The organism is Solilutibacter silvestris (genome assembly GCF_002895945.1).
GTDB lineage: Bacteria > Pseudomonadota > Gammaproteobacteria > Xanthomonadales > Xanthomonadaceae > Solilutibacter > Solilutibacter silvestris.
In genome coordinates, this window is sequence record NZ_NPZB01000001.1 from 422,544 (window position 1) to 879,834 (window position 457,291).

The following is a 457,291-nucleotide window of genomic DNA, read 5'->3' on the forward strand; positions in this document are numbered from 1 at the left end:
CGCGCCGCTCAGCGCGATCGAATCGAGCCGCAATTTCCGCCCAAGCAGCGGTTGCAACATCGGCTGCAGCGTCACCGTGTCTGCCGTGAAGGTGGTCACCAGCGGCGCCTTGCACGACGGATACGACACCGGCTTGCCGTCCACATCGGGACAACCGCGATAGACGAAGTGCACGCCATGCAGCGTCATCGGTCCCGACACCGGACCTTCGGCGCTGCGCCAGCTCAGTTCCGATCCCGTCGGCAACAGAACACGAATCCGCGCGAGCAGGAAATCGCGCCCGGCGATGGTGGTCAGCAACCAGTACACGCCGCCAATCGCCAGCGCCACCAGCAACACCAGGCCGAAGCCGCTGCGCCAGGCGATCTTGCGCGTGCGCTTGCGCCGCAATGTGCGCAACTCGGCGATGCGTGCCTCGCGCTGTTCGGGCGTCGCGTCATCGGGCAACGGTTGCAACCCGTAACGTTTTTCCAGATCGCGGCTCACAGGTCGGCCCCGATGTTGAGGCTCAGGGTGAACGGTGAATCGGGGTGCTTGAGTCCGCGCGCGATGTCGATGCGCACCGGACCGACCGGCGATCGCCAGCGCAGGCCGATGCCGACGCCGTTATGCCAGTCGAGCTTGCGGCCATCGAACGCGCTGCCGCCGTCGACGAATGCGGCCGCGCCCCAGCTCGCGTTGAAATAGCGTTCGTACTCGACACTGCTGGTCACCACGTTCTTGGCGCCATAGGCGAACAGGTAGCGACCGCTCGGATCCTGCAAGCGCGGCCCGACCTCGCGCCAGTTGTAGCCGCGGATGCTGCGGTCGCCACCGGCGAAGAAACGCAGCGACGGCGGCAACGCCAGCGCGTCCTTGGCCACGGTGTAGCCAAGTTCGCCGCGCAGGATCAGGCGATCCTGCGGTCCCAGTCCATGGAACCACTGCGCACGCGCGTGGGCCTGCGCGAAAGCGCCGCCATAGCCGGCGGAACCGCCGCGCAGCGTGAAGTTGGCGCCGATGCCGCGGCGTGGATACAGGCGATCATCGACGCTGATGTAATGCAGGTCGACCTGCGGAAAACTCAAGCTGGCCGTCTGGTACGGCGTCTTCACCGTGCCATTGGTATAGGCCCAGCGTTCGCGCAGCACATGCAGGGAAACCGCGGCGTCGAGCTTGGTGTTGATCTGCCCCGTGCGACTGAACACCAGTTCCGAGCGGCGGCTGTCGATGTAGCGACTCTGCTCGTCGGCGAACTGCAGGCCGGCGGTATACCAGCCATCGAGCCACTTCAGGGCCGGCACCCGATATTGCAGCGTCGCCACCTTGCGTTTCTGGGCGTAATCGACCTGCGCCAGCGCCTTGTGGCCGCGCTTGTTGAGATAGCGCCGCTCCAGCCCGAAACGCGCGCCGGGGCCACTGTCGGTGCCGTAACTCACGCCGGCGGTGTAGATAGTGCGCTTGGCCGGTTCCAGCGTGACCTGCACCGGCACGCGCAGATCCTTGGCATCGCCCGGCAACGGTTCGATGTCGATGCGACCGAAATAGTCCAGCCCCAGCAGCGATTTGCGCAGGCGATCGAGACGACCCTGGTGGTAGTAATCGCCTTCGTTCCAGTACACCAGTTTTTCCAGCAACTGCGGGCTGATGATTTCCGTCGGTGTCTGTTCGAACGTCACCGCGCCCATCTCGTAGCGCTCGCCACTGGTCCAGCGCAGATCGACATCGGCGGCCTTGGCGGCGCGCGTCACCTCGACCTTGTGCGTGATGAAGTCGGCATCGAAATAGCCACGCTGCGCCAGGCGCTGGGTGATCCTGGTCTTGCCGGCCTCGTACGCACTCTGGTCGAACACGCTGCCCGGCACCGGGCGCGTGGCATCGAGGTCATGCGTGAGGTACTGGTCCTGCCCCCCCGGGCCTTCGATGCCGTAGGCGACCTTGCGCACGCGCACCGGTTCGCCACGCTGCACCTCGATGACCACCACCAGCGCGTTGCGATCGCTCGACGGCGTGACCTTGATCTGCGGTGAGTAATAGCCGTACGGTTCCAGCGCGTTGCGCGTTTCGGTCTCGGCTTCTTCCAACAGGTAATCGAGGCGGCGATCGGAGATCTTCTTGCCGGCCGCATCCTGCAGCGACAGCGACGCGCGCACGTCGCTCGCCATCACGCCATCGATGCCGCGGATATCCACCCGCATCACCTGCGCTGCCTGCGCGCTGGCGCAGGCGAGGCAACACAGCATCAGCAGAAGTCGGGCCGCTCGCATTGCCTACAGGATACCGGCAGCGATGCACCGTGCGTTAACGCATTTCACACAAGCAGCGACGCCCGCTCAACTGCGCATGCCGATCCCGCGCTTGAGCAGCCATAGCGCGAGCGTGGTCAATCCCGCGACGAACAGCAGCATCAAGCCGAAGGCGGCGCCCATCGCCACGTCGCTCTGCCCGAGCAGGCCATAGCGGAACGCATTCACCATGTAGAAGATCGGATTGAGGTGCGTCATCGTCTGCGCCCATTGCGGCAGCAACTGGACCGAATAGAACACGCCACCGAGATAGGTCAGCGGAGTGAGGATGAAGGTCGGGACGATGGCGACATCGTCGAACTTCTTGGCGTATACCGCGTTGACGAAACCAGCCAGCGCGAAGATGGTCGCGCCCAGCAGCACCGAAGCGATGGTCACCAGCGGATGCGGCACGCGCACGTGGGTGAAGAACATCGCGATCACCAGCACGATCGCGCCGACCATCAATCCGCGCAGCACCGCACCGGCGACATAACCGGCGAGGATCACCCAGCTCGGCATCGGCGACACCAGCAACTCCTCGATATGCCTGCCGAACTTGGCACCGAAGAAACTGGAACTGATGTTGCCGTAACTGTTCTGGATGATCGACATCATCACCAGGCCGGGCACGATGAAGTCCATGTAGCGCAGGCCGCCCATCGTCCCCACGCGCGAGCCGATCAGCCCGCCGAAGATCAGGAAGTACAGCGTCATGGTGATCGCCGGCGGCATCAGGGTCTGGCCCCAGATGCGCAGGATCCGCATCACTTCGCGGCGCGCGATGGTGAGGAAGGCGACCCAGTTCGGATGCGGCTGGCTCATGCCTGCGTCTCCACGGAATCGGCAACCATGCGCACGAACAGCTCCTCCAGCCGGTTGGACTTGGTGCGCATCGAACGCACGCGGATGCCGGCGGCATCGAATGCCTCGAACACGCGGTTGAGGTCCATCGCGCGCGGCATCTCCAGGTCAATGGTGTGATTGTCGAGCGCGATCAGCGTGGTGCCCTCGATGTGCGGCAGTTGTTGCGGAATCTCGCTCTCGATGTCGAACAGGAAGCCTTCGACGTCGAGTTTCGCCAGCAATGCCTTCATCGGTCCCTCGGCAACGATGCGGCCGTGGTTGATGATGGCGAGATTGCGGCACAGGCTCTCCGCTTCCTCCAGGTAATGCGTGGTGAGGATGATGGTGGTGCCGGCGGCGTTGATCCGCTTCAGCGTTTCCCACATGCCGCGACGGATCTCGATATCGACGCCGGCGGTCGGCTCGTCGAGGATCAGCAGGCGCGGTTCGGTCATCAGCGCGCGCGCGATCATCAAGCGTCGCTTCATCCCGCCCGAGAGCGTGCGGCTCATCTTGTCGTGCTTGTCCCACAGGAAGGCGTCCTTCAGCACCGCCTCGGCGCGCGGCAACGCGACCTCGCGCGGAATGCCGTAGAAGCCCGCATAGTTCACGCAGATGTCGAGTGGCTTCTCGAACATGTTGAAGTTCAATTCCTGCGGGACCAGCCCGATCAGGCGCATCGCCGCGTCGCGGTGGCTGTCGATGTCGACGCCGAACACCTTGACGCTGCCGGAGGTCTTGTTGACCAGCGAACTGATGATGCCGATCAGGGTCGATTTGCCGGCGCCGTTCGGCCCGAGCAGGGCGTAGAAATCGCCAGGCTGGACATCGAGCGAGATGCCTTTCAGGGCTTCGACGCCGTTGTCGTAGGTCTTGCGCAGGTCGTGCACGCTGAGCGCGGGCACGCGAGGGAAATCCGTCATCGCGGGAGGAGATTTGCGGGGTTAGTCGCTAGTATAGGCGTCCTATGTCGAAGTTCTTCCCGATCCGGCTGCTCGAACGCCGGCAAATCGCGCCCACCGTCCTCCACCTCGCCTTCGTCCGCGACGACGGCGAAGCGCTCGACTACACCCCCGGGCAATTCATCCAGATCCACTTCCCGCTGGCCGATGGCGGCACGGCGCGCCGCAGTTATTCCTGCGCCACCCGCCACGACCATCGCATCGCCTGTGGCGAGGCGGTGGAATTCGTCGCCAGTATCGTTCCCGGCGGCGCCGCCACTGCCTTGTTCCAAGGCATGGAAATCGGCGACTGCCTGCAGGCCAGCGGCCCGCTCGGACTGTTCACCCTCAAGCCCGCCGATGCCAACCGCCGCTACCTGCTGATCGCCACCGGCACCGGCGTCGCCAGCTATCGCTCGATGCTGCCGCAGCTCGACGCGATGATTCGCGAACGCGGTGTCGAAGTCGCCATCGTCCATGGCGCGCGTACCCCGGCGGAACTGTTGTTCGCCGACGAATTCCTGGCCATGGTCGACAAGCATCCCGGCAAGTTCCGCTACCTGCCCTGTCTGTCGCGCGAGGATCTGGGAGATGCCGCGGCCTTCGCCGGCGCCGAACCCGCGCACGGTCATGTGCAGGATCGCCTGGCCGATCTTGCACCGAAGCCCGGCGCCGACATCGCCTACATCTGCGGCAATCCCAACATGGTCGATGCCGTGGTCGCGACGCTGAAGGAGTCCGGCCTGCCGATGAAGGATATTCGCCGCGAGAAGTACATCAGTTTGAAATGAGGCGACGACAGCAAGTATCAACCTTAAATGTTATTTCGCCAGTCTCTTCAGCGGAATGACGTTCCCGGTATTCGCTGCATTGTCGGTGACCTGCTGAAGCAATGGAGACATCACATGCTCCAGGATCCCCATTCCTTCACGAATGTCGGCTACGGACATTGTCGAGAAGCCGAGGATGAGGCCCAGCGCTCCCGGTGGCTCCAGGTAACAAGGATCAACGGTGTAGATCCCGAGTCCTTCCTGATGGCCACGTCTCACCAGCATCGCGCCTGCATCCGCCCCCAGATGCTCGAACGTCGCCAACAGGTGCATCCCCGACCTGGGCAGCGCAAAACTCGCCGTCGCGCCGAAACGCGCCATCAATTCTGAAGAAAGCGCGGTACGCCTGTTCAGCAATTCCTCGGAAACCCAACGCAAATGCCTGGCGTATGCCCCGCTCTGGACAAGTCCGGCCAGCGCCATTTGTTCGAGCGCCGGCGACCCGAAATCGAGGCACCATTTCGCCGCCAGCAGATCCCGGTGAAGCGCTGGGGGCGCCACGATGTATCCCAGCCGGATTCCGGCGGAAAAGGATTTCGACAGCGTCCCGACATAGACCGTGCGTCCATGTCGATCCGACGAGTGCAATGAATGGACCGCAGGACCATTGATCCTGAACTCGCCGTCGTAATCGTCTTCGATCACCCACGCTTCGGTTCGGCGTGCGTATTCCAGCAGGGCCGATCGCCGTGCTTCAGACAACACCGCACCCGTCGGAAACTGGTGGGACGGCGTGACGTAGATCAATTGCACGCCCGGCGGTATCTGTTCCACGATCATCCCATCGCGATCGACCGGGACCGGGATGACCTTCGCCCCTGCGATCTGGAACAAGCTGCGTGCACTGAAGTACCCCGGCTCTTCGAACGCAACTGCATCCCCGACGTTCAACAAGGCCTGGATGCACACCTGTATCGCCTGCTGCACCCCGGCGACGATGATGATGTCGTCGGCATCGCAAACGATCCCGCGACTGCGCTCGATGTGATGCGCCAACGCACCTCGGAGCTCGGGATTTCCCTGGACCCTCGGATAGCGATTGGTCGATCGCGAGATCGCCTTCCTGAGCTCTTTTTCCCAGAGCCCATCCATGCTCTTGTTTTGAACGGGCTGCCCGTATTCGAATGCATGCCTGACCCCATCAGGTCGCCGCCCGGGAATGCTCTTCAGATCGAAGACACTTCTTGCGACCCGGCTTCTTTCATTCTGCGGCGGGATCGTTGCCTGCATGTGGCTGCCACGGTCTTTCGCAACGCGGTTTTTGGCCACGTAACTCCCGGAACCGGTCACCGTATTCGTGTATCCCTCGGCCCTTAAAAGCTCATAGGCGGCAACGACCGTCGTTCTGGAAATACCCAACTGTCGACACAAATCCCTGGATGGCGGCAGCCGTTCGCCTTCCGCCAATCGTCCGGTTGCGATGGCGTTCTTGAGTCCGCGCACCAGCTGCTGGTAGATCGCACCCTCACCATCAAGGAAAATGTCCATGATTTCGAATCCAAGACGAGTACTGACATTTGGTGGCCATTCGGCATCCTTGCCTGCTGCTTGGAAGTATGAAACCAAAATACCCCCCAGGAATCAGTCCAATTTCGACCGACAACTCCGTGAATTGGACCCTGGGCGAATTTTTCCTGTCTCAGGGCAAGGATTGTTTGTCCGCTGCCGAAAGACCCTGCGATTCGACCGGTGCCTTCAGGTCCTGCCAACGGCGGAAGTTCAGGAGCATCGTCCGATCCCGATCCTGTTCTTTGGAAAATGCACTGGCGCGCGCCCACGCAATGGCTCGCAGATTCGTCAACAGCAGGTGCACCTCGAGGTTGCTGCAGACATAGGCCCTTGCAGGACCACGCCTGACGGGCTTGATCCAGCCACCCGCGACCAACCGTTTCAAGTGCTGGTACGCATGGGGCCGGCTCATCCTGATGGCACTGACGATGTCGTTCGCAGTGATGCCACTCTGCGCAGCGATCATGAACAGGATCATCGTGCGGTCGATATTCCCGAAAATCTGGAATATGCGCGCGATCGAATGCGCTTCGAAGAGCAGGCTGGCCTCCTCCTCCACGAACGAATCCGCGGCGCACGGCCGCACCCTCATCCCGTCTTCAGTTCCGGCAGCAAGATTTGGCAGGGCAAACCTCTGGTTGCGTCTGTCCTTGTCAGCGTATGACGAAAGCGGTGCCTTCCGTCATACCAATCCTGCGGGTGTTCCCCTTACCAACTACTGCAACGTCTGCAGCCAGGCAAGCAATTCCGTCGCCAGCGCGATCCGCGAATCCGACCACGAGTGATCCGTCGCTCGGTGCATCGTGGTCACTCCCGAATTCCCTTCAGCCTTGAGCTTCGATGCCAGGCCATCGCCGAACATCGCGAATCCATCATCGGACGTCAGCACCAGCATCGGCATCTTCGCCAGGCCCGGCGCTGCCCTGTCGAACGTCCAGCGCGCGGATCCGGAAGCGAGCTCATCGGCCATTCGTTCCGGCGTGGTTTCCGCAAGTGATTCCATGCCCTCGCGCAGGCCTTCGACCACTTGTGCATGCGGCATCTTGCCGATGCTGCCCATGTCTGCCGCGGAAATCAGTGCGGCTCCGGCGAGTTCGGGATGATGCACCGCCGTCTGTGCGACGACCCATCCACCCATGCTGTGCCCGACGACGACCAGGTGCTTGGTGTCGATGCCGTACTTGCGCGCGCTGGCAGGATCTTCGAGAAACGCCAGCACCGCCTCCGCGTCTTCCAGATTGCCGCTGAAACTGAATTTTCCAGGGCTGCCCCAGGAGCCGCGATAGCTGAACATCACCGCGTTCCAGCCCGCCCGTCGCACGGCCTGCGCCAGGTCCTGGTTCTTCTCGTTACCGGGCAGGCCGTGGAAAAACACGGCGGTCGGATGCGCGCCGACACCGGATGCGAGATAGGCGACGCCGTTGACCCACTTTCCACCCGACGGGATATGCAGCACTTCCATCCGTGCCGGATGGGCACCGTCCCTGGCCGGATCGGCCTGGATCGCCTGAATTGCATTGCGGTTTTGCGCATGCAATGGCGCCGCAATGGACAAGAAAATGACAAGAATGAGGAATCGCATGTTCGTCAGTCGCTCCTGTCTCGCCGCAAACAGCCAAGCGACCACCCGGAGGTGGCCGCTTGATCATGCCCGACGGGAAATCATCCATCAATAGTCGTAGCTGACACTCAACTGCACGTAGCGCGGCGACTGGAAGAAGATCGGGATGTTGTAGGTCGAGAGGATGGTGCCGTCGCCATGGTTGCGCAATGCACTGGTTTCCATCTGCGCACTGTACTGGATGGGCTTGCGGTCGTTGGTAATGTTGAACACGTCCAACGCGGCCGTCAGTTTCTTGTTGAAGTACCTGGGGCGATAAACGATGCCCAGATCCAGCTGCTTGGTCCACGGGCCATGCTGTGCACCTGGCGCCGATGGCTGGTTGAAGCAAGTGTGATAGGACGAGCCGTAGCCGATCGGATCACTGTCGTTGAAGTAGTAGCCGAGACAGTTCTTCGGCACGCCCGACTGCACCAGCAACTTGCCGGTGACCAACCACTCCGGCGTGAACTGGTACATGCCGCGCATGCGCAACGCGTGGCGACGGTCGTTGGCCATGTAGCCGTACGAGTTGTACATCAGACCCGCATAGTCCCAATCCTGCGTCTTGGAGACGTCGGTCTGGCCGATGTCGGACTTGACCTGGCCTTCGGTGTTGCCCGGGTTGCGGCTCCAAGTGTAGTCAACGCGGTACTGCCACTTGCCGTCGAACGGATGCTCCAGATACAGGTCCAGCGCTTCGTACTTGCGGATCGGCTTGGCAGCATTCGACGAGTTGAAACCGAGTTGCGCATTGCTCAGCGTCACGTCGGTGTAACCCGAACCATCGGCCTTGGCGACATGGAAGGTATTGGTGCGGCCCGGATTGATGATGTAGCAACCCGGAATGGTGTAGTCGGGCGCACCGCCACCGCTCGGATCCAGCGCGTTGGCGACACGGCCGGTATCGCACCAGTCGTCGATCAGGGTACCGAGCTTGCGATAGGTCAGCTTGGCACCAGCGATCCATTTCTTGCTGAACTGCCAATCGAATCCGAGGATGGCTTCATCCTGGTATTGCGGCTTCAGGCTCTTTGCCGCGATCGAATTGGGATCCACCGCCTGGCCGAATTCGCCGTTGGCAGAGAATGGCGCCCCCGCCTGGGTCAGGCCCGTCGGTTGTCCATTCACGTCGACGCCGGTGTAGTTGTATGGAACGTAGTAGAACGTCGACGGCGAAGCACCGCGGATCGCAACTTCATTCGGCAGCGCAAGGTAGTAACGGCCGACGTTGCCGAATACCTTCATGGTCGAATCGCCCTTGAGGTCCCAGGCAAAGCCGAGGCGTGGTGCGATCTGATGCTTCTCGTGGACGTAGCTCTGGCCGGCATTGTTCTTGTTGTTGAAGTCGTCGCTGCGGAGGCCAACTTTCAGCAGGAAGCGATCCGTGATCGACCAATTGTCCTCGAGGTAAATCGCCTTCTGCACGACCGACATCGATGCCAGCGAGTTGAAGTACGTCTGCCGCACGACGGCGCCGCCCGCGCGGTAATCCCAGAAATAGCCGGGGCCGGAAGTCGTGCCTCCCTGATCCTTGGCCGTGTATGTCATGTCGTCGATGCCACCATGCAACTGGTGTGCGCCAACCTTCCACTCGACATCGAAGCGCACGCCGGATGCAGTCAATCGCGAACCCGGAGTTGCGCCCGCATTCGATATCTGGGGCAATACCAGGCCACCCGCTGGCAGGTAGGCCGACGGAATGTTCTGCCTGTTGTTGATGAACGGCAATGACGATTCGACCGCCAGCATGGTCGGGTTGCGCACGGAATCCTTGCCGTAGGTCACCGAGAAATTCAGGTTGTCGGTCAGGTAATTGGTGTACTTGGCGATGTAGACGAAGGTGTTCTGCTTCGTCGGCGTCGATGGCGATCTGTAGGCGCCCTGGCTCAGCGTGGTGTAGTCGTAGTTGTAGCTCGAACCGTGGGTGTTGTCGTTTTCCTTGATCCCGGTCAACTCGACGATATTGGAATCATTGATGTTCCAGTCGATCTTGCCGTAGATCTTCTTGTCGGTGGTGTTGTCATGCTCGCGGCGCACCAGGTTGTACTGGCCGGTGGTGCTGTTGATCCCCGCTTCGTTCTGGGTCGTGATGAAGGAATCTTTCGACTCCTCCGCCGACAGAAAGAAAAACAGCTTGTTGGGAACCAGAGGACCACCGACATAGGCGCTGTACGTGGTATTCCACAACTTGTCCTCGCCACGCCTGGTACGCAGCATCCCCAGGTCACCAGGTTTGTCGTAATGCCAGCAGTACTGCCCGGCGACCTGTGGCGTACATGTCGAATTCGCGACCTTGGTGTCCGCCGAGTAATAGCCGTCGGTCCCCGGCGCGTAGACGCCGGCAAAGCCGCTCGGAAACGGCATCGCCTTCGGGAAGTAGACATCCTTCGGCGCCGAGGCCAGGCTCTTCGGGCGCACCGAGATCTGACCACCGAAGTGCCAGTCGTTGGTACCGCGCTTGCCGACCTGACTGATCACGCCGCCGTCGGAACGACCATACATGGCGCTATAGCCGCCGGTGTAGGTTTCCTGCTGCGCGATCGAACCGTAAGGCAAGCTCAACCCACCGATGTTGGCCAGTGGATCGGACACATTGAAACCATTGATGTAGTACGCGTTCTCGGTGACGCCCGCGCCACCAAAGGACACGGCGCTATTGAAGAAGCCACTGCCTTTCACCGTGCCCGGTGCCAGCAGTGCGATGGCTTCGGCACTATGCGCAACCGGCAGCACGGCCAGGTCCTTGGCAGTGATCACGGTGCGCGAATCGACCTGAGTCACGTCGATGCCGGCACCGGTCGCGGTCACGGTGATTGTCCCCAGCTCGTTGCTCGTGGCAGCCTGCGCGCCAGCGAACGATGCTTCGGTGCCCGAACTCACTTTCACCAGGACCTGCTTGGTGCCGACGACCTGATCACCCTTCCTGGCGGTCACGGCGTAATTGCCAATCGGCAGGTTGCCGGCGTTGTAGCGACCGGCGCCGTCGGCAGTGATCGTGCGCGCGAAGCCCGTCTCGCTGACGAGGGTGATGGTCTCGCCGGGAGCCGCAGTACCGAAAACGCTACCGGTGGTGGACTGCGCATGAACGGTGGCCGCGAAGCAGAGGCCAAGGGCAACAGTCAGCGCGCTGCGCTTGAAGCCGGACTTGATTGAAATCGAATCGGATGCCATTGAAGTGGACTCTCATGGATTGGGGACGGAACTGAAAAAAAGTCGGCTGGCGGATCACGTCTTACGCGCCTGACGTTTTTGACTATGTGTCCGAAACAATCCTTGAACAAGATACTTACGGGACATTCACGGATTGGCATCGACGCGCACAACCGAATTGGACGCACCGCTTCCTGTGGTGAATTCCGTTGATGAATGCCGCGAAGAAAAGATGTCCGTGCATTTCTGCAGCCAGACCATTTCCGGAATTTTCATCGGAAATTGGACTTGGATTGCACGATCGATCGAAGAATATCCACGGTTTGCACCGGAAGGAATTCCTTGCCTGCCGTGCGCCCGCCATGGAAACGCCAAACCAATTTCGTGATCTACTCAGGGACCAATCCATCAACCCGGCACGCGCACCCAGCCTCCCATCAGGATGCGCGCCGAACGCGACATCACCGCGCGCGTCACCATCCACGCATCATCGACCTGTGTCACCGCCGCGCCCACTCGCAACATGCCGGAGGGATGACCGAAGCGCACCGCGTCGCGCTGTCCGCCACCGGCAGCAAGATTGACCAGCGTTCCCGGCACGGCGGCGGCAGTGGCGATCGCAACAGACGCCGTGCCCATCATCGCGTGATGCAGTTTGCCCATCGACATCGCACGCACGTTGAGGTCGATGTCTCGGGCTTCGATGCGCTTGCCGCTGCTGGAGACGTACTCTTTCGGTGGCGCCACGAATGCGACCTTCGGCGTGTGCTGGCGCGTCGCCGCTTCCTCCGGCGTCTTGATCAGGCCCATGCGCAAGGCGCCGGCGATGCGGATCGCTTCCAGTTTCGCCAGCGCGGCCTTGTCGTCGTTGATCGCCGGCTGCAGTTCCGTGCCGTCGTAGCCGATGTCGACGGCATTGACGAAGATGGTCGGGATGCCGGCGGTGATCATCGTCGCTTTCAGCGTGCCGATGCCGGGTACTTCGAGATCATCGACGAGATGGCCGGTGGGGAACATCGCGCCAGCACTGTCGCCTTCCCCATCGTCGGCGGGATCGAGGAATTCCAGCACGATCTCGGCAGCGGGAAAGGTCACGCCATCCAGTTCGAATTCGCCGGTTTCCTGCACTTCGCCGTTGCTGATCGGTACATGGGCGATGATGGTCTTGCCGATGTTGGCCTGCCAGATACGCACGCTGCAGATCCCGTTTGCGGGAATGCGCGCGGCATCGACGTAACCGGCATGCAGCGCGAACGCTCCCGCCGCCGTCGACAGATTGCCGCAGTTGCCCGACCAGTCGATGAAGTCGCTATCGATGCCCACTTGCCCGTACAGATAATCGACATCGTGATCCGCGTGTGTCGAAGGCGACAGGATCACCACCTTGCTGGTGCTCGAGGTCGCCCCGCCCATGCCATCGGTCTGCTTGCCGTAGGGGTCGGGCGAACCGATCACGCGCTGGAACAGACGGTCGCGCGCAGCGCCGGGCACGCGCGCGGCTTCCGGCAAGTCTTCGAGGCGGAAGAACACGCCTTTGGAGGTGCCACCGCGCATGTAGGTCGCGGCCACCTTCAGTTGCGGCGCGTGGTGCTGGGCAGGTTGCGTCATGTTTGTGTATCCATTGCAGTCTGTGGCTGTTGTCTAGAGAAGACCGAGCTGCGCGCCGGGAACCTGATCCGCCGCCTGCAATGGCCAACGTTCGACGACACGGTAACGATACGGCTCGCTGCCGCCACCGATGACCAGCAGGAGTTCGTCGACCAGCCATTCGACCGGTTCGATTTCCACCTGTTGCAGTGGATGCGGGGCGTTGTAACTCAATGTGATGTGCGGGCTGTGGCTGAGATTGTCGGCGAGTCCTTCCGTGCCGAGGCCACGCTGCACGGCGTCCAGCAAGTCCTTCAATCCGCGACGTCCGCCTTTCACTCCGAAGACCCAATGGTCACCGCCACCGATGCGGTCGAAGCGCATCGTGAAGGCAGCGCCGTTGATGCGGCTGCCAGCGCGCTTCAGTTGTTCGATGCGTTCCGCCGAGGGACTCCAATGTCGATCCGACAGGCTCTGGTGCCAGTTCAACGGATCAAACATCGCACTGCCAAGCGGATGGTCCAGCCCTTTCGATCGCACCGCGTCCAGCAATTTGTCCCGGACCTGCTGACCCGGCATCGCCACGAACAGCGCGCGCTCCACGGACGCCATGGCCTCAGGCCACGGCCTTGTTCGAACTGAGGAAATCCTGCGCAAACCGCTGCAGCACGCCACCGGCTTCGTAGATCGACACTTCCTCGTCGGAATCGAGGCGACAGGTCACCGGCACTTCCACGGTTTCGCCATTGCGACGATGGATCACCAGCGTCAACGTCGCACGCGGCGTGCGCGTGCCGATCACGTCGTAGGTTTCCGTGCCGTCGATGGCCAATGTCTTGCGGTCGGTGCCAGGCTGGAATTCCAACGGCAACACGCCCATGCCGATCAGGTTGGTGCGATGGATGCGTTCGAAGCCTTCGGCGACGATCGCCTCGACGCCGGCAAGGCGCACGCCCTTCGCCGCCCAGTCGCGCGAACTGCCCTGGCCGTAATCGGCACCGGCGATGATGATCAACGGCTGGCCGCGATCCATGTAGGTTTCGATCGCTTCCCACATCCGCAGCACCTTGCCGTCGGGTTCGACGCGCGCCAGCGACCCTTGCTTCACTGCACCGTCGATCACCGCCATTTCGTTGGTGGTTTTCGGATTGGCGAAAGTCGCGCGCTGCGCGGTGAGATGGTCGCCACGATGCGTCGCGTAGGAATTGAAGTCTTCTTCCGGCAGGCCCATCTTCGCCAGATATTCGCCGGCCGCGCTGTCGAGCAGGATCGCGTTGGACGGCGACAGGTGATCGGTGGTGATGTTGTCCCCGAGCACGGCGAGCGGGCGCAATCCGCGCAAGGTGCGTTCGCCGGCCAGCGCGCCTTCCCAGTACGGCGGCCGGCGGATGTAGGTGCTCTGCGGACGCCACGCGTACAACGGATCGACACGCACGCCGTCATCGCCGTGGCGACGGAACATCGGGTCGTACACGGCGTTGAACTGCTCGGGTTTCACCGCCGATTTCACGATCGCGTCGATCTCGGCATCGCTCGGCCAAATGTCTTTCAGCAACACTGGCGTGCCATCGGCGCGATGGCCCAACGCATCTTTCTCGATGTCGAAGCGCACGGTGCCGGCGATCGCGTAGGCGACCACCAGCGGCGGCGAGGCAAGGAAGGCCTGCTTGGCATAGGGATGGATGCGGCCATCGAAATTGCGATTGCCCGAGAGCACGGCAACGGCGTAGAGATCGCGCTCGATGATTTCCTGCTGGATCCTGGGATCGAGCGCGCCGCTCATGCCGTTGCAGGTGGTGCAGGCGAAAGCGACGATGCCGAATCCAAGCTGCTCGAGTTCCGACTTCAGCCCAGCCTCTTCCAGATACAAGGCGACCGCCTTCGAGCCCGGCGCCAGCGATGATTTCACCCACGGCTTGCGGAGAAGTCCGGCGCGATTGGCATTGCGCGCGATCAATCCTGCGGCGATCACGTTGCGTGGATTGGACGTGTTGGTGCAGCTGGTGATGGCGGCGATGATCACCGCGCCATCCGGCATCAAGCCCTGCGCTTCTTCGTCGCGACCGGCCTGCAGTTTCGTTTCGTCGGCGACGCCGCGCGATTGCAGCTCATTCACCGGCAGGCGTGCATGCGGATTCGACGGCCCGGCGAGCGTGCGTTCGACCGTGGACAGATCGAACGCCAGCGTGCGTTCGTACTGCACGTCCTTCAGCGTATCGGCCCACAATCCTGCGGTTTTCGCGTAGTTTTCGACCAGTGCGACCTGCGCGTCGCCGCGTCCGGTCAGTCGCAGGTAGTCGAGGGTATTGTCGTCGATGAAGAACATCGCCGCGGTCGCGCCGTATTCCGGCGCCATGTTGGAAATCGTCGCGCGGTCACCCAGTGTCAGCGCGGCTGCGCCTTCGCCACGGAATTCGAGGAAGGCGCCGACGACTTTCTGCTTGCGCAGGAATTCGGTGAGCGCCAGCACGATGTCGGTCGCAGTGATACCGGGTTGCGGCTTGCCGGTGAGTTCGACGCCGATGATGTCGGGCAAGCGCATCCATGACGCGCGCCCGAGCATCACGTTCTCCGCTTCCAGGCCCCCGACGCCGATCGCGATCACGCCGAGCGCATCGACGTGCGGTGTGTGCGAATCTGTGCCGACGCAGGTATCGGGATAGGCCACGCCTTCGCTGGTGCCAACCACCGGCGACATCCGCTCCAGATTGATCTGATGCATGATGCCGTTGCCGGGCGGGATCACATCGACATTGCGGAACGCGTGCTTGGTCCAGTCGATGAAGTGGAAGCGATCGTTGTTGCGACGATCCTCCACCGCGCGGTTCTTGGCGAACGCTTGCGGATCGTTGCCGTCGAATTCCACCGCCAGCGAGTGATCGACGATCAATTGCACCGGCACCACCGGGTTCACCTGCGCGGGATCGCCGCCCTGTTCGGCGATGGCGTCGCGCAATCCGGCGAGATCGACCAGCGCGGTCTGGCCGAGGATGTCGTGGCAGACCACCCGCGCCGGGAACCACGGGAAATCGAGATCGCGTTTGCGTTCGACCAGCTGGCCGAGGTAGGCGGCGATCTTCGCCGGTTCGGCGCGGCGGACGATATTTTCGGCGAACACGCGCGAGCTGTAGGGCAAGCCGTTCCAGCTGCCGGGATGCAGCGTTTCCACCGCAGCGCGGGCGTCAAACCAGTCGAGATCGGTACCGGGAAGCGGCTTTCTGTGGGTGCTGTTCATCCCGCAAATGTTACTCCAGCAGCCTGTTCGCCTTCGAGCGTCGCCCGGTCGTATGTCAAGGACACTTGACAACCCGGATTTGCCCGCATTAGTGTGTTGTCAAGGTCCCTTGACATATCGCCATGAACATACCCCGCCACTTCTGTTCCCCCATGTCGGCCACGGCCTGGATCGCCGTCGGGCTGGCGTATCTCGCCATCGGCATTCGCCAGCCGGCCTTCATCGCCATCGGCGGCGCGTTCATCGCGATCGGGATCGCGCGCCGCAACGGCGGCGGGAAATCGCCATGACCATGCAGCGACGACTGCTCCTGGCTGCCATCGCTGCCGTGGTCGCATTGGGTTTGGCTTGGTACGGATATGTCGCCAACTGGCCGGACAAGTTCGTCGGCATCTTCGCCGGCATGGGCACGGGCTTCCTCATCCTCGTCGCGGTCATGCGGTTCGCGCCGCGCTGGTGGCGCGAACAGTGCGAGGAGCAATACGCCAGCCGCGCCAATCGCGATTACCGTCGCCAGATGTGGCCGGCGATGCTGGTCTATGTGTTGGCCGTGTTCGCCTCGACCTGGCTGCTCAAGAACTCCGTGCAACTGCTGCCGTTGCGTGCGCTGATCGCAGCCGCGCCGGCGCTGCCGATCTTCTTCGTGATGCGCGCCTTCCTGCGCTACCTGCGTTCGATCGACGAGATGCAGCGGCGCATCGAGATGGAAGCGATCGGCGTCGCCGCGCTGTTCGTCTCGCAACTTTATCTGCTCGGCGGCTTCCTGCAGCTGGGCAAGGTCATCGACGTGCCCTCCGGCGTGGCGATGATCTGGGTCTTCCCGCTGATGTGCCTGTCCTACGGCATCGGAAAATTCATCGCCGTGCGGCGCTATCGCTGATGGACAACCGTTTGCGCGAATTGCGCGAGCAGATGGGCTGGTCGCAGGCTGCATTGGCCGAGCGCCTCGACGTTTCGCGCCAGACCGTCAACGCGCTGGAAACCGGCAAATACGACCCGTCGCTACCGTTGGCGTTCCGCATCGCGAAATTGTTCGACGAACCGATCGAATCCGTTTTCATCCATCACGATCCTTGAGGAGGGAGAATGTCCCGAAAGATCCGCGTCATTCTTGCGGTGCTGGCAGCCTGTGCATTATTCGGCTACCAGTCATGGCGCAAGCAGCAAACGTCAACGCAAGCCACCACGCCATCATCGAAAGCGCTGCACGCCGAACCGGCGCCGTTGCGCAAGCTCGGGCAGTTGGCATTCAAGCCGTGCACGCTGGCAGGCACAGCGGGCCGCGAAGGCATTCCCGCGCAATGCGCCACGTTGGCGGTGCCGGAAAATCGTTCGGCGCCGAATGGTCGCAAGATCGACCTGCGGATCGCCTGGGTGCCGGTCAGCGAGGACGGGGAGGCCCACGACGATCCGCTGTTCCTGATCGCCGGCGGTCCCGGGCAGTCGGCGGTGGATACGTATGCCTCGCTGGCGCCGGTCTTCGCGGGTGTGCTGAACCAGCGCGACGTGATCCTGGTCGACCAGCGCGGCACCGGCGGTTCCAACAAGCTGGCCTGCGATATCGATGACGACAAGCAAGCCGTCTCGCCGGACGATGCCAGCATCGCCCGCATCACGCAGGCGTGCATCGATGCCCTGTCGAAGCACGCCGACCTGCGCCAGTACGGAACCACCGAAGCGGTCGGCGATCTCGACGCGGTGCGTGCCGCCATCGGCGCGAAGCAGATCAACCTCTATGGCGTCAGTTACGGCACCCGCGTGGCCCAGCAATACGCGATGCGCCATCCGCAGCAGACCCGCACTATCGTGCTGGACTCGGTGGTGCCGAACACGCTGCATCTCTCCAACATCTGGGCGCGCAACCTCGACGATGCGCTGGCGCTGCAATTCGCCGTGTGCACGAAAGACGCGCAGTGCAAGGCGAAGTTCGGCGATCCGCGCGGAGAGCTCGATGCCTTGCTGACGACCTTGCGCAAGGCACCGCCGCAGGTCGCCTACCGCGATCCATTGACCGGCGAACAGAAGACCGCGGCGTTGACCGCCGATGAGGTCGCTGGCCTCGTGCGCATGTTTGCTTACATGCCGGCGATCGCATCGATCCTGCCGCTGCAGATCCATGAAGCTGCGCAGGGCCGCTACGCCGGACTGAAGGCGCTGACGTCGATGCTGCGCACGCAAATGAAAGACCAGATGGCGACGGGCATGCAGTTATCGGTGGTGTGTGCGGAAGATGCCGGCATGAAGGCTGGCGCCGCGCAGGATGATCGCGGCACCGTGCTCGGCGACAGCATTGGCCATCTGATGGCGCAGGCTTGCACGCAATGGCCGAAAAGCAGCGTGCCTGCCGATTTCCACAATGCCTTGACGACGCCGGTGCCGGCACTGGTGCTGGAAGGCCAGTTCGATCCGGTGACGCCACCGCGCTACGGCGAGGAAGTGGCGAAGTCGCTGCCGAATGGTCGCCTGCTGGTGCTCAACGGCCAAGGTCACAACGTGATCGCTGCCGGCTGCATGCCGCGGTTGTTCGCGAAATTCCTCGAGACCGCCGATGCCAAGTCACTCGATGCCAAGTGCCTCGACGCACTCAGCCCGACGCCTTCCTTCATCGACTACAACGGATGGACGCCATGATCGTCGCCGAACATCTCCGCAAGACCTTTCCCGGCAAGGGCAAGCACGACGCGCCCGTGGTCGCGGTCGATGACGTCAGCTTCACCGCGCCCGATGGCCAGATCACCGGCCTGCTCGGTCCCAACGGTGCCGGCAAGACCACCACCATGCGCATGCTTTATACGCTGATGACACCCGACAGTGGCAGCGTCAGTGTCGACGGCATCGACACCCGTGTCGATCCCGGTGCGGTACGCCGCGCGCTCGGCGTGTTGCCGGATGCGCGCGGCGTCTACAAGCGGCTGACCGCGCGCGAGAACATCCGCTATTTCGGCGAGCTGCATGGCTTGTCGTCGCAGCAGATGGAACAGCGCATCACCGAGTTGGCCTCGACACTGGAAATGGAGGATTTCCTCGATCGCCGCAGCGAAGGCTTCTCGCAGGGCCAGCGCACCAAGACCGCGATTGCGCGTGCGCTGGTGCATTCGCCACGCAATATCATCTTCGACGAACCGACCAACGGCCTCGACGTGATGACCACGCGCGGCCTGCGCGGCTTCCTCAAGCAGCTGCGCGACGACGGCCATTGCGTGGTGTTTTCCAGCCACATCATGCAGGAGGTCGCCGCGCTGTGCGATCGCATCGTCATCATCGCCCACGGCCGCGTCATGGCCGAAGGCAGTCCCGACGAACTGCGCGAACTCGCCCATGAATCCAATCTCGAAGACGCTTTCGTCCGCCTGATCGGCAGCGAAGAAGGACTGCACGCATGAATGCCCTGAACGCCATCGTCGGCAAGGAACTGCTCGACTTCTCCCGTGACCGCAAGACCATGCTGCTGACGTTCCTGATGACGCCGGCGATCATGCTGTTGCTGATCTTCGGCCTCGGCACCTTCATGCAGCACAAGATGAAGGAACTCAACGACAAGCCGCTGGAAATCGCCATCGTCGGTGCGCAGAACGCGCCCAATCTGGTGAAGTGGCTGGCCGCGCACGGCGTGACCGCGAAGACCGTCGCCGATCCCGATGCCGCCATCCGCAACCAGAACGAAGACGTCTACATCCGCATCGGCGACACCTTCGAGGAACAGTGGCGCAAGGGCGAACCGGCGCAGGTGGAAGTGGTCAACGATTCCACCCGCCAGGACGCGCGCATCCCCAGCGAACGCGTGACCACCCTGCTCAACGCCTATGCGCAACAAATGGGCGCGTTGCGCCTGCTCGCACGCGGCATCAATCCGGAAGTCGCGGCGCCAGTGATGGTGGCGAACAAGGATCTGTCGACGCCGGAAGCACGACGCGGCCGGGTGATGTCATTCCTGCCCTATCTGCTGATCCTTGGCGGCTTCCTCGGCGGTGCGGCGCTGGTGATCGACATGACCGCCGGCGAACGCGAGCGGCAATCGCTGGAACCGTTGCTCACCACGCCGGCGCCGCGCATGCAGATCGTCAGCGGCAAGGTGGTCGCGGCGATGCTGATCGGCATCGTTTCCGTCACCCTCACCTGCCTGTCGTTCAAGCTCGGCGCGCAACTCACGCCCGGCATCGGCAAGTTGATGGACATCAGCTCGCTTGCAGTACTGAAGATCCTGTTGATCCTGCTGCCATTGGTGGCGTTGGGCAGTTGCCTGCTCACGCTGATCGCATCCGGCGCGAAATCGGTGAAGGAAGCGCAGAGCTACATGTCGATCCTGATGCTGCTGCCGATGCTGCCGACCATCTTCCTGATGGTGAATCCGGTGAAGAACGCGCTGTGGCAATTCGCGGTGCCGTTCCTCGCGCAAAACCAGATCATCCTCAAGGTGCTGCGCAGCGAAGTCGTCAGTCCGCTGGAATGGCTGGTGTATTTCGTTTCCGCACTCGCACTGGTGCTGTTGCTGTGGTGGCTGGCGGTACGCCGCTACAGCCAGGAAAAACTCGCCATCGCCGCCTGATCGCGGCGTGGTGCAGGCAACAAAAAGCCCGGCGACTGCCGGGCTTTTTGTTGAACATCCGTTGGATCACTCCGCCGGCTTGAACTGCATCGTGCGGCGGGTCGTCACCGGCGAGGCCACCGGTTCGAACCGCCACTTGCGCACCGCATTCAGCGCTTCGCGATCGAACACGCGCGGCGGATCGGCATTGACCACGCGCGCGGCGTCGACCGAACCATCCGACGACACGGTGAATTCCACCGTCACGCTACCGCTCACGCCGCTGCGCAACGCTTCCGCCGGGAAGCGCGGGCTCGGCGTGCTGATCGCGCGCAAATCGCTGCTGGCACTGCGCGTCGGCGCGGGTGCCGATGCGGCGGGTGCCGGGGCGGCGCGTTGCTGTTCGGCAGCGCGATCGGCGGCGGCCTTGCGGTCGGCGGCAGTTTTGCGATCGGCTTCCGCCTTGCGATCGGCGTCGGCCTTGGCGGTGGCATCCTGCTGTGCCTTCGCCGCCGTCTGGTTGGCCTTGTCCTGCGTCTGCTTGGCGGCCAGTTCCTTCGCGGCCTGTTCCTGCAACTTCTTCTGGTCTTCCAGGCGCTTCTTCTCGAGGTCGGCCTGCTTGGCCTGCTCCTGCGGCGTCAACACCGGCGTGGTCCCGGACGCGGCGGCAGCGGCCACGGCCTTCTCGCCATCGGTGATCGCGTTCTTCAGGCGCGGCAACGCCGGTGCGGCGGAATCGGTCTTCTCCAGCAACGCATACAGGCGATCGGCTTCGCTGAAGTCCTTGCGCGCGATCGCCTGTTCGGTGGCGATGGTCGCATACGGCTGCAGGTCGGTCAGTGCGCTCGACACCGAAGGATCGTTCGCGGCCTTGTCGCGCAGCGCCAGGTAGTACTCCATCGCGTTGTTGCCCGCCGGGGCGTACAGGCGCTGTTCGCTCAGCGCCTTGCTGGCGGCATCGCGCAACTGGTCGGCGCCCATCGCGGCGACTGCCGACGAGACCGCCTGCGTGGGTGCTGCTGGGGTCGTGGCAGCCGGTGTGCTGCCCGCGGGCGCGGCATTCTGATCCTTCTTGCAGGAGGTCACGCCCAGCGCGAGCGCCAGGACGATGCCGCCGGCAAGCAGCGATCGGGACAACTGGGTAGAGACGGGCCTTGCGACAGACGATTGCATGTGGGTTCCCCGAGACAGAAGCGTAACCGGACGAATACAAGCGGTGGGCAGGGGCCTTGTCAACACCCCGATGTGCGGATATGACGGGCCTGTCACAGCTGGGGCGCGCGAAAGCCCCCTGCGCCGCCTATTTGCCGATGCAGAAACTGGCGAAGATGTGTCCGAGCAAGGCATCCGGCAGCAGGCGCCCCGTGATGTCGCCGAGCGCGTCGTGGCCCAGACGCAGGTCTTCCGCCGCCAGCTCCAGTTGGCCATGGGTGAACGCGTTGGCCGCCGCCGCCAAGTGTTCGCGCGCGCGCTGCAAGGCTTCGACATGGCGCGCCCGCGCGCTGAATGCGCCCTCGCCGCCTTGTCGTCCAGCCAGCTGAACGAGATGCGCGCGCAACGCCTCCAGGCCCTCGCCACTGCGCGCGGAGACGGCGATGGTGCCTTCGGGCAGGTCCGCCACATCAAACAGATCGCACTTGTTGTGTATCCACAGGATCTGCGGAACCGTCGCCAGCAGCGGTCGCAACCGTTCGCGTTGCGCCTCCGCCGCGCGACCATCCACCACGGCGATGGCGAGATCGGCGCGTTCCAGTTCGGCGCGGGCGCGACGCATGCCTTCGCGTTCGATGGCATCACCGTCGTCGCGCTGACCCGCGGTATCGACCAGCGTCAGCTCGATGCCGTCGACGCGGATGGTTTCGTGCAGCAGGTCGCGGGTGGTCCCCGGAACTTCGGTGACGATGGCGCGATCGCTGCCGGCCAGCGCGTTGAGCAGCGAGCTCTTGCCGGCATTGGGCAGGCCGACCAGCACTGCGTGCAGGCCATCGCGCAAGCGTCGCCCGCGTTCGGCGGCGGCCAGCAAACCGTCAAGCTCGCGCGCGGCTTCGGCGATGCCGTCGCGCAACGCGTGGCCGCCCAGCGTTTCGATCGGTTCGTCGGCGAAATCGATCGCCGCTTCCATGTGCACGCGCAGGTGCAACAAGCGCGCCGCCAGTGTTTCCACGCGCCGCGAGAATTCTCCATCCAGTGACCGGCGCGCGGCCCGCGCCGCCTGCACGTCACGTGCGGCGATCAGGTCGGCGATCGCTTCGGCCTGGGCGAGATCGAGCTTGCCGTTGTGGAACGCGCGTTCGCTGAACTCGCCGGGACGCGCACGTTGCGCGCCTTCGCGCACCGCCACCTGGATGATGCGTTCCAGCAACACCGGGCTGCCGTGGACCTGCAGTTCCACCACGTCCTCGCCGGTGAAACTCGCCGGCGCGACGAAGCGCAACGCGATGCCATCGTCGATCAGTTCGCCGTCCGCGCCATCACGCACCTGCACGCGCATCGCTGTCCGCGGCGGCAATTTTTTACCGCATAGCGCGGCGGCGATGTCGTTCGCCTGCGGACCCGACAAGCGCACGATGCCGACGCCACCCGGTCCGGGCGCGCTGGCGACGGCAACGATCGTGGTGGTCGCGTTGGCGGCGGGCATGGTCATGCGTGCATCATGCCGCGCCGCGCGCGTCTCGACTCGGCCTTATTTCTTCTTTGTTTCGTGCGTGCCGGGCGAAGCCTTGTCGGCGTACTTGCGCAGCATGTAGGTCTGCTGGAGCAGGCCGAGCGCGCCATTCGCCACCTGGTACAGCACCAGGCCGGCGGGCAGGAAGGCGAGGATCACGCCGAAGATCACCGGCATCGCCTTCATCATCTTCTGCTGGGTCGGATCCATGCCCGGCGCCGGCGGCGTCAGGTGCTGGGTGAAGAACATGATCGCGGCGTTGAGGATCGGCAGCACGAAATAGGGATCGCGCGCGGTGAGATCATGGATCCAGCCCATCCACGGCGCGTGGCGCAGCTCCACTGATTCCGACAGCACCCAGTACAGCGTCATGAAGATGATCGTCTGCGGGATGATCGGCAGGCAGCCACCGATCGGATTGATCTTCTCGGTCTTGTACAGCTCCATCATCGCCATCTGGAGCTTCTGCTTGTCGTCGCCGTAGCGTTCCTGCAGCGCCTTCATCCGCGGTTGCATGCGCCGCATCTTCGCCGTCGACTTGTACTGCGCATTCGACAGCGGGAACAGCGCGAGCTTCAGCAGGAAGACCAGCCCGATGATCGACCAGCCCCAGTTGCCGATCAGGCCGTGGATCTTCGAGAGCAGCCAGAACAGGCCGGTCCCGAGATACGCGAACATGTCGAAACGGCTGTAGTCGATGGCGCGATCAAGCCCCGGCACGCCCAGCGCATCGAGCGCCTTGACGTCCTTGGGACCGACCCACAAGCGCGCAGTCGTCGTCGCCGCCTGGCCGGGCTGCACGGTGAAACCCGGCCCCATCGCCGCGATGCTGTCGGCCGGACCGTTCTGGCTCAGCGAAACCTTGGACGACTGATCGGCCTGCGGAATCCACACGCTGATGAAGTGATGTTGCGGCATCGCCAGCCAGCCGCCCTGGATGGTCTGATCGACGGCGCCGCCATCCATGTAGTCCTTGAACGGACGGCGCGCGTAATGCTTGCCATCCGACCACGTCGCACCGACGAAGCTGTACGACTCCGGATGCATCATCCCGGTCTGCAGCGTCGGCGGCACCCGCACCAGCTGGCGATAGACATAGCCCTGCCACGGCGTGGTGCCGGCATTGCTCACGCTGTCGCGCACGTCGACCGCATAACTGCCGCGAGTGAAGCGCACCACGCGATGGATGGTCACGCCATTGGCCACCCAAGTGAACGGCACGTCGAGTGTGTTCGCACCCGGCGCCAATTTGAATTGCGTCGCGCCACCATCAGCCACGAAGCCGGCATGGTTCGGCGCGGCCGATCCACCCTGCCCGCTCCAGCCGGTTTGTGCCTGGTAGTAATCGGCGTTGTCGGCTGAGAACAGCCGCACCGGATCGTTGCCGCCCAGCGTCTTCGGGTACTGCAGCAGATCGACCTGGCGGAAGCTGCCGCCGTCCAGCTGCACGCGCAGCACATCCGTCTCGACTTGCACCGCTGCAGGTGCGGCGGATGCACTGGTGGTAGCCGGCGCCGCAGCCTGCCCCGGCACGCTGGCCGTCGGCACGGTGGCGGGCGTCGCACCTGGCACCACTTGCGGAACCGTCTGCGCGACTGGAACAACCGCTGCCGGCGTCTGTGGCGCGGCATGCTCCTTGCCCCACTCCATCCACAGCAGGACGGCCACCATGAGCCAGGCGAACAACAGGGTGAGGCGGGTCTGGTTCATGCGATCAGCCGGAAATGGACGCGTCGGTTGCGACGTCGGTCGTGGAAGAACTGGGGGATGAGGTGTCGGGCGGCATTGTGCCGACGGCGGCAGGTGACGGCAATCTGGCGGCGCGCGCCAGCAATTCAAGCAGGGCGGCGCGCAAAGCGGGATTGTCTGCCTGCGCCGCGGCCGGCTTGGCTACCGCGACGTAGCTGCCGGCAGGGAGATCCGCGCGCTGCTGGCGGAAGGTTTCGCGCCAGACGCGCTTGATGCGGTTGCGGCCGACGGCGTTGCCATCCACCTTGCGCGAGACGGCGATGCCCAGCCGCGCGCCAGAATCAGCTGTCGCGTCGCGTTTCACCGCCAGTTGCAGCAATGGTGTATGCAGGCGCCGCGCGCCATCGAACGCGCACGTGTAATCGGCCCGCGTTCGCACGCGAGCCGATTTGGGAAATTGCCGTGCGTCCGCAGGGGACGGCATCAGTCCGTCCCGTACCACAACGCCGATCAGGCGCTCAGGCGCTTGCGGCCCTTGGCGCGGCGGCGTGCCAAGATCTTGCGGCCATCGGCCGTCTTCATGCGGGTACGGAAGCCGTGATCGCGCTTGCGCTTGAGGTTGCTGGGCTGGTAGGTGCGCTTGGTGGCCATGATCGGCGCCATCGGGAAACGTGGAACCGGAAATTCTAGCGGGGTTCCGGGCGACCTGTCAAACCCGGGCGCATCTGCGGATGCAGCCCCCGCCCCCCGATGATAGGCTGCTCACTTCCCTCCCAGTCCGGATACCCGCACGTCGGGCCGAACGCACGTCCACGAGCCCGATGAGCCTGTTGCCGCCGACCCCCGCCCTGGAAGCCTGGCCCCGTTGCCTGGCCCAGCTCGAGCATGAATTCCCGAGCGAGGACATCCACACCTGGTTGCGACCGCTGCAGGCCGATGCGCGTGACCGCGCGCTGGTGTTGTACGCGCCGAATGCCTTCGTGGTGGAACAGGTCCGCGAACGCTTCCTGCCGCGCATCCGCGAACTGCTCGACCACTACGCCGGCAGTCGCGACGTCGCCATCGAAGTCGGCGCGCTCAAGCGCGCTGCACCCTCGCCGGCAATGGGTTCCAGTCACGTCCGCAGCAACGAGCCTGCCTTCCACGGCAATCTCGACAACCAGTACGTGTTCGAGAACTTCGTCGAAGGCCGCAGCAACCAATTGGCGCGCGCCGCCGCCTGGCAGGCCTCGCAATCGCCCGGCGATCGCGCCCACAACCCGTTGCTGCTGTATGGCGCGACCGGCCTCGGCAAGACCCATCTGATGTTCGCCGCCGGCAATGAATTGCTGGCGCGCAATCCTTCTGCCAAGGTCTTGTACCTGCGTGCAAGGGAGTTCATGGATGGCTTCACCAAGGCGCTCTACGATCCCACCGCCGGTGGCACCGATGCCTTCCGCAGGCAGTTCCAGGGCCTCGATGCGCTGCTGATCGACGATATCCAGTTCTTCGCCGGCAAGGATCGCACCCAGGAAGAGTTCTTCCACACCTTCAACGCGCTGTTCGACGGCCGCCAGCAGATCATCCTCACCTGCGACCGTTATCCGCGCGAAGTCGCCGGCCTCGAAGACCGGCTGAAATCGCGCTTGAGCTGGGGCCTGCCGGTCGCGATCGATCCGCCCGACTACGAGACCCGCGCGCAAATCGTGTTGTCGAAAGCGCGCGAACGCGGCGTGCCCCTGCCCGACGATGTCGCCAACCTGATCGCCAAGAAGATGCGCTCGTCGGTGCGCGACCTCGAGGGTGCGCTCAACACGCTGATCGCCCGCGCCAACTTCACCGGCCGCCCGATCACCCTCGAATTCGCCCAGGAAACCCTGCGCGATGTGCTTCGCGACCACTCCGTCGGCATTGGCCAGATCCAGAAGGCCGTCGCCGACTACTACGGCCTGCAAACCAAGGAGCTGACCGGCAAGAAGCGCACGCGCTCGCTCGCCCGGCCGCGCCAGATCGCGATGTCGCTGGCCAGGGAACTGACCGACCTCAGCCTGCCGGAAATCGGCAACGCCTTCGAGGGCCGCGACCACACCACCGTGCTGCATGCTTGTCGCCAGATCCGCACATTGCTCGAGACCGATGGCAAACTCCACGAGGATTGGGAGAAACTGTTGCGCAAACTCAGTGAATGAGTACCGGGGAATCCTGTGGACAACATCTGGACAGTTCGATCGCGCCAAGTTGTCCACAACTTGTCCCAGTGCTTCCAGGCCACTTGTCCACGTCCTAACATTGAACAAATTCTGTTTTAAATCAATAAGTTGAACTGCTTTTCCACAACCTGACGCGACACTACCACCACCACCGTTTTTGATTTATCCACCTCTTTATAAAAGCAGTGGATCGATCCCGAACCCGGAAACACACCCATGCGCTTGACCCTGCAACGCGAAGCCCTGCTGAAACCCCTGGCGCAGGTGGTGAACGTGGTGGAACGTCGCCAGACACTGCCCGTCCTGGCCAACCTGCTGGTCCAGGTCAAACACGGCAACCTCGCCCTGACCGGCACCGACCTCGAAGTGGAGATGGTGTCGCGGACCACGCTGGAGGGCGATTCCGAAGACGGTGAAATCACCATCCCGGCCCGAAAGTGGTTCGACATCGTTCGCGCCCTGCCCGACGGCAGCAAGGTAACGATGAGCCAGACCGGCGACAAGATGAGCGTCCAGGCTGGACGCAGTCGCTTCAGCCTCGCCACCCTGCCCGCCAACGATTTCCCCTCGATCGATGAAGTCGACGCCACCGAGCGCGTGGAGATCAGCGAATCCGCGCTCAAGGAACTGATCGACCGCACCGCGTTCGCGATGGCCCAGCAGGACGTGCGCTACTACCTCAACGGTCTGTTGTTCGACCTGCGCGATGGCCTCCTGCGCTGCGTCGCCACCGATGGCCACCGCCTCGCCCTGTGCGAAGCGCAGCTCAATGGCAGCAGCCACGCCAAGCGCCAGATCATCGTTCCGCGCAAGGGCGTGCAGGAACTGCAGCGTCTGCTCGAAGGCGGCGACCGCGTGCTCGAACTCGAACTCGGCCGCAACCACCTGCGCGTGAAGCGCGACGATGTCACCTTCACCAGCAAGCTGATCGACGGCAAATTTCCCGATTACGAAGCCGTGATCCCGATCGGTGCCGACAAGCTCGTGACCATGGATCGCGAAGAACTGCGCGCCGCCCTGCAGCGTGTCGCCATCCTCTCCAACGAGAAATACCGCGGCGTCCGTCTGGAAGTGACCCCGGGCCAGTTGCGCATCAGCTCGCACAATCCTGAGCAGGAAGAAGCCCAGGATGATGTCGAGGTCGATACCAAGGTTGAAGGGGTGACCATCGGCTTCAACGTCACCTACCTGCTGGAAGCCTTGTCTTCCCTGCGCGACGAGCGGGTCGTGCTGGCCCTGCGCGACGCCAACTCCTCGGCGCTGGTGCGCGAGGCCAGTAACGAGCGTTGCCGCCACGTGGTGATGCCGCTGCGCCTGTGATGGGACCACCGTGATTCGAACCTGTTCCACGTGGAACATCCGCAACGCCCGGCCAGTCCGGGCGTTGTTGCTTGCGTGGGTTATGGCATGAAGCTGCAGCAGCTTGAAATTGCCGATGTCCGCAGTATTCGGCAGGCCAGTGTGGAACCCGGCGATGGCCTGAATCTGCTTGTGGGCGGCAATGGCGCAGGCAAGACCAGCGTGCTGGAAGCCTTGCACCTGCTGGCCTATGGCCGCAGTTTCCGCGGTCGCGTGCGCGACGGCTTGATCCGCACGGGGGCGCCCGCCCTGCAGGTCTTTGCGCGCTGGACTGAACAGGACAGTAGTCGGCGGCGGCAGGTCGGCTTGCGCCACGCCGGCAACGAATGGGAAGGTCGGCTGGATGGCGCTGATGTCGGTCAGCTCAGCGAGCTGTGCACCGCTCTGGCCGCCGTCACTTTCGAACCGGGCAGCCATGCCCTGCTGTCCGGTGGTGGCGAGCCGCGTCGCCGCCTGCTCGACTGGGGATTGTTCCACGTGGAACCGGGATTCATGCCGGTCTGGCGGCGGCATGCTCGAGCGTTGAAGCAGCGCAATGCCCTGCTCAAGTCTGGCGGCGCCTTGGCTGCCCTCGATGCCTGGGATGGCGAGCTGGCAGCGGCCGGCGAATTGCTCGATCGCCACCGCCGGGCGTATGTCGAGGCACTGGAACCCCAGGTCGAACATTGGGCGAAAGAATTGCTGCCCGAACTTGGCCCGGCACATCACGCCTATGTTCCTGGCTGGCGTCGCGAGGATCTCGCGCTGGCCGATGCGCTGTTGGTCAGCCGCGAGCGTGACCTGCAGCTGGGCTACACCACGATCGGCCCGCACCGCGCCGATTTGCAGCTCGGGTTCGCTGCACGTCCTGGCCACGAGGCCTTGTCACGCGGCCAGAGCAAGCTGGCTGCCCTCGCCTTGTTGCTGGCCCAGGCTGAGGATTTCCGCGCCCGCCGTGGCGAATGGCCGTTGATTCTCCTCGACGATCTGGCCTCGGAACTTGACCGCCAGCATCGACATGCCTTGCTTTCGGCGCTGGTGGCCAGTGGCGCTCAGGTCTTCATCACCGGTACAGAGCTGGAGGCGCTGGCGCTTGATCCGGCATGGCCGAGTACGGTGTTCCACGTGGAACATGGATTGTGCGGGCGGCTTGATTCGTCTTCTGAGCGCTAACAGCTCGCGCAAACCCCAGCAAAACAAGCGTTTCGCTCGATCCCGCAGCCCCCGGATGGTATGATCGGAGTATCGAAAAATCTCGGCGCAGACGGCATCCTGCCAGCCTCGCCGCAGCCACGGGACCTGCATGACGGATATCGCCGAGGGCGCCGCGCCCACGCCTCAGAACACCAATTACGACGCCTCCAAGATCACCGTCCTGCGCGGCCTGGAAGCGGTCCGCAAGCGCCCGGGCATGTACATCGGCGACGTCCACGACGGCACCGGCCTCCACCACATGGTGTTCGAGGTCGTCGACAACTCGGTGGACGAAGCCTTGGCCGGCCATGCCGACGACATCATCGTCACCATCCACCACGACGGTTCGGTTTCGGTCAGCGACAACGGCCGCGGCATGCCGGTCGACATCCACAAGGAAGAAGGCGTCTCCGCAGCCGAAGTCATCATGACCGTGCTGCACGCCGGCGGTAAATTCGACGACAACAGCTACAAGGTTTCCGGCGGCCTGCATGGCGTAGGCGTCAGCGTTGTCAACGCGCTGTCCGACAAACTGTGCCTCGACGTCTGGCGCGATGGCGGCCACTTCCATCAGGAATACCACCTGGGCGAGCCGGTTGCGCCACTGCAACGGCTGGGCGACCAGGGCGACCGCCGTGGCACCACATTGCGCTTCTGGCCGTCGCCGGAAATCTTCACCGACGTCGAATTCCACTACGACATCCTCGCGCGCCGCCTGCGCGAACTGTCCTTCCTCAATTCCGGTGTCAAGATCGTCCTGACCGACGAACGCGGCGAGGGCGAGACCACTACCTTCCAGTACGAGGGCGGCATCCGTTCCTTCGTGGAACATCTGGCCCAGCTCAAGACGCCATTGCACCCGCACGTGATTTCGGTGACCGGCGAGCAGAACGGCATCACCGTGGACGTGGCCATGCAATGGACCGACGCCTATCAGGAAACGATGTTCTGCTTCACCAACAACATCCCGCAAAAGGACGGCGGTACGCATTTGATCGGCTTCCGTGCGGCGCTGACCCGCACCCTGACCAACTACATCGAACAGAGTGGCATCGCCAAGCAGGCCAAGGTCAGCCTCTCCGGCGACGACATGCGCGAAGGCCTGATCGCGGTGCTGTCGGTCAAGGTGCCGGATCCCAGCTTCTCCAGCCAAACCAAGGAGAAGCTCGTCTCATCTGAGGTGAGACCTGTCGTTGAGAGCACGTTCGGTGCACGTTTGGAGGAGTTCCTTCAGGAACACCCGCACGAAGCCCGCGCGATCGCTGGCAAGATCGTCGATGCCGCACGTGCCCGCGAGGCCGCGCGCAAGGCCCGCGACCTGACCCGGCGCAAGGGCGCGCTCGATATCGCCGGGTTGCCGGGCAAGCTGGCAGATTGCCAGGAGAAGGACCCGGCGCTGTCTGAACTGTTCATCGTCGAGGGTGACTCGGCCGGTGGTTCCGCCAAGCAGGGTCGCAACCGCAAGACCCAGGCGATCCTGCCGCTCAAGGGCAAGATCCTCAATGTCGAACGCGCGCGCTTCGATCGGATGCTGGCGTCGGCGGAAGTCGGCACGCTGATCACCGCGCTTGGCACCGGCATCGGCAAGGACGAATACAACCCCGACAAGCTGCGCTATCACCGCATCATCCTGATGACCGACGCCGACGTCGACGGATCGCACATCCGCACGTTGCTGCTGACGTTCTTCTACCGGCAGATGCCGGAACTGATCGAACGCGGCCACATCTACATCGGCTTGCCGCCGCTCTACAAGATCAAGCAGGGCAAGAACGAGTTGTATCTGAAGGACGATGCCGCGCTCGACGTCTATCTCGCCAACAACGCGGTGGAGGGCGCGCAACTGGTGCCCGCAAGCGGCGAGCCGGCGATCGAGGGCGCGGCGCTGGAGAAACTGCTGCTGGCGTTCGCCGAAGCGCGCGCGGCGATCACCCGCAATGCGCATCGCTACGATCCGGCGGTGCTCGATGCATTGATCGATTTCGCACCGCTGTCCAATGCCGGGATCGACGCTGGCGAACTCGATGCACTAGCGGCGAAACTCAACCAGACCGGACTCGGCAAGCCGCGTTATGCGCTGAAATTGCAGGCTGCAACCGAATCGCGTCCGGCGGCGCTGGTGATTACGCGCCAGCACATGGGCGAAGAACTGACGCAGATCCTGCCGGTGACCGTGTTCGAACAGGGCGAACTGCGGCCGTTGCGCGAGGCCGCGCTGCAATTGCATGGCCTGGTGCGCGACGGTGCGCAGATCGTGCGCGGCAACCGCGCATCGGCGATCACATCGTTCGCCGATGCACAGGCGTGGTTGCTCGACGAAGCGAAGAAGGGTCGTCAGATCCAGCGTTTCAAGGGCCTCGGTGAAATGAATCCGGAACAGTTGTGGGAAACCACGGTGAACCCGGACACGCGCCGCCTGTTGCAGGTGAGGATCGAGGACGCCGTTGCCGCCGATCAGATCTTCACCACCCTGATGGGCGATGTGGTGGAACCGCGCCGCGAGTTCATCGAAGACAACGCGCTGAAGGTCGCGAACCTGGACGTGTGAAGCGACGAGTCGCCACAACGCGCGCGCGGCCAGTGGGCGGCCTGCCCGATGCGCGGGCATACGAGGCAGGATGCCGAGTCGAGCCTCCATGGACGGATTCACGGCGTCCCGCGCATTGGGTCTGACCGACCACGCCAGCCAGTACGTGCGAGAAACTCCGGCCACACCAGTCAGCGCAGCTTTGACACGCTCTTACACCGGCAGCGCCTAAAACACCGCAACTAGCCCATTCATCGCCTCGAGACATTGTCCATGCACCAGCCGAAACTTCGCGTTGCCGCACTCGCCGCCGCCTTCGGCCTGCTGGCGGGTTGTGCCACAACCACCACGACGTCGCCGACTGGACGCCAACAGGTGGTGGGCGGCGTGTCCCAGCCGGAACTGGACCAGATGGGTGCGCAGGAGTTCGCCAAACTCAAGGCACAGAAACCGCAGACGCAGAACCCGCGCGAACGCGCCTACGTCAATTGCGTCGTCAGCGACCTGGTGCAGCAATTGCCGCCGCAATGGCAGCATTACCAGTGGGAAACCGTGGTCTTCGTCGACAGCGAACCGAATGCATTCGCCCTACCGGGCGCCAAGGTTGGCGTCAATACCGGCATCTTCAAGGTCGCGCGCGATCAGGACGAACTGGCGACCGTGATCGCGCACGAAATCGGCCACGTCATTTCCAATCACCACAACGAACGCATCACCCGGGCACAGAACGCTCAGGGTGGCTTGATGCTGGCGCAAGTGTTGGCTGCGATGGCCGGAGTGGATCCCAATGCGGTCGGGCAGGTGGGCGGGACGATTGCGCAGACAGCCTTCCTGTTGCCCAACAGCCGTGCTCAGGAGAGCGAAGCGGACATCGTTGGCCAGCAATTGATGGCGCGCGCCGGTTTCGATCCGCGCAAGGCCGTCAACCTGTGGCAGAACATGATCGCCGAAGGCAGCGCCCGACCTCCGCAATGGTTGTCCACCCACCCAGACCCGCAGGCGCGCCTGGGCGAATTGAGCCGGCGGGCAGCAGGATTGATGCCGGTGTATGAACAGGCGCGCGCTGCTGGCCGCAGGCCAAAATGCGGTTAAACTCGACATCTTGAATTGAAGAATTGAACCGCCGCCGGACCGGGGAAACGAAAGTGGTTCGCTGTACCACGCCAGGGCGTAACTGCGCCATGGTCAATCTTTCGTCTTGAACAGTGTCAGGAGTCGTTTCATGCGCCATACCCGCTTGTTGTCAATTGCCATGATCATTGCCTGTTCCGTCGTCGCATTGCCGGCGGCGGCACAAACAGACGCCCAAGACCGTGCCACTGCCGCCCAGAGTCGACTCATGCGTTCTGCCGCGGCCCAAGATCAGGACAACAACAAAACTGCGCGCCCCGACCACCGGAAGGACAAGGCCGTACAGGATGCGGTGCGCTACCCGCTGGCCACCCGCAAGGAACCGAAGCCGAAAGTCTCGGATGAGGGCGGCAAGCAGCTGAGCGAGATCAGCAAGGCATTCGCCGCGCAGGATTTCAGCAAGACCCGCAGCCTCGCCGATGACTTCCTGCCGAAAGCCAGCACGCCCTACGAAAAGTCGTTGGCGTATGAAATCGCCGGCAGCGCGGCGTTCTCGCAGAAGGATTTCGCGTCTGCGACAACCGATTTCCAGGAAGTCATCACCGCGAACGGCCTCGACAACAACGGCCATTACGACTCGATGAGCAATCTCGTCGCCAGCCTCAGCAATTCCGGCAAATACCCCGAAGCGCTGAAGGTGCTTGACCAGTTCCTGGCCGAGACCAAGACCACCGACAAACAGTACGCGGACATGCGCCTGTCCTTGCTCGCGCACACCGGCAACGCTGGCGATGCGGTCGCCGCCTACAAGCAGCGATTGGCGAAGGATCCCAATGATCGCGCCGCGTTGCAGAACCTGCTGGCGACCTACCAGCAAGGCAACAACAATGCCGAGATGCTGGCGCTGCTGCGTGACCGCTACAAGCAAAATTTGCTGACCACGCCCGAAGACCTGCGCTATTACTACATTGCCTTGCTGCAGAATTCCGGCACCAATTGGAAGGAAGCACAGGAAGTCCTCGACAGCGCTGTCGCCAAGGGCACGCTTCCGAAGAACGACCAGACGGCCACTGCCTACAGCGTCGTCGCACAAAGTGCATTCGCACAGGATCAGTGGAATATCGCGCTCGCCGACTACGCCAAGGCCGCGAGCATGTCGACCACCGGCGACGCCGATCTCAACCGCGCGCGCATCCTGGCAGGGCAGGGCAAGAAGGCCGACGCCAAGGCTGCAGCGCAGGAAGCGTTAAAAAAAGGTGTAAAGGATCCGGCCGCTGCACAACGGTTCCTGAAGTAACCACAATTGCTTCACCCTGCGGAATGATGTGGAATGCAGGGTAGAAGTTGGTATAAGCTTCGGGGTTCCCGTCGCCGCATGGTGATCGGGGGCCACAAATTCCTGCTGGCGTCGTGCCCACTCCCCAGAGTTCTCGAATGACGGAAACCATCGCCCCACACAACTACCGGCATGACAACGACGAAGCCGCTGGCCTGAACTGGCCGCGCATTGCCGGCATGTCCGCTGCGCTGGCAGTGCACGTCGCGGCGCTGTTGCTGTTGATGGCACCGGTATCGCCGCCACAAGCCGACGCCGAAAAGGTCGAACGCGTGGCAGTGCAGATGATCAAGCCGCCGCCGCCGCCGCCGCCGCCGCCGCCGAAGGAACTGGTGCCGCCGCCGCCGGCGCCGAACCTGCCGCCGCAGCCACCGCGTCCGTCGCCGCCGGTTCCGCCGACGCCGCAGCCGCCGATCGTCAGCGATACCGCCAGCGCCGTGTCCTATCAGGCACCGCCGCCGGCACCGCCTTCGCCGCCGGCACCGCCCGCACCACCCGCACCTGCAGCGCCGCCCGCGCCGAAGAACGGTGGTGACATCCGCGGCATCCTGTGCGGCAAGCCGTCGGATGCGCCGTTGAACGTTGCTCTCGGCAAAGCGCTTGGCAAGGGTTTTGGTGGTGGTACCGCGCGCGTCACGGTCAACTACACCGCCGATGGCGCCGTGACCGGCACCAGCATCGCCAGCTCCTCGGGTGATCGCGATCTTGATCGCGCCGCCACCAACTGGGCGCGTGGCGTCAAGGTCTGCCCGGGCAACGCCGGCACTGGCTTCATCCCGGTCGAGTTCAAGGCCGAATAAGTTTCGATTCGTTCAAGTCTTCATCCCTTTCCACTTTTCGTCGACAAGAAGGTAAGCGCAATGCTTCTCCAACAAGCCGCTCCCGCCGCCGCCGGTGGCAACAACGCCGCTGCTCTGCAGCAAATGGGCTTCGCCCAGCTGATCCACGGCTTCGATGCCGTCGGTTGGATCGTCTTCCTCACCTTGATGATTTTCTCTCTGTTGTCGATCTACTGGATCGTCATGAACTTCATCAAGAACGCCCGCATCCGCGGTAGCGCCGATCGCGTGGTCAACACGTTCTGGGAAACCCCGAACGCGCAGGACGCCGTCCGCTACATGGAAGAACAGCCGCGCAACGAGCCGTTCTCCAAGATCGCGCTGGATGCCGCCCAGGCTGCTGCCCACCACCAGCGCAGCGAAGGCTCGCGCCTGGCCGAGTCGCTGAACCGCTCCGAGTTCGTCGATCGTGCGCTGCGCCAGGCCGTGACCCGCGAATCGATGTACCTCGAATCCGGCCTGACCGTGCTTGCCACCGTCGGTGCGACCGCGCCGTTCGTCGGTCTGCTCGGTACGGTGTGGGGTATCTACCACGCGCTGATCGCCATCGGCGCCAGCGGCGACGCCTCGATCTCGGCCGTGGCCGGTCCGGTGGGTGAAGCGCTGATCATGACCGCGATCGGTCTGTTCGTGGCAATCCCGGCGGTGTTGGCGTACAACTTCTTCAGCCGCCTGAACCGCACCACCAACGCGAAGTTCGATTCGTTCGCGCACGACCTGCACGACTTCTTCGCGACCGGTTCGCGCGTCGGCGGCTAATCACCGCCCACGCACGGCACAGCATCGATCCCCGAGGACGCCGAGAATGGCTTTCAGTACAGGCAACAGCAGTGGTGGACCCATGGCGGAAATCAACGTCACGCCCCTCGTGGACGTGATGTTGGTGCTCCTGATCATCTTCATGATCACCACGCCGCTGATGAACCACAAAACCAAGGTCGAACTGCCGCGGGTCACCCTCGCGCCCACGTCTCACGTGGACGAGAAGACCGCGCCGGTGACGCTGTCGGTGAAGGATGGCGGCCAGCTGTTCCTCGACGACCAGCTGATGAGCGAAGGCGGTTTGCAGGATCGACTGGCGGTGATCGCGCAGCGCAAACCGCAGCCGTTGCTCAACATCCGTGCCGACCGCGACACCAAGATGCAGATTCTCAAGAAGATGACTGCCATCGCGACCCAGGCCGGCATGCTCAACGTCGGCTACGTCACCATCCGGCCGAAGCCGGGCGACCAGAAGTAAGGAGGCCGACATGGCATTTGCATCCAATTCCGGTGGCGGCGCGATGTCCGACATCAACGTCACGCCCCTCGTGGACGTGCTGTTGGTGCTCTTGATCATCTTCATGGTGACCATGCCGACCCAGACCTATCCGATCAAGCTCGATCTGCCGCAGGCGACCACCACGCCGCCGCCGCCGCCGAAGAAGCCGCCGGTCAAGGTCAGCATCGACGCGACCGGAACGGTGTCGTGGAACGGAACGGTGGTCGACTTGAAGGGCCTGGAAGCCCAGATGAAGGACACCGTGGCGGAAGATCCGAGCGATACCCCGATGCTGCAGATCGAATCGGCCAACGAAGCGCCCTACGATATTTTCGCGAGGGTGCTGGCAGCCGCGAAGAACGCCAACATGGAAAAGATCGGCTTCGTGCAAAACTGATTTCAAGCGGGGAGTGCGAGCTCCCCGATCTTGTCGACGATGCCGCCTTCTTGTTGATCAAGGGGCGGCATTTTTTATGCAGTCGAGATAGGCGCGGACGGTGGCGTCCAGTCCGGCGTACAGCGCTTCCGACACTAGGGCGTGACCGATGGAGACTTCCAGCACGTCGGGAACTGCCCGCAGGAAATCGCCGAGATTGGATTGCGACAGATCGTGGCCGGCGTTGACGCCGAGACTGGCCGCTTGCGCAATGCGCGCAGTCCGCGCGCAGTCCGCCACGGAGGCGGCATCGCCGCGGGCATGCGCTTCTGCGAACGGGCCGGTATAGAGCTCGATGCGATCGGCGCCGCAATCGCGCGCGCGCGCGATGTCCGGCTGGCCGGTTGCATCGGCAAACAGGCTGACCCGGCATCCCAGCGCTTTCAGTTGCGCGACCAGCGGTGTGAGCGCATCACTGTCTCGCGCGAAATCGAAGCCGTGATCGGAGGTGAGCTGGCCGTCGCCATCCGGCACCAGTGTCGCCTGTGCCGGACGCACGGCGGCGCACAACGCGAAGAATCCCGGATAGCCGGGACGTGGCGGTGCGAACGGATTGCCTTCCAGGTTGTATTCGACGCGATAGTCGGCGCAGAGGCGGGCGAGGGCGTGGACGTCGGCCTCGCGGATGTGGCGGGCATCGGGGCGCGGATGCACGGTGATGCCCTGCGCACCGGCATCGAGGCAGGTACGCGCGGCGCGCACGACATCGGGTTCGCCACCGCCACGTGAATTGCGCAGCACGGCGATCTTGTTGACGTTGACGCTGAGTGCGGTCATGTCGGTTCGGCGTCGTCGCGCAAGGGCGTCAGCATCGGCACGTCGAGACCGGCGGCTTTGGGATCGATCGCCGGCTTCGCTGGTGCCTGCACTTCGCCGGCGTAGGGATTCCAGCCTTCGTCGCGCAGGTTCGGCTTCGGCACGTGGGCGACAGGTGTTGGCACTGGCATGGGTGGCGGAACGTTCTGGTGACGCACGGCAGCAATCGGCGAGGCAGGTTGCTGCGCCTCGCGTTGTTGCAGCTCGGCGAGACGCTGCGCCATCTCCGTCGCGCGCTGTTCGGCCTCGGCGGCGCGACGCTCCATTTCCTCGATGCGGCGTTGTGCTTCCGCGTGTTGCTGTTCCAGCGCATCGCGTTCGGCGACGCGCAGGGCGGCGGCGCGCATCTGGTCGGCATCAGGATGCGAAGCGGCGGGCAGGGGCGTGGGCACGGCGGGATTGGCGGCCTGGGCATCGCGCATGCGGCGGATGTCCTCCGCACTCATCGGCGTGTCGTCGATCGCGACGGTGCGTTCGGGAAACAGCAGCTTGTAGCGCAGCCAGGCGAAACCGCCCAAAGCGGCCAGCGCAGCCAGCATGCAAAGCACCATCAGGAGCGGCGAGTGGACGCTCCAGGCGACACAGAAGACAGCCAGCGACAGCGCGAGCAACAACCAGGACATGGGAACCTCCACGGGCGGTTTGGCGGCAGTGTATCGGGCAGCGGCTAGAGGAGTGGCGAGAGCAGACGAGCAAGCGCTTCCGGCAGACGTTCGGTCAGGAATGCCTGCGGGCGCGACGCGCGCACGCGCGGGGCATGGGCGAATTCGGTTTCGATCTGGCGTGCCAGCGCAGCGGTCACGGTGGCGTCTTCGAACAGCACGGAGACTTCGAAGTTGAGGCGGAAGCTGCGGTTGTCGAAATTGGCGCTGCCGATGATGGCGACGTCGTCATCCGTCAACAAGGCCTTGGTGTGGAGCATGCGCGGGCCGTACTCATAGATCTTGACGCCGGCGGCCAGCAGGCGATCGTAGTAGGAACGCGCGGCCAGCGTGACCCAGCGGCTGTCGCTCATCTTCGGCACCATCAGTCGCACGTCGAGGCCCGACAGCGCGGCCGACGACAACGCCATCAATGCCGCTTCACCCGGCACGAAGTAGGGCGTGACCAGCCACACGCGCTGGCGCGCCGCGTGAATCGTGCTGACCTGGAGACGATGGATCGCTTCCCAATCGGAGTCGGGACCGGAGGTCAGCACTTGTGCGCAGATCGGCCCGGATTCCAGCGCGGGCAGGCTGCGTGCGATTTCCGAAATGAAATCGTGTTCGCCGGTGGCGTAGATCCAGTCCTCGACGAACACTTGCTGCAGTTCCAGCACGACATCACCGGTCAGCCGCAGGTGCAGGTCGCGATAGGCGTCATCGCGCAGGGCGTCGTTTTCCTCGTCGGTGATGTTGATGCCGCCGGTGTAACCGATGCGACTGTCGATCACCACGATCTTGCGGTGCGTGCGCAGGTTGATCCATGGGCGCTTCCAGAATTTCCACAGCTGGCGGAAGCGCAACGAATGGAACCACGCAAGTTCGCCGCCCGCTGCGATCAATTCGCGGAAAAAGTGCGGCGGCATGCGCGACGAACCGACGGCATCCAGCAGCAGGCGCACCTTGACGCCGGCACGCGCGCGTTCGAGCAGCGCATCGTGCAAGGCCGTGCCGCTGTGGTCAGGCTGGAAGATGTAGTACTCGAGATGGATGTGCGACTGCGCCTTGCGGATGTCGTCGATCAACGCGGCATAGGTGGCGCTGCCATCGACCAGCAGGCGAACATCGTGCGCGGTCACCGCACGATAACCGGTGGTCGCCATCGCGAGCCGGTGCAACAGGGCATCTTCGCCGTCGCCGGAAGTGTCGGCGCCATCGGGATACATCTTGTTGTAGGCGCGCGGACGGCGCAGGCGCTGGCGGCTGATCTTCTGCGGGCCCAGCAGGTAGTAGACGACGAAGCCGAGGTAGGGCAGCAAGGCGAGGCTGAACAGCCAACTGAGCGTGGCGGCGGGTTCGCGTTTCTGCAGGATGATGTAGACGCCCAGCACCACGACGTAGCAGGCCCAGCCGAAACCGAGCCATGCGCGGATGTGCGGCGTCGCCAGCAAGGCAGTCCATGCGTGGTGGATGGCGTCCCACATCGTATTGCCCTCGCTGCATGCGTTCGCGCCTGGTGCGACGCCACGGGACTAGGCTAACGCCATGGACAGTCGGCGCAAAGTGCGGTTTCAACAGGCGGTCGCGATCAAGGGGCGCGGCGCGGCCTCGCAGGTGCCGGGACGCTTCGAGAAACGCACGACGATCGCCGAGGATGATGGCTGGGAAACGATGGCCGACGAGCAGGCGGCCGATCTTGAAGCACGACCGCAGACGACCATAACCGCCGAGCGTGCGCGCAGCATCATCAGCCGCAACGATTCACCGGACATCGCCTTCGGCCAGTCTCTGAATCCGTATCGCGGATGCGAGCATGGCTGTGTCTACTGCTTCGCGCGACCGAGCCACGCCTATCTTGATCTCTCGCCCGGACTCGATTTCGAGACCAAGTTGTATGCCAAGCGCAATGCCGCGGAATTGCTGCGCAAGGAACTGGCGAAACCCGGCCACGTGCCGTCACCGATCGCACTTGGCATCAACACCGACGGCTGGCAACCGATCGAGCGCGACGAACGCATCAGTCGTGCCTGCCTGGAAGTGCTGCTGGAAACGCGTCATCCCGTCGGCATTGTCACCAAGGGCTCGGCGATCTTGCGCGATCTCGACTTGCTGGCGGAACTGGCCAAGTTGCGACTCGTCCATGTGATGGTGTCGGTGACATCGCTCGACAATGTGCTGTCATCGAAACTGGAACCGCGCGCCGCCGCGCCGCATACGCGCATCAAGATGATCGCGGCGTTGCGCGAGGCTGGCGTGCCCGCCGGTGTGCTGGTGGCGCCGGTGATCCCGATGATCACCGACATGGAACTGGAATGCATCCTCGAAGCCGCGCGTGCAGTCGATGCGTTGTCGGCGGGCTACGTGTTGCTGCGATTGCCGCACGAGCTGAAAACCGTGTGGCGCGAATGGCTGGAATTGCACTACCCGCAACGCGCCGCGCACGTGATGAGCCTGATCCGGCAGATGCGCGGCGGCAAGGATTACGACAGTCGCTATGGCGTACGCGGGCGCGGCGAAGGGCCGTTCGCCGACTTGCTGGAAACGCGTTTTCGCAAGGCACGACAGCGCCTCGGTTTCCCCGGCATGCCGCCAGTGGACACGGGCCTGTTCACACCGCCACGCGAGGAGTCGCCGCAGGGCGCGTTGTTCTGACGATCAATGGAAGATGTGTGGCAGCAGTGGGCCGCCCAGCCACAACCAGCGCGCCATCCATGCGCAGACGAAGGCGACCATGATCGTGAGTGGCAGGCCGATGCGCAGGAAATCCGAAAACTTGTATTGCCCGGGGCCGAGGATCAGCAGGCTGCCGTGATGGCCGATCGGGGTGATGAAGGCGACTACCGCGCCCAGGGCGGTGCACACCACGAAGGGCGTCGGCGGCAGGTGCAACGCATGCGCCAACGACAACGCGATCGGGCCGAGCAATGCGGTGGTGGCGGCGTCCGACATCGGCTGTGTCAGCAATGCGCCGGCGGTGAACAACATCACCAGGATCGCGAGGGGCGACCAGTCGTGCAACAGATGCATCAATCCGGTTGCGAGCAGTGCCGCGGTGCCGGTTTTCTCCATGGCGATGCCGAGCGGAATCACGCCGGCGATCATCACGTAGATGCGTACGTCGATCTCGCGATAGGCGCGCTTGAGATCGACGCAACGCGTGACCACCATCAACACCGCGCCCATCAGGAAGGCCAGTGGTGGATCGATCCATTCGGTCGCGGCGCAGACGATGGTGACCAGCATGATCGCCAATGCCAACGGCGCGCGCAGTCGACGCATGCCCTCGCCGCGGAACGGCACCAGCATCAGGAAACCATGGTGCGCGGCGAGTTCGCTGAAACGCGCCGGCAATCCCCACAGCACCAACACGTCGCCTTCGCGCAGGCGGGTGTCGATCAGCCGCGGCGCCAGCGATCCGCTGCGACGCCACAGGCCGGCGATCACCGCGCGGAACTGTCGCGAGAAATCGAGATCGCGGATCGAACGCCCGATGAATTCCGAACCGGGCGCGACCACCGCCTGTACCAGCTGCGGTTCGCTTTCACCTTCAGCTTCGCCATTGGCCTTGGCACCGAAACGCGCGATCGCGTAGAGATCGAGGCCGGGATCGTCGTGCAGCGATTTCAATTCATCGGCGCCCGCTTCGATCAGCAGGATGTCGCCGCCCAGCAACGGGCTGGCATCGCCGAGATCGTTGCGTTCGTCGTGGTCGCGCAACCAGCCGATCACGTGCACTTCCGGGCCGATCGCGCGCTTGAGTTCCGCCAGCGTGCGCGTCGCCCAGCGGCCGCCGGGCAGCACCAGCAATTCGGTGCGATAGCGGTCGATACGCAGATAGTCGCTTTCGTCGTGCTTGCCGCTGCGCCGTGGCAGCAGCCAGCGCATCAACTGGATATAGATCATCGAGAACAGCACCAGCGCGATGCCGATCGGCGTGATCGAAAAGATGCCGAGGCCCTCGCCGCCGGCGCGTTGCAACATGTTGTCGGCGAGCAGGAAGGCCGGCGCGCTCACCAGCGTCAGCGTGGTGCCCATCGACGCCGCCAGCGCCATCGGCATCAGCAGGCGCGACGCCGGCATGCTGTTCTGGCGTGCGTGGCGCAGCAGGATCGGCATCAGCATCGCCGTGACCATGACGTGGTGGGTGAACGCCGACAGCAGCGCCACCGTCGGCATCACCACGGCGATCGTGCGCCATTCGTTGCCGCCCGACATCCTGCCGATCCATTGGCCGATGCGTTCGGTGATGCCGGTGGCGGCGAGGCCTGCGGAAATCACGAACACCGCAGCGACGATGATCGCCGGTTCGCTGGAGAATCCCGACAGCGCTTCTTTCGGGCCGATCACGCGCGTTACCACCAGCGCCAGCAGGATCAGCATCGCGGTGACGTCGACGCGCAGCCGCTCGCTCACGAACAGATACAAACCGCCGGCAAGGATCAGCAGGAACAGGATCTGCGACATGGCCATCGCGACATTGTGCCGTGGATGCGCCCGGCACGCCTCCACGCGAACGTGATATCGGCGCGATACACTGCCTGCTTCACAACGGCGGCAGCGCAATGGGCGACGACGACAAGCGTGATGATGACGGAACGCGCACCTTGCGTTCCGGCTTGGCACGCGTCGTTTCGCATGACCTGCGCGCGCCGCTGCGTGCGATCAAGGGCTTTGCCAAATTGCTCGACGCAGGTGGCGGCCTTGACGACAGTGGCCGCGACCATCTGTCGCGCATCCGTGTAGCAGCGGACCAGCTCGATGGAATGATGGTCGATCTCGTCGATTGGCTGCGCACGGATGCCGCGGAGATCAAGCGTGCGCCGGTCGATCTCAGCCTGCTCGCCGATTGGGCGGTCATGGATCTGCTGGATGCGCATCCCGGACGCGACGCGCAGGTCGATGTGCAACCGGAGATGCAAGCGATCGGCGACGAGCACCTGCTGCGCCAGATGCTGCAGCGCCTGTTGCACGTATCATGGTCGCGTGCAGGAGTGGACGCGCCAATCCGCATCACCGTCAGCGCCAGCGACGATGCCGGCGCGACATTGCTGCGCATCCACGACAGCGGCCATGAGGCGGCAGAACCGGCGAGCGAATTCGCGGCGTTGCGCGATCCACGCGATCACGACATCGGCATGACCATCGCGCGGCGGATCGCCGAGCGTCACGGTGGCGCGCTGGAATCGGAGTCCAATGCAGACGGAACAACAGTGCGAGTGCGCCTGCCGGATTGATCAACCGCGATCGTGTTTCAGGTGGTAGCGCGTCGCTTCCTCGACTTCCTTCTTCGATCCCAGGAACACCGGCACGCGCTGGTGCAAACCGCTCGGCGCGATGTCCATGATGCGGGTACGGCCATCGGTCGCGGCGCCGCCGGCCTGTTCCACCAGGAAGCTCATCGGGTTGGCCTCGTACATCAACCGCAACTTGCCCGGCTTCGACGGATCCTTCCTGTCCCACGGATAGATGAAGATGCCGCCGCGCGTCAGGATACGATGCACGTCGGCGACCATGCTGGCGATCCAGCGCATGTTGAAATCCTTGCCGCGCACGCCGTCCTTGCCGGCCAGCAGATCGTCGACGTAATGCTGCATTGGCGCGTCCCAATGGCGCCGGTTCGACATGTTGATGGCGAACTCCTGCGTCTCTTGCGGCACCATCATCCCGCGCTGGGTCAGGATGAAACTGCCATGCTCGCGATCGAGGGTGAACGCATGCGTGCCGTTGCCGACCGTCAGCACCATCATCGTCGATGGCCCGTAGATGCAATATCCCGCCGCCACCTGTGTCGTCCCGGCCTGCAGATAGTGTTGGTCTTCCGGCGTGTTGACGCCATCGGGGCAGTGCAGCACCGAGAAGATCGTCCCGACCGAGACGTTGACGTCGATGTTGGAGGAACCATCGAGCGGATCGAACAGCAACAGGTAGTTGCCGCGCGGATACACGTCGGGAATCGGCTGGCTGTGTTCCATCTCCTCCGATGCCAGGCCGGCGAGATGGCCGCCCCAGGCGTTGGCTTCCAGCAGCACGTCGTTGGCGATCACGTCGAGTTTCTTCTGCGCTTCGCCCTGCACGTTGCCGGTGCCGGCATCACCGAGCACGCCGCCCAACGCGCCCTTGCCGACCGCGACGGCAATCGTCTTGCAGGCGCGCGCCACTACTTCGATCAGCAGGCGCAGGTCGGCATTGACGCGACCGGCGCGTTGCTCGTCGATCAGGTAGTGGGTGAGCGAGATCGGCTTGGCGTTCGAGGTGGAATCAGGCGACATGGCGCGGTCCCGGGGATGAAGCCGCCATTATCCCGGACTTGCGGGGCAATGCGCCGGATCAGACGTCGCCGTCGGTGGCCCAGCCCTCGCCCGTACCGCGATGGATCACGCTGTCGGTCGCCAGCACTTCACCTGCGGGGATCGATTCCAGCGCCGACAGCCGCGCGTAGATCGGGGTGAAATCGGGGCCCGTCGCTTCGATCAGCTGTTCGTAACTGTCGATGACGAAATAAGTTTTCTGGAAGGTATCGATGCGGTAGCGCGTGCGCATGATCCGTTCCAGGTCAAAGGCGATCCGGTTCGGTGCATCACTTTCCAGTGAATGGATCGATTCACCCTTCGACGAAACGATGCCGCTGCCGTAGATGTGCAGGCCGTCCTTCTGTCGGATCAATCCGAATTCCACCGTGTACCAGTACAGGCGCGTCAGCATTTGCAACGCTTCCGGGCCGATGCCGTGCGCCTTTACGCCGCCGCGGCCGTAGGCTTCCATGTAGTCGGCGAACACCGGCAGCATCAGCAGCGGCACGTGGCCGAACAGATCGTGGAAGAGATCGGGCTCCTCGATGTAATCGATCTGGTCGGGACGACGGATCCACCAGCTCACCGGGAACCGGCGGTTGGCGAGGTGATCGAAGAAATCGAGTTCCGGGAGCAGGCCTTCGACGCCGATCAGGGTCCAGCCGCTGGTGGCTTCGAGGATCTTGTTGAGTTCGGAGAATTTCGGGATGGCGTCCGGCGTCATTCCCATCGCGTCCTGCGCGCGCAGGAATTCGTCACTGGCGCGACCGGCCAGCACTTCGCGCTGGCGCTGGTACAACTGGCGCCAGACGTCGTGGTCGGCGGCGCTGTAATCGTCCCACGGCTGTTCGACGATGCCGGTGGCGTAGACCGGAACCTTGCCCTTGTCGGTGACGATGTTTTCCAGTCGCTGCGGTTTCGCGTTCATGGCGGCGATTTTACGCCCGGGCGACGGCACGGAGCGTGGCGTTATCATCGGAAACAAAAAAACGGCCACCCGAAGGCGGCCGTTCCACAACCGAAGTTGCAAGGACTCAGAAGCGGTATTCGAAATCCGCACCCAAGGTCTGGGCGTTGTAGCTGACCTTGTTGCCGGTGGTCGGCACGCGCACGCGGCCATGGAAGTAGTCGTAGTTCAGGCCCACGCCCATGTTGCGGTTGAAGTCGTAGCCCACCCCGACGCCGGCATACGGCTGGTTGCTGCCGCTCGACACCGAATAGTTGGTGGTGATGCCGTTGGTGGTGTTGCTGGCGCTCGACTTGTAGTTGGAGTGCATGTAGCCGACGCGGCCGCTGCCGTAGAAGCCGGTGTCCAGCGCCTGCTCGCCGAAGCGCACCTTGCCGACCACGCCCGCGCCGTAGCCGTCGACCTTGGTGTTCTGGTCGATGCCGAGGTTGTGGGTGGTCTTGTCGTAGTAACGGCCGTAGAAACCTTCGGCGCCGAAGTTGCGGTTGAACATGTAACCGCCGCGGATGTTGTACGAGGTGTCCTTGACGTGGTCGGAGCTGGTGGTGTCCTTCAGCTTGGTCTTGCCCAGCTCGCCGCGAACGAAGCCCTGGCCGACGCTGTCGGTGGACTGGGCGAATGCGGCCGGGGCAGCCAAGGCGGCAGCCAGCGCAGTCAGGGCGAGAGTGGTCTGGAACTTCTTCATGGTCTTTCCTTTCACATGTAAACGCTCGTTGGGAGCGCGGTAAGGCCATGCTGCGATGCAAGGAGGGAAAAAGGAAGACTTGTAAAGATTTTATAAATCAACGGTTTAGTAACATTTCTGGAAGCTGTATGGAAACCACGGGTTCCCCGGAGGCGACAGATTTCATTCAGTTTTAACGTGGATGGAAATGGCGAAATCCTCGCCAAACCCCATTCAGGAAGCGATGGAAGATTTGACCCGGGGTTTAACGCAAAACGACCGCCCGAAGGCGGCCGTTCCATATCGATTTCGCCGGTTGGGGGAAATCAGAAGCGATGTTCCAGATCCACGCCGACGGTCCTGGCGTTGAAGTTTTCCTTGTTGCCGGTGACCGGCGAGCGCGACTTGCCCTGGAAGTAGTCGTAGTTCACGCCGACGCCGGTGTTGCGGCTGATGTCATAGCCGACGCCCACGCCGTAGTACGGCTGGTTGCTGTGGCTGGTGCGCGAGAACTCGGTGGTGGTGCCGTTGTTGTCGGCGGAGATGCTCTGCTTGTAGCTGGAACGCATCATGCCGGTGCGGCCGCTGGCATAGAAGCCGGTATCCCGTGCCTGGTCGCCAACGCGGACCTTGCCGACCACGCCGGCGCCGACACCATCGAGTTTGGTGTTGCCGTCATAGCCGGGGTGCTTGTCGGTCTTGTCGTAATAGCGGCCGTAGAAGCCTTCGACACCGATGTTGTGGTTGAACATGTAGCCGCCGCGGATGTTGCCGGAGGTGTCCTTGATCTTGTTGTCGGCACCGGCTTGCTTCAGCTGGGTTTTGCCCAGCTCGCTGCGGATGAAGGCTTGGCCGCTTTCCCCGCTATTGCTGTCCGACGTCGCGGTCGTGCTTTCGCTTTGCGCGGTATTGGTCGTCACCGTGGTGGCGGACTGCGCGAATGCGGCTGGAGCGCCCAGCGCGGCGGCCAAGGTGGTCAGGACGACGGTGGTCTGGATCTTCTTCATGCGTCTTTACCTCTTGCTTCGGGGGAACGCGCGCCTTGCGGCACGCGAGGGGCATGCTCCACCCTTGAAGCTGAAGAGAAAAGGACTGCGAAGTTCTTGTAAATCAATTGGTTAACAACATTTCCGCAGCCTGTACGGAAATTGCAGCCGCGCCAACAAGGACAGTCCTGATTCAGGCGCTAGGATTGGATGGCGGTCCATTCGTGCTTTGGGGCATCAATTCGGGGTCGTGATCCGCGGCTGCTTCATCCTCCAACTCATAGCTGTAGACGCGCCGCGGTGGCGGCGGATCGGCGTGGCGGAACAGCAATGCGGCGACCACGCCGGCGATGGCGCCGCCGAGGTGCGACTGCCAGGACACGCCCGGTTGCAAAGGCAGCACTGTCAGCAATGCGCCGCCGTAGAGCAGGTAGACGATCATCGCGGCGGCGACCGCGGCCTGTTCCCTGCGGACGATGCCCAACACCAGCGTCATCAGCATCAACCCTTGGGTGATCCCGCTGGCACCGAGGTGATGTTCGCCGGGTGCGCCCAACAGCCAGGCGGACAGCCCCGAGCCCAGCCACAGCAGCGGCAGGGCACGCAGGCTGGCACGCGGGTAGACGCTGCCGGCGAGGGTGCCGAGGATGAGGACGGCGATGGCGTTCGACAGCACGTGATCCCACGAACCGTGCAGCAACGGCGCGGTGAGGATGCCGACAAGGCCGCCAGCGGAGTGCGGTTGCACGGTGAGCGCCGGATGCTCGCCGCCGCCGAGGGCGTGGATCAGCAGCAGCACCAGGATCGCGATGAGGCTGCAGGTGAGGGCGCGGCGCAGGCGCCCGGCATCGAGCCGACGTTGCCGGCGCGGATCGGTGGGGGTGGCGGTTTCGTGCAGGACCATTCACCGGACATGGCGACGCATCGCTGCGTGCGCAAGGTGGCCGTGCATTCACCGCTAAACTGGCGGGATGAACGAAGCCCTGCCCGTGGTACGCCTGAAGAACGCCTGGAACTCCACGCATCCGTGGATTTTCCAGCGGTTGGTCGAGAAACCGGCGCAACGCCCGAAACCGGGTTCGATCGTCGACGTGCTGAACGTCGACGGACAGTGGATCGGTCGCGGTTTCTACAACGGCCATTCGCGGATCGCGGTGCGCATCCTCGAACGCGATCCCGATGTCACCATCGACCAGGCGTGGTTCGAGGCGAAGATCGGCGAGGCGATCCGCTTGCGCCGCGAGTTCCTGAAACTGGACGACGTCAGCAACGCCTGGCGCGTGGTGCACAGCGAAGGCGATGGCATTTCCGGTCTGGTGGTCGATCGCTATGACGACCTGATCGTCGTCGAATTCTTCAGCGCCGGCGCATGGCGGCATCGCGAAATCATCTTCAATGCGCTGCGCAGCCATTTCCCCGGTTGCCGCTTCCACAGTTTCGCCGACGAGCACATCCAGAAGCAGGAGAGTTTCGACTACCGCGACACGCTCGGCACCGAAGCGGCGCTGGTGACCGAATATGGCGTGAAGTTCCGCGCCGATCCGGCCGGTGCACACAAGACCGGATTCTTCGCCGACCAGCGCGAGAATCGCGAGTGGCTTGGGCGTCAGTGCGCGGGCCGGCGCGTGCTCGATCTGTGCTGCAACACCGGTGGTTTCGGCATCTATGCCGCAGTGCATGGCGCGAGCGAAGTGGTCGGCATCGACATCGATGCGGCGGTGCTCGACATCGCGCGCGCCAACGCCAAGCTCAACAACGTGAAACCGCGGTTTATCCAGGCCGACATCTTCCCGTGGTTGCGCGACGCGGCAATCAATGGCGAACAGTTCGATGTGGTGATCCTCGATCCGGCGAAGATGACCCGCGATCGCGAGCAGGTGATCAACGCGCTGAAGAAATATCTCGACATGAACAAGTTGGCGCTGGGCGTGGTGAAGCCGGGCGGATTGTTCGCCACCTTCAGCTGCACCGGGTTGGTGAGCGAGGAGCAGTTCACCGACATGTTGCGGCGCGCGGCGTTCTACGCCGGGCGCACGGTGCAGGTGTTGAAGGTCGCCGGCGCCGGACCGGATCATCCGTGGCTGGCGCAGGTGCAGGAATCGCGTTACCTCAAGGCAGTGTTCTGCCGCGTGCTCGACTGAGAATCACTCGGCGAGAACGTAGCCGTCGGCGTTGGCGTGTTTTGGCTTGTTGCCGACGCGCACGCAGACCTGATCACCGCACATCGTGATCGCGCCACTGCGGGTCGCCTGCAGGATCGCCTGGGCAAATTCGGCACGCTGCAACTCCTGCTGGCTGCGCCACATCATCCATGCGCTGCCGCCAGCGGCGATTGCCGCGGCGATGATCAGTGCCAGCGAGGCGATGGTGACCAAGCGCCGTTGTGACGCCCGCAACGCGAGGGTTTCGGCCTGCAATGCGCGCGCGGCATCGGTGGTTTGGCGCGATGCTGCAGACAACGCATCGAGCGAGGGACGCAGGCCGGCATCTGCGCCTTGCGATACCGCCATGCGGGTTTCATCGCGAATCGCGGCAACCGCGCCGTTCGAAAGATCGCGCCCCTGTTCGACCAAGGTCAGCGCCGCCGATTCCACCGCGTGTGCATTCGCTTCGGTCACATCGGCGACGCGATCGGCGCGTTGTTCCAGCAGGTCGGTGAACGCCGCCATCCGCAGCGCGAGTTCCTGCAAATCGTTGTTATCCATCGTCATCGTTGCATTACCGGTGCGTGTTGCGTTGGTGGCTGTTGCGACTGTTGTTGTGCGAGCTGCGCCGCCAGTTGCGATTCGCGCTGTTGCTCGTTGGCGTCGCGCCCTTGTTGCAGCCATGTTTGCGCGGCGTCGCTGCCCAGCCACGGCGAACTGGCGGCGCGCATGCCGGCGGCATCACCGCGCAGGGCGGCATCGGTCATCTGGCGGAAGATGTCGCCGCTTGATGTTGCACGGGATTGCGCCTGGTCCGGCATTGGTGGTGGCGCCTGCTGTTCGGGCAAGCGGACCGGTCGATATTCGACTTGACTGGCGAGCTGCGGATCGACCGGTGCTTTGTGGAAACAGTCGGATAGCGGTTGCGCGATCTTGCACTGGTTGTCTGCACCGAGTTGATCGGTATAGCCACGTTCGTGGTGCTGATCGTAATAGCTTGTCGAATAGACAGGAAGGTGGTCTTCGGAATGAAGTTTCTGATACTTCGCAGGGTCCTGAACCACGGCCTGTGGCTTCAAGAAGTCGTGATCGGACAGGGAGTTGAGATAGGCGACGCCCATGTTGGCGCTGAGCACACCGAGACCGTTGTATTTATAGGAGTCGCCGGCGGTACTGTGCGGGCCGGGCACATGGACACTGAGGAAACGATTGTTTTCCGAAAAACCATCGGGGAACAGGCGGTCGCCCTTGAAATCGTTGCGTTTGTCGTCCGAGCGAATGTCGAAGGCGCCGACTGTTGATGGCGCGAGGCGGCGATCGTATTCGGTATTGTTGGTCGAGACCGGATCGAACAGCATCACCGCTTGCAGGGTTTGCTTGGGTGGTGCCAATGGCGGCTGGTTGGCGTTGTACTTGGCTGAGGTGACCAAGCCATAGTGGTCGCGATGGATGACCGCGTTATCGGGGTCGAGGATGCCGCGTTCCTCGACCATCCGGTTGAGCGCCGCCACTTCTTCTGCACCACGGCTGAAACCGACGCCAGCAACACGGATCTGGGCTTGCGGGTCTTCCTGCAACCACTGCTTCGACTGCGTGCAAAGCTGGTAATACGCGGTTTCCACACGTTCGTCGAAACTGGTTGCCCGCCAGCCGTCCCAGGCACGAGGGATCAAATGATCCTGGGTACCGATGCCTTCGACGTAGCCGGAATAAATTGCCGGGTTCCGGTTATGGATGAGTTGGTCGTGGATCTTCGCAACAGCACTCCAGTTTTCCGGTTTGTCCTTGCGCATGCTGTTTCCGGTGCCATCCAGTGCTGCGATATACAAACGTTCATGCGGATTACCTGCGTGCAGCAGCACGGGGACCTGCATCTGGCCCAGCTGTTGACGCGCTTCCGCGTACTGTTGCAGATCGGCGGTGGTGGCCTGATCCCTGCGGACGTGATCTTCGTCTCTGCCGAATACGTTCCCCATGTCTCCCCCAAAACGTTTCAGTAAGTCTTGCTGTAGACCTTGATCAGGTCATTGCGGAAATCGCTGTACTTGTTGCCCGGAATCTGCAGGTGCTTCGTGGCAATGTGCGCCAGCATGTAGACATTCACGGTGCGGTTGTCGATCTCGATGATGATGCCGGGGTCGCCGATGCTGGCATTGGGAGACACCTCATCGCGCGGCACGTTGTGACGGATCAGGCGATCCTTGAATATTTGGTCGAGATCGACGGTGGCATGCAACATGGTGCCATCCTTGGAGACCCAATTCAGATCTGCCGGTGGAGGAAAGTTGGGTAGAGAAAGCCGCCATGCCGTAAACAGGTCGGCATGGCGATGTCCAAATGACGCGAGAGATGGCTCAGGTCCATCCGATGTATACGGAAAGTTCGCATAGACCACGCGATAGGACTGGACATCGAACGCGCCCATCGTGAAGTTGTGGCGGACGAACTTCAGCGGCCATTCCCACAGTTGGCCATGGGCGGGCGACGTGCTCGTGTCGGAAGGCGTGCGGTCGGTCGGTGAGGTCATGGCGGATGAACATCCCTGGATAGCCATCAACAGTATCGATGCAGCAAGCAGACTGCGTGCAGGAGGCAAGTGGTGTGTCTTCGCTGCGGCTGGATGCATGGAGTGAACCCTCATTTCGGCGTATGGCGCGTGAGGTTCGACACCTCGTCGAACTCCAGCAACAGTTGCTTGCGCGGATCACGCGCTTCCAGCTGTTGTCGGGTGAGGAGGCCGCCGAGATCCGCCTGTATTTCCGGTCGAAGGGGAATGTCGGCATTGCGGAACGACGCCAGCGCAGCCTCGGAAACGGGGCGCGCGGCGATCGCGACCTTTTCCACCTCGTCGTCGGAAGACAGATTCGCCCCGCACAGGGATTCCCTGGACCAGGCGGCGGCCGACAGCATGGACAGCAGGCCCAGCACCACAAGGCGGCCATGGACGGATATGTGACGGCGGTCGCGGATTCCCATGGCCGCAACTTCTCACGCGACGCCCGGGCTGTCAATCGGGGAATTCCGACGGCAGGGCACAATGATGCCTCCCGATTCCATTCCGTCCCGACATGGCCAAGCTCTCCCGCCCCCATCACGAAGGCCACCGCAACGACAGCATCGGCTGGATGCGCGCGACCGTGCTCGGCGCCAATGACGGCTTGATCTCCACCAGTTCGCTGTTGATGGGCGTCGCCGCGGCCGGCGCCGCGCCGCGCGCACTGGCGATGACCGGCGTGGCCGCGTTGGTGGCCGGGGCGTTGTCGATGGCGGCGGGCGAATACGTTTCGGTGAGTACGCAGGCCGATACCGAGCGTGCCGATACCGAAAAGGAACGGCGCGAGTTGGAGGAAATGCCGGACGCCGAACTCCGTGAACTCACCCATATCTACATGCAGCGCGGCCTGTCGCGCGAGCTGGCGGCGCAAGTCGCCGAGGAAATGACTGCCCACGATGCGCTGGGCACCCACTTGCGCGATGAACTCGGCATCGTCGGCCATCTGTCGGCCAATCCGGTGCAGGCGGCGTTGGCGTCGGCGTCGGCGTTTTCGACGGGCGCGTTGCTGCCGATCGCGATTGCGTGGCTGTTCGCCGGGCAAGTTGGATTCAGCTGGATCCTGATCCTCGCGACATTGGCATTGCTGGCCGTGCTGGGCGCCATGGCGGGCTGGCTGGGCGGCGCATCGAAATGGAAAGGCGCGTTGCGGGTGCTGTTCTGGGGTGCCGCGGCGATGGCGGTCACGTCGGGCATCGGGCATCTGTTCGGGACCGCACTGGCGGGTTGATCTCGGCCATTGAGACGCCCGCCGCTACACTGCGCGCATGCCTGAAACGTCCACGCTCATCCTGATTCTCCTCGTCGCGGTGGCGATCGCCATCGTCCTGCTGGTCGTGTTGTTGCTGCGCAAGCCCGATGCCGCATTGGCGGAATTGCGTGAACGCCTGGAAGACGCCTTGCGCGAGGAACAGCGGTCGGGCCGCGGTGAATTGCGCGAATCGCTGGAGTCGAGCGCGACCGCGCAGTCGCGTCGCATCAATGACCTCACCGAACGCACCGACACCCGTCTCGATGCGTTCCAGAAAGCATTGAGCGATGACGCCCACAACGCCCGTCTCGACACCACGACGCGGCAGCAACAGTTCGCCGATGCGCTGGGCCAGCGCCTGCGCGAGCTCGGCGATCGCAATACGCAAACACTGGGCGAGCTGCGCACGACCCTGGAAACGCAGTTGAAGGCGTTGCAAGCCGACAACGCGCAGAAGCTCGAGCAGATGCGCGCGACGGTCGATGAGAAACTGCAAAGCACGCTGGAAACCCGTTTGGGTGAATCGTTCCGATTGGTGTCGGAGCGGCTGGAGGCGGTGCAGCGCGGCCTTGGCGAGATGCAGCAACTGGCCACCGGTGTCGGCGATCTCAAGCGCGTGCTCACCAACGTCAAGACACGCGGCACCTTCGGCGAAGTGCAGCTGGGTGCATTACTGGAACAGGTGCTGACGCTGGAGCAGTACGCCGGCAACGTGACGACGCGTCCGGGCAGCAACGAGCGGGTCGAATACGCGGTGCGCTTGCCGGGACAGTTGGAGGGCGGGACCGTATGGTTGCCGATCGACGCCAAGTTCCCGCACGAAGACTACGAGCGACTGCTGGATGCGCAGGAGCGCGCCGATGCCGATGCCGCGAATGATGCCGGCGCCGCATTGGAACGCCGCATCCGCGACGAGGCGAAGAAGATCCGCGACAAATACATCGAGCCGCCGCACACCACCGATTTCGCGCTGCTGTTCCTGCCGACCGAGGGCCTGTACGCCGAAGTGCTGCGTCGTCCCGGCTTGTTCGACATGCTGCAACGCGAGTTGCGCGTCACTCCGGTCGGGCCGACTACGTTACTTGCGGTGCTCAACAGCCTGCAGATGGGCTTCCGCACGCTGGCGATCGAGAAGCGCTCCAGCGAGGTGTGGCAAACGCTCGGCGCGATCAAGAGCGAGTTCGGGAAATTCGGCGTGGCACTCGATGCGGTGAAGAAGAAGCTGACCGAGGCCAGCAACAAGATCGATGAAACCGGCGTGCGCAGCCGTGCGATCGAGCGCAAGTTGCGGGATGTGGAGGTGTTGCCGAGCGATGTCGCGTTACCGCTGCTGGGACTTGATGCAGGCGATACCGACCAGGAATGATCGGGCGTTGCCTCAGTCCGGCTTGGTCTGCAGGTATTCCGGCAGAGGCGCCACGGCGTCGTCGGGTTTGTCCTCGTTCCACAGCTGGTAATTGCGGCGTTGCCACCAGGCATCGCGGAACAGGCGGTAATCGTCGATCGCACCTTCGCGCAGGGCGTCGGTGGACAGCAGTTGCGCGCGGATGTTGATCACCGAAACGGTTTGCAGCGCCACCTGGCCGGCGACGCTGCGGGTATTGCGCAGCGGCGTGAGTTGCATGTCCCCGACCATGCCCACGGCATCGCGCACGGTGCGTGGCCCGAACACCGGGAGCACCAGGTAACGCGATTTTTTCCAGCCCCAAGTCGCGAAGGTTTGGCCGAGGTCTCCGCTCTTGTCGGGGATGTGCATCGCGGTGGCGACATCGAACAGGCCGCCGATGCCGAAGGTGCTGTTCACCAGGAACCGGAACAGCGAGCCGCCGGCTTGCGAGGGCCTGCCTTGCAGCACCGCGTTGACGGTGTTGCTGGGACCGCCGAGGTTGCGGAAGAAATTGGAGACGCCGGTGCGGATCGGGCGCGGCATCACATGCGAGTAAACGACCGCGACCGGATGGATCATCGCGTGGTCGACGGCGTTGTTGATCGCGTGCATCTTGCGATTGAAGGGTTCCCACGGATCCCACGCCTGCGACGATCCCTGCGCCGCCGTGCCGCCGGCATCGCCATACAACGCTTGGTAGTCGGCCTCCGCGCTGGTGGCCGCCGGGTCGTTGGCGGTCGTGGTTTTTTGCACCGCGTTCGTCGCCGCATCCGTGCTGACGGGGGCTGCCGATGTCGTCGTGTCCGCAACGGCCGCTACTGATGCCGGTGTTGCGTTGCTGTCGTTCTGCGCCGGTGTCGCCGGAACCACGGTGCCGGCGGATGCCGCATCCGCGCGAGTGCCGCCTTGTTGCGCGCAGGCGGTCAGCGCCAGGACGAGTGCGGCGGCGATGACGGGGCGGTGGGTGCGGACGGAAACCATGGTTGTTGCCGGAATGGGAATTCAGTGGGCGAAATTCAAGCGTGCATCAAGGCGATAGGCGGCACGCAGCTCTTCGTATCCCGTCGGCGTGCCGATAAGTATGGCCTGCGGATGATGATCCGCCAGCCAGCCGACCAGCGCCATGCCGGCGCTGTCGATGCGCGAGACCCGGTTCAGGTCGATCGTGGAAACCACCCCGGCTTTCGCCAGCTTCGGCCACAGCGCTGCGAGTGCCGGACGCAGCAACGCCCCGTCAAAGACGAGGCGTCCACCCTGCATTTCGATGCTGGCGGCAGCGTCGGTCATTTCTACTTGGTGCTCGCCTGGATCTGGCCGTTGGCGAGATCCTGCGCCACCGCCTTGATGCCCTTCTGTGACAGCGGGGCGTCGAACTGGTTGCGGAAGGTCTGCACGAAGGACACGCCTTCCACCTGCACGTCGAAGACCTTCCACTGGCCGTTGACCTGATGCATGAAGTAGGTCACCGGCACCGGATCGCCGCCGCCGCGCAGCAGTTCGCTGTTGACGCGCACGCCGACATTGTTCGGCAGCGCCGATTCCGACTTCACCCGCGGGGTCAGTCTGGTGTTGAAGTCGAGCAGCGAGGAACCATAGCGCTGCATCAGGTTGTCGCCGAGCGCGGTCGAGAACGCGGCGACATCGGCCGGCGCGGCGCCGCGGGCATGGCGACCCAGCACCAGGCGCGCGGCGTAATCGCGATCGAACATCTGGTTGAATTCGCTGTTGACGAAGCTGCTCAGCGCGGCGCGATTCTTGGTGAACTCGGCGCGACGCTTTTCCAGTGTGGTGATGATGCGCTGGCTGTTCGTCAACACCATCTGGCTCGGCACGCCGAGTTGCGCATGGGCGACGACGTTCTGCTGCGCGGATGCAGCCACCGGCACGGCGATGGCCAGCGCAGCGGTGAGCGACAGGGCGAGGAGACTGCGGTTCATGGCTTGGATTCCTGAGTGGATTTGGCGTCATCGGCGGACGCAGCCGGCGCATCATTGCCCGGCTTGGCACCACCGCCGCTGAACATGTATTTGCCGACCAGCTGCAGCAGGTCGACCGCTGGCTGGGTGAAGGTGATCTCGCCACCGGCCTTCAGCACGTTGGGATCGCCGCCCGGCGTCAGGCCGATGTAGGACTCGCCGAGCAGGCCGCTGGTGAACACGCCGGCGGTGGTATCGACCGGCAGATCCTTGTATTTCGACTGCATGGCGATCGTCACCACCGCGTCGTATTTCTGCGGATCGAGCTGGATGTCGGACACGCTGCCGACGGTGACGCCGCCGATCTTCACCGGCGCCGACTGCCGCAACTGGCCGATGGCGGAGAAGTGCGCCTTCAACGGATAGGTGGCGCTGCCGCCGATGCCGAACTTGCCGTTGGTGGAGGCGAACGCCAGCACCAGCAGGGTGCCCAGGGCGAGCAGCAGGAAGGCGCCGACGGCGAATTCGAGGCGTGGACCGCGAATGCTCATGGCTGGATCTCCATGACGTTGAAGGGGTTGGAATGTGCGTTCATCGGAACATCAGCGCCGAAAGGACGAAGTTGAACATCAGGACCAGCAGCGAGGCGTTGACCACCGCGCGGGTGGTCGCCACCGAAGTGCCCTCGATGGTCGGTTCGGCGTGGAAGCCGACGTAAGACGACACCAGTGCGGCGATCGCGCCGAACACCGCGGCCTTGAGGAAGGCCGGCAGGAAGTCGTGTTGCACGTCCACCGCATCCTTCATCACTTGCCAGAAGGTGCCGGCATCGAGGCCGATCACGTGCACCGATTCGAACCAGCCGGCGGCGATCGCGGCAGAGCAGAAGAACGCGACCAGCAGCGGCACCGCCAGCACCGCCGCCCAGAAGCGCGGCACCACGACTTTCGCCACCGGATCGATCGCCATCAGGCCGAGCGCGGTGATCTGGTCGGTGGCGCGCATCAAGCCGAGTTCGGCGGCGATCGACGAACCGGCGCGACCGATGAACAGCAGCGCGGTGAGCACCGGAGCCAGTTCGCGATACAGCCCGAGGCCGAGCATCGCGCTGACCTGGTTGCTGGCGCCGTAGGTATCGAGTGCGCGATAGCCGAGCAGCGTCACCGAGAGACCGACGAAGGCGCCACCAACCAGGATGATCGGCAACGAACGCGCGCCGATCTTGTAGACCTCGCGAACGAACTCCGCGGCCATGTCGCGGGTCGGCGGAAACGACGCGCGCAGCACGCTGAGCGAGAACAGTCCGGCCTGTCCGAGCGATCGCAGGATGTCGGTCACGGGTGTCATGTGGCCACCGGCCGCGCCGCGGCATCGAAGGGAATTGGCCCGTCCGGCGCGCCGTCGAGGAACTGGCGGACGAAGGCATCGTGGCTGGCTTGCAATTCCGCCGGTGAGCCGGTGAAGACGATGCGGCCATCGGCGATCACCACCGCCTGGTCGGTGATCGGCAGGGTTTCGTGCACATGGTGGCTGACGATGATGCTGGTCAGGCCGAGCGTGGCGTTGAGGCGGGCGATCAGGCTCATGATCACGCCCGACGCGATCGGATCAAGGCCGGTCAGCGGTTCGTCGTAGATCATCAGTGGTGGATCGAGCGCCAGCGCGCGCGCCAGCGCAACACGACGCGCCATGCCGCCCGACAGTTCGCGCGGATAGAGATCGGCGGCATGGCGCAGGCCGACCGCGTGCAGCTTCATCGCCACCAGACGATCGATCACCGCGTCCGGCAGGTCGGTATGCGCGCGCAATGGCAGAGCCACGTTTTCGGCGGCCGTGAGATCGGTGAGCAGGCCATTGCCCTGCAACAGCACGCCGACCTGCTTGCGCAGTTCCAGCAGCGCACGCCGATCGCGCGGCAACGGCTGGCCGAACAGTTCAACCGAACCGCCGCTCGGCAGCAGTTCGCCGGTGAGCGCGGAGAGCAAGGTCGATTTGCCGCTGCCGGACGGGCCGAGCACGGCGGTGATGCTGCCGCGCGCAACGCTGAGGTTCACATCACCCAGCACCACGCGTCCGCCGCGCACCAGGCGCAGGTCGGTCAGTTGGACGGCAGGGGCGACAGGCTCGCGCAAACGTATGGACACTTCTTCCCCGAATACCTGCACAGAGTGCGTGGGGCAAGCTGAATGGAGCCCCGCCAATACTGCGCAATGATGATGTGGGTGGCGCATGTGCAACAGATGGCCATGATCGGAGCCGGCGATCTCAGTCAATGCGATTTGGCTCCGGCACAATGCCGGCAACGATGAATCACCCCGCCGCGCCCGACTTCCGCCTCTACCAATCGAATGCGCTCGACGTGCTGGCGGGGTTGCTGGCGGATAGGTTGCGGACGCCAGCCGCCGGCCAGTCACTGCTGACCCCGGACATCATCCTGATCCCGCAGGCGGCGATGCGGCGTTGGTTGCAGGCGACCCTGGCGCAGCGGCATGGCATCAGCGCCAATCTGGAATTCCTCACCCCGGGCGAATTCGTCGCGCGCGCCCTCGATGCCAATCTCGGCAAGAGCGCTGACGATCTCGATGCGGCGACGCTGCATTGGCGTCTGTACGCGGCACTGGGCGATCCGGCCTTGCTGGCGCAGCCGGCGATGGCGCAACTCTCCACCTATCTGGCCGACGGCGACGCGGTGAAGCGCTGGGCCTTGGCTGGCGAACTGGCCAACGTCTTCGAGAAATACCAGGCGTGGCGTCGTGACTGGTTGCTGCGCTGGGAAGACGGCGCCGATCCCGCCGATCCGCAGGCGCTGCTGTGGCGCGCGGTCGCGGCTGGCCGTTCGCATCGGGCACGACGCATCCAGGACTATCTCGCGCGTTACACCGCTGGCGATGCGCTGCCTGCCGGGTTGCCGTCACGGCTATTCGTCTTCGCCACTCTCAACGTCTCGCCCGACGTGTTGCGGGTGATTGCCACGCAGGCGCGGGTCGGGACCCTGCATTTCTACCTGCCGACGCCCAGCGCGGAATATTGGGGAGATCTGCAATCGCTCGGCGCACGCCTGCACGCGGGCGAGGCGCCGTTCGCCGATGGCGACGAGAATCCGTTGCTGCGCGATTGGGGCGCGGCCGGACGCGATTTCATGGCCTTGCTCGGCAGTGGCGAGGTGGTGCATCCGTCCGCGGAATTTTTCGCGCATGCCGATCCGGCACTGGGCGGCGGCGAGCTGCGCGGCAGCCTGCTGCGGCGGATGCAGGGCGATCTGTTCCATCGTCGCGCCGCGACGGTGGACGACGATGGCGTACGCATCGCCGGCGATGATCCCAGCCTGCAATTCCACGCCTGCCACACACGACTGCGAGAATTGCAGGTGTTGCACGACCGTTTGCGCGCCTTGCTGGAGGACAAACGTTTCGATCCGCCGCTGCAACCGCGCGAGATCGCGGTGTTGGCACCGGACATCGATCCCTACGTGCCGCACCTCGATGCGGTCTTCGGCAGCCATGGCGCTGGCGATCCGATTCCCTACACCGTGGCCGATGCCAGTCCGCTGGTGGAAGAACCGCTGGCCGAAGTTTTCCTGCGCCTGCTGGCATTGCCGGTCTCGCGTTTCGGTCTGGAGGAAACGCTGGACCTGCTGGCGAGTGCGCCGCTGGCCGAAGCCTCCGGTCTGGATGCCGACGATTTCGAACGCCTGCATGCGTGGTTGCAGGATGCCGGCGTGCGCTGGGGTATCGATGCCGCGCACCGCACGCACCATGGTGCGCCGAACGATGACGCCTACACCTGGCAGTTCGCGCTGGATCGCCTGTTGCTGGGTCATGCCAGTGACAGCGAGGACTTCATCACTGGTGAGAGCAGCACTGGTGAAAGCAGCGCCGGTGTCGCGCCGTGGACCAACCTCGAAGGCAGTGCACTGGCCGCACTTGATGCGGTGTTGCGCCTGCTGCGCGTGCTCGCCCGGCACCAGCGCCTGTTCGGCGAGGCGATGTCGCCGGCGCAGTGGCGCGAGCGTTTGCTGGCGCTGCTCGACGCCTTGCTGCCACGCTCGCCCGCGACCGTGCAGGGACAGCGCGCGCTGGATCGCCTGCGCACGACGATCAATGCCTTCGCGGAGGATGCCGAACGTGCCGGATTCACCGCTCCGATTGCCGGGGAAGTCGTGCGCGCGCATTTCACGGCGGAGTTGTCCGCAGCCGATACCCGCGCGCCGTTGCTCACCGGCGGCGTCAGTTTCGCGCGGATGGTGCCGATGCGCCTGCTGCCGTTTCGCGTGATCTGCCTGCTGGGCATGAACGACGGCGATTTCCCGCGCCGTGATCCCGCCGCTGGCCTCAACCGCCTCACCGCCGAACTCGGCAGCGGCAAGCGGCGCCGCGGTGATCGTTCCACCCGCGACGACGATCGCTTCCTCTTTCTGCAATTGTTTGCCGCGGCGCAGGACGTGTTCTATCTGAGCTGGCTTGGCGCCGATCCGCGCGATGGCAGCGTGCGCGAACCCTCGGTGCTGGTGACGGAATTGCTTGCGGCGGCGAGTGCGTACCACGCGCGACCACAGCAGGCGGCGAAGCAGCTGGTGCTGCGGCATTCGCTGCAACCGTTTTCGCCCGCTGCGTTTGGCGCCGACGATCCGCGTTTCTTCAGCTATCGCGGCGGTTGGCGACCGGCGGCGACCTCGCTGTCGGGCCCACGGACGCGCGTCGCTCCATGGATGGATGCGGCTGCTGCATTCGCGCCACCGCCGGAAGACCGTACCGAGTTGTCACTGGGCGCATTGCGCGGTTTCCTGCTCGATCCGACAGGAACGTTCCTGCGCCAACGCCTGCATCTGCGCTTGCCCGAAATCGAAGCAGCCGGCGAAGACGTCGAACCCTTGCAGGCGCCGGGACGCGGATTGCAACGCAGTCGCCTGCAGCGCGCGGTGTTCGACGGATTGGTCGGCGGCGCGACTCCATCGGCACTGCAAGGATCGCTGCGCGCGCGCGGCCTGTTGCCGTCGGGTGCGCCGGGGCGACACGTGCTGGACGAGTTGGTGGCGGAAATCGATCCGTACGCGCGGGCGTTCGGTCACTGGCGTGGAACTGCCGTCGCCAGCACCTTGTCGTTGGAAACCGAGATCGATGGCGTGCGCCTGCATGGCCGCATCACCGACGCATGGCCGCAGGGACTGATGCGGCTGCGCTTCGGCGAGATGAATGGTCCGGCGGCGATTCGCCACGGACTCGATTGGTTGTTGGCGGAAGCGGCTGGCGTGGAGCTGCCGTTCGACGAATTGTTCGATGATGGCGATGACGGCATCGGGCCGCATACGCGTCCGTCGATCGGTCGCGAAGCGGCACGCGATGCCTTGCGCGCATTGCTGGTGCTTCGCGACGACGGACTGCGCCAGCCATTGCCGTTCGCGCCGTACAGCGCGTGGGAATTGTTCAAGCTGGCAACCGCCGGAAAGGTCGCGCAAGGTGTGAAAAAAGCTGCGGAAAAATGGCATGGCAGCGCGCGCGGCTGGGCCGAAGGCGATGACGCGGCCTTGCGCCTTGCGCTCCGTGGTCGCGGTCCTTTCGCCGATGCCGACAGCTTGCGCGATTTCGCCGCAGTGAGCGGCAAGATCTTCGGTGCGGTGACGCGCGGCCATGCCGTGCCCATCGAGATCGACGGCATCGGCGAAATCGAACTTCCGCAGCGCGATGATGCTGAGGATGGCGAATGAACATCGAAGCGCGCGATCCGTATCTCGATCTTCCGTTGACTGGCGTTCGCCTGATCGAAGCCAGCGCCGGCACCGGCAAGACCTTCACCCTGGCCACGCTGGCGACCCGACTGGTGGTCGAGCGCGGCCTGCGCATCGGCGAAGTGCTGGCGGTGACCTTCACCGAAGCGGCGACGCAGGAATTGCGCAAGCGCATCCGCGAACGCCTGCAACTCGCGCTCGAGGTGCTGGACGCAGCGGCCACGGGCGACGAGACGCAAGAGACGACGCTGACGCGGCACATCCTCGACGTGCATCTGGCGCGGGGAGATGAAAGTCGCGACGCCCTGCGCCGACGCCTGCGCCAGGCCGTGCTGGAATCCGATCTCGCCGCCATCTTCACCATCCACGGCTTCTGCATGCGCGTATTGCGCGAACATGCAGTGGAAACCGGGCGCGCCTTTGCCGCCCCGGAATTGCTGGCCAATGATCGCGACCTGCGTAGCGAAGTCGCCGCCGACCTGTGGCGCGCGCACGCCATCGATGCCGCGTCCGTCGATGATCTGTTCGCGTTGTGGGGCCAGGGTCATGAGGCATTGGCGAAAGACCTGTCGGCGCTGATGCGTGAGCCGGTGTTGCTGCCGCCGGACTTGCCGCTGCCCGCGGATCCTGCGCCGGCATTGCGCGAGACCAGCGAAGCGCTGGCGCAAGCGTTCCGCGCCCATGGCGAAGATTTCCGCATGGCACTATTGTCGGCGCTCGATGGAAAAGTCCTCAACGCCCAAAGCTACAAACCTGATTGGATCCACGCGTTGTTCGATGCGGCGAAACAGTGGTCGGAATCCGGTGATGGCGACACTCCGTTCGAACACGACAAGCTCGCCAACCTGCAACACGAGGCGCTGCTGGCGAAAACCAACAAGGCGCAGACCGGAAAGACGCCGGAATCGCCGTTGTTCGCGGCGATTGCGCCTTATCTCGAAGCACTGCGAATGCAGCGCGAATACGTCGCCCGCCGTCGCGTCGCTTTGCTCCATCGCCTCCGCGCCGACACCCATGCGCGCATGGCGACCCTCAAGCAGCAGCGCCGCGTGCAGACCTATGACGATCTGATCGACGGTGTTGCCGATGCCCTCGCCGGCAGCGATGGCGATGTGCTCGCAGCGCGACTGCGCGCGCAATACCAGGTCGCGCTGGTGGATGAATTCCAGGATACCGACGCACGGCAATGGGCGATCTTCAATCACGTCTTCGGCGCCGGCAGCGGCGCACCCGCGTTGTTCCTGATCGGCGATCCAAAGCAGGCGATCTACGGCTTCCGTGGCGGCGACGTGCACGCCTACCTCGTCGCCCGCGACACCGCCGCCGAAGCGCCGTTGTTATCGCACAACTTTCGTTCGCGGCCTGCGCTGCTGGCCGCCATCGCGACGTTATACGGCAATGTAAGTAATTTCGTTTGCGAAAAACCCGAGATCCGCTTCCATCCGGTCGAGCCGGGTGGCTCCCGCAGCAACGAGGATTTCCTGCGCGATGGCGAATCCGCGCCGGCATTGACCGTCTGGCAAGCCCCGCAGACCGGGGAATTCGACGCCAAAGGCAAACCGAAGCCATGGAGCGCCGACGCCTCGCGTGAACGCGCTACCGATGCCTGCGTGGCCGCGATCCACGCCGTGTTGACGGATGCACGCATCGGCAAGGCGACGTTGAAAGACAAGAACGGCATGCGCGCGGTGCAGCCCGGTGACATCGCTGTGCTGGTGCGCTCGCATCGCGAAGCCACGATGATCCAGCAAGCGCTGGCCATGGTCGGCATTCCGGCGGTCGCTGCCGGCAAACAAAGTCTGTTCGCCACCGCCGAAGCACGCGAACTCCACGCGCTGCTGCTGGCATTGCTGCACACCGGCGACGATGGCCGTCTGCGCGCGGCGCTGGCCACCGTGCTGGTTGGCGCAGATGCAGCGGCGATCGAAAAACTGGACCACGATGTCGTCGCCAGCCATGCGTGGCAACAGGAGGCACAGGCGTGGCGCGAACGCTGGAATCGCGCCGGCATCCTCGCGCTGGTCTGTGATCTCTGCGCGCGCCATGGCGAACACCTGCTTGGCTTGTTCGACGGCGAACGCCGCCTCAGCAACTACCTGCAACTCGCCGAGCTGCTGCAGGAAGCGCAGCGACAGGCACTGGGCTTGCACGGATTGGTCGATTGGCTCGAACGTCGCATCGCCAGCGCCGATAGCGAAGACGAAACGCAATTGCTGCGCCTGGAATCCGACGCGCGCCGCGTGCAGATCGTTACCCTGCACAAGAGCAAGGGGCTGGAATACCCGCTGGTGTTCCTGCCTTTCGCCGGTATCGGGCGCAGGGGATCTTCGCCCGGTCGCCATTGCGTGGCGCACGATGAAGAAGGCTGCCGGCGTCTGCACTGGAAGTTCGATCTTCCGGAAGCGCAATGGCAGGTCGCCAGCGACGAATGGAAGGAAGAACAATCCGCGGAGGACGCGCGCCTGCTCTATGTCGGTCTCACTCGTGCCGAACATGCGCTGTGGATCGCCAGCGGCATGTTCTACAACCATGACAAGACCGCACTGGCGAAGATGCTGCGTGATCCGGCGGCGTTCGCGGCCAGCGCCGGCATCGTCTTCGATGCACGTTCGCCGTCACCTGACCTGCCGCGTTTGTCGCCCGCGACCGATACCACGGTGCCCCCAGCGCGAGTGGCCACGCGGCCCCTGTCGAACGACTGGTGGGTCTACAGTTTCAGCCAGTTGGCGAAAGCCGACGGCGGCGATGCCAGCAGTGCATCGACACTCCCGGCCGGTGGTGGCAACGACGAACCCGATGCGGTGGAAGACACTGTTGACGATGGCCAATTCGATCCGCGTTTTGCCGGCAACCGCTACGGCGTGGCGCTGCATGCGGCGTTGGAGCATACCGATTTCGCAAGGTGGCAGGGCTGGAGTGCGGGTGATGGCGCGCCGGATGGCGAAGCAGACATCATCGCCAAAGCCTTGCGCGAAGAGGGCTATGGCGCCGATGTGCTGGAGGATGGCGTCGTGTTGACCGCGCAACTGATCGGCAACACGCTCACAGTTGGCTTGCCGGAAGGCGTGCGCCTGTGCGATGTGCCGGCGGGCGCGCGACGTGCGGAAATCGAATTCCAGTTCGCGCTGCAGCCGGTGCAGATCGATGCGTTGCTGGAACTGCTGCACGGCCACGGCGTGGTGCGCGATCGCCACGGCTTCGGCCTGCGCCAGCGACTGGAAGGGCTGATGACGGGCTTGATCGATCTCACCTACCACGTCGATGGCAAGTGGTACGTGCTCGACTACAAATCCAACCGCCTGCCAACGTATGACGCGCCTGCCTTGCAACGGGCGATGGCGCACAGCGAGTACGACTTGCAGGCATTGATCTACACGCTGGCATTGCATCGCTGGCTGCGTTTCCGCCTCGGCGATGAGTACGACTACGCCCGCGATTTCGGCGGCATCCGCTATCTGTTCTGTCGTGGCCTCGATGCCACGCGCAGCGATTCGCCCGGCATCCATGCGCAACGTTTCTCGCCGGAACTGGTGCATGCGCTCGATGCGTTGTTCGGCCATGTCGTCACGGGAGTCGCCGCATGAGCCTGTTGCGCGCCCTGCAGCAAAGCGGAGCCTTGCGCACCCTCGACGATGCCTTGGCGCAAAGCCTGCGCCGGCTCGATCCAGCCACGCCCGATACCGTATTGGCCGCCGCTGCATTGGCATCACTCGCGGTTGCGCAGGGCCATGCCGCGTTCGATCCGGCGCAACCGCGACAAGTCGTCGACATCGATCTGCCGTGGCCGGATGCCGCAACCTGGTTGCAGGCATTGGAGGCATCGCGCTTCGTCGCCGTGCCCGAGCATGCCGACACGGAATCCGCCGCCACGCCGCTGGTGCTCGAACACGGCCTGCTCTACCTGCGCCGGTATCGCGAATACGAACGCCGGTTGGCGTCGGGCTTGCAACGCATCGCGGCGCAGCCGATGGGAAGCGACCATGCCGCTGCCCAATCTCTGTTCGAAACGCTGTTCCCCGATACGCATGACGATGATCGCCAAGCGCGCGCCGCTGCACTGGCGTTGCAGCGCGCGCTGGTGCTGATCACCGGCGGCCCCGGTACCGGCAAGACCACCGCCATCGCGCGATTGTTGGTCCTGCGCATCGCCGCGGCGATCCATGCCGGCAAACCAGTGCCGCGCATCGCCCTGGCCGCGCCCACCGGTCGCGCCGCCGAACGCATGGCGGAAAGCGTGCAGCGCGCCGCGCAACAGATGGCGGCAGCCGGCATCGATGCCGACCTGCTCGCGGCGTTGCCTTCCGGTGCCAGCACCCTGCATCGGTTGCTCGGGCCCGTGCGCGGCTCGCCGCGTTTCCGCCACGATGCCGGTAATCCCCTGCCGTGCGACATCGTGGTGGTGGACGAAGCGTCGATGGTCGACCTGCCGCTGATGTGCAAACTGGTCGAAGCGATCGCCGCTGGTGCGCAACTGATTTTGCTCGGCGATGCCGACCAGCTGCCGTCGGTGGAAGCCGGCGACGTGCTGGCAGCGATCCTCGGCGCGGCCGGCGATGGCTTGCAAACACAGGACGACGAAGCATCGCCGCGCTCCCTGCGCGGCAGCCGCGTGCACTTGTTGCGCGGCTGGCGGCAAAGCGATGCCTTGCAGCTCGCGCCACTGGCCGAAGCCGTGCGCGATGGCGACGCGCTGGCAGCTCTGGCCCTGCTCCGCGGCGGCACGCTGTCGAACGTCCACTTCCACGAAAACGTCGACGATCCGCTGCAGGCGCAGCCGGCGTTGCTGACGCACTGGCGCGCACTGGCCTCGTGCTCCGATCCGGCCGTCGCGCTGGAACTGGCCGGCCATTTGCGTCTGCTGACGGCCTTGCGCGAGGGTCCGCAAGGGGCGCGTGGCCTCAACACGCGCATCGCCGCGCAACTGTCCGGTCGCCGCATCGGCACGCCGCCAGCGTGGTTTCCCGGCCGCCTGCTGCTCATCACCGAAAACAGCGAGCGCCATCAGTTGTTCAACGGCGACGTCGGCATCTGCCTGGCGGACGAACATGGCGCCCCGTTGGTGTGGTTCGCCGGTCGTGACGGCGTGCGCGCCTTCCATCCCGCCGCGTTGCCCGCGCACGAATCCGCCTTCGCCATGACCGTGCACAAGGCACAAGGCAGCGAATTCGATGACATCTGGCTGCAACTGCCACGCAGCGACAGTCGCGTCCTCAGTCGCGAACTCCTCTATACCGCGATCACCCGCGCCCGCAACACGCTGCACATCGCTGGTAGCGCGGACGTGATCGTGGCCGCGCTGTCGCGACAGGCCAGCCGGGTAACGGGGCTGGGCTGGCGGCTGGGGTGATTGATCGTTGGGGTGACGATCACGCCGCATCGTCCTGCCGCGCTACCATTCCGCCATGGACGAACCCGACTCCCCCGACCGCCGCAACGGCGTCAGTCGCAATGATGCCGAAGCCGCCGTGCGCACCCTGCTGCGTTGGGCCGGCGACGATCCGACCCGCGAGGGCCTGCTCGATACGCCCAAGCGCGTGGTCAAGGCCTACGGCGACTGGTTCAGCGGCTACGCCATCGATCCCGACGATTACCTGCAGCGCACCTTCGAGGAAGTCGAGGGCTACGACGAAATGATCGTGTTGCGCGACATCGAATACGAAAGCCATTGCGAACATCACATGGCGCCGATCATCGGTCGCGTCCATGTCGGCTACCTGCCGAAAGGTCGCGTGGTCGGCATCAGCAAACTGGCGCGCGTGGTCGAGGCCTACGCACGGCGCTTCCAGGTGCAGGAAAAAATGACCGCGCAGATCGCCCAGTGCATCCAGCGCGCGCTGCGTCCACAGGGCGTTGCGGTGGTGGTGGAAGGCGCGCACGAATGCATGACCACCCGCGGCATCCACAAGCGCGGTGTCAGCATGATGACCTCGAGCATGCTCGGTACCTTCCGTGAAGACGCCCGCACCCGCAACGAATTCCTCGGCTTCATCCAGCCCGGCCGGCGCTGAATGGGACGAACCGAGTTCACAGAGCGCGGGAAAATCGCTTGTCCGGCCCGCACGCCTCTGCCAGTATCTGCCGGCACCGCTTGAATCGCAGGGGATAGCGCAATGACCGGCAAGAAGAATGGAAAGCAAGCCCCGGACACCGTGGCCGACGTCGCCACTGGCGCCACCAGCCCGCCCGGCGAGCACAAGATGGAGCAGATCCGCGAGCTGATGTTCGGCAGCGTGGTCCGCGATTTCGAGCGCCGCCTGGGCGAGCTCCACGATCGCTTCGAAGCCGAATCCGCGCGCATCCTCGCCGATGGCCAGAAGCGCGTCGCCGAACTCGAGGCGCGCCAGGCCGCGCAGATCGAACGCCTGCAGGGCCAGTTGCGGCAGGAATCCGCCGCCCGTACTGGCGCCCTGGAAGACGTCGATACCCGCTTCGGCCAGTCCCTGCGCACCCAATCGAACGAAATCACCGCGGCGTTGCAGCGCCACGAGGACGATGCCGTCTCCAGCGAAGCGCGCCTGCGCGAAGCGATGGCGCAGCTGGAACAACAGCTGACGCAGGCATTGCAGGGCGCGAAGGACCAGTTCGCCTCTGGCCATCGTCGCCTCGGCGATGAAAAACTCGCCCGCGAGGACATGGCCGACATGATGGCGGAACTGGCGTTGCGCCTGCGTGGTGCGCAGGACGGCGCCGGACACGGCTGAGGCCCCCGCGATGAGCGGCGAATACGACCGCCTGCGCCATCTGCTGGTCGATGCGGAGAGCAGCCGCCTCGATGCGCTCGAGGAAAAGCTGGGCGAGACGGCGGCGGAATTCGCCACGGTCCCCGATCGCCTCGCCGAAGACATCGAGCGCAACGTCCACGGCGGACAGCGCACACGCTTGGGCGACGCACTGGCCGAAGCGACCGCAGGCTCGCTGGAACTGGCGGTGCGGCGCAAGCCGGAAACGGTGGTCAACGCCGTCTATCCGGTGATCGGCCCGGCGATCCGCCGTTCCATCGCCGAAGCATTGAGCGAGATGGCCGACGGTTTCGACCGCTCGATGCGCGAAACCTTCAGCCTGCGCGCGCTGCGCTGGCGCTTCGAAGCGTGGCGCAGCGGCATTCCCTATGCCTGGGTGGTGTTGCGCCAGACCACGCGCTACCAGGTCGAACACCTGTTCCTGATCGAGCCGGGCAGCGGCCTGCTGCTTGGCCATGTCACCGCGAAGGGCCTGCCGGAACTCGACGCCGACGCGGTCGCCGGGATGTTCACCGCGATCAACCAGTTCGTCCGCGATTCGGTGTCGGTCGATGGTCGCGATGGCGGCATCGGTTCGGCGATGGTGGGCGGCTACCACCTAGCCGTCAGCGAAGGCCCGCAGGCGCGCCTGGTCGCCTTCGTCCGCGGCATGCCCGAGCAACGCTTCGGCGTGCGCCTCGACGAAGCCAACGAAGCGCTGCACGCGCACCATGGCAGCGAACTGACGGCGAATGGCCAGGCGGGAGATCCCGAACATCCGCTGCTCGAGCAGGCGCAACTCGATGCGCTCAATCCCCGCCACGAAACCCCGACCGTGTCGCGGCAAGGCCAGCGCCGGATCGTCTACATCGTGCTGGCCGTACTCGTCATCGCGGCGCTCATCTATGCCTTGCTGCAATTGCGTTGGCATGCACGATCGTCGGCGTTGCACGATCATCTGGCCGCCGAACCGGGGCTGGTGATCACCGGTTGGGATGATGGTCATCGCAACCGGCTGGTGATCGACGGGCTGATGGATCCACAGGCCGAAGGCGTGAAGACGTGGATGGCCGCGCATGCCGGTGACGTCGGCGTCACCTGGCACATGCGACCGTATGCCTCGCTCGAACCGGCCATCATCCGCCGCCGCGTTGCCGGGCGACTGGGTTTGAACGAGGCCAACGTGGAATACACGCAATCCGAAGGGATCGTCCGCCTGCGCGGTGAAGTGCCGTTCCCGCGCTGGTACGCGGCGACGCGACCGGATGCGCTGCAATTGGATTCGGCGCGCCTCGACAGCAGCGGTCTTGGCTATCCGGGCAAGCCGAAGATCGATGCGCTGATCCGGCGAATCGAATCCGCCGCGATCACCTTCGGCAGCGGCACCGCGCAGCCCGACAGCGGCACGGAGCAGACCGTCGCCGGGTTGATGCACGACATCGACACACTGGTCGCCGAAGGGCAGCCGCGCGGGATCGCGTTCCGCTTCAAGGCGTCCGGATTCACCGATGAGGCCGGCAGTTACGAGCAGAATCGGAGCCTGCGCCAGCAACGTTCGGAATGGCTGGCGTCACGCGCGCTGAAGGCGCTGAAGTCGCCATCGACGATCACCATCGATCAGTCCGCCATCTACATCCTGCCCGGTTCCAGCACGCGCGCGACCTCGCTCGCGGTCGAACCTTTCCCGGCGAAGCCATGAAGTCGATTTCCCGCAAGATCATTCTTCTTGGCGATTTCGCCGTCGGCAAGACCAGCACGGTGGCGCGCAGCGTGCGCAACACCTTCTCGGACACCTACCTGACCACGGTCGGCGTGCGCGTCGACAGCAAGGCGATGGCGATCGACGATGACTTGCATCTGCGCATGGTGCTGTGGGATATCGCCGGCGCCAACACGCTCGACCAGTTGCGCAGCAACTACGTGATGGGCGCGCAAGGCATCCTGCTGGTGGCCGACGGCACCCGCGAAGACACGGTGGACACGGCACTGGAACTGCGCGAACAGGCGTGGCGGCTGTTGGGTCGTGAAGTGCCGGTCGTGCTGATGCTCAACAAGTCCGATCTCGCCGATGCCTGGGCCATTTCGCAGGACCGGATCCGCGAATTGCAGGCGCAATTGCCGACCTTCACCGCCAGTGCCAAGACCGCGACCGGCGTGGAGGAGGCATTCGCGGCACTCGCGCGGGAACTGCTGCCTTGAATGCGAAACGGCAACAGACGGCGACCGCCGCCGCGCAGCGTCGCGACACCGCATTGCCGATCGTGGTCACGCTGGATGGCGACGGCGGGATCATCGACATCGTGGGTGATCTCGCCACCTTCATCGGTGGTGACGACAGCGTGGACACGGTGGTCGCCCGGCTGTACGCGCTGACGTACGGGGAAGGTGGCCTGCCCGAGCGGCTGGGTGCGGTCGAACTGTCGGAAAACCGTTACGCCGACATCAACATTTTTTTCGAGGACGAATCCCGGCATTTCGTCCTGCGCGATGTCTCCGCGGCGATGCAGTCGTTGCGCGCGCGCCAGCAACTCGATCATGAAGCCGAACTCGAGCAGCAGCGGATGCCGAAATCGGCAGCCAGGATGCACGCCCGCGAAGGCGATATCGCGCAGGGCGATCGCGTGTTCCGGCAAGGCGCCGGCCTGCTCGAAATGGTGTCGACGGAGATGCGCGAGGCGTTGCTGTTGCTGTCCGGCCATGTGCAACTGCTGGCGCGCCGGGTGCAAGGCGATCCAACCGCGCTGGCTTCGGCGGCAGCGATGCAGCACGCGGTGATGCGCCTGGATGCGTTGTCGGCGAATGCGCTGATCGGCTTGGGAGAACTGGCGACGGGCAGGGAGCAGCGCGGCATGATCAGCCTCGACGGCCTCGCCGGATTCCTGCAGGACTCGTTCGCGCTGCAGGCCGGCATGCGCGGCATCCATCTCGAATTGCGCGTCCCCGAGACGCCGGCATTGATCGAAGTGGACGACCTCGCATTGCGGCGGCTGCTGGTCAACCTGACCGTGCACGCGCTGGATGGCATGGATCATGGCGAGTTGCGGATCGCCCTGCTGGCGAAGGATGGCAGCCTCGAAATCGAACTCGAAGCCGAGCCGGACGGATTGTCGGCGGAGCGCTTCGGCGAACTGGTCACCACCGTCGATCTGTTGCATTCCAATGCGCATGGCAACTTGTTGCTGGCCGCCAGCCAGGCGTTGCTGCAGCGACTGCAAGCGAAAGTGGAACTGGTCGAACGCGTGCAGGGCGGCAACCTGCTGTGGATCCGCGTTCCGGTGTCGACTTCGGCGAAAGGCGTCGGCCTGGATTCCGATGGCGGCGCACCGCGCGATTTCGATGCGCGCGTGGTGGCGGTTGCCCTCGATGATCGCGTGCTGGCGGCGCGTGTCGTTGCCGCCTTGCAGGCCAAGGGCATCCCCGCCATCGAAACGCAGTCCGCGGGCAGGATCGCGGCATTCCAGCGTGGCGGCGATTTGCGCGCGATCGTGGTCGACGCAGGACATGAGTTGACCGCGTCCGGCATCGCCACGATGATGCTGGTCGAGCACGGCGGACGCGCAGGGGAGCGCGACGGTTGGGCATACGATCGCGGCATCGTCCGCGTGACGGATGCGATCGGGGACGATGCCTTGCGGGAAGCGCTGGATGCGTTGCTGGCATGACGACGAGGGGAGTGGATGATCCAGATTGACGGCATGGCAACCTTCGTTGCCGTGGTCGAGGCGGGCAGCCTGACCGCTGCCGCCACGCGCCTGAACACCACGAAATCAGTGGTGAGCCGGCGTCTTGTCGATCTGGAAACGGAACTGGGCGCGATCCTGCTCGAGCGCGGAACGCGCGGCGCGCGCGCGACCGAAGTCGGCGCGGTGTATTACGCCAAGTGCGTACGCATCCTCGAAGCGATCCACTCGTCGAGCGAATTCGTTTCCGGGTTCAACGACATCGTGGCCGGGACCCTGAAGGTCGCCATGGCGCGTTCGTTCCACGAAGCGTCGATCGCGGCAGTCCTCAATCGCTTCGCCGCGCAATATCCCGACATCGTGCTGCAGGTGGAAACACCGGAGTCGGGCCGGCTCGACGACGGCGATTTCGACGTCGCGCTGCAGCCGGGCGAACCGTCCGGCCCCGATCTCATCGCCCGCACCTTGTTCGAATTCGCCAACGTCCTCTGCGCCAGTCCCGACTACCTTCAGCGCCGCGGCATGCCACGCATGCCTGCGGAGATGGCCGACCATGACGCGCTGGTCGATGGTGACGGCAAGGCGATCGGCTGGAGTCATCGCGAACATGGCCAGTGGCTGCCACTGCGGACGCGGGAACACCTGCGCAGCAGCGATCGCCGGCAACTGGTGTCTGCCGTCCGCGAAGGACTCGGCATTCTCCTGGCGCCGGAATCGGTGGTGGCCGAAGATCTCTCCGCCGGGCGGCTGCAGCGTGTCTTGGCCGATGCCGAACTCCCACCGGGGCGGATCTCGATCCTGTATCCGCGCAGTCGCCGGACCTCGAGGAAAGTGCAGCTGTTGCTGGCATTCCTGCGCGAGGCGTTTCCAGCGGACGAGGCGATGATCGCGGATCCCGATTGACGCGTCCGATTGATGCGTTGCGGCTGATGCCAGGCGTTCGCATTGCGCGAACACCGGGTCCTTCCTGGCCACCTAGCCGCGAACACGGCGAGATCCCAACATCGTGCTGGCCAAGCCGCGACTCCGGCTTGCGTGTCGCCCGCATCCTCCCTGCCGGGCAGACCCAGATCGCTGTCCTCGGCGATCCGGACCAGAGGGAGGTTCGCCTCCCTCTGGCTCTGTTCGCGAAACGCGAACCCGGTGTTCGTCCGGGCCGGAAGCCAACTCCCTGAAACCTCCGGACAATGCCGAAATCGAAAGCAGCGGCGTTGCGAAACTTGTCATGAGCGTGGTCGATCCCATTGAATCTGCGCGTGCGTTGCAGATGACGATCAACCGGCTGTTCAAGTCCGACATGGGCGAAGTCCGCTTGATCATCAGGGGCCACGGCGTACTCGAGGCCAAGACGCTGTACACCTTGTGCAAGGTGGGGATCCAGGCAGCCCTGGACGACACCCTGCTTGAAGTAGAGGAAGACCAGGGCGGGGGCAGCCAAAACGGGGGGATGCCGGGGAGAGGCGCTGAGGGGAGCGCCTCTCCTTGACATTTTGATCCGGGTATAAAATGATGGCGTATCTTTCCAAGATCCCGCCTGATGTCCTGGAACCTCCACACCCGTTGCACCGCTTTCGTTGACGGCCAGCGCGTCGCCGCCGGCGAGTTGCGCCATGTCGCGATCAAGGCCAAACAGGCCGTGGATGCGCGCGCAGAAGCCCGGCTGCTGGTCTTCGATGATCGCGATGGCAGCCAGATCGAGCTGGATTTGCGCGGCAACATGTCCGACCTGATGCAACGCCTCAGTGGCGACGCGCCGATCACCCCGCCGCAGGATGAAACGCCGATCCGTCGCGGCCGTGGTCGCCCGCGTTTGGGCGTGACCGCGCGCGAAGTCACGCTGCTGCCGCGCCATTGGCAATGGTTGAACGCGCAACCCGGTGGGGCCTCGGTGGCGCTGCGCAAACTGGTGGAAGACGCGCGCCGCCGCAACGCCGAGTCGGATCGCGCCCGCGGCTGCCAGGAAGCGGCCTATCGCTTCATGCATGCGATGGCCGGCGATCTGCCCGGCTTCGAGGACGCCACCCGCGCGCTGTTCGCGCAGGATGTCGCCGCGCTCGAACAACACATGGTCGGCTGGCCCGACGATATCCGCGAGCATGCGTTGATGCTCGCTGCCGACGCGCTGCACCACTGAGATCCCGAATGGACATCACCCCACTGCCGCAGGTGCGTCGCGCCGCCGTTGCCTTCATCTTCATCACCGTCATGCTCGATGTGCTGGCGATCGGCGTGATCATCCCGGTGCTGCCGCACATCATCAAGGACATGGCCGGTGGCAGCTTCATCGAAGCCACGCGCTGGAGCGGCTGGTTCGGCACCGCCTTCATGGTGATGCAATTCGTGTTCACGCCGGTGCAGGGCGCGCTGTCCGACCACTTCGGCCGCCGTCCGATCATCCTGTTGTCGAACCTCGGCCTTGGCCTCGACTTCATCCTGATGGCGCTGGTGAACACGTTGCCGTTGCTGTTCATCGGACGGATCATTTCCGGCATCACCTCGGCCAGCTTCAGCACCGCGAATGCCTACATCGCCGATGTCACGCCGTTCGAGAAACGCGCCGCAGCTTTCGGAATGATGGGTGCGGCGTTCGGGCTCGGTTTCATCATTGGCCCAGCATTGGGCAGCACGTTGTCGCACTGGGGACCGCGCGTGCCGTTCTGGGGCGCGGCGGTCCTTTCGCTGGCCAACTTCTGCTACGGCCTGTTGGTGTTGCCGGAATCGCTGCCGAAGGATCGTCGCGTCGCCACCGACTGGAAGCGCGCGAATCCGGTCGGTTCGCTGATGCTGCTCAAGCGCTATCCGCAAGTGTTCACCATGGCGTGGGTGGTGTTCCTGTTTGCGCTGGCGCAATTCGCCTACAACAGCACCTTCGTGCTCAATGTCGATTACCGCTTCCATTGGGGTGAACAGCAGGTCGGCTACGTGCTGGGGCTGGTCGGCGTGCTCACCGCGGTGGTGCAGGGTTTCCTGGTCGGCAAGATCATCAAGAAACTGGGGGAACGCCGCGCGCTCTTGGTCGGCACCTTGTGCGGGCTGATCGCGCTCACCGGCTATGGCCTGACCTCGCACGGCTGGGTCTTCCTTGCGCTGATGCCGCTCGGTGCGTTGATGGGCATGGCCGGACCGGTGGTGCAATCGGTGATGACGCGCCAGGTCGATCCGCACGAACAGGGGCGCTTGCAGGGTGCGCTGGCGTCGTTGCAGAGCGTCGCCGGGATGATCGGGCCGCTGCTGTTCACCGGCGTGTTCGCCCACTTCATCGATCCGAAGACGCCGCTGCAGATCCCCGGTTCGCCCTTCCTGCTGGCGGCGCTGCTGGTTGCGCTGGCGTTGGTGGTGGCGTGGAAGAGCATGCGCGGCACGCCCGTAGCGGCAGTCGAGGAATTGCCGGTGGCCGCGCCACAGGAAGTCCTCCCGCCCTGATCGATCCACGCGATCGGGAGGTGACTTCCGGCACGGGTGCGGCGCTGGCCGCTGCGTAGGATGGGACGGTTATCCACCGGAGCCCGCCCATCATGTTGCGCCGCAGCCTGCCCGCCCTCGCCATCCTCCCCCTTGCACTCGCGTCCGCCCTCGCCCAGGCACAGGTTCCCGAACCGAAGGACGTCGATTTCCCCGGCGGCCCGGTGACCATCGAAGTCGATGCCACCGATCTCGCCCAGCGCATCTTCCGGGTGAAGGAAACCATCCCGGCCAGCCCGGGCACGTTGACGCTGCTGTATCCGCAGTGGATCCCCGGCCAGCACAGCCCGAGCGGCCCGATCGACAAGATGGCGGGCTTCGTGTTCACCGCCAATGGCAAGCGCCTGGCCTGGAAGCGCGATCCCGCCAACGTCTATGCCTTCAATGTCGAAGTGCCGGCCGGCGTTTCCAGCGTGACTGCCGAATACCAGTTCCTGTCGGCGACCAGCAGTGCCGAAGGCGGCGCGCAGATGACGCCGAAGTTGCTCAACCTGAAGTGGAACACCGTGCTGTTGTATCCGGCCGGTTACTACGGCGCACGCATTCCGTTCGTGGCCAAGGTGCGCTACCCGACCGGCTGGACGGCGTTCACCGCGCTCGATGTCGCCTCGCGTGCCGGCGACGTCGTCACCTACAAGCAGGAACCGTTCGACATCCTCGTCGATTCGCCGGTGTTCGCCGGTCGTTACGCCAAGGACTACGACCTGACGCCGGAAGGCAGCAAGGTGCCTGTGCATCTCAGCGTGGTCGCCGACGAGCCCGACCAGCTGATCGCCAAGCCCAAGCATCTCGACCAGCACAAGGAACTGGTGCGCCAGGCGCTCAAGCTCTACGGCGCCCAGCACTACGATCACTACAACCTGCTGTTCTCGCTGTCGAACCAATTGACCGGCAACGGCCTCGAACACCAGCGCTCCAGCGAGAACGGCGTCGATACCGCCTACTTCAAGGACTGGAACGAAAAGGACGGCAGCTATGATCTGTTGCCGCACGAATACACCCACTCGTGGAACGGCAAGTACCGTCGCGGCGCCGACCTGTGGGTGCCGAACCTCAATACGCCGATGCAGGATTCGTTGCTGTGGGTGTACGAAGGCCAGACCCAGTACTGGGGCAACGTGCTGGCCGCGCGTTCCGGCCTGCGCCCGATGGATCGCTCGCGCGACACCCTCGCCATGGTCGTCGCCACCTATCAGGACAACCGTCCCGGCCTGCAATGGCGCAGTGTGCAGGACACCACCAACGATCCGACCATCGCCCAGCGTCGTCCCAAGCCGTATCGCGGCTGGCAGATGAGCGAGGACTACTACTCCGCCGGCCAGCTGATCTGGTTGGGCGCCGACGCGATCATCCGCCAGAAGACCAACAACCAGAAGTCGCTGGATGATTTCGCCAAGGCGTTCTTCGGCGTCAACGATGGCGAATGGCGCAAGCAGAACACCTACAAGTTCGAGGACGTGGTCGGCACGCTCAACGGCGTCGTGCCCTACGACTGGGCCAGCTACCTGCGTGATCGCCTCGATGGCCGCGTGCCGTTCGCCAACACCATCGAGTCCACCGGCTGGAAGCTGGTCTACAAGGATGAGCCGAACGCCGCCGCCAAGGCCGGCGGTCGTCGCGGCGGTGGCGGTGGTGGCGACTTCGTCTATTCCATCGGCCTGATGCTGGACAAGGATGGCAAGGTCGGCGACACGCGCTGGGACAGCCCGGCCTTCAATGCCGGCATCGGCACCGGTGCCACGATTGTCGCGGTGAACGATGGCGAATACAGCAAGGACGCGCTCTCGGATGCGATCAAGGCGGCCAAGACCGACAAGGCGCCGATCAAATTGCTGGTCAAGGATTTCGACCGCTACCGCACGGTCAGCCTCGACTACCACGGCGGCCTGCGCTACCCGGCGCTGGAACGCATCCCCAATACTCAGGATTATCTGACAGACATCTTCTCGCCGAAGAAGTAATCTGTTTGCCGGAGGGGACCGGGGCGGTCCGCGCGTGAGGCTGATCGTGCCTGGTTAAATCAGGCATTCACGCGCGGACTGTTACCGTGGATTCGGCAATATCCGGGGATATGAGAATGCGTACGTGGTGGTTGGCGATCGCGCTGGTACTGGCAGCGTCCGGTGTCCAGGCGGAAGCCCAGAAGACAACGACCAAGGCGAAGGCGAAACCGGCGGCGGCGGCGGACAAGACGCCGGCCGTGCCCGTTCCGGCAACCCAGCAGGACATCGATGCCGATGCCGCGATCCTCAAGCCGGGCAGTTTTTCGTGGGCGCCCGAGCGCTCACCGAAGGGGCCGGTGGTGCTGGTGGTGAGCCTGCCAGAACAGCGCATGCACGTGTACCGCAATGGCGTGCGTATCGCGGTGACCACGGTCAGTACCGGCATCAAGGGCCGCGATACCCCGCCCGGCAGCTATGAAATCCTGCAGAAGCAGTTGATGCACCATTCCAATCTGTATGACGACGCGCCAATGCCGTTCATGCAGCGCATCACCTGGGACGGATTGGCGCTGCACGCCGGCCGCCTGCCTGGCCATCCCGCCAGCCACGGCTGCGTGCGCTTGCCGCGCGCCTTCGCCGAGAAGCTTTACGAGGTGACCAGGGTCGGTGCGCGCGTGGTGATCAGCGAGGACAGCGGCCTCGGCGATCTCGACAATCTGGTGCATCCGGGCCCGGACGCGCCGATCGATGCAATCAGCGGCCTGCCGCTTCCCGATGTTGCGGCGGGCGTGTTGCCGGCGCCGAAGCAGCTGGCGACCAGGGACGATGGCACGTCCGGCGGCAAGAAGAAGGCCAAGGACACCGCGACCGAGGATGCTCCGGCGGTCGATGCTGCCGCAGTCACGCCGCCACCCGAGTCCAAACCTGAACCGTTGCCAACGCCAATTGATGACCCGGCCACGAAGGTGCAGAAGCCGGCCGACGACAGTAAAAATCAGGAAATTCCGGTTGCGCCGACCCCGGACAAGCCCAGCCGCTAGGGCGTTTCCGGCAATCTGAATGGGGTTCCGGAACTGTCCCGGGATCGCGCATTCAGACAAATCAAGCGCTTGTGCATGTATTGTCATGCACATGAGGAAACTTCACGCGGTCTTCATCTCGCTGGCGGCGTCCACGTTGGTGAGCTGCTCAACTGTTCCCGAGCATGGTGCGACCGCGTCGTCGTCCGTCGTTGTCGCGCCCGTGGCGCGTCAGGCGCAGGGCGTAATTGAGCGTTTTCCGGATGCGCCTGCTGCCCAACTCGATCCCAACGCGGCCACGCTGACGAGGCTGGAATCGCTGGCGCCGGAAGCCGATCCCGGCGTGCTGGCGCTGGCGCTGGAAGCGCGCAACTGCGCGATCCGCAATGGTGAAGTCGATCAGGACGCCAAGCTGGCAGTGATCGACTATTCGCGACCGTCCACCGACAAGCGCCTGTGGGTGTTCGACGTCGCCCGCGACCAGCTGCTGTTTCGCGAACTGGTCGCCCATGGCCAAGGCAGCGGCGACAACGTCGCCACCCGCTTCTCCAATCAGGACAACAGCCACCAGAGCAGCCTTGGCCTGTTCCTGACCGCAGAAACCTATATTGGCAACAACGGCTATTCGCTCAAGCTCGACGGCGTCGAGCGTGGTTTCAACGACAACGCCCGTTCGCGCGCCATCGTCATGCACGGTGCGTGGTACGTCAGCCCCGACATGGCGGCGAGCAAGGGCCGCATCGGTCGCAGCCACGGCTGTCCGGCGCTGAGCCAGGGCATCGCGCGGCGGGTGATCGACACCATGAAGGGCAAGCAGCTGCTGTTCTCCTACGCCAACGACACGGCATGGCTGCATCGCGGGCAATCCTTCGCCTGCGATGGCCGCAGCGCCGACCAGATCCTTGCCGCCGCCCGCGCGCTGCGTGGTGGTGGCGCGCAACGGGTGGCGGTCGCGGCGCCGTAGGGGAATCAACAGTGGACATGAAAAACCCCGCTTGATGCGGGGTTTTTCGTTTCAGCAAGAGTGACGAATCACGCCACCTGCACCACCCGCAGCGGGTTGCGCCATTCCTTCAGCAATTCCGCCTCGCGCGCTTTCGCCTGTTCGACATGCGCTTCCTTGATGTGACCGTAGCCGCGAATGTGTTCGGGCACGCTGGCGATCTCCGCGGCGAGTCCGACGTTGCCGGAATCCAGCGTCTTCAGCAGCGACTCGATGGTTGATTGGTAGTCGGCGATCAACTGGCGTTCCATCTTGCGTTCGGCGGTGTAGCCGAACACGTCGAAGGTGCCTCCGCGCAGTGACTTCAGCTTCGCCAGTTGCTTGAACGCCTTCATCATCCACGGGCCGTACTGCTTCTTGATCAGGCGTCCCTTGGCATCCTTCTTGGCGAACAGCGGCGGCGCGAGATGGAGCTTCACGGTGACGTCGCCTTCGAACTGCTGGGCGATGCGGCGCTGGAATTCGCCGCTGGTATAGAGGCGCGCGACTTCGTATTCGTCCTTGTAGGCCATCAGCTTGAACAGGTAGCGACCGACCGCTTCGGTGAGCACGGTGGAACCCGGGGCATGGCGATGTTCGAAATCGCGGACGTTGGCGACGAAGGCGCGATAGTGTTCCGCGTACGCGGCGTCCTGGTAGTCGCCGAGGAAACCGACGCGGCGCGAGATCACTTCGTCGAGCGAACGCGACAGGCGGGCGTCGTCCAGCGGCAGGTAGGCCACACCTTCGTCGAAGTGTGCCGGCACCTGGCGCAGTTCGCGTTCCTGGTAGAAGGTCGCGGTCGCCGACAGTCCCGATTCGTGACCTTCGTTGGCGGTCGGCGCCAGCATCGGCAACCGGTGCGGCGTCGCTTCGGCTTTCGTTGGCGCGTTGTGGACGATGCCGGCGGCTTCGGCCACTGCGGCCATGTCGACCGCGGCGAGACGTCCCCACGCGAACGCGGTCTTGTTCATCGCCACTGCGGCGCCGTTCAACTCGACCGCACGCATCAACGCCTCGAACGAAATCGGCACCAGTCCCTGCTGCCACGCATAGCCGAGGATGAACAGGTTGGCGGCGATGGCATCGCCCATCAACGCGGTCGCGAGCTGCGTTGCATCGACCGTCATCGGCGCCTTGCCGTCGAGCGCAGCGCGCACGGCGGAGATGATGTCGGCAGCGGGGAACTGCATGTCGGGGCGGGTTGTGAAGGTGCCGGGCATCGCCTCGTAGGTGTTGAGGACCACGGCGGTGCGATCGGCGCGGATCTTCGACAGCGCCCAGTAATCGTTGACTACCACCATGTCGCAACCAAGCACGAGGTCGGCTTCGCCGGCGGCGATGCGCACGGCGTGGATGTCGTCCGGCGTGCGTGCGATGCGGATGTGTGTCGTGACCGCGCCGCCCTTCTGGGCGAGGCCGGTTTGATCGAGCACGCTCGCGCCCTTGGCTTCGAGATGACCGGCCATGCCGAGCAACGCGCCGATGGTGACGACGCCCGTGCCGCCGACGCCGGTGATCAGGATGTTCCACGGTTTGTCGAGGTTGGTCTTGAATGCCGGCATCGGAATATCTTCGAGGCGATGCGCGACATTGGCCTTGCGACCCTTCTTCAACTGGCCGCCTTCGACGGTGACGAAGCTCGGGCAGAAACCTTCGACGCAGCTGAAGTCCTTGTTGCAGTTCGACTGGTCGATGTCGCGCTTGCGGCCGAATTCGGTTTCCTTGGGCAGCACCGAGACGCAGAACGATTTCTCGCCGCAATCGCCGCAGCCTTCGCAGACCAGCGAGTTGATGACGACGCGCTTCTGCGGATCGACCAGCTTGCCGCGCTTGCGACGACGACGCTTCTCGGTGGCGCAGGTCTGGTCGTAGATCAGCACCGAGGTGCCTTTCACCTTGCGCAACTGTTCCTGCACCGCTTCGAGATCACGGCGATCGTGGAACTCGACTTCCTTCGGGAACAGGTAACGCTGGCGCGTCCACTTGGTGATGTCGTCGGACAGCAGCACGATGGTGTGCACGCCTTCCGCCAGCATCTGTTGCGCGATCTGCGGCACGGTGAGGGTGCCGTCGACTGGTTGGCCGCCGGTCATCGCCACCGCATCGTTGTAGAGGATCTTGTAGGTGATGTTGACGCCGGCCGCGATCGACTGGCGGATCGCCAGCGAACCGCTGTGGAAATAGGTGCCGTCGCCGAGATTCTGGAAGATGTGCTCGGTTTCGGTGAAGGCCGATTGTCCGGCCCACGTCACGCCTTCGCCGCCCATGTGGGTGAAGGTATCGGTGTCGCGATCCATCCACGTCACCATGTAATGGCAGCCGATGCCGGCCTGTGCGCGCGAACCTTCCGGCACCTTGGTCGAGGTGTTGTGCGGGCAACCCGAGCAGTAGTGCGGCACGCGCGGGAAGTTGGCGCGCGGCAATGCCAGTTCGCCTTCCTTGCCTTCCATCCATGCCAGCACGTTGCGGATCTGTTCGGAATCATGGAAACGCTGGATGCGCTGGGCGATGACGGCGGCGATGCGCGCCGGCGTGAGTTCGCCGGTCGACGGCAGGATCCACTCGCCGTTCTCGTCGTACTTGCCGACGATGCTCGGGCGTGCACCATCGAAGTTGTAGAACAGTTCCTTCATCTGCGACTCGATGAAGCTGTGCTTTTCCTCGACGACGAGAATGTCCTGCAGGCCGCGTGCAAACGCACGGATGCCCTGCGGTTCCAGCGGCCAGGTCATCGCCACCTTGTAGACGCGGATGCCGAGATCGGCGCAGGCCTTGGCGTCGAGTCCGAGGTATTCCAGCGCCTGCAACACGTCGAGATAACTCTTGCCGGTGGTGACGATGCCGAGTCGTGCATTCGGCGAATCGACGACCACGCGATCGAGCTTGTTCACCCGCGCGAACGCCTGTGCGGCCTTGACCGCGTAACGATGCAGGCGCATTTCCTGATCCAGCGGCGGATCGGGCCAGCGGATATTCAAGCCACCCGGCGGCAGTTCGAATTCGTCGTCACCCGGCAGCACGATCTGCTGCGCGAACGGATTGACGTCGACCGAGGCCGACGATTCCACCGTCTCGGCGATCGTCTTGAAACCGACCCAGCGACCGGTGAAGCGCGACATCGCGAATCCCAGCAGGCCCATCTCGAGGATGTCCTGCACGCCGGCGGGATTGAGCACCGGCATCATCGCGCTGACGAATTCGTGTTCGCTGCCGTGGGGCAAGGTCGAGCTGCGGCAGGCGTGGTCGTCGGCGGCCAGCGCCAGCACGCCGCCATGCCGTGAGGTGCCGGCGGCATTGGCGTGCTTGAACACGTCGCCGCAGCGATCAACGCCCGGACCCTTGCCGTACCACATGCCGAACACGCCATCGACCTTGGCGCCCGGGAACAGCCCGGTCTGCTGCGTGCCCCAGACCATCGTAGCGCCGAGGTCCTCGTTGAGGCCGGGCTGGAAGCGGATGTCGTTCTGTTCGAGGTATTTGCGCGCGCGCCACAGCTCCAGATCGAAGCCACCCAGCGGCGAACCGCGATAGCCGCTGATGAAGCCGGCGGTGTTCAGCCCCGCGGCAACATCGCGCAGGTGCTGCATCATCGGCAGGCGCACCAACGCCTGCACGCCCGACAGGTAGATGCGGCCTTCGACGCGCGCGTACTTGTCGTCGAGGGTGTAGTCGCGGTCGTTGACGCCGTGGGTCAGGGTGCCGGCGGCGGATTCGGGGGAGGAAAGTTCTGCGGTGCTGGTCATGCGGGCGGCCTCGCGCAGGCCCGGACGCGCCGTGGCGGCGGGTCGGGCGTGAAGGAAAGCGCAATTTTACAGCCTGCGACCTTTCGACGGCCTGCTAAGCCCTCTTGGCGGGGCCGATGCTAAGCTCCGGCCAGAGCCCATGACAGGTGTTGGTGGATGAAGACCGTACTGGTGGCAAGCTCCAAGGGTGGCGTCGGCAAGACGACACTTGCAACCAACCTGGCCGCCCACGCGGCCGTGCACGGCAAGCACGCCGTGCTGATCGACGCCGATCCACAGCATTCCAGCATGCGCTGGGCTGAACGCCGCGCCCATTACGACCATGCCGTGTTGCCAGTCGATGGCACCCGCAAGCAGTGGATCAAGCGCATTCCCGAGGACACCCAGCGCGTGGTGGTCGACACCCCGGCCGGTTCCCACAGCGGGTTGTTGGACGAATTCCTTGAATCCGCCGATGCCGTCCTCGTGCCGATCGGCCCGTCCGCGCTCGACATCGAGGCCACCGTGCACTTCCTCAATGATCTCGCCGGCCATCCGCAAATCAAGAAGGGCAAGGTCCCGGTCGGCGTGGTCGCCAATCGCTTGCGGCCGTGGACCAACGCCTCGCAGCAGGCGGTCGAGGTGATGCAGAGCTGGTCGATCCCGGTGGTCGGCCAACTGCGCGACAGCCAGGCCTACGTGATGATGGCCGGCCTCGGTCGCAGCATCTTCGACTACAACTCCGCGCAGATCCGCGAACATCAGGCCGATTGGGCGCCGTTGCTGCAGTGGTTGAACCGCGCGAGATAAGAACGCGCGCGTGGCGCTGCCGGTGGTAGCGTATTGCCGCGCGTTCAGCGCCCGCCGATCCACGTTCCCCTGACCTGCAGATCGCGGTCGAGCCAGACCAGATCGGCGCGATAGCCCGGCGCGATCTTGCCCAACTCGTCACCGAGCCCAAGGAATTCGGCCGGGTACTGCGATGCCATGCGGCAGGCTTCGTCCAGCGGCAGGCCGACGCGCTGCACGGTATTGCGCACGGCGCCGGCCATGTCGAGTGCGGAACCGGCCAACCCGCCTTCGGCGGTGGTGCACTTGCCGTCGCGGCAGGTCATCGGGATTCCGTACAACGTAAAGTCTTCGCGTTTGCCACCCACCGGCGGCATCGCATCGGTGACCAGCATCATCTTGCCGCGCGGTTTCGCCGCGATCGCGATCCGCAGCGCGGCGTCGCTGACGTGATAGCCATCGATGATGATTCCGCACCAGCTGTCGGGATCCTCGATCGACGCGCCGACGCCGCCCGGTTCACGGCTGCCCATCGGCGTCATCGCGTTGAACAGATGGGTGACGCCCCGCACGCCGGCGGCGAAGGCATCGCGCAATTGTTCGTAACTCGCGGCGGTGTGGCCGGCGCAGACCAGCACGCCGCGTTCGGCCAGCGCGCGCAGCACTTCGTGCCTGTCGTCGTGCGCGAAGCGTTCCGGCGCCAGCGTGACCATGGTGCGGCCGTTGCCGAGTGACGCCACCAGATCGAGTTCGGTCGCATCGGGCGTGTGGAACTTGTGCGGATCGTGCACGCCCTTGCGCGCTTCGGCCAGCCACGGTCCTTCGAGATGGATGCCGAGCACGCCGGGCACGCCCTGATCGATGGCATCGCGCACGGCGGCGATGGCCGCGCGCATCACCGCGACATCATCGCTGATCAGCGTCGGCATCAGGCCGGTGGTGCCGAACTTGCGATGCGCCTCGGCGATCCGGCGCACGCCATCGACCGTCGGCGTGTCGTTCAACAACACATCGCCGCCACCGTTGACCTGGGTATCGATGAAGCCGGGCACCAGCAGGCCGTCCTCCAGATCCACGACGGTCGCGCTGGTAGCGCGCAAATCGCGCGCGACGTCGATGATGCGGCCGTTTTCGACCAGCACATCGAGTCCGCGTTCGAAGCCTTGCGGGGTCAACACCTGGGCATTGCGAAAGAGTGTCGTCATCACACCGTCTCCGTGACTTTGTTGAGATGCGGCGGCACGTCGGGATCGTGGCCGCGCGCGATCGCCAGCGCGTTCGCTGCACGATAGAACGCCTGCACCGTCAGCAGCGGCGTGACAGCCGGATGCGGCGACGTCGGCAACGGCAACACGCCTTCGCCACTCGCGCCCGGACGTGCCAGCCACACCGGCGCGCCGCGCGAGCGGAAATCGTCGGCGACGGCGGCGGTGCTGGCACCGGTGTCGTCGTCCTGCGCGAAGACCAGCACCGGGAAATCGGGGCCGACGATCGCCATCGGGCCGTGTTTCACTTCCGCCGACGAGAACGCCTCGGCGTGCAGTCCGCAGGTTTCCTTGAACTTCAGCGCGGCTTCCTGCGCGGCGGCGAGGCCGAATCCGCGGCCAATCACGAACAGGCTGCGCGCCAGGCGCAAGCCACTGACCAGCGACGACCAATCCTCATTCCATGCATCGCGCAAGGCATCGGGCAACGATTTTGTCGCCGCCAGCAACGCGGCGTCTCCACTCCAATGCGCGGTGAGTTGCAGCAAGGCCGCCAGCGAGCACAGATAGCTCTTGGTCGCGGCAACGCTGTTTTCCGGGCCGGCGTGCAGCGGGATCACGGTATCGGCGAGTTTGGCCAGCGGTGAATCGGCGACGTTGACCAGTGCGACCACCATCGCGCCGGAGGCCTTGGCGATTTCGGCGTTGCGCAACAGGTCGGGGCTCTTGCCCGACTGCGAGATGGCGATGAACAGCGCACCATCGAGTTTCGGCGCGACCGCGTACACCGATCCCACCGATGGCGACGCCGATGCGGTGATCAATCCCAGCGTGGTCTCGAACAGATACTTGCCGTAGGTGGCGGCGTGATCGGAGCTGCCGCGCGCGCAAGTGACGATGAAGCGCGGCGGTTGCGCGCGCAGGCGTGCAGCGAGCGTTTCGATGACAGTGGCATTGGCGACGAATTGGCGAGCGATGGCATCGGCTGCTTCCGCAGCTTCGGCGTGCATTTTCGTCGTGTCGGGATCAGGCAATCGGGTCATCAGCTATGGGTTCGAAAGAGAAGAAGAGGTGTCGTTATTCGGCGTGCAATTCGGCAACGAAGTCATAGGCATCGCCGCGATAGAAGGAGCGGGTGAATTCGACGACGCGGCCATCGGCGAGGAAGGCGCGACGTTCGATGAACAAGCCGGGGCTGCCTTCCGGCAACTGCATCAGCCGCGCCTGTTCGGCATCGAAGGCGATCGCGCGCAACCGTTGCAACGCACGCACGGGATGGATGCCGCGCGCCGCGAATGCTTCGTACAACGACAGGCCGATCTCCGCCGAATCCGGCAACACCGATTGCGGCACGGTGGTGCGTTCCAGTGCCAGCGGTTGTCCGGCAGCAGTGCGCAAGCGGTAACTGCGGACGACCAGTACGCCCGGCGACAAGTTCAAAGCCATTGCTTCTTCCGGCGTGACTTCGCCGATGCCGTGTTCGAGGACCTGCGAACGCGGATCGAGGCCGCGAGCACGCAAATCATTGGTGAAGCTGGTGAGCTGCGAGAACGATTTGACGATGCGTTCGGCGACGAAGGTACCGGCACCCTGGCGCTGCACCAACAGGCCATCCGCGACGAGCCCCGAGATCGCCTTGCGCACGGTGACGCGCGAGACATCGAGCAGCTTGGCCAGATCGCGCTCACCGGGCAGGGCCTGTTGCGGTTCCAGTTCGCCGTTTTCGATGGCGTGCTGCAGTGTTCGCCGCAGGTGCTGGTAGGTCGGTGCGCGGCGGGCGGCGCGCTGGCGCTGGAATTCGGCGGCGAGGTAGGAATCCATGGTCTGACAATACCAATTGAATACCAAAATGGCAACAATGTGCGATAAATCCCAAATTGGTATCTTATTGGTATCTCATGCTAGAATGCGCCAACACCGGCCAGCCGAGGGTTTCGATGCGCGTCGCCCGCACCAGTTTCCTGTTCGATCTCGACGGCACCCTTGTCGACAGCGTCTATCAACACGTGATGGCGTGGAAGGAAGCCCTCGATGCCGAAGGCATTCCACTGTCGATCTGGCGCATCCACCGCAAGATCGGCATGAGTGGCGGCCTGTTCGCACGCATGCTGTTGCGTGAAACCGGACTGGAACTGGACGAAGCCCGACTCGAACGCCTGCGTCATCTGCATGCCGCGGCCTATGTCCGCCAGCCGGTTGCAGTGCGACCGCTGCCCGGTGCAATCGAATTGCTGCGCTATCTCGACGAAGCCGGCATCGCCTGGGCGATCGCCACCAGTGGCCGCATGGAAACCGCGAAGGTGAATCTCGATGCGCTCGGTGTCGACCCAGCGCGCGTGCCGGTGATCACCCGCGACATGGTCAAGCACGCCAAGCCCGATCCCGATCTGTTCCTCGCTGCAGCGGACCGCCTCGGCGTCGACATCCGTGATTCGCTGGTGGTCGGCGACAGCATCTGGGACCTGTTGGCGGCGCAGCGTGCGAATGCGCTCGGCATCGGCCTGCTCAGCGGTGGCTACGGTCGCGAGGAACTCGAGCGCGCTGGCGGTTTCCGCGTCTACGACGATCCCGCCGACTTGTTGCTTCACATCGACGAGGTGTGTTCGCGTCCCTGAAGGTCAGGCCTTCGGTCGCGGTGGCGCGGTCGAACCGCGCACCACCAGTTCCGGACTGAACCCTTCGTTCGATGACGTCGGCTTCGGCGCGTTCTCGCGCAATTCCTGCAGCAGCCGTTGCGCGGCGTGGCGCGCGATCTCTTCGGTCGCCTGTCGCGCGGTGGTGAGCGCCGGCCAACTCTGCTTGGAGAACGGACTGTCCTCGAAACCGGCGATCGAAAGATCGTAGGGCACGTTCATGCCGCTGGAGCGCGCAGCCGCCAGCACGCCGGCGGCGATTTCATCATTGCTGCCGAAGACCGCCGTCGGACGATCCGCCAGCGCCAGCAATCGCCGTGCACCGCGGAAGCCGTCATCGAAGGAGTAGTCGCCTTCGATCACCAATGCGTCGTCGTAGGCGATGCCGTAATCGCGCAACGCATCCTCGTAACCCTTGTGGCGTTCCCATGAGGATCCGTGTGACTTGCCACCCCAGAGGAATCCGATGCGACTGTGACCGAGCTGGATCAGGTGTTCGGTGATCTCGTAGGCGGCGTCGCGATCGTCCACGAAGACGCAGGCACTGCCGTCCTGCGGATCGGCGGCGGCGGAGACGATTCGCACCAGCGAGATGCCGTGGTCGACCAGTTCCTTCACCAATTCGTTGCGTTCCGACATCGGCGGGGCCAGCACCACGCCGGCCAAGCGCGCGTGCTGGGCGATGGCGATCAGTTCGCGCGCGAGATTGGGCGATGACGAATCGCAGGGATGGATCTGCAGGCCGTAACCGTTCTCGCGGCACACCGACAGCACGCCGTTCTGCACCGCGATGACGTAATACGGATTGGGATTGTCGTACATCAGGCCGATCGCATACGACTGCGCACTGCGCAGGCTGCGCGCCGAGGGATCGGGCTGATAGTCGAGTTCGGCGATGGCGACCTGCACGCGATCGCGCGTGCTCGCCTGGACGCCGGCCTCGTTGTTGATGACGCGCGACACCGTCTTCAGTGACACCTGCGCGCGTTCGGCGACATCCTTGATGGTGAATCTGCGCAATGTCACGGGATGAATCGTCTCTCTCGGGTCACGATCCCATCTTCGCACGCCCGGCGTCATGGCCGCGCAAGGCGAAATAGAGGATGTAGAGATAGCAGGGCACCATCAGCAGCAGGAACACCAGTTGGAAATCGTGCGTCTGTTTCAGGTGCACGAACAGCTGCGGGATCACCGCGCCGCCGGCAATCCCCATGATCAGCAGCGCCGAACCGTATTCGGTGAAACGGCCCAGGCCCTGGATGCCGAGCGGGAAGATCGCCGGCCACATCATCGCGTTGGCGAAGCCGAGCGCGGCGACGAATGCCACCGAAGCGTAGCCCTTGGTCAGGAACGCACCGACGACGAGCAACACGCCGAGAATCGCCGACCACGCCAGATAGCGTTCCTGCGAGATGAAGCGCGGGATCGCGATCAGTCCGACCACATAGCCCAGCAACATGCCGAACAACGTGAACGAGGTGAAGAATTTGGTCTGGTCGAGCGGCAGGCCGAAACCGGCGCCATAGGTGCCGATGGCGTCACCCGCCATCACTTCGACGCCGACGTAGACGAAGATGCACAGCGCGCCCAGCCACACGTGCGGATACTGGAAGAGGCTGGTCTTGCCGCGACCGCCCCCGTTGCTGTTCACTTCCTCGGCGCGGATTTCCGGCAACGGCGAGAACAGGATGCCGACCGCGAGCAGCGCCAGCAGGCCGGCCATGATCATGTACGGGCCGTGGATGCGCGCGGCAAAGGCGTCGAGCAGCTGCGTCTTGGTCGCGGCATCGGCGCTGGCGACCTGCGCCGAGAGATCGCCCATGCCATGCATCACCAATGCGCCGATCACCAGCGGCGCGATCATGCCGGCCAGCTTGTTGCAGATGCCCATCACCGCGATGCGCTGCGCCGCGCCTTCGATCGGGCCAAGGATGCTGATGTAGGGATTGGACGCCGTCTGCAGGATCGCGAGGCCGGCGCCGATGATGAAGACGCCGGCGACCGCGCCGGGATACACGCGCTGGGTGGTGAATTGCCCGAACACCAGTGCGCCGACCGCCATCAGGAACAGGCCGATCGCCATGCCTTTCTTCATGCCGGTGCGGCGCAGGATCAGCGACGAGGGCAGCGCCAGGCAGAAGTAGGAAATGTAGAACGCGCTGGGGATCAGGAAGGCCAGGGTTTCGCTGACGTCGAAGGCGAGCTTGGCGAACGAGATCAGCGGGCCGTTGAGCCAGGTGACGAAACCGAAGATGAAGAACAGCGCGCCGACGATCGCGATCGATCCGGTATTGCTGCGCGCGCTGCTGGCGGTGTTGGAGGTGGTGGACATTGCTGGTTGGCTCCCGGTGCGCCGGCGGTGTGGTGACGAATGGTTGGCCCGGTACGCCAACAATTGGCGCAACGTTGTCAGAGACGCGGCATCAACCTCGACACTACAGGATTTCGAGCGTTTTAATCAGGATTCGAATGGTGGATCGGCCGGCTGCCGATGCTGCGCTGCCGCAGAAAAATTCAGTTAAATCGATCCAAATTGATGCTGGCAATGCTGAATGCGAGACAAGCGTTGACAACGTTGTCAGAGAGGGGCCAATGTCGCGCCGTCACATTGATGCCGGGGTCTGGCATGCAAGGCAATCTGGGGTCCATCGCCGAACGCTTCGTCGCCGCCGACATCGGCGGCACGCATGCGCGCGTCGCGTTGGTGCAGGTCGCGGGCGACGGCGCCATCGACGTGCAGGCCTACCGCAAGTACAACTGCGCCGAATTCCCCAGCCTGACCGCGATCCTCGCCGACTTCATCGCCGGCCAGCAGGGCGGCACCGAGCGCATGGCCATCGCCAGTGCCGGCGTGGTGCTGGATGGCGAGGTCATCAACTCCAACCTGCCATGGCGGGTGTCGCTGGCGGAAATGCGGCGCGAACTCGGTTTGCGCGAATTGCATGTCATCAACGATTTCGCCGCCGCCGCGCATGGCGCCGGGCGATTGGCCACGGGCGACCTGCGCCTTCTGACGCCGGGTGTGGACACGTCTAGGTCGGGGCCGATGCTGGTGATTGGTGCCGGGACCGGGTTGGGTGCGGCGATCTGCATCTCCACCGTCCACGGCAACGTGGTGCTCCCGACCGAAGCCGGCATGACGGCGTTCGCGCCGGTGACGCCGCGCGAAATCGAGATCCTGCGCTGGCTGCAGCGCGACAGCCGCCATGTCGCGGTCGAACAGCTGGTGTCCGGGCCCGGTTTGGCCAATCTCTATCGCGCCATCTGTGCGATCGATGGCGTGGCCACGCAGTTCACCACGCCCGCCGACATCAGCAACGGTGCACGCGCCGGCGATGCGCAGGCGCGCGATGCCGTGCTGTCGTTCTGCGCATTGCTCGGCAGCGTCATCGGCGATCTCGCCGTGATCAGTTGCGCCGGCAGCGTGCATGTCGCCGGTGGCGTGCTGCCGCAACTGCTGGAGTTCCTGCCACACAGCGATTTCCGCGCGCGCCTGGTCGACAAGGGCGCGATGCGCGTCTTCAACGAACGCGTGCCGGTGTGGCTGATCGAAAACGAACGACTCGGCGTGCTCGGCGCGGCGAGCTGGTATCAGCAACACCTCAGGGAATGCGCGGATGACAGCCGCGCCGACAACAACACGGCCCGGCAGGAGTGGGCTGGCACGGCATGACGACAACCAGACCCGAAGGTCCTGCACAAGACAGGCCGGGGCCACCTTACCGAACTTACTGACCGGAGAACCAGACAATGCAACTCAAGAAGACACTGTTGACGATCGGAATCGTGACCGCGCTCGGCGCTGCCGGCAACGCGATGGCCCAGGACGCGCAGCCCGCACAGGCACCAGCAACGACCAAGGCCGAGAAGTCGAATGAACTCGACAAGATCGTGGTCACCGGCATCCGCGGTGCGCAGGAGAAGTCGCTGGACGTCAAGCGCAATGCCAACTCGCATGTCGAGGTGGTGACCGCCGAGGACATCGGCAAGATGCCCGACAAGAACGTCGCCGACTCGCTGTCGCACATCCCTGGCGTGTCGGTGAGTTCGGCCGGCGCCACCGAAGGCGGCTTCGACGAGAACGATCGCGTGTCGATGCGCGGCACCAACCCGAGCCTGACCCAGACCCTGTTCAACGGGCACAACATCGCTTCGGGCGACTGGTTCGTACTCAATCAGGCGGGCACCGTTGGCCGCAGCGTGAGCTATACCCTGCTGCCATCGGAGCTGGTCAATCAGGTCGTGGTGCACAAGACGTCGGAAGCCAGCATTGTCGAAGGCGGCGTCGCCGGTTCGGTCGACATCATCACGCGCAAGCCGCTGGAATTCTCCAAGCCGTTCACCGCCAGCGCGTCGCTCGGCGCGGTCTATTCCGATCTGCCGAACAAGACCGAGCCGCAGGTCAGCGGGTTGATCAGCTGGAAGAACAAGGCGAACAACTTCGGCATCCTGGTGCAGGCGTTCTCGGAGACGCGCAGCCTGCGTCGCGATGGCCAGGAAATCCTCGGGTATGAGCAGATCGCACCTGGCTCTGCCGTTGCCACGTCGCATCCGGATCTTGCCGGCGTGTGGTATCCGCACCTGATCGGTTCGGCGCTGTTTGAACAACGCCGCAAGCGCACCGGCGGCCTGATCGATGTCCAGTTCAAGCCGACCACCGATCTCACCCTCGACTTGAATGCCTTCTCTTCCGATCAGAAGGCCAGCAACTACAACCGCAATTACATGCTGTGGACGACACACATCGTCAATTTCGGCGCAGGCCAAGCCCCTGATCCGGGCTATGTGGTGCGCAATGGCACGCTGGTCAATGCGAATTTCACCGGCCAGCCCGGCACCACCTATGGTGTGTACGACCAGATTTCGCGTCCGAACGCGCGCTCGAAATCCAACTATGTGTCCCTTGATGCGAAATGGGATGTCAGCCAGAAACTGGTGTTCAAGGGCCAGGCCGGAACCTCGAAGGGCAGCGGCCAAACGCCGACCCAGGATGTCGCCGAATGGAACACTGGCATCGGCACGGGTGGCGGCTATCAGTTGAATGGCGTTGGCGCGGCCGACTGGCATTTGAACGAAAGCCCGTCGAAGCAGACCACGGCGCTGGGCTGGATCTTTGGCGACCAGAACGTGGATGTGAGGGACAAGGAAGATTGGGGCCAGATCGACGGCCAGTACTTCATCGATCGCGGCCCGCTGTCTTCATTGCAGTTCGGTGTTCGCCAAGCCAGGCACGGCCGCTCTTCGTTCGGGGTGATCGGCCAAGGCCCGGGTTGCATTGATTCCAGTGGCAAGGTCGTTCCGTTCGATTGGTCACAGGCCAATTGGTGCCCGGTCGGCACGCAATCCCCCAACGATCCCGCCAACATCCCGCTGGCAAGTGGCATGTATCCGGGCAACTACGCGGCGTTTGGCGGCAACTTCCCGCGCAATATCTGGTATCTCGATGCAGGCCAATTGCGCGCTTACGACCGCTTGACCAACCGCGCAACCGATGGTTCGCGCGAGGACTGGCCAAGTGAATTCGCGCTGCGTGAAAGGAGCACGGCCGCCTACGCGCAATTGAATTTCGAAAGCGGAAGCTGGAATGCCAACGTTGGCTTGCGCTTCGTCAAGACCGAAGAGAACATCCTCAACAACGTCACGGCCGATGCGACCACGCCGGGGGCCGTCACAGCGTCCGCGTTCGGTCCCTACCTGCCGGTGACCGTCAAGCACAACTACTACAACTTGCTGCCCAGCGCGAATTTCAAATACAACATCAACAAGGATCTGGTATTGCGTCTCGCGGCTTCACGCACGATGACCCGCCCCGATTATTCGGCGTTGTCCGGCGCAGTGAACTTCGGGGGCGCGCAGAATCCAGGTGATGTCGGCCAGGGCAGCGGCCCCAATCCCGACCTGAAACCGATCCAGTCCACCAATTTCGACGCGGCATTGGAGTGGTATTTCGCACCGCGCGCCCTGTTGGCCGGCAGCGTGTTCTACATGGATCTGAAGGATTACGTCGACTACGGCCAGGTCAACCGGCAGTACATGACGTTCAACAATGTGCATCCGCAGGGCTTCCTTGCGAACTACATCATCACTACCCCGATCAATGCCAATGGCAAGGTCAAGGGTTTCGAGTTGACCTATGAGCAGCCGATCGGGGCGTACTTCGGGATCAGTGCCAATTACACCTTCGCGGATGGCAAGGCCGCGAATGGACACGATCTCGTCGGGACCTCGAAGAACACCTACAACCTGGGTGGCTACTTCGAGAACGAACATTTCAATGCGCGCGTGACCTACCTGTTCCGCTCCTCCTTCTACAGCGGGCTTGATCGCCAGACGGCGTTCTACCAGGACAAGACAGCCGTGCTGAATGCCTCCTTGGGATACAAGTTGAACGCGAACATATCGTTCAACCTGGACGGCCTAAACCTCAACCAGCCGAAGCTGAAGTACTACGCGTTGAACCGCGACCAGCCGCGCTCGATCTACATGAATGGTCGTCAGTACTACTTCAACGTTCGTTTCAGCTTCTGATCGCTGCGACAGATGCATCAACGAAACAACCCGCGGGCCCGGTCATCCGGGCCCGTGTGGTATCTACCCGAAAGAAGTCTTCGTGTGAGAACGACATGAGCCAGCGCAGTGCGACGTTCGCCCGTTTCACATGGTCTTGCCTCCTGGTCGTAGCGGTCGTGTTCGCACCCGCGCGCGTAATGGGTCAAACACCCTTGTCGCTGGAAGCGCAAGCAACACCGGTGATCCCGCGTCCGGCCAATGTCCGCGTCGATGCCGGCACATTCCGCCTGACACCGACAACGCGCTGGAGCGCGACGGATGGTGATGCCGCGGTACTGCGCATCGCCCGCGATTTTTCGGCGCGGATCAAGCGTTCGCGCGGCTTCGCACCGCTGCAGGCACGCGACACCAAGGAAGCCGCGATTCGGTTCGCGATCGACCGCAAGGCGACACTTGCGAACGACGAAGGCTATCTCCTCGATGTCACGCCGCGCGGCGTGACGATCACCGCGCGCGCACCAGCGGGACTGTTCCACGGCGCGGTCACGTTGTGGCAACTCGCCACCGCCAATGATGGCAAGGGCGCTACCACCATCGCCGCCCAGCACATCGACGATGCCCCGCGTTTCGCCTGGCGCGGACTGATGCTCGATGTCGCCCGCCATTTCCGCAGCGTCGATGAAGTGAAAGCACTGATCGACCAGATGGCGCTGCACAAGTTCAACACCTTCCACTGGCACCTCACCGACGACCAGGGCTGGCGCATCGAGATCAAGCGTTATCCCGAACTCACCAGGATCGGTGGTTGTCGCATTCCCGCCGGCGCCGCCGGCCGTGACGCCGATGGCAAGCCGCATCCGTATTGCGGCCACTACACCCAGGCGCAGATCCGCGACGTGGTGAAGTACGCCAGCGATCGCTACATCACGGTGATTCCGGAGATCGATCTGCCGGGCCATGCGCAGGCCGCGATCGCCGCGTATCCACAACTCGGCGTGATTGGAACGCGTCCGCCGGTGTCGCCGGACTGGGGCGTCAATCCGTCGCTGTACAACGTCGACGATGGCACCTTCAAGTTCCTCGAGGACGTCCTCGACGAAGTGATGGCGCTGTTCCCGTCGCGCGACATCCATCTCGGTGGCGACGAGGCGCTGAAGGACCAGTGGATCGCCTCGCCTGCAGTGCAGGCGAAGAAGCACGAACTCGGCGTGAAGAACGAGATGCAATTGCAGAGCTGGTTCATGGGCCGGCTGGCGACCTACCTGCAACAGCACGGCCGACGCATGCTCGGCTGGGACGAGATTCTCGAAGGCGGCATTCCCGGGGATGCGGTGGTGATGTCGTGGCGTGGCACCCAGGGCGCGATCGATGCCGCGCGCGCCGGCCACGACGTGGTGCTGTCGCCAGCGCCCGATCTCTATTTCGATCATGTGCAAAGCGATCGCGCCGACGAAACTCCCGGCCGCCTCGCGGTGATGGATCTCAAGCACGTGTACGACTTCGAGACGATGCCGACGGTGCTCGATGCCGGCCAGCAGGCGCATGTGCTCGGTGCGCAGGCCAATATCTGGACCGAGCACCAGCGCACCAACCAGCGCGTGCAGCGCACCGCTTTCCCACGCGCCGCCGCCCTGGCCGAAGCGACGTGGACGCCGGTCGCGCGGCGTGACTGGGCCGATTTCCTGCAACGGATGGCAGTGATGCAGGCGCGATACCGCGGCGCCGGCTTCGATGCCTCCGACAGCGCGTTCGCGGCGAACTTCAAGGTCGAACCTCAGGGCGATGGCCGCGCGCGTGTTGCCATCGACACCCAGAGCGGATTCGGTACATTGCGTTACACGATGGATGGCAGCGCGCCGACGCCGCAGTCTCCGGCATACGACCAGCCACTGGATCTCGCCGTCGCGGGGCAAACCATCGTCGCCACGGCCTTCGCCGGCACGCGTGCGTTGGCCGCGCCGCGCCGTTTCGTGCTGGATGCGCACGGCCTGCGCGCGCGCCGCAGCACCGCATTGCGTCAGTGCAAAGGTGGATTGACCCTGCGCCTGGAAGACGATGCCCCGCGCGACGGCGAACGTGCCGTGGTCGATGTCGATCTCTTCGATGCCTGCTGGATCTATCCGCAGGCCGATCTCGACGGCATGGCGACCTTGTCCGCGCGCATCGGGCAGCTGCCGTTCAATTTCCAGCTCGCGCACGACAGCGACAAGGTCGTCACCCGGCCGGCGACGATGCCCGGTGGTGCGCTGGAAGTCCGGCTCGACAGCTGCAGCGGCCCGCTGGTCGCGACATTGCCGTTGGCGCCGGCGCGCGTGTCGCCGGCATTGACCACGCTGGTCGCGCCGTTGCCGAAAACGCAGGGCCGCCACGATCTCTGCTTCACCTTTGCGTCGGGGACGCATGATCCGCTGTGGATGATCGACGAGGTCGCGCTGCTGCCGCGCCCTTGACGCGGGCTTGCATCGTGGACGATAAGGTAAGCGTTTCTACCGACGGAAATTCCCCCATGCCGAAGGAACTGGTATTGATCCGCCACGCGCACGCCGAGCCGCCAGGCCCGGGCCAGTCCGACCTGGAGCGCGCGCTGTCGGCGATTGGCCACGAGGAGGCCACCAAGGCCGGTGTCTGGCTGAAGGCGCACGCGCAACCGCCTGATCGCGTGCTGTGCTCGCCGGCGAAACGCACACGCGAGACGCTGGACGACATCATGCTTGCCACCGGACCGTTGCCGGTGCAGGAGGAGGCCGCGATCTACGAGGCCGGCGTCGGCACCCTGATCGGCTTGATCGAAGGCGCGCGCGACGCCCACGCGCTGTGGTTGGTCGGACACAATCCGGCGCTGGAACAACTGTCGGCGTTCCTGTCGGAAGGACGCAGTGGCGAAGCGCGCGGACTCCCGCCGGGTGGCACCGTGATCCTGCGCCTGCCCGACGATGTCGCGATCGAACCCGGCGTGGCCGAAGTGCTGGCCTTCTGGTGGCCTTGAGCGGAAGCGACGATACTGCTGCGCCGATGCGCGTGCCACGATCATTGCGATGATGTTCCGCTCCATCCGCAACACCGCGCTTTGCCTGCTCGCCCTCGCGGCGGGCGGCTGCACCACGTTGTCGGCGTCGGACCACGCACACGCCGAAGCGATCGCGATTGCCGCACGCAGTGACGCGATCGATTGCCAGCGCGCCGACCGTTGCGCCGATCCTTCCGTCTTCGACAATGCCACGCCGCGGTCCGGCAACCGCACGCTGCTGCTCGACGATGGCCAGGATGCGTTGCTGGCGCGCATGCACATGATCCGCAGCGCACGCCAGCGCATCGACCTGCAGACCTACATCTACAAGGAAGACGACGTCGGTCGCATGATCCTGCGCGAACTGGTCGGCGCAGCGCGGCGCGGCGTGCAGGTGCGCGTATTGATCGACCAGCTATCGGCGATGGAATCGCCCGACACGCTCGCCGCGCTGTCCGGCATCCACCGCAATTTCCAGTTGCGCATCTACAGCCCGCTGTTCAACCTCGGGCGCCCGAACTATGCCGACTACGTGCTCGCCAGTGTCGTGCGCTTCCGCCAGCTCAACCAGCGCATGCATACCAAGGCATTGGTGGTCGATGGGCAGGTCGGCGTCACCGGCGGCCGCAATTTCAGCGACGAATATTACGACTGGTCGCAGACCTACAACTTCCTCGATCGTGACGTGCTGGTTTCCGGACCCACGGCGAAGGCGATGCAGGACAACTTCGATGCCTTCTGGGTGGCGCCGCAAAGCGTTCCCGTCGAACAGCTCAACGATGTCGCCCGTATCCTGCTCGCGCGCGGGGTGCCGGCGTTGTCGGACAAGCGCTATGAAGTGCCTGAACGCGTGCAGGCGATGCAGAACCTGTCCAGTGATACGACGCTGCTGCGCACGCGTCTTGGCGATGAGCTGATGCCGGTAGCCGAGGTCCAGTTCGTCGCCGATCCTCCGGGCAAGCATGATGTCAACGAGTCCGATCGCGCCGCCAATGCGCCAGCATCCGTGGTGCTGCGCGATGTCGTGGATGCGGCGAAGCATGAAGTGGTGATGCAGACGCCCTACCTGGTGTTGTCGCATGGCGCGCAACGCCTGTTCCAGTCGCTGCATCGTCGTCCCGATGCGCCGCGCGTGATCGTGTCCACCAGCAGCCTGGCCGGCATCGACAATGCGTTGACCTATGCGATGGCCTACAAGTATCGTCGCCGCTACATCCAGCGTTTCGGCTTCGAGATGTACGAACTCAAGCCCTTCCCGCAGGACGTTCCGATGCGGGTCGACGAATACGAAGCGGATGACGATGACGGATCCACCGTCACCGCGGACGGCCATCGCCACCATCCGTTGCCGGCCAATACCGAGGATGCATCGCGGCGCGGCGTGCTGCTGTATCGCCTCAATCGCCAGCAACCGCGGTCCGATCTTCCGCGCGTCGGCTTGCACGCGAAGTCGATCGTGGTCGATCGCAGTGTCGCCGTCGTCGGCACGCACAACTTCGATCCGCGTGGCGTCAACTACAACACCGAGAGTGCATTGGTCATCCGCGACCCGGCGTTCGCCGCGCTCGTGGCCGACAGCATCCAGCGCGAGACCTTGCCGGCGAACGCGTGGGTGATCGCGCCGCGTGAACCCGGCATCGCCGAGGTCGATGACGCCATCGTGCGCGCCAGCGAACGCCTGCCGCTCTTCGACTTGTGGCCGAGCCGCTATGCCACCGCCTTCGAGTTTCGTGCCGGGCCCGAGTGCCCGAAGCCACTGCCCTTCCGCGACCCGGGCTTCTACCGTTGCTACCGGTCGGTCGGTGATTTCCCGGGTGTGCCTCTGCTGGGCGTGAAGTGGTGGATGACCCGTGTCGTCACCGCCTTCGGTGCCGGGATGACGCCGTTTCTCTAGGCCCCCAGGGCCAATTCGGACCATGACTCCAGTTGTGTGACTTCTGGCACGGGCCAAAGTCGATTTGGTGTTGTACTTTACCAACACACCGAAACAACATCACACCAAGGAGTCCCCCATGAACGTCTACACCATGCCCAAGACCGTCCGCACCGCCAACCCGCAAGCGGCCCATGCCAACCCATCCACCTATGAACGCCAGGAAGCCGCTCCGTTCGGCACCGGCTACGGCCGCAGCAGCGGTTATGTGCAGCGTCCCCGTTACACCCGCGACTGGGCACCGGCCCGTTTCACCATGCGCTGATCGCCCGACCACGGGTTAGGCTGGACACCCGATTGCCCCGGTGCCAGCCAGAATGATGTTCCGCCGCCAGACCACGCTCGAGCAGTTGAATGCCCTGTCCCGCAATACCCTGATGGAGCCGCTCGGCATCGTCTTTACCGAATTGGGCACCGATTTCCTGCGCGCGACGATGCCGGTGGGTACCCGCACCCATCAGCCATACGGGCTGTTGCATGGAGGCGCGTCGGCGGCGCTGGCGGAAACACTGGGCAGTACTGCCGCCGGCCTGTGCGTCGGCGAAGACGAAGGCGTCGTTGGGATCGAAATCAACGCCAATCACCTGCGCGGCGTGCGCGAGGGCGTGGTCACGGGGACCGCCCGCCCCCTGCATGTCGGTCGTTCGACCCAGGTCTGGGAGATGCGGATCGAGGACGCCGCTGGCGAACTGGTCTGCATCTCGCGCCTGACGCTGGCGGTGATCCGCCGCCGCAGCTAAGCGGTCGTCGCTTCATCTCCCAACCAACGGTAGATCAGTCCGCCGAGGACCGCCCCGATGGCCGGTGCCACCCAGAACAGCCACAGCTGGCTCATCGCGCCGCTGCCGGCGAACAATGCCACGGCCGTCGAGCGCGCCGGATTCACCGAGGTATTGGTCACCGGGATGCTGATCAAGTGGATCAGGGTGAGTCCGAGGCCGATCGCGATCGGCGCGAATCCGGCCGGCACCAGCCGATGGGTCGACCCCATGATGATGATGAGGAACAGCGCCGTCATCACCACTTCGCACAGGAAGGCCGCGCCGAGACTGTAGCCGCCGGGCGACAGCGCACCGTAGCCGTTGCTGGCGAATGCGCCTGCGGTGGAGTGATCGTCCAGTGCGGCCGGAACCAGATGGAAGTCGGGGTTGCCGCTGGCGATCTGATAGAGGACGAAGGCCGCGAGTGCGCCGCCGAGCACCTGGGCGATGACATAGCCGGGCAGATCCTTGGCCGGCAGTCTTCCGCCCACCACCAGTCCGAGGCTGACCGCAGGATTGAAGTTGCCGCCGGAAATATGGCCGAACGCATAAGCGCCGGTAAGGACGGTCAGGCCGAATGCCAGTGCCACGCCGACGAAACCGATGCCGAGGGGGTTGCTGTCGCCGCCGAACTTGGCCGCCAGCACCGCGCTGCCGCACCCGCCCAGCACCAGCCAGAACGTGCCGAGGAACTCCGCCACAAGTTTCTTCATTTCGGGACTCCCCCTGAACGCCGGATCGGCGCCGCCGAACTATCGCACGGGCCTGTCAAGAGACGTTGACTGGCCCGGAATCCGAGGATTCCGTATACTGAACAGCTATGTGCGGCCGGGGCCGCAGGCCTCACAGCACAGGTAAACGCGTGAATCGATCCGATCTCGACTTCCTGAAGAAATTCTCGGTGGTGATTGCCATCTTGCTGTCCACCACCATCGTGCTGATTTTCCTTGGCAGTCACCTGGCGGAGAAGTACCACAAATACGAAGTGACACCGCAGGCCGCGGCCCAGACCGAAGCGCGCATCGCGCCGGTGGGTGCGGTGTTCGCAGGTGAAGCAGGCAAGATCGAACACGCCGCCGCCGAAGACGCCGCGAAAAAGCGCGCCGCGTCGGAAGTCGCCTACGGCGGCACCACTGACGGCAAGATCATCTTCGGCAACCTCTGCACCGGCTGCCACACCAGCGGTGCCGGCGGCGCACCGACGCTGGACGCCGCGCACTGGGCCGCGCGCGCGGCCGAAGGCAAGGACACGCTGTACCAGCATGCGATCAATGGCTTCACCGGCAATTCCGGAGTGATGCCGGCCAAGGGCGGCAACCCGGCGCTGACCGATGCGCAGGTCAAGGCGACGGTGGACTGGATGGTGGCGCAGGCCACCGGCAAGTAAAAATGTCCGATGCGTCCCTGCAATTGGCGGGGCCGGTCGGCGCGCTGGAAGCGAAACTCGAATTCCCCGATGCCGGCGTCGCGCGACGGGCCGGCTGCGCCATCGTCTGCCATCCGCTGCCCACCGACGGCGGCACCATGGACAACAAGGTGGTGACGACGACCGCGCGGGCCTTGCGCGAACTCGGCATCACCACGCTGCGTTTCAACTTCCGCGGCACCGGGCAATCGGCCGGTCACTTCGATGGCGGCGCCGGCGAACGCGACGACCTGCGTGCGGTCGCTGACTGGCTGCGCGCGTCGCGTCCCGATGATGTGTTGTGGCTCGCCGGCTTCAGCTTCGGCAGCTATGTCTCGCTGCGGATGAATGGTGAACTGGCGCCGGCCGCGTTGATCTCGATCGCGCCGCCGGTCGGGCGCTGGGAGTTCGATCAGGTGCCGACGCCGCCGATGCCGTGGTTGGTGGTGCAGGGCACGGCCGACGAAATCGTCGATCCGCAGGCAGTCGCGCGCTGGTTCGCCGGCCTCGGCGCGCCGCAGGGTGCGCTGGTGGAATTGCCGGAGACCTCGCACTTCTTCCATCGCAAACTGATCGATCTGCGCCAAGTCCTTCAGCACTGGGCGCAACCATTGTTGCCGCCCGTGGCATGAGCGCGGACCGATGAGTGCAGAATCCGCGCCATTACCCAGCCAGCGTTACGGCGAAGGCGTGGCGCGCGGCGATTGGCAGGACGATCCGGCACAACGCGCGGTGCTGGTCGAACTCGATCGCATCCAGCGCGCAGTGCTGGCGCAACCGGCGCGGGCATCGGGATTGCTGTCGCGATTGTTCGGCGGCGATGCCGTGGCGCGCGAGGTGCCCGGCCTGTACCTGTGGGGTGGCGTCGGTCGCGGCAAGACCTTCCTGGTCGACCTGTTCTACGACGGCCTGCCGATCGCGCGCAAGCAACGCACGCATTTCCACCGATTCATGCGCGAACTGCATGCGCGGTTGCGCACGCATGCCGGCGAAAGCGATCCGTTGACGATCGTCGCGCGCGAGTGGCGCGAGAAGCTGCAGGTGCTGGTGCTCGACGAATTCGTGGTCACCGACATCGGTGACGCAATGCTGCTGTCGCGATTGCTGCGCGGCCTGTTCGAGGGTGGCGTCACCCTCGTCACCACCTCCAACACGGCGCCCGGCCAGTTGTATCGCGATGGCCTGCAGCGCGCGAGTTTCCTGCCTGCCATCGACCTGCTGGAACAGCATTGCCACGTACTGGAAATTCCCAGCGCTACCGACTACCGCCTGCGTGCATTGACGCGATCGCCGGTGTACCGGACGCCGCTGGATGCGCACTCGGATGCGTGGCTGCAGCAGCGCTGGCGCGAACTCGGTGGCGACGATGGCCATCGCGATGCCAGCCTCGACATCGAAGGTCGGCGCATTCCGGTGCGCGCGCGCAGCAAGGGCTTGGCCTGGTTCGATTTCAACGCGTTGTGCGATGGCCCGCGCGGCACCACCGACTACATCGAGATCGCGCAGGAATTCCACGCAGTGCTGATCGGCGGCATTCCGGTGTTCGATGGAAACAACGACGATCCCGCGCGCCGCTTCATCAACGCCATCGACGAGTTCTACGATCGTCGCGTCAAACTGGTGTGCACCGCAGCCGCGATGCCGCTGGAGTTGTATCGCGGCGAGCGGTTGGCCGCGATGTTCGAGCGCACCACGTCGCGCCTGATCGAAATGCAGAGCACGGAGTACTTGACGCAACAGCATCTGGGTTGAGGTAGGATCGGCCGGACACGACAAGGGGAGAAGTCGATGCGCGCAATCGTGCTTTGGGGAATATTGGCTGTTGCTTCGGTTGCGCACGCGGGAACCCCGCTGCCCGATGGCCCGCATGTGGTGACGAGTGGTGAAGGCAAGTTGTCGGTGGCGCCGGACATGGCAACCCTTCGTCTTGTCGTGGAGAAGCGCGACGCATCCCCAGCAGTCACAAAGCAGCAAGCCGACCAAGCCGTCAATCGTTTTCTCGATGCGCTGGCCAAGCGCAGAGTCGCGGCCGCGGACATCACTGCTTCCGATCTCGGCTTGTCAGAAGACAACGGACGTAACGATGCCGGCAGGCGCGTCTCGAACGGATTTGTCGCGGAGCGTTCGATTGAAGTGAAATTGCGCGACGTGAAACAACTGGATGCCGTTCTTGATGATGCGCTGGCGGCGGGTGTCAATCATTTCGGCGACACCACGTTCGGATCGTCGCGCGAAGAGGCATTGGTCGCGCAGGCGCGCTTGCTCGCGGCGCAGGATGCGCGGCACAAGGCCGAGCAGCTGGCCAGAGGCGTCTCGGCGCAAGTCGGCAAGGTTTACAGCATCGACAGCACGGGCTCAAGCAACAGTGCGCGTTATCGCGGCGATGAGCTCGGCACCATCACCGTCACGGCGTCGAAGGACGTTCCAGCGCGCTATCTGCAACCGCAAATCGAATTCAAGGAACGCGTCCAGGTCGTGTTCGACCTGCAACGCTGACGCGATGCGGCGTCACACCGCCGGCAACGTTTCCTCGCTGTCTTGCTTCGCCGCCGAACCCAGCAGCCCTTCGCCGAGGTCGGCGGCGAACAGTTGTTCCAGCTCCTTGCGCGCGTCCGCCGAAGTCTGTTTCAACGCATCCTCGTCGTCATAGACCAGGTGTTGTGCGGCCAGCACGCGTTCGTCGGCGGCCTTGAAGCGGCGCATGCGATCGTCGGCGATTTCCGGCGGCATGCCCAGCGCGACCAAGGCGTCGCGGCCAGTCCTGAGCGCGGAAAAGAACGTTTCGCGAATCGGAGTGACGCCGAAATCCATCAGCTGCCAGGCGTGGCGGCGATCGCGCGCGCGGGCAAGGATGGTCGCGGTCGGGTTGATGCGCTTGATCAGGCGCACCGTGCGCAGGCTGTCCTCGACGCTGCCCATCGCCACCACGAACAAGCGGATGTGCTGGGCGCCGGCGGAGCGCAACAGTTCCGGCTTGGTGGGATCGCCGTAGTAGATCGGATTGCCGAAGCGGCGGAAAAATTCCACCTGTTCGACGTCGGAATCGATGGCGACGAAACGCACGTTCTGGGTGAACAGCAGGCGCGCGACGATCTGGCCGAAGCGGCCGAAGCCGGCAATCATCACCTGCGGCTGGTCGTCGGGAATCGTGTCGAACGGACGGTCATCGCGCTTCTTGCGTTCGCGCCCCACCAGTTTGCTGACGCCGATCAACAGCACCGGCGTCACCGCCATCGACAAGCCGACGATCGCAGTCAACTGGTCGCGCACGACAGGCGTCAGCAATTGCACGCTCTGCGCCTGGTTGAACACCACGAAGGCGAATTCGCCGCCCAGCGACAACACCGAGGCCAGCAACAACGCGCCGCGCGCATCGAGCCGCCCCGGACGCAGGCCGATCGCGAACAGGATGGCGAACTTCACGGTCATCAACACCGCGACGCCCGAGGCGATCAGCAGTGGTTGCGCGGCGATCTGCTTGAGATCGATGCTCATGCCGACGGCCATGAAGAACAGGCCGAGCAGCAAGCCTTCGAATGGCTGGATCTGCGATTCCAGCTCGTGGCGGAATTCGGAATCGGCGAGGATCACGCCGGCGATGAAGGCGCCAAGGCCGGCGCTGAGGCCGGCGAGTTCGAGGAACCATGCGCTGCCCAGCACCACCAGCAATGCCGCCGCGGTGAACACTTCCGGCATGCCGGTGCGGGCGACGACGTTGAACAGGTGTCGCAACAACAGGCGACCGCCCAACAGCAATATCGCGATCGCGCCGACGCCCTTGGCGACAGCCAGCCATGGTGACGTAGCTGCGTGTTGCACGCTGCCGAGCAACGGGATCGCCGCCAGCAGCGGGATCGCCGCGATGTCCTGGAACAGCAGGATGGCGAAGGCGAGGCGACCGTGGTTGCTGCCGAGTTCGCTGCGTTCGGACAACAGCTGCAAGCCGACGGCGGTGGACGACAATGCCAATGCGACACCGACGACCAGTGCCGCATTCGAGGTGAAGCCGTAGAACCAGCAGATCGTGCCCATCGCCAACGCGGTCAGGACGACCTGCAGCGCGCCGACGCCAAACACCGCGCCACGCATCACCTTTAGCCGCGGCAGCGACAGTTCCAGGCCGATCACGAACAGCATCATCACCACGCCGATCTCGCTGGCGGTAAGCACGCCTGCGGGATCGGAGACGACTTTCAGCGCGTGCGGGCCGAGCAGCACGCCAGCGGCGAGATAGCCGAGCACTGCACCGAGGCCGAAGCGCTTGAACACCGGCACCGCGATCACCGCGGCCAGCAGGAAGACAAGGGCGAGTTGCAGACCGCTATCGGGCATGTGGTTTCCTCCGAAGGGCATTATGCGGGTGTTACCGCGTCGGGCGATAATTCCATCATGCATACCCCCGAAGACAGCCAGCTCGGCCGCGAGGTCGACTATCCCCGGCACTACGATCCCGCGCTGCTGTTCCCGATCCCGCGCACGCAAGGTCGCGACGAACTCGGGATTCGCGCCGATGCGTTGCCGTTCATCGGCCACGATCGCTGGCAGGGTTACGAACTCGGCTGGCTCGACGCGCGCGGCAAGCCGGTGGTCGCGACCGCGACGTTCGAAGTGCCGGCGACATCGCCGAACCTGGTCGAATCGAAATCGTTCAAGCTCTACCTCAATTCCTTCAACGCACATCGCATCGAATCGCCCGAGGAATTGCAGCGGATCCTCGAGCGCGATCTGGCAAACGTCGCCGGTGCACCAGTGCGAATGCGTTTCGGCGTACCGCCGTTGCGCGAGGAGGATGGTGGCGAGTGCATCGACGGGCTCGATATCGCCATCGACCATTACGGGCCACCCGATCCGGCATTGCTGATCTGTGCTGGCGCCGATGTCGAGGAGGCGCTTGTTTCCCATCTGCTGAAATCGAATTGCCCGGTGACCGGGCAACCCGACTGGGCAACATTGCAGATCCGTTACCTCGGCCCGCGCATCGATCGTGCAGGGCTGTTGCGCTACATCGTCGGTTTTCGCGACCAGCGCGAATTCCACGAACAATGCGTGGAGCGGATTTTCGTCGATGTGCTGGCACGTTGCCGGCCGCAGGTATTGTCGGTGGAGGCGCGTTACACCCGCCGCGGCGGGCTAGACATCAACCCGTGGCGGGCGACGCCGGGCAGCGAACCACCGGAAGTGTGGAGAACACCACGGCAATGACCAGCAAAATGAATACGGGCGTGATGCCGCTTTAACATCCGTCGTGGCATCGTCATGGGCCACCTCGTCATCAAGACCCAAGGAGTTCAACATGAGTGGAAACGCAGAAGACGTCGATCCCCTGTTCAAGGATGCGCAGACCGGTTCCATGTCCACCGAACAGCCCGCGGATGGCGGCGGCGGTGCGGGCGAACAGAGTTACACGGTCAAGTCGGGCGACACATTGTCGGCGATCGCCAAGCAGTTCTATGGCAGTGCCAACAAGTATAACGTGATTTTCGAAGCCAACCGCGACATTCTCGACGATCCCAACAAGATCAAGCCGGGCCAGACCCTCAAGATCCCGGCCGCCGAATAATTCCGGTATTTCCGTTTCGCCACCCATATTCGAGAGAACGAATCCATGAAGCAGACCCGTCTTTCGCTGGTCCTGTCCTCGGCGCTGATCGCCAGCGTCGCCATCGTCGGTTGCAAGAAGAAGGATGAAGCGCCGCCGCCCGCGCCGGCTGCAACCGCTCCCGCGCCTGCCCCGGTTGCGGCCGCTGCTACCGCTTCCGTCGCTGCGGTCGATCTCGGCAGCGCCGTCGGCGCCGATCTCAAGATCACCGCGCCGGCCACCACCTTCAAGCCCAAGGACACGGTCTATGCGTCCGTGACCACCGCCACCAGCGATCCCGCCGCCACCGTTCCGGGCAAGCTGACGGCCAAGTGGTCGTACGACAAGGCCGGCACGCAAGTGAAGGCCGGCGAAGAAACCAAGGAAGTGAACTTCTCTGGTCCCGGTACCACCGACTTCTTCCTGAAGATGGCATCGGGACTCCCGGTCGGCAAGTACAAAGTCGAAGTGTCGCTCGACGGTGCCGTGGTCCAGACCAAGGAGTTCGAGGTCAAGTGACCTGACCGCCGCCTGATCGCACGCCATCCGCAGCAGTGTGGATGCGAGACAGGGACGCAGCCTCCGGGCTGCGTCCTTTTTTTGTAAAATACCGGGCATGGCCGATTCCACGATTCTCTACACCTTGACGGACGAAGCGCCGTTCCTCGCCACCGCCTCGTTCCTGCCGATCGTGCAGGCCTATGCCAAGACCGCCGGCATCGCCATCGAGACGCGCGACATCTCGCTGGCCGCGCGCATTCTCGCGCTGTTTGCGGACGTGCTGAAACCGGAACAACGCGTCAACGACGATCTTGCCGAACTCGGCCATCTCGCCACCACGCCCGACGCCAACATCATCAAGCTGCCCAATATCAGTGCCTCGGTGCCGCAGCTGAAGGCCGCGATCAAGGAATTGCAGGCGCAGGGCTACGCATTGCCGGACTACCCGGACGAACCGCAGGGCGAACGCGAGAAGGACATCAAGGCGCGCTACGGCAAGGCGATGGGCAGTGCGGTCAATCCGGTGCTGCGCGAAGGCAATTCCGATCGCCGTGCGCCGGCCTCGGTAAAGGCGTATGCGCGCAAGCATCCGCATCGCATGGGCAAGTGGAGTTCCGATTCGAAGTCGCATGTCGCGCACATGGAGGCCGGCGACTTCTACGGCAGCGAGCAGTCCTACACCATGGTCAATGCCGGCAGCGTCCGCATCGAATACACCAGCGTGACCGGCAGCAGCTTCCCGCTGCGTGCGCCGGTGCCGGTGCAGGCTGGCGAGGTGATCGATGCCTCGGTGCTGAGCGCGCAGGCGCTGGCGGATTTCGTCGATGCCGAAATCGCCGACGCCAAGGCGCGCGGCGTGCTGTTCTCGCTGCATCTCAAGGCGACCATGATGAAGGTCAGCGATCCGATCATGTTCGGCATCGCGGTGTCGCGCTTCTACGCGCCGGTACTGGAGAAGCATCCGCGGACGATGGCCGAAATCGGCTTCAATCCCAACAACGGCATTGGCGATCTCTACGCCAAGCTCGGCCAGTTGCCCGAGGCGCAGCGCGTCGCGATCGAAGCCGACATCGCCGCGTTGTACGCGCAACGCCCCGGTTTGGCGATGGTGAATTCCGACAAGGGCATCACCAACCTGCACGTGCCGAGCGACATCATCGTCGATGCATCGATGCCGGCGATGATCCGCGACAGCGGCAAAATGTGGAATGCAGCAGGGGAGCTGCAGGACACCAAGGCGGTGATCCCCGACCGCAACTACGCCGGCATCTACCAGGCGGTGATCGACGACTGCCGCGAACATGGCGCGTTCGATCCGGCGACCATGGGCAGCGTGCCGAACGTTGGCCTGATGGCGCAGGCTGCGGAGGAATACGGCAGCCACGACAAGACCTTCAAGATCAGTGGCGACGGCACGGTGCGGGTGATCGACGAGCACGGCACCGTGCTGCTGCAGCATCCGGTGAAGGCCGGCGACATCTGGCGCATGTGCCAGACCAAGGACGCGCCGATCCGCGACTGGGTGAAGCTGGCGGTGACGCGCGCGCGCCTCTCCAACACGCCGGTCGTGTTCTGGCTGGATCCGCGCCGCGACCACGACCGATCACTGATCGCCAAGGTCGCGACCTATCTCAACGAACACGACACCAGCGGACTCGACATCAGCATCCTGAGTCCGATCCGCGCGATGCGGCATTCGCTCAAGCGCATCCGCGAGGGCAAGGACACCATCGCCGCCACCGGCAACGTGCTGCGCGACTATCTCACCGACCTGTTCCCGATCATGGAACTGGGTACGAGTGCCAAGATGCTGTCGATCGTGCCGTTGATGGCAGGCGGTGGCCTGTTCGAAACCGGTGCCGGCGGTTCCGCGCCCAAGCACGTCCAGCAGTTCGTCGCCGAGGACTACCTGCGCTGGGATTCGCTGGGTGAATTCCTGGCCTTGCAGGCATCGTTCGAGCAGCTGGCACAGCACACCGGCAACGCGCGCGCGCAGGTGTTGGCCGATGCGCTGGACGCCGCCAACGGCATGTTCCTCGACAACGACAAGTCGCCATCGCGCAAGCTGGGCGGCATCGACAATCGCGGCAGCCATTTCTGGTTGGCACTGTATTGGGCGCAGGCACTGGCCGCGCAAACGCAGGATGCCGAACTCGCCGCACTGTTCGCGCCGTTGGCGAAAGCACTCGCCGACAACGAAGGAAGGATCGTCGAAGAATTGATCGCCGTGCAAGGCAAGCCGGTCGATATCGGCGGTTACTACCGTCCGGACATGGCCAAGGTGCCGACGGCGATGCGCCCGAGCGCGACCTTCAATGCGGCGCTGGCGACGTTGTGATCGTCAGGCTGCACTGGTGAAACGAAAACAGGGCGCCACTGGCGCCCTGTTCTGTATCGAACCACGCGATGTTCAGATCGTGATGTCGGCGCGCTTCTGGCGACGCAGCATCGTGACCACCAGGGTGACCGAGAGCAGGATCGTCGCCACCGCGAAGATGCCCATGCCAAGGTAGGCGCCGCCAAGGGTACCGGTCGCCGCAGCACTTGCATCGACGGGCACGAACTTGGCCGCGGCCATGCCGGTGTAGTGCATGCCGCACACCGCCACGCCCATCACCAATGCGCTGCCGAGCATCTGCGCCCAACCGCGAAGGTTGAAGGCCAGCCACAGCGCCACGCACGATGCCACGATCGCGATCGCGACCGAAGCGATCACCAGCGTGCCGTCGTACTGGATTTCCGCAGGCATCCGCATCGCCGCCATGCCGGTGTAGTGCATGCCGGCCACGCCGAGTCCGGTGAGGATGCCGGCGAGCACCAGCTTGCCCATGTTGAACTGGCCGATGCCGACGATGGCGAGTCCGACCGCGACCGCCGCGAAGCCGATGATGGCCGAGAGGATGGTGAGTGGCATGTCATAGGTCACCGGCATGTCCATCTTGCAGGCGAGCATGGCGATGAAGTGCATCGCCCAGATCGCGCCGACGCCGAGCGCTGCCGCGGAACCGAGCACCGATTGCCAGCGTTGCCCGGCCGTGCGCGCCGCCGGAATCGACACCGCCAGCTGCAGCGCGGTGAAGGAGCCGAGCACCGAAACCACATAAGACAGAGCGACAAGCAATGGATCGTGGACGCATTGGATCGCATGATCGTGCATGGGTATTCCCCTTTTTCGTGGGTGATGGAGGACGGCGTGATGGGCGCTGTCGCCGGATTACGCGTGGAACTCGAACCTGCAGCAATCGTCGCCACGCGCGCAGCAACTGCTCTCGCTGACGCGTACCGTTCCGAGGTGCCCGGATTCGTTGAGCAGGCCTTCCAGGTAGCCGCGGAAGAAGTGGCATTGCGGCGTCGGCAGCGCCTTTTGTCCCGGCGTGCAGAACGGGCTGCTGGTGGTGGAAAGCGTGTCGCCTTCCTGCTTCACCGCGATGAGTTGTTTCAGCGCCGGCAGGGCGACATGGGCGATCGACCCGGACAGCGGCTGGTGCGCGCCGAGGACGAAGTCGCGCTTGAACACCCACGCACCGACGCGTGCGCCGATGTGGCGCATGGTGGCCTCGCGTTGCGCCGGATCGACACTGCGTTCGAGCGCCAGCACGGTGCCGAAAACCTGCGGGTAGTCGCGCGCGACCTGCGGCAGCATCTGTTCGATGCGTTTCTGGTCGGGGATGTCGCTTTGCGCGGGTTGTGCCGGCGCGGCGGGTGCAGCGGTAGCGATGGGCGTCGCGGCGGTTGCTTGCGGGATCAGGGGCGCGTTGCCCGAATTCGGATCGAAGATGCCGGATTCGAAGCTGCTCACCATGTGATGGGTGCCGAGTTGTTCTTCCATCCGCAGCAGGTTGGCTTCCGGTCCCTTCACCAGCAACGACATGACGACGCCGCTGTCGGTATTCGCGCGGCGATGGCGCAACAGGGTGAACTGGTTGGCAAGCAGAGTGTCGCTCAACGCGATCAGCAGGCCTTCCTTGTAACTGGACACTACCCGCAATTCGACTTCGATCATTCCTGTTCCCCTTGTTGCCGTTTCCGGTGCCGGTTACATCGATCCAATGCACGGCGATCGACCCCCCGATCGACACCGTGGCACGGTGTGAAACCCGTCTTCGCGAAGATGAACGGATGCGCTGAATCTACCTGAATTCTTCAGCTATATGCAATCGGGTATGGTGCGATTTCTCCCATTCAGATGAAGAAGAGCGGCACTGATCGCAAAACCGGGATGCTCATCGCGTTCAACAAACCGTATGGCGTGCTCTGCCAGTTCACTGATCGCAGCGTGCCGCCACGACCGACTCTGGCGCTGTTCGAGTTGCCGCCGCGGGTCTATGCCGCCGGGCGGCTCGATCACGACAGTGAAGGGCTGCTGTTGCTGACCGACGATGGGGCGCTGGTGCATCGCATCAGCCATCCCCGTCACACGCTGGGCAAGCGCTATTGGGTGCAGGTCGAGGGGGATCCCGGCGAAGACCAGCTGCGGCGCCTGCGCGATGGCGTGTCGCTCAACGATGGCCTGACCCTGCCGGCCGAGGCGCGACGCATCGACGCTCCGCCGATGTTGTGGCCGCGCGATCCGCCGATCCGCGTGCGCAAGACCGTGGTCGATGCCTGGCTGGAACTGCGCATCCACGAGGGACGCAATCGCCAGGTGCGGCGGATGACGGCGGCGGTCGGCTTGCCGACGTTGCGCCTGGTTCGCCATGCCATCGATCGCTGGCAACTCGATGGCCTGCAACCGGGCGAATGGCGCGAAGTCTCGCCGCAGGGATGATCTACACTTGTCCGGCCATGTCGCAGGCGTGGCAATAGAGACGGGGAGGGAATTTGTCAGTCGTGACACATGCCGGTCGCATCCTGGTGGTGGATGACCAGGCCATCAATCTGCGCGTGGTGTCGTCGTTGCTGGAGCGCCAGGGCTATCAGGTGTCCTGCGCCAGCGGCGGCGAAGAAGCGCTGCAGGCGTGCCGGACCTCCATTCCCGATCTGATCCTGCTCGACATGATGATGCCGGGCATGGATGGCTTTTCCCTGCTCAAGGCGATCAAGTCCGACGAGTCGTTGCTGCGCGTTCCGGTGATCTGCCTGACGTCGGTGCAGGATCGCGACCTGCTGGTGCAGGCGTTCGAGGCCGGTGCGGTGGACTATGTCACCAAGCCGTTCATCGCCGAGGAGTTGCTGGCGCGCGTCGGCGTGCATGTCGGTTTGAAGATGACGCGCGATCGCCTGGAACGCGTTGCCAACGAACGCCAGGAGCTGGTCAATCTGGTTGCGCACGATCTCAAGAATCCGCTGACCAGCATCCTCTTCGCCAGCGACATCCTGGTGAACAACGGCGTCAAGCCGGAGCGGGTGCCACGCTATCTGCAGATGATCCACGAGAGTGCCAGCGATGCGTTGGGATACATCCGTCGCTATCTGGAATCGCAGGCACCGGGTGAAGAGGACGCAGTGGTCGACGCCGTCGCCGATCTCGATGCCGCGCTCGACTGGCTGGGCCAACGCTACGAATTGCAATGCGAAAGCAAGGGGCTGGTGTTGCGCATCAGTCATTCCACCAGCGATGCACGGGTGCAGATCGAACAGTTGGTGCTGCGCCAGGTGGCGGAAAACCTTGTCACCAATGCCCTGAAGTACGCGGCCAAGGGCGGCGAATTGCATCTGGCCGCGCAGGCGGGCGCGCCGGGATTCTGGCGTTTGGTCGCGGAAGATCGCGGCCCGGGCATCAGTGCGCAACAGCAGCGCAAACTGTTCAAGCCGTTCATGCGCCTCACCGATGGCGATCCGCTGGACGGGGTTTCCAGCGGTCTCGGCCTGTCACTGGCGCGGCATATCGTGATGAGTGCCGGTGGCCAGTTGTTCTACGAGGATCGCGAGGGCGGCGGCGCGCGCTTCGTGATCGAGTTGCCTGCCGCCGAGTGAGTTGAGTTGCGGCGACGCGCGGCGTACCACAGCAGTCCGGCACCAGCGACTGCGGCGACCGCGAGCACGGGATTGCGCTTGATGGCGGTGCGGGCGACGCGCGATCCGGTCTTGATCGCGCCGATCGCTGCGCCGGTTTCGATCCAGCGCATGGCATGGTCGGGGAGATGTTCCTTCACCGCATCGCCGACCTTGCCGGCGAGATCGGCCACGCGATCGGTATAGGAATCGAGTTTGTTCATGGCGAGGTTCCGTGCGGGCTGATGATCAGTGTCGGACGCGGAATGTTGTGGCGGCGTGAGGCGACGTATCCGGCGTTCACGTTCCGCGCGGTTTCGCGCGATGCGTCGCCGTCGCATTCCACGGATCGTCCGGCCACGGATGCCGGGGATAACGCCCCTTCATCTCTTTTTTCACATCTGGATAGGTGCGATCCCAGAATCCGCGCAGATCCTGCGTCACCTGCAACGGGCGCCCACCCGGCGACAACAGATGCAGGGTGAGGGCGATGCGGCCATCGGCGATCCGCGGCGTTTCCGCCAATCCGAACAATTCCTGCAACTTCACTGCCAACACTGGCGATGCCGGCGTGCCGTCATCGTGCAAGGCGTATTCGATGGTCCGCTCCAATCCCGATGGTACCAGGGTGCGTGTCGGTGCCAGCGCGTCGATGCGTTGCCGCAGCGACCAATCGACCAACCCGCGCAATGCCTCGGATAACGCCGAAGTATCCAGCGCATCGATGCGACGCAGACTGACAAACGCTGGCCGCAGCCAGTCGTCGAGTGTCGCCAGCAACGCGGCATCGGAGAAATCGGGCAGCGCGAGTTCCGGCATCCATGCGTGCAGGCATTGCACGCGGATGCGCCATTGCGCGAGTGTATCGTTCCATGGCAGCAGATCGAGTCCGCTTTCGCGCACGGCTTCGGTGAGCGCGGCGGCAGCGAGATCGGGATCGATCTTCCCTGCCGGACGCGCCGACAACACGATGCCGTCGAAGCGTTCGATGCGTTCGCTCAGCAGTGCCTGTTTCGCCGTATCCCAGCGCACTTCGTCGGATTCGCGCCAATGGGGGGCGAAGTCCGCGCGCAACCGCCGTTCATCGACGGGCAATGCGCGCAGGATCAATGCTTCGCGTGCTTCATGGCGCAGTTCGGCGATCACCAGCCACGGCTCGCCATACAGCGCGCTGTCGTCGAACAGGCGGGCGCCGCGACCATTGCTCAACTGATAGCGCCGGGGATCGGAAGGATGCTGGCGGGCGATGCGGTCGGGATAGGCGTGCGCGAGCAGTGCGCCAAGTTCATGCGTCGCGATTTGTGCGGGTGGTGCGGTGTCGATGCGCAACCGGCGCCGCCATTGCATCGCGGCGGCATCGATGGCGGCCAGCGCGGAACGATTGGCATCGGCAGGCGTGCGGCCGTTGCGGAACGAGGAAAGTGCCTGCCAGCGTTCGGCCAACGCGTCGCTGCGACTGCGCAAGGGATCGCGCGCTTCCAGCAATGCGGCGAGATCGCAGGCCAACGCGCGTGAAGTGTTGTCGCGGGCGGACAACAGCATCGCGGCGAGTCGCGGATGGGTGCCGAGCGCCAGCATGCGCCGGCCGCGCTCGCTGATGTGGCCATCGGGCGTGATCGCCTCGAGGCGTTGCAGCAGATCGCGCGCGGATGCGAGAGTTCCGGGCGGTGGCGCATCGACGAAACGCAGGTCGCTGCCGCCCCAGGCCGCGAGCTCCAATGCCAGTGCGGCGAGATCGACTTGCGAAAGTTCCGGTCGTCGCTGCGGATCGAGTCGCTTCGATTCCGGCCACAGTCGATAGGCATGGCCCTCGGCGACGCGACCGGCGCGACCGGCGCGCTGATCGGCGGACGATTGCGCGATCGCCACCGTGTCGAGTCGCGAGAAGCCGCTGTTGGGATCGAAACGCGGTTCGCGCGCCAGCCCACTGTCGATCACCACGCGCACGCCGGGCAGTGTCAGGCTCGATTCGGCGACATTGGTCGCCAGCACGATGCGGCGGCGACCGTCGGCATCGGGTTGCAGCAGGCGCGATTGTTGTTCCACCGGCAATTCGCCATGCAGGGCGAGGATGTCGATGCCCGGCAATGCGCCTTCCAGCAAGCGTTGCGCGGCCGTGATCTCGCGCAGGCCCGGCAGGAACACCAGCACGTCGCCGGGATGTGCGGCGATGGCATCGACCACCGCGCGCTTGACCTGATGTTCCAGCGCTTCGTCGCGCCGTGCCGCGAAATGATCGACGTGCACCGGGAAACTGCGACCGGCGCTGCTGATGCGCGGTGCATCGAGCCAGCGCGACAGCGATTCGCCATCGAGCGTCGCCGACATCACCACGATGCGCAGGTCATCGCGCACTGAGGCCTGCACGTCAAGTGCCAGCGCGAGACCGAGATCGCTGGCGAGATGGCGTTCGTGGAATTCATCGAACAGGATCGCGCCGATGCCTTCCAGCAACGGATCGTCCTGCAGCATGCGGGTGAGGATGCCCTCGGTCACGACTTCGATGCGAGTGCGCGCGGAGACCTTGTTGTCGAAACGGATGCGATAGCCCACCGTCTCGCCGACGCGTTCGCCCAATTGCGCCGCCATGAAACCGGCGGCGGCGCGCGCGGCAACGCGACGCGGTTCCAGCATCAGGAGTTTGCGGCCTTCCAGCCACGGCGCATCCAGCAGGGCCAATGGCAGTTGCGTGGTCTTGCCGGCGCCGGGCGGCGCTTCCAGCACCAGCCGCGTGTGCGTCGCCAGCGTGGCGCGCAACTCGGGCAAGATGGCGGTGATCGGGAACTGCATCTGCACATTGTAGAAGCGCCGGGCCGCCGGCCCGGTAAAATCGCCCCATGCAACTCATCGACATCGGCGCCAACCTCACCCACGACAGCTTCGATCGCGACCGCGCTGCCGTCCTTGCCCGCGCGCAAGAGGCCGGCGTGGCACAACTGATCGTCACCGGCGCCAGCCGCGAGCATTCGCCGCAGGCGCTGGAGCTCGCACAAGCGCATCCGGGCGTGCTGTTCGCCACCGCCGGCGTGCATCCGCATCACGCCAGCGAGTACACCGACGAATGCGATGCCGAGATGCGCGCGCTGCACGCGCATCCGCAAGTGGTCGCGGTCGGCGAGTGCGGCCTCGACTATTTTCGCGATTTCTCGCCACGGCCATCGCAGCGCACGGCCTTTGAGCGCCAGTTGCAGATCGCCGTCGACTTTTCTACCAACGGCGTGGGCAAGCCGCTCTTCCTGCACCAGCGCGATGCCCACGCCGACTTCATGGCGATGATGAAGAACTTCGACGGTCGTATCGGCCCGGCGGTGGTGCATTGCTTCACCGGAACCCGCGAGGAGTTGTTCGACTACCTCGACAACGACTGGCATATCGGCATCACCGGCTGGTTGTGCGATGAGCGCCGTGGCGCACATCTGCGCGAACTGGTGAAATCCATTCCGGCGAATCGATTGATGATCGAAACCGACGCGCCCTACCTGTTGCCGCGCACATTGAAGCCACTGCCGAAGGATCGCCGCAACGAGCCAGCCTTCCTCGCCCATATCGTCGAAGAGTTGGCACGCGATCGCGGCGAATCGCTGCAACAGGCCGCGGATGCGAGCACGAACGCCGCACGTGCGTTTTTCCGCTTGCCGGATGCCGTGGCAGGTTCAATGTTAACAGGTTAAACTTCGCGGAAGATCCTCTTTCGGAAGTGTTCCATGTCCTTGTCGATCCGCAGGCTCGCACTCGTCGCCTGCCTGCTCGCCATCGTGTTGCCGGGCTGCAAAAAGCAAGATGATGCCGCCACGAAAGCCGCCGAGCCTGCGCTCACCGTCAGCGTCATCCCGGTGCTGCAACAACAAGTCGCCAATGGACTCACGGTCTCCGGGCCGGTGTCGCCGGTGGAAGAAATGCAATTGGGCGTGGAGATCAGCGGCCAGCGCGTCACCGCGCTCAAGGTCGATGTCGGCCAGTGGGTGAAGGCAGGCCAGGTGCTGCTCACGCTCGATCACCGCACGCTCGATGCCGCGCTCGCGCAAGCGGATGCGAACCTGAAGCAGGCGCAAGCCGGTGCAGTGCTCGCCAAAGCCAACCTCGTGCGCGGCGAAGGCTTGGCGAAGGATCACTACATCAGCGCGTCGCAGCTCGACCAGCTGCGTGCAGCGAAACTGCAGGCCGATGCCCAGCTCGCGACGGCGCAGGCCGCGCGCGATGCGTCCGCCTTGCAACGCAGTTTCGCCGAGTTGCGCGCACCGGCGAACGGCCAGATTTCCAAGCGGCTGGTGCAGCCGGGCCAGATCGCCGCGGGTGGCACCGAACTGATGCGCCTGATTCGCGATGGCAAGCTGGAGTGGCGCGCGGAACTGCCGGCATCGCAACTGTCGCTGGTCAAGCCGGGCGATCGCATCGCGTTGCGCGGTCGTGACGGCGAAATGGTCGAAGGCCGCGTGCGAGCGGTGAGTCCCGGCGTCGATGCCAGTTCGCGCACCGGCACCATGTACGCCGATCTGCCGCAACCGCAGGGCCTGCATCCGGGCACGTATCTGGAAGGACGCATCGACACCGGCCTCGCCGATTCGCCGGTGGTGCCGAGCGCGGCGATCGTGTTGCGTGACGGCTTCCAGACCGTGTTCGTCGTCGATGCGCAGAACAAGGTGCACGCGACGCGCATCGACACCGGCAGCAAGGACGGCGGACAGGTACAGGTGTTGCGCGGCCTCAAGGCCGGCGATCGCGTGGTGGTCGAAGGCACCGGCTTCCTCGCCGATGGCGATGTGGTGAAAGTGGTCGCGCCGAGTGCTGCCGGCGTCGCGAAAACGGGAACCACGCCATGAGTGGTGGCGGTAGCGTTTCGTCGTGGGCGATCAGGCGACCGCTGCCGGCGATCATGGTGTTCTTCGTGTTGTGCGTGGCCGGATTGTGGGGCTACCACAAGTTGCCGGTCGCACGCTTCCCCGATATCGCCTTCCCGATGACGGTGGTGACGGTGATCCAGCCGGGCGCATCGCCATCGCAACTGGAAACCGAAGTCACCCGCAAGATCGAGGATTCGGTCGCGACGATTCCCAACATCAAGCGCGTCACTTCGACCGTGGTCGAAGGCACCTCGACCACTGCGATCGAATTCAATCTCGACACCGACCTGATGGTGGCGCTCAACGACACCAAGGATGCGGTGACGCGCGTGCGCACCGACCTGCCGCAAGACATCCAGGAACCGATCGTCTCCAAGGTGAACATCGGCGGTTCGTTGCTGACGTACTCGGTGTCGTCACCGGGCATGACGGCGGATGAGCTGTCGTGGTTCGTCGATCGCGATGTCGCGCGCGCCGTCTACGGCGTCGAAGGCGTGGCCGCGGTCAATCGCATCGGCGGCATCGATCGCCAGGTGCGCGTCGATCTCGATCCGCAGGCGCTGGAAGCCTATGGCGTCACCGCCGGCGAAGTGAGCCAGCAACTGCTGGCGATGCAGGTCGAACGGCCCGGCGGCAAGGCCGAACTCGGTGGCGCGCAGCAGACCATCCGCACCATCGGCACGGTGAAGGATGCACAGCAGTTGCGCGATTACAGCATCGCGCTGGCCGATGGTCGCGCGGTGCGGCTGTCGTCGATCGCCACGATCACCGATGCCGCCGCCGATCCCACGCAGGCTGCCTTCCTCGATGGCAAGCCGGTTGTCGGTTTCTCGATGTCGCGCACCCGCGGTTCCGACGAACTCAAGGTGAAGGCGGGCGTCGAAGCGGCACTTGCCGAATTGCACAAACTTCATCCGGCGATCAATTTCAATCTCGTCACCGACAATACCGTCGAGACCTGGAACAGCTATTCCTCCTCGATGGAAATGCTGGTCGAGGGCGCGTTGCTGGCGTTGCTGGTGGTGTGGCTGTTCCTGCGCGACTGGCGCGCGACGTGGGTCTCGGCGGTGGCGTTGCCGTTGTCGATCATCCCCACGTTCGCGGTGATCTATTTCCTCGGATTCACCCTCAACATGATCACGTTGCTGGCGATGTCGGTGGTGGTCGGCATCCTGGTCGACGATGCCATCGTCGAGATCGAGAACATCGTGCGCCATCTCGGCAACGGCAAGTCGCCGATCGATGCCGCGCGCGAAGCCGCCGACGAAATCGGCACCGCGGTCATCGCGACCTCGATGACGCTGGCGGCGGTGTTCGTCCCGGTCGCCTTCATGCCCGGCATCGCCGGCAAGTTCTTCCGCGAATTCGGCTGGACGGCCGCGACCGCCGTGCTGTTCTCGCTGCTGGTCGCGCGCCTGCTGACGCCGATGATGGCGGCCTACACGCTGAAGGGCGCGCACGGCCACGAGCAACCCGACGGCAAGCTGATGACGCGTTACCTCAAGCTGGTCGACTGGGCGCTGCGCAATCGCTGGAAGACGCTGGCAATCGCGACGGTGCTGTTCTTCGCCTCGCTGGCGATCATTCCGTTCATCCCGGCCACCTTCATTCCGCCCGGCGATCGCGGCCTGAGCAATCTCAGTGTCGAACTCGCGCCGGGCGCACAGATCGAGGACACCACGCGCATCGCCGAAATCGCACGCGGCAAATTGAAGTCGGCGATCCCCGAACTCAAGCAGGTGTTCACCATGGCCGGCAGCGTGCCGGACGTCGGCGATCCGGCGAAGTCGGGCGTGGCCGATCCGCGCCGCGCGACGCTGGTGCTCGACTGGGGCGCGAAGGGTGACCGCAAGCGTTCGCAGGAACAGTTGGAACAGGCCGCGCGCGCAGCGCTGGTCGATCTGCCGGGCGTGAAGATCAGCTACATCAGCAGCGAACCGGGCCAGCAGATGATGCTGGTGCTGGCCGGCGACGATCCCGACAAACTGGAAAGCGCGGCGTCCGCGGTGGAACGCGATCTGCATACCATCAAGGGCATCGGCAGCATTTCCTCGTCGGCATCATTGCTGCGGCCGGAATTGCAGATTCGTCCGGACTCCGCGCGCGCCGCCGATCTCGGCGTGTCGACCGCGGCAATCGCCGAAGCCGCGCGCATCGCCACCGCCGGCGATTACGTGCAGCGCATGGCCAAGCTCAATCTCGCCGATCGCCAGATCCCGATTCGCGTTGGTTTCGCCCTCGACCAGTTGCGCGATCCCGCCACCATCAGCCGCATGAAGGTGCGCGGGAAATCCGGGCCGGTGCCGCTGGACGCGGTCGCCGACATTCGCCCCGGCAGCGGGCCATCGGTGATCTCGCGCTACAAGCGCCAGCGCAACGTCACCCTCACCGCCGAGCTCAACGGTCGTCCGCTCGGCGACGTGATGAAGGAAGTGCAGGCGCTGCCGTCGGTGAAGCGACTGCCAGCGGGCGTGCAATTCCAGAACACCGGCGACGCCGAGATCTTCGTCGAACTGTTCACCGGCTTCCTGCTGGCGATGGTCGCCGGCATCGTCTGCATCTACATGGTGCTGTTGCTGTTGTTCAACCACGCCACGCAGCCGCTGACCATCCTCGCGGCGATCCCGTTGTGCGCGGGCGGTGCCTTCGGCGCGTTGCTGATCACCCAGAACATGCTGTCGCTGCCGGCGCTGATCGGCTTGCTGATGCTGATCGGCATCGCCACCAAGAACTCGATCCTGCTGGTCGATTACGCGGTGATGGCCGAGGACGAACACGGCATGAGCCAGCACGATGCCGTGGTCGATGCCTGCCACAAGCGTGCGCGTCCGGTGCTGATGACCACGATCGCGATGGGCGCCGGCATGTTGCCGCTGGCGCTCGGGTTCTCCGGCGATTCCAGCTTCCGCGCACCGATGGCGGTGGCGGTGATCGGCGGCCTGATCACCTCGACCCTGCTCAGCCTGATCGTGATTCCGGCGACCTATACCGTGCTGGATGATTTCGGCAGCTGGGTGGCGCGGAAGTTCCATCGGAATCCGCATGCACAGGTGGCGAACGATTCCTGATCGCACAAATGAAAAGCCCGGCAATGCCGGGCTTTTCGCTGTGGTCAATGATCGATCAGTGACTGTTGTTGCCTTTTGAATCCGTGTCTTCGGCGCGACCTTGGCCATTGCGCGACGTCCAGGATCCACTGGTGCGCGCTTGTGGGCATACCGACAAATATTGGTTGAGCGAGTCGTAATCGGCCTGTTGCCAGTTGCGCACGCCGTAATAGTTCTCCGGCCGGCAGAGGAAGGTCGGCGTCCATGCCCCGGTATACGGCGGCAGGGGCACCCAGCACTGCGGCGACTGGATCTCGTTGTGCTGGATCGACGCAGCCTGCGTGCAGAACACGAATGGATCGTCCTGACGGTAACGCAATTTCTCGTAGTAACCCTTCTGCTGGGCCACGGCGACGCCGGACAACGCCAATGCTGTCCCCGCGATCAAAAGAACCTGACGCTTCATCACACGACCCCCTCCGCTCCCGTTTGTGCGGATCGTAGCATAGTGTGATTGCAGTCAAGAAACCGTCAAGCCAGCGCCTCCAGCTGGACGATCCCGCCGAGCAGGCGGTCGAGCTGGCCGAGCAGGGCCAGGCGGTTGCGGCGGATGGCCGGGTCGTCGGCGTTGACCATGACCTGGTCGAAGAACTGGTCGACCTGTGGGCGCAGTCGCGCCAGCCGGGTCAGGGCGGCGACGTAGTCGTGGGGATCGTGGCCGCTGACGTGCAGTTCGCCGTCGGTCGCGGCCACGGCTTCGGCCAGTTCGAGCTCGGCCGGTTCCTTCAGCAGCGACGGATCGACCTCGGCGGGAATCTCGCCCTCGGCCTTGCGCAGGATGTTGCGAATGCGCTTGTTGGCGGCGGCGAGCGCTTCGGCTTCCGGCAATCGCGCGAATTCGCCGATGGCATCGATGCGGCGGTCGAAGTCGTACAGCGAATGCGGGCGCTTGCCGGCCACGGCGTTGAAGTGCGTTGCCGGCACGGACTTGTCGGCGTAGTAACCCTTGAGGCGATCGAGGATGAAGTCGTAGAGCTCGTTGACGTCGGCCTGCACGTTCTTCGCCGCGAGCCCCGCATTGGCGGTGGCGAGCAGATGGGCGAGATCGAGATCAAATCCGCTCTCGATGATCGTGCGCGCCAGTCCCAGCGCATTGCGTCGCAGCGCGAACGGATCCTTGTTGCCGGTTGGCTTCAACCCCGCCGCGAATCCGCCCGCCAGCGTGTCAAGGCGTTCGGCGATCGCCAGCACCTTGCCTGTTTGCGACAGCGCGATGTCATCGCCGGCGAAGCGCGGTTGATACGCCTCGTCGATCGCCAGCGCGATGTCCGATGATTCACCAGCAGCCTGCGCGTAATGACGTCCGGCAATGCCCTGCAGTTCCGGGAATTCGTTGACCATGCGCGATTGCAGGTCATTCTTCGACAATTCCCCGGCACGCTTCGCCTGCACCGGATCGGCGCCGACGTCCTGCGCGATCGTTTCCGCCAATGCGGCAACGCGTTGCACCTTGTCGGCGACGCTGCCGAGTTTGGCCTGATAGGTGACGGTCTTGAGGCCATCGCCCATCGCCACCAGACCCTGCTTCAAATCCTCGTCGAAGAAGAACTTGGCATCGGCGAAGCGCGGGCGGATCACGCGTTCGTAACCCTTGCGCACTTCCACCACGTCCTTCGAGGGAATGTTGGCGATGCCGATGAAGTGTTCGCTCAACTGCTGCGCACCATCGAGCACCGCGAAGAACTTCTGGTTGGTCTCCATCGTCGAGATCAGCGCTTCGTGCGGCACGGTGAGGAAGTCGCGCTCGAACTGGCAGGCGACAGCGACCGGCCATTCCACCAGACCGTTCACTTCTTCCAGCAAATCGTCGGAGATGCGGGCGTGGCCGCCGACCGTCTTCGCGGCCTGTTGTGCTTCGCTGCGGATGCGTTCGCGGCGTTCGTCGGGATCGACCAGCACATTCGCATCGCGCAGCGCAGCGACGTAATCGTTCACCGCATTGATCCACACCGGCTTGTCGTGCAGGAAACGATGGCCGCGCGACATCCGGCCCGACTTGGTGCCCATCAGTTCGCAATCGACCACGTCGTTGCCGAACAGCAGCACCAGCCAGTGCACCGGTCGCGCGAAGGCGTAGTCGTGATCGCCCCAGCGCATCGGCTTGGGGATCGGCATCGCGGCGATGGCCTCGCGTACGATCTCCGGCAGCAGGTCGGCGGTGCGTGCACCGGTGCGCTTCGAGCGATGGACGAAGCGTTCACCCTTGTTGTCGCTGGTGCGTTCGAGTTGCGTCCACTCGATGCCGGCCTTGGCAGCGAACCCTTGCAGTGCCTTGGTCGGCTGACCGTCCGCGTCGAGCGCGATGTTGAGATACGGGCCGAGCACTTCGCTCGCTTGCTCCGGCTGCTCGGTGGCGACCGCGGGCAGCAGCACCGCGAGTCGGCGTGGCGTGTACAGCGGCTTGGCGTCGCCGCGTTCGCAGGCGATGCCGCGCGCTTCCAACCCCTTGGTCACGCCATCGAAAAACGCCTGTGCAAGGCCGGGCAGCGCCTTGACCGGCAATTCGTCGGTGCCGAGTTCGATCAAGAGCGGAAGTTGTTGACTCATGGTTTGGACCTTGCGGAGTGTTTCTGTCGAGCGGATTCAGTTCGGCGTCGGGGCGTCGAAGGGAACGTAGAACTGCTTGAATGTCGGCAATGCTTCGTAACCATCGACGCGTGCCTGCAACGCCGGGAATGCGGCAAGATCGATCGGCACGGCATCACGGAGATAGGTGGCGGCGCAGGCGAGCATGATGTCAGCCTGCGAGATCGCATCGCCAACCAGCCACTCGCGATCGGCACGTTCGCGGCAGATGCGCTCGAGTTCCGCCAGCGATGCTTCGCTTTGCGCGCGACAACGCTTCAGCCAAGGTGCGTGATGCAATTCGACCGGACGGAAGATGCGTTCGTAGACCAGCATAATGCCCTTGTCGAGTGCGCCGACGGCGAGTGCGATCAGCTTCAGCGCATCGCGGCGCTGCGGATCGTTGGCCGGCAACAACTGATGTTCATGGCCGGGCAGGCGATCAAGCCAGTCGATGATCAGCGCTGATTCCGTCAGTGCTTCGTCGTCGTCCAGTACCAGGACCGGCACGCGGCCCTGAGGATGGAATTCGCGGATCTTCGCGGCATCCTTGCCCACCGACCAGTCGCGATGCTCGAACGTCATGCCGAGCAATGACAGACTGATGGCGACGCGCCGCACATACGGCGAGTCGTACATGCCGATCAGGATCATGCGGCCTCCTTTGCTTGTTTCTTCAGTCCGGGGAATCCGAGTTTCTCGCGCTGGGCGAAATACGCTTCGGCGACGGCCTGCGACAACTTGCGCACGCGCAGGATGTAGCGCTGCCGTTCGGTGACGCTGATGGCGCGACGGGCGTCGAGCAGGTTGAAACTGTGGCTGGCCTTCATCACCTGCTCGTAGGCGGGCAATGGCAAGCCGACTTCGACCAGTTTCATCGCTTCCGCTTCGCAGGCATCGAAGCGATGGAACAGTTCGGTGACGTCGGCGTATTCGAAGTTGTAGGTGCTCTGTTCGACTTCGTTCTGGTGGTAGACGTCGCGATAGGTGACCGCTGTGCCATCGGGACCGTAGGTCCACACCAGGTCGAACACGTTGTCGACGTTCTGCAGATACATGCACAGCCGTTCGAGGCCATAGGTGATCTCGCCCAGTACCGGCCGGCATTCGAGACCGCCGGCCTGCTGGAACCAGGTGAACTGGGTGACTTCCATGCCGTTCAACCACACTTCCCAACCCAGCCCCCACGCGCCCAGCGTCGGCGATTCCCAGTTGTCCTCGACCAGTCGCAAGTCATGCACCAGCGGATCGACACCGAGCGCCTTCAGCGACTCGAAATACAGCTCGACGATGTTGTCCGGCGACGGCTTCATCACCACCTGGTATTGGTAGTAACGCTGCAGGCGATTGGGGTTCTCGCCATAACGGCCATCGGTGGGACGGCGGCAAGGCTGCACGTAGGCGGCATTCCACGGCTCGGGGCCGAGCGCGCGCAGGAAGGTGGCGGGATGGAACGTGCCGGCACCGACTTCCAGATCGAGCGGCTGGATCAGCACGCAGCCAAGATCGCCCCAGTAGGCGTTGAGGCGCTGGATGAGTTGCTGGAAGGTGATGGAAACGCGCGCGGCAGGCATCGGGAAGGCCGTAAATTCACGAGTTCATTAGTATAGATGGCGTGCCCGCCCGCCAAGGTGCATCGATGCCGCCACGCTTCCTCATCCTCCAGACCGGCCAGCCGGTGGCCAGCCAGCGCCGCCACGGCGGATTCGCGCACTGGATCCGCGTCGCCGCCGGCTTGGAGCGCGCGCAAGCGGATGTAGTGGACGTCGAGGCTGGCGAAGCGTTGCCGCAACATCGCGACTACTCCGGCGTGCTGGTGTCGGGGTCGCCGGCGATGGTGACCGAGCGTCGCGACTGGAGCGAGCGCAGTGCCGAATGGTTGCGCGATGCCGCGGAAGCGGGTGCGCCGATCCTCGGGATCTGCTACGGCCACCAGTTGCTGGCGCACGCATTGGGCGGCGAAGCCGGTGACAACCCACGTGGCCGCGAGATGGGCACGGTGGATGTGCGGTTGGAAAACACCGCCGGCGATCCGCTGTTCCATGGCCTGCCCGATACCTTCCGCGCTCAGGTGACGCATCTGCAGAGCGTGTTGCGGATGCCCGATGGCGGCGTGCGGCTGGCGACGTCCGAGCTCGATGGTTGCCAGGCCTTCCGTTGGGGCCGCGCGACCTGGGGCCTGCAGTTCCATCCCGAATTCAGCGCCGCGCGCATGCACGGCTACGTGCGCGCCCGCGCCGACGCCTTGCGCGCGGAAGGGCATGATCCCCACACAATGTCGCGTAACATCGGCGCCGCACCGGTGGCCCGCAAGGTGCTCCGCCGATTCATCCAGCACGCACGCAATCACGGAACCTGATGACGATGGACGAAATTCGCAAGCCGGCCTCGAACGAGATTCGCAAGGTGCCCGCCTCCGCCGGCGCGCAATGGCTGATCGATGGCTTCGCAACGCTGAAGGCATCGCCGACCGGGTTCGGGGCGATGGGGTTGGTGTACGGCGTGCTCGCGGCATTGATGGCGGGCGTCGTGATGTTGCTGCCGCAGGCCGCATTCGTGGTGCAGACGCTGTGGTTCCTTGCCGCGCCGGTATTGACGGCGGGGCTGGTCTGGGCCGCGCGTGAAGTCGCCGAAGGGCGTCATGTTGGCGTTGCCGCTTACTCCGAGCCGGCAAGGCAAGGGAAAGTGCCGTCGTTGCTCGCCACGCTGTTGCCGCAATTCGTTGCCGCGGTGTTGATCGCCGGGCTCGCCTTCGTGCTGATCGGATACGACAACGTCCGCACGATGATGGAGGTATTCGAAAAGATGCGCGATGCCCCACCGGGAGCGCAACCGGATCCTGCGTTGCTGGCTGCATTGCCCGCCGGTGGGGTTCTGTTGTGGATGCTGTGCGCGATATTGATCGGGTTCGCGATGTTCTTCGTGACCTTCATCGCCGTTCCCGGAATCATGCTTGGTGGCAAGGACGTGTTCACCGCATTGCGTGCCAGCTGGCGCGCCAGCCTGCGCAACTTGCCGGCGATGCTGGTGTTGATCGTGCTGCTCATCATCATGCTGATCGGCATCGCCCTGCTGGCCGGCATCGTCGGCGCGATCGTCGGCATTGTTGCCGGACAGGTGATGCAGATGCTGGTGGTCCAGTTGGTGATGATGACCGTGCTTGCACCGGTGATGGCGGCTGCCGCGACCAGTGCCTGGCGCTCGATGCTGGGCGCAGACGCCGGCCCACCAGCGCTGCCAGTGGGGCAGCTGCAAGCCTGAGGCAATCGCGCAACAGCGATCGCTGTTACTGCGATCCTCCCAACAAGCGCTCACTCAACGGCACCAGTCGCAAGCCCACTTGCGCGACGCGATCGTCGTGCAGGCGGTGGACGGTGAGGATGGCATTGCCGATGGACAGTTGATCGCCGGGTTGCGGCTGTTCGTCGAAGCGTTCGTCGAACAAGAGTGCTGCGGTGTGTTTCGCGAATCGTTTCGGCAGATTCAGGCCATAGAACTCGGCGATATCGCCCAGCGGGGCGTCGCCGCCGAACAGGAATTCGCCGAAACCGGGCTGCGGCGAGTTCGCGGAATCGGCGCCGCGGGCGACGAAGTACCAGTCGAGCCGCCGCGCCGACGTGGTCGGCGCCAGCATGTAGGCGTAGTCACCCGGGCGCAGGTCGCCGGCCTCATTGCCCTGCACGATGCGACCATCGCGCACCACCATCGCCACCCGCACGTCGAGTGGCCAGGTTTCGGTCGCGAGGGCGCGCGCGCCGGGCGCGACGCGATAGCCGAGCAATTCGTATTCAAGCTGGCCGGGCAGGTCGAGGTGGACGCGGCGGGTGTCGGGATCGTTGCGCGGCACCGCGACGCCGAATGCGTGCGCGGCGCGCTCCAGCGTCCAGCCTTGCACGATCAACGAGGCGAGGACCACGACGAATGCGACATTGAAGTACAGCCACGCATCGGGCAGTTGCGCCAGCAAGGGAATCGATGCCAGGAAGATGCTGACCGCGCCGCGCAGCCCGACCCAGGCGATGAAGCCGATCTCGCCCCAGCGATAGCGGAATGGCAGCAGGCATACCAGCGTGGTCACCGGGCGTGCGACCAGCATCAGGAACGCGGCGACGCCGAGTGCTGGCCACAACACCTGCAACAGCGCGTGTGGCGTAGCCAGCAATCCGAGCAGCAGGAACATCAGCAATTGCGCGAACCAGGTCGCGGCGTCCTGCACCGACATCACTTCATGGCGGGCGCGCACCGGGCGATTCGCCACGATCACGCCAGCCGCGTACACCGCCAGATAACCGCTGCCACCGATCAGGTTGGTGAGCGCGAACAGCGTCACCGCGCCGGCCATCGCCAGCCATGGATGCAGGCCCGACGGGAAGTCGTAGCGGTTGAGCGCGGCCACGATCAGGCGGCCGCCGCCGTAGCCCATCAACGCGCCGCAGCCCATCGCCCAGATCACCTGCAGGATGATCACGAACACGCTGCCTTGGCCGTTGCCGGCGACCCAACCGGCCAGCGCGACGGTCAGGAACACGGCCATCGGATCGTTGGCGCCGGATTCGATTTCCAGCGTGCTGCCGGCGCGTCGTTCCAAGTGCAGGCCGCGCGCGCGAATCAGGAAGAACACCGCGGCGGCGTCGGTCGAGGCGAGCACGGTGCCGAGCAAAAGTGACTGCAAGGTGCCGAGAGCCAGCAGCCAGTGCGCGGCGACCGCGGTCAGCGACGCGGTGATCAGCACGCCGACGGTGGACAGCACCAATGCTGGCTTGATCGCCCCTCGCACCTGCGACGCGCGTGTCTGCAGGCCGCCATCGAACAGGATCAGGCACAGCGCCAGCGCGCCGATCTGGTAGGTGAATCCGGTGTCGTCGTAGCGGATGCCGCCGGGGCCATCGACGCCCAGCAGCAAGCCGAGGATCAGGAACACCAGCAGCAACGGTGCGCCGAAACGCCGCGCCAGCAATGACGAACCGATTCCGGCCAGCACCAGAACGGCGTAGCCAAGCAAACGATTGTCGATGTGGTGCAGCTGTTCCAAACGCGCGTCCGTTCCGCCGGATGATGCATTCATCCTAGCAATAGCGTATTGCGCCGCGCTGGCACGCGGCGATCAGGCGTACGGCGTGGCCGGCCGATAACCCAGCGCCTCGCCGAGATGCGCGGTGGCGATGTCGCTGCCGTCGTCGAGGTCGGGATCGAGATCGGCAATCGTGCGGGCGACGCGCAGGATGCGGTGCATCGCGCGGGCCGACAATTGCAGGCGCTCGACCGCGGTTTCCAGCAGGAGTTGATCCTGCGCTTCGAGTCGGCAATCGCGTGCCAGTTCGCGTGGTTGCAGGCGGCTGTTGATGGTGCCGGCACGGCTGAGCTGGCGATTCCGCGCGGCGGTGACGCGTTCGCGCACGTGGCTGCTGCATTCACCGCGCGCTGCATCGGGACGCAATTCGGCGGCCGGGAGGCGCTGCACGTGGACATGGAGATCGATGCGGTCGAGGATCGGCCCGGAAATGCGGCCGCGATAGCGCTGGATCATCTCCACATTGCAATTGCAGCGACCGCTGATGTCGCCTGCCCAGCCACACGGGCAAGGATTCATCGCGGCGACCAGCTGGAAGCGCGCGGGATATTCCGTTCGCCGTGCCGCACGCGCGATGTGCATCGTTCCGGTCTCCAGCGGTTCGCGCAGCATTTCCAACGTGTGCCGGCCCCACTCGGACTGGAAGATTCCAAGGATCCCCTCGGTGAGGGCTTCCCGCTACTGGTGCGCCACGGGCTAGTCGGGCCTGCGCTTTTGACGGGAAATACCGCGATAGCGCTACTGGTCTCCATGTAAGTGACGTCTACTCATGGATACTCCCGCCTTCTCAATAGGGCAAGTGGACAAGCGGGATATCTGGCGAGTAGCAATTTGACCCGGTGTAAGTGCGCAATACGCACTTCAAGGCCAACTCAAATCCGGACGTTATGCTTTGGAGAAGTGTCCGAAATCGGACAATTTGAGATCCGCACGAAATATATCCTATTGATTTAATTGAATATTATTCTTGGCACGGCTCATGCTGACATATGGCCATGGACGTTCTCAAGAACAAGAGTGCTGGAAAGTGGCCGAGTTGGGTGCCATCAAAGTTGCGTCGACCCCGCTCGCTCATAGTCGCCGTGTTGGTGGCAATTGTGCTCATGGCTGTCGGCTTCTGGGGGTTGGGAAAGGCATCACCAAGCATTCAACGGAGCGAGCTTTGGATCGATACTGCAGTAAAAGGGGATATGAAACGCGAGATACGAGCGAGTGGTGTACTCGTTCCGAAGGACATACGTTGGATCGTTGCGAATGTGCCTTCAAGGGTAGAAAGAATTGTGGTTGAACCGGGAGCGACAGTGACTGAGGACACAACTGTCCTCGTGCTTACAAACCCCGAGATCCAGACCTCATTAGAGCGTGCTCAAGCCGCTCTATCCGGGGCGGAATCCGAAGTGCTTGCTACTCGTGCTTCGATGAAGTCCCAAGTATTGGACCAAGAGGCTATACGCGTCGGCGCAGAATCCGACTGGAAATCGGCGGCGATACAGGCTGCCGCATACAAGCGCGCATATGAGGGGGGTGCAATTCCTGGGATCGAATTGAAAAAAATTGAAATTACAGAGCAACAGAACCGACAAAAAGCTGACCTGCAAGCACAACGAGTAGTTGCAGCAAAAGAAAATATGAACGCACAGCTCAATGCTGCTATAGCTCGACGGGATCAGGCCGCAGGTGCGCTGCAAATCGTCAAGCAACAGATTGAAAGCCTACAAGTTAAAGCAGGCATAAATGGAATATTGCAGCAGATTGATGTTGAGCCTGGGCAGCAAGTCGAAATAGGCGCGAAGCTTGCACGTGTTGCTAAACCAGATGCATTGATTGCACGGGTGCAAGTCCCGGAAATATTGGCCAAAGACTTGGCACTAAACCTCCCGGCCACAATAGACCTCCGAGTGGCAAGCGTTCCAGGGAAAGTGAGCAGAATTGATCCGGCGGTTAGGAACGGAAGTGTTGCCGTGGACATTGTCTTCGATGGCGAGCCGCCTTCCGCGGCACGGCCTGATCTCGCCGTTGAAGGGCGCATATTGCTGGGCAATCTGCGCAACGTCGTGAGTATTGAGAAGCCCTCGTTGGCAGCTCCGTTGACGACGTCTACCTTGTTTGTACTTAGACAAGGAGATCATATTGCCCGAAGGGCACGAGTAAGTTATGGCGTCGCATCAAGCGATCGCATCGAAATTCGCTCCGGCGTGAATGCTGGAGACCAAGTGGTCCTTTCGGATACTAGTCGCTGGAAAGACGAAGATTCCTTACAAATTCGCTGACTGGAGGAAAGATGGAAAAGTTAGCTGGCAAGCCCGTAATTAACCTCGATGCACTTGGGAAGGTCTTCCAAACGGAAGACATCGAAACTCATGCGCTCTCTGAGGTCTTCCTTGAGATAGATCAGGGGGAATTTGTGGCAATCACCGGTCCTTCCGGTTGTGGCAAGTCGACGCTTTTGTCGATTCTTGGCCTGTTGGATACGCCAAGTAGTGGGATTTATAAGCTGGATGGGAAAGATGTTGCGTCGCTCGACAATAGAGCAAGGGCGGCTATTAGAAATACACAGATTGGTTTCATATTTCAGGCATTTAATCTCATTTCCGACCTAACGGTCGAAGAGAACGTAGCGCTTCCACTGACCTACAGAAATGGCTATTCACGACTGGAAGCTAAGCGAAAGGTCGAAGAAGTTCTCGAAGTTGTCGGTATGAATCATCGGCATCGACATTACCCTTCACAGCTATCTGGTGGACAGCAACAGCGTGTGGCTGTTGCAAGGGCATTGGTAGTTAACCCAAAGATACTGCTTGCAGATGAGCCAACAGGAAATCTCGATAGTCACAATGGCGAAGCCGTGATGCAGCTGCTTGAAGAACTCCACAAGAGCGGGGCGACGATCTGTATGGTCACGCATGACGTCACCTTTTCACGTCGAGCAAGCAGAGTCGTGTACATGCTGGATGGTCGAATTGTGGATGAAGATACCTTCGAGCGACTTCGCCATGAAAAGGACATTCCGATGAGAATCCTCGCGGAGATCAACTAATGGGTATCAATGGGCTGACATGGCTCGCTGAACTTAAGCAAGCGTGGCGAGGCTTGTTGCGCCGTCCGGACTACCTTTTGGTCGCAAGCTTGACATTAGCGCTAGGCGTGGCCACTACATGTTTGGTGTTTGCGCTATTGGATCAGGCGCTTTTTCGGCCATTGCCATTCATTGGCGCAGATCGGCTTGTAACGGTAGGGTTACAAACGGGAGAGCCGGGATCTGCCGCCCAGACGAATGTTGGAGCGCCAGGATTTTACGCTGCGACTAAGCGCATGGATCAGTTTGAATCAGTTGGAACGATCCAGACAGCAATACGTAATGTAAATATAGCTCTTAACGACACAGCTTCTGTTGTTCCAGGCGCCTATGCCGATAAGGGTTTTCTTCAGACCTTGGGGTTGCAACCCGTCTTTGGCAGAAACTTCAGCGAACAGGAAGATGCGGTCAACGGGCCGCAATCGGCTCTCCTGAGTTATGACCTTTGGCAACGTAGCTTTGGCGCGGATCCTGGGATTTTGAGTCGCTCAATTCAGGTTGAAGGTAAGCCAGTACCAATTATTGGCGTGCTGCCGAAAAATTTTGCGTGGCCAGATCGTTTCGATCTTCTCTTATCTCTTCAGCCTGACCTTACAAGTACTTCAACAGCAACAAACCAGTTCATCGTTGCTAGACTCAAGCAGGGCGTGAGTCGGGATGCTGCGAGCGCACAAATAGATGCAGCGCTTCGGTCGGTCATGCGGACGCAGATGTCCTCCGACGAAGCTGCAAAATCTCTTTCCAAATTGACATTTGGTGCGTTGCCGATTGGAAAGAGCATTTTTTCCAGCCGGTCAAATAATATTCTTTGGATGTTTTTGGCCGCGGCTTTGTGCGTTTTGGCCATCGCCGCTGTCAACTTGGCAAACTTAATGTTGTTACGCACAATTTCGCGCGATCACGACACAGCGATTAGAGCGGCGCTGGGTGCCTCTCCAGGGCGTCTGGTCTCGCCTGCGGTTGCAGAGGCGGTTCTGATTGGCCTTTGCGGAGCGATTATTGGACTTGCAATGGCGTGGCTTGCGGTTCCGATTCTTGGAAAATGGATCCCAATCGAATGGGTCCGCGGACAGCCCCTAAAAATAGGTTCCGGCACGGTAATTTTTAGTCTCGTCTCCGGCGTGGCTGCGGCGCTTCTTGGAGCCACAATTGCAATACTCCGTAGTCGTCGAAAGGAAGCGCTCGCGGAGCTGGGGAGTGGCGCCAAGAGTGGTTTGGGGCGGGGGTCGAAAGTGTTGGCGCGTGCGCTGATCGTTGTTCAAATTGCAGTAGCAACAATACTTCTCTTGGGCGCGTCTCTATTTGCACGTAGTTTGCAAAAACTTTCTCAAGTGCCTATGGGGTTTCAGAGTCAATCTATCGTGACATTTGATCTCTCTCCGCTGCGGGAGCGAGTGCGCGATATTGATGCCGTTGCACAGCAAACCGGCAAAATAGTGGATCTGCTTCAAAATCAGCCTGAAGTTCAAATGGCAGGAGCCTCAACGAACCTGCCAACAGGTTCACAGCTCAACATGTATATGCAGTTCTCAAATGGATCTGGTGCCAGTACCCAGTATCGTCCGGTGTCCCAGAACGTTCGTGCAATATTTGGCATCCCGTTGCTATCAGGGCGAGACTTCGATGAAAAAATAGATCGCGTTGATTCAACCCCGGTATGCATCATCAGCGCCTCTCTTTCAAACGACCTTCTGGCTGGGAAGGGGCTGGACCAAGTCATTAACCTCATGACTGAATCCGGTCCATTGCCAATGCGCGTTGTAGGCATTGTCGGGGACGTCAAGCAGTTCGGTCCTGCGGAGCCCGCACCGCCGATTGTGTATGTGCCACTTGGTCAAGTTCCAAGCGGAATATGGACTCTTCTTCGAGATTTTCGTCCTTTGAGTTATGCGGTCAGTGTTCATCCAGGGACAGAAGCACAGCTAATGCAGCGACTTCCAGGGCTCATTCGACAAGCATCCCCAGATCAACCAATTTCTTCGATTGGAACAATGACTGCTATTGTTGCAAGTACCACACAAGGGCAGCGACTTAATCTTCTAATTGTTGGAGTTTTTTCCACACTAGCATTGTTGCTGGCTGCTGTCGGTCTATATGCGGTCATGTCGGTTGCGGTTGCGAGTCGAACGCATGAGTTTGGCGTTCGAGCAGCTCTTGGAGCGACGCCTGCAAAGCTTCTTCAGGCCGTACTGAGGGAAAGTCTCGCGCAATTGGCACTAGGCCTGGTAATTGGGTTGATCGTTGCTTTAGCGCTGTCACGGCTGGCGGAACGCTTCCTATACCAGATTAGTGCAGCTGATGTAACTGCAATTATGTCGGTGACATTTGTACTGTTGATGGCCGGAATCGTTGCTACGTTGATTCCAGCTTGGCGCGCTTCGAAGGTTCACCCGATGGAAGCTCTGCGCGTCGAATGACACACTACTTTCTTCCCATCGAACATCACAATAGCTTTCAAGACTGACATGCATAGTTCCCGTCCCACAAGCAATCCACAGCGAATTCTTGTCGTCGACGATCAGTCGGATGTGCGTGATGCGCTGCGGCTTCTCTTAAAGGCGGCGGGCTATATTCCTATTGGCGCGGCTTCGCCTCAGGAAGCAATTGCGCGCCTCCAAACAGAGAGCATCGAAGCTGTGCTTGCTGATATGAATTTCAGCATAGATACAACGTCTGGAAGCGAAGGATTAGAGCTAATAAAGCAACTGAATGAGCACTGGCCAGGGTTGCCTGTCATTGCGATGACTGCATGGGCGAGCATAGATCTTGCGGTCGAGGCCATGCGTTGTGGAGCGGTAGATTTCATAGAAAAGCCTTGGCAGAACGCGAGAGTCTTGTCCGTCTTAAAGGGGAATCTAGACCTTACTCGCAGCCAACGAGAAGCGAAGAAAATGAGTGCGGCGAATGCTCTTCTGCTCTCAGAAGGGGAGTTCGGTTTCATTGCCAGATCTTCGACAATGCAAAGGGCAGTTGACGATTTGAGGCGAGTAGTCGATAGCGATGCCGCTATCCTGCTTTTAGGGGAAAATGGGACAGGAAAAAGCTTGCTGGCGCAACTAGTTCATCATTGGTCTGCTAGACGAAGCCAGCCCTTTGTTAAGGTTGATATCGGGAGCCTCGCGCCAAATTTACTAGAAACGGAACTCTTTGGGCACTCGAAAGGGGCCTACACCGATGCGCGCCAAGAGCGGGTCGGTCGTTTTGAGTTGGCCGATGAAGGCACATTGTTTTTGGACGAAATAGCAAACTTACCGTTTGAGCAGCAGCCGAAGCTCTTGAGGGCGATCGAAGATGGTGAATTTGAACGAGTAGGGTCCTCTAAAACTCAAAAAGTCGATGTTCGAATCATTACTGCAACAAATGCAAATCTCGATGCGATGGTGTCCTCCGGTCGTTTCCGCCAAGATCTGCTTTATAGGCTAAACACTTTTCAAATAACCATTCCTCCATTGCGAGAAAGGCGTGACGATATCCTACCGCTCGCGCGGCACTACCTTGCAGGAGCATGCAAGAGATATCGAAGGACAGTACCAGAATTAGACTCGGACGCTCAGCGGGTGTTGTGCAACTATGCATGGCCCGGTAATGTGCGGGAATTGGCCCACGTTATGGAGCGAGCTGCATTGTTTGCGAGTGGCAGCACGTTGAGCGCGTTCGACTTGCGGCTTCAGCAAGCAGTTGTTCCGGAGGATTCAGACCTCGGTGAAGTAACACTAGAGCAGGCAGAGAAGATTGTCATGAAGCGCTCCCTCGAGCGTCACAGATGGAACTTGCAGCGCTCTGCAGACGAGCTTGGCATCACTCGGCAAGCACTTTATAGACGGCTGGGCAAATATTCATTGCGAAAAGATGACGCTGAGGATTGATCAAAATTTCCGCTGGGGATGGCTTATTGCTCTCCCTGGGATATCTGCACTTTTGCTGGTGCTCCTGGCAAAGGCCCCTTCATTGGGGGCGGCAACAATTCTCTTTCTTCTAGTCATTCTGCTTACATCCATTGCGGTTAGGTGCACTGGGGACCGCCGTCATAACGGATTGAGAACCATTGATGGCCTTCTAAAGACTCTAGTGGAGGGAGATTATTCTGTAAGAGCGAGTGCTCTGAAGCATGATGATGAGTTGCGCCGAGTTCTCGGGCATTTAAACGAGCTCGCCTCTCGTCTGCAAGATGAGCAGAGAAGTCAACAAGAGCACCTGCATCTTTTAAGCAAAACTCTCGCGTCTCTTGATGGTGCCGTGCTGGTTTTTGAGCATGAAGATCGTCTTGTCATGATTAACCCCGCAGGGGAAAAGCTCCTGGGCGCCAGTAATCATTTGGGCCTCAGTGCATCAGAGCTTGGTATTGAGCATTTATTCAACCTCACAACAGGCAGTGTGTGGTGTAACACATCGCAAGGTAAGCAAATACGCCTGCAGGTTAGCCATACCTTGCTTCGTAGACGCAGTAAAGTCGGGCGTCTATTGGTGTTGCAGCCCATTGAGCAAGCATTGCGCGAGGAAGAGGCGCAGGCGTTTCGTAAGCTGTTACGCGTCGTGAGCCACGAAATTAATAATTCTTTAGCTCCAATTGGCTCAATGGCTGACACATTGCGTCAAATTATTCCTAGACCAGGGGAGCAGATGGAAGAGGAATTATTCACGGATATGCGTCACGCATTTGATGTCATCGGCCAAAGGAGCAGTGGCCTCCAAAACTTCATTGCTGGTTATGCGCAATTGGCGCGGTTACCACCCCCTAAGTCCGAAGCTGTGAGCATTAATAAGCTCTGTGACGATGTAACGCGACTCATCGGCGAGGATCTTGTAGAGATAGGGTCGAGAAGCGAAGCGAGGGCTCAATGTGACCCAGTTCAAGTCACGCAAGTTCTGATTAATCTTCTCCGCAATGCAATTGATTCTGGAGGAAAGGCAAGAGTCTGTTTAAGGTGGGAGATGCGGGATGGTCGTGTGGCCATCGACGTGATTGATAGTGGGCATGGCCTTCCATCAAGCGGAAATTTATTCGTGCCGTTCTTTACGACGAAACCAGGTGGAGCAGGCATTGGTCTCGCACTCTCACGAAGCATCATTGAGGCTCAAGAGGGCACTCTCGTCCTGAAAAACAGAGAGGATGGTCGCGGGGCGATAGCAACTATAACGCTACCTGCACGTGGGAATTGAAGGTCCGGGAATACTTGTTCAAATGCCGAAAGGCTATCGTATTCGTTGTTGTCGCAAAAATCTGGGCGTGATGGAAGGCCCACGTTTAAAGCGAGCCAAAACCTTTTTTCACGTCAGCACTGTCTCAAGATGCCGATTCTGCGAATCGATTGAAGTAACTCAAAAATATCGTCGATTACGCCCGCGCGAGACATTACATTCAGATATAGGGAACAAGCATGGAACCAACTGGACTTATCTTGTTTACGATGAATCCGTTGTATTTATTTTTATTCTTCATACTTATCGCAATAACTTTTCATATTGCGCTGGTTCGGCATTGGCCGCTCAATGAATTAAATTGGAAGAAAGTCGATTATCTATGGATATCATTATCATTGATAAGCATCATTGGGCTATCCGCGACCATTAGAACGGACTGGTACAGCACTACCCTCATCATTGATCGCTATGCCCGCCAGTCTCGCTTAGAAGACTTGAAACACGCGTTGGCTGACGCCACTGGCGCGGCGATCTGTCGCGCGACTTTGAGAACAGAGTATTCGCCAAGTAACATAGATCAAATCGTTGCGGAATATCAAAGCGCGTGTGAAGTTTTTAAGAAATTGTCTTCAATTGATACGCTTAATAATAAAGACGAAGCAAGGGGCTTCGTAGAGCTGCTTCCAGAGTCTCTGCAGCCGCTAAGAAGAAAATTTAATCAACCAGAAATTATTGAGGAGTTCGATAGCATCGAGAATGCTCACAATGGATTCCTCAAGTCGATCCAAGAAGAAAATAAAACGCGCAATCTAGCATCAAAGTCGGATTTCGAAAAAATCATGAGTATTTTTGCGGCGCCGTTACTTGTTATAGCACTCGCATTGCGTCTCACAAAAGTGACTGGAGAGATTTCATTGAAAAAAGTAATGAAGCACTCAAGTCAAAATCCGGATCAACAAAAGTAGAAGAAATCAATTTGGATATTTACCCGGGAGGTTGCATTCGCTCAGCTAGGATTCCCTTATGCAAGAACGATTGCGTTGAAAACGGATGTATTAGGCATCGCAATTCTTGATGTTATATGCGCCTTTCACAGGCGTTCAACGCTCGACTGAACACACCGATGAAGTCGATCAGGCAGAGCGCTGGAGCGCACCCAGCGCACTGGCGATTTGATCAGATCGTAGGGCAGGCCAATTTGGAAACGTTAGGTGATTACCACAGGGTTTCTGGATCTTGCCAAAGTTCAATCCATGCAACGTCAAGAACTTATGTGGGGTTCGAGCTAATCACGCCCATTGGACGGGTATGCGTCCCAGAGCCTATGAGTTGACAGAAACCACTCCAGGATCATCGATGTGTTTTTCCGGAAATGCCCGTAATGCTTACGCCGGCGTCCACATCAGTAGATTGAACCACAATTATCATAGTCGCCAAATATGCAATAAGACGGCTTACGACCTGTTGCAGCATTGGGCGTTAACGGAAGACTGGCCGATTCGCAATTGGGCAGCAGCCTGCTGCCCAATTGCAGCTACCCGCACTCGTCAATTGGCTAGCGACTGTTAGCCGATTTCGTCCTTGCCTCGGCTATGGGCCAAACAGCAGCTAAATTTGGCAACAGCTTGTTGCCAAATTGCCGAGCGGTGCGCTGCCAAGTGTCCTTAGTACCAAACGCCAGCGATCTGGACAGCGCCGCCAAACAAACTGATCAGGTCCACCAAATAAACTGATCGGCCAAGCCAACACGGTCTTAGGGTGTCTCGCGGGCCTGTTCCGCGGGCAGTGGCAACCGTGCCTCGAAGTTGGGGATCTCCTTGCCCCTGCGCTCCAGCAGTTGGTCGCGAAGGGTGCTGTGCGACCAGCCGTCGGCGATGGCTGCCTGGGCGCAGCGCAGGCGCTCGGCCGGGTCTTTGAGTTAGTCAGCAGTAGGACGTGGTCGCCCAAGGTAATAGGGCAACACCTAGTTGCCCTATTTCGGCGTCCACCCATGCCTGGCAAAAGACGCATGTATTTCAGGTCGGTGCGGAAAACTCTTCATTCCGGGAACTTCCCACGCAGATCGCTGGCCAGCCGATCTATGCCCCAAAGCCCTGTTGAGCTCGGCGATCAAATATGTCGCGGCCAATCTACCTTGACCGCTCAAAAAATCGTGGGTACCTAACATTCACTTCCGGCCGGAAATTAACACTAGATTAGTGGTCGCATCGATTCACTGATCATCCCAATTGGTTGTGGCGATCAGCTTTATCGGTGTTCGTACAATGGGTCGGAAGCTGTCGTTTAGCGCATTGATCTACGCCTGATCAAGCTCTAGATCTACCGGATCAACTCTATCGGTATGTGCATTCGACGAGACGTGATTCAGGATTCGCCCTGTCTTCAGGCATGACTGTTCTCACATCTGCTAGGCTATTTGAATCGAGTGTAAAGTGCACATTAAACTCTGACTGTCGTTCCCTATCACCATGGAGAACAACGACAAGAGTTTTTTCAACGGTCTTTTTCAAGATAAGGGTAAAGAGCGTATCTTTACTGCGCTCATCAAGATTCGCTAGTGGCTCATCGAATATGTACAAGTCTGCATCCTGAGCCAACGCCATCGCAATTTGAAGCTTTCTTTGTTCTCCCGCTGAAAGCAGCGTAGGGTTTGAATTACGTAGTCCGCTGATTCCAACAAGTTCCAGCCAGTTCTCTGCTCCCCGAACTCCGGCAATCTCCGCAACATTCTCGAAAACCGTTCCCGGGAAAAAAGCGGGGTCAGTGAATTGACAGCTAATTCTTCCCTTTCCCGGCAAATGCGCTGCTCCAGAAATCGGATCTTTTAGCCCGCAGATTAGATCCACTAATGTAGATTTTCCGGTGCCGTTTGGACCAGAAATTAGCATTCGGTCCCCCGGAATTAGGCTAAATGAGATGCCACATAGCATTCGCTTTTCATCTAGCTGAGCGGCAGCACGGTCAAGCACAATGGTTGCATTGTCCTGATAGCATTCACGGTCATTTTTGCAACTCGCAAGCATTTTAAATTCTTCCAAGCGAGCGGCGACCCCGTTCATGGTGGCAAGCTGCGGCGTGAGTTCAATTAAGCTCTGAGCGCCGCTTACGGCACGCCAGTACGCTCCCATGAAGCTAAATAGGCCGCCGATTGTTAGTCCACCCGATATTACGGCAATGCCGGAGCCCAGAAGTACGGCCATCTCTGCATAGGACAAAAGAATTCCGCTAATCAAAGCGAAGATAGCAGTATGTTTTGTAAGTGTCAGTCGCGATTGCACGTTTTTCGAAAGAGCATCAGACAATGCACTATGAGGAAGTAGTGCCCGGCGCATTGTGTTGTAGAGTTTGAAGCTGCCGACAACTTGCGATAGGGTTGTTCGCAGCTGTCCCTCGGTCTCTTGAACTTCCGAACTAGAATTCGAGATGCGACCAGAATAGCGTTTAGAAATGATCAGCAACACAGGAACGATCAAGCTAACGGCTAGGGCAAGTTGCCATGAAAGCCATACGCACACTGCAAGCGCGCTTATGAATCCCACAATCGATTTGTAAATCCCTATGACGGTATCAAGAGCCCCGGCTAATTCTTTAGACTCGTCGTATATCCGCCCCGTGTAATAACCATCCCCTTTCTCCCGGATGGAATTGTAGGGTTGATCAAAGTACAGCTCAGCATATTGTTTGGTGTAATCAGACATTAAAGCGAGCCTGACTTTCACTTTGAAAATTGAATATAGGTAATCCATTACGCGCATTGCAGTGAAAAAAATTACCGCACATACACCAATGATTTCAAATCTGTGCATATCTCCTTGCTGAAGAGAATCAACCAACCACTTCAATACAAGAGGGTCTCCTGCTGTTGCAATGGTGGTTTGAACGGTCACGAATACAAGCAGCAACAACAACAGCTTCCATCTTTGCCGAAGCAAGGAAGTCAAAAGGCGACGAACGCGATCGGGGATCCACATGGCAGCGCTACGCCTTACGGCTTTGGTTGATCATGGGGAGATCGTGCATAAAACGACTGTTGCCATTCTGTAAGCGGTGCATAAACGAGCCAACACCTGAGGCGCCATATGCATAGTCACAGCTCAGGCGTTGGAGTCCGCGTCCAAGAAATCCAAGACTCCTCTGCCCCTGGACGCGGTATAAAGAAACATTCTTGGCAAGAATCCGTGCCCGCTCTAAGTAAAGGGCGTCCCCAGTGAGTTGATGCATATCCAACATAAACTCGCCAATACCGCTCATGCCTTCAAATTGCCCGGGGTGGACGGTAAATGCTGAAAAGCAGCTGTCTGCGGCTTGCCGTGCAAGATCGGTGTATCGGGGATCGTCCAACATACATCCGAATCGAATGAGAGCTGAGCCAACGCCACTTGCACCGTGTAGCCAGTAAGGTTCCGAGACGCTTGCAGCTGGGGTTGCACCCCACGAAATGTGCTTACCATCACTGATAGCCAAGTCAATCTCCGCATCGATGGCGTTTTTGGCTGCAAAAATTATTTGTTCATCGTTCAAAAATGTCCCTAAGTAAAGCAGCGACAAAGCGACGCCAGATCCGCCAAATGCATAGCCCAGATGGTGCTTTCCATGGGCACTGATTTCCCATGATTTGTTATTCGTTGAATTGCTCTTACTCTCCCGGAAAATTAGCTGTCTTGCTATCTTTGTCGCTACTGAAATTGCCTCTGGATTTTGGGAGAAAGCATCACAAAGCAATGTGCTGAGGACAACTCCGGCGTCGCCTTGAAAGAGGTTGCTCTCCTCACCAATTAAAGGAGATGTTAGAGCTTGCTTGAGCAGCCGTTTTCCTTCGGCAATGTATCCGGCTTGGTGCAGAATTACCGCAATACCGGCGCTGCCGTTATAGAGGCCCGGTGGTAATTCATTAGAACGTTCAATTGCGTTCAAGTACCAGGTCTCTTGGGTGCTGGTGAGCCCCATGCGGAGTGACAAATATTGCATGGGGCCGCCGCAGCCATAAGCGACGCTTAGCGGGTTCGTATTGAATGATTCCGGGTCGGATGGCCATAGGCGATCTGTCCGCTCTGGTTGGCATGTAACGCCTAGGAATTTATCGATACCATCAAGGACCTCGGCTATTAGGGGAGCAATATCCCTGTTGGCAGTGGGCTCTTTTCGATGTTCAATGGGGCTTTGTGAACTTGTCAGCATGCGTTGGAAGTGGGCGGATGCCATCACCGGTTCTGCCTTCCATAAAGCATGAATTGCTAGGCCCATCTCTTCTGGCAACCCTGCAGAACTCGAAAGTTCTTCAAGGAATTGTTCAACGTTCGATGCATCAAAATCGAATAACGATTGAATCGGCAGTATGGCACTGAACACGATCATTCCAAGGGCGTACCAGTCATCCTTCTGGCTGACATCCTGGTGCTCAGCTTTGCTCTTGTCTCTGAACCCAGAGGTTGCCCACATGGACGTAAATGTTTTTGGAATAGTCCCGCCTACAACCGAAGCTCCCTCAAAATCAATCAGAGTTATCTCCAAGGTATTTGGATCTATTAGTAAATTCCCTGGGGACAAATCTCCTACAACAACATCATGACGATGTATTTCGTCTAAAATTTCAATTGCTTGTAAGGCGATCTTCGAGATTTTCGTGCAGAAATTTTTGGCCTTCTCCTCGTCGCGCTCAAAAGGCAGGAGATTGATGTCACTTCTGGCTCGAAATCGTGTAAACGGTACACCTTCGAAGTATTGCTCTACTAGGAATGTATGCTCCCAATCTTGGATGATGTCGTAAACATCAATTACCCCATTGATGGATATAAGTCGAGAGAGGACATCAAATTCATGGCGCAGCAGCATCGACGCATCTAAGTCCCCAGTATCTAATCTAAACTGTGCAGCATGGGGTCTTGCCTCTTTCAAAACGACCTTTCGATCGTTGCAGATGGTATCTGTCGCGAGATATATGCCCCCGCCGTTTGAGAAGGTCAGCGCTTTTATGACCTTATAGCGTCCACCAACGAGACCAGAGCCTTCGCTACTGGATCCATCGTGACTATCAGGGAATGGTTCCGTTACCCACGGCGGAAGTTTGTAATAGGGCAGACGATCTTCTTTATAGGTTGATCCGTCTGGAGCATATAGTTCGCTCTGGCGTGTCCCCGAAATGGTTAATTTTGTGTGCGAGACGATTTCCCCATACCTGTAGTAGACAACTCCGGTCTGGGTATAGCGCTTGTCAGAGAGAATGTATGGCCCTTCAAAATTCTGAGTTGCATCATGCAAAAGAGGAGCAATTATGAGGAACTGCTCCTCGTCTTGGGGATAAATGGTCATCAACTTCCCAGCATTGCCTCGAGGGTAATGCTTCGAGTTCATAACGGACAACATCAGAGGATCTCTCGCTATCTTGAAAGAAATTCCCTGTTCGAAACAGATACGGGAACCAGCGCGGATAACATCCTCAGCATGAGTTGCCTTTGCTGATAGATGAATTTTGAACCCATGCGGCCGAAGTTTCCTTTCAGGGGGATGAGCTGCCAGCCAAACGCCGCTTATGCTTGTTGTCCACTCTGCAGGTAGATTTTCTAGAAGGACATCCTGAAATTTAGAGTTGTATTCTATATTCGCGATGTCTTCGAAGAAATTTTTGTCGGCTAATGTATGCAGCATTCGGCGCCCCTACCAAAGAAAGCTGGCGCTGGAGAAATACCAGCGCCAGCTGGTGTAAATCAGAACCCTTGGAACTTGGTGCTGCCACCGCAGTTGTAGCTCACGCCGCTCGCCGAAGTGCAGCCAGCGCTTAGGCCACTGTTCCCTTCGCTTGCCGTTTCTTCGAGTTCCAGTGTTTGCAGAGAAAGAATCGCGTTCATTTCAATACTCCTTGTAGTTTTGAAGAAATGTCGCCTGACACAAAGGCGGGTTTATGCCCGCTTTCCAGTTGTGTCCTGTCCCGCGGGTGAATCGAAACCTAACAACGCGAATTTTCGAAAACAACACAGCTTTCACACTTTTATCGATAAATATTTCTATGCCTGTCCGAAGTTGAAGATGATGTTCGAATTTGGACTGATAACGTAGGCGTGGGTGTCTTATTGACATGACGGAATGCAACATCGGACCGTTCAATCGAATTCGGACGTCCGATTTCGATATATCGCAATCAGTGTTTTTTGAACGAGCGCACGATTTCTTAATGGCGCCAATGAGTTCGCAAGAAGAAGACCAACAAGTCAGCTGCTTGAATGCTGATTAATCTGCGGAAAAATGCTATTAAGTCAGCGGAGGTGGACGTTTTTCCGGTTGTATCGCTCTTATGCGGCGGTCAAATTCACTCATGGGGATAAATAGTGAAGCGGTCTGCATGAATTGTTAATGTGCGTAGATCGGGGAAGACCACTTGTTCACAGCCGGTATCTGTAAGGGGTTGGCCCGTGTTCTGTACAGACTGATTTAATCAGTGCGACGAGTCGCATTTAACTAAAGGCATTTAACAGGAGAGTTGCGTTATGTCTGGATCTGGAAGTGGTTTCGGGGGTGGGCTGAGCGATGATGTGGCAATTTCTTGCGATCGCCTCATCATTGAAACGACGATTTCCTCTCCGAAGGAATCTGTCATTGCAAAGTTGTCGGCCAACAATTTTCTACAGGTTGAACTCGAGCAAGTAGGCGCAACTAGTGTCGTTGTCTTGATGTATCAGCGTGAAAAAGCGGGTGGCATCACGCATGCGCAGACGAATAGATTACGCGAGTGCATCCAAGGAGGGACAAAATATACGGCCACAGTGATTTCCAAGTCCGACGGCCAGGTCCGAGTTCGAATCAAACCCGTCTAACGGCCACAACTCTGCAGGGGGATCAATATGCTGGCGATCGTTGGCGGCGTATATCGGGAGCAATGTATGCGTCCCAATTGGGACGAGTTCTATGGTTCAGCGGGGCGTGCGGTAAGTGCGGTCGCTAAATTGGGTGGCCAAGCGGCTTTGCATTGCTACCTGACACCTACTGCAAAAGACGTTATAGATGCTCGGAAAACAGCGGAGGGGTTCGTTGTTCGTGACTCCGTAACTATCGAAAACATCAGTTTCTACTATGAACATGGATTGGCTCGCCCAAAGTTTTGGCGCCCTACGAGTCAACTCTCTCCGTTGCAAGTCAAGGATGACCTTGTTTTACGCTACGGCATGTTGGAGAGCACGGCCGTCGTTAATGCGGATTACGCTGTGTTCGATCCGCAAAATGTCGACATGCCAGAGTCCTTTCACCACAACGGATCGACAGCCAATCACTTGGCATTGGTATTGAATCGGTACGAGGCGCGTGCCCTGCTTAGGGCGGCCGAAAGTCTTCCGTTGGATCAAGTTGCTCAGCAGCTAGCCCAGCAAGAAAGGGCCGAAGTCGTAGTCATCAAGTGCGGTCCACAAGGGGCACTTGTCTGGCACAGCGGCAAGGCAACCCAGGTTCCAGCCTACGAAACAACCAAAGTTTGGAAGATAGGTTCAGGCGACCAATTCGCGGCCAACTTTGCTTATGCATGGATGGAAGAGAGGCGTGATCCGGTTGAGGCTGCAGATCGAGCGTCTCGCGCGACCGCGTTCTACTGCCAACACCTCGGTTTTCCCACTGCTGCCGAACTCGACAATTACAAACCGGATCCCATCCTTGTTTCGGGCGACTACAAAAACGGAGTTCGGCGTAAGGTGTATCTTGCTGGTCCGTTCTTCACACTCGGAGAGCTGTGGGTAGTCGATCAGGCACGGCGAAGTTTGCTCGACATGGGATTGGACGTTTTCTCTCCCTATCACGACGTCGGCCCAGGCGATGCTGCAGATGTTGTACCCAAGGACATCGAAGGCATTCGTGACTGTGACTTATTGCTGGCCATCATGGACGGTTCCGATGCCGGTACTGTCTTCGAGGTCGGTTTCGCTTATCGCGATGGGAAGCCGGTGATTGTCTATGCCGAGAACGAGACAGCCGAGAACTGCAAGATGATGGTTGGGTCGGGATGCTTCATGCGGCAGGACTTTGTCAGTGCGATCTATAAGACCGGATGGGTCGCCGCTTCTCTATGAAGACAGCACTGTTGCTCTCTGGCGGAATGGATTCCATCGCTTTGGCGTGGTGGAAGCGCCCTAAACAGGCCTTCACAGTCGACTACGGCCAGCTCGCTGCAACTGCCGAGATTGATGCGTCAGTTGCGATTTGCCGTGTCTTGGATATCCCACATACGGTAATTCACTTCGACGCCAAAGCATTGGGCTCGGGTGATATGGCGGGCACTCTGCCGGACCCGAATGCGCCGGCCAGCGATTGGTGGCCGTATCGTAACCAGCTGTTGGTGACGCTGGTTGCGATGAAGGCTGTGGCGAGTGGCACTCAGCGGCTCTGGATGGGCGCAGTTGCGTCGGATGGCGTTCACAAGGACGGTACGCCAGAGTTCTTTATGCACATCAGCCGCCTGCTTTCTTATCAGGAAGGGGGTATTGTTGTTGAAGCGCCAGCGATCGGTTTGAGGACAGTGGATCTGGTTCGTAAATCCAATATTCCGCGATCGATGCTCGCTTGGGCCCACAGTTGCCACAAGGCTGATGTTCCCTGTTGCGACTGTCGTGGATGCAACAAGTATTTTGAGGTTCTGCAGGAGCTGGATCGCGATGTGGCCACTGGGGACTGACCCTGTACCTCGCGGCGCGCCCAACCCTTACGCCCCCATTGAATGGGAGATAACGGAGCGTCGCTCTTTAGCGATCTCTGATGGAGGTGCGTTGGCGCCGATGGCGACAGCTTTAGACGCAAGGCGTAGCGAACGAACGTTTGCGCCTATTCCTGAAGCGCTATTGGGTGCTTTGTTGTGGCATGTCGCACGGACGAAGGAATCGGCGCCATCCCCGTTTGGATTTCAGATCGAATATCGACCGTCGCCCTCAGCGGGTGCAATTCATCCCATCCATCTAGTTATCCAACTTGCAGATGAAGATAGTTGGGCACGTTACAACCCCCAAGAACACAGTCTGGACCTTTTAGCGAATGGCAATAGGCTTTTGCAGCCGTTACTCGATTACAGCGGACAGGTAATGCCGCAGGGCGGTGGCCGCTTGATCCTGTTTGTAGCTGAGCCTGGAAAAACTGCTGCCAAATATCAGAACCCGGAAAGCTTGGTTTGGCGTGATGCGGGAGTTTTGCAGAGCAGCATTGCGTTGGTCGCTGCAGCTTTGGGATTGAACTACTGCCTGCTTGGTATTACCGGCAACCCATGGGTTGCCCAACTATCCAATCAGGGCAAGTTGCAGGGAGTCGGTGTCGCGATCCTTGGGAAGAAACCTTGAAATCGCATGCTTTTGCTTGAATTTTCCGTCGGGTAGCGATTCCATCACAGTGGCGACGGTGCGTGGTGATGCCATCATTTCCCACCAGATTACTGCGTCGAGCTCCGACGCCCGCACTCCTAAAGCTTTGCTGAAAGCGAGGAATTGCTGTTCCAACTTAAGGTAATGACGTTCGACTGTCAGTTCAGCGTCTAGGAATTTCGCAAGAGCACCAGCACGCAAGATATGGATATCGAGAATTGCCACGTCATCGGCATTGAGCCAGTTGCGGGCGATCCATGAGGCCGTCTTGAACCCGATCCCTGGAATGCCGAGTAGCCAATCGCGTAACTCGCGTCCGGAATTCTCTGGTGAGGGTTCAGTTGCGAGCGCCTCTAGTGCTCCAGCAAGGTATCGTGCCTTTTGTGCAGCGAAACGGTAATGGACGCGCTTGCCATCGATCTCTATTGGCTCTGACAACCAGTCACGCAAAGTTGCTTCATCTGGATCGGAACTATCAAATGCACCCTTGGCTTTCAGATGTTCGAAAGCCAGAAGCCCAATGCGAGCTGGGATACCATGGCCACCTAGCAGGCAGGCACCAACTTCTTCACGCAGGGTCCGACCTAACCGATAGTTGATCGAGCGGTCCTCAATGCGTCGTGCGATGACTTGGTATGCCCAATATGCTGGGGAAGGAAAAGCTTCGACCTGCCCCCATTGAACACCCGGCATGACCTCCGTCTCGGGCGTCGGCAAATCGACACAGACTGCCATTGATTCCAGCATCACGTAGGCGCGCTGCATGTGCTTCTCCAATCCGAAATCAGAACCAAGGGACAAGCCGATGGGTCAAGGACAGCTGCGCAACAAACACTTTAGAGCTGGCACTTAATCACTTGGAACGCTAATCGAAAGTGACAGTGATCAAGAGCTGGTGGGGTGCGTGTTTGCGCGGGGCTTTCTTACAGGGGAAGTATGCCATAAAATATGCGTATATGCCAATAAGGACAGCCACAACTCATCCTTTAATGATCCAGCTCCCGGCTGCGTTGCGGGCACGTATGAATGCAAGTGGACATACGCAAAATGACGTAGAAAAGGAAACTGGAGTGCCCCAGTCACAGATCAGTCGTGCTCTCAATGGTCAGCGAAAACGGCCGACGAACGAGATGCTTAAATTATGCCGATATGCTGATTTATGTATTGAGAATGAGAGCGTCCCAGTGCTGGAAGAGCTTTCCAAGCTGCTAGAGCAAATCGCCTCAGGGGGGCCGGTGGCAACGGCATGTGCGCGGGGAATTCTCGGGAGTTTGGCGCTGTTGCTGAGGGATTCGACGGAGCGCAAAGGTAAGGCATAGCGCTAAGGCATTACCCTTCTAGGTGTCTTCGGAAAGTTGTGCGCCCAACATTAAGTGGACGTAAAGACAACGATGCGGCAGGACCCGGCGTCGAAGCCTCTAGAGGGCGCGGGGGGTGGCGCCGAGAGATGTCGGCCAACGCAAGCGTTGTGCGACCCAAGACCTAAAGCAATGCCAGCCGCCGGCAGGGAGCGGCACACCAAGGCTGGATTGGATCTCCCTGTATCAAGGGCTAGCTTTAGCGGCGCAGGGGGTTGTCGGGTAAAGCCATAATGACCGCTCGGCCCCAAGGACTTGCCGGCGCGCAGGTCGGGCGCAACTATTGAGACGGGACTACCATAGCGTGGAGCCTGCCGACCTAACCCTTCCGTAAACAGCCATTTTGGTACACTACCGGCCGTGGAAAATCGCGCCAATATGCCGGTCTACTGGGGTCCACAATGAACATTCAATCCATTGATAGAAGCAAGTGGAGCGAGCCCACCGCATTGGGGTTTTCCCGCGGTGAGGTTTCAGCGTTCGCGAGCAATATCGCAACGAAGCTTGGCTACGCGCCTGGCGAAGCGTTGGAGCCACTGGTCGAACGCCTAGGGGGCGTGATTGAGTACGGCGATGACATGGATCAATCCGAGTCGGGTTCCATTCGTATTTTTCCTGGCGGCTTCAAGATATACATTTCGATGGACACCAGTCCGTTGCGGGACCGCTTCACCACCGCCCATGAGTTGGGTCATTACGTACTGCACTATCTTTACGCTAACCAGCACCGCAACGCGAATATCCAGTATCTGCGTGCCCAGCGTTATGGGTCTGGCCCAGCGGAAAATGAAGCCAACTGGTTTGCTGCGGCATTTCTGATGCCGGGCGATAAATTCCGCGCCAAGTTCGATGAATTCAAGGACAGCAGTAATCGCGATTTGCGTTTGGCTGATTTCTTCAAAGTGTCCCAACAAGCGGCATCCATTCGGGCCAAATCCTTGAGCTTGGAATAATGGATAGCGGTGTCGTAGATGCGGCGGCGATAACTCTCGCCCCTAGGCCAACGTTGCGCCGGAAGTTGTTGCTGTTCCTGAGCGCTGACATCGTCGGGTCGACTGCCTACAAGCAGAGGAGCAAAAGCAGCAGCGACTGGTTCGATACTGTGGGCCGATTTTACAGATACGCAGAAACCACATTTCTGCGGTTTTGGAAGGTTGCCCAGGCCCATAATCCTGAAACGAAGGATGAGTTGTTCGGAACTTCGGAGCCGGTCTTGTGGAAGACCATAGGTGATGAAGTGCTTTTCACCAAGGAAATCGATACCCCATCCCAAGCCGCCGCATGCATGCAGGTATGGCTGAACGCACTCAAGGAGTATCGTGAATTTCTCGCGAAGGCTGATCCAGCTCTGGACATCAAATCGACGGCATGGCTGGCTGATTTCCCTATCAGCAACCGGGAAATTATCCTGCGAGTAGGCAACGACGAGGACGACGAGAACTTTGCGTGGGCGAATGATCGGCTCCTTCAGGAATATGAGAAGGGCACGACTGGTTTGACGCGCGATTTTGTTGGCCCTGCCATCGATACCGGGTTTCGCTTGGGAGCAGCGTCCTCCACTCGACAGCTGATGCTATCGGTTGAACTTGCCCATTTGCTCAGTGGGGAAGAATGCGGCGCAAGCGAAAAGTACTCTGCTGGTCCGTACCAGATGCCATGGAGCAAGTTGAGGTACTCGGGACGTCAGACGCTCAAGGGCGTTATGAATGGCCTTCCCTATCCCCAACTCTGGATCGACGCCAATCCGACCAAGGCGATCAATAAGGCCGAAGACGTGCTCATCGCGCGTCCTGAGCCACGATGCGAGCAGATCCATGCGTTCACCACTGCATTCATTGAAGAGCATCCGACTAAGTTTTGCACGGGCTTGAGTTTTGCCCACGGCCCCGCTCCGGCCGCGTACATGGAATATTGCAAAGCCATCAACGAGCAGATTCTCGCGGACGAGAAGAATTACCTCGAACATGAGCAAGCTCAGAAAGAGCGGTTGGACGCGGCGGTCATTCCGGAATCGTCTCCAGCCAAAATGATTGAGGATATCGATATCCCTGGGCCTGCCGCGAACACTTCGCCCACATTGCCGGTCGCCGAGTGATAGCTAAACCAATAACGAATCCCGAGGCAAAAGTCTGAAGTTGGATCGGACTGGGCCTTAGCGAACCGTCGCGTAAACCAGGCCGACAAAGCCGACTGCGACAACGACATGGGCAATGAAGATGGCGCGACGATGCATCTTTTCGCCTTGCTTGATTCGATTCCATTCCGGTTTAATGACCAGATTTCCTAGTAATGTGGCGCGCATGATCTTCTCGTCGATCTTCTCGTAAGCACCTTCGGTGCCCATCTTGTCGTAGTCACCGAGCATACCGGTCAGTAGCTGATCGAGTTCGCTCACCAGCTCAATGGCGGCAGGAGTCGCTTGTTCCAAGCTATCTAGCTTCTGACTCTTTTTCTTTGCTTCCAGCAACAGTCGTTCTGCCAACGTTCTTGGATTGTCGCTCAGGCGCCTCCAGATGTCCTCTGGGCTACGACCTCTAGTTTGCGGGGGGTTTGTACGCTCGCAAAACAGCTGGACGCTCGTTTCGGCAAAATTCAAGTGCAATAGTACGTCCCTATAGGAACGGCGGTAGTTGTTCCAATGCGCGATGAGCTCGCCCTCGAGCTTCTCACGGTCAAAGGGAGAGAGCTTCACGGAAGCCTCCGGGATGCCCTGTGCTGCCGCAATATGTTTGATGCGAATTTTGATACGACCGGCAATGACATGGGCCTCCCCCAAACATTCGGCCAGCGCAGCTCTGAAGGTAGTGATCCAGTCCTTTCTGAAATCGGAAATCTTGCCTTCCTTGTCGGAGACAAGCTTGGAGGTAGCCAATATCGCCGTCACGACGGCAGCCGTGACGGCCAACATATCCTTTGCTTCCATAATGCTCCTTCCCAAAGTGATCGTTCAAGCGTGGCCGGCCGCGCAAGAAGTGCCCCGACTCTTGATTTTGCTCGCTGCACGACAACCCTTCATATTTACCAAACTTTTAACAACTCGTCGACTATGCGTCCGTGCACATCAAGTCTTCAGAATGGGGGGAGGGCCGATCGCGGATATGGTGTGCGCGCCGGGATGCCTGGGTCAGTTGACCGAGCTGTGATGATCAAGTTGTCGACGGCACGATCAGGTTGCTTCCGGCCCGAAGCGGACTTCGTCATTAAGAAAAGTCGTACGGCTAATTTTTTTAGCGCCTAATCTTTCATGGGCGAGACTGATGTACGACTCATGATGAGGTATAGCATTCGATAGTGCCGGATATAAATAGTTGATTAGCCAAGGAGCGTACTCATTGAAAAAACCAACCTTTTTTATTTCTTCAACAATATTTGACTTCAAGGATCTTAGATCGTCGCTCAAGTTCTATCTTGAGCAGCAAGGATGTAACGTTCTTGCATCAGAATACCCAGATTTTCGAGTGGATCTTGATAAGCATTCATATCAGGCGTGCCTGGATGCCATCCGGCAAGCAGATTATTTCGTCTTACTCATTGGGGCAAGAGTTGGAGGGTGGTATGACAAAAAGCAAAGCATTAGCATTACGCAGCAAGAGTATCGCGTTGCATATGAGCTTCATAAAGCGGGAAGGCTCAAAATTCTCGCCTTTGCTAGATCGGAAATATGGGAGCTAAAAGAGAGCAGAAGTGAGCTTGTTAAATATCTGGATGGAATCGATCTTGCTCCGGAGCAAGTGAAAGCAATCGCTCAACATCCATCGAAAAGATTTGAGAATGCAAATTTTATCATCAACTTCCTTAACGAAGTATCCAGAAATACAGATACAAAGGCTGCTCTCGAAGATAATTCGCTAAAGTTTCCAACGGCGAACTGGTTGTATAGCTTTTCGTCTTTCAAGGATATTGCTGATGCCATCCAAAGCCAGATTTTTCGTGATACTCCCCTTGAAGAGGCAGCAACAAAGCATCTATTGTCTTTGGAGATCAGGGAGAATCTGAAGGTTCTGCTTTGCAAGATGGGTGGCGCAATATACGACCCAGAAATTAGTGTCCAGAATCTCTACAAAGAGCACAATATTTCGAAGGCCTGTCTTAATTTAAGTGCAATAGATGTTAATCCAAAGCGATGGAGTCTTCTCGCGACTTTTGGAATTCATCTCCTGGGGAGCGAAGTGAGTGATCGTGTTCTCGATTACTGCCTGAAGTCTTCCTTATTTATTGATTTTGATGCCCAAAAAAATAAAGTGGCTAGCACTCGCGTATTCGATGCATTGGCGTCATTGAATCATGAGATTCAAAAGTTTCGCTTGGCGAATGTTACTAAAACAGTATCGGTAGTGTTCGAATACTCAAAAAAGAATGGTTATTCTGGCAATCTACCAATTCCAATCGAGCCCAAGAAGCTGCTGGCGCTTTTGCACCTTTATGACAGGTGGGTCAACATAATTAAGCTCAGCGTTGCGTTGCAGATATATCTTGATACCGGTGAGTTTACGGAGCCTGATTTGCGGCCAAAGTCGCCCATACCTGACATGATTCCTGAGTTAGACCGTGAAGCAATTTCAGATAACGAATTGTCTGCGTATATAGAGAATAGGTAATTGTATAACTAGATGCCTATCGGTGATGGGGGCCTATAATGTCGGCTGCTGGCCGATTCCATTGGAGAACTCGGTTGAAAGCCGACGTCAGACTAATGATTGGGTCAGTTTGTTGATCGGCTCGACTTGGTTGCAGTGATCAGCCTCATCGGTGTGAACTTCAGTCTTTGAATATCTTGATAATTTCAGACCGCACATATTTGGCATCTTGAATTGCATCGAATTTATCTCCGACCTGTACATATTCGAGGCGCGTTGTCACAGTACATTTGGAGCCGTCGTGGTATGTGACGCATTCGAGGTGGGCGCGCCGAGGCTTATTGTTGATCGTGATGCAATAGACGCCATCGCCATACGAAGAATCAATTTCCCCAAGATGATTTTGGATATAGTGGTGAGAGCAGTTCTTGTCGGTAAGTCGGTCGAAGTTTGCCAAAACAGCCTCCTTCTTGAACTCGGATGTGTAGCTCACCTCATATAGAAATTGTGGGGTCTCTTTCAAAACACTGATTGGTAGAAACTCTGGTTCCGGCCAAATATTGACTAGTCCGCCCTTCTTGTAACGCTCGGGCGCTCCGTTTGGGACAAGCGTTAGGGTGCACGTACTTTGATTCCGATTTACCGTTTTTCTAAATTCTTGTTTGGTGCCTTTCCCTGTGCTCTCATCGGCGGAGCCATTGAAAGTCCATACGCCAATTAAGTTTGGCCCCTTAAGTTGAATTTGTCCCGAACGTGTCCCATGGACATTGTCAGCAACCGTGACGAAGCCAAAAGACATGCCGCAGCCAATGTCATCGTTCAGATTCAGGTTATCGCCTGGCCCTATGAATATGAGTGCTGAACTCTCTATTTGCTGTGCTGATATCCGGCCGGTAAACAGTGCCAAAGACAACAGAATCATGCCCTTCTTCATCGCGCCTCCTCCAAACACGCCTAAAGGTGTCCCACCGAAAAGACTGTAGAGCTTTAGGTGGTAAATTTCTAGGGTGGCACCATGAGTCCGCCGCTCCCAGAACGTATTGGCTTGGTGATCCGCCGCCGTCGCGAAGCCTTAGGCGTCAGCCAAGAGGCATTTGCGGAACAGGTAGGTATGCATCGCAATTACTACGGCTCAATTGAGCGGGGACGAAAGACGATGCGTCTGGACACGCTCGAGAAATTGGCTGTAGGCCTAGGCACGGAAGGCTGGCGTCTGCTGAAGGAAGCCGGGCAGCTGTAGTCAATTGCTGTTAAAAGTTGGCCTTTGACATCAACGGCCAGGTTTCGGGCAGGCCCTTGGATGCCAACAGACAGCACTTCAGAGCCGGCGACCGATAACGGCGTACCGTATGCTGAAATGACGATGGCGTCAGCATATCGACAGGGGTTGCCAATTTTTCAAAGCAACCATTTTAAATCAATAACTTATCGATTGAGTCGGCAGCTGCTCGGCTAAACCTACGAGCGAAAGATCTCAACACCTATTGACTGTCGATTTTTCCGGGAGGGTGCAATTGGACGTTTTCTAGAGCTAGATGGAACCGGGTGCTGCACAGCCAGCTCACGTTTATAATAGCAATAGGTAGGGTGGCACGCCAAGACTAAGCGCTCACTGTGCAACTCATGCAAACGCAGACAGCATGCTATGAAACCACGCATCATCAAGAAAAGTTCTATACCCAAACTTGAGGAACTCCTGAAAGGGGTTACTAAGGCGGATTTCAAGAAGTTGCGTTCACCTATTGCCGATCGAAAGCCTACGTTGGCGGACTGGGGCATTGAGCTAGGTGGTGGTCATGCGAATCAGAAAAAATAGTTTCCAGTGAAACTGATTAGGGGCAAGTAGCTCGTAAAGTCGAGTTATTAAACGAAGAGAAATATCAATTGCCCTCTTACAGCGCTACTAACTGACGATAACTAGCCTGTCGGCCAAGCAAGCCGCGTAGAATGGCTCAAGGGGCCATACCGGCAGTCTTTTGCCCAGAAAGGTACCTCATCGGGGAGCGCTAGCCCAATAGCTGGCCCGGACGAATATCGGAATAGAGCCAGGGCCGAAACGTCTTCGATAGTTGGAAAATGCCGTGCGATAACTACCGCGTGACGGCGTATGTCGAGAGGCAAGCGGTTGTCTCGAGCAAGTTCAATCAGAAAGCCGCCGGCCCATAGAAGCGCTCTGGTTCTTTCATCAGGCATGGTCATGGCGAATCCTCTTGGATGCAATTTTTAGTCAATACCCTTCGAAACGTCGCATGTGCTGGGATCACTGTTACACGTTTACCAACGCATGATTTTTGTCATGACCATGCTTCACGAGGGACTTGGTCACAATCGATCAGGATAAGTTGTAGTGGAGATGGGCAACGTATTCGCCTGATGCCGGAGGAATTTGCTGCAAAATTCTCTTGGCGGCGTCCGGGATCCATTCGATCATTTTTGCAACCTCCATATCGGCATAGGCATCGATAGGCGCCGTAACGATGTGTGGATGAAAGTATCCTGGGAGTTGATATTTGAGTAATTTCTCAGAGCGTTCGGCGCTTCCACTTACTGCGATGATAGAAGTGACTCCCTCGCCAGTCGCGCAGTAATTCATATAGCTGATGTACCAACCGGCCCGGATAAAAGTGAGTGCTTCCAAATCTTTATTCATGGCGTGTCTCCGTTGGTGGTGTATGCCTCGGTTGTATTTAGGTCAGGTGATCCTTGCATGTGCATCATGAGTGTGTGAATAAGGTGAATTTAGATGAAATGCGGCCTGGATAAGGGCTGTGAATTTCTGACTTCTAACGACAATTTCTTCAAATAGAGTGGGATCAATCTCCAAAACCGCATAAGCGCTGTCCAATGGCATGTGCGCGAATGCGCTTACGAAGAGCACAAGGTGGCAATCAAGGCGAATCTCACGGAACTTCAAATCCACAATGCTATGGACGCGATCTATTTCATCATCCCCTTGCTGCGAATTAACCAGGCCAAACTGTTCAAACAGTTGAAGCTTTCGCCGGGGCTTCCAGGCTTTGACCTGTTTTTCGAAGCGTTGAGCGTACGTGCGTGAGCCGACGGGAATGGCCCCAATCAGTTCGATGGGAGTGAAAAGACGGGTAAATAGTGCGCCGTGACCACTTTTGTGTTGCTTGTACCGAGCAACCACATCGCATGAAACGCCGGCGTAGAGGCGATTCGTTTCGCAACGAATCAGATAGGCATACCAAAGATCATTGGTGCCCATAGCGCCTCATGACATGGCCGGCAACACGCTGCTGGGACGCTCCGAGCTGCTCGATGTACATGTGACCGCGGCTTTGGCTGATCCCAAATAGGTCTTGGAGTATGCGCGGGTTTGCAATCCCTCCCAGAACAAGATTGGCCATGGCCGTCACTCGACCACGCCGAGCGTCATAGCCGTGGAGATTTCGGTAATTTTGAAATGCCGTGGATTGAATGTGGGTTCCAGAGCGTGTGCCTGGGAACAAATAGCGGCTGGTGTTCTGTTCGTCGAATGCACCGCGCTCTCGGCGTTGTGTCATCCACCGCTGCATCGATGGCACGATGGACTCGTCGAGAGGGATGAACACCTTCGAAAAACGAATTTCATACCCCTCGTCCGCTTCGCGGACATTGGATCTTTCGAGTTGAACGAGATCGAAGATGGTCTGCGCATAGATCAAATTGAGCTGGGCAATCAGTGCCCAATGGTTCTTTCGTGGGTCATTCGTAGCCTGGAAGAGGGAAAGAAAGTGGTTGCGCTCTTCTTCAGAGTAGACAAGATGCGTGGGGATGGGAGGCGCCGGAACCTTGACGCGATGGAGCTTGTGAAACGACAGCTTCCGTTTGTGGTGATAGCGCAGGAAGGCGCCAGATGCAAATGAATGCAGCTTGTCGGCAAGGGCCATCTCAAACATTTCTTGCGTGATGTCCTGGACGCTTTCAGCGCCGTGATTGTTCGCGCAATAGCGAAGAAGTCGGATCGCAGTGCGCACCGCTGATTCGATACTTTTCGCCATGCGTACCAACCGCTGGGTGCGGCGCTGTACATTGGCTTTCTTCCTCGTCTCCAGCAGGTATCCGATGAAGTCTTGTGTGACAGCCTGAATCCAGGGAACGTCGTCAGTCGACAGCGCTCGGATTCTGCTGATTGCAAGTTCAAGGCCAAAGTCTGGGTCATCATCCAGCACGACGTAGCCCATGTAGGAGAGAAACGACATCACTCGGCGGTACTTTTTCGAGAACTGATGTCCGAGCCGTCGAACGATCAAGACGCCTGAGAGCTCCTCCGCAGACGAAAAGACAGATTCGAGATCCTGAAATGCTGCGATATCCCGTTTCAGCGCGTTGCGCCAAGGTCCACGCAAAGTCTTGATGCGCGCCTCATAGTGATAGGACTCAAAAAGGGCACGAGCCCAGACCGATTGAAGTTGAGGCTTGAGGGTGTGAAGAAGCCTGAGATGGCTCGCTTCCCACGCGCAATCCTCGCATTGCGTCTTGCTAAAGCCGTATTTCGTTTTTCCGCAGGTGACGCAAACGATGACAGGTGGGTGCCCAGTCGGCAGGCAGTCTTTGCAATAAGGTTTGCCGTCCCGAAATCCTTCGGCATTTCGCGGACGCCGGCACCCCGCGCAGAGTGGCGTGGTATTCCGGGTGCTCCGGCATTGTGGACAGGCGGGCTCGGTGAAGCCGAGCTTTAAGTCGCGCCAGACGCGAATGCTGACCTTCTTGCAGTAGTGGCACTCTTTTGGTGGCGCAAGTTGAACAGCGCATGCGCTACACGCGAGGGTGCCATCAGCGTAAGTGGTCCGCTTGTGCGGCAGGGTTTCTCGGCCGCAGCGCTTGCAGGTCTTTCCTTCATAGAGGGCAGCATTGATACAGCGGCCGCACAGTTTTGGATTGGCAGTCGGCAAGATTCTCGTCAATCGACCGCACTTTGAGCATGTCAAATGCTCGGTCTGTTTGTAGTAGCACTTCCGACACAGTTGATATCCCTTGCGGGCACGATAAGCCCCCATTTCCTCGGTGCAGGCTGTACATGGGAAATCAGTCATTTCGTCTCTCCCTTGGTGGGGTCTCGACCTGCTTGATGCGGCGCCATGGCGCGCATGGAGGGGCCCACGACCTTTCCCCTCAGATTTGGATCCAGTGGTGCGATCCCGTCGGGCAAGTCGACAGAGTCTGAAACGCCGCCTGCAACCGCACGCTTGCGCGCCTCGGCAGTGAATGCCGTCATTCCCGGGTTCAGATCGACGACGTTATCGGGCGGTGTCCATCCAAAGAGATCGTTTGGCGTGCATTTGAGAATCCTGCACAGCGATCCGATCAACAGGATCGGGACGGTTTCCGGCGATTGTCCGAGAAGACGCGTCACCTGCTTGCGGGTTTGCGGATAGTCTCCGTCGAGTTCAATTTGCCTGACCAACTCGGCGATGGTGAACTGCGCGTTCTGCTCGAGGAGATTACGGAGGGACCATTGAACACTGGCGCGCGCCGGACTCATGCGTCGTCCTCCGTTTGCAGACTGCAGCGAATCACCTCGGTAGCGATCTTTCGCAAGAACTCAACCGGAAGGCGGGTGTAGTGCGCAGTCGTGGATACGAATTCGTATCCCACGGTTTTGGAGGTGATAGGAATCTCGTCAGGCGCGGATGTCCGCTGCAGTGTGTGTGTCGAAAGCGGGGCCTTGGCAATTCCGCGATGACGGCGAGTGACGTGTGCCCGAGTCATGTCTCGTCCTCCCTGTACAAGTCGCGGCGAATCACATTGACAGCGACATTCCGTAAGAATTTGTCCGAGAGGTGGGTGTAGCGTGCGGTGGTAGATCCATGCACGTGGCCCATGCTCTTGGAGGTGAATTGCATGGGGACATCGGCTTCGCTCTGATGGGACGCGAACATGTGCCGCAGTCCATGTGTCGAGAAGAGTTTTTCATCGAGACCACACGTACGGATCAGGAACTTGTAGCGGCCCCAAATCGATGCGCGGCAGAGACGCTTGCCAACCTCGGACAACCACATGGCGGATTCGTGGCCAGGCAAGACCGCGAATTTCGGCCGGATCTCCTCCAGATACCAATCCAGGATCGACGGGATTGCTGGGGTGATTGGTGGTGCCATCCGGAATTTGGGGCCACTGCCCCGGCTCCCTTTGCCGTATACGCCAGCAAATCCATAGCGACCGAGTTCAGGGAGATCAGGGTTCTTCCTGAAGCTCGTCATATCGAGCTTGTGTCCCTCGCTCAATCGCAGGCCATAGGCGTAGTACGTACAGAACATGGCTTTGTCACGCTGCAAGGTCTTGAGGAGCCGTTTCCGCTCGCCACCTGCGATTTCGATGAGGATGTCGATCATCCGGAAGAAGGCGTCCAGTTCTTGCGCATCCATGTGGTAACGCTCGGTCACCTCGCCGTCGTCCGTGACATGGACAATGCGGTTTTCGACGGTCACGACCTGTTCGATGCGTTCCCCGCAGAGGGCATGCACCTGGTTTTGCCAGTTCCGGTTGGTGACCAGGTAGTCGTAGAGCGTCGAGACGGCCGTTTGCATGCCACGCTGGGTCTTCGACTTCAACTTGCGTTCGGCGCTCAGATGGGAGCACCACGATTCGAAGTCGTCTGACGTACAGGCCCAGATCGGCTGGCCGGCATAGGCCAGGAATTCTTCCGCATGCCGACGGTCGCGTTGGACCGTTTTGGCCGTGTGCCGCCGGGCCCCGCGATGGCCGACGAAATACCCATCCAGCATCTGGGTTTGGAGCTTCATCTCTGCCTCGGTGAGATCCCGGGGTGGACGTTGGAGAGGTAGGACCGTCGGTTGCTTGGCCTTTCGGGCACGCCGACGGCGCTCTTCCCGCGCCTCTTCCGGGGTCGGGACCGGGACTTCGTTGGCAGCTTGGGCCAGCGGAGCTTGTCCAAAAGGGAGAATGGTGGCGGTCATGGCGAGCGCCTCCAACGGAGTCGGGTGGGCCTAGACGCAGCCCCGGGGTGGTGGTGGTGTGTGTGCATGACAAAGGCGATAGCACACAGTCGCGATATCCAAAATTGGCGATTCAAACCGCACTGACTACCTCAGGCGGATGAATGTCAATCATGTGCCCTCAAGGCGTATTTCCCACCCTGGAACCAACCTCTAAAACGACGCTAAACTTCTTTCAGAACAAAGAGTTAGAGTTGGATTTCGAGGCTGAATGGCCGGGGACGGGATCCTTCGAATCTTCTGAGTTCGTCGAGGAAGAGCACGCCATTGTGGGCCAGCGAAATCTCGCCGGGACGCGGATCGCTGCCGCCGCCGACCAATGCGACAGCGCTCGAGGAATGGTGGGGTGAGCGGAACGGACGCTGGCGCCAGCGTGCTGCATCGAAACCGCGTCCGCTGATCGACGCCAGCGTCGCCGACTCCAACGCTTCCTGTTCGCTCGCTTCCGGCAGGATGCCAGGCAGGCGCGCCGCCAGCAGGCTCTTGCCGCAGCCGGGCGAACCGGTGAACAGCAGATGGTGACCACCGGCCGCGGCGATCTCCAGGGCACGGCGCGCGTGTTGCTGGCCGCGCACGTCGGCAAGATCGGGATAGGTTCCGGCGATATCGGCATCGGCGCAGGCGCGCGGCAGCGCGGTGTGTCCCTGCAGCATCGCGCAAACTTCCGACAGCGTGCGCGCGACGTGGACTTGGGCATTGCGCGCGAGCGCGGCTTCGGCGGCGTTGCCGGGCGCGACGATCAGCCGGCGTCCCTGCGCCTGCGCGGCCAACGCCGCCGGCAGCACGCCATCGACCGGACGCAGTTCGCCGGTGAGTCCGAGTTCGGCGATGCATTCGACTTCGTTCAATGCGTCCTGCGGGATCTCTCCGGCGGCAGCGAGGATGCCGAGCGCGATCGGCAGGTCGAAGCGACCACCGTGCTTGGGCAGATCGGCAGGCGCGAGATTGACGGTGATATTGCGACTGGGAAATTCCATCTGCGCGCAGGAAATCGCCGCACGGACGCGGTCCTTGGCTTCGCGGACGGCGGCTTCCGGCAATCCGACCACCGACATCCGCGGCAAGCCACCGGCCAGATGCACTTCCACGGTGACAGCGGGCGCGGACACACCGACCCGCGCACGGCTGTGCGCAAGCGCGAGTTGCATGGCGAATCAGCCGCGGGTCAGTGCTGGGTGCCGGCGCCGCGGGTCCGCGCGCTTTCCAGCTCGGCGACCTGGCGTTCCAGCGCATCCAGCTTCTCGCGGGTGCGCAACAGCACCGCGCGCTGGACGTCGAATTCCTCGCGGGTCACCAGATCGAGCCGGCCGAGGCCGGCCTGCAGCACCGACTTGAAGTTCTGCTGCAGTTCCTCGCGGCTGTCGCGCAGGCTTTGCGGCACCAGGTTGCTGAGGCGGCGGGCGAGGTCGTCGAGTTGGCTGAGGTCGATCATGGCGTGCTCCGTGGGTACGTGTCGCCAGCGTCGCGCAGCGTCCTCGCCACGCCCATCGGCGACTGCCGCGCCTGGACCTCGGAAAAATCCGGGGCCACGCGCTAAGCTGTCACCAAGGATACCCGGAGGTCGTGCATGAAAATGGTGATGGCGATCATCAAGCCGTTCAAACTCGATGACGTGCGCGAGGCGCTGGCCGATGTCGGCGTGGCCGGCATCACCGTGACCGAGGTCAAGGGCTTCGGTCGCCAGAAGGGCCACACCGAGCTCTATCGCGGCGCCGAATACGTGGTCGATTTCCTGCCCAAGCTGAAGCTGGAAATCGCCGTGCCCGGCGACCAGGCCGAGGCCGCGATCGAGGCGATCATGAAGGCCGCCGGCACCGGCAAGATCGGCGACGGCAAGATCTTCGTGTGGGATCTCGACCGCGTGGTGCGCATCCGCACCGGCGAACTGGACGCCGACGCGCTGTAGTTCGATCAATCCTTCAGCGCGGCTTTCACGAACGGCGGCAACGAGGCCGCGCCGCGATGGATGTCGGCGGTGTAGTACTTGGTGTCGAACGTCTTCGCCGCGGAATCGGCCTCGCGGAAATCGAAACCGCCGGCCTTGCGCGCCATCGTCACGCTCCACCAGCCGGTGGGATAGCACGGCTGCGGGAATGGCAACGTCTGGAACGTGGTGAAGCCGGCCTTGCGCATTTCATCGCGCATCTGGTTGATCAGGCCAAGCAGTTTGATTGGTGATTCCGACTGCTGCACCAGCAGGCCGTCGTCCTTCAATGCGCGACCGCAGTCGGCGAAGAATTCGGCGTTGAACAAGCCTTCCGCCGGGCCGATGGGATCGGTGGAATCGACGATGATGACGTCGACGCTGTTTTCGGGGAGATTCTTGACGTAGGCGAGGCCGTCGTCGAACAGCAGTTCCGCGCGCGGATCATGATTGGATTCGCACAGTTCCGGGAAATACTTCTCGGCCATGCGCGTGACCTGTTCGTCGATGTCGCACTGGGTCGCTTTCGCCACGCCCTTGTGCTTCAGCACTTCGCGCAAGGTGCCGCAATCGCCGCCACCAATGATCACCACGCGCCTGGGATCGCGGTGGGTGAACAGCACCGGATGCGCGATCATCTCGTGGTAGAAGAAATTGTCGTCGGTGGTGAGCATCATCGCGCCGTCGATCAGCATCAGGTTGCCCCAATCGGTCGACTCGAAGATCTCGATCTTCTGGAACGGCGATTGCACCTCGTCGAGCTTGCGGGTAATGCGGAAGCCGATGGCCGAACCGGTCGGTTCGAAGGGTTCGTAATGCCAGTTGGACTCGGTCATCTGCTGCAGGCTCCGCCAGATCGGCTATATCAGGCCGGCGATTTTACCGGGCTGGAGCGGTCGGCGTGATGACAGGCCCATCCACCCCGCGCCACCACGCTTCGGCCGGTGGCGGATCGCCGATATCGATGCGCTGGCCGATGCGCGGCGTGGCGAGGCGCAGGCCGCGTTCGCGTGCCAGTGCGGTCACGCGTTCGAAGGGATCGAACCACGCATGCATCGACAGGTCGAAGGTGCCGTTGTGGATCGGCAGCATCACGTTCGCACCGAGATCGACATGCGCCTGCACGCTCTGTTCCGGCGCCATGTGCACATAGGGCCACGCCGCGTTGTAGGCGCCGTCTTCCATCAGGCTGAGGTCGAACGGCCCGTAGCGCCGGCCGATTTCGCGGAAACCGTCGAAGTAGCCGCCATCGCCACTGAAGAAGATCTTGCGATCGCCATGCGCGATCACCCACGAACACCACAGCGTCGAATTGCCATCGCGCAATCCGCGTCCGGAAAAATGCTGCGCCGGCGTGCAGGCGAGGCGGACATCGCCCACCGCTGTTTCCTGCCACCAGTCGAATTCGTGCACTTTCGCCGCAGGCACGCCCCATTCGATCAAGCGTTGGCCGACCCCGAGCGTGGTGATGAAATCCTGCACCTTCGGCGCGAGTTTGCGGATCGCGGCCTTGTCGAGGTGATCGTAGTGATCATGCGAGAGGATCACCGCGCGGATCGGCGGCAGGTCCTTGATCGCAATTGGTGGCGCATGGAAACGGCGTGGCCCGAACCACTGCACCGGCGAGGCGCGCTTGCTGAACACCGGATCGGTGAGGAAGAACGCACCGCCCAGCTTCATCAGCACGGTCGAGTGCCCCAAGCGCCACAGGCTGTGATCGGGCGCGGCGTCAAGATCGGCGCGGGTGATCGCCTGCACCGGGATGCTCCCGTGCGGCACGGTGTCCTTCGGCTTGTTGAAGAAGAAGTCCCACAGCGTGGTGCGGTTTTCGCGATTGATCGTCGGCGGCGCAGGCACTTTGTTGCGGAAACGGCCGTTTGACCACTGGGGCGAAGTCTCGCGGGCGGCGGCGGGGGACGGCGGAAAACCCGAGGTTGGTTGGTCCATGCAGCCAATATGGGCACTGTCGGCGTCGTTGCAATGACCGCCGCAACACCGTTGTGGCGGCGTTTTGCCGGGCTCCGACTACACTATCCGCCCGTTTTCCCCGTCCGGCCTGCCTGAAATGACCTGGTCCCTCGACCTCGCCCGCAAGACCTATTCGATCCCGCACTGGTCGGACGGCTATTTCGACGTCGATGCGCAGGGCCGGATCGTGGTGCGGCCCAAGGGCGCCGGCGGTCCGCAAGCCGCGCTGTCCGAGGTGGTCGATCGCGCGCTCGCCAACGGCGCGCACCTGCCGCTGCTGGTGCGTTTCCCCGACATCCTCGGCGATCGCCTCGGCAAGTTGCAGGGGGCGTTCGCGCAGGCTCAGACGGATTGGGATTACCGCGGCGGTTACACCGCGGTGTACCCGATCAAAGTCAATCAGCATGCGGGTGTCGCCGGCACGCTGGCCTCGCACGCGGGCGAAGGTTTCGGGCTGGAAGCCGGCAGCAAGCCGGAACTGATGGCGGTGCTGGCGTTGTCGCGTCCGGGTGGCGTGATCGTCTGCAACGGGTACAAGGATCGCGAATACATCCGTCTCGCGCTGATCGGTCGCAAGCTCGGGCTGCAGACCTTCATCGTCATCGAGAAGCCCTCCGAGCTGAAGTTGGTGCTGGAGGAATCGCAGGCGCTGGGCGTGACGCCGGGCCTCGGCGTGCGCATGCGGTTGGCGTCGCTGGGCGCCGGCAAGTGGCAGAACTCCGGTGGCGACAAGGCCAAGTTCGGCTTGAACCCGCGCCAGGTCCTCGACCTGTGGAAGCAGCTGCGCGATGCCGGCATCGGCGATTGCCTGCAGCTGCTGCACTTCCACATGGGCTCGCAGATTTCCAACGTCCGTGACATCGCCAACGGCATGCGCGAAGCGACGCGCTATTTCGTCGAACTGTCGAAGCTGGGCGCCAAGATCGATTACGTCGATGTCGGTGGCGGCCTCGGCGTCGATTACGAAGGCACGCGTTCGCGCAGCTACAACTCGGTCAACTACGGCCTGCATCATTACGCATCGAGCATCGTGCAGCCGCTGGCGCAGGCCTGCGAACAGAACGACCTGCCGCAGCCGCGCATCATCACCGAATGCGGCCGCGCGATGACCGCGCACCACGCGGTGCTGGTGGCGAACGTCTCGGAAGTGGAGCAGGCGCCGGAAGGCCGGGTGCCGCCGCAGAACGACGACGAATCGCAGCCGGTGCGCGACCTGCGCGATCTGCATGGCGAACTGGCGACGCGGCCGGCGGTGGAAGTGTTCCACGAGGCCGCGCAATCGCATGCCGAAGGTTTGAGCCTGTACGCACTCGGGCAAATCGATCTGGTCCAGCGCGCACGCATCGATGATCTGTTCTACGCCATCGCACATGCAGTGAAATCGCGCCTGACCTATGACGAAAAGAGCCATCGCGACCTGCTCGATGAACTCAATGAGCGTCTGGTCGACAAGTATTTCGTCAACTTCAGCGTGTTCGAATCGATGCCGGACGTGTGGGCGATCGATCAGGTGTTCCCGATCGCGCCGATCGAGCGTCTCGACGAAGCGCCGCTGCGCCGCGGCGTGATCTGCGACCTCACCTGTGATTCCGATGGCAAGATCGACACCTATGTCGAGAACGAAGATCTCGACAGTTCGCTGCCGCTGCACGAACTGAGGTCGGGCGAGTCATACCGGCTCGGCTTCTTCCTGATCGGCGCCTACCAGGAAATCCTCGGCGACATCCACAATCTGTTCGGCGATACCGACGCGGTGGAAGTGCGCGTCAATGGTGGCGATTGCGTAATCACCCAGCAACGTCGCGGCGACACCACCGATGTCATGCTCGACTACGTCGGCTACAAGCTCGATGACCTGCGTCGCGTCTATCGCGCGCGCGTCGAAGCCGCCGACCTGTCGCCGGGCGAAGCCGAACGCCTCCAGCACGCGTTGGAATCCGGGCTCACCGCCTACACCTATCTGGACGACGCGCCGCTTTCGACCTGAGACAGCGCCGTTTCCAGGATCGGTTTTGCCCAGTCGGGGGTGTCGCGCAGGGCGCGTGCATGCGTCGGCCAAGTGATGCGGCCATGCTCCATCTGCAGCAGCAGGCGCGGGTCCGCGACGGGCGATCCTGGTGCGGCATCGGTGCTGTTGTCGTAGACCTGCAATTGCGCCAACTGCGGCAATAGCGCAGTCAGATTCGCGATGGATGAGACATAGCGTTCGCGGATTTTTGTCTCGGGAATGTCATGGCCGCCACGGCTTACACGCAGGCGCACGCGTTCGACGTGGTGTTCTGGCGAATCCAGTCCGCAGAACCACATCAACACGTCATGGGTCGCCGAGGCTTCACGCAGTTTGCGCGCGATGGTATTGCCGCCCAATGTGGTTTCAAAAGCGTAGCTCGTGCCATTGGCGATGGCTGCGTCCAGCTGCCGCACACCCTCGTGCCACGCCGCTGCATTGGCGTCTTCCGGTGGACTTCCAGTGGCTTCGCGCAAGTCTCGCGCAAACGTATCGGGGTTGAACCATTCGATGCCGATTTGGCGCAGTGCGTGACCGCCCAGAGAACTCTTGCCGGCGCCATTGACGCCTGCCAGCACATACAGGAACGGACGTGCCATTTTCGATCAGTGCCCTTCGCCGGCAATCACCTGGCCATCGAGTTTCAGTGTCCGACGCAGGATCGTGCGGATCTTTTCGCGCGCTTCCGGGGTTTGCAGGACTTTCAGGCGCTCGTCGTACTTGCGGCGCAGGTTATCCAGCATCGCCTCGTCGCGTGCGGACATCTCGCGCAAGACTTCCAGAATGGCGGCGTACTCCTCCACCGGCAGGATCACCGCCTCGGGCTCGTCGTGGTTGGTGACCAGCACCTGGCCGTTGCGGGCCATGGCCTTCATCATCCCGCGCCAGCCCAGCTTCTTCACGTCCGAAGCCGGCGTGCGCGGCAGGGACTCCAGCGACTTCAGGGCAAGGGCGGCAGACATGGCGGCATTCCAGCGAGGGAAAGGTCCAATATACCCTTTTTGGACAATTTTGCCTGAATGTCCCAATATGGATGCCCCATGACTTCCCACGGTGGCTTCGCATGACGCGGATGCCCGGGCTCGACCTGCTGCGTGCCATCGCCATCGTCTGGGTGATGCTGTTCCACAGTTTCATCGTCGGTGGACTCGGCGACGACTGGAGCTGGCTGTCGAAATACGGATGGATGGGCGTCGACATCTTCTTCGTGCTCAGTGGCTACCTGATCGGCAGCCAAGTGCTGCAGCGGTTGCGCGATCACGGCCGGCTCGGCTTCGGCGATTTCTACCTGCGCCGTGCCTTCCGCATCCTGCCGGCGTTCTGGGTGGTGCTGGCGATCTACGTGCTGTTGCCGTCGTGGCGCGAAGTGGACGGCATGGAGCCATGGTGGAAATTCGCGGCGTTCATCTACAACCTCGACGTCGATTACAACGCGCATGCGGCGTTCTCGCACGCGTGGTCGCTGTGCGTGGAAGAACATTTCTACCTGCTGTTCCCGTTGCTGGCGATGGGGCTGTTCCGGCGGAATTCCACCTTGCTGGTGATCGCGACGATCGCCTTCGTGCTGCTGGGTGGGATCGCCCTGCGCAGCGCGATCTGGCTGCACGACGATGCATTGAAGCCGGATCGCAACTGGTTCATCGAAGATCTCTACTACCCGACGTGGTGCCGCCTCGATGGCTTGCTGGTCGGCGTCGCACTGGCCGCGATGAAGGTGTTTCGGCCGCAGTGGTGGTTGCGCCTGCGTTCGCAGGCGAATGTCGCGTTGCTGATCGGACTCGTCGGCGTCGTGGTGTCGTTCTGGCTGCACGCGCAACGTGACGGCTTGCTCGCCAACAGCATCGGTTGGCCGCTGTTGGCGCTGTCGTTCGGATTGCTGGTATTCGCAGCCGCCGAACGCGACAGCTGGATCGGTCGTTGGCACGCACCGGGTGCCGGTTGGATCGCGGCGATCTCCTACAGCCTGTATCTCAGCCACAAGCTGGTGATGCACGGTGTCAGCGTGATGATCGACGGTCGCGTGCATGGCTTCGCGGCGTTCATGTTGTACGCGCTGGCCATTCTCGCGGCGGGGGCGTTGTTGCATGTCGCGGCCGAACGGCCGGGATTGCGGCTGCGCGAATTCATGTTGATGAAACTGCGAACGACGCCCGAATTCCGAATGATTCAGTGACGACAGTCGTGATGAATCCATCACGATCGCGAAAATCCCGTACCTATACTCCCGCCCGAGCAAAGTCGTGGATAGGACAGGTCCGGGGGGATCGCAATGGAATGGATGAGTGCGGCGCGAATTTCCCTGCGCCGGATGATGCAGCGTGGAATGTATGCGGCAGCGCTGATCGCGATATCCGCGCCCGTGACTGCGCAAGTACAGCGCAGCATCATCAATCCGTCGTTCGAGTTTCCGGACCTTGGAAGCGGAAGCCCCGGATGCCGTGTCTATATCGACTCGTCAAGAGTGCCTGGGTGGTCGACAACGCACCCAGCCAGCACGGAGGGGACAGGCTCGGAGGCATGTTCCGCCACCGGTGGTTTTGCTGGCTGGCCCAGATCCAACGTGCCGATCATCGAATTGTGGAAAACGCCAAGAAGCGCTGGTTCAGGCGGCACGGTCATTGCCCCGGCTGGCTCACAGATTGCCGAATTGAATGCAGCGGTGGCTTCACGCCTGTACCAGAACGTCTGCCTGATCCAGGGCGAAAGTTTCAACTGGCAGTTCAGTCATCGTGGCCGCAACAAGGACGCTCCGACGCCGGGCGCATATGACGTCGCCACGTTCGAGGTCGGCGCATCGACACCGATTGCCACGGTATCGACCGACAACACCGGTGGTACCGCACCTCCGATAGCAGGTGCAGGCGAAGGACCGATCAGTGCGAACACTGTCGCGACATGGGCGAACTACAGCGGGACTTACGCGTATTCCGGTGCCACGGGATCGACACTGATTGGATTCCGCGCGGTCAGCACCGCCAGTGGTGACCCAGCTTTGGGTAATTTCCTCGACAACATCCAGATCAAGCTGGCGCCGTTCGTCGAGTTCGTGCAGTCGTCGAGTTCCGGACTGGAAGCGGCGGGCAACAACCTGCCGCAGATCCGCGTCAACGGCTGGGTGCCCTCGTCGATGACGATCACCGTGCTGATCACCGGCGGCACGGCCAAGGGACCGGGGGCCGCAGCGGGAATTCCGGCCGACTTCAGTACGCCGGGAAACAGCAGCACGTTGACCATCACCGTCCCGGCAGGAACCTACGACGGGACCAGCGCCGGCAGTATTTTCACCGTGCCCGTCACCATCATCGACAACATCATTCCCCAGCCGAATCGCACCATCCAGTTCCAGGTGCAAGCATCCGCAGCTTCGCCGAAGGCCTATCTGCTCAGTTCCAGCAACACATGCGGCGCGGCCGCCCAGGCGACCAGTACCTACACCATCATCGACGATGATGCCGGCGTGGCCGTGACCAAGAACGTGACCTCGAAGACACCGGTCGCCGGCAACCCGAGCCAGTTCGATATCGTTTATACCGTCACGGTGAAGAACACCAGCGCACTCGTCGCTGCATCGTATTCGCTCTCCGATACCCCGCAATTCGATTCCGACGTCAGCATCGTCAGTGCCTCCTTCACCAAAAACGGAGGAGCAAGCACGACATTGTCAGGCGCGACACCTTGGGCCCTGCAAGGGCAATGGGGCAGCCTCGCGGGCGGCGCCACCGACAGCTACCTGGTGACCATCCGCGGCCAGGTGGCACGCAGCGGCAGCACGGCAAACGATGCCTGCACCACGCCGGGCAGCAGTGGCAATGGTTTGCAGAACAGCGTGTCCGCAACCTACAAGGCGACGGTTGGGCCGAATCCGACCGTGAGCGGAGACGCTTGCAGCAACACGCCAACACCGGCCTGGGTGGAACTGAAGAAAACCCTGAACGGACGCACGGTGGCAGGCGATCAGGCGCAAGTACGCATCTATGCCGGCGGTATCCCGTCGACATCGGCCACCACCAGTGGTGCCACCGATCCCACCGCGGCGACGACCGGCGCGACGGTGCTTGCATCGGGTACTGCAGTGGAATTGCGCGAGACGATTCGCCGCAGTGGCGCCGACACCGCGCCATCGGCAGGGTATGCGACGTCGATGAGTTGCAGCAACGCGACTGCAGGATCGACCACGGTACTGCCAAGCGGCAGTGGCAGCGCATCAGGCACCGAACAAGCGTGGAGCGGCATCGCGCTGGCGGCGGGCGACGACATCACCTGCACCATCACCAATACGCCGAACCAGGTCGATCTCTCCATCACCAAGAGCAATGGCACGACGACTGTGGTGTCCGGCACCACTACGACCTACACCATCGTGGTCAGCAATGCCGGGCCAGCGGCCGTGACCGGCGCGACGGTGAAGGACACACCCGTCAGTGGCTTGACCTGTCCGCCGGCCAACGTCGTAACTTGCACGGGGACGGGCTGTCCGGCAGGACCGATCACCACCAGCAATTTGACGACCGGATCGGGCGTCACGATGGGCACGATGGCAGCGGCGACATCCGCGACGTTCACCGTGACCTGCAACGTGCAGTGATTCAGCGCTTCTGAAGCACCGCGGCCTGCGTCGGCGCCGACCGCCACGGCGCTGCCACCAGGATCACGCCCGCCAGCACCAGCAACGCGCCAGCAATCCGTACTGCATCAACCGTGCGCGGTGCGCTTTGCAACACGCCGAACTTGTCGAGCAACAGCGCCGCAACGACTTGCCCGAAGATGACGAGGCACATCACCGTCGCCGGGCCGAGGCGCGGCATCAGGAGGGTGACGATGGCGACGTAGACCGCGCCGAGCAGTCCGCCCGCCCAGATCCACATCGGCATGGTTGCGGCATCACCAATTCCGATGCGCTGGCGCGCGATGACGAGATAGATGCCGAGTGCGAGGGTGCCGATGAGGAACGACACGAATGCGGCGACGATCGGGCCGCCAATCTGCGTGCCCAATCGTGCGTTGACCAGTCCCTGCAGCGGCAACATCATGCCGATCAGGGCGGCGAGTCCCATCATCCACCACGCATTGCCGCTCATGTCTTGTCCTCGCGATGGAGTTGGAAGCCGGCGAAACTCTGGCTGGTCGGCATCACTTCCAGTCGGTTGATGTTGAGATGCGGCGGCAGGTTGGCGATCCACCACGTCGCGTCGGCGATGTCATCGCCAGTGATGGGATGCGTGCCGCGGTAAAGATCGTCCGATGCCTGCTGGTTGCCGCTGGTGCGCACCAGGGTGAATTCGGTTTCGGCGAGGCCGGGTTCGATGCTGGTCACGCGCACGCCGCTGCCGTGCAGGTCGCTGCGCAGGCCGAGCGAAAACTGGCTGACGAAGGCCTTGGTGGCGCCGTAGACATTGCCGCCGGTATAGGGATACGTGGCCGCGATCGAACTGATGTTGATGATGGCGCCGCGCGTTTCGATCAATCGCGGCAACAACGCGTGTGTCAGATTCACGAGGCCGAGTGTGTTGGTTTCGATCATCTGTCGCCATTGGTTGGTGTCGGCCTTCTGCGCCGGCGCGGTGCCGAGCGCGAGTCCGGCGTTGTTCACCAGCAGGTCGATGCTGCGGAACGTGTCCGGCAACGCGGCGATCGCGGCATCGATGGCGGCGCTGTCGCGGATGTCGAAGCAGAGTGGATGGACGGCATCGCCGAGTTCATCACGCAGGGCCTGCAGGCGATCCATGCGCCGTCCAGTCGCGACCACGCGCCAGCCGCCTTGCACAAAGCGCGTGGCGATGGCACGGCCGAAGCCGGAGGTGGCGCCGGTGACGAAAGCGATCTTGTTCGACATGGGATGCAGTGCGGGTGGGGAACCGCGATTGTGCCGCAGCGTGGTGACGATTCACCAGACGAATGGAATCAACCGCTTCGTCGTGCGGGCGTATTCGGGGTAGTCCTTCGGGAATGCCAGGGACAACACCGATTCCTCGATGCGGATGCGATGCAGGAACGCCAGCGTCGGCACCACGATCAGCAGCAGCAGCGACACCCAGCTGCCGAGCACCAGTCCGGTGCCGTAGAAGCACATCAGCGCGCCGGTATAGGAGGGATGACGCAGCAACGCATACGGGCCGCTGCGGATCAGGCGGTGATCGTCGCGAATCGCGACATCGACGGTGAATTGCCGCGCCAGCACGCGGATCGACCATGCCCGCAACATTAATCCGCCAATCAGCAGGATCAAGCCCAGCCACGCCAGCGATGCGCGCAACACGACGGGTACCGGCATCCAGCCGCTGACTGCGGCGTAGATGGCCAGCGCGATCGAACTCCACAGCGCGATGCTGAGCACGCGCAACGAGCCGTGGTCGCGCGACTGGCCCGCCGGCGCGCGGCGCGTCAGTGCCAGCACCAACTCGCCGAGTCCCCACAGGATCACGACATCGCGAATCAACCAGGCGGACGGTGGTTGCAGGCTCATGTCGTCTTCTTTCTGGCGCGGGGTTTGGTGGGGGCGGGCTTGGGCACGGCATCGGGCGCTGTCGCGGCAGGCGTGCGCTTGCGATGCACCGATGCGGTCTTGCCGCTGGTGCGCGATTTGGTGGCGCGATGTTTGCGCAGCATGTCCTCGGCCAAGACGATGTCCTCGCTGAGGATGCCGGCGGCCTTGGCGATGGCAATGCGCGCTGCCGCCTTGTTCTCGTCGGGATTGGCCAGCAGCAGTTCGCGGATGGCCTCGCGCAGGGCCTTTTCCGCGTTGTTCTGCAGATGCACGTTTTCGCCACGGCGTAGCAGCGCCATCAATGCGTCGACGACGGGTTTGATCAGTGCGGCTTCTATGGACATGAATCGGCGGCCATGGCGATGCCCGGTTTGCGGGAATCGCCAGTGTGCCGCGATTGCATCTCAGGCGCTGCGAACGCCCGGATTCGCTGTGTTCAGCGTGCCTTGACCGCGACCGCCGCCAGTCCGCCACCGGACAGTTTCGATTTGGCACCGGCCAGATCACCGGCGCTGGCATACGGCCCCATGCGCACGCGATAGACCGTCTTGCCACCGACGTCCGCCGATTCCACCCGTGCGTTCAGTCCGAGCAGGGCGATCTTCGCTTTCACCGCTTCGGCCTGGCCGGCATCGCCGAACGCACCGGCCTGCAACAGGTAGGGCGTTTCGCTGGTGGCGGGCACGGGCTTGGAGATCGGCACGCTGGCGCCATCTGCAGCCTTGGCATGCGCGATCGTGACGGGAGCGGGGGTGTCGTCGTCGCTGTTCGCCTTCGCAGGTGCAGCCGAATGCGGCGTCGCCTGCGCTTTCGGCGCATCGGCCTTGGCGACCTGTTGCGCGGAGTCGATCGGCTGCGGCAACGCATTCGCGTTGGTGCTCGCCGCGGCATCGGTGGTCTTGGCGGCAGCGGCCTTGCGCTTGGCTTCGGCCTGCGCCATCGCCGCGAGCTGCGCGTCGGAGAGGCGTACTTCGTTCTTGGGCAGCACGTCGTAGAAGGAATAATCCTCGCCGGCGGCGGCCTTGCCATCGGCGGGCTTGGTTGCAGCTTCGGCAGTCGCTACGGGCGTTGCCGGCGCAGGTGCGACTTCTTCCGCCGGTGTGCTCGCTTCAGCCTTGGCGTCGGGGTTGGGCGTGGGCTTGAAGAAGCTGTCGCCCCCCTTTGATTTCATCAGCCGCGGCGCAGCGATCACCACTACCAGCGTCAGCAGCACGCCGATCACCAGCCAGGCCCAGCCCGGCATTCCCGATCCACTACCGCCACCGCCATTGCGTCGGGCTTGCGAGCGTCCGCGTTGTTGCGCCATTTACATCGTCTCCGGGGCAGTCATGCCCAACAAATCCAGTCCATTCTTCAACACCTGCGCGGTCGCGGTGCACACGGCCAGACGCGCATTGCGTTCGGCTTCAGCTTCCACCAGTACCGGTTGCGCGTGATAGGCGGTGTGAAATGCCGTGGCGAGATCGCGCAGGTATTGGGCGATGGCGTACGGCTCGAGATCGGCGCCGGCCTGTTCCACCACTTCCGGCCAGCGCGAGAGTTCGCGCATCAGTTCACGGCTGGACTCATCCGTGATGGCATGGAGATTCGCCAACCCGGAAGCGTTATCGACCACGTAGCCTTTTTCTTTCGCCTGCCGCAGCAGGCTGCAGACGCGGGCGTGGGCATATTGCACGTAGTAGACCGGGTTGTCGTTGGACTGCGAACGTGCGAGGTCGATGTCGAAGGTCAGTTGCGAATCGGGTTTGCGCGCGACCAGGAACCAGCGCACGCCATCGCGCCCGACCTCTTCGATCAAATCGCGTAGCGTCAGGTAGCTGCCGGCACGCTTGGACAGTTTCACTTCCTCGCCGCCACGCATCACCGTGACCATCTGGTGCAGCACGTAGTCGGGATAGCCCTTGGGGATGCCGAGGTCGAGCGCCTGCAGGCCGGCCTTGACCCGCATCAGCGAGCCGTGGTGGTCGGCGCCGAGTTCGGTCACCGCGCGCTGCCAGCCGCGCTGCCACTTGCCGAGGTGATAGGCGACGTCCGGCAGGAAGTAGGTATACGTGCCGTCGGACTTGCGCATCACGCGGTCCTTGTCGTCGCCGAAGTCGGTGGTGCGCAACCACAGCGCGCCGCCTTCCTCGTAGGTGTGGCCGGCGGCGCCGAGACGCTGCACGGTTTCCTCGACCTTGCCATCGGCGTACAGCGACGATTCCAGGAAATAGTTGTCGAACCCCACGCCGTAGGCCGCGAGGTCGGCGTTCTGTTCGCGACGCAAGGCGGCGACGGCGAACTGGCGGATGGCATCGAGGTCGGCGGGGTCGTTCTTGCCAGTGACGACATGCCCTTCGATTTCGACGCTGTCGCCGCGCAAATAGCTTTGCGCGACATCGGCGATGTAGTCGCCGTTGTAGGCATCGGCCGGCCATTCGGCATCACCGGGCTTGAAGCCCTGCGCGCGCGCCTGCACCGAGCGCGCGAGATTCTCGATCTGCACGCCGGCGTCGTTGTAGTAGAACTCGCGGATCACGTTCCAGCCGTTGGCGGCGAGCACGCGTGCGATCGAATCACCGATCGCCGCGGCGCGGCCGTGGCCGACATGGAGCGGGCCGGTCGGGTTGGCGGAGACGTATTCGACGCCGACCGTCTGCCCGGCATGGCTGGTATTGCGGCCGTAGTCGGTGCCTTGGGCGTGGACGTCACGCACCACCTGCTGCCAGGCCTGCGAGGCGAGATGGAAGTTGATGAAGCCTGGGCCGGCGATCTCGACCTTGGCGATGGCGTCGCTTTGGGGCAGCGCATCCAGCAGTTGCTGCGCCAGCGCGCGCGGGTTGCTGCGCGCCGCCTTGGCCAGCAGCATCGCGGCATTGGTGGAGAAATCGCCGTGCGCGCGCTCCTTCGGCCGTTCGATCACGAAGTCGGGGGTGGCGGTGCCGGCGGGCAGGGTGCCGGCGGCGATGAGGGCATCGATGCCCTGCGAAACGAGGGCGCGGAGCTGGGATTTCACGGAATCTTGGGTGTGCGGCGCTGGTTGGACATTGTACGGCAGCGCGCGGGCACGCCCTTCAGATCATCCCGCGCGCCGCCATCGACACCGCCGGGCCGTCGCCGACGACGAAATGGTCGAGCAGGCGGATGTCGACCAGCGCCAGCGATTGTTTCAGCCGTTGCGTCACCGCGCGATCGGCGGCGCTGGGCTCGGGATTGCCGCTGGGGTGGTTGTGGCCGACGATCACTGCGGCGGCGTTGAGCGCCAGCGCGCGCTGCACCACCTCGCGCGGGTGCACTTCCGAGCCATCGATGCTGCCGCGGAATAGTTCCTCGAAGGCGAGGCTGCGATGGCGGGTGTCGAGGAACATCGCGGCGAAGACCTCGCGGTGATGCCCGCGCAGGCGCTGGCTGAAATAGCGTGCGGCGACATCGGGATTGGCCATCGCCTCGCCGCGTTGCAGTTGCCCGGCCAGATGGCGGCTGCCGAGTTCGAGTGCGGCGGCCAGCCGGCAGGCGCGGGCCGGGCCGAGGCCGCGCAGCTTGGTCAATCCGGCGGCATCGCGATCGAGCAGGCCGCGGACGCCGCCGGTATCCGTCAGCAGGGTGCGCGCGGTCGCCACCGCATCCTGCCCACGCACGCCGGAGCCGAGGAACAGCGCCAGCAATTCGGCGTCGGAGAGGTGGGCCGCGCCGGAGCGCAGCAGTTTTTCGCGGGGACGTTCGTGTTCTGGCCAATCGCGGATGTGCATGGGTGTTCCGAAGCTTGATCTCCCACACACTCTCGCTGCCACGGCTGCAATGCGGCATCGGGGATTGGTGGTCATCGGGTAAGCTGCATGCCGGTAATCGCGTCGGAAAATGCCGTCATGGCCGCCCCTGCAGCCACCTCCGGGAACATCCTGCTGTGCGTGTGCGGCGGCATTGCCGCGTACAAGGCGGCCGAATTGGTGCGCCGCCTGCGCGACGCTGGCGCCACGGTGCAGGTGGCGATGACCGACAACGCACAACGCTTCATCACCGCGCAGACGTTCCAGGCGCTGAGCCATCGCCCGGTGCGGACGTCGCTGTGGGATGAGCATGCGGAAGCTGCGATGGGCCATCTCGAACTGGCGCGCTGGGCGCAGCGGATCGTGATCGCGCCGGCCACCGCCAACACGCTGGCGAAACTGGCGCACGGTTTCGCCGATGATCTGGTCAGCACCTTGTGCCTCGCCTCGACCGCGCCGCTGTCGGTGTGCCCGGCGATGAACCACGTGATGTGGAACCATCAGGCAACGCAGGCCAACATCGCCACCTTGCGTGCGCGCGGCGTGCAGGTGATCGGGCCGAACGACGGACCGTTGGCCGAGGGCGAAAGCGGACCGGGACGAATGAGCGAGCCTGCAGAAATCGTCGCGGCGTTGTCGGGACGTGCATCGACATGAGCACGTTGCATGGACGCCGCGTGCTGGTGAGCGCCGGCCCGACCTTCGAGGACATCGATCCGGTGCGCTTCATCGGCAATCGCAGCAGTGGGCGCATGGGTTTCGCGATTGCCGAAGCCGCGATCGCGCGTGGCGCGCAGGTGACGCTGGTGGCCGGTCCGGTGCATTTGTCGACACCGTCCGGCGTCCAGCGCATCGACGTGCGTTCCGCTGCGCAGATGCACGAGGCGGTAATGTCGGCGCTGCCGGCGGATGTCTACATCGGCACCGCGGCGGTCGCCGATTTCACCCCGCAACACGTTGCCGGCCACAAGTTGAAGAAGGTGCCGGGACAGGACACGCTGGTGTTGGAACTGGTGAAGACGCGCGACATCCTCGCCGACGTCGCCGGTGCAGAGACGCGTCCGCGACTGGTGGTGGGATTCGCCGCCGAAACCTGTGACGTCGAAACCTACGCGCGCGGCAAACTGGCCGCGAAGCGCATCGACATGATCGCTGCCAATCGCGTCGGCATCGCCGGCTGTGGTTTCGAATCCGACGACAACACGCTTGACGTGCTGTGGACGGATGGACAACGCCGCCTTGGCCCGGACAACAAGCGCGCGGTGGCCGAAGGGCTGCTCGATCTCATCGAAGAGAGAATGACGAACGCATGAATCACGTCTTGCAGATCAGGCTGCTCGATCCGCGCTTCGGCGCCGAATGGCCGTTGCCGGAATACGCCACGCCGGCCAGCGCCGCGCTCGATCTGCGCGCTGCCATCGACGCGCCGCTGACGATCCCGCCCGGACAGGCGGAACTGGTGCCGTCGGGTATCGCGATTCATCTCGCCGATCCCGGGCTGTGCGCGCTGGTACTGCCGCGTTCCGGGCTCGGCCACAAGCATGGCCTGGTGCTCGGCAATGGCACCGGATTGATCGACGCCGATTACCAAGGGCCGCTGATGATCAGCGTGTGGAATCGCGGCGGCGAGGCGTTCACGATGGCGCCGGGGGATCGCATCGCCCAACTGGTGGTGGTGCCGATCGTGCGGGTCACGCCGCAAGTGGTGGATGCATTCGAGGACAGTGCCCGCGGTGCGGGCGGATTCGGCCATACGGGCTTGCGATAAAGCCGGCCTGACAATGAGGAACGACGAACAATGAAGACTTTGAGTCTGGGCGACGCTGCATCGACGAAGCGCCTGTTGCCGTTGCTGGCCGTCGCGTTGGTACTGCTTGGCGTGTGGTTCGGCTGGTCGGCATGGCGCCAGTGGCGCGAGTCCGGGCAATCGTCGCAACTCGCCGCCGGTCGCGATCGTGTCGCCGCCGATGTCTCGGCATTGCTGGCGAAACAACTTGCCATTGCCCAGAAGGCCACGCAGGCACCGGCGGTGGTGGGCGCATTGCAGGCCGGCAACTTCGTCAATGCATCGGAAGGATTGGCTGCCGCATGGCCGGGCAGCGATCACGCCGAAGTCGCCGCTGCCGATCTGCAGGCGTTGCAGGCCGGGTTGCCGGCAACGGGTTATGGCCGCGCCGGTGTCGCGCAGGCCGCGCTGGCGAGCGGCAAGCCAGTGGCCGTGGTCGCGCGCGATGGCGGACAGGCGAAGTTGCTGATCGCGCTGCCGCTCGCCGATGGCGCAGCAGTCGCGTTGGCGGCACAACCGGCGAAACCGCTGATCGATGCCGTGGCCAAGGCCTCCATCGGCGGTGGCTACCTTGCGCTCAAGCAGGCCGATGCCACGTTGGCGCAAGTTGGCGACAAGGCGCTGGAGGCGTCGGGCGACAAAACCTCGGCGACGATCAAGGGCAGCGACTGGACGCTCTATGCGTACACCACGCCGGTCGAGCCCGGTCCGCTCGGATTCGGTTTGGCAATGTCGGCGATTGCAGCGGTATTGCTGCTGGGCGGTGTCGGCGCATTGCTGTGGCTGCGCCAGCGCTCCACGCAACTGGATGTCGTGGAAGAGGATGCAGTCGTCGCGCCGACGGAGAGTGATGAGCCGACCGTGGGCGACCTCGCCGCCCAGAACCAGACTGCGGCTGCCGCAGAGGCTGCGGCGAAAGCCGACGCCGCGAAGGCCGATGGACCAGCGCTCCCCGACCCAAGCATCTTCCGTGCGTACGACATCCGCGGCGTGGTCGGCAAGACCTTGAGCATCGACGTTGCGCGACAGATCGGCCAGTCGATCGGCACGCTCATGCACGAAAACGGGCTCTACGACATCGTGGTCGGTCGCGATGGCCGTCTCTCCGGCCCCGACATGGTGAGCGGTCTGGTCGATGGCCTGCGTCGCGCCGGCCGCAACGTGATTTCGATCGGCCTCGCGCCGACGCCGCTGGTGTATTTCGGCGCCTACCACCTGCGCACCGGTTGCTGCGTGGCGGTGACCGGCAGCCACAATCCGCCCGACTACAACGGCTTCAAGATCGTGGTCGGAGGCGAGACCTTGTCCGGCGAGACCATCACCGCGCTGTACACGCGGATGGCAGAAGGGCGCCTGCACGAAGCCGAACAACCCGGTCGCCTCGAAGAGCGTGACATCTCCGACGACTACATCCATCGCATCGCCTCCGACATCCGCCTCGAACGCCCGCTCGACGTGGTGGTCGATGCCGGCAACGGCGTCGCCGGCGACCTCGGTCCGCGCGTGCTGGAAGCGATCGGCGCCAACGTGTTCCCGCTGTTCTGCGAAGTCGATGGCACCTTCCCCAACCATCACCCCGATCCCAGCGAGCCGCACAATCTCGAAGACCTGCGCCACATCGTGCAGACCCGCAAGGCCGATCTCGGTCTCGCCTTCGATGGCGACGGCGATCGCCTTGGCGTGATCACCCCGCAGGGCCACAACATCTTCCCCGATCGCCTGCTGATGCTGTTCGCCGCCGACGTGCTGGAGCGCAATCCCGGCGCGATCATCGTCTATGACGTCAAGTGCACCGGTGCGCTGGCGCCGTACATCATGGGGCGTGGTGGCAGTCCGTTGATGTGGAAGACCGGGCATTCGCTGATCAAGTCGAAGATGCGCGAGGAGGAAGCCGAACTCGCCGGCGAGATGAGCGGCCACTTCTTCTTCATGGAACGCTGGTACGGCTTCGACGACGGCATCTACTCGGCGGCGCGTCTGCTGGAAATCCTCGCCGCGCGCAGCGAGGACGCCGATGCCGTGTTCGCCGAGATTCCGGAATCGATCTCCACGCCAGAGATCAAGGTGCCGGTCGCCGATCCGCACGCCTTCGTCGACAAGCTGGTGGCGAACGGCAGTTTCGACGGCGCCCGCGTCACCACGCTGGATGGCATCCGCGCCGATTGGGCGGATGGTTGGGGACTGGTGCGTGCATCCAACACCACGCCGGTGCTGGTGCTGCGCTTCGAAGCGAACACGCAGGAACGGCTGGAAGACATCCAGGCACTGTTCCGCAGCCGCTTGCGCGCGGTCGACCCGGCGCTGGAGCTGACGTTCTAGTCGTTGCGGCTCAGTTCTGCGGCACGGCGGGCGCGATCCCGCCGTTTTGCTTGTAGTCGCGATATTTCTGCAGCGCTTGCTGCAGTTCGTCATCCATTGCCGCGTATTCGCCGCGCTTGTGCTGCAGGTCGGTGAAGGCGGTGTTTACCGTGCCGACCTGTTGGGCGATGCCGTCCTGCAATTGCTTGTTGACGGGCTTGCCCTGCAATTCCAGATTCGCCGCGCGCAACAGCGCGCGCGACAGTTCCAGGCGATGGCTGGCGAGGCTGGATTGCGCGGCCACCATCGCGGCATGGACGCTCTGCGTGCGTTCGGCATAGGCCTTGCGCAAGGCATCCTCGCTGGCATAGGTGCTGGCCAGTGCGATCTGCTGGCGGGTCTGGCTGGCCTGTGCGGCCAGTCGCGCGGCTTCGGCCTTGTCGGCGGCATCCTTGGCGGCCTGCTCCGTCGGCGTCAGCGGGCGCGGGAAGGTCTGGACGGTCACGCCGCTGGCATTGATCTCGCGCTGGGCGCTGCCGGCGGCATTGGCGGGGATGGTGTCGCCGCACACCGTCTGCCCGCGTTCGGTCCAGCAGCGGACCGTGCTCCCGGGCTTGCCTTGCGGCGGTGTTTGCGCGGATGCCGGGATGCCAACGAGCGCGAGCACGCAGGCGATGGCGATGCGGAGGTCAGTGGCTGGACGATGCGCTTCCATAGCGTGAACGATACGCCAGCAGCGCGGGCTGGTCAGCACCCGATGCGCCATTGCGGGCGGTCCATTCGAGCAGATCATCCAGAGTCGCGACCGAGATCACAGGAACGCCGGCGCTGTCGCGGACGCGTTGTACTGCGGAGCGGCGGTCGCTGTCGTCCAGCACCTCCTGGCGATCGAGCGCGACAACAATCGCGGAGACGATGCCGCCACCTGCCGCGACCAGGTCGAGCGCCTCGCGGATCGCAGTGCCGGCGGTGATCACGTCGTCGATGATCAGCACGCGTTTGCCCTCCATCGACGCGCCGACCAAGGTGCCACCTTCGCCGTGGTCCTTGGCTTCCTTGCGGTTGTAGGCGAGGCCGACATCCTTGCCGCGGCGCGACAGTTCGCAGGCGACCGCGGCAGCCAGCGGGATGCCCTTGTAGGCCGGCCCGAACAACACCTCGACGTCGAGTGCGGCGTGTTCGATGGCATCTGCGTAGCACGAAGCGAGTCCCGCCAGGCGCGCGCCGCTGTCGAAGCGGCCGGCGTTGAAGAAGTACGGACTGATGCGTCCCGACTTCAAGGTGAATTCACCGAAACGCAAGGCGTCGGCGGCGAGGGCGAGTTCGAGGAAACGTTCGCGGGAGCGGCTCATGGCGGCGATGCGGGATACGAAGGCGGCGATCCGCGAATGATACGGGCAGCGTCGCTATTCCGGCGCGTTGCTATGATCGGGCGATTCCAGCGAGCGGATTTCCATGCGTATCCTCAGCTTCAATGCCAACGGCCTGCGTTCCGCGGCCAGCAAGGGCTTCTTCGACTGGTTCGGCAAGCACGACATCGACGTGATGTGCGTGCAGGAAACCAAGGCGCAGGAACATCAACTGCGCGTGCCGGGATTCGTGCCGGACGGATACCAGGCCTGGTTCCGCGACGCGACGACGAAAAAGGGTTACAGCGGCGTGGCGATCTACAGCCGGCGCGAACCCGACGAGATCCGCACCGCGCTCGGACGTCCCGATTTCGACGAGGAAGGTCGTTACATCGAGGCGCGCTTCGGCAATCTGTCGGTGGTGAGTTTCTACATCCCGTCGGGCAGTTCCGGGGAAGTGCGCCAGGCGGTGAAGGAAGACGTGATGGCGTGGCTGCGTCCGATCCTCGATGAATGGCTGGCGAGTGGCCGCGACTATGTGCTGTGCGGCGACTGGAATATCGTTCGCGCAAAGAACGACATCAAGAACTGGACCGGCAACCAGAAGAATTCCGGTTGCCTGCCGCATGAGCGCGCATGGCTGAATTCGATGATCGCCGACGACTGCGGCGATGGTCTGATGCCACCACCGAAGAAAGGCTGGAAAGACAGTTTCCGTGTCGCCAAGCCCGATGCGGTGGAATACAGCTGGTGGAGCCAGCGCGGCGCGGCGCGCGCCAACAATGTCGGTTGGCGCATCGATTACCAACTGGCGACGCCGAAGCTCGCGGAACGCGTCCGCAGCGTGGAAATTTTCGCGGAGCCGAAGTTCTCCGACCATGCGCCGTATCTGGTTGATTACGACACACCGGAGTTTGTCCGTTGAATATCGCAACTGAAGGCCGCTGGACGCGCGCGCTGGGCGTGTACGCCAATCCGCGCGTGCGCACGATGCTGTTCCTCGGCTTCTCGTCGGGGCTGCCGTTCGCGCTGGTGCTGACGACGTTGTCGGCGTGGCTGCGACAGTCGGGGATCAATCGCGCCACCATCGGCACCTTCAGCTTGGTCGGGTTGGCCTATTCGTTGAAATATTTCTGGGCGCCGGTCGTTGATCGCCTGCCGTTGCCGATCCTCCATCGCATGGGGCGTCGTCGCAGCTGGATGCTGCTGGCGCAAGCGTGCATCGTCATCGGCTTGGTGATGATGGCGACGTCAGACCCTGCATCCGATGTCACGCGCATGGCCACGCTCGCGGTGTTCACCGCCTTTGCATCGGCGACGCAGGACATCGCGGTCGATGCCTATCGCATCGAGGCTGCCACGGAAAAGGATCAAGGCGGCATGACCGCGGCCTACCAGATCGGTTATCAGATCGCATTGATCTGCGCCGGCGCCGGTGCATTGCACGCGGCCGCCGACCATGGCTGGATGACCGCGTATCTGGTGATGGCGGCGTGCGCGTTTATCGGCATCGTCACCACCTTCGTGATCGCCGAACCGGATGCGCGGGTGGATCGTGCAACGCTGCCGCCGGAACCGCTGGTCGAGCGCTTCGAGCAATCGGCGGCGCAGTGGCCGGAATTGCCGCGCAAGGTGGTGGCATGGCTGATCGGCGCGGTGGTGTGTCCGTTCGCAGATTTCTTCGAGCGCAAGGGCTTGAAGATCGGCCTGCCGATCCTGCTGCTGATCGTCACCTTCCGTTTCAACTACACCACGATGGGCGTGGCGGCGAATCCCTTCTACATCGACATGGGATTCACGCTCGACCAGATCGCGCTGGTGTCGAAGGTCTACGGCGTGATCATGACGATGGTCGGCGCGGTCCTGGCCGGCGTGCTGATTCGCCGTTTCGGGCTGCTGCGCACGATGTTGTTCGGGTTGGCGATGCTGAGCGTCGCCAACCTGCTGTACGCCCACATGGCGGCGATCCATCCGACGCTGCCGTGGCTGGCGACGATCGTCAGCGCCGACAATCTCGCCAATGGCATCGCTGGCACGTCGTTCATCGCCTACATGTCATCGCTGACCAGCGCGCGCTACACCGCAACGCAGTACGCGCTGTTCGGCACGTTGTGGAGCCTGCCGGCGAAATCGTTGGCCAGCCAGTGGGGCAAGATCGTCAATGCCTGGGGTTATCCGGCATTCTTCGTCTATACCGCCGCGATTGCGGTTCCGGCGATGTTGCTGCTGCTGTGGATGTTGTGGCGCGAGCATCGTGGTGAGACGACAGGCGTTGATGCTGCGGAGCCTGCGCAGAAGCAGGGTTGAATCTGCGCTGGCTGGTTCTTGGTCCGCGCTAGCTCCGCATTGCCATCCCGAGCGCAGTGAGATATCTACTTTCTCGCGCCCGGCGTGCGGCAAGTGGGTGGTCTTGCCCGATGCGCGGGCACACGAGGCAGGATGCCGAGTCGAGCCTCCATGGACGGATTCACGGCGTCCCGCGCAGTGGGTCTGACCGGCCACGCCAGCCAGCGCGTGCGATGCTTCTCGTGCGATTGCCTCACCGCCGCCGGGGCAGCAACCAGTCACGAACCTTGTTCGAGAACGTGATCGCCGGCGAGTCGACGAAGCGATGGAACACCGTCGCAGCGAGATAGATCACCGGCAGCACGATCGCGCAGGCGGTGATCGCCGAGACGTCGTAATCCCAGTCGCGCGCCTGCAATGCATTGAAGATCATCGCGGCGAGGCTGGCGACGATGCACAGATGGATCAGGTAGACCGAGAACGACACCTTGCCGAGGAACATCAGCGGTCGCGTGGCGGCGAGTTTGGCGAACAACGCGTTGTTCAACAACGCCGCGACGATCAATCCGCCGGAGATGAAATTGCCGACCATGTAGGCGTGTTCGCCCAGCAGCGGCTGCATCCACAGATATGACGCCGAGGTGTTGTGGACACCAGCGAAATAGAGTCCGGCGGCGAGCACCAGAATCGACACCAGCACCGACATCCGCCGGACGTACAACTGGATGCCGATGCCGATGACGAACGCGACGAGGCCGTAGGTCATCTCCTCGTCGAGAAGCTTGCTCGCGCCCAACCACGCCAGCGCAGCGGTGGCAATCAGCAACAACGGCGCACGCAACTTCGGCCAGCGCGTGAATGCGATGCACAGCGCGAACACCATCCACGAACCCCACAGCTCGATCCGCATCGTCCACAGGATCGGGTTGTAGCGACTTTGCCCGGTGACGAACACTTCCCACGCGCCGTTGCGCAGCGCACCGAGGAAGGACGCCGGGAAATCGCCGTAGCCCTGGATCCACACCGACAGATCGTTGTAGTCGACGTTCATCCATTCGATCACCGCCCACGCGAACACGCAGGCGGCGATGCACGGCAGCGCAAGGCGCGGGTAGCGTTTCAGCACCAGTCCGAAGATGTCGCGTGGGCTGCGACCGATGGCGACGTGGCTGAGGATGAAGCCGCTGAGCACGAAGAAGATGAAGACCGCGGCGCTGCCCGAATACAGGAAGGCGAATGGCGAATCGTGGACGAAGCGTTGCACGGGATGGTCATCGGGATCGGCGACGCCCCAGAACGCGTGCAGCCACGGCCAGAACACCAGCGCGAAGTGCGAGCACACCACCTGCAGGCAGGCGAGGCCACGAATGGCTTCGACCGGGGCGATCTTCGCGGTGGCGGGTCGTGCGTTCAAGCCGGATAGACCGCGCCAAGCACGCGCGGCCCGCGCGCACCGGTGACCGAAGGCAGATTGCCGGGAAGACCAAGCATCGTCTGTCGCGCCAGCCACGCGAAACCGATCGCTTCGACGTGATCGGGATCGATGCCGTGGTGACCGACCGATTCCACCGTCGCCTGCGGCAACTGTGTCGCGAGTTTCGCCATCAGCACCGGGTTGTGCACGCCGCCACCGCAGACCAGCACGCGTTGCACGTTCGGCAAGGTCGAATTCAGTGCATCGGCAACGGTGCGCGTGCTCAGTTCCGCCAGCGTCGCTTGCACGTCGGCGGGCGATTCGCCACTACGCAGGCGCGATTCCAGCCAGCGCATGTGGAAATGTTCGCGTCCGGTGCTTTTCGGCGGCGGCGTCGCGAACCAGGGATCGTCGAGCAGGCGATCGAGCAGCAACGGATCGACACGACCCGCTGCAGCCATCGCGCCATCGCGGTCGTAGCGTTCGCCGGTATGGCGTTCGCACCAGATATCCATCAACGCGTTGGCCGGCCCGGTATCCCAGCCGCGCACGCCATCGCCACTCGCCGGCAACAGGGTGATATTGGCGATGCCGCCGAGATTCAATACCGCGCGATCTTCGCTGGCGTCGTGCAACAACGCCGCGTGCAGGGCGGGCAGCAGTGGCGCGCCGTGTCCGCCGGCGGCCATGTCGCGACGGCGGATGTCACCGATCGTGGTAATGCCGGTGCGTTCGACCACGAGATTGGGATCGCCGATCTGCAGGGTGAACGGATGCTTGGCGTAGGGACGATGCCGCAGCGTCTGTCCGTGCGAGCCGATCGCGGTGACCTGCGCACGCTCGATGCCTGCTTCGGCGATCAGCCGGTTCGCGGCGATGGCGAAGGCGGCGCCGACGGCGTGGTCGAGTTCTCCGAATTCGTCGATTGGCGAGACATCGATCCCTTGCCCGAGCACCAGCAATCGTTTGCGCAGCGGCTCATCCCACGGCTGCGCCAGCGCGTGCAGGCAATCCGCGTGCAGACGGCCATCCTTGTGCGTGAATCGCACCAGCGCGGCATCGATGGCATCGACGCTGGTGCCCGACATCAACCCGATGTAGAGGCCATCGGCTGCAGTCATGCTCAACCGCGTCCTGGCTTCGTTGGCGCAGTGGCGACGATGACGTTGCGATCCATGTCTGGATAGATGATTTTTTCGACGGTGCGGATCTTGTCCATCGCGCGTTGCGTCTGCTGGCGGAACGCGACCAGCATCGCGCCCGAGAGCGGCGCCGGCGGTGCCATCGTCACCGTCAGCGGATTGCGATAGACGCCGTTGACGCGGAATTCGTAGTGCAGGTGCGGGCCGGTGGCGAGGCCGGTGCTGCCGACGTAACCGATCACCGTGCCCTGCTCGACATGCTGGCCGGGACGAATGTGGGCGAAGCGCGACATATGCGCATAGAAGGTGGTCTGGCCGCGGCCGTGGTCGAGTTCGACGACGTTGCCGTAACCGTGCTGCTGGCCGACGTATTTCACCCGCGCATCGCCCGCGGCCATGATCGGCGTGCCGGCGCTGGCGGCGTAATCGACGCCCTTGTGCATGCGCATGCGGCCGAGGATCGGGTGCATGCGGTTGCCGAAGGTCGACGACAGGCGTGCGTACGGAATCGGCATGCGGATGAAGGGACGCTTCAACGACGTGCCGTTGGCGGTGAAGTATTCCGGCTTGCCATCGCGCAGGTAGCGGAAGCCGGTGTGCAACTGGCCATCGATGGTGAACGCCGCAGCCAGCACGCCGCTGGTCGTCACCAGTTCACCGTTCTTCCACGCCTGGTCCACCACCACGCTGTAGCGATCGTTCGGGGACAGGTCGGAATCGAAATCGATGTCGTACTTGAAGATCTCGTCGGTCATTTCCTCGACGTTGGCACGCGTCAGGCCAGCCTTGCGCGCCGATTCCCACAGGTCGTCGCCGACGGTGCCGGACAGCACCACGGTGCGCACTTCGGTGTCCTGCGGCAGCACCTTGGCGGCGACCGCACCATCCTTCATGCTCAATTCGACCTTGTCGCCACCACGCTGGAAGCGGATCGCGCGCAACAGGCCGTTGCCCGGCGCGTCGATCGACAGTTCCGCGCCGGGGCGCAGTTTCGCCAGTGACGCGCGGGCATCGGATGACTTCATCATCTGCGCGACCTGCGCCTTGCTCACGCCCAGCGAACCGAGCAGGGTGTTCACCGATTCGCCCTTGCGCAGGTTCACCACCGCCCATTGGCCGTTGGCCTTCTGCACCGGTGCGGCGAGTTGCGGCAACGGCAGCGCCAGCGACGCCAGCGGCATCGGCTGCGAACGCGCCATGGCGTGATCCATGCCCGGCACCAACACCGCGCACAAGGCGACTATGCTGGCGAGCAGGGTGGCGTGGGCCCAGTGACGATGCGTCCAGCGGCCATGGAAGCCCGGCGGCAGGCGCGAGACGACATGGCGGGTGAGGGCGGCTTCGCGGAGTTGGCGCAGTCGGGAGTGGCGCGCGGCATCGGCGATCGGGTCTTTCATTCAGCGGTGTCCAGATGGCGTGAAGATCGCCCGGTGCGCGAACCTTAGCCGCGGCGGCAATCCCGCGTCAATTCCATGATTCCATTGGATTTTCAGGGGTCGGACGGTTTAACGTAATGTTGACGATTCCGCCTTCCCCATCTCCCCATTCAGGAAACTGCCGTGCCTGCTGCTGCCTCCAACCCCGATCCCGCTGTCATGAGCCTCCTCGCCCGCGGGGCCGATGAGCTGCTCAAGCGCGAGGAGCTGGAGGCGCGCCTGAAGGAAGGGCGGCCGCTGCGGATCAAGGCCGGCTTCGATCCCACCGCGCCCGACCTCCACCTCGGCCACACCGTGCTGCTCAACAAGATGCGGCAGTTCCAGGACCTTGGCCACCAGGTGATCTTCCTGATCGGCGACTTCACCGGGATGATCGGCGACCCCACCGGCAAGAACATCACCCGCAAGCCGCTGACCCGCGAGGACGTGCTGCGCAACGCCGAGACCTACGCGACCCAGGTATTCAAGGTGCTCGACAAGCAGCGCACCGAGGTGCGCTTCAACAGCGAGTGGTTCGACAAGATGAATGCCGCCGACATGATCAAGCTGGCGGCGCAGCACACCGTGGCGCGCATGCTCGAACGCGACGATTTCGCCAAGCGTTACGCCGCGCAGCAGTCGATCGCCCTCCACGAATTCCTCTATCCGCTGGTGCAGGGCTACGACTCGGTGGCGTTGAAGGCCGATGTCGAACTCGGTGGCACCGACCAGAAGTTCAACCTGCTGATGGGCCGCGGCCTGCAGGAGCACTTCGGGCAGAAGCCGCAGATCGTGTTGACGATGCCGCTGCTGGAAGGCCTCGACGGCGTCAACAAGATGTCGAAGTCGCTGGGCAACTACATCGGCATCGACGAACCGGCGATCGACATCATCACCAAGACGATGAAGATCGGCGACGAGCTGATGTGGAAGTGGATCGACCTGCTCAGCTTCGAGATATCCATCGACGAGGCGAAGCAGTTGCGCGCGGCGATTGCCGGCGGTGAACTCAATCCACGCGACGTGAAACTGCGTCTCGCCCGTGAACTGGCCGCGCGTTTCCAGGGCGATGCCGAAGCGGAGAAGGCCATCGCCGGCTGGCACGCCGCAGTGCGCGGCGAAGGCGACGTCGCCAATGTGCCGTTGCAGGAAATCGCGATTCCCGCAGAAGGATTGCGCATCGCCGCGTTGCTGACCGCCGCCGGCATCACCTCGAGCAATTCGGAGGCGAACCGCAAGCTCAAGGAACGTTCGGTGCGCGTCAATGGCGAAGTGTTCGAGGATGCCGCACAGGCGTTCCTGCCCGGCTTCGAGGGCATGCTGGCGGTGGGCAAGCGCAATTTCGCGCGGGTGAAGCTGGTCGCGGCGTAAGCGTTCGTCTCAACCGTTGCGAGCGGTCCGGCGTACCCTGCGTCGATGAGCGCAGGACGCTATTCGCAGGCACAGGCCAAATTCGCCGACAGCACGACGCATGGCGCCGGCTGCGAACTCATCCTGGTGGAAGGCGATTCCGCCGCGCGATCGGTGGTGGCGGTGCGCGATGCCCGCACCCAGGCGGTGCTGCCGTTGCAGGGCAAGCCGCTGAACGCGTGGCGTGCCGATGCCGCGAAGGTCCGCGACAACATTCTTTACCGGCAGGTCGCGCAGGCACTGGGATTGCCCGATGCCATCCTCTCGGAACCCGCCAATGGTCCGCAGGCGATGCGCTTCGAACGGGTGGTGCTGTTGTTCGATCCCGACGCCGACGGCATCCACATCACAGCGCTGATGTTGCTGTATTTCGCGCGCTGGCTGCCGGAGTTGCTGGAGCGCGGTCAGGTGTGGGTCGTGCGGCCACCGATGTTCACGCTCACCGATGCCGCCACCGGCGAGATCGTGCAGGCGTATTCACCGGCGCATCGTGATGCGTTGCGGGCAAGCATGGGAGGCGACGTGCAGTGCCATCGTCATCTCGGGTTGGGCAGCCTGCCGCCGGAATTGCTGCGACGCACCTGCGTCGATCCGCGCACGCGCCAGTGCCGGCGCGCGGGCAAGGAAGACGTCGATGCGGTGCTGGCGAGTCTGATGCCGGGATAGCCAGCGCGTGCGTCAACCCACGTGCGCGATCGCCATTCCCATCAAGCCGAGCACACAGAACAACCCCGCGAACCACGACAGGCTGCGGAACTGGTGCTTGTTTCCGACATAAAACACGCCGTGCAGCACCCGGAACACCACGAAGCCGATCGCCAGCCAGGTGATCCTGCCGTGATCGACATTGGCGAACTGCGCCATCAACACCGCCGCCGCGAACGCCGGGAACGTCTCGAAGCCGTTCAATTGCGCGGCATTGGCGCGGTGACTGCGGGCGTCATCCTGGCGGGCAAGCCATGCCCGCGGATCGCGATTGTCGTAACGCTCGCCGCCGGCCTTGGCGATCGTCACCCAGACATAGGGCAACAACGCGGCGATCAGGATGCAGAGATAGGGAATGGTCATTATTTCACCGGCGCAGTCGGCGTCGAGAACGCGATCGCGGTGGCGCCCTCGATCGGACCGGTCTTGGCGCTGGAGTGGACGTAGAGCTTGACCTGGTGTTCGAACACCAGGCCGCCCTGCACCACTGCATCCGGCCCGATGATGATGGTGGGAATGCGGCTGATCTGCAGCGGCAACCCGTTCCAGCCACCCTTCGACTTCTTCACGATCAACTTGCCGGCCACGTGCGAACCGACGCCGATGGTGACATCGCCATTGACGGTGGTGACGTCCTTGCCGACCTGCGCGCGCACCAGGCCGATGCCGCCGTTGACGGTGGTGACGCCGCCCTTCACGTTGCCACCATCGGGCAGGTAGATATCGCCGTTGACGGTGGTGATATCGCCATTGACCGTCGCCCTGGTGCCGAAGCGGATGCCGCCGTTGACCGTTGTCGCGTCTTCGGTGACGGTCACCGCATTGCCGGCCTTGATGCTGCCGTTGACGGTGGTCGCGCTGGAGACGCTGGCGCCGTCGGCGAGGTTCACGCTGCCGTTCACCGTACTGGCCGAACCGGCATGTTCGCCAGCTGCCACTTCCACGGAGCCGTTGACCTTGGAGACGTCCTTTTGGGCGTAGGCGGTGGAACATGCAGCCAGCAGGGACAGGACGATCAGTGAACGGTGCAGGGCCATCGCGGACTCCGGGGATGCGGGAACATGCAGGAAGCATAGGACGCCTCCGCTACAATCGCATGCGCCGAAAGTCACCAGGCCCAAAGACCCGTGTCCCAACTTGCCGCTGATCGTCCCAAGCCCGTCGTCCTGCTCATCCTGGATGGCTGGGGCCATCGCGAGGACCCCGCCGACAACGCGCTGGCACAGGCCGACTTGCCGAACTGGCGGCGCCTGTTGGCGACCTGTCCGCACACGCTGATCCATACCGAAGGGCGCCATGTCGGCCTGCCCGATGGCCAGATGGGCAATTCCGAAGTCGGCCACATGAACCTCGGCGCCGGACGCATCGTCTACCAGGACCTGACGCGGGTCGATGCCGCGATCGAGGACGGTTCTTTCTTCGCCAATGCCGCGCTGGTTGCTGCCTGCGCTGCAGTGAAGGCCGACGGCGGCACCCTGCACGTGATGGGCCTGCTCTCGCCCGGCGGCGTCCACAGCCATGAATCACACATCGTCGCGATGTTGGAGCTGGCGCATCGCCTTGGCGTGGCGAAAGTCGCCGTACATGCCTTCCTCGACGGCCGTGACACCCCGCCGCGTTCCGCCGCTGCCAGCATCGCCGCGCTGCAATCGCTGTGCGATCGCCTCGGCAACGTGCATATCGCCAGCGTCGGCGGCCGTTATTTCGCCATGGATCGCGACAAGCGCTGGGATCGCGTCGAACGCGCGTGGGATGCCATCGTCGAAGCGCGCGGTGAATTCACCGCACCGACCGCGATGCAGGCGCTGGACGCTGCCTACGCGCGCGGCGAGAACGACGAGTTCATGCAGCCGACGATCATCGCCGGTGCCGCGCCAATGCAGGATGGCGATGCCGTGGTGTTCATGAACTTCCGTGCCGATCGCGCGCGCCAGATCACCGCTGCGTTTGTCGATCCCGCCTTCGATGGCTTCGCCGCACGTCGTCCGAAACTCGCGATGTTCGTCTGCCTCACCGAATACGACGCGAAACTTCCGGCCACGCTCGCCTATGCGCCGGATGCATTGCACGACACCTTGGCGGAAGTGCTGGCCGCGCACGGGCTCAGCCAGTTGCGCATCGCCGAAACCGAAAAATACGCACACGTCACCTTCTTCTTCAGTGGCGGTCGCGAAGACCTGTGGCCGGGCGAGGATCGCGTGCTGGTGCCGAGCCCGAAGGTCGCGACCTACGACCTGCAGCCGGAAATGAGCTGCCCGGAAGTCACCGCGAAACTGGTCGACGACATCCGCCACCAGCGCCACGACGTGGTGATCTGCAACATCGCCAATCCCGACATGGTCGGTCACACCGGCCTGCTTGCCGCTGCGATACAGGCGGCGGAAGCGGTCGATATCGCCATCGGTGAAGTCGTCGCCGCGGTGCGATCGGTACATGGCGCGTTGTTGATCACCGCCGACCACGGCAACCTTGAACAGATGAGTGACCCGGCCACCGGCCAGCCGCATACCGCGCATACGGTCGGTCCGGTGCCGTTCGTCTACGTCGGTGAACGCGATGCCCATTTGCGCGTCGGTGGGGCCTTGCGCGATGTCGCACCGACCATGCTCGATCTGCTCGGCATCGCCAAACCGGCGGACATGACCGGTTCGAGTTTGATCGAGGCAGGTCTGGGCGACGCATGAGTCGAGCGCGCCTCGCCATCGCGGGAATGCTGCTGGCGATGGTTGCAGTGGCGTCGGCGCAGCAATCGCAGCGCGCGACCGAACACAAGCTGGAACAGGTGCGCAAGGAAATGCGCGCGGTCAGCAGCGAGCGCAAGGAGATCGGTGGCGAACGCGTCGATGCCAATGTCGACCTCAAGGACGCGCAACGGAAGGTCGGCGATACGTCGCGCGCGGTGGCGAAGACCGACGCCGACATCCGTTCGCAGCAGGGCTCGCTCGATGCGCTGGAAGTGAAGCGCATCGAACTGGAAACGCATCTGCAGGTGCAGAAAAAATCGCTGGCCGCGCTGGTGCGGCAGGCCTATCTCGCCGGCGACAACGCACCGCTCAAGGTGTTCCTGTCGCAGGATCGTATCGCCGAAGGCCAGCGCGCGCTCACCAACTACGCCTACCTGCAGCGTGATCGCAGCGTGCGCATCCGCTCCATCTCCGGCGACCTCGCAGCGTTGAAGCAGACGCGTGCGCAGATCGAGCAGAAGCGCGGTGAATTGCAGGCATCACGCCAGAAGCAACAAGCACAGTTGCTGCAACTGGAACAGGATCGCAAGAGCCGCGCGACGGTGCTCGCGCAACTCGACACGCAATACCAGCAGCACATCCAGCGCGAACAGCAGCTCGGGCAGAACGCCAAGGCGCTGGAAGGCTTGCTCGCGCAATTGCGCGCCGAGGCTGCACGCGCCGCGCGCGAACGCCAGCTTGCCGCCGAACGTGCGCGCAAAGCCGCGGCCGCCGAAGCCGCGCGGATCGCCAGGGAACAGGCGCGTGCAGAAGACGCCGCACGAGCGAAGGGCCTGCCGCCACCGCCACCGCCGAAGCGCGAGTCACCGAAACAGGTCGTGCACGGGCCGATGATCCAGGTCGGCGGGCTCGGCTGGCCGGTGTCAGGCACCTTGCTGGCGGGCTACGGCGGCGAACTGCCGGAGGGCGGGGCGAGTTCCGGCCTGTTGATCGCGGCGGCGGCCGGCACGCCGGTGCACGCGGTCGCCGACGGTCGCGTGGTCTTCGCGGAATGGATGAACGGTTATGGCCTGATCAGCATCGTCGACCATGGCAACGGCTACATGAGCCTGTACGCCCACAACGACACCCTGCTGCGCGACGTCGGCGCCAGCGTGCATCGCGGCGATGCGCTCGCCAGCGTCGGCACCTCGGGCGGCCTGTCGCGGCCGGCGGTGTATTTTGAATTGCGCCGGAATGGCAGCCCGGTGAATCCTGCGGTATGGCTGCAGAAACGCTAGCCTGTCCGTTGTTGTCGCCTGTCATTCGATCCACCGGACCGATCTCCCGGAGCCCAAGATGCGTCGTTCGCTTATCGCTGTTGTCCTTGCATTCGCCATGGTGCCGTTGGCGGCGCAAACGACCGCGCCCGCGCAGAAGCAGGACAAGGACATCAGCGCCAGCGATGATCCCACCGCCGCGACCAGCGAGAGCAAGGCGGTGCCGCTCGACGAGATCCGCCGCTTCGTCACCACCTACGAGGCGGTGAAGAACGCCTACGTCGAACCGAAGACCGATACCCAGCTGATGCATTCGGCGGTGCGCGGACTGCTGCTCGATCTCGATCCGCACAGCGTGTATTTCGATCATGACGATGCCGAACGCTTCGACGAGGACGCCGAGGGCCAGTACGAAGGGCTCGGCATCCAGGTGCAGCAGCAGCCCAATGCCACCCTGAAGATCGTCGCGCCGATGGATGGTTCGCCGGCGCAGAAAGCCGGATTGAAGTCGGGCGACATCATCACCGCCATCGATGGCAAGCCGGTCGACAACGACAACGGCAATCGCCAGTTGCGCGGCAAGGCCGGCACGCCGGTGCGCCTGACCATCCGCCGCAAGGCTGTCGCCAAGGCGTTCGACGTCAAGGTCACGCGCGCCAAGATCGTCGTTCCCAGCGTCGAGGCGAAACTGCTGGAGCCCGGCTTCGGCGCGGTGCGTGTGAGCGGTTTCCAGGCCAACACCGCCGTCGAATTCGAACAGGCGATCGCCAAACTCAAGCAACAATCGGCTGGCAAGTTGCGTGGACTGGTCATCGATTTGCGCAGCAATCCCGGCGGCCTGCTCAATGCTGCGGTGCAGATGGCCGATGACGTCGTCAATGCCGGCACGATTGTCAGCACGCGTGGACGCCAGAAGGATGGCGACACCGTCTACACCGCCAATCGCGGCGACCTGCTCGATGGCGCGCCGATCGTGGTGCTGGTCGATGCCGGTTCCGCCAGCGCGTCGGAAGTACTGGCCGGCGCGCTGAAGGATCTCAAGCGCGCGCGCATCGTCGGCAGTCGCACCTTCGGCAAGGGTTCGGTGCAGAGTCTTCTTCCGCTCGACAACGGCGATGCCGTCAAGCTCACCACCGCGCGCTACTACACGCCCAGCGGCAAATCGATCCAGGGCGTCGGCATCAAGCCCGACGTGATCGTGCGCGCCGACGGCAAGCAGGCGTCGGCAGGCGACTACCGCGAATCGGCATTGCCGGGCCATCTGCGCGGCGATGACGAAGGCGCGGCTGCCGATGACGATACCGGCGGCGAAGTGCTGGATGGACAGGCGCCGTTAAACGCGGCACTGGCGGAGTTGAAGCGGATGGCTGGCGTGACCGTTGCGCCGCACGCGGCGACAACCGCACCCAAGCGCAAGGCTCAGTAACCGCTTTGCCGGCGCAGGCGCCGCGCGATGGCGCCGCGCTGGAGAAAGGCGAAGACGAGGCCGAACACGAAGCCGGCGAGGTGCGCCACCCAGGCGACTTCGCCGAAGGCCGGGCCGATGTAGGCGAAGCCGACCTGCAGCAGGGCCCAGATGCCGATCAGCAGCGAGGCCGGCGCGCGCACGAATTCCAGGAACAGGCCGAGCGGGATCACCACGCCCAGTCGCGCGCGCGGAAACAGCGCCAGATAAGTGCCGATGATCGCCGAGACCGAACCGCTGGCGCCGATGATCAGTCGCGACGGGTTGTCGATGGTGACTGCTGCGGCCAGGTTCGCCACCGCGCCACCGAGCAGGAACAGGACCAGCAGGCGCAGGCTGCCGAGCTTGCGTTCCGCCGGCATGCCGAAGATCAGCAGGAACACCAGGTTGCCGAGTAGATGCGCCCAGTTGGCATGGAGGAATTGCGAGGTCAGCAACCGCAGCGCCGGGTGGAGGACCGCCGCAGGCCCTTGCCGCACTGCGGAAAAAAGATTGGCGGGCAGCGTCGCCCATTCGTTCAGCAAACGGCCGGTGACCGCGTCCGAAGGCGCCCACACCGCGATGTAGCCCGCGATCATGGCCAAGGCCAGTGCTGGCGTGGCCCACGGGCGGCCGGGGCGGCCGTGGTCGGGAACGGGGATGAACATCGAAAACGCGCCTCATGCGGGGGAGTGGCGGTTCAGGGAAACATGTTACCAATCAGTTAAAACCACGCTATAGTCCGGCCGCATACCCTGCCGTACCGAACCGCCCCAGATGGGAAATGACCGCCACGGTGGCGGGATTCCCGAATGCTTCCGGAGATTTGCATGCACAAGAATACCCGCCGTCTCTCGACCCTCGCGGTCGCCGTGATCGGATTGATCGCCGCCGGCCAGGCTGGCGCGTCCGGCTTCCAGCTGCGCGAAAACAGCGTCAAGAACATCGGCCGCGCCTATGCCGGCTCGACCGTCGCCAGCGATGGCTCGTCGGTCTACAACAATCCGGCCGCGATGGTGAATGCCAACGGCAACCTGTTCCAGGCGGACGTCGCCGGCATCGACCTGACCGCCAAGTTCAGCGGTTCGGCATCGTTCCCGACCCCGCTCGGCCCGCAGCCCATCAGCGGTGGCAACGGTGGCGATCCCGGCAGCCTGACCGCAGTGCCGGCCATGTCGGCGATCTTCAAGATGAAGGGCGCGCTGGAAGGCCTGACCCTCGGCGTCGGCGTCGACGCGCCGTACGGCCTCAAGACCGAATACGAAAAGGGCTGGATCGGTCGTTACAACGCCACCGTGTCCAGCGTGAAGGCGGTCGATCTGACGCTGTCGGCGGCGGTGCAGGTCACCCCGATGCTGAGCGCCGGTATCGGCCTCGTGTACGAGCGCATCGACGTGACGCTCGGCAAGGACATCCCGCTGAGCGCGATTCTTGTTGGTGGTCTCTGCAGCAATCCGCAAAGCCCGTGCCCGCCGGCTCAAGCCGGCGCGCTGGCAGCCACTCCGGACGGCAACAGCACCCTGAAGGGCAAGGACAATGCCGTCGGCTTCATCGCCGGCCTGCAGTTGAAGCCCAGCGACACGTTCACCATCGGCTATGCGCATCGCTCGGCGATCCGCCACCACATCGATGGCAACGCGGCATTCACCACGCCGGGTCAGTTCCAGGGCATGCAGCCGGGCTTCCGTCTGCTTTCGACCAACCCGGCGCTGCCGGCTGCGCAACGTGCGGGATTGGCTGTACTCGGCAACGGTTTTGTCGATGCCAAGGGTCGCGCTTCGGTGTCGACGCCGTCGACCGACACCCTGAGTGTCGACTGGAAGGTCTCGGATCGCGTCAACCTCTACGGTGAAGTGCAGCAGACCGGCTGGAGCTCGCTGAAGAGCGTCGACATCAGCTTCTCCAACCCGTACCAGCCGCAGAGCAGTGAAGCCTTCAACTGGAAGGATTCGACCTTCGCCTCGATCGGCGTCGACTACAAGCTCAACGATGCCTTCACCCTGCGTGGCGGCGTCGGCTTCGACAAGACCCCGACCAACAACACCGACCGCACCCCGCGCCTGCCCGACAACGACCGCACGCTGTTCTCGGTCGGTGGCACGTGGAACGCGACCAAGGCGTTGTCGGTCGATGCCGGCTACACCCGCGTCGAGATCAAGAGCCCGACCGTCAACCTGTCGGCCAATGCCGCAGCGGGTCGTTACAACAACCTGACGGGCAGCTTCAAGGGCCACGCCGACGTGTTCGGCTTCGCGGCTTCGTACAAGTTCTGATCGCACCGTTCGCTGCAATCAAAAGCCCCGCTTCGGCGGGGCTTTCTCATGGTGAAGCGGATTCCTCACTGCGTTCGGAATGACACAACCGGCATCCCGAGTGATGCGAGGGATCTGCCTCCATGATGACGATCCGCGCTCAATCCCCCAGCGTCAGCAGGCTGGCATTGCCGCCCGATGCCGTGGTGTTGATCGTCACCGTTTTCTCGGTGGCGAAGCGCGGCAGGTAGTGCGGGCCGCCGGCCTTGGGACCGGTGCCGGACAGGCCCTGGCCGCCGAACGGCTGCACGCCGACCACTGCGCCGATCTGGTTGCGGTTGACGTAGATGTTGCCGACCTTGGCGCGATTGACGATGCGATCGATGGTGCCGTCGATGCGCGAATGGATGCCGAGGGTCAGGCCGTAACCACTGGCGTTGATGGCATCGATCACCTTGTCGAGGTCGGCAGCTTTCCAGCGCACCACATGCAACGCCGGGCCGAAGTTCTCGCGGGTGAGCTGGTCGATCGACTGCAACTCCCACGCCACCGGCGCGAAGAAGGTGCCGTGTTCCGTGCCGGGTTCCAGCGTGGCACGGGCGATTGGCTTGGCGATCTGCTGCATCTTCGCGGCGTGGGCATCGAGCAGCGCCTTGGCATCGGCATCGATCACCGGGCCGACGTCTGTCGACAACAATCCGGGATCACCGACCTTCAGTTCGGCCATCGCACCGGCCAGCATCGTGATCACCTTGTCGCCGATGTCGTCCTGTACCAGCAGGATGCGCGCGGCCGAACAACGCTGGCCCGCCGAGGTGAACGCCGACGCCAGCGCATCCTTCACCACCTGTTCCGGCAATGACGACGAATCGGCGATCAATGCATTCTGGCCACCGGTTTCGGCGATCAGCACGGCGAGCGGACCGGCGTCGCGGGTGGCGAGCGCGCGGTTGATCAGGCGCGCGGTGTCGGTCGATCCGGTGAAGGCGACGCCGGCCACGCGCGGATCGCGGGTGAGCGCGGCACCGACGGTGGCGCCATCGCCCGGCAGGTATTGCAGCACTGCCGCCGGGACGCCGGCTTCGTGCAGGATTTGCACGGCGGCGTAGCCGATCAGGTTGGTTTGTTCGGCGGGCTTGGCGATCACCGAGTTGCCGGCGGCGAGCGCGGCCGCGACTTGCCCGGTGAAGATCGCCAGTGGGAAATTCCACGGGCTGATGCACACGAACACGCCACGTCCGGACAGTTGCAGCGTGTTGCTTTCGCCGGTCGGGCCGGGCAGCGCTTCGACCACGAACTGTTCGCGCGCCTGCAGGGCGTAATAGCGCAGGAAATCGACGGCTTCGCGCACTTCGGCGACGCCATCGGATAGCGACTTGCCGGCTTCCTTGGTGCACATCGCCATCAGCTGCGGCATCCGCGCTTCCATCAGCTCGGCGGCTTTTTCAAGAATTGAAGCGCGCGCATCCACCGGCGTCGCGTCCCATGCCGGCTGCGCATCGACGGCGTTCTTCAATGCCTGCGCAACGATGGCTTCGTCGGCGGCGCGCCAGTGGCCAACCACTTCGCGACGATCGGCCGGATTGGTCACCGTCTGCACGTCGCCGCCCGCAGCCGCGCCCGGGACCAGCGGACCCGCGGTCCAGGTGCCGGCGCCGGCACTGTCGAGTTGCGTCGCGAGCTGGCGCAATTGGTCGTCGTTGGCGAGGTTGATGCCCATGGAATTGTCCCGTGCCTGATGTTGCGCGCGATAGAGCTGCTGCGGCAGCGGAATGCGCGGATGGGGAATGGAATCGAAGCTTGCGACGACATCGAGCGGATCGCGGACCAGATCCTCGACCGGGATCGATTCATCGGTGATGCGATTGACGAAGCTGGAATTGGCGCCGTTTTCGAGCAGGCGTCGCACCAGATACGGCAGCAGGTCTTCGTGCGAACCGATCGGCGCGTAGACGCGGCAGGGCACGTTCAGGCGATCGGCCGGGATCACTTCGGCGTAGAGATCGTCGCCCATGCCGTGCAGTTTCTGGAACTCGAAGGTGCGACCCTTCGCCATCTGGTGCACGGCGGCGATCGTCTGCGCGTTGTGGGTCGCGAACATCGGATAGGTCGCGTCGCTGGCATCGAGCAACCGGCGCGCATTGGCCTGGTAGCTGACGTCGGTGTTCTGCTTGCGGGTGAACAGCGGATAGCCGGCCTGTCCTTCCATCTGCGCACGCTTGATCTCGCCATCCCAGTACGCGCCCTTGACCAGGCGCACCGGGATGCGACGACCGAGTTCGCGGGCCTTGGCGGCGATGTAGTCGATCACGAACGGTGCGCGCTTCTGGTACGCCTGCACCACGATGCCGAAGCCGTTCCAGCCCGCCAGCGAAGCATCCGCCAGCACGTCGAAGATGAGATCGAGCGACAGCTCGAGGCGATCGGTTTCCTCGGCATCGATGGTCATGCCGATGTTGTAGCGCTTGGCCTGTTGCGCCAGCGACAGCAGGCGCGGCGCGAGTTCGGCCAGCACGCGCTGGCGCTTGGCATGCTCGTAGCGCGGATGCAGCGCGGACACCTTGACGGAAATCGACGGCGCGGAGACTTCGTCGGCGAACGGCCCGGTTGCGCCGATGGCGTCGATCGCCTTGCGGTAGGACTCGAAGTAGCGATCGGCGTCGGCCTGCGTCAACGCGGCCTCGCCGAGCATGTCGTAGGAATAGCGATAGTTGGCGCCGTCGCCCTTGCGCGCACGCTCCAGTCCTTCCTGGATGGTGCGGCCGAGTACGAACTGGTGGCCCATGATCTTCATCGCCTGGCGCACCGCGCTGCGGATCACCGGCTCGCCGAACTTGCCGATCATGCGGCCGAGGGCACCGTAGGCGTCGCGCTGGGTGTCGTCGGCGAGATTGACCATCTTGCCGGTCAGCAGCAGGCCCCAGGTCGAGGCGTTGACCAGCAGCGAATCGGACTGGCCGAGGTGGCGCTTCCAGTTGGCATCGCCCAATTTGTCGCGGATCAGGGCGTCGGCGGTGGCCTGGTCGGGAATGCGCAGCAGCGCTTCGGCCACGCACATCATCAACACGCCTTCCTCGCTGCCGAGGTCGTACTGGCGCATGAAGGCCTCGACCACGCCCTGGCTGGCGGTGTGGGTACGGACGCGGCGCACCAGATCGACGGCGGTGTCGTGGATGGCGGCGCGGTCGGCATCGGGCTGGCGCGCCTGCGCCATCAGGGCGCGGACATGCGTGGCCTCGTCGAGGATCCAGGCGCGGGTGATCGCCTCGCGCAGCGCCGGCGGCGTGGGCGGGAGTTCGGGGGAAAGCAACTCGGACATGCCGAAACCGGGCTGGGAGGGGCGATCATTCTAATGGCGCTGCGGCCCTCGCGGTTGCCGGTCAAGGGCTAGGGCCGCTAACATGGTTGGGTTGCGCCGGTTTCCATGGGGTTCAAGAGAATGATGCAAATGCGTTGGTTGCGATTTGGAGCTGCCCTGGCGGCGTGCTTGCCCGCCTTGGCTTGGGCGCAGTCCGCCGATCCACATCGCTGGCAGCTCAACATGGGCAAGGGCGTGACCCCGATGGCCCATAACGCCTACAACACCCATATGTGGGGGCTGTGGACGTGCGTGGTGATCGGCATCATCGTTTTTGGCGCGATGTTCTACGCCATCTTCACCTTCCGCAAATCGAAGGGCGCGGTCGCTGCCAAGTTCAGCCACAACACCAAGGCCGAGATCATCTGGACGGTCATTCCGGTGCTGATCCTGACCGGGCTGACCATTCCCACCATCCGCAACCTGATCTACGTCTACGACACCAGCGATTCCGCGCTGACGGTGCGCGTGACCGGTTACCAGTGGATGTGGAAGTACGACTACCTGGGCCAAAACGTCGAGATCACCAGCCGCCTGTCGAAGGAAAGCAACGACATCCGCCAGAGTGGCAAGGACGCGCGCGATTTCAACGATCCCAACTACCTGCTCGCCGTCGACCATCCGATCGTGCTGCCGGTCCACACCAAGATCCGCTTCGTGGTCACCGCCGATGACGTGATCCATTCGTGGTGGGTGCCGGCCTTCGGCCTCAAGCAGGACGCCATCCCCGGCATCGTCAACGAGGCTTGGGTGAACATCGAGGAGCCGGGCGTCTATCGCGGCCAGTGCGCCGAACTGTGCGGCAAGGACCACGGCTTCATGCCGATCGTGGTCAAGGCGGTGTCGATGGATGAATACAAGGCGTGGCTGGCCGAACAGAAGGCCGCGAAGGCCACCCCAGCGGGCTGAGCGCGACACGCGCCGCCCTGACCCAGATACAGCGAGGTTCCTCCCATGTCCGCGACCCATCCCGCCGTCGATCACGACCATCATGACGATGCCCACCACGGGCACACGCAATCGTTCGTCGAGCGTTGGTTCTTCTCCACCAATCACAAGGACATCGGCACGCTGTACCTGCTGTTCGCCTTCGTGATGTCGATCATCGGCGCCGCGCTGTCGGTCGGAATCCGCGCCGAACTGATGCAGCCGGGCTTGCAGTACTTCAAGCCGGAAACGTTCAACCAGCTCACCACCATGCACGCGCTGGTGATGATCTTCGGCGCGATCATGCCGGCCTTCGTCGGCCTCGCCAACTGGATGATCCCGATGCAGGTGGGCGCGCCCGACATGGCGATGCCGCGCATGAACAACTGGTCGTTCTGGATCATGCCGTTCGCTTTCACCCTGCTGCTGTCGACCTTCTTCATGAAGGGGGGTGCGCCGGCCGGTGGCTGGACCATGTATCCGCCGCTGTCGCTGCAGGGCGGCACCAATGTCGCGTTCACCGTGTTCGCGATCCACATGATGGGCATCAGCTCGATCATGGGCGCGATCAACATCATCGCCACCGTGCTCAACATGCGCGCGCCGGGCGTCGACCTGTTGAAGATGCCGATTTTCTGCTGGACGTGGCTGATCACCGCCTTCCTGCTGATCGCGGTGATGCCGGTGCTCGCCGGTGCGGTGACGATGCTGCTCACCGACCGCTTCTTCGGCACCAGTTTCTTCGATGCCGCCGGTGGCGGCGACCCGGTGATGTACCAGCACATCTTCTGGTTCTTCGGCCATCCCGAGGTCTACATCATGATCCTGCCGGCGTTCGGCGTGGTCAGCGAAGTGATCCCGACCTTCAGCCGCAAGCCGCTGTTCGGCTACCAGGCGATGGTCTACGCGACCGCCTCGATCGCCTTCCTGTCGTTCATCGTGTGGGCGCACCACATGTTCACCGTCGGCATGCCGCTGGGTGGCGAGATCTACTTCATGCTGGCGACGATGCTGATCGCGATCCCGACCGGCGTGAAGGTGTTCAACTGGGTCAGCACGATGTGGCGCGGTTCGCTCAGCTTCGAAACCCCGATGCTGTGGGCGGTGGCCTTCGTCTTCCTGTTCACCATCGGCGGCTTCTCCGGCCTGATGCTGGCGCTGGTACCGGCCGATTACCAGTACCAGGACACCTACTTCGTGGTGGCGCACTTCCACTACGTGCTGGTGACCGGCGCGCTGTTCTCGATCATCTGCGCGATCTACTACTGGTGGCCGAAGTGGACCGGCCGCATGTACAACCAGAAGGCCGCGGACTTCCACTTCTGGTGGACGGTGATCTTCGTGAACCTGCTGTTCTTCCCGCAGCACTTCCTCGGACTGGCCGGCATGCCGCGCCGCATCCCCGACTACAACGTGGTGTTCGCCGACTGGAACATGGTGAGTTCGATCGGCGCGTTCGGGATGTTCCTGACGCCGTTCATGATGTTCGCCATCCTCCTCCATTCGAAGTTGCACGGCGCCAAGGCATCGGCCAATCCGTGGAACGCCAAGGGCCTGGAATGGACGCTGTCGTCGCCGCCGCCGCACCACAGTTTCACCACGCCGCCGGTGATCAACCTCGGCGATCTGGCGCATGGCGATCCCGAACACATGGATCATGACTGAGCAGCTCGCCAGCACTGATCCGCAAGTCGCCGAGGCGCGTCGTCGCGCCCGGCGCACGGCATGGAAGGTCGCCGCCGTTGCGCTGGCGATCTATCTGGCGTTTCTGGTATTGGGAATGACCGGCCATGTCCGCTGATCCGGCAGCGCATCCCGCGCCCGGTTCGACCCGTGGCATGGGCAAGCTGGTGGTGGTGATCGCCGTTGCCTTCCTGGTGACGTTCTCGCTGGTGCCGTTCTATCGCATCGCCTGCGAGAAAGTGCTGGGCGTGCGCCTGACGAAAGGCCCGAACGAAGTGGCCGCTGTCGCGGCGGCACCGGTGGCTTCGCGCTGGATCACCGTGCAGTTCGATGGCCGGGTCAATTCCAAGCTGTCTTGGGATTTCGCGCCGAACCAGCTGCAGATGCGCGTGCAGACCGGCAAGCCGTATTCCGCCAGCTACCGCGCGCACAACAACAGCGCGCACCTGGTGGTCGGCAACGCGGTACCGTCGATCGCGCCGGCGCAAGGTTCCAAGTATTTCGCCAAGACCGAATGTTTCTGCTTCACCGAGCAGAAGATGCAGCCGGGCGAGACGCGCGACATGCCAGTGCGCTTCGTGGTTGATCCCGCGTTGCCGTCCGACATCGACACGCTGACGCTGTCCTACACGTTCTACCAGAATGACACCCTGACCGCGCGCGCACTCGCCGCCGGTGCAACAACGGCGGCTGCGGCCGCGCCCTGACGAGAGAAGCAAAGACATGGCCAACACGGACGCCCACGCACCGGATCACGATGTCTATTACGTGCCGCACAGCAGCCCTTGGCCGGTGATCGCATCGGTCGCGCTGTTCACCACCATGTTCGGCTTCGGCGGATTGCTGAACCACGAGAGCTGGGGCAAGACCACCTTCCTCGTCGGCCTGGTGTTCCTCGCCCTGATCCTGTTCAAGTGGTTCTCCGACGTCATCACCGAATCGGTGCGCGGCTACTACAACAAGCAGGTCGACACCTCGTTCCGCATGGGCATGGTGTGGTTCATCTTCTCGGAAGTGATGTTCTTCGCCGCGTTCTTCGGCGCGCTGTTCTACGCCCGCCAGTTCGCGTTGCCGTGGCTCTCCGGCGAAGGCCATGGCGGCAGTACCAACGCGCTGCTGTGGGACGGCTTCACCGGCGGCTGGCCGACCAATGGGCCAGCGAGCATCGGCGGCACCTTCAACACCGTGCCGGCCTGGGGCCTGCCGCTGCTCAATACATTGATCCTGCTGACCTCAGGCGTCACCGTCACCATCGCGCACCACGCGTTGAAGGCCAACAAGCGCGGCGTGCTGCTGCTGTTCCTCGGACTGACCATCCTGCTGGGTTGCCTGTTCCTGTATTGCCAGGCCACCGAATACCGCGAGGCCTATCACGAGCTCAACCTGACGCTGGCCTCCGGCATCTACGGCTCCACCTTCTTCATGCTCACCGGTTTCCACGGCCTGCACGTCACCCTCGGTACCTTCATGCTGCTGGTGATCTGGCTGCGTTGCCTGAAGGGCCACTTCACCCCGCAGGATCACTTCGGTTTCGAAGCGGTGGCGTGGTATTGGCACTTCGTGGACGTGGTGTGGTTGATGCTTTTTCTCTTCGTGTACGTGCTCTGACCTCTGGAGCTCGTGCTGGCGTTGTTGGCGACGGTTTCGCATCCCCTCATTGACTTCAGTCAACTTCGGGTCTGCTCAACCGCCGCCGCCTAGCCAGCCCATCGCCCAGAGGCCAGAGGTGTCGCGATGATGCGCATCAGACTTTCGGGTTCGTCATCCCCGCGCAGGCGGGGATCCAGCATCTTTCATCAACCCGGATTGCTTCCCACGCCATGCGGCGTGATCCAGCCCATGTAGATGGCCAGGATGATGAACAGGATCAGCGCAACGGATAGCGCGATGCGCCGCGTGAGTGCATTGACCGTGCGTTTCGACTGGCCGCGATCCGTCAGCATGTAGTACAGGCCTTGACCGAGGTTCCAGACGATCAGGATGAGAACGCCCACCACCAGCACGAGTTTCAGCGAAGGGTTCATGGCAAGCTCCCGTGCAGTGGCGATGGCTGGATTATCGCAGCCTGCGCGTGCGGGTGCAGGCCGGTGAAACGCCTGCGCTGGTGGTTGCTGGCGATCGCCGTCGCGGCGTTGTTCGCGACGTTGGGCATGTGGCAGCTCGGTCGCGCGCAGCAGAAGCGCGCGATGCTGGAACAGGCGCGGGCGACCATCGCCGCACAGGTGCCGCTGGCATTGTCCGCCGCATCCGCTCCGGCGCATCTGTCGACTTATGACTGGGTGGCCGGGTCGGGGCGGTTCCTGCCGACGCCGGCAGTCCTGCTTGATAGCCAGGTCCACGGCGGACACGTTGGCGTGCGCGTGTATCGCGTGTTCCTGGCCGATGGCGCGACGTCACCGCTGCTGGTCGATCTCGGCTGGCTGCCGGTGCTCGATCGTCGCCACATGCCGACGCTGCCGCTGCCGGAATTGCGCGAGGTGCGTGGATTGCTGATGCCGCCGCCATCGCATGGCTTGATGGCGCCGATCGCCACGCGCCTGCCCGATGGCGACGTGCTGGCGACGGCGTTGCCGGTGAAAGAATTGCCGGCGATGCTCGGGCAAACGACACTCGCGCCGCGCGTGTTGCGCCTCGATCCAGCCGTGCCCATCGGTGGCGAGCGCGATCTCGACGTGCTGCCCAACACCATGCCGCCGGAACGCCACATCGCCTACGCCGTGCAGTGGTTCGCGATGGCGGCCACCGTGCTCATCCTCGCCCTTCTGTTGAATCGCCGTTCGCGGCGACACGATCCCGATGCCTGATTCGTCCATTTCCAATGCACGTCGTCGCAACCGCCGCATGTTGCTGGTGCTCGCGGCATTGTTCCTCGGCAGCTTCGCGCTGGCCGGCGCGCTGCGTTTTTCCGGTTGGCGTCCGCAAGGATTGAAGAACAAGGGTGAATTGTTGAATCCGCCGGTTGATCTGCGCGACGTGTCGTTGCGTCTCGCCGATGGCGCCGCGTATCCGTGGTCGCCCGAGGCACGGCGCTGGCGCATCCTCGCGGTGCCCGCGGTCGATTGCCGCGAACGTTGCGACAAGCTCGCGCGCGATCTCGACGTGGCATGGCAGGCGTTGGGCCACGATCGCGACCACGCCGACGTGCTGTGGGCCGGTGCGGTGCCGGCCAGCGCGCCCGCGACCAGCCATCCGCGCGCAGTCGTGCCGCTGGATGTGCTGAAAGTCCGTTTGCCGCGTGCCGGCGCGCCCGCTGACGCAGTGGTCTACGTGATCGATCCCAATGGCTTCGTGGTCTTGCGGTACGCTCCCGGGTTCGATCCGGCCGATCTGCGCACGGATCTCTCCCGCCTGCTGAAGTTGCAATGAGCCGACCCCTCGTTCCCATCCTGTCCCGTCATTTCGCGCGCCTGGCCTGGCTGGCGGTGGCGCTGGCGTTCACCGTGATCGTGTTCGGTGCGTTCGTGCGCTTGTCGAACGCCGGCCTGAGCTGCCCCGATTGGCCAACCTGCTATGGCCGCGCGGCATGGCCGCAGGTCGCCGGCGACATCACCAACCATGCCGCGAGCGCGATCCGCACGCTCGATCCGACCAAGGCCTGGCGCGAACAGATGCATCGCCATCTCGCGGCGACGCTCGGCTTCCTGGTGTTCGTGCTGGCGGTGATCGCCGCGCGCCGTCGCCGCCTCGGCATGCTGCAGGTGATCGTGTCGGCGATGTTGGTGGCGCTGGCGATCCCGCTCTACATGCGCGGCATGCACGATGCATCGGCAACACTGGCGATTGCAGCGGAAGCGATCCTGCTCGCCGCCGCGTGGCGCTGGAACAACGAAGACTTGTCGCGCGTGGCGATGCTGGCCTTCGCGGTGATCATCGTGCAGGCGTTGCTCGGCATGTGGACGGTGACTTGGTTGCTGAAACCGATCGTGGTGATGGGCCACCTGCTCGGCGGTTTCACCACCTTCGCGTTGCTGGCATGGATGGCGTGGCGCGCGACCAACGTGCCGATCCAGCTCGCCGACACGCGCCTGCTGCGGCGCCTGCTGATCGCGGGTGTCACATTGCTGGCGATCCAGATCGCGCTCGGCGGCTGGACCAGCTCCAACTACGCGGCGTTGTCCTGCGGCGCCGGCAGCATGTCGATCGACAATTTCCCGAAGTGCGCGGGCCATTGGTGGCCGAACGCCGATTGGCACAACGGCTTCGTGCTGTGGCGTGATGCCTTCATCGGCAACGGTGGCGTCGATTACGAAGGCGGCGTGCTCAATGGGCAATCGCGCATCGCGATCCAGATGGCGCACCGCCTGATGGCCTGCGTGGTGTTCCTCTACGTGTGGTGGCTGGGCCTGCGTTTGATCCGCACGCCGGGCATGCGCACCTGGGGCGTGCTGCTGGCCTTGATGGTGACGGTGCAATGCGCGCTCGGCATCAGCAACGTCAAGCTGGCATTGCCGCTGCATGTGGCGGTGCTGCACAACGCCGGCGCGGCGATCCTGCTGTTCCTGCTGGTGTCGCTGCTGGCACGGATCAAGCGTCCGCAGCGGACGGTGCAGCCGGCATGAGTTGGGCGCACTACTGGCCATTGACCAAGCCGCGCGTGGTGGCGCTGATCGTGTTCACCGCGCTGGTCGGCATTTGCCTGGCGATTCCCGGGTTGCCGACGGCGGAGGACCTGCGCCATGGCGTGCTCGGCTTGCTCGGCATCTGGCTGGCGGCCGCATCGGCGGCAGCGATCAACCACCTGATCGATCGTCGCATCGACGTGTTGATGGCGCGCACGCAACATCGCCCCTTGCCATCGCATTCGCTCACACCACGGCAGGTGCTGGTGTTCGCGCTGTCGCTTGGCGCGATATCGATGGCGATCCTCATCATCGGCGTCAACTGGATCTGCGCGCTGCTCACCTTCGCGTCATTGATCGGATATGCGGTGGTCTACACCGCATGGCTGAAACACGCGACGCCGCAGAACATCGTGATCGGCGGCATCGCCGGCGCCGCGCCGCCACTGCTCGGCTGGTCGGCGATCACCGGCATGGAACGCCCGTGGGATTGGGCGCATGCGTTGCTGCTGGTGCTGATCATCTTCGTGTGGACACCACCGCATTTCTGGGCGCTGGCGATCTTCCGTCGCGCCGATTATGCCAAGGCGCTGGTGCCGATGCTGCCGGTGACGCACGGCGTCGAATACACCCGCAAGCAGATCCTGCTCTACACCATCCTGCTGGTGGCGGTCACCGTGATGCCGTGGGTGGCGGGCATGAGCGGCGTGTTCTACCTCGGCGGCGCGCTGGTGCTCGGTGCGGTCTTCGTCTGGTACGCGTGGAAGTTGCAGAACCCGCCCGACGAGCTATTCGCGATGCAGGTGTTCAAGTATTCGATCATCTACCTGATGGCGTTGTTCGCCTTCCTGCTGATCGACCACTGGCTGTTGCCGTGGTTGCAGCCGGTGCCGCCGTTTGTGATGGATCGGGTTTGAGGCGTTGGATCGTGGCTGGTCGAGCGAGAGCGCCGAGCGTTAGTGTCCAAACAACCGCATCACCCCGATATTCACCAGCAATCCGCCCACGATCAACCATGCGAACAACGCCGTCGCCAGCAACAATGGCTTGAGGCCCGCCTGACGGATTGCACCGGCGTGCGTGCGAATGCCGAGCGCGCCCATCGCCATCGCCAGCAGGAAGGTGTCGATCTTCAACAGGGCATCGACCAACGCCTTCGGCAGCAGGTGGAAGGAATTGAAGGCGCCGACCACCAGGAACAGGATCGCGAACCACGGGATGACGATCGGTGCACGCTTGCCGCTGGCGTCGTTCTTGTCGCGCAGCCACGCCGAGAGCAGCAGCAGGAACGGCGCCAGCAGGATGACGCGGATCATCTTCTCGATCACCGCGATGTTCGCCGCGTCATCGCCCACCGATTTGCCGGCGACGACGACCTGCGCGACTTCGTGCACGCTCGATCCGACGTAGAGACCGAAGGCGTGCTGGGTGAAGCCGAGGTGTGATTGCAACATCGGCCAGAACAGCGGGTAGAGGAACATCGCGATGGTGCCGAACACCACCACCGTCGCCACTGCGACCGAGACCTTGTGCGCCTGCGCCTTCACCACCGGTTCGGCGGCCATCACCGCGGCGGCGCCGCAGATCGCTGCGCCGGAGCCGATCAGGATCGAGCTGTCGCGATCGAGCTTGAACACGCGGCGGCCGAGGAACAGCGCAAGGAAGAACGTCGCCGCGACCATGATGATGTCGATGACGATGCCGGAGACGCCGACACCCAGGATGTCCTGGAAGGTCAAGCGGAATCCGAACAGCACGATGCCGATGCGCAGCAGGCGCGAACGCGCGTAATCGACACCGGCGCCTGCGTGCCCTGAGATGCGCGGAAACACGCTGTTGCCGAGGATGATGCCGAGCACGATGGCGGTCGGCAGCGCGCTCATGCCGAAGCGCTTGGTCCACGGTTCCAGCAGCATCGCGGCGAGGGCGAGCGCAGCGGAGAGCAACAGGCCGGGCAGGCGCGCGCGCCAGGGATTCGATGCGGTGGAGGTCATGTGGTGGGAATGGTGAGGAGTGAGGGGAGGGTTATTGCCGGGTCGGGGCCGCAAAGCGCAACTGCAGCAGCTCGCGCAATTCGGTTTTTTCGTGTTCGTCTAGTTCGCGGATGCGCGCCTGCAGCTGGTCGACGCGCTGTTGCGTGGATTGTTTCGCCAGCTGCGCCAACACGCCGTCGAAATCGACCACCCATTCCTGCGCGCCACCGGGTTCGTTTTGTGTCGCGAGTTTTTGCAACGAGGCGACATCCGGGTGATCACCGAATGCTTCGAGGATGCCGACCGCGGTCATGCCGGGTCGTGTCTTCAACACGTCGAGCAATTCAACGAGCAAGGGAATTCCCGCGAGCTCCAGCGCTTCGAAGGCGTAGGGAAACGGCGCGCGCTCGGCCAGCGGCGGATGCTGCAACAGCAAGGTGATGGCATGGCGGACGAGGCTGCGTTTCGCATGCATGTTCGAGTTCGATGTCATCGCTGTGCGCGGTATCGCCGCGGCATCGGTGACATCGACGCCGGTGAGTTCGCGGATGCGCGCGATCATCGCATCGCGGAAACCACCATCGGGAATCCTGGCGATGTCGGCGCGGCAGCGATCGACCAGGGTCGCCTTGCCGGTGATCGATGTCAGCGATATACCCTGCAATCGTTCGGCGAAATACACTTCGGACAGCGGTGTCGCCGCGTGCAATCGTTGAACGAAGCCGGCGTGGCCCTCCTGGCGGATCAGGGTGTCGGGATCCTCGCCATCGGGCAGGAACAGGAAGAACGCCTGGCGTCCGTCCTTCATGCGCGGCAGCACCGATTCCAGTGCCTTCCACGCCGCGCGGCGGCCGGCGGCGTCGCCATCGAAACAGAACACCACGTCCGGCGCGTTGCGGAACAGCAGTTCGGCGTGTTCGGGCGTGGTCGCGGTGCCGAGCGTCGCCACCGCGTAAACGATGCCGTGCTGCGCCAGCGACACCACGTCCATGTAGCCTTCGACCACCAGCAACCGTTCCAGCTTCGGATTGGCCTGGCGCGCCTGCCACAGCCCATAGAGTTCGCGGCCCTTGTGGAACAGCGCGGTTTCCGGCGAGTTGAGGTATTTCGGCGAGCTGTCCTTGTCGAGCACGCGGCCACCGAAGGCGATCACGCGGCCACGACGATCGTGGATCGGGAACATCACGCGATCGCGGAACTTGTCGTAGACGTGGTCCTTGTCGTTGCGCGAGAACAACCCGGCGCGTTCCAGCAGTTGCATGCGCCGTGGGTCGGTGCCGAGTTCGTTGCGCAGTCCGTCGTAGCCCTGCGGTGCATACCCGATGGCGAAGCGTTCGCGGGTCGCGGCATCGACGCCGCGCTGGTCGAGATAGGCCTGGGCGCGACTGCTCGACGCCAGTTGCCGCTTGAAGAATGCCGCCGCCGCATCGAGTGCGCCGAACAGCGGCTGCGTTTCCGGATTGGCATTGCGCTGGGCGGTGTCGCGCGGGATTTCCATGCCGGCGCGTTTCGCCAGCTCGTCGATGGCGTCGAGGAATTCGAGGCGATCGAACTGCATCAGGAAGTTGATCGCACTGCCATGCGCGCCGCAGCCGAAGCAGTGGTAAAACTGCTTGGTCGGCGAGACGAAGAACGACGGCGAACGTTCGTCGTGGAACGGGCAGCAGGCGGTGTATTCGTTGCCCTTCTTCTTCAGCGGCACCCGCGCATTGACGATCTCGACCACATCGGTGCGGTTGAGGAGATCGTCGATGAAGGCGTCGGGGATGCGTGCCACGTTGCGTCCAGACTATTCCGGTTGGGCGGTCGTGGCGAGTTTGCGCAACGCCGCGCCGCTGACGCGTTGCACCGTCCATTCGTCCATGCCGACGGCGCCGAGGGTGCGATAGAAATCGATCGCCGGCTGGTTCCAGTCCAGCACCGACCATTCGAAGCGGCCGCAGTCGCGTTCAATCGCGATCCGCGCCAGTTCCGCCATCAGCGCCTTGCCGAGGCCGCTGCCGCGATGTTCCGGGCGCACGAACAGGTCCTCCAGATACAGGCCGGGCTGGCCGAGGAAAGTCGAGAAATTGTGGAAGAACAACGCGAAGCCGGCTGGCTGGCCATCGACTTCGCCGATCAGCACCTCCGCAGCCGGCTTCTTCCCGAACAACTGGGCGTGGAGACCAGCCTCCGTCGCGACGACCTCATGCGCCAACCACTCGTATTCACCGAGCGCGCGGATCAGGTCGAGGATCAGCGGGACGTCGGCAGCGACCGCCGGGCGAATGGCGATGCGCGCAGGCATGGGGTCAGCCTGCGAGCTTCTGCTTCACCAGCTTCGAGACCTCGGCCATGTCGGCCTTGCCGGCCAGTTGCGGCTTCAGCACGCCCATCAGCTTGCCCATGTCGGCGGCGCCGCTGGCGCCGGTCCGGGCGATGGCGGCATCGATCGCGGCGAGCACGTCGGCTTCGTCCAGTTTCGTCGGCAGGTAGTGCTGGATGATCGCCATCTCGTCGCGCTCGATCTTGGAGAGGTCTTCGCGGCCGGCGGCATCGAACTGGCTGATCGAATCGCGGCGCTGCTTGACCATCTTCTCGAGCACGCCCAGCACCGCGGCATCGTCCAGCTCGATGCGCTCATCGACTTCGCGCTGCTTGATCGCGGCGTTGACCAGGCGGATCACGCCCAGGCGGGCCTTCTCGCCGGCCTTCATCGCGGTCTTCATGTCGTCGGTGAGCTGGGTCTTCAGGGACATCGGGATTTCCTCTAAGGAGTGGACGCGCTGGTGATCGCGACATCCAGAAATGCGAAAAGCCGGCCACGCTCGCGCGTGCCGGCTTCGCGGAACCGAAACGCGTGCGCTCAGTACAGGCGCTGGCGCTTGGTCACGTCGCGCGACATGCGGCGCGACTGACGCTTCACGGCAGCAGCTGCCTTGCGCTTGCGTTCCTGGGTCGGCTTTTCGTAGAACTCGCGCTTGCGCACTTCGGCCAGCACGCCTGCCTTCTCGCAGGTGCGCTTGAAGCGGCGCAGGGCAAATTCGAACGGTTCGTTTTCGCGGACTTTGACGGCAGGCATGTGATGTTCCGAGTGAAAACCGACCAGACGGCCGGAGTGAGCCGGGGATTATAGTCCAACAAAAGTGAATGGCGCAAGCCGGTATCATTGGCCGATGAAAGTGCTGGGCATCGAATCCTCCTGTGACGAAACCGGGGTGGCGGTCTACGACACCGCCCTCGGCGGTGCGCGCGGGCTGGTGGCGCAGGCGATCTACAGCCAGATCGCGCTGCACGCCCAGTACGGCGGCGTGGTGCCGGAGCTGGCCAGTCGTGACCACGTGCGCAAGACCCTGCCGCTGGTCCACCAGACCCTGGATGAGGCCGGGATCGCCCCCGGTGACCTCGATGGCGTGGCCTATACCGCCGGACCGGGACTGGTCGGGGCGCTGCTGGTCGGGGCCGGGGTGGCGCGGTCGCTGGCTTGGGCGCTGGATATTCCGGCGGTTGGCGTCCACCACATGGAAGGCCATCTGCTGGCGCCGCTGATGCAGGATGATCCGCCCGAGCCGCCGTTCGTTGCCCTGCTGGTCTCCGGCGGGCACACCCAACTGGTCCATGTCGAAGCGATCGGCCATTACCGCCTGCTGGGCGAGACGCTGGACGATGCCGCCGGCGAGGCCTTCGACAAGACCGCCAAGTTGATGGGGCTGCCGTATCCGGGGGGTCCGCAACTGGCGGCGCTGGCCGAGCAGGGCGTGCCGGGGCGCTTCCGTTTTTCACGCCCGATGACCGATCGTCCCGGTCTCGATTTCAGTTTCAGCGGCTTGAAGACCCAAGTGTTGTTGGCGTGGCGTGACAGCGACCAGTCGGATGCGACGCGCGCCGATATCGCCCGTGGTTTCGAGGATGCGGTGGTCGATACGCTGGCGATCAAGTGCGAGCGCGCGCTGGAGTCCGTCGGCTGCAACACCCTGATCGTCGCCGGCGGCGTCGGCGCGAACAGACGGTTGCGCGAGCGATTGCAGGTGATGGCGAGCAAGCGCCGCGGTCGCGTGGCATTCCCGCCGCCGGCGTTGTGCACCGACAATGGCGCGATGATCGCCTTCGCCGGGGCGTTGCGGCTGGAGGCTGGCCAGCGACAGGGATTGGAAATCAACGTCGTGCCGCGCTGGGACATGGCGACGTTGCCGGCAGTTTGATCGTGCGATGTGATTGGGAGAACACGTGAGCGATATCGTCTTCATCGAAGGTTTGCAGATCGACGCCCTGATCGGCATCTACGACTGGGAGCGCCGCATCCGCCAGACGCTGGTGTTCGACATCGAGATGGCGTTCGACAATCGCATTCCCGCGGCCAGCGACAGCATTGATGACACGCTCAACTACAAGGCGGTCAGCAAGGCGTTGATGGCTTATGTTGCGGAGACGGAGTTCGGGTTGGTGGAGACTTTGGCGGAACGCTGCGCCGAATTGATCCTGCGCGAGTTCAAGGTGTCGCGGGTGCGCTTGAAACTGAGCAAGCCGGGCGCGGTGCGCGGTGCGCGCGCGGTCGGGGTGATGATCGAGCGGACGCGCGACTGATGGGACATGCCCTGTTGAGCCTCGGCAGCAATGTCGATCCGTTGCGCCATCTGCAGGCGGCGGCGGATGCATTGCGCACACGTTTTGGCGAGGTGCGGCTATCGACGATCCATCGCTACCCGGCGGTCGGATTCGATGGCGGCGATTTCCTCAACGCGGCGGCGGCGATCGACAGCGATCTCGATCCGCATGCACTCAACGACTGGCTGCACGCGCTGGAAGACGCGCACGGGCGCGATCGCAGCGGCCCGCGCTTCGGCGATCGCACCCTCGATATCGACATCGTCTACTACGACCATCTGGTGATGGATGGCGCGAACCATCTGCAATTGCCGCGCAACGAAATCCGCCATGCCTTCGTGCTGAAACCGCTGGCGGAAATCGCGCCGGACTATATCGATCCGGTGCGGATGGAATCGCTGGCCGCGCTATGGGCTATGCATCCGGATCACGATACGCAGTTCGAGTACGTCGACTGGAACGTGTAGTTCGTTTCAATTGGCGAGCAGGCGTCCACCATCGACGTGCACCACTTCGCCGGTGGTGAAGCGCGCGGACGCGAGCAGCCAATACACCGCCTCGGCGATGTCTTCCGGGGTGCCGGTCCGCGCCAGTGGCGTGCGCGCGACGATCGCCGCCTGGCGCGCGCCATCGACGACCTCGTGCTCCGGCCACAGGATGGCACCGGGGGCGACAGCGTTCACGCGCACATCGGGTGCGAGTTCCAGCGCCAGGGACCTCGTCATCATCAGCAATGCCGCCTTGCACATGCAGTAGGCGCTGTGATCGCGCAATGGGCGCTCGCCGTAGATGTCGGTGATGTTGACGATGCTGCCCTGGCGCGCACGCAGGTGTGGTGCGGCGGCTTGCGCAAGGAAGAACGGCGCGCGGGCGTTGGCATCGAACAATGTGCTCCATTGCCCTTGCGTGGCGCTGCCGATGGGCGTCGGGAAAAATGTCGAGGCATTGTTGACCAGCCCGTCCAGCCGCCCGAAATGTTCGACGGTGCGTGCGACCAGTGATTCCGCTGCATCGTGTTGGGCGAGATCGGCCTGCAGCAATAACGTGCTGCCTGGGCGCGTGGCTTCGAGGGTATCGCGCAATGCGATCGCGTCGTTTTCGGAGTCGCGATAGTGCAGCGCGATGGCATATCCCTGCGCGTGCAGATGGCGCGCGATCGCCGCGCCGATGCGACGAGCGGCGCCGGTGACGAGAACGACAGGGGATGGCGATGCGACCGGCATCCCGACATGCTCGCACGGGAGGCGTGACCGTGCATGCGTGCAGCCGTATCCTGTTCCCCTGTTGCGACGAGAACGCCATGACTGCTTTGCCGCCCCCCGATGCCGATGCCCAGGCGCACAGCGCCGAATTGTCGACCGCGATCCGCCACGAAATCCGTGCAGCGGGTGGCAGCATCCCGTTTTCGCGCTTCATGGAGCTGTGCCTGTACGCGCCCGGGTTGGGGTATTACAGCGCGGGCGCGACCAAGTTCGGTGGCGCCGGTGATTTCGTCACCGCGCCGGAACTCGGGCATCTTTTCGCGGAATGCGTCGGCGAGGCGGTGGCACCGGTGCTGGACGAATTGAAGGACGGCTGGATCCTCGAGATCGGTGGCGGCACCGGCGCGTTCGCTGCCGATCTTCTGCTGCATCTGCAGGCGCTGAATCGCCTGCCAGCGCGTTATTGCCTGCTGGAGCCGAGCGCGCAACTGCGCGAACGTCAGCGCGAACATCTGCAGAACGTGTTGCCGGCTGACGTGTTCGCGCGCGTCGAATGGCTGGATCGCCCGTTCGAACAACCGTGGCGCGGGATTGTCTTTGCCAACGAAGTACTGGACGCGTTGCCGACCACGCGCTTCGCCATCGCCGAGGACGAAGTCTGGGAGGATCACGTCGCGCTCGATGCCAATGATGCGTTCGTGGTGATCGGTCGTCCCGCCGATGCGCTGGTGACCGCGAGCGTGCGCCACGTCGAGCGTGCGCTCGAACAGCCGTTCGCCGAGGATTATCGTTCGGAGCTGTTGCCGCAACTGCCGTACTGGGTGCAGGCGGTGATCGGGCCGCTGGAGCGTGGCGCGTTGTTGTTCATCGATTACGGTTATGCGCGTGGCGAGTACTACCAGCCGCAACGCAGCGAAGGGACGTTGCGCGCGTTCCGTCGCCATCATGTGGTGGACGATGTGCTGGCGTGGCCGGGCTTGCAGGACATCACCGCGTCGGTCGATTTCACTGCGTTGGCGGAAGCGGGCACTGGCGCCGGTTTCGATTTCACCGGGTATTGCAGCCAGGCGAGTTTCCTGCTCGGCAACGGGCTGGATCGTCGCCTTGCCGCGGCGGAGGCGCAGTCGGCGGATGAGGTCGCGCGATTGCGGCTGCGTCAGCAGGTGAAGCGATTGACACTACCGGAAGAGATGGGCGAGCGCTTCCAGGTGATGGGTTTCGCGCGCGATGTCGAGCTGGGCCATGCGTTCCTGCTCGGGGATTTGTCGCATCGGTTGTGAACTGCGGTCATCCCGAACGTAGCGAGGGATCAGCTTTCTCGCGCCCGGCGTGCGCCCGCTTGGGTGTCCCTATTGCCGCGAACCGTGAATCCATCCATGGAGGCTCAGCCGCCGCATCCATGCGGCGGAATGGTCGGCCATAGGGACCCACCGCGCAGGCGCTGCCGGGCGGGTAGCGTTTCGTTGTTTCGATGAAGTCACAACAGGTGCGTGTTGTTGCTTTCGCGAGACGCAACAACACGCGCGCGGCCAGTGGGTGCGCCAGTCCGATGCGCGGGCATACGAGGCAGGATGCCGAGTCGAGCCTCCATGGATGGATTCACGGCGTCCCGCGCATTGGAGCTGGTCACACACGCCAGCCAGCGCGTGCGAGGAACTCCGGCCGCACCGGCTGCTGGAGAGTTAAAACTGATCCCACCCTACGCTCGGGATGACGAAGTGCGCGCTTTCGCAATCGCCATGACGCGCGCTTTGCGAATTGCTTCGCCCAGCGCGGGTCCGGGCGCGATGTCCGGGAAGTCGCCGGCGGTGACGCCACGCGCGACCTCGAACAATCGCTGCAGTTCTGCCGCTTGCGGATAGGCGGAATCTTCCAACCCTGCGCGCCCGCGCTTGTCGGCCTCGCACACCAGCGCCAATTGCCGCACGCGCTCCGGCTTGCGGAAGGCATCGATGCGCTCGAACAGACGCAGCACCGTGTCATCGCGTAATTCATGCAGGCGATGCACGTTGAGATGTTCGCGGCAGGCGATCTCGGCGAGTTGGCGGTGTTCGGTCGGGACTTTCAGGCGTGCAGCCAGCGCCTGCAACGGTGGAATGCCATGTTGCTCATGCATCACGTGTTTCGGCAGTTCATCGGCTGGCGTCAATGCCTTGCCGAGATCGTGCGTAAGCGCGGCGAAGCCGATCAGATCGTCGCCCGGCGCGAGTGTCGCGGCCATGTCGCAGACCAGTTCGATATGACGCCCGGTATCGATTTCCGGATGATATTCGGCGCGTTGTGGAACCCCGTACAGCGCATCGACTTCCGGCAGCGCGACCTTCAAGGCACCGCATTCGCGCAACGCGCACAGGAAGGCGGAAGTTCGGGCGCTGCGCAATGCACGCGACAGTTCCTGCCATACGCGTTCCGGCACCAATGCTTCGAGCTCTCCGGAGTCGACCATCGCCCGCATCAGGGCCAGCGTTTCCGGCGCGATGGTGAAACCCAGCGCGGCGAAACGGGCCATGAAGCGCGCCGCGCGCAATACCCGCAACGGGTCTTCGGCGAAGGCGTCGCTGACATGGCGGAGAACACGAGCGTGCAGATCACGCACGCCGTTGTAGGGATCGATCAGCGTGCCGTCTTCCGCCTGCGCGATGGCATTGATGGTGAAATCGCGACGGCGCAGGTCATCTTCCAGCGTCACGTCGGGTGCGGCATGCACGACGAAGCCGGTGTAGCCGCGTCCCGATTTGCGCTCGGTGCGCGCCAACGCGTATTCCTCGCCGGTCTGCGGATGCAGGAACACCGGGAAATCGCGGCCGACCTGACGATAACCGAGCGTCAGCAGTTGTTCCGGCGTCGCGCCGACCACCACGAAATCGCGATCGCCCGGCGGCAGTCCGAGCAATGCGTCGCGCACCGCGCCACCGACGAGATAGACCTGCATGGCGATCAGTTCACCGCATCGCAAGACGGCGCGATGCGTTCGCCATCGAGGCGTCCGCCGATGCGGTCACCGAGTCGCAGCATCTTGCCGTGCATGCGCCAGTCGTACATCACGCTGAAGCCGAGCACGCGCGGCACGTATTCGCGGGTTTCCTTGTAGGGGATCGCCTCGATCCAGGCATCGGCTTCGAGTGTCGGGCGCTCCGATTTCCAGCGTGCCGCTGCGTTCGGCCCGGCGTTGTATCCGGCGATCACCACCGGCAACGCTCCGCCGGCCCTGTCCAGCAGGTCGCGCAAGTACGCGCTGCCGATGGCGATGTTGCTGCCGGGATCGTACAAGCTGTTGCCATCGACATAACCGATGCCGTTGCGGCGCGCGATGCGTTGCCCCGTTTCCGGAATCAGCTGCATCAATCCACGGGCATCGGCGTTGGAGCGCGCGCGCGGATCGAACAGGCTTTCGGCGCGGACTTCGGCAGCGACCCACGCCGGATCAAGGCGATTGGTGCTGGCCGCGCGCTCGATGTCGGCGTCGTAGTGCAACGGGAAGCGCATGTCGAGCAGACGCATTTCCTGCGGCTGGGTGCGATCCAGCCCGAAGGCGGCGCGATCGAACCATTGCTGCGCCAACGCATCGCGCACCGCTGCCAGTCGCTGCGCAGGCGCTGCGGACTGCGCGGCCGCGCTCCATTCGCGCACCGCCCAGTCGTTGCGACCGATGCGATGCAGCGCCAAGGCGCGCTGGAATCCCGGCGATTGCAATGGCGTCTGCGGAGTTGGCAACGGACACAACCGGTATGGTTGGTGCAGGCGATCGGCGGCGAGGAAGCCGTGGAATTCGCTGCTGCGCGCGGCGGCCGCATAAGCGGCGCGTGCCTGTTCGCGTTGTCCGCCCTGTTCCAGCGCGCGGCCGAGGAAATAGGTCCAGCGCGAGGTGTTGCGCAAGGCGTCGGGCATGGCGCGGATCGCCGCCAATGTCGTCGGCCAGTCGCCGCGCGAGAGTGCATCACGGGCGCGCATTTCATGCAGGGCATCATCAAACGCCGAGGCCGGCACCGCAGCGAAGCGCTGCGGCGTGCGTGGATCGCGATCGATCGCCGAGGCGCGGGCGATCGCGGCCAGCACCCGGCCACGTTGCGCATCGTCCAATGCGAAGGCGCTGCTCCATTTCGGCAGCGCAACTTCGACCGCTGACGCGTTGTTCTTTGCTTCCTGTTCCAGCCCGGCCGCGATCACCGCACGGCTGCGCGTGGTCTTCGGCCATGCCATCGCGGAATCGCGTGGCGCACCGAGGAAATCGGCATATTCGCCGGCGAGTTTCGCCTGATCCGGCGACAGTGACCTGCCGGCATCGCGCATCACCGCCGGCAGCCTCTGCTCCAGCGCGGCATCGAAGCGATTCCAGCGCAGCGCATCATCGACACCGCCGCGTTGTTCGAGGAGCGCCATCGGTTCGCGACAGGCGCTGGCCCACGGTCGCCCCGATCGCCACACCTTGCGCGCATCCTGCGTCCACTCATCGTCGAAACGACCGAGCTTCGCGTCCGCCAACAGGTCGAGGCAACGATTGGCCTGCGAATCGCTGCCATCGGCATCCAACGCAGACAGCGTGTTCCAGTCCTGACGGCGCGCGAGTTCCGCCCGCCACATGTCCGCCAGTGCGATGCCTGCGGGCTGCCCGTCATCGCGTTGCAACGCCGCCGCGACGTCGCTTGCGGAGGCGGTGGACAGGGATTGGCGGATGCGCGCGACATCCAGCCACGCATGCAACGGATGGTTGGCCAGTGCGCGCGCCTGATCGGGAGACAGGCGACCTTGTTCGGCAGCGAGCAGCGCGGACTGCATCGCGGCATCGGAGGGCGACAGCGCTGGTGCGGTCTGTGCTTCCGCGGCGCCATGCGGTGCGCAGGCCGAGAGCAGCCAGAGCATGGGGGCGAGGATGGCGCGGAGCGGGCGATTCATGCCCCGACTATAGCGGCGTCACTTGAACGGATGATGGACATCGGTGCGCCGGTGGCGTGGGTCCGTGCTGCGTCACCGCGATAACGCGTGCTCCGGAATCTCGAGGTCCGCCGACAGCGCGAGATGATCGGATGCCGTCGCCGGCAGCACGCGGAGTCCGGCCAGGGTGATGCCATCGGTGGTCAGCACATGGTCGATCGCACGTTGTGGTCGCCAGCTCGGGAAGGTAGGGACATGGAACTGCGGCGGTTGCAGGCGGGTGGCGCGGAACAGCGCGGCCATTTCCGGGCGTTCGATGCCGCAATTGAAGTCGCCCATCAAGACCGCGTTGCGTGCATCGCCCAGCAGTTCGCCGATGAATTCCAGCTGCGCGCGCCGTGATGTCGCGCCCAGCGACAGATGGGCGATGGCGATGCGCAATCCGTCATCCCCTGCACCGAAGCGCGCCACCAGCACACCGCGTCCCTTTACGCGTCCCGGCAGCGGATGATGCTCGATCACCAGCGGTTCCAGCCGGCTCAACAGCCCGTTGGCGCTGGAGGCGACGCCGCCGACGCTGCGATTGGGTTGATGCGTCCAATAGGCAAAACCGCCGCGCATGGCGAGGTAATGCGTCTGGTTGGTGAAACCGGAACGGAAACTGCCGGGGTCGGCTTCCTGCAGGCCGACGATGTCGTGTTGCCCGGCGAGCTCCGCGATGGCATCGAGCGCACCGCGTTTGCCACCGAACGGCAGCACGTGCGACCAGCTGCGGGTGGCGTAATCGCTGTAACGCCGCGTGCTCGATCCGGCCTGGATATTGGCGCTGAGCAGGCGCAGGCGGCGCGTCATGCCAAGCCGATGCACGCGCGGTGCGGCGTCATCACTTTCATTTGCCGGCGCCGCTCTCCCGGGCGATCAGTGTGCTGGCGATGCGCAGATCGTCGAGCTGGCTCGATCCCTTGATGCGGTACTTGCCATTGACGATCAGCGTCGGCGTGGAATCGACGCCGCTGCGGAGCTCGAAATCGTGCGCCTGCTGCATCTGCTGCTGCACCTCCGGGCTGGCCATCGTCGCGCGGAAGGTCTTGCCGTCGTAACCCTGCTTGCCCAGCCATGCCGCGATGTCGTTGCCGCTGGCGCCCGCCGGCAGCGACTTGTCGCCATGGATGCCGTAGAACATCCGGGTGTGGATCCCTTGCAACTGGTTGGTCTTCACCGCGGCGAAATAGGTACGACCGAGATCGCTGGCGACGCCACCCGCCAGCGGCAGCGGCATCACCCGCACATTCGCAGGTTGCTGCTTGGTCCACGCTTCCAGCAACGGCTCGAAATCGGCGCAATGCGGGCAGCTGTACGCGAACACCTCGACCACTTCGACCTTGCCGTCCAGCGGTTGGAACGGTTGGCCGTTGGCGATCTCGTCATAGTCCTTGCCGGCGACGACTGGCTTGGTTTTCGCCTCGGCGATCGCCTGGGTGGCTGCAGTGGTCGCCATCTGCACCAGCCTGGGATCGAACGGCAGCGGTTCGGCAAGCGCGGCCTTCGGCGCCGTCGCCGATGCTTCCGTCGCGGCCTGCGGTTTCTGCGTGCAGGCGCTGATCGCCAGCACGGACACGGCGATCAGTGCGGAAGCACGCAGCTGCTTCGACAAGGCGAACATCAATGGCCACCTCGCGCGGCGCGTTCCTTGGCGATCAACGCATCGGCGATCTTCAACTGCTCGTCGCGGGTCTGGCCGCCGGTGATGCGGTACTTGCCATCGATGATCAGGGTCGGCGTGCCGCTGACGCCTTCCGCCTGCGTGTATTGCTTGGCCTTGGCCAGTTTGCTTTCCACCGCGAAACTCGATGCCGCCGACTTGAATTGCGCGACATCAACGCCCTGGCGGCCGTAGAACGCGGCGATCGCATCGATGCCGTCGGTGCCGTGTTCGCCCTTCAAGGTCTGCTTGACGTGGATTTCGTCGAACATCGCCTGATGGGTGCGGTCGACCACGCCCAATGCCTCGGCAGCGTAGTAGGCACGCGCATAGTCGTCCCACATGCGGCCGAACGGCGCCGCGAGATGCGTCACATGGACGTCCGCCGGCAGCGACTTCGCCCACGGCGCGAACATCGGCTCGAACGCGGCACAGGCCGGGCACACGTAGTTGAACACTTCCGTCACTTCGATCTTGCCGTCGACGGGATCGAACGGCTGGCCATTGGCGACCACTTCGTAATCCTTGCCTTCCACCGGCGCGGGGCCAGTCGGAACGTGCGACACGGGCGGTGCCGGCGGCGTCGTCGATGCGGTGCTAGCTGGCGCGGAATCCTTGGCTGGCGTGCTGCTGTCGGCGGCAGGCGTGGAGGATGCCGGGGCAGTCGCGGCCGGCGCGGAATCGGCGCTCGGCTTGCAAGCGGACAAGGTGGCGACGAGCGCCAGCGCGGCGATGGAAACGAGGGTACGCATCAGAGGGTGCCTCCATGAATCTGGGCGATAAGACGGTCGAGGATAACGAGTTCCTCCTCGAAACTGCGGCCGAGGATCTTGTACTTGCCGTTGACGAGCAGCGTCGGCGTGCCGTCGATCTGTGCGGCGAGCAGGAAGGCGCGATCACGCTTGAGGTCGGCGGCGACTTCCGGCGACTGCATCAGCGCCATCAGCTTGCCCGGCGTGCTGCCGAACGGCGCCATGAACGCGGCGTATTCCTCGATGCTGGCGCGGGCCGGCATGCTGTGGTCGTCGTGGACGGCGCGGAACATCGCCGGATGCACGCGCGCGAACACGCCGGCGCGCTTGGCGGCGAAGGCCGCAGCCGCGCCAGTACCGTCGGGATCGGACGGCAGATAGACCATGCGCACCCACGCCGGCTGGCGCGAGGCCCAGGCCGAGATCATCGGCGCGAAGTGGGCGCAGTGCGGGCACCACCAGGCGTAGACCTCGACGACCTCGACTTCGCCCTTCTTCGGGGTTTGCCACGGCTGCGCGCCGGCAACGATGTCGTAATCGGTGCCCTGCACCAATGGCGCGGCGGCGGCAGTGGCGGCGTTGGCGGGCAGGCTGGCGCACAGCGCGAGCAGGCTGGTGATCAGGAAAGACTGGACGTGCTGGATGGAGGCGTGCTTGATGGAAATCGGGCGCATGGGGACCTCTGGCAAAAAAAAGCCGGCCCGATCATGGGCCGGCGCGATGATCCGGAACGTGAACCATGGGACTGGCCACGGAGGGAAAAGTTCCCTCAGTTGGCTTTGGATGGCTGCGGCGTAGCGGACGGCGTCGGCGTGGCGGTGGCTGCAGCTTGCTTGGCGGCAGCGACATCGGCGGGGCTGGCCTGGTCGGCACGGTTGTGCAGGCCCTGCAGATAGGTGGACAGACCCTTGATCTCCTCGTCGGAGAGATTCTTCGTCTCCAGCGCCATCAGGCCCCACAGCTTGTCGTCCTTCAACGCAGCCTGGCCGCCGCGGTATTCGTTCAGGCGCATCTCGGCGTACCACGACTGCTGGCCACCGATGTGCGGGTAGGCCGGGCCGGGATTGCCGGCGCCGTCGGGGCCGTGGCAGGCGGTGCAGGCGACGATGCCGCGACTGCGGTCGCCCTGGCGGTACAGCTGTTCACCGACCTGATAGAGCTTCTTGCCGGCGTACGGGCCGGAAGCGATCGCGCTGTCGTCGGCGACGCCGGCACCGGAGTGCTGGGTCTGGAAGTACGCGCCGAGATCGCGCATGTCCTGCGGGCTCAGCGCATTGGCGTAGGGAATCATCAGCGCGGCGTTGCCATCGGTGCGCAGACCGCTCTTGAACAACGCCAGCTGCTTGGCGATATAGCGTTCGCTCTGGCCGGCAATGCGCGGATACAGCGCGGGATTGGCGGTGGAGTTGCCATCCAGGCCATGGCAGGCGGCGCAGGCACCGGCCTTGGCGGCGCCGGCCTTGGCATCACCCCAATGGGTCTTGTCCAGCTCGGCGTAGGCATTGGGATCGTGGCCGGTCGACGCGGTGGCCGGGGGCGTGGACTGGGCATAAGCGACGGCGGCGAGGGCGAAAGCAGCCAGGCCGACGAGGCCGAAAGCACGAACGTGACGCATGTGAACTCCCGATGAGACCCAGACCGGACGCAGCCGGCGCAACCTTCCGATTATCCGTTCCAACCCCGGAAGCGGTCAACGCGGCCCCGCGCCGACTATCCTGTCGCCATGAGCCAGCCTTTCCAGCGCGCGCAGTATCTCCTGTCCGCCCACACCGTCCGCCAGTTGCCCGCCGAGACCGACGGTGGCCGTGAAGTCGCCTTCGCCGGTCGTTCCAACGCCGGCAAGTCCAGCGCCCTCAACGCCATCTGCCAGCAGAACGCGTTGGCGCGCGTGTCGAAGACGCCGGGCCGCACCCAGCAGCTGGTGTTTTTCGAATTGCCGCCGCACGCCGACCTCTATCTGGTCGATCTGCCCGGCTACGGCTACGCCAAGGTGCCGAAGGAAATGCAGGAACACTGGCAGGCTTTCATCGCCCAGTATTTCGAATCGCGGCGTGCACTGGCGGGATTGGTCGTGGTGATGGACATCCGCCATCCGCTGCGGGAATACGATCTGCAGATGCTCGGTTATGCAGTGCGCCGCGGACTGCCCGCACATGCATTGTTGACCAAGGCCGACAAGCTCTCGCGCGGCGCGGCCGGCAATACGTTGCAGGCGGTGCGCAAGCAACTGGCGGCGGAATTCGGCGATAGCGTGACTGCGCAGGTGTTCTCCGGCGAATCGAAGCAAGGCGTCGACGAGGCGCGTGCGGTGATCGCGCGCTGGTTGGGCCTGGGCGCGCCTACCGCCAGCGGCGCCTGAGCTGGCGACATCAGCGTCCGTCTTGCGGCAATGGTGAATATTCCGCTGGAATCCACGCATAGGCGTTGCCGTCGCGACGCACATGACCGAGTCCCGGGAATGGCATGTGCGCGGCGGCCACCCGCCAGCGGCCGCTGACGATCTGCTGCAACAAGTGCCGGCGCGAGTCGATCGCGCGGGCATCGTTGGCATCGCCTGCATATGAAACTTCAGGATGGCGGAACTGGATGGCGTGGTAGTGCAGGCTGTCGCCCCAGACCAGCAACTTCTGGCCATGGCCACCATCGAACAGATAGGCGCTGTGCCCCGGCGTGTGGCCATGGGCGACGACGAGTTGCGCGCCTCCGGGAAGCCTGTCGCCGGCGCCGAACAAATGCAATTTTCCGGCTGCCTGGTAGGGCGCCACGGCATTGCGCGCCATCGCGAACAGCGGCCGGAAGAATGCGGGGACGGTGGGATCTTTTTCCTTGGCGGGATCCAGCCAGTAATCGCCGTCTTCGCGCGCCAGCCACACGTTGGCGTTGGGATAGGCCGGCTTGCCCTGCGCGTCCAGGATTCCGCACAGATGATCCGGGTGCGCATGGGTGATCAGGATGTCGCTCACCTGCTCCGGTGCGTAACCCGCAAGTTTCAGGTTATCCAGTACCTGGCCCAGGCCCGGCCCGAAACAGGCTTGCGCGCCGGTATCGACCAGGGTCAGTTGCTTGTCGTTGCGGATCAGGTAGGCGTTCACCGAGGTCTGCAAACCCTTGGCGGTTTCCGGCACGTATTCGTCGTGCAGCAGCGCGCGCGCCTTGGTTGGCGTGATGCCGTGCAGGTCGGACAGCGGCAGGTACACCATGCCATCGAACAATGCGGTGACACGCAGGGAACCGATCGCCTGATGGTAGTAGCCCGGCGCCTGTCGGCTGGGCATGGGGATGGCGGCAGTTTGCGCTGCGGCTGATTGCGTGAACGGGAGACAACAGGCGAGCGCCAGTGCCATCGAGCGGGCGACGCGCGGCAGAAGTGCAAAGGACATGAGGGATGATTCCTTGCGGGAGCAGTCGCCAGCATTGCGTATCGGCTGGGCGCGATGCGCTCAAATTGCGTCGTCAAACGCTCACGCCGTCTCCGCGTTGCCGATTTCCGACGGCCCCATCCCGTAGCGATCGCTGAATCGTTTGGTGAAGCTGGAGACCGAGCGATAGCCGACCTTGGCCGCGACCGTCTTGATCGGCCAGCGCGTCGTGTAGAGCAGCGTCAATGCGCAACCCAGGCGTGCGGATGCGATGACGTCGCGCAAGGTCGTGTGTTCGGCGACGAGGTGGCGACGCAAGGTCGCGCCGCTCATGCCGAGCATGGTTTCGAAATCGCGTGATGTCCATTCGCGATCCGGTTGCGCGGCAACGGTGTCGCGGACCTGCATCGCCAAGCTGGGTGAGTGCGGTGCCAGCAGCGAAGTCTGGCCGCGCCTGCACAACGCGATCACGACTGCGGCGAGTGCGATGCGCGCTTCGGCCAGTTGCCCTGCCTGCAATGCGCTTGCCCAGCGCTGCAGTTCTTCGGACAAGTCGAGATTGTCGAACTTCGCGATGTCGTCGCCGTCGCGGCGGATGGGGTCGACCCACGCCATGCGCGCCGTCTGGATGGCGCCATCGCACAGTGGAATGGTCAGGCTCAGATAGATGCCGCTGGCAGGATCGGGCAGGTTGACCACGTCGAGGCGGCAGCGTCGCGCCATCAGGAAGACATCGCCGGGCGCGAATTCGAGCGATCGGGTGGCGCCATGCACTTGCTTGCGTCCCTGCAAGAGGATGGCGAGGGTGGGCTGGGTGACGTCGACGGATCTCGCGCCATGTTGGTGGCGGGCGGTGATGCAGGCGTATTCGGCCGTGCGATCGCAGCTGGCGAGGCGTTCCAGCTGCGCAAGTAGATGTTGCGCGGGCAGCTGGGGCGGTGCCTGCGTGAGCGGGTGGGCAAGGTTCATCAACGCGAATGATAGACCTGCGGTGTTTAGTGCCTGTTTACCTGAGTTCGAGGATCGTCTCCGATTTCGCCGGCAGCGACAGTGTCGCGCCGAGTTGCACGTCTTTTTCGCCCAATACGTCACGCGCGTGATCGCCCACTTTGACGAAATCGGCGAAGCGATCGAGCGCGATCACTTTGCCGGTATCGCCCTTGTTGAGCGCGACCATTACTGCATGCGCGCCGTCGTGGCGGACATACACGTACACCGGGCCTTCGGGCGCGAAGTGGGTGAGTTTGCCGGTCTGCACCACCGGCGTGCGCTTGCGCCACTGGAACAACTTGCGCACGTAATCCTGGGCATCGCGCTGTGCGCTGGACAGACCCGCACCAGTGAAGGCGTTTGCTGCATCGCCGGCCCAGCCGCCGGGCATGTCGGCGCGCAATTGGCCATCGTTGCGTTCTTTCGGGCCGCGCAGCAACACTTCCGATCCGTAATAGAACTGCGGGACGCCGCGCATCGTCGCGATGTATGCCATCGCGATCTTCCACAATCCGATGTCGCCATCGACCTGCGCCAGCAGCCGCGTGGTGTCGTGGTTTTCGGCGAATATCACCAGCCGGTCGGGATCGGGATAGAGGAAATCGTTGCTGAGCGTTTCGTACAGCGGCACCCAACCGCTTTCCCACTGGGTTTCCGGCTGCAACAGCGCACTGCGCAACGCGGTGTGGATGGGGAAATCCATCATGCTGGTCATGTACGGCACGTGGCCATCGGGATTGACCTTGCCGCGTTGCCAGTGCGCGACGATCGCGGGATTCGTGCTCCATTCCTCGCCGACCATGGCGAAGTGCGGATATTCGTCCATCACCGCCTTGCCCCAATCGCTGACGAATTGCGTATCGGCATAACCGAAGGTGTCTTCGCGAATACCGGAGAGGCCGGCGTATTCGATCCACCACAAGGTGTTCTGGATGAGATAGCGCGCCAGGTGCGGGTTGCGCTGGTTGAGGTCGGGCATGTCGGGGCCGAACCAGCCTTCGACGAAGGTGCGGCGATCCGCCGCCGCGGCGTGCGGATCCTGGATGGTGGTGCGGCGATGGTTGGTGTGGAAGAACTTGCCGCCGTTGTTGATCCAGTCGCTGGATGGCAGGTCGCGCATCCACCAGTGGCCGGAACCGATGTGGTTCAGCACCACGTCCATGATCAGGCCGACGCCGCGCGCGCGTGCTTCCTGCGACAACGCGCGGTAATCGCCGTTGCTGCCGAAGCGCGGATCGACATGGTAGAGATCGGTGATGGCGTAGCCGTGGTAGGACTGCTTCGGCTGGTCGTTCTCCAGTACCGGCGTGATCCAGGCCTGGGTGAAACCGAGTCCGGCGATGTAGTCGAGATGCTGGCGAATGCCGGCGAGATCGCCACCGTGGCGGCCGAAGGCGTCGCTGCGGTTCGCGGCTTCCTTCATCCCGGCGACGCTGTCGTTGCGCGGATCGGCGTTGGCGAAGCGGTCCGGCGTGATCAGGTAGATGGCGTCGCGATCATCGAAACCGTGGCGTTGCGCGGAACCGGGTGCGCGCGCATCGAGCCGCCACGGATGTTTCGCCACCACCTTGCCGTGTTCGACGAACTCGATGTCGAACGCGCCCGGTTTGGCGTTGCCGGCAACATCGACGGTGACGAACAGATAGTTCGGATTCGTGGCCTGTTGCACATCGACGATGGTGACGCCCGCGCGCTGCAACCGTGGCGTGGTCGCGGCGATGCCGTCGCCATGCACCATCAGTTCGACCCGATGGTGCTTCATCCCCACCCACCAGCTCGCGGGCTCCAAATGATCGATGGTGGTGGCGCCCGCCGGGATCGCGATGGCGAACAGGAAGCAGCAGAGCAACGTTGCCAGGCGCATGGCCATTCCGGGTGGTGGACTCGATGGGGTCGAGGCTACAAGCGTGCGGGGGTGGCGACAACGCAGGCCGGGATGAATTCGTATGCACGATGGCCGTCGCCCGGCCGCATCCGCGGCCGTATAGTGGACACCCCGCGATTCGTGAGTCACCCATGTCCGGTCCGTCCGCCAGCAACGACACGCCGATCACCGACTATCGCCAACTGGTCGCGACCATGGCGTCAGGCGAAAAGCCGCGCGAGGATTGGCGCATCGGCACCGAGCACGAGAAGTTCGGCTTCCGTCTCGACGATCTGCGGCCACCGGAATTCGATGGCGAACGCGGCATCGAGGCGTTGCTGAAAGGACTGGCGCGTTTCGGCTGGACGCCGTTCGAGGAACACGGCCGCGTCATCGCGCTGACGCAAGGCATGGCCTCGGTGACGCTGGAACCTGCCGGCCAGCTCGAACTGTCGGGCGCGCCGGTGGAAACCATCCACGACACCTGCCGCGAAGTCGGCACGCACCTCAACGAAGTGCGCCAGGTCGCCGACGAACTCGGCCTCGGGTTCCTCGGCATGGGCTTCCAGCCGAAATGGCGACGCGACCAGATGCCGTGGATGCCGAAGGGCCGCTACAAGATCATGCGCGACTACATGCCCAAGGTCGGCAAGCTCGGCCTCGACATGATGACGCGCACCTGCACGGTGCAGGTCAATCTCGATTACGCCAGCGAAGCCGACATGGTGAAGAAGTTCCGCGTGTCGCTGGCGTTGCAGCCGATCGCAACCGCGCTGTTCGCCGATTCGCCGTTCACCGATGGCAAGCCGAATGGTTACCAAAGCTATCGCTCGCACATCTGGACCGATACCGACGGCGATCGCACCGGCATGCTCGACTTCGTCTTCGAGGACGGCTTCGGTTACGAGCGCTACGTCGATTACCTGATCGACGTGCCGATGTACTTCAGCTATCGCGGCGGCGAATACATCGACCTCTCCGGCAAATCGTTCCGTGCCTTCCTCGCCGGCGAGCTCGACGGACTGCGCGGCGAACTGCCGACCATCCGCGACTGGAACGACCACATGACCACCGCCTTCCCGGAAGTGCGGTTGAAGAAATTCCTGGAGATGCGCGGTGCCGATGGCGGTCCGTGGGGGCGCCTGTGCGCGCTGCCGGCGTTCTGGGTCGGCCTGCTCTACGACGATGCTGCACTGGATGCGGCGTGGGATCTGGTCAAGGATTTCACCATGGTCGAACGTCACGCACTGCGCGACGGCGTGCCGAAGCATGCATTGAAATTGCCGTTCCGCGGCGGCACCGTACGCGACCTGGCGATCGAGGCGCTGAAGATTTCGTTGGAAGGATTGCGCCGGCGCGGTCGCGCGGGCAACGGCCGCTGCAACCACGAAGGCGCCGACGAGTCGGGTTTCCTGGAACCGTTGCTGGAAATCGCCGAAGCCGGCCAGACGCCGGCCGAACGCAAGCTCGAACTGTTCCACGGGCCGTGGAAGGGCTCGGTCGATCCGGTGTTCAGCGAGTATGCGTATTGATCGAGCGCCGTTGGATCATCGGGCGCACAGAACCATCAAGGAGTACCGCATGAAATCCCGAGCCGCCGTCGCCTTCGCCGCGGGTGAACCACTGCAACTCGTCGAGATCGATGTCGCGCCGCCGAAGGCCGGCGAAGTGCTGGTGAAGATCACCCACACCGGCGTCTGCCACACCGATGCGTTCACGCTCAGCGGCGACGATCCGGAAGGGTTGTTTCCCTGTGTGCTCGGTCACGAAGGCGCGGGTGTCGTCGTTGAAGTCGGTGAAGGCGTGACGTCGGTGAAACCGGGCGATCACGTGATCCCGCTCTACACCGCCGAATGCGGCGAATGCCTGTTCTGCAAGTCGGGCAAGACCAATCTTTGCACCGCGGTGCGCGCGACCCAGGGCAAAGGCGTGATGCCCGATGGCACCACGCGTTTCAGTTACAACGGCCAGCCGCTGTATCACTACATGGGTTGCTCGACCTTCAGTGAATACACGGTGGTCGCGGAAGTGTCGCTGGCGAAGATCAATCCCGAAGCCAACCACGAACAGGTGTGCCTGCTTGGTTGCGGCGTGACCACCGGCATCGGCGCGGTCCACAACACCGCGAAAGTGCAGCCGGGTGATTCCGTCGCGGTATTCGGGCTCGGCGGCATCGGTCTCGCGGTGGTGCAGGGCGCGCGCCAGGCGAAGGCGGGACGCATCATCGCGATCGATACCAATGCGTCGAAGTTTGATCTCGCGCGTTCGATGGGTGCGACCGATTGCGTCAATCCGAAAGACCATGACAAGCCGATCCAGCAAGTGATCGTCGAGATGACCGGTTGGGGCGTCGATCATTCCTTCGAGTGCATCGGCAACGTCAACGTGATGCGTGCGGCGCTGGAGTGTGCGCATCGTGGTTGGGGGCAGTCGGTGATCATCGGCGTCGCCGGTGCGGGACAGGAAATTTCGACGCGTCCGTTCCAACTGGTGACCGGCCGCAAGTGGATGGGCACGGCGTTTGGCGGCGTCAAAGGGCGCTCGCAATTGCCGGGCATGGTCGAGGAGGCGATGCGTGGCGAGATCGAGCTGGCGCCGTTCGTGACGCACACGATGGGGTTGGAAGGCATCAACGAAGCGTTCGATTTGATGCACGAAGGAAAATCGATCCGCAGCGTTGTCCATTTCTGATGGAGCGCATCGAACATCGCGCCTGTTTCGGCGGTTGGCAGGACGTGTATCGCCATCATTCCGCGGTCCTCGATTGCGAGATGAATTTCGCGGTCTACCTGCCGCCGCAAGCCGCGAACGAACGTTGCCCGGTGCTGTACTGGCTGTCGGGCCTGACCTGCACGGAACAGAACTTCATCACCAAGGCCGGCGCGCAACGCTACGCCGCCGAACACGGGATCATCCTGGTCGCGCCGGATACCAGCCCGCGTGGCGATGCTGTGCCGGATGCCGAAGGCTACGATCTCGGCAAGGGCGCCGGTTTCTATGTCGATGCCACGCAGGCGCCGTGGTCACGGCATTACCGCATGTATTCCTATGTGGTCGATGAACTTCCGGCATTGATCGAGGCGAATTTCCCGGCGAGCGATGCGCGTGCGATCAGCGGGCACTCAATGGGCGGACACGGTGCGTTGACGATCGCGTTGAAGAACCCCGGACGCTATCGCAGCGTCTCGGCGTTCTCGCCGATCGTTGCGCCGTCGCAGGTGCCGTGGGGCAAAAAAGCCTTTGCCGCCTATCTCGGCGAAGATCGCGAAGCGTGGAGGCGCTACGACACGGTGGAACTGGTGAAGTCAGCCACGGAGAAACTGCCGTTGCTGGTCGATCAAGGCGACGCCGACGAATTCCTCGCCACGCAATTGCAACCTGAACTGCTTCACGCGGCCTGCGAATCGGCCGGCCATCCGCTGACCCTGCGCATGCAACGCGGCTACGACCACAGCTATTATTTCATCGCCAGTTGCATCGGCGATCACATCGCCCATCACGCGCGGGCATTGCGCTGATTCCGCGGAACCGCACTAGTGCGGCTTGCCGAGTTCGCGCCAGCCTTTTTCGTGCAACTCGACGTCGAATTTCCGTGCGGCGGATTCGATGCGCTTCCACGCCGCGTCACGCTCGCCGTCGCTGACGTCTTCAACCTGGTCGAAACGTGCGACCGCATTGCGGACGTGGCTGGCATCCTTGAGCGGCAATTTCCGCTCCTTGGGAAAGGCGAATTCGCCTTCGGGAATGGCGTTGCGATCGCGGGCTTCAAGTTCGGACATGATCGGTCTCCTCATGGACGAAGGCCCAGTCTGGATCATGCAAACGAAAGTTCCCGTCAAGGAATCGTTGCGATCCCGGGCTGGAGATTGCTGCGGCGCCGCAAAATCGGCATAGTCTGGCAGGATGGAATCTTCGACCCCCGCTAGCGACACCCCGTTGCGCGATTCGCTGCGCTTCGCCGACACCGACACCTTGCTGCGTGACGATGTCCGAAAACTGGGCGCATTGGTCGGTGAAATGCTGGCCGACCAGACGTCGCCGGCATTCTTCGATAACGTCGAGACGTTGCGGCGCGAAGCCATCGCGCGGCGCGAACGCGGTTTGCCGGTCGATGCGCTGACGGCGCGATTGCAACAGGTCTCGACCACGGATGCCGAAGCGCTGGCGCGCGCGTTCGCCACCTATTTCCGCGCGATCAATCTTGCCGAACGCGTGCATCGTATCCGTCGTCGGCGCGATTACCAGCGTGCCGGCGGTGGCGCGCAGCCGGGCAGCCTGGCGTCGACATGCGCACAGTTGCAGGGAGATGGGGTGACGTTGACCGATCTCGAACACCTGCTTCCGGTATTGCGGATCGAGCCGGTGTTGACCGCGCATCCCACCGAAAGCGTGCGCCGTGCCTTGCTCGACAAGGAGCACGACATCGTCCGTCGCCTCGTCGCCGACATCGATCGCACGCGCACGCCCGACGAGCGCGATGGTGACGTCGCGCGCATCCGCCAGGCACTGACCACCGCATGGCAGACCGCCGAAGCCTCGCCGCTGCGCCCGACCGTCGCCGACGAAACCGCGCATGTCGGTTTCTACCTCGGTGAAGTGTTGTATCGCGTGTTGCCGGCGCTGCATCGCGAATTCGCGAGCGCGATCGAGGAGACCTGGGGCAAGGCGGTGGAGCCGGGCGAGTTCCTGCGCTTCGCCACCTGGGTCGGCGGCGATATGGACGGCAATCCCAATGTCGGCGCGGAAACGCTGCGCGCGACATTGGCATCGCAGCGTCGGCGCGTGCTGACGTTGTACCGCCGTGACCTGCGTACGCTCGACAAGGTGCTGACGCAGACCCTGGATCGCGCCGAAGTGTCCCCTGAATTGCGCGAACGCATTAGTGCTTGCAAGGCGTTGTTGCCGGATGCCGCGCCGACCCTGAGCGCGCGCTACGACGACATGCCCTATCGCCAGCTGCTGCATCTCGTCGATGCGCGACTGGCGGCGACGATGGAGGAAGCGCCGGGCGCGTATGCCGGTGCCGACGAGTTCATCGCCGATCTCGACCTGATCGATGCCAGCTTGCGCGCCGGCCGTGGCGAACACGCCGGCAGCGAGGCGTTGTGGCGGGTGCGCGTGCGTGCGCGCAGCTTCGGCTTCCATCTCGCCGCGCTCGATCTGCGCCAGGATTCCGCGGTGCATGAGGCGGCGCTGGCGTCGCCCACTTCCGAGGTTGCGGTATCGACGCTTGCCGTGTTCGCCGCCATGCACGAAGCGCGTGCACGCTACGGGACGCGTGCCTTTGGTCCGTACATCATCAGCATGACGCGCTCTGCCGCGGATGTGCTCGCGGTGTTGACGCTGGCGCGGCTGGCAGGATGCGTCGAGGAAGGTTGCATTCCGATCGATGTCGCGCCGCTGTTCGAAACCATTGATGACTTGCGCGCCGCACCCGAGGTGATGCGCGCGTTGTTCGCCGATCCGGTTTATCGCCGCCACCTGGAAACGCGCGGCAATCGCCAGATGGTGATGCTCGGCTATTCCGACAGCGCCAAGGACGGCGGCATGCTGTCATCGCGCTGGAACTTGCAGCGCACGCAGCGCGTGCTGACCGAACTGGCGAACGAAACCGGCGTGCGCATCGTGTTCTTCCATGGCCGCGGCGGCACCGTGAGTCGCGGCGGCGGCAATTCGGTGCGTGCGGTGATTGCCGCGCCGCGCGGCTCGGTGGAAGGCGCGATGCGCCTGACCGAGCAGGGTGAAGTGATCCATCGCAAGTACGGCATTCGAGCGTTGGCGCTGCGCAATCTCGAACAGCTCACCGGCGCGGTCTTGCAGGCGAGCCTGCGCCCACGCTCGCCCGATGGACGCGAGGACGCGTGGCGGATGATGATCACGGCGCTGGCCGATAACGCCCGTGCGCACTACCGCGCCTTGGTGCACGAGGACCACGGCTTCGTCGAGTATTTCCGTGCGGCGACGCCGATCGACGTGATCGAGCGCTTGCAGTTCGGGTCGCGACCGTCGCGCCGCCGCGATGGCGGCATCGACCAGTTGCGGGCAATCCCGTGGGTCTTCGCGTGGTCGCAGAACCGTTCGCAGCTCACCGGCTGGTATGGCGTCGGCATCGCACTGGAGCGCGGCATCGCCGAATACGGACTGGAAGCGATGGCAACGATGGCGCGCGACTGGCCGTTCTTCGCCGCGACGCTGGGCGATCTCGAAGTCGCGCTGGCGACGGCGGACATGGACATCTTCGAATGCTATTCGCGCCTTGCAGGCAGCGCCGGCGCCGGCTATTTCGCGCGCATTCGCGACGAATACGCGCGTGCCTGCGGCGCGCTCCTGCGCCTGCGCGGCAAGGATGCATTGCTGGCAGACGACTATCGCCTGCGCCTGGCGATCCGCTTGCGCAATCCCTATGTCGATCCGATCAGTCTCTTGCAAGTCGATCTGCTGCGGCGCTGGCGCGCGGGCGATCGCGAGGACGATGCACTGTTCATTGCGCTGAAGGAAACGGTGAACGGCATCGCTGCCGGCATCCAGCACACGGGTTGAAGCGCGCGGCGATCAATCGTCGGCGAGCAGGAAATCGCTGTAGTTGAAGCGGCCATCACGCAACACGCTGTCGCCGCGCTGCAGTGCCAGTGGCCGATCGAACATCGGCCCGGCGGACACCACGGTGTGGAATTCGCCGCGTTCGCCACAGGGATCGCAGGCGGCGGGGAGCTCATCCAGCAGCGCCGCGTCATAGGCACGCCCGGAGAAGTCGCCATCGAGTTGGGTGGTGTCGACACAGCACAGATGGGCGCGCAATCCGCCGGCGATCATCGCGCGGCCCAACGTGGCGGTATCGCTGCCGAACAACGGGAAATGCGCGTTCCAGCCGAGTCGCGCGCACAACGACTCGCGCCAGGAACGGATATCGGCGAGGAAGAGATCGCCGAAGGCGATGTCGCGAATGCCGGGCCAGCGACGCTGCGCTTCATCCAGCGCGCCGGCGAAACTGGCTTCGTAAGTCGTGTTGTCCGATTGCTGCGGTATCCATACCTCGATCACCGGCAGTCCGGCGGCCTGTGCCTGCGCGTGCAGCACGTCGCGGCGGATGCCCTGCATCGAGATGCGATCGTAGCCTTGCGTGAGCGTGGTCAGCAGCGCGACGACTTCGATATCGCGGCGTTGTCGCAGTACGTGCAGCGTCCACGCTGAATCCTTGCCGCCACTCCAGGACAGCACCAGTGGCCGGATTGTCGTTGGCGCGCTCAGGCTGCGGTGACGTCGCGCAGCTGCCAGTGCGAACCGGCGAGCAGGCTCAGGCGATGCTTCAGCACGTCGCCCTTCAGCACGGTGGTGGCGACCAGATCGATATGCAGGTCGCGTTGTTCGCCGGTCACGGTGGCATCGGGATCGGTCGCACCCATCATCGGATCGATGGCATCGGGATCGTCCTGCTGGTTGCGCCACTTCTTGAACAGCGTGTTGTTGCGCAAGGCGTCCTGCAGTTCCTGCGCGAATCCGGCCGCGCCATGGGAGTGGAAACCGAAGCCATTCTTGCCGCGAGCGAGCTCGGGATCTGGCAGGGTCAGGTAAAAACGGGTGGCCATCGGCATCCTTGGGCGTCGCGTTCGCGCCAGCATACTCGCGCAGCGTTTGTTCGTCGTGAGGTCAGGACGACAGGTCTCATGACAGCAGCGGCTTGCGTTCGCTGGCGAAGCCCAGCGAGACAGCGCCCGCGCCGAGGTTGATGATGCCGGTCAGGCTCATCAGCGATTCCAGCAATTCCACGCCGTTGTTCTGGCAGGCGAGCACGAGGTTGTCGTAGCCGGGGAACGCATGCAGTTGTTCGAGCGGCCCGCCGAAACTGAGCGTCAACATGGGAACCGAAATGCCGCGCTGCACTTCGTTGGCGGTATCGGTGAACAGTTTCTCGACCGCGGCTTCGAAGCCACGCACCTTGGCCACCGGTCGGGTATTGCCCTGGTTGCAGTACAGGATTGGCTTGATGTCGAGCGCACTGCCGAGCATCGCGCTGACCAGGCCGACGCTGCGATCGCCCTTGGCGCGCGCGCGGCTGCGCAGATAGTACAGGTCGGGCGCGATGGCATAGGAATGGGTGTTCTTGGCGATGTGCTCGATGCGGGCGCGCATCACTGGCGGATTGTCGCCGGTGGCATTCATCGCCACGCCGGCGGCGACCGGGATGCCCTGGCCGGCGAACAGGCTGCCGGTATCGAGGACGCGCAGCGAGAACGGCGAGGTCTTGCCCGCGGCTTCGCGCATCGGCCGGTATTCGTTGAGGATGCTGAAGCTCGCCTGGGTGGCGTGTTCGAAGATCGGGCTGCGGCCGCGCGTCACGGTCAGGCAGAACACGTAGTCGTATTCCATCACCAGTCGTTCGAGGAACAGGGCGCGGATCTGCTCGACGCTGAGCGCGCTGGTTTCGGCCTCGCTGGCGCCCGCGGCGATCCCGCTGTCGAGGAAACCCAGCGTCACTTCATCGTTGCGCTGGTCGGTGGTGATGTGATCGCCGAGGCGGACCGCGATCGGCATCACCATCACGTCGCCGGACGAAAAAAAGCGATCGGGCAGATCGCAGGTGGCATCAACGAGAAAACCGGTTCGCATGTCCATCACCTCATTCGAGTCATGGATGCGAACAACGCTGCGCCTGGCGCATCCTCCCTGATATTGGATAGTAGCGCGGTGACGCAGCCGTCAAATGCTGGCCTGCGTCACAGTTCCGGATTCAGCGCGAATAGGCCGGCGGCAATGGCGATTCGTCGCGATGCAGGTAGCGATCGCGCAGCTCGCTCTGGCGCGACACCATCGGCACGGCACGACCATCCAGCCACAACTGGCTGGCGGTGTTGGCGACGTCGAGCGGATCGCCCGTCCACAACGCCAGGTCGGCGCGGCGGCCCACGGCAATACTGCCGACTTCGTTCTCCAGTCCGAACGCCTGCGCCGGCACGCGGGTCAAGCCGGCCAGCGCATCGTCCCAGCGCATGCCGTTGGCGACGGCATTGCCGGCCAGCTGGCGCAATTTGCGCGCGTAATGCGAGGCATCGCTGCTGAGGTAGAAACCGACATCGACACCGGCGGCGCGCAGGCGCGCGGCGTTCTGCATCGTTGCGCCGATCTGGTCGAAATCGGCGGGGAGATCGACCAGCGCATCGACGAACACCGGCACCTTGGCGGCGGCGATTTCGCTCGCCACTTCCCAGCCTTCGCTGGCGCCGACCAGCGCGATGCGGACATGGCGCTGTTTCGCCCAGCGCAACAGGCGGCGAATGTCGGATGCGCGCTGGATGGTGACGGCGACGCGTCCGCCACCGCCGAAATACTTCGCCATCGCGACGCGACCGGCCGGCGTCAGCAGCGCGAACTTGGAATCGGCGGGAATGCGTCCGCGCGCTTCGTCGATCAACTGGTCGAGGATCATCCATTCGCCGGCGCGCGAACCGCCGGTGAGGTTGGCGGAATCACCACCGAGGGTGACGAACAGGACGCGGCCACCGATGGGGTCGAGGCTGCCGTCGAAACGGAATGCGCCGCCCTGGCCGCCAATCAGCGAACCGCCGCTGCCGGGATTGGCCGAGACCATCGTCCAGCCGAAGCCTTCGACCCGTGCCACCGGGATCAGCACCGACTCCGGGTTGTAGGCCGTGGTGACATCGAATTCCGGACGCACCGACATGTCCTTGCCGCCGGCCAACCCGATGTGGCTGTCGACCGTCGTCGATTCGCCGCTCACTTCCTCCACGCCGATATCGTTGATGCCGGCGAACAACGCCGGTGTCAGCGGTTTGCCGGCGGCATCGACCACCGTTGCGCCAGCGCCGTTCAAGCCGTGGCCGATGGCGGCGATGCGGCCGTGGCGCACCAGCACGTCGGCGTTCTGCAGCGTGCCCTGCGCGGTCGCGGTGTGCACGGTGGCGTTGCGGATCAGCACGTCTTGTGCGGACGCGCTGCCGGGGAGGGTGACGAGTGCGATCGTGAGGATGAAGCGGTTCATCGCGCACCGCCTTGCTTCGCATCGTTCAGGAGCAGGTCCTGGCCAAGCATGAAATCCGATTTAGGTTGTCGTTGCGGATCGCGGCGATCGTACAGTCGCGCGCCATCGATGTAGACCTGTTCGGCCTGCGCGTAACTGCTGAAGGGATTGCCGTTCCACACCACCACGTCGGCCATCTTGCCGGCTTCCAGCGTGCCGGTCATGGCGTCGATGCCCATCGCCTTCGCCGGATTCGCGGTGATCCAGCGGATCGCGCGTTCGGGCGGGATGTCGATGCCGATGCGATGTCCGTTCGCCATCGCCTTCGCAGCCTCCTGGTTGAGGCGCTGGATGCCTTCCTCGGAATCGCTATGGACGATCGCGCAACCGTTCTTCGCGCGATCGACCATCACGATGTTTTCCTGGATGCCGTCGAAGCTCTCCATCTTGAAGCCCCACCAGTCGGCCCACAAAGCGCCGCAAATGCCTTCGGCGGCGAGACGGTCGGCGATCTTGTAGGCCTCGACGCCATGATGGAACGCGCTGATCTTGAAGCCGAACTCTTTCGCGAGATCGATCATCGTGGTCATTTCATCGGCGCGATAGCAGTGGATGTGCACGCGGATATCGCCATTGATCGCCCCCGCCAACGTGTCGTTCTTGAAATCGCGCTTGCCGGCGTCGCCACCCTTGCGCTTCTTCATGTATTCGGCGGCATCGGCGAACGCCGCGCGATAACCGGCGACGTTGCCCATGCGTGTCGATGGGCCGCCCTTCTCCCCGTACACGCGTTTCGGATTCTCGCCGCAGGCCATCTTCAGGCCCCACGGCGCGCCCGGGAATTTCATCGCCTGGTAGGTGGTGGATGGAATGTTCTTGAGGGTGACGCCACGCCCACCGATCAGGTTGGCCGAGCCCGGCAATACCTGCAGTGAGGTGATGCCGCCGGCGAGCGCGGTGAGGAAGCCGGGATCCTGCGGCCAGATCGAGTGTTCGGCCCACACTTGCGCCGTCACTGGCGCGGTGGCCTCGTTGCCGTCGCTGTTCGCGGACACGCCGGGACTGGCGTACACGCCGAGGTGCGAATGGATGTCGATGATGCCGGGCGTCACCCACTTGCCGCTGCCGTCGACGTGGATGGCATCGGCGGGAATATCGTCGATCGTGGTGCCGACCGCGACGATCTTGCCATCGCGCATCAGCACGCTCGCGCCATCGAGGCGCTGTCCGGCGCCGTCGAGCACGGTGGCGTTGCTGATCAGTACCGGCGGCGAGGGGATGCGCTGGTAAGTGCTGGGATAGGGATCATCGATGAAAGATGCCGGTTTCGACGCCGTGGATGTCGAATTGGATGATGTCGAACCGGATTTCGCCGGCTGACTGGCGCAGGCGGCCAGCAAGGTTGCCGCGGCGGCGGCAAGCAGGATGCGCATCGGAACTCTCCCAAGGGATCCCGGAACCGTAGCGCGACGATGATGGGGCGGCTACATGACGGAAGTCATGGCCGCGGTGGCACACTGGTTGCGATCACCACGAGATACCACGATGACGAACCACGATCCCGCCGAGGTCATGCGTTTCTGGCGTGACGCCGGCCCCGGCAAATGGTTCCGGGGTGGTGCTGGATTCGACGCGACCTGCCGTTCGACGTTGGGCGAGGCCCATCTCGCCGCCGCGCGGCGCGAACTGGATGCGTGGATGACGGAACCAGATTCCGCATTGGCATTGATCCTGTTGCTCGATCAACTCCCGCGCAACATCTTTCGCGGCAGCGGCCATGCCTTCGCGACCGATGGCCTGGCGCGCCTGCATGCGTCCGCTGCGATCTCCGCCGGATTCGACAGCCGCGCCGATCCGCGGTTGCGATTCTTCTTCTACATGCCGTTCGAACATTCGGAGGCGCCGGCGGATCAGGATCGCTCGCTGGAACTGTTCGGCGCGCTCGGCGACAAAGGATTGCTCGGCTACGCCACGGCGCATCGCGGGGTGATCGCGCGCTTCGGGCGCTTCCCGCATCGCAATGCTGCACTGGGACGCACGAATACACCGGAAGAACAGGCGTGGCTGGACGCGGGCGGCGGATTCTAGCCTCGCGCACCGAACTGCACGCGCTCGCGGCGGATGCCGTAGCCGAACAGGCGCGCGGGAAGATGCCGGAATGCAAGAAAACGGCTGGCGAAACGCAGTAGCGCCGGCGCACGCAGCAAACCGCCGGCGGCGGTGTTGTCCAGCAACGGTGCGATCACCCGCGCCTGTGCGATGCGCTGCACACCCTGGATCACCTGCGTTGGCCACAGGCGCCGGTGTTGCACGCGCGCGAGTTGCGTATCGTCGATCGCGGCGGTACCGGCCAGCATCGGGCCGAGCAGGTTTGCCGTGGCGACGGCATCCTGGATCGCGAGATTGATGCCAACGCCGCCGATCGGCGACATCGCGTGGGCGGCATCGCCGATGAACAGCAGACCGGGAACATTCCAGCGTTGCAGGCGATCGATCCGCACTTCCAGCGTCTTCACCTCGCTCCAACCCTGCAATGCATCCATGCGCGCGGGCGCGAACGGCAGCAGCGGCGCGACCAGGTCGCGGAACGTTTGCAGGGGATGGGCGCGCACCAGCGCGTCGCTGCCCTTGGCGATCAGGTAGGCGCACTGCCAATAGTCGTTGCGATCGAGCATCACCAGCAGGCGTCCGCGCGCGGGAATGCCCTGGGTCTGGTCGGGATCCGTCGCCAGTCGTGGCAGGCGGAACCACAGCACGTCCATCGGTGCGCCGAAGGTTTCGACCGCGAGTCCAGCGGCATCGCGCAATATCGAGCCGCGACCATCGCAAGCGATCACCAGATCGGCATTGATCTCCAGTTCGCCGTCGACATCGTGCGCCTGCACGCCGCTGACGCGGCCGTTGGCGTCATGCAACAGGCCGGTTGCTTCGCTGCGCATGCGCAACGAGAAATTCGGACAGGCGCGCGCCGCATCGGCCAGCAGATCGAGGAAATCCCACTGCGGCGCCAGCGCCAGATAGTCGAATGGTTGCAGTCCACGGAAATCGCCAAGATCGATCGTGCCATCGGCGAAACGGATGGCGATGGTCTGTTCACGACGATGCGGGATGCGCAGGAAGGCGTCGAGCAATCCGATCTGGCGCAGGATGTCGAGCGTCGACGGATGCACGGTGTCGCCGCGGAAATCACGGAGGAAATCGCCGTGTTTCTCCAGCACGACGACATCGACCCCGCCGCGTGCCAGCAGCAGGCCGAGCATCATTCCCGCCGGTCCGCCGCCGGCGATGCAGCACCGCACCTGCAATCGGCGCGGCGCGGCCATGTCAGTAACGCGCGATTGCCGGATCGGCGTCGGCCCAGGCGTCGATGCCACCGTGGATGTTGTAGACCTCGCGGAAGCCGAGGCCGCGGAAATGTTCCGCCGCCTGCGCGCTGCGTCCGCCGTGATGGCAGAGGAAGGCGAGCGCAGTATCGCGCGGCAACGCGGCGAGGGCATCGATGCCATCGTCGATGGTGCGCACCGAAACCGGCGCGGCGGCCAACGCGCGTTCGTCCGCCGGCCGCACATCGACCACGATCAGTTCGCCCTTGTGCGCTCGCTCGCCGGCATCGACAGGCGTGATCGCGCGTACCGCAGGCGGCGCCAGCGGATGTTCCACCATCAGGCCGCGGCCGCGATGATCGTTGGCGAAATCGATCTGCAGGCCATTGGCGCGGCGTGCCGATGCGCCATCGAACTGGAAGCGCACGCCTTCGACTTCGATGGCGATGCCGGCGGGATCGGCTGGCGCCAGCTGGAGCTGCGTGCGGTATTGCTTGTCCACCGCGACCACCACGGCGAGTCCGCCGCCGGCATTGGCGATCGCGCCACGCAACATGTCGAGCGCAGCGGCGCTGACTTCAATCGATGGTGGCGTGCGATCCGGTTCCGGCAGGCCGAGCAGGCGTTGCAGTTCGCCGCTGCCGGCCATCTGCACGATGATGTCGCTGCCGCCCAGCAGTTCACCACCGACGTACAACTGCGGGATCGTCGGCCAGTCGCCATAGAGCTTGATGCCTTCGCGGATGTCGGCGTCGGCGAGCACGTTGATGTGCGCATATTCGGCGCCCATCTCGTCGAGCGTTGCCACGGCCTTCGCCGAGAAGCCGCATTGCGGCGCGTCTGGACTGCCCTTCATGAACAGCACCATGCGGTTGGAATCGAGCAGCGACTGGATGCGGCTGAGGATGGCGGGATCGAGCGACATGGCGGTGTTCCGGGGGAGCAGATGCGCCATTGTAATGAAGGGGCGGTATCGCCCGCATGCGATCATCACTGGATGAATGATCTCCATTCACGACTGGTTCCGCGCCATCCCCAGCGCTGGTGGGCGTGGCTGGTCGCGTCGCAATTGCTGGTCGCGTGGCTGTGGTGGCGATTGGGCTGGCGGATCGGCCTGCCGTGCATGTTCGCCAGCCATGCACTGTTCTGGTGGGGCGCGATGTATCCGCGTTCGCAGTTCTATTCACCCTGCCTCGCGCGATTGCCCACGCACGAACGGGTGGTGTGGCTGACCATCGACGATGGTCCGTCGAACGAAACGATGGCGATGCTCGATCTGCTGGACGCGCACGACGCCAAAGCCACCTTCTTCGTGGTCGGAGATCGCGCGGCTGCGCATCCCGAACTGATCCGCGAGATCGTTCGACGCGGGCACGGTATCGGCAACCACAGCTGCAGCCATCCCGCCAGTCACTTCTGGGCGCTGGGTCCGCGGCGGATGCGCGCGGAAATCACCCGTTGCCAGGACATCCTGCGATCGATCACCGGAATCGCGCCGATCTGGTTCCGCGCGGTGGTCGGCATGGCCAATCCGTTCGTTGCGGCACCGTTGCGTGATCTCGGGCTCGCGCGCGTGGCGTGGACAGCGCGCGGCTATGACGGCGTTGCCGGCAACGTGGCAAGCGTCGTTGCGCGCATCGAGCGCGATCTCGCGCCGGGCGCGATCGTGTTGCTCCACGAAGGCGCGGCGCACGGCCACAACATCGACATCCTGCGCGAAGTGTTGCAGCGGCTTGATGCGATGGGTTTTCGCGCGGTGTTGCCCGAGCAGTTGGCGACGATTACGCCGGACGTCGCGCGCTGACCAGCCAGTTGTTGAACAGGTTGCCGCCGAGGTGCGGCCGCCATTCCACCTGCAATCCCGCCGATTCCAGCATCGCCGTCAACACTTCGCGGCGCGGATAGCGTTGCGGCGTGCTGCGCATCCAGCCGATGCGATGGCCGATGCGATCGACGGCATCGGTGATGCGGCTGCGCGTGCTGGCATCTTCGATTCCGGTGCGGATCAGCAGTTGCGCGCCGGGAACAAGGCAGGAAATCGCGCCGCTCACCACGTTTGCCTGCAGTGGTCCCGGCAAGTATTGCAGCATGTCGAGGATCGTCACCGAACCGCGATGCGCGGGCACGCCCAGCGATAGATCGGCGGTGTCGAATGTCACGTCTTGCAGCTGCCGGCGTATCGCCGCATCGCGGGCACGGGCGATCTTCGCCGCATCGAAATCGACGCCGCGATAGGCTTGCGCCGCGCCGGCGCCGCGCAACACGTGGGCGAGCAGGCCGATGCCGCAGCCGAGATCGAGCAGCGGCTGTGGATCGTCACGCAGCAACGGCAATACGCCGGGATAGAGCGGGTCGCGTGCCAGTTTCCAGCGCGCGTAATTGGCGTGCCAGCGATCGAACGGACGTTCCGGCGCCAGATAGGCGCGGGCGATGACACCGGCGTCGATCGCTGCGTTCATCCGTTGCGCAGACGGTCGCGTGCGACGGGCAGGATCAATCCTGTCCACAGTCCATACATCGCGGCGGAGGGATGCAGTCCATCGTTGGCCAACATGTCGGATTCGCCACCATGGCGGCGAGAGATCGCGGTGATGTCGATGAAAGTCACGCCTCGGTTGTCGCACACGGCATGTGCAGTGGCGTTGAAGGCGTCGATGTCGCGGGCGATCTGCGCCCGATCGCGGCTTTCGCGACGCGCATGGGGTGTCACGCCCCAATCGGGGATCGATGGCACCAGCACGCGTGATGCGCGCCCGTCGGCGCAGGCGATGGCGCGATCAAGCAGGACGGTGAATTCGCGCCGGTAGTCGTCTAGGTGTTCGCCGCGATACTGGTTGTTGACGCCGATCAGCAGCGTCACCAATCCCCAGTTCTTGCCGAGTGGTTCTTCAGCAGCCATCGCTGCCGAGAGCTCGCTCGTCGTCCAGCCCGTGGTGGCGATGATGCGCGGATCGCTGATCGCGATACCTTCGCGACGCAACGCGTCGGCCAGTTGCACGGGCCAGCGCCCGTGTTCCGCAACGCCCTCGCCGATGGTGTAGCTGTCGCCGAGCGCCAGGTAATGAATCACGCAGCGATGGCCGCGCGTCGCGACAGCACGCGATCGACGCGGGCGAAGACCTCGCGCATGGCATCGGGTTGTGGCAACAGCGTCACCCGGAAGTGATTGCGATACGGCACATTGAAGCTCGAACCCGGCACGATCAGCACGTCCTCGCTTTCCAGCAATTCCAGCGCGAAGGCGTGATCGTCGAAGGCGTGCGCGGCCGGCCCGACCACGGCCGGGAATCCGTACAGCGCGCCCTGCGGCGCCACCAGTTGCAGGTGCGGGCTGGCGGCGCAGCTTTCGATCAAGGCACGGCGGGTTTCGTACAAGCGTCCGCCCGGGCTGCACAGCGGCGAGATGGTGTCCTGGCCGTTGAGCGCGGCATCGATCGCGAACTGTCCCGGCACGTTGGCGCACAGGCGCAGCGCGCCGAGCAGGTCCATCGCGGCGCTGTAGTCGCGCATCTTGTCGCGATGGCCAGAGAGCACCGCCCAGCCGACGCGCCAGCCGCAGGCGCGATGCACTTTCGACAAGCCGCCGAACGACACGCAGGGCACGTCGCCGGCCAACGGTGCCAACGGCTGGAAGATCGCGCCGTCGTAGAGGATGTGATCGTAGATTTCATCGGCCATCAGCAACAGGCCATGGCGCTCGGCGATCGCGACGATGCGCGCGACCAGTTCCGGTGGATAGTTGGCGCCGGTCGGATTGTTGGGATTGATCAGCACGATCGCGCGGGTGCGCGACGACACCAGTTGCTCGATCTCGTCGGGATCGGGCAGGAAGCCATTCTCCGGCAGGCACTGGTAGTACACCGGGCGGCCATCGTTGAGGATGGTCGCGGCGCTCCACAGCGGATAGTCGGGCGAGGGCAGCAGCACCTCGTCGCCGGGATTGAGCAGCGCACGCAGCGAGATGTCGATCAGTTCGCTGACGCCATTGCCGATGAAGACACGATCGGCGCTGGCGCCCGGGGTGCCACGGGCGGCATGGTGCGCAGCGATGGCTTCGCGCGCCTCCGGCAGGCCCTGCTGGTGGGTGTAGGGATCGGTCTGGGCGATCCGGCCGGCGATCGCCTGCTGCAAATGTTCCGGCGCGCGGAAGCCGAAGGCTCCGGGATTGCCGATGTTGAGCTTGATCAGGCTGCGACCCTGCGCTTCCAGTTCGCGGGCACGGCGGGCCAGTTCGCCGCGGATTTCATAGCGCACTTCCGAGAGGCGCTGGCGGGTGGGGAGCGACATCAACACACACGATTGGGGGCACGAATTCCACAGACTAGCGGAAACGACCGCTAGAATCCTCCCATGCCCATGATTTCCAGCCACGTGTGACCCCCGCCGCCGGCCTGCGAGCCATCGGCTGGCCCGTGCAGCCGGGCCCGGAGTGGCTGGAATTGCAGGCGCGGCACCCGCTGGCGCGACTGGCGCGGGTGGCGGAACAGCACCGCAGCGGCTACCGCCTGGCCGATGGCCCGGATGCCGAGTTGTTCTCCGCCGAATCCCCGCCGGAATGGCAGCGCAACCTGAACGATCCGTTGCAGCGCGCCGGCGTCGGCGACTGGGTGCTGGTCGAAGGCGGGCAGATCGTCGCGCTGTTGCCGCGTCGTTCCGCCCTGAAGCGTGGTGCGGCGGGCGAGCATTACCGCCAGCAACTGATCGCCGCCAACATCGATACCGCCTTCGTCGTCACCGGACTCGACGCCGATTTCAATCCGCGCCGGATCGAGCGTTACCTGATGCTGGTGCACGGCGGTGGCATCGAACCCGTCGTCGTGCTGACCAAGTCCGACAAGGGCGCCGACATCGACGCCGCACTCGCGGCGTTGCAACCGATCCGCGACGAAGGCGTGGCCGTGCACGCGGTGAATGCCAAGGACGCCGATTCGGTCGCGCTGCTGTCGCCGTGGTTGCAGCCGGGACATACCGTTGTGTTGGTCGGATCGAGCGGCGCCGGCAAATCCACCCTCACCAATACCCTGCTCGGCAACGAACGCATGAAGACCGGCGACGTGCGCGCCAGCGATTCGCGCGGACGCCACACCACCACCCATCGCGCGTTGTTGCCGCTGCTGTCGGGCGCGTGCCTGATCGACACCCCGGGCATGCGCGAACTCAAGCCGACCGGCGAGGAAAAACCCGATCGTTCCGCCTTCGCCGACATCGATGCGCTGGCCGAACAATGCCGTTTCCGCGATTGTCGCCACGAACGCGAACCCGGCTGCGCGGTGCGCGCGGCGATCGAAGCGGGCACGCTCGATCCACTGCGCGTGGCCAACTGGCGCAAGCTCGCCGATGAAGTCGCGGTCGCGGCGGAGACGCTGGAAACGCGCCAGGCCCAGAACGCCGACGAGCGCAAGCCTGGTGAAAAGCGCGGCACGCGAGCATCCAACAAATGGCAGGACCGGAAGCGTGACGGGCACTGAGCTGACGCCCGAACAGCAACGCTACGCCGCGCTCGATGCGCGACTGGTGCACGCCGCGCGCGGCCTGCGCCTGCTCAACATGGTGAGTTGGCCGGCGAGTTTGCAGCAGCCGTTCCTCGATGCCTGGAACGCCGGAAAGAAGATCAATCCGGTGGTCGATTACCCGCCACACGATTTCAGCGACGCCCGCCGCGAACTGGAAGCCATCGCCGGAGAAGCGGAGCCGGGCCATCCCGTCGGCGATTACCTGATCGAAAGCGCACACAGCTGGTCGCTGGCGGCGGACCTGCTCGAACATCTCGGTACCGCGCGCGTCAGCGAAGTCTCGCTGCAACTGTTCGGCCGTCCCGACGAACCATTGCCCGGCAATGGCCCGAGCACGCTGGAAGCCGCGCGCCATTTCATCGGGATTGCCAGCGAACTCGATCGCGAACTGCTGTCGCCGGCGGAGTCCGTGCCGATTTCCGCCACCGCGCTGGCCTTGCAACTGCAGAACGACCTCGACGATTTCTTCGAAGGCCGCATCATCACCGTCGAACTCGATCCGCAGCTGATCGCCAAGGCCGCCGCTGCGGCGACGCGCATCCGCCTGCGCACCAGCGCCACCTTCAGCGACTACGATCGCGCGCAACTGTTTCAGCACGAAGCCCTGGTCCACTCGCTGACCGCGCTCAACGGCCGCGAACAACCGGTGCTGAAGAGCCTGGAACTGTCGTCGCCGCGCGTCACCGCGACCCAGGAAGGACTCGCCACCTTCGCCGAGCAGATCACCGGCAGCACCGACATCCAGCGCATGAAGCGCGTCAGCCTGCGCATCGAAGCGGTGGCGCTGGCGCTGGCCGGCGCCGACTTCGTGCAGGTATTCCAGTACTTCCTCGATGCCGGGCAGGACCAGCAGGAAAGCTTCGCGTCGGCGCAGCGCGTGTTCCGTGGCGTGCCGACCAGCGGCGGCCTCGCCTTCACCAAGGACACGGTATATTTGCGCGGATTGGTCGCGGTGCACACCTTCTTCCGCTGGTCGTTGCGGCAAGATCGACTGCCGCTGTGTCGCCTGCTGTTCGCGGGGAAGATGACGCTGCAGGACGTCCAGCGCTTCCAGCCGTTGTTCGCCGATGGCACCTTGGCGCCGCCGCGCTGGCTGCCGCGCTGGGTGACGCGCGCGAACGGACTGGCGGGGATGCTGGCGTTCTCGTTGTTCGCCAACCGCATCCGCCTCGACCAGATCACCGACCATTTCGATCTGGCCGATTTCTAGCGTTCCGAAAGCCCCCTGTAGGCCGCGCGCGCTAGAATGCCAAGGACATAATGACTGATCCCGAGACGATGTCAGACCAGGACGATTTCCGGAAAGCGGCACTCGACTATCACCGCCAATCGCCGCCCGGGAAGATCCGGATCAGCGCCACCAAGCCGATGGTCACCCAGCGCGATCTCGCCCTGGCCTACTCGCCGGGCGTGGCCTATGCCTGCGAGGAGATCGCCGCCAATCCCGCCCTCGCCAGCGAACTGACCGCGCGCGGCAACCTGGTCGCGGTGGTCACCAACGGCACCGCCGTGCTCGGCCTCGGCGACATCGGCCCGCTGGCCGGCAAGCCGGTGATGGAAGGCAAGGGCGTGCTGTTCAAGAAATTCGCCGACATCGACGTCTTCGACATCGAATTGGCCGAGCGCGATCCCGACAAGTTGGTCGAGATCATCGCCAGCCTCGAACCGACCTTCGGTGGCATCAATCTCGAGGACATCAAGGCACCCGAGTGCTTCTACATCGAGCGCAAGCTGCGCGAGCGGATGAAGATCCCGGTGTTCCACGACGACCAGCACGGCACCGCGATCATCGTCGGTGCGGCAGTGTTGAACGCGCTGGAAGTCGCCGGCAAGAAGATCGAGGACGTCAAGCTCGCAACCACCGGCGCCGGTGCCGCCGGCATCGCCTGCCTCGACATGTTGGTGGCGCTCGGCCTGCGCAAGGACCACATCTACGCGCTCGACCGTGGCGGCGTGCTGCACACCGGCCGCGACGACCTTGATCCCGACAAGCTGCGTTACGCGCGCGATACCGACAAGCGCACGCTCGACGACATCATCGACGGCGCCGACATCTTCCTCGGCCTGTCGGCGGGCGGCGTGTTGAAGCCGGACATGGTGGCGAAGATGGCGGCCAAGCCGATCATCCTCGCGCTGGCCAATCCCTATCCGGAAATCATGCCGGAAGACGCGATGAAGGTGCGCCCCGACGCGATCATCGCCACCGGTCGCAGCGACTACGCGAACCAGGTCAACAACGCGCTGTGCTTCCCCTACATCTTCCGCGGCGCGCTGGATGTCGGCGCCTCCGAAGTCAACGAGGCGATGAAGCTGGCCTGCGTGCGCGCGATCGCCGATCTCGCCCGCCGCGAAGCCAGCGATCTCGGCAACGCCTACACGGGAGAGATCCCCAAGTTCGGTCCCGAATACCTGATCCCGCGCCCACTCGATCCGCGCCTCATCCTGGTGATCGCGCCGGCGGTGGCGCGCGCGGCGATGGAATCCGGCGTGGCGACGCGCCCGATCGCCGACATGGCGGCCTACGAGGAAAAACTCGGGCAGTTCATCCACCGCACGCGCTTGATGATGAAGCCGGTATACGATCGCGCCCGCGCCGACCTGCAACGCGTGGTCTATGCCGAAGGCGAGGAATACACCGTGCTGCATGCGGTGCAATCGGTGATCGACGAAGGACTGGCCAAGCCAATCCTGATCGGCCGTCCGGAAGTGATCGAGCGCCGCATTACCAAGCTCGGCCTGCGCATGCGCCCCGGCGTCGATTTCGAACTGTGCAACATCAACGACGATCCGCGCTTCAACGATTACTGGCGCCATTACCACGAGCGCAACCAGCGCAATGGCATCACCGAGGACGCCGCCAAGAACCTGGTGCGTTCGCGACCGACGCTGGTCGCCGCATTGATGGTGGAACGCGGCGACGCCGACGCCTTGATCTGCGGCCTGGTCGGGCGCTTCCACAAGAAGCTCGGTTATCTGCTCAGCGTGTTCGATTTCGAGCCGGGCGTCAGCAACACCGCGGCGATGACCGCGGTGATCAACAACCATGGCGCGATGTTCTTCACCGACACCCACGTCCAGCTCGACCCGACCGCCGAGATGATCGCGTCGGCAACGTTGCAGGCCAGCTACCGGCTCAAGCTGTTCGGCATCGAGCCGAAGGTCGCGCTGTTGTCGCATTCCAATTTCGGCAGCCATTCCGATGCCTCGGCGCTGAAAATGCGGCGCGCGCGCGAACTGGTGCTGGCGAAGCGCCCGACGCTGGAAATCGACGGCGAAATGATGGCCGATACCGCACTCGACGATGCATTGCGCAAGCGCATCTTCCCCGGTACGCGCCTCGACGGTGCCGCCAACCTGATGGTGATGCCCAACCTCGACGCCGCCAACATCGGCTACAACCTGGTGCGCGTGGTCACCGACGGCGTCGCCATCGGCCCGATCCTGATGGGCATCGACCAGCCCGCGCACATTTTGACGCCTTCCTCCACCCCGCGTCGCGTCATCAACATGACCGCGATCGCCGCGGTGGATGCGCAGTTGCGGGTGGCGCACAAGAGCGACGCCGGTTGAACCCATGACGACCCGGCAGCGTCCGCGTGCGCTGAACCTGATCGCCTGGAACAACGGCGTCGGCTTGTCGCGCGACATCGAATTGCTGGTCGCGGCCTTGCGTCGCGGTGGCGATGCCGTGGTGGTGAGCGCGCTCGGACGCGGCAAGTTGCGCAAGTGGTCGCGACCCGTGCTGATGCGGATGCGTGCACTGCTGCATCGCCTGTCCGGACGCTCGAAGTTCGACGCCAACCTGATGCTGGAACACGTGCGTCCCGAGGATTTCGGGGTGGCGCAGCACCAGCTCTTCGTGCCAAATCCGGAGTGGTGCCTGCCGGCGGACGTGGCGTTGCTGCCGCGCGTCGATGGCGTGCTCGTCAAGACCCGGCACGCGGTCGGCATCTTCGAGGCACAGGGTTGCAAGGTTGCGTACTGCGGCTTCACCAGCGGCGATCGCCTCGATGCGTCAGTGCCGCGCGAACGTGCGTTCTTCCATCTCGCCGGGCGCAGCTCCAACAAGGGGACGCAGCGCTTGATCGCGCTGTGGCTGCGCCATCCGCAGTGGCCGACGCTGACGATCCTGCAGAGTCCGCGTACGGCGCAAGCGATCGAGCCCGCAGCGGCCAATATCGTCCATCGCGTCGACTACATCGACGATGCCGAATTGCGACGCCTGCAGAACGCGCATCGTTTCCACCTGTGCCCGTCGGAAACCGAAGGCTTCGGCCACTACATCGTCGAGGCGATGAGCATCGGCGCGGTGGTCGTCACCACCGACGGTGAACCGATGAACGAATTGGTGACGCCGGAGCGTGGCGTGCTGGTTGCCGCCAATCGCACCGGCACCCAGCATCTCGCCACCACGTATTTCTTCGATGATGCGGCGATGGCTGCAGCGATCGAGCGCCTCGTCGCGATGCCCGATGACGAACTTGACCGCATCGGCGCAAACGCGCGCCGGTGGTATCTCGACAACGACGCCGGGTTCAGCGCACGGATGCAGTCGGCGCTGGCGCAGCTGATCGGCTGAGCATGCGCAGGTCGGGCGGCGGCGTGGCGTATTCCGCCGCGTAGCGATCCATCCCGAGTACGCAGCGGGTGGCGTGTGTGTCCGCCGTTTCCCGCAAGATGCGATTGTTCGGCATCGTCAGGTCTTCGGGATCGGTGGGTGCCCGGGAGCAATGGGCAAGATGGATGGCCAGCCCGGCGAATTTCAAGCGTTGTCGTCGCAATCCGGCATTGCGCAGGCGCAAATCGAGTTCGAGATCCTCGCTGCCGTAGCCTTCCATGCGTTCGTCGAAGCCATTGGCGGCGACGAGATCGTCGCGCCATGCGCTGAGGTTGCAGCTCATCACCGTCGAGCCGGCGTTGGCGGATGCGGCCTTCTTGCGCGCCCATGCGAGGTTGCGGATGGCGTGGCGGCGTTCGTCGCCGTGTTGCGCGTTGAAGTCGGCATCGATGAAGGGATGGAAGCGCGGCGTCGCGCCATCGAGCAATCGCCGTGTCAGCGCTTGCGTCGCCTGGATGCGTCCGCCCTGCAGGAAACACCGCGGTTGCGACAACGCAAGGTGATCGGCGATGAAATCCGGATGCAGCACCATGTCGCCATCGATCATCACGACGGTGTCGCCGCGACTGGCGGCCAATGCGCGATTGCGCGAGCTCGCGGCGCGGAAGCCACGATCTTCCTGCCAGACATGGCGCAGCGCGACGGGAAAGTCGCGCGCTTCCTCCAGCAACAATTCGCGGGTGTCCGCGCCGGAACCGTCATCGGCGATCACCACTTCATCGGGCAAAACGGTTTGCCGGCGCACGCTGGCCAGTACCGCATGCAATGCCTGTGGCCAGTTGTAGGTGGTGACCAGCAGGCTGCTGCGCATCATCATTGCCGTGGGGGTGCGTGGCGTGCGGAGACGTGGGCGTCGAGTCCGCGTTCGCAGCGGATTGTCTGTTCGGCCAGGACCTTGTCGAAGAAGCGATCGTTCGGCAGGACTTCGGTGGGCGGGATGCCATCGGGCCAGCGCGTCTTGTGCCACAGGTGGATCGCCAATCCGGCGAAGCGCAGCGGTCGCCGCACCAGGCCGGCGTGTTTCAGGCGTGCGGAAATGTCGTCGTCCTCGCGGCCCCAGCCTTCGTAGTTGTCGTCGAAGCCGTTGACGCGATCAAGGTCGCTGCGCCAGATGCCCATGTTGCAGCCCATCATCTGTCCGCCTTCGGCATTCCGCGCCTTGCGTCGCGCGAGCCACGGCAGTCGCAATGCGTGCTTGCGCTTGAAGCGGCCCTCCATGTCCATGAAGGGCGAGAATTTCGGTTTGCCGCCCGCGAGCAGTCGCGCAGATTCCTCCGGCGTGGCATTGAGCCGGCCGCCCTGCAGGAAGATGTCGGGGCGGATCGTGGCCAGGTGGTCGGCGACGAACAGCGGGTGCAGGATCAGGTCGCCATCGAGGAAGATCACGTAGTCGCCGGAACTCGCGGCGATGCCGAGATTGCGCACGCGCGCCAGCCGGAAGCCGTCATCCTCCTGCCAGGCGTGGATCAGCGGCACCGGGAAATCGCGCGCCATGGTGCGAATCAATTCGGCGGTGTCCGCGCGCGAACCGTCGTCGGCGACGATCACTTCCATCGGCAGCACCTTCTGCGCGGCGATGCTTTGCAGGCACAGCGCCAGCGCTTCTTTCCAGTTGTAGGTCGAGACGACGAGGCTGGCAGTGGTCACGGGCGAGAATGTGATCGAGGTCGGATATTATTGCCCCGATCAAGTGGCATTCGTCACGCCCACACGGAAATTTCGCCGAATGCCCCCCGAAGTCTCCGTCATCGTCCCCAATTACAACCACGCGCCCTACCTGGCGCAGCGGATCGAGTCCATTCTCGCGCAGACTTGGCGCGATTTCGAACTGATCCTGCTTGACGACTGCTCGCCCGACGACAGCATGGCCGTGCTCGAGCGCTATCGCGACCATCCCCAGGTCACTCATCTGGTCCGCAACGAGGCCAACAGCGGCAGTACCTTCCGCCAGTGGCAGAAGGGCATTGGCTTGGCGCGCGGGCGTTACATCTGGATCGCCGAGAGCGACGACTGGTGCGAACCGACTTTCCTTGAAACCCTGCTTGAAGGCCTGCGCGGCGATCCCGACTGCGTGCTGGCCTATTGCCAGGCCTATTTCGTCGGGCCCGATGGTGCCCTCAACTGGCAATCGCAGGCCGATCGTCTCGCCGAGACGCTGGACGGGCGCGAATTCATCCGCCGCCAGATGGCGCCGACGTCGATCTACAACGCCAGCATGGTGGTGTGGCGGCGTGACCTGTACGAACAGGTTCCGCGCGAGTACCTCGACTACAAGTTCTGCGGCGACTGGCTGTTCTGGATCGGCCTCGCCCGCCTCGGCAAGGTCCATATCAGCGGGAAATTGCTGGACTACTACCGCCAGCATCCACGCAACGTCAGCACCAGCGTTTATCGCAGCGGCCTGAATTTCGTCGAGGAACTGCAGGTCGCCAACTGGATGTTCGATGAAGGCCTGCTGGGCGATCGCGAATACGCCGCCTTCTTCAAGAAGAAATACCGCGAGTATTGGCCCGTGCGCGATCGCCTCGATCCAGAACTTCATCGGCGGATACGCGCGCTGTTCGACCATCCGCGCTCGCCGAAGCTGTCGCTGGCGAAGCTTCGTGCCGGGGCGATCTGGAAGGGGTTGCGCGGGCGCTGATATTTATGCCCGGATCAAAACAAAATCCCTGCATCGAACCCCGCCGCCCTTGCTAGACTCCATCGACACACCACAACCAAGGTGCCGCGATGGACTGGCTGAACGACCTGCTGCAGAACGACCCCGATCCGACCGAGACCCGCGAATGGGTCGAGTCCATCAAGTCCGTCATCGATGTGCGCGGCCCCGAGCGCGCGCACCAGTTGCTGGAAGACATGGTCGAACTGACCCGCCGCAGCGGCGTGCAGCTGCCGTTCTCGCCGACCACCGGCTACTTCAACACGATCCCGGCGTGGCAGGAACCGGCGCTGCCGGGCGACGCCCATATGGAATGGCGCATCCGTTCGATGATCCGCTGGAACGCGATGGCGACGGTGGTCCGCGCCAACCGCAAGCCGGGCGATCTCGGCGGCCACATCGCCAGCTTCGCGTCGAGCGCCACGCTGTACGACGTCGGCTTCAATCACTTCTGGCGCGCTCCGAGCGCCGATCACCCGGGTGATTTGATCGGCGTGCAGGGCCACAGCTCGCCGGGCATCTACGCGCGCGCCTTCATGGAAGGCCGCCTGACGGAAGACCAGCTCGACCACTTCCGCATGGAAGTCGACGGCAAGGGCATCAGTTCCTATCCGCATCCGTGGTTGATGCCGGATTTCTGGCAGCTGCCGACGGTGTCGATGGGCCTCGGCCCGATCGCGGCGATCTACCAGGCGCGCCACTGGAAATATCTGGAAGCGCGTGGCCTGATGCCGAAGACCAACCGCAAGGTGTGGTGCTTCCTCGGCGATGGCGAAACCGACGAACCGGAATCGCTGGGCGCGATCTCGGTCGCCGGCCGCGAAGGCCTCGACAACCTCGTCTTCGTCATCAACTGCAACCTGCAGCGCCTCGACGGCCCGGTGCGCGGCAACGGCAAGATCATCCAGGAACTGGAAGGCAACTTCCGCGGCGCCGGCTGGAACGTGCTGAAAGTGGTGTGGGGAAGTTACTGGGATCCGCTCCTGGCGCAGGACAAGGACGGTATCCTCAAGAAATTGATGATGGAAACGCTCGACGGCGAATACCAGAACTGCAAGGCCTTCGGCGGCGCCTACACGCGCGAGCATTTCTTCGGCAAGTATCCGGAAACCGCCAAGCTGGTCGCCAACATGAGCGACGACGACATCTGGCACCTCAACCGCGGTGGCCACGATCCGCACAAGGTGTATGCCGCCTACGACAACGCGATGAAGACCGAAGGCGTGCCGACGGTGATCCTCGCCAAGACGGTGAAGGGCTACGGCATGGGCGGCGCCGGCGAAGCGCTCAATCCCACCCACCAGACCAAGAAACTCGACAACGAATCGGTCCTCGCGTTTCGCGATCGTTTCAAGCTCGAGAAGGATTTGCCGGAAGAATTGTTCAAGGACGGCAACGTGCCGTTCCTCAATCCCGGCAAGGATTCGCCGGAAGTGCAATACATGCTGGAACGCCGCAACGCGCTCGGCGGCTTCCTGCCGCAGCGTCGGCGCAAGGCCAGCACCTCGCTGGAAGTGCCGAAGCTGGACACGTTCGAACGCCTGCTGAAATCGACCGGCGATCGCGAGATCAGTACCACCATGGCCTTCGTGCAGGCGCTCAACATCATCCTGCGCGACAAGCAGGTCGGTCCGCGTTGCGTGCCGATCGTCGCCGACGAAGCGCGCACCTTCGGCATGGAAGGCCTGTTCCGCCAGCTCGGCATCTACTCGCCACAGGGGCAGAAGTACAAGCCGGTCGATGCCGACCAGTTGATGTTCTATCGCGAGGATGCCGCCGGCCAGGTGCTGGAAGAAGGCATCACCGAAGCGGGTGCGTTCGCTTCGTGGATGGCTGCGGCGACCAGCTACAGCACCAACGATCTGCAGATGATGCCGTTCTACATCTACTACTCGATGTTCGGCTTCCAGCGCATCGGCGATGCCGCATGGCAGGCGGCGGACATGCGCGCGCGCGGCTTCCTGCTCGGCGGCACCGCCGGTCGCACCACGCTGAACGGCGAAGGCCTGCAGCACGAGGACGGCCAGAGCCACATCCAGACCAGCTTCATCCCCAACTGCCGCAGCTACGATCCGACCTTCGGCTACGAAGTGGTGACGATCGTCCAGCACGGCATGCAGCGCATGCTCGCCGAGCAGCAGGACGAGTACTACTACCTGACCCTGATGAACGAGAACTACACCCATCCCGAGATGCCGGAAGGCAGCGCGGACGGGATCATCAAAGGCATGTACCTGCTGCGCGAAGGCGAGAAGTCGAAGAAGGGCGGCCTACGCGTGCAACTGATGGGCAGCGGCACCATCCTGCGCGAAGTGATCGCGGCGGCGGAATTGCTGAAAAAAGAATTCAACGTGGACGCCGACCTGTGGAGCTGCCCGAGCTTCACCGAACTCGCGCGAGACGGCGAGGCGGCCGTTCGTTACAACCGCCTGCATCCAGCGGCGAAGGACAAGCGCACGCCCTACGTGACGCAGCTGCTCAGCGGTCGCGATGGCCCGGCGATCGCCGCCACCGACTACGTGCGCACCTTCGCCAACCAGATCCGCGAATTCGTGCCGAACCGTTATGTGGTGCTTGGTACCGACGGCTTCGGTCGCAGCGACACCCGCGCGAACTTGCGCCGTCACTTCGAAGTCGATCGCAACCATGTTGCGTTCGCCGCAGTCAGTGCGTTGGCCGAAGAGGGCAAGCTGACCGCCAAGGATGTCGAGAAGGCGATCAAGGTGTTCGGGATCGACGTGGACAAGCCGAATCCGATCGGGGTTTGAGTTCGGATCAAGGTGTAAATGAAAAGCGGCCGCAAGGCCGCTTTTTTTGACTATGACGTCTGGTCTGCGAGCCGAAATTTTTCGAAACGTGCTTCTAACCGCTTGACTGACGGACGTTCTCGGCGAGAGTTTGGCAGAGCAATGCGTTGTCCATGCATTGCTTTTATTCCGTGCTGCAACATCGGACCGTCTATTTCATCCAGAAGTTGCCGACGAACTTCCACCCTATACCCTGGCGTGATTCCCAAGTAATTGAGATCGAAAGCCGCATGGTGGATTTTGCACAGGGACAAGCCATTGGAAACCTCTGGTTCGCCATCTGGTTCGCCGTCAGGAATGATATGAGCCGCATCCAGCAGAGCGGCATGTTTCAACATGCATAGTGCGCAGCGAGTTTGATAAGCCTTCAAGACCCTTTCACGGAAGGCAACCTGGTGAAGACGTCGTTTTGCCGTTGTCGTGATGTAGCGACGATGGATGGCATTTTCCGCAATTAGTTCGCTGGGTTGTGACCGCGCGTAATGGAGTAGACCGACTTCGTCATCCAACTGAATATCGAAGGTGAGGGCATCGGGCTTGTCTCCGCAAACAAAGACAGGATAGGAAACGATGTAACTGCCCGGCATGATGCGATAGCAGTAAACGAGGGGTGTTTGCGTATCCATTGCCAATCGAACGCCTACATTTTCATGATGATTGGGGTTTTCTCCCCGGTATCGGTAATGAATGACGGATGCACCATCCCGGAGATCATCGTCAGGGGGCCTCCCGGAATTGTCGTAATGGAAAGAGGAATGCTTTTAATGATTCGAGGCTTGAATATTCCTTGAGGCCCGACGATTGGGACATTCGAACCATTGAAAACAAAGCCGCGCTCAAGGATTTCTCTTGGCAGCACGTCACCATGTATCGCCTTTTGGGAGTCCAGCCATTTGAATGCCATCAGTCGAACAGCTCTGTCGAATTCGAAATCGATGGACATGGGCGGGCCGGCTCAAAGATGTCCCAGGGTAGCCGCTCCAAGGCGAGGCAAGCAATTTTTGGGAACCCAACTGCCCCGGCTCGAAATTAATGGCTACAGGGTGATGGCGTGCTGGGCAGGCATGCCGGTGATTCTTTTGAATGGAAAAGATACACGTGCGATGGGTTGCCATCGTTTTCACCGCTACCGAACCATATTGCGGCGCACAATAACCGAATGACCCTTACCCAATCCGCCCCAATCACAACCCCCCACGCCCCCCTGTCCCCACGCCAAGTGATGTGGGTCATCTTCGCGCTGGCGATGGGCGGTTTCGCCATCGGTACCAGCGAGTTCGTGGTGATGGGCCTGATCAGCGAGATCGCGCGCGGCTTCGGTGTCAGCGAGCCGCAGGTCGGGCACGTGGTCAGCGCCTACGCGCTGGGTGTGGTGGTGGGCGCGCCGTTGCTCGCCATCCTTGGTGCACGTTTGCGGCGGCGCACGTTGTTGCTGGTGCTGATGGGCTTCTACGCGTTGGGCAACCTGGCGAGTGCGTTGTCACCGAATTACCAGACGATGCTGCTGTTCCGCTTCATCGCCGGATTGCCGCATGGCGCGTACTTCGGTGTGGCGGCATTGGTCGCCGCGCATATCAGTCCGCCGTCGCAGCGGGGTGCTGCGGTCGGGCGGGTGATGTTGGGCTTGTCGGTGGCATTGCTGATCGGCAATCCGTTGGCGACGTGGCTGGGGCAGATGTTGAGTTGGCGCTACGCGTTCGGGCTGGTCAGCGTCATCGCGATCGCGACAGCACTGATGACCGCGCGCGTGCTGCCATCCGGCATGGGTGCGCCGCGCGCGGATGCATTGGCCGAGCTGCGCGATTTCAATCGCGCGCCGGTGTGGTTGTCGCTGGGTATCGGCGCGATCGGATTCGCAGGCATGTTCTGCGTTTTCAGTTACCTCTCGCCGACGCTGGTGCAGGTCACCGGGATGCCCAGGAGTTTCATTCCGATCGGGCTGATCGCATTCGGGATCGGCGGAATTCTCGGCACGCTGGCGGGCGGCTGGTTGTTCGATCGTTACGGCTTCCGTGCCGCGGCGATGGTGCTGGTGTGGTCGGCATTGTTGTTGCTGGTGTTTCCGCTCGCCGCGCATGCGTGGTGGACGGTGCTGCCGGCAATCGTCGCGGTCGGAACCATGGGGGCATTGGCGCCGATCCTGCAATCGCATCTGATGGACGTGGCACGCAGCGCACAAACATTGGCGGCGGCATCCAACCATTCCGCATTCAACGCGGCCAATGCATTCGGGCCATGGTTGGGTGGCATGGCGATCACCGCGGGCTACGGCTGGACATCCACTGGCTATGTCGGTGCAGCGACCGCGGTGGGCGGTTTGCTGGTGTACGCGCTGGCGCGGCGCGAACAGCGTGCGCAGCTCGCGTCGGACACGGTCGCAGCCGGTTAACGCGCGACGGCTGGTTCGGGCTCGTCGCTCATCAGTGCTGCAGCAGTGACAAGGTCGGGGAAAAATGCGTCGAAGGTCGCGTTGATCGAGGCCTCGTTTTCGCGCAACACGGGCAGGCAGGCGATCAAGCGATCACCATTGCGCGAGAGTCGGGTGGCGATGCCGCGCATGGCACGATCCACGCTCGCCCGTTCGCCATAGGAACCGAGCCAGTCGTGTGCCGCCATGTGCGGGGCGATGGCCTGCAAGCGTGGCGGCAAGGTGTCGCGATGTTCCTGCAGTACGCGATAGACGCGCGCGGTGAAGTCATCGAGTGGGCCGTCGTTCCAGCGCGACCAGTCGCGCGCCAGGCAGTGGTCGAAATACACGTCCAGGGCGATGCCGGCATAGCGACGCAAATCACCGAACTGGACGCGCGCTGCGGCGACCGCGGGATGGGTATCGGTGTAGCGATCGATGTGGCGATGACGGAGGATTTCCGTGCGCACCTCTGGCGGCCAGTCCAGCAATGCGGCTTGCCCGTGCACGAAATCGCCGAGCAGCGCGCCGAGGATGGCGTCGTCCGAGTGGCGCGCCAGCCAAGCATGCGCGAGATAGTTCATGACATCTGTCACTGTAAATGGGGGAGGGGGTCCACGCTAGACTCCATCCATGATCGAAGTCGCACACCTGAGCAAGCGTTACGGGGACTTCACCGCAGTCCATGATCTTTCCTTCATGGTCGGTGCGGGTGAAGTGATGGGTCTGGTCGGGCCAAACGGCGCCGGCAAGACCACCACCTTGCGTTGCCTGTCGGGGATCATTCCGGCGACGACGGGCCATGCGCTTATCGGTGGCATCGATGTGGCCGAAGATCCGGTCGGCGCGAAACGGCAACTGGCCTTCATTCCCGACGAGCCGCGCCTGTTCGACCATCTCACCGTCGAACAGCATCTCAACTTCGTTGCACGCATCTACGGTGTCGATGACTGGCAGGCGCGCGCGCAACCGATTCTTGATGAGTTGGAAATGAGCGACAAGCGCAAGCTGTTGCCGGCGGAACTCTCGCGCGGGATGAAGCAGAAACTCGCGATCGCCTGCGGGCTGCTGCACGCGCCGCGCGCGGTGATCCTCGACGAACCGCTGACCGGCCTCGATCCCTACGGCATCCGGCGCATGAAGGACAGCATGCGCAGGCTCTCCGGAGAAGGCGTGGCGATCATCCTCAGCTCGCACCTGCTCGATCTGGTCGAGGAAGTGTGCACGCACCTGCTGATCCTCAAGGATGGCCGCAAGCTGGCCGATGGCACGGTGGCGCAAGTGCGCACGCGTTACGCCGCGGATGGTGCCGCCAGTCTGGAAGACGTGTTCTTCCGCGCCACCAGCGAAACCGGGCACGAGCAGGCGTGATGATCCGGGGCAACCGCTTCGGCACGGTCGTTGGCGCGTTCGTCTATCTGCAGGCGATGTCGCTCTACAACAACGTGCGCCAGCGCGTGTTGCGCCTGCGCCAGCCCAAATACCTGTTCGGTGCGGTGGTCGGCGCTGCGTACCTGTATTTCTTCCTGTTCCGCAAAGTCGTGCATGTGGGCGATGCCTCGGGCGCGGCGCGGATGTCGCCGGAAGTGCTGGCGAGTTTCGCTTCGGCGGCGGCACTGGCGTTGGCCTTGTATGTCTTCCTGGAATGGATCCTCTCGCGCGAGAGCGTCCGCCTGGGCTTCAGCGAAGCCGAGATCGATTTCCTGTTCCCGGCGCCGTTGACGCGAACGTCATTGATCCATTTCGGATTGCTGCGTTCGCAGCTCGGGATCTTCTTTTCGTCGTTCCTGATCGGTTTGCTGCTGCGCCGTGGTGGCGGTTTCAGTGGGCATCCATTGCAGTTCGCCACCGGCATGTGGCTGCTGATGTCGACGTTGAAGCTGCATTCGCTCGCGGCTTCGTTCACCTGCGAACGCCTGATTGGTTTCGGCGTGCGGCCATGGTTGCGCCGCTTCGTGGTGACTTGCGTGTTCGCGGCGATCGCGCTGGCCTGCTGGTGGCCGTTGCGCGAGATGCAACCGCCCGTGCTGGGATCGCGCGCCGACATCGCACGATTGCAGCCGTGGTTCGAAGGCATCGTCAACACCGCGCCATTGTCGTGGTTGCTGATGCCGTTCCGCTGGATGATCGCGCCGATCTTCGCCGGCGATGGCGCGAGCTTCCTGCGCGCATTGCTGCCGGCGCTGGCATTGCTGGTCGTGAATTACCTCTGGGTGGTGCGTGCGCAAGTGTCGTTCGAGGATGCGGCGATCGTGCATGCGCGTCGTCGTGCCGAGGTGGTCGCGGCGAAACGCGATGGCCGCCTGGGCGTGCGCAAACCCGGCAAGCCGCGCAGCGAACCGTTCCGCTTGTCGGGACACGGCGAACCCGCGCTGGCATTTCTGTGGAAGGGGTTGGTGGAGATGGGGCCGCTGTATCGACCGCGCACATGGCTGATCGCCGCGGTCGTGGTGATCGCGTTGTGCCAGTGGCTGGCTGCGGATCCGGCGCGCAAGAGCGTGTTGGTTGCGCTCGGCATTGCCGTGCCGATGCTGGGTGGGTGGCTGGTCTTCCTCGGGCCGATGATGGTGCAGAAAGGATTGCGACGGACGTTTGAACGCCTCGATGTACTCAAGTCCATGCCACTGCGCGGTTGGCAGATCGCGCTGGGTGAACTGTCGACGCCGGCGACGGTGATGTGTTCCGCGTTCTGGTTGTTGTTGCTGTTCGGTGCGCAGGCACTTGCCTCCCGATACGCCGAATTCGGGTTGTCGCAAGTCATTGCGACCGCGGTCGGGGCGGCCCTGCTGTCGCCACCGTTGTTCGGATTGATGTTGTGCGTGCCGTTCGCCGGCATGTTGTATTTCCCGGCGTGGACGCTTGGCCCGGACAATGGTGGTCGCGGTTTCGACGTGATGGGCCAGCGCATGATCTTCATGTTCGGCTATCTCCTCACCGTGTTGCTGGTGGCGATCCCCGCAGCGTTGCTGGGCGGCATCGCTTACCTGTTCGGTCACTGGGTGAGTGGATTCGCCCTCGGCGTGGTGCTGGCGGCGATCTGCGGCGGCATCGTGTTCGCGCTGGAATTGGCGTTCGCGTTGCGCCTGCTCGGCCGTCGCATCGATAGGTTTGATTTGTCGCAGGAATTGCGCTGAGATCGCGATTCAATGCGTCGTCACGGGCTTGCAGTCGGCTCCGAGGGTAGCGGTCGTGGTGGTGACGCAGGGATGGAACTTGACGACGCCCGCCAGTTGTCGGCTTTCCCCGCGTGCGACACCGAAGCGTTGCAACGGCGCGAGCTTGCAATCGGGCTTGCCGCTGCAGGCGTCGGGATAGAGCGTGTACTGGCATTGGCCGCTGCTGCTATCCACGCATTCAAAGCGTGCCACCCCATCCTGGATGTGGATGGTGCTGTCCAGGGACTCGTCGTTGGATTGGATGCGATGGCTGATGGTGGTCCCGCTCTGCGAGCATCCGGACAGTGCCAGAAGAAACTGGAATAGCGCGATCAACTTGTAGGACATGATGTTTCTCCGGGATCACATGTGTTTGAACAGGGCCATGAATGGCTGGCTGACCGTGAGTGTTTCCGGGCGCCGCTTCAGCCGCACGGTGCCGCGACCGCTGTCGTCGCGGGCGATGCCGGCGATGGCTCTCAGGTTGACGATGGTAGAACGGTGGATCTGCTTGAAATGCGCGGTGTCCAGGCGCGGCAGCAATTCACGCAATGGCGTGCGCAGCAACGCCTCGCCATCGACGGTGACCACGGTGGTGTATTTGTGATCGGCGCGGAAATAGGCGACATCGTCGACCAGGATCAGTTTCGTCTCGCGACCCGCGCTGGCGGTGAGCCAGGTCAGCGGTTCGAGTGCGCCGGCGGCGTTCGGCAAGGCCCCGAGTTTGTCGAGCAGCACGGCAAGTGCCGCGGCATCGGGCAATGCATCCTGCGCCTGCAAGCGCGCGATCGTCGCCTCCAGTCGTTCCGGTTTCACCGGTTTCAACAGGTAGTCGATCGCGCCACGGTCGAAGGCATCGATGGCGTACTGGTCGTAGGCGGTGACGAACACGATCTTCGTGCGTGGGCTGGCTTCGGCAGCGAGTGCCGCGACTTCCAGACCGTTGAGGCCGGGCATGCGGATATCGAGGAAGGCGATATCCGGCATGTGTTCGGCCAACGCTTCCACCGCACTCGCGCCGTCTTCGCATTCGGCGACGATCCGCAGTGTCGGCCACGCGCGCTGGAGTTCGGCGACCAGCGAATGTCGCAACAGGATTTCGTCTTCGGCGACGATGCAGGTACGGACCTCAGACATGGTTCGCACGCTCCGCAGTCGCTGCAGCCGGAACGGTGATGGTGGCGGCCACGCCGCTGGGGAAGTTCGCGATCACCGACAGGTTGGCGTCGGGGCCGTGACGCAGCCGCAGGCGTTCACGCACGTTCTTCAGGCCGATGCCGCTGCCACTGGTCCTGCCGGTGAAACCTGCGCCATTGTCGGCCACGGTGACCGCGATGGCGCCATCGTCGCGTCGTGCGCGCAGCCATACGGTGCCGCCGACGGTGCGTGGTTCCAGCCCATGCTTGATCGCGTTCTCCACCAGCGTCTGCAACATCATCGCCGGCAGTGGCGTGGCACGCAGAGATTCCGGAACGTCGACCTGCACGTCGAGACGATCGCCCATGCGGATCTTGAGGATTTCGAGATAGGCGAGCGCGCGTTCCAGCTCTGCGCCGAGCGTCGACATTTCGTCCGCGGCGTTCGGCAGCGAATGGCGCAGGTACTGGATCAGGTGGCCCAGCATCACCTCGGCACGTTCGGGATCGCTGCGGGTGAGCAATTGCGCGCTGGCCAAGGTGTTGTAGAGGAAGTGTGGTTCGACTTGTGCGTGCAGTAGATGCAATTTGGCTTCGGTGAGTTCCTTCTGCGCGGTGGTCTGCACGACAGTGGCCTGTTCGTTGCGACGACGTTCGCCTATGCGGCGGGTGATCGCGCGGACGATGGCTTCGGCGTTCTCGTAATTGCTGCCGTCATCAACCAGGAAGCAGTCGCTCCACGCCGGGTTTTCCGGTTCGCAGATCAGGGTGACACGGCCACTGTCTTCGCCGGGCGTGACCGTCGCCTGCAACTGGTTGCGCGGCAAGCCGAACCACAGCAGCGGGTTCCAGCGCCGTAATGGATGCTCGCCATAGGTGTAAGGGCGAGCCACCTTGGCCTTCACCTGCAGGCTGTCGCGCGCGCTTTGCACTTGCTGGATGCCTGGAAGTTCACGGATCGCGGCATCCAGCAGGTCAAACGCTTCGCCTGCTTCCAGTGGGATTTCCACCAGCCGTCGTTGGCGATTGCTCAGAGCGTCGCGATCGATGTTGCCCGCGATCAGGCGCACGCGATGCAGGTGCGAGAACGCGCCGGCGATAACCAGCACCATGGTGCCCATGCCGAGGATCAACATCGGTGGCGGGTATTCGCGGACGATCGGGATGGCCGAGTAAAGCGCTGTGACCAGGATCACCACGAGGCCCCAGGCAATAGCGATGCGCAGGACGAAGAACAATTGTTTGAGCAAGGACTTGAACATGTGCGGCTCGCTGCAATGACGATGCGATGTGCGATGGAGCATAACGGTGAGTGGCACGCGTGCCAGTCGGCTTGCGATGAAAGCCGGCAATGCCGCGACGAATCCGCGTTGGGCGGGAATGACAGCGTGTGCTTAGCCCGCCGATCGCGCGTAAAACCGGGTAAATCCCGGGGCTTGACAACATACCAACTAGTCGGTATTGTCAATTCCAGGATCGAAACCACCGGAGTCCCGCGATGACCATCGTCATTACCGCATTCGAACGCTCGCCCGATGGCGGCAAGGGACTGGCACGCGACACGCGTGTCCGCTGGGCGTTGGAAGAGGCGGGCCAGCCCTACGAAGTTCGCCTGGTGTCATTCGCTGCGATGAAGGAGCCTGCGCATCTGCGCCTGCATCCCTTCGGCCAGATTCCCACCTATGAGGAAGGCGACCTTGCCCTGTTCGAGACGGGTTCGATCGTGTTCCATATCGCCGAACAGCATCCCGGACTGTTTCCGGCCGACGCTGATGCGCGGGCACGGGCGATCACCTGGATGTTTGCCGCACTCAACACGGTCGAGCCACCGATCCTCGAACTCGCGATCGCGAAATTCGGGGAGGGCGACAAGCCCTGGACACAGGAACGTATGCCGCTGGTGGTGGAGCGCATTCGCAATCGGCTCAAGCAGTTGTCCGCTCGCCTGGGCGATGCCGGATGGCTCGACGGTGAATTCAGTGCCGGTGATCTGATGATGGTGTCGGTGCTGCTGCGGGTGAAACCATCGGGCATCCTCGCCGAATTTCCGAGCCTTGCCGCCTATGTCGCGCGCGGCGAAGCGCGACCCGCCTACCAACGCGCATTCGCTGCGCAATTGGCCATCAATGCCGGAGAACCCAAATGAGAAAGTTGAAAATCATTGAGCACATTTCGCTGGACGGCGTGATCCAGCACTCCGATGATGGTGACGGTTTCCCGTACAGCGACTGGACCGCGCCCTATCGCTCGCCCGCTGGCCGCGATGCAGTGCTCGCCGCGCATGGCGAGCATTTCGATCTGCTGCTTGGCCGCCGCACCTATGACAGCTGGTCGGGTTTCTGGCCGAAGGCGCCGAGCAGTCCGATGGCGGACCGCCTCAATGCAGCGACAAAATTCATCGCGACCCACCATCCGGAAAGTCTGGAGTGGGGACCGTCGCAGGGGCTCGGGCCCGACATCGCCGCCGACATTCGTCGTCTCAAATCGCAGGACGGCCCGGATCTTGTCCTCTCGGGTAGTTCCACGCTGACATCGACGCTGCTCGAACAGGGGCTGGTGGATGAAGTCCTGCTGATCGTCTATCCGGTGCTGTTGGGCACGGGCAAGCGCTTCTTTGCGGAAGGAACCCCGGCCCGCGCATTCGAACTCATCAGCAGCGAAGCCATGGCGACCGGCAACATGCTCAACACCTACAAGGTCGCCGGACCTGTGCAGGCCGGTTGATCGCCATGACTGCCGCATCCACCGCCACCGTTCCTGCCCGCCAGCGCCTGCTCGGTGCTGCGCTGCACGAGTTCCGCACGCGCGGATATGCGGCGACGACGGTCGACGATCTGTGCCGCGCCGCCGGCGTCAGCAAGGGCGCGTTCTTCCACCACTTCGCCAGCAAGGAAGCATTGGCGCTGGCGGCGGTGGAACACTGGAACGCCTTCACTGGCGAACTGTTCGCGCAGGCGGCGTATCACGTGTTGCCCGATCCGCGCGATCGCGTGCTGGCCTATGTCGATCTGCGCGGCGAATTGCTGCGCGGCGAATTGGCCGAATACACCTGCCTGCTCGGCACGCTGGTGCAGGAAACCTACGACAGCCATCCCGCGCTGCGGGACGCCTGCCGCGCCGGCATCGAAGGCCATGCCGACACGCTGGTGCGCGATATCGCCGCGGCGAAGAAGAAATACGCGCCGAAGGCGACGTGGACACCGGAGAGCGTCGCGCTGTTCACCCAGGCGGCATTGCAGGGCGGCTTCATTCTCGCCAAGGCGCAGGACGATCTTGCCGTCGCCGCCGATGCCGTCGCGCATCTGCATCGCTATATCGAATTGTTGTTGCCCGTTCCAACCACATCACGGAGAACCGCAAAATGAAGAACGAATCCCTGCAACTGGTCGCCTATCTCAACTTCGATGGCAACGCGCGCGAAGCGATGGACTTCTACGCCAAGGCATTGGGTGGAGAAGTCACCCAACGCTTCACCTATGGCGAATCACCGATGGCCGGGGAGTGCGGTCCGGACTCCGCCGACAAAGTGATGCATTCACAGGTCGAAGCCGGCAACGCCATCCTGATGGGCGCCGATGGCCCGGCGCCGCACGCGGCGGGCAGCACCTGCATCAACATCATGGTCGCGACCCCGGAAGAAGCCGAGCGCATCTTCGCCACGCTGTCGGAAGGCGGCAATGTGCAGATGCCGATTGCGGAAACGTTCTGGGCCCATCGCTTCGCCGGCTTCACCGACAAGTTCGGCAAGGGCTGGCTGGTGAACTGCCCCAAGCCGATGCCCTGATCCCACTCTTGAGGAGCAATGACATGACAACACCCGCAAAAAACACCATCTGTCTCTGGTACGACGGCGACGCCGAAGAAGCTGCGAAGTTCTATGCCGCGACTTTCCCCGACTCATCCGTCGGCGCGGTCCATCGCGCGCCTGGCGATTACCCGGCGGGCAAGCAGGGCGACGCGCTCATGGTGGACTTCACCGTGATGGGCATCCCGTGCCTCGGGCTCAACGGCGGTCCGGGCGTCAAGCACGGCTACGCATTTTCCTTCCAGGTCGCCACCGTCGACCAGGCGGAAACGGATCGTTACTGGAACGCGATCGTCGGCAACGGCGGCCAGGAAAGCGAGTGCGGCTGGTGCCAGGACAAATGGGGTTTGTCATGGCAGATCTCGCCGATTGCGCTGACGCAGGCGGTGACCAGCGCCGATGCGGCGGTGGCCAAGCGCGCGTTCGACGCCATGATGACGATGAAGAAAATCGATATTGCCGCGATCGAAGCGGCGGTCCGCGGTTGAAACAGGAGAAGCCCATGTCCACTGGAACCGTTACCTTGCATCGCGTCCTGCGCGCGCCCGCCAACCGCATCTACAAGGCCTTCATCGATCCCGATGCGATGGCCAAATGGCTGCCACCACACGGTTTCACCGGCAAAGTGCATGAAATGGATGCACGCGTCGGTGGTCGTTACAAGATGAGTTTCACCAACTTCTCCACTGGCAGCAGCCACGCGTTCGGCGGCGAATACCAGGAGATGGTGCCGGGCGAGAAGATCGTCTACACCGATGCCTTCGATGATCCGAATCTTCCCGGCGAAATGCGCACCACCGTCGTGCTGAAGCCGGTGATGTGCGGCACTGATGTTTCGATCGAGCAGCGCGGCATCCCGGCGATGATCCCGACCGAGATGTGCTATCTCGGCTGGCAGGAATCGTTGACCTTGCTCGCGCAACTGGTGGAAGCGGAGATTCCCGACGGCCCGTGATCCGTCGCCGTGCGATCAGTCGGCGGCGGCCAACTGATCCTGGATGTCTTCCAGCGACACGCCGCGCGTTTCGATGCCGTTGCGCCACAGCATCACCGCGGACACCAGCAGGATCACCGCGATCGCCGTGGCGGAAATCGCCAGATGCTGGAACAGTCCCAGCACGCCGAGGCCGGCACCAAGCACGCCACCGGCCTTGGTGCTGGCGGCGATCACGCCGGAGCCGGTGCCGCGCAACTGCACCGGATAGATTTCCGCCGCATAGGGAATCAGCATCGCCACCACGCCGCTGATGCTCACCAGCAACAACGCGACGGCAGTGATCGTGAAGCCCGGCGACGCGATGTGGAACAGGCCGAGCGCAGCGAACACCAGCAGCGACATCGCGCTCAGCACGATGAACAGCACCAGCGATCGCACGCTGCTCCAGTGGTGATACAGCCAGACCACCACGGCGATGCCGGGCAGGGCCAGGATCGCGCCCTTCGCCAGCAATGCGCTTGCGGCCTTGGGATCGACGCCGAGTTGCGTCAGGTTCACCGGCAGCCACAGCAGGAAGCCGAAGTTGGCCAGCCCCCAGGCAATGCCGCACACGATCAAGCCCCAGCTGATGCTGGCGTGGCGACCGCGCAACAGCGCGCGCAGGCCGGCGACCGCATGCGGGTTGTCGATGTCGGGCGCACCGGGATGCGCGCTGTCATCGCTTTCCACCGCGGCGGCGGTGCCGGCGAAACGTTGCAACACCGCGCGCGCTTGCGACTCCAGTCCGGCATCGGAGAGGAAGCGCGGCGATTCCGGAATCCAGCGATTGAGGAAGATGATCAACGCGCCGGTCGGCAAGCCCAGCAGCCACAGCACGCGCCAACTGAACATCGGTTCCAGCACTGCGGCGGCGCCGGCAGCGAGCAGATAGCCTGCGGACGTGCCGATGCCGCCGAGCGCGACCAGCAACCAGCCGCGATCCGCCGCAGGCACGGTTTCCGCCATCAGCGTGAACGCGACCGGCAACAAGCCGCCGGCGGATGCGCCCATCAGGAAGCACATCAGCAGGTTCCAGCTGAAATCCGGCATCGCCCCGCAGATCGCAGTGCCCATGAACATCAGCGCCGACAACAAAATCGCCGCGCGTCGTCCAAACAGATCGCCGATGCGTCCCCACACCACCGACCCGATCGTGGTTCCGGTCAGGGCGACCAGCGCCAGCCAGCTCGCGGTCGGTTTCGGGATTCCGTATTCGTGGCTCATGCCCGGCACGACGAAACCGAGCGTGGCCGGTTTCATCACGTCGACCGCCAGTGCCACCACCAGTACCGCGACCAGCGTCCAGTGCGCGCGATTGAGCGGCACGCCATCGGCGATATGGAAATGCAAATGGTTGCCGCGCCGGGTTTCGCGCATCTGCGCCAGACGCGGCATCAACCCGTAACCTGCCAGCGCAAGCCCGAGCGGAATCGCGGCCATGCCGGCCAGCATCCAGCCATCCATCGCCATGCCGACCATCTGCCAGTGCGTGTAGCGGCCCATCAGCAACATTGGTGCATGCGCGAACACGCCGGCGATCAGCAGCAGGCAGCCGAGCCAGAAAGCCAGCGGATGATGGAAGGTGATGCCGCCGGAATCGATCGCCGTGGCCGGGGCGGGGTTTCGTGCATTCATTGGCGGATTGTCGCAGAGTGCACGGTCATGCGCGTGCACCGATGTTCCATGCGACGACGTTATCGCCCCGTCGCCATCTGTTCCTCGATGGCGCTGAAGGCGGAATGCGCGCCACTCGCGGCGTTCTCCACGCCGGTGGCGAAATACGCCACGCCGGTACCGGATTTGGGATCGATCCACACGCCCGAGAGCAGGCCGTAGGCATTGCCGGAATGACCGACGTGGAGGCGGCCATCGCCGAACAGGTCGTCGCGGCAACGCTTGCCATCACCGCTGCCGAGCTGTTGCGTCGCGTAGCCGTAACTGCAGAAGAAACTGCCGCGTTGCGGCTCGTCCATCTCGCCGATATCGCCGTCATGGCCGTCGTAGCGCCAGTGCGAGGCCAGCATCATCCGCACCGATGTCGGCTTGAGGAAACGCGCCTTGCCGATGCGCCCTTCGTTCAACAGCAGTTGCCCGATCTTTGCCAAGTCCAGCACCGAAATGCGCAAGCCACCCTGCGGCGCGAACAGCGTGCCGTTGCGGCCGGCCACCCAATGCGAAAGATCACAGCTGCCATCGCGTTCCTTGATCACCACGCAGTCGGGCGTTTGTCCGTGCAAGTCGTCCTTCTCCGGTTTGCCATTGGCGTCGTACAGCACCACCGCGCGCGCGATCGTCGCGGCATCGCAACCCGACCAGTTGAAGCAGGCGTGCAGGCCCAGCGGTTTCAGCACCAGGTGTTGCATCAACACATCGAAGCGCTCACCGCTGGCGCGTTCCATCACGCTGGCGACGATCGGGAAATTGAGATTGGTGTAACGAAACCAGGTGCCCGGTGCGTGCGCGCTGTCCCACGCCTTGGGATTGCCGGCGAGATCGCGAATGTCCTCGTCCAGAGCGACGTTCCAGTAGCCGGCCTCGTCGGTCAGGCTGGAGGTATGCGACAGCAACATGCGCAGGGTGATCGGCGTGTCGGCGAATGCCGGGTTGCGCAATTTCCAGCCGAGTTGTTTCGACACGTCTTCGTCGAGATTCAATTTGCCTAGTTCGACCAGTCGCATCACCCCGAGCGTGGTGACGAGTTTGGAGATCGAAGCGATGCGCGCCGGGTCGTCGATGGTGATGCGGCGTTGCGCAGCGACATCGGCGAAACCGCGGGCATCCTGCGTCAGGATGTGGTCGCGATCGAAGGTGAAACGGACCTGCGCGACGGGGTCGGCGGCAAACGCGGTTCCGCAAGCGATCGTGGCGAGCAGGGCAGCCAGTGCCCGGTTCATTTGCGATCCTTCGCGCTCTGGTCGCGCGTCGTGCGGAATTCCGAATCCTGCGACCAGTTCGGCCACTCACGCGAATTGGCGAGTTGCCAGCCCAGCGCATACACCACCTGCAGGTCGCGCGCGGCACCGGTGATCGTCCACGACGCTTCCCACTGGTCGGCGGGCTGGTGGTAGCGATCGCGCGTGTAGTCCTCGCTCAGCTTGCGGCCAGCGGCCAGGCCGCCATCGATCATGTCGTCGCCGGATTCGAACGACACTGCAGGCACGCCGCGCTTGGCGAACGAGAAGTGATCGGAACGGAAGAAGCTGCCCGCTTCCGGCCGCGAATCGGGACTGTAGCTCAGGTTCCACTGTTTCGCGGTGGCGATCAGGTCATCGAGGAGATCGAGCTTCGCGCTGCCGGAGATGCTGAAGTCGCGACTCGGGCCGTACATGTTCATGCCATCGATGTTGATCACGCCGACGGTCTTGCCGAGCGGATACACCGGCTTGCTGGCGTAGTACTCGGAACCGAGCAGGCCTTTTTCCTCGGCGGTAACGAACAGGAATCCCAGCGAACGGTCGGGTGCCGGTTTCGCCTTGGCGAACGCGCGCGCCAGCGCCATCACGCCGGCGACGCCACTGGCGTTGTCCACCGCGCCGTTGTAGATGCGATCGCCTTTGGCGTCGGGCTGCCCGATGCCGAGGTGGTCCCAGTGCGCGCTGTACATCACCATTTCACCGGGGTGCTTGCGACCCGGAACCACGCCGATCACGTTCTGCGAGGTGATCACTTTCGAATCCACCGCGTACTTCGCCGAGAAGCGTTCGCCCTTGAGTTCCACCGGCTTGAAATCGCGCGTCTGCGCCTGTTTCTTCAGCGCGTTGAAATCGAGGCCTGCGCGCTTCAGCAAGTCCACCGCGACGTCGCGCTGGATCCAGCCTTCCAGCCGCGGATGGACCGCGGCCGGATGATCGCGCACCACGTCGAACATGGTGTTGGTATTGGAATTCTTCACCGTCGCCCAGCCGTACGATGCCGGCGCGGTTTCATGCACCACCAACACGCCGGCCGCACCCTGGCGCGCGCCTTCTTCGTACTTGTAGGTCCAGCGGCCGTAGTAGGTCATCGCCTTGCCACCGAAATCGCCCTGCCCGGTCTCGAAATCGGGATCGTTGACCAGCACCACCATGATCTTGCCGTGCAGGTCGACGCCCTTGTAATCGTCCCACCGGCGTTCCGGTGCTTTCACGCCGTAGCCGACGAACACCAGCGGTGCGTTGCGGATATCGACGGACTTGGCGCCGTCGAGTGCGGCACGGACCGCGATCTGTTCGCCCTGCGCTAATGCGATCGTCTTGCCGTCGGCAGCGACCGAGACATGCGGCGTACCTTCGATCGCCGCGCGCAGCAATGGCACCGGCTGTGTCCAGCCGCGTTTGCCGTTCTTCATCGTGCCACCAGGCTTCAGGCCGGCAGCCTGCAGTTGCGTGATCAGCCAGTTGACGGTTTTGGTTTCGCCGGCGGTGGCCGGGCCGCGGCCTTCGAATGCATCCGACGAGAGCACGCGGATGTCATTGGAAATCGACTTGGGATCGAAGGTCGGCGTGTCCTTCGGGCCGCCTGCGAACGCGGGGATGGCGGTGGCTGCGCACAGCGCAACCGTGAGCAGGGAACGGCGCATCGGGCATCACCGAGGGGAGGGCGTTCGATAGTAGCAACGCCCTGCATTCGCGGATGTTGCGTCGCGCCACCCGCGGCTCAAGCCACGCGAGTTTCCTCAGTGCTTTTCGGCACCGGCCTCACTGATGATGAAGCTGCCGAACGAGACGCCAAGCGCGACGCCCTTGCCCTTGCCGGACAGCGCGAGCGAGATCGGTCCCTTGGTCACCACCTGGGCCATCGCATTGTCGCCGGCGGCAGCGTTGGCTTCCGCGGTGGCGTATCCGCCGAGGACGTCACGGATGTTGTAGACGCTGGAGAACCTGCCCTGTCCGTCGCGGACGGTGGACTTGCCGACGGTCAGTCCGCCGCCCTTGGCTTCGATCTTCACCGGCAACGTGGTGCCGTCGCTGCAACGGACGATGCCATTGCCTTCGGAATGCTTGTAGAACACCGACCAGCTCTTCAGGTTGAAGCGCAAGTTGCAGTTGAGTTCGCCAGCGCTGGCGCTCTGCGCGAACAGTGCAGCCGCGCCCAGGGCGACGACGAAAATGGCTTTGCGCATGGGATCATCCTGTCTGGCGCACCCCGATGGTGCCCGCATACGGTAGACGAATGTGGCCGTAACCCGGCGTGAGCGGCGGATCCGCGCCGGGGTTGCTGTTCAGGTGCGGAAATACGCCTCGACGTTGCCCTTGATCTTCATCGTCATCGGTTGGCCACGACGATCCAGTGCGCGACCCATCGCGACCCGGATCCAGCCCTCGCTCACGCAATATTCTTCGACATTGGTGCGCTCGACGCCGTTGAAACGGATGCCGACGCCGCGTTCCAGCATGTCGGGATCATGGAACTTGCTGCGCGGATCGTTGCTGAGATGGTCGGGCGGGGCGTCGGTCATGGCGAATCTCGGCGAAGGAAAGTGCACAGGATACGGAGCCTGAAGGCCAGTTTCATCTTCCGGCGATGATTTCACGCAGCATCGCTCAGGGGTCGGCGACCATGCGGGCAGGCTTGGACACGAGGATTCCCATGTTCCGCAACACCAATGCCCGCGCCATGGCCTGTGCCATCGCACTCGGCGCTGTGCTGCCCCTGCGCGTCGTCGCGGCAGCACCCGCCGGCCCCATGGACGCCTCGACGATCAATGCCGCCACCACCGGCAGGGCCGCGGCCCTGCGCGCCCAGATCCTGCTGGAACGCGCGCACTTTTCTCCCGGCGAGATCGACGGCGCCGGCGGCACGAACACCCGCGAGGCCATCGCCGGGTTCCAGTTGGCGCAGGGAATCAACCCCGGCGGAGTGATGGATGACGCGACCTGGACGGCATTGCAGCAGCAAGGCGATGCGATCGTCCAGTACACGCTCACCGATACAGACGTGAAGGGCCCGTTCGTGCGCATTCCGTCGAGCATGGCCGCGCAGGCGCGCATGAAGGCGATGGGCTACGCCAGCGTGGCCGAGGCGCTTGGCGAAAAATTCCACTGCAGCCCGGCCTTGTTGAAGGCGCTGAATCCCGGCAAGGCGTTCACCGCCGGCACGGTGTTGAACGTGCCGAACGTGCAGAATCTTTCGGCGTTGCCGAAGGCGGCGCGCGTGATCGTCGACAAATCCGCGTCGCTGCTGTTGCTGGTCGATGGCGCGGGCAAGGTCTACGCGCAGTTCCCGGTCTCCAGTGGCAGCGAACATGATCCGCTGCCGATCGGCGAGTGGAAGATCACCGGCATCGCGCGCGATCCGGTGTTCCACTACAACCCGCAGCTGTTCTGGGATGCCAAGGCCAGCGACCGCAAGGCGACGATCCCGGCCGGCCCCAACAATCCTGTCGGCGTGGTGTGGATGGATCTCTCCAAGGAACACTACGGCATCCATGGCACGCCCGAACCGTCCCGCATCGGCAAGACCGAATCGCACGGCTGCATCCGCATGACCAACTGGTCGGCGCTGGAGGTGGCGGGTACAGTGGCCGCGGGAACGCCGGTGAAATTGCAGGAGTAACCATGGACACGAACATCGATCCCGATCGCAATCCCGACACGACCACGACCGCGAACACCGGCGAGGTCGGCATCTTCACCCGCCTGATCCGGGGCTTGTTGCTGATCGCCATCGGCGTGGTGATCGGTGGCATTTCCGTCTATCTGTGGATTGGCGCGCAGCCCTCATTGCGCGGCGGCATCGCCGATGTCGTCGCAGTGCCGGCTGCGGTCGATCCCGCCAATCCACCCGCGCAACCGACTGGATCGACGCCGCTTCCTGGCCCGCCAGTGGATGCGCCCGCCGGACAATTCGATTCCGCCGCAGCGACGACGAATGCGAACGAAGCGCCGGTGCTGGATGGCAGCCGGCTGATCATCCCGGTGCAGGGCATCCAGCCCGGACAATTGCAGGACACCTACAGTGACGCGCGTGGCAGCGGCCGCGTGCACGATGCCATCGACATCATGGCGCCGGCCGGCACGCCGGTGCTCGCCGCCGCCGATGGCAAGGTCGCCAAACTGTTCCAGAGCAAACTCGGCGGCACCACGTTGTACCAATACGACGACACCGGTGCGATCGTCTATTACTACGCGCATCTGCAAGCCTATGCGCCCGGCATCCACGAGGGCATGGCCGTGAAGCGGGGTGACGTGATCGGCCAGGTCGGCAGTACCGGCAATGCCAGCGCCGGCGCGCCGCATCTGCATTTCGCGATCATGGTGCTGGGGCCGGAAAAACAATGGTGGAAGGGCAGCGCCATCAATCCCTATCCATTGCTGGGTGGCGCGGCGAAGGGCACGACTGCACCGACACCCCAGCCCTGATCTCCGCGCTTCCGGCACACTAGTCATCTTTCTAGCGGATGCGCTGGTGTGAAGAACGATCCCGCCCTGCAGGCATTGTGGCTGCCGCTCGATAGCGGTCGCATCGCGCTGCCGAACGTCGACAAGCCCGCCAACCCCGGTTTGTTCCTCAACGCGCGTGCGCCGTTGCCGGCAAACGGGCGATCCTTGGCGTGCGTTCAACCGTTCCGCCCCGATTTCGACGCGCTGGTGCGCGCGGGCGCGGAGGCGCATGGCGATGACGACGGCATCGCAGCGGGATCACAACCGCTGGTGTTGTTGCTGGCATCGCGTGCCCGTGCATGGAATCGTGCCTTGCTGGCGCGCGCGGCCGTGTTGTGCGCGTCCGATGGACAGATCGTTGCGAGCGCGAGCAACGACGAAGGCGCGAAATCGCTGGAAGCGGATTTCATGCGACTGTTCGGCGGCGGCAACGTCTTGTCGAAGCACAAGTGTCGCGTCGTCTGGGCATCGCCGCGGTCGGTCGATCATGCGATCGCGGACGAATGGCTGCGTGCGGCCGAACCACGACGTCGCGATGACGGATTGTGGACGCAGGCCGGGGTGTTTTCCGCCGATGGCATCGATCCCGCCAGCGCCTTGCTGATGATGCATCTTCCCGCCAATCTTGCCGGAACCATCGCCGATTTCGGCGCCGGCAGCGGCGTGCTGTCGCGGCACGTGGCGCGCCATTGCCAGCAGGCGCGCAAGATCGATCTCTACGAAGCCGACCATCGCGCGCTGCAACTGGCGAAGCGCAACCTCGGGGATGCCAATGTCGACACGGCATATCACTGGCATGACATCGCCGCCGGCGTGAGCGAACGTTTCGATGCGGTGGTGATGAATCCGCCCTTCCATCTCACCGGCAAGCGCGGCATCCCAGAGCTCGGCCAGCGCTTCATCGACGTCGCCGCCGATGCCTTGCAGCGACGTGGCGCGTTGTGGATGGTGGCGAACGCGCATTTGCCCTATGAAGAGGTGTTGGCAAAGCGCTTTGCACGTGTCGATGCGGTGGCCACGCACGCCGGCTTCAAGGTGCTGCACGCCGCGGAGCCGCACCGATGAGCCGGGTCAAACTGTTGCGCTATCTCGCCAATCTCGGCTACGGCAGTCGTCGCGAGGTGTTGGGATTGTTCGCCGATGGTCATGTCGCCGATGCCGCCGGCGAAACCTTGTATGGCGATGACGTCCGCGCCCACGACGACATCCGCATCGATGGCGAAGCGCTCGATCCCGCACCCGGCCTGCTGTTGATGCTCAACAAGCCGACCGGCTACACCTGTTCGACCAAGGACAAGGGGCGCTTGATCTACGACCTGCTGCCGCGCCGCTTTCGCCATCGCGATCCGCTGGTGTCGCCGGTGGGACGGCTCGATCGCGACACTTCCGGCCTGTTGTTGATGACCGACGACGGCACGCTGCTGCACCGGATCATCGCGCCGAAATCGAAATTGCCGAAGATCTATCGCGCGCATCTGGCCAGCGACCTGCGTGGCGATGAAGGCGCGATCTTCGCCAGCGGCACGTTGATGCTGGAGGGCGAGCAGACGCTGCTGTTGCCTGCGGAACTCGAGGTATTGGGGCCGCGTGACGCGCGACTGACCTTGCACGAAGGCCGTTACCACCAGGTGCGGCGGATGTTCGTGGCGGTCGGCAATCACGTCGAGGCGCTGCATCGCGAGCGCATCGGCGGGCTGGAACTTGGTGGCTTGCCGGAAGGCGAGTGGCGCTTGCTGGGCGATGACGAGCGGGTGCGGTTGTTTGCCCAGTGACTGAGCGCGCTTACTCCGCCAGCAACTTCCGATATCCCTCCGCGCCCAGCGCCGTCACCGTCGCGATATTGCGTTCGATGATCGCATCGGGATCCGGGTAGGCCGCGACCGCGCGATCGATGCTGGCCTCGCGCAACAGATGCAACGTTGGCCACGGCGCGCGATTGGTCAGGTTCTCGGGGTCTTCGGGCGCAGTGCCGGCGAACTGGTAGTGCGGATGGAAACTCGCGACCTGCAACTCGCCATCCAGCTCCAGCGATTCAACCAGCGCATCGGCGCTCTCGAGGAAATCGTTGTAGTCGAGGAAATCTTCCAGCACCTGCGGATGCACCAGCAACGTCGTGTCGATGGTTTCCGCCGGGGTGTCGCGCAACAACAACAACTCCTCGCCCAGCTGTTCCAGCAATGCCGCTTCCGTGCTGGCATCGCTGACCACGATCCGCACCTGCTGTTTCACCCACACCGCTTTCGCGAACGGACACAGGTTCAACCCGATCACCGCGCGCTCGATCCAGCGACGGATGTCGGCTTCGACCGCGGCATCGTCGATGGCAGGCGTGCCGGTGTCGCTCATCGGATCAATCACGAAAGTTGTCGAACTGCAGCGGGCGTTCGAATTCCTGGCCGCGCAACAGTGCCATCGCCGCCTGCAAGTCGTCGCGCTTCTTGCCGGTCACTCGCAATTTCTCGCCGTTGATCTGCGCTTCCACCTTGAGCTTGCCGTCCTTGATCGCCGCCTGCAGCTTCTTCGCCAACTCGCGCTCGATGCCCTGCTTGACGGTGATCGTCTGGCGCGCGCCGGCGACATTGGTTTCGACGTCGCCCGGTTCCAGGCAACGCGGATCGATCTTCCGCGCCGTCAGCCGCGCCCGCAGGATGTCGCTCATCTGCTGCAACTGGAACTCGCTCGGCGCGGATAGCGCGATGGATTTGTCGTCGAGGGTGAACGTGGCCTCCACGCCCTTGAAGTCGAAGCGCGTCGACAACTCGCGATTGGCCTGGTCGACCGCGTTGGTGAGTTCGTGGACGTCCACTTCGGAAACGATGTCGAACGATGGCATGGAAGGCTCCGGAAAACCGATGCATACAGGTTACCAGCCCGACTGCCACTACCATCGCGGCATGCCCTTGTTGCTGGTGCCCTTGCTCATCCTCGGACTCGTCCTGCTGTGGGCGTTGCTGCTGCCGTTGTCGTTGTTGCAGCGCTATCGCCATGGCAAGTCGCGGCGACGGGTGATTCCATGGGTCGCCGGGGCGAATGCCTGGGCATTGCTGGTTTCGCTGGCCAGCTTCCTGATCGGTGCAGCGCTGGCGCAACGCTGGCTGGATGATGCCTTCGCGTCGGCGTGCATCGGGCTGGCGGTCGGGTTTGCCCTCGGTCTGCTCAATCTGTGGACGTCGCGACTGGAATGGCAGGGCCACCATCTCCATGTCCAGCCGCATGCGTTGATCGCATTGCTGCTGACGGTGCTGGTGGCAGGGCGTCTGGCGCTGGGGATGTGGCAGGCGTGGAAATATGGATTCACCCTGCATCCGGCCGTGATGGATGGCCCGTGGCTGCTGCGCCCCGACAGCCTGTTCGCATTTGGTGGCTTGCTGTTGGGCCACTACTTCGCGTGGAGTTGGGCGCTGCGGGCGCGGCTGCGGCATGGCCATCGGCGGCTATACCGTCAAATTTGACCCGGATCATATTTCCCACCGCCGACTTTCGTTTGTCCGGACGCGTGAAATATGGCCAAATGGGGGTTCCACTGCCCGGAGCACGCCATGGCCGATCTCAAGGAATCCCGCGTCCCCGATATCGGTGACTACCACGATATCCCCGTCATCGAATTGCTGGTGAAGGTGGGCGATACCGTCGCCAAGGACGAGGGTCTAGTGACGCTGGAGTCCGACAAGGCGACGATGGAAGTGCCTGCGGAGTTCGCGGGCGTCATCAAGGAATTGCGCGTCAAGCTCGGCGACAACGTCTCGCAAGGCGCCGTGGTCGCGGTGATCGAAGCGCAGGGTGCGGGTGAACCGCCGCGCGCCGAACCGGTCGCGGCGCCGCTGGTCGCCAATTCCGAAGTCGTCGGCACGGTGCAGCCGGTCGAGGTGTCAGCGACGCCCGACATGCTCACGCAGGAATCGATCGCCAGCAACGAGACCGCCGCGCCGCGTCCGCCGCAGACGGCGCATGCCTCGGGTGCCGGCTTGCCGCCGGTGCGTTTCGATGCCGATGCAGTGATGCCGGACAAGGTGCCCTACGCGAGTCCGGTGGTCCGCTTGTATGCGCGCGAGCTCGGTGTCGACCTGTTGCAGGTGAAGGGCAGCGGCGACAAGGGCCGCATCACCCGCGAGGACGTGCAGCAATTCGTGAAGTCGGCGCTGGCCGGCGGCGGCGCGACGCGACCTGCCGCGACCGGTGGTGGCGGCGGGCTCGATCTGCTGCCGTGGCCCAAGGTCGATTTCAGCAAGTTCGGCGAGATCGAAGCCAAGCCACTGTCGCGCATCCAGAAGATTTCCGGTGCCAACCTCGCGCGCAACTGGGCGATGATCCCGCACGTCACCCAGTTCGATCGCGCCGACATCAGCTCGCTCGAAGAGTTGCGCGTTGCCTTGAACAACGAGAACGCCAAGGCGATCGCCGCGGGCAAGGCCGGCAAGGTGACGATGCTCGCCTTCATGATCAAGGCCTGCGTTGCCGCACTGAAGAAGTACCCGACCTTCAACGCCTCGCTCGATGGCGACAACCTGGTGCTGAAGAAGTATTTCAACATCGGTTTCGCCGCCGACACGCCGAACGGTCTCGTCGTGCCGGTGTTGCGCGATGCCGATCGGAAGGGCGTGATGCAGATCGCGCAGGAGATGGGCGATCTCGCTGCGCTGGCGCGCGATGGCAAGCTCAAGCCCGACCAGATGCAGGGTGGCTGCTTCACCATCAGTTCGCTGGGCGGCATCGGCGGCACCGCGTTCACCCCGATCATCAATGCGCCGGAAGTGGCGATCCTCGGCGTCTCGAAGTCGGACATGCAGCCGGTGTGGGACGGCAAGGCCTTCCAGCCGCGGATGATGGTGCCGCTGTCGCTGAGCTACGACCACCGCGTGATCGATGGCGCGCTGGCGGCGCGTTTCACCAGCTACCTGGCGCAGGTGCTGGCCGACATGCGTCGCGCGATGCTGTGACCGTTTGACGGCCATGCCCGAGGCTCCGCCGCTGCGCGATCGACTGCACGACACCGGCGACCGCGTGCGCGAGGCGGCCGGCGACGCGGCGTCGCGCAGCTGGACCGACCTGCAACCGATCTTCGATTACCGACTCGTCCACGCCGGTGGTTTCGACATCACCGTCGGTGGCCTGGTCGGTGCGCTGCTGGCACTGCTGATCGGGCTCACCCTGTCGCGTTTCCTGCAACGCTGGCTCTACCGTTTCGGCGAGCAGCAACATGGCGTCAGCGAACGCGCCACCATCTATACGTTGTCGCGGGTCGTCCACTACGTCCTGCTGATCACCGCGTTTCTGGTCGCACTCAACATGCTCGGCATCCCGCTGGGCAAGTTCACCGTGTTCGCCGGCGCGTTGGGCGTCGGTCTCGGCTTCGGCCTGCAGGCGATCTTCAGCAACTTCATTTCCGGATTGATCCTGCTGTTCGACCGTTCGCTGAAAGTCGGCGATTTCGTCGAGCTCGACAAGGATGTGCGCGGCACCGTGCGCGCAGTCAACATCCGCGCCACCCGCGTCACCACCAACGACAACATCGACGTGCTGGTGCCCAATTCGGAATTCATCAACAAGCGCGTGGTGAACTGGACGCACGGATCGGTGAATCGGCGCATCCGCGTGCCGTTCTCGGTGAGCTATGGCGTCGACAAGGAACTGGTGAAGAAGGCCGCACTGGAAGCCGCCGCCAACGTGCCGTTTACCCTCGCCAACGAAGGGCCGCAGGCGCCGCAGGTGTGGCTGGTCGATTTCGGCGAGAGCGCGGTCCAGTTCGTGCTGGCGGTGTGGCTGACCGAAGACGCCGCGCGCCGCAACGCCGCGATCCGCGCCGCCTACCTGTGGGAACTCGATAGCGCGCTGAAGAAGCACGGCATCGAGCGCCCGTTCCCGCAGCGTGATCTCAACCTGCGCAGCCTGTTCGGCCTGCAAGGCACCGATGCCATCCGCGCGCTGCGCGGTGAAACCATCGCGCCAGTGGTCGATGGCGGCCCGGGCGACGACTTGCAGCCGGTCGAACGCGAAGCGCTGGCGCGCAACGATGCCCAGGCCGATGCCGAGCGCGGCATTCGCGAAGACCAGATGCGTGCCGTGCGCGAAAGCATGACGCGAACCACCCTCAGAAAACCAGGATCGAAGGAGAACCACGATGGCCGAGATTGAAGTGAAGGTGCCGGATATCGGTGGCCACGATGGCGTGCCGGTGATCGAATTGCTGGTGAAGCCCGGCGATACCGTGGCCAAGGACCAGGGGCTGGTCACGCTCGAATCCGACAAGGCGACGATGGAAGTGCCATCGTCTGTCGCCGGCGTGGTCAAGTCATTGAAGGTGAAATTGAACGATGCCGTCTCGACCGGCGATGTCATCGCCATCATCGAATCGCAAGCGGCCGCACCTGCACCAGCCGCGGTTGCGACGCCGGCTCCCGCGGCCGCTGCGCCACCGTCCGCTCCCGCTCCCGCACCTGTCGCTGCGGCAGCTCCCGCACCCACCGCCAATCATTCCTTCGATTGCGACGTGGTGGTGATCGGCGCCGGTCCCGGTGGTTACACCGCCGCCTTCCGCGCTGCCGATCTCGGCCTGAAAACGATGCTGGTCGAACGCTACGTCACGCTCGGTGGCGTCTGTCTCAACGTCGGCTGCATTCCGTCGAAGGCGCTGCTGCACGCCGCCGAAGTGATCGATGAAGCCGCGCACGCCAACGCCTATGGCGTCACGTTCGGCGCACCGAAGATCGACCTCGACAAGTTGCGTGGCTACAAGGATTCGGTGGTCGGCCAGCTCACCAAGGGCCTCGCCGGCATGGCGAAACAGCGCAAGGTGCAGGTGATGCAGGGCACGGCGAAGTTCGCATCGCCCGACACGCTGTCCATTGTCGATGCCGATGGCAAGACGCAGACGCTGTCGTTCGCACACGCCATCATCGCCGCCGGTTCGCAGGCGGTGAAGTTGCCGAGTTTCCCGTGGGACGACAAGCGCGTGATGGATTCCACCGACGCGCTCGATCTCGCCGACGTGCCGAAAACATTGCTGGTGGTCGGTGGCGGCATCATCGGCCTGGAAATGGCGACGGTGTATCGCGGTCTCGGCAGTGAAGTCACCGTTGTCGAATTCATGCCGCAACTGATTCCCGGCGCCGATCCCGATCTGGTCAAGCCGTTGGCAGCGCGCCTCAAGACGCAGGGCGTCAAGGTGCATCTGCAGACCAAGGTCACCGATGCCAAGGCCGGCAAGAAGGGCATCGAATGCAGCTTCGAAGGCGACAGCGTTCCCGAGACGAAGGTGTTCGATCGCGTGCTGGTCGCGGTGGGTCGCAGCGCCAATGGCGGCAAACTTGGCTGCGAGAAAGCCGGCGTCACCGTCGGCGAACGCGGATTGATTCCGGTCGATGCGCAGATGCGCACGAACGTGCCGAACATCTTCGCGATCGGCGATCTGGTCGGACAGCCGATGTTGGCGCACAAGGCCACGCATGAAGGCAAGCTCGCGGCGGAAGTGATCGCCGGCGAGAAAAAGGAATGGGTGGCGCGGGTGATCCCGAGCGTCGCCTACACCGATCCGGAAATCGCCTGGGTAGGCGTCAGCGAAACCGAGGCCAAGGCCAAGGGCTTGAAGATCGGCGTCGGCAAGTTCCCGTGGGCGGCTTCCGGTCGCGCGATCGGTCTCGGTCGCACCGAAGGCTTCACCAAACTCATTTTCGATGAAGCGACGCACCGCGTGATCGGCGGCGGGATTGTCGGCGTGCACGCCGGCGAACTGATCAGCGAAGTCGCGCTGGCGATCGAGATGGGCTGCGAGGTCGAGGACATCGGCCACACCATCCATCCGCATCCCACGCTGGGCGAATCGGTGGGCATGGCCGCCGAGGTCTATGACGGCACCATCACCGATCTCTACATTCCGAAGAAGAAGTAGTCGATGCGGACGCTTGGCCTGATCGGCGGCATGAGTTGGGAATCGACCGTGCCGTACTACCGCATCATCAACGAGCAGGTGCGCGACCGGCTGGGTGGTCTGCATTCGGCGAAGCTGGTGCTGCACAGCATCGATTTCGCCGAGCTCGAAATCCTGCAGCGCAATGGCGAGTGGGACAGGGCTGGCACGATGCTGGCCGACGCCGCGCGCGGCTTGCGCGCGGCCGGTGCCGAAGCGATCGTGGTGTGCGCGAACACCATGCACCTTGTCGCCCCGGCGATCGAAACCGCGACCGGGTTGCCCCTGTTGCACATCGCCGATGCGACCGCGCAGCGTATCCACGCGGCGGGGCTGCAGCGCGTGGCCCTGCTCGGCACCCGCTACACCATGGAGCAGCCGTTCCTGCGCGAGCGCATCGAGGCGGCCGGCATCGCGGTGATGGTGCCGGATGCACCAGCGCGCGATACCGTCCATCGCATCATTTACGAGGAACTATGCGTAGGCCGCATCCTTGATGCCTCGCGCGATGCCTACCGCACGATCATCGCCGGACTGGTCGCCGACGGCGCGCAGGGTGTCATCCTCGCTTGTACCGAGATCGGACTGCTGATCGACGGTCGCGATGCCAGCGTGCCGTTGTTCGATACCGCACGCATCCATGCCGAAGCCGCCGCAGACTGGGCGCTGGCTGGCTGAAGTGGTAGATAGGTAGGTGGCACGCCGCTTGTCCGCGTACGGCGTGTTGGTAATGATGCGGGGATCGTTTTCCATTCGGGGTTTTGCATGCGCATTCTGTCGTTGCTTGGGTTGATGCTGGGATTGGCGGTGGTCGCACCCGTTCGCGCCGACACCGTGGTCGTCAGCGCCGCGAAAATGATCGATGTCGTCGCCGGGCGCGTGGTGGATCGCCCGCAAGTCGTCGTCACCGATGGCCGCATCACTGCGGTCGGTCATCAGGGCGATGCCATTCCCACCGGCGCGCGCCGCATCGACCTTGGTTCGCGCACGCTGTTGCCGGGCCTGATCGACATGCACGTCCACCTGACCCTGGACCCGACCATCAGCGGTTATCGCGGCCTGGAATTCACCGACAACTTCTGGACCGTGGTGGGTGTCGCCAGTGCCAGGAAAACCGTCGAGGCCGGCTTCACCACCGTGCGCAATGTCGGTTCCAGCAATTACGACGACGTCGCGTTGAAGCAGGCGATCGAACATGGCTACGTGCCGGGGCCGCGCATCGTTCCCGCGACCTATGCGATCGGCGCGACTGGTGGTCATTGCGACACCACCGAATTCCCGCCATCGATGCAGATGCCGAATCCCGCCGTGGCCGATGGGCCGGAAGCGATCCGCGCCACCGTGCGCAAGCTGCGCAAGTACGGCGCCGAGGTCATCAAGTTCTGCGCCACCGGTGGAGTGCTCTCCAAGACCGATTCCGTCGGCGGCCAGCAATACTCGCTGGAGGAGATGAAGGCATTGGTCGATGAGGCGCACCAGCTCGGCCTGCGCGTGGCGGTGCATGCGCATGGCACCGCCGGCATCAACGACGCCATCCGCGCCGGCGCCGACACCATCGAGCACTGCAGCCTGGCCGATGCCGAATCGTTCAAGCTCGCCAAGCAGCACGGTACCTGGTTCTCGATGGACGTCTACAACGACGATTACATCCTCGCCGAAGGCGCGAAGAACGGCGTGTTCGCCGAATCGCTGGAGAAGGAGCGCGCGATCGGCCGCAAGCAGCGCGAGACCTTCAAGGCCGCGCATGCCGCCGGAGTGAAGATGGTGTTCGGCAGCGATGGCGGCGTCTACCCGAACGGCGACAACGGCAAGCAGTTCGCGACCATGGTGCAGTGGGGGATGACGCCGATGGAGGCGATCCAGGCCGCGACCGTCAATGCCGGCGAGGCGCTGGGTCGTTCCAAGGATGTCGGGGCGATCGCCGTCGGTCGCTATGGCGACATGATCGCCGTCGACGGCGATCCGCTGAATGATGTCGGCCAGTTCACCCACGTTCCCTTCGTGATGAAGGGCGGCGAAGTGGTCAAGTCCGTGCAGTAAGAGCGTCGTCATCCCCACCAAAGCAAACGGCCCCTCGCGGGGCCGTTTGTTGTTGCGCAAGCGTGTCGCGAATTACTTCTTGTCGCACTTGGTGAACTTGCCCTTGGCATCGCGGCAACGCTCGGCCTTGGGCTTGGCGACGGCACACTTTTCGAACTTGCCCTTGGCATCGCGGCAGTGGACGGCGTCAGCCTTCTTGGCCGGCGCAGCGGTGGTAGCCGGGGCAGCAGCCTTCATCGGGGCAGCGGCCGGAGCGGACTTGGCAGGAGCGGTCGCCGGAGCGGTCGTCTGTGCGAAGGAAGCGGTGCTGGCCAGGGCGAGGGCGGCGGCCAGGGAAAGAGCAGAGAGCAGGCGCATGGGAAAACCTCTGGTGGGTGGAAGTGGTAGGCCCAGTCTAGGCGAGACGGGGCTCGCCGCAATACGTCCGCAGGATGACGGTTTGTTCATCCGCTGCGCGGCGCCCTTGCCCGGAGGTGAATGGGGGTTCGGTTGAAACGGATTCTTCACGCCTGCTATACTTTTTGGGCTAAACAGGCCGGTGCGTATTGCCGGTCGGTCGTTCCCTGACCCGAGTCATCTAGTGTCGAGTTCCGTTGCCGCAGGTCGGCAGCTGGCACAGCGGGTGGTGATCCACCAGATCGCCGTGACGCTGCTGCTGGCCCTGATCTGTCTCCTGTCCGGGCCGCAAGCGAGCGCCGGGGCACTGGTGGGCGGGATGGCGACGCTGCTCGGGGGCGTGGCGGCCGCGGCCGTGATGTTCACGGGCGGGGTGCCGGGCGGAGCGGGCTGGTTGATGCGCCTGCTGCTGGGGACGATGTTGAAGTGGAGTGTGGTCGTGGTGGGCCTGTATCTGGCCATCGCGATCTGGAAACTGCCGGCGCCTGCCGTATTGGCGGGTGCGGCAATGGCCGCCGCAGCGTTTTTGCTTGCGGCACGACAGTGGAACCGAGGACGCACGGCGTGATTCTTGAACCAGGCAATGGCGGTGGCGGCGAATCGGGTGGCGGTGGCCTTACCGAATACATCGTTCACCACTTGACCCACAACGTGAAGCAGACGGCGCTGGGCCCGTTCCATGCCGACAGCTGGCTGATCGCACTGCTGCTGGGCCTGCTGGCATCGTTCCTGATGTGGACGCAGGCGCGCAAGGCCACGGCCGGCGTGCCGGGCAAGATGCAGGCCTTCGTCGAGATCGTCATCGAGTTCGTCGACGGCCAGGTCCGCGATGCCTTCCACGGCGATCGCAAGTTCATCGCCCCGCTGGCGCTGACCATCTTCGTCTGGGTGGTCTTCATGAACGCCATGGACCTGATCCCGCTGGATCTACCGAACGCGCTGATCACCGCGGGCGCCGGCCAGGAAACCGCGCACCACACCTTCCTGCGCATGGTGCCGACCGCCGACGTCAACACCACCTTCGCGCTGAGCGTGTCGGTGTTCTTCCTGATCATCTTCTATTCGATCAAGGCCAAGGGCGTCGGTGGCTTTACCAAGGAGCTGTTCACCGCGCCCTTCCACGCCAACGGCCTGTTCGCCAAGATCGTGCTGGCGCTACCCAACTTCTTCCTCAACATGGTCGAGCTGCTGTCCAAGCCGGTGAGCCTGGGCATGCGACTGTTCGGCAACATGTACGCGGGCGAGCTGATCTTCATGCTGATCGCCGGCCTGTTCATGAGCTGGGTGACCTTCCTGCCGGCGATCTTCATCAATGCCGGCTGGGGCATCTTCCACATCCTGATCATCTTGCTGCAGGCCTTCATCTTCATGGTGCTCACCGTCGTCTATCTGGCGATGGCGCAAGAGCACCACTGATCCAACGTTTCAACCCTTAAACCACAACCTCGCAATCCAAACGGAGTACACCATGGAATTCATCGCCAACCTGCAAGGCTTCACCGCCATCGCCATCGGCCTCATCGTCGGTCTCGGCGCCATGGGTGCCGCCCTCGGCATCGGCATCATGGGTTCGAAGTTCCTTGAATCGGTCGCTCGCCAGCCCGAACTCGCCCCGATGCTGTCGGGCCGCATGTTCCTGCTTGCCGGCCTGATCGACGCCGCGTTCCTGATCGGCGTCGGCGTGGCGATGATGTTCGCGTTCGCCAACCCGCTGATCGCTGCCGCCAAGGCCGCCGCCGGCGGTTGATTCCGGACACGCGGACGCGATGAGCGTTCGCGCACCGGCAATACGTGCCGCGGCAACCGCTGCGGCATGCACCGACGACACGCAGGGCAAGACATGAATCCGTCACTGATGACATTCCTGGGCCAGATGATCTCGTTCGCGATCCTCGTCTGGTTCGCCGTCAAGTTCATTTGGCCGCCGTTGACCAAGGCCATCGAAGACCGCCAGCAGAAGATCGCGGAAGGCCTGGCTGCGGCCGACAACGCGCAGAAGAACCTCGCCGACGCCCAGGACAAGGTCAACGAAGAACTCAAGGCCGCACGCGTCAAGGCCAACGAGATCATCGACCAGGCGCACCAGCGCGCCAACCAGATCGTCGAGGCCTCCAAGGCCGAAGCGATCGAGGAAGGCAATCGCCAGAAGGCGCTGATCGAAGCCGACATCGCCGCCTCCGCCAACCGCGCCCGCGAGGATCTGCGCAAGCAGGTGTCGTCGCTGGCGGTGAGTGGTGCCGAGAAGCTGCTCCGTCGCGAGATCGATCCGGCCGCCCACAAGGCGTTGCTGGACGAACTGGCCGCCGAGATCTGAGGCGGCCATGAGCAAGTCGATGACGCTCGCAAGGCCCTATGCCCGCGCCGCCTATATCGCGGCACGCGACGATGGCCAGACCGCGCAGTGGTCGCAGGCGCTGGCGTTCGCCGCACATGTTGCCGGCGATCCGCAGGCCGCCACGCTGCTGGGCGATCCGCGCCTGACCCGCGAGGACGCCGCCCGCCTGGTCGCGCCTGAAGGCGCGAGCGAGGCGATGCGCAACTTCTTCGCGTTGCTGACTGCCAATGGCCGCCTTGCCGTGCTGCCGGAAATTTCCGGCCTGTTCGAGCAGGCGCGCGCCGAGTCGGAACACATCGTGCGCGCCACGATCACTTCCGCATCGGCGATGACCGCCGGCGAGCTCGAGTCGATCAAGGCTGCGCTCAAGCGCCGCTTCGGTCGCGAGGTCGAGGTGGAAACCGCGGTCGACGCGTCGCTGATCGGTGGCGCGGTGATCGATGCCGGCGAAGTGGTGATCGACGGTTCGTTGCGCGGCAAGTTGCAGCGGCTGCAGAACGCGCTGGCCGGCTGATTCAAGCATTCAAATCAAACGCTGGCGATAGCCGGCACACAGGAATAGACGATGGCAACCACGACGCTCAACCCGTCCGAAATCAGCGAACTGATCAAGAACCGCATCGAGCAGGTGAAGCTGGGCGCCGAGGCGCGCAACGAAGGTACCGTGACCAGCGTGGCCGACGGCATCGTGCGCATCTACGGCCTGGCCGACGTGATGCAGGGCGAAATGATCGAACTGCCGCACAACACCTTCGCGTTGGCGCTGAACCTCGAGCGCGACTCGGTGGGCGCGGTGGTGCTGGGTGATTACGAGCACCTGCGCGAAGGCGACGTGGCCAAGACCACCGGCCGCATCCTCGAAGTGCCGACCGGTCCGGAAATGCTCGGCCGCGTGGTCAACGCGCTGGGCGAGCCGATCGACGGCAAGGGCCCCATCGACGCCAAGACCTCGGCGCCGGTGGAATGCATCGCCCCGGGCGTGATCTGGCGCAAGTCGGTCGACCAACCGGTGCAGACCGGTTACAAGTCGGTCGACAGCATGATCCCGATCGGCCGCGGCCAGCGCGAGCTGATCATCGGCGACCGCCAGACCGGCAAGACCGCATTGGCGATCGACGCGATCATCAACCAGAAGCATTCCGGCATCAAATGCATCTACGTGGCGATCGGCCAGAAGAATTCGACGATCGCGAACATCGTGCGCAAGCTCGAAGAAAACGGCGCGATGGCCTACACCACGGTGGTCGCCGCCGGCGCCTCCGAATCGGCCGCGATGCAGTACATCGCCGCCTACTCCGGCTGCACCATGGGCGAATACTTCCGTGATCGCGGCGAAGACGCGCTGATCATCTACGACGATCTGTCCAAGCAGGCCGTGGCCTATCGCCAGATCTCGCTGCTGCTGAAGCGCCCGCCGGGCCGCGAAGCCTATCCGGGCGACGTGTTCTATCTCCACAGCCGCCTGCTGGAACGCGCCGCGCGCGTGTCCGAGGCCTATGTCGAGAAGTTCACCAACGGTGCGGTGAAGGGCAAGACCGGCTCGCTGACGGCGCTGCCGATCATCGAAACGCAGGCCGGCGACGTCTCGGCGTTCGTGCCGACCAACGTGATCTCGATCACCGACGGCCAGATCTTCCTGGAAACCGATCTGTTCAACGCCGGCATCCGCCCGGCCGTGAACGCCGGCATCTCGGTATCGCGCGTCGGTGGTGCGGCCCAGACCAAGATCATCAAGAAGCTGTCGGGCGGCATCCGCATCGCGCTCGCGCAGTATCGTGAGCTCGCCGCGTTCGCGCAGTTCGCTTCCGACCTCGACGAAGCCACCCGCAAGCAGCTCGAGCGCGGCCAGCGCGTCACCGAGCTGATGAAGCAGAAGCAGTACTCGCCGATGTCGATCGCCGAGCAGGCGCTGTCGATCTACGCCGTGGACAAGGGCTTCATGGACGATGTGCCGGTCGCCAAGATCGGCGCCTTCGAAGAAGGCCTGCAGGCGCATTTCGCCAACACGCAGGGCGAACTGATGAAGAAGATCGACGCCAGCGGCGACTGGAACGACGACATCGAAGCGGCGTTCAAGCGCGGCATCGAAGACTTCAAGAAGACCGGCACCTGGTAAGGAAACGACCATGGCAGGCGGACGCGAAATCAAGACGAAGATCAAGAGTGTGCAGAACACCCGCAAGGTGACGCGCGCGCTCGAAATGGTCTCCGCATCCAAGATCCGCAAGGCGCAGGACCGCATGAAGGCCTCGCGTCCGTACGCGCGGGCGATGAAGCAGATGATCGGGCACCTGGCGCAGGCCAATCCCGAATTCCACCATCCCTACCTGGTGGAGCGCGCGCAGGTGAAGCGCGTCGGCTACGTGATCGTGTCGAGCGATCGCGGACTGGCCGGCGGCCTCAACAACAACCTGTTCCGCAAGCTGCTGGGCGAGATCCGCAAGTGGAACGAGCAGGGCGTCGAGGTCGACGTCGTCACCATCGGCCAGAAGGCGTCGGTGTTCTTCCGCCGCGTCAAGGTCAACCTGCTCGGCAGCGTCTCCCACCTCGGCGACACGCCGCACGTGGAACAGCTGGTCGGCGTGATCAAGGTGATGCTGGATGCGTACGACAGCGGCACGGTCGATCGCGTCTTCCTCTGCTACAACGATTTCGTCAACACGATGGTCCAGCGCGCCGCGTTTGACCAGTTGCTGCCGCTGCCGGCGGCGGACGTGACGCTGGCGCCGCATGCGTGGGACTACATCTACGAACCCGACGCGCAGACGGTGCTGGAACACGTGCTGGAACGCTACGTCGAATCGCTGGTGTACCAGGCGGTGATGGAAAACATCGCGTCCGAACATGCCGCGCGCATGGTGGCGATGAAGTCCGCCAGCGACAACGCGACCAAGCTGATCGACACGCTCAACCTCGTCTACAACAAGGCCCGCCAGGCCGCGATCACTCAGGAAATTTCCGAGATCGTGGGCGGCGCTGCCGCGGTCTGAACCGACATCCATGCAACAAGACATCTTTGAAACAGGACAGCCCATGAACACCACCAGCACGAACCAAGGCAAGATCGTCCAGATCATCGGCGCGGTCGTCGACGTCGAGTTCCCGCGCGAGAGCGTGCCGAAGGTGTACGACGCGCTGAAGGTGCAGAACACCGCGATCACGCTGGAAGTGCAGCAGCAGCTGGGCGACGGCATCGTGCGTTGCATCGCGCTCGGTTCCACCGACGGCCTCAAGCGCAACCTGATCGCCGACAACACCGGTCGCGCCATTTCGGTGCCGGTCGGCAAGGGCACGCTGGGTCGCATCCTCGACGTGCTCGGCAACCCGATCGACGAAGCCGGCCCGGTCAAGGCCGACACCACGTGGGAAATCCACCGCGCGGCGCCGAGCTATGAAGACCAGTCCTCGAGCACCGAGCTGCTGGAAACCGGCATCAAGGTGATCGATCTGATGTGCCCGTTCGCCAAGGGCGGCAAGGTCGGCCTGTTCGGCGGCGCCGGCGTCGGCAAGACAGTCAACATGATGGAACTGATCAACAACATCGCGACCGAGCATTCGGGCCTGTCGGTGTTCGCCGGCGTGGGTGAACGTACCCGCGAAGGCAACGACTTCTATCACGAGATGCAGGAGTCGGGCGTCGTCGACGTCGTCGACCACGAGAAGTCCAAGGTGGCGATGGTGTACGGCCAGATGAACGAGCCGCCGGGCAACCGCCTGCGCGTGGCCCTGACCGGCCTGACCATCGCCGAATACTTCCGCGACGAAGGCCGCGACGTGCTGCTGTTCGTCGACAACATCTACCGCTACACGCTGGCCGGCACCGAAGTGTCGGCGCTGCTCGGCCGCATGCCGTCCGCGGTGGGTTACCAGCCGACGCTCGCCGAGGAAATGGGCGTGCTGCAGGAACGCATCACCTCGACCAAGAAGGGTTCGATCACCTCGATCCAGGCCGTGTACGTGCCCGCGGATGACTTGACCGATCCGTCGCCGGCGACCACCTTCGCCCACCTGGACGCGACCGTGGTGCTGAGCCGCAACATCGCTTCGCTGGGTATCTACCCCGCGGTGGATCCGCTCGATTCGACCTCGCGCCAGCTCGATCCCAACGTGATCGGCAACGAGCACTACGACGTCGCGCGCAAGGTCCAGTCCACGCTGCAGAAGTACAAGGAACTGAAGGACATCATCGCGATCCTCGGCATGGACGAGTTGAGCGAAGAGGACAAGCTGGCGGTGTCGCGCGCGCGCAAGATCGAGCGCTTCTTCTCGCAGCCGTTCCACGTCGCCGAAGTGTTCACCGGTTCGCCGGGCAAGTACGTGTCGCTGAAGGACACCATCCGCGGCTTCAAGATGATCGTGGACGGCGAGTGCGACGACATCCCGGAACAGGCGTTCTACATGGTCGGCGGCATCGACGAGGCCATCGAGAAGGCCAAGAAGCTGGCTGCCTGAGGAATCGACATGGCGACCATTCGTTGCGACATCGTCAGTGCCGAAGCCGAGATCTACAGCGGTGAGGCGACCCTCGTCGTCGCCACCGGCGAAGTCGGGGAGCTCGGCATCGCGCCGCGCCACGCGCCGCTGATCACGCGCCTGAAGCCGGGCAAGGTGGTGGTGACCACGGCGTCGGGCGAACACCTCGATTTCGCCATCAGTGGTGGCATCCTCGAGGTGCAACCGACCGTCGTCACCGTGCTGGCCGATACCGCGATCCGCGCCCAGGACATCGACGAGGCCAAGGTGCGCGCGGCGAAGGAAGAAGCCGAGCGCATCCTCGCCAACCGTGGCGAAGCGATGGAAGTCGCCGAGGCACAGAAGCGCCTGGCCGAAGTCATGGCGCAGCTCCAGGCGATCGAGCGTTTGCGCAAGAACCTCAAGCACTGACGGAACATCGTCGTGCTTGATGGAAACGCCGGCCTCGCGCCGGCGTTTTCGTTTTGGGGATCACTCGATATCGGAAGCGATGCCGATCGGACGGGGATGCCTGCGGTTGTAAACCCAATGCCGCGACACGAAGAAGCCGATCGTGCCGAACACGAAATCGATCGCGGGTTTCCACGCCCACGCCACATGCAGGCCGTACTGGTGTCCGACGAAGCCGACCGCCCAGGTATCGCCGAGGGTGGTCAAGACCCAGGACAGGATGAAGCGGGTCATCGCCGCATGGCTGAGCCCGCGCTGGTGGTCGGCGAACGTCCACAGGCCGTTGAGCCAGTAGCCGAGCAAGGCGCCACTGAGCTGGCCGCAGATATTGGCCAGCTCGAGCGGCATCAGCCAGCTGCTGAGCGCGACGGTGACCAGGTAATCGACCACCCATTGGACCGCTCCGATCGCGGTATAGGCGCCCACATGGCGTTTGAAGCTCATCGCTGCGGGCGTCCGGGCGGGGATGGATGAGTCTGCATGGCGCCATTTTGCCGCATCGGGCAAACAGCGGTACGGCCACGGTCGATACAATGCCTGCCAGATCCGATTCCAGGAACCGTGGCATGCCCGACGCCCCCTTGCATGTGGTCATCCTCGCCGCCGGCGAAGGCAAGCGGATGAAGTCCGACACGCCCAAGGTGCTGCAGAAGGTTGCGGGCCGGCCGATGCTGGCACATGTGGCCGACACCGCGCGCGCGCTGCATCCCGCCGGCATCCACGTGGTCTACGGCCACGGCGGCGACAAGGTGCGCGCGGCATTCGCCGACCAGCCCGACCTGCAATGGGCGGAACAGGCGCAGCAGCTCGGCACCGGCCACGCGGTGATGCAGGCGATGCCGCAGGTGCCCGACGGTGCGCGCGTGCTGGTGCTGTACGGCGATGCGCCATTGTTCCGCGTCGAGACATTGCAGCATCTGCTGGCCGAACGCGGGCGGCTGGCGGGACTGGTCGCCGATCTCGAGGATCCCACCGGCTACGGTCGCATCATCCGCGATGCCGAAGGCCGCATCGGTGCGATCGTCGAGGAAAAGGACGCGACGCCCGAGCAGAGACGCATCCGCACCGTGAACGTCGGCGTGATCACCGCTGATGCCAGTGCGTTGCGCGGCTGGCTGGGACAGTTGTCCAACAGCAATGCGCAGAACGAGTATTACCTGACCGATGTGTTTGCCAAGGCCGCGGCCGATTTCAGCGCGGCGGAAATGGTGCATGTCGCCGATCCCGCGGAAACCGAAGGTGCCAACGATCCGTGGCAGCTGGCGCAGCTCGAGCGTGTGTACCAGCGTCGCGCTGTGCGCGCGCTATGCGTAGCAGGCATGCGTTTCGCCGACGTGGCGCGGGTGGACGTGCGCGGCACGGTGGAATGCGGACGCGATGTCGAGATCGATGTCGACGTGGTGTTCGAAGGCAAGGTACGTCTCGGTGATCGCGTGAAGATCGGGCCGTTCGTGCGATTGAAGGATGTCGATCTCGCCGCCGGCAGCGAAGTCCGTGCGCATTGCGATCTCGAGGGCGTGACGAGCGAGGGTGTGGTGCAGATCGGGCCGTTCGCGCGCCTGCGTCCCGGCACGGTGCTGGCCGATGGCGTGCATATCGGCAATTTCGTCGAGACCAAGAAAGTCACGATGGGCGTCGGCAGCAAGGCCAATCACCTGACCTATCTCGGTGATGCGGAGATCGGCGCGGGCGTGAACATCGGCGCCGGCACGATCACTTGCAACTACGACGGCGTGAACAAGTCCGTCACCACGATCGCTGACGGCGCGTTCATCGGTTCCAACAGTTCGCTGGTGGCGCCGGTCACCATCGGCAAGAACGCAACCATCGGTGCGGGCTCGGTGATCACCACCGATGCGCCGGATGGCGAACTCACGGTCGCGCGCGGACGCCAGAGCACCCTGCACGGCTGGAAGCGACCGGTGAAGAAGCCGCCGATCAATCCGGCAGGCTGAGGCTCACCATCAATCCGCCATCGCCGCGATTGGCCAGGCTCAGGCTGCCGCCATGCGCTTCGGCGATCTCGCGCGCCAATGCCAGGCCCAGTCCGGTGCCGTTGCGCTTGGTCGAATAGAACGGCAGCAGCGCCTGCGAGATCACGGTTTCGCTCATGCCCTTGCCGCGATCGAGAACGTCCAGTCGCCAGCCGTTCGGCAGACGTCGCACCTCGAGCGCGACGTCTTCCCCGGCGCCACCCGCTTCGTGCGCGTTCTTCAGCAGGTTGAGCAACGCTTGCTCCAGTTGCACGCGATCGATCATCAGGACGCCGTCGCGATGCGCGCTATCCCAGCGGAATGCGAATTGCTCCTGCAGCCCGCGCAGCATGTCACCGCAGACCACCGCCTCGCGACGCGGCGCCGGCAATTTCGCGAAGCGCGCATAACCGCGGATGAACTCCTCGAGGTGGCGGGCACGTTCCTCGATCACCCGCAGCGCTTCCGGCAATCGCGCGGTCTGGTCGCGCTTCAACATTTCACCGGCGGAATGCGCCAGTGATGCGATCGGCGCCAGCGAATTGTTGAGTTCGTGGCTGATCACGCGGATCACTTTCTTCCACGTCTGCACTTCTTGGCGGTGCAGTTCGGCGGTGAGCTGGCGCAGCAGGAACAATTCATGCGGGCGTCCGTTGAGGCGGAAGCGCCGGCGCGAGAGGTGGATGATGTCGTCGTCCTCGCCGTCACCCAGCGCGAACAGGGCATCGCCGTTCTGTGCAATGGCGTTGCGCAATGCTGGCGGCGTGTCCGCGATCAAGTCATCGAACGAGCGTCCCTCCAGCCTGCGGCCATCGCCGAGCAACTTGCGAGCAGAAAGATTGCCGAGGACGATGCGTTTGGTGGCGTCGATCAGCACGATCGCGACCGGAGTGTTCTGCACCACGGTATCGAGCAGCAGTTCGCGCTGCACCAGTGCCTGGCGTTGCTCGCGCACGGTCTGGCCAAGCTGGTTGTGGGCAGCGACCAGCTCGCGCACCTCGTCGTTGTGCGGCCAGGCGATACCGAAACTGAAATCACCGTCGCGGAAGCTGTCGACGCTGCCGGCGAGCGCGCGATAGAGCGACTGGATGCGTGCGTGGAGTCGGTTGAGGTGCAGCAACATGACGGCGACGATGATCGCGCCAGTGAGCAGCGCCAGCCACGGACGACCTGTCTCCAATTGCACGACGAGTGCGGCCACGATCGCGACGATCGCGTAGAACATCGCAAACGCCGCCACCCGATTCCGCCACGATATGCGCAATGCGGCCATGTCAGCGCCTCGGGATGCCGAGCCGCTCCATGCGGCGATACAGCGACTGGCGCGTCAATCCGAGCTCCGCTGCGGCTTGTGCGATTACGCCATGGTGGTCGCGCAATACCCGGACGATTTCGTCGGCGGGGATCTCCTGCGCATCGAGCATGACATCGGGCTCTGGGAGATCGAGCGCGGCAGCAGTGATCACCTGCTCCGTTGTCAGCAGGCCAGCGCGTTGCATGACGTTGCGCAATTCGCGCACGTTGCCCGGCCAGCGATGGCGCAGCAACGCGCGTTCGGCATCGGCAGCCAGCATGCGATCCGCGCCGAGAAAGTGGCGCGCCAACGGCAGGATGTCGGCGGGGCGCTCGGACAACGGCGGCAAACGCAGTTCGATCACGTTGAGGCGGTAGAACAGGTCTTGCCGGAAGGTGCCGTCGCGGATCATCGCGGCGAGATCGGCATTGGTCGCGCTCAACACGCGCACATCGACGCTGCGCTCGCGCGTGCTGCCGAGGCGAGTGAAGCGCCCGGTTTCGAGCACGCGCAGCAAGCGCGTTTGCCCAGCCGCGGGCAGGGTGCCGATCTCGTCAAGGAAGAGCGTGCCGCCGTCCGCGGCCTCGAAGCGACCTTCGCGTGCCTTGTTGGCACCGGTGTAGGCACCCGCTTCGGCACCGAACAATTCGGCTTCGATCAGTTCGCTCGGCAACGCGCCGCAATTCACCGCGACGAAGGGGCCGCTGCGCCCGGAATTCGCGTGGAGGATTTCCGCGATCTTTTCCTTGCCGCTGCCGTTGGGGCCGGTGATGAGCACTGCCAACGGCGAGCGCGCGACCTGCACGGCCAGGCTCAACACGCGCTCGGTGGCATCGTCGGCATAGATCACGCCACGCAAGTCGTGTTCGCGCGACAACGATGCTCGGCGTTCGCGGGCAACGCGCGCGGAACGCGAGAGTTCGCGCCGCGCTTCCGAGAGTTCCAACAGGTTGTTGACCGTGGTCAGCAGCTTGTGATCGTCCCACGGCTTGCCGACATAGTCGGCGGCACCGGCCTTGATCACTTCGACCGCGCGTTCCAGTTCGGTCCACGCCGTCAGCAGGATCACCGGGACATCAGGCCATTGCCCATGCAGGCGCTGGAACAATTCCGCGCCCTCGTCGCCGGAGGTGGTGTCGGCGTCGAAATTCATGTCCTGGATCACCAGGTCGATGTCGCCGCGCATCATGCGCGTGATGCCGGCATCCGGCGTGGTCGCGCCGACGGCATCGATGCCGTGGAGTGAAAACAGTAATTCCAGCGCGGTGATCACGCTGGAGTTGTCATCGATGACGAGAACAGTGGCCATGTCGTGATTCTAGTCGGTCGTCGTCACGCGCTGCGGGTGGCGATCGCAGGCGAGATGGAAGCGCCACGCAACGCCGGCCCAAGTATCGCGAGCTGTCCGAGCAACCACAGCACTACCGCGCCAATCGGCAGGTAGGGCCACGGCAGGCGCGGCAGTTCGTATTTCGCCATCAGCAGCTGGTTCATGCCGAACGCCAGCAGCATGCCAAGCACGATGCCGCCGCTGACGATGAGGAAGTTCTCGATCTGGAAATGGCGCAGGATATCGCCGCGGGTGGCGCCGAGTGCGCGCCGCACGCCGATCTGCTTGGTGCGTTGCTGTACCCAGAAGCTCACCAATCCGCCGATGCCGCAGGTACTGATCGCAAGCATGCAGAGACTGACGATGACCAGCAGCCAGACCACCGAGCGGTCACGGCCATAGCGCTGGTGGCGCATCTCCTCGAGCGTTTCCTTGCCGACGATGATGCGATCCGGGTCGGCCTTCAGCAGCACGGTTTCGGCTGCAGCCAACGTGCGGCCGCGATCCAGCGACGGGACACGAAGCAGATAGGATCCGTAGCGAGGTTTGACCGGCAACAGGATGCTGTCGTAACTGTGCACGCTGTCCTGAAATCCATCGGGTCGCATCAGGTCATCGATGATGCCGACGATGCGCGTGGGCGACTTATCCAAATAGACGGATTTCCCGAGCGCATCACCAGCGGGAAACAGCCGGTTGGCGAGGCTGCGCGTGATGATGCCGACGGGGTAATCTATCTGGCTCATCATGCCCTTGGCCTGGTCGGCATACTCCTCGTTGTTGAACCAGCGACCCTGCTGGAGTTTCAGTCCCAGGGTGTCGGCGAACCCGGGGCCGGCCATGCTCATGCTGACTTCGAATTTGTGCGCATCATCTTCGGGTTTCAGGCCGATAGAGGTGCCCCACGAACTGCTGCCGTAGGGAAACTGGCCGGCCATGGTGGTCGCGGACACGCCGGGCAGGCCGCGCAGCAGGGCGAGATCGCGCTGGATCGCGGCATCGGCGCCAGGGCCGCGGTAGGCATCACCAAGATTCGCCGTCTGCAGGGCAACCAGTTCGCTTTCCGCCACGCCACTCAGACGCGTCATGCGATCGACGCGCGCCTTGATCACGTAGATGGAGTTGCACAGGATCGCGCAGCACACCGCGATTTGCAGGATGATCAGGATGACCGCGGTCTTGTGCCGGCGCAGTGCCTTGAAAACGGGTGCAATGTTCATGCGCGACTCACTGGCTCTTGAGTTGGATGGCTGGTGCGACGCGCGAGGCGCGCCATGCCGGCAACGCGCCGGACAGCAGGCTGGCAGCGAATGCCAGCACGAACGCCAGCAGCAGCATCGGCAGGTCGAGGCGCACGAGTTGTGCATAACTGTCGGGTTGCTGGCGCACCAGCCAGGTTCCGAACGCCGCCAGTAATACGCCGATGACGCCGCCGACGAAACCGACGATGGAGGCTTCCACCAGGCATTGCAGGAAGATGGCGCGACGCGATGCGCCCAACGCGCGTCGCACGCCGTATTCGCCGGAACGGCGCAGGAATTTGGCCAGCAGCAGGCCGATGGTGTTGAGCAGGCAGACCGCCAGGAAACCGAACGCCAGCCACATTTGCAGGCGCACATCCGACGGCACGGCCTTGCGCACCTCCAGCCATTCCATCACGCCGTGCAGGCGGGTATTCGGTGCGCGCTGGTAGCGTCCGGACTGCTTCTGCACGCGCGAATAGTTGTCGAGATATTCGCGATAGGCCGCGACTTTCTGCGGCGAATCCAGTTCCACCCAGTACTGCAGCCAGCCGCAGGGCACGTTGAGCCCTCTCGAATCATCTGCACCGAAATCATCCCAGCAATTCATGCTGCCCTGGGTGTCCAGCTTGCGATCGAGTGCGGTCGAAATCGGCAGATAGAGATCCTCCATGTCGCCGTAGCGGTCGGAGGTCATGTCGAAGAATTTCGGTTGCAGCGCCCATGGCTTGAGCACGCCGATGACGCGGAACGGCGCATCGCCTATCGCAAGCTCGCGGCCGACGCTGTTCTCGCCACCGAAATACTTGTTGTTGAAGGCGTCGGAGAGCACCACCACTTGCGCTTTTGCCACATCATCGACCGCCCCCCACGGGCCACCAAAACGGAACGGTGCATCAAACATCGGGAAGAAGTCCGCCGAGGTATAGCGCCCCTGTGGGACCAGTTTGCGATGCGTCCGCGGATGTTCGACCACTGGTACGCCCGAAGTCATCATCGCCTGGCGATCGCCGCGGTGCTCGTGCAGCAAGGCTTCGGCGTCGTAACGCGTCATCTGTTCGGGAGGTTCGGGGTCCGAATCGTCGGCCTTGTTTTTCGGCAGTGGGCGTGGGTCCAGCCGCGGATAGAACAGCTTGCCGCTCTTCTGCGGAATCGGATCGCCGGACAGTACGTGATAGACGGTCAGCGTCGTCATCGTCGCGCCGATGCCCAGCGCGATCGCCAGCACCATCAGCGCGGTGAGGATGCGGTTGCGCTTGAAGCTGCGAATGGCGAGCTTGAAGTAGTAGGCGAGCATGTGCGCGTCCTCCCGGTGCCTACACGCTGCGGGTGGCGATCGCTGGCGAGATCGATGCCGCGCGCAAGGCCGGCCACAGCACCGCCAGTTGTCCGAGCAGCCACAACACCACAGCGCCGATCGGCAGGTAGGGCCAGGGCAGGCGCGGCAGATCGTATTTCGCCATCAGCAACTGGTTGATGCCGAAGGCCAGCGTCATGCCGAGGATCACGCCGCCGGTCACGATCAGGAAGTTCTCGGTCTGGAAATAGCGCAGGATGTCGCCGCGGGTGGCGCCGAGCGCGCGACGCACGCCGATCTGCTTGGTGCGTTGCTGCACCCAGAAACTGGCGAGGCCGACGATGCCGAATGCCGTCACCATCAGCAACACGAAGGTCACGCTCGACAGCAGCCAGATCATCGCCTTCGGTTGAGCGTAATAGCGGTTGCGCAATTCCTCGAAGGTTTTCTGTTCGCCGATGATGCGATGGGCGTCGTTCTTCTGCATGGCGGCGACGGCAGCCTTCAGGACTTCGCCACGGTTCACGCCCGGCTTGGTGCGGATGATGTACGGCACCATGGTGAACGGCATCCTGAACGGTGTCAGCACGGAATACTGCGTGCTTTCCAGGCTGGAATCACGACCCGGCCGCTGCAGGCGGTCGACGATGCCGACGATCGACATCGGCGTGGTGTCGAGGTACAGGGTTTTCCCGAGCGCATCCGAATCCGGGAACATGCGCTTGGCGTACGCCTCGGTGATGATGAGCGCACGTGGCATCGCTGCGGAAAGGGCGGCGCGATCCGGGACGTCGAAGTATTCCTCGGGATTGAAGTTGCGGCCGCGGATGATGTGCGTGCCGAGCGTGCGCATCATGTCGTCATCGCCCATGTACAGCGTGGCATTCTCGCCGTTCACGCCGCGATCGAGCGACTTCGAGAAGTCGCTGTTCCACGAGCCGTTCTGCAACGGCGTCTGGTTGATCAGCGCCACCGATTCGACGCCGGGGATCGCGCGGATCGTTTCCTTGTCGGTACGGCTCAGGGCCAGCGCGTTGGCATCGCTGCCGATGCCGGACACCTGCAAGGAAGACAGGACGGATTCGTCGATGCCGAGCGGTGAATTGATCGAATCAATGCGCAGGCGCACCAGGTTGATGGCATTGCAGAGGATGGCGCAGGTCAACGCCACCTCCAGCACCAGGATGAAAACGGCCGACTTGTGGCGGGTCAGCGTCGAGAGGATCGGTCGGATCTGGTTCATGGCGTGGCCTCGCGCTTATTGCGTCTTGAGCTGGATGGCGGGCGCGATGCGCATCGCGCGGAAGGCCGGCAGCAATCCCGCCAGCAATGTCGCGATGACGCCGAGCACGATGGTGAGCGCGAGCATCGCCGGGTCGAGATGGACGATCTCCGCGTAGTCCGTCGGCTGGTGGCGCACCGCCCACAAACCGAGCAGCGACAGCAACAGGCCGCCGACGCTGCCAACCAACCCGACCACGCCCGCTTCCATCAGGAACTGGATGAAGATGTCGCGGCGGGTTGCACCGAGCGCGCGACGCACGCCGATCTCGCCCTGTTTGCGCAGGAACTTCGCCATCAACAAGCCGACGACGTTGACCAGGCAGACCACCAGGAAGCCGAGCGCCAGCCATAGTTGCAGATGCGCATCCGACGGCACGATCTTGCGATAGTCCAGCCAGTCGGTGACGCTGCGCAGGCGCGCGTTCGGCGGCCGGCTGTAGCGGCCTGCGGCGCGCTGTTGTTCGGAATAGCGGGACAGGTAGGCCCTGAAATCATTCGCCTGCGTCGGCGACTCCAGCTCCACCCAGTATTGCAACCAAACGCAGGGCGCATTGAGGGAGGTGTTGTCGTCGTTGCTCGCCTTGAAGCAATCCATGTTGCCGTCCATGCCGAGCGAGAGATCGCGCGAGGTGCTGAACGGCAAATAGACTTCCTCGCCGTTGCCATAGCGCTGCGTATTGATGTCGTAATAGCGTGGATCCGGACGCCAATGCCCGGCGACGCCGACCACGGTGAATGGCGTGCTCTGGATGCGAATGGTCTTGCCGACGCTGTTGGCGCCACCGAAGATCTTCTGGTTGAGTTCATCCGACAGCACCGCCACTCGCGCGCGCGATGCGTCATCGTTGGCGTTCCAGCCGTGGCCATAACGGATCGGTACCAGGAACATCGGGAAGAAATCGGCGCTGGTGAAGCGCATCCGTGCCGAGAATGGCGTCTGGTTGTCGATTTCGAGAGGAGCACTGCCGCCGACGGTAACGACCTGCGCCTTGGCGTGGCGTTGCGCCAGCAGCGTTTCGGCGTCGAAGCGACTGATGTCATACGGCGGCTCCTTGTCGCTGTTCTTGACGTCGGCCGGGTACATATCGAGCTGCACGCGGAACAGACGATCGCTTTTCTGCGGAATCGGGTCACGCGACAACGTCTTGAACACGGTGAGGGTGGTCATGGTCGCGCCGATGCCGACCGCGAGCGTCAACACCATCAACACGGTGAGCGCGCGGTTCTGGCGCAGGCTGCGCCAGGCCAGGCTGAAGTAGTAGCCGAGCATGGCCGTCAGGCTCCGCTGGCGACGGTTGCAGCAGCCTTGCGCAATGGCGACTCGTGGCGGATGTCGGTGGCGATGCCATCGACGATGTGCACGTTGCGCTGCGCGCGCGCGGCGAGTTCCGGATCGTGCGTCACCATGACGATGGTGGTGCCGGCGGCGTTGATCTCCTCCAGCAATTCCATCACGCTGCGCGCCATCTGCGAATCGAGGTTGCCAGTGGGTTCGTCCGCCAGCAGCAGCTTCGGGCTACCGGCCAGTGCACGGGCAATCGCGGCGCGTTGCTGCTGGCCACCAGAGAGTTCGGCCGGATAGTGCTTCATGCGCGAGGCCAGGCCGACGTCCGCCAAGGCTTTTTCGATGCGTTCGCGGCGCTCCGCCGCCGCCATGCCGCGATAGCGCAGCGGCACATCGACATTGTCGAACAGGTTGAGATCGGGAATCAGATTGAAGCTCTGGAAGATGAAGCCGATCTTGCGATTGCGCAACTTGCTGCGGGCATCGTCCGAGAGGCCCTTGACGTTCTCGCCGTCGAGGAAATAATCGCCGCCGGTGAAGTTTTCCAGCAGACCGGCGATGTTGAGGAAGGTGGTCTTGCCCGATCCCGACGGTCCGGTGACGGCGACGAATTCGCCATCGCCGACGTGCAGGTCGAAGGCGCGCAAGGCGTGCGTCTCCACGACTTCGGTGCGGTAGACCTTGGTGATCTGCTTCATGTCGAGCATGGCGAATTCCTCGTTTGGATGTGGGGTCAGTCGGATGTGAATCAGTGAATTCGGATGTGTTCGTTGTTGCCGAAGTCCTCGGCACCGGAGATGACGACCTTGTCGCCCTCCTGCAGGCCGGAGACGATTTCGATGGCGTCGATGCTGGCGGCACCAACCTTGACCGGATGGCGCGACGCGATCGAGCCATCCATCAACCAGGCTTGCGTGCTCGATTGGTCGAGGGCCGGGCCGCGTTCGGCCATCAGCACGTTGCGACGGGTATCGAGCAGGATGCGCGCAGACAGGCGTTGGCTCTGCCGCAGGCCGGGCGGTTGCTGACCGTCGGCGAAGCGCAAGCGTGCGCTCACCTCGCCGTTGACGACTTCCGGCGAGACCGCGATGACGTTGGCCGGATAGGTCTTGTTGTTGCCGCTGAGTTGCGCCGGCATGCCGATGGCAAGGTCGCGCGCGAAACTCTCCGGCACCTTGATCTCGACGTCGAAGCGCGACAGGTCGACCACGCTCAGCACCGGCGCATTCGCCAGCAGGTTGGAACGCGGCTGCACGAAGACCTGGCCGACCTGGCCATCGAAGGGCGCGCGGATCTTCAAGGCTTCGACCTGGCGGCGCAATTCCGTCGCCACCGCGCGCTGGCGATCGGCGAGCAGATGCTTGTTGCGCGCATCGAGCACCGAGCTGGCACCCTGCAATTTGTAATTGCGCTGCGCGCTCGACAGCCCGAGTTCCGCTTTCTTCATCGTGTCCTGCGCGGTGGCCAGCGTCACCTGCGGAATCGCGCCGCCCTCGTAGCCGCGCTGATAACGCTGCAGGTCGCGCGTCGCGGTGGTGTGGTCGATCTGCGCTTGGTCCAGCGATTTCTGCGCATTCGATCGCGCCAGTTGCGCGTCGAGCGTGGCGCGGCCGGCGTCGGCTTCCATGCTCGCCAGCGTCGATTCCTCCTGCGCCAGTTTCGAACGCAGCTCCGGACTGTCGATGTCGGCGAGCAGGTCGCCTTCCTTCACCGCGTTGCCCGCGACCACGTGCAGGTTCACCGTGCCGCCAGCGATCGCGTAGAGGCTCGGGCTGTTCGATGCGATCACCCGGCCGTCGGCGGCGATGTCGCGCACCAGGTCGCCGCGCTTGACCACGGCGATGCGCACGCGCGAGGCGTCCACCGAGCGACCACCGGAGAGCCAGCGCATTCCCACCCAGCCGATCAATGCAATCAGGGCGATCGCGGCTGCGGTGATCGCGAGGATCCGCTTGCGGCGCGCGGGCGAGGGACGGCCGGAATCGAGGCGGGTGTCCTGGGCAGATGTGTCGCGAATGGCCATGGCGCTATGGGTGAGGGAGCTCCCTTCCTCATACGCAAGGCGCGTGCCAACGCCAAGCCATTGATCCGATTGGCTGAGTGCCGCCTTTACGATGTCCGTCCAGCCGTGCGGACGTCCGCCGGACAGTCGCCGCTGCCCGCTAGAATGTGCACTTTCCAGAAGGATGTGGACTCCCATGTGTGGAATCGTCGGTGCGATCGCCAACCGTGACGTGGTGCCGGTGCTGGTCGAAGGGTTGAAGCGGCTGGAATACCGCGGCTACGATTCGTCCGGCATCGCCGTGGTCGAACGCGACAACGTGCGCCGCGTGCGCCGTACCGGTCGCGTCATGGAGATGGAACAGGCAGCGATCGCCGAATCGTTCAATGCGCCACTTGGCATCGGCCACACGCGCTGGGCCACCCACGGCGGCGTGACTGAACTCAATGCGCACCCGATGGTCAGCCACGGCGATCTCGCGCTGGTGCACAACGGCATCATCGAGAACCACGAAGCGCAGCGCGAACGCCTGCGCGGGCTCGGTTACGAATTCACCTCGCAGACCGATACCGAAGTCATCGCGCACCTGATCCATCACTATCTGGTGGGCGGCGCATCGCTGTTGCAGGCAGTGCAGAAGGCGGTCAAGGAACTCGAAGGCGCCTACGCGATCGCGGTGATCGATCGCCGCAGCCCGGATGTCATGGTCGCCGCGCGCATGGGCTGCCCGTTGCTGGTGGGCTTGGGCGATGGCGAGAACTTCGTCGCCTCCGATGTCTCCGCCATCATCCAGGCGACGCGCCGGGTGATCTTCCTCGAGGAGGGCGACACCGCCGAATTGCGCTGCGATGGCGTGCGCGTGTTCGACCATCACGATCAGGAAGTGCAGCGCGACATCCACGTCTCCGACGTGTCGCTGGCCTCGCTCGAACTCGGCCCGTATCGCCACTTCATGCAGAAGGAAATCCATGAGCAGCCGCGCGCGCTGGCCGACACGGTGGAGGGTGTGATCGACGCCGGCGGCTTCGACCTGAGATTGTTCGGCGACGACGCGGCCGAAGTGTTCAAGGGTGTCGATTCGGTGCAGATCCTCGCTTGCGGCACCAGTTTTTACGCCGGCATGGTCGCGCGTTACTGGATCGAAGCGCTGGCCGGCATTCCCTGTGCGGTCGATATCGCCAGCGAATACCGCTACCGGGACATCGTTGCCAACCCCAGGCAGTTGGTGGTGACGATTTCGCAGTCGGGTGAAACGCTCGACACCATGGAAGCGCTGAAGTACGCCAAGCAACATGGCATGCTCCGCACGCTGTCGATCTGCAACGTGCCGGAAAGCGCGATTCCGCGTGCCAGCAAGCTGGTGTTCTACACCCGTGCCGGTGCCGAGATCGGCGTCGCCTCGACCAAGGCGTTCACCACCCAGCTGGTCGCGTTGTTCATCCTTGCCGCGGCACTGGCGAAGCAGAACGGTCGCCTCGATGCCGCGCGCGAACAGGCATTGATCGAAGAATTGCGCCATCTGCCGGGCAATGTGCAGTTTGCGCTCAACCTCGAACCGCAGATCGCGGTGTGGGCGGAACGCTTCGCGCCGAAGGAACACGCCCTGTTCCTTGGCCGCGGCGTGTTCTACCCGATCGCGCTGGAAGGCGCGCTAAAACTCAAGGAAATTTCGTACATCCACGCCGAAGCCTATCCGGCCGGCGAACTCAAGCACGGACCGCTGGCGCTGGTCGACAAGGACATGCCGGTGGTGGTGATCGCCACCAACGACGCCTTGCTGGAGAAGGTGAAATCCAACATCCAGGAAGTGCGCGCACGCGGTGGCGAGATGTTCGTGTTCGCCGATGCCGACACCAATTTCTCCGAGTCCGAGGGCGTCCACGTGATCCGCACGCCGCGCCATGCCGGAATGCTGGCGCCGGTGGTGCAGACCATCCCGGTGCAGTTGCTTGCTTATCACGCCGCATTGGCGCGCGGAACGGATGTCGACAAGCCGCGCAATCTCGCGAAGAGCGTGACTGTCGAATAAGTCTCGCAAAGAAAAACCGCCGCGAAAGCGGCGGTTTTTCGTTGGGCAATCAAGATGTCGTCGGTCAGAATTTGTAGCCCACGTTGACGCTGAAGACGCGACCGTAGTTGCTGGTGTAATCGCTGGCATCGCCGAGGAAACTGTTCGGGTCGTAGAACGGCAGGCGATTGAACAGGTTCTTCACCGTGAAGCCGACATGCACGTGCTTGTTCGGCTGCCAATTCAGGCTCAGGTTGGCCGTCCACCAGGCTGGCACGCCCTTGCACTGGCCGGGAGATACTGCGACGCCGCTTGCGGTGCAAGTGTCCGGATTGTTGTCGGCCTCATCGAAATGATCCCAGGCCCACTTGGTCTTGCCGACGTAGTTGAAGAAGAGACTGGTAGTGAATTGGCGATAGGTCCAGTCGGCGTTCAAGGTCGCACGCATCCTCGGGTTGCCGTAATAGCCGATGTAGTTGCCGTACGCCCAACCGGTGTCTTCGCCGTACCAAGCCTGGTTGCGGCGGGCGATGGTCGCAGCCAAACCGATGTTCAACTTGCCGTAATCGCCCAGCGAGAAGCGGCTGCGCGCATCGATGTCGAAACCGTCAACCAGGGTGCGGCCGCGGTTCTTGTACTGGCCGATGACGCTGGCGACGTTGCCCACGCTGTAGGTCGGCAACGTGCCCGGGCAGGTCACGCCGCTGGTTGCCGCGTTGGCGCACATGTCGGCCAGCTGGGCCAGGTTGGCGCGGTCGGCGTCGGTGATCGGGAAACGCGTCCGCGCGATGATGTCTTCCGGCTTGGTGAAATCCGGCGCGACGATTTCATTGCGACGGTAGACGAACCAGTAGTCGGCCGAGATCGACAGCCACTTGGCTGGCTCGATCACGAAGCCCAGCGTGCCGATCTTCGCCTTCTCCGGTTTCAGTTGCTGGTTGGGTTGGGTCATGCGTGCCACGGTGCGGCCGCAATCGGAATTCAGCATCGTATTGCCGAGGTCCACGTCGCCTGAGCGATTGGATTTCAGCAGCAGGTTCGCGATCGCATTGGTTTCGCTGCAACGGGTCTCGTCGCGATAGCCGCCGAGCTGTGCATACACGCCACCGGTGCCGGACTCGGCGAGGTTGGGCGCACGGAAACCTTCGGAGTAGGTGCCGCGCAACAGCAGTTCCGGCAGGGCTTGGTATTTCACGCCGATCTTCGGCGCGATATTGGTGCTGAAGTTCGGATACTTGTCCAGGCGCACCGCCGCGTCGACTTCCAATTTCTTGGTAATCGGAACAACCGTCTCGGCGAATAGCGCATAGGTGTTGCGCTTGCCATCGAACCACGAACCGCCCTGCTGGGTGATCCGGCCGTTGGCTGCATCCGTGTTGCCGGGGGTGTAGAAGCTTTCGTAACTGGCATTGAAACCGAATGCCGCGCGCACTTCGCCGGCCGGCAGTTTGAACAACGGACCTTCGATCTTGCCGTCGAGGGTGCTCAGGCGGGTCCACGACTGGATGTCGAAGGTCGGATAGGCCGCGCGCAGGAGTGCGGCATTGGCTGCGCTGTTTTCGCCGAACTTGTATGCCGGGTGATCGGAAATGATCACGCGACCCGTGCCCGGGTCGATGGTATACGGGCCGAATGCCTTCTCGAAGCCATCGAGGTCGACGTTGACGGTCTGGTAGGTGACCGAATGCGAACCTGCGCTGGCGAACGCGGTTTCCCAGTTCCAGTCGCCGATGTTGCCGCGCAGTCCGCCCAGCACGCGATAGCTCTTGTCGGTGTTGCGCTGGCCGTAGTAGTGGTCGCCGACGTCCTGCATCAGGTATTGCAGGCCGACCACGCCGCCCATCAGTGCCTTCAACTGCGGACTCGCCTTGTTGTATTCGTTGTTGGGGCCAAGGTAGGGATAGAAGAACTGGTTGACGTTGTTGCCGGTGTTGCGCGAGAACCAGCTGGTCGGATTGCCGGTGGTGGTGCCGTATGCACGCGGCGTGCCGCCGTTGGCACGCAGGTCGATATCGGTATAGGTCGCTTCGGCGAAAGCCTCGGTGTTCTCGCCGATCAGGAAATGCGCACTGACATAGGCGGTGGCGCGGTCCGATTTGGCGCCGGCGTCGATCTCGTTGTTGAGCCAGGTCTGCCAGACGCAGCGCGTGCCAGCGGCTTCGGTGATGACGTTGTTGCACCCTGGCGCGGCTTCCTGCTTGCGCTTGCCGGTGACGGGATCGAACGCGAAGTAGCTGCCGGGGTTGAACGCGCCGGGTGCACTGCCGGTATCGAGGCGGAAATTCTTGATGTAGTTCAGATTGTTGATGTAGTACTGCTTCGGCTTCTTGTCGTACCAGTCGCTCAACGGAATCGCGTCGCGGCGGTACAGGTTCAACGAGGCATAGACGTTGTAGCGGTCCTTGTCGAGGTCGCCGAAGCCGCCGGTGATGCTGGCCTGGTGTTCGCCGTAGGTGCCGATGCGCGACGATTTGTCGGTGGTCGCGCTGACTTCCAGACCCCGGTACTCGCGCTTGGTGATCACGTTGATCACGCCGGCCACCGCGTCGGTGCCGTACACCGCAGAGGCGCCGTCGGTCAGCACTTCCATGCGTTCGATCGCCGCGGCGGGAATCGCATCGATGTTGACGAACTGGGTCTGGAAGCCCGCCGGCGCGCCGTAGTACGACAGGCGACGACCGTTCAGCAGCACCAGTGTGCCCTGCGCACCGAGGCCACGAAGGTTGGCCTGTGACGCGCCGTCCGAGCCAGTGAAGAGCGACTTGAAATCCTGCTGCGCCGGCCGCGCGGCCGGGAGGTTGTCCAGCACCTGCAACAGGGTGCGGGCGCCCATGTTCTCGATTTCCTTCTTGCTGATGATCTGCACCGGCGACGCGGTTTCGGTGTCGGTGCGGCGGATGTTGGAACCAGTGACTTCGATGCGGCCAAGGTCGTTGGTCTTCTTTTCGTCCTTCTTTTCATCTTTCTTGTCGTCTTTCTTGATCTGGTCTTGCATGTCGTTCTTGCCCTGATCTTGCGGCACCTCCTGTGCGGCGAGTGGACCGGCGGCCAGAACGGTGGCCAAGGCAATGGACAGGCTGGTCAGGGCGATGCGTTTTTTATCCGATCTGGACATCACTGATTTCTCGTTTGACAGAAGGCGTCGCTCTGGCAATGCCGATGCGACAGGGGGAAGTGGGATGTTCGAAGCGGGAGTCACGGCGACACGCTGGCCTTGTCGCCTTGTTGCCCGATCAGCACGGCATTCGCCCAGTTGCCGCAGACCTTCGGTGATTGCGCGCCGAGCGTACGCAGGCTGATCCGGTTGAGGCCGCGGATGTCGAGTTCCGGCTTGACCACGCCGGGTGCCTTCACCACGCCGCTGTCGTAAAGCAGGCGATCGCCGCTCCACACCTGGAAGCGCAGGCTGCCGGCATCGCGGCAACTGTCGTCGACACCAAGATCGGCGCGCAGCATCTGCCAGTTGCCATCCAGCGCGAAGTCGATGCGGCTGCTCGCGCCGACACCGAGCCCGTGCTGGAAGCGCAGGCCGTTCATCACCAGCGGCGACTTTCCGCCAAAGGCATGGTCGCGCGCCACGCTCTTCGCCAATGCCGGCGGCAACGCCAGTTCGGAGAGGTAACGCTGTTGTTCGGGACGATCGGCGGCCTGATGTTCGAGGATATGGAACGTCGACAGCGTGATCGGACCGACATCGCGCGGTTGCAGTGCATCGACGGCGCGTGCGGAACCACCTTGCGCGGCCAGCACCATCGGATCGTTGTTGTTGGCGCTGTCGCGCTCGGGGTCCTGCACGCTCAGCACGCGGAAGCGCAGCAAGCGGCCGGCATGTGGCGCGAACTCGATCTTTTGCATGCCCTGCAGCAGTTTCAGCTGGCCGCGTGCGATCGGTTCACCCCATTCGCCGTTGCTGTCGGCCATGTAGATTTCGTAATCGCGGATCTGGCCGGCCTTCCAGTTCTTGTCGTTGCGCGGCGCCAATTCGATGCCGTCGATCAACTTGCGTTCGCCGAAGCCGATCGTCCATTCGTGTGCGCCAGTGTGGATCGCCTGGTTGCGCACGGTGCGGAACCAGGTACCGGGATCGTCGTCGAAGGCGTTTTCGAGCTTGTGCCCGGGTTCTTCGGCGGGGCGGTTCACCACCACCAGACTGTCGGCGGGCAATGCACGGCCGAGTGCGGGGGCATTGGGGAAGACATCGTCGGCGGGTGCGGGCGCAACGGCAATGTCGAAACGCACCTCGTGCGTGCCGCGGATATCGCTCGCCGGCATCCGCACCAGCACCGTGCCATGACGTGCGCTGGCATCGAAGGTCCAGCCTTCATTCGCGGCCGCCAAGGCTTTTTGATCGGGGAGATAGGGCAGCGTGCGGCCATCGAGCTGCACCGCGTTCGGACGCTGGCGACTGAGCATGCGCAAGGCGTAGCGACGCTGCGACAACTGTCCGGCGTACTGACCCTTCACCCCGTCGATGCGCACGCGCACTTCGCCGCTGCCATCGGTGGGCGCGTGCATGGTGATCGTCTGTTCGCTCGATTCACCCTGCTGGTAACGACGCGTGTTGCCGTCATCCTCGTACAGCACGTACTGCGATTCACCCTGCGGATACAGGTCGAACGTCACTTCGTCGAGCGGCTTCTCGCCGTCGAACAGCATTTCCGGATACATCGGCAGGATCGCGCCGGCACGCACGAACAGCGGCAGCGTCTTCAGTTCGACCTGGCGATCGATCTGCACGCCCTGCGCACCGGCGGTCACCTGGCGACCATCCCAGTAATCGAACCAGCGGCCAGTCGGCAGATGGATGTCGCGACGCCAGCCGCGGCTCGCGGCCTGGCTGCGATACACCGGCGCCACCAGCAAATCGCGGCCGAGCAGGAATTGGTATTTGTGCGCTTCGGTGAGCGCCTGCGGATCCTGCGGGTTGTCCCACATCAGTCCGCGCACGATCGGCGTGCCGGAGGTTTCCGCCTCGCGCGTCAAGCCATACATGTACGGCGTCAGGCGCATCTTCAACTTCAGGTAATCGCGGTTGATGCTGCGATACGGTTCGTCGAACGCCCACGGATGCTTGCGTTCGTTCGCCGACCAGCCCGACATGCCCATCAGCACCGGCGTGAAACTCTTCCATTGCAGGTCGCGCGTGTAGGTTTCCGGACTGCCGCCGAAGATGCCATCGACATCGCCGGTGGCATACGCGTAGCCGGAAAGCCCCGATCCGATCAGCGTCGGGATGTGCCAACGGATGTAGTCCCAACTGCCGCTCTGGTCGCCGGTCCACGCCACCGCGTAACGCTGGATGCCGGCCCAACCCATCACCGTCCACAGGAACGGGCGCGAATCGGAATTGTTCAAGATGCCGTCGTAAGCGGAATGGTTCGCGTCCATCGCGAACTGATAGCCCTTGCCGGTCCATGCCACGTCGAGTTTCTGCACGCGGGTGCCGGCGGTGCCGACTTCCCACGCGATCTTGGCGACGCCGTTTTCGGTCCACAGGCCGGTGCGGAAGCCGTATTTCGCCAAGCCCTGCACTGTCTTCTGCAAATCGGTATAGCCGCAACCGTAGCCGTCGTTGGGCAGGATCCAGCCGCCCGGCATGTCGTTGTCGCGATACTTCTTCGCCACGCTGTCGATCACGTCGGGCGTGGTGCCGGTCGGGCCGTCGCTCCAGCCTTGCGGCACGGTGCCCGGCTTCTTCTTGTTGTCGCCGTCGTTGTAGCAATCGGCGTCGCCGTAGGACAGCGCCCAGCGCGGCAGCATCTTCGCGCGTCCGGTCAGGGCGGTGTAACGATCGAGCAGATCATGCAGCGTCGCGCCGACGAAGTAGTAGGCATCGAAGCGATCCTCGCGATGCAGCAGCGTGGACGATTCGGCTTGGCGCAGATCGTAGGTGCCGTCGCTCCAAGTGTTGCGCAACATGCCCCAGCCATGCGAGCTCAACAGCATCGGTGCCGGACTCGGGCGATCGCCTTCCTCCCAGCCGCCGGAATACGAGATCGGCAGTTCGCGGCCCTTGAATTCGAAGCGGCCGTTCTGCTGGCCGCCACCGAAGAAATGTTCGCCGGCGTCGCTGGACAGCGTCTGCACGCTTTGTTCCTTGGCGAGGTCGAGCGGTTGCAATTCATGCCACAGCGGGACGGTCTTGCCGCCATCGATGCGTTCAAGCGACAAGCGCAGCGGCTGGCGTTGCACATGCAGGACCAGCGCATCGGTGCGGATGCGGATTTCACTGGCGTCCTGTTCCAGCGTCGCGTTGACCTTGGACGCAGGTTGCGACAGCACGACGATCGGGGTGGCCTTGTCGCCCGAAGGGGTCAGCACGCCGTTGCGCCCGGCCTGGACGCGGATCGTGTCGGCGCGCAGGACGTCGATGCGCAGGCGGCTTCCACTGGCGGTGGTGATCTCCCAGGCCGGGGCGGTCGCGTCATTGGTGGCGACCGGCGCGATGGTGCGGAGGTCGCCCACGGAGGCGGCACAGGCCGATCCCGTCAGTGCCAGCAATGAGGCCGCCAATGCGACAACCAATCCGTTTCTACGTGGTAAGCGATTCGACAACTTCGACCCCCGGAGTGCCGCGTTTGTTTGCGGCATGTGAAAGCAATCGCTTGACTCTAGGGCAGGGATTTTCCGAATGTCAATCAAAATGAAACTAAATTGCAAGATTAATGGGGAAAACGAAAGATCGCAGCGCCACTTTATTTCGAATTACCGCATTCAGGATTAGGGCAGAGGCCATCAAGCCATTGCGAGTGCGTATACGGCGCATGGATCATTTGGCGGCAATTCGAAACTTTTCATTTATTTTCGATATTTGACATTTCGAAAGAAAATGGCCATCGTGGTCCCGTCCCATCGAGTTTCGACCATGCACGCGATTCCGCTTTCGGATGATTCAACCTGGCAGCACCTTGGCGGTGGCCACACCCATGCCGAGATTGCCCAGCAGCCGGCGTTGTGGGCCGAGCTGGCCGATACCCTAGAACGCGAGCAGACAGCGCTTACGACCTTCCTCGGTGATTGGCTGCGCGATCCGCTGAACCGGGTGATCTTCACCGGCGCCGGCAGTTCCGGATTCATTGCCGAGATGGTCGCCGATCGCATCAATGCGCAATGGCCGGCCGACGTGCGCGCGATCCACACCACGTCATTGCTCACGCATCCCGATCATTACTTGCAGCGTGATCGCCCGACGCTGCTGGTCTCGTTCGGACGCAGCGGGTCGAGCCCGGAAAGCGTCGCCGCCGTCGAGCTGGTACGCGACTACGTCACGACCACGCGCTTCCTCGACATCACCTGCAATGCCGATGGCGAACTCGCGCGCCGTGGCCACGGTCGCGCCGATACCTTCACCCTGCTGATGCCGGCCGCGAGTTGCGATCGCGCCTTCGCAATGACCAGCAGCCTGACCTGCATGTTGCTGGCCGCGCTCGCCACCTTCGAAGATGCGCCATGGTCGCAGCGACTGGAGCAGTTGCGCAGCGTCGCCGCGCTTGGCCACGATGCACTGGCGCAGTGGGAAGCCGCGGTCGCGGAGTTGGCGCTGGCGCCGCATGCGCGCGTGATCTACCTCGGCAGCGGTCCGCTGGAAGGCTGGACGCGCGAAGCCTCGCTGAAGTTGCTGGAACTCACCGCCGGTCGCGTGCCGGCATTCGCCAATTCACCGTTGGGTTTCCGCCACGGCCCGAAATCCCTGCTCGATGGCGAGACGCTGGTGGTGGTGGTGCGCAGCACGCAGGCGCTTTCACGCAGCTACGAACAGGATTTGCTCGACGAATTGCGTCGTGATGGCATTGCCGGTCGCGTGTTGTCGCTTGGTCCGGCGATCGCTGGCGCCAACGATGACGTGACGCTGACCGTGCCGGCGTTGCCCGATGCGTGGCTGGCGCCAGTGTGGTTGACGTTCGCGCAGCGCTATGCCCTGTATCGTTCCGCCGCACTCGGTTTCACCCCGGACAATCCCTTCCCGGATGGCACGGTCAATCGCGTCGTGCAGGGCGTGACCATCCATCGCCATGGCTGAGACCTCCGGCGAACGCGGCGCGCATCTCTGGTACGGCGTCGATGTCGGCGGCACCAAGATCGAGCTGGTCGCCTGCGATGACTCGCTGCAGGTGCTGCATCGCCAGCGCGTCACCACGCCGGCGCGGGATTATCCGGCCTTCCTCGATGCCGTCGCCGCACTCGTTGCGAATGTCGATGCGGAACTCGGGCGTCAATGCGATGCCATCGGCATCGGTTTGCCCGGCGTGGTCGATCGCGAGAGTGGCCTGGGTTTCAGCGTGAACGTTCCGGCGATCACCGGAAAGCCGGTCGTCGCCGATTTGCGCACGCGCCTGCAGCGGCCGTTGTGCATCGGCAACGACCTGCAATGTTTCGCCATCTCCGAGGCGAACGGCGGTGCCGCAGCGGGCTATCCGACGATGATCGGTGCCATCCTCGGCACCGGCGCCGGCGGTGGTTACTGCATCGATGGCCGACTGCTCTCCGGCCACAACGGCCTCGGTGTCGAATGGGGGCACTGGACGGTGCCGGCCACCCTCGTCGCGAAATACGCCTTGCCGATCCACGACTGCGCCTGCGGCTTGCCCGGCTGCATCGAGTGCTATGTCTCCGGCACCGGCCTGGCGCGCCTGCATCGCCACCTCGGCGGCAATGCCGAAGACGCCAATGCGGTGATCGCTGCGGCGCACGCGGGCGATGCTGCGGCGATACGCGCTCTGGCGATCCATCTCGACCTGCTGGGCCACGCCCTCGCCGACGTGGTGAAGGCCTTCGATCCGCACGTGATCGTGCTCGGCGGCGGCCTGTCGAAACTGGACGCGTTGTATCGCGACCTTCCGGCGGCGATCGCCGTGCACCTCTTCCGCAATACCAGCGTGCCGCCGATCCTGCCGCCGGTGTTCGGCGATGCCGGCGGCGCGCGCGGTGCCGCGTTGCTGGCGCGGCAACACGCCCGCGCGCACTGACTGTTCGCGCCGGACCCCAACACGATCAATACGGAGCATCACGTGTCCCTTCTCCAGTCCATCATCGACGCCCATCGCCATGGCGAAGCTGTCGGCATCTGCAGTGTGTGTTGCAGCAACGATCAGGTGTTGCTGGCGGCGATGGACGTGGCATCGGAATACGGCACGCCCCTGCTGATCGAAGCGACCTCCAACCAGGTCGACCAGTTCGGCGGCTACACCGGGATGACGCCGGTGCAATTCCGCGACTACGTGCTGGAACTCGCGCGTGGCCATGGTTTCCCGGTCGAACGCCTGATCCTCGGCGGCGATCATCTCGGTCCGAATGCCTGGCAGAAACTTCCCGCTGCGAAAGCGATGGCGCATGCGCAGGAATTGATCCGCGCCTACGTTGCCGCCGGCTTCGAAAAAATCCATCTCGACTGCAGCATGTCCTGCGCCGATGATCCGCTGCCGTTGCCCGACGAAACCGTGGCCGAACGTTCGGCCTTGCTGGCGCGCATCGCGGAAACCACCGCTGCGGAAGCCGGCCTGCCACCGCCGGTGTACGTGATTGGTACCGAAGTGCCGACGCCCGGTGGTGAAGCGTCACTCGACGCGGGACTGCAGGTGACGACACCGCAAGCGGCGGCGAAGACGCTGGAGATCCATCGCCAGGCATTCTCCGCGCCCGATCTGGCAGCGGCATGGCAGCGGGTGATCGCGATGGTGGTGCAACCCGGCGTCGATTTCGACCACAGCGACGTCCATCATTACGATCCTGTGGCTGCAGCGGAACTGTCGCGCTTCCTCGAAGCGCAACCGCGCATCGTCTTCGAAGCGCATTCCACCGATTACCAGACCGAAGACTCGTTGCACGCGCTGGTGCGCGATCATTTCGCCATCCTCAAGGTCGGCCCGGCCGCGACCTATGCCTGGCGCGAGGCACTATTCGCGCTGGCGGCGATCGAGGACGAACTGGTGCCGGAAGCGCAACGTTCCAATCTCGTCGCAACGCTCGAGCGTTGCATGTTGCGCAACCCGAAACACTGGCAGCAGCACTACCACGGCGACGAACAGCAATTGCACTTGTTGCGCAAATACGCGCTGAGCGATCGCAGTCGCTATTACTGGGGCGAACCCGAGCTGCGCGCGGCGATCGACACCTTGATCGCCAACCTGCGCCAGCACGCGCCGCCGAAGATGATCGTCAGCCAGGTCCTGCCGGAACAGGCACGCGCGCAGTTCGAGGGACGCCTGCAAAACGATCCGCTGGCACTGGTGCGCGACAAGATCGCCACGCGCCTGGCCGAATATGCCCGTGCCTGCGCCCGCAATCGCGCAGGCGTGCGGCCGGGACGCTAAGCTTCCCCTTTGCCGCGAACAGCGAACCGTCCCGACATGCGCAATACCCGCCGCCGCCGCGAACAGATCCTGCAATTGCTGGTCAAGCACGGCGAGGTGCATGTCGCCGATCTGGTGGATCGCTTCGAAGTGTCATCGGTGACGATTCGTTCCGATCTCACCCACATCGAATCGCAGGGCCTGGCCAATCGCAACCATGGTGGCGCGGCGCTGGTGCGAACGCCGCCGCAGGAGCAGGACATCCGCGAGAAGGATGTGCTGAACCACCCGATCAAGGACGCCATCGGTGCGCAAGCGGCACGCCTGGTGAAACCGGGCGACAACATCATCATCGATTCCGGTTCCACCACGATGATGCTGGCGCACCATCTGCGCGATCACCAGGACCTGATCGTGATGACCAACGGCCTCAACATCGCCTGGGAACTCGCCAGCGCGCCCGGCGTGGAACTGCGCCTGACCGGCGGCCTGCTGCGCAAGCAGGCGTTGTCGCTGCAGGGCACGCAGGCCGAGGCCAGCCTCAATTCCTACGGCTTCGACACGCTGTTCCTTGGCGTCGATGGCCTCGACCTGCAATTCGGCCTGACCACCCACGACGAAGCCGAAGCCAACCTCAACCATCGCATGGTCGAGCGTGCGCGCAGGGTGGTGGTGCTGACAGACGCCTCGAAGTTCGGGCGCGTCAGCCTGCATCGCATCGCATTGCTCGACCAGGTCCACACCGTGATCACCGACGCCGGCATCAGCAGCGAATACAACGAAGGATTGCAGCGGCTGGGGATTGAAGTGATCGTGGTGGATTCGCGGGGTTGAGGGCGGAAGATCGCGGTTATCGTGGACTGATGCCTGCAACTGGCAGGGAAACAGGAATGCCTTCCTGTTCGATCGTTCGCGCAAGCATGCGTTGCGACAATTCTTCCCAGCCGGCGTCCCACGCGTTTCGCGCCATGTTGCTGCGGGCAGCCTCGGTTGTTTCTGACAACAGGGCTTGAGGTAATCGCTGGGCATCCATCAGCCAGGGATGAAACGAATGCCGCTGGATGCATGCGTTGCGGAGATGTGCCGCAATTCTGAATCCGCCTTGATCGATGTCGCCCCAGTGATAGACCGGAACCTGCTTCGGAATTGTTTCCAGAATGTGTGCGCAAGCGCGGCACCAGCTGGGAGAGGGCATGCCGCCGGTGTAGAGGATCAGGCCGCTTTCGGCATCCGGATGTTGGCTGGCCTGATGGAAGGTGGTCAGGTTTTCGATGCTCAGAACCCAGCTAGGCGCACCCGAATATCCAGTGATGTGCTGATTGGAGACGCCAATGAACGGCTGTGCAATTCGGCAATCCTGTGATCCGCTTAGCATCAGGGAGCCGGTGCCGGCGACCAGGAAAGGTTGCGGCTCCTTTACCAGTCCCAGCGCGCTGAAAACCTCCTCCTGCTGCCTTGCCGGTGAAGTGAGTTGTTCCGCGGTCAGCAGATCGATATGGCGCGAGAGCGTCTCGATTCGTTTCGTGTCGCGGAACAAGCCACGACTGAACACCCTGACGATCTGGTCTGCGCCATCGATTTGCTTCAGGGCATCGAGCACGCGCAAGGCGTCGGCGAAATCGGATGCGCTTTCCATCCCGAGTCCGCGTGGCGACTTCAAGGCCACCCATGCGCCCAGCAATTCAGTCACGCGATGATCGCGCGCCAACCATGCATCCAGAATGTCGCGTGCCTGCTGCGCCGCTTCGGATCTGGTCGTGATGCCCAGGAAGGATGCCAGTTTGTTCGCATCCAGTAAACGGACCTGCTCCAGCGGGCGATCCGCACCGCCTTGTTTTGCCCAGCCCAGTTGCACGGCGCCAGCGCGTTCGGCCGCAGCGAGACGGGCGTGGCACTGCTGGCGCTGTTCGTAATCTTGTTGCCAGTATGGGGAATTCTTGTCGCTGAAATTTACCGGATTGACGCGCGCGGAGTGACGCAGCAGGGCGCGTTCACCCCGCTGCAGCAGATCGGCCAGTACTTCGTCAGCCAGCGGCATGCTCGGTTTCCGCGATCTTGCGCATGGCGTGATCGAGCAGTTCCGGATGCAGCAGATAGTTGTCGGTTTGCAACAGTTCTCGGGCCTCGTCCAGCACCACGTTCTTCGTGAGCTGGACAGTGCGCGAGCCATAGCGTGCCATGTCGTAGTAGATGTTCAGGAACGATGACATCTTCGCCTGATCCGCTTCGGGGCCAGCCATGACCAGTTGCAGGCCCAATGCATTGAGATAGTCGGCAGTGGCACGAACGTTTTGCGCATCCATCTTCTCAAAGGCTTCGTCCAGCATCATGATGCCGCCGCTGGTTTGCGTGCTGCGTGACTTGCCGTAAGCCGCCGCCAAGGCTGCGCCGAAGATCACGTACAACGGCGTGCGATGTTCGCCACCGGAGCCAGGCCCCAGGCGTTTGCTCAACAAGCCGATGGATGCGTTCTGCGCAAGGATTTCCACGTCGTAGCTGAAGAAGCGCCGGTGATCGTTGAGCGGACTGGCGTCCTGCAGCAATTCGGAACTGGCATCGCCTTCGACCAGTGCCTTGAACTCATCCGGCATCTTGCCCGCACCACCGAAAATGTCTTCCTCGGCGTCGCCGCGTTCGCGCACGCGCTTGAGGAATTCATACAGCGGACGGTGTTGCTCGACCGGTGCGTACTTGAAGCGATAGCGCTCGCCGTTGCTGAATTCCGGCGCGTGCTTCAACACCTCGTTCAAGCCGCGGATCTGTTCCTCGATAGCCTCGAAGCCTTCCAGCAGGGTTTGCGCCACGTCGGTGCGGAAGACCTTGACTGCCGCTTCGTAGGCTTCCTGCGATTTCGCTTCCTGATCGGCGAGTTCCAGATCCTCCATGCGATGTTTGTCATCAAGGATGAATTTGTAGGCGCGCTCCCACTGATGGTTGGCGATGTCGTTGTTCTGGAACTGGAAGTCGCGTATGTAGAAGCTGAATTTCTCCCACGCATCGCGGTCGTGATTGTCGGCCGCAGTCTTGGCGTGGCCGATGGCGGATTGCAATGCCTTGAGCAATTCGCCCCAGTTCTCGTCGCCATGGCGTTCGTCGTAACGTTCGCGATGGCGCTGCACTTCGTTGGCGTTATATAGCGGGTGCTGGCGCGTTTGGGTTTCATCCACGGCAGCCAGGCCCTGGCGTTGGATAATACTCTCGATGCGGGCTTGTGCACTGCCCGATTCGGTGGCCAGGCGGGACTTGAGCGCGATCAATCGTTTTTCATTTTCATCGGCATCGGCCAGTCGCTTGGTCGCCGCTTCGAAATTCGCCCGCAGGTTGCTCAGTCGACTCGATTGGGTGGCAATCAGCGCTTCCCGAAGATCGTGCAGCTCGCGATCGCCAGCGATCGCGGCCGTGAACAATTCTTCCAGTCGGGAATACGTGGTATCGCTGTTCGCGAACGACGCCAGGCATTGTTCGATCGGTGCGATCAGCTTGACCTGCGCGTTGGCATGCTCGGTCGCGACCTTGGCTTCATCGTGCGCGATCTGGGCGGCCTGGCGTTGTGCATCACTGTTGGCCCGATCGATCAGGAGCGCATTGCGATTGGGCAATTGCCGGCGCTCGATGCCGCCGCCGGAGCTGATCATGCCGTCGCTCGAAATCGCCCTGGCACCGGCGTGCAGTTGCGCGGCATTGTTGGCCAGCGCCAGTTGTCCAAGTTCACCCTGCAGATAGCGAATGGCCGCCTTGTCGTCGCCTTCGATCAACTGTGCAGCGTACTTGCCGCCACCCTTGGCGACCCAGGGGCGGCCACGCGACGGCAGCGCGAGTTTGACCCGGAAAATGTGGCGCGCATCCTTGTGTTCCTTATAGGTGCGCACCGCATCCAGTTCCTGTTTCTCGGGCACCAGTAACGCATCCACATGCGGGCCGAGATAGGCTTCCAGTGCCGGTTGCCATTGCGGATCGCTGATCTTCACCAGATCGCAGATCGGAGTGGCTTCTATGCCGGCATCGGACAACAGGCGTTGCAGCGCCGTGACCTCCTTGCGGACCTGCGACAAGCCGCGCTGGCTGCGTTCCAGTGCAGTCCGTGCATCGCGCTCATCCTTGGCTTTTTCATCGGCCTCGCGTTCGGCGGCGGACAGGGACTTGCTGATCCAGCCGCGTATCCGCGCCATCGCCTGCATCACCGACTGGATGGCAGCGGGCTCGGGGATGCGCAGGACATCGGCGTGCTGTTGCAGATCGAGCAACTGGTGGACGGCATCCTCGAAGTCACCCTGATGCGCGGCCATCGCCGGCAATTTTCCGGCGGAAACGGCGGCTTCCAGCGCGAGTTTCAGCAGATTTCCCAGTTCCTTGCGGTTCTTGTCCAGTTGATCCTGTTTCAACTTCAGTTGCCCGGATTCGCCCGCCTGTTTCTGGAATTCCGGGTCCATGTGCAACAGTTGCGATGCACGATCACGCGCTTCTTGCGCCTGCACCTTCTCGCTGTCAGCGCGACCAAGGTCCAGCGTTGCTGCCTTCAGCTGCTGCTCCAACTCCTCGGCCTTGTCCTGTTGTTCGCCGAGTTCTTCGGAAAGGCGTTCCACTTCATACAGCGCGCGCAACGCGTCGAGGTTGGCATGCGTGGTGCGATCGCGTTTGACCAGTGCGTATTTGTCGGCGACCTCCCCGGCGCGTTCGATGCGATCGACCAGTCGGCGGATCATCTCGCGCACGGCGTGGAATTGCTCCAGACGCGTGCGGAATGCCCGCACATTGGTCAGGCGTTGCTCGATGAGATGCTGGCGCAGGGTTTCATCGAGATCATCGATATCCTTGTTGAGCTTGAGCGATCGCGCGAACGCCGAGCGGATGGCACGGGTATTGGGGCGTTCACCGGGCGAGGCCAGATGGCCGACGAAAAGCCGGCTCAGGAATTCCTCGCGGTTCTGGGTGAAGAACGGCGTCGTGCCGGCCATCGTGCAGGCATCCTTCGCGATGTGCTGGAATTTGCGCCACGGCAGGATCGTTTCCTTGCCTGCATCCGCATCCATGTGATCCTTGGTGGTCAGCGCCACGCCGGGCAGGATGTAGAGACTGTTGAACACGTGGTTGGGATCGTCGACGCTGGCCGACAGGGAAACGCCAGCCGTCACCGCGACATTCGTTTCCGGATCGCGGAACACCAGGTTAATGTAGGTGTTGGCGGACATGCGGCAGCGTTCGGCATCGCTCTGGCCATATACGCCGAGGCAGTATTCGCGCAGACTGCGGGCGCGCTTCTTGCCCTCTCCCGAAGCGTTAAAATGGGTCTTGTTGCTGTCGGCGGCCAGCAGCACGATCTGGAAGGCATCCAACAACGCGGTCTTGCCGGTACCGTTTGGTCCGAGAAATGCGGTGTTGCCACCAAGCTGCAGGTCTTCCCGTTCGTACAGGAAGTACTGCACCATCCCGAGGGCTTCAAGCTGCTTCATCGACCTCTTCCTCTTCAATCGCGTTGGCATGCGCGGCCAGTTGCAGCAATGCGGTCTCGCCCAGCACGTCGACAATCCCGGGCCGGATGACGACCTGATTGCGTTGTTCGTCATCGGTTTCTTCCAAGCGCGCGATGCCGTAGCGCTTCATCGCCTGCAACAGCTCGTCGAGCGCGGCCTTCTGCGGCAGGTCGCGATTGAGTAGATCCTTGTAGGCGCGTTCCAGTTCGATCATGTCGACCCAGGCTTCGCCGGCGAGGATCTCGGTGGCGTGCATCTTGTCGTCGTACAGGCGGCGCAATACCAGTGCCATCCGGGTTTCGGTGAGACGCATTTTCTCGGCGACATATTGATTCGGCGTCGCCACCACGTAACCCATGTGCGGGTTGTGGGTGATGTGCATGCCGAGTTGCGCCAGCAGGGCGTCGTAATCCTTGCGATGCTTGACGATCAGCTCGTAGGCGATGCGGCTGCGCGGATCGCTGGCGTACAGGACCTGCTCCATCACCAGCCGGTAGCCGGCCTTGTGATAATCACTTTCGGCATGTGTCTGGCTCTGGGCGGCCAATCGTTCCCAGTGGCTCATTGGGCGCGTTCCCGTTGGATGTGGAATCGGGGGTGTTCAAGATATGGATTGCAGGTCGTGCCATCGGACATGAAATCGATGCGCACGCCCTTGAGCATCTGCAGTTGCGGATCGGAATGACGTTGCGATGGCGGGCAGGCGCCGTGCGCGGCGATCAGCAACAAGCGCTGATAGCAACACAGGTCATTGATCGAATCGATGGTCAGTTCGTCGGAGGTGATGGCCGTGCGCAGCTTCAGATGACGGCCCACGTAGTTGGCCAGCTTCACCTTGTCGACCAGACGGTTGTCAGCCATGTGCCTGCGCAATTGCTCCATCGCCAATTCTTCCAGTGTCGGCGGACGTTTTTCCACCGCCGTTGCCACCATCGGTTTCGATGCCGCGCGCGGCTTCGCCAGCAATTCCTCGCCGGCGTGCCGCAAGCCGGCCGCTGCAGGCAGTGCCACGTGGTCTTCATCCAGTCGATCCACCGCACGCATGGCGCGGGCCAGCAACTTGTCCAGATGCTTGGGCGCCCGCATCTTATATTCGATGAAAGAAATGGCGCGCTGGTTGGCGTCACGGATTTCCTCATCCAGCCGCTGCAATTGCTCGTCCACGTCTTTCAAGCGCATCAACAGGCGGGTGTCGCGCTCATACAGTAGTTCGGCGCGCATGCGATCGCCGCCCGCCCTTTTTTCCTGATACCAGGCGATCAAGGCTTCGCGCTGCGTCTCGTCGTGTTGAAGTTGCAGCGTCATCGACAGGATCTGCGATCGATGCTGCAGTGGGTGATCCTTGGTGCGCAGTTCGCTGTAATCGGCGATGAAGACCTTCTCGACGTATTCCTCGAAGAAACCACGGACGAATTCGCGCGCCGAGGTGTGCTTCATCAACTCGTCCATCAGATCCTGCACGCGACAGCCGGTGTTGGCGATATGGGCCATGCACTGCTTGGCCTGCTTGGCGGCTTCGGCGTACTGGTCGCGGGCTTCGCCGCTTGCCACCGCGCGCAGGTTGAGATAGATCGAACGCACCTTGCTGCCGAGGAATTCCGGTTCATGGCGGGCGAACTCGCACAGCATGGTGTGGAACTGGGCGATGACGGGACGCAGCGTAACCATTTCGGCCACGCCGCGGCGTCGCTGGTTGAGCCAGCCGGAATCGGTCAAGGTACGAACGATGTCATGCGCCCGGATCGTGATCGGCGTATCGAGCGCTTCTTCCCACGGGTCGTCCGCCGCTAGCAGGGTTTCGATCTTGCGTACGACTACAGATCGCGGTGTTTCCTCGCCTGGCGAGCGACCACCATCGCCCCACATCTCATCGATCAGGCGGCACAGCAGCGTCCAGTAGCGACGACCATTGCTGGCGGCCAGGGGGCGAAACAGTTCCGGGGCCAGCCGATCGAACAGCGGCGGAATGTCGTCCTGACCAGGCAAATTGGATTGACTCACTGCGAACCTTTGGAATTCTCCCCGTTCGCATCTTATACAAACCGATCTCAGGGGATGAGCCAGGCACCTTACCCATGCCGCAGCGGCAGTTCCTCGACGAAATCGAATTCCAGTTGCCGCTGAATTCTGATGGCGCGCTTGCGTCGCCACGGCCCGAGCTGAGTCTCCATTGCACGCGGGTCGAACGGGATCGGATGCTGCACGGTCGCAAGCCAACGTGCCTTGGCACAGCAGGCGTAGGCATGTGGAATTGAAACCAGCAAGCGACTGGCAACGTAACGCATGCGGCCTTCATGCCGTCGTAGCAGCCTGATCCACGCGCCTGCCAGCGATGGATGCCATCCGCCGTCATCGGGTTGGGTGGACACGGTTTCGTCGATGAGCAAATGCGACAGCGGGTCGCGGCCGTCATTGCTGGCCAGGCGATTCATCAGCAGATTGGGCTTGTTTCCCCCACTTTCACCGCTGGGGGAATGATCGAGCCTCACCGCACCGCGGACGATACGTTCGGTGTAGCGCACCAGCGATTGATAGAGGTGGCTAATCAGCACTTGCTGAAATTCGGCGTCGGCGAAATCCAGCTCCAGTCCATACCGCTCGGAAATCGTTCCGGCCATCAACCATGCTTCGTTGACGACGTCCTCGTACTGGTGCTCGCCGCTGGTTGCACGTGCGATTCGCTTCAGGGCGTTCTGCCGCCGGCCGACGAAAGACTCGAACGGATCCATCGGGATTCTCCCGTATCGTTCGATTAGTGATTCTGCGCGTGAATGCCGGGATTTGCACAACGCAATCAAATGTAGTAACGTTTCTACATAGAAAGATGCGGAGATCGATATGACCACCACGTTCACCAGCCGCGAATTCAACCAAGACACGAGTGGTGCGAAGAAGGCCGCCGAACATGGCCCGGTCTACATCACCGATCGCGGTCGCGCGGCGCATGTCCTCCTCAGCATCGAGGAGTACCGGCATTTGGTCGGGGGACGCAGGAAGATTGCCGATCTGCTGGCGATGCCGGGCGTGGCCGATGTCGAGCTTGAACTTCCTGTCCATCGCGATATCGCCCGGCCGGCGGATTTGGCCTGATGTGGTTGCTGGATACCAATGTCGTATCCGAGTTGCGCAAGGTGCGTTCCGGCAAGGCCGATGCCAATGTCGCGCGCTGGGGCGATGGCGTTGATGCGGCGGAATTGTTCGTGTCCGCGATCACCATCCAGGAACTGGAGATCGGCATCCTGATGGCGGAACGCAAGGACGCACCGAAAGGCGCGATCCTGCGCACGTGGATGGACCAGCACGTGCTTCCGGCATTCGCCGATCGCATTCTTCCGGTGGATGTCGCAGTGGCGTTGCGAAGCGCTTCGTTGCATGTCCCGGAGTTGCGTCCGGTGCGCGATGCCTTGATCGCGGCAACGGCATTGACGCATGGGATGACGGTCGTCACCCGCAACGTGGCGGACTTCGAACCGACGGGTGTTGCCCTCATCAATCCCTGGCAGGGTTGAAGTTTCTCACGCATTCCGCGGCATTGCAGCGGAGACGGTCGCCTGCGGCGAAGGCCGCGGCCAGATCGCATCGACATGGTGGATCGACTGGTCGTCGACCAGTTCGAACGCGAACTCCGGCTGCACGTTTCCATCCACGCTGAGTTGCACTTCGCCGCCATCGGTCTGGCGAACCCGGATCAGATACATGCTTTGCCCGTAGCGATATTGCAGCGTGTAGCCCGGCCAGTCGGCGGGGATGCACGGGCGCAGCGAGACGCGCTGGCCCTGGCGATGCAGGCCCAGCAGCGATTCGGTGAGGAGGCGATACATCCAGCCTGCCGACCCGGTGTACCAGGTCCAGCCGCCGCGTCCCACGTGCGGCGCCACGCCATAGACATCCGCAGCGAGCACGTATGGTTCCACCTTGTAGAGTTGCGCGGCCGCAGCGTCCGCGGCGTGGTGGATCGGATTGATCATGCCGGCGAGTTCCCACGCCTTGTCGCGATCGCCCAGTTGCGCGAAGGCCATCGCCGACCACACGGCGGCATGGGTGTACTGGCCGCCGTTCTCGCGCACGCCGGGGACATACCCGCGGATGTAGCCGGGATCGTGCGGGGTCTTGTCGAAGGGCGGCTCCAATAGCTGGATCAAGCCGGCCTCGCGCTTGACCAGGTGCTTGTCCAGCGATGCCATCGCCTGCATGGCGCGCATTGGATCCGCGGCGCCCGACAGGACCGACCAACTCTGGGAGATCGAATCGATGCGGCATTCGTCGCTGTCGATCGATCCCAGCGGCGCTCCGTCATCGAACCAGGCGCGCCGATACCACTCTCCATCCCAGGCGTGCGCTTCAAGGTTGGCGCGCAGTGCGCCTGCCGATTCGGTGCAGAAGGTTGCGAATGACGGGTCGTTGCGGGCCAGCGCCACTTCCGAATAACGGACCAGCGTGTCGTACAGGAAGAACCCGAGCCACACGCTTTCGCCGCGCCCGCCTTCGCCGACCCGGTTCATGCCGTCGTTCCAGTCGCCGCTGCCGATCAGCGGCAGGCCGCGCGCGCCCAGCAACTCGCTGCCGCGCTTCAGCGCCACCACGCAATGATCGTAGAACGAGCGCTCGATGCTTGATGCGACCGGCAAGTCGTAGTACGACTCTTCGTCCGGATTGAGCGGGCGCCCTTCGATGAAGCGCACGCGTTCGTCGAGCACGCTGGTGTCGCCGGTGACTTGCAGGTAACGGCAGGCCGCCAACGGCAACCACAGGTAGTCGTCAGAGCAACGGGTGCGCACGCCGCGGTCGTGTGGCGGGTGCCACCAATGCAGCACATCGCCCTCGGGGAACTGGTGCGCGGCGCACAGCAGCAGGTGCTGGCGGGTGAGGGCGGGCTTGGCATGCACCGTGGCCATGGTGTCCTGCAACTGGTCGCGGAAGCCGAACGCTCCGCCCGATTGGTAGTACCCACTCCGCGCGACATAGCGACAGGCCAGCGTCTGGTACAGCAACCAGCCGTTGACCAGCGCGTCCACGCTGGCATCGGGCGTGCTCACCCGCACGGCACCGAGGGTTTCCCGCCAATGGATGCGCACGCCGTCGAGGGCATCGTGCGCGGCGTCACTGCCTTGGGTGGCGTGCGCCAGGCGCGCCGCGTTGTGGTAATCGGTGCCCATGCCAAGGCGGAACACCACTTCGGTGGCCTGGTCCGCGGCCAAGGTGATCGGAATCTGGATCGCGGCGCAGGGATCGAGTCCGACGCCGAGTTTCCCCGACAGCCTTTCGTTGCGCATGGCGGCGGGATCCGACAGGCTGCCATTGCGCCCGATGAATTCGGTGCGGTCGGCGGTGAAGCTGCGGCGCCGGCCATCGGTGCAAGCGCCACCGTCGGCATCGAAGAACGCCGCGCGTCCCGTGAACTCGGTGTTGTAGGGATTGCGCGCGATCAGCGCGCCGCTGGCGCCGTCGAGCTCGCTGAACACATGCATCTGCGTCTTGGCGCGCAAGTCGCCGAGCACCCATTCCACGTAGCCGGTGGCGCTGAGCTTGCGCGCGCGCCCGGACAGGTTGCGCAGTTTCAGCACCGAGAACTTGACCGCATCTTCCAGCGCGACGTAGACCCACAATTCGCTAGCGATGCCGTCTTCCACGTGTTCGTACACGCTGTAACCGAAGCCGTGGCGTGTGCGGTATGCCCCGCTGCCGCGACGCGGCAGCGGCATCGGCGACCATGTCCGGCCCGTGTCCTCGTCACGCAGGTAGAAGGCTTCGCCGCCGGTATCGGCGACCGGATCGTCGTGCCAGGGCGTGAGCCGGAATTCATGTGCGTTCTCGAACCAGGTATAGCCCGGTGCGCTTTCGCTCACCACGCTGCCCAGTTTCGGATTGGCCATCACGTTGGCCCACGGCGCCGGCGTCGGCGCGCCTTCGCGCAGCACGATCACGTATTCGCGTCCATCGGCGGAGAAGGCGCCCATGCCGTTGTCGAACAGGAAGTCGTCGCTGACCGCTTCGAACGGCCACAGATCGTTGCCCATCGATTGCATTTTCGGTGGCAGTCCGGGTACGCCGGCATCGGCAACCGGCGGCGATTCGGCCAAGGCGGGCACGCCATCGGCGAAGAGCAACGGGATCTTGCGCTCGGGCGGCAGGTGCTTGCCGACCTGCGCCGCCAGCGTGCCGCGCTGGTCACTGATGATGACCCGCGCCACCGTCTGCAGCAGCACGCGGTCTTCCTGCGAGATCTGCTGCGCCGGGCGGACGAAGATACCACCCGGTCGATCGAGCACGTTGCCCTCGGGCCCGGCGGAAACAAGTCCCAATATCTGTTCCTGCAATTGCTGGCGATAGCCGGCCTGGTCCTCGTTCCAGATCACCAGGTCGACATTGAGTCCCTTCAGTCGCCAATAGGCATGCGCCTGCACCATCTGCCGCACCAGTTCGATGTTGGCCGCATCGGCGATCTGCACCAGCACGATCGGCAGGTCGCCGGAGATCGAATGTCCCCACAATCCCGACTGTCCGCGCCGGTTCTGCATCAGCACCGCATGGTCGGCGCGCAACAGCGGATGCGCGTAAATCATCAGTCCCGCCAGGCGCTCGTACAACTGCGCGTCGGCTTGCGAGGCATTGATCTGGCGACGCACCACCTGGCTATGGGTCCAGGCCAGATCGAAGCCGCGATCCGCCAGCCGCCGGTCGCGGTATTTGTCGATCAGCGCGGTGCAGGCATCGCGGTTTTCGCCGACGCCGGTGACCATGTCGATCATCGCGGTCTGTTCCGGGGCCAGGGTGATGCGGCAGCGGATCGCCACGATCGGATCCAGCACCGAGCCGGCGGTGTCGGACAACGCCTCGCGTGCGGACATCGCCTGCGGCGTGCGTGGCGTGTTGCCGCGGCCGAGGAAGCGCGCGCGGTCGGTCTCGTAGGAAATCGCATCGATGTCGACGTCGTGCGCGGCGACCAGGTGGAACATCCACGGCGGCACTTCGTCGTGCGAACGCGGGCGCCGGGTGCACAACAAGGCCTGCTTGTCGCGCGCGATCTCGGTTTGCACGAACAGGTTGCTGAAGGCCGGATGCAATTCGTCGGAGATCGCGGGGGCCAGCACCACTTCGGCATAGGTGGTGATCTCGAGGGTGCGGGCACGACGCGACCGGTTGCGCACCGTGAGCCGGCGCAATTCGATGTCGTCCTCGGCGGAAATCGCGATTTCCATGTGCGTTTCATAGCCGAGCTTGCGTCCGCGGAATTCGGCCTTGGCGCCGGAGAAGATCGCCTCGTAGTGATCCACCGGCACGCAGGTCGGCTGGTGCGCGGCCGACCAGTATTCGCCGCTGTCGACATCGCGCAGGTAGCAGAAGCTGCCCCAGTTGTCGCGGGTGCCGTCTTCGCGCCAGCGCGTCACGGCCATGTCACGCAAACGACTGTAGCCACCGCCCGCACTGGTCAACAGCGCGTGATAGCGGCCGTTGGACAGCATCTGCACCGAGGGTCGCGCCGCATCGGGGTTGTGGAACACCCGCAACCGCATCTCGGCCGCGCGCGGGGCGGCGCGCGCGGTCGCTTCGGCTTCGTGTGGATGGAACACGCCGGTGCGCGGGATGCGTTCCTGCAGCAGCAGCAACGTGGCCTGGAATTGGGCGTCGGCCATGAAGCGCGCCTGCATCGGCTGGTCGCGCAGCAGATAGTCCAGGGCCAGCAAGCCCATGCCCTGGTGATGGGCCATGAACGAGCGCACGAGCGCATGGTCCTGCCCGCGCGGCACCCGGCCCGGGGTGTAATCGATCGCTTCGTACATGCCGTAGCGGCCGCCGAAGCCCAGCGTCGTCAGCCGCTGCAGGTTCTGGCACGCCGCTTCCGGCGCCACCATCAGCGCCATCATGCTGGCGTAGGGTGCGATCACCAGATCCTGGCCCAGTCCGCGCTTCAAACCCAGGCCCGGCACGCCGAAGGCGCGGTACTGATAGTTCATCCGCGCATCGACGGTGTTGTAGCCGGACTCGGAAATGCCCCAGGGCACGCCGCGGCGGCCGCCGAAATGGATCTGCGCTTCCACCGCGTGTTGCGAGGTCTGGTCCAGCAAGGTGTCCGGGTAACTCGGCATCACCAATTGCGGCATCAGGTACTCGAACATCGAGCCGCTCCACGACAGCAGCGTGGCATCTCCGTCGACTTCGGTCAGCAGGCGGCCCAGCGCAAACCAGCTTTCCTGCGGCAACTGCCCCTGGGCGATGGCGACGAAACTGCACAAGCGCGCTTCGGAGGCGAGCAGGTCGTAATGGCCGGCATCCAGCCGACGCTCGTCGACGTTGTAGCCAATCGACAGCAGGTTGCGTGCGCGGTCGTAGAGGAAGTCGTATTCCATCAGCGAGAACTGGCCGGCGACATGGGCGAGGCGTTCGAGTTCCTCGATCCGCGCGCTGGCCCGCGTCTTCGCCAGCAGGTCATCGGCTTGCGTGCGCAGCATGTGCAGGGTCGGCATCGGTGCGTCGGCCATTGCCTGCGCCGATCCGGTATCCGCGCCGGCGTCGAGTGCCGGGATCAGGAAACGCAATTCCTCGCTGGCGCCGCGACAGGCATCGAGCAACGACGCCGGCCAATGTGGTTCCGCTGCGATGTCGGTGGTCATCGGCGGTGCGGGCCACGCCGAGGCGATCGCGTCGGCGTGGGTGGCCAGCAGGTCCAGCGCGCGTTGCATCTGTCTTGGTGACGCCGGCGCCTGCGCCCGCACTCCATCGAGTCGCTCGCGGAACGCGGCGATCGCGGCGTCCAGTTCGATGTTGTCGATGCCGCTTGCGCGCCGCGCTTCCTCCAGCACGCCAAGGGTGTCCGCCAGACCGTCGAACGTGGCGCGGGCCACGATCGGTTCATCCACCATCGCCAGCAAGCCCTGGCGCAGCGTCAACAGGTGGCCGGCCAGGTTGCCGCTGTCGACGGTGGAAATGTAGTGCGGGGGCAGTGGTTGCAGGGTTTCGGTGTCGTACCAGTTGTAGAAGTGTCCGCGATGCCGCGCGAGTTTTTCCAGCGTGTCGAATACCTGCCGGGTGCGCGTCATCAATCCGCCCAACTGCAGATAGCCGAAGTCCCAGGCCGACAGGTTGGCCAGCAGCGACAAACCGATGTTGGTCGGCGACGTGCGGTGCGCGATCACCAGTCCGGGATGTTCCTGGAAATTGTCCGGCGGGAGCCAATGGTCTTCGGCACGGACGAAGGTTTCGAAGAACGCCCAGGTGCGGCGCGCCAGTCGCCCGAGGAACACACGTTGCGCGGGCGCGAGTTGCGTGCGGCGCCGATCCGGCGGTCGGCCCAGCCACGCCATCAGCGCCGGCGACGCGAACCACAGCGCCAGGATCGGCGCGGCCACCCGCAGCGCCGGCGGATTGGATGCCAGCAACAACACGACAATGGCGAGCGCCGACACTGGTGCGAACCACATGCTGCGCAGTTCGGCGCCGTTGTGACCGCCCAGGCCGCGCTCCACTTCGCTGGAGGGATTCCATTGCAACAGGTGGCGATGGCTGATCGCCAATCGCCACAACGTGCGCGTGATCGCGCCGAGGCTGAAGAACGCTTCGTAGGGCAGGCAGGCCAGCGTCACCGCGGCTCGTCGCAGTTGCAGCGTGCAGGATTCCAGCACCTGCAGCAGATGCGTTTCCAGCGCCATGTCCGCGGGCTTGGCGAAGACATCGCGCAACGCCGGCACCAGGACCGGCAGCAGCAACAGGCACAGCAGCCACGCGGTCCATGTCAGCGCTTGCGGCACCAGCGCCCATCCGATCACGAACAGTGCGGTCGTCGCCACCGGCACCAGGCTGCGGCGCAGATTGTCGAGCAGTTTGCCGCGCGACAGCCATGACAACGGATTGCGTTCCATGCCGCCCTCGAGGCGCGGCACCCAGGGCAATAGCCAGGGCAACAGTTGCCAGTCGCCGCGGATCCAGCGGTAGCGCCGCTTCACGTCGAGTACGTAACGCGACGGATAGTCCTCGAACAGGCGCACGTCGCTGACCAGGCCTGCGCGCGCGTAACAGCCTTCCAGCAGGTCGTGGCTGAGGATCCGGTTTTCGGGGAAACGCCCGCGCAACGCGTGCTCGAACGCGTCCACGTCGTAGATGCCCTTGCCGACGAACGAGCCTTCGCCGAACAGGTCCTGGTAGACATCCGAGACCGTGCGCGTGTACGGATCGATGCCGGGCTCGCTGCCGAACATGCGCGCGTAACGCGAGGTAACCCGGCCGCTCATGCTGCTGCCGACGCTGGGTTGCAGGATGCCGTAGCCGCGGGTGACACGGCGCCGCCTCTCGTCGAAGCGCGCGCGATTCAGCGGATGGGCCACGGTGCCGACCAATTCGCGTGCCGCGTCGCGTGGCAGCTGCGTATCGGTATCGAGGGTGATGACGTAACGCACATTGGCCAGCGCATCGACATTGCCCACGATCCGCAGGAAGGCATCGCCATTGCCGTCGCGCAGAATCCGGTTGAGTGCGGCCAGCTTGCCGCGCTTGCGTTCTTTTCCCATCCACACGCCTTCGCGCGGATTCCACGTACGCGGCCGATGGAACAGGAAGAACGGACCGTCGCCCGATGCGGCATGCTCCAGCGCATAGCGGGCATTGAGTCGTTCGATCTGCCGCATCGCATGCTCGAGCAGTCCCTGATCAGCAGGGAGGGTGGGGGCGCCGGCATCGAGGAAATCGGTGAGGAGCGCGAAATGCAGATGCGCATCGCGGTTGGCGAGAAAGCGCACCTCCAGGCCTTCGACCAGGGCATCGATGCCGTCCATGCTGCCGAGCATGCTCGGGACCACGACCAAGGTGGCCGCGCCGGCCGGGATTCCCTCGGAAAAATCCATGCGTGGCAGGGGTTGTGGTCGCACCAGCACGGTCGCCAGCCAGTTCACCAGTGCAATACCCAGTTCGCTGAAGGCGATGACGCCCAGCACGCCGATCAGCCACAGCCAGCGCCACTCGATCCGGTCGGCGCTGGCCTGCGCGACCAGCATCCAGGTGAATCCGCCAGCCACCAGGGCGATCGGCAGCAGATAGAACGGCAATGGCACGCGGCGCGGCCGCATGCGCAGCGGCGTGCGCGCGCCCTCCAGGGCGGAAACAGCGGCCCTGGTTTCGGCAATGCCGTCGTCCACCAGGTAGTAGCCCACGTGCGAGCGGATCGTACGCGTGGCGCCATGCGCCTGCGCCAGCCGGAGCACGCAGCGCGCCACGTCCATCTCGTCGATTTCGGCGAGTCGCGCCAGCTTCTCGACCACATGCCGGTAGGCATCGCGGGTGCTGAAATCCATCGCCGCGTAGGTGTCCGCGGGATCCTCGCGCAGGACGTGGTCGACCAGGCTCATGTTCTCCACGAACTCGCGCCAGTCCATGTTGGCGAGGAAGCGCAGGCTGCCGATGCTGTTGCCGATCGATACCTGGTCGGCGGCTTGTTGCTGGCTTTCGGCGTGGACCAGATCCTCGATGCTGTGCCCGCTCTCGGCCACCCACTGTTCGATCCAGCTCATCGGCATGGCCAGCGCCGTGCTGCGACCGTGCACCCCGCGCGTCAGTTCCGCCACGAAGGCGCCGGTGACGGGCGGCTCGGAGCGCGCCATGTCCGCCACCACCAGCACGACGTTCTTGGGATCGGTTTCGGCGGTCTGGTTGAGCAGGTTAGCCCATTCGCCGGCCAGCTGATGGTCGACGCCATCGCGCATGACGCGCACGGCCATGCGCCGCAGGTTCTCGATCAGCGCCAGTCGCAGCATGATCGGAATGGCCCACAACTCGCCCATCTTCAATGGCGATACCGATTGGTAGGCCACCACGAAGCGGCTGAGTGTTTCCTCGTCGATGCGGCCATCGCCGTGGGCGATCGCTTCCATGGCGAGGTCGTAAACGCGCGGCATGCCCGCCGATGGTCCGCTGCTCAGCGACGGCAATTCGCGACTGTAGCCTTTTGGCAGGTGTCGCCTGGCGGTGCGGATTTGTTCTTCGATCAGATAGTAATTGTCGAGCAACCATTCGCCGGCTGGCGTGATCCGGATTTCTTCGCGGACCATCTTGGAAAGAAAAACGCTGGCGTCATCCAGCAGGCCTTCGTTCTCCTTCAGTCGTGACAACAGCAGATCCGGTTGCGGCTGCAGGTGCACGTGATGGCTGCGCGCCAGATCGCGGCCATGGGTTTCCATCTGTTCGGCGCTGAACAACTGGGCGCGCAAGGGCTGCTCGCTGCCCAAGGGCTTGCTGGTCGCGGCGCGCTGCCATCGCAGGATTTGCCTGCGCAAGCCCAGCCAACGACCGAAGATGCGCCATGTAGTAGGCATTTACATGGAACAACCATGAAGCCGATAAGCATTGAATCATTGCATTCGCAATGGAAGCAGGTTGTGAAGTCCTGCTGGTTTGCGATGGCACGGGCGGCATCAGCCCGCTAGCGACTTCACGAACATCGCCGCGACCGCTTCCAGTCCGCGTTGGTCTTCTTCGTCGAAACGCGCCGTTTCCGGGCTGTCGAGATCGAGCACGCCGATCAACGCTCCATCGGCGGCGACCAGCGGCACCACCAACTCCGAACGCGAGGCCGAATCGCAGGCGATGTGGCCGGGGAAGGCGTGGACGTCTTCGACGCGTTGAGTGGTGCGGGTATGCGCGGCGGTGCCACACACGCCCTTGTCGAGCGGGATGCGCACGCAGGCCGGCAACCCCTGGAACGGCCCGACCACCAGTTCGCTGCCATCGTGGAAATAGAAGCCGGCCCAGTTGAGCGACGGCAGCGCGTGGTAGATCAGCGCCGAGAGATTCGCGGCATTGGCGATGCGGTCGCGCTCGCCGTGGAGCAGGGCTTCGGCCTGTTCCAGTAGCTGCGCATACTGTTCCGGCTTGCTGCCGGCGAGGGTGGTGGCGGTGAACATGGCCACAGTTTATCGCGCCCGACTTCTGGTGATAATGAAAGGAATGAATCCACTGCCCCGCAATTGTTATGTCACCGGCACCGATACCGGCATCGGCAAGACCCATGCCTCGGCGTGGATGCTGCGCCAACTCGCGCTGGAAGGTCGCCGCGTCGTTGGCATGAAGCCGGTCGCCAGCGGTTGCGCTTGGCGCGATGGCGAGTGGCGCAGCGAAGATGCCGAAGCGTTGATCGCCGCAGCGAACGTGACGGCGGCGTATGCCGACATCAACCCCTATGCGCTGGAACTGCCGTTGGCCCCGGAATTGGCTGCGCGCGCTGCCGGTGTCGTCATCGATCCGATCAACATCGTCTCGGCGCACTACCGCCTGATGCAGCAGGCCGACAGCGTGGTGGTGGAAGGCGTCGGCGGTTGGCTGGCGCCGTTGATGCCGATGCTCGAACAATCGGAACTGGTGCGTTCGCTCAACCTGCCGGTGGTGATGGTGGTGGGCCTGCGCCTCGGTTGCGTGCATCAGGCACGTGCCACCGCACGCGCCATCCTCGGCGATGGCTGCGAACTGGTCGGCTGGATTGGCAACAGCATCGATCCGGCGATGACGCATCGCGACGACAACATCGCCATCCTCGATCGCGTGTTGCCGGTGCCGCGGCTGGCCGTGCTGGAGTGGCAATGACCACGGCGGTCATGGCGCGCGAAGCCTGATCTTCCCCAAAAGAAAAGCCCGGCCGAAGCCGGGCTTTCCACAACCATTTGGTGCTGATATTACTTGCGACGACCGGCGGTCTTGGCGACCTTCTCGACCTGAGCGGTGGCCTTCTTGGTGGCCTGCTCGAACTGACCCTTGGCGATCTGGCCGATGGTCTCGTTGGTCTTGATGGTGGACTCGTAGGCTTCCTGGCCGGCGACGACCGAACGCTCGATGCCTTCGCGGGCGATCTGGACGCCGGCCGGCACGACTTCACGCAGACCGTTGAGGTCGCGCACGTCGAGCAGCTGGTTGAAGAAGGCGAATGCAGCGCCGGTGTTCTCTTCGACCGCAGCCAGCTGCAGGCCGAACACGTGTTCGATGTTCTGCACGGCGAGGCGGTTGATGTGCGCGGCAGTCTCAGCGTACTGGCGCGTGTTCGCGGCGAACTGTTCGTTGAACTGCTGGTACATGGTGATGCTCCGTTGCGTGGAATCGACGGGATTGTCGATTTGTGCGATGCAGCATAGCCGGGAATATTGTGCAGCGCAACATACCGGGAGAAAATATTCTGAATTGTTCAGTTTCAGCCGGCGTAGCGACAGCCCGAGGTGCAGGTTTCGTGGACCACGATCTCGGCCAGTAGCGGCAGGTGCGGCTTCAGGCGGTCCCAGATCCAGATCGCCAGGCGTTCGCTGGTCGGGTTGTCCAGGCCGGGGATGTCATTGAGATAGTGGTGATCGAGCTGGTCGTACAAGGGCTGGAACGCGGTCTTGAGGTCGGCGAAGTCCATCACCCAGCCGCTGTCGGCACCGGGTTCGCCGCGAACGCGGATCTCGATGCGGAAACTGTGGCCGTGCAGGCGTGCGCATTTGTGGCCGTCCGGCACGTTGGGCAGGCGATGCGCGGCCTCGAGGGTGAAGACCTTGAAGATGTCCATGGATGTATTCGGATGGGGGTGCCGGGGAAGTGTGGGTTCACGCGCGCGCCGTGGCAATCCGGCCGATTCCGTGGCTTGACGGTTTCCGGCAGCCCCCGCACGCTGCGGTGATGACGAATCCGCTGCTGTTGCTGCGCAATGCCGACGTATATGCACCCGACGCACTGGGCCTGCGCCATCTGTTGATCGGTGGCGGCAAGCTGTTGTGGATAGGCGAAACCGAACCGCAGTTGCCCGCTGCGCTGGAGGTCGAAACGCTCGACCTGGAAGGACTGCGGTTGATTCCCGGCTTGATCGATGGCCATGTCCATGTCACCGGTGGCGGTGGCGAAGCCGGATTCGCCAGCCGGGTGCCGGCGCCGATGCTGACGCGCTACACCACGGCCGGGGTGACATCGGTGGTCGGGCTGCTCGGCACCGATGACGCCGCGCGCGGCACTGCGGAATTGCTGGCGCAGGTGTATGCCCTGCGCGAGTCGGGGCTGTCGGCGTGGGGATATTGCGGCGGCTACCACTTTCCGCCAACCACGCTGACCGGCACGGTGCGCGGCGATATCGCCTTTGCCGAACCGCTGATCGGCGTTGGGGAAGTGGCGATCAGCGATCATCGTTCCAGCCAGCCAACGCTCGATGAAGTCTTGCGGTTGGCATCCGAAGCGCACGTGGCCGGACTGATGACCGGCAAGGCCGGGATCGTCCATCTGCATTTGGGTGATGGCGCGCGCGGCCTCGAACTGGTGCGGCAGGCGCTCGACACGAGCGAGTTGCCGCCGCGGGTGTTCCAGCCGACGCATGTGAATCGCAAGAAAGCTTTGTTCGAGGAAGCGCTGGCGCTGGCGATGCGTGGTTGCCACGTCGACATCACCGCGTTCCCGGTCGAGGAAGGCGAGGACGCATGGCCCGCCGATGAAGCCTTGATGCGCTATCTCGACAGCGGTGCGTCGCCGCAACGGGTCAGCATCAGTTCCGATGCCGGTGGCTGCCTGCCCTGCTTCGATGGCGAAGGCCGCGTCTGCGGCATGGACGTCGGCCACTCCGGTGCATTGCTGGAAACGTTGAATGCGCTGCTGGCGCGCGGCTTGCCGCTCGATCGCGCACTGCCGGCCTTCACCCGCAATCCGGCGACGCTGCTGCGACTGCGCGGCAAGGGCACGATCGCGGTCGGGAGCGATGCCGATCTGGTCGCGCTGGATGGCGAAGGCCGCGCGCATCACGTTCTGCTCGGCGGCGCCATGCACGTGCGGGCAGGCGTGGCGGTCGTGCGTGGTATGTTCGAACATCAACACTGAGAGAGAAGTCGCAGCACATGTGTCCCAGCAAGGTCGCCGATGGCGCGCAACGTGGTTGGATCGTTCCCATCGGCGGTGCGGAGGACAAGGAAAACGACAAGCGCGTGCTGCGCAGGTTCTTCGAACTGTGCGGCGGCAAGGGTGCGGAAATCGCGGTGATTCCCACCGCCAGTCGCCTCAGCGACACCGGCGGGCGCTATGAGCAGATCTTCGGCGGGATGGGTGCGCGCAACGTCAGCGTGCTCGATTTCGACACCCGCCGCGATGCCCACGAACGCAACCGCATCGCGCGCATCGAACAGGCATCGGGCATCTTCATCACCGGCGGCAACCAGTTGCGCTTGTCGACCATCCTCGGCGGCACGCCGGTGGCGCAGGCGATCCGCGCCCGCAATGCCCACGGCATCCCGGTGGGTGGCACCAGTGCCGGCGCCGGCATCCTCAGCGAACACATGATCGCCGGCGGCGAAAGCGAATCGGCAACGCCGCATGCCAACGGCGTGCGTCTCGCGCCCGGACTCGGGCTCACCAATCGCGTCGTCATCGACCAGCATTTCCGCCAGCGCGATCGCCTTGGGCGTCTGCTCGCCGCGCTCGCCTGCAATCCGTTTGCGATCGGCTTGGGCGTGGACGAGGACACCGCGGCCTTCATCGGCCCGGACAACATCATCGAAGTCGAAGGCAGTGGCGCGGTCACCGTGGTCGATGCCGACGGCTTGCAGTTCTCGTCGATGGCGCAGGTCGTCGGCGATGCCGCGGTGTGCATGCTCGGCGTGCAACTGCACATCCTGACCGCAGGCGCCAGTTTCAATCTGGAAACGCGCAAGGCGTCGGCGGGCATGTTGGCCACGGTGAAAGACAGAACGTAGGTTCGGAAAGGGAGTTTCATGCGCATTCTCAATCGCAATGTCTATGTCGGTCCGTCGCAATACGCGAAGTTTCCGGTCATCCGCCTCGAACTCGATCTCGGCGCGCTGGAACAGTGGCCGACCGCGAAGTTGGGCGATGGCTTCATCGAAGGATTGCTGCAGGCATTGCCGGGACTGGCCGAACATGGTTGTTCGTACCGCGAGCCCGGCGGCTTCGTCCGTCGCATGCGCGAAGGCGAGGGCACCTGGCTGGGTCATGTGCTGGAACACGTGGCGATCGAATTGCAGAACGTCGCTGGCGAAGACGTCACCTTCGGCAAGACCCGCAGCATCGATCATCGTCCCGGCGTGTATTCGGTGGTCTACGAATACGCCCAGAAGGAGGAAGGCATCGCTGCCGGCGAACTGGCGCTGAAACTGCTGGACTCGCTGCTGCCGGCGGAATTGCGCACGGCGACCGATGCTTCGTGGAACTGGGAAGAAGAGCGCGACGAGTTCATTCGCTATGCGCAGCGTCGTGCGCTGGGACCGTCCACGGCATCGCTGGTGCGTGCGGCGGAAGAGCGCGGCATTCCATGGCTGCGTCTCAACGAACAGTCGCTGGTGCAACTCGGCCACGGCAAATACCAGCAACGCATCCAGGCGACGGTGACCGGGCGCACGCCGCATATTTCGGTGGAACTGGCCAGCGACAAGGAGGAAACCAACAAGATCCTCGCCTCGCTCGGTTTGCCGGTGCCGCGCCAGGAGTTGGTGCAGAGCTCGGAAGCAGCGTGGCGTGCGGCGCGCCGCCTGGGTGGAACCGTGGTGCTGAAGCCGTACAACGGCAACCATGGTCGCGGTATCACCATCAACATTTCCGCGGAAGAGGACGTGCGTGCGGCGTTCGAGGCCGCGCGCGAGCATTCGCGTTCGGTGATCGTGGAAACGTATCTCGCGGGCGACGATCATCGCCTGCTGGTCGTCAATGGCGAATTGATCGCGGCGACCAGGCGCACGCCCGGCCACGTCGTCGGCGATGGCAGGCACACGGTGACGGAACTGGTCGAAATCGTGAACAGCGATCCGCGTCGTGGCGTCGGCCACGAAAAGGTGCTGACCAAGCTGCAGCTCGATCGCGAAGCCGAATTGATGCTGGAACGCGTCGGCTATAGCGCCGATTCGGTGCCGAAGGAAGGCGAGGTGGTGCCGCTGCGTTCCACCGCCAATCTCTCGACCGGCGGCACCGCGACCGATGTCACCGACATCATCCATCCCGACAATCGCGCGATGGCCGAACGTGCGGTGCGCGCAGTCGGGCTCGACGTCGGCGGCGTCGATTTCCTCACCACCAATATCGCCGAGAGTTACAAGACCATCGGCGGCGGCATCTGCGAAGTCAATGCCGCGCCCGGCTTCCGCATGCACATCGCGCCCAGCGAAGGCACGCCGCGCGATGCCGCGGGACCAGTGATCGACATGCTGTTCCCGCATGGCACGCCGTCGCGCGTGCCGATCGCCGCGGTGACCGGCACCAATGGCAAAACCACCACCGCGCGCATGCTCGCGCACATCACCAAGATGGGCGGTTACACGCCCGGCTTGACCACCACCGATGGCGTTTACATCGATGGCCAGCGCACGGTCGAAGGCGACATGACCGGTCCGGTGTCGGCGCGCATGGTGCTGTCCGATCCGCAGATCGACATGGCGGTGCTGGAAACCGCGCGCGGTGGCTTGTTGCGTGCCGGCATGGGCGTGCCCGAGGTCGATGTCGGCGCGGTCATCAATGTCGCCTCCGATCATCTCGGATTGAAGGGCATCGACACGCTGGAGCAACTGGCGGAGATCAAGCGGATCGTGATCGAAGTCGCACGCGAGTGCGCCGTGCTCAACGCCGACGATCCCAACGTGCTGAAGATGTCGGGCTACACCGATGCCAAGGTCATCTGCTACGTGACGATGAATCCCTCGCACCCGCTGGTGCGCGAGCACATCCGCGCCGGCGGCCGCGCCTGCGCGCTGGAAGCCGGCGTCAACGGTCACATGATCACCCTGTACGACAAGGGCAGCCACATCCCGTTGCTGTGGACGCACCTGATCCCGGCGACGCTGGAAGGGCGCGCACTGCACAACGTGCAGAACGCGATGGTCGCCTCGGCGATGGCGTTCTCGATGGGCATCAAGCTCGATGCGATCCGCCATGGCCTGCGTACCTTCGACACCACCTTCTTCCAGGCGCCGGGGCGGATGAATGTCTACAGCGAACATCCGTTCAAGGTGTTGATGGACTACGGCCACAACGCGCATGCGGTCGGGGTGATGGCCGACCTCGCGCAACGGCTGGATCCGTCCGGTCGCCGCATCGTGGTGGTCGCCGGTCCCGGCGATCGTCGCGATGAAGACCTGCGCGAGATTGCGGCTGCGGTCGCCGGGCGTTTCGATCACTACGTCTGCCGTCGCGATGACGGCTTGCGCGGGCGCGATGGCGACGAGGTGCCGCGCATCATCGCCAAGGCGCTGCAAGCGGCCGGGGTGGATGAGGCCGACATCAGCATCATTCCCGACGAACAGCAGGCGGTCGACGCCGCATTGCGGATGGCGCAGCCGGGCGACCTGGTGCTGATCTTCGCTGATGCGCTGAGCCGTACCTGGAAGCAGATCATCCGCTTCCAGCCCGAGGGCGAGATGCCGCGCGCAGTCCCGCGCACCGAGGTGCCGGCGCTCGACACCACGCTCGACGAGCAATTGGTGGCGGCGATGGAAGGCGTGGTGCGCGACGAACGCGGCCTGCGCTTCGAGCGCGAGGAAAGCGATTGAGCGCGGATGTGATGGGCGAACCATTCGAGGACTCTCGCCGGCTGACCGGCGCCAATCTGTATTTCGATGGATCCGGGGCAGCGCTGGAAACTGTGCCCGGCCTCGCGTTCGATGTCGCCATGTTGAAACGTTGGCACGCCAATATCGTGCGTGCGTGCGATGCACTGGGTTGGCCGGCTGGTGCGATCGTCGTGCGCGAACACGCCACGGGTGCATCGCTGGCCTTCGAGGCGCCGCTCGATCAGCTCTACATCGCGACCGAAGTCAACGAATGGGCGCTATATGCCGCGCTCGGCCTGCGCGCGGACGACACGCCGATGGATGCGGAGGCTGAGTCGCCGCGTCCGCATGTCGCGCATTTCGACGATGACGAAGCCTTGCGTCGTTTGCATGAACTCGCGAGCGCGGAAGCGAAGCCGACGCTGCTCGCGTTGCTCGCTGCCGCACGCGCCCATGGCGTGCCAGCGCACGCCGACGACGATGCGCTGTCGATCGGCGAAGGCGAGACATCGCAGACGTGGTCGATCGATGCATTGCCCGCAGCGGATGCGCTGCCGTGGTCGCAGCTGCACGGCGTGCCGAAGGCGGTGGTGACCGGATCGAACGGCAAAACCACAAGCGTGCGCTTGCTCGCGGCGATGTTGCGCGCGCACGGACTGCGCAGCGGTTACAGCAGCACCGATGGACTGTTCGTCGATGGCGAACGCATCGAGTCCGGCGACTATTCCGGCCCGGTCGGTGCGCGCACGGTGCTGCGCCAGCCGCTGGTACAGGCGGCGGTGCTGGAAAGCGCACGCGGCGGTTTGCTGCGGCGCGGACTGGTGACGAACGATGCCCGCGTCGCGCTGGTCACCAATGTCAGTCCTGATCATTTCGGCGAATACGGCATCCACACCCTGGATGATCTGGCGCAAGTGAAACTGGTGGTGGCGAAGGCGCTGGCATCGAATGGCACACTGGTGCTCAATGCCGATGATCCGATGCTGCTGCGTTACGCTCCGGCGTTGTCATGGCCGCGACGCATCGGCTGGTTCGCGCTCGATCTCGCCACCGCGTGCGCGCATGGCGCACTCGCCTGCGGGATGCGCGACGGACGACTGGTATTGGTTGCCGATGACGGAGAACACGATCTCGGTGAAGTCGTCGCGATGCCGCTCACCGTCGCCGGCAGCGCGCGCTACAACATCGCCAACATCGCTGGTGCTGCATTGGCCGCACAGGCGATGGGTGTGTCGTCCGCGACGATCGCCACGGTGTTGTCGCGATTCGGTAGTGCGCGCTCAGACAATCCCGGACGCCTGCAACGCTGGCGATTGGGTGATGTCGATGTATTGCTCGATTACGCCCACAATGCCGATGGCTTGCACGGACTGTTGCAGGTCGCGCAAGGTTTGCGCCGCGATGGCCGCTTGGCGCTGATCCTCGGCCACGCCGGCAATCGCACCGACGGAGAACTGCGCGCGCTGGCGGACGTGGCTGCCGCAGCGAAACCCGATCGGGTGTGGCTGAAGGACATTGGTGGCGACTATCTGCGTGGCCGCGCCCCGGGGGATGTCGCGGCATTCCTGCGCGAAGCGTTGCTCGCCGCCGGCATGCATACGGACACGTTGCCGGTCTGTCTCGACGAAGCTGCAGCCACGCATCAGGCGCTGGCGTGGGCGAAGGCGGGCGATCTGCTGGTGCTGCCGGTGCATGAACCGGTGCGCCGCGACGTGGTGGTCGCCTTGCTCGATGCCTTGCAGGCATCGGGTTGGCGCGCGGGGCAGGAGTTGCCTGCGATGGTGGCTATGGGTGGACTCGAACCACCGACCCCAGCATTATGAGTGCTGTGCTCTAACCGGCTGAGCTACATAGCCGAAACGCCCGCAGGGTGCGGGGAACCCATAATTCTGCATGGCAACGGACACGGCGTCAATGCTGTTGTTCCGTCACAGTTCGCGTGGCAGAGTCGAAGGCAGTCAGGTTTCAGGAGTCCGCATCGTGATCGATCCGGACGGTTATCGCCCCAATGTGGGCATCGTGCTGATGCGTGCCGATGGGTGCGTGTTCTGGGCGCGGCGCATTCGCCGTGACGGTTGGCAGTTCCCGCAGGGCGGGATGAATTCCGACGAGACGCCGCTGGAAGCGATGTATCGGGAGCTGCAGGAGGAAACCGGCCTGCAGGCCCACCATGTCGAAGTGCTGGGCGCGACGCCGGGCTGGCTGCGCTATCGCCTGCCGCCGCGGGCGATTCGCTACCAGGAGCGCGCGGTCTGCATCGGCCAGAAGCAGGTGTGGTTCCTGCTGCGGCTCACTTGCGATGAAGCCGAGCTGCGACTGGACGCCACCGAGCATCCCGAGTTCGACCGTTGGCGCTGGGTTGATTTCTGGTATCCGATCGACAATGTGGTGATGTTCAAGCGCCGGGTCTATGCCTCGGCCCTGCATCATCTCGCACCGATCGCGCGCGATGCCGCCGGCCAGCAGGCGATTGCGCCACCCGATCCGCGATCACGGGCACTGCTGTTCAACCATGCGCGGCGACGCTCGATCCGGCCGCGCCAGACGGTGATGGTGTCGGTGACTCAGGCTGGCGACGACTGATCGTCGACTTCGATCGCGGGCTTGCCCTGGAAGGTCTCGCGCAATTGCCGGTGCAGGCGGCTGAGCTTGCGCCACAGCCACCACATCAGCAGCAGCACGGTGACGGTGACGGCCATCGCCAGTCCAAAGGCGACCCATGGGTGCGTCCACAGCAGCGCCAGCGCGCTGACGGCGGTGGTGTCCTCGACGATCGATGCGGTCCAGTTGCTGACCGGTTCCGGCGAGGTGTTGATCATCCCGCGGGTCGCGGTCTTCAGCGTGTGGCTGGTCAGCGCGGTGAGAGCACCCGCAGCGAGCATCCCGGTGTGCATGCCCGCGCCGCCATCGGCGCTGCCGCCGGTGATGGTGGGAATGGCCGCTGCTGCGAGGAAGGCGCCGGCTGGCACGCGCAGCAAGGTATGGGCGAGATCCCAGGCGCTGTCGACGCCGGGAATCTTGTCGGCGAAGAATTCGGCGACCGCCATCACCCCGGTGATGCCGAGCACCCACGGCGATTCGGTGACCTGCAGGCCTTCGGGCAGGTGCATCCAGCCCATGGCACCGGCCAAGCCGATGCCGAATACGGTGAGATAGACGCGGATGCCCGCCAGCCAGGCCAGCAGGATGCCGATGATGAAGACATGGGTGGAGGTCAGGTGCAGCATGTGGCACATCCCCTCGGGAACAGATCCCGTTCCGGCGCTTTATGCAGCAGCGTACCTTGACGCGATGTGAAGCCGGGAGCTATACGAGCGTATGACTGCGAAGCCGTCCACACATTCGAATCCGAATCGCCGCCCGTGGCTTGGCGTGACGTGGGCCATTGCCGCGGTGCTGGTACTGGCCGGGGCGGGGCTCGGGCTATGGCGCGCTGCGCATCGTCCGCTGCCAGGTGCGCTGAATCCCGGTGCGGCGATGCCGGGCAACGTCAGCGATCTGCAGCAGGCGCTGGCGAATGCCCGCAAGTCCGACGAGATCTCGCGCGCGGCCAATGCCGAGTTGCAGAAGACGCTGGCGCAGCGCGACGAGGAAAACGCGTCGTTGAAGGCCGATATCGCCTTCTACCAGCGCTTCGTCGGGGCGAACGCAGATCACCGGCCGTTGGCGGTGCAGGCAGTGCGGATGCACCAGCAGGCTGCGGTCTGGCGCTTCGAAGCGATGATCGCGCAGAACACCAACCGTGACGCCGACAACAGCGGCAAATTCACCCTTGGGCTGGAAGGCATGCAGGACGGCAAGTTGCGCAAGCTGGCGTGGAGCGACCTGCGCCAGGACGCCGGCAGCGATGGCGTGCCCTATGACTTCAAGCTGTTCCAGCGGGTGTCGGGCGATATCGCGCTGCCGCCGGGGTTCGCGCCAACGCGGGTGCTGACCCACCTGCAGCCGGTGGGTGGCGCGGCAGTGGACAACTCGTTCGCGTGGAAGGACGTGTTCGAAGCGGATTGAATTGAACGGCGTCCTTCAGCGATCCACCGTCGCCACGATGTCCTGCAGCAGCAGGTCCACGCGTCTGGCAACGGCGACATCGCCATAGGCGCCGGCGGTGACGACGACGCACAGATCCAGGTCCGGCACCACGAAGATGCGTTGGCTGCCGTTGCCGAAAGCGGCGGCCCAGGGGAGGTTCTTGCCCCGCCATTGCAGCGAACCCGTCCACCACTGGTAGCCGTAGCGGGTTCCGTCGAAGCCGGTGTCGAGGCGTGGTTTCAGGGAAGCATCGATCCACTCGGCGGGCACGAGTTGCAGCTCTTTCCATCGGCCGTGATTGAGCACGAGCCTGCCCAGCTTCGCCATGTCGCGGGGACGCATGCGCAGCCCGGTGAAAGCCATCGGTTGACCGTGCAGGTCTCCCGTCCATTCCCAATCGGTGATGCCAAGGGGTTGGAAGAGGCGGGTGCGCGCGTAGTCCTTCAGTGGCGTTGCCGTGGCGCGGGCGAGGATGTCCGCCAGCACCAGGTTGCCGCCACTGTTGTAGTTGAAACGCGTTCCCGGCGGCGCAGCGATCGGTCGACTCAGGGCGTAGTAGGCCGGCGTCCATTTCCAGTAGAGGCGGTGTTCGTCGTCGCGGCCGGGGCCGCCTTCCTGCCATTCGAAGCCGCTGCTCATGGTGAGCAGGTGCTCGATGGTGATGGCGCGGCGCGGCGGCGTCTGCAGGTCCTTGAACTCGGGATAGAAGTCGAGAACAGGTTTCGACAGATCATCGAGCTTGCCTTCCTGCCGCGCGGCGCCGATGAGCAGGCTGACTACGCTCTTGCCGACGGAACGCACGTCGTGAAGCGTGGTGGGGCCGAAGTCGCGGGTGGTGGCAAAGAGGTCATAGACGCCTTTGTCCTTGCCGGCGCGATAGATCTCGGCAACAAGGCGCCCGTGGCGCTCGACGACGACAGCGTGCAGGTCGATCGGCTCGCCGGCAGCCTTTTCAAGCGTGGCCTGCAGTTTCGCCGCATCGAACCCCGAGGCAACGGGATCTGCCCGTTCCCAGCCATCACCAATGAGTGCAGGCAAGACGCCAGCGGCGGGCGCCGGATGGTGTTTGCCGCAAGCGGCCAGGCCAACGAGCGCCAGGCAAAGGATCAGGCGAAGCGGAAGGCGCATCGAGACCTCGGGGATGGCTCGGCGGGCCGACCAATGCGCCGAGTCTACCGATTCCCCGCTTTATTCATGCATCCTCCCGAAATGCCAGTGCTTGCCGAACTTGAATCGCCGCCATTCGCCCTTATCCTGTAGGCATGGAAACGCAGCCCGCCACCACCACCACGCCCAGCTACCAGCAGCTCGATGCGCCATTGGAATTCACGCCGGCCGCGGCCGCCAAGGTGGCTGAACTGATCGCCGAGGAAGGCAATGCCGACCTCAAGCTGCGCGTCTACATCCAGGGCGGCGGTTGCTCGGGCTTCCAGTACGGCTTCGAGTTCGATGAAACACAGGCCGAGGACGACCTCGCCGTGGTCACCAATGGCGTCACCTTGCTGGTCGATCCGCTCAGCCTGCAATACCTGATGAGCGCGTCCGTCGATTACGTCGAATCGCTGACCGGCGCGCAGTTCACCATTCGCAATCCCAACGCGAAAACCACCTGCGGCTGCGGATCGTCGTTCACGACATGACGCCGGCGCTTCCCGGCCACGATCTGCCCGGATTCGCCTTCATTGCCGAACCGCTGGATCGCGCCGACCATTTGCGTACCGATACTGTCGCACTCGCGGCGTTGCGGGCGCGAGCGCAGTGCATCGGCGTAGATGATGACGGACGCGCCGCGACGGATGCACAGGGGAACTTGCAGGTCCTGCGCGCGGGCGCAGCGGAAGATGCAGTGTTCCTCGGCCTGCGCGGTGATGTGCCGTGGTTCGCGCAACGCATCGAACAGTGGCCGGACGATCAGTCCACGCTCGATCTGCGCGCCGCGGCGATGCAATGGCCCGCCTTCGATTCCACCCTGTTCGCGCAGGCGCGCGCGGTGCTGCGCTGGCGTTCGCAACATCGCCATTGCCCGGTGTGCGGTGGTGCGCTGACATTCGCGCGTGCTGGTTGGCAGGGCGAATGCGCGGCGTGCGGCGCGGTGCAGTATCCGCGCAGCGATCCGGCGGTGATCGTCGCGGTCAGCGATGGCGAGCGATTGCTGCTCGGCCGGCAATCGACCTGGATGCCGAAAACGCGCTATTCGACACTCGCTGGTTTCGTCGAGCCGGGTGAATCGCTGGAACAGACGGTGCAGCGCGAAGTGTTCGAGGAAAGCCGCGTGCGGGTGATTCGCAGTCGCTACCTCGCCTCGCAGCCGTGGCCGTTCCCGGGATCGCTGATGCTCGGTTTCGTCGCCCATGCCGAACCCGACATGCCTGATACACACCAGGACGAACTGGAAGACGCGCGCTGGTTCACGCACGACGAAGTGGTATGCGCGCTGGAAGGACGATCTGGCGAAGATGGTCTTGAAGTGTCGCCGAAGGTGTCGATTTCGCGTTGGTTGATCGAACAATGGGCTGCAGGCGCACGCGCCTGACGATTCCCTACCAGCCGAGTCCACCCGGCGCGAGCCAATGGAACGGCGGCCACGGCAGATTGCGCAAGACCCAATAGGTGCACAGCACCCACAGCCATGTTTTCGGATTGCCGAACAGGCGGCGGAATCCCGCGAGTTGCGGTGGATTCCAGCCGGCGGCACTGAGTGCCATCAGCGCGACGACAGGCAGGGCACAGACCAGCAACGGATTCATCGCGAAGGCATGCGCGATGTCGCCGTGCAGCAGGCTGCGCACCACGCGCGTGCTGCCGCAACCGGGGCACCACAGGCCGGTCATTGCATGGAACGGACATTGCGGAAGCGGGAACGGCAAACGTCCTGCATCCGCGGTGGCTACAACCGTGAATGCCGTGGTCGCAGCAACACCGAGGACGACGGTCGGTGCCCACCTCGGCCACGATGGTGCTGGCGATGATGCGATGCCGCGCATCGTCGATGCGGATCAATGACGGATCAGCGGTGCGACGTCAGTGCGCCCAGGCCACCGAGAGCGAACACGAAGATGATGTAAAGCACGATGATGGCGGCGCTGGCAGCGGCGGCGTAAATCGCCCACTTCTTGGCGTTTTCCGAGGCCAGTCTGGCGCCCACGGTGTCGCCGGCGCTGACCAGGCCATCGACCTTGGCCGCGTACACGATCGACACGATGCCGAACGGCAGGCAGCAGAACAATGTGGCCAGGATGCCCCAGACCAGGTTGTTCGGGATGTTTTGCGGATTCGTCATTGTGATACCCCCTCAGGCTGTTGATGACTTTCCGCGCAGCATACCAGCCGGATGCGCCATCAAGCCGCATCCCCGCGCAGTTCGCGAACCTTCGCTTCCAGCGTTTCACTGGTGAGGCCATGGCCAGTGATCGGCGCGTCGGCGACGACATCGACATGCGCGCGGAAACGCCGCGGCAGGCGCGCGCGATGCAGGCGCGAATCGCGACGACTCCACATGCTCGACCACATTCCGCGCAGGGCCATCGGGATTACCGGCACGGGGCGGCGCTCGAGCACCTTCTCGACGCCGGACTTGAACGGCGCGATCTCGCCATCCTTGGTCAACGCGCCTTCCGGGAAGATGCCGACCAGTTCGCCTTCGGCCAGCGCGGCATCGATGGCATCGAAGGCGCGCTGCATCATCTGCGGATCCTCCTTGGCGCCGGCGATCGGGATCGCCTTGGCCGTGCGGAAGATCCAGCTCAACACCGGGATGTTGAAGATCTTGTAGTACATGACGAAACGCACCGGGCGCGGGATCGATGCCGACAGGATCAACGCATCCATGAAGCTGACGTGGTTGCAGATGATCAGCGCCGCGCCTTCGTCGGGGATGTGATCGATGCCGCGCGTGCGCAGCCGGTACAGCGTGCGCACCAGCATCCAGCTGAGGAAGCGCATCAGGAATTCGGGAACGATGGTGAAGATCCAGATCGCCACCAGCGTGTTGGCGACGGCGAGCGCGAGGAAGATTTGCGGAATGCTCCAGTGCGCGTAGGAGCGCAGCACCAGGCAGATCAGCGACGCCGCGACCACGAAGCCGGAATTCTGGATATTGAGCGCGCCGATCACCCGCGACAGTTCGTCCTTCGGCGTGCGGCTCTGGATCAGCGCGAACAACGGCACCACGAAGAAGCCGGTGAACAGGCCGATGCCGACGAGGTCGATCACGATCCGCCAGCTTCCGGCCTGATGGATGAAACCCATCACGTCGAGATCGTGCGCGGTCGCGGCGCCACTGCGCGCGAAGTAGAGATCGAACAGGAACACGCTGATGCCGAATGCGCCGAGTGGCACCAGTCCGATTTCCACCGTGCGCGCCGATAGTTTTTCGCACAGCACCGCGCCGACGCCGGTGCCGATCGAGAACAGCGCCAGCACGAACACATACAGGGTGTTGCTGCCACCAAGATTGAGCGGCGCATAGTCGGGCAGTTCCGCCGCGAACACCGTGCCGACGAACCAGAACCACGACACGCCCAGCACTGCATTGCGCACCGCCAGCTGCTTGCGCGCCAGCTTCATCACACTGACGGTTTCCGTCACCGGATTCCAGTTGATGCGCAGATCGGGCGCGCTGGCGCCGACATTGGGAATCAGTTTCGCCGCCAGCCACGCCGCCGATGCAATCGCCAACACGGCCGCACCCGCGAGCCACGGCGAAATCGCGCCGCCGATGCTGAAGATCAATCCGCCGACGATCATCCCGACCAGGATCGACACCGACGTGCCCATCTCCACCAGCCCGTTGCCGCCGGTCAATTCGCGCGGATGCAGCACCGCCGGCAGGATCGAATACTTCACCGGTCCGAACAGCGTCGAATGCACGCCGGTCGCGAACAGCGCCACCAGCAACAGCGGCAGGTTGTGCATCACGAAGCCGAACGCCGCGATCAACATGATCGCCACGCCCAGCAACATCGCGAGACGGATCAGCTTGGCCTTCTCCATCTTCTCGGCGATCTGGCCCGCCGTCGCCGAGAACAGGAAATAGGGGAGGATGAAGATCGCCGGCGCCAACTGCGTGTACAGGCCGCGTTCCGACACTGGCGCCTGCATCCAGAACAGCAGGCCGATGATGCCCTGGCGGAACACGTTGTCATTGAAGGCGTTGAGGCATTGCACCGTGAAGAACGGCGCGAAGCGGCGCTGGCGCAGCAGGGCGAATTGGCTGTGGGACATGTGGGCTCCCCGGGGATTGGGGCAGGATAGCGGACGTCGTCAACGCCCGTGCAGGCGAGTGCGGAAATAGCCGCGCGTTTCCCCATCGCTGCAATAGATGTAGCAACCTTTCATGCCACGCGTCATCAACGTGCGATAAGTATTGCGGATGATGGCGTCGAGGCGCTCCAGCGTGCCTTCGCGATCCTGCTTGACCAGGGTTTTCCAGCCACGGATCGATCGGTCCATTTTCGAACGACCTTCCGGTACGCTCATGAGCACGCCGTCGCGGACGATCAGGTCGGGCCCGATGATCACGCCGACGTAATCCAGTTCCAGGCCCTGGCAAGTGTGGATGCAGCCGATTTGTTCGATCGAATCGGGCGCGGTGATCCACAGGCTGCCATCGCTGCCGAGGTTCCATTGCTTGCGGAACTCGAATTCCGGGAATTCGATATCGAAGGCATCCGGATTTCTTTTGCTCTTCCAGTCCCAGCAATAGCCGGCGACCAGGCGCGACTTGTTGTTGACGCGATTGCGCTCCTCGATGAGGCAATGCAGATCCGTGGGCGAATCGACGACGCGGAAATCGAAGGTGTCGGTATCGAAGTCGCGATTCGCGGTTTCGCGTATCCCGAGGGCATCGTCGAGCCAGGCGAGGTAACCGTCGGAGCCGGCGCAACGGAATTGCGACGCCAGCGCGAGACGTGTCACCTCGGCGCCGGACAATGCCGCCCATTTCTCCAACTCGGCGATGCGCCCGATATCGTTCAAGGTGACGATCTGGTCATCGTCCACGAACAGGATCGCGCATTTCGCGGCGTCGATGATTTCCTTGACTTGGTTTTGGCCGAGGTTGCCGTACAGGCCGCTTTTCTCGTTGAGGCGATGGGCCTCGTCCACGACCAGGGCATCGAAGGTGTCGGCTTCCGTCTCGAAGAACGCGCCGGATCCGCCGAACATCGCCGAGATCTGGGCTTGCGTGCGGTGTCCCTTGAGTCGTTGCTGGTACACCGCGCGCGGCGCGGCGTTTTTCGACACATATTTCGTCAACAGCCCCTTGTCTGTCAGCGCGACCATGAGGTTGATGGCGATGACCGATTTTCCGGTGCCCGGCCCGCCCTCGACGATGACGACCTGCTTCTTCGTTGCGGCGGCTTCGATCGATCTCGCCAGACAGGTTTCGTAGGCCACTTTCTGGTCGTCGATCAGGACGAATTCGCGATTGCCCTTGAGCATCTCCACCAGGCTGTCGGCCAGCATCCGGGAGGGACGGATGCGTGCCTGGTCGATCCTGAAAAGCAGTTCCCCGTCGTCGCCACGCTTCACGTACTGGCGGATGAAATCGCGGAGCTTCTGGCGTTCGCCATGCCCGCGCAGGAACAGCGGAGCCTTCTCGATGTAGCGTGCGTAGATCGGCGAATCGATGACGCCGTCGCGTTGGTAGTTGTGCAGGTAGGCGCACGGCTGCAGGCGGATGGCGCCTTCATGTACGGCTTCGTTGAAGCCTTCGAGGAGCGCTGCATACGACCACGCCTGATAGCTGGGGTGGGTGCCTTCCCGTTCCGAACGACCACCGCGCTGGGCGATGACGATGCCATCTTTCTCGGAGATCCGCGAAGTCGACCATTGCTTCAATTCGACGATGACGACGCGCGGCTGCCCGTCCTCCGATTCGCCGGACAGGATGAAGTCGATGCGCTTGCCTGTTTGTGGAATCCCGAATTCGACGCCCACGCCCATCGTGTCCGGCAGGCTGTCGTCCCGGAGCACTTCGGCCATCTGCGTCAGCGAGTGTTGCCAGGCGCGGTACTCCGCTTGTGGCGCATAACGACCGGTGTTGGTGAGGAACGCGCTTGCGATGATGTCCTCGATCGCCCGGTTCTCGTTGTCCTCGAGGAATTTTTCCCTTGTCGATTGATAGACGATCACGGAATCTCCCCGATCCGATTGATGGTCGCCGCCGCGTCTTGATTACTTCCGATTCACGCTATAAGCACCGGGCCCCAGCAGCGCGATCGCAACGGCAGCCGCAAGAAACATGCCCTGCAGCTCCAGGTCCCAGCCGCCCTGCTGGTTGAGATGACCGAGTTGCCCCATGTGCACCAGCGCGAACGCGACCAGCATGTTGATGGCGATGATCACGCCGCCGAAGCGCGCGAAGAAGCCGAACAACACCATGATCGGCGCGACCACTTCGCCGATCAGCACGCCATAGGCGACGAAGCCGGGCAGGCCGTGCGCTTCGACCAGCCCGGTGATCTGGCCGATGCCGCCCTTCAGCTTGGCGATGCCGTGCAGCAGGATCAGGCAGCCGAGCGCGAGGCGCAGGACCAGTTTGCCGAGATCGGACATGTTTTTTTCGTTCATGGTGTTTGCCCCGATGCGAATGGATGGGAACGCGACTGCGCGAGTATCGCATCGCAGGCCAGCCAGTCCGCAAGGGGGATACTGCGAGAGGCGATCTCAGGCGGAAGGTTCGCGCTCGATCGCCCGCCAGCCAATGTCCGTGCGGTGGAATTCGCCATCCCAATGGATGTGTTCGACTTCCGCATAGGCCTTGCGCTGCGCATCGGCCACCGAGTTGCCCAGCGCGCACACGCACAGCACGCGACCGCCTGCGGTGACAGTGTTGCCATCCGCATCGAAGGCGGTGCCGGCCTGGAACACCTTGCAGTCGGGATCGGTCTCGGCGTCGAGTCCGTGGATCACGTCGCCGGTGCGCGGCGTATCCGGATAGTGCTCGGCGGCCATCACCACGCCCAGCGAGATCTGCGGATTCCAGTGTGCTTCGGTCTGATCGAGACGGCCATCGATCGCCGCTTCGATCAGTTCGGAGAGATCGGACTGCAGGCGCAGCATCACCGGCTGGGTTTCCGGGTCGCCGAAGCGCACGTTGAATTCGATCACCTTGGGCGTGCCCGCGGCATCGATCATTAATCCGGCATAGAGGAAGCCGGTGAACGGAATGCCATCCTTGATCATGCCGGCGACGGTCGGTTCGACAATCTCGCGCATCACCCGCGCATGCACGTCCGGCGTGACCACTGGCGCCGGCGAGTACGCGCCCATGCCGCCGGTGTTCGGTCCGGTGTCGCCATCGCCGACACGCTTGTGGTCCTGCGATGTCGCCATCGGCAACGCGGTGCGGCCATCGACCATCGAGATGAAGCTGGCTTCCTCGCCGGCGAGGAATTCCTCGATCACCACGCGCGATCCGGCGCTGCCAAAGGTATTGCCCTGCAACATGTCGCGCACCGCGACTTCGGCTTCGTCGAGTGTCATCGCCACAATCACGCCCTTGCCGGCGGCGAGACCATCGGCCTTGATCACGATCGGTGCGCCTTTCTCACGTACATAGGCGAGCGCGGCATCGACATCGTCATGCACGGCGTAGTACGCGGTGGGAATGCCGTGCCGCGCGAGGAAATCCTTGGCGTAGGCCTTGCTGCCTTCCAACTGCGCGGCGGCGGCGGTTGGGCCGAAAATCTTCAGGCCTTCAGCGCGGAAACGATCGACGACGCCGGCGACCAGCGGTGCTTCCGGCCCGACCACGGTGAAGGCGACGCCTTCGTTGCGGGCGAGTGCGATCAATCCGTCGAGATCGCTGGCGGCAACGGCGACATTGCGGCATTTCGCTTCGCGCGCGCTGCCGGCATTGCCGGGCGCGACCAGCACTTCAGCGACGCGCTGCGATTGCGCGAGACGCCAGGCCAATGCATGTTCGCGGCCGCCGGAACCGATGACGAGGAGTTTCATCGCTGCGTCCTCAATGCCGGAAGTGGCGAATGCCGGTGAACACCATCGCGATGCCGTGTTCGTCGGCAGCGGCGATCGTTTCGTTGTCGCGCATCGAGCCGCCGGGCTGGATCACTGCCTTGATGCCGGCTTCCGCGGCGGCGTCGATGCCATCGCGGAAGGGGAAGAAGGCATCGCTGGCCATCACCGAGCCTGGCACGATCAAGCCGGCATCGTTGGCCTTGATGCCGGCGATGCGCGCGGAATAGACGCGGCTCATCTGGCCGGCGCCGACGCCGATGGTGTGCAGATCCTTCGCATAGACGATCGCGTTCGACTTGACGAACTTCGCCACTTTCCACGCGAACAGCAGGTCGGCGAACTGTGCTTCAGTCGGCGCGAGCTTCGTCACCACCTTCAGTTCGTCGCGGGTGACGACGCGATCATCTGCGGTCTGCATCAGCATTCCGGAATTGACGCGCTTGGTGTCGATGAAACCCTGCGATGGCGGCGCCAGCGGAATGCGCAACACGCGCACGTTGGCTTTCTTCTTGGCATAGGCCAAGGCTTCGTCGTCGTAGTCGGGAGCGATCAGCACTTCGACGAACTGGCGGTCGAGGATAGTCTTCGCGGTGGCGCCATCGAGCCTGGTGTTGAAGGCGATGATGCCGCCGAAGGCCGAGGTCGGATCGGTGGCGTAGGCTTTCTCGTAGACATCGGCCGGACCGGTTCCCACCGCGACACCGCAGGGGTTCGCGTGCTTGACGATCACGCAGGCCGGCGCGTCGAACTGGCGCACGCATTCCCACGCGGCATCGCTGTCGGCGATGTTGTTGTAGCTCAGTTCCTTGCCCTGCAGCTGGTTGAACGTCGCCAGCGAACCCGGTGCCGGATACAAATCGCGATAGAACGCCGCCTGCTGGTGCGGGTTCTCGCCATAGCGCAGGTCCATCACCTTGACGAAGTTGCCATTGGCTTGCGCGGAGAACTGTGAGCGCGCGCCATCGGGGCCGATCGCCGAAAGATAGTTGCTGATCGCGGCGTCGTACTGGGCGACGCGGTTGAACGCGGCGACGGCGAGATCGAAACGCGTCTTCGCTGAGAGTGCGCCGTCGCTCGCTGCGAGTTCCGACAGCAATCCCGCGTACTGTTCCGGCGCCGTGGCGACCGCGACGCGCGCGAAATTCTTCGCCGCCGAGCGCAGCATCGCCGGGCCACCGATGTCGATGTTCTCGATGATGTCGGCGAAGCTGCTGTCCGGATTGGCGCTGACCTGCTCGAACGGATAGAGATTGAGCACCAGCAGATCGATCGGCGCGATGTCGTGTTCGGCCATCACCGCGTCGTCGGTGCCGGCGCGACCGAGCAGACCGCCGTGCACGACCGGATGCAGCGTCTTGACGCGGCCGCCCATCATTTCCGGGAAATCGGTGACTTCGCTGACGTCCTGCACCGCCAGGCCGGCGTCGCGAATGGCTTTCGCGGTGCCGCCGGTCGAGACCAGTTCGACGCCGCGCGCGGCGAGCGCCTTGGCAAGTTCGATCAAGCCGGTCTTGTCGGAGACGGACAACAGGGCACGGCGGATGGCGATGGCGTCGCCAGTCACGGAATTCACGGGCATGGTCGCAAGGGTGGCGCGGGGAGGCGTAATTATAGGCCGTCGGCCATGAAGGCCTCGATGGCGTCGACGTCGCGGACCAGTGTTTCGCTCAATATGCGATGGCCATTCGCCGTCACTACCACGTCGTCCTCGGTGCGGATGCCGATACCGCGCCATTTTGTCGGGACCGTGCGCTCGTCGTGGCCGACGTAGAGGCCGGGTTCGACGGTGAACGCCATGCCCGGTTCCAGTAGTCGCGATTCGCCGTCGATGCGGTATTCGCCGACGTCGTGAACGTCGAGGCCGAGCCAATGACCGGTCTTGTGGCGGGTGAAGCGCTTGTGGCTTTCATCCTTCAAGTGCTGCTTGAGCGTGCCCTTGAGCAGGCCGAGGCCGAGCAATCCATCCGTAAGCGTCTCGATCGCGGCATCGTGCATTGCCGACCACGGACGTCCCGGCTGCGCCTGCGCCAGTGCCGCGCGTTGCGCCGCGCCGACCAGATCATGCAGTGCGCGCTGTTCGGCGCTGAAGCGGCCGGAGACCGGGAAGGTGCGGGTGATGTCGGCGGCATAGCCGCGGTATTCGGCGCCGGCATCGATCAGGATCAGGTCGTTCTTGCCCGACTTGGCGTTGTTGTCGATGTAGTGCAGCACGCAGGCATTGGCGCCGGCACCGACGATGCTGCCGTAGGCGGGGCAGGCATCGTGGCGACGGAACACGCGTTCCACTTCGGCCTGCAGTTCGTATTCGGCGATGCCCGGTTTCGCGGCGCGCATCGCGTGTCGGTGGGCTTCGATGCTGATGTCGACCGCGCGTTGCATGACCCGCAATTCCTCGGCACTCTTGAACAGCCGCATTTCGTCGAGGAGATGGCCGAGCTCGATGAATTCATTGGGCGATTGGGTGCCGCGGTGGCCGCGCGCGCGGGTGCGATTGAGCCAGCCGATCAGCTGCAGGTCGAATTCGGTGTCGCGGCCGAGGGGGTAGTGGACGCAGCTGCGGCCTTCCAGCAACCCGGGCAGGATGTCGTCGAGGTCATCGATGGGATAGGCATCGTCGAAACCGAGGCTGTGCACCGCGCCTTCGGGCCCCACGCGCGCACCATCCCAGCCTTCGCGTTCGGGATCGCGTTCGCGGCAGAACAGGATCGATTCGCCATGCATGCGCCCCGGGATCAGCACCAGCACGGCGCGCGGTTCGGCGAATCCGCTCAGGTACCAGAGATCGGAATCGGGACGATAGGGATAGTGGGTGTCGCGACTGCGGATACGTTCCGGCGCGCTCGGCACGATGACGATGCCGTCATCGCCAACCTGCCGCATCAGCTGCTTGCGGCGGCGGACGTAGGTGGCGGCGCTGAGGCCGGTGGCCACGGTCAGTGGAGTTGGCGACGGCGGCGCGCGATGGCGACGTCACCGTGCAGCAGCAATGCCGCCACCCGTACGAATTCCTCGATCTCGGTCAGCGCGGTTTCATCGTCCTCGTCGCCTTCCGGTTCGGCGGTGGCGGTGGCCAGTCGCGCCAGATCCTGCAGCGCTTCCTCGCCTTCCTCCGACAAAGGCGGTTTCGCGCCTGCGGCCAGCCCGAAGGCGCCGAGGAAGTGCCGGCACCAGTCGAACAAGGCGGCGCTGCGTGCCTGCAACGTGGTGTCATCGCCCGGCAACAGCAGTGCCAACTCGAAGTCGTTGTCTTCCATCCGCGCCTGGGTGCCGCGACCGAGGCGATCGATCGCGCTGCCATCCTTCAGTGCGGGCAGGGCGGGATCGGCCATCACCTTGCCCAGCCAGCCGCCATCGGCGTCGCCGCCACCGGCGATCCAGCCGATCAGTGCGCCCTGCAATTCCCAGGGTGACGTCGCCAGCCCGAGCTGGTCCAGTTCGGCTTGCAGGGTGGGTGCGTCGGGCAGGGGATCGGCCATGGCGCAAGTGTAAATCAGGCGGTCACGCGCTGTCGTGATCGCATGCTAATGTGCCCGGCATGAACGGGCAGGACGCGATCGAACGACTGCATGCGCTGGTGGAGCGCGCTGAAGCGCTGTCCGCGCGCCTGCATCGGCTGAGCGACGAGAACCGCGCGTTGCGCGCCGAACAGCAGCAGTTGATGAACGAGCGCGCCGACCTGATCGCCCGCAACGAACAGGCCCGCGTGCGCGTGGAAGCACTGATCCATCGCATCCGCACACTCGAGGATCAGCCGTGAGCGAAGTCGTCAACGTCCGCGTGATGGATCGTGACTACAGCGTCGGCTGCTCGCCGGAGGAACGCGACGATCTGGTCGCCGCCGCCCGCATGCTCGACCAGCGCATGCGCGACATCCGCGGCAACAACCGCATGGCCGCGATCGAGCGCATTGCGGTGCTGGCCGCGCTCAATCTTGCCCACGAATTGCAGCAGACACGTCATCAGGGTGGTGCCCTCGGCGATGAATTCGATCGCACGCTGGGTGATCTCGAACGCAAGCTCGGCACACTCGCCGAACTCCCCGAGCGAGCCTGACGCGCGCTGAATGCGCGAAGAAAATGATGGCGCGGCGCGCACGGGTGGCTATACTGATGTCGCTTCCTCTGCTGTGCTCGACAGCGCGCAAACATTCGCCTTGTCCCTTAAGAACGACATCGGGAATGTAAAGCCACCGGGGGTGCATGTCCGCCATGTGCGGAAAGCCCGAAGGTTGCCGAGCGCTCCCACTTGAACCCTGGGTTCAAGGTCGTTTCGCCGCATCGGCACGGCGGAGGAACCTTTTCTTTCGGCCCATGGTCTGGCTGTCAGGATCATCTGCGGCCGCCGCTACAATGCGCGCATGGCTTCCGTTCGCGATCCCTCCGCCGATCTTCGTCGCCGCCTGCGTGACGCCCGCCGTGGCGTGAGCGTGGGCGAGCGCCTGGCCGCAGCCGATGCGGTGGCGCGCGGATTGCTGGCGCTGTCGTTTGCGCCAACGCGCGGCTACGTTGCCGGTTATTGGGCAGTGGATGGCGAAGTACCGCTGCATGCCTGGCAATTGCGCCTGCCGAAAGACTGCGTATATTGCCTGCCGGTTCTGGATGAAAGCGACAACAGCCTGTGCTTCGCCCCGTTCTGCGCCGGCGATGCCACGCGTCCGAACCGCTTCGGCATCCCGGAGCCGGTACTGGAAGCCTCGTCGTTGCTGTCAGTGACCGAGATGGCGTTGATCGTGCTGCCGCTCACCGGCTTCGATGCCAGCGGCCATCGTCTCGGCATGGGCGGCGGCTGGTACGACCGCACCCTGCGCGATCATCGCGGCGCGCCACCCCATCTCGTCGGCATCGGCTTCGACTGCCAACGCGTCGACGCAATTCAGCCGCGCGAGTGGGACGTGCCCTGCGATGCCATCGTCACCGAATCCACCACCTATCTGCGGGAATCGACATGAGCACGCGCAAGCACTATTGGTTGATGAAGACCGAGCCGACCGATTTCTCCATCGATACCCTGGAGAAGGTCGGACGCGAACCGTGGACCGGCGTGCGCAATTACCAGGCGCGCAATTTCATGCGCCAGATGAAAGCCGGCGACGAAGTCTTCGTCTACCACTCCAATTGCGAAGTGCCGGGCATCTACGGCATCGGCGAAGTGGTGGGCACGCCGTATCCCGATCCGACCCAGTTCAACAAGAAGTCGAAATACTTCGATCCCAAGTCGACGCAGGAACAGCCGCGCTGGGATCTGGTCGACATCGGCTACGTGCGCCATCTCAAGCGCCTGCTGTCGCTCACGGAAATCCGCGAACATCGCGACGCGCTCGGCGAGGAATTCGCGTTGACGCGTACCGGTTCGCGCCTGTCGGTGCTGCCGGTGACCGCGGCGCAGTGGAAGTTGCTGCTGGCGCTGGAAAAGAAATGACCATTCACTGGAACGCGTGCGCATGAGCAACGAAGGCAAGCGGCTGGCCGCCGAAAAGGCCATGGATTGGGTCGAGGACGACATGGTGGTCGGCGTCGGCACCGGATCGACGGTGGCGTTCTTCATCGATGCGCTGGGTCGCGAGCGGCATCGCATCCGTGGCGCGGTGTCGAGTTCCGAGCAAAGCAGCGAGAAGCTGCGCGCGCACGGCATCGAGGTGTTCGATCTCAATGCGGTCGGCGAGCTGGCGCTGTATGTCGATGGCGCCGACGAATGCGATCCCGGCAAGCACCTGATCAAGGGTGGTGGCGCGGCACTGACGCGCGAGAAGATCATCGCGCAGGCGAGCAAGAAGTTCGTGTGCATCATCGATCCGAGCAAGCTGGTCGATGTGCTCGGGCGCTTCCCGCTGCCGGTGGAAGTGGTGCCGATGGCGCGCAGCATGGTCGCGCGCGAACTGGTGGCGCTCACCGGCGGCCAGCCGGTGTTCCGCATGGACGCGATGGAGCGGCCGATCGTCACCGACAACGGCGGCCACATTCTCGATCTGCACAATCTGCGCATCACCGATCCGGTGGGCGTGGAGGAACGCCTGAACCAGATTCCAGGCGTGATCAGCGTCGGGCTGTTCGCGCGTCGCCCGGCGGATGTGGTGATCGTGGGTGGGGAGCCGCCGCGGGTGTTGTAATTCCAGGCACGCGCTGGCTGGCGTGGCCGGCAGACCCAATGCGCGGGACGCCGTGAATCCGTCCATGGAGGCTCGACTCGGCATCCCTGCCTCGTATGCCCGCGCATCGGGCAAGACCGACCACTGGCCGCGCGCGTGTTGTGACTTCATCGCAGCGACGAAACGCTGCCCGCCCGGCAGCGCCTGCGCGGTGGGTCCCTATGGCCGACCATTCCGCCGCATGGATGCGGCGGCTGAGCCTGCATGGACGTATTCACGGCGTGTCGGCAATAGGGACACCCAAGCGGGCGCACGCCGGGTGCGAGAAAGCCGATCCTTCACTGCGTTCGGGATGACATGCGCAATCGCAACCGCTGCGACACGGCCACCGCACCCTCATCCGTTAGTAGAACCGTGAAATTCGCAACCGGTGCGGAGACGCGCGGAGCGGATACTGCGGAACCAAGCGGATGCCGTGATGACGCTGCGTTGCCTCTTCGTCGACTTCAATTCCTACTTCGCCTCCGTCGAACAGGAGGACGAACCGACATTGCGTGGGCGACCGATCGCGGTGGCGCCGGTGATGACCGAGAGCACCTGCTGCATCGCCGCCAGCATCGAGGCCAAGACGTTCGGCATCCGCACCGGAACACCGGTGTGGGAGGCGCGCGAACGCTGCCCGGAACTGCTCGTGGTGCCGGCGCGACCGGCGCGCTACCTGCAGGCGCACACGCAGCTGATGGCTGCCATCGCCGATTGCGTTCCGCACGGCACGCCCGAGTCCATCGACGAAGTGCCATGCTGGCTGATCGGGCGCGAGTGCCAGCGCGACAACGCGATCGCGATCGCCCATTCGATCAAGCGCCGCATCGCCTCGGAGTTCGCTGCGATCCGCTGTTCCATCGGCATCGCGCCCAACAAGTTCCTCGCCAAGACCGCCTCGGACATGCAGAAACCGGATGGCCTGGTGGTACTGGAACGCCATGATCTTCCCCACGCCTTGCACGCACTGGAACTGCGCGACCTGTGCGGGATTGGTGCGTCGATGGAGGCGCGCCTGCGCGCCGCCGGTATCGACAGCGTGGAGGAGTTGTGCGCATCGCCGAAGGATCGTTTGCGCGCGGCCTGGGGCAGTGTCGAAGGCGAACGCTTCTGGATGCAGCTGCGTGGCATCGACGTGCCGATGCGTGCGACCCAGCGCGGATCGATCGGTCATTCGCACGTGCTCGGCCCGGAGCTGCGCAACCTCGACGGCATGCGCGCGGTGCTGTTCAAGTTGCTGGCCAAGGCGGCGATGCGGCTGCGCAACGAGGACGACGGCTATCTCGCGCGTGGCCTGCAATTGCACGTGCGTTTCGTCGGACTGGATGAGCGCTTCAGTCCGGCGGTCGATTTCGCGCCGATCGACGACACTCCCAGCCTGCTGCACCTGCTGGCGAAGATGCTGAAACCGCTGGAGCGCGCAGCGGCAAGCGGGCGCTGGAACGTCAAGCGCCATCCGCCATTGTCGGTCGCGGCCACGCTGACAGGTGTCGAATTGCGCAGCAAGCGCAGTGGCGAACTGATCGCGACCACGCGCAAGCGGCAATCGATCACGCAGGTACTGGACAAGGTCAATCGCCAGTTTGGCAACAACGCGCTCTATGTCGCGGCGATGCTGCCGGCGATCGAGCACGATGCCGCGCCGATGCGGATCCCGTTCGCCCATCTCCCCGATGTGAAACTGGAAGAAGACGTGCGCACCCATGCCCATGCGGCGGAGCTGGTGCGGCTGCGCGAACGCCAGTTCAAGGTGTTGGCCGAGGCAAGCCACAAACAGGCGCAGGCGCAGCGATCGCCGCGCGCCAGCGGCCCTTCCGGGGCGTCGTCGCGGATCCGCATGCCGCCACGGATCGTGCCGCCGTCACCACAGTTGGGGCTGGGATTCTGAGTGGCTGCGGTATCCTTGCGCCTTTCCATCGACACTTCCCCCACGTGAGCGTTTCAACGTCTTCGCCATTCGACCAGGAAGAGGCGCGCATCGCGCCGTGGCTGATCCTGCTGGTGATCGGCACCCTGCTGTACCGCATCGGCTTTGTCTGGGCCCACGACTACAGTCTGTTCGTCGACGAGGCGCAGTACTGGCTGTGGTCGCGCGCGCCTGCCTTTGGTTACTACTCGAAGCCGCCAATGGTGGCGTGGATGGTGCGCATCAGCACCGCATTGCTTGGCGATGGCGAGCTCGGCATCAAGCTGCCGGCGTTGCTGGCCTATCCGCTGGCCGCGCTCGCCCTGTATCGGTTGGGCACGACGGTGAAAAACGCTCGCGTCGGCCTGATCGCCGCGGCGCTGTTCCTGTCCATGCCGGGCCAGGCGTTGGCCGGCTGGGTGCTGTCGCCGGACGCGCTGTTGCTGGTGGCGTGGTCATGGTCGCTGTGGTTGCTGTGGATGGCGCGCACGCAACAGCAGTTGAAGTGGTGGCTTGGCCTTGGCGTGGTCGTCGGACTCGGCGCGTTGTCGAAATACACCATGCTGGCGTTCGTGCCGCTGGCGGCGTGGGTGCTGTGGCGTGGACGCGCTGCGGTGCCGGTGCGCGGCAAGGGGCCATGGCTGGCGTTGGCGATCGTGTTGCTGCTGATCGCGCCGAATATCGTGTGGAACATCCAGAACCATTTCGAGACGGTGCGCCATACCGTCGATCTCACCAATGCCGATCAGGCCGGCCTGCACCCGCGCCATCTACTCGAATTCGTCGGTGCGCAATGGGGCATCTTCGGGATGCTGGCGTTCCCGTTGCTGGTGATGCTCATGGTATGCAGCCGGCGTGATCGCAGCGATATCACTCGCTTCCTGGCGGCGTTTACCATTCCGTATTTGTTGGCGATCATCGCGCTGTCGCTGGTGACCCTCGCCAACGCCAATTGGGCGGTCACCGTGTACGCCGCCGGCAGCGTGTGGCTGGCCATCTGGCTGGATGGACGCAGGCCGGCGTGGGCATGGAGCGTGATCCTGCTCAATTTCGTGCTGCAACTTGGCCTGCTCCACTATCGCGATATCGGCACGCGCCTTGGCCATCCGCCATCGCACAGCGGCCGCGATCTCTACGCGCGCGTGCTGGGCTGGCGCGAACTCGGTCGTGCCTTGCAGCCGATCACCGAAGCGCAGGGCGGACTGCCGATCCTCTCCTCCGACCGCATGTTGCTGGCCGAACTCGATTACTACCTGCAACCACGGCCGTATCCGGTCGCCGCGCTCGATGTCGATGGCAAGATCAACAACCAGTATGAGGCCGATACCGCGCGTCGCGGTCTGCCGCAGGAAGCCTTGTGGGTGCAATTCGTCGGTGGCCAGGATGGCTCGCACCACGGGGAAAACGACGGCGACGCGCCCAATCCCCCGGCACTGACGCGCGCCTACGATGTCATCGAAGACCTTGGCGTGGTCCGCGTGCAGCGCATGGATGCACCGCCGCGCTCAGTGCAGATCGTACGCGTGCGTCGCCACGTCACCACGGAGCCATTGCCATGAACCTGCGCCTGCATGCAAAGCTGCCGTGGATCGCGCTTGCGATCGCCGCACTGATTTGCACGCTGCCGTTCTGGTGGAGCGATCTCGACATCCGCGCCGCCGCACACTTCTACCAGCGCGCGCCATTCGAGCTCGGTTACGACGCGTCGTGGCCGATGGGCAACCAGCAGCCCTACAAAGCCTTGTACGTGTTCGGTTCCGCGCTGTCGTGGCTGATCGTGCTGGCCTCGATCGTCGCCTTCGCGGTGCCGCGCTGGCGGCGCCATCCGCTGGTGCGCAGGATGGCGCTCACCACATTGGCGACGGTCGCGCTCGGCACCGGATTGCTGGTGAACGGTATTGGCAAGGATTACACCGGTCGCCCGCGCCCGCGCACGCTGCAGGAATTCGGCGGCCAGGCGCAATATCGTCCACCGCTCGATCTCGGCACGCCCGGCGTCGGCAAGTCGTTCCCGTGCGGACATTGCTCGGTCGGTTTCGCGGTTGGTGCAGTCGGCCTCGTGGTGATGACGGCGCGGCCCACGCTTGGCGTCGCGATCATCATCGGTTCGTTCCTGCTCGGTGGCGCCATCGGCAGCGCGCGCATGGCCGCCGGTGCGCATTTCTTCTCCGACGTGTTGTGGTCGGGCATCCTCACGTGGGCGGCGGCGCTGACATCGAATGCGCTGATTTCCGGGCAGCGCGTGCGTGCCTGGGTCTCGCGCTGGCCACCGTGGCTGGGGTATGCATTGCTCGGCGCACTGGTGGTCGTGGTGATCGCCGGGCTGTTGTTCGTGCGCCCGTTCCACAAGCGCATCGATGTGCGCATGGTGATGACGGATCCACGGACATACTATGTGCTGAAGCTGGAAAGCGCCGCGCTCGATGTCCGGGTCGATCCCGCGCAAAGCGATGCCGTGCGCCTGCAGGGCGAGGTCAAGGGCGTCGGCTTCCCCAATGTGCGCGTGCACGAAGACGACAGCAGTGACGCCACATCGCAGGTCCACGCCATTCGCCACAGCGGTCAGGCGCGCGAGATCTTCGCGCCGATGGTGTTGAGCGTGCGTCCGGAAGCGGTACCGAATTTGCAGGTGGAAATTGGCCGCGGTTCGGTGCGATTGGCCGATCCGGCGGCGTTGCATGCAGCGCAGATCCACGTGCAGGTCGAGGACGCAGCAGAATAATGCCTTGGCTCGAACTCACATTGCCGTGCACGCTGGCCGAACAGGCGCGCTGCGAACGCGCGCTGGAAGATCTTGGCGCGCTGTCGGTGACGATGCAGGACGCCGATGCCGAAACCGCCGACGAACAGGCGATTTTCGAGCCCGGCGTCGGCGAAACGCCGCTATGGAAACAGATGGTGCTGACCGCGTTGTTCGAGGCCGATATCGATGCGCTGGCCTTGCTCGCCGCGCTGGAAAGTTTCGATCCCGACTTGCATTGGGATCAGGCGGCCTTCCGCAAGGTCGAGGATCAGGACTGGGAACGCGCCTGGCTCGACCAGTTCAAGCCGATGCGCTTCGGCGCACGCACCTGGGTGGTGCCGTGGAATCTCGACGTTCCCGCCGATGCTGGCGCGGATGCGGCAATCATTCGCCTCGATCCCGGGCTGGCCTTTGGTTCCGGCACCCATCCGACTACCGCGCTGTGTCTGGAATGGCTGGATGATCTGGCGGCGCGCGGATTGCTGCAGGGCCGCGACGTGCTCGATTTCGGCAGCGGCAGCGGCATCCTCGCGCTGGCGGCGATCAAGCTCGGCGCCGCGCGCGCCGACGGCATCGACAACGATCCGCAGGCGATCATCGCCACCCATGACAATGCCGAACGCAACGGCGTGGCATCGCAGTTGCGCGCGGTGCTGCCGGATCAGGCATCGCCGCGACGCTATCCGGTGGTGGTGGCGAACATCCTCGCTTCCGCACTCGACGCGCTCGCCGAAACGCTGGTCAGTCACTGCGAACCAGGCACGCGCATCGCCTTGTCCGGCATCCTCGCCGGACAGGAAGATGAACTGCTGCAACGTTACGCGACATGGTTCGATGAACTGAAAGCGACGCGACAGGACGACTGGATGCGCATCGATGGCGTGCGTCGTGCAGGATGATCGGCATGGCTGAAGAGTCCGCTGCCCCGCGTTTCGCCCGCGGAACGCCCGAAATCGAACCCGGGAAATTGCCGGTGCCGCGCTGGTTGTGGCCGGCGATCGCCGCGCTGGGCTTGCTGTTGCTGCTGCAGGTGGTAATCGGCGGACGCGCGGCGCTGGCCAACGATGTCGCGACGCGCCCATTCGTGGTGGCGATCTGCAAGGTCTTCGCTTGCAACGTGCCGTCGTGGAGCGAACCGGCGGCGCTGCAGATCGTCGATCACCGCATCCACGCCGCGCCCGATCATCCCGGCGTGCTGGTGGTGGAGGCGAGCTTCCGCAACGACGCGCGCTGGCCGCAGGCGTGGCCGCTGCTGCAACTCACGCTCTCCGACATCAATGGCGTGCCGATCGCGCAAGGAAAATTTGCCGCGGCGCAGTATCTGGCGGGCGCGCACGCCGCGGAGATCGGCAGTGGCCAGACTGCGGCCGTCCAGCTGAATGTGACCGATCCCACGCAAAAGGCGGTGTCGTTCGATTTCGCATTGTTGCCGGCAACCGGCGGCGTGGTCGCAGGGACAAACACGCGCTAGACTCATCAGCCGCTGGTGCATCGTGCACCGGCGCCCGATTCCCACATCGCCGTGCCAGACCGCTCCGATCAACTTCGCCATCCGCGCACGCCGTTGCGCGACCATGTCGCCTCCTCGATCAGTCGCTACCTGCGCGATCTCGATGGCTGTGGCGTGTCCGACCTGCATGCGGTGGTGCTGCGCGAAGTGGAAGTGCCGCTGTTCGTCGAAGTGTTGAGCCATTGCGATGGCAACCAAAGCCGCGCCGCCGACATGCTCGGCATCCACCGCGCGACCTTGCGCAAGAAGCTGCGCGAATACGGCATCGACAACGGCTGAGCCTCAGCGCCGCGCGCGTTCGCGCAAGGTCGCCACCAGCAACGCGAAGGCCGGCGAATGCTGGCGCCGGCTGGGATAGTAAAGATGGAAACCGGGGAAGGGCGGGCACCAATCGGCCAGTACCCGCCGCAGGCGCTTGCCCTTCAGCAACTCCTTCACCATCGATTCGGGCACGCAGGCCAGGCCGAAGCCATCGAGCGCGGCTTGCACCACCTGGTCACTGTTGTTGAAGACCAGCCGGCCCTCGACCCGCACGTTGACCGCGCGGCCGTTCTTTTCGAACTCCCACGCATACAAGCCGCCATGGGTGAGGAACCGCAGGTTGATGCAATCGTGCGCGGTGAGGTCCTGTGGCGCGCGCGGTCCACGATGGTTGGGCGAAGTACGCCGGCGCGCCGACCACTGCCATGCGTTCCGGTGGCCCGATCGGCACCGCGATCATGTCCTTGGCGATCTGCTCGCCGAGGCGGATGCCGGCATCGAAGCGTTCGGCGACGATATCGGTCAACGCGGAATCGGTGACCACTTCGACGTGGATGTCGGGATAGCGTGGCAGCAGGTCGCGCAACGCTGGCCACAGCACCGCTCTCGCGGGGTACTCGCTGCTGGTGATGCGCAATGTCCCACTCGGGCGATCGCGCAACGCGCTCAACGATGACAGTGCGGCGTCGATATCGGCGAAGCCGGGGCCGAGTGCGTTCGCCAATTGTTCGCCCGCCTGGGTGGTCGCGACACTGCGGGTGGTGCGGGTGAGCAGGCGCAGTCCGAGACGGGCTTCCAGCGCACGGATGGTGTGGCTGAGCGCGGAAGTCGTCACGCCGAGCTGTGCCGCCGCGCGGGTGAAGCTGCGTTCGCGCGCCACCGCCAGAAAGGCCTGCAGATCATTGTAGTTGTCGCGCGCCATTATTGAATTACATTCAACAGACCATTCGTACTATAGCGGCTAATCAAGGCAAAGCGCAGGGCGCAGACTGTCTCCCGCTGAATCCGGAGTTTCAACATGCAGATTTTTCGCAACGGTTCGGTGCCTTCCGTCAAAGGCCCATCCGAGTGGTTCACCGGCGACGTCCGCATCGACATGATGTTCAAGCACGAGGGTGGTTCACCGGCCACCGGCGCGATCGTTACGTTCGAGCCAGGCGCGCGTACCGCATGGCACACCCATCCGTTGGGGCAGACGTTGATCGTCACGTCCGGCAAGGGCTGGACGCAATGCGAAGGCGGCCCGATCGTCGAGATCAACGCCGGCGACATCATCTGCTGTCCGTGCCAGCATCGCCATTGGCATGGCGCGACGCCAGAGACCGCGATGACCCATATCGCCATCACCGAGGAGAAAGACGGCAAGGCGGTGGAGTGGATGGAGCATGTCAGCGATACGCAATACCTTGCAGGCCCGGAGCACAGCCGATGACACGCATGCAGGACATGGAGAAGGTAGCGCCGGCGTTGGCGCGGCAAACGCGCGAACGGCTGCAGGGCAGCGTCTGGAAGCGACCTCAGCTGGGGCCGCGCGATCGCAGCCTAGTCACGGTTGCCGCCCTGATCGCGCGCGGCCAGACGGAGATGCTCGGTGACGAGGTCGAATCGGCGCTCGACAACGGCGTCACGCCGGCCGAACTGTCGGAGACGATCACCCACCTCGCGTATTACTCCGGATGGGGCAATGCGGTCGCGGCGATCGTGCCGGTTGCCGCCGTGTTCACGCGGAGGAATATCGGTGCCGACCAGTTGCCCCCGGCGACGCCGGTGCCATTGCCGCTGGATGCGGAGATCGAAGCGCGTCGCGCGAAAAACGTCGCCGCGCAATTCGCCGAAGTGGCGCCGGGCCTGGTCGATTACACTGCCGACTACCTGTTCCGCGATCTCTGGTTGCGGCCTAATCTGGCGCCGCGCGATCGCAGCCTGGCCACCGTCGCCGCCTTGCTGGCATCCGGGCAGGCCGCGCAGTTGACCTTTCATTTCGGGCGGGCGATGGATAATGGCCTCACCGCGGAACAGGCGGCGGAAGTCGTCACCCATCTGGCGTTTTACGCTGGCTGGCCCAATGCAATGTCGGCTTTGCCCGTGCTCAAGGAAGTGCTGGCGCAACGAAGTCCGTAGCAAGCCGGCACCGCGCAATATTCGATCCTGCTATGGAGAAAATCGAGCATGACCACCAAAGCCTATGGCGTCCAAAGCGCCGACCAGCCGTTCGAAGCGATGGACATCACGCGCCGCGCACCCGGCCCGCATGACGTGCGGATCGAGATCGCCTATTGCGGCATCTGCCACTCCGACTTGCACACCGCGCGTTCGGAGTGGGGTGGGACGCGCTATCCCTGCGTGCCCGGCCACGAGATCGTCGGCACCGTGAGCGCGGTTGGCGGCGACGTGCACAAGTTCAAGGTGGGCGAGACAGTCGGCGTCGGTTGCCTGGTCGACAGTTGCCAACATTGCAGTGCCTGCGATGAAGGGCTGGAGCAATTCTGTGAGAACGGCTTCGTCGGCACCTACAACGGCCCGACCCATGACGCGCCCGGCCACACCTTGGGCGGTTATGCGCAGCAGATCGTGGTCGATGAAAAGTTCGTGCTGAAGATCCGCCATCCGCAGGAACAACTGGCCGCGGTCGCGCCGTTGCTGTGCGCTGGCATCACCACGTATTCGCCGCTGCGCCACTGGAAAGTGGGGCCGGGCAGCAAGGTCGGGGTCGTCGGCATCGGCGGGCTCGGCCACATGGGCGTGAAACTGGCGCATGCGATGGGCGCGCACGTGGTCGCGTTCACTACGTCGGACAGTAAACGCGCGGATGCCAAGGCGCTGGGCGCGGATGAGGTGGTGGTATCGCGCAATGCCGATGAGATGAAGGCGCATGCCAACAGCTTCGATTTCATTCTCGATACCGTCGCCGCCAGCCACGATCTTGATGCCTACACGTCGCTGCTCAAGCGCAATGGCACCCTGGTGCTGGTTGGTGTGCCCGAGCATCCGCATCCATCGCCGGACGTCAGCAATCTGATTTTCAAGCGCCGCGCGATCGCCGGCTCGCTGATCGGAGGCATCGCGGAAACGCAGGAAATGCTGGATTTCTGCGCTGAGCACGGCATCGTGTCGGACATCGAGATGATCAACGCGCAGCAGATCGACGAGGCCTACGAGCGCATGCAGCGCAGCGACGTGAAGTACAGGTTCGTGATCGACAACGCAACGATGGCGTGAGAATCACCGCAGCGGATTGACCAGAAACACCACGTAACCGCGGAACTGCGGATTCGTTGCGAGATCGGGCGGCGCGCGCCATGCGCCACCTTGCGCCAGTCCGACGCGGAACGGGATCGGGAAGTCGCGCATCCGTTCGAGATAGCGTTCGTAACCGGGAATGGTGGTGCGATCCTGGTAGGTCTGCACCACCACTTCATCGACGATGCCGGTGAGGCGCGACAACTGCGCGGGGTTGCCATTGGCGCTCCAGTCCATCAGGCCGGTGATGCCGAGTTCGGTATCGCGTGGAAGCCATGCGCGGAAGTCGCGGAGGAAATCGACGTAGCGATCAAGGTGACGTGTGCGGGCGTCGAAATCCAGTTGCACGCCGACGACGCGATTGCCGTTGCCGCGCCAGCGCGCGATGTCGGTGCGGATGGCGGGAGCGACATCCTCCGACCAATTCAGCGTGTCGGCGCGATAGACGATCCACACATCTGCGTGCGCGATGCGTGGTGTCGCGGCGCGACGATGCGACAGGTGCGCCGGTTCGCCGCCGATGATTTCGCCTTCCAGCAGGTAGAGTGTGCGGGCGCGGTCCAGTACCGGCTGCGCTTGCACGCCGGCCCATAACCAAAAGGCATCGTGATCCTCTGCGTGTACCACGTCATCGGGGGAGCGCAAGCAGGACGACAGCGCAAGGCACAGCGCGCCGGCTGCGATCCCGGCTGCGATCAGTGTGGCCAGCGCGCGAGGCTTCATCTACCAGTAATGCTCCACCGAAGATGCCCAGTGCGATGATTTGTGCGTGGTCTTGAGCATGGTGAACCAGCGCTTGCGTTCCGACACGGGGACGTCTTCGCCGCCGCAGTCATTGTTGCCGCTGGGTGCGTAGCAGCGGATCGCGCGAACCAGCGCATAGGCGCGATCGTCGTTGCCGGCGGCGCCATCGGCGATCACCCGGCGATAGATCGCCTGGCGGTTGCCCTGCATGCCCGGGAACAACAGCGGCGTGGTCCCGAGTTGTTGCGCGGTGTTGATCGATTCGCGCCATTTGCGTTCCTGCGCATTCGGTGCGGCCAGCGTGATGTGGTCGAAGCGGTTGAGGCGCAGGAATTCGCCGAGGCAGAGATTGGCGTGGGCATCATCGGGCGTACGCGCCAGCGTGGTGGTGATCGCGGATAGCGCCGGGCAGGTGTAGCCCTTGTCGTTGCCGGCCCAGTGGAATACGGCGAGTGCTGGCGTCGGATTCAGCAGCTGGTACCTGTCCGGTTCCGGCTTTGCATCGGCAGGAACGCGTGCCAGCCAGGTGTTGAACTCGGCGTAGCGACCACTCATCAGATCGCGATAGAGCAACACGAACAAGGCGACATTGCGTTCGTTGACGGGTGTTTTCGCGTTCGCCGCCTGTTGTTGCAGGATGTCCGCTCCGGCGACATTTTCCAGCAGGATGCGGCGGATCGCGGGGTCGCGCACCTGGCTGTCCGGCGCGAATACCTTCGCCAGCAATTGGTGGCGTTCGTCGTGGATCGCCAGCGCCAGTTCCAGCGTGGCGCGCTGATAGGGCTGCGTCGCCGCGGGCAGCAATTTGAGCAGGCCGTCGCGCACGCCGCCTTGGCCAAGATCGTCCATCGCCATCAGCCGCAGCAGTTGTCCGCTGAACTCGACATAGCCCATGCCCTTGCGTGGCTCCGCGGCGGGCAGCAGTTTCAGCACCTGTGCCGGTTGCTGCTGCACGTGATAGGCAAACACGGCTTGCAGGTAGCGGAACAGTGCAGGATCGTTGGCGAACACCGCCTGTTGCGACGCCAGTTCATTGGCCGACAGCGCGAGCTTGGCGTTGCTCTTGTCTTTCGGATCGAGGCGCATGCGCCAGAGATCATCGACGGCCAACAGCAACGGATCGTGCGTCGCCAGTGGGTTGGTCGCGCCGTTCTGCGAGGTGAGCAACAGGCGCGTGTCGATTTCATTCAGCAGATCGACAGTCGCCGCGCCGTTCACGCGCTGCGCCAATGCCGCGGCGTAGACGTGCGCGGCGGCATCACTATTGCCGCCCAGCCATTCGACGCGGCGCATCAGGCCGCTGGCCGAAACGGCATAGGCGCCGTCCGGATACGTTTTCAGGTAACGCAGCATGCCTTCGCGCGCGCGCTTGATCGCGGCCTGGTCGACCTTGGCGGCATCGTAGTTGCCGTAGTCGGAAAACGCGTTGAGTTGCGCGACGTTGAGGTCGGTGCGTGCCAGCATGTAGAGCGCGGCTTCGCGCACCCACGGTTGTTTCACTTCGGACAGCGACTGGAATGCCGGGCGTGCACTGCCGGGATCGGGGCCGTAGAACACCGCGGCGGCCATCAGATAGGCGGCGAAGGCCTTGCCGTTTGCGGTTTGCATCTTGCCGGGCAACGGATCGAGCAGTGCGGCGGTCCTGCCGGGATTGCCGCAGGCTGCGGAAATCTTCGTGCGCGCATCGACAAGCAGATTTCGTTCTTCGGGTTTCAGGCTGGTATCGGCCTGTACGGCTTGCAGGAAGTGCGCCGTGCCATCGCCATTGCTGATGCAGCGCCCACTGGCGGGATCACTGGCGCTGGAGGCGTTCGTTGCATCGTCGGATTTGCCGACATCGCCATACCAGGTGGCATTGGACAGCGCCGGCCAGGACAGGATCGCTTCCGGCACCGGGCTGGGATCGGGATCGTTGTACTTGATCATCGCCGTCTGCACGCGACCGCGATCAGCGAGCAGCAACAGCAGGTTGAAGCGGGTATCGTTGCCCGGGCTGATCAGCACCAGATCACTGCAGGATGCGTAGTCGCGGTGGTGCAGTCCCGGTTGCGCGCTGCAACCGTTATCGCCACTGGCATGCGCCTGAACGCTGATCGCAAGCAGACCCAACCCCAGCAACATGCTGGTGCAAGAATGTTTCGACATGAACGGCCTCCCCGTTGCCCGAACCGCAAGTTTACTGCGATCCGGATAACGGGAATGACGCCGTCAATGCATCGCGATCAGTGCATCGCGCCGAACTTGCCGCCGTTGAAATCACGGATGGCTTCGGCGATCTCGGCTTCGCTGTTCATCACGAAGGGACCGTAGCCGACCACCGGCTCGTCGATCGGTTCGCCCGCGAGCAACAACAACTTGGCATCGCTGTTGGCTTCGATGCGCAGCCCTTCGCCTTCGGTGGAGAGCGTGACCATCTGTGCCTCGCGCAGCACGGCTGCGCCGTTCACCTGCACGGTGCCGGCCAACACCACCAGCAGGGTGGTCCAGCCTTCGGGTTGCGGCAGGTCGATGGTCTTGCCGGCCTGCACGCGCACGTCCCAGACATTCATCGGGGTGAAGGTGGTGGCCGGTCCTTTCGCACCGTCGTAGTCGCCGGCAATCACGCGCAGCGTGCCGGCATCATCGGGCAATGCGCGCGCGGGAATCTGCGCATCGGTGATCGCCTGGTAACCACCCGGCGCCATCTTGTCGCGCGCCGGCAGGTTCACCCACAACTGCACCATCTCGAACGGGCCACCGGTGCGGCTGTAGTCATGCGAATGGAATTCTTCATGGAGGATGCCGCCGCCTGCGGTCATCCATTGCACGTCGCCGCGGCCGATCACGCCGCCCTTGCCGGTGGAGTCGCGATGTTCGACTTCGCCGTCATAGACGATGGTGACGGTTTCGAAACCGCGATGCGGATGTTGGCCGACGCCGCGGCGATAGCCGGTGTTGGGCGGAAATTCGGTCGGCGCGGCGTAATCCAGCATCAGGAACGGGCTGCGCTGGGCGACTTCCGGGCCGTTGTAGCCGAACATGCCGTGGACGGGGAAGCCGTCGCCGACCCAATGGCGGCCGGGGGCGCTGGAGGTGCCGAGGATCTTCTTCATGTTCATGGAATGCTCCAATGGAGTTCGGCAGGATCGCCGACTGGACACAGGCTAATGCCGCAACGATCCGGCGAATAGTTGGCAAAATCTGCCCATATCGTCCTATGATTGGAACGATGCAGGATCTCAACGACCTCTACTACTTCGTCCAGGTGGTCGACCACGGCGGGTTCGCGCCGGCGGGGCGGGCGCTGGGAATTCCCAAGTCGAAATTGAGCCGGCGCATCGCGTTGCTGGAGACACGGCTGGGTGTGCGCTTGATACAGCGTTCCAGCCGTCGCTTCGTGGTGACCGAGCCCGGACAGACGTATTACGGGCATGCCCGCGCAGCACTGGTGGAAGCGCGGGCGGCGGAGGAGGCGATCCAGCGCGATCAGGCGGAACCGCGTGGCGTGGTGCGGATGAGTTGCCCGACCACGCTGCTCGATGTCCAGGTCGGGGCGATGGTGTCCGATTTCCTGCGGCTGTATCCGCTGGTGGAATTGCATGTCGATGCCACCAATCGCCGCGTCGACGTGATCGGCGAAGGCATCGACATCGCGTTGCGGGTGCGGCCGCCGCCGCTGGAGGATTCCGATCTGGTGCTGCGGGTGCTGGCGACGCGGTCGCAATGCCTGGTCGCGAGTCCGGTGCTGCTGGCGCGGTTGGGGCAGCCGACATCACCCGCCGAATTGATGAACTATCCGAGCATGGACCTCGGCCTGCCGCAGAACCTGCACGTGTGGGATCTGCACGGCCCCGATGGCGCGCATATCGCGATTCATCACCAGCCGCGTTTCGTCACTCGCGGAATGCTGGCGCTGCGCGATGCCGCGGTCGCCGGCGTCGGCATCGTGCAATTGCCGAAAATGGTGACGCAGGAACTGGTGGCGGAAGGGCGCTTGCAGCATGTGCTGGATGGTTGGGCGCCGCGCGAAGACATCGTCCACGCGGTGTTCCCGTCGCGTCGTGGTTTGCTGCCATCGGTGCGCGCGCTGATCGATTTCCTGGTCGAGCGGTTTGCCGCGCTCGAAGAAAACTAGAAGTGGTAGACGAAGGCGATCCCTTCGCTGATCTGGTTACGCTGCCCGAATGACTTCAACAACAGGCTGCTGGCAGGTTCGCCGAGCAGTCGTGAATATTCGATGTTGGCCGCGATGCCGGTGTGCTCGCTGGTCGGCACGAAAATCTGGTACTGCACGGCGGCTTGCTGCCAGCTTGCGCCGGGACGCCATGGCGTGAGATTCAGCTGCGTCGCCTGTGTCGGATCAAGACCGAAACGTTCGCGGTTCGATGCCGCGTTGGCGGCGCGCGCCGAGAATTCCAGTCCGTGATCGACATGGGTGAATACCTTCGGCAGCGTCACGTCGGCGTAGAGATCGGCATAGGCGCCGCCGCCTCCGAGTTCGTGGATGGCGCGGCCACCAATGGTGAAGGTCTTGTTGAATTCGTGTTCGAGATAGCCGCCGGCGACGAGGCGGTCGTTGATGCGCTTCACCACCGGTGCCAGCTGCGGACCGAGATCGCTGCGGGTGCGTCCCCAGACGATGTCGGCGTAGAGGCCGCCGTGCCAGTGCTTGCCGCGCAGCACGTCGACAGTAAGGCCATCGACCGACGACAATTCCGCCTTGCCGGGCAATTCGATGTCGAAGAACGGCAGCGCCTGGGTCCGCTGGTGCTTCGCCCCGAGCCATGCCGGCAAGCGCTGTGCGCCAGCGCCGATGGCGTAGACAGGTGCTGTCGCTGCGTCTTTCACCGCTTCCTGCGCTTGTACGAGCGAGCCGCAACCGGCAAATGTGATGGCAAGCAAGCTGTGGTGCAGGATCCGTGGCATGAAGGCGATCAATGTGAAGTGGCGGAACAGTCCAAGTGTAGCCGGCGCCACGGGAAAACCGCAGCTAAACGCCTGATTTTGGTCTGAAAGGCATGCGAAAGGCGCTTTGTCCAAGCTTTGTGACGTATTTCTGCAAGGTGCGCGTGTGAGCGACTGGACCGTACTGTGTGATTTCGACGGCACCATCAGCGTCGAAGACGTGATTGACTCATTGCTGGTGCGCTTCGGCGAGCCAGGCTGGGAAGTGCTGGAACGCGACTGGCGGGCAGGCCGCATCGGTTCGCGCGAATGCCTGCAAGGCCAGATCAAGCTGTTGCAGATGCGTCGTGACGAACTCGACGCCCATCTCGGCGAATTGTGGATCGATCCGGCGTTCCCGGCGTTCCACGCCGTGTTGCACCAACGCGGCATTCCGTTGCGCGTGGTCAGCGATGGCCTCGACTACGCCATCCACAACATCCTTGCGCGCTTCGGCATGGACGAACTCGATGTCGTCGCCAATGCACTGCAGCCGACCGACGATCCCAAGCACTGGCGCCTGGAGTCACCGTTCAGCGCCGCAGGTTGCGCCAGCGGCACCTGCAAATGCGCGATCGCGGCGAAGGAGCGCGCGCAGGGCCGCAAGACCTTGCTGATCGGCGATGGCGTCTCGGATTTCTGCGTCGCCGATCGCGCCGATTTCGTGTTCGCCAAGAACCGCCTGATCGAACATTGCCGCGCCGCCGGTATTCCCTATGTGCCGATCACCAGCTTTGCCGAGGCGCTGGAATGGCTGCCGAAGCTGCTGCGTGGCGAACTCGAACACAACACCCATTATCTGGAGACCACGTATGTCGATTAATCCCGCCATGGCATCGGCCGCCCGCCCTGGCGATGGTTACGACGATGCGCAACTGCTCGCCGACGAGGAGTTGTACAGCTCGCATGGCGATACCGTGCATTACGTCGATCCGCCGAAGATCTTCCACGGTTGCAATGGCAGCTACATGTACGACGGCGCGGGCATCCCCTATCTCGATTTGCAGATGTGGTATTCCGCCTGCAACTTCGGTTATGCCAATCCGCGCCTCAACGATGCGCTGAAGCGCCAGATCGACACCTTGCCGCAGGTCGCCAGCCAGTACCTGCATCCGACCCGCATCGAACTGGCGAAGACCATCGCGCAGGACGCCGAAGCCAAGTTCGGCCGCAAGGGTCGCGTGCATTTCAACGTCGGTGGCGCGCAGGCGATCGAGGATTCGCTGAAGATCGTCCGCAACGCCAGCAACGGCAAAAGCCTGATGTTCGCCTTTGAAGGCGGCTATCACGGTCGTACGCTCGGCGCATCGGCGATCACCTCGAGCTATCGCTATCGCCGCCGTTTCGGCCATTTCGGCGAACGCGCGATGTTCATTCCGTTCCCGTATCCGTTCCGCCGGCCGAAGGGCATGACGCCGGAAGAATATTCCGATGCCTGCGTGCGCCAGTTCGAGCGGCTGTTCGAAACCGAATACAACGGCGTGTGGGATCCCAAGGTCAGCCAGGCCGAATACGCCGCGTTCTACGTCGAGCCGATCCAGGGCACCGGCGGTTACGTGATTCCGCCGATGAACTTCTTCAAGGACCTGAAGAAGGTGCTGGACAAGTACGGCATCCTGCTGGTGGTCGACGAAATCCAGATGGGGTTCTGGCGCACCGGCAAGCTGTGGTCTATCGAACATTTCGGCGTCCAGCCCGACGTGCTGGTCTTCGGCAAGGCGCTGACCAATGGTCTGAATCCGCTGTCGGGCCTGTGGGCGCGCGAAGAGCTGATCAACCCGACGGTGTTCCCGGCCGGTTCGACGCATTCGACGTTCAACTCCAATCCGCTCGGCACCGCGCTGGGCCTGGAAGTGATGCGCCTCGGCAAGGACATGGATTACGAACGCACCGTGCCGCTGAAGGGCGCACACTTCCTCGAAGGGCTGCGTGACCTGCAGAAGCGTCATCCGGAAATCGGCGACGTCGATGGTCTTGGCCTGGCATTGCGTGCGGAAATCTGCGAAGCCGATGGCTTCACGCCGAACCGCGTACTGCTCGACAAGATGGTCGATATCGGCCTGGCCGGCGATTTGCGCCACAACGGCAAGCCGATCGGCCTCGTGCTCGACGTCGGTGGTTGGTACAAGAACGTGATCACGCTGGCGCCGTCGCTCGACATCACCCATGAGGAAATCGATCTCGCGATCGCGTTGCTCGACCAGTTGCTGACCCGCGCGAAAGCGTCGGCCTGACAGATACCTTCAAGGGAGAGGAACCATGAGCGACACACCGGACGAGAAAGCCATCTTCGACGAGATCGCTTCGCAGATCGCCGCGAAGGCCAAGATCGACCTTGCCACCATCCAGCCGCAGTCGACGTTGAAGGACATCGGGGTGAGTTCGCTCGATGCGATCGAGCTGCTGTTCGACATCGAAGAGCACTACGGCATCACCTTCCCCGACCAGGGCCCGAACTTCGGCAGCGATACCGTGCAGCAACTGGTCGACGTGGTGCGCGACACGCTCGCGGCGAAAGCAAAGGCCTGAATTCGATGATGAAGCGGCGGGTCGTCGTCACCGGCATGGGCGCGGTGAGTCCCTATGGCGTGGGCGTCGCCCCGCTATGGCAAGGCTTGCGCGCGGGCCGTTCGGCGATCGCGCCGTTGCGCCATCCCGAGGCGGCGCGGGTGCGGATGAAGGTTGCCGCGCAGTTGCCGGAAGGCATCGATCTCGCGTCGATGCTGAGTGAATCGATGTTGCCGCTGCTCGATCGTTGCTCGCAATTCGTGGTGATCGCATCCAATGAAGCCGTGCGCCAGAGCGGACTCGACGTCCGTGCCAACGGCGATCGCATCGGCGCCATCATCGGCACGGGCATCGGTGGCGTGACCTCGCACGACGAGCAGAGCAAGCGGCTGTATGGCGAGGGTGCCGAGCGCATGCATCCGCTCACCATCGTCCGCACCATGGTCAACGCGCCAGCCAGTCACGTCAGCATGGCGCACGGTTTGCGCGGCCCGGTGTTCTCGGTGTCGAGCGCATGCGCATCGGCCAATCATGCAGTAGCACAGGCGATGGCGGCGATCCGTTCCGGTGCCGCCGACGTGATGCTGACCGGTGGCACCGAAGCCTGCCTCACCTTCGGATTGTTGAAGGCGTGGGACGCGATGCGCGTGATCGCCGACGACACCTGCCGGCCGTTCAGCGCCAATCGTCGCGGACTGGTGCTGGGCGAAGGCGCGGCGGTGTTCGTGCTGGAAGAAATGGAACACGCGAAAGCGCGTGGCGCGACCATCCTTGCCGAACTCGCCGGTGCCGGCATGAGCGCCGATGCCGGCGATATCGTCGCGCCATCGGCGGACGGCGCGGCACTGGCGATCACCCGGGCATTGCAGGATGCGGAATTGCAGGCATCCGACATCGATTACATCAACGCGCACGGCACCGGAACGATGGCCAACGATGCCACCGAAACCCGTGCGATCCATCTCGCGCTGGGTGCGCACGCGCAGTCGATCCCGGTGACATCGACCAAGTCGATGCACGGACATGCGCTTGGTGCGGCCGGCGCGCTGGAACTCGCGGCGACCATCGCCGCGCTTGATGACCAGTTCGTGCCGCCGACCGCGAATTACGAGCAGGTCGATCCCGCCTGCGATCTCGACATCGTGCCGAATGTCGGCCGGCCGGCGAAGATCCGCGCGGCGCTGAGCAATTCGTTCGCGTTCGGTGGATTGAATGCGGTGCTGGCGGTGCGCCAGGCGTGAACGCCGCAGCCCGCGTGACGGACACGGGCACTCGCTGGATCGCGCAACTCGAACCGGATGCGCTGATCGCTGCATGGCTGGCGCATCCACCCAGGGATTTCATCGCCGACACGGTGGCCGGCGCGCCGCGTTTCCTCGCCGCGTTCGACATCCTCACCACGCTGGAACCGCCGCTGTTGCAACGATTGCAAGGCTGGCCCGGTTATCGCCTGTGGTCGCGCTGGCTGCGCTGGAAGACGCAGTTCGTCGGCTGCACCTCGAGCGAGTACGCGTTGTTGCCCAAGGGTGTCGATGCCGATGCATTCGCCGATGCCATCGTGGGCGACGCTGACGCTAGCGCGCGCCTGTTGATCGTCAAGGATCTGGCGCGCCATTCGCCACTGTTGGATGCCGATGAAAACGCGGCGTGCGAGGCTGCCATCGCCGCGCTGGAAGCGCGAAGCTTCGTGTTGCTGGAAGGCATGCCGCTGGCATGGGTAGCGCTCGATTTCGCCGATGAAGACGACTACCTCGCGCGATTGTCCTCATCGCGCCGCAAGAACATTCGCCGCAAGTTGCGTTCACGCCAGGACGTGGCGATCGAGCAGGTCGCCTGCGGGGACCCTCGCTTCGACGACGAGTCGGTGATCGACGAGTACGTGCGCTTGTTCGCCAATGTCCATGCCCAGAGTGATGTCCATTTCGACGAATTGACGCGCGGTTATCTCGCCACGCTGCTGCGCCAGGCCGCAGGCGGTGGCATCGTCTTCATCTATCGCCATGATGGTGAAATGATCGGCTGGAACCTGTGCTATCCGTGGCGCGGAGCACTGGTCGACAAATACGTTGGCTTCGTTTACCCGCAGGCACGCGAGCACAATCTCTATGCGTTGAGTTGGATGCACAATCTGGGGATTGCACGCAGCATGGGACTACAACGCTATATCGCGGGCTGGACCGATGCCGAAGCGAAACGGCAACTCGGCGCGCAGTTCACCATGACCTGGCACGCCGTGCGGCCGCGCAATCCGCTGCTGCGCATGTTGCTCAGTCGCATGCGTGGGCTGTTCGAAGGTGCACCTGCATGAGCGTGCCGTTGATCCTCGACCTTGATGACTCCGTGCGCGACATCGGCAGCGCCGACCGCTTGCCGTTGCAGCAGTGGCAGGAACGCCTGCGATTCTCCTGCAGCCGGCGCGACCTGCGGCGCTTCGGTGCGGCGATTGCGCCGGTGCTGATGGCGGTGCACGGCACGGTGCTGATGGGCAGTGGCGATTTCCATCATCTCAGCCTGCCGCTGGTCGAACGCGAGGCGCGGCGCCGACCATTGCGGGTGGTGGTACTCGACAATCACCCCGACAACATGCGTTTTCCGTTCGGGGTGCATTGTGGATCGTGGGTCGGGCGCGCGGCGAAGTTACCGGGCGTGGTCGACGTGCACGTGCTCGGCATCAGTTCACTCGATGCTGGCCGCGGACATGCCTGGGAAAACCAGCTAGGCGCGCTGCGCAGCGGTCGCGTGCATTACTGGTGCGTGGGCGTGGATACGGAGTGGGCGCGACGTTTCGGTATTGCGACTGTTCACAGTTTCGAGTCGCCGGAAGAGTTGGTGGCCGCGTTTGTACGGCAGGTGAAAGATGACGAGATGCCGGTGTATTTCTCGGTCGACAAGGATGTGTTCGCGCCGGACGTGGTGCGGACCAACTGGGACCAGGGAAAATTCCAGCTCGATGATGCGCTGACGATCATCGCCGCGTTGAAATCTCGCATTGTCGCCAGCGATATCACCGGCGAGGTGTCGATCCATCGATATCGCAGTTTGTTCAAGCGCTTGCTGAGCGCGCTCGATCAGCAGCCAGATCCGTCGCCTGACGAAATCGAGGCGTGGCAGCAACAGCAGGCAGTGGTGAATCGCGCGTTGATTGCGGCGCTGGGGTGGTGATCAAGACCCGCGCCAGCCAGCGCGCGCTAGGAAGCCGCGATTGCCTCAATCACGCGGCAAATCGCCTCGAAATCCTCATCCCGTAGCCACGGACTGTTGCTGATCGTGAAACTGCGCGCAGCGAGATCGCGGGCGTTCGGACAATCCTGCTGCGGCACGATCGCGCGTAGCTCGGTGTAGTCCGGCAGGGCATGGATGAACATCCGACTTGCGCCGAGACCGGACGTCCACAACTTGTCGAGCACTGCATCACGTCGATGTTCGCTGTCCATCCGGACCAGCAATGTCGGCCACGTGCCGTGCTCGCCAGCACGATCGCCGAACACCTGCGCGCCGGGAATCGCATGCAGCCGTTCGATCCGCGCCAACGCACAGGCACAACGCTCCTCCAGGAACCGTGGCAAACGCAACGCCGCGTTCGCACCGATGCGTTTTCGCCATGCCCCCATGCGATGCAACGGCACCTGCATCGGGAAACGATCGCCGATCGCGCCAACCGGATCGCCGCGTTTCAATGCGCGACGCAACGGCAGGCCGTAGGCCCAACGCATCCCCAGCGGGCGATACAGCGCGGTGTAACCGGCCAGCTCAACACAGCGCTTGCGCTCCATCGCCGCTTGTTCGGGCAATGCATCCTGCAAAGCACGCATCGCCTCCAGCCACTGCCGATCACGTGCGACCGCCACGCCGCCCTCGTAGGTCGAGAGGCCCTTGCCGGCGGCGAGGCTGAAGAAGCCGATATCGCCCCGCAATCCGACACTGCGTCCATTGATGGTCGCGCCGAGCGATTGCGCGGCATCTTCGATCACCACGATGCCGCTGTCGGCTACAACGCGATTGACGGCAGCGACATCGGTGACGCGCCCGCCCAGATGCGTCGGCACCACCGCGAGGACGCGCTCGTCGAGCTGCGCGCGCAACGCGTATTCATCCATGTCGAGACTGTCGTGGCGGAGGTCGACGATACGCAGGCGCAGGCCGATAGCATGTACCGCGATCGCCACCAACGGGCAGGTGTAGGCCGGAACCACCACGACATCGCGCTCGGGCTGTCGCTGTTGCGCAACACGCAACGCCAGCATCAGCGCGGCGGTGCCGGAGCAGGTGACCAGCGCAGCATCCACGTCGAGTTGCGTGGCCAGCGTAGCGGCGAGATCGCCGTGCTGCGCGAACAGATCGGAAAACCGCGGCGGCAGGCCGGCGGTCGGCGGGATCTCAGTGAGGCGTCGCATCGGCGTGTTCCGCGGTCTCCCGCGATTCCGAGATGGCCAGGAGTCCGATGCCGAGCACGATCACCAACGCACCGAACAGCTGCAAGGGGGTGATGCGTTCATGCAGAAACCACGCGGAGACCAGCAGCACGCTCACCACTTCCAGATGCGAAGCGGCGAACGCGGGGCCGATCGGTGCATCGCGCAGCAGGCGCATCCATGTCACGAACGCGCCGAGATAACCGCACAGCGCGATCCACGTCCACGGTTGTTCGGCCACGCGCAGGATCCACGCGGCATCGGGTGCGAACGGCAAGGCATGCGTGCCCGCGACCTTGAAGCAGGTTTGCGCCAGCGTGTCGAACGCCATCAGCACCGGGAATCCGATCGCATACAAGCGCCTCATGCGCCGATCCCCACCAAGGCGACGCCGATGCACACCAGCACGATGCCGCCGACGCGCAATGGCGTCAGTCGTTCATGGAAGAACAGTCGTCCGCATACCATCAACACGACGATGTTGATCGAGCCGAGCAGCACGCCCAGCGACAACGGCACCTGCGACAGGAAGGCGATCCACACCAGGAATTCGCCGAAATAACACAACAGGCCGAGCCACAGGATCGGTTGCCTGGCCAGTGCGCGCCAACCGTCATCTCCGTGTTTCGCCGCCACCTTGAAGCATAGTTGGCCGCCGGTATCGAGTGCGGCATTGCAGAGCCAGAGGGCGGTGGCCAGTGGCGTCATGCGCGCGGAGTGTCGGCGATGCGGTCGAAGAAGGTGGCGCTGCGATCGATCAGCAAACGATGTTCGCGATCGATCGTGATCATGTGGTAGCTGTTGTCGAGCAGCAGCAGTTCGGTCGGGCCGGAAACGCTGCGCAACACCACTTCGGCGTTGTCGACGCTGGCGATGTCGTCGTCGCTCGCATGCGCGACCAGGCAGGGTGCGCTGACCTGTGCCAATTGGCCGCGCACGCGCTTCGCCAGCAGATAGAGTTCCGCCAGCGAGTGCCAGGGATTGCCGGGCAATCCGGCGATGCTGCTGTCGCCGCTCTGCATCGCGGTGCTGATCTGCGCGCGCAGGCGTTCGTCGCGAATCCCGTAGGGCGGCTGTTCCATGAAGACGCGGTCGCGGCCGATGTTGAAGCGCTTCAGCAGCGGCAACAATCCCGACAGGCGCGCGATGCGCGGCACGCTCCAGCCGTCATAGCGGAAGGTTGCACCGTAGACGCCGACGCCATCGACGAGATCGGGGCGATCGGCGGCAAGGTTGAGCGCGAGCAGCGCGCCCATCGACAAGCCGCCGACGAACAGGCGATCACAATGTTGGCGCAAGCGTTCCGCACCGGTCTGCACGCTCGCTGCCCAATCCTGCCAGCGCGTTGCCAGCAGGTCGTCCATGTCGCCGCAATGCCCGGCCAACTGCACGCCGTACACGGTGAAGCCGCGACGGTTGAGCCCGCGCGCCACCAGCCGCATCTCGTTGGGCGTGCCGGTGAGGCCGTGGGTCAGGAGGACGGCGTTGGGGCCGCCTTCATAGAAGAATTCGGCCGGCTTCAGTGGAAAAGGTGCTTCGTTCACACCGTCAAGCTTGTCAGCCAGCGGTTTCATCAGCCTTTCCGGGCGCATCGGCGATCGGCAGCAACAACTCCACCCGCAATCCGCCGGAGGCGCCGCGGACGTAGCGCACCTGCCCACCGTAACGCGACAGCACCTCCTCGACGATCGCCAGTCCCAGTCCGCTGCCGCGGGCGTTGCTGCCCGCGACCTGGAAGAAGCGTTCGCCCAGCCGCGCCAGCGTTTCGTCAGGCACGCCGGTGCCATCGTCTTCCACCGCGAGCTCGATGGCACCATCGCGCTGCGACAAGCTCACCGTCGTGTTGTGCCCGCGTCCGGCATGGTGCAGGGCGTTGTCGATCAGGTTGTCGAGCGCTTCCTGCAGTGCGGGCACGTCGATGGCGGCATGCAACGACTGTTGCGATGGCGCTTCGTAGCCAAGGTCGATGCCGGCACGCAGTGCATCGGGCACGCGTTCGCCGACCAGCAGCGGCACCACTTCGGCGAGATCGACGCGTTCCGGCAAGCGGGTCTGCACCGATTGCGCGCGCGCCAGGGACAGCAGTTGTTCGGCGATGCGCGAGGTGCGATGGGTCAGTCGTGAGACATGTCCGAGCGCATCCTCCAGCACTTCCGGGCGCGGATCGTCCAGCGCGCGCTCGGCGTGCAGGCTGAGGCCGGCCAATGGCGTGCGCAACTGGTGCGCGGCATCGGCGATGAAACGCGACTGCACCGCCAGCGCTTCGCGCAGGTCGGAGACCAGGTTGTCGATGGTGCCGGCCAGCGGCGCGACTTCCGAAGGCACGTTGGCATCGAGCAGCGGCTTGCTCAAGGCATCGCCACGGCGCAACCGCGCGATCAGCGGGTCGAGCTGTCGCAAGCCGGTATCGACGCCGCTGCGCACCACCAGCAGCACGCCCACCACCATCAGCAGCAGGGTGGGAACGGTGATCAGCAGGATCTGTTGCGCCCAGCGCCGGCGATCGGAATATCCCTCGCCTACGGTGACGGTGACCGTATCGGTCGAATCGACCTTGGGATGGAACGTGCGTGATGCCAGCCGCAGATGATGTTCAGTGCGGATTGACGACAGTTTCACCGGAGCACCGACCTGCACCGGCAACGATGCCGCTGGCGGCTGGAAATTGGCCGCGATCACGCCCCTGTGCGCGCTGGTGATCGCGTAATACTGGAAGCCGTCGGGATCGTACTGGATCAGGAACAGCGCCTGTGGCGAAAACGTGCTGAAGGTTTCCGGGCTGTGATCCATCAGCTTCGCGACTGCATCGACCTGCTCGATCAGCGCGGAATCGTGGGCGCGGTTGGAGTAGTAGCGTGCCATTTCGTAGGTCACCAGCGCGGCGAGGATCGCCAGCACCGTCAACGGCACGCTGAGATAGAGCAGCAGGCTGCGATAGAGGCTGCGACGACGCGGCGCGCGTTCGTGCTCACTCATTGGCTTCGGGTTCCAGCAGATAGCCGAGGCCGCGCACGGTGCGCAGGCGCACGCCACAGTTGTTGATCTTGCGACGCAGGCGATGCAGTGCGATGTCGAGACCGTTGTCGGTCAACTCGTTGTCCCAGGCGCACACGGTCTCCATCATCTGCACGCGACTGACGATGCGGCCGGCACGCGAGGCCAGCAGCGACAGCAGGGCGAATTCACGCGCGGTGAGTTCGATCGGTCCTTGTGGCCCGCGTGCACGCTGGTCACCGGCATCGATCACCAAGCCGCCGACTTCCAGTTCGGTCGCGCCCTGCGCCGATCCGCGGCGCAGGTGGGCGCGCACGCGTGCATCGAATTCGGCGATCGCGAATGGCTTCACCAGGTAATCGTCGGCACCGAGGTCGAGGATGCGTACGCGTTCGTTCAACGCTTCGCCCGCGCTCACCACCAGGATCGGCGTATCGATCTTCGCTGCGCGCAACCTGCGGATCACCTCGCCGCCTTCCAGCGAGGGCAGGCCGATGTCGACGATCAGCAGCTGGTAGACGCCGGTCTTGCCGGCCTGCTCGGCCAGCTTGCCATCAGCCACCCAATCGACGGCATGGCCGCGCGCCACCAGCAAGGTCTGCATGCCGGAGGCGATGTGGTCGTCGTCTTCCGCGATCAGGATGCGCATGCCGCTACTTTAATACTTGTACGCCGAGATAGAACACCGGGCTGGAACGCGGGCGATCCCCCGAGACCTGCCGTCCCAGCGAAGCCATGAACAGCAGGTGTTCGTTGATCGGGTGGCGAACGCCGAGGTTGGCGATGGTCTGCGTCGATGCGTGATCGGTCCGCGTGGTGTTGATTTCTGCGAGGCATTGCCATTGCAGCGGGCAGGGGCGCGCCCAGAACAGCCCGGCCTGCCAGGCATCGCTGTCCTTCTCGACGAAATGCCGTGCCAGCTCGACGCCCATGGTCGACTTGCCGAAGGTCTTGACGATCTGCAGCGGCAGCACGAATTCCTGCGTCGCCGGACTCAGGTCCTTGTGCTGCGCCGCGGGCGGTCCCGGCAGCACCCAATGCGGTTGCACCGCCATCGCCACACCGGCCTTGTCCTCGTCGAGGAAGCGCCAGCGCGCGGCGAGTTCGACCGGGCCGAGGCCGGATGCCATCGGCATGCGTTGTTCGCTGCGATGTTCCCAGCCGAGATGGATCGACAACTGGATACGTTCGCCCAGACCGTAGTTGATGTCGGCATCGGGTGCCGAGACATTCCATGCATGTCCCGTGCGATCACCGGTCGCGGCGAGGTTGATCTCCCAATGGCCAGCGCCTGGCGTGCCGGTATCGTTGGTGATCATCGGCGGCCCGGCCTGCGCCAGCGCGATCCCTGGAATGCAGGCGCAGGCGACCAGCAGGAGCGCGAGCCATCTCCAGCCGCGGCGAAGCGACATCCTCATCAATGTGCTTTGGTCGCGGCCCGTTGCGGGAAGATCAGGATGCACAGCACGATCGCAGCGAGCAGCGCCAGCGATCCACTGTAGCGGCTGAGTTCCAGGCCACCCTTGGCATGCGGCTTGTCCATGAAATCGCCGACGACGGCGCCGAGTGGACGCGTCAGCACGAACGCCGACCAGAACAACGCGGTGCGCGAAATCTTGGTGGTGAAATACAGGAACGCGACGAGCAGCAGCAGGCCGCCAAAGATCGCCATGCCGCCGGTGTAGCCAAGCCCCTGCGTATCCGCCACCCAATCACCGAGCGCGGTGCCCAATGTTTGCGAGAAGGTGATGGTGAGCCAGTAGAACAGTTCCGAGCGGGTGTCGCGCACGCTGTCGACGGCGATCGTGCCGGTGCTGCGATACCAGGTGAACAACGTCGCCAGCAGCAGCGCGAGCAACAGTGTCGAACCACCGGTGTAACCGATGCCGAGCGAGCGATCGGCGAAATCCGCCAGGGTGGTGCCGACCGTGGTGCTGGCGACGATGGCGAACCAGTACAGCCAGCGATTGAAACGCGGCGTGCGGATTTGCAACGCCACTGCCGCCGCGAAGACCGCCGCGAAGATACCGGTCCCGATCAGATAGCCAGGATGCCAGGCCGTGGCGCTGGCATTCGGGGTGGTTTCGCCCAGCCACGACATGGTGACCGCGTCGCCGCCAATTTCGCCGAGCGTGGTCGCGAGGATCTTGATGATCCAGAAGCCGAGGGTGATGGCGGGGACCTTGGCGATCCAGTCGGTCAGGGTGTCCTTGCGGTTGGCGTCGATCATGGGCGGAACCGTGGCGGCGGAAAGCGCATATGTTGGGGCGCTGCGATGAAACGCGTGTTAAACAAAGCTTCAGGCACGAAATTCCTGCGTGTCAGAACATGTCAGAAGGCGTGATCGAAGCCCACTTCACCGGTCACCCCGAGCTGGTAGGCACTGACGCGACGCTCGAAGAAGTTGGTGAGTTCCTGCACGTCCTGCAATTCCATGAAGGGCAGCGGATTGCGCACGCGGTAGCGCTTGTCCATGCCCAACCGGGCGAAATGGCTGTCGGCGCAGTGCTGCAGGTACTGGCGCATGTCGCGTTCGGAGATGCCGGCGACGCCGCCCGAGAGCACGTCGGCGGCGAACTGCATCTCGCACTCGATCGCTTCCTCCAGCATGTCGTAGACCTGCTGCTTCATCGCGTCGTCGAACAGTTCCGGTTCCTCCCCGCGCACCGTGCGCACCGCTTCGAAGGCGAATTCCATGTGGCAGGACTCGTCGCGGAACACCCAGTTGGTGCCGGAGGCGAGGCCGGACAGCAAGCCGCGCGAACGGAAGTAATAGACGTAGGCGAACGCAGCGAAGAAGAACAGGCCTTCGATGCAAGCGGCGAAGCAAATCTGGTTGAGCAGGAATTGCCGGCGTTGCTCGCGCGTTTCGATGCGATCGAGTTGCTGGATCGAGTCGATCCACTTGAAACAGAACCCGGCTTTCTTGCGGATCGACGGGATGTTCTCGATCGCGGCGAAGGCGCGCACGCGTTCCGCCGGGTCGGGCAGGTAGTTGTCGAGCAGGGTGAGGTAGAACTGTACGTGCAGCGCTTCCTCGTACAATTGGCGCGACAGGTACATCCGCGCTTCCGGCGCGTTGAGGTGCTTGTAGAGGTTGAGGACCAGGTTGTTGGAGACGATCGAATCGCCGGTGGCGAAGAACGCCACGAGCCGGTGGATCAGGTGGCGATCGGCCGGCGACATCTTGGCGTGGAGGTCGCTGATGTCGATCTGGAAATCGATCTCCTCCACCGTCCAGGTGTTGCGCACGGCGTTGCGGTACATCTCGTAGAACTGCGGATAGCGCATCGGCCGCAGCGTCAGCTCGAAGCCGGGATCGAGCAGGCGGGACATGCGGGCGTTCACTGGCAGGCCTCGCACGATTCCGGATTCTCCAGCGAACACGACACCGCTTCGGTTTCAGTCGGGGTGACGCTGCTCACCGTGGTCTTGGCGATGCGCGTCGCCGGGCGCGAGCGCAGGTAGTAGGTGGTCTTGATGCCGCGCTTCCACGCATACATGTACATCGACGACAACGCGCCGATGTTCGGGCTTTCCAGGAACAGGTTGAGCGAGGCCGATTGGTCGATGAAGGCGCCGCGATCCGCCGCCATGTCGATCAGGCTGCGCATCGGCAGCTCCCACGCGGTGCGATAGATCTCACGCAGCGTTTCCGGAATCGCCTCGATGCCCTGGACCGAACCTTCCGCCAGCTTGATCGCGTCGCGCATCTCCGGCGTCCACAGCCCGAGCTTCTTCAACTCGTCGACCAGATAGCGATTCACCTGGAGGAAATCGCCGGACAGCGTTTCACGCTTGAACAGGTTGCTCACCTGCGGTTCCACGCATTCGTAACAGCCGGCGATCGAGGCGATGGTCGCGGTCGGCGCGATCGCGATCAGCAGCGAATTGCGCAAACCGTGTTCGCGAATGCGCGCGCGCAAGGCGTCCCAGCGTTCCAGGTGTTCCGGCTGCACATTCCAGGCGTCGAACTGCAATTCGCCGAGCGCGGCGCGGGTGTCGGCGAATGAAGGGTGCGCGCCCTTGGCGATCGCCAGTTCGCAGGAGGCATCCAGTGCGTGGAAATAGATCGTCTCGGCGATCCGGCGCGACAGCACGCGCGCCTCATCGGAATCGAACGGCAGGCGCATGCGGAAGAACACGTCCTGCAGGCCCATGCAGCCGAGCCCGACCGGTCGCCAGCGCAGGTTGCCGCGACGTGCTGGTTCGATCGGATAGAAGTTGAGATCGATCACGCGATCGAGTTGCGCCACCGCCTGCCGCACGGTTTCGCCGAGCTTGGTGAAATCGAATTCGCCGTCCGCGTCGAAATGGCGCGAGAGATTGATCGAGCCGAGATTGCACACCGCGGTTTCCTCGGCCGATGTCACTTCGAGGATTTCGGTGCAGAGATTGGACAGGTGGATCACGTTGCGTTCGCGCAGCGTCTGGTTGCTGGCGCGATTGCACTTGTCCTTGAAGGTGATCCAGCCGTTGCCGGTTTCGGCCAGCGTGCGCATCATCCGCGCATAGAGCTTGCGCGCCGGGATCGTCTTCAGCGCCTTGCCCTGCGCTTCGGCCTGCAGATAGGCGGCGTTGAACGCCTCATTGTGGAGGTCGACCAGCTCCGGCACGGTGGCGGGATCGAACAGCGACCATTCCTGGTCGGCTTCGACGCGCTGCATGAACAGGTCTGGCACCCAGTTGGCGAGATTCAGGTTATGGGTGCGACGCGCCTCGTCGCCGGTGTTGTCGCGCAGTTCGAGGAAATCCTCGATGTCGGCGTGCCATGTTTCCAGATAGACGCAGGCCGCGCCCTTGCGCTTGCCGCCCTGGTTTACCGCCATCACCGACGAATCCAGCGTCTTCAGCCACGGAACAATGCCGTTGGAATGGCCGTTGGTGGAACGGATCAGCGCGCCACGCGCACGCACGCGGCTGTAGGCGACGCCAATGCCGCCGCTGAATTTCGACAACTGCGCGATCTCGCCGTAGCGCGCGTAGATCGATTCCAGTGTGTCCTGTGGCGAATCGAGCAGGAAGCACGACGACAGTTGCTCGTGGCGCGTGCCGGAATTGAACAGCGTCGGCGAACTCGGGATGTATTCCAGCGCGCTCATCGTCTGGTACAGCGCCAGCGCTTCGGGCACGTCTTCGCTCAGTGCGCAGGCGATGCGCAGGAAGAACTGCTGCGGCGTCTCGATCACCTTGCGGTTGTGCGGATGACGCAACAGATAGCGGTCGTACAACGTGCGCAGGCCGAAGTATTCGAAGTGGCGATCCTGCGTCGCGTCGATGGCGTCGTTGAGCTTGCGGGCATTGGCCTGCACGAAGTCGAGCAGGCGGTCGTTGATCAACCCGACTTCGTGGCCGCGCATCACCGATTGCGAGAACGCGTGGATTTCCTGTCCCGCAACTTCCTTGGCGATGGCGTTGGCGAGCAAGCGTGCGGCCAGCTTGCCGTATTCCGGTTCCTCGCCCGTCAACAGCGCCGCGGTGCGGATCGACAGTTCGTCCAGCTCGCGCGTGGTCGCGCCGTCGTACAAACCGGAAATCGTGCGCGTCGCCACCCGCATCGGATCGATCGCGTACAGGCCTTCGCAGCAGCGCTGGATCGCCTGGACGATCTTGTTGAGATCGACCGACTGGCGCACGCCGTTGCGCTTGGTCACCATCATCGCCAATGCGTTGTGTGGTGGCGTCAGCGCGAATTGCGGATCACGGGAGGCGCGGCTTTCGACAGCCGCTTCGGACAACAGGGATTCGGACATGGCGTCGCTCTCATCGAACGCACGGGCGCATGGCCATCCCGCGTGGCCAGGCGACGAGAGGAATCGACGGAAGATGGGCCACGAATGGCGCGCCATCTTTCGCGGCGACGCCCCCTCGGGCGGCGGATTGCTCCGCATGCCGACACCGCACGAGCGTGCATGACGCGCGGCTGTCGGCAGGTCTTCGGACTTACGGGCACGAAGCGCGGGCGCTTCTCCTAACCGTCGCTTCCCGGATCGCTCCAGTGCATGTGACGGGTTCGTTCCCGATTACCGCTGCGGGGCAGTGCCGGAGTTGGCCCGAAGGCCGCACCGACTTCCCTTTTCATCCGACGCCATCGCCGGAACCGACGACCACAACATATTGTGGACAAGTCGCCCTGTCAACACCACATGGCGATGCCGTGCAGCGCGGCTGCGGCATCAGGAGGCCTTGTTCTTGTCCGCAGCGATCTGGCGCAGGGCTTGCTCGAACACTTCCACCGGCTGGCCGCCGGAAATCAACTGCTGCTGGTCGATGATGAACGCCGGCACCGACTGGATGCCGAGCCCGGTCCAGAAGCGTTCCGCCTCGCGCGTGGCGGCGGCGTATTCGTTCGAGGCGAGGATCGCTCGCGCGCGATCAGCGGGCAGGCCGACGCTTTCGGCGATGCGCACCAGCGTGTCGTGATCGGAGATGTTCTTGCCTTCGCTGAAATAGGCACGCAACAAAGCGCGCTTGAGTTCGAGTTGATGCCCGGCGGATTCCGCCCAATGCAGCAGGCGATGGGTATCGAAGGTGTTCCAGATGCGGCTGCGTGCGTCCATGTCGAAAGTGAAACCGAGCGCTGCGCCACGCGCACGGATCGCTTCCTGGCTCTCGGCGAACTGCGCGCGTGTCATTCCGTATTTCTGCTGCAGGTGTTCGAAGATGTCCTGGCCTTCCGCCCCGAGTTGCGAATTCAATTCGAACGGCTGGAAATGCAGTTCCGCTGCGATCTCCCCATCGAGCCGCGCCAATGCCTGCGTCAGCGACGCAAGTCCTATCGCGCACCAAGGGCAGACCACGTCGGAGACGATGTCGATGCGGAGGGGAGTGGGGGTGTTGGCTGGCGTGGTCATCAGGTCTTCCCGGTTGCGGAAAATGCCGACAGGGTACTCCTGCCCAAGGCAGGAGGTCAGCGACACGGGCATGATGGTGCGACTCAGGCGGGAGACGCGGACATGCAGCTTGGAATGATCGGCCTCGGCCGAATGGGGGCGAACATGGTGCGCCGTCTTTTAGCGGGTGGTCATCAATGCGTCGTCTACGACCGCTCGCCCGACGCGGTTCAAGCGCTCGTCAAGGAAGGCGCGGTGGGCGCGGCCTCGTTGAACGAGTTCGCGCGATCACTGACAAAACCACGGGCCATCTGGCTGATGGTGCCGGCGGGTGCGGTCGACGACACCATCGCCGAGTTGCTGCCCGATCTCGAGCCGGGTGACATCCTGATCGATGGCGGCAATTCCTATTACATCGACGACATTCGTCGCGCCAGCATGCTGGCAGCACGGGGCATCCACTATGTCGATGTCGGGACCAGTGGTGGTGTCTGGGGATTGGAGCGCGGCTATTGCCTGATGATCGGCGGCGAATCGGATGTGGTGACGCATCTCGATCCGATCTTCGCAACGCTGGCGCCGGGCCGCGGCGATATCGCACGTACCGCAGGACGCGAGCACGCGAGTGGTACCGCCGAAAACGGCTATCTGCATTGCGGTCCCAGTGGTGCCGGCCACTTCGTCAAGATGGTGCACAACGGCATCGAGTACGGCCTGATGGCGGCCTATGCGGAAGGGCTTGCCGTGCTCAAGGGCGCCAACATCGGCAACACGGGTGACACGATCGATGCCGAGACGACACCACTGCGCGATCCCGAACATTATCGATACGATCTGAACCTGGCGGACATCACCGAGGTCTGGCGCCGCGGCAGCGTCGTCACCTCATGGCTGCTCGATCTATCGGCGGCAGCGTTGATGAAGGATCCGGGCCTGTCGAATTTCGCCGGTCGCGTTTCGGATTCCGGCGAGGGCCGCTGGACCGTCAAGGCCGCCATCGATGAAGGCGTGCCGGCGCCCGTGTTGTCATCCGCCCTCTACGAGCGTTTCAGCTCGCGCGGCAACGCCGATTTTGCCGACAAACTGCTGTCGGCGATGCGCTACGAATTCGGCGGGCATCTCGAAAAGCCCGCGGGCTCATAGTCGATCGCGATAGCGCATCGCCACGTCACAGCGTTGGTAACGCGCGCCGTAGCGTTCCATGATCTGCGCATCGTGGTGGAAGCCGAGTTTCTCGTAGAGATGGATCGCCGGCGCGCATTTGGAATTCGTCAGCAGGTACAGCGGCTCCGCCTTCAGGACCGCTGCACGTTCGATGACGGCTGACAACAGGAACTCGCCTGCCTTTTGGCCACGCACCGATTCCAGTACGCCCATCTTCGTCAGTTCATAGCTGGTCGGGCCGGTCTTCTGGAGCGCGCAAGTTCCCACGATACCCAGCGACGCGTGTTCGACGAACAGGATCACTCCACCCGGCTGGATGATTTTCGTCCCCGGGTTGTCGAGGACTTCGCGATCCGTGTCCTCCAGGCGGAACATGGAACTGATCCATTCGGCGTTGATGTCGCGGAAATGCGGCGCCAGTGCGTCGCTGTACTCACGGATGGCCAGGGCGTTGTTCATAGTGATGTCAGGCATGGAAAAGGGGGAATCCGCGGAGCCGAAAGCCACTGGTGTAGCTGCGCTCCACGCCGCTGAGGGGATCGATGAAGGTCAGGTGCTTCGCCAGCAATTGCAGTGGAGCCGAGTAATCGCCTGCTTCGCGATGGTGTAGTGACGGATAGACGTTGTCGTTGGCAATCGGTGCGCCCATTGCCGCCATGTGCACGCGCAACTGGTGCTTGCGGCCGGTGATGGGCGTCAATGCATATCGCCAGTATTCGTTGCCGCGTTCGATGACCTCGATCCGGGTTTCGCTGTTCGCCGGGCCTTCGATCTCCTGCATGCGGAAAAACGGGTCGCCAGTGACGATGCGACTGGTGCGGATGCATGGAAATTCGACATCAGGCAATGCCGCTGCGATCGCCTCATAACTCTTGTTGATCCGTCGCTCGCGAAACAGCGCCTGATAGCGCGCGCGGCTGCCTGGATTGGCCGAGAACAACACCAATCCGGCGGTGTCGCGATCGATCCGGTGCAGCGGCGCCAAGGCATCGTTTCCGGTACGGCGAATCAACCGGCCCAACAGGGTTTCATGGACATGCGCGCCGGCAGGCGTGACCGGCAGGAAATGCGGTTTATCCACCACCAGCAAGTCGGGATCTTCATGCAGCACGACTTCGTCGAATGGAATCGGCGCCTCGTCGGGAACTTCACGGTAATAGTGGACTTCGAGGCCGACGCGATACGGCGTTTCCGGCGTCAACGATCGCCCGTCGCTGTCGACAACCCGGTCGCGTGCCATGCGTTCCACCCATTGCGCGCGCGGCACTGAAGAAAACCGTTCGCATAGGCAATCGAGCACCGTCAGCCACGCGCCCGTTGGCAGCTGCAACGTGCTCGCAGCGAGGCCATCGATGTTGGGCGGGCGGTTGCGCATGGGGCCAGTTTGCCACGAGCATCTGCCGATGCCTGGTTCATCGATTGAACCCGAACAGTTCGGCCAATGGATGCGGCTTTGCCTCGATGGTGGCGCGAACGATTGCGGCACCGAGCATGGAATAGACCGTGCCATTCCCACCGTAGCCCATGGCGAAGATGACGCGTTTCCCATATCGGGAGTTGATTCCGAAGTAGGGCAGGCCGTCCTCTGTTTCCGCAAATGTTCCGGCCCAGCAGAACGACGGCTGCAAATGCGGCGCCAGTCGGGGAAACAAGGCAGCGAGTCGGCGCAGCAATTTCCCGGTCTTCATCGCCACCCTGGCATCGCGTCTGGCAGGAATGTCGATGTCATCATCTTCCCCGCCCGCCACCAGGCGATGGTCACCTGTCGTCCGCAGGTAGATGTAGGGACGTGCCGACTCCCACACCAGAGTGGTTTCCAGGACCCCAAGCGCTTCGACGGGAATGGGTTCGGTCACGAAGGCATAGCTGCTCCTGTTCTTCGCAAGCGGGCGAGCAAGGAATCCCTCGCTCTCATAGCCAGCCGCGATCACCGCGTGCTTGCAATGGATAACGGCGCCATTCGAGGTGCGCAGCTCGACATGACGCGGGTGGACATCCAGTGCTTCCACACGGGTATGGTCGTGGATGGCAGCGCCTTGGTTGGCCAAGCGCCCCAGCAGTCGGTAGGTGAGGCGATAGGGGTCCACGCGTGCCGCCTTCGCCGACAGGATCGCGCAAGGCGCGTGGATTCCGGAAAACTCCAGCAACGAGGGTGCGTCCAGCCATGTGACATCGATGCCGTATTGCGCTCGCAGCTGGCACTCCCGCTCAAGGGCTTTCCGGTGACGCGGGCGGCTGGCGAAATAAAGGCTCTGCATCGGCTGGAACTCGACATCGCGCAGCGAGCGTGCCACGTCCCCGATCTGGTCTATCGCGTCCACGCACGACCCGTAGGCAAGCGCGGCGTTCGCCACTCCGAATGCCTTGGCCAGATCCGTCATGTGCGTATCGATTTCGTATTGCAGCAGGGCGGTGCTGGCGCAGGTGCTTCCCCAGCCGACATCCCGCTGATCCAGCACGGCGACTTCATGGCCATGCTCGACCAGGTCATGGGCGACCAGGGCGCCCGTCACTCCCGCGCCGATGATTGCGACATCACAGCGAAGGTCTTGTTCCAAAGGGGGAAATGCACGCAGCAAACCGTTCTTGATCGCCCAGTACGGGTAACCGCTCTTGAGATCCATCGGTTGCGGCCCGATGCGATGCACGATTCCAGCCGGCAAGGGAATTGCCATGACAATCGCACGAGTCTTGTCGACAACAGTTGAAATCCATGGTCGCACGCTCTGTTGCGCTGCGGTTCAGGCACTTCTGTCGGGTTCAGCCACCGCGCGTACCATGGATTTTGACATGAAAGCATTCCTGCGAATCATTCCAATCGTTCATGCCCTGATGGCTTCGCTATTTGCGCTATCAGCGCTTTCGCTTATTTTCATTGCAGTCAAAATCGGTGTCTCGACCTTTTCCGGCGACATGGGCCGGTCGGCAGCCCAGAACATCGTCGAGGCCATGGGCGTTCTTGCCTCGGCTGTCGTTGCGCTGCAAATCGCGCAAACCATTGCCGAGGAAGAGGTCGTCCGCGACGCCCACGTCAGTGGTCCGACGCGGGTACGCCGTTACTTGTCCAGGTTCATGGTGGTTGTCATTGTGGCGCTCGCAGTCGAGGGTCTTGTCGCGACATTCCGCGCAGCTGACAACAACTCGGGACAGCTGTTTCATGCGGCAGCCATGATATTGGCGGTGGGAGCGCTGCTGGCTGGCTGGGGCTTCTTTATCCGAATGAATTGCTATGCCGAGGAGCTTGAACCCGAAGCAATGGAAGAGGCCAAGCGCGAGGACGTCAAGCTGGGCCAAGGTGGAAAGCGCGCGTCTTGACCATCGGCGTACCCAAGAAAAAGCATGGCTCAATGCACACTGACGATGCCAAGCAAGACTTCTTGCGGATTTGTATCGCCGTCCATCTTCAGTTCGATGGAGTGGATGACTTCTTCATCCGTGACCAGAAGTTCCAAGGGAATGCCTTTCCCAAGTGACTCGGCATGCCCCCAGGAGCGAACTTCATGGAATTTCGATTTGATGATTCCAAGACGCCTGAATTGCCCGTACTTGCGCTCCATGTTGACAGACGGTTGCAAAAACAACGGAACGATCAACATCAGGTTCGAAGCATTCAACGGCGCATAGACGCCGAAGGCAGTGCTATTGAGCATGGCCAATCTCCCGTCGTTGGATTCCATTGAAGTCCACTCGCGGGATTTTTTAATACAAACCCGGGAATTTGTTGTTCAAATATTCTTAACCTTGCATAATCCCAGCGTTTTGTTGACTGCTTTTCGCGCAGGAATTGGAAAGTCTCCGTCACGGTTTCATGCGGTATTAGGTAGCACCTACACCCAAATTCATTGTCCCGTTAGGACAATGAGGTCGGTTCGAATGTCCGGACTGGACGTCAGCTGTATAGAGCCGTCCATTGTGGACGGCGATTTCTGGTCGTTTGGCGACACCAAAAGGCCCTGATGCACCAAAGCGTATCAGCCAGGTTTCCTCTTCAACTTTCCGCGCCCGGCCTTGGTGGTATGGACGATCTGTAACTCCCAGCGATCGACTAGGTCACGAAGGCTGATATCCAGCCCAGCGCAGTAATCCCGTAGCTCGACCAAATCCAGACGTCGGATAGCAAGTTCCACATTGCTGACGAAGGTCTGATTTCTGCCCAGGCGTTTCGCGAGTGTGGTCTGGACCATGCCGGCGTCCTCGCGTAACTGACGCAGTAAGGCTGCCAGTTCCAGGTTCTCGGCACGATACAAGCTCTTGGCCATGGGCCATCCCTCATTGCGGATGGCACCTAACTTATGCGTTGGTTCCGGTTACTCGGATACCCGGTATTAGGATAATTTGATATTGTCATTGCCTTCATCTACTCGAGGGGAGCAGGTATGGAAGGCTGGTTTTTGGATAGGAGAGGTTTTGACGGAAAGCGTCGGGTGTGGGTGGGTATGACCTTGCTTGCAGGATTGGCGCTAGTCGGCTGCAAGGGATCTGGACCTGCAGATCAAGCATTGGTCACGAGCGGGACTCAAGCGGAATACCGTGCTTCACTAGATCCCTTGATACCGAAAATGTCGAAGCACGAACTAGAGGCATTTGATTGGGCTGTCCAGGATTTCGATTTGGCCAAGCTGCAAAGTAGATATCCAGGCGCCAGTCCACGACAGATCATTCGTGGCGAGGTTCGCGACGTGCTGGATACTTACCCCGGCATGATCACTGAACTCCAGAAGAAAGCAGCGGCGGAGGCACCACTGCGCGCTGAGCTGAGTGAAATTACTGCCAAGGATGTCGATTTCGCAATCGAGAAAAACTTCTTCGGTCTGCAGCCGATCATCAAAGCCACCGTGACAAACGCATCACGATATCCAGTCAGCCAGCTCAAGTGGCAAGCGGCACTCTATCTCGATGGTGCTAACAAGCCGGTGGCTCAAGCCGTTCTTAACAATGACTATCGACAGAATGGCGGCCTGAAAACGGGCGACCAATTCACGGCCCGTTTCCCAGTTGGTTATCTGAGAGGCGATGAGGCATGGACGACTCTCGAGATCCGCAACGCCGCAAAGCGCCGAGTCACACTCGAGCCATTACTGGATACGATCCTGGATTTCGGTGACAGACAGTATCTAGCGGAGGATCCAGTCCTGCAGATTGAACGTAAGAAGGCCGCCATCGAAGCAGCCAAGCGCTACTCCGATATCTGACCGGCCAACAAGGGCGCCTATAACGGGCGCCCTAGTGCTATTTGCAAACTCTCCCGGCGCTCGCGATAAGCCGAATGGGGCTGCCTCGGTTCAGTTCAATGGTGCGTCGGTGGAGTCTCGGGATCTTCAAGCGTCAACGTCATCACCGGCTCCTCGAAGGCGGTACGGCCCCAGCGGGTCAGCACGTCATGCAAGGCCTCCCACAACAACGACGGTGGCAGCTCGCGGATACGGTCGTAACGCGTGTCCCAGCCCTTCGCGATGGCCCGCTCGCCATTGCCGCGTAGCAGGTTAATGATGCGAGCTTCGAGCTGCGCACGACCTGGTCGGTGGCGTGCCTGGTAGTCCAGAGTTTCACGCATCGTCTTGTGTGCAAGGTAGTAGCACTGCGCAATGGACAGGTGCTCGAGTTGAATCCGGAATAAGCCGCGAGCGTCGTCCATGTTCGGCGTCGGCAAGTTGCGATCAGTCACCAAGTGGTCAAGATACGTCACCAGTTCCTCGACCCCAAGATCGCGGGCAAGAGTCGTGGCATGGTCACGCCAAGCCTCCGGCCACTGCCCGCGAGGCAGGTCGCGGATCGCCCGCTGCAGCGCGAGCGTATTTGCAGAAATGCGCCACACCACTCTCGAGAGATAGGCAGTCAGTCGCCCATCATCTTCAACCTTCACGACACCGGCGGGCGTCGATGCGTCGATGGCAAGTACTCCCTTGTTCATCAGTCCGAACAAGGTGCCAATGAACTTGTGGGTGGGCTCGAAGCTCTGACCGGAGATGTCCAGTGGCGCCAGCGTCCAGCGCACGTGATCAAGCGGGCTTGCACGCAGCAGCGCGATCAAGGTTGCGGCCTCTAGCAGGCTCAGGTCCTCGGCACGCACCCGCGTAGATTCTGGTTGCGGGTAGCGCGCCAGTGCTGCCGTTAGCCGGGTCTCCGGCGTGTCAGCGATTTCAGCAAGATCCATCATCTCGTGTGCGATCGCCGAGTCAACTCGCGACAGCGACAACGCCGCAAGGTGAGAAAGCACCGCCTTGCCGCCGTCGACTTCCGCCAGATCCATACCCCATTGTTCCAACAGCGCTTGGCCAGTGGCGGTTGGCGTCGCGTACAGCCAATCCAGTGCTCCGGTGAACAGAGCTATTGGGTTTTCGAGGCTTTCGACGTCGACGCTGAGAGATTCCAGGGGCGCGGGAAAGCGATCGTCTTCGGCAGGTGGGATTCCAGCGGCGAGTTCGGCCAGTTCAGCCAGCACGGCGCCGGCGCCGATCGGATCCTCCGCATGGATCGCATGCGCTTCAAAAATGGCACGACTGATCCACCATGGCAGACCCTGAACAGGTGTGGCGCATAGTAGTTTCACCTGGTCGGGTTCGGGGTCCCGGTGCAGCACCGCGTCTGCTGCCAACATCAGACTCCAGCGTTCCCGCACGGCACCGCCGAGTTGCGCCTCGACCTCGCGCCAACGCGAGGTGAAGTCGAAGCCAAAGTGCCCAAACTGCAGCACACCCTCCAGAGAGGGCGAGGCGACATAGGGGCCCCAAGTGTCGAGGTCTTCGTACCTTTCACCATGCGTGTCCCAAGCCCGCGCCACCAATGCCGTCGCCGCGTCACGTAGCCGGTCCTCCTGCCCAAACTCCAAAGCCACCTGAAGCAGAAACTTCGGCGCCACAGTCGGGTCACGGCCGTCAACGACATGCGCGACCGCGGGCACGAACGCTGCAAGCTGATCCAGGACGGTCTCGTAGGCATCAGTCTCACCGGCACGCGCCCGATGTAGTGAGAGCATCGCGCGCATCTCCGAAAGAGAGGCCAGGTTCCTGTCACCGACCTGTGCATCTTGGCTCACCAGGCGCTCGAGCGCTTCGATCACGCGTTCAGCATCGTCCCAGCGCTCCAGTTGCATGGCATGGACATAAGCTTCATGGAAGACATCCTCGTGGCGCGCCGACGGCAAGGTGCGCATGAGGTCTTCCAGGGCGCCCGGATCAAGATTGCCCGAGACACGTTGCTTGCCTGCGACGATCGCGTGTGGCCAAGCCCAGTCGGGGTAAAGCATGCGCGCCCGCGCGGCCTGCGGGCCTGCATCTTCGTGGTAGGTGCCGAGTACGTGGAATAGAGCATAGAAGACAAACAGTGACGGTCGGTCGTGTGAGAGCGCCAACTTGAACAGCGCGTCGACGCGTGCCTTCCGCTCAGCCATGCGGTGCATGGTCTGCGCATCACCCAGTCCCCGTATGCGCCTGCCGCGGCTGCCGCCCAATACCCAAGCGAGCACTGCCTGGGCCTCTGGATGCTCGCCGACGTTCGACTCGCTCAGCAAGGCTTCTGCGCCGTCGTCATCGCCTTGCATTCCGAGGCAGAAGCCGTGCTTGGCGCGTTCGACCGGACTGGTATCGGCTGCGGCCGCATAACTGGAAGCGGCGGAGGCGTAATCCTCGGAAAGCAACGCGCGATCAGCTTCGCTCCAATGAGCCGCTGGGGCGGAATTGGCCGAGCGTGCAGACAGCACTTCGTTGAGCGTGGGTGGCGGGCTTGATCGCTTCGAGCGTTTTGACATTGGAGATCACACGTATCTAGTTCAGTAGCATCAGTTGAAGGGTAGAGTCAGCATCGTCCCCCAATTCCATACCCTATCGCATTCAAGGAATCGCTGGTTAGCAGCCTTTCCGCCGTACTACCTTGTGAACGATTTACCCCACACGCTGGGATCGACCAGCCCGCCATCTAATGTAATAGCATCGAATCTGATTTGCGAACCGCCCGTTTCTGGCCGATTCCAGCCGATGTCTTTAATGCAGGTCAAGATGCCAGCGGCTGATCACAATTGATTGCCAAAAATGATCAGCTCACTGGTGGTTGCAACACAGGTCCGCACTCACGTCGGCGCCGCACCCACCTCGGGTCAGTTGCATGGAGATTTATCCAGAGCAACCAGAATTAGTTCAGACTTTTGATTTGCAATTTCTGCAATAGGAGTGCAAACCGAGGTTGCCGCTACGTCTTGAAATAGCGACCTGTTGTTTTTTTTTGCCAATTCGAACTGGATATTACATGCCTTATTTAGGGACGCTGCATTGATTCGACGAATCACAGGGATTAAGTTGCGCCCCTTTGTTGAAACTTTGCAATGGAATGTTTCAGACAGGCCTCCATCGAGCTGATATTGCACAAGAGAAACCAGGGTTGAATCCGCTTCCCTCCCTTTTAGTGCCGAAATCAATAGAACACCGAGCTCACCCCTATCGTCAGAGCAAGCCAGAGAATTCCGAATGCACTCAGCCTTTGATTCCTTGCTTTGCCCTGCAGCAACGGACCAGAAAACGGCATCTTTTGCCATTTTCAATTCTTGGTTGGCTCTAGGCTCTTGAGCAAAGCAGAAAACTGGAAGCAGGCCAGCAACTATTGCAGCAATGATTTTATTCACTTTATTCACTCTTAAGGTTCCACGGTGAGAACGCTGTCTGGTTCAGCGTCAATTAGGGCATTAAGCTTTTTGATGTCAGAGCTTGATCCAGTCACACATCCTTCAGAACAGAATTTTGGGCCAAGCGATGGGCCAAATGCATTGGCGCAGCTATGTGTCAGGATTGCGCTTCTTCCGTAAGTCTCAGTCCCTGGAAGGGGAACTAACCTCCTTCCATTTTGTTTTGAATTTGCAGCTCCTGGACCATCGATGTTCCATTTCCATTTTCCAACTGGAATTGGGCCCCTTTGTTTGTACTTAATGCACTCCGGGTTGTCCTTGCATTGCTGCTTGTGGCCATTGTTCCCAGAGGCAACACGGATGTCGACGTTTTGATGCCCTTTTTCAGAAGCAACGCATGTCAGCTTGTTTTTAGTGATTGTGTAGTTGCATTCCGCTAGGCCATACCAATCAGCCCCATCAAACGGAGAGCTTTCAACGTATGCGTATGTTGAAATTCCTCCGTTAAGTATAGATGGGTCGCTTTGAGAGTAACGACCAGATAGCGAGTCGTAACCATCGCGGAAATAGTTCTGATTGAGTCCGGACGCGACATCGAACCTCTGGCCCGGGAAACGCAGATCGAGGGTAAAAACAGTTCCGTCACCATCCGGGTCTTCATTCGGTGGAGTGGCACCGAACGCTTCGGAGTCGATCGACCATTTCCAGATCGCGACATTTCGTGTCGGATCAATCACGGCACGCGGCGTGCCGAGATGATCAGCCTGCACATGCAACATTTGAGTCGCCGTCTCGACACCGACGGGCAGCGTGTCGAGCCACACGTACTGCTGCACCAGTGTGCCCGCGCCGGTGTACTGTCCCAGCAGCTGCCCATCCTCGTTGTAGAGGAAGATCGTCGTGGCGCCGCCGGCGATACGGGAAACCTGCTCACCTGCACCGGTGTAGGTATAGGTGCTCTGCAGCGTGCCGGCTGACGATGCTGTCGCCATGCGCCCTGCCGCGTTGTACGTGAAGGTCTTCGCCCCGATCGTCAGCGTGTTGCCGGCGGCGTCATAAGTGCGGCCTGTGCCTGCGACATCGCTCAACTTGTGGCTGGTCGTGGGATACGTGTAGGCTTGGGTGCCATCGGAACCGCTGAATGACACGCGATTCCCAGTGGCGTCGTAGCTGTAGGACTCCAGCTGGGCACCGGCGGCATTCTTCGCCCCTGTGACGCGCGATAGGTTGTCGTATGTCAGCGTCCGGGTCGGCGCCGCGCCCGTGGACGGCAACGTCAGGGCCGTAATCGAGTCGACCTGGTTGTAGCCAAACGCGATCGACACACCATCGGTGGTGCCATCAGTCACCTGGCTCGGCCGGCCGGCGGTGTCGAACACGCGGGACTGCGTCCTGCCGCCGGCATAGGCGATCGACGTCGCCGAGCCGAAGGGCATATAGGCCACCGAACTGATCAGGCCCTGCTGGTATTGCAGGGGACGGGTCGTATTGACGGCCGAGATATTGCCCAGCGCGTCGTGCGAATAGTCCACGCGCGTGCCGTCGGGATAGATCATCCACGCCAGGCGATCGCCCTTCGTGTAGCCGTACCGTACGGCCAGGATCACGTTTCCCGTCGCCTGCACCTTCCGGACCACGTTGCCGCGGTTGTCGTAGCACCAGGCCGTCGATCCGCTGCCATCTGTCATCGTCGAGACGTGGCCGGCCGCGAAGGTTTCCCCGGCCTGGCATCCCGATGGGGCGACGTCATACGTCCACACCGCATTGTCGGTCGAACCGGTCGAATAGCTGACGCTGGTGACCCGGCCAATCCCGTCATGGGTGTACGTGGCCACCACGCCTCGTGCATCTGTGCGGGTGGAGAGCTGGCCAGCAGCGTTATAGGTGTAGCCAGTGACGCCGGTGTCGGGGCTGGTGAGCTGCAGGAGATCTCCGAGGCTGTTGTAGGAATACCCCGTCGTCAGGCCCTTCGGATCGACCACTGAGGTCACGTTGTCCAGCGTGTCGTATTGCAACGACACAGCCGCGCCAATCCCGCCGACGTCCTGCACGGTCGACACCATGCGGTCGAGGGCGTCGTAACTGTTCTGGGTCTTCACCGATGCGGCATCGGTGCTGGTGAGGGGATTCCCGTTCGCGTCATAAGTAAACGACGTCGTCCCGCCGGCGGCGCTTGCCACCGTCTTTAGTCTTCCGATTCCATCGTACGATCGAGATAGCGAATACCTGACCACGTTCGAAGCGTCTGTGATCGCCTCAGCCGTTGGGTGCCCCGCGCCATCAAGGGTCAACGTGCGCTTGTTGCCGGCGCCATCCGGGGTCGACACGGCACGACCGGCATCGTCGTAGCCGATCGTCAGCACCACATTGTCGGGATCGGTGATGGACGCGAGCGTGCCATCGGCGGTCCACGTGTACTTGGTGACCGCGTCGTCGCTCGAGGTGGCGCCGTGCACGGTCTTCTGGATCCCGCGCCCGCGGGCGTCGTAAACCAGGTCGATCACGACCCCGTTTGGGTCTTTCACGGACGTTGGGTGACCGCCCGGATCGCTGGCCAACACCTCGGTGACCAGGCCGACGGCATTGATCTCCTTCTGCAGGTCACCGCGCCGGTAGCCGCAGTTGACCGGCGTCGTCGCACAAACTTGATCGTCGGCCGCGCGATACAGGAACTGGGTGACGGCGCCGCCGGGTGCCGTGACCGATTTCAGGAGACCCACAAACGGGCAGTTGGCATCTCCGGTTTCACAATAGTCGAAGGCGGTTGTTCGGGTCAGGCTGGCGCCTGGGTCCGTCGTCGCCCGGGAGATGACCTGCCCGCGCGTGTTGTACGTGTTGGCCACGTGCAGGACCACGGTCCCGGTCGCGTTGGCAATGTCCTGAGTCGCGACCCGCGCCGGCGTTGTCGACGTCCAAGTGTAGGACGTTATGCGCTTCTCGGTGAGAGACGTGTTGGATCCTTTCTTCTCCGCCTCGACGACGGAAGCAACTTGGCCAGTGGTCGCATCGAAGTTCGAGAGGGTCGCGACACCATTCCTATTCGTGTAGCGGGTATAGGCCAGCGACGTCGGATACTCCCAAGTCTCTGTACCGATCAGACTCGATCCGTCGTACGTCGCCTTCGACGTCGGTCGGCGGAACGTCGTGGCCTCGAAGGCGTAATTGACGACACCTTCGCCCACCTTGGTGACCGTGCTTTGCTGGCCAACGGAGCTGTACGTCAATGCCGTGGCACTGGCGCCGGCCGGTCTCGTCATCTCGGTGACCCGACCAGATCCTTCGTAATCGATCGTGAGGATCCGAACCAGTCGTTCGTCGTAGACGCCCGTTAGGTGGTTCGGGAAATCGCCTGTCTGGCATCCAGATGCCGCGTTGATGCACAGATGGTTCGTCTCGCCGTACAAATACCCGCGTCCATTGCCATCAGCATAGGCGACCGCATCGAGCGATCCTGAGCTTCCGTATGCGAAGGACACCAAGGATGATCCTGCCGCATCGATACGAATCAGATGACTGGCGGTGTCGTAGACGAAGTTCAGGGTTCGGCCGGTGTAATCCGCAGCCGTCGCGACCATCCCGTTCGTCCAGGTCAGCTCGACGTCCCGGGTGTGGTCATCCGGATGCACGATGGATTGCAGCTGCCCGGCAGCCGAAAAATTGCGGCGTGTTCCGTCCGGATCGAGCAGCAACCAGCTCCCGTCGGCATTCTTCGTCAGGGTGCGGCCCGACGCCGTCACCGACTTCATCTGAGTTGAACTGTTCGACACAAACTGAAACTGCTCGAGGTCATTGTGGTCGTTCCGCCACAACCCGACCGGGTTTGACGCAGTAGGCGAAGGCGGCGTCAGGGATTCGTTCCAGCTATGCGACCAGCGCGGCCCAAGACCACTTCCCGATGCACGCTCGTGCAGAGTGTTGTAGAACCTCGAAAACGTGAGACGCCCAAACGTCAAATCCGTCTCGAACCACAGCTTCTCACCGGTGGCTGGAACACATGGGCAGCCCGTGTTCGGAACAGAGTTGGTAGTTTCGGCTGCCAACTTGTAGATCGTTGCCGTTGGCCCCTTGCAGGCATATGGGAACAGGGTGAAATCCCCGACGGGATACTGTGGTGCATAGCCAGGTGCACACCTGAAATTCTGATTCCAGATGATGTTTGTCGACACATGGTTCACGGCTCCCTGCGGGTTGCTGCAGGGAACGTAATCTTGATACGCGTAGCGTTGCGAGCCGTAGGGATTGGTGAGTCCGACCGTGATGTATCGCCCCCATCCGCCACCAGCCAATGGATAGGTGCTGACTACCCAATTTGTATACGGGGGCGAACGATACCCGCCGGTGTAATACACAGAACCTTGTGGACAGTAAGAAGGGTTATTGGAGAAATAGGCGTTGAAGTACACCGAGGCCATTTCAGACTCGGATACGCAATAGCTGCTAAGTGCCTCGTTTGAATGTGAACACGCCCCGGGAGGCATGGTTGCACTCGTGGTGAACTGGGCAAACCAATACGATGCAATGCCGGTGTTGGTGCAGTAATTCAGTACGGCTGAAGTTGGGCCAGTTGCCGTCGTGCACTCGCGCATGTCCTGCGAACCGGCCCCAATGTCCGCCCGCATCGCGGCCTCAGCCTGTGGCAACGTCGGATAGGTCGTGTTCTTGTACTGCCAGGAGATTGTTTCGGAATGCCCAACGAGCGGCAGTCCGATCAGGACAAGGAATAACGCACAGGTTTTGAGCAAGCCAGCCATGGCCAAGGATCCAATATGCTTTCCATGATCCTCACCCCATGAACCGCCATCGCGCTAGTGGGCTGGATTTTTTGGATGCCGATGCGAGTGAACGTTGATGTCAGATATCTGAATGGGGCGACCCTGCACAAGGCGACGACAATGAAATCAGGCTAAATTGGAGGCGGGGAAAGGAGGGGGTAATGAGGGAAAGGGTCAATCGAGTCGCGATGGGACTGATGGGCGTGTGCTTGGCGCTGATGGCGGCCACCGCATGCGCTGCGTCACCTGCACCCCAAGAAGCGACGTTGCGTCAACTACTCCAGCAGCCGGAAGGCGCGATTGACCTAGCCCGCGCGAAAATTGCCATCGATCGGGTGGTGGATCCTTCCATAGACAGTGTTGCCACGCTTCGCTTGGTGGAGCAATGGGCGGCCAAGGCCCGCGCTAGATTCCCGGTGGGGGCTTCGAACAAGGTCAAGATGGACCTGCTGATTTCGACGATGTATGAGTCGGGTCCCTGGAACGACCATCGACCTTTCAGTTACGACTACAGCGATCCCTTCGGCCAGAACGTCAAGAAGAGCTTGCTGTCGACCTACCTGGCAACACGCAAAGGCCAGTGCGTCATCATGCCGATCGCGTTCCTTGTCATCGGCCAGCGGCTCGGATTGCCATTGACCATCACTACGGCCCCGCATCACCTGATCGTGAAGTATGGCGATGAAGAACAAGGCCAGTGGACGAACTTCGAGGCGACCAGCGGCTTGTTCCATCCGGACAGTGGCTACGAACAGTCCATGAATATTTCTCCAGAGGCAACGCGCAATGGCATCTACCTACGTCCCTTCACGCAACATGAAACGGTGGCCGTGTTCGCGACGGCTTCCCTGTTGCCCTATTACCGGGGAAGGAAACAGTCGGAACGCATGCTAGCAGTCACGGATTTAATCCTCAAAGCCAACCCCAAGGATGTCGACGCAATGACGATACGCGGGGACGCCTATTACTTGCTCATCGAACAACGCTTCAAATCCAAGTATCCGAAAGCCGAGCAGATCCCGATGAACCTCAGGGCCGAGTATCTGGATTACAGTAGGCAGAACAATGCTTGGTATGAAAAAGCCGAAGCGCTGGGTTGGCGGCAATGGGGGCCGAAAGAGAAGCAGCAGTATTTGCAGCACTTCAATAGCATGAAAGCCAAGAGCTAAAGGGGTTTGTGATGCGAGCAGTCCAGACAAGTAGTGTGCTGGTGTTTTTGCTAATGGCGACCACCGCGCACGCGTCTACCGATCCGGTGAGGGCCAACCCAAATACCGGTGCCAGTTTCAACCGCTATTCGTACGCAAACAACAATCCGTACAGGTTTACGGATCCAGATGGGCGGGATTGTGTGACAGCGAATGGGACCACCACCTGCTCAACGGCCAACTATAGAGTGGCCTTTCCGGCTCAGAATGGGTTTCACGATTTCACTACGGCCTCACCCAATTACCATGCATACAGTGTTCCCGCGTCGACGCCGGGGCAAACCTTGCAACAAGATCGAACTTATTTAGTTAATAACCCAACTCCTGGCTGGTCTTCGCCAGCCACACCGCAAGGGACACGCAACGACGCCACGCCAGGCATTGGTGGCATAAGTCCTGTGTCGATCAGTCCGGTGATGTCTTTCAGCTTGACTAACCAACTTAACGGCCAACCCGTTGTCGTGAATGTCACGCTTCCCGGCCATCCGTTGGAATCTGGAATTGTGGTTCGCCAAGCCACCCAAGGTGCCAACGGCACCACGTCGATTCAAAATTGGGGTGAGGGGACTGCACCTCTACAGGCACCCGGCACTCGGACGGCAGGCCCCATAAACAGCGTCTGGGGGCACCAGACGCCTCCAACACCACCTCCAACACCAGTACCAGGTTGCGGTTCGGGGGCGGGCAATGTCTGCAATAAATAACCCAAAACGACTGCTAATAGGCCTGCTGCTGGCACCTCTGGTGCCGGGGCTGCTTATGTTGGCAATCTCATTGTTCGGCAATCCCAGCGAAGGCCTTTGGTCCCTGAAATTGATTGCCATGTTTGCGTATCCCGCCATGTTGGTGGTCGGGCTTCCGCTCCATCTGCTCTTTCAGCGATTGGGTTGGAACAACGTGTGGCCTTATCTATTGTCCGGCGCAATCGCTGGCATCGTCGTGGCCTACTATCTGTTCCCGTCTGTGCATGGGTTCGCCAACCCATCGTCCATTGCCATCGCTGTCATCTGCGCCTTCTTTGGCGCGATCACTGCCGCAACGTTCTGGTGGATCGCCAGGCCATCGCGTCCTTAGGCCATTGGCTAGCGCAAAGCGATGACACTTTCGCGCGTCCTGTACGGACACTGCCGTTTCTCGTGTCCATGCTGGACGCCAGAAAAAATCATGAATCACCTATAAAACAAGTGCTTCTGTCGCAGCCTCTGCGATATCTTGCGGGCAATGTCACCACCCCCGATCGAAGGTGACTGGCATGGCCCAACATTTCTTGCTGTCGAAGGACGCACGTGGGTTGTCACTAAAGCGGATCTTCGGCTTGAGTAATCCCGAAGCTCTGACCCTGTTTCGGGAAGCCCGTTGGGGCAAGGGGCGCGACCCGAAATGCCCGAGCGTCAACTGTGGCCACGTCGCTAACCACTACTTCCACGATGGTCGCCAGCGCTGGCGATGCAACAGGTGCCGGCGGTGGTTTTCGGTGACCTCTGGCACGGTGTTCGCCTATCGCAAGCTGCCCTTGCAGATCTACTTGGCGGCGATGGCGATATACACCCAGCACGTCAAGGGCATACCGGCCCTGGCGCTGTGCCGAAAGCTAGACGTCCAATACAAGACCGCTTTCGTGCTAGCGCACAAGCTGCGCACGGCGCTGCTGGCGCAGCGTGATGATTCTCCTCTCGAGGGGGATGTTGAGCTGGATGGCTGCTACTTCAATGGCTACGTGAAGCCCGCCAACCAGAAGGTCAACCGCCGCGATCGGCGACTGGCCCGCAACCAGAACCCCAAGAAGTCGGTGATTATGGTGTTGCGCCAACGTGGTGGCCCAAAGCAAGGCGGCCAGAGGACCCTGACTTTCTCTACCAGGAGCGAAAACCAGTCCAGCGTGCTGAAGTTGGTCCGGAAATACATCGCAGCGGGCTCCACCGTGTATGCCGACGAGCACTCGGCCTACGATTCGCTGCACACGTTGTTCCGGACTCTCCGAACCAACCACAGTGTCCAGTACAGCGACGAGAACGGTATTCACACCAACACGGCTGAGGGCTTCTTCTCAAGACTACGGCGAATGCAACGCGGTCAGTGCCATCACTTCAACAACAACTACATCGACTTGTACGCCAACGAGGCGGCGTATCGCGAGGACAACCGCCGCCGGGCGATGCACACCCTGTTCGATGACATCCTGACCAAATGCTTGGAGACAAAACCGTCGCGCGACCTGTGTGGCTATTGGCAACACCGCGGCCAGCTGCATCGAAGAGAGCAGTTCGTCTAAACCCGAACCCACAAAGCCGCATGGCCGTTGCTACCTGCCTTGCTGACCTGGTTGACCTGTTCCAGCTGATAAAGAACACGGGACACGGCCGCATTGACGTTCTTGATCGCGCGGCAGCATCTTGCTCAAGCCCGCGCTCGATGAGTATCTGTAAGGCGATGTCCGCCGTGGACAGAGGTGTACCTCCAGCGTCACGCAGTACCTCGCGAACACGGCGACTCACTTCCCCGGTGCCAAAAATTGCGTTCTTGCGATAAGGTCGTTTGGCCTTGATCTGCGAAAGCGCGATGTTCGGATCAAGCAATCGAATCGTGGCGTCCAGATGGGACAGTGATTCATGCATCACCTGGAGCTGACCCTCCACTTCCTTAATATTTCCGGCGATTTCAGACCGTTTTTCAACCAGACCGTTTACGACAATCTTGCTCATGTGCCTGCATTTCCGTTGGTTTCCTGCGGAAATTGTGGGCTATCCATCTCAAATCTGCTGGGTGCAGGTGCTACCTAATACCGGTTTCATGAATGCGCGGAATGGCGTGCTTGTTTCACGCCGTGCACATGGAAGAACCGCGATGCTTTGTAAAGGAGCAATCGCATGAACGAAAAGCATCCAATCAATCCGCAGCAGATGCCAAGGCACCAGGATGCAGGTTTCATCATTGGGAAAGCTGCCCATATCGATGACGGCGCCCGTCTGGGCGCTTGAACGCCATGACGAAGTTCTCGCTTTTCGCCTACAAAACCGCGCGCCTGTCAGGGCGACCTCCAGCGTTCCTGGTGGCATCACTCCTGATTCTGATTTGGTTGATTAGCGGGCCGGTCTTCCACTTCAGCGATACATGGCAGCTCATCATCAATACCGGGACGACCATCGTCACTTTCCTGATGGTGTTTTTGATTCAAAACACCCAGAACCGGGATACGGATGCGATCCAGATGAAGCTGGATGAACTCATTCTCGTGACACGGAAAGCCCGGAACAGTCTTTTGGATCTGGAAGACCTGGACGAACCTGAGATTGATCGACTCAGGAGCCATTTTGTGAAGATCGCAAAGAAAGAAATGCAAGAGGGAGCAATCGTCGAACCGATTGGAGAGGGAGAGAGTTCCAGTTCATGACTCAAGCATGCTGCCAAGGAGAAAACAGACATGAATGACGTAAGCACGGTGATGACATCAAACCCCGTTGGTTGCAAGCTTCATACCCCTGTGCGCGATGTTGCAAAGTTGATGCTGGAAAATGATTGCGGGCAGATCCCTGTCCTTGACGATGTTGGAGCGCCGATCGGTGTGGTGACGGATCGGGATATCGCCTTGCGTGTTGTTGCGCGTGGTGGCGATCCAATGACGCAAGCGAGCGCCATCATGACAACGCCGGTCAAGGCTGTGCATGTGGACAGCGATCTCAAGGAATGCCTGGCGCTGATGGAGAATGCGCAGATTCGTCGCGTCCCGGTGATCGATGGCGCCGGGAAACTGGTCGGCATGGTTGCCGTCGCGGATATCGCGCGCGCATGCAAGGACCAGCCGACGGCCTCCGTGGTCAAAGAGGTTTCCCAGCCGCCTGCAAAAGCGGCCCATTGATTGCATCGGGTAGTGAAACCATGGGCAGAAGAGCGCCGCGCGTCCATACATCACAAGACAGCATTGCACATCTGAATGCATTGCAATTCGGACTGGATTCGGAATTGCTGGTCGAATTGCAAATGCGGGACGGACGCACATTGATCGGAACGGTCGTGGAACGACCAGCCGTTCAGCTGTTTCTTGATCCGCAAGACAACGAAGGCTCCAATGGACAGGTTGCACTGGACATCTCGGGCACAGGCATCCAGCTGTTATGGCTGGATGAAATCGCGGGATTCAGCAGGTTGGGTACAAGCTGACTTTGAAGCAGGCAATCGCTTGCCGCACAGTCTGTTCCCGCGGTTGCAAATCGCTGTCAAACCAAAGGGCTCCATAGGGAACCCTTTGGTCATGTCAATTCTTTCGCCGCCCGGCTAGTGGTGGCCGCCATGGCGAGAACTGGCTTTCTTTCCTCCGCCGTCTTGTTTATTGACGGTGGCCCAGGCAATTCGCTCTGCGGTTTCCTTGCCCTTTCCGGAGCGTTCTTCACTGTGCTCGATGTGCTTGGCTTGGCGCTTCTGCTTGTCCGTATAGCTTGATTTGTCTCCACGGGGCATATCAGTCTCCTTCAAGTTTCGTCATCATTCATCGAATCTTTTCAATCGTGAATCCACCAACCTCGACGCCCAGATTGACGCCTTCGCCTTTCCCGGCCAAGGCCAGCGAAACATTACCCTTGGTCAGGACTTGCAAGGATCCGGACTTGGCCAAGCCGGCGTTGACTTCGGCCTTGGCATAGGTGCCCAGGACATCATTGATATTGTGGACATCGGTAAAACGCCCGGTGCCCTTGTCGATTTGCCATTTCCCGATGCTGGCACCCAAGGCCTTCGCCGAGATCTTTACCGGGATCGATTGCTTGTTCGAGCAATCCACGGTTCCGGTGCCCGTCGCCGACGAAACCACCATGGACCAGCCATCCAATTTGTAATGCAATTTGCAGTCGAGTTCTGCGGCATTCGCTATCGATGGAGAAGCAATAATCATCGCTACAGCAAGTAATGGTGCTTTTGTGATTTTCATGCTGCGTCCTCCTTTTGGGACGCACCGACCATAAAACGGCATTGGATAATCTGCAGTGATACTCGCGTGAGAAATTTGATATTCAGAATTTGTTCAAGTTGTAGGTTGAGCTGTACCAATTGAGGCGCGTTGATTTCAAGGAGCCCTGCGTGAACATGCAAGTGCTCGCGCAACCAGCGCCGCGTGGTCGCTGGCGGCTTCCGTCATTTCATCCTTACCTCATAGATCAGGGGATAAGTCGACGAGTCAATCAACTTGGGGGGTTGAGGCAGCTTCCAAGTGGTTTCCACTTGCTTCGCGACGCAGGAGGTCCAGGCATTGACCGGGCGCACGTCGACGTTCTTGAGCCTTCCGTCTGACTGAACATCCATGACCGCCTCAAACTGCGGGTTTGTGATCGCTTTGAGCGTGGAATTGCAAGCGCCGATCGCTTTTCCAAGATGGTTATCCTTCGACGATCTGAGGAGCTCGAAATACGGGCGGCCTTGGACAGAGCGTTCAAGCGCTTTGGCTCGCAGTGCGCGGGCATCGAACATTTCGGACGGCGAAGCCGTGCCATCCATTCCCGCTTTGATCAAACGAACCGTCTTCACGTCCGCGGCGTGATAGCTCCAACGCTTCGGGTCATTCAGCGCGATGAATCGTTCCATCGCTTTCTTCGAGCCGGGGGCGTCAAAGCCGATCAGATAGAGGCGCTGGCGCCAGCCTTCAGGATTCTCAGGATAGGCGGCGAGCAGGTCGTCGATGCACTTTCCCGCTTCGTCGAGCTGTTTTGCATCGAGGAGTACGCCGCAGTAGCTGTTATAGGCGTCCTCCTGCGTCTTCTCGTCTGCAATCGCCCGTTTGTAGTAAGGCGCTGCAGCTGATGGTCCTTCGATTTCGCGCAGAATATCGCCAAGCTGTTGCAGCGCGAGACCGTTGCCAGGGTCCAGTGCGACTGCCCGCTCGGCATCAGCGCGAGCCCATTTGGTTTCACCGATTCGCCGAAGTGCCAACGCGCGGAATCGCGACTCCTGGGCGTAACCGGGCGAGAATCGGAGTGCTTGTGACAGGTACACCAGTGACTTCCAAGTGTCGTTCTTGCGCAGGTAAGCCCCACCAACCAACCTGAAAAATCCGGCGTTCGGAACCTTGTACGCCGCAGGCTCCAGCACGGCAATTGCCTGCGCATCGCTGTCATCCAACCGATCTATTTCGTAATACTCGTCATTGAATGCAAAGAGCCCGAGTACGGGGTTGGTCGTCACCTTCGCTTGGGCATATGCAGACACGGCTTGCATGGCGGCATCAGATCCGCCCCAGCGCGGCTCCGCCGCGGTCATCATTTCCTCAACGACGTAATAGGATGCCGGGTCTGCTTCCAGACATTTCTTCGTCGCATACATCTGTAGTTCGTTTGAGCTTTGCCGGCCGATGGCCATCAATCCATGGCATGCCGGGAGAAGCTTGGGACTCGCCTCCATGGCATTGGTGTATTCCTTGGCCGCGTCGACAAAATAGGCATTCATTTTTTGCAGGCTTTCGGCAGGCGTATCCCGGGCGAACTTGCCGCCGCGAGCCGCCCATCCACGACCCGCAAGCACATGACCCAACGCGGTGCGTGCAAAGGGGCTCTCTGGTGCCGCGCCAAGCCACGCGCGGGCAATGCGTTCTGCCTTGTCGCGATCGCGGTTGGAAAACACCTGGAAGGCAATGCTGATTTGCTCACGCTGTGCCGGGTCCACGTAGTGGGCTTGCAGTAGCGCGCTGAAATCGGCATCGAGTGTTGCCGCTCCATTGGGTTGCGCCAGTTTCTTTTCGATATCGTCCAGCGTGTAGCGAGGTGGAGTGAGGAACATCGTGCATCGCGCTTTTGCGATCCCGGGTGCCCACGTATTGTTGGGCAGGTCCGGGTAGGCAAGGCAACGCTGCAATGGATCGGCGATGGCGTCCGCCTTGCGAACTGCGGCGAAGTACGCCGCGTATTCGGCTGGTGGCGCTTTGGCAGAAGTCGCCGCAAGCGCGGGAGCAAAGACCAGGGCCAATGGCAAGGCCAGAAAAGGATAGCGTTTCAATCGAACTCCCCTGTACATGCTATTGACGCCCCGAGCGCCGCGTCACGATACCAAAGGCCGGCGCCAGAAATGGCTTCCGGCTTGGTGCAGATCCCGTTATGCAGCTCACGACAAGTCAAGAAGAGCTTGTTTCGGGCGCGGGATTTGAACGATGGCGTCGAGGGCGGAGATGGCCGGTTACGACCCGAAGCCGCCGTTCAATTCACGGTTACCAAACCAAATCGTCGGGCACCTGGAACTGCGCGTAATACGCATCGTCTTCGGAGGTTCCGACGGAAGGCTCGGTGTCCGCGTCCTGGCCATGATCGAGCACGATCATGCTGGCATCGCGTTCGCGCACCTTGTCGCCGGCCGCGCGCGGTAACAGCTCATAGCGGTCGCCCAGACGCGCAATCACCAACGTGCCGGAGGACAGCTTCTTGCGCAGGTCCTCGTCGACAAGCAGGGTGCGGATGGCGCCGTCGGCAGTAAAGCGGTATTCGCTCTCTCCAAAGCGCGGCACTTTCTTGTCCTCGATGATTTGCCGCGCCTGGGCACGAAGTTCAGTAATGCGCGCCTGAGCTTTGCGCTCGGCGGCAAGCGCACGGTCTCGCTCGACCTTTTCGAGCCGGGCCCGCTCTGCTTCGCGCTGGATTTCGTTGGGCTCGGACGGCCCTTTCGCATGCCGGGCCTTGTTCTGCTCGCGTGCCACCTCGGCCACCTTGGATTTCTTGACCAGGCCCGCCTTGAGCAACTGTTCCTGGAGCGGATTCGCCTTCGCCATATCGCCGTTTCTCGTCGAAGATTTCCCAGCCATCATACTTACGGTCCGACCGCGTTCGCCCCCTTCTGCCGATGGAACCTTTGAAGTACCTCGCCGGCTACCCACAACACATGCAGGCGCGGGTGCGCGAGCTGATCGAACAAGATCGGCTGGGCACGATACTCGCCGACAAGTACGGCCAGAGTCACGCCGTGCGCAGCGACAGCCAGCTGTACGATTACGTCCAGGCGCTCAAAGACGAGCACCTGCGCAGAGCGGTGCCGCTGGGCAAGGTGGTCTACGACAGCAAGCTGCAGGTGATGAAACACGCGCTCGGCACTCACACCGCCATTTCCCGGGTGCAGGGCGGCAGGCTCAAGGCCAGCCGCGAGATTCGCATCGCCACCGTGTTCCGCGATGCGCCCGCTGCGTTCCTGAAGATGATCGCGGTGCATGAACTCGCGCACTTGAAGGAAACCGAGCACAACAAGTCTTTCTACCAGCTGTGCACGCACATGGAGCCGGACTACCACCAGATGGAGTTCGACTTGCGCCTGTACCTGACTCATCTGGATGCAGGGCAGCGCTGAGGCAGCTCTTGGCCGAAACCAGCTCAGCCCAACCCACCAGCAAAAACGGGACCTCACGGTCCCGTTTTTTCGCCCAACCAAACCCTCACTCCATCACCCGCACTTGCTATACCCGCAATTCAAGCATGTCGCGCAGCCATCCATGATCACCACCGCCTTGTTGTTGCACTTGTGGCACATGGTGGCGCTGGGCGGGAAGCTGGTGCCTTCGCCGGTCACCGCGATGTCTTCCTCGACGGTCAGCGGCGCGGCGTTAGCGTTTTTTTTTGAGTGTTGCTGCTCGAAGGCGCGGCGTTTCTCGGTGATCAGCGCGCGCTGGTGCTCGTCCATGTCGGGGTCATGCATCATGCCGATGGTCTTGAGGTGGTCCTCGACGATGCTGCCGAGTTCCGCCACCAGTGACGGCATGTAGACGCCGCCTGCCTTGTAGTAGCCGCCCTTGGGATCGAACACCGCCTTCATTTCATCGACGATGAAGGTGACGTCGCCGCCCTTGCGGAACACCGCCGACATGATGCGTGTCAGCGCGACGATCCACTGGAAGTGTTCCATCGACTTCGAGTTGATGAAGACTTCGAACGGGCGGCGCAGTTCGTGTTCGGTGCCGGCGTTGAGCACGATGTCGTTGATGGTCACGTACATCGCGTGTTCCACCAGCGGCGACTTGATCTTGTAGGTGCTGCCGATCAGGATTTCCGGACGCTCGATCTTCTCGTGCATCTGGATCACGTCGGCCATCGGAAGCTCGGCTTCCACCTTCTCGCGCGCCACGCTTCCGCCCGCTTGCGGCGGCGTCTTGTCGTCCGCGGTGACGACGTTGTAACCCTTGATTTTCTGATCGATCTTGACGGCCATGCTCAAAACTTCCCGTAGTAGCCTTCTTTCAATGCATCGAACAGGTTGGCGGCGGTATGCGTCTCGCCGTCGTATTCGATTTCCTCGTTGCCCTTCACCTCGATCATGCTGCCGTCTTCCAGTTCGAAGCGGTAGGTGGTGTTCTCGAGGTCTTTTTCCTTCACCAGCACGCCCTGGAAGGCGGCCGGGTTGAAGCGGAAGGTGGTGCAGCCCTTCAGCCCCTGCTGGTAGGCGTAGCGGTAGATGTCCTTGAAGTCCTCGTACGGATAGTCGGTGGGGACGTTCGCGGTCTTGGAGATCGAGGAATCCACCCACTTCTGCGCGGCGGCCTGCACGTCGACGTGTTCCTTCGGCGAGATGTCGTCGGCGGAGATGAAGTAGTCGGGCAGGCGCGCGGCGTCGTCTTCGGCGAAAGGCATCGCACCGGGATTGATGCGTTCGCGATAGGCCAGCAGTTCGAACGAATAGACGTCGACTTTTTCCTTCGACTTCTTGCCCTCGCGGATCACGTTGCGGCTGTAGTGGTGCGCGAACGACGGTTCGATGCCGTTCGAGGCGTTGTTGGCCAGCGACAAGCTGATGGTGCCGGTCGGCGCGATCGAGCTGTGGTGGGTGAAGCGCGCACCGACGTCGGCGAGTTCATCCACCAGTTCCGGCGCGACCTCGGCAATCCGCTGCATGTAGCGCGAGTAACGCGCGTGCAGCACCTTGCCTTCGATTTCCTGGCCGATGCGCCAGCCGTCCTTGGCCATTTCCGGACGCTTGCGCAGCATCTCGGCGGTGACTTCGAAGCGCTCGTCCATGATCGGCGCCGGCCCTTTTTCCTTCGCCAGTTCCACCGCGACTTCCCAGCCGGCGATCGCCATTTCGCGGGCGATGCGCTCGGTGAATTCGCACGACTCCTTCGAGCCGTACTTCATCTTGAGCATGGTCACGGTGCTGCCGAGGCCGAGGAAGCCCATGCCGTGGCGACGCTTGCGGATGATTTCGTCGCGCTGCTTCTGCAACGGCAGGCCGTTCACTTCCACCACGTTGTCGAGCATGCGGGTGAACACGCGTACGACTTCCTTGTACTCGGCCCAGTCGAAGCTGGCTTCGGCGGTGAAGGGCTGGCGCACGAACTTGGTCAGGTTGACCGAACCCAGCAGGCAGGCGCCGTAGGCCGGCAGCGGCTGTTCGCCGCAGGGATTGGTCGCGCGGATGTTCTCGCACCACCAGTTGTTGTTCATCTCGTTGACCTTGTCGATCAGGATGAAACCCGGCTCGGCGTAGTCATACGTCGACGCCATGATCATGTCCCACAGATGGCGCGCCCGCACCGTGCCATACACGCGACAGGCGACCAGGCCATCGTCGCGATTGACATAGCCTTCGCTGGTCGGCCAGTCGCGCCAGACGATCTGCGCGGGATCCTCCAGGTTCACCTCGCCCAGTTCCTTGTGCGACAGCGGGAACACCAGCGGCCACTGGCCATCGCTGTCCACCGCCTGCATGAAGCCGTCGGTGATCAGCAGCGAGAGGTTGAACTGGCGCAGGCGACCATCTTCGCGCTTGGCGCGGATGAAGTCGCGGGCGTCGGGATGGCTGATGTCGAAGGTGCCCATCTGCGCGCCGCGGCGACCACCGGCCGACGACACCGTGAAACACATCTTGTCGTAGATATCCATGAAGGACATCGGGCCGGAGGTGTAGGCGCCGGCGCCGGCGACGAAGGCGCCCTTCGGACGCAGGGTGCTGAACTCATAGCCGATGCCGCAACCGGCCTTCAACGTCAGGCCAGCTTCGTGCACGCGCTCGAGGATGCCGTCCATCGAATCGGGAATGGTGCCGGAGACGGTGCAGTTGATGGTGCTGGTGGCGGGCTTGTGGGCCTGCGCACCGGCATTGGAGGTGATGCGGCCAGCGGGGATCGCGCCACGGCGCAGCGCCCACAGGAAACGATCGGTCCAGAACGGACGCTGCTCGGCATTCGGTTCCGCGTCGGCCAACGCCTTGGCCACGCGCAGATAGGTGGCGTCGATGTCGGCATCGAGTGCGTCGCCCTGCTTGGTCTTCAGCCGGTACTTCTTGTCCCAGATGTCGAGCGAGGCCGGTTGCATCGGGATTTCGCCTTCCGGGGCGGCGATGCGAACGGCTTCCAGGCGGGGCGCGGTGCTCATGCGGTGTATGTCTCCTTGAACCTCTGAGTATGGACCCGTCAGCGCTGATGAGCATCTGCGGATCCAGCTGTGTATTCAGGCAAGAACCCCAGATTTGGGTCTTCCTCTCCCCCAAACCACAAGATGTTGTGGCGCGGCTGGAAAAGTTAAGGCGAGGATAAACGGCTGTCAAGCACGTCAGGTGAAAATGCGGCACGGCCGTGATTTTTACGCATTCATCTTTTTTGCGACGCAGCACACGGCGGTCGGTCCCGTCGCAGCCCCCATGACACGGGTCGCCTGCGTACCATTCATCCACCAGCCATGGTCGGCTGGCGATAACACGGTGTCAGGAGTCCGGACACACCATGCGCAAGACCCCGCTCATCCTCGTGTTGGCCGCCGCTGCGGCCTTTGGCGGTTTCGCCGCCACCGCCCTGCGCGAAGCGATCACCACGCCTGCCGATGCCCACACGCCGCCAACGGCGACCAGCCTGCCGCTGGCAGCCGCGTTGCCGTCGGCGGTGGCCGGGCAGGCGGTGCCATCGCTGGCGCCGATGCTGCAGAAGGTGTTGCCGGCGGTGGTCAGCGTCCACAGCAAGCAGCGCCAACGGGTGAACACGCCGTTCGGCAACGATCCGGTGTTCCGCCGCATGTTCGGCATCCCGGAGGAGCGCATCCTGGAATCGCTGGGTTCGGGGGTGATCGTCGATGCGCAGCAGGGCCTGATCCTCACCAATCATCATGTGATCGAAGGCGCCGATGACGTCTCGGTGACGTTGGCCGATGGCCGCACGCTGAAGGCGACCTTCCGCGGTTCCGATGCCGATACCGACATCGCGCTGATGCAGATTCCGGCGCAGAACCTCAGCGCGTTGCCGATCGCCGACAGCAGCCGCTTGCGCGTTGGTGATTTCGTGGTCGCGGTCGGCAATCCGTTCGGCGTCGGCCAGACGGTGACCTCGGGGATCGTCTCCGCGCTCGGCCGCAGCAATCTGCCCGGCCTCGGCTACCAGAACTTCATCCAGACCGATGCCTCGATCAATCCCGGCAATTCCGGTGGCGCCCTGGTCGATCTCAACGGGCAACTGGTCGGCATCAACACCGCCAGCTTCAATCCGCAAGGGTCGATGGCCGGCAATATCGGCCTCGGTTTCGCCATTCCCTCGAGCCTCGCATCGACGGTGATGCGCCAGCTGCTCGCCAACAAGGGCATGGTCCGGCGCGGCACGCTGGGCGTGGCCACCAGCGATTCGAGCAATCCCGCCGGTGCGCGTGTCACCCGCGTGTACGATGCCGGTTCCGGCCTGCAGGTGGGTGACGTGATCACCGCCGTCAATGGCCAGCGCGTCGCCAGCATGGACGATTTCCACAACATCGAAGGTTTGCAGGTCGGTGCGACCTCGGCGCGACTCGATGTCGTGCGCGCCGGCAAGGCGGCCACGATCACCTCGGCACTGCGCCAGCAGTCGGGTGACGGTGCCAGTCTCGATCCGCGCCTGGCCGGCGTCACCTTCGCCGAACTGCCGGAGAGTTATCGTCGCCAGGGCTTGAGCGGCGTGTTGGTGGCCTCGGTGTCAGCCAACAGCCGCGCCGCGCGTTCTGGTTTGAATTCGGGCGATGTGTTGCTGGAGGGAACCAATGGCCGCTTCAATGATCTCACCAGTTTCCGCGCCAGCTTCCGCGCGCCGCCGCAGCAACTGCGATTCCGGGTCCTGCGCGATGATCGCGTCGGTGAGTTGATGATTCCATGATGATCAAGATGACAAGAACATTTCCCGTATTCCTCCTGGCGCTGGCATGTGTTGCCGGCTGCCAGCGACAACCGGCCACACCCGCCGCCGCACCGGCGTCGGCACCGAGTGCCGCAGGCGCGCCCCAGTCTCCGCAGGCGAGCGTGCCGCCAACATCGGCCAACGTGCGGCCTGCAGCAGCGAAAAAGCTCGCCGGCAGCCATGACGGCATCTTCAAGGGCATGGCGTTCCCGATGGCCAAGGCCGAGTTCATCACACAGATCAACAGTCGCCTCGGCGACACTTGCAAACGTCCGGATCGGCATGGGCGCTTGTGCCCGAAACTGGAGCAGCGCAGCACCATCTGCGCCTCCGCGGTGAAGCGTCCTGTCATCGCCGATGCGGATGCGGCGCGCGACGCCGGTGGCAAATACCTGCGTTGCCTGCATCGCGGTCGCAATTGAATTTCACACAGGAGAAGAGCATGTCGACGATGAAAGAAAACCTCAACGAGGCCGGCGGTCACCTGAAGCAGGCAGCTATCCACGCGGGCGATACGGTGAAAAGCGCGGCCTCCGCTGCCGGCGAGGAATTCAAGCTTGGCGGCACCAACGTGAAGTCGGAACTCGCCGACAGCGCGCAGGCCGGCAAGGCCGCCGCCGGACAGGCGGGTGCCGCCGCCAAGGAACAGATGGACGCATTGATGGGCAAGAGCCGCGACGTGATGGATTCCGCCGCCGACTTGATCCGCGAACGTCCGCTCACTGCATTCGGTGTCGCGCTCGCGGCCGGGTGGGTGATCGCCAAGCTCGCGCGTTCCGGCGACAGCGACAAGTAATCCGCCCGTGACGGAAGCCTCCGGAACGGAGCGCGATCCGGAGACGCCCGCCCACCGCGACCTGCTCGATGCGATTCATGAGGTCGGCGCGGCCGGGCGTTCCGGTGTCGCCGCGGCCAAGCAGGCCGGCGAATCATTGCGCGCGCTGGTCGCCGCCGATATCGCCTTGGCGCGCAGTGCATTCGGGCGTGCGGCGGCGTTCACCGCGGTTGCGATCGTGTTCGGCGCAACGGCTTGGCTGCTGCTGTCGGCGGCGCTGGTCGCGGTGCTGGTGGCGTGGTTGCATTGGTCGTGGCCGCTGGCGTTGCTGGTGGCAGCGATCGCCAATCTGGTCGTGACCGCGCTGGCGGCATGGCGGGTCACCGTGTATTTCGAGCACACGCGAATGCAGGCGACGCGCCGGCAACTGGCACGGGTCGGCATCGGCGATGGTGATGGCGACCAAAGTGACGGGGCATCGCCATGAGTTTCGCCGACGACATCGAGCGGGTGAAACGGGCCGAGCAGGCGCTGGAAACGAACACGCGTGCCATCACCCGCGAATGGTTGCGCCTGCGCCAGACCTGGGGCGATGCGTGGACGCCGGGACGCATCGTGATCGCCGGTCTCGCCGGCGGATTCCTGATTGGTCGCAGTGAACCATCGAACACGACCGCCAGCGGTTTCATCAATCTCGTCAGTGCCCTCAGCGGATTGTTCGCGGTGGACCAGGCCGGTGTTGCCGTGGAAGCGGTCGACGACGTTGCCGATACCGCGGGAGAGGCAGTCGTGGAGATCGCGCAACACGCGACGGATGACGGCAGCGGCGATGGCGTGGCGGTGAACGACGACGATGTCCTGCGCACGCACGAGGCATTGCGTCGCTCGGGCGCGTGGTGAGCCGGCAATGAGCAACGACGCCGGCACCGATCCGGACGCTGTCGAGCCAGCGATCGAACCGCCGGAAGAGGCGCCGCGACCGCCCTCCTCGAAAGCCGCGATCGTGATCGCCACGCTGCTGGCGATGGCGATGCTGTGGGCTGCGCAGGAAATCGTGCTGCCAGTGCTGCTGGCGTTGTTCTTCGCCCTGATCGGCAATCCGGTCATCCGCCTGCTCGGTCGTTTGCGCATCCCGCGCGCGCTGGCCGCGATCCTGGTGTTGGCCGGCGGCATCGCGCTGATGGTGGTGGTCTCCAACCAGGTTGCGCAGCCCGCGGTGGATTGGGCGCGCACCATGCCGCAGCAGATGGCCAAGGTGACGCCGAAGTTGCGCGCATTGATCAAGCCGGTGCAGGATGCCAACCGCATGGCCGAGAGCCTGGGCAAGGCGACCGGCGCCGTGCCGGCGTCCAAGCAGGTGCAAATGGTCGCCAGCGATGGATCGGATCCGCTGTCACGGGTGGCGAAATACGCGCCGCACCTGGTGGCGCAATTGCTCGCGGTGATCCTGCTGACGCTGTTCTTCATGATCTTCGGCCACACCCTGGAACGGCGGGCGGTCGAGCTGGTGCCCGGAAAGAACCAGCGACGGATCACCGTCGACATCCTGCTGTCGATCGAGCAGGAAATTTCGCGCTATGTGTTCACCATCAGCATCATCAACGTGTTGCTGGGACTGGTGCTCGCGACCTGCCTGCACTTCTTCGTCGGCATCGATGGGCAAAGCGCCTTGTTGTGGGGCACGCTGGCGACACTGCTCAACTACGCGCCGATCGTCGGGCCGCTGATTGGCGTGGCCGTGTTGCTGGTCATGGGCATCGTCACCCAGCCCGACCTGCCGCACGCATTGATTCCCGGCGGCATTTATCTCGGCTTGCACCTGCTGGAAGGCGAGATCCTGACGCCGGTGGTGCTGGGCAAGCGCATGGCGATCTCGCCGCTGATGCTGATGATCGCGCTGCTGGTGTTCGGTTGGGCCTGGGGCATCATCGGCCTGCTGCTGGCGGTGCCGTTGCTGGTCTGCCTGAAAATCGTGCTGTCGAAACTGGACGGCATGGAGGGCTGGGCGCGCCTGATGGAATGAGCGCGACAAGTGAGTCGCGGTGCGTTCGGCCCTACACTGTGCGGATGACGCCCGCGATCCACGCGATCACCCTCGATCTCGACGACACCCTGTGGCCGTTCCCGCCGATCGGCGAGCGCATCGAACGCGTGCTGCACGCATGGTTCGAGCGCCACAGTCCGGCCACTGCGGCGATGTTCCCGATTCCGGCGATGCGCGAACTGCGCCGGTGGTTGATCGAGCGCCATCCCGAACTCGCACACGATGCCAGCACCTTGCGCCAGCGCGGCATCGAACATGCGTTGCGCGAAAGCGGTGGCGATGTCGCGTTGAGCGGCCCCGCCTATGCCGCGTTTTACGACGAACGCAACCGGGTGGAATTCTATGACGATGCGATGGAAGCGTTGCAGCGATTGGCCGCGCGTTACCCGATCTGCGCGTTGACCAACGGCAATGCCGATCTTGAGCGCATCGGCATCGCCCATCTGTTCAAGGGCATGGTCACCGCGCGCGACTTCGGCGCCGGCAAGCCCGATCCTGCCATCTACCACCATGCCTGCGATCTGCTGGGTGCGGCGCCCGCCAACGTCCTGCATGTCGGCGACGACATCGAACTCGACGTCATCGGTGCGCAACGCGCGGGCCTGAAGACCGCGTGGATCAACCGCATCGATGCGCGCTGGCCGGACGACGCGCGCGCCCCCGACTTCACTTTCACCACCTTGTCCGCCTGCGCCGATTGGCTGGACACGACGCACCTTGCAGCAACAGGATCGCCATGACCGACAGTTCAGCACCAAGCACGCCTGCAATCGTCACCCATTCCGACAACGCCAAACCGCTGTGGTGCCTGACCAACGAGACGCTGCCGGCGTGGCTGGCGACGCAACCGGCGCAGATCAAGCAGTGGCTCGACGCGCAGGCATTCACCGCGACGCCGGGCAGTGCCTTGCTGTTGCCGGATGCGAACGGCGTGTCCGGCGCGATCCTCGGCATCGGCGATGCGCACGATCCGTACTCGTATGCGCACGGGCCGCTGGCGTTGCCGGTCGCCGATTGGGCGCCGCAGGGCGATTTCGACGAGGCATCGCGCGCCGCCTTGCAACTCGGCTGGAGCCTCGGTGCGTATCGCTTCGATCGCTACAAGGCGCCGCTGCGCGCACCGGCGCGACTGCTGCTCGCCGATCCCGATGCGGTACTCTCCGATGTGTTCGCCGCCTGCTGCCGCGTGCGCGACATGGTGCATACGCCGAGCGAGCACATGGGCCCGGACGAGATCGAAGCGATCGCGCGCGAGATCGCCGCCGCACAGGGCGCGCGCATCGACGTGAAGCGCGGCGATGAATTGATCGCAGGCAACTATCCGGCGATCCATGCTGTTGGTCGTGCGTCCCATCGCGCGCCGCGCATCATCGAGCTGGAATGGGGTGATGCCTCGGCGCCGCATCTCGCCATCGTCGGCAAGGGCGTGTGTTTCGATACCGGTGGCCTCAATCTCAAGGCCGGCGCCGGCATGCGCAACATGAAGAAGGACATGGGTGGTGCCGCGCACGCGATCGCGCTGGCGGAACTGCTGATGCGGCGGAAAGTGCCGCTGCACATCACCCTGCTGGTGCCGGCGGTGGAGAATGCCGTCGGTCCGAATGCGTTGCGGCCGGGCGAGATCATCGCCACCCGCAAGGGTGCGAGCGTGGAAATCGACAACACCGATGCCGAAGGCCGCCTGGTGCTGGCGGATGCATTGACGCGCGCCGCGGAATTGCAGCCAGCGTTGATCGTCGATTTCGCCACATTGACCGGCGCTGCACGCGTTGCGCTCGGTCCCGATCTGCCGGCGTTGTATGCCAATGACGACGCCGTCGCCCAGGCGTGGCTGCAGTCGGGCAACGAACAGCGCGATCCGTTGTGGCGGATGCCGCTGTGGCAACCGTACCTGCGTTATCTCGTCAGCGGGATCGCCGATATCGCCAACGCCAGTTCGACGACGATGGCCGGCAGTGTGACCGCGGCATTGTTCCTGCAGAAATTCGTGCCGGCGGAACAGCGCTGGGCGCATGTCGACGTGTATTCGTGGAACGACAGCGATCGTCCGGGTCGCCCTGCTGGCGGCGAGGCGCAAGGCTTGCGCGCGGCGTTCGCGATGTTGAAGAACGCGAAGATCGTCAGCCAGCTGTCATGAGCGCGATATGGTCGGGCCTAACACGATGCCGTAGAACAGCACCACCGCCACGCCGACGATGATCCACGCCCAGCTGCGCGGGAACACCACGGGATCGGAATCGCCGGCGCCGACGCGCGTGCGCGGCGGTCCCCACGCGAACCCCGAGGTTCCGCCAAGACTGGCCGCGGCGGCGGAGGTGAGGACGATGATGATGCCTTCCGGATTGAACAGGCCGATGACGATGCAGGTCACGGCGCCGGCGAGATAGGTGAGCAGTGACAGGCGTTGCACGCGGCGCGGTCGATCTTCGCGACCACCAATGATGCCGGCGAGCGTGCGCATGCTCCAGACCACGCTGCGGTCATACAGCCAGTAACCGACACCGCCCATCAGCACGCGCCACAGCCACGGCATCGCCACATCGTGCAGCACGCCGTCCTTGCCGATGCCGAGATCGCCGATGCCGGCGACTGCCGAGAACATCATGTAGCCGAACGCGGTCATCAGGCCGATGCTGGCCAGCATCCAGATGAACAATCGCGGCAGCGGTGCCCATGCGCGACGCAACAGGCGCGCGCCGACCAATCCCAGCAGCAGGCTCACCACCGGCCCGGCGAGCGCGACCATCCGCACGCTCATTGCGCTCAACTTGCCATCGTTGCATTCGACATAGAAGGCGCCGAACTTCAGCACGTTGCTGCCGAGCGCGGTGCAGGCGGCGGCGTGCCCGAGGTGTTCGTGCAGCGCGGTGGCCGTCACGTAAGCCAGTCCGGCGATCGCGACGACGGTCAACCAATCACAGGTGCGGGTGTTCATAGCCATCCCTTCTGGCGCGCGAGTCGCGCGGCTTCGATGCGGTTGGCGACGGCGAGCTTGCCGATGATTTCCGACAGGTAATTGCGCACCGTACCCTGCGAAAGATGCAGCCGCGCGGCGATTTCGCTGCTCGACATGCCATCGCCGGCCAGTCGCAATACCTGGCGTTCGCGATCGTTGAGCGGATCGGGTTCGGTCCACGCCGCCATCGCCAGTTGCGGATCGATGGCGCGGCCGCCGCGCATCACCTGGCGCAATGCTTCCGCGAGTTGTTCGGCCGGCGCGTCCTTCAGCAGATAGCCGGTGACGCCGGCATCGAGGGCGCGACGCAGGAAACCGGCGCGGGCGAAGGTGGTGACGATCGCGACCTTCACCGGCAGTTCGTGGCGCTGGATGCGTTGCGCGAGATCGAGTCCCGACAGGCCCGGCATTTCGATATCGGTGAGCAGCAGGTCGGGCTGGAGCCGTTGCAGTTCGCGCCAGGCGATCTCGCCATCGGCTGCTTCGCCGATCACGTCGATGTCGGTTTCCAGCCGCAGCAGCGCCGCCAGCGCGCCGCGCACCATCGCTTGGTCCTCGGCGATCAGCACGCGGATCTTGTTGGGCGTGGTCATGCCAGGCACCGTGCCGGCAGGCGTGCGACCAGGGTGGTGCCGCGTTCACTGCGCCCACTGTTTCCGGGTAATTCCAGCGATCCGCCATGCGCTTCCAGGCGTTCGCGCATGCCGGTCAATCCGTTGCCCGCACGCAATGTGCCGCCACGGCCGTCGTCGCTGATTTCCATCGCCACGCCGTCGTCGTTGCGTTGCAACCGCACTTCGACGTGGCGCGCACCGGCATGGCGCTGCACGTTGGTGATGGCCTCGCGCAGGCTCATCGCCAGCGCCGATTCGGCATCGGGCTTGAGCGCGATTTCGTCCATCGTCGCCACCATGTGGATGTTGTCGGCGCCGAGTAGCACCCGCGCCGAAGCCAGTTCCGCCAGCAGCACCGCATTGCGCATGCCGCTGACGGTGGCGCGCACTTCCGACAGTGTTTCGCGGGCGATGCGCGCGACGTCGTCGATCTCGCGGCGCGCAGTGTGCGGATCGCGTTCGACCAACTTGCCGGCCAGTTCCGATTTCAGCGCGATGATCGACAGCGTGTGGCCGAGCAGGTCATGCAGGTCGCGACCGATGCGTTCGCGCTCGGCGAACGCGGCGATGCGTTTCACTTCGGCATGCGACAGCGCCAGTTCGGCGTTCTTGCGAGCATTGCTGCGTTCGAACTGCACCAGGATGCCGATGATAACCGTGGTAATCGGCAGCCATGCCAGAGCGCTCCACGGATAGTGCAGCCAGCGCCCTTCGGCGATGCAGAGAGTGTTGAAGAACAGCAATGCCAATCCGTATTGGATCGGCCGCATCAAGCCGCAACTCAACATGATGCAGCCAAACACGAAATAGCTCAGGCCGCCGGGATACCACGGCATCAACACCAGGCACATCGCCAGCATCGCGACTGCGTACCATCCCGCCGCACGCGGTGTGCCGGTGCAACACTTGGCGTAGAGGAACAGGAACACCGGGTAGCTGGCCAGCGTCAGCACCAGCCAGCGAAACGTGTAGCCGTGATCCTCGAAGATCGGAATGATGAAGATCCACGACGACCACAGCAGCTGGATGGCGTGGCTCCACAGCGGGTGTCCGCGCGCGAGGTCACGCGCGACCAGCGAATCCGGTGCCGGGGTGAACATGGCGCGGAGTGCTTGCAAGACTTCCGTCTCCTTCAACCGTTGCGCTGCAGGCGCCGTTGCGCGAGCAGGAAGAACACGATGGTGAACGCGGCCAGCACTGCAACGTGCAACCACAGCGGCTGCCCGGAATCATAGCCCACCACCTTGAACGCGATCTGCGCGAGATGCCACGGCGGCAGTGCCATCGCGATCTTCGAAATGAACGGCGGCATGGTGCTCAGCGGCATCCACAGGCCGGACAGCAGCGACATCGGCAGGTAGACCAGGTTGATCACCGCCGGCGCGCCGTTGGCGGGTACGCGGGTGCCGATGTAGAGGCCAAGCGCGGCCAGCGGCAGCACGCCGAGGACATTGGTCAGCAACAATTCGGCGAACTGCATGGCAGTGACGTGCACGCCGCCCAAGGTGGTGGCGAGGACGAACAAGCTGATGCTGATGATGGTCGCGAACAGCATCGCCATCGCGAGCTTGGCGATCAGGTAGGCGGATGGCGGCATCGGCAATGCGCGCTTGTACAGCAGATGGCCGAGATTGCGTTCGTTCGCCACCGACACGCCGAACCCGAACAGCGAGGTGCCCAACGTGCCGAACACGCCGTAACTGACATAGAGATAAGTGGCCGCCTTGGCGTTGCCGTGGTTCAGCAGCAGGCCGAACATCACGTAGAACAGCAGCGGGAACATCAGGGTAGGGAAGACGAACATCGGCGAACGCAGCATGCGCAGCGATTCATTGCGGGCTTCCAGCGCGTGGATGCGCAACCGCGACGGCTGCGCGGAGGCAACGGCGGGCGTGGACATCAGTGGGTCTCCTGCGAATCGCGGGTGAGGGCGAGGAAGGCATCGGCCAATCCGGCGCGGGTCACTTCCAGTTCGTCGAGGGTGGGATCGAGCGACAGCAACCAGCGCAGCACCGAAGCGGCATCCTCCACGATCAATTCGACGCGACCGTCGACGACGCGGGCCTCGTGCACGCCCGGCCACGCCGCGAGCTGTTCCTGCGAGACCAGGCTGCGGCAGCGGATGCGTTGTTCGCTCACCACTGCGCGGATCTCGTCGACAGTGCCTTGCGCGACTTCACGACCGTTGTGGATCACCACCACGCGATCGGCCAGCGCCTGCGCTTCTTCCAGATAGTGGGTGGTGAGGAGGACGGCGGTGCCTTGCGCGACGAGGCTGCGAATGGCGTTCCACAAGGTTTCGCGCGATTCGATGTCGAGGCCGGTGGTGGGTTCATCGAGGAAGATCAGTTCGGGATCGCCGCAAATCGCCAGCGCGAACTGCACGCGCCGTTGCTGGCCGCCGGACAATTTGCCGTAGCGACGCTTCAGCAATTCCTGCAAACCGGCGAGGCGGATGCAGTCGTCGAGTGCGCGCGGCTGCGGGTAATAGCTGCGGGTGAGCTCGAGCAATTCCTGCACGGTATTGTTGTCGGGAATGCTGGCGGTTTGCAGCATCACGCCGATGCGGCGGCGCGCGACGATCTCATGCGGCAGTTGCCCGAACAGTTCGGCATTGCCTTGCGTGGGTATCGCCAGTCCGAGCAGCAGCGAGATCGCGGTGGTCTTGCCGGCACCATTGGCGCCAAGCAGGGCGAGCACTTCGCCGCGGTGGATGTCCAGATCGAGTCCGGCGAGCGCCTGCACCGTGCCGTACTGCTTGCGGGCGCCGTCGAGTCGGGCGATCACCTGTGTGGCCATGTCCATGCAAGGGTCCTCTTGGGGTGGCCCACTGTGCGATTCGTCGGCGTTCGCAGGCAGTCGCAGGCGTCAGGCGATCGACATGACAGCTGTCACCTGACATCGGCAGGCGGCATCCTTAATGTGGCATGGCACTCGACCGGCCGATGCGCCGGGTACACTCCGCGGAACAACGGATCTTCATATCTGCATGAATACGAACGCCGACCTGTTGTCACAATTGCGCATCGACCGCTCCGCGCCGCCGCCCAGGCGTTCGTTGCGCTGGCTGTGGATCACGCTGGCGATCATCGCTGCCTTGGCGATTTTCGCGATCATCGGCTGGATGGTGTTCGCGCGCAGTCGCGTCATCGAAGTGCAGACTGCGACGGTGACGGCGATGGGCGGTTCCGGCAATCAGAGCGCTTCCGTGCTTGATGCCACCGGTTACGTGGTGGCGCGACGCATCGCGACAGTGTCGGCGAAGGTGACCGGAAAGTTGCTCGATGTCCGCATCCAGGAAGGCCAGCATATCGAGGAAGGGCAGATAATCGCCACCCTCGAACCGGTCGACGCCAATGAAGCGAAAGTGCTGGCGACGGCGCAGGCGCACGCGGCGCAGAGCCAGGCCGGCAGCTTGCAGGCACAGCTGGTCGATGCCGAAACGAACGTCAAGCGCTTGGCACCGCTGATGCAGCAGAAACTGGTGTCGCAGGCGCAATACACCCAGGCAGTTGCCGCACGCGACAGCCTGCGCGCGCAACTCGCTTCGGCGAACGCCAGCGCGCAGGCGGCGCAGGCGCAATTGACCATCGCCGGCACCGGTGTCGACAACACGATCATTCGCGCGCCGTTCAAGGGCGTGGTGATCGCCAAGGCGGCGCAACCCGGCGAAATCGTCTCGCCGTTCTCTGCTGGCGGCGGCTTCACCCGCACCGGCATCGGCACGATTGTCGACATGGATTCGCTGGAAGTGGAAGTCGATGTCGGCGAGGCCTACATCGGTCGCGTGCAGCCGGGCATGCCGGTCGAGGCGACGCTCAACGCCTATCCCGACTGGAAGATTCCCGCGCACGTGATCGCCATCATCCCCACCGCCGATCGCGGCAAGGCGACGGTGAAGGTGCGCGTTGCACTCGACAAGAAGGACGACCGCATCGTGCCCGACATGGGCGTGAGCGTGAGTTTCCTGGAAAAGGCGCGTCCGGCGGACCAGCCTGCACCGAAGGGCGTACGCGCGCCGACGGCGGCGATCGTGCAGCGTGACGGCAAGGACGTCGCCTTCGTGGTCGGTGACGGCGGCAAGGTGGCGATGCACGAACTCACCGTCGCCGGCAAGATCGGCAACGATGCAAAGCAGGTCGTCAGCGGATTGTCCGCCGGCGACACGGTGGTGCTGCAACCACCAGCGGAATTGAAGGATGGCGGCAAGGTGAAAGATGCCGCCGCCAAGAGCGAATGACCTGGCGCACCGCGCCGAACCGAAGTGCCGAATCGACTGGGAGCAATGACATGACTGCATTGGTATCGACCCGCAACCTCACCAAGACCTACCAGCGCGGACCCGAAAAGGTCGAAGTGCTGCACGGCATCGATCTCGACATTGCGCAGGGCGATTTCGTCGCGCTGATGGGGCCGTCGGGCTCGGGCAAGTCGACCTTGCTCAACCTGATCGGCGGCCTCGATACGCCGACCTCGGGCGAGATCGACGTCGGTGGCACCCGCATCGATCGCATGGGCGGCGGACAACTCGCGCAATGGCGCAGCGACCACGTCGGCTTCGTCTTCCAGTTCTACAACCTGATGCCGATGCTCAGCGCGTTGAAGAATGTCGAACTGCCGCTGTTGCTCACCAACCTCGGCGCCGCACAGCGCAAGCAGAACGCAGAGATCGCGTTGAAGCTGGTCGGCCTCGAGGATCGCATGAAGCATCGTCCCAATGAACTGTCCGGCGGCCAGCAGCAGCGCGTGGCGATCGCGCGCGCCATCGTCTCCGATCCCACCCTGCTGATCTGCGACGAACCGACCGGTGATCTCGATCGTCATTCGGCCGAGGAAATCCTCAACCTGTTGCAGACGCTCAATCGCCAGCATGGCAAGACCATCGTGATGGTGACGCACGATCCCAAGGCCGCCGAATACGCCACCCACACCTTGCATCTCGACAAGGGCGTGCTGGTCGAGCAAGTCGCACACGCGGCCTGAGGGAGGACGCGACGATGAAATATCTCCATCTCATCTGGGCGGAATTGTTCCGCCGCAAGACGCGCACGATATTGACGATCCTGTCGATCCTCGCCGCGTTCCTGCTGTTCGGTTTGCTCAACGGCGTGCGCGAGAGTTTCGAGAACGCCGGCAAGAGCGCGATCGGCGCCGAACGCCTGCAAACCGGGTCGCGCCTGTCCTTCATCCAGTCGCTGCCGATGTCGCTGCAGTCGCGTATCGCGCAAGTGGATGGCGTCAAGGCCGTCACCTATGCCAACTGGTTCGGTGGCGCCTACCAGGAACCGCGCAACCAGATCTTCAGTTTCGCGGTCGCCCCCAACTATCTGGATGTCTATCCCGAGATCCAGGTCGATCCCAAGCAGCGCGAGGCCTTCAACAATACCCGCACCGGTGCATTGGTCGGCGAGGGGCTGATGAAGCGCTTCGGCTGGAAAGTCGGGCAGCGCGTGCCGCTGATCTCGACCATCTTCCCCAACCGCGACGGCAGCAAGAACTGGCAGTTCGACATCGTCGGCGTGCTGCACGCCAAGGACAAGAAGGCTGCAGGCTGGTACGACCAGATGTTCATGCTGCAGTGGAAGTATTTCGACGAATCGACGCCATACAACCAGGGCGCCGCCGGCTGGTACGTCGAACTGGTGAAGGACGCACAGCAGGCCGACCGCGTCGCCAAGGCGATCGACGCGCTGTCGATGAATTCTCCGAACGAAACCAAGACCCAGACCGAAGCCGCGGCGATGGCATCGTGGATGAAGCAGACCGCCGATATCGGCCTGATCGTGACCTCGATCATGGGCGCGGTGTTCTTCACCCTGATCCTGCTCACCGGCAACACCATGGCGCAGGCCGTGCGCGAACGCATCCCGGAACTCGCGGTGCTCAAGACGATCGGTTTCCGCGATCGCACGGTGCTCGGCCTGGTGCTGGCGGAATCGGTGCTGCTAGTGCTGCTCGGCGGCGTGTGTGGCCTTGGGCTGGCCACGGTGCTCGGCCCGATCCTCAGCGCGGGATCGGGAGGCACCCTCAATTTGCCGGGCATCGGCGTCGCCAGCTGGTCGCTCGGTCTGGCGTTGATGGTCGCCATCGGTCTCGTCGTCGGCGCATTGCCGGCCATCCGCGCCATGCGCCTCAACATTGTTGACGCCCTGTCCGGGCGTTGATCGGGAACTTACGTCATGGGTAAATTCAAATCCTTCGCGGTCGGCTTCGGTCTGTTCCTGATCATCCTGATCGGCGTCGCCGCTTGGCTGCTGTTGCCATGGTTCGTGCTGCTGGCGCTCGCAGTCGTGTTGGCACTGTGGATGGTGATCACGCGCCGCGGCCAGCAAACGGCGTCGGTGACCCAGGTCGGCGTCAGTACATTGCGACAACGCCTCGGCTCGTCATCGGTGATCGTGCTCGGCATCGCCGGCGTGGTCGCGGTGCTGGTGGCGATGCTGGCGATGGCGGAAGGCTATCGCCAGACGCTGCGCGCCAGTGGTAGCGAGGACACCGCGATCGTCCTGCGTGGCGCTTCCGCATCCGAGGTGATGTCGACGCTCGGCAATGACGCGATCCAGGTGATCCAGCAGGCGCCCGGCATCGCCAAGGGCAGCGACGGTCGTCCGCTCGCTTCCGCGGAAACCGTGGTGGCTGCCAACCTGCCAATCCGCAATGGTGGCCCCGACGACACCGGCAGCGTGCAAGTGCGTGGCGTCGGTCCGCAGGCATGGCTGGTGCGTCCGAACCTGAAGATCACCCAGGGCCGCACCTTCGAACCGGGCCGCCGCGAACTCGTGGTCGGCACTGGCGCGCAACGGCAGTTCCGCGGCCTCGATGTCGGCAAGCAGGTGCGCATCGGCAGCGACATGTGGACGGTGGTCGGGGTGTTCAATGCCGGCGACGCCACCGACTCCGAAATCTGGGCCGATGCCGAGATCGTCGCCGCAACCTATCGCCGCGGCAGTTCCCGCAATTCGGTGGTGGCGAAGCTGGAGAATCCGCAGGCGTTCAAGGCCTTCAAGGCGACGCTCGCTGCCGATCCGCGCGTGGAAGTCGAAACGCAAACCACGCTCGACTATTTCAGCAAGCAATCCGAAGGCATGACCAAGGTGATCCGCATCATCGGCATGGTGGTCGGCGCGATCATGGCGATCGGTGCGGTGTTCGGCGCGCTCAACACCATGTTCGCGACGGTGGCGACGCGTGCGCGCGAAATCGCCACGTTGCGTGCGATCGGTTTCCGCAGCCTGCCGGTGGTGATTGCGGTGATGCTGGAGACGATGTTGCTGGCCTTGCTCGGTGGAGTGGTCGGTGGCTTGCTGGCGTGGCTGGTGTTCAACGGCTATACCGCGTCGACGATCGCCGGTGGCGTTGGCCAGCTCACCTTCGCCTTCAAGGTCTCGCCGGACGTGCTGTGGACCGGCCTGAAGTGGGCGCTGGCGATCGGCTTCATCGGCGGACTGTTCCCGGCATTGCGCGCCGCGCGCATGCCGGTGACGGATGCATTGCGGAGTTTGTAGCCATGAATCGTACGAGCCGCTGATCAACCAATCGGCAGCGGCTCGTTTTCCGACGCGGGACGACGCACGCTCAGCGCCGTCCCGGCCGCCGCAACCATGATCGCCGCGATCGCCGACCACTGCAGCAGCCCGAGGTTTTCGCTCAACAGGGCGACACCGGCGAGTGCCGCGATCGCCGGTTCCAGGCTCAGCAACACGCTGAAGGTGCGCGTCGACATGCGCGTCATCGCGACCATCTCGAGCGAGTACGGCAGTGCCGAACTGAGTACCGCGACACCGAGCGCATAGGGCAGCAGATCCAGCGAAAACAGCGCGGTTCCGGCGTACGCAAAGCCAATCGGGATCGTCGCGAGCGCGCCGATCGAGATGCCGAGTGGGACGGCGGTGGCGCCGAAGGCTGCGCCGGCTTTGCGTCCAAGGATGATGTAGAGCGCCCAGCCTACGCCGGCAGCCAGCGCATACATCACACCGACCGGATCGAGCGGTTTGTCGATACCGCGCAATGGCAGCAGCAACAGCAATCCGGCGATCACCAATGCCATCCACACGAAATCGATCAGGCGCCGCGAATGGAACAGGGCGAGCGCGAGCGGGCCGGTGAACTCCAGCGCGACCGCAATCCCGAGTGGAATCGTCCGCAGCGACATGTAGAACACGAAGTTCATCGCGCCGATCGCGAGGCCGTAACCCCACAACACACGCCAATCTTTTTTCGTCGATGATGTCGACGCGCGCCACGGACGCCGCAACAACACCAGGATGATCGCGCTCAGGCCGAGTCGATATGCCGTCGCGCCTTCCGCGCCGACCGCTGGAAACAGATGCTTGGCCAGGCTCGCGCCGAACTGGTACGAGACCATCGCGGCGACCAGCGCGGCAATGGCAACCAGTGCCGGAGTGGAGCTGGTGCGCACCTCAACCAATCGGCAAGGTGCGGCCCTTGCGTTCGGCCAGGCGTTTTTCCAGATAGTGGATGTTCTGCCCGCCGTTCTGGAAACCGACATCGCGCATGATGCGTTGCTGCAACGGGATGTTGGTCTTGATGCCGTCGACCACCATTTCCGACAATGCCACGCGCATGCGTGCGATGGCCGTCTCGCGATCCGGACCGTGCACGATCAGCTTGCCGATCATCGAATCGTAGTTCGGCGGCACGCGATAGCCTTCGTAGATGTGCGAATCCACGCGCACGCCGGGGCCACCCGGTGCGTGGAAATGCTGGATCAGGCCGGGCGAGGGCAGGAACGATTCCGGATCCTCGGCATTGATGCGGCATTCGATCGCATGGCCGCGCATCACGATGTCTTCCTGCTTGATCGACAGCTTGTGGCCAGCGGCGATCATCAACTGCTCGCGCACCAGATCGATGCCGGTGACCATTTCGGTGACCGGATGTTCCACCTGGATGCGGGTGTTCATTTCGATGAAGTAGAAATGGCCGTTCTCGTAGAGGAACTCGAACGTGCCGGCGCCGCGATATCCGATGCGCTTGCACGCTTCCACGCAGACCTTGCCGATCGCCGCTCGCTGCTCTTCGGTGATACCGGGTGCGGGCGCTTCCTCGACCACTTTCTGGTGACGACGCTGCATCGAGCAATCACGCTCACCAAGATGGATGGCATTGCCCTGGCCATCGGCCAGCACCTGGATCTCGACGTGGCGTGGATTCTCGAGGAATTTCTCCATGTAGACCATCGCGTTGCCAAATGCGGCTTTCGCTTCGGCCTGCGTGGTGGCGATGGCGTTGATCAGCGCGGCTTCGCTGTGGACCACGCGCATGCCGCGACCACCGCCACCGCCCGCCGCCTTCACGATCACCGGATAACCGATCTCGCGCGCGATGCGGATGTTCTCGTCGGCATCGTCGCCGAGCGGGCCGCCACTGCCGGGCACGCAGGGCACGCCCGCTGCCTTCATCGCGCGGATCGCTTCAACCTTGTCGCCCATCAGGCGGATGGTGTCGGCCTTCGGACCGATGAAGACGAAGCCGGATTGTTCGACGCGTTCGGCGAAATCGGCGTTTTCGCTGAGAAAACCGTAGCCGGGATGGATCGCCTGGGCGTCGGTGACTTCCGCCGCGGCGATGATCGCCGGCATGTTGAGATAGCTCTCCGACGATGGCGCCGGGCCGATGCACACCGACTCGTCGGCCATGGCGACGTGCTTGAGGTTGCGATCGACGGTGGAGTGCACGGCGACCGTGCGGATGCCCAGCGCCTGGCAGGCGCGCACGATGCGCAGGGCGATCTCGCCGCGATTGGCGATGACGACTTTATCGAGCATACCGTTGCCCACTCACCCGATCACGAACAGCGGTTGGTCGAACTCGACCGGCTGGCCGCTTTCGCACTGGATCGCCAGCACGGTGCCGCCGACTTCGGTTTCGATCGGGTTGAACATCTTCATCGCTTCGATGATGGCCAAGGTGTCGCCCGCCTTGACCTGTTGGCCGATGGTGACGAACGCCGGCTTGTCCGGCGACGGCGACGCGTAATAGGTACCGACCATCGGCGCGCGCACCACATGGCCCGCGGGCAGATCGCTCGGCTTCGGCGCGCCACCGGTGGCGGCCTGGGCGGGCGACTGCATCGGCATCGGTGCGACAGGCGCAGCGGCAGGCGTGATCACCTGGACCGGCGCGACTGTCGGAGCGGCCGGCGCGAGGCGCGACAGGCGCACGGCTTCCTCGCCCTCGCGGATTTCGATCTCGGTGAGGTTGGATTCCTCGAGCAGGTCGATGAGTTTCTTGATCTTGCGCAGGTCCATGGCGGCCTCTTTCTTATCGTTGGTCGGGTGCGGAGCCGAGCCTGTTCAGCGCGGCGTCCAGTGCATAGCGGTAGCTGTCGGCCCCGAAGCCGGCGATAGTGCCGACGGCGAGGTCACTGAAATAACTGGTGTGGCGGAACGGTTCACGGCTGTGCGGGTTCGACAGGTGAACTTCGATGTAGGGAATGCCGACCGCTGCCAGTGCATCGCGCATCGCCACCGAGGTATGGGTGAAGGCGGCGGGGTTGGCGATGATGAAGGCGGTGCCGTCAGCACGCGCGGCCTGGATGCGATCGACCATCGCGCCTTCATGGTTGGTCTGGAACGTTTCCAGCACGATGCCGGCCTGTTCGGCGCGCGTCCGCAGCTGTTCGTCGATGTCGGCCAGCGTGGCATGACCATAGATGCCGGGCTCGCGCGAGCCAAGCAGGTTCAGGTTGGGGCCGTGGAGGACGAGGATCGAAGGCATCCGGGGAGGAGCGGACAGCGGACGCGCAGTCTCGCCGATCCCGGGGCTTGCTGTCCAGTTCGGCGACGATGGGCGATTTTAAACGGGCGATTGAAGTTTCATCTCGCACGCGCTGGCTGGCGTGCTGTCATCCCAAACAGCATGAGGGATCAGTTTTCTTGCGCCCGGCATTGCGCCTGCGCGGTGCATCCATATGACCGGCGTCCCGCGCAGTGGGTCTGACCGGCCACGCCAGCCAGCGCGTGCGAGAACCTCAATCCACCTTCACCCACGCCGCCAGCTCATCCGCACTCTCGAATGGCCCGACGTGCTGGCGCACCACCCGACCCTTGCCATCGACCAGCACCGTGTAAGGCAACACCCCCGACGGATCGCCGAACAGGGTGGCATTGGCCTTGGTCGGCGTCGCCAGCAACACCGGATACCCCGGTGCGCGCTGCTGCACGAACGCACGAACATCGGCGGCCTCGTCCCAGGCCACCCCGACCACGCGCGTCGTCCCGCTCGCGGACAGCGCATCGAGCAGCGGCATCTCGCGCAGACAGGGGCCGCACCACGTCGCCCACAGGTTGATCAACAGCGGCTTGCCGAGATAGGCCGCCGGCAGCGGAATGCGCGCGCCCTGCAGATCGGCCAACTCGACCTGCGGCAATGCCTCGCCGGCGCGCGCCATCGGAGTTCCTTCCGGGACATGCGCGCGAAAGCGCAGCCAGCGATCGAGCGCCTGTTGCCCGATCTGCGTTCGCCACAACGGTGCGAAACCCTGCGTCACCAGAGTCGCGAACAGCAACGCACTGGCGAACACCAGCGCCAGCAGGATGATCGTGCCGAAGCGCCCGTGCTTCGCGGCCTTCATTTGGCCGCGGCGCGCGCCAACGCGGCATCGACCAGGCCCGTCGTCAACACCGTCTGCAACAGCTCGCCTGCGCCGCCCGATCGTGGATACACCACGTAGAGCGGCACGCCGACCGCGCCGTGTGCCTGCAGGAACGCAGCGATTTCCGGATCTTCATTGGTGAAATCGCCGGCGAGATAGACCGCATCGTGTTGTTCCAGCGATTTCCGGAACGCCTCGGTGCCGAACACCGCCTTCTCGTTGACCTTGCAGGTGATGCACCAGTCGGCGGTCATGTTGACGAACACGACCTTGTGCCGCGCGCGCAGGTCGGCGAGACGTCGCGGCGTCCACGGCTGCATGCGGCTGTCCGCATTCGTGCTGGAGGATGCAACCGTCGCCGGTGGCGGCAGTCGCGTGATCGCCGCCATCGCCAATCCGCATAGCAGCAGCCCAATGATCGCTGTGACCTTGCCCCAGCGCGCACGCGGCCACGCCCACAACGCGAAGGTGAGCGCGATCGCGGCCACGCCCCAGCCAAGCACGGCATCGGCGCCGCGCTGGTGCGCCAGCGTCCACAACATCCAGATCGCGGTGAGATACATCGGGAACGCGAGGAGTTGTTTCAGCGTGTCCATCCACGCGCCGGGACGCGGCATGCGTTTGGCCAATGCCGGCACGAACGCGATCAGCAACACTGGCAACGCAAGCCCAAGGCCGAGCATCAGCAACACCAGCAAGGTCATCGCTGCGGGCGCGGTGAAGGCATAGGCCAGCGCCAGGCCCATGAACGGCCCGGTACACGGCGTCGCCACCATCACCGCGAGCAAGCCGGTGAGGAAATCGCCGCGCGCGCTGTCTTCGTTCGATGCCGCGGCGAGTCGTTGCGGCGCGAATCCCGGCAACGCCCACACGCCCGACAGCGACAGTCCGAGCGCGAACATCAGCAATCCGAGTGCGCTGACGATCAGCGGCGATTGCAACCAGAAGCCCCAGCCAGCGACATGGCCCGCGCGTTGCAGCAACACCACCGCCAGCCACAACGCGGCCATCGCGGCGAGGATGCCGAAGGTGTAGAAGACGGCGTGGCGTTTCGCGTGCGACTGGCTGGCGCCGCCTTGCACCAGCGACAGCGCCTTGAGCGACAACACCGGCAACACGCATGGCATCAGGTTGAGGATCACGCCGCCGAGCAACGCGAACAGCAATGCGGTGAGGAATCCGACGCGGTTGGCGGGTGCGACGGGATCGGGCGTTGTCGATGCAGGTGCGGTTGCCGTCGGCGTCGCCGTGGAAGACGCTGCAGCTGGCGCGATATCGTTAGGTGTTGCGGCCCCACTCGCAGCGACTGCGGCCGTTGCGGCAGCTGCAGTAATCGCCGTCTGTGCCGGTGCGCTCGCCACGGCCTTGGTCTGCTGTGTCGATGCCCCAGCCGGCAGCGCGAGGTTGAAACGGTTGCGCATCACCGGATAGCAGAGGCCGCCGTCCTGGCAGCCCTGCCATTCGGCATCGAGGACGACATTGGCCGCGCGATCGTGGCTGCGCTGCAGCGGCACCGACACCATGGTCTCGCCGAAATACACCGCGACATCGCCGAAGTGATCGTCGTGGTGTTGCGTCGCCTTCGGCAACTGCGGCGTACCGAGATGGATGCCGCTGTCGCCCGACAGTTTCAGTTTCAGTTTGTCGCGATAGAGGTAATAGCCCTTGGCCGGCGTCATCCGCAGCAACAGCTTCGATCCGCCATCGGCGATCGCCTCGATGCGGAAGGCCTGTTCCGGCGGCAATGGCGTGGCGGCCTGGTTGCCGATCAATCCACCACTGTTTTGCGCGTTGCCAGCGAGACTCTTGCCGAACGCGGCGAACCCGCTATCTCCCCCGGCATCACTTGCAGGAGGCAGCGCGACCGAAATCGTGCGGGTCTGCGGCGGATAGCAGACGCCGGCATCGGCGCAACCCTGGTACTTGATGCGCAATGTCACGGCATCGCCGCTGGCCTTGCCCTGCAGCACCGCGGTCACGCTGCCGCGATAGGTCTGGACATCACCGAAAAATTCGTCGTGGTGTTTGTCGCCATCGGGCAACTGCAACGCACCCGCTTCGAATCCGCCCAGCGGTTGCACGGAGATGCGATGGCGATACAGGTAATAGCCCTTGGCGATAGTCCACGTCACTTCGATGCGGTCGCGCGACGGCGCACTCGCCTTGGGAATGAACACGCTGTCCACCGGCGGCAGTTGCGTCGGGTCGACCGTTTGCGCCGCAGCCGGCAGCAATGGCAGCAGGCCGACGACCAGCGCGGCGAGGTGGCGGAGCAGGGTGTTCATGCGTTTCGGGGTTCCACGGATCTCTCACAATAGGGTACGGGCTGGACCTTGCCGGCGTCTGTGGCCAGCGGTCCGCCAACCATGCCGGGGCGTCCGCTCGGCGTCGTTCTGCCCACATCAGTGCTCGCCGGCCCTTGAAAGTTCCGGCCACCGCCCCATCTCCCTGTCATCCCCGCGTTGCGGGTCGCTGCGTCCGGATTCTGGCAGTCGTCTCCAGAGACTGCTAAAATCAGCGGGATTTCCCCAGTCAATCAACCACTTAAAGAGATTGCCCATGAACATGAAGCCGCTCTATGACCGCGTGGTCATCAAGCCGATCGATGCCGAGGAAACTTCCATCGGCGGAATCATCATCCCCGACGCCGCCAAGGAAAAGCCGACCAAGGGTGAAGTGGTCGCGGTCGGCACCGGCAAGGTGTTCGACAACGGCCAAGCCCGCGCCATGACCGTCAAGGTCGGCGACAAGGTGATCTACGGCCAGTACTCCGGCAGCGCCTACAAGGCCGACGGCGTCGAATACAAGATCGTGAAGGAAGACGACATCCTCGCCGTCCTCGCCTGATCCGCATCAAGACATTCCACTTTCAAGAATCGAGGTAACAAGCAATGGCTGCCAAGGATATTCGTTTCGGTGAGGACGCCCGTTCGCGCATGGTGCGCGGCGTCAACGTGCTCGCCAATGCCGTGAAGGCAACGCTCGGCCCGAAGGGTCGCAATGTGGTGCTGCAGAAGAGCTTCGGCGCACCGACGATCACCAAGGACGGCGTGTCCGTCGCCAAGGAGATCGAACTGGCCGATGCGTTCGAGAACATGGGCGCACAGATGGTCAAGGAAGTCGCTTCCAAGACCTCCGACAACGCCGGTGACGGCACCACCACCGCCACCGTGCTGGCACAGGCGCTGATCCGCGAAGGCATGAAGGGCGTCGCCGCCGGCATGAATCCGATGGACCTGAAGCGCGGCATCGACAAGGCCGTGATCGCCGCCATCGACGAGCTGAAGAAGATCAGCAAGCCGTGCTCGACCTCGAAGGAAATCGCCCAGGTCGGTTCGATCTCGGCCAACTCCGACGCCGACATCGGTGACCTGATCGCCAAGGCGATGGACAAGGTTGGCAAGGAAGGCGTCATCACCGTCGAGGAAGGTTCGGGCCTGGAGAACGAACTCGACGTGGTCGAGGGCATGCAGTTCGATCGCGGCTACCTGTCGCCGTACTTCATCAACAACCAGCAATCGATGTCGGCCGAGCTGGATGATCCGTTCATCCTCCTCCACGACAAGAAGATCTCCAACGTGCGCGACCTGCTGCCCGTGCTGGAAGGCGTGGCCAAGTCCGGCAAGCCGCTGTTGATCGTGGCCGAAGAAGTCGAAGGCGAAGCACTGGCGACGCTGGTGGTCAACACCATCCGCGGCATCGTCAAGGTCTGCGCAGTGAAGGCGCCGGGCTTCGGCGATCGTCGCAAGGCGATGCTGGAAGACATGGCGATCCTGACCGGCGGCACGGTGATTTCCGAGGAAGTCGGCCTCTCGCTGGAGAAGGCGACGATCAAGGATCTCGGTCGCGCCAAGAAGGTGCAGGTCTCGAAGGAAAACACCACGATCATCGACGGTGCCGGCGAACACGCGGCCATCGAATCGCGCATCAAGCAGATCAAGGCGCAGATCGAGGAAACCTCCTCCGACTACGACCGCGAGAAGCTGCAGGAACGCGTGGCCAAGCTGGCCGGCGGCGTGGCAGTGATCAAGGTCGGTGCCGCGACCGAAGTCGAGATGAAGGAAAAGAAGGCGCGCGTCGAAGACGCCCTGCACGCCACGCGTGCGGCGGTGGAAGAAGGCGTGGTGCCGGGTGGTGGTGTTGCGCTGGTGCGCGCGCTGTCGGCGATCAAGGGCCTGAAGGGCGCCAACGAAGACCAGAACCACGGTGTCGAGATCGCGTTGCGCGCCATGCAGGCGCCGTTGCGCGAGATCGTTGCCAACGCCGGTGAAGAGCCGTCGGTGGTGCTGAACGCAGTGGCGGACGGCAAGGGCAACTTCGGCTACAACGCCGCGACTGGCGAGTACGTCGACATGGTCGAAGCCGGCATCCTCGATCCGACCAAGGTGACCCGCACCGCGTTGCAGAACGCAGCGTCGATCGCCGGCCTGATGATCACCACCGAAGCGATGGTGGCCGATGCGCCGAAGAAGGACGAACCGGCGATGCCGGGCGGCGGCATGGGTGGCATGGGCGGCATGGATTTCTAAGAAGCCTGTCTGCCACTGCAACACGAAGCAAAAACGAAACCCCCGCAGCGATGCGGGGGTTTTTGTTGCGGCTTACCATCGTCGGCTTCGGGCCTGCCCGTGGATCGCGACATCGCCGCATGAGGATTTCCATCAGCCAGCGCATTTTCCTCGCCACCTTCGGCGCGGCGTTGCTGATGGCGATCGTGGGCCTGGAAGTGGTGCGCTGGACCTTGCTGGACAATTTTTCGGCGCGCCTGTATTCGCTCGATGCGCAATGGCGCGAACTGGAGCCACTGGAGAATCGGCTCGGCGAACGCTATCAGGCCGAGGGCGGCTGGAATTTCCTGCCCACTGACCCGGCGGCGCGCAAGTACTGGTTGCGCGATGCCCTGGGCGAAGCGAAGACCAGTCCCACCTTGGGACAGCGCATCGCGTTGCTCGACTGGGACGATCGTTATCTGGCCGGCATCCGGCCGGCACGACCACTCATCGTGTTCGCATCAATCAATACCGGGGTGCATCCCTTGCGCGTGCAGGGTCGGACGATCGGTTATCTGCAGATCGCGGCACCCGCGCACGCGGAAGACGAGTTGGCGGTGGCTTTCCTGATGGACCAACAGGAGCACCTGCTCGTGCTGGGCGTGCTTGCGATCCTGTCCATGGCATGCGTTTCCTTGCTGCTTGCAGCGCGCATCCGCAAGCCGGTTCGTGAACTCGTCGATGGCGCCCGCCGCTTGGAAAAGGGGGAATTCGATGCGCGCCTGGATGCGACCCGCAACGACGAATTGGGTGAACTGGCGCTGGCGTTCAACCGGCTCGCCGCGCGCCTGCAATCGATGCGCGGGGAGCAACGACGCTGGGTCGCCGATACCTCGCATGAACTGCGCACTCCGTTGGCTGTGCTGCAGGCGCAGATCGAAGCGCTGGCTGATGGCGTGAGGCCGGCCACGCCGGAGCACATCCAGTTGATGTCGCGGCAAACCAAGGGGTTGATTCGCATCGTCGATGACCTGCACATGCTGGCGAAAGCGGATGCAGGACGATTGGAGCTGCAGAAGGCATCGTGCGCGGTGTGGCCGCTGGTCGAAGAGGCGACGCGGGCATTCGCGGAGCGCTTTCGCGAAGCCGGGTTGAGCATGTCGTTCACCGAGGTGCCATCGCGTTCCGACGTGTCCGGTGATGACGTCCGCTTGCGCCAGGTGATCGACAATCTGCTCGAGAACGGCGTGCGTCACACCGATGCGGGTGGTTGCATCGAGATTGGCGGTCGCGTGGTCGGAAACGCGTTGCACCTGGTGTTCGACGACAGTGCGCCCGGCGTTCCGAGCGAGTCGTTGCCGCGGCTGGGCGAACGCTTCTTCCGCGTCGATGCATCGCGCACGCGACTGCGAGGCGTCGGCGGCTCCGGGCTGGGCCTGGCGCTGTGCCGCCAGATCGTGGAGGCGCATGATGGAAGATTGATGTTCGCGGCGTCGCCGTTGGGCGGGTTGCGGACGACCATCGTCCTGCCATTGGAGGCTTGAGATGGCGGCGCATATCCTGATCGCCGAGGACGAAGCCGATCTGGCGGGCATCATCCGCGACTACGCGATCGCTGCCGGCTGGTCCGCGGAAATCGTCGGCGATGGCGTTGCGGCAGTGGAGCGCGCGCGCCGTGGTGGCGTCGACGTGCTGGTGCTCGATCTCATGCTTCCGGGGCTCGACGGCCTGTCGGTATGCAAATCGGTGCGCGAGTCCTGCGCCCTGCCGATCATCATGGTGACCGCACGGGTGGAGGAGATCGACCGGCTGCTGGGCCTGGAGGCCGGCGCGGACGATTACGTCTGCAAGCCGTTCAGTCCGCGCGAATTGATCGCCCGCATCAAGGCGGTGTTGCGCCGGGTGCAGCCAACGCTTGCTGCGACTGCGCGGGCGCTGGAAATCGACGAGGTCGCGCATGTTGCATGCGTGCGTGGCAAGCCCATGTCACTCACGCGAGGCGAGTTCGCGTTGCTGGCAGCGATGGCGCGACGACCCGGTGTCATCCATTCGCGCGCGTTGCTGCTCGACTGCCTGAGCCGGGATCGACTGGATGTCAGCGATCGTGCCATCGATACCCATATCAAGAACCTGCGCCGCAAGGTGCAGCAGGTCGCGCCGGAACTCGAACTGATCCGTTCGGTCTATGGCGTCGGCTATTGCGTCGAAACCTGAGCAGGGCCGGCGACGCACATAATTCCCCCACATTTGCTCGGGAAGATGCCTGCCATCCATCCGGATGATCACCAGGTACGAACCCATGGAAATGAAACGCCTGTTCAAGCCCCGCCGTCTCGCGATCGGTGTCGTGGCCGTTGGTGCGCTGACGGCAGCCGTTGCCGTTGCCTTGGCGGCACACAAGCCCGGTGACGGGCCGCCGCAGAAGGACATGGTCATCGATGCCGCCGCACGCAACGAAGCGGTCGAGCACGCGGCATCATTACTGCAAGCGCGCTATGTCTACGCCGACAAGGGAGCGACGATGGCCGCCGAATTGCGCAAGCGGCTGCAGGCTGGTCGTTACGACAGCATCACCAGTGCCGAGGCCTTCGCAAGCAAGCTCACTGACGAACTCTCGGAGTTGTCGCACGACAAGCACATGGAAGTGCGGTACTTCGAGGTGGCAGTTCCCGAAACCGGGAATGGCGAGCCGTCCGCGGAGGAACGCCAACAGGAGTTGTTCGAAATGCGCTGGATGAATGGTGGAGTGGATTCCGCGCGTCGCCTGCCGGGCAACCTGGGTTACATCGAGATCCGTTCGTTCGCCCGTCCGCAGGTGGCGACTTCCCGCATCGCTGCGGCAATGGGGCTGCTCGTCGAAACCAAGGGACTGATCATTGATCTGCGTCGCTGCCACGGTGGTGATCCGGACACGGTGCTGCAGGCGGCCAGCTATCTCTACGATGTTCCGACCCATCTCAATGACATCTACGAGCGCTATACCAACACCACGGAGAAACGCTGGACCGGCGATGTGACCGGGCCACGCTACGGCGCTCAGCGCAAGCTTTACCTCCTCACCGGTTCTGAAACCATCTCCGGCTGCGAGGATTTCGCCTATGCATTGCAGGCGAACCATCGTGCGGTGATTGTCGGCGAGACCACGGCGGGTGCGGCGAATGGCGGCAGCCCGCAGCGCCTGGGCGCGCATTTCATGATGTTCGTGCCGACCTTCCGCCCGACCAATGCAGTCACCGGCAAGGACTGGGAAGGCGTCGGTGTCGTGCCGAACCAAGCCGTTTCCGCCAAGAAGGCACTGGAGGTCGCGCAGAAGGATCTGTTGCAGGCGCTGATCCCGATCGAGGCCAATCCGATGGCCAAGGAGAAACTGCAGGGCGCGCTGGAAGATCTTTGATCAGGCGTTCCGGGACATGAAAACCCCGGAGAAACGTGGGGTTTTTGTTTCCCAGTCCGGAGGGCCATGCCTTAAGTCATGGTCAACCCGACGCATTCATGCGCGTTGATTTAGGATCGTTCCAATTCCGTGCGGAATCCTGTGCATGTCAGACCCCCAGCGTTCTTCGGTTCCGCCCGCCGCGAATGGCCCACGCCTTCCGCAAAAGTCCGCGCATTCGCGCCGCAATGCCGTTCTGGTCGTGGTGGTGCTGGCGCTGGTCGGGCTGGCAGCGTGGTGGTTCTTCGGCCGCAACAGCGGTAGTGCGCAAGGCCAGGGACAACAACGTTCAGCCGGCGGTCGGGGTGGGCAACGCGGTGCCGGTGCCAGTGCAGCCGGCGGTGGCAGCAGCAGCGGACGCGGGCGTCCATCGGCCACGGTCGGGACTGCCACGGCCGAGAAGGCGAATGTGCCATTGACCATCACCGCGATCGGCACGGTGCAGCCGACGGTGACGGCGACGGTGCGCAGCCAGGTCAGTGGCGTGCTCAAGGCGATCTACTTCAAGGAAGGCCAGCTGGTCAGCAAGGGCCAGGCACTGGCACAGGTCGATCCCGGTCCGGCGACGCAATCGGTTGCGCAGGCCCAGGGCACGATCGCGCGCGATGCCGCGCAGTTGGCTGTTGCCCGCCAGGATCTGAAGCGCTACCAGACTTTGCTGGCGCAGGACTCGATCGCGAAGCAACAGGTCGATACGCAGGCGGCGTTGGTGAAGCAACTGGAAGGCACGGTGGCGGCCGACAAGGCAGCCGCGGGCTCGGCGCAGATCACCCTCGGTTACACCACGTTGCGCGCGCCGGTGAGTGGACGCATCGGTTTGCGCCAAGCCGATATCGGCAATTACGTATCGCCGGGCGACGCCAACGGCGTCGCCATCATCACCACCGAATCGCCGATGGATGTCGAATTCGCGTTGCCGCAGTCGCAGATCGCGCAAGTGCGCGAGGCCAGTCGCAGCAGCACGCTGCCGGCGGTCGCGCTCGACCAGACGGGCAAGAAGACGCTGGCGCAGGGCAGCTTCCTCACGCTCAACAACGTGATCGACACCGCCACCGGCACGCTCAAGGCCAAGGCGCGGTTCGACAACCAGGACGGTGTGCTGTTCCCGAGCGAGTTCGTCAATGTCCAGTTGCAGGTCGGCACCGCAGATCAGGCGATCGTGGTACCGGTCAGTTCGGTGCGTTACGGCCCGAATGGCAGCTTCGTGTTCACCCTGCAAGCGGACCAGACGGCGAAACTGGTGAACGTGACCACCGGTGCGACGGTCGGCGACAAGATCGTCATCGCCAAGGGATTGAACGGCGGCGAAACGGTGATCACCGAAGGCGCCGATCGCATCGATGACGGATCGAAAGTGACGCTGGCCGATACCCATGCCAATGCGCAAGCCGGCGCTGCGACACCAGGCACGCATGGCAGCGGCCAGCATCGCCGCGGTGGCGGTGCGCAAGGGACTCCGCAGGGCCAGGCGACACCATCGCCGTGAGCGAGTTCGACACACCGCCACCCGGCGACGACGCGTCGCAGGCGCACGCGACCAATCCATCGCGACCGTTCATCGAGCGGCCGGTGGCGACGTCGTTGTTCATGCTGGCGATTTTCCTCGCCGGCATCATCGCCTTGCGCATGTTGCCGCTGTCGGCGTTGCCGGAAGTCGATTACCCCACCATCCAGGTCAGCACGCTGTATCCCGGCGCCAGTCCCGACGTGATGGCGATGACGGTGACCGCGCCGCTGGAACGCCAGTTCGGGCAGATGACCGGTTTGACGCGGATGTCGTCGGTGTCGTCGGGCGGCGCCAGCATCATCACCCTGCAGTTCAATCTCAACCTGCCGCTGGATGTCGCCGAGCAGGAAGTGCAGGCGTCGATGAACGCTGCGGCGACGATGTTGCCGAGCGATCTTCCGGCGCCGCCGGTGTACGCGAAAGTGAATCCCGCCGACGCCCCGATCATGACGATCGCGGTGACGTCGAAGACGCGCACTTTGTCCGACGTGCAGAATCTCGTCTCGCAACGCGTCGCCAACAAGCTGGCGCAGGTCTCGGGCGTCGGCCTGGTGTCGATGTCGGCTGGCCAGCGACCGGCGGTGCGCATCCAGGCCAACGTGCCGGCGTTGGCCGCGCAGGGCATGACGCTGGAGAGCATCCGCACCGCGATTTCCTCGGCGAATGCCAATGGCGCCAAGGGCAGCTTCGATGGTCCGACGCGCAGCTGGTCGATCGATGCCAATGACCAGCTGTCATCGGTCGACGAATACAAGGCACTGATCGTCGGTTACAACGGTGGCGCCGCGGTGCGCTTGTCGGACGTGGCGACCGTGGTCGATGCCTCGGAGAACAGTCGCATCGGCGCCTGGATGAATCGCCAGCCCGGCATCATCGTCGACATCCAGCGCCAGCCCGGCGCCAACGTGATCGCCACCGTCGATGCGATCCAGAAGGCGTTGCCCGATCTCGAACAGACCTTGCCCGAAGATGTCCACGTCACTGTGCTGGCCGATCGCACCACCGGCATTCGCGCGTCGGTCTCCGACGTCGAATTCGAACTGGTGCTCGCCGTCGTGCTGGTGGTGATCGCGATCTTCCTGTTCCTCGGTTCGCCACAGGCGACATTGATCGCGGCGATTTCGGTGCCGTTGTCGCTGGTCGGCAGTTTCGCCGCCATGTACATGCTCGGCTTCAGCCTCAACAACCTCACCTTGATGGCACTGACCATTGCCAGCGGTTTCGTCGTCGACGATGCCATCGTGGTGATCGAGAACATCTCGCGCCACGTCGAGCATGGCGAATCGCCGATGGCCGCTGCCCTCAAGGGTTCGCGCGAGATTGGCTTCACCATCATCTCGCTGACCATCAGCCTGGTCGCGGTGCTGATCCCGCTGCTGTTCATGGGCGATGTGGTCGGCCGCCTGTTCCGCGAATTCGCGATTTCATTGGCGGTGACCATCCTGATTTCCGCGGTGGTGTCGTTGACGCTGGTGCCGATGCTGGCCGCTCGCTGGTTGAAGCCCGGCAACCACGAGGAACAGGCGCCGAAGTTCGTTCGCGCGTCCTTGCGCCTGATCGATCGCGTCGGCGCCTGGTATGCGCGCACGCTGGATGGCGTGATCGCGCGCAGTCGCGTGATGCTGATGTTGTTCGGCGCAACACTGGTGCTCACCGGCCTGCTGTTCTGGTTGATTCCCAAGGGCCTGTTCCCCGAGCAGGACACCAACCAGTTGCAGGCGACGGTGGTGGCCGGCCAGGGCGTGTCGTTCGCGCGCATGGCGGAATTGCAGCAACAGGTCGCCAACCTGGTGTTGAAGGATGGCGACGTCGAATCGCTGAGTTCCAACATCGGCGTCGATGGCCAGAACATCACCCTTAACCAGGGACGGATGCTGATCAACCTGAAGCCGAAGAGCACGCGCAGCGACCATCAGGACGAAATGATGGCGCGCTTGCTGGATGAAGTGCACCGGCAGATTCCCGGCGTGATGCTGTACCTGCGGCCAGTGCAGGATCTCACCATCGATGCCGAGAACGGCCCGACGCAATATCGCTTCGCGCTGCAGGGTGCGACGCAGGCGGAAGTGAACAAGGCGAGTCTCGATCTTGCACAGGCGTTGCAATCGGTGCCGGAATTGCGCAACCCGGTCAGCGACGTACAGACGGATGGCAATGCGGTTACGGTCAGTGTCGATCGCGATGCCGCGGCGCGCGTCGGCGTGACGGCGGCGGCGGTCGATGCCGCCCTCTATGACGCCTTCGGGCAACGCATCATCTCGACCATCTTCACGCCGTCGACGCAGTACCGGGTGATCCTCGAGGCGATGCCGGGCATGCTGGTCGGGCCCGAGGCATTGCAGAAGGTCTACGTGGCCGGCAGCGGTGGCACCAGCGTCCCGTTGTCGTCGATCGCGACGATCGCCACCGGCAATGCGTCGCTGGCGGTGATGCGCGCGCAGCAGTTCCCGGCTTCGATCATCGGTTTCGATCTCGCGCCGGGCACGTCGTTGGGCAACGCGGTCGATGCGATCACCGCGACCGAAGCGAAGATCGGCATGCCCGCTGGCATCAGCACGCAGTTCCTCGGCGCGTCGAATGCGTTCCGCGCATCGCTGGCCAACGAAGGCTGGCTGATCCTCGCCGCTATCGTCTGCGTCTACATCGTGCTCGGCGTGCTCTACGAGAGCTACATCCATCCGATCACGATTCTCTCGACATTGCCATCGGCCGGCCTCGGCGCCTTGCTGGCGTTGTTGCTCACCGGCAATGACCTCGGCGTGATCGGAATCATCGGTATCGTCTTGCTGATCGGCATCGTCAAGAAGAACGCGATCATGATGATCGACTTCGCCATTGCCGCGCAGCGCGACGAGGGCAAGTCGCCGCTCGATGCCATTCGCGAAGCCGCGGCGTTGCGCTTTCGCCCGATCATGATGACGACCTTCGCGGCCTTGTTCGCGGCGTTGCCGTTGATTTTCGGTGGCGGCATGGGATCGGAACTGCGGCGTCCTCTCGGTATCGCCGTCGCCGGCGGTTTGATCATGAGCCAGGCCTTGACGCTGTTCACCACGCCGGTGATCTATCTCGCCTTCGAAGCATTGGCGAAGCGTCGTCGTGATCGAATCGCGGCGCGGGCCGCGCGCGAGGCGGCGACATGAACCTGTCGGCGCCGTTCATCCGGCGTCCGATCGGCACCTTGCTGCTGACGATCGGCGTCGCGCTGTCCGGAGTCGCCGCGTACTTCGTATTGCCGGTGGCGCCGCTGCCGCAGATCGACTATCCGACCATCAGCGTCTCCGCCAACATGCCGGGCGCGAGTCCGACCACGATGGCGAGCAGCGTGGCCGCGCCGCTGGAACGGCGCCTGCAGACGATCGCCGGCGTCACCCAGATGACCTCGTCATCGGGCATCGGTTCGACGCGCATCACTTTGCAGTTCGACCTCAGCCGCAATGTCGATGGCGCGGCGCGCGACGTGCAGGCCGCGATCAACGCCGCGCGCACCGACCTGCCGGCCGCGTTGAAATCCAATCCGACCTACAACAAGGTCAATCCGGCCGATGCGCCGATCCTGATCCTGGCGCTGACCTCGGACACGCGCGCGCCCGATGCGATTTACGATTCGGTGTCGACGGTGGTGCAGCAGGCGCTGTCGCAGGTGCCGGGCGTGGGCCAGGTGGAGCTCGGTGGTGGCGCGCTGCCCGGCGTGCGCATCGACCTCGATCCGAAGAAGCTCGCCGACGCCGGCATCAATCTCGACGCGGTGCGCAACGCGGTGACCGCGACCAATGCCAATCGACCGAAAGGCGCGATCGAGGACACCGGCAACGCGTACCAGCTTTACACCAGCGCGCCAAGTCGTTCCGCGGCGGAGTTCGCCAAGGTCGTGGTGGTGTCGCGCAACGGCACCAACGTCCATCTCGGCGACGTCGCCCACATCTACGACGGACCGGAGAACCAGCGCACGCTCGGCCTGTTCAACGGCAAGCGCGCGGTGATGGTGATCCTCAGTCGCCAGCCCGGCGCCAACATCATCGCCACCGTCGATGCGATCAAGAAAGCGTTGCCCTCGTTGCGCACGCGCATTCCCGCCGACATCAAGATCGACGTCGCCTCCGATCGCACCACCACCATCCGCGCGTCGCTGCGCGACGTCGAGCTGACGCTGCTGATCGCCACCATTCTCGTCGTGCTGGTGGTGAGCGCGTTCCTGCAATCATGGCGGGCCACGGTGGTGCCGGCAGTCGCCGTGGTGGTGTCGATCCTCGGCACGCTCGGGGTGATGTACCTGCTCGACTTCTCGCTCGACAACCTGTCGTTGATGGCATTGACGATCGCCACCGGCTTCGTCGTCGACGATGCCATCGTGGTGCTGGAGAACATCAATCGCCACATCGAACAGGGCATGGGCCGGATGCAGGCGGCGTTGCAGGGTGCGCGCGAGGTCGGCTTCACGGTGATGGCGATTAGCATCAGCCTGGTCGCAGTGTTCATCCCCTTGCTGTTCATGGGCGGCCTGATCGGGCGCCTGTTCCGCGAGTTCGCGGTGACGATGACGGTCGCGGTGCTGATCTCGATGATGTTGTCGCTGACCACCACGCCGATGATCGCGGCGACCCTGCTGCGCGAGCGGCCAGCGAACGCGCCGGCGCGAACATCGCTGGGCGGGCGTCTCGCGGGACTGGCGGAACGCGCGGTCGCGGGGATGCGCGCGCGCTACGAGCGCAGCCTCGACTGGGCGCTGGGCAATCGCGGTGCGGTACTGCTGCTGTTGCTCGGCGCGGCGTTGCTCAATGTCTACCTGATGATGATCGTGCCCAAGGGCTTCTTCCCCGAACAGGACACCGGGTCGCTCCAGGGCGGCCTGCGCATGGACCAGTCGGTGTCCTTCGTGCAGAGCGGCGAGAAGTTGAAGCAGTTGGTCGAGATCCTGCGCAAGGACCCGGCGATCGAGAACGTGATCGCCTTC

413 protein-coding genes, 1 tRNA gene, 1 other RNA gene, 6 pseudogenes and 1 riboswitch (2 of these 422 only partly in view) are annotated in these 457,291 nt (G+C 63.2%); of the genes and pseudogenes, 217 read left to right on the forward strand and 204 right to left on the reverse strand.

The features are described 5' to 3' along the window. The 4 genes from Lysil_RS01880 to Lysil_RS01895 all read right to left on the reverse strand — a co-directional run. Positions 1–486, reverse strand: the start of a protein-coding gene (locus tag Lysil_RS01880; protein ID WP_240600031.1) for a translocation/assembly module TamB domain-containing protein. Its footprint begins 3,432 nt before the window's first position; the window shows 486 of its 3,918 coding nt (coding positions 1–486); it begins with the start codon at positions 484–486; the stop codon falls past the left edge of the window. Beyond that, positions 483–2,246, reverse strand: a complete 1,764-nt coding sequence (locus Lysil_RS01885) for an autotransporter assembly complex protein TamA (RefSeq protein ID WP_103073877.1) — start codon at positions 2,244–2,246, stop codon at positions 483–485. Before Lysil_RS01885 ends, Lysil_RS01880 begins: the two co-directional genes overlap by 4 nt. Positions 2,247–2,312: 66 nt before the next feature. Then, the gene (locus Lysil_RS01890) at positions 2,313–3,089 is read right to left on the reverse strand and encodes an ABC transporter permease (protein WP_103073878.1); all 777 of its coding nucleotides are present in this window, start codon (positions 3,087–3,089) and stop codon (positions 2,313–2,315) included. Further along, the gene (locus Lysil_RS01895) at positions 3,086–4,033 is read right to left on the reverse strand and encodes an ABC transporter ATP-binding protein (RefSeq protein WP_103073879.1); all 948 of its coding nucleotides are present in this window, start codon (positions 4,031–4,033) and stop codon (positions 3,086–3,088) included. Before Lysil_RS01895 ends, Lysil_RS01890 begins: the two co-directional genes overlap by 4 nt. Positions 4,034–4,077: 44 nt before the next feature. Here Lysil_RS01895 and Lysil_RS01900 point away from each other — a divergent pair, with 44 nt between their 5' ends. After that, positions 4,078–4,842: a ferredoxin--NADP reductase gene (locus tag Lysil_RS01900; protein WP_103073880.1), complete on the forward strand. Its 765-nt coding sequence runs from the start codon at positions 4,078–4,080 to the stop codon at positions 4,840–4,842. Between the two features lie 30 nt (positions 4,843–4,872). Here the strand turns inward: Lysil_RS01900 and pdxR are convergent, their stop codons facing one another. The 4 genes from pdxR to Lysil_RS01920 form a co-directional block, all read right to left on the reverse strand. After that, positions 4,873–6,369: a MocR-like pyridoxine biosynthesis transcription factor PdxR gene (gene pdxR, locus Lysil_RS01905; protein WP_103073881.1), complete on the reverse strand. Its 1,497-nt coding sequence runs from the start codon at positions 6,367–6,369 to the stop codon at positions 4,873–4,875. Between the two features lie 151 nt (positions 6,370–6,520). After that, the gene (locus tag Lysil_RS01910) at positions 6,521–6,949 is read right to left on the reverse strand and encodes an ArsR/SmtB family transcription factor (protein WP_129588331.1); all 429 of its coding nucleotides are present in this window, start codon (positions 6,947–6,949) and stop codon (positions 6,521–6,523) included. A 156-nt stretch (positions 6,950–7,105) separates the two neighbouring features. After that, positions 7,106–7,972 carry an alpha/beta hydrolase family protein gene (locus tag Lysil_RS01915; protein WP_103073883.1) on the reverse strand — a complete coding sequence of 289 codons (867 nt, stop codon included), beginning with the start codon at positions 7,970–7,972 and terminating at the stop codon, positions 7,106–7,108. Positions 7,973–8,059: 87 nt separating this feature from the next. After that, the gene (locus tag Lysil_RS01920) at positions 8,060–11,164 is read right to left on the reverse strand and encodes a TonB-dependent receptor (RefSeq protein ID WP_103073884.1); all 3,105 of its coding nucleotides are present in this window, start codon (positions 11,162–11,164) and stop codon (positions 8,060–8,062) included. A gap of 133 nt (positions 11,165–11,297) precedes the next feature. Between Lysil_RS01920 and Lysil_RS13465 the strand changes: the two genes are divergently transcribed. After that, positions 11,298–11,531 carry a hypothetical protein gene (locus Lysil_RS13465; protein ID WP_129588332.1) on the forward strand — a complete coding sequence of 78 codons (234 nt, stop codon included), beginning with the start codon at positions 11,298–11,300 and terminating at the stop codon, positions 11,529–11,531. Positions 11,532–11,551: 20 nt separating this feature from the next. On the opposite strand, the gene prpF is transcribed toward Lysil_RS13465, so the two are convergent. Genes prpF through acnD form a run of 3 tightly spaced genes read right to left on the reverse strand, consistent with a single transcriptional unit; the run spans position 11,552 to position 15,965 of the window. Continuing rightward, positions 11,552–12,751, reverse strand: a complete 1,200-nt coding sequence (prpF, locus tag Lysil_RS01925; protein WP_103073885.1) for a 2-methylaconitate cis-trans isomerase PrpF — start codon at positions 12,749–12,751, stop codon at positions 11,552–11,554. A 33-nt stretch (positions 12,752–12,784) separates the two neighbouring features. Continuing rightward, positions 12,785–13,342 carry a 2'-5' RNA ligase family protein gene (locus Lysil_RS01930; RefSeq protein ID WP_103073886.1) on the reverse strand — a complete coding sequence of 186 codons (558 nt, stop codon included), beginning with the start codon at positions 13,340–13,342 and terminating at the stop codon, positions 12,785–12,787. Positions 13,343–13,346: 4 nt separating this feature from the next. Further along, positions 13,347–15,965, reverse strand: a complete 2,619-nt coding sequence (gene acnD / locus Lysil_RS01935; RefSeq protein ID WP_103073887.1) for a Fe/S-dependent 2-methylisocitrate dehydratase AcnD — start codon at positions 15,963–15,965, stop codon at positions 13,347–13,349. A gap of 152 nt (positions 15,966–16,117) precedes the next feature. Here acnD and Lysil_RS13335 point away from each other — a divergent pair, with 152 nt between their 5' ends. Genes Lysil_RS13335 through Lysil_RS01960 form a run of 6 tightly spaced genes read left to right on the forward strand, consistent with a single transcriptional unit; the run spans position 16,118 to position 20,511 of the window. Beyond that, complete coding sequence (locus tag Lysil_RS13335) at positions 16,118–16,255, forward strand: hypothetical protein (RefSeq protein ID WP_165782348.1); 138 nt, start codon at positions 16,118–16,120, stop codon at positions 16,253–16,255. Then, positions 16,252–16,845, forward strand: coding sequence for a hypothetical protein (locus Lysil_RS01940; RefSeq protein ID WP_103073888.1), 594 nt, complete (start codon positions 16,252–16,254; stop codon positions 16,843–16,845). Before Lysil_RS13335 ends, Lysil_RS01940 begins: the two co-directional genes overlap by 4 nt. Next, on the forward strand, positions 16,845–17,042 hold the full coding sequence (locus Lysil_RS01945; protein WP_103073889.1) for a helix-turn-helix transcriptional regulator: 198 nt from the start codon (positions 16,845–16,847) through the stop codon (positions 17,040–17,042). The genes Lysil_RS01940 and Lysil_RS01945 overlap by 1 nt, the downstream gene beginning before the upstream one ends. A gap of 9 nt (positions 17,043–17,051) precedes the next feature. Beyond that, positions 17,052–18,596, forward strand: coding sequence for an alpha/beta hydrolase (locus Lysil_RS01950; RefSeq protein WP_103073890.1), 1,545 nt, complete (start codon positions 17,052–17,054; stop codon positions 18,594–18,596). Then, positions 18,593–19,348, forward strand: coding sequence for an ABC transporter ATP-binding protein (locus Lysil_RS01955; RefSeq protein WP_103074928.1), 756 nt, complete (start codon positions 18,593–18,595; stop codon positions 19,346–19,348). The genes Lysil_RS01950 and Lysil_RS01955 overlap by 4 nt, the downstream gene beginning before the upstream one ends. Then, entirely contained in the window at positions 19,345–20,511 is a 1,167-nt protein-coding gene (locus Lysil_RS01960; RefSeq protein ID WP_103073891.1) for an ABC transporter permease, read from the forward strand. Before Lysil_RS01955 ends, Lysil_RS01960 begins: the two co-directional genes overlap by 4 nt. A 66-nt stretch (positions 20,512–20,577) precedes the next feature. Here Lysil_RS01960 and Lysil_RS01965 read toward each other — a convergent pair whose 3' ends face one another. The 5 genes from Lysil_RS01965 to rpmH form a co-directional block, all read right to left on the reverse strand. Continuing rightward, complete coding sequence (locus tag Lysil_RS01965; protein ID WP_103073892.1) at positions 20,578–21,663, reverse strand: energy transducer TonB; 1,086 nt, start codon at positions 21,661–21,663, stop codon at positions 20,578–20,580. A gap of 127 nt (positions 21,664–21,790) precedes the next feature. Then, positions 21,791–23,128: a tRNA uridine-5-carboxymethylaminomethyl(34) synthesis GTPase MnmE gene (gene mnmE, locus Lysil_RS01970; protein ID WP_103074929.1), complete on the reverse strand. Its 1,338-nt coding sequence runs from the start codon at positions 23,126–23,128 to the stop codon at positions 21,791–21,793. 45 nt (positions 23,129–23,173) lie between these two features. Then, on the reverse strand, positions 23,174–24,865 hold the full coding sequence (gene yidC, locus Lysil_RS01975) for a membrane protein insertase YidC (protein ID WP_103073893.1): 1,692 nt from the start codon (positions 24,863–24,865) through the stop codon (positions 23,174–23,176). Between the two features lie 4 nt (positions 24,866–24,869). Continuing rightward, on the reverse strand, positions 24,870–25,328 hold the full coding sequence (gene rnpA / locus Lysil_RS01980) for a ribonuclease P protein component (RefSeq protein ID WP_103073894.1): 459 nt from the start codon (positions 25,326–25,328) through the stop codon (positions 24,870–24,872). 26 nt (positions 25,329–25,354) lie between these two features. After that, positions 25,355–25,495 (reverse strand): 50S ribosomal protein L34, encoded by a 141-nt coding sequence (gene rpmH, locus Lysil_RS01985; RefSeq protein ID WP_103074930.1) that lies wholly within the window; start codon positions 25,493–25,495, stop codon positions 25,355–25,357. 197 nt (positions 25,496–25,692) lie between these two features. Between rpmH and dnaA the strand changes: the two genes are divergently transcribed. From dnaA to Lysil_RS02040, 10 genes are all read left to right on the forward strand, one after another. Then, positions 25,693–27,012 (forward strand): chromosomal replication initiator protein DnaA, encoded by a 1,320-nt coding sequence (dnaA, locus tag Lysil_RS01990; protein ID WP_103074931.1) that lies wholly within the window; start codon positions 25,693–25,695, stop codon positions 27,010–27,012. Positions 27,013–27,249: 237 nt separating this feature from the next. Next, positions 27,250–28,353, forward strand: coding sequence for a DNA polymerase III subunit beta (gene dnaN / locus Lysil_RS01995; RefSeq protein ID WP_103073895.1), 1,104 nt, complete (start codon positions 27,250–27,252; stop codon positions 28,351–28,353). Positions 28,354–28,440: 87 nt separating this feature from the next. Beyond that, on the forward strand, positions 28,441–29,544 hold the full coding sequence (gene recF / locus Lysil_RS02000; protein WP_103073896.1) for a DNA replication/repair protein RecF: 1,104 nt from the start codon (positions 28,441–28,443) through the stop codon (positions 29,542–29,544). Positions 29,545–29,674: 130 nt separating this feature from the next. After that, positions 29,675–32,113 (forward strand): DNA topoisomerase (ATP-hydrolyzing) subunit B, encoded by a 2,439-nt coding sequence (gyrB, locus tag Lysil_RS02005; RefSeq protein WP_103073897.1) that lies wholly within the window; start codon positions 29,675–29,677, stop codon positions 32,111–32,113. Positions 32,114–32,365: 252 nt separating this feature from the next. Next, positions 32,366–33,184: a M48 family metallopeptidase gene (locus Lysil_RS02010; RefSeq protein ID WP_103073898.1), complete on the forward strand. Its 819-nt coding sequence runs from the start codon at positions 32,366–32,368 to the stop codon at positions 33,182–33,184. A gap of 247 nt (positions 33,185–33,431) precedes the next feature. Further along, a complete protein-coding gene (locus tag Lysil_RS02015) occupies positions 33,432–34,460 on the forward strand; it encodes a tetratricopeptide repeat protein (RefSeq protein ID WP_165782349.1) in 1,029 nt (342 codons plus the stop codon). Positions 34,461–34,597: 137 nt separating this feature from the next. After that, a complete protein-coding gene (locus tag Lysil_RS02025) occupies positions 34,598–35,299 on the forward strand; it encodes an energy transducer TonB family protein (protein ID WP_129588333.1) in 702 nt (233 codons plus the stop codon). A 60-nt stretch (positions 35,300–35,359) separates the two neighbouring features. Next, positions 35,360–36,097, forward strand: a complete 738-nt coding sequence (locus Lysil_RS02030; RefSeq protein WP_103073901.1) for a MotA/TolQ/ExbB proton channel family protein — start codon at positions 35,360–35,362, stop codon at positions 36,095–36,097. 46 nt (positions 36,098–36,143) lie between these two features. Further along, on the forward strand, positions 36,144–36,578 hold the full coding sequence (locus tag Lysil_RS02035; protein ID WP_103073902.1) for an ExbD/TolR family protein: 435 nt from the start codon (positions 36,144–36,146) through the stop codon (positions 36,576–36,578). A 10-nt stretch (positions 36,579–36,588) separates the two neighbouring features. Further along, the gene (locus Lysil_RS02040) at positions 36,589–36,996 is read left to right on the forward strand and encodes an ExbD/TolR family protein (RefSeq protein WP_103073903.1); all 408 of its coding nucleotides are present in this window, start codon (positions 36,589–36,591) and stop codon (positions 36,994–36,996) included. A gap of 57 nt (positions 36,997–37,053) precedes the next feature. On the opposite strand, the gene Lysil_RS02045 is transcribed toward Lysil_RS02040, so the two are convergent. Genes Lysil_RS02045 through cls form a run of 3 tightly spaced genes read right to left on the reverse strand, consistent with a single transcriptional unit; the run spans position 37,054 to position 39,976 of the window. Continuing rightward, positions 37,054–37,812 (reverse strand): pyridoxine 5'-phosphate synthase, encoded by a 759-nt coding sequence (locus Lysil_RS02045; protein ID WP_103073904.1) that lies wholly within the window; start codon positions 37,810–37,812, stop codon positions 37,054–37,056. Next, the gene (locus Lysil_RS02050) at positions 37,809–38,474 is read right to left on the reverse strand and encodes a hypothetical protein (protein ID WP_103073905.1); all 666 of its coding nucleotides are present in this window, start codon (positions 38,472–38,474) and stop codon (positions 37,809–37,811) included. The genes Lysil_RS02045 and Lysil_RS02050 overlap by 4 nt, the downstream gene beginning before the upstream one ends. Before the next feature lie 44 nt (positions 38,475–38,518). Then, positions 38,519–39,976, reverse strand: coding sequence for a cardiolipin synthase (cls, locus tag Lysil_RS02055; RefSeq protein ID WP_103073906.1), 1,458 nt, complete (start codon positions 39,974–39,976; stop codon positions 38,519–38,521). 61 nt (positions 39,977–40,037) lie between these two features. Between cls and Lysil_RS02060 the strand changes: the two genes are divergently transcribed. Next, on the forward strand, positions 40,038–41,144 hold the full coding sequence (locus tag Lysil_RS02060; RefSeq protein ID WP_103073907.1) for a PA0069 family radical SAM protein: 1,107 nt from the start codon (positions 40,038–40,040) through the stop codon (positions 41,142–41,144). A 3-nt stretch (positions 41,145–41,147) separates the two neighbouring features. Here the strand turns inward: Lysil_RS02060 and Lysil_RS02065 are convergent, their stop codons facing one another. Further along, positions 41,148–42,956, reverse strand: a complete 1,809-nt coding sequence (locus Lysil_RS02065) for an SLC13 family permease (RefSeq protein ID WP_240600035.1) — start codon at positions 42,954–42,956, stop codon at positions 41,148–41,150. 98 nt (positions 42,957–43,054) lie between these two features. On the opposite strand from Lysil_RS02065, the gene Lysil_RS02070 reads away from it, so the two are divergent. After that, on the forward strand, positions 43,055–43,726 hold the full coding sequence (locus Lysil_RS02070) for a histidine kinase dimerization/phospho-acceptor domain-containing protein (protein ID WP_129588334.1): 672 nt from the start codon (positions 43,055–43,057) through the stop codon (positions 43,724–43,726). On the opposite strand, the gene Lysil_RS02075 is transcribed toward Lysil_RS02070, so the two are convergent. The 5 genes from Lysil_RS02075 to Lysil_RS02095 form a co-directional block, all read right to left on the reverse strand. Next, positions 43,727–44,761, reverse strand: a complete 1,035-nt coding sequence (locus Lysil_RS02075) for a class 1 fructose-bisphosphatase (protein WP_103073910.1) — start codon at positions 44,759–44,761, stop codon at positions 43,727–43,729. 58 nt (positions 44,762–44,819) lie between these two features. Further along, positions 44,820–45,710 (reverse strand): phenylalanine 4-monooxygenase, encoded by an 891-nt coding sequence (gene phhA / locus Lysil_RS02080; protein ID WP_103073911.1) that lies wholly within the window; start codon positions 45,708–45,710, stop codon positions 44,820–44,822. A 106-nt stretch (positions 45,711–45,816) separates the two neighbouring features. Continuing rightward, positions 45,817–46,434 (reverse strand): outer membrane protein, encoded by a 618-nt coding sequence (locus Lysil_RS02085; RefSeq protein ID WP_103073912.1) that lies wholly within the window; start codon positions 46,432–46,434, stop codon positions 45,817–45,819. Positions 46,435–46,739: 305 nt separating this feature from the next. Continuing rightward, positions 46,740–47,420 carry an outer membrane beta-barrel protein gene (locus tag Lysil_RS02090; protein ID WP_103073913.1) on the reverse strand — a complete coding sequence of 227 codons (681 nt, stop codon included), beginning with the start codon at positions 47,418–47,420 and terminating at the stop codon, positions 46,740–46,742. 172 nt (positions 47,421–47,592) lie between these two features. Further along, on the reverse strand, positions 47,593–48,303 hold the full coding sequence (locus tag Lysil_RS02095) for a rhomboid family intramembrane serine protease (protein ID WP_103073914.1): 711 nt from the start codon (positions 48,301–48,303) through the stop codon (positions 47,593–47,595). A 67-nt stretch (positions 48,304–48,370) separates the two neighbouring features. Between Lysil_RS02095 and Lysil_RS02100 the strand changes: the two genes are divergently transcribed. After that, positions 48,371–49,540 (forward strand): class I SAM-dependent rRNA methyltransferase, encoded by a 1,170-nt coding sequence (locus Lysil_RS02100; RefSeq protein WP_103073915.1) that lies wholly within the window; start codon positions 48,371–48,373, stop codon positions 49,538–49,540. Positions 49,541–49,543: 3 nt separating this feature from the next. On the opposite strand, the gene Lysil_RS02105 is transcribed toward Lysil_RS02100, so the two are convergent. From Lysil_RS02105 to Lysil_RS02120, 4 genes are read right to left on the reverse strand one after another with little or no spacing between them, the layout of a single operon-like run. Beyond that, positions 49,544–50,110, reverse strand: coding sequence for a hypothetical protein (locus Lysil_RS02105; protein WP_129588335.1), 567 nt, complete (start codon positions 50,108–50,110; stop codon positions 49,544–49,546). Then, the gene (locus Lysil_RS02110; protein WP_103073917.1) at positions 50,107–51,519 is read right to left on the reverse strand and encodes a phospholipase effector Tle1 domain-containing protein; all 1,413 of its coding nucleotides are present in this window, start codon (positions 51,517–51,519) and stop codon (positions 50,107–50,109) included. The genes Lysil_RS02105 and Lysil_RS02110 overlap by 4 nt, the downstream gene beginning before the upstream one ends. Before the next feature lie 17 nt (positions 51,520–51,536). Beyond that, entirely contained in the window at positions 51,537–52,139 is a 603-nt protein-coding gene (locus Lysil_RS02115) for a hypothetical protein (RefSeq protein WP_129588336.1), read from the reverse strand. A 41-nt stretch (positions 52,140–52,180) separates the two neighbouring features. Then, entirely contained in the window at positions 52,181–52,519 is a 339-nt protein-coding gene (locus Lysil_RS02120) for a hypothetical protein (protein ID WP_129588337.1), read from the reverse strand. Positions 52,520–52,611: 92 nt separating this feature from the next. On the opposite strand from Lysil_RS02120, the gene Lysil_RS02125 reads away from it, so the two are divergent. Beyond that, a complete protein-coding gene (locus Lysil_RS02125) occupies positions 52,612–53,325 on the forward strand; it encodes a VIT1/CCC1 transporter family protein (protein WP_103073920.1) in 714 nt (237 codons plus the stop codon). A 37-nt stretch (positions 53,326–53,362) separates the two neighbouring features. Next, positions 53,363–54,712, forward strand: a complete 1,350-nt coding sequence (locus Lysil_RS02130) for a DNA recombination protein RmuC (RefSeq protein WP_103073921.1) — start codon at positions 53,363–53,365, stop codon at positions 54,710–54,712. 12 nt (positions 54,713–54,724) lie between these two features. On the opposite strand, the gene Lysil_RS02135 is transcribed toward Lysil_RS02130, so the two are convergent. Genes Lysil_RS02135 through Lysil_RS02160 form a run of 6 tightly spaced genes read right to left on the reverse strand, consistent with a single transcriptional unit; the run spans position 54,725 to position 58,781 of the window. Continuing rightward, complete coding sequence (locus tag Lysil_RS02135) at positions 54,725–55,714, reverse strand: MlaA family lipoprotein (protein WP_103073922.1); 990 nt, start codon at positions 55,712–55,714, stop codon at positions 54,725–54,727. A 21-nt stretch (positions 55,715–55,735) separates the two neighbouring features. Then, positions 55,736–56,020 carry an anti-sigma B factor antagonist gene (locus Lysil_RS02140; protein WP_103073923.1) on the reverse strand — a complete coding sequence of 95 codons (285 nt, stop codon included), beginning with the start codon at positions 56,018–56,020 and terminating at the stop codon, positions 55,736–55,738. A 2-nt stretch (positions 56,021–56,022) separates the two neighbouring features. Beyond that, positions 56,023–56,670 carry an MlaC/ttg2D family ABC transporter substrate-binding protein gene (locus tag Lysil_RS02145; RefSeq protein ID WP_103073924.1) on the reverse strand — a complete coding sequence of 216 codons (648 nt, stop codon included), beginning with the start codon at positions 56,668–56,670 and terminating at the stop codon, positions 56,023–56,025. Next, a complete protein-coding gene (mlaD, locus tag Lysil_RS02150; protein WP_103073925.1) occupies positions 56,667–57,200 on the reverse strand; it encodes an outer membrane lipid asymmetry maintenance protein MlaD in 534 nt (177 codons plus the stop codon). Before mlaD ends, Lysil_RS02145 begins: the two co-directional genes overlap by 4 nt. Before the next feature lie 40 nt (positions 57,201–57,240). After that, a complete protein-coding gene (locus Lysil_RS02155; RefSeq protein ID WP_103073926.1) occupies positions 57,241–57,996 on the reverse strand; it encodes an MlaE family lipid ABC transporter permease subunit in 756 nt (251 codons plus the stop codon). Beyond that, the gene (locus Lysil_RS02160; protein WP_240600269.1) at positions 57,993–58,781 is read right to left on the reverse strand and encodes an ABC transporter ATP-binding protein; all 789 of its coding nucleotides are present in this window, start codon (positions 58,779–58,781) and stop codon (positions 57,993–57,995) included. Before Lysil_RS02160 ends, Lysil_RS02155 begins: the two co-directional genes overlap by 4 nt. 173 nt (positions 58,782–58,954) lie before the next feature. Between Lysil_RS02160 and recC the strand changes: the two genes are divergently transcribed. The 15 genes from recC to Lysil_RS02230 all read left to right on the forward strand — a co-directional run bounded on the left by recC (position 58,955) and on the right by Lysil_RS02230 (position 80,161). Continuing rightward, positions 58,955–62,353: an exodeoxyribonuclease V subunit gamma gene (recC, locus tag Lysil_RS02165; RefSeq protein ID WP_103074933.1), complete on the forward strand. Its 3,399-nt coding sequence runs from the start codon at positions 58,955–58,957 to the stop codon at positions 62,351–62,353. Then, entirely contained in the window at positions 62,350–65,958 is a 3,609-nt protein-coding gene (gene recB / locus Lysil_RS02170; RefSeq protein ID WP_103073927.1) for an exodeoxyribonuclease V subunit beta, read from the forward strand. The genes recC and recB overlap by 4 nt, the downstream gene beginning before the upstream one ends. Continuing rightward, complete coding sequence (recD, locus tag Lysil_RS02175) at positions 65,955–67,721, forward strand: exodeoxyribonuclease V subunit alpha (RefSeq protein WP_103073928.1); 1,767 nt, start codon at positions 65,955–65,957, stop codon at positions 67,719–67,721. The genes recB and recD overlap by 4 nt, the downstream gene beginning before the upstream one ends. A 55-nt stretch (positions 67,722–67,776) precedes the next feature. Further along, positions 67,777–68,382 carry a GTP cyclohydrolase I FolE gene (gene folE, locus Lysil_RS02180; protein WP_103073929.1) on the forward strand — a complete coding sequence of 202 codons (606 nt, stop codon included), beginning with the start codon at positions 67,777–67,779 and terminating at the stop codon, positions 68,380–68,382. Positions 68,383–68,484: 102 nt separating this feature from the next. Next, positions 68,485–69,075, forward strand: coding sequence for a hypothetical protein (locus tag Lysil_RS02185; RefSeq protein ID WP_103073930.1), 591 nt, complete (start codon positions 68,485–68,487; stop codon positions 69,073–69,075). 10 nt (positions 69,076–69,085) lie between these two features. Further along, the gene (locus tag Lysil_RS13340) at positions 69,086–70,792 is read left to right on the forward strand and encodes a hypothetical protein (RefSeq protein ID WP_165782350.1); all 1,707 of its coding nucleotides are present in this window, start codon (positions 69,086–69,088) and stop codon (positions 70,790–70,792) included. After that, positions 70,789–71,292, forward strand: coding sequence for a Rab family GTPase (locus tag Lysil_RS02190; RefSeq protein ID WP_165782351.1), 504 nt, complete (start codon positions 70,789–70,791; stop codon positions 71,290–71,292). The genes Lysil_RS13340 and Lysil_RS02190 overlap by 4 nt, the downstream gene beginning before the upstream one ends. Continuing rightward, entirely contained in the window at positions 71,289–72,755 is a 1,467-nt protein-coding gene (locus tag Lysil_RS02195; RefSeq protein WP_103073932.1) for a sensor histidine kinase, read from the forward strand. Before Lysil_RS02190 ends, Lysil_RS02195 begins: the two co-directional genes overlap by 4 nt. A gap of 33 nt (positions 72,756–72,788) precedes the next feature. Continuing rightward, entirely contained in the window at positions 72,789–73,676 is an 888-nt protein-coding gene (locus tag Lysil_RS02200; protein WP_165782352.1) for a LysR family transcriptional regulator, read from the forward strand. Positions 73,677–73,998: 322 nt separating this feature from the next. Further along, positions 73,999–74,259, forward strand: a complete 261-nt coding sequence (locus Lysil_RS02205; protein WP_103073934.1) for a hypothetical protein — start codon at positions 73,999–74,001, stop codon at positions 74,257–74,259. A gap of 51 nt (positions 74,260–74,310) precedes the next feature. After that, positions 74,311–74,907 carry a DUF2239 family protein gene (locus Lysil_RS02210; protein ID WP_205756841.1) on the forward strand — a complete coding sequence of 199 codons (597 nt, stop codon included), beginning with the start codon at positions 74,311–74,313 and terminating at the stop codon, positions 74,905–74,907. Between the two features lie 8 nt (positions 74,908–74,915). Next, entirely contained in the window at positions 74,916–76,196 is a 1,281-nt protein-coding gene (locus tag Lysil_RS02215) for a TCR/Tet family MFS transporter (RefSeq protein ID WP_103073936.1), read from the forward strand. 92 nt (positions 76,197–76,288) lie between these two features. Next, a complete protein-coding gene (locus tag Lysil_RS02220; RefSeq protein ID WP_103073937.1) occupies positions 76,289–78,196 on the forward strand; it encodes a M61 family metallopeptidase in 1,908 nt (635 codons plus the stop codon). A gap of 116 nt (positions 78,197–78,312) precedes the next feature. Then, positions 78,313–79,218, forward strand: coding sequence for a L,D-transpeptidase family protein (locus Lysil_RS02225; protein ID WP_103073938.1), 906 nt, complete (start codon positions 78,313–78,315; stop codon positions 79,216–79,218). 91 nt (positions 79,219–79,309) lie between these two features. After that, positions 79,310–80,161 carry a murein L,D-transpeptidase catalytic domain family protein gene (locus Lysil_RS02230; protein WP_103073939.1) on the forward strand — a complete coding sequence of 284 codons (852 nt, stop codon included), beginning with the start codon at positions 79,310–79,312 and terminating at the stop codon, positions 80,159–80,161. 68 nt (positions 80,162–80,229) lie between these two features. Here Lysil_RS02230 and Lysil_RS02235 read toward each other — a convergent pair whose 3' ends face one another. Beyond that, a complete protein-coding gene (locus Lysil_RS02235; RefSeq protein WP_103073940.1) occupies positions 80,230–83,925 on the reverse strand; it encodes an indolepyruvate ferredoxin oxidoreductase family protein in 3,696 nt (1,231 codons plus the stop codon). 156 nt (positions 83,926–84,081) lie between these two features. On the opposite strand from Lysil_RS02235, the gene Lysil_RS02240 reads away from it, so the two are divergent. Then, the gene (locus Lysil_RS02240; RefSeq protein ID WP_103073941.1) at positions 84,082–84,714 is read left to right on the forward strand and encodes a ParA family protein; all 633 of its coding nucleotides are present in this window, start codon (positions 84,082–84,084) and stop codon (positions 84,712–84,714) included. A 44-nt stretch (positions 84,715–84,758) separates the two neighbouring features. Here the strand turns inward: Lysil_RS02240 and nagA are convergent, their stop codons facing one another. The 3 genes from nagA to Lysil_RS02255 are packed head-to-tail and all read right to left on the reverse strand — an operon-like array spanning position 84,759 to position 87,719. Beyond that, entirely contained in the window at positions 84,759–85,898 is a 1,140-nt protein-coding gene (gene nagA, locus Lysil_RS02245) for an N-acetylglucosamine-6-phosphate deacetylase (protein ID WP_103073942.1), read from the reverse strand. Continuing rightward, positions 85,898–86,941, reverse strand: coding sequence for an SIS domain-containing protein (locus Lysil_RS02250; protein ID WP_103073943.1), 1,044 nt, complete (start codon positions 86,939–86,941; stop codon positions 85,898–85,900). The genes nagA and Lysil_RS02250 overlap by 1 nt, the downstream gene beginning before the upstream one ends. Positions 86,942–86,975: 34 nt before the next feature. After that, on the reverse strand, positions 86,976–87,719 hold the full coding sequence (locus Lysil_RS02255) for a GntR family transcriptional regulator (RefSeq protein ID WP_103073944.1): 744 nt from the start codon (positions 87,717–87,719) through the stop codon (positions 86,976–86,978). A 116-nt stretch (positions 87,720–87,835) separates the two neighbouring features. Here Lysil_RS02255 and Lysil_RS02260 point away from each other — a divergent pair, with 116 nt between their 5' ends. Beyond that, positions 87,836–88,513, forward strand: a complete 678-nt coding sequence (locus Lysil_RS02260) for an HAD family hydrolase (RefSeq protein WP_103073945.1) — start codon at positions 87,836–87,838, stop codon at positions 88,511–88,513. Between the two features lie 3 nt (positions 88,514–88,516). Here Lysil_RS02260 and Lysil_RS02265 read toward each other — a convergent pair whose 3' ends face one another. Together Lysil_RS02265 and Lysil_RS02270 are read right to left on the reverse strand one after the other, a co-directional pair. Then, entirely contained in the window at positions 88,517–89,551 is a 1,035-nt protein-coding gene (locus tag Lysil_RS02265; RefSeq protein WP_103074934.1) for a LacI family DNA-binding transcriptional regulator, read from the reverse strand. A gap of 28 nt (positions 89,552–89,579) precedes the next feature. Continuing rightward, the gene (locus Lysil_RS02270; protein WP_103073946.1) at positions 89,580–90,863 is read right to left on the reverse strand and encodes a sugar MFS transporter; all 1,284 of its coding nucleotides are present in this window, start codon (positions 90,861–90,863) and stop codon (positions 89,580–89,582) included. Positions 90,864–91,157: 294 nt separating this feature from the next. Here Lysil_RS02270 and Lysil_RS02275 point away from each other — a divergent pair, with 294 nt between their 5' ends. The 7 genes from Lysil_RS02275 (at position 91,158) to Lysil_RS02305 (ending at position 100,721) form a co-directional block, all read left to right on the forward strand. Continuing rightward, entirely contained in the window at positions 91,158–92,204 is a 1,047-nt protein-coding gene (locus tag Lysil_RS02275; RefSeq protein WP_103073947.1) for a glucokinase, read from the forward strand. A 77-nt stretch (positions 92,205–92,281) separates the two neighbouring features. After that, complete coding sequence (locus Lysil_RS02280) at positions 92,282–95,059, forward strand: TonB-dependent receptor (protein ID WP_103073948.1); 2,778 nt, start codon at positions 92,282–92,284, stop codon at positions 95,057–95,059. A gap of 179 nt (positions 95,060–95,238) precedes the next feature. Beyond that, positions 95,239–97,491, forward strand: coding sequence for a family 20 glycosylhydrolase (locus Lysil_RS02285; protein WP_165782353.1), 2,253 nt, complete (start codon positions 95,239–95,241; stop codon positions 97,489–97,491). A 56-nt stretch (positions 97,492–97,547) separates the two neighbouring features. Next, entirely contained in the window at positions 97,548–98,027 is a 480-nt protein-coding gene (locus Lysil_RS02290) for a SixA phosphatase family protein (RefSeq protein ID WP_103073950.1), read from the forward strand. 49 nt (positions 98,028–98,076) lie between these two features. Next, a complete protein-coding gene (locus Lysil_RS02295) occupies positions 98,077–99,942 on the forward strand; it encodes a phospholipase D family protein (protein ID WP_240600037.1) in 1,866 nt (621 codons plus the stop codon). A 118-nt stretch (positions 99,943–100,060) separates the two neighbouring features. Next, positions 100,061–100,246, forward strand: coding sequence for a hypothetical protein (locus Lysil_RS02300; protein ID WP_103073951.1), 186 nt, complete (start codon positions 100,061–100,063; stop codon positions 100,244–100,246). A gap of 52 nt (positions 100,247–100,298) precedes the next feature. After that, on the forward strand, positions 100,299–100,721 hold the full coding sequence (locus Lysil_RS02305) for a hotdog fold thioesterase (protein WP_103073952.1): 423 nt from the start codon (positions 100,299–100,301) through the stop codon (positions 100,719–100,721). Here Lysil_RS02305 and aqpZ read toward each other — a convergent pair. Then, the gene (gene aqpZ / locus Lysil_RS02310; protein ID WP_103073953.1) at positions 100,718–101,455 is read right to left on the reverse strand and encodes an aquaporin Z; all 738 of its coding nucleotides are present in this window, start codon (positions 101,453–101,455) and stop codon (positions 100,718–100,720) included. The two genes, Lysil_RS02305 and aqpZ, sit on opposite strands and share 4 nt — an antisense overlap. A 149-nt stretch (positions 101,456–101,604) precedes the next feature. Here aqpZ and Lysil_RS02315 point away from each other — a divergent pair, with 149 nt between their 5' ends. Genes Lysil_RS02315 through Lysil_RS02330 form a run of 4 tightly spaced genes read left to right on the forward strand, consistent with a single transcriptional unit; the run spans position 101,605 to position 104,643 of the window. Further along, positions 101,605–102,129: a c-type cytochrome gene (locus tag Lysil_RS02315; RefSeq protein WP_103073954.1), complete on the forward strand. Its 525-nt coding sequence runs from the start codon at positions 101,605–101,607 to the stop codon at positions 102,127–102,129. Between the two features lie 2 nt (positions 102,130–102,131). Next, a complete protein-coding gene (locus Lysil_RS02320) occupies positions 102,132–102,779 on the forward strand; it encodes an alpha/beta hydrolase (RefSeq protein WP_103073955.1) in 648 nt (215 codons plus the stop codon). A gap of 10 nt (positions 102,780–102,789) precedes the next feature. Then, positions 102,790–103,899 carry a cell division protein ZapE gene (gene zapE / locus Lysil_RS02325; RefSeq protein ID WP_103073956.1) on the forward strand — a complete coding sequence of 370 codons (1,110 nt, stop codon included), beginning with the start codon at positions 102,790–102,792 and terminating at the stop codon, positions 103,897–103,899. Between the two features lie 36 nt (positions 103,900–103,935). Then, positions 103,936–104,643, forward strand: a complete 708-nt coding sequence (locus Lysil_RS02330) for an SIMPL domain-containing protein (RefSeq protein WP_103073957.1) — start codon at positions 103,936–103,938, stop codon at positions 104,641–104,643. 12 nt (positions 104,644–104,655) lie between these two features. On the opposite strand, the gene Lysil_RS02335 is transcribed toward Lysil_RS02330, so the two are convergent. Next, the gene (locus Lysil_RS02335) at positions 104,656–106,479 is read right to left on the reverse strand and encodes a monovalent cation:proton antiporter-2 (CPA2) family protein (RefSeq protein ID WP_103073958.1); all 1,824 of its coding nucleotides are present in this window, start codon (positions 106,477–106,479) and stop codon (positions 104,656–104,658) included. Between the two features lie 57 nt (positions 106,480–106,536). Here Lysil_RS02335 and queF point away from each other — a divergent pair, with 57 nt between their 5' ends. The 4 genes from queF (at position 106,537) to Lysil_RS02355 (ending at position 110,564) form a co-directional block, all read left to right on the forward strand. Beyond that, entirely contained in the window at positions 106,537–107,349 is an 813-nt protein-coding gene (queF, locus tag Lysil_RS02340; protein WP_103073959.1) for an NADPH-dependent 7-cyano-7-deazaguanine reductase QueF, read from the forward strand. A 148-nt stretch (positions 107,350–107,497) separates the two neighbouring features. Next, the gene (locus Lysil_RS02345) at positions 107,498–107,707 is read left to right on the forward strand and encodes a LysM peptidoglycan-binding domain-containing protein (protein WP_240600272.1); all 210 of its coding nucleotides are present in this window, start codon (positions 107,498–107,500) and stop codon (positions 107,705–107,707) included. A gap of 45 nt (positions 107,708–107,752) precedes the next feature. After that, a complete protein-coding gene (locus tag Lysil_RS02350) occupies positions 107,753–108,244 on the forward strand; it encodes a hypothetical protein (protein WP_103073961.1) in 492 nt (163 codons plus the stop codon). A 97-nt stretch (positions 108,245–108,341) separates the two neighbouring features. After that, positions 108,342–110,564, forward strand: coding sequence for an NADP-dependent isocitrate dehydrogenase (locus Lysil_RS02355; RefSeq protein ID WP_103073962.1), 2,223 nt, complete (start codon positions 108,342–108,344; stop codon positions 110,562–110,564). A gap of 72 nt (positions 110,565–110,636) precedes the next feature. Here Lysil_RS02355 and Lysil_RS02360 read toward each other — a convergent pair whose 3' ends face one another. Together Lysil_RS02360 and Lysil_RS02365 are read right to left on the reverse strand one after the other, a co-directional pair. Continuing rightward, positions 110,637–111,383 carry an MHYT domain-containing protein gene (locus Lysil_RS02360; RefSeq protein ID WP_103073963.1) on the reverse strand — a complete coding sequence of 249 codons (747 nt, stop codon included), beginning with the start codon at positions 111,381–111,383 and terminating at the stop codon, positions 110,637–110,639. 57 nt (positions 111,384–111,440) lie between these two features. Continuing rightward, positions 111,441–112,229: a 4-vinyl reductase gene (locus Lysil_RS02365; protein WP_103073964.1), complete on the reverse strand. Its 789-nt coding sequence runs from the start codon at positions 112,227–112,229 to the stop codon at positions 111,441–111,443. Between the two features lie 216 nt (positions 112,230–112,445). On the opposite strand from Lysil_RS02365, the gene Lysil_RS02370 reads away from it, so the two are divergent. Beyond that, entirely contained in the window at positions 112,446–112,994 is a 549-nt protein-coding gene (locus tag Lysil_RS02370) for a pseudouridine synthase (RefSeq protein WP_103074936.1), read from the forward strand. 62 nt (positions 112,995–113,056) lie between these two features. Beyond that, on the forward strand, positions 113,057–114,142 hold the full coding sequence (locus Lysil_RS02375; RefSeq protein WP_165782354.1) for a hybrid sensor histidine kinase/response regulator: 1,086 nt from the start codon (positions 113,057–113,059) through the stop codon (positions 114,140–114,142). On the opposite strand, the gene Lysil_RS02380 is transcribed toward Lysil_RS02375, so the two are convergent. Both Lysil_RS02380 and hrpB read right to left on the reverse strand, forming a co-directional pair. Next, complete coding sequence (locus Lysil_RS02380; protein WP_103073966.1) at positions 114,082–114,384, reverse strand: hypothetical protein; 303 nt, start codon at positions 114,382–114,384, stop codon at positions 114,082–114,084. The genes Lysil_RS02375 and Lysil_RS02380 overlap by 61 nt on opposite strands. A 76-nt stretch (positions 114,385–114,460) precedes the next feature. After that, the gene (gene hrpB / locus Lysil_RS02385; RefSeq protein ID WP_103073967.1) at positions 114,461–116,950 is read right to left on the reverse strand and encodes an ATP-dependent helicase HrpB; all 2,490 of its coding nucleotides are present in this window, start codon (positions 116,948–116,950) and stop codon (positions 114,461–114,463) included. 47 nt (positions 116,951–116,997) lie between these two features. Here hrpB and Lysil_RS02390 point away from each other — a divergent pair, with 47 nt between their 5' ends. The 3 genes from Lysil_RS02390 to Lysil_RS02400 are packed head-to-tail and all read left to right on the forward strand — an operon-like array spanning position 116,998 to position 122,069. Then, positions 116,998–117,831, forward strand: a complete 834-nt coding sequence (locus Lysil_RS02390) for a TatD family hydrolase (RefSeq protein ID WP_103073968.1) — start codon at positions 116,998–117,000, stop codon at positions 117,829–117,831. Between the two features lie 33 nt (positions 117,832–117,864). Further along, positions 117,865–118,980, forward strand: a complete 1,116-nt coding sequence (locus Lysil_RS02395; protein WP_103073969.1) for an efflux RND transporter periplasmic adaptor subunit — start codon at positions 117,865–117,867, stop codon at positions 118,978–118,980. Next, positions 118,977–122,069, forward strand: coding sequence for an efflux RND transporter permease subunit (locus Lysil_RS02400; RefSeq protein WP_103073970.1), 3,093 nt, complete (start codon positions 118,977–118,979; stop codon positions 122,067–122,069). The genes Lysil_RS02395 and Lysil_RS02400 overlap by 4 nt, the downstream gene beginning before the upstream one ends. Positions 122,070–122,124: 55 nt before the next feature. Here Lysil_RS02400 and Lysil_RS02405 read toward each other — a convergent pair whose 3' ends face one another. From Lysil_RS02405 to glyQ, 4 genes are all read right to left on the reverse strand, one after another. Beyond that, positions 122,125–122,514 (reverse strand): hypothetical protein, encoded by a 390-nt coding sequence (locus Lysil_RS02405; RefSeq protein WP_103073971.1) that lies wholly within the window; start codon positions 122,512–122,514, stop codon positions 122,125–122,127. 65 nt (positions 122,515–122,579) lie between these two features. After that, positions 122,580–124,655: a glycine--tRNA ligase subunit beta gene (gene glyS / locus Lysil_RS02410; protein ID WP_103073972.1), complete on the reverse strand. Its 2,076-nt coding sequence runs from the start codon at positions 124,653–124,655 to the stop codon at positions 122,580–122,582. A gap of 36 nt (positions 124,656–124,691) precedes the next feature. Continuing rightward, entirely contained in the window at positions 124,692–125,327 is a 636-nt protein-coding gene (locus tag Lysil_RS02415) for a glutathione S-transferase family protein (RefSeq protein WP_103073973.1), read from the reverse strand. Next, positions 125,324–126,247, reverse strand: a complete 924-nt coding sequence (gene glyQ / locus Lysil_RS02420; RefSeq protein ID WP_103073974.1) for a glycine--tRNA ligase subunit alpha — start codon at positions 126,245–126,247, stop codon at positions 125,324–125,326. Before glyQ ends, Lysil_RS02415 begins: the two co-directional genes overlap by 4 nt. Before the next feature lie 65 nt (positions 126,248–126,312). On the opposite strand from glyQ, the gene Lysil_RS02425 reads away from it, so the two are divergent. After that, entirely contained in the window at positions 126,313–127,032 is a 720-nt protein-coding gene (locus Lysil_RS02425; protein ID WP_103073975.1) for a glutamine amidotransferase, read from the forward strand. Between the two features lie 5 nt (positions 127,033–127,037). After that, positions 127,038–127,934 (forward strand): BPSS1780 family membrane protein, encoded by an 897-nt coding sequence (locus Lysil_RS02430; protein WP_129588338.1) that lies wholly within the window; start codon positions 127,038–127,040, stop codon positions 127,932–127,934. A gap of 25 nt (positions 127,935–127,959) precedes the next feature. Here the strand turns inward: Lysil_RS02430 and Lysil_RS02435 are convergent, their stop codons facing one another. Next, positions 127,960–129,738 carry a potassium/proton antiporter gene (locus Lysil_RS02435; RefSeq protein WP_103073977.1) on the reverse strand — a complete coding sequence of 593 codons (1,779 nt, stop codon included), beginning with the start codon at positions 129,736–129,738 and terminating at the stop codon, positions 127,960–127,962. 39 nt (positions 129,739–129,777) lie between these two features. Further along, positions 129,778–130,380: pseudogene (locus tag Lysil_RS02440) on the reverse strand (ATP-binding protein); the annotation flags it as partial. Between the two features lie 359 nt (positions 130,381–130,739). On the opposite strand from Lysil_RS02440, the gene Lysil_RS02445 reads away from it, so the two are divergent. The 6 genes from Lysil_RS02445 to Lysil_RS02470 all read left to right on the forward strand — a co-directional run bounded on the left by Lysil_RS02445 (position 130,740) and on the right by Lysil_RS02470 (position 138,927). After that, on the forward strand, positions 130,740–132,014 hold the full coding sequence (locus Lysil_RS02445) for an efflux RND transporter periplasmic adaptor subunit (protein WP_165782355.1): 1,275 nt from the start codon (positions 130,740–130,742) through the stop codon (positions 132,012–132,014). Positions 132,015–132,025: 11 nt separating this feature from the next. Beyond that, complete coding sequence (locus Lysil_RS02450; RefSeq protein WP_103073980.1) at positions 132,026–132,781, forward strand: ABC transporter ATP-binding protein; 756 nt, start codon at positions 132,026–132,028, stop codon at positions 132,779–132,781. Further along, positions 132,781–135,237, forward strand: coding sequence for an ABC transporter permease (locus Lysil_RS02455; protein ID WP_103073981.1), 2,457 nt, complete (start codon positions 132,781–132,783; stop codon positions 135,235–135,237). Before Lysil_RS02450 ends, Lysil_RS02455 begins: the two co-directional genes overlap by 1 nt. A 48-nt stretch (positions 135,238–135,285) precedes the next feature. Then, positions 135,286–136,686, forward strand: coding sequence for a sigma-54-dependent transcriptional regulator (locus tag Lysil_RS02460; RefSeq protein WP_103073982.1), 1,401 nt, complete (start codon positions 135,286–135,288; stop codon positions 136,684–136,686). Beyond that, entirely contained in the window at positions 136,670–137,980 is a 1,311-nt protein-coding gene (locus Lysil_RS02465) for a sensor histidine kinase (protein WP_103073983.1), read from the forward strand. The genes Lysil_RS02460 and Lysil_RS02465 overlap by 17 nt, the downstream gene beginning before the upstream one ends. 248 nt (positions 137,981–138,228) lie before the next feature. Next, a complete protein-coding gene (locus tag Lysil_RS02470; RefSeq protein ID WP_205756844.1) occupies positions 138,229–138,927 on the forward strand; it encodes a regulator of G-protein signaling domain-containing protein in 699 nt (232 codons plus the stop codon). A gap of 1,368 nt (positions 138,928–140,295) precedes the next feature. Here Lysil_RS02470 and Lysil_RS02475 read toward each other — a convergent pair. The 3 genes from Lysil_RS02475 to Lysil_RS13345 are packed head-to-tail and all read right to left on the reverse strand — an operon-like array spanning position 140,296 to position 144,807. Next, positions 140,296–141,933, reverse strand: coding sequence for an ATP-binding cassette domain-containing protein (locus tag Lysil_RS02475; protein ID WP_103073985.1), 1,638 nt, complete (start codon positions 141,931–141,933; stop codon positions 140,296–140,298). A gap of 7 nt (positions 141,934–141,940) precedes the next feature. Next, positions 141,941–144,607, reverse strand: a complete 2,667-nt coding sequence (gene lanKC / locus Lysil_RS02480) for a class III lanthionine synthetase LanKC (RefSeq protein ID WP_103073986.1) — start codon at positions 144,605–144,607, stop codon at positions 141,941–141,943. 59 nt (positions 144,608–144,666) lie between these two features. Continuing rightward, entirely contained in the window at positions 144,667–144,807 is a 141-nt protein-coding gene (locus Lysil_RS13345) for a hypothetical protein (RefSeq protein WP_165782356.1), read from the reverse strand. A 636-nt stretch (positions 144,808–145,443) separates the two neighbouring features. Between Lysil_RS13345 and Lysil_RS13110 the strand changes: the two genes are divergently transcribed. From Lysil_RS13110 to Lysil_RS02495, 4 genes are all read left to right on the forward strand, one after another. Then, entirely contained in the window at positions 145,444–145,770 is a 327-nt protein-coding gene (locus tag Lysil_RS13110) for a hypothetical protein (protein ID WP_129588339.1), read from the forward strand. Between the two features lie 27 nt (positions 145,771–145,797). Beyond that, entirely contained in the window at positions 145,798–147,009 is a 1,212-nt protein-coding gene (locus tag Lysil_RS02485) for a PfkB family carbohydrate kinase (protein ID WP_103073987.1), read from the forward strand. Continuing rightward, entirely contained in the window at positions 147,006–147,611 is a 606-nt protein-coding gene (locus Lysil_RS02490; protein WP_103073988.1) for a 7-cyano-7-deazaguanine synthase, read from the forward strand. Before Lysil_RS02485 ends, Lysil_RS02490 begins: the two co-directional genes overlap by 4 nt. Before the next feature lie 100 nt (positions 147,612–147,711). Next, complete coding sequence (locus Lysil_RS02495) at positions 147,712–148,263, forward strand: nitroreductase family protein (RefSeq protein WP_240600274.1); 552 nt, start codon at positions 147,712–147,714, stop codon at positions 148,261–148,263. Here Lysil_RS02495 and Lysil_RS02500 read toward each other — a convergent pair. Further along, positions 148,204–149,049, reverse strand: coding sequence for an 8-oxoguanine DNA glycosylase (locus tag Lysil_RS02500; RefSeq protein ID WP_103074937.1), 846 nt, complete (start codon positions 149,047–149,049; stop codon positions 148,204–148,206). The genes Lysil_RS02495 and Lysil_RS02500 overlap by 60 nt on opposite strands. Positions 149,050–149,273: 224 nt before the next feature. Here Lysil_RS02500 and Lysil_RS13680 point away from each other — a divergent pair, with 224 nt between their 5' ends. The 3 genes from Lysil_RS13680 (at position 149,274) to Lysil_RS02515 (ending at position 151,737) form a co-directional block, all read left to right on the forward strand. Further along, complete coding sequence (locus Lysil_RS13680; protein WP_165782358.1) at positions 149,274–149,603, forward strand: helix-turn-helix domain-containing protein; 330 nt, start codon at positions 149,274–149,276, stop codon at positions 149,601–149,603. Between the two features lie 440 nt (positions 149,604–150,043). Next, the gene (locus Lysil_RS02510) at positions 150,044–150,595 is read left to right on the forward strand and encodes an ImmA/IrrE family metallo-endopeptidase (protein WP_103073991.1); all 552 of its coding nucleotides are present in this window, start codon (positions 150,044–150,046) and stop codon (positions 150,593–150,595) included. After that, entirely contained in the window at positions 150,595–151,737 is a 1,143-nt protein-coding gene (locus Lysil_RS02515) for a hypothetical protein (protein ID WP_103073992.1), read from the forward strand. Before Lysil_RS02510 ends, Lysil_RS02515 begins: the two co-directional genes overlap by 1 nt. 57 nt (positions 151,738–151,794) lie before the next feature. Here Lysil_RS02515 and Lysil_RS02520 read toward each other — a convergent pair whose 3' ends face one another. After that, positions 151,795–152,565 (reverse strand): hypothetical protein, encoded by a 771-nt coding sequence (locus Lysil_RS02520; protein WP_103073993.1) that lies wholly within the window; start codon positions 152,563–152,565, stop codon positions 151,795–151,797. Positions 152,566–152,974: 409 nt separating this feature from the next. Between Lysil_RS02520 and Lysil_RS02525 the strand changes: the two genes are divergently transcribed. Next, positions 152,975–154,240, forward strand: coding sequence for a DUF4062 domain-containing protein (locus Lysil_RS02525; protein ID WP_165782359.1), 1,266 nt, complete (start codon positions 152,975–152,977; stop codon positions 154,238–154,240). A 160-nt stretch (positions 154,241–154,400) separates the two neighbouring features. Here the strand turns inward: Lysil_RS02525 and Lysil_RS02530 are convergent, their stop codons facing one another. Then, complete coding sequence (locus Lysil_RS02530; protein ID WP_103073995.1) at positions 154,401–155,153, reverse strand: hypothetical protein; 753 nt, start codon at positions 155,151–155,153, stop codon at positions 154,401–154,403. Positions 155,154–155,234: 81 nt separating this feature from the next. Here Lysil_RS02530 and Lysil_RS02535 point away from each other — a divergent pair, with 81 nt between their 5' ends. Further along, a complete protein-coding gene (locus Lysil_RS02535; protein WP_103073996.1) occupies positions 155,235–155,459 on the forward strand; it encodes a helix-turn-helix domain-containing protein in 225 nt (74 codons plus the stop codon). Positions 155,460–155,864: 405 nt separating this feature from the next. Beyond that, on the forward strand, positions 155,865–156,035 hold the full coding sequence (locus Lysil_RS13350; RefSeq protein ID WP_165782360.1) for a hypothetical protein: 171 nt from the start codon (positions 155,865–155,867) through the stop codon (positions 156,033–156,035). 101 nt (positions 156,036–156,136) lie between these two features. Here Lysil_RS13350 and Lysil_RS13630 read toward each other — a convergent pair whose 3' ends face one another. From Lysil_RS13630 to ubiK, 8 genes and pseudogenes are all read right to left on the reverse strand, one after another. Beyond that, the gene (locus tag Lysil_RS13630; RefSeq protein ID WP_103073997.1) at positions 156,137–156,418 is read right to left on the reverse strand and encodes a BPSL0761 family protein; all 282 of its coding nucleotides are present in this window, start codon (positions 156,416–156,418) and stop codon (positions 156,137–156,139) included. Positions 156,419–156,551: 133 nt separating this feature from the next. Beyond that, positions 156,552–156,869: a hypothetical protein gene (locus Lysil_RS02545; RefSeq protein WP_103073998.1), complete on the reverse strand. Its 318-nt coding sequence runs from the start codon at positions 156,867–156,869 to the stop codon at positions 156,552–156,554. 42 nt (positions 156,870–156,911) lie between these two features. Beyond that, a complete protein-coding gene (locus Lysil_RS02550) occupies positions 156,912–157,448 on the reverse strand; it encodes a GIY-YIG nuclease family protein (RefSeq protein ID WP_103073999.1) in 537 nt (178 codons plus the stop codon). After that, complete coding sequence (locus tag Lysil_RS13115) at positions 157,435–159,258, reverse strand: hypothetical protein (RefSeq protein ID WP_129588340.1); 1,824 nt, start codon at positions 159,256–159,258, stop codon at positions 157,435–157,437. Before Lysil_RS13115 ends, Lysil_RS02550 begins: the two co-directional genes overlap by 14 nt. Further along, positions 159,255–159,707: a helix-turn-helix domain-containing protein gene (locus Lysil_RS02560; RefSeq protein ID WP_103074001.1), complete on the reverse strand. Its 453-nt coding sequence runs from the start codon at positions 159,705–159,707 to the stop codon at positions 159,255–159,257. The genes Lysil_RS13115 and Lysil_RS02560 overlap by 4 nt, the downstream gene beginning before the upstream one ends. A gap of 223 nt (positions 159,708–159,930) precedes the next feature. Beyond that, on the reverse strand, positions 159,931–161,142 hold the full coding sequence (locus tag Lysil_RS02565) for a tyrosine-type recombinase/integrase (RefSeq protein ID WP_103074002.1): 1,212 nt from the start codon (positions 161,140–161,142) through the stop codon (positions 159,931–159,933). Between the two features lie 269 nt (positions 161,143–161,411). Beyond that, a pseudogene (locus Lysil_RS02570) lies at positions 161,412–162,329 on the reverse strand (YifB family Mg chelatase-like AAA ATPase); the annotation flags it as partial. Between the two features lie 17 nt (positions 162,330–162,346). Beyond that, positions 162,347–162,613: a ubiquinone biosynthesis accessory factor UbiK gene (gene ubiK, locus Lysil_RS02575; RefSeq protein ID WP_103074004.1), complete on the reverse strand. Its 267-nt coding sequence runs from the start codon at positions 162,611–162,613 to the stop codon at positions 162,347–162,349. Between the two features lie 135 nt (positions 162,614–162,748). On the opposite strand from ubiK, the gene Lysil_RS02580 reads away from it, so the two are divergent. Continuing rightward, the gene (locus Lysil_RS02580; RefSeq protein WP_103074005.1) at positions 162,749–163,087 is read left to right on the forward strand and encodes a P-II family nitrogen regulator; all 339 of its coding nucleotides are present in this window, start codon (positions 162,749–162,751) and stop codon (positions 163,085–163,087) included. A 5-nt stretch (positions 163,088–163,092) separates the two neighbouring features. Here Lysil_RS02580 and speE read toward each other — a convergent pair whose 3' ends face one another. Together speE and Lysil_RS02590 are read right to left on the reverse strand one after the other, a co-directional pair. Then, positions 163,093–163,941: a polyamine aminopropyltransferase gene (gene speE / locus Lysil_RS02585; protein ID WP_103074006.1), complete on the reverse strand. Its 849-nt coding sequence runs from the start codon at positions 163,939–163,941 to the stop codon at positions 163,093–163,095. A 43-nt stretch (positions 163,942–163,984) separates the two neighbouring features. Beyond that, positions 163,985–165,052, reverse strand: coding sequence for an MBL fold metallo-hydrolase (locus Lysil_RS02590; RefSeq protein ID WP_103074007.1), 1,068 nt, complete (start codon positions 165,050–165,052; stop codon positions 163,985–163,987). Between the two features lie 118 nt (positions 165,053–165,170). On the opposite strand from Lysil_RS02590, the gene speA reads away from it, so the two are divergent. Next, on the forward strand, positions 165,171–167,060 hold the full coding sequence (gene speA / locus Lysil_RS02595) for an arginine decarboxylase (protein ID WP_103074008.1): 1,890 nt from the start codon (positions 165,171–165,173) through the stop codon (positions 167,058–167,060). Here the strand turns inward: speA and Lysil_RS02600 are convergent. Both Lysil_RS02600 and Lysil_RS02605 read right to left on the reverse strand, forming a co-directional pair. After that, positions 167,030–167,680: an ATPase gene (locus Lysil_RS02600; protein ID WP_103074009.1), complete on the reverse strand. Its 651-nt coding sequence runs from the start codon at positions 167,678–167,680 to the stop codon at positions 167,030–167,032. The genes speA and Lysil_RS02600 overlap by 31 nt on opposite strands. Positions 167,681–167,686: 6 nt before the next feature. After that, entirely contained in the window at positions 167,687–168,043 is a 357-nt protein-coding gene (locus Lysil_RS02605) for a type II toxin-antitoxin system Phd/YefM family antitoxin (RefSeq protein ID WP_103074010.1), read from the reverse strand. A gap of 101 nt (positions 168,044–168,144) precedes the next feature. Between Lysil_RS02605 and Lysil_RS02610 the strand changes: the two genes are divergently transcribed. After that, positions 168,145–169,254: an acyltransferase family protein gene (locus tag Lysil_RS02610; protein ID WP_103074011.1), complete on the forward strand. Its 1,110-nt coding sequence runs from the start codon at positions 168,145–168,147 to the stop codon at positions 169,252–169,254. A 486-nt stretch (positions 169,255–169,740) separates the two neighbouring features. Continuing rightward, entirely contained in the window at positions 169,741–171,666 is a 1,926-nt protein-coding gene (locus tag Lysil_RS02615) for a DUF11 domain-containing protein (RefSeq protein ID WP_165782361.1), read from the forward strand. A 1-nt stretch (position 171,667) separates the two neighbouring features. Here Lysil_RS02615 and Lysil_RS02620 read toward each other — a convergent pair whose 3' ends face one another. The 7 genes from Lysil_RS02620 to radC form a co-directional block, all read right to left on the reverse strand. Beyond that, positions 171,668–172,159 (reverse strand): DMT family transporter, encoded by a 492-nt coding sequence (locus tag Lysil_RS02620; protein WP_103074013.1) that lies wholly within the window; start codon positions 172,157–172,159, stop codon positions 171,668–171,670. Continuing rightward, positions 172,156–172,914, reverse strand: a complete 759-nt coding sequence (locus Lysil_RS02625; protein WP_103074014.1) for an SDR family NAD(P)-dependent oxidoreductase — start codon at positions 172,912–172,914, stop codon at positions 172,156–172,158. The genes Lysil_RS02620 and Lysil_RS02625 overlap by 4 nt, the downstream gene beginning before the upstream one ends. Before the next feature lie 51 nt (positions 172,915–172,965). Further along, complete coding sequence (locus tag Lysil_RS02630) at positions 172,966–173,544, reverse strand: methyltransferase family protein (protein ID WP_103074015.1); 579 nt, start codon at positions 173,542–173,544, stop codon at positions 172,966–172,968. Beyond that, positions 173,541–173,909, reverse strand: a complete 369-nt coding sequence (locus Lysil_RS02635) for a hypothetical protein (RefSeq protein WP_103074016.1) — start codon at positions 173,907–173,909, stop codon at positions 173,541–173,543. The genes Lysil_RS02630 and Lysil_RS02635 overlap by 4 nt, the downstream gene beginning before the upstream one ends. A gap of 92 nt (positions 173,910–174,001) precedes the next feature. After that, positions 174,002–174,871 carry an SPOR domain-containing protein gene (locus Lysil_RS02640; protein ID WP_103074017.1) on the reverse strand — a complete coding sequence of 290 codons (870 nt, stop codon included), beginning with the start codon at positions 174,869–174,871 and terminating at the stop codon, positions 174,002–174,004. After that, positions 174,872–176,560 carry an arginine--tRNA ligase gene (argS, locus tag Lysil_RS02645; RefSeq protein ID WP_103074018.1) on the reverse strand — a complete coding sequence of 563 codons (1,689 nt, stop codon included), beginning with the start codon at positions 176,558–176,560 and terminating at the stop codon, positions 174,872–174,874. Between the two features lie 58 nt (positions 176,561–176,618). Then, a complete protein-coding gene (gene radC / locus Lysil_RS02650) occupies positions 176,619–177,293 on the reverse strand; it encodes a RadC family protein (RefSeq protein WP_103074019.1) in 675 nt (224 codons plus the stop codon). A 117-nt stretch (positions 177,294–177,410) separates the two neighbouring features. Between radC and coaBC the strand changes: the two are divergent. The 3 genes and pseudogenes from coaBC (at position 177,411) to Lysil_RS02665 (ending at position 181,416) form a co-directional block, all read left to right on the forward strand. Beyond that, positions 177,411–178,624: pseudogene (gene coaBC, locus Lysil_RS02655) on the forward strand (bifunctional phosphopantothenoylcysteine decarboxylase/phosphopantothenate--cysteine ligase CoaBC). After that, positions 178,621–179,079 (forward strand): dUTP diphosphatase, encoded by a 459-nt coding sequence (dut, locus tag Lysil_RS02660; protein ID WP_103074020.1) that lies wholly within the window; start codon positions 178,621–178,623, stop codon positions 179,077–179,079. Before coaBC ends, dut begins: the two are co-directional and overlap by 4 nt. A gap of 30 nt (positions 179,080–179,109) precedes the next feature. Continuing rightward, positions 179,110–181,416 (forward strand): phosphomannomutase/phosphoglucomutase, encoded by a 2,307-nt coding sequence (locus Lysil_RS02665; protein ID WP_103074021.1) that lies wholly within the window; start codon positions 179,110–179,112, stop codon positions 181,414–181,416. 10 nt (positions 181,417–181,426) lie between these two features. On the opposite strand, the gene Lysil_RS02670 is transcribed toward Lysil_RS02665, so the two are convergent. Continuing rightward, positions 181,427–182,062 (reverse strand): hypothetical protein, encoded by a 636-nt coding sequence (locus Lysil_RS02670; protein WP_129588341.1) that lies wholly within the window; start codon positions 182,060–182,062, stop codon positions 181,427–181,429. A gap of 22 nt (positions 182,063–182,084) precedes the next feature. Then, entirely contained in the window at positions 182,085–182,747 is a 663-nt protein-coding gene (gene pyrE / locus Lysil_RS02675) for an orotate phosphoribosyltransferase (protein ID WP_103074023.1), read from the reverse strand. A 103-nt stretch (positions 182,748–182,850) separates the two neighbouring features. Between pyrE and Lysil_RS02680 the strand changes: the two genes are divergently transcribed. Together Lysil_RS02680 and Lysil_RS02685 are read left to right on the forward strand one after the other, a co-directional pair. After that, positions 182,851–183,669 carry an exodeoxyribonuclease III gene (locus tag Lysil_RS02680; protein WP_103074024.1) on the forward strand — a complete coding sequence of 273 codons (819 nt, stop codon included), beginning with the start codon at positions 182,851–182,853 and terminating at the stop codon, positions 183,667–183,669. After that, a complete protein-coding gene (locus tag Lysil_RS02685; protein WP_240600039.1) occupies positions 183,666–185,051 on the forward strand; it encodes an AmpG family muropeptide MFS transporter in 1,386 nt (461 codons plus the stop codon). Before Lysil_RS02680 ends, Lysil_RS02685 begins: the two co-directional genes overlap by 4 nt. A 232-nt stretch (positions 185,052–185,283) precedes the next feature. Here the strand turns inward: Lysil_RS02685 and Lysil_RS02690 are convergent, their stop codons facing one another. From Lysil_RS02690 to Lysil_RS02700, 3 genes are read right to left on the reverse strand one after another with little or no spacing between them, the layout of a single operon-like run. Then, positions 185,284–186,444 carry an acyltransferase family protein gene (locus Lysil_RS02690; RefSeq protein WP_165782362.1) on the reverse strand — a complete coding sequence of 387 codons (1,161 nt, stop codon included), beginning with the start codon at positions 186,442–186,444 and terminating at the stop codon, positions 185,284–185,286. Continuing rightward, positions 186,441–187,565: an anhydro-N-acetylmuramic acid kinase gene (locus tag Lysil_RS02695; RefSeq protein WP_103074026.1), complete on the reverse strand. Its 1,125-nt coding sequence runs from the start codon at positions 187,563–187,565 to the stop codon at positions 186,441–186,443. Before Lysil_RS02695 ends, Lysil_RS02690 begins: the two co-directional genes overlap by 4 nt. A 2-nt stretch (positions 187,566–187,567) precedes the next feature. Next, a complete protein-coding gene (locus tag Lysil_RS02700) occupies positions 187,568–188,983 on the reverse strand; it encodes a M23 family metallopeptidase (protein ID WP_103074027.1) in 1,416 nt (471 codons plus the stop codon). A 198-nt stretch (positions 188,984–189,181) separates the two neighbouring features. Between Lysil_RS02700 and tyrS the strand changes: the two genes are divergently transcribed. Together tyrS and Lysil_RS02710 are read left to right on the forward strand one after the other, a co-directional pair. Continuing rightward, positions 189,182–190,372, forward strand: coding sequence for a tyrosine--tRNA ligase (tyrS, locus tag Lysil_RS02705; RefSeq protein WP_103074028.1), 1,191 nt, complete (start codon positions 189,182–189,184; stop codon positions 190,370–190,372). Positions 190,373–190,417: 45 nt separating this feature from the next. Further along, complete coding sequence (locus Lysil_RS02710) at positions 190,418–191,077, forward strand: toprim domain-containing protein (protein ID WP_103074029.1); 660 nt, start codon at positions 190,418–190,420, stop codon at positions 191,075–191,077. 12 nt (positions 191,078–191,089) lie between these two features. Here the strand turns inward: Lysil_RS02710 and Lysil_RS02715 are convergent, their stop codons facing one another. Together Lysil_RS02715 and Lysil_RS02720 are read right to left on the reverse strand one after the other, a co-directional pair. Continuing rightward, positions 191,090–191,479: an MAPEG family protein gene (locus Lysil_RS02715; protein WP_103074030.1), complete on the reverse strand. Its 390-nt coding sequence runs from the start codon at positions 191,477–191,479 to the stop codon at positions 191,090–191,092. Then, a complete protein-coding gene (locus Lysil_RS02720; protein WP_103074031.1) occupies positions 191,479–192,153 on the reverse strand; it encodes a DUF4097 family beta strand repeat-containing protein in 675 nt (224 codons plus the stop codon). Before Lysil_RS02720 ends, Lysil_RS02715 begins: the two co-directional genes overlap by 1 nt. 90 nt (positions 192,154–192,243) lie before the next feature. Here Lysil_RS02720 and gpmI point away from each other — a divergent pair, with 90 nt between their 5' ends. The 3 genes from gpmI to Lysil_RS02735 are packed head-to-tail and all read left to right on the forward strand — an operon-like array spanning position 192,244 to position 196,485. Beyond that, on the forward strand, positions 192,244–193,800 hold the full coding sequence (gpmI, locus tag Lysil_RS02725; RefSeq protein WP_103074032.1) for a 2,3-bisphosphoglycerate-independent phosphoglycerate mutase: 1,557 nt from the start codon (positions 192,244–192,246) through the stop codon (positions 193,798–193,800). Next, the gene (locus Lysil_RS02730) at positions 193,797–195,080 is read left to right on the forward strand and encodes a murein hydrolase activator EnvC family protein (RefSeq protein WP_103074033.1); all 1,284 of its coding nucleotides are present in this window, start codon (positions 193,797–193,799) and stop codon (positions 195,078–195,080) included. The genes gpmI and Lysil_RS02730 overlap by 4 nt, the downstream gene beginning before the upstream one ends. Before the next feature lie 58 nt (positions 195,081–195,138). Continuing rightward, a complete protein-coding gene (locus Lysil_RS02735; RefSeq protein WP_240600041.1) occupies positions 195,139–196,485 on the forward strand; it encodes a S41 family peptidase in 1,347 nt (448 codons plus the stop codon). Here Lysil_RS02735 and Lysil_RS02740 read toward each other — a convergent pair. Beyond that, entirely contained in the window at positions 196,479–197,171 is a 693-nt protein-coding gene (locus tag Lysil_RS02740) for a rhomboid family intramembrane serine protease (protein ID WP_103074034.1), read from the reverse strand. The two genes, Lysil_RS02735 and Lysil_RS02740, sit on opposite strands and share 7 nt — an antisense overlap. Positions 197,172–197,333: 162 nt before the next feature. Between Lysil_RS02740 and Lysil_RS02745 the strand changes: the two genes are divergently transcribed. Next, entirely contained in the window at positions 197,334–198,776 is a 1,443-nt protein-coding gene (locus Lysil_RS02745) for an OmpP1/FadL family transporter (protein ID WP_165782363.1), read from the forward strand. Between the two features lie 139 nt (positions 198,777–198,915). Here the strand turns inward: Lysil_RS02745 and putA are convergent, their stop codons facing one another. Continuing rightward, positions 198,916–202,074 carry a bifunctional proline dehydrogenase/L-glutamate gamma-semialdehyde dehydrogenase PutA gene (gene putA / locus Lysil_RS02750; protein WP_103074036.1) on the reverse strand — a complete coding sequence of 1,053 codons (3,159 nt, stop codon included), beginning with the start codon at positions 202,072–202,074 and terminating at the stop codon, positions 198,916–198,918. 129 nt (positions 202,075–202,203) lie between these two features. Between putA and coxB the strand changes: the two genes are divergently transcribed. From coxB to Lysil_RS02770, 5 genes are read left to right on the forward strand one after another with little or no spacing between them, the layout of a single operon-like run. Beyond that, positions 202,204–203,022 carry a cytochrome c oxidase subunit II gene (coxB, locus tag Lysil_RS02755; RefSeq protein WP_425477108.1) on the forward strand — a complete coding sequence of 273 codons (819 nt, stop codon included), beginning with the start codon at positions 202,204–202,206 and terminating at the stop codon, positions 203,020–203,022. Positions 203,023–203,067: 45 nt separating this feature from the next. Next, entirely contained in the window at positions 203,068–204,705 is a 1,638-nt protein-coding gene (ctaD, locus tag Lysil_RS02760; protein ID WP_103074037.1) for a cytochrome c oxidase subunit I, read from the forward strand. Continuing rightward, on the forward strand, positions 204,698–204,841 hold the full coding sequence (locus Lysil_RS13355; RefSeq protein ID WP_165782364.1) for a hypothetical protein: 144 nt from the start codon (positions 204,698–204,700) through the stop codon (positions 204,839–204,841). Before ctaD ends, Lysil_RS13355 begins: the two co-directional genes overlap by 8 nt. After that, on the forward strand, positions 204,831–205,430 hold the full coding sequence (locus Lysil_RS02765) for a cytochrome c oxidase assembly protein (protein WP_103074038.1): 600 nt from the start codon (positions 204,831–204,833) through the stop codon (positions 205,428–205,430). Before Lysil_RS13355 ends, Lysil_RS02765 begins: the two co-directional genes overlap by 11 nt. A gap of 16 nt (positions 205,431–205,446) precedes the next feature. Continuing rightward, positions 205,447–206,331 carry a cytochrome c oxidase subunit 3 gene (locus Lysil_RS02770; RefSeq protein ID WP_103074039.1) on the forward strand — a complete coding sequence of 295 codons (885 nt, stop codon included), beginning with the start codon at positions 205,447–205,449 and terminating at the stop codon, positions 206,329–206,331. A gap of 188 nt (positions 206,332–206,519) precedes the next feature. Here the strand turns inward: Lysil_RS02770 and Lysil_RS02775 are convergent, their stop codons facing one another. Further along, positions 206,520–206,747, reverse strand: a complete 228-nt coding sequence (locus tag Lysil_RS02775; RefSeq protein WP_103074040.1) for a twin transmembrane helix small protein — start codon at positions 206,745–206,747, stop codon at positions 206,520–206,522. Between the two features lie 63 nt (positions 206,748–206,810). Between Lysil_RS02775 and Lysil_RS02780 the strand changes: the two genes are divergently transcribed. From Lysil_RS02780 to Lysil_RS02795, 4 genes are read left to right on the forward strand one after another with little or no spacing between them, the layout of a single operon-like run. Further along, positions 206,811–207,527, forward strand: coding sequence for an SURF1 family protein (locus Lysil_RS02780; RefSeq protein ID WP_240600043.1), 717 nt, complete (start codon positions 206,811–206,813; stop codon positions 207,525–207,527). Next, positions 207,520–208,089 (forward strand): thioredoxin domain-containing protein, encoded by a 570-nt coding sequence (locus Lysil_RS02785; protein ID WP_103074041.1) that lies wholly within the window; start codon positions 207,520–207,522, stop codon positions 208,087–208,089. Before Lysil_RS02780 ends, Lysil_RS02785 begins: the two co-directional genes overlap by 8 nt. Continuing rightward, positions 208,086–209,282, forward strand: coding sequence for a COX15/CtaA family protein (locus tag Lysil_RS02790; RefSeq protein WP_103074042.1), 1,197 nt, complete (start codon positions 208,086–208,088; stop codon positions 209,280–209,282). Before Lysil_RS02785 ends, Lysil_RS02790 begins: the two co-directional genes overlap by 4 nt. Continuing rightward, positions 209,279–210,199, forward strand: coding sequence for a heme o synthase (locus Lysil_RS02795; RefSeq protein WP_165782320.1), 921 nt, complete (start codon positions 209,279–209,281; stop codon positions 210,197–210,199). The genes Lysil_RS02790 and Lysil_RS02795 overlap by 4 nt, the downstream gene beginning before the upstream one ends. A 39-nt stretch (positions 210,200–210,238) precedes the next feature. Here the strand turns inward: Lysil_RS02795 and Lysil_RS02800 are convergent, their stop codons facing one another. The 5 genes from Lysil_RS02800 to rpsU form a co-directional block, all read right to left on the reverse strand. Further along, positions 210,239–211,276 (reverse strand): YeiH family protein, encoded by a 1,038-nt coding sequence (locus Lysil_RS02800; RefSeq protein WP_103074044.1) that lies wholly within the window; start codon positions 211,274–211,276, stop codon positions 210,239–210,241. Positions 211,277–211,307: 31 nt separating this feature from the next. Then, entirely contained in the window at positions 211,308–213,032 is a 1,725-nt protein-coding gene (dnaG, locus tag Lysil_RS02805) for a DNA primase (RefSeq protein WP_103074045.1), read from the reverse strand. Positions 213,033–213,044: 12 nt separating this feature from the next. After that, positions 213,045–213,542: a GNAT family N-acetyltransferase gene (locus Lysil_RS02810; RefSeq protein WP_103074046.1), complete on the reverse strand. Its 498-nt coding sequence runs from the start codon at positions 213,540–213,542 to the stop codon at positions 213,045–213,047. A 4-nt stretch (positions 213,543–213,546) separates the two neighbouring features. Then, positions 213,547–213,993 carry a GatB/YqeY domain-containing protein gene (locus Lysil_RS02815; RefSeq protein WP_103074047.1) on the reverse strand — a complete coding sequence of 149 codons (447 nt, stop codon included), beginning with the start codon at positions 213,991–213,993 and terminating at the stop codon, positions 213,547–213,549. Between the two features lie 107 nt (positions 213,994–214,100). After that, positions 214,101–214,316 (reverse strand): 30S ribosomal protein S21, encoded by a 216-nt coding sequence (gene rpsU / locus Lysil_RS02820; RefSeq protein WP_103074048.1) that lies wholly within the window; start codon positions 214,314–214,316, stop codon positions 214,101–214,103. A 94-nt stretch (positions 214,317–214,410) separates the two neighbouring features. Here rpsU and tsaD point away from each other — a divergent pair, with 94 nt between their 5' ends. The 3 genes from tsaD to folK are packed head-to-tail and all read left to right on the forward strand — an operon-like array spanning position 214,411 to position 216,306. Beyond that, positions 214,411–215,436: a tRNA (adenosine(37)-N6)-threonylcarbamoyltransferase complex transferase subunit TsaD gene (gene tsaD, locus Lysil_RS02825; protein ID WP_103074049.1), complete on the forward strand. Its 1,026-nt coding sequence runs from the start codon at positions 214,411–214,413 to the stop codon at positions 215,434–215,436. 25 nt (positions 215,437–215,461) lie between these two features. Continuing rightward, entirely contained in the window at positions 215,462–215,818 is a 357-nt protein-coding gene (gene folB, locus Lysil_RS02830) for a dihydroneopterin aldolase (RefSeq protein ID WP_103074050.1), read from the forward strand. Next, a complete protein-coding gene (folK, locus tag Lysil_RS02835) occupies positions 215,818–216,306 on the forward strand; it encodes a 2-amino-4-hydroxy-6-hydroxymethyldihydropteridine diphosphokinase (protein ID WP_103074051.1) in 489 nt (162 codons plus the stop codon). Before folB ends, folK begins: the two co-directional genes overlap by 1 nt. Before the next feature lie 6 nt (positions 216,307–216,312). Here folK and Lysil_RS02840 read toward each other — a convergent pair whose 3' ends face one another. Next, positions 216,313–217,062, reverse strand: a complete 750-nt coding sequence (locus Lysil_RS02840) for a pteridine reductase (protein WP_103074052.1) — start codon at positions 217,060–217,062, stop codon at positions 216,313–216,315. A 77-nt stretch (positions 217,063–217,139) separates the two neighbouring features. Between Lysil_RS02840 and Lysil_RS02845 the strand changes: the two genes are divergently transcribed. Next, positions 217,140–218,321, forward strand: a complete 1,182-nt coding sequence (locus Lysil_RS02845; RefSeq protein WP_103074053.1) for a class I SAM-dependent methyltransferase — start codon at positions 217,140–217,142, stop codon at positions 218,319–218,321. Positions 218,322–218,740: 419 nt separating this feature from the next. Here Lysil_RS02845 and Lysil_RS02850 read toward each other — a convergent pair whose 3' ends face one another. The 7 genes from Lysil_RS02850 to Lysil_RS02880 form a co-directional block, all read right to left on the reverse strand. Further along, a complete protein-coding gene (locus Lysil_RS02850; RefSeq protein WP_103074054.1) occupies positions 218,741–219,973 on the reverse strand; it encodes a multifunctional CCA addition/repair protein in 1,233 nt (410 codons plus the stop codon). Between the two features lie 5 nt (positions 219,974–219,978). Next, positions 219,979–221,934 (reverse strand): lytic transglycosylase domain-containing protein, encoded by a 1,956-nt coding sequence (locus Lysil_RS02855; protein WP_103074055.1) that lies wholly within the window; start codon positions 221,932–221,934, stop codon positions 219,979–219,981. 72 nt (positions 221,935–222,006) lie between these two features. Beyond that, a complete protein-coding gene (locus Lysil_RS02860; RefSeq protein WP_103074056.1) occupies positions 222,007–222,765 on the reverse strand; it encodes an endonuclease/exonuclease/phosphatase family protein in 759 nt (252 codons plus the stop codon). Between the two features lie 37 nt (positions 222,766–222,802). After that, positions 222,803–223,576 carry a thiol:disulfide interchange protein DsbA/DsbL gene (locus Lysil_RS02865; protein WP_103074057.1) on the reverse strand — a complete coding sequence of 258 codons (774 nt, stop codon included), beginning with the start codon at positions 223,574–223,576 and terminating at the stop codon, positions 222,803–222,805. Next, positions 223,576–224,367, reverse strand: coding sequence for a thiol:disulfide interchange protein DsbA/DsbL (locus Lysil_RS02870; RefSeq protein WP_103074058.1), 792 nt, complete (start codon positions 224,365–224,367; stop codon positions 223,576–223,578). The genes Lysil_RS02865 and Lysil_RS02870 overlap by 1 nt, the downstream gene beginning before the upstream one ends. Then, positions 224,367–225,041 carry a thiol:disulfide interchange protein DsbA/DsbL gene (locus Lysil_RS02875; RefSeq protein ID WP_103074059.1) on the reverse strand — a complete coding sequence of 225 codons (675 nt, stop codon included), beginning with the start codon at positions 225,039–225,041 and terminating at the stop codon, positions 224,367–224,369. The genes Lysil_RS02870 and Lysil_RS02875 overlap by 1 nt, the downstream gene beginning before the upstream one ends. Positions 225,042–225,136: 95 nt before the next feature. Beyond that, positions 225,137–225,982: a c-type cytochrome gene (locus tag Lysil_RS02880; protein ID WP_103074060.1), complete on the reverse strand. Its 846-nt coding sequence runs from the start codon at positions 225,980–225,982 to the stop codon at positions 225,137–225,139. Positions 225,983–226,090: 108 nt separating this feature from the next. Here Lysil_RS02880 and yihA point away from each other — a divergent pair, with 108 nt between their 5' ends. Further along, a complete protein-coding gene (yihA, locus tag Lysil_RS02885) occupies positions 226,091–226,726 on the forward strand; it encodes a ribosome biogenesis GTP-binding protein YihA/YsxC (RefSeq protein ID WP_103074061.1) in 636 nt (211 codons plus the stop codon). Positions 226,727–226,736: 10 nt separating this feature from the next. Here the strand turns inward: yihA and Lysil_RS02890 are convergent, their stop codons facing one another. The 3 genes from Lysil_RS02890 to Lysil_RS02900 form a co-directional block, all read right to left on the reverse strand. Next, positions 226,737–227,747: an MBL fold metallo-hydrolase gene (locus tag Lysil_RS02890; RefSeq protein WP_103074062.1), complete on the reverse strand. Its 1,011-nt coding sequence runs from the start codon at positions 227,745–227,747 to the stop codon at positions 226,737–226,739. A gap of 81 nt (positions 227,748–227,828) precedes the next feature. Then, positions 227,829–228,695, reverse strand: coding sequence for a helix-turn-helix domain-containing protein (locus Lysil_RS02895; protein WP_103074063.1), 867 nt, complete (start codon positions 228,693–228,695; stop codon positions 227,829–227,831). A gap of 37 nt (positions 228,696–228,732) precedes the next feature. Continuing rightward, positions 228,733–230,580, reverse strand: coding sequence for a glycoside hydrolase family 13 protein (locus Lysil_RS02900; protein WP_103074941.1), 1,848 nt, complete (start codon positions 230,578–230,580; stop codon positions 228,733–228,735). A 152-nt stretch (positions 230,581–230,732) separates the two neighbouring features. On the opposite strand from Lysil_RS02900, the gene Lysil_RS02905 reads away from it, so the two are divergent. Genes Lysil_RS02905 through fghA form a run of 3 tightly spaced genes read left to right on the forward strand, consistent with a single transcriptional unit; the run spans position 230,733 to position 234,098 of the window. Beyond that, a complete protein-coding gene (locus Lysil_RS02905; RefSeq protein WP_103074064.1) occupies positions 230,733–232,112 on the forward strand; it encodes a glutamate--cysteine ligase in 1,380 nt (459 codons plus the stop codon). A 49-nt stretch (positions 232,113–232,161) separates the two neighbouring features. Further along, a complete protein-coding gene (locus Lysil_RS02910) occupies positions 232,162–233,271 on the forward strand; it encodes an S-(hydroxymethyl)glutathione dehydrogenase/class III alcohol dehydrogenase (RefSeq protein ID WP_103074065.1) in 1,110 nt (369 codons plus the stop codon). Further along, positions 233,271–234,098, forward strand: coding sequence for an S-formylglutathione hydrolase (gene fghA / locus Lysil_RS02915; RefSeq protein ID WP_103074066.1), 828 nt, complete (start codon positions 233,271–233,273; stop codon positions 234,096–234,098). The genes Lysil_RS02910 and fghA overlap by 1 nt, the downstream gene beginning before the upstream one ends. A gap of 15 nt (positions 234,099–234,113) precedes the next feature. Here the strand turns inward: fghA and Lysil_RS02920 are convergent, their stop codons facing one another. Next, entirely contained in the window at positions 234,114–234,359 is a 246-nt protein-coding gene (locus Lysil_RS02920) for a DUF6582 domain-containing protein (RefSeq protein WP_103074067.1), read from the reverse strand. 124 nt (positions 234,360–234,483) lie between these two features. On the opposite strand from Lysil_RS02920, the gene Lysil_RS02925 reads away from it, so the two are divergent. Then, a complete protein-coding gene (locus Lysil_RS02925) occupies positions 234,484–237,120 on the forward strand; it encodes a phosphoenolpyruvate carboxylase (RefSeq protein WP_103074068.1) in 2,637 nt (878 codons plus the stop codon). Positions 237,121–237,132: 12 nt separating this feature from the next. Here Lysil_RS02925 and Lysil_RS02930 read toward each other — a convergent pair whose 3' ends face one another. The 5 genes from Lysil_RS02930 to Lysil_RS02950 all read right to left on the reverse strand — a co-directional run bounded on the left by Lysil_RS02930 (position 237,133) and on the right by Lysil_RS02950 (position 241,989). Further along, positions 237,133–237,798, reverse strand: a complete 666-nt coding sequence (locus Lysil_RS02930) for a Dph6-related ATP pyrophosphatase (protein ID WP_240600046.1) — start codon at positions 237,796–237,798, stop codon at positions 237,133–237,135. A gap of 26 nt (positions 237,799–237,824) precedes the next feature. Then, positions 237,825–238,166 (reverse strand): hypothetical protein, encoded by a 342-nt coding sequence (locus Lysil_RS02935; RefSeq protein WP_103074943.1) that lies wholly within the window; start codon positions 238,164–238,166, stop codon positions 237,825–237,827. Positions 238,167–238,242: 76 nt separating this feature from the next. Then, positions 238,243–239,187, reverse strand: coding sequence for a DegV family protein (locus tag Lysil_RS02940; protein ID WP_103074944.1), 945 nt, complete (start codon positions 239,185–239,187; stop codon positions 238,243–238,245). Between the two features lie 121 nt (positions 239,188–239,308). After that, complete coding sequence (locus tag Lysil_RS02945; RefSeq protein WP_103074069.1) at positions 239,309–240,577, reverse strand: amidohydrolase family protein; 1,269 nt, start codon at positions 240,575–240,577, stop codon at positions 239,309–239,311. Further along, positions 240,574–241,989, reverse strand: coding sequence for an amidohydrolase (locus Lysil_RS02950; RefSeq protein ID WP_103074070.1), 1,416 nt, complete (start codon positions 241,987–241,989; stop codon positions 240,574–240,576). The genes Lysil_RS02945 and Lysil_RS02950 overlap by 4 nt, the downstream gene beginning before the upstream one ends. A 112-nt stretch (positions 241,990–242,101) precedes the next feature. On the opposite strand from Lysil_RS02950, the gene Lysil_RS02955 reads away from it, so the two are divergent. Then, on the forward strand, positions 242,102–242,644 hold the full coding sequence (locus tag Lysil_RS02955) for a DUF924 family protein (protein WP_103074071.1): 543 nt from the start codon (positions 242,102–242,104) through the stop codon (positions 242,642–242,644). Here the strand turns inward: Lysil_RS02955 and Lysil_RS02960 are convergent. Beyond that, on the reverse strand, positions 242,641–243,879 hold the full coding sequence (locus tag Lysil_RS02960) for an FAD-dependent oxidoreductase (protein WP_103074072.1): 1,239 nt from the start codon (positions 243,877–243,879) through the stop codon (positions 242,641–242,643). The genes Lysil_RS02955 and Lysil_RS02960 overlap by 4 nt on opposite strands. A 1-nt stretch (position 243,880) precedes the next feature. Further along, complete coding sequence (gene grxD / locus Lysil_RS02965; RefSeq protein ID WP_103074945.1) at positions 243,881–244,804, reverse strand: Grx4 family monothiol glutaredoxin; 924 nt, start codon at positions 244,802–244,804, stop codon at positions 243,881–243,883. A gap of 72 nt (positions 244,805–244,876) precedes the next feature. Between grxD and Lysil_RS02970 the strand changes: the two genes are divergently transcribed. Continuing rightward, complete coding sequence (locus tag Lysil_RS02970; protein WP_103074073.1) at positions 244,877–245,683, forward strand: polysaccharide deacetylase family protein; 807 nt, start codon at positions 244,877–244,879, stop codon at positions 245,681–245,683. On the opposite strand, the gene Lysil_RS02975 is transcribed toward Lysil_RS02970, so the two are convergent. Genes Lysil_RS02975 through Lysil_RS02985 form a run of 3 tightly spaced genes read right to left on the reverse strand, consistent with a single transcriptional unit; the run spans position 245,661 to position 248,166 of the window. Beyond that, positions 245,661–246,338 (reverse strand): class I SAM-dependent methyltransferase, encoded by a 678-nt coding sequence (locus Lysil_RS02975; protein WP_103074074.1) that lies wholly within the window; start codon positions 246,336–246,338, stop codon positions 245,661–245,663. The genes Lysil_RS02970 and Lysil_RS02975 overlap by 23 nt on opposite strands. Further along, positions 246,335–246,946: an SGNH/GDSL hydrolase family protein gene (locus Lysil_RS02980; RefSeq protein ID WP_103074946.1), complete on the reverse strand. Its 612-nt coding sequence runs from the start codon at positions 246,944–246,946 to the stop codon at positions 246,335–246,337. Before Lysil_RS02980 ends, Lysil_RS02975 begins: the two co-directional genes overlap by 4 nt. Further along, on the reverse strand, positions 246,946–248,166 hold the full coding sequence (locus Lysil_RS02985; protein WP_103074075.1) for an aminotransferase class I/II-fold pyridoxal phosphate-dependent enzyme: 1,221 nt from the start codon (positions 248,164–248,166) through the stop codon (positions 246,946–246,948). The genes Lysil_RS02980 and Lysil_RS02985 overlap by 1 nt, the downstream gene beginning before the upstream one ends. Positions 248,167–248,252: 86 nt before the next feature. Here Lysil_RS02985 and rsgA point away from each other — a divergent pair, with 86 nt between their 5' ends. The 4 genes from rsgA to Lysil_RS03005 all read left to right on the forward strand — a co-directional run bounded on the left by rsgA (position 248,253) and on the right by Lysil_RS03005 (position 253,971). Beyond that, positions 248,253–249,347: a ribosome small subunit-dependent GTPase A gene (gene rsgA / locus Lysil_RS02990; RefSeq protein ID WP_103074076.1), complete on the forward strand. Its 1,095-nt coding sequence runs from the start codon at positions 248,253–248,255 to the stop codon at positions 249,345–249,347. Positions 249,348–249,393: 46 nt separating this feature from the next. After that, entirely contained in the window at positions 249,394–250,602 is a 1,209-nt protein-coding gene (locus Lysil_RS02995) for a flavohemoglobin expression-modulating QEGLA motif protein (RefSeq protein WP_425477143.1), read from the forward strand. A gap of 68 nt (positions 250,603–250,670) precedes the next feature. Continuing rightward, the gene (locus Lysil_RS03000) at positions 250,671–252,962 is read left to right on the forward strand and encodes an NADP-dependent malic enzyme (protein ID WP_103074947.1); all 2,292 of its coding nucleotides are present in this window, start codon (positions 250,671–250,673) and stop codon (positions 252,960–252,962) included. A 4-nt stretch (positions 252,963–252,966) separates the two neighbouring features. After that, the gene (locus Lysil_RS03005; RefSeq protein WP_103074078.1) at positions 252,967–253,971 is read left to right on the forward strand and encodes a glycosyltransferase; all 1,005 of its coding nucleotides are present in this window, start codon (positions 252,967–252,969) and stop codon (positions 253,969–253,971) included. Here the strand turns inward: Lysil_RS03005 and Lysil_RS03010 are convergent. Both Lysil_RS03010 and Lysil_RS03015 read right to left on the reverse strand, forming a co-directional pair. Beyond that, positions 253,928–254,821, reverse strand: coding sequence for a glycosyltransferase family 2 protein (locus Lysil_RS03010; RefSeq protein ID WP_103074079.1), 894 nt, complete (start codon positions 254,819–254,821; stop codon positions 253,928–253,930). The two genes, Lysil_RS03005 and Lysil_RS03010, sit on opposite strands and share 44 nt — an antisense overlap. Positions 254,822–254,823: 2 nt before the next feature. Beyond that, positions 254,824–255,657 (reverse strand): glycosyltransferase family 2 protein, encoded by an 834-nt coding sequence (locus Lysil_RS03015; protein WP_240600048.1) that lies wholly within the window; start codon positions 255,655–255,657, stop codon positions 254,824–254,826. A gap of 79 nt (positions 255,658–255,736) precedes the next feature. Here Lysil_RS03015 and Lysil_RS03020 point away from each other — a divergent pair, with 79 nt between their 5' ends. Then, positions 255,737–256,651 (forward strand): glycosyltransferase family 2 protein, encoded by a 915-nt coding sequence (locus Lysil_RS03020; protein ID WP_103074080.1) that lies wholly within the window; start codon positions 255,737–255,739, stop codon positions 256,649–256,651. Between the two features lie 89 nt (positions 256,652–256,740). Continuing rightward, positions 256,741–259,437 carry a pyruvate dehydrogenase (acetyl-transferring), homodimeric type gene (aceE, locus tag Lysil_RS03025; protein ID WP_103074081.1) on the forward strand — a complete coding sequence of 899 codons (2,697 nt, stop codon included), beginning with the start codon at positions 256,741–256,743 and terminating at the stop codon, positions 259,435–259,437. A gap of 50 nt (positions 259,438–259,487) precedes the next feature. Here the strand turns inward: aceE and Lysil_RS03030 are convergent, their stop codons facing one another. Continuing rightward, positions 259,488–260,102 carry an HNH endonuclease gene (locus tag Lysil_RS03030; protein ID WP_103074082.1) on the reverse strand — a complete coding sequence of 205 codons (615 nt, stop codon included), beginning with the start codon at positions 260,100–260,102 and terminating at the stop codon, positions 259,488–259,490. A gap of 14 nt (positions 260,103–260,116) precedes the next feature. Further along, on the reverse strand, positions 260,117–260,419 hold the full coding sequence (locus Lysil_RS03035) for a hypothetical protein (protein WP_103074083.1): 303 nt from the start codon (positions 260,417–260,419) through the stop codon (positions 260,117–260,119). Between the two features lie 216 nt (positions 260,420–260,635). Here Lysil_RS03035 and Lysil_RS03040 point away from each other — a divergent pair, with 216 nt between their 5' ends. Beyond that, positions 260,636–261,865, forward strand: a complete 1,230-nt coding sequence (locus Lysil_RS03040) for an MFS transporter (protein WP_103074084.1) — start codon at positions 260,636–260,638, stop codon at positions 261,863–261,865. Here Lysil_RS03040 and Lysil_RS03045 read toward each other — a convergent pair. Further along, positions 261,862–262,467 (reverse strand): acyl carrier protein phosphodiesterase, encoded by a 606-nt coding sequence (locus tag Lysil_RS03045; protein ID WP_103074085.1) that lies wholly within the window; start codon positions 262,465–262,467, stop codon positions 261,862–261,864. The genes Lysil_RS03040 and Lysil_RS03045 overlap by 4 nt on opposite strands. A gap of 49 nt (positions 262,468–262,516) precedes the next feature. On the opposite strand from Lysil_RS03045, the gene Lysil_RS03050 reads away from it, so the two are divergent. Beyond that, positions 262,517–263,254: an ABC transporter ATP-binding protein gene (locus tag Lysil_RS03050; RefSeq protein ID WP_103074086.1), complete on the forward strand. Its 738-nt coding sequence runs from the start codon at positions 262,517–262,519 to the stop codon at positions 263,252–263,254. Further along, on the forward strand, positions 263,254–265,017 hold the full coding sequence (locus Lysil_RS03055; RefSeq protein WP_103074087.1) for a putative ABC exporter domain-containing protein: 1,764 nt from the start codon (positions 263,254–263,256) through the stop codon (positions 265,015–265,017). The genes Lysil_RS03050 and Lysil_RS03055 overlap by 1 nt, the downstream gene beginning before the upstream one ends. 9 nt (positions 265,018–265,026) lie before the next feature. On the opposite strand, the gene Lysil_RS03060 is transcribed toward Lysil_RS03055, so the two are convergent. Genes Lysil_RS03060 through Lysil_RS03070 form a run of 3 tightly spaced genes read right to left on the reverse strand, consistent with a single transcriptional unit; the run spans position 265,027 to position 267,436 of the window. Continuing rightward, positions 265,027–265,386 carry a hypothetical protein gene (locus Lysil_RS03060; protein ID WP_103074088.1) on the reverse strand — a complete coding sequence of 120 codons (360 nt, stop codon included), beginning with the start codon at positions 265,384–265,386 and terminating at the stop codon, positions 265,027–265,029. A 15-nt stretch (positions 265,387–265,401) separates the two neighbouring features. Then, positions 265,402–266,175, reverse strand: a complete 774-nt coding sequence (locus Lysil_RS03065; RefSeq protein WP_103074089.1) for a LytR/AlgR family response regulator transcription factor — start codon at positions 266,173–266,175, stop codon at positions 265,402–265,404. Continuing rightward, entirely contained in the window at positions 266,168–267,436 is a 1,269-nt protein-coding gene (locus Lysil_RS03070; protein WP_103074948.1) for a sensor histidine kinase, read from the reverse strand. The genes Lysil_RS03065 and Lysil_RS03070 overlap by 8 nt, the downstream gene beginning before the upstream one ends. 236 nt (positions 267,437–267,672) lie before the next feature. On the opposite strand from Lysil_RS03070, the gene Lysil_RS03075 reads away from it, so the two are divergent. Genes Lysil_RS03075 through Lysil_RS03100 form a run of 6 tightly spaced genes read left to right on the forward strand, consistent with a single transcriptional unit; the run spans position 267,673 to position 270,934 of the window. Beyond that, entirely contained in the window at positions 267,673–268,320 is a 648-nt protein-coding gene (locus Lysil_RS03075) for a glutathione S-transferase family protein (RefSeq protein ID WP_103074090.1), read from the forward strand. Continuing rightward, positions 268,317–268,898, forward strand: a complete 582-nt coding sequence (locus tag Lysil_RS03080; protein WP_103074091.1) for a dihydrofolate reductase family protein — start codon at positions 268,317–268,319, stop codon at positions 268,896–268,898. Before Lysil_RS03075 ends, Lysil_RS03080 begins: the two co-directional genes overlap by 4 nt. 5 nt (positions 268,899–268,903) lie before the next feature. Then, positions 268,904–269,539 (forward strand): TetR/AcrR family transcriptional regulator, encoded by a 636-nt coding sequence (locus tag Lysil_RS03085; protein WP_103074092.1) that lies wholly within the window; start codon positions 268,904–268,906, stop codon positions 269,537–269,539. Next, positions 269,536–269,958: a VOC family protein gene (locus tag Lysil_RS03090; RefSeq protein WP_240600050.1), complete on the forward strand. Its 423-nt coding sequence runs from the start codon at positions 269,536–269,538 to the stop codon at positions 269,956–269,958. Before Lysil_RS03085 ends, Lysil_RS03090 begins: the two co-directional genes overlap by 4 nt. 23 nt (positions 269,959–269,981) lie before the next feature. After that, on the forward strand, positions 269,982–270,467 hold the full coding sequence (locus Lysil_RS03095) for a VOC family protein (protein ID WP_103074093.1): 486 nt from the start codon (positions 269,982–269,984) through the stop codon (positions 270,465–270,467). Between the two features lie 14 nt (positions 270,468–270,481). Then, a complete protein-coding gene (locus Lysil_RS03100) occupies positions 270,482–270,934 on the forward strand; it encodes an SRPBCC family protein (protein ID WP_103074950.1) in 453 nt (150 codons plus the stop codon). A gap of 15 nt (positions 270,935–270,949) precedes the next feature. On the opposite strand, the gene Lysil_RS03105 is transcribed toward Lysil_RS03100, so the two are convergent. The 5 genes from Lysil_RS03105 to Lysil_RS03125 all read right to left on the reverse strand — a co-directional run bounded on the left by Lysil_RS03105 (position 270,950) and on the right by Lysil_RS03125 (position 276,392). Then, entirely contained in the window at positions 270,950–272,590 is a 1,641-nt protein-coding gene (locus Lysil_RS03105) for an MFS transporter (protein ID WP_240600052.1), read from the reverse strand. A 59-nt stretch (positions 272,591–272,649) separates the two neighbouring features. Then, positions 272,650–273,849, reverse strand: a complete 1,200-nt coding sequence (locus tag Lysil_RS03110; protein ID WP_103074094.1) for a serine hydrolase domain-containing protein — start codon at positions 273,847–273,849, stop codon at positions 272,650–272,652. Beyond that, positions 273,846–275,513: a M28 family metallopeptidase gene (locus Lysil_RS03115; RefSeq protein WP_103074095.1), complete on the reverse strand. Its 1,668-nt coding sequence runs from the start codon at positions 275,511–275,513 to the stop codon at positions 273,846–273,848. The genes Lysil_RS03110 and Lysil_RS03115 overlap by 4 nt, the downstream gene beginning before the upstream one ends. A gap of 96 nt (positions 275,514–275,609) precedes the next feature. Further along, on the reverse strand, positions 275,610–276,056 hold the full coding sequence (locus tag Lysil_RS03120) for a hypothetical protein (RefSeq protein WP_103074096.1): 447 nt from the start codon (positions 276,054–276,056) through the stop codon (positions 275,610–275,612). A 99-nt stretch (positions 276,057–276,155) separates the two neighbouring features. Next, positions 276,156–276,392: a DUF3297 family protein gene (locus tag Lysil_RS03125; protein WP_103074097.1), complete on the reverse strand. Its 237-nt coding sequence runs from the start codon at positions 276,390–276,392 to the stop codon at positions 276,156–276,158. Positions 276,393–276,550: 158 nt separating this feature from the next. Between Lysil_RS03125 and Lysil_RS03130 the strand changes: the two genes are divergently transcribed. The 4 genes from Lysil_RS03130 to Lysil_RS03145 are packed head-to-tail and all read left to right on the forward strand — an operon-like array spanning position 276,551 to position 280,088. Continuing rightward, positions 276,551–277,489 (forward strand): L,D-transpeptidase family protein, encoded by a 939-nt coding sequence (locus Lysil_RS03130; protein ID WP_425477144.1) that lies wholly within the window; start codon positions 276,551–276,553, stop codon positions 277,487–277,489. Between the two features lie 2 nt (positions 277,490–277,491). Then, positions 277,492–278,295: a M23 family metallopeptidase gene (locus Lysil_RS03135; RefSeq protein ID WP_103074099.1), complete on the forward strand. Its 804-nt coding sequence runs from the start codon at positions 277,492–277,494 to the stop codon at positions 278,293–278,295. A 48-nt stretch (positions 278,296–278,343) separates the two neighbouring features. Further along, the gene (locus tag Lysil_RS03140) at positions 278,344–279,381 is read left to right on the forward strand and encodes a class I SAM-dependent methyltransferase (RefSeq protein ID WP_103074100.1); all 1,038 of its coding nucleotides are present in this window, start codon (positions 278,344–278,346) and stop codon (positions 279,379–279,381) included. Beyond that, a complete protein-coding gene (locus tag Lysil_RS03145; RefSeq protein WP_103074101.1) occupies positions 279,378–280,088 on the forward strand; it encodes a pseudouridine synthase in 711 nt (236 codons plus the stop codon). Before Lysil_RS03140 ends, Lysil_RS03145 begins: the two co-directional genes overlap by 4 nt. A gap of 10 nt (positions 280,089–280,098) precedes the next feature. Here Lysil_RS03145 and Lysil_RS03150 read toward each other — a convergent pair whose 3' ends face one another. Both Lysil_RS03150 and Lysil_RS03155 read right to left on the reverse strand, forming a co-directional pair. Next, positions 280,099–280,662 (reverse strand): DUF1415 domain-containing protein, encoded by a 564-nt coding sequence (locus Lysil_RS03150; protein ID WP_103074952.1) that lies wholly within the window; start codon positions 280,660–280,662, stop codon positions 280,099–280,101. Positions 280,663–280,666: 4 nt separating this feature from the next. After that, positions 280,667–281,149, reverse strand: coding sequence for a YajQ family cyclic di-GMP-binding protein (locus tag Lysil_RS03155; protein WP_103074102.1), 483 nt, complete (start codon positions 281,147–281,149; stop codon positions 280,667–280,669). Between the two features lie 19 nt (positions 281,150–281,168). Here Lysil_RS03155 and Lysil_RS03160 point away from each other — a divergent pair, with 19 nt between their 5' ends. The 6 genes from Lysil_RS03160 to Lysil_RS03185 all read left to right on the forward strand — a co-directional run bounded on the left by Lysil_RS03160 (position 281,169) and on the right by Lysil_RS03185 (position 288,259). After that, positions 281,169–281,768, forward strand: coding sequence for a hypothetical protein (locus Lysil_RS03160; RefSeq protein WP_129588342.1), 600 nt, complete (start codon positions 281,169–281,171; stop codon positions 281,766–281,768). An 87-nt stretch (positions 281,769–281,855) separates the two neighbouring features. After that, positions 281,856–283,253, forward strand: a complete 1,398-nt coding sequence (gene aceF, locus Lysil_RS03165; protein WP_103074104.1) for a dihydrolipoyllysine-residue acetyltransferase — start codon at positions 281,856–281,858, stop codon at positions 283,251–283,253. A 13-nt stretch (positions 283,254–283,266) separates the two neighbouring features. Beyond that, positions 283,267–284,448 carry a mechanosensitive ion channel family protein gene (locus tag Lysil_RS03170; RefSeq protein ID WP_103074105.1) on the forward strand — a complete coding sequence of 394 codons (1,182 nt, stop codon included), beginning with the start codon at positions 283,267–283,269 and terminating at the stop codon, positions 284,446–284,448. Beyond that, entirely contained in the window at positions 284,435–286,201 is a 1,767-nt protein-coding gene (gene lpdA / locus Lysil_RS03175) for a dihydrolipoyl dehydrogenase (protein WP_103074106.1), read from the forward strand. Before Lysil_RS03170 ends, lpdA begins: the two co-directional genes overlap by 14 nt. A 3-nt stretch (positions 286,202–286,204) precedes the next feature. Beyond that, positions 286,205–286,897: an aspartate/glutamate racemase family protein gene (locus Lysil_RS03180; protein ID WP_103074107.1), complete on the forward strand. Its 693-nt coding sequence runs from the start codon at positions 286,205–286,207 to the stop codon at positions 286,895–286,897. An 87-nt stretch (positions 286,898–286,984) separates the two neighbouring features. After that, positions 286,985–288,259 carry a Xaa-Pro dipeptidase gene (locus tag Lysil_RS03185; RefSeq protein WP_103074108.1) on the forward strand — a complete coding sequence of 425 codons (1,275 nt, stop codon included), beginning with the start codon at positions 286,985–286,987 and terminating at the stop codon, positions 288,257–288,259. Between the two features lie 72 nt (positions 288,260–288,331). Here the strand turns inward: Lysil_RS03185 and Lysil_RS03190 are convergent, their stop codons facing one another. Further along, complete coding sequence (locus Lysil_RS03190; protein ID WP_103074109.1) at positions 288,332–288,616, reverse strand: hypothetical protein; 285 nt, start codon at positions 288,614–288,616, stop codon at positions 288,332–288,334. Positions 288,617–288,839: 223 nt separating this feature from the next. Here Lysil_RS03190 and Lysil_RS03195 point away from each other — a divergent pair, with 223 nt between their 5' ends. The 9 genes from Lysil_RS03195 to Lysil_RS03235 all read left to right on the forward strand — a co-directional run bounded on the left by Lysil_RS03195 (position 288,840) and on the right by Lysil_RS03235 (position 295,874). Then, positions 288,840–289,223 carry an ATP synthase subunit I gene (locus Lysil_RS03195; protein ID WP_165782365.1) on the forward strand — a complete coding sequence of 128 codons (384 nt, stop codon included), beginning with the start codon at positions 288,840–288,842 and terminating at the stop codon, positions 289,221–289,223. Further along, positions 289,223–290,071, forward strand: coding sequence for a F0F1 ATP synthase subunit A (gene atpB, locus Lysil_RS03200; protein WP_103074953.1), 849 nt, complete (start codon positions 289,223–289,225; stop codon positions 290,069–290,071). The genes Lysil_RS03195 and atpB overlap by 1 nt, the downstream gene beginning before the upstream one ends. A 52-nt stretch (positions 290,072–290,123) precedes the next feature. After that, complete coding sequence (gene atpE / locus Lysil_RS03205) at positions 290,124–290,402, forward strand: F0F1 ATP synthase subunit C (RefSeq protein WP_103074111.1); 279 nt, start codon at positions 290,124–290,126, stop codon at positions 290,400–290,402. 93 nt (positions 290,403–290,495) lie between these two features. After that, the gene (locus Lysil_RS03210) at positions 290,496–290,969 is read left to right on the forward strand and encodes a F0F1 ATP synthase subunit B (RefSeq protein ID WP_103074112.1); all 474 of its coding nucleotides are present in this window, start codon (positions 290,496–290,498) and stop codon (positions 290,967–290,969) included. A gap of 7 nt (positions 290,970–290,976) precedes the next feature. Then, the gene (locus tag Lysil_RS03215) at positions 290,977–291,504 is read left to right on the forward strand and encodes a F0F1 ATP synthase subunit delta (RefSeq protein ID WP_103074113.1); all 528 of its coding nucleotides are present in this window, start codon (positions 290,977–290,979) and stop codon (positions 291,502–291,504) included. Positions 291,505–291,555: 51 nt separating this feature from the next. Then, the gene (atpA, locus tag Lysil_RS03220; RefSeq protein ID WP_103074114.1) at positions 291,556–293,106 is read left to right on the forward strand and encodes a F0F1 ATP synthase subunit alpha; all 1,551 of its coding nucleotides are present in this window, start codon (positions 291,556–291,558) and stop codon (positions 293,104–293,106) included. A gap of 10 nt (positions 293,107–293,116) precedes the next feature. Then, a complete protein-coding gene (gene atpG, locus Lysil_RS03225; RefSeq protein WP_103074115.1) occupies positions 293,117–293,980 on the forward strand; it encodes a F0F1 ATP synthase subunit gamma in 864 nt (287 codons plus the stop codon). A gap of 43 nt (positions 293,981–294,023) precedes the next feature. Then, positions 294,024–295,442: a F0F1 ATP synthase subunit beta gene (atpD, locus tag Lysil_RS03230; protein ID WP_103074116.1), complete on the forward strand. Its 1,419-nt coding sequence runs from the start codon at positions 294,024–294,026 to the stop codon at positions 295,440–295,442. Between the two features lie 9 nt (positions 295,443–295,451). Next, positions 295,452–295,874 carry a F0F1 ATP synthase subunit epsilon gene (locus Lysil_RS03235; RefSeq protein WP_103074117.1) on the forward strand — a complete coding sequence of 141 codons (423 nt, stop codon included), beginning with the start codon at positions 295,452–295,454 and terminating at the stop codon, positions 295,872–295,874. A 60-nt stretch (positions 295,875–295,934) separates the two neighbouring features. Here the strand turns inward: Lysil_RS03235 and Lysil_RS03240 are convergent, their stop codons facing one another. Next, a complete protein-coding gene (locus Lysil_RS03240; protein WP_103074118.1) occupies positions 295,935–296,357 on the reverse strand; it encodes a GtrA family protein in 423 nt (140 codons plus the stop codon). Between the two features lie 122 nt (positions 296,358–296,479). On the opposite strand from Lysil_RS03240, the gene glmU reads away from it, so the two are divergent. After that, on the forward strand, positions 296,480–297,868 hold the full coding sequence (glmU, locus tag Lysil_RS03245; protein WP_103074119.1) for a bifunctional UDP-N-acetylglucosamine diphosphorylase/glucosamine-1-phosphate N-acetyltransferase GlmU: 1,389 nt from the start codon (positions 296,480–296,482) through the stop codon (positions 297,866–297,868). Here the strand turns inward: glmU and Lysil_RS03250 are convergent. From Lysil_RS03250 to Lysil_RS03285, 8 genes are read right to left on the reverse strand one after another with little or no spacing between them, the layout of a single operon-like run. Then, a complete protein-coding gene (locus tag Lysil_RS03250) occupies positions 297,852–299,159 on the reverse strand; it encodes a sensor histidine kinase (RefSeq protein ID WP_425477112.1) in 1,308 nt (435 codons plus the stop codon). The two genes, glmU and Lysil_RS03250, sit on opposite strands and share 17 nt — an antisense overlap. Before the next feature lies 1 nt (position 299,160). Next, positions 299,161–300,489 carry a sigma-54-dependent transcriptional regulator gene (locus Lysil_RS03255; protein WP_103074120.1) on the reverse strand — a complete coding sequence of 443 codons (1,329 nt, stop codon included), beginning with the start codon at positions 300,487–300,489 and terminating at the stop codon, positions 299,161–299,163. A 23-nt stretch (positions 300,490–300,512) separates the two neighbouring features. Further along, positions 300,513–301,730: an ABC transporter permease gene (locus tag Lysil_RS03260; protein WP_103074121.1), complete on the reverse strand. Its 1,218-nt coding sequence runs from the start codon at positions 301,728–301,730 to the stop codon at positions 300,513–300,515. A gap of 7 nt (positions 301,731–301,737) precedes the next feature. Further along, positions 301,738–303,048 (reverse strand): ABC transporter permease, encoded by a 1,311-nt coding sequence (locus Lysil_RS03265; RefSeq protein ID WP_103074122.1) that lies wholly within the window; start codon positions 303,046–303,048, stop codon positions 301,738–301,740. Between the two features lie 19 nt (positions 303,049–303,067). After that, the gene (locus Lysil_RS03270; RefSeq protein ID WP_103074123.1) at positions 303,068–304,291 is read right to left on the reverse strand and encodes an ABC transporter permease; all 1,224 of its coding nucleotides are present in this window, start codon (positions 304,289–304,291) and stop codon (positions 303,068–303,070) included. A 15-nt stretch (positions 304,292–304,306) separates the two neighbouring features. Then, positions 304,307–305,602 (reverse strand): ABC transporter permease, encoded by a 1,296-nt coding sequence (locus Lysil_RS03275; protein ID WP_103074124.1) that lies wholly within the window; start codon positions 305,600–305,602, stop codon positions 304,307–304,309. A gap of 5 nt (positions 305,603–305,607) precedes the next feature. Continuing rightward, positions 305,608–306,324: an ABC transporter ATP-binding protein gene (locus Lysil_RS03280; RefSeq protein ID WP_103074125.1), complete on the reverse strand. Its 717-nt coding sequence runs from the start codon at positions 306,322–306,324 to the stop codon at positions 305,608–305,610. A gap of 41 nt (positions 306,325–306,365) precedes the next feature. After that, the gene (locus Lysil_RS03285) at positions 306,366–307,640 is read right to left on the reverse strand and encodes an efflux RND transporter periplasmic adaptor subunit (RefSeq protein ID WP_103074126.1); all 1,275 of its coding nucleotides are present in this window, start codon (positions 307,638–307,640) and stop codon (positions 306,366–306,368) included. Between the two features lie 175 nt (positions 307,641–307,815). Here Lysil_RS03285 and glmS point away from each other — a divergent pair, with 175 nt between their 5' ends. Continuing rightward, positions 307,816–309,648, forward strand: coding sequence for a glutamine--fructose-6-phosphate transaminase (isomerizing) (gene glmS, locus Lysil_RS03290; protein WP_103074127.1), 1,833 nt, complete (start codon positions 307,816–307,818; stop codon positions 309,646–309,648). Positions 309,649–309,712: 64 nt separating this feature from the next. Here the strand turns inward: glmS and Lysil_RS03295 are convergent, their stop codons facing one another. Continuing rightward, positions 309,713–312,622 (reverse strand): TonB-dependent receptor domain-containing protein, encoded by a 2,910-nt coding sequence (locus Lysil_RS03295; protein WP_103074955.1) that lies wholly within the window; start codon positions 312,620–312,622, stop codon positions 309,713–309,715. 200 nt (positions 312,623–312,822) lie between these two features. After that, on the reverse strand, positions 312,823–316,218 hold the full coding sequence (locus tag Lysil_RS03300; RefSeq protein ID WP_103074128.1) for a TIM-barrel domain-containing protein: 3,396 nt from the start codon (positions 316,216–316,218) through the stop codon (positions 312,823–312,825). 274 nt (positions 316,219–316,492) lie between these two features. Here Lysil_RS03300 and Lysil_RS03305 point away from each other — a divergent pair, with 274 nt between their 5' ends. The 4 genes from Lysil_RS03305 to Lysil_RS03320 are packed head-to-tail and all read left to right on the forward strand — an operon-like array spanning position 316,493 to position 320,750. Then, positions 316,493–317,647 (forward strand): SIS domain-containing protein, encoded by a 1,155-nt coding sequence (locus Lysil_RS03305; RefSeq protein WP_103074129.1) that lies wholly within the window; start codon positions 316,493–316,495, stop codon positions 317,645–317,647. Continuing rightward, positions 317,640–318,593, forward strand: coding sequence for an ROK family protein (locus tag Lysil_RS03310; protein WP_103074130.1), 954 nt, complete (start codon positions 317,640–317,642; stop codon positions 318,591–318,593). Before Lysil_RS03305 ends, Lysil_RS03310 begins: the two co-directional genes overlap by 8 nt. A 42-nt stretch (positions 318,594–318,635) precedes the next feature. Further along, the gene (locus Lysil_RS03315) at positions 318,636–319,937 is read left to right on the forward strand and encodes a D-tagatose-bisphosphate aldolase, class II, non-catalytic subunit (protein ID WP_103074131.1); all 1,302 of its coding nucleotides are present in this window, start codon (positions 318,636–318,638) and stop codon (positions 319,935–319,937) included. Positions 319,938–319,973: 36 nt separating this feature from the next. Next, on the forward strand, positions 319,974–320,750 hold the full coding sequence (locus tag Lysil_RS03320) for a DeoR family transcriptional regulator (protein WP_103074132.1): 777 nt from the start codon (positions 319,974–319,976) through the stop codon (positions 320,748–320,750). A gap of 16 nt (positions 320,751–320,766) precedes the next feature. On the opposite strand, the gene Lysil_RS03325 is transcribed toward Lysil_RS03320, so the two are convergent. The 5 genes from Lysil_RS03325 to Lysil_RS03345 form a co-directional block, all read right to left on the reverse strand. Then, positions 320,767–321,954 carry a Wadjet anti-phage system protein JetD domain-containing protein gene (locus Lysil_RS03325; protein ID WP_165782366.1) on the reverse strand — a complete coding sequence of 396 codons (1,188 nt, stop codon included), beginning with the start codon at positions 321,952–321,954 and terminating at the stop codon, positions 320,767–320,769. Continuing rightward, on the reverse strand, positions 321,941–325,366 hold the full coding sequence (locus tag Lysil_RS03330) for an SbcC/MukB-like Walker B domain-containing protein (RefSeq protein ID WP_165782367.1): 3,426 nt from the start codon (positions 325,364–325,366) through the stop codon (positions 321,941–321,943). Before Lysil_RS03330 ends, Lysil_RS03325 begins: the two co-directional genes overlap by 14 nt. Continuing rightward, positions 325,353–325,952, reverse strand: coding sequence for a DUF4194 domain-containing protein (locus tag Lysil_RS03335; protein ID WP_103074135.1), 600 nt, complete (start codon positions 325,950–325,952; stop codon positions 325,353–325,355). The genes Lysil_RS03330 and Lysil_RS03335 overlap by 14 nt, the downstream gene beginning before the upstream one ends. After that, positions 325,949–327,388, reverse strand: a complete 1,440-nt coding sequence (locus Lysil_RS03340) for a Wadjet anti-phage system protein JetA family protein (protein WP_205756846.1) — start codon at positions 327,386–327,388, stop codon at positions 325,949–325,951. Before Lysil_RS03340 ends, Lysil_RS03335 begins: the two co-directional genes overlap by 4 nt. Before the next feature lie 68 nt (positions 327,389–327,456). After that, a complete protein-coding gene (locus tag Lysil_RS03345) occupies positions 327,457–328,116 on the reverse strand; it encodes a hypothetical protein (RefSeq protein WP_103074136.1) in 660 nt (219 codons plus the stop codon). A 109-nt stretch (positions 328,117–328,225) separates the two neighbouring features. Between Lysil_RS03345 and Lysil_RS03350 the strand changes: the two genes are divergently transcribed. Together Lysil_RS03350 and Lysil_RS03355 are read left to right on the forward strand one after the other, a co-directional pair. Beyond that, entirely contained in the window at positions 328,226–328,477 is a 252-nt protein-coding gene (locus tag Lysil_RS03350) for a type II toxin-antitoxin system prevent-host-death family antitoxin (RefSeq protein ID WP_103074137.1), read from the forward strand. Next, positions 328,477–328,896: a type II toxin-antitoxin system VapC family toxin gene (locus Lysil_RS03355; protein WP_103074138.1), complete on the forward strand. Its 420-nt coding sequence runs from the start codon at positions 328,477–328,479 to the stop codon at positions 328,894–328,896. The genes Lysil_RS03350 and Lysil_RS03355 overlap by 1 nt, the downstream gene beginning before the upstream one ends. 6 nt (positions 328,897–328,902) lie before the next feature. On the opposite strand, the gene Lysil_RS03360 is transcribed toward Lysil_RS03355, so the two are convergent. Then, positions 328,903–337,686: a GH36-type glycosyl hydrolase domain-containing protein gene (locus tag Lysil_RS03360; RefSeq protein ID WP_103074139.1), complete on the reverse strand. Its 8,784-nt coding sequence runs from the start codon at positions 337,684–337,686 to the stop codon at positions 328,903–328,905. 99 nt (positions 337,687–337,785) lie between these two features. After that, the gene (locus tag Lysil_RS03365) at positions 337,786–338,274 is read right to left on the reverse strand and encodes a GAF domain-containing protein (RefSeq protein ID WP_103074140.1); all 489 of its coding nucleotides are present in this window, start codon (positions 338,272–338,274) and stop codon (positions 337,786–337,788) included. A gap of 43 nt (positions 338,275–338,317) precedes the next feature. On the opposite strand from Lysil_RS03365, the gene bioD reads away from it, so the two are divergent. Continuing rightward, the gene (bioD, locus tag Lysil_RS03370; protein WP_240600058.1) at positions 338,318–338,950 is read left to right on the forward strand and encodes a dethiobiotin synthase; all 633 of its coding nucleotides are present in this window, start codon (positions 338,318–338,320) and stop codon (positions 338,948–338,950) included. An 89-nt stretch (positions 338,951–339,039) separates the two neighbouring features. On the opposite strand, the gene Lysil_RS03375 is transcribed toward bioD, so the two are convergent. Both Lysil_RS03375 and queD read right to left on the reverse strand, forming a co-directional pair. Next, entirely contained in the window at positions 339,040–339,435 is a 396-nt protein-coding gene (locus Lysil_RS03375) for a phasin family protein (RefSeq protein WP_103074142.1), read from the reverse strand. A gap of 113 nt (positions 339,436–339,548) precedes the next feature. Then, positions 339,549–339,902, reverse strand: a complete 354-nt coding sequence (gene queD / locus Lysil_RS03380; RefSeq protein WP_103074143.1) for a 6-carboxytetrahydropterin synthase QueD — start codon at positions 339,900–339,902, stop codon at positions 339,549–339,551. A gap of 110 nt (positions 339,903–340,012) precedes the next feature. Between queD and iadA the strand changes: the two genes are divergently transcribed. The 5 genes and pseudogenes from iadA (at position 340,013) to Lysil_RS13535 (ending at position 346,682) form a co-directional block, all read left to right on the forward strand. Then, the gene (gene iadA / locus Lysil_RS03385) at positions 340,013–341,191 is read left to right on the forward strand and encodes a beta-aspartyl-peptidase (protein ID WP_103074144.1); all 1,179 of its coding nucleotides are present in this window, start codon (positions 340,013–340,015) and stop codon (positions 341,189–341,191) included. A gap of 17 nt (positions 341,192–341,208) precedes the next feature. Continuing rightward, positions 341,209–342,060: a cyanophycinase gene (locus Lysil_RS03390; protein ID WP_103074145.1), complete on the forward strand. Its 852-nt coding sequence runs from the start codon at positions 341,209–341,211 to the stop codon at positions 342,058–342,060. An 18-nt stretch (positions 342,061–342,078) separates the two neighbouring features. Further along, positions 342,079–344,859: a cyanophycin synthetase gene (cphA, locus tag Lysil_RS03395; RefSeq protein WP_103074146.1), complete on the forward strand. Its 2,781-nt coding sequence runs from the start codon at positions 342,079–342,081 to the stop codon at positions 344,857–344,859. Positions 344,860–345,497: 638 nt separating this feature from the next. Continuing rightward, positions 345,498–345,788 (forward strand): annotated as a pseudogene (locus Lysil_RS13530) (Mur ligase family protein); the annotation flags it as partial. Positions 345,789–346,082: 294 nt separating this feature from the next. Further along, positions 346,083–346,682, forward strand: coding sequence for a glutamate ligase domain-containing protein (locus Lysil_RS13535; RefSeq protein ID WP_240600280.1), 600 nt, complete (start codon positions 346,083–346,085; stop codon positions 346,680–346,682). On the opposite strand, the gene Lysil_RS03405 is transcribed toward Lysil_RS13535, so the two are convergent. Beyond that, positions 346,639–346,715, reverse strand: a tRNA-Met gene (locus Lysil_RS03405). The two genes, Lysil_RS13535 and Lysil_RS03405, sit on opposite strands and share 44 nt — an antisense overlap. A gap of 124 nt (positions 346,716–346,839) precedes the next feature. Here Lysil_RS03405 and Lysil_RS03410 point away from each other — a divergent pair. Further along, positions 346,840–347,442, forward strand: coding sequence for an RNA pyrophosphohydrolase (locus Lysil_RS03410; RefSeq protein ID WP_103074958.1), 603 nt, complete (start codon positions 346,840–346,842; stop codon positions 347,440–347,442). Here Lysil_RS03410 and Lysil_RS03415 read toward each other — a convergent pair. Next, positions 347,424–348,077: a DUF4126 domain-containing protein gene (locus Lysil_RS03415; RefSeq protein WP_103074959.1), complete on the reverse strand. Its 654-nt coding sequence runs from the start codon at positions 348,075–348,077 to the stop codon at positions 347,424–347,426. The two genes, Lysil_RS03410 and Lysil_RS03415, sit on opposite strands and share 19 nt — an antisense overlap. Positions 348,078–348,231: 154 nt before the next feature. Here Lysil_RS03415 and Lysil_RS03420 point away from each other — a divergent pair, with 154 nt between their 5' ends. Continuing rightward, positions 348,232–348,867 carry a DUF6776 family protein gene (locus tag Lysil_RS03420; protein WP_129588344.1) on the forward strand — a complete coding sequence of 212 codons (636 nt, stop codon included), beginning with the start codon at positions 348,232–348,234 and terminating at the stop codon, positions 348,865–348,867. A 15-nt stretch (positions 348,868–348,882) separates the two neighbouring features. Here the strand turns inward: Lysil_RS03420 and Lysil_RS03425 are convergent, their stop codons facing one another. Continuing rightward, on the reverse strand, positions 348,883–350,016 hold the full coding sequence (locus tag Lysil_RS03425) for a serine hydrolase domain-containing protein (RefSeq protein WP_103074148.1): 1,134 nt from the start codon (positions 350,014–350,016) through the stop codon (positions 348,883–348,885). A 134-nt stretch (positions 350,017–350,150) separates the two neighbouring features. Between Lysil_RS03425 and erpA the strand changes: the two genes are divergently transcribed. Together erpA and nudC are read left to right on the forward strand one after the other, a co-directional pair. Continuing rightward, positions 350,151–350,528, forward strand: coding sequence for an iron-sulfur cluster insertion protein ErpA (gene erpA / locus Lysil_RS03430; protein ID WP_103074149.1), 378 nt, complete (start codon positions 350,151–350,153; stop codon positions 350,526–350,528). Then, the gene (gene nudC / locus Lysil_RS03435; RefSeq protein WP_103074150.1) at positions 350,525–351,421 is read left to right on the forward strand and encodes an NAD(+) diphosphatase; all 897 of its coding nucleotides are present in this window, start codon (positions 350,525–350,527) and stop codon (positions 351,419–351,421) included. The genes erpA and nudC overlap by 4 nt, the downstream gene beginning before the upstream one ends. A 7-nt stretch (positions 351,422–351,428) precedes the next feature. On the opposite strand, the gene Lysil_RS03440 is transcribed toward nudC, so the two are convergent. From Lysil_RS03440 to Lysil_RS03480, 9 genes are all read right to left on the reverse strand, one after another. Beyond that, positions 351,429–351,872, reverse strand: a complete 444-nt coding sequence (locus Lysil_RS03440) for a DUF2752 domain-containing protein (protein WP_103074151.1) — start codon at positions 351,870–351,872, stop codon at positions 351,429–351,431. Between the two features lie 23 nt (positions 351,873–351,895). Further along, entirely contained in the window at positions 351,896–352,174 is a 279-nt protein-coding gene (locus tag Lysil_RS03445; protein WP_425477145.1) for a CD225/dispanin family protein, read from the reverse strand. 53 nt (positions 352,175–352,227) lie between these two features. Beyond that, complete coding sequence (locus Lysil_RS03450; protein WP_103074153.1) at positions 352,228–354,111, reverse strand: MFS transporter; 1,884 nt, start codon at positions 354,109–354,111, stop codon at positions 352,228–352,230. 39 nt (positions 354,112–354,150) lie between these two features. Continuing rightward, a complete protein-coding gene (locus Lysil_RS03455) occupies positions 354,151–356,022 on the reverse strand; it encodes a DUF2075 domain-containing protein (RefSeq protein ID WP_103074154.1) in 1,872 nt (623 codons plus the stop codon). 42 nt (positions 356,023–356,064) lie between these two features. Continuing rightward, positions 356,065–356,460: a DoxX family protein gene (locus Lysil_RS03460; protein ID WP_103074155.1), complete on the reverse strand. Its 396-nt coding sequence runs from the start codon at positions 356,458–356,460 to the stop codon at positions 356,065–356,067. A gap of 96 nt (positions 356,461–356,556) precedes the next feature. Continuing rightward, on the reverse strand, positions 356,557–357,849 hold the full coding sequence (purD, locus tag Lysil_RS03465; RefSeq protein ID WP_103074156.1) for a phosphoribosylamine--glycine ligase: 1,293 nt from the start codon (positions 357,847–357,849) through the stop codon (positions 356,557–356,559). A gap of 10 nt (positions 357,850–357,859) precedes the next feature. Then, complete coding sequence (gene purH, locus Lysil_RS03470; RefSeq protein ID WP_205756847.1) at positions 357,860–359,449, reverse strand: bifunctional phosphoribosylaminoimidazolecarboxamide formyltransferase/IMP cyclohydrolase; 1,590 nt, start codon at positions 359,447–359,449, stop codon at positions 357,860–357,862. Between the two features lie 29 nt (positions 359,450–359,478). Then, complete coding sequence (locus Lysil_RS03475; RefSeq protein ID WP_103074157.1) at positions 359,479–360,807, reverse strand: aminopeptidase P N-terminal domain-containing protein; 1,329 nt, start codon at positions 360,805–360,807, stop codon at positions 359,479–359,481. Beyond that, entirely contained in the window at positions 360,804–361,346 is a 543-nt protein-coding gene (locus Lysil_RS03480) for a UPF0149 family protein (protein WP_103074158.1), read from the reverse strand. The genes Lysil_RS03475 and Lysil_RS03480 overlap by 4 nt, the downstream gene beginning before the upstream one ends. Positions 361,347–361,405: 59 nt before the next feature. On the opposite strand from Lysil_RS03480, the gene Lysil_RS03485 reads away from it, so the two are divergent. The 12 genes from Lysil_RS03485 to fis all read left to right on the forward strand — a co-directional run bounded on the left by Lysil_RS03485 (position 361,406) and on the right by fis (position 370,435). Then, positions 361,406–361,627, forward strand: coding sequence for a TIGR02449 family protein (locus Lysil_RS03485; RefSeq protein WP_103074159.1), 222 nt, complete (start codon positions 361,406–361,408; stop codon positions 361,625–361,627). Positions 361,628–361,650: 23 nt separating this feature from the next. Further along, complete coding sequence (locus Lysil_RS03490; RefSeq protein ID WP_103074961.1) at positions 361,651–361,923, forward strand: cell division protein ZapA; 273 nt, start codon at positions 361,651–361,653, stop codon at positions 361,921–361,923. A 62-nt stretch (positions 361,924–361,985) separates the two neighbouring features. Continuing rightward, positions 361,986–362,166: non-coding RNA, 6S RNA (ssrS, locus tag Lysil_RS03495), on the forward strand. A gap of 61 nt (positions 362,167–362,227) precedes the next feature. Next, positions 362,228–362,818 carry a 5-formyltetrahydrofolate cyclo-ligase gene (locus tag Lysil_RS03500; protein ID WP_103074160.1) on the forward strand — a complete coding sequence of 197 codons (591 nt, stop codon included), beginning with the start codon at positions 362,228–362,230 and terminating at the stop codon, positions 362,816–362,818. Further along, positions 362,815–363,288: an EVE domain-containing protein gene (locus Lysil_RS03505; protein WP_103074161.1), complete on the forward strand. Its 474-nt coding sequence runs from the start codon at positions 362,815–362,817 to the stop codon at positions 363,286–363,288. Before Lysil_RS03500 ends, Lysil_RS03505 begins: the two co-directional genes overlap by 4 nt. A 22-nt stretch (positions 363,289–363,310) precedes the next feature. Then, positions 363,311–363,976, forward strand: a complete 666-nt coding sequence (gene rpiA, locus Lysil_RS03510; protein WP_103074162.1) for a ribose-5-phosphate isomerase RpiA — start codon at positions 363,311–363,313, stop codon at positions 363,974–363,976. A gap of 457 nt (positions 363,977–364,433) precedes the next feature. Continuing rightward, a complete protein-coding gene (locus Lysil_RS03515; protein ID WP_103074163.1) occupies positions 364,434–365,885 on the forward strand; it encodes a DNA polymerase Y family protein in 1,452 nt (483 codons plus the stop codon). Positions 365,886–365,929: 44 nt separating this feature from the next. Further along, a complete protein-coding gene (locus Lysil_RS03520; protein ID WP_103074164.1) occupies positions 365,930–367,462 on the forward strand; it encodes an ArnT family glycosyltransferase in 1,533 nt (510 codons plus the stop codon). Beyond that, a complete protein-coding gene (locus tag Lysil_RS03525; protein ID WP_103074165.1) occupies positions 367,459–368,625 on the forward strand; it encodes a phosphatase PAP2 family protein in 1,167 nt (388 codons plus the stop codon). The genes Lysil_RS03520 and Lysil_RS03525 overlap by 4 nt, the downstream gene beginning before the upstream one ends. Continuing rightward, positions 368,625–369,545: a 50S ribosomal protein L11 methyltransferase gene (gene prmA, locus Lysil_RS03530; protein ID WP_103074166.1), complete on the forward strand. Its 921-nt coding sequence runs from the start codon at positions 368,625–368,627 to the stop codon at positions 369,543–369,545. Before Lysil_RS03525 ends, prmA begins: the two co-directional genes overlap by 1 nt. Positions 369,546–369,550: 5 nt before the next feature. Next, on the forward strand, positions 369,551–370,117 hold the full coding sequence (locus tag Lysil_RS03535; protein WP_165782368.1) for a DUF3426 domain-containing protein: 567 nt from the start codon (positions 369,551–369,553) through the stop codon (positions 370,115–370,117). A 45-nt stretch (positions 370,118–370,162) separates the two neighbouring features. After that, entirely contained in the window at positions 370,163–370,435 is a 273-nt protein-coding gene (fis, locus tag Lysil_RS03540; protein WP_103074962.1) for a DNA-binding transcriptional regulator Fis, read from the forward strand. Positions 370,436–370,438: 3 nt separating this feature from the next. On the opposite strand, the pseudogene Lysil_RS03545 reads toward fis, so the two are convergent. Continuing rightward, positions 370,439–371,339 (reverse strand): annotated as a pseudogene (locus tag Lysil_RS03545) (LysR family transcriptional regulator). 96 nt (positions 371,340–371,435) lie between these two features. Between Lysil_RS03545 and Lysil_RS03550 the strand changes: the two are divergent. From Lysil_RS03550 to Lysil_RS03560, 3 genes are read left to right on the forward strand one after another with little or no spacing between them, the layout of a single operon-like run. Continuing rightward, positions 371,436–371,849 carry a (R)-mandelonitrile lyase gene (locus tag Lysil_RS03550; RefSeq protein ID WP_103074168.1) on the forward strand — a complete coding sequence of 138 codons (414 nt, stop codon included), beginning with the start codon at positions 371,436–371,438 and terminating at the stop codon, positions 371,847–371,849. Next, positions 371,846–372,538, forward strand: coding sequence for a carboxymuconolactone decarboxylase family protein (locus Lysil_RS13665; RefSeq protein ID WP_103074169.1), 693 nt, complete (start codon positions 371,846–371,848; stop codon positions 372,536–372,538). Before Lysil_RS03550 ends, Lysil_RS13665 begins: the two co-directional genes overlap by 4 nt. 48 nt (positions 372,539–372,586) lie before the next feature. Further along, on the forward strand, positions 372,587–373,636 hold the full coding sequence (locus Lysil_RS03560; protein WP_103074170.1) for an NAD(P)-dependent alcohol dehydrogenase: 1,050 nt from the start codon (positions 372,587–372,589) through the stop codon (positions 373,634–373,636). 3 nt (positions 373,637–373,639) lie between these two features. Here Lysil_RS03560 and Lysil_RS03565 read toward each other — a convergent pair whose 3' ends face one another. The 3 genes from Lysil_RS03565 to Lysil_RS03575 form a co-directional block, all read right to left on the reverse strand. Next, positions 373,640–374,380 (reverse strand): DUF3142 domain-containing protein, encoded by a 741-nt coding sequence (locus Lysil_RS03565; RefSeq protein WP_103074171.1) that lies wholly within the window; start codon positions 374,378–374,380, stop codon positions 373,640–373,642. After that, positions 374,381–376,546, reverse strand: a complete 2,166-nt coding sequence (locus Lysil_RS03570) for a PA5441 family protein (protein WP_129588345.1) — start codon at positions 376,544–376,546, stop codon at positions 374,381–374,383. 77 nt (positions 376,547–376,623) lie between these two features. Then, the gene (locus Lysil_RS03575) at positions 376,624–377,499 is read right to left on the reverse strand and encodes a pirin family protein (RefSeq protein ID WP_240600063.1); all 876 of its coding nucleotides are present in this window, start codon (positions 377,497–377,499) and stop codon (positions 376,624–376,626) included. Positions 377,500–377,609: 110 nt separating this feature from the next. Between Lysil_RS03575 and Lysil_RS03580 the strand changes: the two genes are divergently transcribed. After that, entirely contained in the window at positions 377,610–378,515 is a 906-nt protein-coding gene (locus Lysil_RS03580; RefSeq protein ID WP_103074964.1) for a LysR family transcriptional regulator, read from the forward strand. Here the strand turns inward: Lysil_RS03580 and Lysil_RS03585 are convergent. Further along, positions 378,512–379,306 (reverse strand): MipA/OmpV family protein, encoded by a 795-nt coding sequence (locus tag Lysil_RS03585; RefSeq protein ID WP_165782369.1) that lies wholly within the window; start codon positions 379,304–379,306, stop codon positions 378,512–378,514. The genes Lysil_RS03580 and Lysil_RS03585 overlap by 4 nt on opposite strands. A 145-nt stretch (positions 379,307–379,451) precedes the next feature. Here Lysil_RS03585 and Lysil_RS03590 point away from each other — a divergent pair, with 145 nt between their 5' ends. The 6 genes from Lysil_RS03590 to Lysil_RS03615 are packed head-to-tail and all read left to right on the forward strand — an operon-like array spanning position 379,452 to position 384,994. Beyond that, positions 379,452–380,147, forward strand: coding sequence for an MtnX-like HAD-IB family phosphatase (locus Lysil_RS03590; RefSeq protein ID WP_103074174.1), 696 nt, complete (start codon positions 379,452–379,454; stop codon positions 380,145–380,147). Between the two features lie 7 nt (positions 380,148–380,154). Further along, on the forward strand, positions 380,155–381,558 hold the full coding sequence (locus tag Lysil_RS03595; protein WP_103074175.1) for an aspartate aminotransferase family protein: 1,404 nt from the start codon (positions 380,155–380,157) through the stop codon (positions 381,556–381,558). A gap of 25 nt (positions 381,559–381,583) precedes the next feature. Continuing rightward, on the forward strand, positions 381,584–381,853 hold the full coding sequence (locus Lysil_RS03600; RefSeq protein WP_103074176.1) for an acyl carrier protein: 270 nt from the start codon (positions 381,584–381,586) through the stop codon (positions 381,851–381,853). 8 nt (positions 381,854–381,861) lie between these two features. Then, entirely contained in the window at positions 381,862–383,073 is a 1,212-nt protein-coding gene (locus tag Lysil_RS03605; RefSeq protein WP_165782370.1) for a beta-ketoacyl-[acyl-carrier-protein] synthase family protein, read from the forward strand. Beyond that, a complete protein-coding gene (locus tag Lysil_RS03610) occupies positions 383,070–384,140 on the forward strand; it encodes a GNAT family N-acetyltransferase (protein WP_240600065.1) in 1,071 nt (356 codons plus the stop codon). The genes Lysil_RS03605 and Lysil_RS03610 overlap by 4 nt, the downstream gene beginning before the upstream one ends. Further along, complete coding sequence (locus Lysil_RS03615) at positions 384,137–384,994, forward strand: arginase family protein (protein WP_103074178.1); 858 nt, start codon at positions 384,137–384,139, stop codon at positions 384,992–384,994. Before Lysil_RS03610 ends, Lysil_RS03615 begins: the two co-directional genes overlap by 4 nt. 26 nt (positions 384,995–385,020) lie before the next feature. Here the strand turns inward: Lysil_RS03615 and Lysil_RS03620 are convergent, their stop codons facing one another. From Lysil_RS03620 to Lysil_RS03670, 11 genes are all read right to left on the reverse strand, one after another. After that, entirely contained in the window at positions 385,021–386,226 is a 1,206-nt protein-coding gene (locus Lysil_RS03620) for a DegT/DnrJ/EryC1/StrS family aminotransferase (protein ID WP_103074179.1), read from the reverse strand. Further along, entirely contained in the window at positions 386,210–386,611 is a 402-nt protein-coding gene (locus Lysil_RS03625; RefSeq protein ID WP_103074180.1) for a DMT family transporter, read from the reverse strand. Before Lysil_RS03625 ends, Lysil_RS03620 begins: the two co-directional genes overlap by 17 nt. Continuing rightward, on the reverse strand, positions 386,608–386,952 hold the full coding sequence (locus tag Lysil_RS03630) for an EamA family transporter (RefSeq protein ID WP_103074181.1): 345 nt from the start codon (positions 386,950–386,952) through the stop codon (positions 386,608–386,610). The genes Lysil_RS03625 and Lysil_RS03630 overlap by 4 nt, the downstream gene beginning before the upstream one ends. Next, the gene (locus tag Lysil_RS03635) at positions 386,949–387,818 is read right to left on the reverse strand and encodes an alpha/beta hydrolase (protein WP_103074182.1); all 870 of its coding nucleotides are present in this window, start codon (positions 387,816–387,818) and stop codon (positions 386,949–386,951) included. The genes Lysil_RS03630 and Lysil_RS03635 overlap by 4 nt, the downstream gene beginning before the upstream one ends. Further along, positions 387,802–389,220, reverse strand: a complete 1,419-nt coding sequence (locus Lysil_RS03640) for a sensor histidine kinase (protein ID WP_103074183.1) — start codon at positions 389,218–389,220, stop codon at positions 387,802–387,804. Before Lysil_RS03640 ends, Lysil_RS03635 begins: the two co-directional genes overlap by 17 nt. Then, complete coding sequence (locus Lysil_RS03645; RefSeq protein WP_103074184.1) at positions 389,213–389,887, reverse strand: response regulator; 675 nt, start codon at positions 389,885–389,887, stop codon at positions 389,213–389,215. The genes Lysil_RS03640 and Lysil_RS03645 overlap by 8 nt, the downstream gene beginning before the upstream one ends. A 4-nt stretch (positions 389,888–389,891) precedes the next feature. Next, entirely contained in the window at positions 389,892–390,650 is a 759-nt protein-coding gene (locus Lysil_RS03650; protein ID WP_103074185.1) for a hypothetical protein, read from the reverse strand. Positions 390,651–390,655: 5 nt separating this feature from the next. Further along, a complete protein-coding gene (locus Lysil_RS03655) occupies positions 390,656–391,468 on the reverse strand; it encodes a COG4705 family protein (protein WP_103074186.1) in 813 nt (270 codons plus the stop codon). A 101-nt stretch (positions 391,469–391,569) separates the two neighbouring features. Continuing rightward, the gene (locus Lysil_RS03660) at positions 391,570–392,574 is read right to left on the reverse strand and encodes a ribonucleotide-diphosphate reductase subunit beta (protein ID WP_103074187.1); all 1,005 of its coding nucleotides are present in this window, start codon (positions 392,572–392,574) and stop codon (positions 391,570–391,572) included. 8 nt (positions 392,575–392,582) lie between these two features. Then, positions 392,583–394,991: a ribonucleoside-diphosphate reductase subunit alpha gene (locus Lysil_RS03665; RefSeq protein ID WP_103074966.1), complete on the reverse strand. Its 2,409-nt coding sequence runs from the start codon at positions 394,989–394,991 to the stop codon at positions 392,583–392,585. A 158-nt stretch (positions 394,992–395,149) separates the two neighbouring features. After that, positions 395,150–395,358, reverse strand: a riboswitch (cobalamin riboswitch). A gap of 56 nt (positions 395,359–395,414) precedes the next feature. Then, positions 395,415–396,164 (reverse strand): DsbA family oxidoreductase, encoded by a 750-nt coding sequence (locus tag Lysil_RS03670; RefSeq protein ID WP_338064158.1) that lies wholly within the window; start codon positions 396,162–396,164, stop codon positions 395,415–395,417. A gap of 30 nt (positions 396,165–396,194) precedes the next feature. Here Lysil_RS03670 and gnd point away from each other — a divergent pair, with 30 nt between their 5' ends. Next, the gene (gene gnd / locus Lysil_RS03675; RefSeq protein WP_103074189.1) at positions 396,195–397,214 is read left to right on the forward strand and encodes a phosphogluconate dehydrogenase (NAD(+)-dependent, decarboxylating); all 1,020 of its coding nucleotides are present in this window, start codon (positions 396,195–396,197) and stop codon (positions 397,212–397,214) included. Here gnd and Lysil_RS03680 read toward each other — a convergent pair. The 3 genes from Lysil_RS03680 to Lysil_RS03690 are packed head-to-tail and all read right to left on the reverse strand — an operon-like array spanning position 397,209 to position 399,859. After that, complete coding sequence (locus tag Lysil_RS03680; protein ID WP_240600074.1) at positions 397,209–397,709, reverse strand: GNAT family N-acetyltransferase; 501 nt, start codon at positions 397,707–397,709, stop codon at positions 397,209–397,211. The genes gnd and Lysil_RS03680 overlap by 6 nt on opposite strands. Continuing rightward, the gene (locus Lysil_RS03685; RefSeq protein ID WP_103074191.1) at positions 397,702–398,610 is read right to left on the reverse strand and encodes a pseudouridine synthase; all 909 of its coding nucleotides are present in this window, start codon (positions 398,608–398,610) and stop codon (positions 397,702–397,704) included. The genes Lysil_RS03680 and Lysil_RS03685 overlap by 8 nt, the downstream gene beginning before the upstream one ends. Before the next feature lie 37 nt (positions 398,611–398,647). Next, positions 398,648–399,859, reverse strand: a complete 1,212-nt coding sequence (locus Lysil_RS03690) for an NAD(P)/FAD-dependent oxidoreductase (RefSeq protein WP_103074967.1) — start codon at positions 399,857–399,859, stop codon at positions 398,648–398,650. 166 nt (positions 399,860–400,025) lie between these two features. On the opposite strand from Lysil_RS03690, the gene Lysil_RS03695 reads away from it, so the two are divergent. Continuing rightward, the gene (locus tag Lysil_RS03695) at positions 400,026–400,550 is read left to right on the forward strand and encodes a hypothetical protein (RefSeq protein ID WP_103074968.1); all 525 of its coding nucleotides are present in this window, start codon (positions 400,026–400,028) and stop codon (positions 400,548–400,550) included. A gap of 29 nt (positions 400,551–400,579) precedes the next feature. Here Lysil_RS03695 and Lysil_RS03700 read toward each other — a convergent pair whose 3' ends face one another. Both Lysil_RS03700 and Lysil_RS03705 read right to left on the reverse strand, forming a co-directional pair. After that, on the reverse strand, positions 400,580–400,885 hold the full coding sequence (locus tag Lysil_RS03700; protein WP_103074192.1) for a hypothetical protein: 306 nt from the start codon (positions 400,883–400,885) through the stop codon (positions 400,580–400,582). A gap of 321 nt (positions 400,886–401,206) precedes the next feature. Then, positions 401,207–401,494, reverse strand: coding sequence for a helix-turn-helix domain-containing protein (locus tag Lysil_RS03705; RefSeq protein ID WP_103074193.1), 288 nt, complete (start codon positions 401,492–401,494; stop codon positions 401,207–401,209). Between the two features lie 300 nt (positions 401,495–401,794). On the opposite strand from Lysil_RS03705, the gene Lysil_RS03710 reads away from it, so the two are divergent. Continuing rightward, the gene (locus Lysil_RS03710) at positions 401,795–402,427 is read left to right on the forward strand and encodes a hypothetical protein (protein WP_103074194.1); all 633 of its coding nucleotides are present in this window, start codon (positions 401,795–401,797) and stop codon (positions 402,425–402,427) included. 95 nt (positions 402,428–402,522) lie between these two features. On the opposite strand, the gene Lysil_RS03715 is transcribed toward Lysil_RS03710, so the two are convergent. The 3 genes from Lysil_RS03715 to Lysil_RS03720 all read right to left on the reverse strand — a co-directional run bounded on the left by Lysil_RS03715 (position 402,523) and on the right by Lysil_RS03720 (position 410,600). Then, positions 402,523–404,982, reverse strand: a complete 2,460-nt coding sequence (locus tag Lysil_RS03715; protein ID WP_129588346.1) for a hypothetical protein — start codon at positions 404,980–404,982, stop codon at positions 402,523–402,525. Between the two features lie 345 nt (positions 404,983–405,327). Beyond that, on the reverse strand, positions 405,328–405,858 hold the full coding sequence (locus Lysil_RS13120) for an Imm57 family immunity protein (protein ID WP_129588347.1): 531 nt from the start codon (positions 405,856–405,858) through the stop codon (positions 405,328–405,330). Between the two features lie 2 nt (positions 405,859–405,860). After that, positions 405,861–410,600, reverse strand: coding sequence for an RHS repeat-associated core domain-containing protein (locus Lysil_RS03720; protein ID WP_103074196.1), 4,740 nt, complete (start codon positions 410,598–410,600; stop codon positions 405,861–405,863). 182 nt (positions 410,601–410,782) lie between these two features. On the opposite strand from Lysil_RS03720, the gene Lysil_RS03725 reads away from it, so the two are divergent. From Lysil_RS03725 to Lysil_RS03750, 6 genes are all read left to right on the forward strand, one after another. Beyond that, positions 410,783–411,790, forward strand: coding sequence for a transglutaminase family protein (locus Lysil_RS03725; RefSeq protein ID WP_240600076.1), 1,008 nt, complete (start codon positions 410,783–410,785; stop codon positions 411,788–411,790). Positions 411,791–412,516: 726 nt separating this feature from the next. Then, on the forward strand, positions 412,517–412,903 hold the full coding sequence (locus Lysil_RS03730) for a hypothetical protein (protein WP_129588348.1): 387 nt from the start codon (positions 412,517–412,519) through the stop codon (positions 412,901–412,903). Between the two features lie 178 nt (positions 412,904–413,081). Next, positions 413,082–414,101 (forward strand): IS1595 family transposase, encoded by a 1,020-nt coding sequence (locus tag Lysil_RS03735; RefSeq protein WP_103074198.1) that lies wholly within the window; start codon positions 413,082–413,084, stop codon positions 414,099–414,101. A gap of 711 nt (positions 414,102–414,812) precedes the next feature. Continuing rightward, positions 414,813–415,220 (forward strand): low affinity iron permease family protein, encoded by a 408-nt coding sequence (locus Lysil_RS03740; RefSeq protein WP_103074199.1) that lies wholly within the window; start codon positions 414,813–414,815, stop codon positions 415,218–415,220. Between the two features lie 30 nt (positions 415,221–415,250). Next, a complete protein-coding gene (locus tag Lysil_RS03745; protein WP_205756850.1) occupies positions 415,251–415,685 on the forward strand; it encodes a CBS domain-containing protein in 435 nt (144 codons plus the stop codon). 20 nt (positions 415,686–415,705) lie between these two features. Beyond that, positions 415,706–415,987 carry a DUF3247 family protein gene (locus Lysil_RS03750; RefSeq protein WP_103074201.1) on the forward strand — a complete coding sequence of 94 codons (282 nt, stop codon included), beginning with the start codon at positions 415,706–415,708 and terminating at the stop codon, positions 415,985–415,987. Between the two features lie 135 nt (positions 415,988–416,122). Here the strand turns inward: Lysil_RS03750 and Lysil_RS03755 are convergent. From Lysil_RS03755 to Lysil_RS03770, 4 genes and pseudogenes are all read right to left on the reverse strand, one after another. Continuing rightward, a pseudogene (locus Lysil_RS03755) lies at positions 416,123–416,284 on the reverse strand (HupB); the annotation flags it as partial. A gap of 28 nt (positions 416,285–416,312) precedes the next feature. Continuing rightward, positions 416,313–416,750 carry a hypothetical protein gene (locus Lysil_RS03760; RefSeq protein ID WP_103074203.1) on the reverse strand — a complete coding sequence of 146 codons (438 nt, stop codon included), beginning with the start codon at positions 416,748–416,750 and terminating at the stop codon, positions 416,313–416,315. A gap of 203 nt (positions 416,751–416,953) precedes the next feature. After that, positions 416,954–418,804 carry a tetratricopeptide repeat protein gene (locus tag Lysil_RS03765; RefSeq protein ID WP_165782372.1) on the reverse strand — a complete coding sequence of 617 codons (1,851 nt, stop codon included), beginning with the start codon at positions 418,802–418,804 and terminating at the stop codon, positions 416,954–416,956. Positions 418,805–419,012: 208 nt separating this feature from the next. After that, positions 419,013–419,567: a DUF2058 domain-containing protein gene (locus Lysil_RS03770; protein ID WP_103074205.1), complete on the reverse strand. Its 555-nt coding sequence runs from the start codon at positions 419,565–419,567 to the stop codon at positions 419,013–419,015. A 71-nt stretch (positions 419,568–419,638) separates the two neighbouring features. Here Lysil_RS03770 and Lysil_RS03775 point away from each other — a divergent pair, with 71 nt between their 5' ends. After that, positions 419,639–420,136, forward strand: coding sequence for a YgjP-like metallopeptidase domain-containing protein (locus Lysil_RS03775; RefSeq protein WP_103074206.1), 498 nt, complete (start codon positions 419,639–419,641; stop codon positions 420,134–420,136). Positions 420,137–420,229: 93 nt separating this feature from the next. Here Lysil_RS03775 and Lysil_RS03780 read toward each other — a convergent pair whose 3' ends face one another. Together Lysil_RS03780 and Lysil_RS03785 are read right to left on the reverse strand one after the other, a co-directional pair. After that, entirely contained in the window at positions 420,230–420,991 is a 762-nt protein-coding gene (locus Lysil_RS03780) for a TSCPD domain-containing protein (protein WP_103074207.1), read from the reverse strand. Positions 420,992–420,993: 2 nt separating this feature from the next. Beyond that, positions 420,994–423,150: an adenosylcobalamin-dependent ribonucleoside-diphosphate reductase gene (locus Lysil_RS03785; protein WP_103074208.1), complete on the reverse strand. Its 2,157-nt coding sequence runs from the start codon at positions 423,148–423,150 to the stop codon at positions 420,994–420,996. Between the two features lie 347 nt (positions 423,151–423,497). Here Lysil_RS03785 and Lysil_RS03790 point away from each other — a divergent pair, with 347 nt between their 5' ends. From Lysil_RS03790 to Lysil_RS03825, 8 genes are read left to right on the forward strand one after another with little or no spacing between them, the layout of a single operon-like run. Next, on the forward strand, positions 423,498–424,883 hold the full coding sequence (locus Lysil_RS03790; protein WP_103074209.1) for a trypsin-like peptidase domain-containing protein: 1,386 nt from the start codon (positions 423,498–423,500) through the stop codon (positions 424,881–424,883). Further along, positions 424,883–425,326: a hypothetical protein gene (locus Lysil_RS13125; protein WP_129588349.1), complete on the forward strand. Its 444-nt coding sequence runs from the start codon at positions 424,883–424,885 to the stop codon at positions 425,324–425,326. The genes Lysil_RS03790 and Lysil_RS13125 overlap by 1 nt, the downstream gene beginning before the upstream one ends. 20 nt (positions 425,327–425,346) lie before the next feature. Beyond that, on the forward strand, positions 425,347–425,700 hold the full coding sequence (locus Lysil_RS03800) for a hypothetical protein (protein ID WP_103074211.1): 354 nt from the start codon (positions 425,347–425,349) through the stop codon (positions 425,698–425,700). A 7-nt stretch (positions 425,701–425,707) separates the two neighbouring features. Further along, positions 425,708–426,166, forward strand: coding sequence for a phage holin family protein (locus tag Lysil_RS03805; protein WP_205756852.1), 459 nt, complete (start codon positions 425,708–425,710; stop codon positions 426,164–426,166). After that, positions 426,163–426,579 carry a hypothetical protein gene (locus Lysil_RS03810; protein ID WP_103074212.1) on the forward strand — a complete coding sequence of 139 codons (417 nt, stop codon included), beginning with the start codon at positions 426,163–426,165 and terminating at the stop codon, positions 426,577–426,579. The genes Lysil_RS03805 and Lysil_RS03810 overlap by 4 nt, the downstream gene beginning before the upstream one ends. Before the next feature lie 7 nt (positions 426,580–426,586). Beyond that, positions 426,587–427,702: an AI-2E family transporter gene (locus Lysil_RS03815; protein WP_103074213.1), complete on the forward strand. Its 1,116-nt coding sequence runs from the start codon at positions 426,587–426,589 to the stop codon at positions 427,700–427,702. A 44-nt stretch (positions 427,703–427,746) separates the two neighbouring features. Then, a complete protein-coding gene (locus tag Lysil_RS03820) occupies positions 427,747–428,463 on the forward strand; it encodes an HAD family hydrolase (RefSeq protein ID WP_103074214.1) in 717 nt (238 codons plus the stop codon). Continuing rightward, positions 428,460–429,860, forward strand: a complete 1,401-nt coding sequence (locus Lysil_RS03825) for a leucyl aminopeptidase family protein (protein ID WP_103074215.1) — start codon at positions 428,460–428,462, stop codon at positions 429,858–429,860. The genes Lysil_RS03820 and Lysil_RS03825 overlap by 4 nt, the downstream gene beginning before the upstream one ends. Here Lysil_RS03825 and Lysil_RS03830 read toward each other — a convergent pair. The 5 genes from Lysil_RS03830 to Lysil_RS03850 are packed head-to-tail and all read right to left on the reverse strand — an operon-like array spanning position 429,855 to position 434,098. Next, on the reverse strand, positions 429,855–430,658 hold the full coding sequence (locus Lysil_RS03830; protein ID WP_103074216.1) for a hypothetical protein: 804 nt from the start codon (positions 430,656–430,658) through the stop codon (positions 429,855–429,857). The genes Lysil_RS03825 and Lysil_RS03830 overlap by 6 nt on opposite strands. Then, positions 430,655–431,272 (reverse strand): response regulator transcription factor, encoded by a 618-nt coding sequence (locus Lysil_RS03835; protein WP_103074217.1) that lies wholly within the window; start codon positions 431,270–431,272, stop codon positions 430,655–430,657. The genes Lysil_RS03830 and Lysil_RS03835 overlap by 4 nt, the downstream gene beginning before the upstream one ends. Beyond that, complete coding sequence (locus Lysil_RS03840; protein WP_240600079.1) at positions 431,269–432,411, reverse strand: sensor histidine kinase; 1,143 nt, start codon at positions 432,409–432,411, stop codon at positions 431,269–431,271. The genes Lysil_RS03835 and Lysil_RS03840 overlap by 4 nt, the downstream gene beginning before the upstream one ends. Before the next feature lie 14 nt (positions 432,412–432,425). Next, complete coding sequence (locus tag Lysil_RS03845) at positions 432,426–433,193, reverse strand: ABC transporter permease (RefSeq protein WP_103074218.1); 768 nt, start codon at positions 433,191–433,193, stop codon at positions 432,426–432,428. Next, the gene (locus Lysil_RS03850) at positions 433,193–434,098 is read right to left on the reverse strand and encodes an ABC transporter ATP-binding protein (RefSeq protein ID WP_103074219.1); all 906 of its coding nucleotides are present in this window, start codon (positions 434,096–434,098) and stop codon (positions 433,193–433,195) included. The genes Lysil_RS03845 and Lysil_RS03850 overlap by 1 nt, the downstream gene beginning before the upstream one ends. 184 nt (positions 434,099–434,282) lie before the next feature. On the opposite strand from Lysil_RS03850, the gene Lysil_RS03855 reads away from it, so the two are divergent. Genes Lysil_RS03855 through Lysil_RS03870 form a run of 4 tightly spaced genes read left to right on the forward strand, consistent with a single transcriptional unit; the run spans position 434,283 to position 438,798 of the window. Continuing rightward, the gene (locus Lysil_RS03855) at positions 434,283–435,533 is read left to right on the forward strand and encodes an efflux RND transporter periplasmic adaptor subunit (RefSeq protein ID WP_103074220.1); all 1,251 of its coding nucleotides are present in this window, start codon (positions 434,283–434,285) and stop codon (positions 435,531–435,533) included. Between the two features lie 50 nt (positions 435,534–435,583). Next, positions 435,584–436,276, forward strand: coding sequence for an ABC transporter ATP-binding protein (locus Lysil_RS03860; RefSeq protein ID WP_103074972.1), 693 nt, complete (start codon positions 435,584–435,586; stop codon positions 436,274–436,276). Positions 436,277–436,290: 14 nt separating this feature from the next. Beyond that, on the forward strand, positions 436,291–437,457 hold the full coding sequence (locus Lysil_RS03865) for an ABC transporter permease (protein ID WP_103074221.1): 1,167 nt from the start codon (positions 436,291–436,293) through the stop codon (positions 437,455–437,457). Positions 437,458–437,472: 15 nt separating this feature from the next. Further along, positions 437,473–438,798 carry an ABC transporter permease gene (locus Lysil_RS03870; RefSeq protein ID WP_103074222.1) on the forward strand — a complete coding sequence of 442 codons (1,326 nt, stop codon included), beginning with the start codon at positions 437,473–437,475 and terminating at the stop codon, positions 438,796–438,798. A 23-nt stretch (positions 438,799–438,821) separates the two neighbouring features. On the opposite strand, the gene Lysil_RS03875 is transcribed toward Lysil_RS03870, so the two are convergent. The 6 genes from Lysil_RS03875 to Lysil_RS03900 all read right to left on the reverse strand — a co-directional run bounded on the left by Lysil_RS03875 (position 438,822) and on the right by Lysil_RS03900 (position 445,195). Next, positions 438,822–439,712: an EamA family transporter gene (locus Lysil_RS03875; RefSeq protein WP_425477114.1), complete on the reverse strand. Its 891-nt coding sequence runs from the start codon at positions 439,710–439,712 to the stop codon at positions 438,822–438,824. Position 439,713: 1 nt separating this feature from the next. Next, the gene (gene accC, locus Lysil_RS03880) at positions 439,714–441,081 is read right to left on the reverse strand and encodes an acetyl-CoA carboxylase biotin carboxylase subunit (RefSeq protein ID WP_103074973.1); all 1,368 of its coding nucleotides are present in this window, start codon (positions 441,079–441,081) and stop codon (positions 439,714–439,716) included. A 12-nt stretch (positions 441,082–441,093) separates the two neighbouring features. Next, a complete protein-coding gene (accB, locus tag Lysil_RS03885; protein ID WP_103074224.1) occupies positions 441,094–441,564 on the reverse strand; it encodes an acetyl-CoA carboxylase biotin carboxyl carrier protein in 471 nt (156 codons plus the stop codon). 13 nt (positions 441,565–441,577) lie between these two features. Then, a complete protein-coding gene (gene aroQ, locus Lysil_RS03890; protein ID WP_103074225.1) occupies positions 441,578–442,033 on the reverse strand; it encodes a type II 3-dehydroquinate dehydratase in 456 nt (151 codons plus the stop codon). Between the two features lie 253 nt (positions 442,034–442,286). Continuing rightward, entirely contained in the window at positions 442,287–442,889 is a 603-nt protein-coding gene (locus tag Lysil_RS03895) for a TlpA family protein disulfide reductase (RefSeq protein ID WP_103074226.1), read from the reverse strand. Beyond that, positions 442,886–445,195, reverse strand: a complete 2,310-nt coding sequence (locus Lysil_RS03900; protein ID WP_103074227.1) for a protein-disulfide reductase DsbD family protein — start codon at positions 445,193–445,195, stop codon at positions 442,886–442,888. Before Lysil_RS03900 ends, Lysil_RS03895 begins: the two co-directional genes overlap by 4 nt. 274 nt (positions 445,196–445,469) lie before the next feature. Between Lysil_RS03900 and Lysil_RS03905 the strand changes: the two genes are divergently transcribed. The 8 genes from Lysil_RS03905 to Lysil_RS03940 all read left to right on the forward strand — a co-directional run. Continuing rightward, a complete protein-coding gene (locus tag Lysil_RS03905) occupies positions 445,470–445,757 on the forward strand; it encodes a co-chaperone GroES (protein WP_103074228.1) in 288 nt (95 codons plus the stop codon). 44 nt (positions 445,758–445,801) lie between these two features. Continuing rightward, positions 445,802–447,439: a chaperonin GroEL gene (gene groL, locus Lysil_RS03910; RefSeq protein ID WP_103074229.1), complete on the forward strand. Its 1,638-nt coding sequence runs from the start codon at positions 445,802–445,804 to the stop codon at positions 447,437–447,439. A 119-nt stretch (positions 447,440–447,558) separates the two neighbouring features. Beyond that, a complete protein-coding gene (locus Lysil_RS03915; RefSeq protein ID WP_165782373.1) occupies positions 447,559–448,944 on the forward strand; it encodes an ATP-binding protein in 1,386 nt (461 codons plus the stop codon). A 1-nt stretch (position 448,945) separates the two neighbouring features. After that, positions 448,946–449,614 (forward strand): response regulator, encoded by a 669-nt coding sequence (locus tag Lysil_RS03920; RefSeq protein ID WP_103074231.1) that lies wholly within the window; start codon positions 448,946–448,948, stop codon positions 449,612–449,614. Positions 449,615–449,699: 85 nt separating this feature from the next. Next, a complete protein-coding gene (locus Lysil_RS03925; RefSeq protein ID WP_165782374.1) occupies positions 449,700–450,794 on the forward strand; it encodes a S41 family peptidase in 1,095 nt (364 codons plus the stop codon). 145 nt (positions 450,795–450,939) lie between these two features. Next, positions 450,940–452,319, forward strand: a complete 1,380-nt coding sequence (locus Lysil_RS03930; RefSeq protein WP_103074233.1) for an efflux RND transporter periplasmic adaptor subunit — start codon at positions 450,940–450,942, stop codon at positions 452,317–452,319. A 71-nt stretch (positions 452,320–452,390) separates the two neighbouring features. After that, positions 452,391–455,480 (forward strand): efflux RND transporter permease subunit, encoded by a 3,090-nt coding sequence (locus Lysil_RS03935; protein WP_425477146.1) that lies wholly within the window; start codon positions 452,391–452,393, stop codon positions 455,478–455,480. Further along, on the forward strand, positions 455,477–457,291 hold the 5' portion of the coding sequence (locus tag Lysil_RS03940) for an efflux RND transporter permease subunit (protein WP_103074234.1). Its footprint extends 1,398 nt past the window's final position; the window shows 1,815 of its 3,213 coding nt (coding positions 1–1,815); the start codon lies at positions 455,477–455,479; the stop codon falls past the right edge of the window. The genes Lysil_RS03935 and Lysil_RS03940 overlap by 4 nt, the downstream gene beginning before the upstream one ends.

What these genes read in the sequence shown, in the direction of transcription:
- Lysil_RS02860 (WP_103074056.1), bottom strand. Translation starts at nt 222,765, where the DNA reads ATGACGCGCCGCCTGCGCCTGCTCAGCGCCAATATCCAGGCCGGATCG.
- Lysil_RS02355 (WP_103073962.1), top strand. Translation starts at nt 108,342, where the DNA reads ATGGCCGATTCCACGATTCTCTACACCTTGACGGACGAAGCGCCGTTC.
- Lysil_RS13535 (WP_240600280.1), top strand. Translation starts at nt 346,083, where the DNA reads ATGGGTGTGTCGTCCGCGACGATCGCCACGGTGTTGTCGCGATTCGGT.
- Lysil_RS02960 (WP_103074072.1), bottom strand. Translation starts at nt 243,879, where the DNA reads ATGGCCGCGCCGCGCCGATTGCAGGTGCGGTGCTGCATCGCCGGCGGC.
- Lysil_RS02120 (WP_129588337.1), bottom strand. Translation starts at nt 52,519, where the DNA reads ATGGGAATCCGCGACCGCCGTCACATATCCGTCCATGGCCGCCTTGTG.
- speE (WP_103074006.1), bottom strand. Translation starts at nt 163,941, where the DNA reads ATGACCGAGTCCAACTGGCATTACGAACCCTTCGAACCGACCGGTTCG.
- Lysil_RS02105 (WP_129588335.1), bottom strand. Translation starts at nt 50,110, where the DNA reads ATGACGATGGATAACAACGATTTGCAGGAACTCGCGCTGCGGATGGCG.
- Lysil_RS03105 (WP_240600052.1), bottom strand. Translation starts at nt 272,590, where the DNA reads ATGAATGCACGAAACCCCGCCCCGGCCACGGCGATCGATTCCGGCGGC.
- Lysil_RS02270 (WP_103073946.1), bottom strand. Translation starts at nt 90,863, where the DNA reads ATGTCCACCACCTCCAACACCGCCAGCAGCGCGCGCAGCAATACCGGA.
- Lysil_RS03915 (WP_165782373.1), top strand. Translation starts at nt 447,559, where the DNA reads ATGAGGATTTCCATCAGCCAGCGCATTTTCCTCGCCACCTTCGGCGCG.
- atpA (WP_103074114.1), top strand. Translation starts at nt 291,556, where the DNA reads ATGGCAACCACGACGCTCAACCCGTCCGAAATCAGCGAACTGATCAAG.
- Lysil_RS03690 (WP_103074967.1), bottom strand. Translation starts at nt 399,859, where the DNA reads ATGGATCTCAAGAGCGGTTACCCGTACTGGGCGATCAAGAACGGTTTG.
- Lysil_RS03345 (WP_103074136.1), bottom strand. Translation starts at nt 328,116, where the DNA reads ATGGATCCGTTCGAGTCTTTCGTCGGCCGGCGGCAGAACGCCCTGAAG.
- ubiK (WP_103074004.1), bottom strand. Translation starts at nt 162,613, where the DNA reads ATGATCGACCTCAGCCAACTCGACGACCTCGCCCGCCGCCTCAGCAAC.
- gyrB (WP_103073897.1), top strand. Translation starts at nt 29,675, where the DNA reads ATGACGGATATCGCCGAGGGCGCCGCGCCCACGCCTCAGAACACCAAT.
- Lysil_RS02605 (WP_103074010.1), bottom strand. Translation starts at nt 168,043, where the DNA reads ATGTCTGCCGCCCTTGCCCTGAAGTCGCTGGAGTCCCTGCCGCGCACG.
- yihA (WP_103074061.1), top strand. Translation starts at nt 226,091, where the DNA reads ATGAGCCAGCCTTTCCAGCGCGCGCAGTATCTCCTGTCCGCCCACACC.
- Lysil_RS03905 (WP_103074228.1), top strand. Translation starts at nt 445,470, where the DNA reads ATGAACATGAAGCCGCTCTATGACCGCGTGGTCATCAAGCCGATCGAT.
- Lysil_RS03620 (WP_103074179.1), bottom strand. Translation starts at nt 386,226, where the DNA reads ATGCGACGCCTCACTGAGATCCCGCCGACCGCCGGCCTGCCGCCGCGG.
- queF (WP_103073959.1), top strand. Translation starts at nt 106,537, where the DNA reads ATGCATACCCCCGAAGACAGCCAGCTCGGCCGCGAGGTCGACTATCCC.
- Lysil_RS02330 (WP_103073957.1), top strand. Translation starts at nt 103,936, where the DNA reads ATGCGCGCAATCGTGCTTTGGGGAATATTGGCTGTTGCTTCGGTTGCG.
- Lysil_RS02110 (WP_103073917.1), bottom strand. Translation starts at nt 51,519, where the DNA reads ATGGGGAACGTATTCGGCAGAGACGAAGATCACGTCCGCAGGGATCAG.
- Lysil_RS03275 (WP_103074124.1), bottom strand. Translation starts at nt 305,602, where the DNA reads ATGCTCGGCTACTACTTCAGCCTGGCCTGGCGCAGCCTGCGCCAGAAC.
- Lysil_RS02495 (WP_240600274.1), top strand. Translation starts at nt 147,712, where the DNA reads ATGGCGACAGCTTTAGACGCAAGGCGTAGCGAACGAACGTTTGCGCCT.
- Lysil_RS03035 (WP_103074083.1), bottom strand. Translation starts at nt 260,419, where the DNA reads ATGTCCATCGATTTCGAATTCGACAGAGCTGTTCGACTGATGGCATTC.
- Lysil_RS03065 (WP_103074089.1), bottom strand. Translation starts at nt 266,175, where the DNA reads ATGTCTGAGGTCCGTACCTGCATCGTCGCCGAAGACGAAATCCTGTTG.
- Lysil_RS02230 (WP_103073939.1), top strand. Translation starts at nt 79,310, where the DNA reads ATGAGGAAACTTCACGCGGTCTTCATCTCGCTGGCGGCGTCCACGTTG.
- Lysil_RS03900 (WP_103074227.1), bottom strand. Translation starts at nt 445,195, where the DNA reads ATGAACACCCTGCTCCGCCACCTCGCCGCGCTGGTCGTCGGCCTGCTG.
- Lysil_RS03670 (WP_338064158.1), bottom strand. Translation starts at nt 396,164, where the DNA reads ATGCCCGTGTCGCTGACCTCCTGCCTTGGGCAGGAGTACCCTGTCGGC.
- Lysil_RS03815 (WP_103074213.1), top strand. Translation starts at nt 426,587, where the DNA reads ATGAGCAACGACGCCGGCACCGATCCGGACGCTGTCGAGCCAGCGATC.
- Lysil_RS02255 (WP_103073944.1), bottom strand. Translation starts at nt 87,719, where the DNA reads ATGGATTCCTACCTCGCCGCCGAATTCCAGCGCCAGCGCGCCGCCCGC.
- Lysil_RS03700 (WP_103074192.1), bottom strand. Translation starts at nt 400,885, where the DNA reads ATGCTCAATAGCACTGCCTTCGGCGTCTATGCGCCGTTGAATGCTTCG.
- Lysil_RS02135 (WP_103073922.1), bottom strand. Translation starts at nt 55,714, where the DNA reads ATGGTTTCCGTCCGCACCCACCGCCCCGTCATCGCCGCCGCACTCGTC.
- Lysil_RS03160 (WP_129588342.1), top strand. Translation starts at nt 281,169, where the DNA reads ATGCATACAGGTTACCAGCCCGACTGCCACTACCATCGCGGCATGCCC.
- Lysil_RS03525 (WP_103074165.1), top strand. Translation starts at nt 367,459, where the DNA reads ATGAACCTGCGCCTGCATGCAAAGCTGCCGTGGATCGCGCTTGCGATC.
- Lysil_RS03825 (WP_103074215.1), top strand. Translation starts at nt 428,460, where the DNA reads ATGACCGACAGTTCAGCACCAAGCACGCCTGCAATCGTCACCCATTCC.
- Lysil_RS02235 (WP_103073940.1), bottom strand. Translation starts at nt 83,925, where the DNA reads ATGACCAGCACCGCAGAACTTTCCTCCCCCGAATCCGCCGCCGGCACC.
- coxB (WP_425477108.1), top strand. Translation starts at nt 202,204, where the DNA reads ATGCGTTGGTTGCGATTTGGAGCTGCCCTGGCGGCGTGCTTGCCCGCC.
- Lysil_RS03095 (WP_103074093.1), top strand. Translation starts at nt 269,982, where the DNA reads ATGACAACACCCGCAAAAAACACCATCTGTCTCTGGTACGACGGCGAC.
- pdxR (WP_103073881.1), bottom strand. Translation starts at nt 6,369, where the DNA reads ATGGACATTTTCCTTGATGGTGAGGGTGCGATCTACCAGCAGCTGGTG.
- Lysil_RS03745 (WP_205756850.1), top strand. Translation starts at nt 415,251, where the DNA reads ATGAATGACGTAAGCACGGTGATGACATCAAACCCCGTTGGTTGCAAG.
- Lysil_RS02500 (WP_103074937.1), bottom strand. Translation starts at nt 149,049, where the DNA reads ATGCAGCGCGCCTACGTGATGCTGGAATCAATGGCAGTCTGTGTCGAT.
- Lysil_RS03855 (WP_103074220.1), top strand. Translation starts at nt 434,283, where the DNA reads ATGAATACGAACGCCGACCTGTTGTCACAATTGCGCATCGACCGCTCC.
- Lysil_RS03050 (WP_103074086.1), top strand. Translation starts at nt 262,517, where the DNA reads ATGATCGAAGTCGCACACCTGAGCAAGCGTTACGGGGACTTCACCGCA.
- Lysil_RS03250 (WP_425477112.1), bottom strand. Translation starts at nt 299,159, where the DNA reads ATGGCCGCATTGCGCATATCGTGGCGGAATCGGGTGGCGGCGTTTGCG.
- Lysil_RS03775 (WP_103074206.1), top strand. Translation starts at nt 419,639, where the DNA reads ATGGAACCTTTGAAGTACCTCGCCGGCTACCCACAACACATGCAGGCG.
- Lysil_RS02250 (WP_103073943.1), bottom strand. Translation starts at nt 86,941, where the DNA reads ATGACCCGATTGCCTGATCCCGACACGACGAAAATGCACGCCGAAGCT.
- Lysil_RS02130 (WP_103073921.1), top strand. Translation starts at nt 53,363, where the DNA reads ATGCCTGAAACGTCCACGCTCATCCTGATTCTCCTCGTCGCGGTGGCG.
- Lysil_RS01920 (WP_103073884.1), bottom strand. Translation starts at nt 11,164, where the DNA reads ATGGCATCCGATTCGATTTCAATCAAGTCCGGCTTCAAGCGCAGCGCG.
- Lysil_RS02560 (WP_103074001.1), bottom strand. Translation starts at nt 159,707, where the DNA reads ATGAGTCCGGCGCGCGCCAGTGTTCAATGGTCCCTCCGTAATCTCCTC.
- Lysil_RS03680 (WP_240600074.1), bottom strand. Translation starts at nt 397,709, where the DNA reads ATGCCTGACATCACTATGAACAACGCCCTGGCCATCCGTGAGTACAGC.
- Lysil_RS03750 (WP_103074201.1), top strand. Translation starts at nt 415,706, where the DNA reads ATGGGCAGAAGAGCGCCGCGCGTCCATACATCACAAGACAGCATTGCA.
- iadA (WP_103074144.1), top strand. Translation starts at nt 340,013, where the DNA reads ATGACGAATCCGCTGCTGTTGCTGCGCAATGCCGACGTATATGCACCC.
- Lysil_RS02910 (WP_103074065.1), top strand. Translation starts at nt 232,162, where the DNA reads ATGAAATCCCGAGCCGCCGTCGCCTTCGCCGCGGGTGAACCACTGCAA.
- Lysil_RS03560 (WP_103074170.1), top strand. Translation starts at nt 372,587, where the DNA reads ATGACCACCAAAGCCTATGGCGTCCAAAGCGCCGACCAGCCGTTCGAA.
- Lysil_RS02210 (WP_205756841.1), top strand. Translation starts at nt 74,311, where the DNA reads ATGTCCTGGAACCTCCACACCCGTTGCACCGCTTTCGTTGACGGCCAG.
- rpmH (WP_103074930.1), bottom strand. Translation starts at nt 25,495, where the DNA reads ATGGCCACCAAGCGCACCTACCAGCCCAGCAACCTCAAGCGCAAGCGC.
- Lysil_RS03820 (WP_103074214.1), top strand. Translation starts at nt 427,747, where the DNA reads ATGACGCCCGCGATCCACGCGATCACCCTCGATCTCGACGACACCCTG.
- hrpB (WP_103073967.1), bottom strand. Translation starts at nt 116,950, where the DNA reads ATGCAGTTCCCGATCACCGCCATCTTGCCCGAGTTGCGCGCCACGCTG.
- Lysil_RS02060 (WP_103073907.1), top strand. Translation starts at nt 40,038, where the DNA reads ATGGACAGTCGGCGCAAAGTGCGGTTTCAACAGGCGGTCGCGATCAAG.
- folK (WP_103074051.1), top strand. Translation starts at nt 215,818, where the DNA reads ATGGGACATGCCCTGTTGAGCCTCGGCAGCAATGTCGATCCGTTGCGC.
- Lysil_RS02490 (WP_103073988.1), top strand. Translation starts at nt 147,006, where the DNA reads ATGAAGACAGCACTGTTGCTCTCTGGCGGAATGGATTCCATCGCTTTG.
- radC (WP_103074019.1), bottom strand. Translation starts at nt 177,293, where the DNA reads ATGCACATCCGCGATTGGCCAGAACACGAACGTCCCCGCGAAAAACTG.
- Lysil_RS03045 (WP_103074085.1), bottom strand. Translation starts at nt 262,467, where the DNA reads ATGAACTATCTCGCGCATGCTTGGCTGGCGCGCCACTCGGACGACGCC.
- erpA (WP_103074149.1), top strand. Translation starts at nt 350,151, where the DNA reads ATGGAAACGCAGCCCGCCACCACCACCACGCCCAGCTACCAGCAGCTC.
- Lysil_RS03485 (WP_103074159.1), top strand. Translation starts at nt 361,406, where the DNA reads ATGAACGGGCAGGACGCGATCGAACGACTGCATGCGCTGGTGGAGCGC.
- lpdA (WP_103074106.1), top strand. Translation starts at nt 284,435, where the DNA reads ATGGCCGAGATTGAAGTGAAGGTGCCGGATATCGGTGGCCACGATGGC.
- Lysil_RS02865 (WP_103074057.1), bottom strand. Translation starts at nt 223,576, where the DNA reads ATGTTCGCCTTGTCGAAGCAGCTGCGTGCTTCCGCACTGATCGCCGTG.
- Lysil_RS02950 (WP_103074070.1), bottom strand. Translation starts at nt 241,989, where the DNA reads ATGCGCATCCTGCTTGCCGCCGCCGCGGCAACCTTGCTGGCCGCCTGC.
- Lysil_RS02565 (WP_103074002.1), bottom strand. Translation starts at nt 161,142, where the DNA reads ATGACCGCCACCATTCTCCCTTTTGGACAAGCTCCGCTGGCCCAAGCT.
- Lysil_RS03325 (WP_165782366.1), bottom strand. Translation starts at nt 321,954, where the DNA reads ATGCCGCTGGCTGACGAAGTACTGGCCGATCTGCTGCAGCGGGGTGAA.
- Lysil_RS03100 (WP_103074950.1), top strand. Translation starts at nt 270,482, where the DNA reads ATGTCCACTGGAACCGTTACCTTGCATCGCGTCCTGCGCGCGCCCGCC.
- Lysil_RS02905 (WP_103074064.1), top strand. Translation starts at nt 230,733, where the DNA reads ATGTCCGGTCCGTCCGCCAGCAACGACACGCCGATCACCGACTATCGC.
- Lysil_RS02545 (WP_103073998.1), bottom strand. Translation starts at nt 156,869, where the DNA reads ATGAATAAAGATTTGGAAGCACTCACTTTTATCCGGGCCGGTTGGTAC.
- rpiA (WP_103074162.1), top strand. Translation starts at nt 363,311, where the DNA reads ATGAGCAACGAAGGCAAGCGGCTGGCCGCCGAAAAGGCCATGGATTGG.
- Lysil_RS02350 (WP_103073961.1), top strand. Translation starts at nt 107,753, where the DNA reads ATGAAGCAGACCCGTCTTTCGCTGGTCCTGTCCTCGGCGCTGATCGCC.
- rpsU (WP_103074048.1), bottom strand. Translation starts at nt 214,316, where the DNA reads ATGCCTGCCGTCAAAGTCCGCGAAAACGAACCGTTCGAATTTGCCCTG.
- Lysil_RS02015 (WP_165782349.1), top strand. Translation starts at nt 33,432, where the DNA reads ATGCGTTCTGCCGCGGCCCAAGATCAGGACAACAACAAAACTGCGCGC.
- Lysil_RS02600 (WP_103074009.1), bottom strand. Translation starts at nt 167,680, where the DNA reads ATGGCACGTCCGTTCCTGTATGTGCTGGCAGGCGTCAATGGCGCCGGC.
- Lysil_RS02425 (WP_103073975.1), top strand. Translation starts at nt 126,313, where the DNA reads ATGCCGCCACGCTTCCTCATCCTCCAGACCGGCCAGCCGGTGGCCAGC.
- Lysil_RS02065 (WP_240600035.1), bottom strand. Translation starts at nt 42,956, where the DNA reads ATGTCGCAGATCCTGTTCCTGCTGATCCTTGCCGGCGGTTTGTATCTG.
- Lysil_RS03075 (WP_103074090.1), top strand. Translation starts at nt 267,673, where the DNA reads ATGACCATCGTCATTACCGCATTCGAACGCTCGCCCGATGGCGGCAAG.
- Lysil_RS03270 (WP_103074123.1), bottom strand. Translation starts at nt 304,291, where the DNA reads ATGAACCAGATCCGACCGATCCTCTCGACGCTGACCCGCCACAAGTCG.
- cls (WP_103073906.1), bottom strand. Translation starts at nt 39,976, where the DNA reads ATGTGGGACGCCATCCACCACGCATGGACTGCCTTGCTGGCGACGCCG.
- Lysil_RS03170 (WP_103074105.1), top strand. Translation starts at nt 283,267, where the DNA reads ATGCCCGAGGCTCCGCCGCTGCGCGATCGACTGCACGACACCGGCGAC.
- Lysil_RS02745 (WP_165782363.1), top strand. Translation starts at nt 197,334, where the DNA reads ATGCACAAGAATACCCGCCGTCTCTCGACCCTCGCGGTCGCCGTGATC.
- Lysil_RS02875 (WP_103074059.1), bottom strand. Translation starts at nt 225,041, where the DNA reads ATGCGCCCGATTTCCATCAAGCACGCCTCCATCCAGCACGTCCAGTCT.
- Lysil_RS03285 (WP_103074126.1), bottom strand. Translation starts at nt 307,640, where the DNA reads ATGGCCATTCGCGACACATCTGCCCAGGACACCCGCCTCGATTCCGGC.
- Lysil_RS03505 (WP_103074161.1), top strand. Translation starts at nt 362,815, where the DNA reads ATGAGCACGCGCAAGCACTATTGGTTGATGAAGACCGAGCCGACCGAT.
- Lysil_RS03725 (WP_240600076.1), top strand. Translation starts at nt 410,783, where the DNA reads ATGAGGGAAAGGGTCAATCGAGTCGCGATGGGACTGATGGGCGTGTGC.
- Lysil_RS03210 (WP_103074112.1), top strand. Translation starts at nt 290,496, where the DNA reads ATGAATCCGTCACTGATGACATTCCTGGGCCAGATGATCTCGTTCGCG.
- Lysil_RS03760 (WP_103074203.1), bottom strand. Translation starts at nt 416,750, where the DNA reads ATGAAAATCACAAAAGCACCATTACTTGCTGTAGCGATGATTATTGCT.
- accC (WP_103074973.1), bottom strand. Translation starts at nt 441,081, where the DNA reads ATGCTCGATAAAGTCGTCATCGCCAATCGCGGCGAGATCGCCCTGCGC.
- Lysil_RS02300 (WP_103073951.1), top strand. Translation starts at nt 100,061, where the DNA reads ATGAACGTCTACACCATGCCCAAGACCGTCCGCACCGCCAACCCGCAA.
- Lysil_RS01930 (WP_103073886.1), bottom strand. Translation starts at nt 13,342, where the DNA reads ATGGCGTCCGTGGAGCGCGCGCTGTTCGTGGCGATGCCGGGTCAGCAG.
- Lysil_RS03635 (WP_103074182.1), bottom strand. Translation starts at nt 387,818, where the DNA reads ATGAAACCGCTGGCTGACAAGCTTGACGGTGTGAACGAAGCACCTTTT.
- Lysil_RS03565 (WP_103074171.1), bottom strand. Translation starts at nt 374,380, where the DNA reads ATGAAGCCTCGCGCGCTGGCCACACTGATCGCAGCCGGGATCGCAGCC.
- Lysil_RS02665 (WP_103074021.1), top strand. Translation starts at nt 179,110, where the DNA reads ATGAAGACTTTGAGTCTGGGCGACGCTGCATCGACGAAGCGCCTGTTG.
- Lysil_RS02640 (WP_103074017.1), bottom strand. Translation starts at nt 174,871, where the DNA reads ATGGCGCAACAACGCGGACGCTCGCAAGCCCGACGCAATGGCGGTGGC.
- Lysil_RS02845 (WP_103074053.1), top strand. Translation starts at nt 217,140, where the DNA reads ATGACTGCTTTGCCGCCCCCCGATGCCGATGCCCAGGCGCACAGCGCC.
- glmS (WP_103074127.1), top strand. Translation starts at nt 307,816, where the DNA reads ATGTGTGGAATCGTCGGTGCGATCGCCAACCGTGACGTGGTGCCGGTG.
- prpF (WP_103073885.1), bottom strand. Translation starts at nt 12,751, where the DNA reads ATGACGCAACCTGCCCAGCACCACGCGCCGCAACTGAAGGTGGCCGCG.
- Lysil_RS03865 (WP_103074221.1), top strand. Translation starts at nt 436,291, where the DNA reads ATGAAATATCTCCATCTCATCTGGGCGGAATTGTTCCGCCGCAAGACG.
- Lysil_RS03790 (WP_103074209.1), top strand. Translation starts at nt 423,498, where the DNA reads ATGCGCAAGACCCCGCTCATCCTCGTGTTGGCCGCCGCTGCGGCCTTT.
- yidC (WP_103073893.1), bottom strand. Translation starts at nt 24,865, where the DNA reads ATGAACCAGACCCGCCTCACCCTGTTGTTCGCCTGGCTCATGGTGGCC.
- Lysil_RS03330 (WP_165782367.1), bottom strand. Translation starts at nt 325,366, where the DNA reads ATGAAGCAGCTTGAAGCCCTCGGGATGGTGCAGTACTTCCTGTACGAA.
- Lysil_RS02040 (WP_103073903.1), top strand. Translation starts at nt 36,589, where the DNA reads ATGGCATTTGCATCCAATTCCGGTGGCGGCGCGATGTCCGACATCAAC.
- recD (WP_103073928.1), top strand. Translation starts at nt 65,955, where the DNA reads ATGAGCCTGTTGCGCGCCCTGCAGCAAAGCGGAGCCTTGCGCACCCTC.
- Lysil_RS03600 (WP_103074176.1), top strand. Translation starts at nt 381,584, where the DNA reads ATGAGCGACACACCGGACGAGAAAGCCATCTTCGACGAGATCGCTTCG.
- Lysil_RS03830 (WP_103074216.1), bottom strand. Translation starts at nt 430,658, where the DNA reads ATGAACACCCGCACCTGTGATTGGTTGACCGTCGTCGCGATCGCCGGA.
- Lysil_RS03150 (WP_103074952.1), bottom strand. Translation starts at nt 280,662, where the DNA reads ATGAGCGACACCGGCACGCCTGCCATCGACGATGCCGCGGTCGAAGCC.
- Lysil_RS03595 (WP_103074175.1), top strand. Translation starts at nt 380,155, where the DNA reads ATGGCATCGGCCGCCCGCCCTGGCGATGGTTACGACGATGCGCAACTG.
- Lysil_RS02975 (WP_103074074.1), bottom strand. Translation starts at nt 246,338, where the DNA reads ATGAACGCAGCGATCGACGCCGGTGTCATCGCCCGCGCCTATCTGGCG.
- Lysil_RS02225 (WP_103073938.1), top strand. Translation starts at nt 78,313, where the DNA reads ATGCGTACGTGGTGGTTGGCGATCGCGCTGGTACTGGCAGCGTCCGGT.
- Lysil_RS02770 (WP_103074039.1), top strand. Translation starts at nt 205,447, where the DNA reads ATGGCCAACACGGACGCCCACGCACCGGATCACGATGTCTATTACGTG.
- Lysil_RS02735 (WP_240600041.1), top strand. Translation starts at nt 195,139, where the DNA reads ATGCGTCGTTCGCTTATCGCTGTTGTCCTTGCATTCGCCATGGTGCCG.
- Lysil_RS02800 (WP_103074044.1), bottom strand. Translation starts at nt 211,276, where the DNA reads ATGACCTCCACCGCATCGAATCCCTGGCGCGCGCGCCTGCCCGGCCTG.
- Lysil_RS02485 (WP_103073987.1), top strand. Translation starts at nt 145,798, where the DNA reads ATGCTGGCGATCGTTGGCGGCGTATATCGGGAGCAATGTATGCGTCCC.
- Lysil_RS03375 (WP_103074142.1), bottom strand. Translation starts at nt 339,435, where the DNA reads ATGTACCAGCAGTTCAACGAACAGTTCGCCGCGAACACGCGCCAGTAC.
- pyrE (WP_103074023.1), bottom strand. Translation starts at nt 182,747, where the DNA reads ATGAGCCGCTCCCGCGAACGTTTCCTCGAACTCGCCCTCGCCGCCGAC.
- Lysil_RS03730 (WP_129588348.1), top strand. Translation starts at nt 412,517, where the DNA reads ATGTCTGCAATAAATAACCCAAAACGACTGCTAATAGGCCTGCTGCTG.
- bioD (WP_240600058.1), top strand. Translation starts at nt 338,318, where the DNA reads ATGAATCCACTGCCCCGCAATTGTTATGTCACCGGCACCGATACCGGC.
- Lysil_RS03490 (WP_103074961.1), top strand. Translation starts at nt 361,651, where the DNA reads ATGGATCGTGACTACAGCGTCGGCTGCTCGCCGGAGGAACGCGACGAT.
- Lysil_RS02840 (WP_103074052.1), bottom strand. Translation starts at nt 217,062, where the DNA reads ATGCCGGTCGCATCGCCATCCCCTGTCGTTCTCGTCACCGGCGCCGCT.
- Lysil_RS02970 (WP_103074073.1), top strand. Translation starts at nt 244,877, where the DNA reads ATGAATGATCTCCATTCACGACTGGTTCCGCGCCATCCCCAGCGCTGG.
- Lysil_RS03255 (WP_103074120.1), bottom strand. Translation starts at nt 300,489, where the DNA reads ATGGCCACTGTTCTCGTCATCGATGACAACTCCAGCGTGATCACCGCG.
- Lysil_RS03920 (WP_103074231.1), top strand. Translation starts at nt 448,946, where the DNA reads ATGGCGGCGCATATCCTGATCGCCGAGGACGAAGCCGATCTGGCGGGC.
- Lysil_RS02880 (WP_103074060.1), bottom strand. Translation starts at nt 225,982, where the DNA reads ATGCGTCACGTTCGTGCTTTCGGCCTCGTCGGCCTGGCTGCTTTCGCC.
- Lysil_RS03155 (WP_103074102.1), bottom strand. Translation starts at nt 281,149, where the DNA reads ATGCCATCGTTCGACATCGTTTCCGAAGTGGACGTCCACGAACTCACC.
- Lysil_RS13630 (WP_103073997.1), bottom strand. Translation starts at nt 156,418, where the DNA reads ATGACCATGCCTGATGAAAGAACCAGAGCGCTTCTATGGGCCGGCGGC.
- grxD (WP_103074945.1), bottom strand. Translation starts at nt 244,804, where the DNA reads ATGTCGCTCGATCCCGCCATCCTCAGCCGCATCCAGTCGCTGCTCGAT.
- Lysil_RS03460 (WP_103074155.1), bottom strand. Translation starts at nt 356,460, where the DNA reads ATGAACGAAAAAAACATGTCCGATCTCGGCAAACTGGTCCTGCGCCTC.
- Lysil_RS02795 (WP_165782320.1), top strand. Translation starts at nt 209,279, where the DNA reads ATGAGTTGGGCGCACTACTGGCCATTGACCAAGCCGCGCGTGGTGGCG.
- Lysil_RS03360 (WP_103074139.1), bottom strand. Translation starts at nt 337,686, where the DNA reads ATGCCTACTACATGGCGCATCTTCGGTCGTTGGCTGGGCTTGCGCAGG.
- Lysil_RS02775 (WP_103074040.1), bottom strand. Translation starts at nt 206,747, where the DNA reads ATGAACCCTTCGCTGAAACTCGTGCTGGTGGTGGGCGTTCTCATCCTG.
- Lysil_RS02240 (WP_103073941.1), top strand. Translation starts at nt 84,082, where the DNA reads ATGAAGACCGTACTGGTGGCAAGCTCCAAGGGTGGCGTCGGCAAGACG.
- Lysil_RS03090 (WP_240600050.1), top strand. Translation starts at nt 269,536, where the DNA reads ATGAAGAACGAATCCCTGCAACTGGTCGCCTATCTCAACTTCGATGGC.
- Lysil_RS13355 (WP_165782364.1), top strand. Translation starts at nt 204,698, where the DNA reads ATGACTGAGCAGCTCGCCAGCACTGATCCGCAAGTCGCCGAGGCGCGT.
- Lysil_RS02205 (WP_103073934.1), top strand. Translation starts at nt 73,999, where the DNA reads ATGAGCGTGGTCGATCCCATTGAATCTGCGCGTGCGTTGCAGATGACG.
- Lysil_RS02630 (WP_103074015.1), bottom strand. Translation starts at nt 173,544, where the DNA reads ATGAGCCTGCAACCACCGTCCGCCTGGTTGATTCGCGATGTCGTGATC.
- Lysil_RS13680 (WP_165782358.1), top strand. Translation starts at nt 149,274, where the DNA reads ATGATCCAGCTCCCGGCTGCGTTGCGGGCACGTATGAATGCAAGTGGA.
- Lysil_RS01895 (WP_103073879.1), bottom strand. Translation starts at nt 4,033, where the DNA reads ATGACGGATTTCCCTCGCGTGCCCGCGCTCAGCGTGCACGACCTGCGC.
- Lysil_RS03240 (WP_103074118.1), bottom strand. Translation starts at nt 296,357, where the DNA reads ATGAGCTTCAAACGCCATGTGGGCGCCTATACCGCGATCGGAGCGGTC.
- Lysil_RS02365 (WP_103073964.1), bottom strand. Translation starts at nt 112,229, where the DNA reads ATGATCGAAGTCGAATTGCGGGTAGTGTCCAGTTACAAGGAAGGCCTG.
- Lysil_RS13340 (WP_165782350.1), top strand. Translation starts at nt 69,086, where the DNA reads ATGAGCGGCGAATACGACCGCCTGCGCCATCTGCTGGTCGATGCGGAG.
- Lysil_RS03135 (WP_103074099.1), top strand. Translation starts at nt 277,492, where the DNA reads ATGGACACGAACATCGATCCCGATCGCAATCCCGACACGACCACGACC.
- Lysil_RS03850 (WP_103074219.1), bottom strand. Translation starts at nt 434,098, where the DNA reads ATGGACATGGCCACACAGGTGATCGCCCGACTCGACGGCGCCCGCAAG.
- Lysil_RS03320 (WP_103074132.1), top strand. Translation starts at nt 319,974, where the DNA reads ATGCGCAATACCCGCCGCCGCCGCGAACAGATCCTGCAATTGCTGGTC.
- Lysil_RS02190 (WP_165782351.1), top strand. Translation starts at nt 70,789, where the DNA reads ATGAAGTCGATTTCCCGCAAGATCATTCTTCTTGGCGATTTCGCCGTC.
- glmU (WP_103074119.1), top strand. Translation starts at nt 296,480, where the DNA reads ATGCCCGACGCCCCCTTGCATGTGGTCATCCTCGCCGCCGGCGAAGGC.
- Lysil_RS03925 (WP_165782374.1), top strand. Translation starts at nt 449,700, where the DNA reads ATGGAAATGAAACGCCTGTTCAAGCCCCGCCGTCTCGCGATCGGTGTC.
- Lysil_RS03895 (WP_103074226.1), bottom strand. Translation starts at nt 442,889, where the DNA reads ATGAAGGCCGCGAAGCACGGGCGCTTCGGCACGATCATCCTGCTGGCG.
- Lysil_RS02625 (WP_103074014.1), bottom strand. Translation starts at nt 172,914, where the DNA reads ATGTCGAACAAGATCGCTTTCGTCACCGGCGCCACCTCCGGCTTCGGC.
- Lysil_RS03215 (WP_103074113.1), top strand. Translation starts at nt 290,977, where the DNA reads ATGAGCAAGTCGATGACGCTCGCAAGGCCCTATGCCCGCGCCGCCTAT.
- Lysil_RS02290 (WP_103073950.1), top strand. Translation starts at nt 97,548, where the DNA reads ATGCCGAAGGAACTGGTATTGATCCGCCACGCGCACGCCGAGCCGCCA.
- Lysil_RS03715 (WP_129588346.1), bottom strand. Translation starts at nt 404,982, where the DNA reads ATGTCAAAACGCTCGAAGCGATCAAGCCCGCCACCCACGCTCAACGAA.
- Lysil_RS02400 (WP_103073970.1), top strand. Translation starts at nt 118,977, where the DNA reads ATGAGTGGTGGCGGTAGCGTTTCGTCGTGGGCGATCAGGCGACCGCTG.
- Lysil_RS03295 (WP_103074955.1), bottom strand. Translation starts at nt 312,622, where the DNA reads ATGCAAGACCAGATCAAGAAAGACGACAAGAAAGATGAAAAGAAGGAC.
- Lysil_RS02515 (WP_103073992.1), top strand. Translation starts at nt 150,595, where the DNA reads ATGGATAGCGGTGTCGTAGATGCGGCGGCGATAACTCTCGCCCCTAGG.
- Lysil_RS03575 (WP_240600063.1), bottom strand. Translation starts at nt 377,499, where the DNA reads ATGAACATGAAGAAGATCCTCGGCACCTCCAGCGCCCCCGGCCGCCAT.
- Lysil_RS02095 (WP_103073914.1), bottom strand. Translation starts at nt 48,303, where the DNA reads ATGGTCCTGCACGAAACCGCCACCCCCACCGATCCGCGCCGGCAACGT.
- Lysil_RS03425 (WP_103074148.1), bottom strand. Translation starts at nt 350,016, where the DNA reads ATGCGCCTTCCGCTTCGCCTGATCCTTTGCCTGGCGCTCGTTGGCCTG.
- Lysil_RS01885 (WP_103073877.1), bottom strand. Translation starts at nt 2,246, where the DNA reads ATGCGAGCGGCCCGACTTCTGCTGATGCTGTGTTGCCTCGCCTGCGCC.
- aceE (WP_103074081.1), top strand. Translation starts at nt 256,741, where the DNA reads ATGGACTGGCTGAACGACCTGCTGCAGAACGACCCCGATCCGACCGAG.
- Lysil_RS03020 (WP_103074080.1), top strand. Translation starts at nt 255,737, where the DNA reads ATGCCCCCCGAAGTCTCCGTCATCGTCCCCAATTACAACCACGCGCCC.
- Lysil_RS13350 (WP_165782360.1), top strand. Translation starts at nt 155,865, where the DNA reads ATGAAACCACGCATCATCAAGAAAAGTTCTATACCCAAACTTGAGGAA.
- Lysil_RS03440 (WP_103074151.1), bottom strand. Translation starts at nt 351,872, where the DNA reads ATGCGCGGCATCGCATCATCGCCAGCACCATCGTGGCCGAGGTGGGCA.
- Lysil_RS03785 (WP_103074208.1), bottom strand. Translation starts at nt 423,150, where the DNA reads ATGAGCACCGCGCCCCGCCTGGAAGCCGTTCGCATCGCCGCCCCGGAA.
- Lysil_RS02380 (WP_103073966.1), bottom strand. Translation starts at nt 114,384, where the DNA reads ATGAACAAACTCGATTCCTATACCGATCGCGTGGCCGATCTCGCCGGC.
- Lysil_RS02455 (WP_103073981.1), top strand. Translation starts at nt 132,781, where the DNA reads ATGGGTATCAATGGGCTGACATGGCTCGCTGAACTTAAGCAAGCGTGG.
- Lysil_RS03810 (WP_103074212.1), top strand. Translation starts at nt 426,163, where the DNA reads ATGAGTTTCGCCGACGACATCGAGCGGGTGAAACGGGCCGAGCAGGCG.
- Lysil_RS02810 (WP_103074046.1), bottom strand. Translation starts at nt 213,542, where the DNA reads ATGCCTGCGCGCATCGCCATTCGCCCGGCGGTCGCTGCCGACGTCCCG.
- Lysil_RS03005 (WP_103074078.1), top strand. Translation starts at nt 252,967, where the DNA reads ATGACGACCCGGCAGCGTCCGCGTGCGCTGAACCTGATCGCCTGGAAC.
- Lysil_RS02260 (WP_103073945.1), top strand. Translation starts at nt 87,836, where the DNA reads ATGCGCGTCGCCCGCACCAGTTTCCTGTTCGATCTCGACGGCACCCTT.
- Lysil_RS02430 (WP_129588338.1), top strand. Translation starts at nt 127,038, where the DNA reads ATGGACGAAATTCGCAAGCCGGCCTCGAACGAGATTCGCAAGGTGCCC.
- Lysil_RS03125 (WP_103074097.1), bottom strand. Translation starts at nt 276,392, where the DNA reads ATGACCGACGCCCCGCCCGACCATCTCAGCAACGATCCGCGCAGCAAG.
- glyQ (WP_103073974.1), bottom strand. Translation starts at nt 126,247, where the DNA reads ATGCCTGCCGCGCGCGTTTCCATCACCTTCCAGCAACTCATCCAGCGC.
- Lysil_RS03770 (WP_103074205.1), bottom strand. Translation starts at nt 419,567, where the DNA reads ATGGCGAAGGCGAATCCGCTCCAGGAACAGTTGCTCAAGGCGGGCCTG.
- Lysil_RS03640 (WP_103074183.1), bottom strand. Translation starts at nt 389,220, where the DNA reads ATGAGTGAGCACGAACGCGCGCCGCGTCGTCGCAGCCTCTATCGCAGC.
- Lysil_RS03570 (WP_129588345.1), bottom strand. Translation starts at nt 376,546, where the DNA reads ATGTCGAAACATTCTTGCACCAGCATGTTGCTGGGGTTGGGTCTGCTT.
- Lysil_RS03185 (WP_103074108.1), top strand. Translation starts at nt 286,985, where the DNA reads ATGCGCATTCTGTCGTTGCTTGGGTTGATGCTGGGATTGGCGGTGGTC.
- Lysil_RS03625 (WP_103074180.1), bottom strand. Translation starts at nt 386,611, where the DNA reads ATGAGGCGCTTGTATGCGATCGGATTCCCGGTGCTGATGGCGTTCGAC.
- groL (WP_103074229.1), top strand. Translation starts at nt 445,802, where the DNA reads ATGGCTGCCAAGGATATTCGTTTCGGTGAGGACGCCCGTTCGCGCATG.
- Lysil_RS01900 (WP_103073880.1), top strand. Translation starts at nt 4,078, where the DNA reads ATGTCGAAGTTCTTCCCGATCCGGCTGCTCGAACGCCGGCAAATCGCG.
- Lysil_RS02680 (WP_103074024.1), top strand. Translation starts at nt 182,851, where the DNA reads ATGCGTATCCTCAGCTTCAATGCCAACGGCCTGCGTTCCGCGGCCAGC.
- atpD (WP_103074116.1), top strand. Translation starts at nt 294,024, where the DNA reads ATGAACACCACCAGCACGAACCAAGGCAAGATCGTCCAGATCATCGGC.
- Lysil_RS03580 (WP_103074964.1), top strand. Translation starts at nt 377,610, where the DNA reads ATGCAGGATCTCAACGACCTCTACTACTTCGTCCAGGTGGTCGACCAC.
- Lysil_RS02200 (WP_165782352.1), top strand. Translation starts at nt 72,789, where the DNA reads ATGGCAACCTTCGTTGCCGTGGTCGAGGCGGGCAGCCTGACCGCTGCC.
- rnpA (WP_103073894.1), bottom strand. Translation starts at nt 25,328, where the DNA reads ATGCCGTCCCCTGCGGACGCACGGCAATTTCCCAAATCGGCTCGCGTG.
- Lysil_RS02720 (WP_103074031.1), bottom strand. Translation starts at nt 192,153, where the DNA reads ATGGCCCTGCACCGTTCACTGATCGTCCTGTCCCTGCTGGCTGCATGT.
- Lysil_RS02435 (WP_103073977.1), bottom strand. Translation starts at nt 129,738, where the DNA reads ATGAATGCATCATCCGGCGGAACGGACGCGCGTTTGGAACAGCTGCAC.
- glyS (WP_103073972.1), bottom strand. Translation starts at nt 124,655, where the DNA reads ATGAGTCAACAACTTCCGCTCTTGATCGAACTCGGCACCGACGAATTG.
- Lysil_RS02510 (WP_103073991.1), top strand. Translation starts at nt 150,044, where the DNA reads ATGAACATTCAATCCATTGATAGAAGCAAGTGGAGCGAGCCCACCGCA.
- Lysil_RS03235 (WP_103074117.1), top strand. Translation starts at nt 295,452, where the DNA reads ATGGCGACCATTCGTTGCGACATCGTCAGTGCCGAAGCCGAGATCTAC.
- accB (WP_103074224.1), bottom strand. Translation starts at nt 441,564, where the DNA reads ATGGACCTGCGCAAGATCAAGAAACTCATCGACCTGCTCGAGGAATCC.
- Lysil_RS13665 (WP_103074169.1), top strand. Translation starts at nt 371,846, where the DNA reads ATGACACGCATGCAGGACATGGAGAAGGTAGCGCCGGCGTTGGCGCGG.
- Lysil_RS02580 (WP_103074005.1), top strand. Translation starts at nt 162,749, where the DNA reads ATGAAAATGGTGATGGCGATCATCAAGCCGTTCAAACTCGATGACGTG.
- Lysil_RS02370 (WP_103074936.1), top strand. Translation starts at nt 112,446, where the DNA reads ATGCTCATCGCGTTCAACAAACCGTATGGCGTGCTCTGCCAGTTCACT.
- purD (WP_103074156.1), bottom strand. Translation starts at nt 357,849, where the DNA reads ATGAAACTCCTCGTCATCGGTTCCGGCGGCCGCGAACATGCATTGGCC.
- Lysil_RS02740 (WP_103074034.1), bottom strand. Translation starts at nt 197,171, where the DNA reads ATGTTCATCCCCGTTCCCGACCACGGCCGCCCCGGCCGCCCGTGGGCC.
- nagA (WP_103073942.1), bottom strand. Translation starts at nt 85,898, where the DNA reads ATGACGACACTCTTTCGCAATGCCCAGGTGTTGACCCCGCAAGGCTTC.
- Lysil_RS02530 (WP_103073995.1), bottom strand. Translation starts at nt 155,153, where the DNA reads ATGAAGAAGGGCATGATTCTGTTGTCTTTGGCACTGTTTACCGGCCGG.
- Lysil_RS02305 (WP_103073952.1), top strand. Translation starts at nt 100,299, where the DNA reads ATGATGTTCCGCCGCCAGACCACGCTCGAGCAGTTGAATGCCCTGTCC.
- Lysil_RS03800 (WP_103074211.1), top strand. Translation starts at nt 425,347, where the DNA reads ATGTCGACGATGAAAGAAAACCTCAACGAGGCCGGCGGTCACCTGAAG.
- Lysil_RS03310 (WP_103074130.1), top strand. Translation starts at nt 317,640, where the DNA reads ATGGCTGAGACCTCCGGCGAACGCGGCGCGCATCTCTGGTACGGCGTC.
- Lysil_RS03660 (WP_103074187.1), bottom strand. Translation starts at nt 392,574, where the DNA reads ATGTCCCGCCTGCTCGATCCCGGCTTCGAGCTGACGCTGCGGCCGATG.
- Lysil_RS02085 (WP_103073912.1), bottom strand. Translation starts at nt 46,434, where the DNA reads ATGAAGAAGTTCCAGACCACTCTCGCCCTGACTGCGCTGGCTGCCGCC.
- Lysil_RS02045 (WP_103073904.1), bottom strand. Translation starts at nt 37,812, where the DNA reads ATGACCGCACTCAGCGTCAACGTCAACAAGATCGCCGTGCTGCGCAAT.
- Lysil_RS02390 (WP_103073968.1), top strand. Translation starts at nt 116,998, where the DNA reads ATGCAACTCATCGACATCGGCGCCAACCTCACCCACGACAGCTTCGAT.
- Lysil_RS02710 (WP_103074029.1), top strand. Translation starts at nt 190,418, where the DNA reads ATGAGCGCAGGACGCTATTCGCAGGCACAGGCCAAATTCGCCGACAGC.
- Lysil_RS02215 (WP_103073936.1), top strand. Translation starts at nt 74,916, where the DNA reads ATGGACATCACCCCACTGCCGCAGGTGCGTCGCGCCGCCGTTGCCTTC.
- ctaD (WP_103074037.1), top strand. Translation starts at nt 203,068, where the DNA reads ATGTCCGCGACCCATCCCGCCGTCGATCACGACCATCATGACGATGCC.
- Lysil_RS02280 (WP_103073948.1), top strand. Translation starts at nt 92,282, where the DNA reads ATGCAACTCAAGAAGACACTGTTGACGATCGGAATCGTGACCGCGCTC.
- Lysil_RS02785 (WP_103074041.1), top strand. Translation starts at nt 207,520, where the DNA reads ATGCCTGATTCGTCCATTTCCAATGCACGTCGTCGCAACCGCCGCATG.
- Lysil_RS02870 (WP_103074058.1), bottom strand. Translation starts at nt 224,367, where the DNA reads ATGCGTACCCTCGTTTCCATCGCCGCGCTGGCGCTCGTCGCCACCTTG.
- Lysil_RS03480 (WP_103074158.1), bottom strand. Translation starts at nt 361,346, where the DNA reads ATGGCCGATCCCCTGCCCGACGCACCCACCCTGCAAGCCGAACTGGAC.
- folE (WP_103073929.1), top strand. Translation starts at nt 67,777, where the DNA reads ATGGACGAACCCGACTCCCCCGACCGCCGCAACGGCGTCAGTCGCAAT.
- dut (WP_103074020.1), top strand. Translation starts at nt 178,621, where the DNA reads ATGAATCACGTCTTGCAGATCAGGCTGCTCGATCCGCGCTTCGGCGCC.
- Lysil_RS03735 (WP_103074198.1), top strand. Translation starts at nt 413,082, where the DNA reads ATGGCCCAACATTTCTTGCTGTCGAAGGACGCACGTGGGTTGTCACTA.
- acnD (WP_103073887.1), bottom strand. Translation starts at nt 15,965, where the DNA reads ATGAACAGCACCCACAGAAAGCCGCTTCCCGGTACCGATCTCGACTGG.
- Lysil_RS03365 (WP_103074140.1), bottom strand. Translation starts at nt 338,274, where the DNA reads ATGTTCACCGCCACCACCCTCGCCGGCAGCAAGCCGGAACAGTATGCG.
- Lysil_RS03585 (WP_165782369.1), bottom strand. Translation starts at nt 379,306, where the DNA reads ATGCCACGGATCCTGCACCACAGCTTGCTTGCCATCACATTTGCCGGT.
- Lysil_RS02765 (WP_103074038.1), top strand. Translation starts at nt 204,831, where the DNA reads ATGTCCGCTGATCCGGCAGCGCATCCCGCGCCCGGTTCGACCCGTGGC.
- Lysil_RS02140 (WP_103073923.1), bottom strand. Translation starts at nt 56,020, where the DNA reads ATGACCGACGCTGCCGCCAGCATCGAAATGCAGGGTGGACGCCTCGTC.
- Lysil_RS13110 (WP_129588339.1), top strand. Translation starts at nt 145,444, where the DNA reads ATGTCTGGATCTGGAAGTGGTTTCGGGGGTGGGCTGAGCGATGATGTG.
- Lysil_RS02415 (WP_103073973.1), bottom strand. Translation starts at nt 125,327, where the DNA reads ATGATCCTGATCGGCATGTACGACTCGCCGTATGTGCGGCGCGTCGCC.
- Lysil_RS03000 (WP_103074947.1), top strand. Translation starts at nt 250,671, where the DNA reads ATGTCAGACCAGGACGATTTCCGGAAAGCGGCACTCGACTATCACCGC.
- Lysil_RS03550 (WP_103074168.1), top strand. Translation starts at nt 371,436, where the DNA reads ATGCAGATTTTTCGCAACGGTTCGGTGCCTTCCGTCAAAGGCCCATCC.
- Lysil_RS03665 (WP_103074966.1), bottom strand. Translation starts at nt 394,991, where the DNA reads ATGTCCGAATCCCTGTTGTCCGAAGCGGCTGTCGAAAGCCGCGCCTCC.
- aqpZ (WP_103073953.1), bottom strand. Translation starts at nt 101,455, where the DNA reads ATGAAGAAACTTGTGGCGGAGTTCCTCGGCACGTTCTGGCTGGTGCTG.
- Lysil_RS02940 (WP_103074944.1), bottom strand. Translation starts at nt 239,187, where the DNA reads ATGCGAACCGGTTTTCTCGTTGATGCCACCTGCGATCTGCCCGATCGC.
- tyrS (WP_103074028.1), top strand. Translation starts at nt 189,182, where the DNA reads ATGAGCCTCCTCGCCCGCGGGGCCGATGAGCTGCTCAAGCGCGAGGAG.
- Lysil_RS02610 (WP_103074011.1), top strand. Translation starts at nt 168,145, where the DNA reads ATGACGCGGATGCCCGGGCTCGACCTGCTGCGTGCCATCGCCATCGTC.
- Lysil_RS03500 (WP_103074160.1), top strand. Translation starts at nt 362,228, where the DNA reads ATGGCTTCCGTTCGCGATCCCTCCGCCGATCTTCGTCGCCGCCTGCGT.
- Lysil_RS03535 (WP_165782368.1), top strand. Translation starts at nt 369,551, where the DNA reads ATGGCTGAAGAGTCCGCTGCCCCGCGTTTCGCCCGCGGAACGCCCGAA.
- Lysil_RS03450 (WP_103074153.1), bottom strand. Translation starts at nt 354,111, where the DNA reads ATGTCCCACAGCCAATTCGCCCTGCTGCGCCAGCGCCGCTTCGCGCCG.
- Lysil_RS03260 (WP_103074121.1), bottom strand. Translation starts at nt 301,730, where the DNA reads ATGAACATTGCACCCGTTTTCAAGGCACTGCGCCGGCACAAGACCGCG.
- Lysil_RS03080 (WP_103074091.1), top strand. Translation starts at nt 268,317, where the DNA reads ATGAGAAAGTTGAAAATCATTGAGCACATTTCGCTGGACGGCGTGATC.
- Lysil_RS01890 (WP_103073878.1), bottom strand. Translation starts at nt 3,089, where the DNA reads ATGAGCCAGCCGCATCCGAACTGGGTCGCCTTCCTCACCATCGCGCGC.
- Lysil_RS03835 (WP_103074217.1), bottom strand. Translation starts at nt 431,272, where the DNA reads ATGACCACGCCCAACAAGATCCGCGTGCTGATCGCCGAGGACCAAGCG.
- Lysil_RS03280 (WP_103074125.1), bottom strand. Translation starts at nt 306,324, where the DNA reads ATGCTCGACATGAAGCAGATCACCAAGGTCTACCGCACCGAAGTCGTG.
- Lysil_RS03060 (WP_103074088.1), bottom strand. Translation starts at nt 265,386, where the DNA reads ATGTCCTACAAGTTGATCGCGCTATTCCAGTTTCTTCTGGCACTGTCC.
- Lysil_RS02520 (WP_103073993.1), bottom strand. Translation starts at nt 152,565, where the DNA reads ATGGAAGCAAAGGATATGTTGGCCGTCACGGCTGCCGTCGTGACGGCG.
- Lysil_RS02075 (WP_103073910.1), bottom strand. Translation starts at nt 44,761, where the DNA reads ATGTCGCCTGATTCCACCTCGAACGCCAAGCCGATCTCGCTCACCCAC.
- Lysil_RS02025 (WP_129588333.1), top strand. Translation starts at nt 34,598, where the DNA reads ATGACGGAAACCATCGCCCCACACAACTACCGGCATGACAACGACGAA.
- Lysil_RS03695 (WP_103074968.1), top strand. Translation starts at nt 400,026, where the DNA reads ATGAAAGCATTCCTGCGAATCATTCCAATCGTTCATGCCCTGATGGCT.
- zapE (WP_103073956.1), top strand. Translation starts at nt 102,790, where the DNA reads ATGAGTGCAGAATCCGCGCCATTACCCAGCCAGCGTTACGGCGAAGGC.
- aceF (WP_103074104.1), top strand. Translation starts at nt 281,856, where the DNA reads ATGGCCGATCTCAAGGAATCCCGCGTCCCCGATATCGGTGACTACCAC.
- Lysil_RS03650 (WP_103074185.1), bottom strand. Translation starts at nt 390,650, where the DNA reads ATGTCGCTTCGCCGCGGCTGGAGATGGCTCGCGCTCCTGCTGGTCGCC.
- Lysil_RS02155 (WP_103073926.1), bottom strand. Translation starts at nt 57,996, where the DNA reads ATGACACCCGTGACCGACATCCTGCGATCGCTCGGACAGGCCGGACTG.
- Lysil_RS03860 (WP_103074972.1), top strand. Translation starts at nt 435,584, where the DNA reads ATGACTGCATTGGTATCGACCCGCAACCTCACCAAGACCTACCAGCGC.
- Lysil_RS02895 (WP_103074063.1), bottom strand. Translation starts at nt 228,695, where the DNA reads ATGAACCTTGCCCACCCGCTCACGCAGGCACCGCCCCAGCTGCCCGCG.
- Lysil_RS02185 (WP_103073930.1), top strand. Translation starts at nt 68,485, where the DNA reads ATGACCGGCAAGAAGAATGGAAAGCAAGCCCCGGACACCGTGGCCGAC.
- Lysil_RS02590 (WP_103074007.1), bottom strand. Translation starts at nt 165,052, where the DNA reads ATGGACCAACCAACCTCGGGTTTTCCGCCGTCCCCCGCCGCCGCCCGC.
- Lysil_RS13345 (WP_165782356.1), bottom strand. Translation starts at nt 144,807, where the DNA reads ATGAACGCGATTCTTTCTCTGCAAACACTGGAACTCGAAGAAACGGCA.
- Lysil_RS02100 (WP_103073915.1), top strand. Translation starts at nt 48,371, where the DNA reads ATGAACGAAGCCCTGCCCGTGGTACGCCTGAAGAACGCCTGGAACTCC.
- lanKC (WP_103073986.1), bottom strand. Translation starts at nt 144,607, where the DNA reads ATGCTGCATACATTAGCCGACAAAAATTTCTTCGAAGACATCGCGAAT.
- Lysil_RS02900 (WP_103074941.1), bottom strand. Translation starts at nt 230,580, where the DNA reads ATGCGCCTGGCAACGTTGCTCTGCTGCTTCCTGTTCGCCATCGCGATC.
- Lysil_RS02360 (WP_103073963.1), bottom strand. Translation starts at nt 111,383, where the DNA reads ATGCACGATCATGCGATCCAATGCGTCCACGATCCATTGCTTGTCGCT.
- Lysil_RS02220 (WP_103073937.1), top strand. Translation starts at nt 76,289, where the DNA reads ATGTTGCGCCGCAGCCTGCCCGCCCTCGCCATCCTCCCCCTTGCACTC.
- Lysil_RS02850 (WP_103074054.1), bottom strand. Translation starts at nt 219,973, where the DNA reads ATGCAGGTCTATCTCGTCGGTGGCGCGGTGCGCGACGCATTGCTCGGA.
- dnaN (WP_103073895.1), top strand. Translation starts at nt 27,250, where the DNA reads ATGCGCTTGACCCTGCAACGCGAAGCCCTGCTGAAACCCCTGGCGCAG.
- phhA (WP_103073911.1), bottom strand. Translation starts at nt 45,710, where the DNA reads ATGAACGCGAAACCGCAGCGACTGGAAAACATCGTCACCGACAAGGGC.
- Lysil_RS02320 (WP_103073955.1), top strand. Translation starts at nt 102,132, where the DNA reads ATGTCCGATGCGTCCCTGCAATTGGCGGGGCCGGTCGGCGCGCTGGAA.
- Lysil_RS02920 (WP_103074067.1), bottom strand. Translation starts at nt 234,359, where the DNA reads ATGTCCGAACTTGAAGCCCGCGATCGCAACGCCATTCCCGAAGGCGAA.
- Lysil_RS03300 (WP_103074128.1), bottom strand. Translation starts at nt 316,218, where the DNA reads ATGCCGCAAACAAACGCGGCACTCCGGGGGTCGAAGTTGTCGAATCGC.
- Lysil_RS02010 (WP_103073898.1), top strand. Translation starts at nt 32,366, where the DNA reads ATGCACCAGCCGAAACTTCGCGTTGCCGCACTCGCCGCCGCCTTCGGC.
- aroQ (WP_103074225.1), bottom strand. Translation starts at nt 442,033, where the DNA reads ATGCCTTCGATCCTCGTCCTCCACGGCCCCAACCTGAACCTGCTTGGC.
- Lysil_RS03780 (WP_103074207.1), bottom strand. Translation starts at nt 420,991, where the DNA reads ATGGCCGTCAAGATCGATCAGAAAATCAAGGGTTACAACGTCGTCACC.
- Lysil_RS03685 (WP_103074191.1), bottom strand. Translation starts at nt 398,610, where the DNA reads ATGCGCAACCGCCCGCCCAACATCGATGGCCTCGCTGCGAGCACGTTG.
- tsaD (WP_103074049.1), top strand. Translation starts at nt 214,411, where the DNA reads ATGAAAGTGCTGGGCATCGAATCCTCCTGTGACGAAACCGGGGTGGCG.
- nudC (WP_103074150.1), top strand. Translation starts at nt 350,525, where the DNA reads ATGACGCCGGCGCTTCCCGGCCACGATCTGCCCGGATTCGCCTTCATT.
- Lysil_RS03190 (WP_103074109.1), bottom strand. Translation starts at nt 288,616, where the DNA reads ATGCGCCTGCTCTCTGCTCTTTCCCTGGCCGCCGCCCTCGCCCTGGCC.
- queD (WP_103074143.1), bottom strand. Translation starts at nt 339,902, where the DNA reads ATGGACATCTTCAAGGTCTTCACCCTCGAGGCCGCGCATCGCCTGCCC.
- Lysil_RS03010 (WP_103074079.1), bottom strand. Translation starts at nt 254,821, where the DNA reads ATGCGCAGCAGCCTGCTGGTCACCACCTACAACTGGCCACAGGCATTG.
- Lysil_RS03655 (WP_103074186.1), bottom strand. Translation starts at nt 391,468, where the DNA reads ATGATCGACGCCAACCGCAAGGACACCCTGACCGACTGGATCGCCAAG.
- Lysil_RS03055 (WP_103074087.1), top strand. Translation starts at nt 263,254, where the DNA reads ATGATCCGGGGCAACCGCTTCGGCACGGTCGTTGGCGCGTTCGTCTAT.
- Lysil_RS02695 (WP_103074026.1), bottom strand. Translation starts at nt 187,565, where the DNA reads ATGACTGCAGCCGATGGCCTCTACATCGGGTTGATGTCGGGCACCAGC.
- recC (WP_103074933.1), top strand. Translation starts at nt 58,955, where the DNA reads ATGAATCACCCCGCCGCGCCCGACTTCCGCCTCTACCAATCGAATGCG.
- Lysil_RS03720 (WP_103074196.1), bottom strand. Translation starts at nt 410,600, where the DNA reads ATGGCTGGCTTGCTCAAAACCTGTGCGTTATTCCTTGTCCTGATCGGA.
- Lysil_RS02395 (WP_103073969.1), top strand. Translation starts at nt 117,865, where the DNA reads ATGTCCTTGTCGATCCGCAGGCTCGCACTCGTCGCCTGCCTGCTCGCC.
- Lysil_RS03110 (WP_103074094.1), bottom strand. Translation starts at nt 273,849, where the DNA reads ATGAACCGGGCACTGGCTGCCCTGCTCGCCACGATCGCTTGCGGAACC.
- Lysil_RS13125 (WP_129588349.1), top strand. Translation starts at nt 424,883, where the DNA reads ATGATCAAGATGACAAGAACATTTCCCGTATTCCTCCTGGCGCTGGCA.
- Lysil_RS02345 (WP_240600272.1), top strand. Translation starts at nt 107,498, where the DNA reads ATGTCCACCGAACAGCCCGCGGATGGCGGCGGCGGTGCGGGCGAACAG.
- Lysil_RS03030 (WP_103074082.1), bottom strand. Translation starts at nt 260,102, where the DNA reads ATGGATACGCAAACACCCCTCGTTTACTGCTATCGCATCATGCCGGGC.
- Lysil_RS02925 (WP_103074068.1), top strand. Translation starts at nt 234,484, where the DNA reads ATGGAATCTTCGACCCCCGCTAGCGACACCCCGTTGCGCGATTCGCTG.
- Lysil_RS02145 (WP_103073924.1), bottom strand. Translation starts at nt 56,670, where the DNA reads ATGAACCGCAGTCTCCTCGCCCTGTCGCTCACCGCTGCGCTGGCCATC.
- Lysil_RS02030 (WP_103073901.1), top strand. Translation starts at nt 35,360, where the DNA reads ATGCTTCTCCAACAAGCCGCTCCCGCCGCCGCCGGTGGCAACAACGCC.
- Lysil_RS01940 (WP_103073888.1), top strand. Translation starts at nt 16,252, where the DNA reads ATGACCATGCAGCGACGACTGCTCCTGGCTGCCATCGCTGCCGTGGTC.
- Lysil_RS02535 (WP_103073996.1), top strand. Translation starts at nt 155,235, where the DNA reads ATGAGTCCGCCGCTCCCAGAACGTATTGGCTTGGTGATCCGCCGCCGT.
- Lysil_RS02935 (WP_103074943.1), bottom strand. Translation starts at nt 238,166, where the DNA reads ATGGCCACCCGTTTTTACCTGACCCTGCCAGATCCCGAGCTCGCTCGC.
- cphA (WP_103074146.1), top strand. Translation starts at nt 342,079, where the DNA reads ATGCGCATTCTCAATCGCAATGTCTATGTCGGTCCGTCGCAATACGCG.
- Lysil_RS03335 (WP_103074135.1), bottom strand. Translation starts at nt 325,952, where the DNA reads ATGAGCCACTGGGAACGATTGGCCGCCCAGAGCCAGACACATGCCGAA.
- Lysil_RS02470 (WP_205756844.1), top strand. Translation starts at nt 138,229, where the DNA reads ATGAATCCGTTGTATTTATTTTTATTCTTCATACTTATCGCAATAACT.
- Lysil_RS01950 (WP_103073890.1), top strand. Translation starts at nt 17,052, where the DNA reads ATGTCCCGAAAGATCCGCGTCATTCTTGCGGTGCTGGCAGCCTGTGCA.
- Lysil_RS02405 (WP_103073971.1), bottom strand. Translation starts at nt 122,514, where the DNA reads ATGAAGCGTCAGGTTCTTTTGATCGCGGGGACAGCATTGGCGTTGTCC.
- Lysil_RS02945 (WP_103074069.1), bottom strand. Translation starts at nt 240,577, where the DNA reads ATGAACCGCTTCATCCTCACGATCGCACTCGTCACCCTCCCCGGCAGC.
- atpE (WP_103074111.1), top strand. Translation starts at nt 290,124, where the DNA reads ATGGAATTCATCGCCAACCTGCAAGGCTTCACCGCCATCGCCATCGGC.
- Lysil_RS03845 (WP_103074218.1), bottom strand. Translation starts at nt 433,193, where the DNA reads ATGTCCACGCCCGCCGTTGCCTCCGCGCAGCCGTCGCGGTTGCGCATC.
- Lysil_RS03740 (WP_103074199.1), top strand. Translation starts at nt 414,813, where the DNA reads ATGACGAAGTTCTCGCTTTTCGCCTACAAAACCGCGCGCCTGTCAGGG.
- Lysil_RS02125 (WP_103073920.1), top strand. Translation starts at nt 52,612, where the DNA reads ATGGCCAAGCTCTCCCGCCCCCATCACGAAGGCCACCGCAACGACAGC.
- Lysil_RS03645 (WP_103074184.1), bottom strand. Translation starts at nt 389,887, where the DNA reads ATGCGCATCCTGATCGCGGAAGACGACGACCACATCGCCTCCGGCATG.
- mlaD (WP_103073925.1), bottom strand. Translation starts at nt 57,200, where the DNA reads ATGAGCATTCGCGGTCCACGCCTCGAATTCGCCGTCGGCGCCTTCCTG.
- Lysil_RS02475 (WP_103073985.1), bottom strand. Translation starts at nt 141,933, where the DNA reads ATGTGGATCCCCGATCGCGTTCGTCGCCTTTTGACTTCCTTGCTTCGG.
- Lysil_RS02460 (WP_103073982.1), top strand. Translation starts at nt 135,286, where the DNA reads ATGCATAGTTCCCGTCCCACAAGCAATCCACAGCGAATTCTTGTCGTC.
- Lysil_RS03070 (WP_103074948.1), bottom strand. Translation starts at nt 267,436, where the DNA reads ATGTTCAAGTCCTTGCTCAAACAATTGTTCTTCGTCCTGCGCATCGCT.
- speA (WP_103074008.1), top strand. Translation starts at nt 165,171, where the DNA reads ATGACCTGGTCCCTCGACCTCGCCCGCAAGACCTATTCGATCCCGCAC.
- Lysil_RS03130 (WP_425477144.1), top strand. Translation starts at nt 276,551, where the DNA reads ATGGCCTGTGCCATCGCACTCGGCGCTGTGCTGCCCCTGCGCGTCGTC.
- Lysil_RS03870 (WP_103074222.1), top strand. Translation starts at nt 437,473, where the DNA reads ATGGGTAAATTCAAATCCTTCGCGGTCGGCTTCGGTCTGTTCCTGATC.
- Lysil_RS03115 (WP_103074095.1), bottom strand. Translation starts at nt 275,513, where the DNA reads ATGCGCCGTTCCCTGCTCACGGTTGCGCTGTGCGCAGCCACCGCCATC.
- Lysil_RS02335 (WP_103073958.1), bottom strand. Translation starts at nt 106,479, where the DNA reads ATGCCCGATAGCGGTCTGCAACTCGCCCTTGTCTTCCTGCTGGCCGCG.
- Lysil_RS01965 (WP_103073892.1), bottom strand. Translation starts at nt 21,663, where the DNA reads ATGCAATCGTCTGTCGCAAGGCCCGTCTCTACCCAGTTGTCCCGATCG.
- Lysil_RS02700 (WP_103074027.1), bottom strand. Translation starts at nt 188,983, where the DNA reads ATGAAAGACCCGATCGCCGATGCCGCGCGCCACTCCCGACTGCGCCAA.
- Lysil_RS03605 (WP_165782370.1), top strand. Translation starts at nt 381,862, where the DNA reads ATGAAGCGGCGGGTCGTCGTCACCGGCATGGGCGCGGTGAGTCCCTAT.
- fghA (WP_103074066.1), top strand. Translation starts at nt 233,271, where the DNA reads ATGGAGCGCATCGAACATCGCGCCTGTTTCGGCGGTTGGCAGGACGTG.
- Lysil_RS02285 (WP_165782353.1), top strand. Translation starts at nt 95,239, where the DNA reads ATGGGTCAAACACCCTTGTCGCTGGAAGCGCAAGCAACACCGGTGATC.
- Lysil_RS13115 (WP_129588340.1), bottom strand. Translation starts at nt 159,258, where the DNA reads ATGACTGATTTCCCATGTACAGCCTGCACCGAGGAAATGGGGGCTTAT.
- Lysil_RS02635 (WP_103074016.1), bottom strand. Translation starts at nt 173,909, where the DNA reads ATGTCCATAGAAGCCGCACTGATCAAACCCGTCGTCGACGCATTGATG.
- gnd (WP_103074189.1), top strand. Translation starts at nt 396,195, where the DNA reads ATGCAGCTTGGAATGATCGGCCTCGGCCGAATGGGGGCGAACATGGTG.
- purH (WP_205756847.1), bottom strand. Translation starts at nt 359,449, where the DNA reads ATGCCCGTGAATTCCGTGACTGGCGACGCCATCGCCATCCGCCGTGCC.
- Lysil_RS02620 (WP_103074013.1), bottom strand. Translation starts at nt 172,159, where the DNA reads ATGAGCGGCAATGCGTGGTGGATGATGGGACTCGCCGCCCTGATCGGC.
- Lysil_RS13335 (WP_165782348.1), top strand. Translation starts at nt 16,118, where the DNA reads ATGTCGGCCACGGCCTGGATCGCCGTCGGGCTGGCGTATCTCGCCATC.
- prmA (WP_103074166.1), top strand. Translation starts at nt 368,625, where the DNA reads ATGCCTTGGCTCGAACTCACATTGCCGTGCACGCTGGCCGAACAGGCG.
- Lysil_RS03120 (WP_103074096.1), bottom strand. Translation starts at nt 276,056, where the DNA reads ATGCGCAAAGCCATTTTCGTCGTCGCCCTGGGCGCGGCTGCACTGTTC.
- Lysil_RS02450 (WP_103073980.1), top strand. Translation starts at nt 132,026, where the DNA reads ATGGAAAAGTTAGCTGGCAAGCCCGTAATTAACCTCGATGCACTTGGG.
- Lysil_RS02090 (WP_103073913.1), bottom strand. Translation starts at nt 47,420, where the DNA reads ATGAAGAAGATCCAGACCACCGTCGTCCTGACCACCTTGGCCGCCGCG.
- Lysil_RS02855 (WP_103074055.1), bottom strand. Translation starts at nt 221,934, where the DNA reads ATGAATCGCCCGCTCCGCGCCATCCTCGCCCCCATGCTCTGGCTGCTC.
- Lysil_RS03930 (WP_103074233.1), top strand. Translation starts at nt 450,940, where the DNA reads ATGTCAGACCCCCAGCGTTCTTCGGTTCCGCCCGCCGCGAATGGCCCA.
- Lysil_RS02955 (WP_103074071.1), top strand. Translation starts at nt 242,102, where the DNA reads ATGACGAACCACGATCCCGCCGAGGTCATGCGTTTCTGGCGTGACGCC.
- Lysil_RS02730 (WP_103074033.1), top strand. Translation starts at nt 193,797, where the DNA reads ATGAGTCGAGCGCGCCTCGCCATCGCGGGAATGCTGCTGGCGATGGTT.
- Lysil_RS03515 (WP_103074163.1), top strand. Translation starts at nt 364,434, where the DNA reads ATGACGCTGCGTTGCCTCTTCGTCGACTTCAATTCCTACTTCGCCTCC.
- Lysil_RS03705 (WP_103074193.1), bottom strand. Translation starts at nt 401,494, where the DNA reads ATGGCCAAGAGCTTGTATCGTGCCGAGAACCTGGAACTGGCAGCCTTA.
- mnmE (WP_103074929.1), bottom strand. Translation starts at nt 23,128, where the DNA reads ATGCCCGCCGCCAACGCGACCACCACGATCGTTGCCGTCGCCAGCGCG.
- Lysil_RS02070 (WP_129588334.1), top strand. Translation starts at nt 43,055, where the DNA reads ATGGGCGACGACGACAAGCGTGATGATGACGGAACGCGCACCTTGCGT.
- Lysil_RS02815 (WP_103074047.1), bottom strand. Translation starts at nt 213,993, where the DNA reads ATGTCCCTGAAGACCCAGCTCACCGACGACATGAAGACCGCGATGAAG.
- Lysil_RS02050 (WP_103073905.1), bottom strand. Translation starts at nt 38,474, where the DNA reads ATGTCCTGGTTGTTGCTCGCGCTGTCGCTGGCTGTCTTCTGTGTCGCC.
- Lysil_RS03390 (WP_103074145.1), top strand. Translation starts at nt 341,209, where the DNA reads ATGTGTCCCAGCAAGGTCGCCGATGGCGCGCAACGTGGTTGGATCGTT.
- Lysil_RS01955 (WP_103074928.1), top strand. Translation starts at nt 18,593, where the DNA reads ATGATCGTCGCCGAACATCTCCGCAAGACCTTTCCCGGCAAGGGCAAG.
- Lysil_RS01915 (WP_103073883.1), bottom strand. Translation starts at nt 7,972, where the DNA reads ATGCGATTCCTCATTCTTGTCATTTTCTTGTCCATTGCGGCGCCATTG.
- Lysil_RS02275 (WP_103073947.1), top strand. Translation starts at nt 91,158, where the DNA reads ATGCAAGGCAATCTGGGGTCCATCGCCGAACGCTTCGTCGCCGCCGAC.
- Lysil_RS01960 (WP_103073891.1), top strand. Translation starts at nt 19,345, where the DNA reads ATGAATGCCCTGAACGCCATCGTCGGCAAGGAACTGCTCGACTTCTCC.
- Lysil_RS02550 (WP_103073999.1), bottom strand. Translation starts at nt 157,448, where the DNA reads ATGGGCACCAATGATCTTTGGTATGCCTATCTGATTCGTTGCGAAACG.
- Lysil_RS02890 (WP_103074062.1), bottom strand. Translation starts at nt 227,747, where the DNA reads ATGTCCTTTGCACTTCTGCCGCGCGTCGCCCGCTCGATGGCACTGGCG.
- Lysil_RS03040 (WP_103074084.1), top strand. Translation starts at nt 260,636, where the DNA reads ATGACCCTTACCCAATCCGCCCCAATCACAACCCCCCACGCCCCCCTG.
- Lysil_RS02295 (WP_240600037.1), top strand. Translation starts at nt 98,077, where the DNA reads ATGATGTTCCGCTCCATCCGCAACACCGCGCTTTGCCTGCTCGCCCTC.
- Lysil_RS03355 (WP_103074138.1), top strand. Translation starts at nt 328,477, where the DNA reads ATGTGGTTGCTGGATACCAATGTCGTATCCGAGTTGCGCAAGGTGCGT.
- Lysil_RS03710 (WP_103074194.1), top strand. Translation starts at nt 401,795, where the DNA reads ATGTCGAAGCACGAACTAGAGGCATTTGATTGGGCTGTCCAGGATTTC.
- Lysil_RS02790 (WP_103074042.1), top strand. Translation starts at nt 208,086, where the DNA reads ATGAGCCGACCCCTCGTTCCCATCCTGTCCCGTCATTTCGCGCGCCTG.
- Lysil_RS03265 (WP_103074122.1), bottom strand. Translation starts at nt 303,048, where the DNA reads ATGCTCGCCTACTACTTCAAGCTCGCCATTCGCAGCTTCAAGCGCAAC.
- Lysil_RS03180 (WP_103074107.1), top strand. Translation starts at nt 286,205, where the DNA reads ATGCGGACGCTTGGCCTGATCGGCGGCATGAGTTGGGAATCGACCGTG.
- Lysil_RS03085 (WP_103074092.1), top strand. Translation starts at nt 268,904, where the DNA reads ATGACTGCCGCATCCACCGCCACCGTTCCTGCCCGCCAGCGCCTGCTC.
- Lysil_RS03350 (WP_103074137.1), top strand. Translation starts at nt 328,226, where the DNA reads ATGACCACCACGTTCACCAGCCGCGAATTCAACCAAGACACGAGTGGT.
- Lysil_RS02035 (WP_103073902.1), top strand. Translation starts at nt 36,144, where the DNA reads ATGGCTTTCAGTACAGGCAACAGCAGTGGTGGACCCATGGCGGAAATC.
- Lysil_RS02715 (WP_103074030.1), bottom strand. Translation starts at nt 191,479, where the DNA reads ATGACCATTCCCTATCTCTGCATCCTGATCGCCGCGTTGTTGCCCTAT.
- Lysil_RS03305 (WP_103074129.1), top strand. Translation starts at nt 316,493, where the DNA reads ATGCACGCGATTCCGCTTTCGGATGATTCAACCTGGCAGCACCTTGGC.
- recF (WP_103073896.1), top strand. Translation starts at nt 28,441, where the DNA reads ATGAAGCTGCAGCAGCTTGAAATTGCCGATGTCCGCAGTATTCGGCAG.
- Lysil_RS02985 (WP_103074075.1), bottom strand. Translation starts at nt 248,166, where the DNA reads ATGTCGCTCCCCACCCGCCAGCGCCTCTCGGAAGTGCGCTATGAAATC.
- Lysil_RS03145 (WP_103074101.1), top strand. Translation starts at nt 279,378, where the DNA reads ATGAGCCGGGTCAAACTGTTGCGCTATCTCGCCAATCTCGGCTACGGC.
- Lysil_RS03630 (WP_103074181.1), bottom strand. Translation starts at nt 386,952, where the DNA reads ATGACGCCACTGGCCACCGCCCTCTGGCTCTGCAATGCCGCACTCGAT.
- Lysil_RS02465 (WP_103073983.1), top strand. Translation starts at nt 136,670, where the DNA reads ATGACGCTGAGGATTGATCAAAATTTCCGCTGGGGATGGCTTATTGCT.
- Lysil_RS03615 (WP_103074178.1), top strand. Translation starts at nt 384,137, where the DNA reads ATGAGCGTGCCGTTGATCCTCGACCTTGATGACTCCGTGCGCGACATC.
- atpG (WP_103074115.1), top strand. Translation starts at nt 293,117, where the DNA reads ATGGCAGGCGGACGCGAAATCAAGACGAAGATCAAGAGTGTGCAGAAC.
- putA (WP_103074036.1), bottom strand. Translation starts at nt 202,074, where the DNA reads ATGTCCGAGTTGCTTTCCCCCGAACTCCCGCCCACGCCGCCGGCGCTG.
- recB (WP_103073927.1), top strand. Translation starts at nt 62,350, where the DNA reads ATGAACATCGAAGCGCGCGATCCGTATCTCGATCTTCCGTTGACTGGC.
- Lysil_RS02445 (WP_165782355.1), top strand. Translation starts at nt 130,740, where the DNA reads ATGGACGTTCTCAAGAACAAGAGTGCTGGAAAGTGGCCGAGTTGGGTG.
- Lysil_RS01945 (WP_103073889.1), top strand. Translation starts at nt 16,845, where the DNA reads ATGGACAACCGTTTGCGCGAATTGCGCGAGCAGATGGGCTGGTCGCAG.